The sequence below is a fragment of the Enterobacter sp. SORGH_AS_0287 genome (assembly GCF_031453695.1).
Taxonomy (GTDB): Bacteria; Pseudomonadota; Gammaproteobacteria; order Enterobacterales; family Enterobacteriaceae; genus Enterobacter; species Enterobacter ludwigii.
Window position 1 is genome coordinate 2,353,040 of the sequence record NZ_JAVIZW010000001.1, and the last position, 461,373, is coordinate 2,814,412.

Below are 461,373 nucleotides of genomic sequence, written 5' to 3' on the forward strand. Positions count from 1 at the left end.
GATTTCGATTTTCATACTTCGCTCTTTATCATGCTCCCTACTTCACTCATTGCGTTGTACGTCCGCATAACAGCCTATGAGCAGGGATACGGCCATGAGGCCATATGCAAATATTCCTCCTTTTCATAATATTGCCCGTTATGGGATTGGTTGTGTTCATAATTTAACCCAGACAATATATTCCATAATTGTACCTTGCATTGAATTTAGAATAAGTCGAGAAAAATAATGTCCACTCCCGGCACAAAGCGGACCGAAATAAGAGCCGCAAGGTCTGCTATCAGCAAGGAATGAACATCAACAATTTTCGATCATAAACAAAAATGTACCCGAGTCCCTAAACCTCGCGTTTTTCCGCCCATTTCAGCATTGCATCGAGAGCCGGACACAGCGCCTGCCCCCACTCAGTGAGCCGATATTCGACTTTCGGTGGAACCTGGGGATATACCCTACGTGACACAATGCCGTCGGCCTCCAGCTGTCGCAGCTGTTGTGCCAGCATCTTCTGCGAAATTTCGGGGATCAGTTTTTCAAAATCAGAATAGCGTTGCACCTTTCCGTCGAAAAGATGAAACAGAATAATGAGTTTCCAGCGGCCTTCCAGCATTCGCAGAACTTGTTCCACGCCGCTTGCGGCGGTTTCAGGGCTATATAACTTACTCATAATTCAGTTGCTCACTTTTTTGTGTGTACTTGTCAATTTTACAGTCTATGTTAAAAATTCCCGTACTGTAAATAACGGGAGTAAGGGCCATGTCATTATCTCTACCGCAAGCTATTTCAACCTATTTTGCGATCGGCAATGGTGCCGATATTGCCAGCGTTAAGCGCTGTTTTACCCTCAATGCCGTCGTGTTCGACGAAGGTAAAACCCATCGGGGGCACGCGGCAATCGAAGCGTGGCAACGCGCGGCGCGTGATGCGTTCGACTATAGCGTTCACCCCATTGAAGTTCTCACGGAAGGCGATCGGGTAATAGTCACCACGAACGTTGTCGGTAATTTTCCCGGTAGCCCCGTGATGCTTACACATACTTTCGGCCTCGCTGGCGACAAGATTGCGACTCTGGAGATAATCTGATGCTGATGGATCTTGATTTACAGGGCAGACGTGTTCTGGTTACCGCAGGGACCAAAGGGATCGGCAAAGCAGTTGTCCGCCTTTTAAAACAGCAAGGGGCTACGGTGCTAACCACCGCGCGTCACGAGCCCGCAGAATCTGCCGCAGACGCTTTCGTGGCGGCGGATCTGACCACCATCCAGGGATGTCATTTAGTCGTGGACGCCGTTCAGAAACACCTGGGCGGCGTCGATATCATCATCCACGTAGCAGGCGGTTCTACCGCTCCCGGCGGTGGGTTTGCAGCCCTTGGGGAAGAGGAATGGCAACAGGAGCTCAATCTTAATCTGTTGCCTGCGGTACGCTTAGATCGCGCGTTGTTGCCAGGGATGCTGGCGCAACAGGATGGGGTGATCATCCACGTCACCTCTATTCAGCGTGAACTGCCGTTACCGGAATCGACCACCGGATATGCGGCGGCCAAAGCGGCACTGTCGGCGTACAGCAAAAGCCTGTCGAAAGAAGTGTCCCCTAAGGGGATTCGGGTGGTGCGTGTGGCGCCTGGCTGGGTAGAAACCGAAGCATCGGTAGCGATGGCGGAACGACTTGCTCAGCAGGCAGGAACGGACTACGAGGGCGGTAAGCAGATCATCATGAATGCACTCGGTGGAATTCCGCTGGGCCGTCCCTCAAAGCCTATCGAAGTGGCGAACCTTATCGTCTTCCTCGCGTCATCCTGTGCTGCCACTATTACCGGTACGGAATATGTGATCGATGGCGGTACTATCCCGACGGTATAATTTTATATCTTAAACAGTGCATTATTTTGAGCCTTAACGTTTCCTCACGACAAACGAGTGGCCAGGCGTAACGGCGGCTTAGGGTATAAAGCGGCCTGATATAAGAGCCGCAAGGTCTGACTTGAGGCATAGATTAAGGCAAAAAGTCGCGCGGCGTTGAGTCCATAATGAAACGAAAGCAGCAGTGAATGCCGCCGGGAATTGGTTTCAGCGTCAGTTCATGCTACGGAGCAGAACGCTACGCGCAACTTCAGGCCCGCGTAGAACAAAGGGCAGACGACCTCTTTGCAGACACTCAACATGCTGTGTCCAGCAATAAGCGATTACCTACCCTACTGAGACGCTTCAGCCAGTAATGCAGCCTGTACAGCAGGTCGGGCATTTATTTTTTCCATGTACGCCGGTAGCGCTGGCCAGCGTTCCAGTTGGATTGAGAAGAATTTACACCAACCCAGTACAGTAAAAAGGTAGGCATCCGCTACGCTGAAGGATGAGCCAGTCAGATAGGTGTTTTCGTCGAGCCTCGCCTGGAGTAAATCGAACTGTCGGAAGAGCTTATCCTGAAAAATCGCTTTGATGTCCTCAGGCAGCGCGGGGTTGAACAGCGGTGCTGAGCCAGCGTGTATTTCACTAGTGATAAAGTTAAGCCATTCCTGCAGACGCACCCGAGCCCAACTGTCCGCGCGCGGTGCCAGGCCATATTCTGGTTTAAGATCGGCGAGGTACTGCACAATGGCTGGCCCCTCAGTGAGTATCTGCCCATTATCCAATTCAAGTGCAGCGACATAACCTTTAGGGTTAATGGTGCGGAAGTCGCGACCATCAGCAGTGAGCTTGCTTTTGTTGTTAACCTTCACCAGTTCAAATTCAATTTCCAGTTCGCGCAGCACAATGTGCGGTGATAACGAACAGGCATCCGGGGCGTAATAGAGTTTCATGTTGTCTCCGTTAAATGTGTAAAGCCATCGAGAAATTCGAAGCAATTCTGAACTCACTGTATTTGACGCGTATTTCACTGTAAAATTAATGATATAGAATTTAACTATTAGCTGAGCTACTGATAATCATGATGAATCTTTTACACTGGCGCCTGCTGGTGGCCGTCGCGGATGCCGGCAACATCTCGCGCGCCGCAGAAGAGATAGGAATGACTCAGTCAGGTGCCAGCCAGGCCATCGCCCAGCTCGAAGCTTCGCTTGGATTCCCGGTATTTACGCGTGAGCGACGGTATATCGGTATTACCGCGCTGGGTGAGCAGGTTATTGAAAATGCACGAAACATGCTTTTGCAGCTGAATGCCATCCGCATACTGGCTGATAAGAGCCAAGACTTACACCGAGGGCGCATTCGCCTGGCCAGTTTCCCCTCAGTGACGTCCACATTGTTGCCAGGGCTTCTGCGCGACGTTAAGCGCCTGCATCCGGGTATTGAAATCGTTGTCCTGGAAGGATCGGACGAGGAAGTCGAGGAGTGGCTTGCCGCCGATACCGTAGAACTTGGGGTGGTCATGAATCCCGGCCCCGGGCGTGCAGAGGTTATATTAGGACAGGATGCATGGGTCGCGGTAATACCAGCGAAACATCAGCTGGCACATCATGCCAGGGCTTATGGCATAACGCTAAAGGCGCTGGCAGACCAGCCCTTTATTCTGGCGACAGGCGGATGTGTCGTTAATGGAAAAAGCCTGATGGAAATGGCTGGATTGCAACTTTCTGATATACGCGTGACAGTACGCGACTGGATTAGCGCCTGTAAGCTGGTCGGGGAAGAGATGGGCGTCGCCCTTGTACCTGAATCAGCCCTGCCGGAGACGCTGCGCAACCTGTGCGTGGTGCCTTTGACGCCTGCTATACACCGGGAATTTGGGCTGGTTTGTTCGTCATCTGGAGCGTCTTCCGATGCAACGCAGACGCTACTTAATGCGCTACGTAAGCGAAGATGAGCCAACAGGTGTTATTCAATTCAGCGCCTTGTTAAATGTCCGCTTCTGGCACGAAGCGGCCAAACTCACTGGAGTGGACATTCAATGTATAAGGGAAAAAATTGCTGATTTTGCATTCAGGCCCTGTTAACTTGAATGACAATGAAAACACACTCTGCCCTATTCCATTCAATGATTATTATCACCTGTCTGACTCAGGTGGGATAACGTTCGCCATTTTCCCGCCGGTAAGGCGGGCCTTACCGGTAATATTCCCGTGAGGTAAATAATGGATATCGCTACAGTCACAACGTCAGAAAAACCCACATTGCACTTGTTATGTGGGAAAATTGCATCAGGCAAATCCACATTGTCAGCAAAGTTAGGTGCATTACCCGGCACCATAATTGTCAGTGAAGATTATTGGCTGGCTGCCCTCTTTGCCAATGAAATGCAATCCATAGCTGATTATGTGCAGTATTCCTCAAGACTCAGAAACGCTATTAAGCCTCATCTGGTGTCGCTACTCAAAGCGGGTCTATCCGTAGTTCTGGATTTTCCGGCAAACACACAAACCAATCGTGAATGGATGATGAGCATCATTAAGGAGTCAGGTGCCAGTAACAGGCTGCATTACCTGAAAGTTACTGATGAAGTATGTAAATCCCGCTTGCGCGCCCGTAATGCAGAAGGAATGCATGAATTTACAGCCTCAGATCAACAATTTGAAACCATAACGCGCTTTTTCGCAGAGCCAACGGCTGATGAAGGGTTTGATATTATTGAATACAGCTGAATTTACCTTTCTGCACAAAGCGGACCGGCATAAGAGCCGCAAGGTCCGCTTTGAGCGAGGAGCGGACTTCAATAGCCGCAAATTAAGGGCTTTATGTGGATGTCCGAAGCACCTTTGAAGTGCCCGCCTGTAAGCATCTGTTCAGAGCCGCTCAGGGCACTATCTTAATGAAGCTGTTCGCGGGCTTATAGAATGTAGCGGGAACATCAACTGAGAGGCTCATAGAGAAAATAATCGAAATCAGCATGTACATTTTCACCGGTAAAATCCTGACAGCAGAGTCCCACAAAGGTGCCGGTAAAACGTTCATATCCTCTCTCTTTATAGTATTCATCTGATAACTTGCTGTACTCGACATAATCTCCGACGCTATGCCAGTTCTGTTCATCGAGAGAATAATAGTAAAAGGCGGCGTCATGCCTGACATCAACCCGAAGATAAACAGGTAGCTCACTTTCAATGTCGATGCCCGGACCGGCAGGGTGTGAAAAAGTATTGAGATCGTTAATCAGCAGATTAACGGTCCGCTTCCCGTTTTCGCCGACAGAGACATACAGATAAATATAACCGGCAGTATCATATATCGTTGTTAATCCAGCCATCTGCTGAAATGATCGCGGGTTGAAGTCAAGACAGGTCTGCGCCCTGTAAGCAAAATCAGTCTGGCGTCTTGCAATAAGGCTCTGTGTATGAAGAGAACTGAGTGATTCTTTTCCGTAAAGCCGCAGCCAGCCTTTTCTGGCCGTCAATGTACACACCGACTCCGGCAAAGGAACACGAAGAGTATGGTAATGAAGAGCAAGGTTCGGCGAATCGAAGTCGTCACGTGAAGCGGTTTCAGGCCAGGGTCGCTCCGTCAGCCGGGTATGAACAATCATTTCTGGCGTGTTCTTTTCGTTGCTTAGCCGCAGCCAGCCGTCTTCGCTCCAGTACACTTTCTGAATAGCTGTTTCACGGCCCATAGGGCTTCTTCCCCGTGAAGGAAGAGGCCTGCCGCATAGGTGCACCATAAACCATTCATCTGAAGCCGTTCTGATAAGGTCTGCATGACCGGTACGCTGCAGTGGCAAACGGCAGTCATAGCGTGCAGTCAGCATCTGTCCGCCGGGATCCGTTTCGTAAGGGCCTTCAAGCCTGCGGGCTCGCGCCATCGTGACGCCATGATTGTAGAACGTCCCGCCTTCAGCGGTCATTAGATAATACCAGCCTCCATGCTCATAAATATGAGGTCCCTCGGTCGTCCCCAGGCGGCTGCCCGCATAAATCTTCAGCGTTTCGCCGGTGACTTTCTGCTCCTTTTCATCGTACTGCTGAAGAATAATGCCGTTCCATCTGGGGAAACCCGCTTTACCGCCATCCCGATAGCTCATCTCCATACTGACCAGCCATTTGGTTCCGTCCTTTTTATGGAACAGAGAGGGATCAATTCCCCTGCTGTTAACGTATACCGGTTCAGACCATTCCCCCTCAATATCATGCGTGGTGACGATATAATTATGAGTATCCCAGAAGCGACCGCTGAGGCTTTTAACGTCGGTATAGACCAGATAAAAAATACCCTTATCCTCGCTCAGACACGGTGCAAAAATCCCGCCTGAATCGGGGTTGCCTTTCATATCCAGCTGGCTCAGCCTGTTGAGTGGACAGGAAATAAGTTTCCAGTTTTTTAAATCAAATGACTTATAAATGCAGATCCCCGGAAACCACTGAAACGTGGAAGTAGCGATATAAAAGGCTCCGTTTGCCTCAATAATCGACGGGTCCGGATTAAACCCTGGCAGTAAAGGGTTATGTATTGTGCTCATCGACTCTCCCCTGTTGTCAGCGCTGACGGCTCCGATTTACTTTCACTGGTTACGGGATCGGTGTGCGGTTTATAACCGCGCAGAATATAAATCAGACTCAGTATGAGCAGTGCTGGGATCACGGTAAAAAGCAGCCGTATACTCAGCACGGCGGCGTCGCTCTGCACTCCTTCACCGCCGGTATAATCACCCAGCGTCAGAAGGAAACCTGTCAGTGCGCCGCCGAGGGCAATACCGACCTTGATAGCAAACAGATTGGTCGAGAAAACCAGCCCGCTGAATGATTTGCTTAACTTACTTTCGATACTGTCGATGATGTCACTCAGGAAGCTCCACTGAAGTGGTGTCGCCGTCGAGTTAATAAAATGAACAATACCGGTGATGGTGAAAATGACGAGTATATGTTTTGCGGGGATAAAGAAAAGCAGGATCATGATACCCGCCTGCATGGCCATCGCCATTTTATATGCGAACAGCCTGTCCAGCTTTCCAAAAAGTCTGGTCGTACACATAGAGCCGAGAAATTTTGCCCCAAGTATGATGGTGAGCATGATGCTGACCAGTTCAGGACGGTGCATGTAATAAGTGACGAAGTACATGGCACCGCCGGTCTTGAGGATGCCCGCCGTGAGGTTAACAACGTTGAGAATAAAGATGCTTCGCCAGTTGGCATCATTCGCGAGCTGACGCAATTCGCCGAATACGCTGCTAAATTTCTGCGAGCGATCAACTGGCCGGGTGTATCTCTCACGCGTCATGAAAAAGCACAGGTAGAACATGACCGTACTGATAATGCCCATCAGCATCATTGCGAAAAAATAGCCGTGTTGAAGGCTGCCATTTCCCAGAATGCGGGTCAGGGGAAGAGCAACGGCAGAGACAATCAGCCCACCCAGCGCGGCGAACGCAAACCGGAAAGACTGCATGGAGACCCTTTCAAGCGGATCGCGTGAAAGGTTGTTTATCATTGCGCAGTAAGGGACATTGACCAGCGTATATAGCAGCGACAAAGCCGTATATGAAACATAGGCGTAAATAATTTTACCGGTCTCACCCGTTTCCGGCGTAAAGAATGTCAGTGCACCCAGTACACCGAAAGGCAGGGAAAACCACAGCAGATAGGGCCTGAACTGGCCATGCCGGGTTGATGTATGATCCGCCAGAAAACCGATATAAACATCAAAAAAAGCATCCACTATCCTGACAACAAGAAACATCGTGCCCATGTGAAAGGCACTGAGTCCATAAACATCCGTGTAAAAATAGGCCATAAACAGCATGATGGTCTGCCAGATTATGTTTGACGCCCCGTCCCCAAGGCCGTAACCCAGCTTTTCTCTGAATGTGAGTGCAGACATGTTGATACCTTCTGATATTCAGGGGATGCGTACGGGCATACCCGTCTGTTGAGATATCAAAATTAAGCCTCTCAGCGCAGACCTGATAGAGAGAAACAGGTAGAAAATATAATTTTTATGCTGTTCAGGTGAACGCCCGATCACTTTTCTGGAAATTAACGTCAGAAGCGCAAGAACAGAAATATTTCTGCCAGAGCAGAGGCGGAAAATGCAGCCTATTTAAATTTCCGGTTCATGAAACGGATCATGCCGGGTGGATAACTGTTTTGTAGATCGGCTGGCAGCACGAAAAGCCCCGGGCGTGACGCCCATCGTCTTTCTGAACCGGAAACAGAAATAGGCGCTGTCCGTAAATTCACACTGATGTGCAATTTCAGTGACGGAAAGGCGGGTGTTACGCAGCAGCTCCGCTGCGCGGGCCACCATCTTGCGGACAAGGTAGTCTTTAAAGCTGACATGCATTATTTTTTTAAACGTGCGCGAAAAATGCGCTGGAGAAAGCCGACAGCGTTCAGCTGCCTGTGTTAGTGACAGGGTGAAATCCCTGTCACGCTCAATCTGCACAACGAAATCAATGATATTACTGAAGGTATTATGTTGCTCACGGCGCACGGAGAGGGTTTCGGTGAATCGGGCCTGAGAAAGGACCGTGTTAAGGAGCAACAGCATGACTGGGTCGATCTCATTTTGCGTGCAAAGCTGCTGATGCTGCTCCGTCAGCCATTCGAATAAGAACTGAATCCGGGCAACGGCAGAAGCGTCAGGTTGCATGATAAACCCCGTATTCTGTTTGCATGTCGGTAGGGGGAATTTCAGGCGATAAATGGCGGCATCGTTATACTGCAAAAGATAACGTTCATGATCGGACGTGTAAGCCAGTTCCATATCATGAAGTGTCATTGAGGATACGAAAACCAGAGTTCCGTCTGTGACCGGGAACTTTTCACTGCCGATACAAAAGTAACCCGAAGCGCGTCTGAACCACATGATTTCGTGCTCAAGATGAACGTGCGGTCGGATATAAACGCCCTTTTCGGGTACACCCTCGCCGGCACGTAACAAATAATCCGTGCCAGCCATTGTTTCTATACGTTCAAAATAATGGTCTGAGTTTGACATTGTTCTCAGGCGTTCTCCGGATGCTAATCGTTATTGCCAGACACGCTGTTCAGATTACTTCAGATTTGTTGTTAACCAGTATATGTCCCGCATCTGGAACATTTATATAACAAAGGGGCGAAAAGGCCACACCATAAATGGCCTTCAGGGAGGAAACAGGAAGCCTGCTGTGTAGCGGATATGAAACGGTATCAGGCCGCTTTCCCGCGTACAGGGCTTGTTTTTGGTTAACAGACTGAACAGGCTGCGGTTGATCTTGACTGGCAGGCCCTCCGCTCGTCGGGGTCAGTAAGAATCGGATTCATGAGGCTATGATCACCGTATTTATTGTCAAATAAATATGCTTAAACGATGCATTGCCTCTCCTGCCCCGATAATGCTCCAGGAAAAAGATCCCAGTCATATCGTATTCGCGATTACAGCTGCTGCCATTTATCGAAAAAAATTCTAAGAGTGAGACAGGATATTTCCGCTGAACATACCGCCCTTGAAAACGCTGGCGGCAATATCCGTTGTAAACAGAACAACGTCACTTTGTGCTGTCGCCATGAGGGTGAATTTTTCAGAACTGACGAGCAGACTCTCTCCCGGATGCAAAATGACATCCTCTATGTTCACCTGACCTGCAAAAACATATATCAGTCTGGAGATATTTTCTGCCGGAGTGACCGGAAGCGGCAGAGAGGTGTTCGCTTCCAGTCGTGCATCCTGAATCCATACGCTGCTGCGAATAACCAGGGGCGCATTGTCCGGGCCAGCAATATTACGCCATTGGTTCAGACTGAATGCGGTATCAAAATCGTGAAACTGTACACATGGTTTTAAATCAGGTGTAACTGGACGCAAAAATATCTGTAGTCCTTCAAGTTTCCCACCCTGGTTCAGGACCTGTTCTTCATGCTGAAATGTATGCCCTGCTCCCATCAGCATAAGACGTGTAGGGCTTATTTCCTCACTGTTTCCTTCAGTATCCAGATGCCTGACCAGTCCGCTGCGCAAATAAGTCAGGATCTCATCATCCTTATGCGAGTGCATCGGGATAACTGTTCCCGGAGAAACTGCCGCATGGTCTATTCTGCCAATCCCACCAATCCCGCTGTCACCTTTATTTAGTACAAGGCCTGGCCAGAGAATATCGATACCAAAGCCGCCTGCCTGGTGTCCCCGCTTACGGGTCTTGTCTATTTTTATAATCTCTTTCATCATTTTCTCAGCAACGGGCAGGTATGCCTGCCCTGATGTTTTTAATATGCAGCATCATCAGCCACAATCTATTTTTGGGACCAATGGTTATGCCTGTGCGTTCCAGCTCTGAACTGTTTCACGAACGAAATCGCGATAATTGCGCAACGGTCTGCCCAGCATACCGGTGAGGATGTCACGTGAAGACTCTCCCGGGATCATCCCGTATTTCTGGAAACCCCGGAACATCATCTTGATGTCGCGGGTTAAAACAGCCGGAGCAAACTGCTGCATCATTTCTTCAAACTTCTTCAGGTCGTCACCAGCATAAATAACGTCCTTGCCTGTTGCTTCGCTCCAGATAGTGGCGGCCTCCATCCCGGTGATCAGATCTGGACCCACAACATCGATAATGCATCGTGGTAACGGAACCTGAGACTGTTCCCGACGGAGCAGTTCAAGAGCGGCCACTTCAGCAATGTCGCGGGCATCAACCATTGCTGCCCCGCGGTTACCCAGAGGCTGAGAATAAGTCCCGTACTGCATAATGGCCTCTCTCAGGGTTAACTCATTCTGGAAGAAATAGGCCGGCCGCAGGATGGTTGCCGATAGACCCCGATCCTCAATGGCCTTTTCCACATTGTATTTAGCTGTGAAATGCGGAACGTCACTGAACAGTATGCCATTGAAAACAGAGAAATATACGATGCGCTGGATACCTGCATCAGCAGCCAGATCGAGGGTGGTCAACGCCTGAGTCAGTTCATCCGGCACCACGGCGTTAAGCAGAAATAGCGTTGTTACGCCTTTCAGTGCTTCCCGCATGCTCTCGAGATCGGTCATATCACCAGTAACTGTCTGCACACCTGCAGGAAAATCCGTTTTTTTACCTGCACGTATAAGCGCACGGACATCCGCACCTTTCGCGGTCAAAATTTCAATAATATGGGAACCGATTGTTCCGGTACTGCCTGTTACAAGAATGGTCATTTATGTCTCTCTGTCAGAGTTTGAAGTGATGAAACGGGGCGTATCTCGGGCCTGATGTTTAGCGGAAAATTAACTTATGAGCATAGGTGCCAGTTGCGCTCCCGCCTCCGTTGCCCAGCTTCCTGCCAGTTCAGCTATGAGCTGGTTCGTCGTGGTCAGAGTAACGCCAGACTTCTCCATGCGGCGAAGCGCAATATCATCAGCCATCTTCGTCGGAGAACCGCCAGCATCAGCCACAACCTGCACGTCAAAACCCTGGCTCACCAGCGTCAGGGCGGGGTAGACGGTACAGACGTCGTTAGTAACTCCTGCAATAATGATTTTCTTACGGCCAGTGGCCTTTACGGCGTTGGCGAAATTTTCATCGTCCATTGCATTAACGATCCCCAGGCGCTTGATACGTTTTTCAAATGCAGATGGCAGAATCTCTTTCAGTTCTGGCAGCAACGGTCCCTGGGCATGTTCTTCCATGCTTGATGTCAGAATGACCGGCAGGTTTAGAATTGCAGCGGCTTTTGCCAGAATCAGCGCGTTACGTTTCATTTCGTCAAAAGTGGTCGAGGTTACCCATCCCATGGTGCCTGTCTGATGGTCTATGAGCAGTAAGGCGGAATTGTCATTCGTAAATCTTTCAAATTTCATCGTATTACTCCTGCATGGTGATATTCGATTTAAACCGATCCCGCGAACTGGCCGTCTGGAGATATAACCGGGGCCAGTACAGCCTTTTCAATTCGGGAGATTCCGCTTGCTTAGGATAACAATCCTTAAGCGCAGTCTTCAGAGCATGCATTAAACAAAGAAAAGGATAAATGGGGTAAAATAGAAAACATTATTCCATTGGTGGAGCAATTGAATGGTGATGCTGAATGACATTGCGCTTTTCGTTGAGGTCGTTAAATTTCGCAGTTTCAGAGGGGCGGCGGAATCACTCGGCATGCCTAATTCAACACTTTCCCGGCGTATCAGCCTGCTTGAGAAAGAGATCGGACTGCGTCTTTTACATCGCACCACGCGTAAGATGGAACTCACGGAGGCGGGACTTATTTACTATGAACGTTGCCGAAGAATTGTGGATGAAGCACGACTGGCACACGAACAACTGGGTGAGATGCTCGCACAGCCTAGCGGGGTATTACGTGCCTCATTACCCGTTGATTTCGCTAGGGTTTATCTTGCACCGATCATTGCTGAGTTTTCTGAGCATTATGCCGGAATCAGTTTTGAGTTTGATTTCACACCGCGTCAGGTGGATTTGATTTCTGAGCCTTATGATGTGGCCATCAGGCTGGGGGAGCCTGCAGATTCAACTCTTATCGCCAGAAGGATAGCCCAACTACCGCGCTTTCTTTACGCCTCCCGGGAGTACATCAGTAAAAACGGCGCTCCTCAAAATCCTGCAGAGCTTGTCCTGCACGAGTGCCTTCGCATGAGTACAGACAGTTCCCCTCAATGGGAGCTGTTACGTGAACAGGAGAGAGTAAAGGTGCCAGTGCAGGGACGATTCCTGATGAACAGCATGGGTATGATCAAAAAGTTTACCGTAATGAATATGGGGATAAGTCTTTTATCAGCGGGACTGGTTCAGGAAGAAGTCAGCAAAGGGATTCTGGTCAATATTTTACCAGAGTGGCAGGCCTCAGCAATTTCTGTTTATGCCGTAACTGAAACCCGGCTATTGCCGGCAAAAACGCAGCGTTTTATTGACTTCCTCCGTGAAAAACTGAGTGAATAAATTCTTTCGCTGTACTTATATTCCGGCCACACAGGAACCCGTGAGAAACATATTTTGATGAAAACATCACTCGGTTTTAAATATCCTGATCAGAGCGATTAAAAAACCCTATCCGGAATAAATTTCATTCCTGTGGAAGAGGTGCATGTAACTTCTTATCAGGACTCAACACTATGTCATTTCACACAAGCCTGATAACGACGGCGAACTGGCTAATCGGGTCTAATTCTCACTGAGGTAGGTCTTTTCAGCCGTCGTTGATGTCCTCCCAAGAAGACGATTACGGTGTGGATAACGACCCAACTGAAGGATGATGGACCGATGTTCCTGTTCATGCTGCATGAAGGAAGGGTCTCCGAGCTCATTAAAAAGAAGAGTGGCTTTATCGTGGATTGCAGCTGATTCTGAATGCATCCAGGGCATAAGCAAAAATGCCCGTTGCATAACGCTGAGCTGATGCCATTCTGGTTTGAGAATTGCTTCCTGAGACAGGATCAGCGCCATGCCATCCTGTGCCCATGCGTGCGCGTTTTCCCTGTTTAGATTTCTGGAAAACTGGTCCAGTACAATAATCTCTGCCAGACGCCCGAGTATGTTCTCTCTCCAATGGGAGAGCTCTCCCCGGCATGCCATTTGCCAGCAGGTCGTGAAGCGGTCACTGATTATGGCGTCAAAGTTATCGTCCCGTTCAAACCATTTTGTCTGACTCTGTTCACTGAACCAGAAGTCCAGTACCGTTCTGTAATTCATGTCGGCTCCATAGCTATGCATTCGAGGCGAAATAAGCAGATAAGCAGGTCAGTTAAAAAACGCGGAGAGGGGTACATTACTGATACACATGAGAACGCAGCGATAACTCCATCACAAACCACTTTGTGAACTTCGGTACCGGAGTCGGCTGCAAAGATCTTATCCCTCAGATACACGGACATATCACGCCTGGACAGGCAAAGCGTCTGGTTATAGTAGGTTTCCATTTCGATAAAAATATCAGCCAAATCATCATATTCGTCTGGTCTGCAGATGGAGATGTTCATGTATGGCCCTTGAGCAAAATATAATGATTTATCATAGCGTAAGGAAAACCGAAGTGAGGGAGCTATCTCAACAAAGAGCGCTGCAGCGCTTCCCTCCTCAGAGCACTAATGTTTGCCGCTAGCGGTACACAGCGGCTGGATGCAACTGTGAGCGAAAAACGGAAGTGACCTAAATTTATCGTGGTCATGAGATTCAGTCTGAAGCAAGGTGAAGAATGTCCGATAAATCGATGTGCGAGATAGCGTTCTTCGTTAATCACACCATGAGGTGCTTTCTGATGATATGGTTATACCCTCACCATCCCTAAAGAGAGAACACTAATGATTGTAAGGACCTGGCATGGATGTGTTCCGCTTGAACATGCGGAAGGTTTTGCAAAACACCTTGAAAAAACAGGGGTAGAGCATTCCAGGAGCATATCGGGGAACAAAGGCGCGTTCGTTCGCAGAGAAACGCAGGGAAGTTGGGAGCATTTCTTTCTGGCAACTTACTGGCAGGATCTGCAGTCAGTGAAGGCATTTGCTGGAGAAAACTATCATGTGGCGGTCACTTACCCGGATGATGAAGAATTTAAGCTACTTTCTGACCCTTACGTTTTCCAGCATGTTGTTGAGGCAATTTCACCCCTTTAATGTCAACTTCCGGATATCCTGTCGGTATCTCTGAATTGTCATAACCCCATATTGACTCAACGCATCCACTTAAGGCACAGAGCAGCCTTTTTCATCTGGTATCAACATGCTGCTCTGTGCGAAGACCGTTCTGTTTAACATCACCCGATTTAGACCCTATCCCCCAGGTCTTCACGGGTTGGACCTTGAAAGTAGAGGCTACTTATATGGCAACGACGCGGTTGAGCCAACACAAAACGAATCGCTTCCCAGACCGATCGCCCGTTCAAGAGTCGCTCTCCCATTCTGCATTGGCTATCGACACTCGAATCTAACCCTGTAAGTTCGAAATCAGGAGGGTACAGTCCGGTAACCCGTATATTTTCTTCGGACAATTGCTGTGCGAGTTTTGTTGTAAATCCGCTGAGCCCATGTTTGCTGGCGAAAAAAGCGGGGTGCGCAATTGAATCCGTGAAATTCGGGATCCCGCAGGAAGAGATAATTGAGACGATATCAGCACTGTCTGAACGTCTTAATCCAGGCAGCAGAGCCTGCGTCAGAAGAATCGACGCTGTCAGGCCGGAACTGACGGTATTAATAATGTCGGTATCAGGCTGGTCGTCTAACGTTCCTGACAACCATTGGGCAGCATTGAGAATTAAAATATCGATGGGTTTGTCTGAAGTTAATAGCTGTGAAGAAAACGCAGAAACGGATTCAGGCCGGGTTAAATCACAGATATACCCTTTTGCCATACCGCCTTCAGCAGTGATAAGACTGCAGGTTTGTTGAATATCATCAGCCCGCCGCGCGCAAAATTCTACCTCAACGCCTTCCCGCGCCAGCCATACGCACAGCGCCTGACCAAATCCCCTGCCCCCACCCGTAATAACCGCTCTTTTGCCTCTCAGCATCTCCATACGTCCTTTCATTAATGGGTATGTTTATGGAGATATAGCATGAGGAGAGGGAGTGACATCTTTCCGTGAGTGCTATTTTAGATGCGGGCATGGCGTCTGCGATGCGCGATAAACGCCCCCTGCAATGAATACCCTCCTGAGTTCAGGCCATCATGACCACAATACTTAGCGTTCAAGCGCAGTAAGGATTGCGGCTTCCATTTTCTCGGGGGTGGTGATCGGCGCAAAACGCTTGAGCGGTTTACCGTCGCGTCCGATCAGAAACTTGGTGAAGTTCCACTTGATTCGTCCCCCCAGCACGCCGGGCAATTCGTTTTTCAGATAGCGAAACACCGGATGCGCTGCGGCTCCGTTGACCTCGATTTTCTCAAATATCGGGAAGCTCACACCGTAATGAACGTGACAGGTCCTGGCGATGTCGTCGGCATCGCCGGGCTCCTGTTTACCGAACTGGTTGCAGGGGAACCCAAGCACCACCAGCCCCTGGGCGGCGTATTTCTTATAAAGCGCCTCAAGGCCGCCGTATTGTGGCGTGAAGCCACATTGGCTGGCGGTATTCACGACCAACACCACCTTGCCAGCGAAGTCGAGCATAGCGACAGGCTGTCCATCCAGACGGGTGGCTGTCAGTTGATAAAACGTGGTCATAGCGGGATCCTCAACGCAGAACCTGTTCGACGCCAACATTACCACGTCGCGCACAGCGACGGGGAAAGGGACGTAAGAAGTCGGTTCTGTTTCTGGTTGCGCGGCAGGTCTGGAAACTTACCCTAAATAATAGCGAAGTATAAAGGCAAACATCACGCCGGAGATCACCGTCACCGGCATTGAAAAGCACATTGCAACAACCAACGTTAACCCTAACGCGATCAGATCTGCGAGATTTCCGGAGGCAAAAAAAGGCGCAATGAAAGCCAGCATGACACAACCGGGAGAGGATTTAAGTACCGTCATCGCCCTGGGCGTAAGCACCCGGTTTCGTAATATAAGATAAGCGGTCACACGCGTTGCATACGTGGTGAGTGCCATTAATACGATGGCGATGAAGGTCTGATAATCAGGCATCCTCTCCCCCTAAAAATGCGGCAACGGCTAATCCTGCTAAAGGGCCAGCAATGACGTACCACAGGCCGGCAATAAAGTGACATACCGCCACGGAGACAACCAGACTGATTATCCAGGGCACGGCTTTACGAATGCCATTCCACATGCCTCTGACCAGCACAAGAAAGACCGCCGGAAAGGCCATATCAAAACCATACTGGTGAACATCGCCCAGCACCGGGCCATTTACGCACCGAGTGCGGTACAGAAAACCCACATCGTATAGAAAGATAAAGAGACCGCCATATAATATGGCATGCTGAACAGCGGCGCCGTTTTGTTATTTCTGGAATGCGCGTCATTATAACTGAGTGCCCAACTCTCATCCGTCATAAAAAAAAGCGCAGGTAAGACTTTTCGTTTTGGAAAACGAGAAAGTAAGGGAACCAGCGTCGCCCCCATTAAAATATGACGACTGTTTACCAGTAATGTCACGGCCATAATAAGTAAAAAAGGTGGCGGCGACGTCCAGATTTGTATGGCGGCAAATTCAGACCCGCCGGCAAAATTTAATCCTGTCATCAAGGGAACGTCGAGAGGCGTGAGCCCCTTATGGCTTGCCTGCGCACCCAACACCAGCGCAAACGGGATCACGCCCAGTAATACGGGTAACCCATCTTTCAGGCCACGAAGGATTTCTTTTTTCTTCGTATCACTCTTATCCAGTAATGGTCTGGCAGAACTGACATCCACACGTTGTTCACTCATGCGTTTCGCTCATTTCGTCTATTTCAAATACTGGCGCCAGAATAAAATATGTGACACTATCAGTAAATATAAATAGTGTCACATTACACTTATGGTAATCTCATGCGCGAACGTTCTCCGTGGCAACCCCGTCTTGCAGAAGGCAATTCCTCCCCTACCGATCGGCTGGTCCAGGCGTTGTCAGACGATATTCTTTCAGGCCTGCTGAGGCTCGGCGCGCGCCTTCCGGCACATCGTGAACTGGCAGATACGCTCGGTATCGCGGTGGGTACTGTAACGAAAGCCTATGGGATCCTGGAGAGACGGGGTCTGGTTCGAAGCGTTAAGGGCAGCGGAATGTTTGTCGCGCTGGCCAATTCCAGAAGCCGAACCTTCATCGACCTGTCGCAAAACACCCCGCCGGCAGCACTGACCTCCCGGTCACTGAGTAAGACACTCACCACCCTCGCCCGGCGTCCTGACATGGATATGTTTAACACTTACGCCCCGGCAACGGGCCATGATGAACACCGGCGGCTTCTTGCGCAGTGGTTCAGTCGTCTGGGTGTCCCGGCAGATTACCAGCGTCTCATCTTAACGAACGGTGCTCAGCATGCGCTCTCTGTAGCGTTGTCTACGGTCTGTGAACCTTTTGGCCGACTGTACGTTGAGGCTCAGACCTATTCAGGGCTGATTCAGCTGTCGCATTTACTGAAGCTCACATTGGTGGGGATCCCGATGGATGACGAAGGCATGGATGTCTCTGTTCTGGAAAAGATCCTCGATGAAAATGCGGAAAAAGGCGGTGCTGTCTATGTCACGCCGCTCTTACAAAGTCCGTCCACACGCATTATGAGCCTGGCCCGCCGTCAGGAACTGGTTCGGGTTTGTCGGGAAAGGGGCATAAAGATTATTGAGGATGATGTTTATCGGCTGATGAGCACGACAGAATTGCCCCAGATTGCCAAAATCGCCCCCGATATCACCTTATATGTGAATAGCTTATCTAAGATCCTTAATCCAGCATTGCGGATTGGCGGGCTGCTGGTGCCGGAGGCGCTGTATTCACGAGCAGAATCCATGCTGAGGGCAACGGCGATGATGGTCTCTCCGCTAAGCAGCTCCATCATGGAGCAATGGCTGATTGATGGCACAGCAGAAACCGTCACCCTCGCAATTGAACACGAAACCCGGCGTCGTTACCAACTCGCTATCGACATTTTAGGGGAGCACGTTTATCGCTCGGGGCTGCCCAGCTTTCATCTCTGGTTACCGTTTTCACGCGATGACGCGCACTCTTTCTACAATGCAGCGCTGGCGACAGGCATCAAAGTGACAGCACCGGCCTCAACTGAAGTGGGTCAACAGTCGGATCAGTACGGCGTCAGGTTATGTATTGGCGGAACGGAGTTCAGCCAGTTAAAGCAAGCACTCTTGAAACTCAACGAGATTGCCGGGCAACTCAAACAGAAACCAGACCCGTTCCCGCTTTTTAATGTATGAATGACAGGATAGGTCTGACTCCTTTTCTTCTGACGAGGGTAATGTCATTCCCTTTATGTGCTCAAAAAATCAGCGGCGATTCGATCAGCATTTTTTCATAATATTTTTATCAGTCGCCATGATGAAATAGACGATGCTTATACAATCGGTAAAGCGTATGGATGGGTCTTATGCTGCCATTCGACGCGAAGCGTAAACGCTTTTTTACGGGCCAGGTCAGGTGTTGTCTGCTTCAAAAAAATTGCCGTATTTGTTATATTGTTACTTATTGATTATTCACCTCTGCGGTGCCAAAAAGAACAAGATTCACCGCAACCCAGGACAATGAAATGTTAGATTACCGCTTCCCGACAGCTTTGCAGATGGTTCTCAGCGTAGCGATGGCGGAGCAATCGGGTGAACGTTCGACGAGTGCGATTCTGGCCTACGGACTGGAAGCGAATCCGAGCTTTATCCGCAAGTTGATGGTTCCGCTTACGCGTGACGGCATTATCGTCTCAACCCTTGGCCGTAACGGTTCTATTCATCTTGGTCGTCCGGCGGATAAGATCACCCTGCGTGATATCTATGTTTCTGTGATAGAAGATAAAAAGCTGTGGGCGTCGCGTCCTGACGTACCGGCTCGTTGCGTCGTCAGCGCCAATGCGTGCTGGTACTTCAAATCTATCGCCGATGAAGCGGAGCAGGCTTCGTTAGAGGTTCTGGCTCAACATACCGTGGCCAGCGCGCTGGAAAAGGTCAAAAAAGCCGATACCAGCGGGTGCGATCCGGTGCCTGAAATTGAAGGCCTGCATAAAAAAGCGTAGTCATGCCCTTCCTGATACGAAAAAAACCGCCTTAACGAGAAGGCGGTTTTTTTGTGCCCTGTAAAAACCTAGGCAGGTAAAACGTCGTTGACCGGTTTGCCGCGCGTAACGAATTTACGCAGCGTCACGTAAAACACCGGCGTCAGGAACAGACCAAACAGCGTCACGCCCAGCATCCCGGAGAACACCGTGATCCCGGTGACACCGCGCACTTCTGCGCCTGCGCCGTGGCCGAGGATCAGCGGAATCGTCCCGGCAATAAAGGCGATGGAGGTCATCACAATCGGGCGTAAACGCAGGCGGCACGCTTCCAGCGCCGCTTCCATAATTCCTTTCCCCTGAAGCTCCAGCTCGCGCGCAAACTCAACGATAAGAATGGCGTTTTTACATGCCAGCCCCATGAGTACCACCAGCCCCACCTGCACGAAGACGTTGTTATCGCCCCCGGTCAGCCAGACGCCAAACAGCGCGGACAGCATCGTCATCGGAACGATCAGGATCACCGCCAGCGGCAGGGTCCAGCTTTCATACAGTGCGGCCAGCACCAGGAAAGCCAACAGTACCGCGACCGGGAAGACGATCAGCGCCGTGTTGCCCTGAGTGGCCTGCTGGAAGCTTAGATCCGTCCATTCAATATTCATCCCGTTCGGCAGGATCTGCTTAGACATTCCGTCCAGTTGCGTCATCGCCTGTGCCGAAGAGAGAATGCGCGGATCGGCATCGCCAATCAGATCCGCCGCCGGATAACCGTTATAACGGATCACCGGATCCGGCCCGTAGGTGGTGCTGATATTCACCATACTGCCGATTGGCACCATTTCGCCCTGATTATTACGGGTGCGCAAATTCGCAATGTCTTCCACGCTGTCGCGGAACGGCCCGTCGGCCTGCGCCATCACGCGCCAGGTACGCCCGAACTGGTTAAAATCGTTCACATAAGACGATCCCAGATAGGTTTGCAGCGTACCGAACAGATCGGTCAGCGACACGCCCTGCGCTTTCGCCTTATCTCGATCAACCTGCACATCCAGCTGCGGAACGTTAGCCTGGTAAGTTGAGATCGGGAAATGCATCCCCGGCGTCTGCATAATCGCACCAGACATGGTGTTCACCGCGTTTTGCAGCGCACCATAGCCCAGACCGCCGCGATCCTGGATGTACAGCGAATAACCCGACCCCTGCCCCAGCCCTAAAATCGGCGGTGGCAAAATGGAGAAACCAAAGCCCTGCTGAATTTGAGCGATTTTGGCATTGATCTCAGCGTTAATTTCCGCCGCCGTGTGTTTACGCTGATCGAACGGTTTCAGACCAAAGAAGACCGTCCCGGTATTCGGCGTGTTGGTGAACTGCAGCGCGTTAAGCCCAGGAAAAGCGACCGCATAATCCACGCCTTCGGTATTCATCCCGATTTCGCTCATTTTGCGGATCACCGCATCGGTGCGGGCCAGTGAAGACCCTTCCGGCATTTTCACACCGCCAATTAAATACAGCTTATCCTGGGTAGGTATAAACCCGCCGGGGACCGCTTTAAACATGACGCCAGCCGCGCACAACAGCAGCACATAAACAACAAACACCGCGCCACGGCGTCCGAGCGTTTTCCCCACCAGCCCCTGATAACCGTTTGAGCTACGGTGGAAAAAGCGGTTAAACGGACGGAACAGCCAGCCGAACAGACGATCGATAAGCCGGGTCGGGAAGTCTTTCGGGGCGCCGTGCGGTTTTAACAGCAGCGCTGCCAGTGCCGGCGAGAGCGTCAGCGAGTTGATGGCGGAAATCACCGTCGAAATCGCGATAGTCACCGCAAACTGTTTGTAGAACTGGCCGGTTACCCCGGAGAGGAACGCCATCGGTACAAACACCGCGCACAGCACCAGCGCTATCGCGATAATCGGCCCCGAAACTTCACGCATTGCCTGATGCGCAGCCTGAAGCGGAGAAAGCCCCTCTTCGATATTTCGCTCGACGTTTTCCACCACCACGATGGCGTCATCCACGACGATACCGATAGCCAGCACCAGCCCGAACAAACTCAGGGTATTCAGTGAGAAGCCAAGCAGGTAGAGAATGCTGAACGTCCCCACAACCGATACCGGCACCGCGATCAGCGGAATAATCGACGCGCGCCAGGTCTGCAGGAACAGGATCACCACCAGTACTACCAGCACCACCGCTTCCAGCAGGGTCTGCACAACCGCGCGAATGGAATCGCGAACGAAAACCGTCGGGTCGTACGGTGCTGCCCATTTCATATCTTCCGGGAAACGCGTGGCCAGTTCGTTCATTTTCGCGCGCACGGCGTTAGACAAATCGATGGCGTTCGCACCCGGGGACTGGAAGATACCGATCCCGACCGCGTCTTTGTTGTTGAGCTGGGAACGCAGCGCATAGCTGCCAGAGCCCATTTCAATACGCGCCACGTCGCGCAGGCGTACCAGCGAGCCGTCTTGCGCCGTTTTCAGAATAATATTGCCAAACTCTTCTTCCGTGTGCAGACGCCCCTGGGCGTTAATGGAGATCAGAAAATCGCTCTCTTTCGGCAGCGGCTCGGCGCCAAGCTGTCCGGCAGAAACCTGAACGTTTTGCTCCTGCATCGCCGTCACGACATCCGAGGCCGTCAACCCGCGGGCTGCCACCTTGTCGGGATCCAGCCAGATGCGCATCGCGTATTCGCCAGAGCCAAAAATCTGAATCTGACCCACGCCCGGCAGACGCGCCAGTTCGTCCTTCACTTTAAGCGTGGCGTAGTTACGCATATACAGTGAATCGTACTTGCCGCCCGGCGAAAACAGATGCACCACCAGCGTCAGCGTCGGTGATTGTTTCTGGGTGGTAATACCCAGACGTCGTACATCTTCCGGCAGACGCGCCTCGGCCTGTGACACGCGGTTTTGCACCTGAACCTGCGCCTGATCCGGGTCGGTACCCGGGCGGAACGTCACGGTGGTTACCAGTACGCCGTCAGAGCCTGCAACGGATTTCATGTACATCATGTTTTCAACGCCGTTGATGGCTTCTTCCAGCGGCGTCGCCACGGTTTCTGCAATCACTTTCGGGTTGGCACCCGGATACTCCGCGCGCACCTGCACGCTTGGCGGTACGACGTCAGGATATTCGCTCACCGGCAACAGCGGGATAGCGATTAATCCTGTGATGAAAATCAGAATCGACAGTACTGCGGCGAAAATCGGCCTGTCGATAAAAAAGCGGGAAAAGTCCATATGTCGGATTCTCGGGTAAGGGATCAGTTAAGCGCGGCGCTGGCGGTCATCGGAACGGTTTTCGCGTTAACCGGCATACCCGGCATAAACACTTTTTGTAAACCGTCGACGATGACTTTATCGCCAGGGTTCAGCCCCTGCTGCACGATACGTAAACCGGCGGCCAGACGCCCCGGCGTGATATCGCGGCGCTGCGCTTTACCTTCTTTATCAACGATATAAACGTACTTGCGATCCTGATCGGTCAGCACCGCTTTATCGTCGACAAGCGTGGCTTTGAATTCAGCGCTGCCCGGCAGGCGTACGCGGGCAAACAGTCCTGGCGTGAACTGACGCTGCGCATTATCCAGCAGCGCGCGCATACGGATGGTGCCGGTGCTCGGCGTTAACTGATTATCAAGAAAATCCACCTTGCCCTGATGGGGATAACCCTCCTCCCCCACCAGACCAATCTCAACCGGGAGCGCCAGGTGATTACTGGACGCGCCCTGCCCGCTGCGGGCGAGATTTTGATAGTGGAGGTAGGTTGCCTCATCCACGTCAAAGTAGACGTAAACCGTTTTCAGGGAGACCAGCGTGGTGAGGACGCTGGCACTGTCACCCGCAGTGACCAGATTACCGCTGGTGATCAGCGCGCGGCTGGCGCGGCCATCAATAGGCGCGGTCACTTTGGTGAAATCGAGGTTAAGTTGTGCCGCGTCAACTGCTGCCTGCGCGGCGCGAATGTCGGCCTGCGCCTGAGCGGCGGCCGAACGGCGCTGCTCCCACTCTTCACGGGAGACGACGTTGGTATTGACGAGTTTATCGGTACGGTTAGCCTCACTGCGCGCCAGGCTGGCCTGCGTTTTGGCTCTCGTTAAGGTGGCCTGCGCCTGTTCCAGCGCAGCGCGATAGGTTCTGTCATCGATAGTGAACAGCACCTCGCCCTTTTTCACTTCCTGGCCGTCGGTGTAATTCACTTTATCAATGTAGCCGGAGACGCGGGGGCGCAGCTGAACGCTTTCCACCGCTTCAATCCGGCCGTTAAAGCTATCCCACTGACTGATGGATTTCACTACCACGTCAGCGGCGCTCACAGCGGGCGCTTGTGGGACGGCATTTTGTGCCACGCCGTCATCGCATCCGACAAGCAGCATGGAGAGGAACATCGCTCCCAGCGCCGTCAGATGAACGTTAACCCAGGGTTTTTGCAGGCTCATTATTTTTATTCCGGTAATGGTAGCCGCCGGGCAAGACGCTGCGGGAGACGCGGCGCCACTTCCTTTGTCCGGACTGGCTTGAGACTATTTGTGTCGTTCATCGCCACAAAACTGTAACAGTTGCGAATACACTATCGCGGCGATTGTAGGAAGGCGTCAGATTTAGTGCAAGAATAATTAATACACTTTATGTGCTATTTGGCTCAGGGGCAAAAGGCGCGTTTTCGGCAAGGATTTAAATGCAACAATAAAACTTGCATTTAATGTCAGAGCGAGTCATCTTTAAATGCAACAGACAAAAATGCTTTTTAAAACGCGGCGTGGGGGAAACCATGAACACTGACGCATTTATTCATGATCTACTCGACTGGATCGACAACAACCTTGAAAGCCGCCTGGACATTAACACCGTTTCCAGGCGCGCCGGCTACTCGAAATGGCATCTCCAGCGGATCTTCAAGGAACATACCGGTTATCCGCTGGCCGAGTATATTCGTGCACAAAAGCTGCAAAAGTCGGTCGAGCGCTTAACCCACAGCGATGAACCGATCCTGAACGTGGCGATCGCGCTGGGCTTTGACTCCCAGCAGTCCTTCAACCGCAGCTTTAAGCGTCAGTATGGCCAGGCCCCCGGGGCATGGCGTCGCAGTACCGTCTGCCCTGAACGCCAGCAATCAACATAGTGTCGCGGCTTTCACCGCGACCCGTACTGGCCGGTGGCAAACCGGCCTGTAATCATGTTCCCGTGTTCGCCGCTCAGCCGTCCGTTGAACGTGTTAACGCTTCCCAGCGATCGATTTCCTCACCTAAACGCGCGAGCTTTTCCCGCACTAAACTCAAAGCATCACTGCCAAGCAATAAATGCGTCGGCGGGTTCTGGCTCTCAATGATAGCCAGCATGGCGCGCGCCGCTTTTACGGGGTCGCCGAGTTGCTGACCACTTTTTTCCTGACGAGCCTGGCGGACAGGATCGAATAACGCGTCATAGTCCGGGATGCTGCGCGCGCTGCGTACCATCGAGCGTCCTGCCCAGTCGGTGCGAAACGAGCCCGGTGCCACCGCAGTGACATGTATATTGAACGGAGCAAGCTCTTTGCTTAGCGTTTCTGATATGCCTTCGAGCGCAAATTTACTGCCGCAGTAATAGCTGATGCCGGGCAGAGTGATGAAACCGCCCATCGAGGTGATATTAAGAATATGGCCGTGACGACGCTGGCGCATGCCCGGCAGCACGGCTTTGATCATCGCGACGGCGCCAAACACATTCACCTCAAACTGGCGGCGCATGTCTGCGAGCGAGGACTCTTCCAGTATGCCTTCGTGACCGTAACCGGCATTGTTCACAAGGACATCAATCGGGCCGACGGCAGACACACTCTGCGTAACCACTTCATCAATGTGCGCATAGTCCGTGACATCAAGCAGGCAGCCGAATGCCCGCTGCGTATCGAGTGCCTCGAATGCCTGCTTTGCTTCGGGGGTGCGCACGGTCCCCACGACCCGATGGCCTGCGGCGAGGGCTTCCTCCGCCAGAGCACGACCAAAGCCGCTGCTGACGCCGGTGATTAAGATTGTTTTTGCAGATGCCATAAATAACTCCCATGAACAGTGAAGGTTGCATGGTATTCTCTGCTTTGCCGTATTTTTAGGCCATATTTTCTCTTTTTATTGCCTGATTTTATGAGGTGCAGTGATGTCCGGGATGATTACCTTAGTAAAAGCACTGGCGGTGCAGGAGGGGTACAACCTGACGGCGTTGCCTGATGTGCGAATTTTGCGTGCCGACCGCCCGCTTGCGCGAACGCCCGTGCTTTACGATCCGGGGATTGTGATTGTCTGCCAGGGCAGCAAACGCGGCTTTTTCGGTCAGCAGACCTATCTGTATGATGAACAGCACTATCTGGCCGTGTCGGTTCCGGTGCCGTTTGTGATGGAAACCGACGCGTCGGCAGAACACCCCTTACTGGCGATATATCTGCATCTGGATTTTCAGCTTGCCGCTGAACTGATGTTGCAGATTGAGCAGCATCACGCCCCACATCCTCCCGCTGCGCCGCAAAGCATGATGTCGAGCCCGATGGACGACGCGGTAAAAACGGCCGTGCTGCGCCTGCTTGAAGTGCTGAACAATCCGCTTGAGGCGGCGATCCTCGGCCCGGCGCGGGTGCGAGAGCTCTATTTCCGCGTCCTGACGGGCGCCCAGGGCAAGGCCATGCGCGCCGCGCTGGCCTTACAGGGGCAGTTCGGCAAAATTGGCAAAGTACTGCAGCACATCCATGCCGCCTACGCTGAGCCGTTAACGCTTAATCAACTGGCGATGGAGGCCGGAATGAGTGTGCCGACGTTTCACACCCATTTCAAAGCGATAACCCGTATGCCGCCGATGCAGTATGTGAAATCGGTGCGCCTGCACCAGGCAAGGATGTTGATGGTGCGTCAGCATATTACCGCCGCCGCCGCGAGCTACGCCGTCGGTTATGAAAGTCCATCGCAGTTTAATCGTGAATTCAAGCGGCTGTTTGGTTTGCCACCCGCAGAGGAAATAAAACGTATGCAGCGTAATTTCGCCGTTCCGCCTGTGCAGCAGGCGTCGATATTTGTCTCTTCCCATTAAGCCTGATACTACATACCAGGCCCGAATACAGGCCTGGTATGTACACGGCGTCATGACGCTGCGGATTGCACTAACTCAGGAACTTACCTTTGAGCAGGTTAAGTCCCGCAGACATCAGGTCGCCCTCGGCCGGGGCTTCGCCCTGTGGTGAAAGGCCGTCGACGATTTTAGGCAGGTATTCAGCAATCAGCGTCGACGCGGTTTGAGAATCCACGCCCAGTTTTGCGCCGAGATCCTGCAGCGCTGGCGATCCAAACACCGATGTGATCTGTTCGCTGTTCACCGACTGATTACTCTGCTGGCTAAGCCACGACTCGACAACGCCGCCCAGGCCGCCATTGCGGAATTTTTCGAGGATCCCCTGAATGCCGCCCTGCTGCTCAATCCAGGCCATGATCGCCTGGAGTTGCTCCGTCTTACCGCCCTGCCCGCCGGCCAGGCTGCCGATTTGATCTAATAATCCCATCACAGACTCCCTACAAACATCGCTAACACGTCCTGATTGACGGCTTACTTAGCCGGGATAATCAGTACCTGACCCGGGTAGATTTTGTCGGGATGCGTCAGCATCGGTTTATTGGCTTCAAAAATACGCTGATACTCATTGGCAGAGCCATACATCGCTTTTGAGATGGCGCTCAGGGTATCGCCGGATTTCACCGTGTAATAGCGGCTTTCCACCCCGCTTTGGGTGACGGTCACGCTATCATTGACCTGACCAATCCCGGTGACGTTACCTACCGCCACCAGAATTTTTTCTTTATCTTCCTGGGAGCCCACGTCGCCGGTCACCGTCGCCGTACCGTCGTCCGCGACATTAATGTTGACCTTTTCGGCACCAGGCAGGTTAAGACTATCAATATGTTTTTTCAGCTTGTCGGCCTGATCTTCCTTGCTACCGCCGGATATGGCATCCCAGATTTTCTCGCCCGCTTCTTTCACAAAACTTAATAATCCCATCTTCCACACCTCCATAACTGTTTCATGGTGAACATTTTCATTGGTTCCCGTTGCAGGATGTACGATGCGGTGTCTCCGCTCTGGCTGAAAAATCCGGAAACAGCACAACCTGCCACATGAAGTATATCCAATAAGCGTCAGGGTGCAGGATATTTGCCCTGGTATCGCCGTTATGCCGCAATATAAACAGGGACTCCCGTCGCCCTCAACGCACCACCTCCACGCTCGCCGACAACCCGGCTACCAGCTCAATCCCCTTCGGCAATGCATCAATATGTATGCGCACCGGGACGCGCTGCGCCAGCCGCACCCAGCTAAACGTCGGCTCGACGTCGGGAAGCCCAAGCCCGCCCGTCTCATCGTTGTTATCACCGATCCCATGGCCGATGCTCTCAACATGCCCGGCAATCACCGGTTCATAGCCCATCAACACGATATGCGCCGTGTCCCCAACGCGAATATGGCGAAGTTTGGTCTCCTCGAAATACCCCACCACCCAGAAACTGTGCGCATCGACGATGGCGACCTTAGTCTCCCCCGCGGTGGCATAGTCCCCCGGGCGAAGCCGCAGATGGGTGATATAACCCGAGACGGGAGCCCGTACGGTGGCGTGGGACAAATTAAGCTCGGCCAGCTCCAGCGCGGCCAGCGCACCGTGATAATTCGCCACCGCGACGTTCGCGGCGCTGCCCGTTTGCTGCAAATCCTCGCTGGATATCGCGGCTTTAATCTGTGAGCGTCGTCTGGCGGCATCCTGTCGCATCACCATCTCATGCCGTCTGGATTCCACCTCCGCCTGCGCGCTGGCCACCGCCAGCGTGAGCCAGTGCGGGTCGATAGCGTAGAGCACATCGCCCCGGTTAACCCACTGGTTATCCCGGACGGCCACGCGGATTACCGGCCCGGATACGTCCGGCGCAATCTGTACCACATCCGCCCGTACCCGGCCGTCGCGGGTCCAGGGCGTTTGCGCATAATGTTTCCACATCATAAAAGCCAGAAGCGTGGCCGCCACGACGGCACATAACGTCAGCGCATAGCGACCGACCAGAGAAAGTAGTGATTTCATCTAAATAACCCCAGCGCGGTCAGGCCCTGCATCAGCAGGAAAAAGGTGACCAGATAAGTTGAAACGTCCAGCAGCGGGCGAAAAGGCAAACGACGGTAGAGCCTGCTGAGCGATAAAAACGCGATGAGTGCCAGCGTGCAGGCCAGCGCCGCGAGCGCGGTGACAAGCAGTCCCGGGATAAAAACGCCCCCGATATTCAGATCATTGACCATCGTCTGCCCTCCGTAATGCGCAATGTAAATCCACCAGATGGCCGACAAACTGGCGCGTTTGTGCATCTGTGGCAGGCAAACAGAGGCGGATGTGGTCGGCGATGTGTTCACGCAAGGCGTCGGTGTCGTTCAGGTGATACAGGCGCGCGCTAATCTCCCTGCTCGCGGGCATACCGCAGCGGCGTAAATGCATCACCGAAAGGCCGATGCGCAGCGCGCGCAGCAGCGGGTTAAGCACCTGCGCTGAGGCACGTCCGCTGCGCTGCAGGCGCGGCAGTAACAGGGCAGCGCGGTCAATCATCAGATTGGTCCAGTGCGTCTCATCCAGCAGAAGCTTGCCCTTCACGCTGCGACGAATATCGCGCTGGCACAGCGTGTGCAGACGCGCGATGGCCGCGTCGGCCTGTACGGTTTGCAGCAGGCTCATGCTGATAACAGCAAAGCCGGTTGCGGCAAACAGCGCAATGGCGGTATTGGCCGCCGTGGCAAAGTCTCCGCTGTAGTGGGCACCCAGCTCGCACAATACCGGCAGCGTCAGGGTGATCCCCATCGCCATAAACGTGGTGGGAGGACGTGCCTGAAGCGACCCGGCCAGCAGATATACCGGCGCCAGCACGGCCACCAGCACGGGGAAATCGCTCACCTGCGGAAGCAGCACAAAGCTGTACAGCAGGCTAATCAATACGCCCCAGAACGAGCCAATAATGTATTTCACGATGTGCGGAGCCGGGGTGTCGAAACTGCCAAACAGCGTGCAGCAGACCCCAAGGATAGAGACTGCCGTGCTGCCATCGGGCCAGGCGGAGAAGATCCAGACCAGGCAGCCGCTCAGGATAATGGCGAACGCGCCCAGCGAGGTGCGGGCGGCAGTAAGAGGATCGCGGTGAAAAACATACCCTTTAACTGCCCTGCCCGCCGTCAGTCCGTGGGCGGGCTTCGCATGGTGGATGGCATCAGAAAGACGTTCGCACTGCTGCAACAGCGCAATGGCCTGCGTCAGATAACGGACAAAACTGGCCTGTAGCGCGTCGTCCATCGTCCGGGCCTGTGCAGCGTAGCGCTCTGCGAGCTGTTCACTGCGTGCCATTAACGCATCTGCCGTGCTGTGGCGTGCAGCATCTTTATCCCCCAGCCAGGCCTGAACGTCGTCGAGCAATACCTGCAACCCGGCAGACACCGTCGCCGGTAAGCGATCGCGTAATTCACAGTTGACGATGACCAGCCGCGCCAGTCGGTCATGGATAGCCTTTCTGCCCTGCCGCACCGGAGCAGACAGGGCAAAATCATACGGAATATGGTGGCTTATGCCCTGCAGAAACTGCAGCGCCAGCGCCAGATGCAGCGGGTCTGAAACCGCGACGGGTTTGCCTGCGAGGGTGTCAGCCACCCGCACACGCGCGGCGTGCAGGGTTTGCGATAACTTACTGTTGAACAGGCCGGAGATACGCGCGGGTAACACATAGCGATGTATCAGCGCCGCGCAGAAGATCCCAATGACAATCTCCTGCACACGGATAATGGCGATATTAAAAATCCCGCCGGGGTCGGATACCGCAGGAAAACCAATCAGGCTCGCAGTGTACCCGGCCAGCACAAAGGCATACGCCCGCGGGGTGCGCTCCAGCAGAGATAAATAGAGGCAGAACGTGATCCAGCCCGACAGCATCACGCTGCAGAGGATCGGCATATTGACGAAGACAGGCACGATCGCAACGGTGGCGCAGGCCCCCACAACGGTGCCGGCCAGACGATAGAGACTTCTGCTCAGCGAGGCCCCCACCGACGTCTGCGACACGATATAGACGGTAATAATGGCCCACGATGGACGTTCGAGGCCTATCGACAGCGCAATGTAGTAAGCGAGCATCGCCGCTGCAAAACTTCTCGCGGAATAGAGCAGCGCGCTGGCATCGTTATGCAGCACGGGAGATAAGCGCTCACGCATGGCGCGCCACGAATGAAAATGAAAAGCGTTTAATGTGTTCATGCCAGAATTATTACTGGCTTGCGAACCCGCTTAAATACTCTATTCTGTCAAAAAATACCTAAATGTTGCCAGAAACGTGAAACCTCAACTTGCCAATACGCTCTTCGATCCTGACGCCACCGCATGCCCGGCCGTAGCCCGACATCTGGATTTCGTGGAGTACGCCGCGGAAGTGCCGGTGCACACCCACCGTAAGGGGCAGCTGATTATTGCTTTGTATGGCGCGGTGATTTGTCATGCGGAAAATGATATCTGGATCGTGCCGCCAGACTGTGCCGTCTGGATCCCTGGCGGGATCGCACACAGCGCCAAAGCGACCTGGAATGCTCATCTCAACTATCTGTTTATTGAGCCCGGTGCCGCCGCGCTGCCGGAGAAATGCTGCACGCTGGCCATTTCCCCGTTAATCAAAGCGCTGGTTGACCGTTTGACGCATGAACGCGTTGATTATCCGCCAGAGAGCCATGCCGCGCGGCTGACCAGAGTGACGCTTGATGAGCTCGCCAGCATGCCGCAGCAGAAGCTGAGCCTGCCCGTTTCAGCCCATCCCAAAATTCGCGCCATGGCCGACGCGCTGGTCAGCCATCCTGACGACAGAAGCACCCTGAAAGCGTGGGCGAAACGGCTGGCGCTGAGCGAGCGCTCCTTTGCGCGTTTGATGGCGCGCGAGACCGGGCTGAGCTTTGGCCGCTGGCGTCAGCAGCTGCAGTTGATTATTGCCCTGCAGGAGCTGGCAAGCGGTGTCCCGGTCCAGAACGTGGCGACAACGCTTGGGTATGAATCCGTGAATGCGTTTATCACCATGTTCAGGAAAGCCATGGGCACCACGCCCGCGCACTATTTTGCCGAACGAAAAGTCAGCGGCCGTTAACCCGGCCCTTCGCTGCCTGCAGCAAGCAGGGGAACCAGCACATCGCTAATCGGAACGGGAATACCGTGAGCACGACCATAGCGCTGGATCACGCCGTTGCGGATATCCCACTCCATGGGACGGTTGGCCTGACGATCGGCGAGGATAGACGTGCCTAAATCGGCAGGTGCGCGCTGGAAATTCGCCAGGATCTCCTGCGCAACGTCATCGTGCAGCACCGCGCCTTCTGCTCGGGCCACGGCAAGCCCCTCGCGCAAATACGCCAGCGCCAGCTCGCTGATATCCTCACGGGAGAACATCCCGGCACGACGATTCGCAAGCACCATCAGGCCTGCAACCGCATTTTGCAGCAGCTTGCGCCATGCGACGGTAAGAAAATCTGCCGACAAGTCTACCGCGCAGCGCGTGCCGTTCAGCGCATCAGCCACCCGTTTTGCCTGCGGCACATCCGGCAGCGTCAACCGCGGACTGGCGCGCAGCCAGACGGAGGCATCCGGCTCACGCTGTGCCGGGAACCAGACCACCGACGGCAGTACCGTCGCGCCATTGACCCACGGTGCCAGCTGGGCCTTTTGCTCGACGCCGTTTTGCAGCGCGCAGACCACCGTGTTTTCATCGCACAGCGCGTTCAGCCATCCCGCGCTGTCGGCGTTCTGGGTCGTTTTCACTGCGATAAAAACCAGATCGTACGGACGATCGATGACCGTCGGATCGGTTAATACCGGCCCGGGTACCACGATTTCACCTTCATCGTGCCGCAAACGTAATTGCGGATGTGCGGTACGTCCGTACAGTTGCGGCGTGCGGCCAGCCTCATGCAGCACCGCAGCGATAGTGGTTCCGATTGCACCGGGTCCAATCAGCGCAATGGTTGGATAGTCAGACATTGTTAACTCCCCTGGTCGCTAAAGCCCTAATCAGTGTGCCGTGGCGTTCAGCATAGCCGCCACACGTCCCTTTATACCACCGCCTGAAGTGGGAGCCATACCCGTTGTCTATACTCATTTCATCTACGACAACGGAGTGCACCATGCCATTACCCGATTTCCATTCCTCTGAACCTTATACCCTTGGTATTGAACTTGAACTGCAGGTGGTTAACCCGCCGGGGTACGATCTGAGCCAGGACTCCTCCGCTCTTATCGCTGCCGTCAAAGACGACATCAAAGGCGGGGAGGTGAAGCACGATATCACCGAGAGCATGCTCGAAATCGCCACCGGCGTGTGTCAGAACATTGATCAGGCCGCCGCACAAATCTCGGTGATGCAGCAAAGTATTCTGCGCGCCGCTGCGGAGCAGCATATTCAGATCTGCGGCGGTGGGACGCACCCTTTCCAGAAGTGGCAGCGTCAGGAGGTGTGCGATGACGAGCGCTATAACGTCACGCTCGAACGGTTTGGCTATCTGATTTTGCAGGCGACGGTATTCGGCCAGCACGTGCATGTCGGGTGTCGGACCGGCGACGACGCTATTTATCTGCTGCATGGTTTGTCGCGCTTTGTCCCCCACTTTATTGCTCTGGCGGCGTCCTCACCCTATATGCAGGGTACGGACACGAAGTTCGCCTCGTCGCGACTCAATATCTTCTCGGGATTTCCGGATAATGGACAGATGCCGTGGGTGAACAACTGGCAGGAGTTCGAAGGGTTGTTTCGTCGTCTGAGCGCCACCAGCATGATCGACAGCATTAAAGATTTGCACTGGGATATTCGCCCCAGCCCGCATTTTGGCACGGTCGAGGTGCGGGTGATGGATACACCGCTGACGCTCGGCCACGCGATCAACATCGCCGGGTTGATTCAGGCGACGTCTCACTGGCTGCTGACCACGCGGCCCTATAAGCATCAGGAAAAGGATTTTCTGCTGTACCGCTTTAACCGTTTTCAGGCATGTCGTTACGGGTTAGAGGGCATTCTGACGGACGTGCAGACTGGCGAGCACAAAACCGTGGCGGAAGATATTGGGTGGCTGCTGGAGCAGGTTGCGCCGTCGGCCGAGAAGCTCGGCGCGACGAGCGCGATTAAGGAAATAGCCCTGATGTTAAAACAGGGCAAGAGCGAGGCGCAGCGCATGCGCGATTTTATCGCAGACGGCGGTTCGCTTATTTCTCTGGTTCAGAAACATTGCGAGCTGTGGGCGACGAGTCCGTAAGGCGATGCCCCCACTCACGCAGGCGCTGGAACAGCACAAACAGCGCCGGGATAAACAGAATGCCGACCACGGTGGCCACCAGCATCCCGCTGAACACCGTGGTGCCAATGATGCGGCGGCTCTGCGCCCCTGCCCCGGACGCCAGCATCATCGGCAGCACACCGATAATAAATGACACCGCCGTCATCATCACCGCCCGGAAGCGGCGTGAGGCGCCTTCACGGGCCGCATCGACAATCGCCATCCCCTCATGACGCCGTGCGCGGGCAAACTCGACGATCAGGATCGCGTTCTTGGCCGCCAGCGCGATTAACAGCACCAGGCCAATCTGCACATACACATCGTTGGCGTATCCCGCGATCCACAGCCACACCAGCGCGCCCCCGATGGCGAACAGGACTGAGAGCATCACGCTCGCGGGCAGCGTCCAGCTCTCATACTGCGCGACAAGGAACAGCCACGCCATAACCACTGCGGCCAGGACAATCCAGATGGCCTGATTTCCGGTCTGCTGCTCCTGATAAGACATCCCGCTCCAGGCATAGTCGTACCCGGCAGGCAGGTTTTCCGCCAGAAGCTCGCTCATCACGGCCATCGCCGTGCTGCTGCTCACGCCGTCTGCCGCCGACCCGCTCACTGACACCGACGGGAACTGGTTGTACTGCTGCAGGAACGGTGCGCCAACGGTCGGGGTAATCGTGACAAGATTACTCAGACGCACCCGCTCACCGTTATTGCTGCGCACGAACAATTCGCTGATTTGCCCGGCACGCTCGCGCCACTGCATTTCGTTCTGTACCACCACGTGGTAGACGCGGTTGTTAACGCTAAAATCCCCGGCACGCGTGCCGCCAAAGGCGGTTTGCAGGCTGCTGAAGATGCGCGAGACCGGCACGTCGAGGCGGGCAGCGCGCTCGCGATCAACGGTCAGCGTCAGCTGCGGCACGTTGCTGCTCCAGGTGGTAAACACCCGGTTAAGCTGCGGATGCTGGTTAGCTTTTATCAGAACGTTGCGGGTAACGCGTTCCAGCTCCGCCGGGCTTTGCCCCGCCTGGGCCTGAATACGCAGGTCGAAGCCGGAGGCGTTGCCCAACCCCGGCAACGTCGGCGGGGCGAAGGTCATGATGGTCGCTTCCGGCAGCGCCAGCAGCTGACGCTGTAGCGTTCCCATCACCTCATCAAGCGGCGGACGCTCCCCCCATGTCTTCAGCATGATGGAGATAAACCCGCCGTTAGACGCGCTGGTACCGTTGAGAATGTTAAAACCGGAGACCTGAATCACATCCTCGACCGCAGGGTGTCTGGCGATAAGCTCCCGCGCGGTGGTCATCACCGCTTCGGTACGCTCCAGCGACGCCGCTTCCGGCAGCTGCACGCTGGCGAAGAAGTAGCCCTGATCTTCCTGCGGCAGGAAGCCCTTTGGCATCGACATAAAGCTGAACACCACCACGCCCGCCGCGCCGGCCGTTGCCAGCAGCACCAGCCACGGACGGAGGTTAATGCAGTTAACGATGCGGGTATAAACGGTGCGCGTGGTTTCCAGTCCGCGGTTGAAAACGCGGTAAACCGCGGCTGGCTTCTTCGGGCGCGGGCGCAGCAACAGCGCACAGAGCGCTGGCGTCAGGGTCAGCGCCACCAGGCTTGAGAGCGTGACGGCGGTGGAGAGCGTGACCGCGAACTGGCGATACAACTCCCCCACGATCCCCGGCAGCAGCGCCACCGGCACAAACACCGCCAGCAGCACCAGGGTGGTGGCAATCACCGGCCCGGCAATCTGGCGCAGCGCCTGTGCGGTAGCCGCCGTGCGGCTTTGCCCTTCCGCCATTAGCGTTTCAACGCTCTCCACCACCACAATGGCGTCATCCACCACCATGGTGAGTGCCAGAATAATGGCGAACAGGCTGAGCGTGTTGGCCGAATAACCGAGGGTATAGAGCACCGCAAAGGTGCCGACCAGCGACACTGGAATGGCGAGCGCCACAATCAGCGTCGCACGCCAGCTCTGCAGAAATAAGGAAACCACCACCACGACGGCGAGCAGGGTCAGCGCCAGCGAGACGCCAATCTCCTTGATGGTCGCGGCGACAAAGGTGGTGGTATCGAATTTCACTTCATAGGTCAGATCGTCCGGGAAGCGTGCAGAGAGTCGCGCCAGCTCCGCGCGAACCGCATCGGCTACGCGCAGGGCGTTGGCGGACGGCGTAGGGTAGATGCCAAGATAGGCCGAGTCATGCCCGTTCAGCTGGGCGCCGGAGCTGTAGCTGCGCGACCCCAGTTCAATCGTGGCGACATCTTTCAGGCGCACCAGCTGGCCCATCTCCCCCGCACGGATAATGATGTCTGCAAAGTCCTCAGCCTGATTTAAACGCCCCAGCCCGTTAATCGTCAGGGTTTGCTGCTGGCCGTTAAACACCGGCGGCGTTCCGACCTGGCCTGCCGCTCCCGGGACGTTCTGCTCGCGTAACGCCTGAGCCACGTCATCGGTGGTCACGTTCAGGGCGTTCATGCGATCCGGACGCAGCCAGATACGCATGCTGTAGTCGCGCGCGCCAAACATCTGCACCTGCCCGACGCCCGGCAAACGCGCCAGCGCTTCACGCACCTGCGTGCTGGCGTAGTTACTGACGAAAAGCGGCGTGTGGCTATTGTCCGGTGAGTAAAGGCTTACCCCCATCATCAGATTGGTGGCGCGTTTACGCACCTGCACGCCGTTTTGCTGCGCCTCGGTGGGCAATTGCGCCACAGCCTGCGCCACGCGGTTTTGCACGTCGATGGCGGCCAGATCCGGATCGGTCCCTGCCGCAAATGTGATGTTCAGGCTGTAGGCACCTTCATCCGAACTGGTGGATTCCATATAGAGCATGTGATCCACGCCGTTAAGCTGAGTCTCCAGCGGCGTGGCAATGGCTTCCGCCACGTCAGCCGAACTGGCACCCGGCCAGCTGGCGGAGACATTCACCACCGGTGGGGTGATCTGCGGGTACTGCTCCACCGGGATAATCTTCAGCGCGATGGCACCCAGCAGGGTTATCACCAGCGCAATCACCATCGCGAAGCGCGGGCGTTTGATGAAAAACGTCAGCATGATGGCTCCTTAATTCAGTATCTGCACGGCTGCGCCAGGCTGTACGCGCTGGGCACCGTCGGTGATCGCTCGCTCACCGGGATGTAAGCCGGATGAAATCTCAAACTGCTGGCCAATCTGTCCGGCAATCTTCAGCGGGCGTTTTTCGGCTTTGCCTTCTGCGTTTACCACCCAGGCAAAGAATCCCTCGCCGTTTTGCTGTACCGCCGCAGCGGGCACTGTCAGCACCGGCTGCGCGCTTGCCGGACGCAGGTAGACATTCACATTGCCGCCCGGCAGCAGCTGATGGCGCGGGTTGGCAAATTCAGCGCGCAGCATCACGCTGGCGGTACGCGGGTCGATACGATTGTCCACGGAGGTCAGTTCACCGCTCAGGCGCTGACCATTGCTGTCAATCCGCGCCTGCCAGGCGCGCTTCAGGGCGCTGATATCCGCATGTTGTCCGGCTTTGGTGGCAAACGCCCCCTCTTCCAGCGCAAAGGCGATACGGATCGGATCAAGCTGCACGACATCCACCAGCACGCCGCTTGACGGGTTCACCAGGCTGCCGGCATGGAACTGGCTGTGCCCCACGCGGCCATCAATCGGCGATGTGATGCGCGTGTACGCCAGCGTCACGTTACGGGTTTCGAGGCGAGCTTTCGCCTGCTCCAGCGCAGCGCTGGCGACATCGCGCTGCATGCGCGCGTTATCCACGTCGTGACGGCTGATGGCATTGCTGTTGCCCAGGCTTTCAAAGCGTGAAAGCTGCTGCTGCGCCTGACGCAGCGTGGCTTCCGCGCTCTTTACCTCAGCCTGTGCCAGACGCACGGCGGCGCGTGGCTCGGCATCGTCCAGCTCAAACAGCACGTCACCTTTTTTCACGTATTGTCCGTCACGGAAATGAACCTGGGTAATCACGCCTTCCGTGCGCGCTCTTATCTCGACGGTATGAATGGCTTCAATGCGGCCAGGCACGTGCCGTTCAGCTGCGTGGGTCGTTTGCTCCACAACCGCCACGCGAACCGGAATGGCAGCAGCAAACGCGGGTTGAAAGAGGGCGAGGAGGACGAACAGGAGCGGGAATTTCATGGGGATGTACCTCTGATGTGTTTCCCTCACCCCGGCCCTCTGCCCAATGAAAGGGAGGTCAGCATCCCCTCTCCCGGCGGGAGAGGGTTAAGGTGAGGGCAAAAGGTTATGCAGCCTTACGGAACCTGCGGGTCAGTCGCTTCTCGATTTCTACAACGAAGAACATCACCGCGGCTACCGCCAGCGTGACGAACCAGTAGCGCAGAGGCAGCGCTTCCGTGCCGAAAAGCATCTGCATAAACGGCAGGTAGATGATTGCCGCCTGGAGCAGGAACAACACGCCTGTGACCAGCCAAATCCCTTTGTTCGCCAGCAGGCCACGGTTCAGGGAGAACCCTTCAGTGTTGCGGCAGTTAATCATGTATACCCACTGGGCGCAGACCAGCATCTGCAGCAGCACGGTACGGATGAACTCCGCGCTGTGGCCGCGCGGTGCCAGCCAGGCTTCCAGCGCAAATGCGGCGATGGCAATCATGGTCCCGACGAAGGCCACGCGCCATACGGCGTACGCATCCATCACGTGCTGTCCGGTCTGACGCGGCGGACGCTTCATGATGTTGCGCTCAGCGGCTTCAAAGGCCAGGCCAAAGGAGAGCGTGGCGGAGGTTGCCATGTTCATCCACAAAATCAGTACCGGCGTCAGCGGGATAATGTTCCCTGCCAGCAGCGCAATAACAATCAGTAACCCCTGCGCCAGGTTGGTCGGCATAATGAACAGAATGGTTTTCTTCAGGTTGTCGTAAACGCGACGCCCCTCTTTTACCGCGCTGGCGATGGTGGCGAAGTTATCGTCGGTCAGGACCATGTCCGCCGCCTCTTTGGTCACTTCGGTGCCTTTGATGCCCATTGCGATGCCCACGTCCGCCTGGCGCAACGCCGGAGCGTCATTCACACCGTCGCCGGTCATGCCCACGATCTCACCCTTGTCCTGCAGGGCTTTCACCAGGCGCAGCTTATGCTCCGGGCTGGTACGGGCGAAAATGTCATATTTCACCGCGGCGTCTGCAAGCTCAGCGTCGTCCATTTTCTCCAGCTGGTAGCCCGTCACCGCCTGCTCGCTGTTGGTGATCCCGAGCATCTGGCCGATGCTCATTGCCGTCTGCGGGTGATCCCCGGTGATCATCTTCACGCGGATCCCGGCCTGCTGGCAGGCATGAATCGCATCAATCGCTTCAGGACGCGGTGGATCCATCATTGCGGCAATACCGAGGAAGATCAGCCCGTGATTCAGATCGTCATGCGTCAGCGCCTGCTCACCGTTCGCCGGTTTGAACGCCGCGGCAACCATACGCAGCCCCTGGCGTGCATAGCGCTCCATCTCGGTTTCCCAGTAAGCGCGGTCGAACGCTTCAGCGCCGTTACGGGCCTGCTGCTGTTTACACAGCGCGAAAATCACGTCCGGCGCGCCGGTAATCAGGATGTGCTCCTCGTGACCAATCTGATAGTGGGTGCTCATGTACTTGTACTGCGAATCGAACGGGATCTTGTTAATCAGGGTGGTCATCACCGGCTCAAGATGCGCCTTCGCCGCCAGCACCTTCAGCGCCCCTTCGGTCGGCCCACCGGTGATGCCCCACAGACCGCGTTCGTCCTGAATCAGCTGGCTGTCATTACAGAGATCGACAGTGCGCAGGTACTGCTCCAGCACGGTGCCCGGCTGGATCTGCATCGGCTCGTCGCTGCCTTCCAGATAAATGTTCCCCGCCGGCTCGTAGCTGTTACCGTCCACGCGGTAGCAACTGTCGGCAGTAATGATGGCTTTCACCGTCATCTCGTTCATGGTCAGGGTGCCGGTTTTATCCGAGCAGACCACGGTCATCGCCCCCAGGGTTTCAACCGTTGGCAGCTTGCGGATAATCGCCCGCTTGCGTGCCATCGCCTGCACGCCAAGAGAAAGGATGATAGAAATAATGGCTGGCAGACCTTCCGGCACGGAGGCGACCGCCAGGCTAATCAGAGAGAGCAGCAGCTCGCCCATGGGGATTTCGCGGAACACCAGGCTGAAGACAAATAGAGCCGCCATCATCGCCAGAATAATGGCGAAGATCGCTTTCCCCAGCTTGTCCATCTGCACCAGCAGCGGCGTACGATGCTTTTCAATACCCGCCATCATCTGGTTAATGTGGCCAAGTTCAGTCTCTTGCCCGGTGGCAATGACCACGCCAATGCCGCCCCCTGCACTCACGGTCGTACCGGAAAAGACCAGGTTAGTGCGGTCGCCCAGCGGTAATTCACCGGTCAGCGGATTAATGTGTTTATCCACTACGGTAGATTCGCCGGTCAGAATAGCCTCTTCCACGCGTAAATTATGCGCTTCGATTAAACGCATATCCGCCGGAATACGATCCCCCGCGCGTAATACAATAATATCGCCCGGGACTATTTCAGTTGTCGGTAGCGTTTCATGGTTGCCATTGCGAATGACGCGCGCTTCGCTGGAGAGCATATTGCGAATACTCTTCAGGGATTTTTCCGCATTGCTTTCCTGAATATGGCCAATTAACGCGTTGATTACCGCCACACCGAGGATAACCAGCGTATCGACCCAGTGGCCCATAACCGCGGTTAATACCGCCGCGGCAAGCAGAACGTAAATCAGTACATCATTAAAATGGGCGAGAAAACGTAGCCAGGCGGGCTTGCCTTTTTTCTCCGGCAACGCGTTAGGGCCATAATGATGCAGACGTGCCTGCGCTTCAGCACGGTCGAGGCCGCTTGCCTGGCTCTGCTTGTTAGCAAGCACTTGCTCAACGGTCTGCTGATACGCCTGCCCACCAGCAGGTGGCATGTTCTGAGAGAGATTTTTTTTGGTCATCGTATTTTTCCTTCAATATACGGTGGACGGAAGCCTGAATTCCTTTCTGGCTTTAATAAATTCATTTTTAAGGCTTGCGGGTAAAATTGATCTACCGCAATATAATTACTGCCGGGATATTCAAAACTAATAAATATTATTCGAATACGATGATTTTTACAAAATATTTCTAAACCAACGCTAAACGAGGAGGAACCATGTTTGGTATTTATCGCGCACGCCGCCTGGCGTTATACATTGTCGCAGCCATTGTTATTGCCACGTTAATTGGATATAGCACTTATATGTTTGTAAAATTATTTGCATGACAAGGACATTTATTTACATAACGCGATAATAATTTAATCGCTTCTGAGAGATTATTCTCTTTCTGTTATTTATTCGCAGAAAAGTGCATTTGATTTAACAAAAAACGTCTGCCGGGTTTATATTGCTTTACGTTCCGCGATGCCGGACAATGACATTTTTAACTGACGATTAACATTAAGATGAAACACCCGTTAGAATCGCTGCTCACAGCGGGGGGCATTTTGTTGATGGCCCTGCTCTCCTGCCTGCTGTTACCTGCGCCGTCGCTTGGGCTGGTGCTGGCGAAAAAGCTGATGACGATCTTCCACATAGTCGATCTTAACCAGCTGTACACCATTTTGTTCTGCGTGTGGTTTTTACTGCTTGGCGCCCTCGAATTCTTCATCCTGCGTTTCGTCTGGCGTCGCTGGTTTTCACTGGCATCGTAAGTAAAAAAAAACCGGGTGCGGCTGCGCCTTACCCGGTCGGATTTCTGCATAACGACACGTTCAGTGTGTCCGGCTGTGGTTCTCTTTGCGGTACGCGCCAGGCGGCTGGTTGAAGGTACGGGTAAAGATACGCGTAAACGTCTGCTGCGAATCAAAGCCGTAGCGCAAACAGATATCGTAGACGCGCTCGTCCGATTCACGCAGGTCACGCGCTGCCAGCAGCAGCTTGCGTTCGCGAATGTAACGCCCGAGACTTTCTCCCTTGTACTGCATAAACAAACGCTGCAGATGCCATTTCGAGTAACCCGCGTGGCGGGCGATCTCTTCGATACGTAATGGCTGGTGCAGGTTGTCGTCGATCCACTCGACGATGGTGTCGATGACTTGAGCGGAAATGGTCATACTGCTCTCCCCCTCTGCTTCTCGCTTAAACATTATTCCCACCACTCACGAAAGGTTTGCGTGGTATCACTCACGTGAACAGGTTCACCCAGCTCCGGCGTCAGTAGCCGATAATTTTTATCTTTGCTGGCCTGCGCCAGCTGGATCAGCGGATCGTTCCAGGTGTGTTTCGCCAGCACAAAGCGTCCGTTATGACCGGGCACGACAGCTTTCGCGTTAAGGTCAGCCGACGCCTGCGCCGTTTCCGCCGGCATCATGTGAATGTACTTCCAGTCCCGATCGTACTGGCCGTTTTCCATGATGGCTAAATCCACCTCGCCGAACTGCTCACCGATGGCCCTGAAGTGCGGGCCGTAACCAGAGTCTCCGCTGTAATAAACCTTCTGCGCCGGTGTGACGAACATAAAGCTCCCCCACAGGGTTTGATCGCGTTTAATCCCGCGTCCGGAGAAGTGACGTGCCGGCAGGACGTGCACCGTTAAGTCATCACTGATGCGCACCGACTGGTTCCAGTCGCGCTCGTCGATAATTTCCGGCTTCATGCCCCAGTAGCGCAGATGAGATCCAACGCCCAGCGGAGTAACCACACGTTTCACCTTCGGCAGTAACGCCCTGATGGTGGCGTAATCCAGATGATCGTAGTGATCGTGGGAGATGATCAGCAGGTCGATCTCCGGCATGTTCTGCGCATGCCAGGGATACTCGCCCGCAAAAGCTTTATTAAGGAACGAGAACGGCGCGGCATAGTTACTGAGCACCGGATCGATCAGAATACGTTTACCCGCCAGCTGCATATACCACGACGAGTGACCGAGCCAGACCAGCGTGTACTGCTCCAGCGGCAGACTGGCGAGATCGGTTTTCACCAGCGGCAGCGGCTGCGCGGGACGGGCATTTTCGGTTTTGCGGGTCAGAAATTGCCACCACGCTACCAGCATATTTTGCTCGCCGGTGAAGCCCGGTGTCGGCAACGTATTGTGGAATTTCCCGTCGCGATACTGCGGGGAGGCCTCCACTTCGGTAAGCTGCGCACCCTGCGGTGGCTGGCCAAATCCAGGATTCAGGACAAAAGGTAAACTCGCAGCTGAAGCAATAATCATGACGAACACCACGCAGATGAATAGAGGCTTTTTCATATCCTGACCCGAAAACGCGCCCCATCCGATGGTTTACGCGGGTTGAACTTGATTATGAGTGAGTAAGCACTCATTATAGATATGATGATAAAGTCGTCAAGACGTTTTCGATCTTTGACATTGCGCGTTGCAGCCTGTCAAAGCACGTGTTTCAATCAAGGTTTTTACAATTGACAGGAGGAACAATTTAGTGGCACGTCCGAAGAGTGAAGATAAAAAACAGGCCTTACTGGACGCAGCAACCGCTGCATTTGCACAGTCAGGTATTGCCGCCTCAACGGCCTTAATTGCCCGGAATGCGGGCGTCGCTGAAGGCACACTGTTCCGCTACTTTGCTACCAAAGACGATCTGCTGAATGCCCTCTATCTGCACCTGAAGCAGGATCTCTGCCAGACGATGCTGGCGGAGCTTGATCGCACGCTCACCCTTCCCAAAGAACATACCCGCAATATCTGGAACAGCTACGTGGACTGGGGCATCCGTAATCCTGTCGCTCACGCCGCCATTCGCCAGCTTGGCGTCAGCGAGAAGATCAGCGCCGAAACGGAGCAGGCCGTGCAGGAGATGTTCCCGGAGCTGCATGAACTGTGCCGTCGTGCAGTGCGGCCGGTATTTATGTCCGATGAGTTTCGTACCTTTGGTGATGCCATGTTCTTATCGCTTGCCGAAACCACCATGGAATTTGCCACCCGCGATCCGTCCCGCGCCGTCGATTTTAAAGCGCTGGGCTTTGAAGCCATGTGGCGTGGACTCGCCTCCGAGGATATTGATGGACAGTAAATCGCTGCAGGAACACGCCAAACGCGTGGCGCTGGAACTGCCGTTCACCGAACACTGCTGGCCGTTCGGGCCGGAATTTGATGTGTTTAAAGTGGGTGGCAAAATTTTCATGATTGTTGCGGTTGCTCACGGACGACCGCATGTCAGCCTGAAATCCGATCCGGAAAAATCCCTGTTAAACCAGCAGATCTACCGCGGCGTTGAGCCGGGGTATCATCTCAATAAAAAGCACTGGATTTCACTCTACGGCACCGACGATGTTACGCCGGAACTGGTGGCCGATCTCATCAACGATTCCTGGAATCTGGTCGTCGATAAACTGCCGAAAAAAGACCAGAAATGGATCAGGCCGCGCTGATTGTTCGTCTGAGACGAACAGATTAAGCGCTCAAAATGCACTTATCTTTTCCCGCTTCGCACGGTAATCTGCACTCCTTTTCGCGCCCGCACGCGGGCGAACTTTATCACCAGGAGTTGTTATGGATATCATTTCCGTTGCCCTGAAACGCCACTCCACCAAGGCGTTTGACCCAAGCAAGAAACTGACCGCTGAAGAAGCGGAGAAGATCAAAACCCTGCTGCAGTACAGCCCGTCCAGCACGAACTCCCAGCCATGGCATTTTATTATTGCCAGCACTGAGGAAGGTAAAGCGCGCGTGGCCAAATCTGCGGCAGGCACTTACGTGTTCAACGAACGCAAAATGATGGACGCCTCTCATGTGGTGGTGTTCTGCGCGAAAACCGCCATGGACGATGCGTGGCTTGAGCGCGTCGTGGATCAGGAAGAGGCAGACGGTCGCTTCAACACCCCAGAAGCAAAAGCGGCGAATCACAAAGGTCGTTGCTATTTCGCCGACATGCACCGCGTGGATCTGAAAGATGACGACCAGTGGATGGCGAAACAGGTTTACCTCAACGTCGGTAACTTCCTGTTAGGCGTGGCCGCGCTGGGCCTGGATGCCGTACCCATTGAAGGTTTTGACGCCGCCATTCTCGACGCAGAGTTTGGCCTGAAAGAGAAAGGCTTCACCAGCCTGGTGGTGGTCCCGGTTGGACACCACAGCGTGGAAGATTTCAACGCCACGTTGCCAAAATCTCGCCTGCCGCTGAGCACGATTGTGACCGAGTGCTAAGACAAACGGGCCGCAACTGCGGCCCGTTTTCAATCACGCGTCATCTGCCTGGTTTCGCCATTGAACCAGCATCTCACGCAGACGGCGTTTTCTGCGTCTTCCCGATAAAAACGCGTAAAACTTACTTCTCCGCACGCCCGGCATGCCAGATCCGCTCCGCATACCGCCCTATCACCGCCAGCGACGCCGCCAGAATCAGGAAGAACACCACCTTGTTCATCCCATCCCAGAAGTATTCGAAGTAGCGGGTATAGAGGTTAATGGCGAGGAACGTCAGGCCAAACCCGCGCAGCATGCCGTCGTCGGTTTTCAGACTGATGTAAATACAGAGAACCGCCGCCACCGCAAACAGCAGCGCCCACGGCAGCAATGAGGCCTGGGTCACGCTGTACCAGTTATCGATATCGTAATTACCAAATATCGACATGATCCACAGGGCGACAAAGAGATACGTCAGCCCCATCGCTTTACTGGTGGTGTAGAGATGACGGGACTGCAGCACAGCGCGCAGGATCCAGCACAGGGCCAGCAGCGCGCCGCCGAAAAAGATAAAGCGCACCGGATAGTTCATCCCCAGCCAGTAAGCGCCCCAGCCGGACATATAGCCCGTCTCCGCGCCAAACCAGTTGCCAAGCGAGAGCAAGAAGAACAGCCAGACCAGCCCGGAGCGGCCGAAAAAGCCTACCAGACCATAGACGGCACAGCCGGCCAGGAACAGGGGTGCGATGTGGCCGCTGCCGTTATCCAGCCGTTCACCCAGCTGCCAGAGCGCGATGGCGGTAAACAAGACTCCGAGGAACAAAATCGCTTCGGTACTGTAATGCCACTGCGTCTCCCGCCGCTGGCGGCTGAAGCCCCACAAATAAAACAGCACGGCCAGGAGCGCCGGCAGCCCGATGCGGGCAAGGGAGGAAAAAGCGAAGAATTCGATAATGCGCGCCATCAGTTCGCTGTCCGAGAACAGGCTGCCGATGGCGATAATGACGCAGGCGAGTGCCGTCCAGAAGGCGTAGCGGCTCAGCCGCTGCCAGTCCATGGTCACGCGTTGAAGCGTACCGGCCAGCCGCTGATGGTCGTCAGCGGTTAATGTGCCTTCCTGTTGCCACTCGTTGAGTGCGCGGCGTAGCAGCCGCTCCTGTTTGCCGGTAACCTTCATTTTGCCTGCTCCGTCAGCCATTCCATTGCTCTCTCCCCGGCTTCATCTACTGGCAGATACACCAGCAACCGGGAACCGTTTCGTGGAGCAGAGTACCAGTACATCTGCTGCAGGGTAAATTCCCCAAGCTCAGGATGGGTAAACAACTTGAGCTGGTTTTCCACACCGCGCACGTCATTGCGCTGATGCCACAGATTTTTAAACTCCTCAGATACCGCAAAGAAGCGCGCCAGTTTGGCTTCCCACAGCGGGTCACCCCGGTGCTCGGCCATCGCCGCCCGGAAATAGGAGACAAAAACGGGCAGCACATCGTCACGTCTGCCGAGACGGGCGCGCCATGCCGGGTGGGTGAGGAACAGATAAATACAGTTGCGGTCTTCCGGGGGGATCGCATTGAAATCGACCCCCATCAGATGACCAAAGCTGTCGTTCCACGCCACGATGTCGAAATTGGGTTTCTGAATGCTGGCCGGTTTCGGCATTAACGTATCAAGCAGGCGGCGCGTGCCTTCGCTGATCCCTTCACAGCAGGTGGCCTGCGGTGCTTCACCCGGCGGTAGCCCGGCCAGCACAAAAAGATGGCGCGCTTCGGTCGGGGTACATTGCAGCGCTTTTGCCACGGCGGCCATCACCGCGCTGGACGGATTGACGTCCCTGCCCTGCTCAAGCCAGGTGTACCAGGTCACCCCGACGTCCGCCAGCAGGGCCACTTCTTCACGGCGCAGCCCGGGCGTGCGGCGTCGACCGCTGCGCGGCAGGCCGAGCCGCTGCGGATCGAGGCTTTCGCGTCGGGCGCGTAAAAACGCACCAAGTTGTTTTCGGGTGTCATCCTTGAGCGAGACGACGGGTTCAGACATCAGCGCCATAAATCCCCCTGCATGGTAGTGCCAGTACCAGTATAAGTAAGAACTGGTACCCGTTTATCAGATCGTTGATGCTACGACCATCTGTTGAATGACGCAATGGAGTTACCATGAATACGTCAGTCGTTTCACCGGGCCGCGCAGGCCTGATATTGCTGTTAACCGGCCAGATGCTGCCGCTGATTGATACCTCAATCACCAACGTGGCGCTGGATGCTATCACCCACTCGTTGCACGCTACGGCCACCGAGCTGGAATTAATTGTGGCCCTCTACGGTGTGGCCTTTGCCGTCTGCCTTGCCCTCGGCAGCAAGCTGGGGGATAACCTTGGCCGCCGTCGTCTTTTCATGTGGGGCGTGGCGAGCTTTGGCCTGGCCTCGCTGCTGTGCGGAATGGCAGGCAACATTGAACAACTGCTGGGCGCCCGTATTCTTCAGGGGGCTGGCGCGGCGCTGATCATGCCGCAAATTCTCGCCACCCTGCACGTAACGCTGAAAGGTACGGCCCACGCGAAGGCCATCAGCCTCTTTGGCGGCATCGGCGGCATCGCGTTTATCGTCGGCCAGATGGGCGGAGGCTGGCTGGTATCGGCGGACATTGCCGGCCTCGGCTGGCGTAACGCCTTCTTTATCAACGTGCCGATTTGTCTGGTGGTGCTGGCCATGAGCCGCCGCTACGTGCCGGAAACCCGCCGCGACACGCCATCAAGCATTGACTGGACGGGCACCGTCCTGCTGGCGATCATCCTCTGCTGCCTGCTGTTCCCGATGGCGCTTGGCCCGCAGTGGCACTGGTCCTGGCCGCTCAAGGTCGCGCTTATCGCCATTATTCCGCTTGCCGGGTTAATGGCCTTCAACGCCCGCAAAAAAGAGCGGGACGATGCGCATCCGCTGATCCCGCCGCGCCTGCTGCAGTTGCGTAGTATCCGTTTTGGCGTGCTGATTGCGTTGCTCTTTTTTAGCGTCTGGTCCGGCTTTATGTTCTGCATGGCGTTAACCATGCAAACTGGTTTGGGGATGGCGCCGTGGCAGTCTGGCAACAGTTTTATCGCCCTGGGTGTCACCTACTTTATTTCAGCGTGGTTTGCCCCGCGTCTGATTGCCCGCTACAGCACCAGTACCATTCTGCTCACCGGTCTGGCGATCCAGATAGCGGGCCTGCTGGCGCTGATTGTCACCTTCCGCCTCTGGGGAATGCACAATACCGCGCTGACGCTGGCACCCGCGACCGGGCTGGTCGGCTACGGTCAGGCGCTGATCGTGAACAGTTTTTATCGTATTGGCATGCGCGATATTCAGCCTGATGACGCCGGGGCGGCGAGCGCCATTTTGAGCACGCTGCAGCAGGCGGCGCTTGGACTCGGCCCGGCCATCTTTGGCGCGATTTTGCTGCACGGTCTGCAAAATCATCACGGAGATTACACCCAGGCGATCACCCTCTTCCTCGCGGTGGAAACTGGCCTGATGGTGATCCTCGCGCTGGCGACGCTGCGGGTTCGCCATCACCTGTGCCTGCCGGTGGTGACGACCTGCCACGCCGTCAAATAACCCTGACGAATTTGCATAATAGATCCGCAGCCGCCATTATGGGGCTGCATCAATACAGGAGACGTTATGCAGGAATTAATTGCTCAGGTTGAAGAGTTAGGCATTGAAATTAATCACACCACCTCTTTAGTGATTATCTTTGGTATTATTTTTCTTACCGCACTCATCGTTCATTTTATTCTGCACAAAGTGGTCCTGCGGGCCTTTGAGAAGCGCGCGCAGGCCAGCAGCCATTTATGGTTGCAAATCATTACCCAGAACAAGTTATTTCACCGCGTCGCTTTTACCCTGCAGGGGATAATTGTCAACGTTCAGGCGGTACTGTGGCTGCAAAAAGGCAGCGAAGCCGCGGAAATGCTCACCACCTGCGCCAGGCTGTGGGTGATGGTGTATGCCCTGCTCTCGTTCTTCTCGCTGCTGGACGTCATTTTCAATCTTTCGCAAAAGATGGCGACAGCCTCGCAGCTCCCGCTGAAGGGCATCTTCCAGGGGATAAAACTGGTGAGCGCTATTCTGGTGGGGATTTTAATTATCTCGCTGCTGATTGGTCAGTCGCCAGCCATTCTGATTAGCGGCCTGGGCGCCATGGCTGCGGTGTTAATGCTGGTGTTTAAAGACCCGATCCTCGGGCTTGTCGCCGGGATCCAGCTCTCCGCCAATGACATGCTTAAACTCGGTGACTGGCTGGAGATGCCAAAATACGGAGCCAACGGCACGGTCACGGACATTGGCCTGACCACCGTCAAGGTGCGCAACTTCGACAATACCATCACCACCATTCCGACCTGGGCGCTGGTCTCTGATGCCTTTATCAACTGGAGCGGCATGTCGGCCTCCGGCGGGCGACGCATCAAGCGTAGCCTGAATATAGACACCACCAGCATCCACTTCCTCGACGAGCAGGAGCAACAGCAGCTGATTCAGGCGAAGCTGCTTAAGCCGTACATGGCGGCGCGTCACGAAGAAATTTCGCTCTGGAATCAGGAAAACGGTGAAGGCGAATCGGTGCTGAACCTGCGCAAAATGACCAATATTGGAACCTTCCGCGCCTATTTAAATGAATATCTGCGTAATCACCCGCGGATCCGCAAAGATATGACGCTGATGGTTCGCCAGTTAGCACCAGAAGCTAACGGGCTGCCAGTTGAAATATACGCGTTCACTAACACGGTCGTCTGGGCGGAATATGAGGCGATTCAGGCCGATATTTTCGACCATATATTCGCCGTGGTGGATGAATTTGGTCTGCGTATTCATCAGTCTCCGACCGGAAACGATATTCGCTCGCTGGCTGGCGTAATAGCGAAATAATCAGGCGCTGGCGCGGGAGATAAAGCGCCAGCCCATCATCACTCTTTCTGTGGGCGCATCCGGGTTATCGATTTTATTCAACAACAAATCGACCGCCTTGCGCCCAATATCCCGCGATGGCTGTTCGATGGTGGTGAGCGAAATCATCTCCGCCAGTTCCGTACCGTCAAACCCGACTACCGCAATGTCTTCCGGCACGCGTAATCCCGCCTGCTGGATCGCATGCAATGCGCCTGCCGCCAGGGTATCGGAAACGGCAAAAACCGCGTCCGGCGGGTTTTCCTTCAGCAGGTTTTGCATCGCCGCCATTCCGGCGCCGAAGCTGAGATCGCTGGCGTATTCCACCGCCTGGTAAGCCAGATCTTTCAGGTGGATAACGCTCTTATAGCCGCGCTCGCGCAGGCGGGCATATTTATAACTCAGGTCGTGGTTAATCATCGCGATCCGCCCGCGCCCGCCGTCGGCAAGCTGGCTGACGGCATGCTGCGAGGCGTCCACATCGTTAATCCCGACGCAGGAGACCGCACCGGCATCGGCGTATTCGGCGCACTGCACCCACGGCGCGGCACCAATCAGGGCGGCCAGTTCAGGAAGCTTTGAGAAGGCATCCATGGTGATAATGCCGTCGACAATTTTACCGGACAGCAAACTCAGCCCCGAACGCGAGCGTTCAATGTCAGAGCCGGAGTTGCACAGCAGAATGCGGTAGCCGTTCTTTTCGGCTTCCTCTTCAATGCCTTTCACCACTTCGGCGCAGAACGGGTTAGCGATGTTCGACACCATTACCAGAATCATATAGCTGCGGGCAGTTCGCAGCTGGCGCGCCAGCAGGTTGGGCTGGTAATTACTCTCTTTGATCGCCTGCAGGACGCGTTCGCGGTTTTTCGCTTTCACGGTATCGCTGTTGTTAAGCACGCGAGAGACCGTTGCCACGGACACCCCAGCAAGCTGAGCGATTTTCTGAATGGACATAGCGACGGCATTTCCTGCGGTTAACGTTTTATGCAGGCTACCATAAATTCGTTGCCCGGCGAACCGGGCAACGCGTCAATACGCAACGCGCACCCAGCGCTGTTGCTGATGGCTTTTCACTATCGCATCAATGATATACATGACGTTCGCGCCGTCATGGAACGTCGCAAACAGCGGCTGTGCCGGCATCTCCCCCTGCATCACGGCGCGGTAAAACTGCGCCATCATATTTTTAAAGGCATCAGGCCAGCCTTCGATATGTCCGCCAGGAAAATGGGCGCTTTCGGCCACGTCACGGTTCATCAGGTTTGGATCGTCGGAGAGGGTCTGGTTTGCCTGCGCGCGATGGCCGATCCAGAGTTGCTGCGGCACCTCCTGATCCCACGCCACGGACCGTTCGCTGCCGTTAATTTCAAACGTCAGCCGATTTTTGCGCCCGGCGCTGACCTGCGAGACGTTAAAACTGCCTTTGCTGCCATCGTCGAAGCGCACCAGCACCGAGCCAAAATCTTCGGTGGTGACCGGTTTGTCTTCATCGTTCGCGCTGCGATCATCCGTGAAGGTCCGGTTTCCTGCCGCATTGGCCTTGCGCGTTGGCCAGACGATGGCGAGGTCGGCCATCACGTCGGTGATCCGCCGCCCGGTCACAAACTGCACCGTGTCGCACCAGTGGGAGCCAATATCCGCCACCGCGCGCGACGCCCCGCCCATCGCGGCATCCACCCGCCAGTTGTAGTCGGTTTCCAGCAGCATCCAGTCCTGCAGATAGCTGCCATGCGTGGCAAACAGCCGACCGAGACTGCCCTCGCGCCTCATGCTGGCCGCCTGGCGCACCATCGCAAACTGGCGATAGACAAAGCTGACGCCGTGTACCACGCCCGCCTGCTCAGCCAGTGCCACCAGATCGCGGGCCTCCTCCGGGGTCATACACAGCGGCTTTTCGGAAAAAACATGCTTACCCGCCCGCAAAATCTGACGGTTCATCTCTGCGTGCAGATGGTTTGGCGTGCAGTTATGCACCACGTGCAGATCCGGATGGGCGAGCAGCGCCTCAACGTTCCCGTAAGCATGGGGCACATTCAGCTGGCGCGCCTTTTCCTGCGCTTGTGAAAGCGAGCTGTCGCACAGGGCGACCACCTGCACACTGCCGAGGCGCCGCAGCGCCTCAATGTGCGCCGGGCCGATAAAGCCGCTGCCGACGATCCCGACGTTAATCATGGCTGCCTCCCGCGGCGAAATCGTCAAACGCGCGCCCGGATACCGGAATGATATGACGACGGATAAATTCGCTGCCTTCGCGGGCACCGGTATCGCCATCCTTAAGACAGCACTCCCACTCCAGCACTGCCCAGCCCTCGTAGTCGTACTGGGTCAGTTTGCTGAAAATACCGGTGAAGTCGATCTGCCCGTCGCCCGGCGACCGGAAGCGACCCGCGCGATGAAGCCACGGCTGGTAGCCACCGTATACGCCGCTGCGCCCGTTAGGACGAAACTCTGCATCTTTGACGTGAAACGCTTTAATGCGCGCATGGTAAAGATCGATAAACGTCAGGTAGTCCATCTGCTGAAGCAGCATATGGCTGGGATCGTAGAGAATATTGCAGCGCGGGTGGTTGTCCACCAGCGCCAGAAAACGCTCAAACGTCACGCCGTCATGCAGGTCTTCCCCCGGATGCAGCTCATAACAGACATCGACGCCGTGCTCATCAAAGGTGTCCAGAATGGGCCGCCAGCGGGTTGCCAGCGTCTGGAAAGCGTCCTGAAAACGCTGCGCGTTGTGCGGCGGCCACGGATAGAAAAATGGCCACGCCAGCGATCCAGAAAAAGTGGCGTGCGCTGTCAGGCCTAATTTTTCGGAGGCCGCCGCCGCCTGATTCAATTTGCTGGTCGCCCACGCCCGACGGGCCGCGTCGTTACCCCGCACGTCTGCCGGCGCGAAATGGTCAAACGCGTCGCCGTAGACCGGGTTCACCGCAATAAGCTGCCCTTCCAGATGGGTCGACAGCTCGCTGATCGCCAGTCCGTGCTCCGCCAGCGTGCCGGTAATGTCGTCACAGTAAGCCTGGCTCTCAGCCGCTTTCTCCACGTCAAAAATGTGCGGATGATTGCAGGGGATCTGCACGGCTTTGTAGCCCTTACCTGCTGCCCAGCCTGCCAGCCCATCCAGCGAGTTAAACGGCGCTTCTGCGCTGATAAACTGCGACAGGAAAATACCGGGTCCCTTAATCGTTCTCATACCACCTCCTGAACGTTACGCCTTGTCATCGTCATATTTGAACGTGAGAAGGAAAATCAGCGCAATCACCGCTGCCGCCACCGCCGGGATCCACCAGAAGGTGACCCACGCCTGCGGCACGGCCTGTCCCGCCACCAGACGGTTATACAGCGCGCCAGAAATCTGCGAACCAAGCAGCATGCCGATGCCGTAGGTGAACATCACGATCATGCTCTGCGCCTGGCCTTTCACCTTTTCGCCCGCCACGCGGTCGGTATAGATAAAGCCCACCACAAAGAAGAAGTCATAGCACACACCGTGCAACAGGATGCCGAGATAGAGCAGGAAACGTCCCTCCTCACTCACCCCCATGGCAAACATCGCGTAACGGACAAACCACGCCAGCATGCCGACCAGCAGCATGACTTTCACGCCCAGACGACGGAAAAGCAGCGGGATCACCAGCATGAAGACAATCTCTGACATCTGGCCGAACGACATCGCGGTGCTGACATCAGCAATCCCGGCATCCGCCAGGTATGAGGCGGTGTAAGCGTAGTAGGTGCCAAGCGGCACGGAAATCAGCATTGCGCAGACGGAAAAGACCAGGAAGTGGCGGGTTTTCAGCAGGGCAAACGCATCAGCGCAGAACAGATCGCGAATCTGGACCGGCAGCCCTTTTGCCGGGGCGGGCGTGTGCGGCAGCGTCAGACTGTAGAGCGCCAGCAGCACGGAGCTCGCCGCCGCAACCTGGAAGATCGTGACGCTGGAGGCCACGCCGGTAACGCCGATAAAGATCCCCGCGACAATCCAGCCGATAGTGCCGAACACGCGCACCACCGGGAAGGTTTTATCGACATTTGCCAGGCTGTGAAACGCGATGTTGTTCGTTAAACGCCAGCGTCGGCATATAACAAAGCGTGTAGCCAAACAGCAGGCCAATCAGCAGCGCACCATTTTCAGCGATCAGCGCCCCCGGAACGAACCACAGGATAGCCGCGCCCGCCAGGTGCATTACCGCCATCACCTTCTGCGAGGCGAAGAAGCGATCCACCAGCATCCCGAGCACGAACGGCGACAAAATAGAGGCGATGGGCCCGGCGGAGAACGCATCGCCAATCAGCAACGACATGTTGTGCTGGGTCATCACCAGACCCAGCGTGACCGACCAGCTACCCCAGATAAAAAACTGCAGAAACATCATCAGTGACAGACGCGGAACCAGCAGCCGGTGCTGCGCTATCACCTTTCCACTACTTTCAGTTGTTGACACCATAATGAGCCTCACCCTATAAAAGTAATCGATTACAAATACCCTCAAATGAAAAGTAATCGATTACAAAATAAAGATCCTGTGGATCAGGAGAGATTTGGGAGAGGGGTCACGATAAAGAGGTTAATCGCGTTGGGATGAGAAACCGGATAGCTCGCCCTCTCCCACCGGGAGAGGACGGCATGCATTATTGCTTGCGGGAAAGTTTAAATGCCGCAAACAGGAAGATGACCCACACCGGGAGCAACATCGCGGAAAGCCGCATGTCGTCCATGGTGCACATCAGCACAAGGATCAACCCGAGGAAAGCGATGCAGAGATAGTTTCCTGCCGGATAAAGCAGCGCTTTAAACTGCGTCTCACGTCCCTTGCGACGCATCGCGGCACGAAAACGCAGGTGCGCCAGGCAGATCATGATCCAGTTCAGCAGCAGGGTGGCAACCACCAGCGCCATCAGCAGCCCAAACGCCTCTTTTGGCAGCAGATAGTTGATCACCACCACCAAAGAGGTGATCGCACCGGACAACAGCAGAGAATTCACCGGCACGCCGCGACGGCTGACGCGGGTTAAGAACTTCGGCGCATTCCCCTGCACGGAGAGGCCAAACAGCATTCGACTGTTGGAGTAGACGCCGCTGTTATAGACCGAAAGTGACGCCACCAGAATAACGAAGTTCAACGCTGAGGCCACCACATTGCTGTTGAGATCGTGGAAAATCATCACAAACGGACTGCTGTTTGATTTCACCTCAACCCAGGGATAGAGCGCGAGCAATACCACCAGCGAACCAATGTAGAACAGCAGAATACGGTACACCACCTGGTTGACCGCTTTCGGAATGCTTTTATGCGGGTCGCGCGCTTCAGCGGCAGTGATACCAATCAGCTCCAGCCCGCCGAAAGAGAACATGATCACCGCCAGCGAAAGGATAAGCCCCTTCCAGCCGGTCGCCAGGAACCCCCCGTGCTGCCACAGGTTGTCGATCGTGGCACGCTCACCGCCGTGACCCGAGAACAGCAACCACAGGCCAAAACCGATCATGCCGATAATCGCCAGCACCTTGATGAGCGCAAACCAGAACTCGGTTTCACCGTACAAACGGACGTTCACAAGGTTGATGGCATTAATGATGATGAAGAAGGCCGCCGCCCAAATCCAGGTGGGCACATCCGGGAGCCAGTACTGCATGTAGATGCCAGCGGCGGTCAGCTCTGCCATCCCCACCAGCACAAACATCACCCAGTAGTTCCAGCCGGAGAGGAACCCCGCAAACGGGCCCCAGTATTTATACGCAAAGTGCGCGAACGAGCCTGACACTGGCTCTTCGACGACCATCTCGCCAAGCTGGCGCATGATCAGGAAGGCGATAATCCCGGCGAGGGCATAACCCAGCAATACCGCCGGCCCCGCCATCTGAATGGCCGGGCCGATGCCGAGAAACAGCCCGGTACCGATAGCCCCACCGAGGGCAATTAACTGTATATGTCGATTTTGCAAACCACGTTGCAGCGTCGGATTCTGTTCCGACGAAGCTTCAGCACTACCGGTGCCTGAAGCGGATGACGCGTCTTTCACGCCCTACCCCTGTCTCTTTTTTAGAAGGGGCACGTTTTAACACTTCAGGCTGGTGGTAGCAAGGGAATGGGGCATCCCTGCCCCGGATAACGAGCGGCGTTCTCAGAATGCGTAGCCCACCGAGACTTTAAAGGTACGCGGTTCGCCCTGGGTGATGTAGGTACCTGAATCATCCACGCTGGACCAGTAGTTTTCATTAGTCACGTTGTCGATACCCGCACGCACCGTCATCTGATTTTGATTGTGGTTAACGGCGAAGCGATAACGCATACCCAGATCCAGCGTGGTGTAGCTGTCCAGCTTTTTGGTGTTCGCCAGGTCCGCGTATTGCGTGCCGGAGTGGTTCACGCGCGCGGTAGCGGTCAGGCCATCAATCGGTTTGATGTCATACTCTGCGCCCAGAACGGCATAGAAATTCGGAACGCCAATCGCATCATTGCCCTGGTTGAGGCCGTTGTTGGTTTTGGTCAGCTCCGCCTGCAGCCAGGTAGCGCTGGCGTTCAGACGGACGCCCAGCAGGGGCTCACCGAACACATTCAGCTCCACGCCGCGGTTACGCTGCTCGGCATCAAGACCATAATGACCGTTGCTGTTGAGGATCGCCGACGGCATTTTGATCTCAAACAGCGCCAGGGAGCCGCCCACGCGACCAAAATCCGCCTTCACGCCCACTTCGTTCTGCTTAGAGTGAACGATGCCGGTGCTCTGCCCGTAGTTGGTGGCGGTGTTGGGGGCTGTTTGACCCGGCTGCAGCGCTTCGGTGTGGTTGGCATACAGGGAGATCGCCTCCCACGGCTTGTAAACCACGCCGTAGGTAGGCATCCAGCGGCTGCCGTCGAAGCCGTCTGCTTTATTTTCCTGCCCGGTAATTTTGTTGTATCCGCGAATGACCACCTTCTGATGACGCGCCCCGGCGGTAAACAACAGTTTGTCGTCCAGCACGCCCAGCGTATCACTCAACAGCCAGCCCTGCGTCCGGGTTCGCCCGCTGGTGAGCGGATCGCTGTATTTTCCGCCTAAGCCGTTGAAACTGGAACTGTCCGGCATATCCACACCGGTATTGTGATAGATATTGGTGGTTGGGTTATCCGCCGCCGACGACATTTTCCAGCCGATTTTTTCGTTTTTGGTCATCGCGGAGTAACCGACGTTGACTTTATGCGTTACGAAGCCGGTAGCAAAGTTACCGCGAATACCCGCCATCCCGCTGACGGAATCGCTGATGCGGTTGGTATCAAGACGGCTGACCGTCGCCTTACCACTTTTATCCAGCAGCTTCGGCGCGCTGTAAATCCCTTCTTCGTGAGCGTGCTGTGCGCCGAGGCCGGTATAGGCCGTCCAGTTATCGGTAATGTCGTACTCGCTGCGCCACATCCCGAATTCATTTTCGATGTTGCTGTAGGCCCATTTCTGCGAGAAGTTGCGATCGTTTTTCGGCGGTTCAGGTACGAAATCCACGGCGGAGATATTGACGCTGGCCGGGCTGCCATGGAAGGTTTTCTTCTGATACCCCACATCCAGAGAGGTGCGGAAATTGTCGCCTTTGTAGTCGAGGCCGGTGGAGAGCAGCGTAGTGCGGCGGCGATCGTTGGGCACCCCGCTTTCCCCTTCGCGATGGACGAGGTTCACGCGCGCGCCAAACTGGTCGTTGTCGCCATAGCGACGGCCCGCATCCAGCGTAGTGCCAAACTGGGAATCGGAGGTGTAATCGACGCCCACTTTTGCCTGCGGCGTTTCATCCGCGTGTTTCGGCTCAAGGTTAATCATTCCCCCCACGCCTGAACTTGCCGCGCCGTTCATCAGGGCGTTTGCCCCTTTAAAAATCTCAATTCGGTCGACCATCTGCGCATCCACCACCTGACGCGGCAGAACGCCGGACAGGCCGCCGAAGGTCATGTCATCCCCGTCAAACTTCAGGCCACGGATACGGAAGGTTTCGGCGCTGTTGCCGTAACCCTGAACGTACTGCACCCCCGCGTCGTTAGCGACCACATCAGCAATGGTTTTCGCCTGCTGATCTTCTACCAGCTTCGAGGTGTAGCTGATGATATTAAACGGCACGTCCATGGCGTTCTGCTGCCCCAGCATCCCCATGCGTCCACCGTTCGCCACCTGCCCGTCAAGGAACGCCGGCACAAGCTGGTCGCCGCCGGGTTTAAAATCGCTGGCAGGCGCAGACTCGACAATCAGGGTGTCTTCTTTCTTTTCATCCGCCGCCAGGGCGGAGTGCGTGACCGCGCCAATGGCGAGAGCCAGCAGCGTTTTATGCCTTTTCGTGTTGTTCATAATTAACTCATTAAACGTGCGCGCAAAAAGGGCCCGTTGTCGGGCCTTAGAATGTAATCAAGTGCAATGCAAATGAGAACTATACGCATTACATGATTGTTGGCAAGCGTAAACGCACGTCACTGCGTGAGAAAATCGGTTAACAGGCGCGGGAAAGCAGGAGGACGTATGGACGGGATAGCGTGGCATAACCGCCCCGTTTCCGGGACGGTCTTTCAGGCACGGCGGGAGAACGATAAAACGCGGGCGGTTCCCGCAACATCAATACGCACAGCCGTACCCGGATTCCAGCCAGGCTGGCTTACAGTCTTCAGAACAACAGGCTCCTGATGCCCGGCAAACGCCAGGGTGAGCGTGGACAAATGACCGGTAAAATCGACATCAATTATCGACACCGGGCTTTCATGCGGCGCGCACGCCGTCACGCGCAGTTGTTCAGGGCGCATCATGACCCGGCCCTGCCCGGTGGCATGCGTATTGTTGGTGGGTATCTCACCCAGCGCGCACACCGCATGGCCGGCGGTAAGCTGAGCGGGCAGGATCACTGCGTCGCCCAGAAACAGCGCGGTCTCTTCATCAACGGGCTGAGTGTAGACGTCATACGGGGTACCCACCTGGGTGAAGCGCCCGGAACGCATTACCGCCACCTGGGTGGCAAAAGATAACGCTTCGTTTTGATCGTGCGTCACCAGAATCGAGGCAACGCCCGCTTCCGCCAGCAGGTCAGCGGTCGCTTTGCGGGTCATGGCGCGAAGACCGGTATCGAGCGCCGAGAACGGCTCATCCAGCAGCATCAATGAAGGACGCTGAGCCAGCGCGCGGGCGAGCGCCACACGCTGCTGCTGTCCGCCAGAAATCTCATGCGGCCAGTGGGGCGCGAGCTGCCTGTCCAGCGACACCATCTCCATCAGCGCCTCTACGCGCTGGCGCTTTTCGTGGCGCGTACCGTCCAGCCCCCAGGCAATGTTGTCTGCAACGCTGAGATGCGGGAATAACGCGCCCTCCTGGGGTACAAAGCCGATGCCGCGCAGATGGGCGGGAACGAAGCTGTTTTCGTCAAACAGCGTTCGGCCCTGCATCACTATCCGCCCGGCGTCCGGCGTTTCAAAGCCGGCAAGAATGCGCAGCAGCGTCGTTTTCCCTGACCCGGACGGCCCGACTATCGCCGTCCGGCTCCCCGGCGCAACGCTCAGGTTTAAGCTGTCGAGCACCTGCACACCGGAAAAGGATTTAGAAATGGACGTCAATTCAAGCATGTCATAGTCCTGCAATTTTTTTCGACTGCACGTAGAGGATGGCGGTCAGCGGGAGTGAAATCAGGATCATCAGCATCGCGTACGGTGCGGCGGCAACATAATCGATCTCACTGGTCAGCGCCCAGAAACCGGTGGAAAGCGTGCGTGTTCCCAGCGGGGAGAGCAGCAGCGTGGCGGTCAGTTCGTTGCTGACGCCGAGGAAAACAAGCGCAGCCCCCGCGGCGGCACCCGGCGCGGCCAGCCGCATGGTGACGCTCCACAGCGCCTTCGCAGGCGTGCTGCCAAGGCTACGCGCCACGTTTTCCAGCTCTACCGGCGCCTGTGCAATCCCGGCCCGCAGGTTGATGAGCGCGCGGGGCATAAACATCAGCAGATAGGCGAGGAACAATGTAATTTCCGTCTGATAAATGGGGCGGGCGTAATGAATCGTCACCGTTACCAGCGCGAGAGCGGTCACAATCCCCGGCAGCGAGCTGGTGATGTAGATACACCCTTCCAGCATCCGGAAGACGCGGTGCGGATAACGGATACCGAGCCACGCAATGGGGATCACGCAGGCCGTGGTCAGCAGTGCGCCACCCACGCCGAGCATGAGCGTCTGGCGCAGGGAGTGCCAGAGGTCCGCGCTCATCCAGTTCTCAATACCGCCCAGCCAGACCCAGCGACACAGCACAATTAACGGTACGCCCAGCGCCAGCACGATCAGCGTGAGGAAAAACAGCTGGCCCAGCGTGGCCGCGACCGGCTTCAGCGGCCAGCGTTTCTGTTCACGTGCGGCCCCGCCGCCGATGCGCGCATAGCGTGCTTTTCCGCGCGTCACCCCTTCCAGCATTAAGATGGCCAGACAGCATAAGGCCAGCACGCCCGCCAGCATATTGGCTGCCGGGCCGCTGAAGGTAGACTGAAACTGGTCATAAATCGCGGTGGTGAACGTATCAAAGCGGATCATCACGTACAGGCCGTATTCCGCCAGCAGGTGCAGCGCGACCAGCAGCGCCCCGCCGCAGATAGCAAGCTTGAGCTGCGGCAACACCACGCGGAAAAAGACCCGCCACGGCGGCGTGCCGAGCGACGCGGCCACATCTTCAAGGGTCGGGTCGAGGCGGCGCAGTACCGCGGCAACCGGCATGTAGATAAACGGGTAGTAGGCTAAAACAGAGAGGAATACTCCCGCGGAAAGACCGTGCAGGGAGGGGACGACGCTCACCCAGGCATAGCTTTGTACAAACGCGGGGATTGCCAGCGGGGCGACCGCCAGCGCAGACCATATTCCCCGCCCGGCCAGTCGGGTACGCTCCGTGAGCCAGGCTATCGCCACGCCGGTCACAATACAAAGCGGAACCGCTAAGGCCGTCAGCCACAGCGTGTTGCTGAGCAGCTCAGCAACACGCGGGCGGAACACCAGTGTCTTAATGGTCTCCCAGCCCGTCTCAATGCCAATGGCAATGATAAAACCCAGAGGCAGAAGCGCCATTAATGAAAATAAGACAGCTAACGCAACCATCGGCAGCGCAGGTCGCCTGCGGGCAGGCTCCTGCATCCTGTTTTTTCCGATGTCGAGACTCAGACCAGACATAAGGCGTTCACTTAACTCTCAGGATCACAGCAGGCCGGCTTGCGTCATCAGCTCGATAACTTTTTTGCTGTTAAGCGTTGAAGGTTCCACTTTCGGCGCATCCAGATCTTTCAGCGGAACCAGTTTCGGGTTAGAGGCCGCGTTCACGCCAACCGCATATTCAAACGCGTTATTGGTGCGCAGGCTCTCCTGACCTTCTTTGCCGGTGATCCACTTGATGAATGCCTGAGCCTGTTCTTTGTGTTTGCTGGACGCCAGTACGCCACCGCCGGAAAGGCTGACAAAGGCACCCGGATCCTGATGTTTGAAGTAGTAGAGTTGGGTGTTTTTGCTGTTTTCACCCGTTTTGGACTGATCGACAAAACGGTAGTAGTGATAAATCACACCGCCATCAATCTGGCCGGCGTTAACGGCTTTCATCACGGTGCTGTTACCTTTGTAGGCCACAAAATTGGTTTTCATCGCCTTCAGCCACTCAAGGGTGGCCTGCTCGCCTTTCAGGGCCAGCATCGCACTTACGATCGCCTGGAAATCCGCGCCTGACGGCGATGCCGCCCAGCGGCCTTTCCACTCAGGTTTCGCCAGATCCATCAGCGATGTTGGCAATTGCTGTTCGCTCAATTTTTCCGGGTTATAGACAAACACCGTGCTACGCGCAGCAATCCCGATCCAGCGGCCGTGCGCAGGACGAAATTCCGCAGGCACCTGCTTCAGGGTCTCTGCATCCAGTGGCGCGAACAGTTTGGCATTATCCACCAGAACCATTGAAGGCGAGTTTTCCGTCAGAAACACGTCTGCAGGTGATGCCGTGCCTTCCTGAACCAGCTGATTACCCAGCTCGCTGTCATCGCCATTACGCAGCGTCACCTTAATACCCGTTTCTTTGGTAAAACCGTCTACCCACGCCTTCACCAGATTTTCATGCTGCGCGTTATAAACAACGATACCTTCGTTGTTATCAGCGGCAAATGCTTGTGTGGAAAGGAAAAGAGATGAAGACAACAAGGCAAGCGAGAAGCATGACAACAGGCGAGAATTCATGAACATATCCTTTATAGACCAGGGTGATTTACCACGCATAGCGTTGTGGGACAGGATTAAAGCATACAAAAACGCTAATGATAATTAGTATCAATCAAGTTTAGTCGTAAAAGTGTAAAATATTCTTATACAGCGGATAAATATGATAAAAATCCAGATTATAAAAATGGATGAAATAAAGATTAAGAAAACCTTAGGCTGGAAAAATAACAAATATTCATTAGCGTTCTATTTATTTCCAGATTATTTAATCGACAGAATGAGATCGGCATAAACGTGTATTTAGCGTAAAACGGAAGAGTGGAAGCGCAAAAGGGTGAAGGCAGTAAATGGCACGCCCTGTAGGATTCGAACCTACGACCTACGGCTTAGAAGGCCGTTGCTCTATCCAACTGAGCTAAGGGCGCACTGAGAAGAGTGAACTTCGCGGTGGTGAAACGCCTGGAATTATACGGTCAATGACAGGTGAGTCAATGCCTTTTCGGCTTTCAGGGGCAATTACCGCTAGCCGATTGTAAATACGGCTGTTTTTTCAACATTCATCGCTTTTCCGTCGTAGAATTTCGCGCTGCGAAAAGGCTTAGTTGCATTTAAGTAACGCCTGCTGTTTTCCTGAGCGTCAGCTCGTCACACTAGTGTGAGGTATCCCGGCCGCCTGGAGGCTGACAGACAACAGGACCATGGAGTGACAGCGCAAAACCTGACCTATACGCCCCCCCGGTTACAGTACCTTTCTCAGGACATCGTCGGCATCAAACTTGAGCCCATCGTCGCCCTCTCCTCTTTACGCAGGGTCGGCGTGGAGGTCCTTAGCGTCCTGTCTGAAACGCAGCATAGCGAAGCCTTTTTCCGCCATCAGTCTGCAGACTGGTCGATAATGCTGCTTGAAGCACAGCTCACCGCGTTAAAAAATACCCCGCACTGTAATAATTTTTTCATTAATCTGCCGATAACCGTCCTGACAGAGCCGGACGCTTTTCAGCGGCTTAGCCGGATAAAATGTCCGCCGCTGAATATTGAACTTGTCGACCCCAGTGCTTTTTTAACGCTGTCAGCCGCGCAGAGGCAGGCCGTTACCCGGAGCCTGTTGCAGCTCGTAAGACAAGGTCACGGTATCTGGCTGGATGACATTGATGAAACACTCATCCCGCCCTTTTTATCCTGCCAGTTACCGTTAAGCGGCGTAAAAATCGATAAGGATGCATTCTGGCGTTTACGCGCCACGCCCGCGCTACGGCAACTGGTGTCCCGGTGCTTTCAGCTTGCCGGGAAAGTGCTTATTGAAGGTATTGAGACTGAGCAGGATTGTACCTGGGCACTGCAGGCAGGCGCAGAACTCGGCCAGGGCTATTACTGGCCGTCCTGGACATGGCCGGAGGATTAAAAAGCCATTTCCAGGGGGGAGGCCATGCGAATGACAGTGCGCCGTTACCGGCGGCGGCGTACAGGAAGTGATGCACTGGGATTTACGCACTCGCCTTTTGCTCCCCCCTTCTTCGACCGGCTCGAATTTTTGAGTCAGTCCATCAGCCAGCCCCGCAAAACAGACGCTCCGTTTATCATTCTGGTGACGGAGGATCATTTTCTGCGCACCGGTTTTCTCAACGGCCAATTCCCCCTGAGCAGCTGTTGCGACTATCCCTCGCTGGAGGATGCGTTTAGCGCCCTGGCCCAGTGGCCTTCCGCCCGCCTGGTGGTGGATATTGAAAGCCGCTCCACTGCGCTGATCGACAAGCTGGATCAGCTCAGAAGGCATAGCCTCTATCCCCCTTTTCTGACGCCCTATCTGTTAGTCAGGGCGGATAATTACGATACTCGCCTGTTCTGCAAAGCGGCGGGCCCTTTTCACGTGCTCGAACGTCAGCTGACGCCGTCTGCTTTCCAGCACAGCCTGATGGATACCAGCCCTCCCCAGGGCTGCGATAAAGACTGGTTCTCCCGCACCGAATGGCCTATTTTGCAGGAGTTATCGCGGGGGAAGACCCTTCGCCAGATAGCGTTGATGCAGAATCGCCCCTATAGCCGCATTATCTATCGTCTCAGCTGCATTCTGTTGAAACTGGGTCTGACCCATCGCCAGGAACTGCTACACCTTCTCAATAACCTCTCAGACTGCACCTTCTAACCCACCTACTAAGCCCTTATTTCCTAAAGACCTTTAGGAATTTACTTATCAATCATGTTACTTATTTGTTAAATTTTAACAATAATTTCAATTTTATAACTATTCCTAATTTACGGGCTTAAACCATGTGAAATGTCACAGAATGAATAATCTGCAGCACTTTCCTCCGTGCGTTAAGTGTTTGATAAAGGAGTTAATAAGACGATAATGATGTAAAAACAAGCGGCTCGGCGAGACTGCCTGGCAGTCGAAAGCGAAGTCTGTAGTATGTTCTGCTGTACGACGGGAGCCCTTTCCGGCGGCGACCCGATCACTTTCAAACGAAGGTCTGGTGCCCTCTGTGAACACTTTTTCGCCATCCGATCCCGCTTTCAGCCCCTGAAAACGGCCGTCGATTTGTTAACATTTGATCAACATACAGTGTGATATGTCATTTTTTGTTATTACATAAAGATCAAAAGATGCGGTAAATGGGATAACAGGATATTTAAGCTAATTTTAAAAAAATAGCTATTCGGATCCAGAAGATAATACAAAGTAATAAGCGAGGGGTAATTTACAGGGTTTTCGGAAAAAACTTACACGGTATAATAAGACGCGTATCAAATATGAATAAGAAAAACCTTTTTGCCAACACCAGCCAAATGAGATGACCGCGCTGAGGCATAGATTTCTTCACTACGTTAACAAGGATGCTTTCGCTCTTTCCAGGGAAATACTACGGTATAAGGATCTGCACATTTATCCTTCCGGCATTTCGAGAGTTTTAACCAAACTCGGCATAACGCTTTTAACAGTCTGAGGCATTAAAAATGAAACCGGCATCCGTTATCATTATGGACGAACACCCTATCGTCAGAATGTCGATAGAAGTCCTGCTACAGAAAAATAAAAACATCACAGTCAAACTCAAGTCTGGCGACAGCCATGAAGTCCTTGACTGTATCCGTAACCACCCTATCGATCTGGTGATCCTGGACATCGAACTTACGGGCACAGATGGCTTCGCTTTACTGAAGAGAATCAGAAACTTAAATAAAGACATCAAGGTCCTGTTCCTCTCTTCAAAATCCGAGTCTTTTTATGCGGGACGCGCCATTCGCGCCGGGGCAAATGGTTTTGTCAGTAAACGAAAAGATTTGGGCGAGATCTACAACGCCGTTGAAATGATCCTGATGGGCTATTCTTTTTTCCCGTCGGAAACGTTGAATTTTATAAACCATTTGGGTTCGGGGAAAGGGATGGTCGCGGATATGCCATTATCGAATCGTGAGGTGACGGTATTACGTTACCTGGCAAATGGTTTATCCAATAAGGAGATTGCAGAGCAGTTGCTATTAAGCAACAAAACCATCAGCGCACATAAATCCAATATTTATTCCAAGCTGGGTGTGCAAAGCATCGTTGAATTAATTGATTATGCCAAAGCACACGAACTGCTATAACCTGAATTCACTCCCTGCAGCTTATCCGAGCTGCAGGGAGTGCGGTCAGCGCTAATTATAATTAATCATGAAAGTGGCATCAGCATCAGCCCGTCCGGGCTGAGGGTTATCAGCAGTGGCAATATAATTGGCATAAAATGACAATGTCGCATTTCCTTGCGCATCAACCGCTACAGACTGGCTGGCCTGCTGAAGTGCCAGACGCGTTTTATCCGCATCCCTGATCTCGACGGCAACGTTGCTTGCCGTACTGGCGTCATTGAGCGCCAGTAACCCGTTATTGCTTCCGTCGGCTTTACCCGAAAACGTGATGGACGCCGCACCTGGCGGACAGCCGGTCAGCTTCAGCGTAAACGGCATGGGCTGCGTGCGGCTTCCCGTGGTGCTGAGCTGTTTCGTGGGCCAGGTTCCCAGCGTAACGCTCTTGTCGCTATCGCTGCCCTCGGCCACACAGGTAAAATCAACAATGTTGCCGTACATCTGAATATTGATCTCCCCCAGCGCAGTGGCTGCCTGCGCGCTGGCGTGAAGCATCATCAGTGTCATCGCGGCGAAATGCCAGTTCCGGTTCCGCATCTCTTCCCCTTAATCGTAATCCACACGCAGATAACCCCGCGACGTGAAACGGCCTTCCGCAGGCTTATTCCCCGTCACGCTGACTGGCCAGACCCGGATCCCTACCTGCGCCTGCGCGCTGTCGTCGAGCCGGAACGGAATTTTGCTGGTCAGGTTGTTGGGTGTTAGCGGGGTACCGCTTTCGTTGGCAATCACAAACCCCACATCGGGGTTATCCGACACCACCGCGTTGCTGGAGACCTTTTCTGCCTCAACGCGCATCGTCAGCATTGCGTTCGCTTCCACGTTGGTGCATTTGATGGCGATGGTTTTGCTTTGCGCGGTTACCCCCTCCGGTTTGTTACCCGCCCCGGCCTTGCTGAACAGGGAGGCCCCGATATCACCGAAGTCAAACTCCACGATATTCCCCGCATTGATGGCGCAGCTTTGCGGCACCTGAATGGTCCCGCTGTAGCTGATGGTGTAGACCGGCGAGGTTAACGGATCAGAAGAGGTAGTGGTGACATAGACGCGGAACATGGTCGCCCGCGGGATCACCACCATATTTATAAACCGTCGGGTCACTTTGAGGCGAAAGACGAGGCTGGAATCCTGAACGCCAAACGGTTTGTTTTTAGAGACGTTCGGGTGACTCCCCATCTGGATGTAACTTTTGGGCGGATAAAATACGCCAGCAAAGCTGTCCGTAATTTTCATTGCCCCATCCAGATAGTCGTTTAGCTTCAGGTACTGATAGCCATCACTTGTTCCCGTGACCGGGTAATCGGTAACATAACTACGTTTGGTCGTGTTCCCGGTGGTACCCTTCGGGCAGACGGCATTCACCCCCACCCACTGCGATTTCTCGCTGAGCGTCACCACCTGTCCGATCTGGTTATTCGAACTGTTAAATTTATCCGTCAGGTCGTAATGCACCTCCGTAGGGACGCCCTTTTCATTCACACACACGGTGGCTAAGGCATTCCCCACGGGCAAAATAGAGAGAAGTGATAAAGCCAGGCAATGGATTTTACTCACAGCGAATCCCCTTAAGTGTGATTGCCTGTTGCAGGCTCTTTTCTGGCAAGCTGTAGTGCGCACGACACTGGGATTGCATCCCGTTGCCCCACTGGATCAGCAGTTCACCTTCCAGCGGCAGGCCGCTCAGGTAAATCTGTCCGTCATCGCCCACCATACTGGTGACGCCGCTCTGGGTTTCACGCACCACGGCACCGAATGGCACAGGCTGGTTGCCGCGCGTGACGGTTAGCAGGGCGCGCACGCCAATACGGGTATCAAAGCTGGCGCGCACCAGCGCCCCTTTTGTCGGCACCACGCTGCTCACGTTATTTTCGATATCGGTGTTATTGCTCATGGTGTTGGTATCCAGCGCCACGCGGTTATAGCGGTAGACGGTGGCATACGGCATCACCGCATAGCCACGCCAGTCGGTTTTCACACCGGTCTGGTTTTCCACGCTCACGCCCGATGCTCCCGGCGCTTTGATCAGAACGTTGGTATCACCCAGCGGCTGGCTGAAGGTTACGCCATCCGCATGGCCGACCACGCCGCCGGAGAGCTGCCAGTTGAGATCGTGCTGGTCGCGTGCGTAGTTGTAGCCCACCCCCAGCGTGCCGTAGGTTGCCTGCCAGTTCGCGCTGGCGCTTCCGCTTGATCCGTTATTGCTGGTGTGGCCCTGGGTCACGCTGTAGTTCAGGTTGCGATCTTCCAGCAACGTCCCACTGACCCCGGTTTGCCAGCTTGTGTCGCCATCACTGTTGCGGCTGGCTGACGCCGTGGCATAGGCGCGGTCAATGGCGCTGTCCCGACGAAAACCCTGGCGGGTAAAGAGGCTGAACGGTACGGAGACGTTAAACGACGCGATTCGGTCCGTGCCGTCTATCCCGACGGATTTGTTCCATGACCAGGACACGGAGTAGTTGACGCCCTTCACGCCGCCCGCGTATCCCAGCTGATACCAGAGGTTGGACTCATCGGTGCCCCAGTACGTCTGTTCGCTACCGGAGATATAGACCGAGCCGTAATCCCCCAGCGACTGGGAAATATTGAGCTGGAAGCGCCCTTTTTTATTCCACGTCAGGTTGTGATAACTCTCCACATCCGGCACACCGTCATCATCCTGGTTGTCGGCATACTGGTAGCCTTCCATTGAACGCCACGCGACATCGTCCAGGGTGTAGAACCCTTTTGTGGAGTAGCGGTAGCCCAGCAGCTGGAAGTTGGTTCCGAATCCGTTAAGCGATTTTGCATAGAGGAAACGCAGCGACTGCCCTTCATGGCGGCTGTCATCCGCGAGCTGGCTGCGGGCATGGGTGATATCGAGCGACACCGCCCCCCAGTCACCGAGGTTTTTCCCGGCCCCGATGGCCACCGCGGTATAACGTGACGCGAGTTGGGTACCGCCGTACAGCGTGTAGCCGTCGCCAAGCCCGGTAATCAACGTACCCTGCGTGAAGAATGGCGTATCCTGTTCGCTGTTGCCGCTGCGGTAATCCCCGGCCACCAGGTCATACTTCCAGCGCCCTTCGCGCTGCAGGAGGGGCACGGTGGAATACGGCACGGTATAGCGCTGCTGGCTGCCATCCTTCTCTTCAACCGTCACCTCAAGGTCACCGCTTGACGAGGTTGGGTTAAGATCGGTGATGGCAAAGGCGCCAGGCTGTACATAGCTTTGATAGATAACGTAGCCGTTTTGTCGAACGACCACTTTGGCGGGTGTTCGGGCGATGCCGCGAACGGTTGGTGCGTAGCCCTGCAGGCTGTCCGGGTACATGCTGTCAGACGAGAAGAGCCGCCCGCCGCGAAAACCCACGCTGTCGAAAACGTCATTACCGGTATTGCTGTCGCCCAGTACCAGCTCGCTTTTCAGCGGGATCACGGTGCGCTGCGCCCAGGTGCCAATATTCTGCCAGTTGCTGTGCCGCTGCCCGTTATTCTGTGTGTAACGCCATGCGCCATTATTGCGTAAACGCCAGGCGCCATAGTTCAGCCCGCTCTGCAGGTTCAGATAATAGCTGTCGTCCTCGCTCCCGCGGTTGCCGGTAAAGCTGTAGTTCACCAGCGCGGCAGGGATCCCTTCATCCCATTGATCGGGCGGAATGTAGCCGCGTGCGCTGTTCTGCATCGCCACCTGTGGCAGGCTGATATTCAGGCGCAGCGAGGCGAAGTTGAACGCGATCTCACTGCCGGGAATAGCCTTCGCCAGGGGAATACAGGTCTCCCCTTTCACGTTAACCAGCTCAGGAAAGGCTGCGATATTGACGCCAAAACGCTCCAGCATCACGCGCGTAATGCACGGCGACAGCCCACCGGCAACCGGCGGTGTATTGTCGGCCTGCTCGAAGCGAACATCCTGCGTCGCGATAAACTCATCGTTACGCCAGATATCCACGCGATAAACGCCAGGCGCCTGCTGGTGACCTTGTTCAAAACGCGATAAATCCGCCACGTTGGCGGTGTCATCGGACAAGAAGGCCGGGTTAAAGTAGCTTTCGCTCCAGCCAGCCTGTGGCCAGAGCGCTGCCATCAGCGCCAGTGCGACCGGGCAGTAACGTCCCTGGTGATTATTCATCGCGCTGACTCTGCTCACAGGTTGACGCTACGCGCCGGCGTAATGGCACCGTAGTCATTCACGCTCTGCCAGGAGAGCGTACCGCTTGCGGCGGCTGGCAGTACCTGCTGCGCCGAGTTTTTAGGCGCAACCATCAGGTTATCCAGCGTCTGTCCGCCCAGCTTCATATTGACCAGCGTGATGTAATACGGCGAAGCGTTACTGACTTTGAGGTGGTTGCCGACGCGCTCAAAACGCAGCTGCGAGAGCGCCTCTTCCGGCTGCATCGGCAGATTTGTCGGGCGGACAAACAGCTTGATCCGCGACAGGATAGCCAGCTGCAGCACGTTATTGTTTTCCGTTTTCGCTTTGTTCACGGACGGGATCGCTTTCACGTTCATGTAGAAGAGCGATTCACGATCGGCAGGCAGCGCGGGCCCGGCATAAATAATGCGCAGCGTGTTTTCGCTGTCCGGCTCGCTGACAAACAGCGGCGGGGTCACGGCAAAGGTTTTTTCTTTTTGCCCGTTCGCATTTTCGATCCACGCGTTGATTAAATAGCGCTCTTGTTTATTGCTGTTGGTGATCGCCAGCGAAGTTTGCTTTGCATCTGCCGGATAAATAACGCGGGTGGCCCCCAGCGCAATACCGCCGGAAGCATTTGCGCATGCAGAAACCATCATTAAAATTAACGATAAAAACAGTCCTGGTTTAATTAGGGTATTCATCACAACCGTACCTTTAATAATGTGTTCGCAGGTGTTATGGATAAATCAACGTAAACCAGACATCCGACTGAATATTGCCTGGCACGAGGTGTTCGGAAATAGCCCGATAGCGGGCGCTAAAATGAAACGCAAGCTCACTGGTATTCACCGGCAACCAGCTGACGGCCGTTGCGTTCGGGATAATCTGACGTTGTTGTTCGTCAAATAGAGCCAGCCCGACGCCGCTGCTTATCGGTGATTCACCTGGCCGCGATGTCGCCAGAAAAACCTGCGGATCTTCTGCTGGCGTAACGCCCTGAAACTGGATGCCTACGGTGCGCGAGACATCCACGCTGCAATCCAGCAGCCGCACGGTGAAGGGCACATTGACCGTGGAAAAACTGCCCACACCGGAAAATGAATTGGTTCGGTACTGCCCCATTTCGATGCGCATGTTCTGGCTGTCGGGTGCCACGGCGCAGCCGCCGTTCACCAGCTCACCTCTGAGATGAACTTTGCCGCCGTCGATCACCACGGTATGTGCTGAGGCCTGGCAGGCCATCGCAAGGGTTAACAGCAGTAGTGTTCCGGTCCTTGTCATCCTTCGTTCCTGGCCTTAGCGTATGACGGCCTCTTCCCTGAGGCCTGAACATCCCTGTGCGGAGGAATTACTCGTATTTCATTACGAAAGTGGCGTCAGCGTTTGCCTGGCCTGGCTCGGTGGTCGCAGCCGTTGATTTGTAACGTGCGGTGAAGTTCAGGGTGTTAGTCCCTTCGATCAGGTTCTGCGCGGCAGAGAAGGTTGAACCATCTGGAGTCAGGGTGGTGGATTTGCTGTCGAGGATCTCGATGCCCACGCCCTTCGCGGAGTTGTCGTTGTTACCAGAGGTTACCGCCAGCAGGGTTTTGTCGGTTGCGTCGATCTGACCGGTGAACGCAACTGCGGCCGTTTTCGCAACCAGCGGGTCACAATCATTCAGTTCAATGGTGAACGGAATATTAGAGGTGGTGTCACCCACTTTCGTGAACTTCGCGGTACGGTATTGGCCCAGGTTAACCGTCTGCTCGGAAGAATCAGTATTTACTGAACATGCAGCATTAACCAGTTCACCTTTAAAGTGTACGGTACCGCCATTTACGGTAACCGGAGTGGCTGTATCTTCTGCATTTGCGGCACCCGCAACCAGGGCCAGAGTAGCAATAACAGTAGAAGCAATGTTGCTGAGTTTCATGTCTATTCCTTTAAAATGTAAATAACCCTTCCCGCGAATAATCGGGAATAAGAAATACGTTCAATTGATTAATTGAAAGCTTATTTCGGAGGAGACAAAGTAGCTCATGAATGTATTTTAAAATATGTCAAAACGCTGTCATTTCGCCAGGTCACATCCTAATCCTGCCTAAGAAATTGACCATCCCCTCAGAAGGGTTTTTACGGCCTCCTGATGAAAACTCGCAAAGGGTGACTGACAGCGGCGCTCGCTTCTGACAAAATACAGGCAATCCCCCCTTTCAAACGTTACAGACGGAATCTTCTCTCTGATGGCAGCAAAGATTATTGACGGTAAAACGATTGCGCAGCAGGTGCGCTCTGAGGTCGCGGAAAAAGTGAAGGCGCGTAAAGCTGCCGGAAAACGCGCCCCCGGGCTGGCCGTTGTGCTGGTCGGCAGCAACCCGGCATCGCAGATTTATGTCGGCAGCAAACGCAAAGCGTGTGAAGAGGTGGGGTTCGTCTCCCGCTCTTACGATTTGCCGGAAACCACCAGCGAAGCAGAACTGCTGGAACTTATTGATACCCTGAATGCCGACAACGCGATCGACGGTATTCTGGTTCAGCTGCCGCTGCCAGCCGGCATCGACAACGTGAAGGTGCTGGAACGTATCGCCCCCGACAAAGACGTTGACGGTTTCCACCCGTACAACGTGGGCCGTCTGTGCCAGCGCGCCCCGCGTCTGCGTCCGTGCACGCCGCGCGGTATCGTTACGCTGCTGGAGCGTTATAACATCGATACCTACGGTCTGAACGCCGTGGTCATTGGCGCATCAAACATTGTCGGCCGTCCGATGAGCATGGAGCTGCTGCTCGCTGGTTGCACCACCACCGTGACCCACCGCTTCACCAAAAATCTGCGTCATCACGTAGAAAACGCCGATCTGCTGATCGTGGCGGTCGGGAAGCCGGGATTTATTCCGGGTGAATGGATTAAAGAAGGCGCGATCGTTGTGGACGTCGGTATTAACCGTCTGGAAAACGGGAAAGTGGTCGGTGACGTGGTTTACGAAGATGCTGCGGCTCGCGCCTCTTACATTACCCCAGTACCGGGCGGCGTAGGCCCGATGACCGTTGCCACACTGATTCAGAATACTTTGCAGGCGTGCGAAGAGTACCACGACGTAGAGGACGCGTAAGATGGCCACATTTTCATTAGGTAAACACCCGCACGTTGAGCTGTGCGATCTGCTGAAGCTGGAAGGCTGGACCGAAAGCGGCGCACAGGCCAAAATCGCCATTGCCGACGGGCTTGTTAAGGTAGACGGCGCAGTGGAAACCCGCAAGCGCTGCAAAATTGTCGCGGGTCAGACCGTGAGCTTTGAAGGGCAAACCGTGACGGTGACCGCCTGATGCTCTCCCCCCTCTCCCGTCGGGAGAGGGAACCCACATTCCCCCACACCCATCACGGTTAATTATCGATCGACTTCAAATAATCACTATTTCATCTGTTGAAAAGTGAAAATTCTGTTGCGCGTTTTTCACTCTTTCCCCACGATAAGTAGAACGTTCTACTAAAACGTTCTACTTACAATAACAGCGCCAAAAAAAGCGCTACTCGGGGGAAATCAGCATGAGTCTGATATCAGGGTTTGTTAAATCGCTCTCTAAATTATCGATGATTGGTCGCGCGTTAATGCTGCCAATTTCACTGCTTCCCGCTGCGGGCCTGCTGCTGGCCTTTGGCGATAAGTTTCACCTGCCGCTGATGATGAACGCGGGCGGGGTTATCTTTGATAACCTGCCGATGCTGTTTGCCATTGGTTCCGCCGTGGGGCTGGCATCCGAGTCCGGCATTGCCGCGCTCTCGGCGGCGGTCTCGGTGTTTGTCACCAACATCACCATCAGCACCGTCTTGAGCATCACGCCGGAAATGGCGTCTCAGGGCGGCAAATACGCGATGGTGGTCGGCATCCCGACGTTGCAGATGGGCGTCTTCGGCGGCCTGATCTGCGGGATTCTCGCCGCCTGGTGCTATAACCGTTTCCACACCCTGCAGCTGCCAGAGTTCCTCGGGTTCTTCTCCGGGAAACGCTTTGTGGCGATTGCGACAGCGTTTCTCTCTTTCCTGCTCGGCCTGCTGTTGCCGTATGTCTGGCAGCATATCCAGGCGGGCATCGACGCGCTCTCCGTGGTGGTTAATGGCGATAATCAGGCAGCCTCGACCTTTATCTTCGGTCTGGTGGAACGCGCGCTGATCCCGCTCGGCCTGCACCACATCTGGTATCCCTCTTTCTGGTATTCGTTTGGGGATTACACCACCCAGGCCGGTCAGGTGATTCACGGCGACCAGACCATCTGGTTCAAGATGCTGGAAGAAGGGGTCAAATCCTTCAGCAGTGACAGCTACCAGAACGCCGGTAAGTTCATGCAGGGTGAATTCCCGCTGATGCTGTTCGCGCTGCCTGCGGCGTGTCTGGCGATGTACCACGAAGCGCACACCAAAAATAAGAAAATCGCGGCCGGTATTTTGTTCTCTGCGGCGCTCACCTGCTTCCTGACGGGGATCACCGAGCCGGTTGAATTTACCTTTATCTTCGTCGCCCCTATTCTGTACGTCTTTAACGCCATCATGGCCGGTCTGGCGTACATGACCATGTATCTGCTGCATGCGCATATCGCCAAGTCGTTCTCTGCGGGCTTTATCGACTACCTCTCGTTCGGGATCCTGCCGTCATTTAACGGCTACAAAACCAACTTCCTGAACGCCATTATTATCGGCATTCCGATGGGCCTGATTTACTACTTCACGTTCCGCTTTGTGATCCGTCGTTTCGACGTGAAAACGCCGGGCCGTACAGAAGTGACCGCCAGTACGGACGATAAGTCAGATTCAGAACTCGCCACAGAGATCATCAACCTGCTGGGCGGCGCGCACAACATCGACTCCGTCGGCTCCTGCATCACCCGTCTGCGCCTGGAAGTGGCAAAAAGTGAAGCGGTTGATAAGGACGGTCTGAACGGCCTTGGCGCCCGCGGCGTAGTGTTCGTCGGTGATAACGGTATTCAGGTGATTTTCGGTGCCAGAGCACAGTTTATCGCCCAGACCATGTCCACCATGATTGGCAAATAATAAGATGCCTGAACGACACGTCTCCTGTACGCTGGGGGACGTTGTCTTATCTGGCTGATAATCGGTAAATTTCAGGGAGCGGTTTTGAAGAAAGTCAGCATCATTGATGTCGCAAAGCATGCGGGCGTTTCGGTCTCCACCGTGTCGCTGGTGCTGCGCCAGAAAGGGAAAATTTCAGACGCAACGATCGCGAAGGTCAATGCTGCCATCACTACGCTGGGCTATGTTCACAACGTCGCCGCTGCCAACCTCCGCGCCAACACCTCCAACCTGATCGGCCTGATCCTGCGCGACTTTAGCGACAGCTTTTCCATTAAGGTGATGGCGAGCATCGTCCAGGAGCTGGAGAGACAGGGGTATATGGTTTTTCTCGGCCAGCCGCTGAACGACCATGAACATCTTGAGCGCTGCCTGCTGTCGTTTAAACAGCAGGGGGTCGCCGGCGTTATCTATCTGGCCTCTGACACCCGGGCATCCTCGCTGCCGGAACACATCCGCCAGTGCCCGCTGCCGCTGGTGGTGGTCTCTCAGTCCCTGCTGGATGAAAAATGCAATCTGGTGATGCGCGACAACCGCCAGGCGGCGAACCTTGCCGCGCGTTATCTTATCGAGCGCGGACACCGCAACATTGCCTACATTGGGGGTCGTGAAGGCTGCCTTATCCGCGAGCAGCGTCTGCTCGGCTTTCGCAGCGCGATGACCCAGAACGGTCTGGTCTGGCGTGAGGAATACTCGCCTGCGTGTAGCGATGACACGCTGGCCGCAGGTTTCGCCACCCGCCAGCTGCTGGAAAAAAACAACACCATAACCGCCCTGCTCTGCCACTCGCCGGATGCGATGATCGGCTCCATCTCCGGCATTCATCAGGTGGGGCGCACCGTGGGGAAAGATGTGTTTCTCACCCAGCAGGTCGCGCTGGTTGGTTTTGAAGATATGTTGCACGTGAACCTGACGTCTCCCTCGTTTACCTACGTTTCCTCCGCCAGTGAGGAGACAGGGCGTCAGGCGGCGGGGTTGATTATCCGCAAGTTAAAAGAGCCGGATCTGCAAACACAGCGTATCACCCTTTCCGGGCAGCTTATTGCCCGGGAATCGGCGTAAATAAGACGCTAACACCATCCTCATTGCGCCCATTCGCTGCTATATTTCCCTGCTTTGCCATGGATAATCGCAATGCCTACCGTTATCACCCACGCTGCAGTGCCTTTGTGTCTGGGCTTAGGCCTGGGAAGTAAAATCATCCCTCCCCGCCTGCTGCTTGCCGGCGTCGTCCTCGCCATGCTGCCGGACGCCGACGTGCTGGCGTTTAAGTTCGGCGTTGCCTACGGCAATGTGTTCGGCCACCGCGGCTTTACCCACTCCCTGCTGTTTGCCTTTGTGGTGCCGATACTTTGCGTACTGATGGGCCGACGATGGTTTCGGGCAAGTCTGACCCGCTGCTGGCTGTTCTTAACCGTGTCTCTGCTGTCGCACAGCTTGCTGGATTCCATCACCACCGGAGGGAAAGGCGTCGGCTGGCTGTGGCCGTGGTCAGATGAACGGTTTTTTGCACCGTGGCAGGTCATTAAGGTCGCGCCGTTTGCGCTGTCACGCTATACCACGCCCTACGGGCATCAGGTGATTATGTCGGAACTGCTGTGGGTGTGGCTGCCAGGGGTTGTGCTGATGGGGCTGTTGTGGTGGAAGCGGAGGTAAAAGCAAAACGGCAACCCAGTTGCCGTTTTAGTGTTTGCACCCTTTCCCGGTGGGAGAGGGCATCAGCGCGCACCAGAATTATTTCCGACGCCAGGTGGTTCCCTGCGGGCCATCTTCCAGAATGATGCCCATTTCCGTCAGACGGTTACGCGCGGCATCTGCTGCCGCCCAGTCTTTCGCCTGACGCGCTTCCAGACGCGCGTTGATAAGTTGCTCAATCTCCGCCACTTCGCTATCGTCCGCCTGTGCACCGCTTTGCAGGAACAGATCCGGTTCCTGCTCCAGCAGACCCAGTACCGAAGAGAGCTTACGCAGATGGGAGGCCAATGCATTCGCTGCCGCCATATCTTCTGACTTCAGACGGTTAACTTCACGCGCCATATCAAACAGCACGGAGTAGGCTTCCGGCGTGTTGAAGTCATCGTTCATCACGTCAATAAAGCGCGCTTCAAATGCCTCACCGCCTGCCGCGGGTACAGATTTATCGGTACCGCGCAGGGCAGTGTACAGACGCTCCAGCGCCGCACGCGCCTGTTTCAGGTTCTCTTCGCTGTAGTTCAGCTGGCTGCGATAGTGACCAGACATCAGGAAGTAGCGCACGGTTTCCGCATCGTAATATTTCAGCACGTCGCGCACGGTGAAGAAGTTGCCCAGAGATTTAGACATCTTCTCACGGTCAACCATCACCATCCCGGAGTGCATCCAGTAGTTCACGTACTCGCCACCATGCGCACAGGTTGACTGTGCAATTTCGTTTTCATGGTGCGGGAACATCAGATCCGAACCGCCACCGTGAATATCGAAATGTTTGCCCAGCTGTTTGCAGTTCATCGCCGAGCACTCAATGTGCCAGCCAGGACGCCCTTCGCCCCACGGGGAAGGCCAGCTTGGTTCGCCCTCTTTGGACATCTTCCACAGCACGAAGTCCATCGGGTTACGCTTCACGTCCACCACATCAACGCGCGCACCGGCCTGCAGCTGATCCAGATCCTGACGGGAAAGCTGACCGTAGGTAGGGTCAGTCGGCACGGAGAACATCACGTCACCGTTATCGGCCACATAGGCGTGACCACGTTCGATCAGCTTTTCGGTGATGTCGATAATTTCGTGGATATGGTGGGTGGCACGCGGCTCGCTGTCCGGACGCTGAATATTCAGGGCGTCGAAATCTTTGTGCATTTCCGCGATCATACGATCCACCAGCGCAACAAAGCTTTCGCCATTTTCATTCGCACGCTTGATGATTTTGTCGTCGATGTCGGTGATGTTACGCACGTATTTCAGGTTGTAGCCCAGAAAACGCAGGTAGCGCGAGACAACGTCGAATGCCACAAAGGTACGGCCATGGCCGATATGACAGAGATCGTAAACCGTAATACCACACACGTACATGCCGACTTCCCCGGCATGGATAGGTTTAAATTCCTCTTTTTGGCGCGTCATTGTATTAAAGATTTTTAACATCGAAGATTCCATGTAAACACGTGTGTGGTTGAAAACCGGTTATTCTACCTGTAATTCAAACCTGAAGCAGCACACAATGCAAGGTGATCGCATCCTGTGGTTATGCTATAACAAGCCCCTATAGATGACCCAAACGCGGGTCGACGTACCACAATAACGGAACAGGATGCAAAAATGGTTACTTTCCACACTAATCATGGCGATATCGTAATCAAAACCTTTGATGACAAAGCGCCTGAAACAGTTAAAAACTTCCTGGACTACTGCCGCGAAGGTTTCTACAACAACACTATTTTCCACCGCGTGATCAACGGCTTTATGATCCAGGGCGGCGGTTTCGAACCTGGCATGAACCAGAAAGCGACGAAAGAAGCGATCAAAAACGAAGCGAACAACGGTCTGAAAAACACCCGTGGTACGCTGGCGATGGCGCGTACGCAGGCTCCTCACTCTGCAACAGCCCAGTTCTTCATCAACGTTGCTGACAACGACTTCCTGAACTTCTCCGGCGAAAGCCTGCAGGGTTGGGGCTACTGCGTCTTCGCAGAAGTGGTTGAAGGTATGGACGTAGTCGACAAAATCAAAGCCGTGGCGACCGGCCGCAGCGGTATGCATCAGGACGTTCCAAAAGAAGACGTCGTGATTAACAGCGTGACCGTCAGCGAGTAATTCGTGGCGACACTCTTTATTGCAGATTTGCACCTGCAAACAGAAGAACCGGCGATCACCGCCGGTTTTCTGCGTTTTTTACGCGGTGAAGCGAAAAGTGCCGATGCACTTTACATTCTGGGTGACCTGTTTGAAGCCTGGATTGGCGACGACGATCCTAACCCGCTGCACCGTGAGATGGCGGCTGCCATTAACGCGCTGGTCGATTCCGGCGTCCCCTGCTTCTTTATCCACGGCAATCGTGATTTCCTGCTCGGCAAGCACTACGCCCGCGAAAGCGGCATGACGCTGCTGCCGGAAGAGCAGGTACTCGACCTTTATGGCCGAAAGGTGTTAATCATGCACGGTGACACACTTTGCACTGACGACACCGGCTATCAGGCGTTTCGCGCTAAGGTTCATACCCCGTGGATCCAAAAACTATTCCTGGCTCTGCCGCTGTTTATCCGCAAGCGGATCGCAGCCAGAATGCGTGCCGACAGTAAGGCCGCCAACAGCGGCAAATCCATGGCCATTATGGACGTTAATCCCCAGGCGGTAGTCAGGGTCATGGAAAAACACCGCGTTCAGTGGTTGATCCACGGTCATACTCATCGTCCCGATGTGCATACCCTTACCGCCAACGGCGAAGCGGCCCACCGCGTCGTCCTGGGGGCCTGGCACAGCGAAGGTTCAATGGTCAGCGTCACGCCTGACGGTGTGGAACTGATCGCTTTCCCGTTTTAATCCGCCAAAAAATCATTCTATTTTTTTGAACAATATCGGCAAATTGTTTCGATTTTAATCAGCCCGTGGTCGGCCTATTATTTATCACATCAGGGCAACACGCCCTATCCCAGATAAAACATTTAAGGAATACGACCATGAAATCCATCAAAAGTTTCGTTGCAGTTGCCGCACTCTCTCTGATCTCTTTCGGTTCTTTTGCTCAGAGCGTCAGCGCCACTGCCTCTACCCTTGACCGCGCAGAAGCGAAAATTGCCGCTCAGGCTGCTGAACAGGGCGCGTCTTACAAAATCACCAGCGCTCAGTTTAACAACCGCGTTCACATGACGGCAGAACTGACCAAATAAGACGTCGGCTGACCGTGCCGTCCGTCAAAAGCACATCAAAGCACATCGATGCCTGATAAAACAGACCGCCAGAACGCGGTCTGTTTTGTTATCTCCTGAGAGCCACAACGGCTCAGTTTTTAACCGCGCAACCGTTTTCCTTGCCCCTATTACATGCTATTCTCTGTGCCCTCGAAAGCAGTGTGTTTCGCACCACAGGAGTTTTAAGACGCATGTCTTCCCGCAATAATCCGGCGCGTGTCGCCATCGTGATGGGGTCCAAAAGCGACTGGGCTACCATGCAGTTCACCGCCGAAATCTTTGAAATCCTGAATGTTCCGCACCACGTTGAAGTGGTCTCCGCACACCGTACACCGGACAAACTGTTCAGCTTCGCCGAAAGCGCCGAAGAGAAGGGTTATGAGGTGATCATTGCCGGTGCGGGCGGCGCAGCACATCTGCCAGGCATGATTGCCGCCAAAACGCTGGTACCGGTTCTGGGTGTTCCGGTGCAAAGCGCTGCGTTAAGTGGTGTCGATAGCCTCTATTCCATCGTTCAGATGCCGCGTGGCATTCCGGTCGGCACGCTGGCCATTGGTAAAGCGGGCGCTGCCAACGCTGCCCTGCTCGCCGCGCAGATCCTGGCGACTCACGATAAAGCGTTACATCAGCGTCTGGCGGACTGGCGTAAAGCCCAGACAGACGAGGTGCTGGACAATCCGGACCCACGGGGTGCGGCATGAAGCAGGTATGCGTCCTCGGTAATGGTCAGTTAGGCCGTATGCTGCGTCAGGCCGGTGAGCCGCTGGGTATTGCCGTCTGGCCCGTCGGGCTGGATGACGAACCGGAAGCCGTGCCGTTTCACCAGAGTGTGATCACCGCGGAGATTGAACGCTGGCCACAAACGGCCCTGACGCGCGAGCTGGCGCGTCATAATGCCTTCGTTAACCGCGACGTCTTTCCCATTATTGCTGACCGTCTGACGCAAAAGCAGCTGTTCGATAAGCTCGGGCTCCCGACTGCGCCGTGGCAGCTGTTGTCCGATAAAAGCGAGTGGAAGAATGTATTCGCAATGCTGGGCGAGCTGGCAATTGTGAAGCGTCGCGTCGGCGGGTACGACGGTCGTGGACAGTGGCGTCTGCGCGCCGACGACACTCACGAGCTGCCGGACGATTGCTACGGAGAGTGCATCGTTGAGCAGGGCATTAACTTCAGCGGTGAAGTCTCGCTGGTGGGCGCTCGCGGGCAGGACGGCCATACCGTTTTTTATCCGCTGACGCATAACCTGCATCAGGACGGGATCCTGCGTACCAGCGTTGCATTCCCGCAGGCCAGTGCTGAACAGCAGGCGCAGGCAGAAGAGATGCTCTCTGCCATCATGCACGAACTCGGTTACGTCGGCGTCATGGCGATGGAGTGTTTTGTCACGCCGTCCGGTCTGCTGATTAACGAACTGGCACCGCGCGTTCACAACAGCGGTCACTGGACCCAAAACGGGGCGTCCATCAGCCAGTTCGAGCTGCACCTGCGCGCCATCACTGACCTGCCGCTGCCGCAGCCGGTGGTCAACAGCCCGTCGGTGATGATCAACCTGATCGGTACCGATCTGAACTACGACTGGCTCAAGCTGCCGCTGGTGCATCTGCACTGGTATGACAAAGAGGTGCGTCCGGGTCGTAAGGTCGGTCACCTGAACCTGAACGATACCGACACCGATCGTCTGAGCGCCACGCTGGAAGCGATTATTCCTCTCCTGCCGCCGGAATACGCGAGCGGAATTATCTGGGCGCAATCAAAGCTTAAGTAATACTCCTCTGCCGGGGAGTTGACCTTCCCCCTCCCCGGCGTACAATCCCCGCCCATTGCAGCTTAGTTTTCTTCTGGAAAAACCATGAACGATGGAACGGACTATCGCGCGATCCTCGCATCCGATACCCCTTTAATCGACGTTCGCGCGCCGATCGAATTCGCCCAGGGCGCGATGCCTGCGGCAATTAACCTGCCTCTGATGAACGATGATGAACGCGCCGCCGTCGGCACCTGCTATAAACGCCAGGGGCCGGACGCTGCGCTTGCTCTCGGCCATAGCCTGGTCGCAGGCAGTACCCGTGAGATGCGCATTAACGCCTGGCGCGAAGCCTGTCTCTCCCACCCCACCGGCTACCTCTGCTGCGCGCGTGGCGGTCAACGCTCGCATATCACTCAGGCCTGGTTGAAAGCGCGCGGCGTGGATTACCCGCTGATCGCAGGCGGCTATAAAGCGCTGCGTCAGACCGCAATTGAGGTAACCGCTGAGCAGGTGCAAAAACCGATGGTGCTGATCGGCGGCTGTACCGGGAGCGGCAAAACGTTGCTGGTGAAACAGCACGCGCAGGGTGTGGATCTGGAAGGGCTGGCACACCATCGCGGCTCGTCGTTTGGCCGCACGCTCACACCACAGCTTTCTCAGGCGAGCTTCGAAAATCAGCTCGCCGTCGTGCTGTTGAAAAAAGAGGCCGCACGCTGGGTGCTGGAGGATGAAGGGCGGATGATTGGCTCCAACCACCTGCCGGAATGCCTGCGAGACCGCATGGTTCAGGCGCCTGTTGTGGTAGTAGAAGACCCGTTTGATGTCCGTCTTGAACGCCTGCGTGAAGAGTATTTCGATCATATGTGGGCGGATTTTTCTGCTGCCTTTGGCGCAGAGGCGGGGTGGAAAGCGTACAGCGAATACCTGCACCACGGCCTGTTTGCCATTCGCCGCCGTCTGGGGCTGCAGCGCTTTGCAGACTTTACGGCGCTGCTGGATTCCGCCCTGCAGGAGCAACAACGTTCTGGCAGCACCGACGCGCATTTGCGCTGGCTTGCCCCGCTACTGAACGACTATTACGACCCGATGTACACCTGGCAACTGGCAAAAAAGGCGGAGAAGATTGTGTATCGCGGAACGTTTGAGGACGTGGCTGACTGGCTCAATCGCTGAATCACGCGCACAAAAAACGGCAACCCAGGGTTGCCGTTTTCATATCGGGGTGACTTCCCTGCTGACTGAACTTAGAAGTCGTAACGCAGACGCACCAGGTTCATGTCGCCCAGGTTATCCGTGCTGGAGGTGAACACGTGTTCGTAATCAACACGGAAACCGTAGTCCAGCTGGACGCTAACACCCACGCCGTTATCGATACGCTGGTAGTTACGACCATTCACGTACTCAATACGGTCACCCATGAAGTAAGGCTGGATGGATTTCACCGCATACTGATCGATTGGGAATTTGTACCCTGCGAAGTATTCAATACCCCATGCATCACCGGCAAAGTAGTTGTCAGTAGACACTTTTTTGGTGGTCAGGAAGTTCTGGTACCAGCCGCCGCCAGCCGAGAAGGTCCAGTTATCCGGCGTCCAGCTCAGCGCGGTACCGAGGATATTCTGGTCGTAAGATTTGCTGTCGCCGTTGTCCGGGTTACGCATGTCCGCGCGGGTGTAGTTCCACGCTGCGCCCCAGGTCAGATCGGTGGTCAGGTGGTAATCCAGACCCAGTGAACCGCCGCCTTTACGTTTGTAACGCAGGCCATTGCCCGGCAGGTATTCGCTGTCTTCAAACAGGTAGGATGCATAAATATCCGCATCACCTACGGTTTTCTTATATTTCAGCATTTTGCGTGAACGATAAGAGCCGTCGTAGTCACCGTTTATCCCGTTACCTGGAGCCTGACCAATCATGTCGTAGTCCCAGATATCGGTTTTCACGCCAACCACATCATAGTAAACGCTGTTCTGTTGACCGAAGGTCAGCGTACCCCAGGTGTCGCTCTTCAGACCGGTGTACAGCATACGGCGAGAGGTGTCGTTAGCACCTTCAGCGTAGTGATTATCCCAGTTGAACAGCGCCGGAATGTTCACACCCAGCTCGTAGTAGCTGATCCAGCTGATGTCATCAAACAGATAGTAATCTGCTGCGAAACGGAAACGGGTGCCGCCGTCGAAGCCATTACGTTTGTAGGAACCTTTATCGCCGTCGCCCGTCATCATATTGAACTGAGGACGAATACTGCCACCAACGGTAAAGTTAAGACGGCTCAGCGGGTTACCTGCCTGAGGGTCTTGTTTAAGAACCGTGATTTCCGCCTGAGATGCGAAGGAGGTCAATGCCACTGCTGCGCCAATTGTTACTGCCAGCGCTGATTTTTTTATAGTCATTATTTTTCCTTTATAGACACGCTGCTAAATATTTAGCAGGTGAATATTAACTGGAAATAATCTTGCTGTGTGCGCGGGTTTTTAATGTTTTGTGCTACTAAACGCATGGGTATTACCGATTTGTGCTGCTAAATTATTACGCACCAGCAGATAAACCGGTGCGTAATTATCACGGATTTGAACTAACTGGCAAACTGACGGAACAGCGCTTTGCCTTTTAGCAATCGCGTGCCGAGCCAGCCGCCGCACAGCGACAGCAGCACCGCACCGCAGACCGGCAGCGTGAACCACAGCCGCCAGTCAGGTTCCCATGGGAAATCGAAGACGCGGGTCTGCAGCACGGCTAACGCCGTCTCAGCACCCATCGCCGCCACCAGACCCGAGACAAGCCCCAGCAGGGCAAACTCGCTCCACAGCGTGGTGCGCAGCAGTCGCTTACTCGCCCCGAGCGTGCGATAGACCACCAGCTCCTGATGACGCTGCCGCATCCCGACCTGCACCTGGGCCAGCAGCAACAGTACGCCGCAGATCGTCACCAGCACCACCATGACCTCCAGAGCCCGGCTGACCTGCTCCAGCACCTGCCCGACCTGTTTAAGGATCGCGCCAATATCCAGCAGGCTGACCGTCGGAAATTCGCGGTTCAGCCGGGTCAGCATACCGTTGCCGTTTTCCCAGCGGAAACTGGTGAGCCAGCTTTGCGGCTGTCCGTCCAGTGCGCCTGCGGGGAAAATAAAGAAGAAGTTCGGCCGCAGGCTTTCCCAGTCCACCTTACGCAGGCTGGTGACCTTAGCGCTAAAGTCCTGGGTATCGCCGGTAAAGGTCACACTGTCGCCCAGCCTGACGTTCAGGCGCGTCGCCAGCCCCTCTTCCATCGACACTTCACCCGCTTTTGGTGGCCAACTGCCGGCAGTAATCGGGTTGTGATCTGGACGTTTCTCCTGCCAGGTCAGGTTCAGTTCGCGGTTAAGCGATTCATCCTTGTTTCCCTCCGTGGACTGGCCGTTGATCTGCGTCAGACGCGCGCGGACGATGGGGTAGAACGACTCCGGCACAATCTGGTGTTCCGCCAGGAACGTCTTCAGCGGTGTCACCTGCTCAGGGGCGATATTGATCAGGAAATAGTTCGGGCTTTCCGGCGGAAGCTGCTGTTGCCAGCGATCCAGCAGATCGCCGCGCAGCACCAGCAGCAGTGCCAGCAGCATAAACGACAGCGAAAAGGCAGACAGCTGACTCAGCGTAGACCAGGGCTGGTGCAGCAGACGGTTCACCGCCAGCCGCACGGGAAGCGACTTCACCGTCAGCTTTTTAAGCACATTAAGGAGCACCCAGCCGACCACACCACACAGCAGCGCCAGCACCACCGCCCCGGCTAGTACGGCCCACAGCAGCGTGCTGCCGCCCATCAGCCAGGCCAACAACCCAACCGACACCGCAACAATGACAGGAAGATAGAACTTCAGCGGCCAGACGTTGGCCACCACGTCACGGCGCAGCACGCGCAGCGGCTGCGTCGCGAGCAACAGCCGGTACGGGCGAAGCCCCACCAGCACCGAGATCACCATCATCGCGCCAATCGCCCACAGCCACGGCCAGAGGCTGGCCGGTGGAAGTGCGGCAGGCAGTACCGGTTTCAGCATGACCATCAGCAGCTTTTCAAACAGCAGCCCCATCGCCCCACCGGTGAGTGCTGACAACACCAGCAGCATCAGCCACTGGCCGACAATCAGCTTACGCAGCTGGGCGCTGCCCGCGCCAAGGGTTTTGAGGATCGCCACCAGATCGTATCGGCTGCGGCAGTAGTGCCCCATGGCCACCGCCACCGCCGCCACGGCCAGCAGCAGGGTTAACAGCGCTGAAAGCAGCAGGAACTGCTGAGACCGTTCGAGAGATTTACCAAGCGCCCCTTCGTCCTGCTCCAGTCCGTACCAGCGGTGCTCCGGTTTTAACTGCGGCAGAAGCCATTTTTCATACGCGTCAAGCTGGGCGGGCGTTCCCGCAAACTTATAGCGCCAGGTGACGCGGCTTCCCGGCTGCACGGCATGGGTATTTGCCACATCAGCGGTATTCATCAGCAAGCGCGGGGCAAGCTGGAACGGGTTAAAGCCGGAGTCAGGTTCCTGAACCACTTCCCCGGCGATGCGGAGCGTGGCGTCACCCACGTCGATGCTGTCACCCGTTTTCAGGTTCAGCAGCGCCATTAAACGTGGCGCCAGCAGCACCGTGCCCGGTTTCGGCTTTAACCCAGGCGGGCTGGTCTGCAGTTCACCGTACAGCGGGTAAAGGTCGTCGACGGCTTTGACGCTCGCCAGCTGCGGCGTATCGCCGGCAAAGGTCATGGTCTGAAAGCTCAGCTGTTCCCCCACCTTCAGCCCACGCTTACGCGCCTCGTCAAGCCAGCCAGGCGGGACGGGACGCGAGCTTTGCAGCGCCCTGTCTCCGGCCATAAACTCGCGGCTTTGCTGGCTTAACCCTTTCTCCATGCGATCGCTGACGCTGCCCAACGCCAGCACGCAGGCTACCGCCAGGCTTAACGCCATCCAGACAATCAACAGCGTGGGCGAGCGCCATTCGCGCCAGAACCAGCGGGCAATCATGCTTCCTCCTGCAGTTCACCGTTAACCAGCCGCAGGCGACGGTCGCAGCGGGCAGCCAGTTGCGGATCGTGGGTCACCAGAATCAGCGTGGTCCCGTGTTCGCGGTTGAGCGAAAAGAGCAGGTCGGCAATTTTATCCCCGGTCTTTCGGTCGAGGTTTCCGGTAGGCTCATCCGCAAACAGCACGTCCGGGCGGCCGTTAAACGCCCGGGCCAGGGCCACACGCTGTTGCTCCCCGCCGGAAAGCTGCGCCGGAAGATGGTCGAGGCGTTTGCCAAGCCCAAGCTGCTCCAGCAATGCCTTCGCGTGGGCGCGACTTTCACGGCTGTTACCGCCGCGCAGCAGTGCCGGCAGTTCAACGTTTTCCAGCGCATTGAGCGTCGGGATCAGCATGAAGGACTGAAAGACAAACCCGATATGACGTGCGCGGAGCGCGGCACGCGCCTCTTCATCAAGCTGATGCAGCGGTTGCCCGACCAGGTTGACCTCTCCACTGCTGCCGTCGTCCAGACCGGCTAAAATGGCCAGCAGCGTGGACTTCCCGGAACCGGACTCGCCAATCAGCGCAATGGTTTCGGCGCGTTTGACAACGAGTTCAACTCCGGTGAGGATGGAAAGCTCGTGTTCCCCCTGACCGACGGACTTCTTAAGACGATGAACTTCAACAATGTTTTCCGCTGGCATTTGCCCTTCCTGTTTTTAATCCTGATGACCTTCCGCGCGGCGGCAGCGGACACGTTACTGGTTCTCGGTGACAGCCTGAGTGCAGGCTATCGCATGGCGGCCAACGCGGCCTGGCCAGCTCTGCTCAATGACAAATGGCAGAGTAAGACAACGGTTATTAATGGCAGCATCAGCGGTGATACCTCGCAGCAAGGCTTGTCGCGCCTGCCAGCCTTGCTCAAACAGCATCAACCGCGATGGGTGCTGGTTGAGCTGGGCGGTAATGATGGCTTGCGTGGTTTCCAGCCTCAGCAAACGGAACAGACCCTGCGCACGATCCTTAAGGATATTAAGGCCGCGAATGCGCAACCGCTGCTGATGCAAATTCGCCTGCCCGCCAACTATGGACGTCGGTATAATGAAGCCTTTAGCGCGATCTACCCAAAGCTTGCCAACGAGTTTGATATTCCGCTGCTGCCATTTTTTATGGAAGAGGTCTATCTCAAACCCCAGTGGATGCAAGACGATGGGATCCACCCCAATCGCGATGCGCAGCCGTTTATTGCCGACTGGATGGCAAAACGGCTGGCCCCTTTAGTTAAACATGACTCCTAATTCAGCGGAGATCCTGACAGGTAAAGTTATGCAAAAATCGGTCTTAATTACAGGATGTTCCAGCGGAATCGGTCTTGAAAGTGCACTCGAGTTGAAGCGTCAGGGATATTGGGTACTGGCGGCCTGCCGTAAACCCGACGACGTCGAACGCATGAACGGGCTGGGCTTTACCGGTGTGTTACTGGATTTAGACTCACCGGAAAGCGTGGAACGCGCTGCCGATGAGGTGCTGACCCTGACCGACAACCGTCTGTACGGCCTTTTTAACAATGCCGGCTACGGCGTGTATGGTCCCCTGGACACGCTCACCCGCGAACAGCTGGAAAAACAGTTTTCCACCAATTTCTTTGGCGTCCATCAGCTCACCATGCGCCTGCTCCCCGCCATGCTGCCGCACGGTGAAGGACGCATTGTGATGACCTCCTCTGTGATGGGGCTGATTTCAACCCCGGGCCGCGGGGCCTATGCCGCCAGCAAATATGCGCTGGAGGCCTGGTCCGATGCCCTGCGCATGGAGTTGCGTCACAGCGGCATTAAGGTCAGCCTGATTGAGCCGGGCCCTATCCGCACCCGCTTTACGGAAAACGTTAACCAGACCCAGGCGGATAAACCGGTCGAAAACCCCGGTATCGCCGCACGCTTTACGCTCGGGCCGGAAGCAGTCGTCGCTAAAGTGCGCCATGCTTTTGAGAGCGAAAACCCAAAAATGCGCTATCCGGTGACGCTGGTAACCCATGCGGTAGGCTGGTTAAAACGCCTGCTGCCGGGCCGGATGATGGACAAAATTTTACACGGTTGAGTTGAAGCGTCGTCGCTAACCCCCATGTAAATAACAAACCGATAAAAGAGAAGGCCGCATGTCCGTACAGAATATCGTCAATATTACTGAAGCAAACCTGCAACAGACCCTCGAACAGTCCATGACCAAACCGGTGCTGTTCTACTTCTGGTCTGAGCGTAGCCAACATTGTCTGCAGCTGACGCCGGTACTCGAAAGCCTTGCCGCGCAATACAATGGCCAGTTCATTCTCGCCAAACTGGATTGTGACGCTGAGCCTATGGTGGCGTCTCAGTTTGGCCTGCGCGCGATTCCTACCGTCTATCTGTTCCAGAATGGTCAACCTGTTGATGGCTTCCAGGGGCCACAGCCTGAAGAAGCGATCCGCGCCCTGCTGGATAAAGTCCTGCCGCGCGAGGAAGAGCTGAAGGCGCAGGAAGCCATGAGACTGATGCAGGAAGGCAAATACGACGAAGCGCTGCCGCTGCTCAAAGAGGCGTGGCAGCTGTCGAAACAGGACAGCCAGATTGGCCTGCTCCTTGCGGAAACGCAGATTGCCCTGCACCGTTCCGACGATGCGGAAGCTGTGCTGAAGACCATTCCACTGCAGGATCAGGATACCCGTTATCAGGGTCTGGTCGCGCAGATCGATCTGCTGAAACAGGCGGCGGATACACCGGAGATCCAGCAGCTTCAACAGCAGGTTGCCGATAACCCGACCGATGCCGCGCTGGCAAGCCAGCTGGCGCTGCAGCTGCATCAGGTGGGACGTAACGAAGAAGCGCTGGCACTGCTGTTCAGCCATCTGCAAAACGATCTGGGTGCCGCCGACGGTCAGGCGCGGAAAATGTTCCAGGAGATCCTGGCCGCGCTGGGCACCGGCGATGCGCTGGCGTCGACGTACCGCCGTCAGCTGTACGCCCTGCTCTACTGATGAACAGGCCCGGTGCCGCTAGCGCTCACCGGGCCTGCAAAAGAGGCGGTCACCCCGCCTTTTTCAACTGCGTCACCACCAGCTGGTGGCGCGCGTTGTAGAACTTCCGATAGGTTAAATAGCAGGCAATGATGGTCGACAGGCTGGCCGTAGAGAGCAGCATAAAGGTCACCATGATCTGATATTTAATGGCTTTGACCGGATCGATACCGGCAAAAATCAGCCCCGACATCATTCCCGGCAGGCTAACCAGCCCAACCGTTTTTGCGGAATCCACCGTTGGGATCAGCGACGAGCGGATGCTGTCGCGGATCAGTACCGCCGAGGCCATTTTCGGTGTCGCCCCCAGGCTTAATTTCTCCTGCAGCTTCTGTTGTTCACTGCTAAACCGCTGGCCGAGGTTGTTGTAACACAGTCCTACAGCCACCATAGCGTTCCCCGCAATCATCCCGGAAATAGGGATAACCTGCATTGGCGTAAACTCGATTGAGCCGGACACCACCAGCACCGCCAGCGTCAGCGCCGTCCCGGTTGTAATGGCGATAAACGATGAGACAAACGCCTTATCGATATACTTACTGCGTTTCTGCGCGTTCCACGCCGCGTTAAAGCAGATAAACAGCACCATCAGGAGCGTCAGCACCGCGTGGTTGACGTTAAAAATATACTTCAGCACATAGCCGACAATAATGAGCTGGATAACCGCGCGGCAGATACTCCAGATAATATCTTTCTCCAGACCCAGCTTTTCCCGGTAGCTCACCACAATAGCGATCAGTACCAGCACCATCGAAAACGCCAGCGACGTATTCGTAATATTATGCTCACCCATGGTTTGCCTCCTGCATTTTCCCGCCCTGCGGCTCAAGCGTAATGACGTCATCCGCATGGGTAATTTCGTTTGAATCGTGCGTAACCCACAGCACGGCAATATTCTGCTCGCTTGCGTAACGATGAATAATCTCGTTAACGTTGCGTTTGTTCACCTCATCCAGCGCGCTGGTGATCTCGTCCAGTAACAATATCTTCGGCAAAAACTGCAGATTGCGAATCAGCGAAACACGCTGCTTTTCGCCGCCCGATAATTCATTGATGGATTTAGTCAGCGTCTCTTTCGACAGGCCAAAGCGGGCCAGATCGGCGATAAATTTTTCTGGCTCCGGCGTTTTATGACGGATTTGCCACGGAAAGACCAGGTTGTCATAAACCGTGTCCCCAAACAGCGAAGGGGTTTGCACGCAGTAAGAGACCTGCTGGCGATAGCTTTCTGGCGACAGCGTCGCGATATCCTGCCCTTCAAACAGAATAGCGCCCTCAGTAGGGCTGAGCAGTGAAGCGACTATCTTTAATAACGTACTTTTGCCACAGCCTGACGGCCCTGTTATCAGTTTGAACTCACCCGGGGAAAGACAAAAATCGACATGCTGAAGGATCGTGGTATTTGCCACACGAAAACCGACATCCCTGACCTGCAAGAGCGTATTTTTATTGTTCATCATGCATCCTGTAACCACCTTTATTGCAACCACGCGTAGAATAATCCTTTCACGAACGCAGCGCGAATAGGGTGTGTCGATGGCTGGAGTAAAGGTTTTACCGGTATTCGTCGCGCCCCCTTCTTTACAGGGGCGAATTTCAGCCCGATAGCCGATATACTGACTTATAACACACACGCAGTTCCCTTCGTCACAGCATGCAAAACAGGAGGTTTTTATGCTTATCGTTATACCTGTCCTTATTTTCGTTGCGCTGGTTATTGTCGGCGCTGGCGTCAAAATTGTCCCACAGGGGTATCAGTGGACCGTTGAACGCTTTGGCCGCTACACCAACACGCTCCAGCCGGGTTTAAGCCTGATTGTCCCTTTCATGGACAGGATTGGACGTAAAATCAATATGATGGAACAGGTGCTGGATATTCCTTCTCAGGAAGTGATCTCCAAGGATAACGCCAACGTCACCATTGATGCGGTCTGTTTTATTCAGGTTATTGATGCCCCAAAAGCGGCCTATGAAGTCAGCAATCTGGAGCTGGCTATCGTAAATCTGACGATGACCAACATTCGTACTGTGCTCGGTTCAATGGAGCTGGACGAGATGCTCTCTCAGCGCGACAGCATTAACACCCGCTTGCTGCACATTGTCGACGAGGCCACCAACCCGTGGGGGATCAAAGTCACCCGTATTGAGATCCGCGACGTGCGCCCGCCGGCAGAGCTGATCGCCTCCATGAACGCGCAGATGAAAGCTGAACGGACCAAACGCGCCTACATTCTGGAAGCTGAAGGGGTGCGTCAGGCAGAGATCCTGAAAGCCGAAGGGGAAAAACAGTCGCAGATCCTGAAAGCGGAAGGTGAACGCCAGTCTGCCTTCTTACAGGCGGAAGCCCGTGAACGTTCTGCAGAAGCGGAAGCCCGCGCCACCCAGATGGTCTCTGAAGCAATTGCGGCAGGTGATATCCAGGCGGTGAACTACTTTGTTGCGCAAAAATACACTGACGCGCTGAAAGAGATTGGCTCCGCGAACAACAGCAAAGTGGTGATGATGCCGCTGGATGCCAGCAGCCTGATGGGCTCCATCGCCGGGATCACTGAACTTATCAAAGACAGCGGAAACGAGCGCAAAAAATGATTGAGCTAATCGTCGCACATCCTCATGCATTCTGGCTAAGCCTCGGTGGCTTATTGCTGGCCGCGGAGATGCTTGGCGGCAACGGTTACCTGCTCTGGAGCGGTGTTGCCGCTGTCATTACCGGGTTAGTGGTCTGGCTACTGCCCCTGGACTGGGCGTGGCAGGGGGCGTTATTTGCCGTGCTGACGCTGTTGGCCGCCTGGCTGTGGTGGCGCTGGCTTAACCGCCAGGTGACAGAGCAGAAACCGCTCGACGCCCACCTCAATCAGCGCGGGCAGCAGATTGTCGGCAAACGTTTTACGCTCGACACGGCGCTGGTTAACGGGCGCGGACATATGCGCGTGGGCGACAGTTCATGGCCCGTGGTGGCCGACGATGACCTCAGCGCCGGCACGCAGGTTGAGGTCATTGCGGTGGAAGGGATAACCCTGCGGGTTAAAGCCTGTCAGGCATGAGCCTTACGATGACAGCAGCCGGACAGATTATCGATAATCGGGCAGTCGGCGCTGTCATCCCCCGGACAGGATTCCGCCAGCGCCAGAAGCTGCTGACGCATCGCCTGTAACTCGGTAATGTGGCGTTCAATCTCAGCCACTTTCTCCAGCGTACGTTTTTTCACGTCTGCGCTATGGCGCGCCGGATCGTTAAATAAGGTGACCAGCTCGCCGCACTCTTCAAGGTTAAATCCCACCTGCCGCGCCTGGCGCAGCAGCGTCAGTTCATCAAGATGCAGTTGCGTATAACTGCGGTAGCCATTTTCACTGCGCAGCGGCGGTGTCACCAGCCCCTTCTCTTCATAAAAACGGATCGCTTTGCTGGTCAATCCGGTTTTTTTCGCAACATCACTGATATTCACATTTCCCCCTTGACCTTCCCCTTGATGGAAGGTTTAACCTTCATAACAGTTAGCGAAAAGCGTTATGCCGGTCAACATCTGACCAGATCATTATACGGGAGTTTTGTTATGTCTCACACTATTGACCTGACACTGGACGGCCTCTCCTGCGGCCACTGTGTCAAACGCGTTAAAGAAAGTCTGGAACAGCGTCCTGATGTAGACAGCGCTGAAGTGACCCTTGATCACGCCGCCGTCACCGGTAGCGCCAGTGCGGATGCGCTGATTGATACGATCAAACAGGCTGGTTATGGGGCGGAGCTGAGCCACCCAAAGGCTAAACCGCTGGCAGAGTCATCATCCCCGTCGGAAGCACTGACAGCGGCCACTCCTGAGCTTCCGGTAGCTGATGATATTGATGACAGCCAACAGCTGCTGATCAACGGCATGAGCTGCGCCAGCTGCGTCTCCCGGGTACAAAATGCCTTGCAGGCTGTACCGGGTGTCGCGCAGGCACGGGTCAATCTTGCGGAGCGTACTGCGCTGGTGATGGGCAGTGCCTCCGCCGCAGATTTAGTGCAGGCCGTTGAAAAAGCGGGCTACGGCGCAGAGGCCATCGAAGATGACCTCAAACGTCGGGAACGCCAGCAGGAAACGGCCGTCGCCACCATGAAACGCTTCCGCTGGCAGGCCATCGTCGCGCTGCTGGTCGGGGTGCCGGTCATGGTGTGGGGTATGATCGGTGACAATATGATGGTCACCGACGATAACCGCACGCTGTGGCTGGTCATTGGGTTGATTACGCTTGCCGTGATGGTCTTCGCAGGCGGTCACTTCTACTCCAGCGCCTGGAAAAGCCTGAAAAATCGCACCGCGACGATGGACACCCTTGTCGCACTCGGCACGGGTGCGGCGTGGCTGTACTCCATGAGCGTCAACGTCTGGCCCCAGTGGTTCCCGATGGAAGCGCGTCATCTCTATTATGAAGCGAGCGCGATGATTATCGGCCTGATTAACCTCGGCCATATGCTTGAAGCGCGCGCCCGTCAGCGCTCCTCCAAAGCGCTGGAGCGCCTGCTGGATTTAACCCCACCGACCGCGCGCGTCGTGACGGATGCGGGTGAAAAAAATGTCCCATTGGCTGAAGTTCAACCCGGCATGACGCTGCGCCTGACCACCGGCGACCGCGTTCCCGTCGACGGTGAAATCACTCAGGGCGAAGCCTGGTTTGACGAAGCGATGCTGACCGGCGAACCCGTCCCGCAACAGAAAGCCCAGGGCGATGCCATTCATGCCGGTACGGTGGTGCAGGACGGTAGCGTGCTTTTCACCGCCAGTGCGGTCGGCAGCCATACCACGCTGTCACGCATTATTCGCATGGTGCGTCAGGCACAGAGCAGTAAGCCGGAAATTGGTCAGCTGGCCGATAAAATCTCCGCCATTTTTGTGCCGGTCGTGGTCGGTATCGCGCTGCTGAGCGCGGCTATCTGGTATGTCTTCGGCCCGGCACCGCAAAGTGTCTATACCCTGGTGATTGCCACCACGGTGCTGATCATTGCCTGTCCTTGCGCGCTCGGTCTTGCCACGCCAATGTCGATCATCTCAGGCGTAGGCCGTGCCGCTGAATTTGGCGTGCTGGTACGGGATGCCGATGCGCTGCAGCGGGCGAGCACGCTGGACACGCTGGTGTTTGATAAAACCGGCACGCTGACGGAAGGGAAACCGCAGGTAGTGGCCGTGATAACCGCAGGCATCACGCAGGATGACGCACTGCGTCTCGCCGCGGCGCTTGAACAAGGCTCCAGCCACCCGCTGGCCCACGCCATTATTGAGAAAGCCGGGAATGCCAGCCTGCCGCAGGTGAGCAATTTCCGTACCCTGCGCGGTTTAGGCGTCAGCGGTACCGCCGAAGGGCACACGCTGCTGCTGGGGAATCAGGCACTGCTGAAGGAGCATGGCGTTGAGACTTCAGCCCTGGAACAAGACCTGAAAGATCAAGCCTCTCAGGGCGCAACCCCGGTTCTGCTTGCCGTTGATGGCAAGGCCGCGGCGCTGCTGGCAATTCGCGATCCGCTACGCCAGGACAGCGTGCAGGCGTTGCAACGCCTGCATCGTGCGGGCTATCGCCTGGTGATGTTGACCGGGGATAATCCTGTGACGGCGAACGCCATCGCCCGGGAAGCTGGGATTGACGAGGTCATTGCCGGGGTGTTACCTGACGGCAAAGCAGACGCCATCAAGACGCTGCAAAGCCAGGGTCGCCAGGTGGCGATGGTCGGTGACGGGATTAACGATGCGCCGGCGCTGGCACAGGCGGAAGTGGGTATTGCGATGGGGGGCGGTAGCGATGTCGCCATTGAGACGGCCGCCATCACCCTGATGCGTCACAGCCTGATGGGCGTTGCGGACGCGCTGGCGATTTCAAAAGCCACCTTGCGCAACATGAAGCAGAACCTGCTGGGTGCCTTCGTCTACAACTCGCTCGGTATCCCGATTGCTGCCGGTATTTTGTGGCCGCTGACCGGCACGCTGCTGAACCCGGTTGTCGCGGGTGCGGCGATGGCGCTCTCGTCCATTACCGTGGTGAGCAACGCAAACCGGTTGTTGCGGTTTAAACCGAAAGATTGAACCTTCTTCTCCTACGCGCTAGCATGAACCTTTCCGTTTATGGAGCGCGTATGAGTCTGTTTAATCGTATAAAAACATCGTTTCGCGCCCTCTTCCCCCGCCGTTATGCCTGGCCCGGCATGGATATCTCGCTTCCCGGCGGGCAGCACCTTCACCTGGTGGGCAGCATCCATATGGGCACGCAGGATATGTCCCCGCTGCCAGCCGGTCTGATGAAACTGCTGAAGAGCGCCGATGCGCTGGTCGTTGAAGCGGATATTTCGGGCCAGACGTCGCCGTTTGCCGGCCTCGAAAGCGATCTCCCCCTTGCTGAACGTTTGAACGACACGCAGTTTGCTGAACTGACGCGCGTCGCAGATGAGACGGGGGTGTCGCTCTCCATGCTGGACACACTGCCGCTGTGGCAAATCGCGATGGTCCTGCAGGCGACCCAGGCGCAGCGTCTGGGGCTACGCGGCGATTACGGTATTGATTACCAGCTGTTGAATGCCGCGAGAGCACGCCATTTGTCAGTCATTGAGCTCGAAGGTACGGACAGCCAGATAGCCCTGCTGCGCCAGCTTCCTGATGATGGGCTGATGCTGCTGGATGATACCCTGACCCACTGGCACACCAACGCGCGTCTGTTGCAAACGATGATCGGCTGGTGGCTGAATGCGCCGCCCACGGACGGTAAACTGGCGCTGCCGTCGACGTTCAGTGAATCGTTGTATGATGTGCTGATGAACGAGCGCAACAAAGCCTGGCAGCAGACGTTACATGCGTTGCCTGCGGGGCGTTACGTGGTCGCTGTCGGGGCGTTACATTTGTACGGAGAAGGGAATTTGCCGTCACTGCTGAAATAAAAAAATGGCCAATATTTCTATTGGCCCGTCAAAGAGGAATTTCATCGTTTTTATTATGCCGAAGGAGACCTTCGGTTGAGCCGATTGTCGCTCAAAGTGACCATCACTGCCAATACTATTGCGCAAGATGGTGCTATTTTTTAGACAAACGTCAGGCGTATGCTGTCAGCATGAATTGTCTGTCGTAAGAAGGATAGCTATGACTCCCGCCGTTAAATTACTCGAAAAAAACAACATTCCCTTTCGGATCCACACCTACGATCACGATCCCAGCGAAACGAATTTTGGTGATGAAGTGGTGCGCAAACTGGGGCTGAACGCCGATCGGGTTTATAAGACGCTGCTGGTGGCGGTGAACGGTGATATGAAACACCTCGCCGTCGCGGTAACGCCCGTTGCCGGGCAGCTGGATCTCAAGAAAGTGGCCAAAGCGCTGGGGGCAAAGAAGGTGGATATGGCCGATCCGATGGTTGCGCAACGCACTACCGGCTACCTTGTCGGCGGTATCAGCCCGCTCGGGCAGAAAAAACGCCTGCCGACGCTGATTGATGCCCCTTCGCAGACGTTCGACACCATTTATATTTCCGGCGGCAAACGCGGGCTGGATATTGAACTGTCCGCAGGCGATCTGGCGAAAATACTGGACGCGACATTTGCGGATATTGCGCGACGGGATTGAGGAAGTGGCCCGGAGGCACTGTGCTTACCGGGCCGACGATTCTCATACAGGCCGGGTCAGGCGTAGCCGCCCCCCGGCACAAAACCGCACTACTGCCAGCTCACCTCGCCTTTCGGCTCGTAGGTATTCACGTCGATCGGTGAATTCTGCTCGATAAACTGCTTCAGCACTTCCGCATCGATAAACCCGGTATTCACATAGCCCGGTTTATTGTCGATATGCGGATAACCGTCACCACCGGTAGCGTTAAAGCTTAATGTTGCCATGCGGTAGGTTTTGGCAGGGTCGACCGGCTCGCCTTTGATTTTGAGGTCGTTGAGCTTGCCGCCCTTTGCCACAAAGCTGACGTTGGCAAACTGCGGATAAGCGCCGGAGTCCGGCTTCATCTGCGCCACGGCGGTGAGATAGTCAATCACCTCTTTACCGCTCATGTCGACATACACCACGATGTTACCGAACGGCTGAACCTTCAGCACATCTTTATAGGTGATGTTTCCGCCTTCGATGGAGTCACGGATGCCGCCGCCGCTCATCACGCCAAAATCGGCATTTGTGCGCGCCATTTGTGCCGCCAGCACCAGATGCCCCATATTGGTCTGCACAAAGCGAACTTTGCTGCGGTCCCCTTCCAGACGACCATTCAGCGTACCAATCTTCACGTCCAGCTGCGCCTTGCCTTTATTCTGGAAGGGCGTCAGCAGGGAGAGCATCTGCGCGTTCTCAGCAATTTCTGGGGTGTAGAGTACGCGCTCACTTTTCCCGTCAGGGTAAGTCACTTTCTTCTTCAGGTTGACCGGAATGAGCTGATAGTGCACCAGCTTCATCTCGCCGTTACGGAACTCAAAGTCCGCACGCCCCACGTATTTACCCCACTCGTGCGCCTGCACAATCCAGATCCCGTTTTGACGGTCCGGTGCACACGGCGTGCCTGGCACGTAGTCGACCTGCTTTTTATTCTCTGACGCCATGCAGACCGGGTCTTGTGAATGACCACCCACAATCATCGCCAGCGAGCCCGCAGGCAGGCTGCGAGCCATCTCCACGTCACCCGGAGCATTCGAGCCGTGCTCACCGTTGTCGTAGTGGCCCATATGGGTGGTGGCAATAATGACATCCGGCTTTTCGTTCTGCTGCAATTCCTGAATGACCAGCTTCGCTTCGTCTGCCGGTTTACGGAATTCGATATCGGTAAAGAACTCAGGGTTGCCGATTTTTGCCGTATCGTCGGTGGTTAACCCGATGACCGCAATTTTCAGATCCTGACGCTTAAACAGCGCCCAGGGTTTGAACAGTCGCTCGCCGGTGCTTTTCTGGTAGATGTTGGCAGAGAGGAACGGGAATTTGGCCCATTTTTCCTGCTGACGCAGCACCGTCAGCGGGTTATCAAATTCATGGTTACCGACGGCCATCGCATCGTAGCCAATAAGATTCATGCCGCGGAAATCAGGCTCCGCATCCTGTAAATCAGATTCCGGCACACCGGTATTGATATCGCCCCCCGACAGCAGCAGTACGCTGCCTCCCTGGGCTGCCACCTCTTTACGAATGCCATCCACCAGCGTTTTTTGTGCCGACAGACCGTATTCGCCGTATTCACTGCGCCAGAAATGGCCGTGGTGATCGTTGGTATGCAGAATGGTGATTTTATAGGTTTTATCTTTTTCATAGGCCTGCACGGGCAGGCTAACCAGACCCCAGGCGGCAATCAGCGCCAGCGCGACGCTCCGCTTCATTAACTTCATCTTCTCTCTCCCTGACCAATAGACAAAGGCAAAAATTACAGTGACTAATAAGAATAGACAAATAAGTTTTCAGAATTGCGACTTTATTCAAATGTCACTGCCGGGTATGTTAGTTGGATAATAATTACACCCTGCATTTCTAATAACAAAAGACGTGGTATTCATCTCTATGGCAATCAGTGAATCAACCCAGCCCGTGTCTGGCGCTCCGGCGTCGCGCACCTCGTTTAAAGTGTTAGGCGCAATCAGCCTTTCACATCTGCTCAACGACATGATCCAGTCGTTGATTCTCGCGATCTACCCGCTGCTGCAGTCCGAGTTTTCATTAACGTTCGTGCAGATCGGGATGATCACCCTGACCTTCCAGCTGGCCTCCTCACTTCTGCAACCGGTCGTGGGCTACTGGACGGATAAATATCCTATGCCGTGGTCGCTACCGATTGGCATGTGTTTTACCTTGAGCGGGCTGGTGCTGCTGGCAATGGCAGGCAGCTTTGAAGCAGTGCTGATTGCCGCCGCGCTGGTGGGCACGGGGTCGTCGGTCTTTCACCCGGAGTCCTCACGCGTGGCGCGCATGGCCTCCGGGGGCCGTCACGGGCTGGCGCAATCGCTCTTTCAGGTGGGCGGTAACTTTGGCAGCTCCCTCGGCCCACTGCTGGCAGCGGTGATCATCGCTCCGTACGGCAAGGGTAACGTGGCGTGGTTTGTGCTGGCAGCCTTGCTGGCGATTATCGTGCTGATTCAGATCAGCCGCTGGTATGCCGCGCAGCATCGCGTGAACAAAGGTAAACCTAAAGCGAAGGTTATCAATCCCCTTCCTCGCGATAAGGTCATTCTGGCCGTCTCCGTGCTTCTGGTGCTGATTTTCTCGAAATACTTCTATATGGCGAGCATCAGCAGCTATTACACCTTTTACCTGATGCAAAAATTCGGATTATCGGTCCAAAACGCCCAGCTTCACCTGTTTGCCTTCTTGTTTGCGGTGGCTGCAGGGACGGTTATTGGCGGGCCTGTGGGCGATAAAATCGGGCGCAAATACGTCATTTGGGGCTCTATCCTCGGCGTGGCCCCGTTTACCCTTATTTTGCCGTATGCAAGCCTGGAGTGGACGGGGATTTTGACCGTGATTATTGGGTTTATCCTCGCCTCGGCGTTTTCCGCCATCCTTGTTTACGCGCAGGAGCTGCTGCCAGGCCGTATCGGTATGGTTTCCGGGCTCTTTTTCGGTTTTGCTTTCGGCATGGGCGGCCTTGGTGCGGCAGTGCTGGGCATGATTGCCGACCACACCAGCATCTTCCTGGTCTATAAAATCTGTGCTTTCCTGCCGCTTCTGGGGATGTTGACCATATTCCTGCCTGATAACCGCCATAAAGCGTAATATAACGGTCGCTAAAGTTTTACTTTGGCGACCTGACCCCCTGATGCCATAAGGGTTTCTTCTGCATCCCCCCGCCTAATTTATCAAAATGCGCTTTTTTACACGCATATTGCTGTTTTATTCAAACTTCAACAATTATTCATAAACATAACGGCAAAAATTGTCATAAACTATTACTCGGTTTTTGGTTTCTTAACCAAATGGAACACCCACAACGAAAGGAGACGGAATGCATCACGCCACACCGCTTATCACCACCATTGTTGGTGGACTTGTGCTCGCTTTTATCCTCGGCATGATTGCCAATAAACTGCGTATTTCGCCTCTGGTGGGCTATTTGTTAGCGGGTGTGCTGGCGGGTCCCTTTACGCCAGGTTTCGTGGCGGATACCAAACTGGCGCCCGAACTGGCGGAATTAGGCGTGATTCTGCTGATGTTTGGCGTGGGTCTGCATTTCTCACTCAAGGATCTGATGGCGGTAAAGTCGATCGCCATACCGGGAGCGATCGCACAGATAGCCGTAGCGACGCTGCTGGGAATGGCGCTTTCGACAGTGCTTGGCTGGTCGCTGATGACCGGTATCGTTTTTGGGCTGTGTCTTTCAACCGCCAGTACCGTCGTACTGCTGCGCGCGCTTGAGGAGAGGCAGCTTATCGACAGCCAGCGCGGACAAATCGCGATAGGCTGGCTGATTGTGGAAGACCTGGTGATGGTGCTGACGCTGGTGTTGCTGCCTGCCGTCGCCGGTATGATGGAAAAAGAGAGCGTCGGCTTTGCGACGCTGGCGCTGGACATGAGCATCACCATCGGGAAAGTGGTGGCGTTTATCACCATTATGATGCTGGTGGGCCGCCGTCTGGTGCCGTGGATCCTGTCCCGCAGCGCGGCCACCGGCTCCCGTGAGTTGTTTACCCTGTCTGTCCTTGCCCTGGCGCTGGGGATTGCCTTTGGTGCCGTTGAACTGTTCGACGTCTCCTTTGCACTGGGCGCGTTCTTCGCCGGGATGGTGCTGAACGAATCCGAGCTGAGCCACCGTGCGGCGCACGATACGCTGCCGCTGCGCGACGCCTTCGCCGTCCTGTTCTTTGTCTCCGTCGGGATGCTGTTTGATCCGATGGTTCTGGTTCAGCAGCCGCTGGCCGTGATGGGCACCCTGGCGATTATTATCTTTGGTAAGTCGGTTGCCGCCTTCTTCCTGGTACGGATGTTTGGCCACTCGCCGCGTACCGCTCTGACCATCGCCGCCAGCCTGGCGCAGATTGGTGAGTTCGCCTTTATTCTGGCGGGCCTGGGTATGGCGCTGAATCTGCTGCCGCAGGCCGGGCAAAACCTGGTCCTCGCCGGAGCGATCCTCTCCATCATGCTGAACCCGGTCCTGTTTGCATTGCTGGAAAAATACCTCGATAAAACCGAAACGCTGGAAGAGCAGACGCTGGAAGAAGCTATCGAAGAAGAGAAGCAGATCCCGGTGGATATTTGCAATCATGCCCTGCTGGTCGGCTTTGGCCGCGTAGGAAGCCTGCTCGGTGAGAAGCTGATGGCGCAGGGGATCCCGCTGGTAGTGATTGAAACATCACGTACCCGCGTCGACGAGCTGCGCGAGCGCGGCGTTCGCGCAGTGTTGGGCAATGCGGCAAACGAAGAGATCATGAATCTCGCGCATCTGGACTGCGCGCGCTGGCTGCTGCTGACCATTCCAAACGGCTATGAAGCGGGTGAAATTGTGGCGTCCGCACGTGAGAAGTGCCCGAATATTGAGATCATTGCCCGCGCCCATTATGACGATGAGGTGGAGTACATTACCGAACGTGGTGCGGATCAGGTGGTGATGGGTGAACGTGAAATTGCAAAAGCGATGCTGACGCTGTTAACGAAACCGCCGGTTGACGAGGTGGTGACGGGGTAAGCGTGCCTCCTGCAGCCCCTGACTGACCCTCTCCCACCGGGAGAGGGTACAAACACGAATACGGCAACCGCAAGGTTGCCGTTTTGCCTTTATCGGTCCCAGTAGGCTTCTTCGAGGCTATCTTCCCTCTCCGGCAGACCGCGGGTTAAGCGCGGCGAGTGCTGGTTCAGCACCTGATAACTCACGCGGTTCGCGTACTTACACACCTGTGCCAGCGACGAATAGGTCAGCCAGTTGAATTTGTGCTTGCTGGAATTCGGGACGTTGGTTTTATGGTAGGCATTCGCAGTGATGTCATGCAGCAGCGCCGCCAGTGCGCCATCTCCCGCGCCATTGGTGTTCATGATCTTTTCTGGCCCGCCCATATACGGCGCGATGTGGGAGTAAATACGCAGCGGGTTTTCGCAATCTTTATGGCGAATCGCGCGGCTGAACTCGTACTGGTTAAACTCGGCAATGGCGCCTGGCAGCAGTGGATGCTGCGTTTTGCGTTTGCTCTCTTCTTCCGTGAAGCCTGCCATATACAGCCCTACCGGTCCGGCAGTGCAGAGCACCAGATCGACCCAGTCGAGCGCTTTATCGGAGGCCAGCAGCGGATCGCTCTCGCCGGTCAACGCTTCAGCCTCTTCTTCGTTCATCGCCAGAATCGAGACGTGTTCCTTCAGGAAGGCCTGCCACCACTCGGGGTTGTCGGCTATCACGAATTTGGTACCCAGCGTCAGAACGACCGGCACATTGTATTTCTTCGCGTACTCAATCGCTTTCATGGTGGCTTCCGGCATCGGCTCGCCGGGTTTACAGCGCACCAGATACGACGTCAGCACCAGTGCAGACGCACCCGCTATCACCGCTTCCGGAATGCTCTCTGCACGCAGCTTATTCATGTGGCCGGGGCTGATGGCAAAGGTACGTTCGCCAGAATCGCTGATCAGCGTGAAGCAGCGGCCAATCGGCCCGTCAACGCCCTGAAGGTAGTTCAGATCGGTGCGGCTGGAGGTATTGCACAGGTAACGGTAGGCGTAGCCACCAATTTCGATGTTGCTGCACATGACGCCCAATAACACAGAGCGGTCGTCGGCAAGCACCGAGTAGTTGTGCATGGTGTTGCCGATAGTGCCACCGGCAAACTGATGGGTGATCAGGTTTTCACGCGTCAGCTCCTGATACAGGGCTTCGGCAACATCGTCCTCAATCACCAGCGAGTGACCGGCGCTCAGACCGTAACGAGCGACAAACGCATCATCCACTTTAGCTTCAATGTCCACCAGCGTCTGATCGATACCGACGACCCATGCGGCGCTGGTTTCATTTTCCGGCTGGATTTGCTGCAGGAGCGGATCGCGGGCATCAACGGGAAAGTAGTGTTTAGATTTGCGTTTACCGGGAAATTTCATGGGTCTGAACTGTGCAAGGATTATGGGCCGGGAATGGTAGCACAAACCCGGCCCATAGTGCGATCAGCGGCTGTTTGTCACCAGTGACACCATCATCTCGATATGCTCAGGCGAGTCGTTAAGGGCCGGAATGTATTCGTATTTCGTTCCGCCCGCCTCGAGGAAGAACTCTCTGTTCTGCACGGCAATCTCTTCCAGCGTTTCCAGACAGTCGGCGGAGAAACCGGGTGACATCACCTGGATATGTTTCACGCCCTTCTCACCGAGCATTTTGAGGGTTTCGTCGGTATAAGGCGTTAACCACGGCTCGCGGCCAAAACGCGACTGGAAGGTCATCATCACTTTCTCTGGCGGCAGGCCGAGGGCTGAGACCAGCTCACGGGTGGTGTCGCGGCAGCGCTGCGGGTAATCATCCCCTTCATTGGCGAAGCGCTGCGGGATCCCGTGATAGGAGAGCAACAGCAGATCCGGCTCGCCATGTTTTTCAAACGACGCGCGCGCGCTACTGGCAAGCGCTTTAATATAGCGTTCGTTATCGGCGTAATCGCGAATAAAGGTCACGCCAGGAATACGGCGGCGGGTCGCCAGAATACGAGCCAGCTCATCCCAGACGGCGGCAACTGTCGAGCAGGAATACTGCGGATAAAGGGCGAGCACCACAATGTGGTCGACGCCCTGCGCCAGCAGCGAGTCGACCGCGCTTTCCAGTGACGGTTTACCGTAGCTCATGCCCAGCGCGACGGGCATATCCGACAGGCGGGCGGCCAGCGCTTTTTCCTGCCGACGGCTATACACCATCAGCGGTGAGCCCTCTTCCATCCAGACGGACTGATAAAGCTTTGCGACACGTGGGGCACGAATCGGCAGAATGACGCCACGCAGCAGCGGCCACCACAACAGTCTTGGGGTATCCACGACGCGCGTGTCGCTTAAAAATTGTCGCAGGTAGCGTTTTACCGCTTCTGATGTCGGTGCATCTGGTGTACCCAGATTGGCAAGCAGGATGCCGGTTTTCGCCTGACTCATTCACGCCTCTTAACCATTTGAATGGTTTTCAATTGTAGCGGAAAAGCGTTTAAACGAAACCCATTGCTGCAATAGGTAAGATGAGAATTTTTCTCACCCGGAGAGCCCGGGTGAGAGAGGTGCAATTAGCCGAGGATTTTTTCCAGCTCTGCACGAACGTCAGCAACGGCTTTGGTGCCATCAACTTTCGCGTATTTGGTGTTACCCGCCTGCGCTTCTTTGGTGTAATAACCGATCAGCGGAGCGGTCATCTGATGGTATTCCACCAGACGTTTACGTACGGTCTCTTCCTGATCGTCTTTACGGGTGGTCAGCTCTTCACCGGTAACGTCATCTTTACCTTCAACCTTAGGCGGGTTGAATTTGATGTGGTAAACGCGGCCAGAGGCAGCGTGTACGCGACGACCAACAATACGGTCAACGATCAGCTCGTCCGGCACGTCGAACTCGAGCACGTAGTCCACGTTGATGCCCGCTTCTTTCATGGCATCAGCCTGAGGAATGGTGCGTGGGAAGCCGTCCAGCAGGAAACCGTTACGGCAGTCTTCCTGAGCAATGCGCTCTTTGACCAGAGCGATAACCAGCTCGTCGGTCACCAGCTTGCCTGCATCCATGATGTCTTTCGCTTGTTTACCCAGCTCGGAGCCAGATTTAACAGCGGCGCGCAGCATATCACCGGTGGAGATTTGCGGAATACCGTATTTCTCCATGATGAACTGAGCCTGAGTTCCTTTACCCGCGCCCGGAGCGCCAAGCAGAATAATACGCATTGCGAAAATCCCCTCAAAAGTCGATTCAATTTTTCAAAAGCGCTAAACAATACCACCAGAACGGATATGGCTCAAGGAAGGCAGGCGGGCTGAAACGGTTAATGAAGGGAGATTAACGGGAAGGAGCGGTCTGGTGCCCTCCCCCGGTCCTCTCCCACAGGAGAGGGAGAAGACCAGGGGGAGGCGGGTCAATTACGCCAGCAGCAGCGCATTCACACGTTTAATGAACAGGTTAGGATCTTCCAGCGTGCCGCGCTCGGCCAGCAGAGACTGATCCAGCAGAAGCTCAACCCACTCGGCGAAGCGTGCTTCGTCCTGCGTATCCGCCGCGCGTTTCACCAGCGGGTGATCCGGGTTCAGCTCGAAGATATACTTCACTTCTGGCATCGCCTGGCCCGCCGCGGCGAACAGTTTCGCCATCTGGGTGCTCATTTCATCCGCATCCGTGGTGACAATGGCCGGGGTATCAGTCAGACGGTGAGTGAAACGCACCTCTTTCACGCGATCGCCCAGCAGCGTTTTCACGCGCTCAACGAAAGGCTCCAGCGCCTTCTCCGCTTCTTTCGCGCTTTCGTCCACTTCATCGGCCAGCTTATCGATCGACTCATCGGCTTTGGCGACGGACTGGAACGCCTTACCGTCGAACTCGGTCAGGTAGTTCATCATCCACTCGTCGATGCGGTCAGACAGCAGCAGTACTTCGATGCCTTTCTTACGCAGCAGCTCAAGGTGTGGGCTGCTCTTCGCCGCGGCGTAGCTGTCGGCGGTGATGTAGTAGATCTTCTCCTGCCCTTCTTTCATGCGGGAGACGTACTCTTCCAGCGACACGGTCTGCGCAGAGGAGTCGGTGTGAGTGGAAGCGAAACGCAGCAGCTTAGCAATGGTTTCTACGTTGGATGTATCTTCCGCAGGGCCCTCTTTCAGCACCAGACCGAACTGTTTCCAGAAGGTCTGGTATTTTTCTGCATCGTCTTTCGCCAGTTTTTCCAGCATCTGCAGCGCACGTTTGGTCAGTGCATTACGCAGGTTGCGGGTGACGGTGCTGTCCTGCAGAATTTCACGGGAGACGTTCAGCGGCAGATCGTTGGAGTCAATCAGGCCACGCACAAAGCGCAGGTAGTTCGGCATGAACTGCTCGGCGTCATCCATGATAAACACGCGCTGGACGTACAGCTTCAGACCGTGCTTGTGATCGCGGTTCCACATATCCCACGGCGCCTGAGACGGGATATACAGCAGGCTGGTGTACTCCTGCTTACCTTCCACACGGTTGTGGCTCCAGGTGAGCGGATCGGTAAAGTCGTGGGCGATGTGTTTGTAGAATTCGTTGTATTCGTCGTCTTTAATTTCAGACTTATTGCGCGTCCACAGCGCCTGCGCCTTGTTGATTTTCTCCCAGGACACCACGGTTTCACCGTCTTTCTCTTCCTGTTTTTCAATCTCAACCGGCAGGGCAATATGGTCGGAGTATTTGCTGATGATGGAGCGCACGCGCCAGTCATTCAGGAAATCATCTTCGCCTTCACGCAGGTGAAGGGTGATTTCGGTACCGCGGTCCGCTTTGGTGATGTCATCAACGGTGTATTCGCCTTCGCCTTTAGATTCCCAGAAGACGCCGTGATCCGCACTGTCGCCTGCTGCGCGGGTACGTACGGTGACTTTGTCCGCAACGATGAACGCCGAGTAGAAGCCCACACCGAACTGGCCGATCAGCTGGCTGTCTTTCGCCTGATCGGAGCCCATTGATTCGAGGAACGCTTTGGTACCGGATTTAGCAATGGTCCCGAGATGGTCGATGACCTCGTCGCGGTTCATACCAATGCCGTTATCGGCGATAGTCAGGGTACGGTTCTCTTTATCGAAAGAGACGCGCACGCGCAGCTCTCCGTCGCCTTCGTACAGATCCGGGTTAGACAGGGCGCGGAAGCGCAGCTTGTCCGCCGCATCGGAGGCGTTGGAAATCAGCTCACGCAGGAAGATTTCTTTGTTGGAATACAGGGAATGGATCATCAGGTGCAGAAGCTGTTTTACTTCTGACTGGAAACCACGGGTTTCTTGTCCTTTCATCTATGTCGACCTCAACAATGCCATTTAATGGGGTTTTAAAACGTTGAGGGAGAGATGGGGATACGAGGGGAGAATTTCAAGCGGAGGCCGCGATTGCAGCCTCCGTTTGGTCAGAAAATAATCTTGTGACGTCCAGCCAGAGAGTGGGACAGCGTGGTGCCGTCCACCATCTCCAGCTCACCGCCCACTGGCACGCCGTGAGCGATGCGGCTGGCGTCAACGCCATACTGTGCGCACAATTCGGCGATGTAGTTGGCCGTAGCTTCCCCTTCCACCGTTGGGTTGGTGGCGAGGATCACCTCTTTGATCGTTTCGGACTCAAGACGCTGTTCAAGGCGATCGAGACCGATATCGTCCGGGCCAATACCGTCCAGCGGGGAGAGATGCCCCATCAGCACAAAATAGCGGCCAGAAAACTGCCCGGTCTGTTCGATGGCATAGATGTCCGCCGGACTCTCCACCACGCAAATCTGACCGTTTTCCTGACGACGCGGATTAGTGCAGATGTTACACACGTCCTGCTCGGTAAAGGTACGGCAATCCGCACAGTGACCAATTTCTGACATGGCACGGGTCAAAGCCTGCGCCAGGCGCATCCCGCCGCTGCGGTCGCGCTGCAATAGCGTAAACGCCATGCGCTGCGCCGACTTCGGGCCGACACCCGGCAGACAGCGCAGTGCTTCCATTAACTGCGTGAGCAGCGGACTGGTTTGCATCAGAATGGCATCTTGAAGCCAGGCGGCAGTTGCATACCGCTGGAAACAGAGGCCATTTTCTCTTTCTGAGTTTCATCGATACGGCGCGCAGCATCGTTAAACGCGGCTGCAACCAGATCTTCCAGCATGTCTTTGTCGTCTTCGAGCAGGCTTGGGTCGATTTCAACGCGACGGCAGTTATGCGCACCGTTGATGGTCACCTTGACCAGACCGGCACCGGATTCACCCGTGACTTCCAGCTGAGCGATCTCTTCCTGCATTTTCTGCATTTTTTCCTGCATCTGCTGAGCCTGCTTCATCAGGCCACCCAGACCGCCTTTTCCACCAAACATAGGCTTCTCTCTTCTTTCACGTTTAAGGATTACAACCGTAAGTCAGACTCACGATCAAATGGGGCGAATACTCTCTTCATCCAGATCGGCGTCGAAGAACCGGCGCAGAGTCTGGATATTGTTATCCGCGATAATCGACTCGCGCGCCTGCGCGAGCTTCTCTTCATAAATCGCCTGACGCCATTCCAGTGGCGTTCGCACCGCCGGATTATCATCTTCAATGATAGTCAATTCAACCGGTGCACCGTGTAATGCGGTGAGCGCCTCGGCCAGCGCTTTTTGCGCGCCAGGGGAATTCAGATGCCGCTGACCCGGTCGCAGGTGTAAACGTACCTGATGACCGTCCTGCTCTTTCCATGCATTCAGCGCGACCTGCTCAACCAGCTTCGGCAACTGCAGTTTACTGACCTCTGCGGCCCACGCGTCACGCTCAATAGACTCTTCGGCAAGTTTCGCGGAAAGCTCAGGTGTTTTTTCATGCTCCAGCGCCTTTTTTAGCGCTTTCGGTGTGGCAACTTCTTCTTTCACCTCTTCAACGAGGGTCGTTGCCTTCCAGCGGTAAGCCTCTTCTTTCACCGGGGCTTTTTGCTCGAGCGCGGACGGTGCAGGGCGCGACTGAACGCGCTCCGTAACCGAAGCCAGTCGTTCAAGCGCGGCGTTGTTCACCGGCCGCGCTCTTCCTGGCGCTGCCGGTTCACTCTTTTTTGGTTTGGTTGCTCCCTGAGCACGTTGCAACTGGCTTCGTGCGGCAAGCACCGAACTGGTGGCCTCCGGTAGCGGTACGTTCTGCTGTGGGGGAGCCGTCGGCTGCGGTGGCACCTGCTGAGGCGACATCACCGCAGTGGGGGCGACCGGAGCAAAAGACTGTCGGGGCACTTCCGGCTCCGGCAGAGGCATGCGCGGATGGAACGCCAGCGCACGCAGCAGGGTCATTTCAACGCCCATCCGGGGATCCGGCGCAAACGGCAGCTCTTTGCGGCCAATCAGCAGCGTCTGGTAATAAAGCTGCACGTCAGCCGGTGGGACGGTGCGCGCAAGTTCACGCATCGCGGTGTTCAATAACCGCCATATCGGCACCGATGGCTGACGGAGAAAGCTGCAGCATCGCCACGCGGTGCAGCAGACTCAGCATCTCAACCAGCAGCGCTTCCCATTCAATGCCCCGGGCAGCCGCGGCGTTCACCAGCGACATGACGCGTTCACCGTTGGCGGCGATCATCGCTTCGATGAGAGAAAGCGCCTGATCGTCATCCAGCGTGCCGAGCATGGTGCTGACCGCGTCGGTCGAGAGTTTACCGTCACCGCTGGCAATCGCCTGGTCGGTGAGACTTAAGGCATCACGAAGGCTGCCATCTGCCGCGCGGGCAAGCAGCTGCAGGGCGCGCGGTTCGTGGACAATCTTCTCTTCATCAAGAATATGTTCAAGCTGAGCGCGGATCTGCTCGACGTCCAGCGCCTTCAGATGGAACTGCAGGCAGCGCGACAAAATAGTGACCGGCAGCTTTTGCGGATCGGTGGTCGCCAGCAGGAATTTCACATGCGCGGGCGGCTCTTCCAGCGTTTTCAGCAGGGCGTTGAAGCTGTGGCGTGACAGCATGTGCACTTCATCGATCAGGTAGACCTTGAAGCGGCCACGCGCCGGCGCGTACTGCACGTTGTCGAGCAGATCGCGGGTATCTTCCACTTTCGTGCGCGAGGCGGCGTCGATCTCAATCAGATCGACAAAGCGCCCCTGCTCAATTTCACGGCAGTTGTCACACACGCCGCACGGCGTGGCGGTGATCCCGGTTTCGCAGTTCAGACCTTTTGCCAGCAAACGGGCAATAGAGGTCTTACCGACGCCGCGGGTGCCGGAGAAAAGATAAGCGTGATGGATGCGACCTAGCGACAAGCCGTTCGCCAGGGCCGTCAGCACATGCTCCTGACCGACAACGTCAGCAAAGGTTTGTGGTCGCCATTTACGGGCTAACACCTGATAACTCATGGGCAGGCTCTGCAACGCTGGAAGGTGAATTTATGGAGGGGAATGCTATCACAACCTCACCCATTGAGCGAGGTTGTGAAAACCGGGATTAATGACCCGGGAAAGGCACCAGGCTGTAGCTGGTAATGCCCTGTTTTTCCAGGCGCTGTTCGCCACCCAGATCGAACAGGTTAATGATGAATGCCGCGTCGGTCACTTCACCACCCAGACGACGGATCAGCTTCACGGTCGCTTCAATCGTGCCGCCGGTCGCCAGCAGATCGTCAACCACCAGCACTTTATCGCCAGGCTTGATCGCATCAACGTGGATTTCCAGCTGATCGGTGCCGTACTCCAGTTCGTAGCTCTCTGCGATGGTTTCACGCGGCAGTTTACGCGGTTTACGCACCGGCACAAAGCCAACACCCATTGCCAGCGCGACCGGCGCGCCAAACAGGAATCCACGGGCTTCGGTACCCACTACTTTGGTGATCCCGGCGTTTTTATAACGCTCGACCAGCAGTTCAATGCTGAGCGCGTACGCTTTCGGGTCTTCCAGCAAGCTGGTGACATCACGGAAAAGAATGCCAGGCTTTGGATAGTCCTGGATACTTTTGATGCTGTTTTTCAGATATTCAAGCTGCTGTGCAGTTGCGGTCATCGGTTTGTGCCTAAATGAAACAGTGTTACTCACAGCGCGCAACGAGTCGGCCAGGGTAACAATTGTTTAACCTTTGACCAGGCGCAGCTGTGCTCGAAAACGGTCGAATTTACTGGCTGCGCGCAATAATTGCAACAGCCATTATAAGGCTTCAGTGCTTTTGTTGCTTTTCATCAACCACGGGGATCCGCCACATAAAGAAAAGCAGACAGGCGAGGATCGTCAGCAACAGAATGCGCACCCACATCATTTTCACCAGCCATAATGAAATGGCAAAGGTAATCAGGATCACCGCGATTGCACGCGGCTTCGCACCGGGCGGCATTGCCCGATGTTTTTGCCAGTGGCGCAAATAGCCGCCAAACCAGGAGCGGTACAGCAGCCAGTGGTGAAAGCGCGGCGATGAACGGGCGAAGCACCAGGCTGCCAGCAGGATAAAAGGCGTGGTGGGCAATAAGGGCAAAACCACGCCCAGCGTGCCTAACACTACCGCGAGCCAGCCAATGATGATTAAAATAGTACGCTGCATAATGCGAATCGTTATCAAACTGAACGGCTACTTTACCACTGGAGAGCGTATTGAAAACAGCCCTGCTTCTGGAGACGCTGCAAAATCAGCTGTCCACCCTGCGCGCGCAGGCTACGCCGTTAATGGGGCATGCTACGCTGAAGCCGCGCTTTGACCGGCAGCTTTTTCGTACCCGCAGCACGCGCATCCAGGATTATGTTGATGAGGCGCAGATGAATCTTGATGAGTTGCGCCACGCGGTTGAGAACAATCAACAGCAACAGGTCGCCTGGCTTGCGGAACATCTCACCGAGCAGATCACCGCCCTGCACCGTGAAATGACCGCCTGGCCGCTACGCGTCTGGGACAGCGCGTCGCCGGGTCTCGGTAAATGGCAGCGCAAGCGGCTGGAGAACCAGGAGTTTGCGCGCCGTCTGTTTGAGATGAAGCAGGAGCGGGAAACGCGCCTGAACGCAAGCGAGACGCTGGAAGAGCAGCAGTTATTAATGCGAGAGGTTAGCGCCCTTGAGGGCCGCATCGTTCGTTGCCGTCAGGCACTGGATGAAATTGAACGCGTCATTGAACGTCTGACCCGTTAACAGGAGCCGTAAATGTCACTGGAAAATGCACCCGATGAGGTCAAGCTGGCCGTCGATTTGATTATGCTGCTGGAGAATCATGACATCCCTGCCCAGACGGTGCTGAAAGCACTTGAGATAGTGAAGACGGATTTTGAAGGCAAGGTGAAGGCCAGTCGCCTTCACCCTGCCCCTCTCCCACCGGGAGAGGGAACCTGAATTACGCCGGGGTAGGATCGTCACCCTGAATCTCGCGCTTCACTTCCGTATGCTCGTCACCTTTCTCGTTACGCAGGTGAACTTCAAGCTGGTTGAAGGCGATGTTAATGTTGTTTTCACGGCACAGACGATCGATAGTGCGGTTCAGCTCATCCACGGTGTAGCTGCGATCGCGCAGCTCACGCACGTATAACCGCAACTCGTGATCCAGCGTGCTCGGCCCAAAGGTGGTGAAGAACACATCTGGGGCGGGCTCGTGCATCACCTTAGGATGCGATTTCGCGGCTTTTAACAACACCTCTTTCACTTTATCCAGATCGGAGCCGTAGGCTACGCCCAGTCGAATGACGACGCGCGTTGTGGTGTCGGAGAGCGACCAGTTGATCAGTCGCTCGGTGACGAACGCTTTGTTCGGGATGATCACCTCTTTGCGATCGAAGTCGGTGATGGTGGTGGCACGAATACGGATCTTGCTGACCGTTCCCGAGAAGGTGCCGATGGTGACGGTATCACCGATACGCACCGGACGTTCGAACAGGATGATCAGACCGGAAACAAAGTTACCGAAGATCTCCTGCAAGCCAAAACCGAGACCGACAGAGAGCGCGGCCGCCAGCCACTGCAGTTTATCCCACGAGACGCCAAGCGATCCAAAGACCGTCATCGCCCCGACAATAATAATGACGTAGTTGAGGATGGTGGTGATGGCATACGACGCCCCCTGACGCAGGTTCAGACGCGACAGCACCAGCACTTCAAGCAGGCCTGGCAGGTTTCGAATCAACGCCCAGGCTACCACTGACGACACCAGAGCAAAGAGCAAGCTGCCCATGGTCACGCTTTTCATTACCGCGGCGCCCGCTTCGGTGCCGTTGTATTGCCAGAGGGTGATACTGTCGAGGTAGGCAAAGACGGTGATTAAATCAGACCAGATCGCCCAGAACATCACCGCAAACAGCGCGATCATCACCAGCATGGTGATACGCAGTGTCTGCTGGTTAACCTGCTCCAGCGCGATGGTTGGCTCTTCCTGTGGCTCCGCGCCTTCGGCCCCCTCCTTCACCTGATGCTGGCGACGCGCGATGGCACGACGATAAGCGATGCGGCGAGCCGCCACGCTCAGGCCACGCAGTACGGTCTGATAGAGCAGGTTCCAGACGATCACCAGATAGACGGTTTCAATCCAGCGTCCGGACAGGCGCAACGTGGTATAGAAGTACCCCGTCGCCGTGAGCACCATCAGTGCCAGTGGAATAATCGCCAGTACCGTCACGGTGGCCAGACGAATGTTGTGAGACTCTTTATCCCGCCAGCTGTCGCGGCACATCGGCCACATCAGGATGGCAATGAGCAGCAGGTTCAGCAAAATAACCAGCTGGCCCATGACATCGTCCATCAGGTGCAGCGGAGACAGCTCAGCGACGACGGACCAGAAGTGCAGCGGCAACAGCGCCAGGCTGACGCGTACAATCTGACGACGCCAGTGGCTGGTCAGTTGCGCAGGCATGTTGAAATGACGCACCGCAACGCCGTCTTTTTCCAGCACTTTCCAGCACACGCCAAACACCAGCCAGAACAGGGCCAGTTTTTTACTGAACGCCCACAGCAGGTCGCTGATGTTGAGCTGCATCGTCAGCAGGATAAGCCCCACCGCCAGAATAATCAGGCAGACCGGCAGCGCGCGGATCAGATCGATCAGAATCGCTTTTGGCGTGTGCAGCTGGCTGTCGTTACGCAGTTGCCCCACTTCAGACGCCAGCTTATCCTGGTATTTCTTCAGCCAGCCCAGACGCCAGCGGATCAGGCCAGCAATCAGCAGCAGCGGGAGCCCCGCCAGGAATGCAATCATCACCGCAGGCCAGGCTTTCTCCCAGTTTACGGTGATTTTCATGCTCTTAATCTGCGCCTTCAGCGTTTCAGGGAAGGATTTAATCCAGTCCCAGTCCATCGGCTTATTGCTGTTAACCCAGAAAATCTGCTGGGTCAGGATCTCCTGCAGACTTTTCGACACGCTCACCAGCTGTTGCTGGTTGATCTGCAGGTTAATCGCCATCATCAGCTGGTTGCCGAGCTGTTTGTTGAGCTGGTCGAGCAGCTCGCGGCGCATATCCACAACCTGCAGCAGGGCGTCGTGAACTTCCGGGTTCACTTCACTGGAATGGCCTTCTTCCAATTTGGCGACAAACGTATCGCTCTGGAAAAGGGCGTCGCGCTGCTGGTTCACATCGAATTGTTCCAGACGCAAATCCGCAATGCGGTTGGTCATGTCCTCGAGCTCATCGGCGGACGGCAGCGTCTGCTGTTGCTGGTAGAGAATACGCGACAGCAGCAGGCTGCCTTTCAGAACCGCAATCTGCTCTTTAATGTTGCGTTCAGCCTGCAGCGCGCGGTCCAGCCAGTTTTTCACTCTGATATTTTGCTGAACCAGCGAGTTACCGCTTTCTGTTGCCAGTATCAGGCGCTGGCTCAGCTGATGGTTAGCCTCGAGCTCCTGTTTCACCAGCGGGTTCGCCTGAATGCGGGCAGTTTCGTCCGGTGAGACGGCTTCCTGAGCCGTTTTCTCCGTCAGCGTAAGGCGCTTACTGTTAACCGCCTCCTGCAACAGCTGAAGCTGATGTTCCAGACGATTAATGTTCGCCGTTACGTAGTCGCGCTGCTTCTGGAGCGTATCCTGCAGCACCGTATTCCCTTCCAGGCTTTTACGCTGCTGTTCGATTTGCGCATTCAGTAAGGCCTGCTGCACCAGCAGCAGCGTTTGCTGCGTTGGGCGCAGGGTGCCTTCGCCAACCGACGTACCGTTCAGACGGTTGCGGATCTGCTGCAGCTGCTGAGAGGCGGCGTACATCGCATTTTGCACGCGCTCGGGCTGGGTTTGCAGGGAGACAAGCTGGCTGTTGTACGTGCCGAGATCGGACTGCGCCGTTTGCAGATCGTCGAGCAGCTGTGCGACGCGCGATTCCAGCTGACGCAATGACAGGGTCGCGAGCGTTTTACGGGTTTCGTCGTCATTATCCACATCGCTCAGGGCATTCAGCGATTCCGTGGCCTTACGCATGTTTTCAGGCGCCTGCGCCACTTTCTGCCGAAGCTGTGTGGTTTCCGCTTTAACACGCTCAATTTTATCAAGCGTTTCCAGCGTCTCCGTCAGATCCTGCTGAACGAGCTTATCCAGAGCAGAGAGATCTTTTTGTTTATTCAGGGTGTCGAGTTGCGACTGAACATCACTGCGTGAAGGGATGTCATTGTTGTTATCGGCGCGGGCCCAGGAAAGCGGTGCCGTTGCGAAGAAAAACAGCGTCGCCAATAAAAATACAAGAACAGGATGTTGCGAGCGATTGGTGTGCAGCATAGTTGTGAATGATGTCAGAAGATGACCGAAAATAGTCCGGCGTGCAGGATATCACGCTCGCCTGAAGCAGAATAGCGCGAACGTGAGCCTCTAAGAGAAATCCTGGAATCGCGTCAGGCTGTTAGCGAGCCTGACTTGCCATGCAGCGTCGGGGAGAGCTGGCACATCTCCAGGAAAATAGCGACATAGCTGCGGGCTTCGTTCTTCAGGTCAAAGGAGTCCGGGGCGAAAAGCCAGTTTTCCATCAGGCCGGAAATATAACTGCGCATCAGCACAGCCGCCCGTCGGGTCATTAACGTCGCCGGCAGCTGGTTCGCCTGCATGCACTGGGTGAGGACCTGTTCAATGCGATCGTAGCTTTCCAGACACAGGCTGCGCTGCGCCTGCTGGACGACCGCCATCTCTCCGACCAACTCGCATTTATGGTAGATGATTTCCATCATTAACCTGCGACGTTCTTCAACTACCGTTGCTTCAAGGATATATACTAATATTTCTCTTAATACTGAGAGTGGATCCTCGGGGAATTTTGCCCGATACTCAGTCTCAAGATCGCTAATGCTGGACTCTGAGAGTTGCCAGATTTCACTGAACAGATCTGTCTTGTCTTTAAAATGCCAGTAAATCGCTCCCCGCGTGACGCCCGCGGCCTGAGCAATCTGCGCCAGCGAGGTTGACGAAACACCCTGCTGAGAAAACAAACGCATAGCCACATCCAGAATGTGTTGTCGGGTTTCAAGCGCTTGTTGTTTGGTTTTTCGTGCCATACGTTAGTGAATTTACAGGAGTCAGATTTACATACATTTGTGAATGTATGTACCATAGCATGACGATAATATAAACGCAGCAATGGGTTTTTGGACTCAGGACCATTGATCAATTTGAAATCGGACACTCGAGGTTTACATATGAACAAAAACAGAGGGTTAACGCCTCTGGCGGTCGTTCTGATGCTCTCAGGCAGCTTAGCGCTAACAGGATGTGACGACAAACAGGCTCAACAAGGAGCTCAGCAGGTGCCAGAAGTTGGCGTGGTGACGCTCAAGTCCGAACCTCTCCAGATAACGACAGAATTACCGGGCCGTACCAGCGCATACCGCATCGCAGAAGTGCGTCCTCAGGTGAGTGGTATCATCCTGAAACGTAACTTCACCGAGGGTGGTGAAGTGAAAGCTGGCGAGTCTCTGTATCAGATTGATCCGGCAACCTACCAGGCCTCCTATGAGAGCGCAAAAGGCGATCTGGCGAAAGCAGAAGCTGCAGCCAAAATCTCCCAACTGACGCTGAACCGTTACAAAAAACTGCTCGGTACCAAGTACATCAGTCAACAGGATTATGACACTGCCCTGTCTGATGCACAGCAGACCAACGCCGCCGTGATTGCCGCGAAAGCTGCAGTGGAAACAGCGCGTATCAACCTCGCCTATACCAAAGTGACCTCCCCAATCAGCGGTCGCATCGGTAAATCCTCCGTCACGGAAGGGGCGCTGGTGCAGAACGGTCAGACCAACGCGTTGGCCACCGTGCAGCAGCTTGATCCGATTTACGTTGACGTGACCCAGTCCAGCAACGATTTCCTGCGCCTGAAACAAGAGCTGGCAAACGGCACGCTGAAGCAGGAAAACGGTAAAGCCAAAGTGGAGCTCGTGACCAATGACGGTATCAAGTTCCCGCAGGCAGGCACACTGGAATTCTCCGATGTGACGGTCGACCAAACTACCGGTTCCATCACCTTACGTGCGATTTTCCCGAACCCGGATAAGACACTCTTACCTGGTATGTTCGTTCGCGCGCGTCTGGAAGAAGGCACCAACCCAACCGCACTTCTGGTGCCTCAGCAGGGTGTCACCCGTACGCCACGTGGCGACGCGAGTGCACTGGTTGTCGGGGCTGATGACAAAGTCGAAACGCGCAACATCACTGCCACGCAGGCGATTGGCGATAAATGGCTGGTGACGGAAGGTCTGAAAGATGGCGATCGCGTGATTATTACTGGTTTGCAAAAAGTTCGTCCTGGCGCGCAGGTCAAAGCACAGGAAGTGAAATCTGACGATAAACAACAAGCTTCGGCCGCTGGCCAGTCAGAACAAACCAAGTCTTAACTTAAACAGGAGCCGTTAAGACATGCCTAATTTCTTTATCGATCGCCCCATATTTGCATGGGTGATCGCCATAATCATCATGCTGGCTGGGGGACTTGCGATCCTGAAGCTGCCTGTCGCGCAATATCCAACGATTGCGCCACCGGCGGTAACAATTTCCGCAACCTACCCCGGGGCTGATGCAAAAACGGTGCAGGACACCGTGACACAGGTTATCGAACAGAACATGAACGGTATCGATAACCTGATGTACATGTCCTCAAACAGTGACTCAACCGGTACGGTACAGATCACCCTGACCTTCCAGTCAGGTACTGATGCTGACATCGCGCAGGTTCAGGTCCAGAACAAACTGCAGCTCGCCATGCCGTTGCTGCCACAAGAAGTACAACAGCAGGGTGTGAGCGTCGAGAAATCGTCCAGTAGCTTCCTGATGGTTGTTGGCGTTATCAACACCAACGGCACCATGACGCAGGAGGATATTTCCGACTACGTGGGCGCCAACATGAAGGACGCCATCAGCCGTACGTCTGGCGTGGGTGACGTTCAGCTGTTCGGTTCTCAGTACGCGATGCGTATCTGGATGGATCCGAACAAACTGAACAACTTCCAGCTGACGCCGGTGGACGTGATCAACGCCATCAAAGCGCAGAACGCCCAGGTTGCCGCCGGTCAGTTAGGCGGTACCCCGCCGGTGAAAGGCCAGCAGCTTAACGCCTCGATCATCGCACAGACCCGTCTGACCTCCGCCGATGAGTTCAGCAAAATTCTGCTGAAGGTGAATCAGGACGGTTCGCAGGTTCGTCTGCGCGACGTGGCGAAAGTGGAACTGGGTGGCGAAAACTACGACATCATTGCGAAGTTTAACGGCAAGCCGGCTTCCGGTCTCGGGATCAAACTGGCGACAGGTGCTAACGCCCTGGACACCGCGACGGCTATCCGTGCGGAACTGAAGAAGATGGAACCGTTCTTCCCGTCCGGCCTGAAGATCGTTTATCCGTATGACACCACGCCGTTCGTCAAAATCTCGATTCACGAAGTGGTTAAAACCCTGGCAGAAGCGATCATCCTGGTATTCCTGGTCATGTATCTGTTCCTGCAAAACTTCCGCGCGACGCTGATCCCAACCATCGCCGTACCGGTCGTATTGCTCGGGACCTTCGCCATACTGGCCATCTTTGGCTACTCGATAAACACCCTGACAATGTTCGGGATGGTGCTCGCCATCGGCTTGCTTGTGGATGACGCCATCGTGGTGGTAGAAAACGTCGAGCGTGTTATGGCGGAAGAAGGTCTACCGCCGAAGGAAGCAACCCGTAAATCCATGGGCCAGATCCAGGGCGCGCTGGTCGGTATCGCGATGGTACTGTCTGCGGTGTTTATCCCGATGGCCTTCTTTGGCGGCTCTACCGGTGCAATTTATCGTCAGTTCTCCATCACCATTGTCTCGGCGATGGCGCTGTCGGTACTGGTTGCATTGATCCTGACGCCTGCACTGTGTGCCACCATGCTGAAACCTGTTCAAAAAGGCGGTCACGGCGAGCATAAAGGGTTCTTCGGCTGGTTTAACCGCATGTTTGATAAGAGCACGCATCACTACACCGACAGCGTGGGTAACATCCTGCGCAGCACCGGTCGTTACCTGCTGCTCTATATCATCATCGTGGTGGGTATGGCCTATCTGTTCGTTCGTCTGCCAAGCTCGTTCCTGCCCGATGAAGACCAGGGCGTGTTCCTGACGATGGCACAGCTGCCGGCGGGTGCCTCGCAAGAACGTACCCAGAAGGTGCTGGATGAAGTAACGGATTACTACCTCACCAAAGAGAAAGCTAACGTTGAATCCGTGTTTGCGGTTAACGGCTTTGGCTTTGCGGGTCGTGGTCAGAACACCGGTATTGCCTTCGTTTCTCTGAAAGACTGGTCAGAACGTCCGGGCGAAGAGAACAAAGTTGAGGCAATTACTGGCCGTGCAATGGGCACGTTCTCACAGATTAAAGATGCGATGGTCTTCGCCTTTAACCTGCCAGCGATAGTTGAACTGGGTACAGCGACAGGTTTCGACTTCCAGCTGATTGACCAGGGCGGTCTGGGTCATGAAAAACTGACGCAGGCACGTAACCAGCTGTTCGGTGAAGTGGCGAAACACCCTGACCTTCTGGTCGGCGTGCGTCCTAACGGTCTGGAAGATACGCCTCAGTACAAAATCGACATCGATCAGGAGAAAGCGCAGGCACTGGGCGTTTCCATCAGTGACATCAATACCACGCTGGGCGCGGCCTGGGGCGGTAGCTACGTTAACGACTTCATTGACCGTGGTCGTGTGAAGAAAGTGTACGTGATGTCAGAGGCGCAATACCGTATGTTACCGAACGATATCAACAACTGGTACGTTCGCGGCAACAACGGTCAGATGGTGCCGTTCTCATCCTTCTCTACGTCGCATTGGGAATACGGTTCGCCGCGTCTGGAACGTTATAACGGGCTGCCATCCATGGAGATCCTGGGTCAGGCCGCACCAGGCCGAAGCACCGGTGAAGCCATGAACCTGATGGAAGAGCTGGCAGGTAAACTGCCTGCGGGTATCGGCTATGACTGGACCGGTATGTCCTACCAGGAACGTCTGTCCGGTAACCAGGCCCCTGCCCTGTACGCCATTTCACTGATTGTGGTCTTCCTGTGTCTGGCGGCACTGTATGAGAGCTGGTCGATTCCGTTCTCCGTTATGCTGGTGGTGCCACTGGGGGTTATCGGTGCGCTGCTTGCGGCAACGTTCCGTGGATTAACCAACGACGTGTACTTCCAGGTGGGCCTGCTGACAACCATTGGCTTGTCGGCGAAGAACGCGATACTTATCGTTGAATTCGCCAAAGATCTGATGGAGAAAGAAGGTAAAGGCCTGATTGAGGCGACCCTTGACGCGGTGCGTATGCGTCTGCGCCCAATCCTGATGACATCACTGGCATTTATCCTCGGGGTAATGCCGCTGGTTATCAGTACCGGTGCGGGTTCCGGTGCACAGAACGCCGTCGGTACAGGCGTTATGGGGGGTATGGTTACCGCAACCGTTCTTGCTATCTTCTTCGTTCCGGTATTCTTCGTGGTGGTTCGCCGCCGCTTTAGCCGCAAGAATGAAGATATTGAGCACAGTCATTCGGTAGAACCGCACTGATACCGGTTTCACATGATAAAAAGGCCGCATTAGCGGCCTTTTTCTTTTTCGGAAAAAAATCATAAAATAGGCTTATTGTGCTTCTATTTATTTCCTGCCGCCTACAATGACATATCATAATTAACTGATAACGTAATCGCTGAATTCAGGATTTTTTTAATTTCATTTCCCTGCTTAAGTGATTAGGAATATTCCTAACCATATCTTCAGACAAAGAGAACTCCGGATTTGGACATCTTAGGATTGTTTACGCTAAGCCAATGAAACGTAAGGGAGCGAAAAAAGTTCCGCGTTAATCTGGATAAAAATGTTTAGCGCTGAAGGCACATTTGCGTAAAGGCTCGCAGTCAGTGCTTTTATTTGTAATTTTTCGTAATAGCGCGGTGAAATCTTGATCAGAGTGGATTATAGTTAGAGTTATCAGGAACACAGCACCCGTGCGGCTAAGTATGTTGTATCCATCCCGACATGATGTTCGGTGAGTAAGAAATCACTCAGAAGGGGGATGCGCTATGGACGAGTACTCGCCAAAAAGGCATGATATCGCGCAGTTGAAATTTCTCTGCGAATCCTTGTACCATGACTGCCTTGCCAATCTTGATGAAAGTAACCATGGCTGGGTAAACGACCCAACGTCTGCCATCAATTTACAGTTAAACGAGTTGATCGAGCATATTGCAACCTTCGCACTTAATTATAAAATTAAGTACAATGAAGATAATAAGCTGATTGAGCAAATTGATGAATACCTGGATGACACCTTTATGTTGTTCAGCAGCTACGGCATTAATGCGCAAGATTTGCAGAAATGGCGTAAATCGGGCAACCGACTATTTCGTTGCTTCATCAACGTGAGCAGAGCTAACCCCGTTAGTCTTTCCTGTTAAAATTATTACAATTAGTAAGGTAAATTTATGTCTGAAAAACCACTCACAAAAATCGATTATTTGATGCGTTTGCGACGCTGTCAGTCAATAGACACGCTTGAACGTGTAATTGAAAAGAATAAATACGAGCTTTCTGATAATGAACTGGCGGTATTTTATTCAGCGGCTGACCACCGTCTTGCAGAACTGACCATGAATAAGCTGTATGACAAAATCCCAACGTCCGTGTGGAGATTTGTCCGTTAATCTTTGAAGTGTGTCTGTAGAGGTTCTACGCCACTTTCTCAGCTGTATTCAACTTTCTGGCTATACCCTCCTGCCCCAGTGCAGGTCTCCGTGTAAAACGTGCTCATCCGCAATATTATTGTGATGATAGTCACAGTGATTTTCCGGGAACGTTCCCCTGCTATCCTGTTCCGATTACCCTACGGTAAAGACGACCAGTGAGGTTCCCAATGAGCATAGAAAAGCAGAAGATGATTGCAGGTGAACATTACCGCCCTGGTGATGAAACATTACGGGCCGACCGATTACGCGCCCGACACCTGGTTCACCGTTATAACCACACTGCACCTGATGAGAAACTCGAACGCCAGAACATTCTGGCGGAACTCCTCGGGCAAAGCGAAGGGGCCTATATTGAGCCGAGCTTCCGCTGTGACTATGGATATAACATTTATCTGGGCAAAGAATTTTACGCCAATTTCGATTGCGTGATGCTGGATGTCTGCCCGATACATATTGGCGACAACTGCATGCTCGCGCCAGGGGTGCATATTTACACGGCAACCCATCCGCTGGACGCCGACGCGCGTAATAGCGGCGTGGAGTTTGGCAAGCCGGTGACCATCGGCAACAACCTCTGGATTGGCGGACGTGCGGTTATTAACCCGGGCGTTACGTTGGGTGATAATGTGGTGGTGGCCTCCGGCGCTATCGTAACGAAAGACGTCCCGGCGAATGTCGTCGTCGGCGGCAATCCGGCAACAATCATTAAACGGCTGTAAATTGACGGGGAGTCAACTGTTATGGTCTTTTAGCGCCTGACTGTTACTTTTTTCAGCCAAATGGCTCCCCTAAAATTGGCAGACATCCTGTATTGTCAATTCTCATAAAGGCAAAAAATGACCGAGATACAGCGCCTGCTTACTGCCACCATCGACGATCTTAATCACCGCGAAAAGCGCGACAATCGCCCACGCTTTAGCATCAGCTTTATTCGCAAACACCCTGGACTGTTTGTCGCAATGTATGCCGCCTGGCTGGCGACACTGATTGTGATGCTGAAGTCCGAAACTCTGGTGGACTCCGTCTGGCTGCTTGTCATTCTGTTTGTGGTGTTTAACGCCTTTTTCTTTTTTGACGTTAATCCCCGCTACCGCTACGAAGATATCGACGTCCTTGATTTCCGGGTTTGCTATAACGGTGAATGGTATAACACGCGTTACGTGCCGCCGGAGCTGATCGAAAGCATCATGCACTCCCCCGCGGTTGAAACGGTGCAAAAAGAGAAGCTGCAGAAGATGGTATCCACCAAAGGTCAGCTCTCTTTTTATGATGTCTTTACCCTTTCCCGTCCTGCTGCTGTGTGATTAAAGCCTGTATGCGTCGGATACCCGACACAAACTGAGAAGCAGAGGTATTGCCGTAACCTAACACCAGACCGGTTTGCCCCTGCTTCGGCTCCAGGTAATACCCGCTCAGTGCAGCGGGTGCCAGCTGAAACGCCCTCGCCTGCTCAACCACTTTCTGGTCGTCGATGCCGTCTATTGCCAGCGTCAGATGCATCCCCCCTTCACCCGCCAGAATGCGATGCGGGGTATGAAGCTCAGCACTCAGCACCTCACGCAGCTGTCGGTAGCGCTTACGGTAGAGCCGGCGCATGGCGGCAAGGTGGCGGGCATAATGTCCTTCCTCAATAAACAGCGCCAGGGTTCGCTGTTCGGCGCGATGCCCGCCACGCAGCAGCGCGCCAATGGCTGGACGGGCCGCTTTTGCCAGCGCCGGGGGTAACACCATGAACCCCATTCTCAGCGACGGAAAGAGGGTTTTGCTGAAGGTACCGAGATAGACAACCGGCGCATTGTTGACCATTCCCAGCATTGCGGGCACGGGCTCACCGGAATAACGAAACTCGCTGTCGTAATCATCTTCAATAATCCAGGCGTTATGCTGCCGGGCCAGATCCAGCAGCGCCAGGCGTCGCCGCGCACTGAGCACGCTTCCGTACGGAAACTGGTGCGAAGGTGAGGTGAAAATAAGCGCAGGGGACGGCGTATCCAGCCCTTCCCAGAACATGCCTTCGTCATCAACCGGCATCCCCGTCATGACTAAGCCCGCTTTGGCAAAGGCGCTTTTAGCCCCGCCATAGCCAGGCTCTTCCACCCACGCGACGCTGCCGGGTTCGCTCAGCAGCATCGTGCAAAGGTTTACCCCCTCAAGCGCGCCTTCGGTCATTACTATCTGACTGGCATCGCAGTCAATGCCGCGCGAAAGGGCAAGGTGGCGAGCAATGGCCGCCCGCAGCGACGGTTCCCCGGCAGGATCGCCATACCCTAAGAGCGCGCTGCCCTCTTCACGCAGAACCCGGTCGTACAAGCGCCGCCACAGCGGCAGGGGAAAGTAGTTGATGGCCGGTGTTCCCGGCGTAAATGCCGGAACCGGGGTATCACGCGGCACCGGCGCAGGCAGCGAGGCGACCCGGGTGCCGAGCGTGACGGCAGAGTCCGGCAATGCCTGAACGAGCGTACGCTGCGCCAGCTGCGCTACCCGCGTCCCCAGGCGGTTACGCAGCAGATACCCTTCGAGCGTCAGCTGTTCCAGCGCCGCATTGACGGTATTCCGTGAAAGCGAGAGCTGCTGAGCCAGCATTCGCGAACCGGGAAGCCGGCTCCCGGCGTGTAGCTTGCCGCACAGTATCGCCTCACGCAGTGCATGATACAGCGCGCGCTGCAACGTCTCTTCCCCCCGCGCTTTCAACGCGGCATTCAGCAAAGTATAAAATTCATCGCCCGGTATGTTCATCTCGCCTCCCGTGGTACCACCAAAACATAGCTGAGTGGCACTTTTTAAGGAACCAGTAATTCACTAGTCTGGCGTTCTTATCAACGTCACGGACAGTAAAATGAAAACATTCAACGAGTTTGGACAGCCAGTAGGCGAGGCGCTTATCGACTGGCAACCCCGCCAGCACCCTTCACGTGTGGTGCTTCAGGGCCACTATTGTCGCCTTGAGCCGCTGCGAGTAGAGCACGCTGAGGCGTTGTTCAGCGCGTATTCTCTGGCCGAAGATACCCGCAGCTGGACGTGGCTGCTGCGTGAGCCGGATGCCAGCGCAGAGGCGTTTGCAGGATGGGTAGAAAGCGTGCGCGACTTATCCGATCCGATTCACTTTAGCGTTATCGACAACCAGACCCAGTCCCCGGTCGGCACGCTGGCTCTGATGCGGATCGATCCAACCAACGGCGTTGTGGAGGTGGGACATGTTCATTTCTCCCCGCTGCTCAGCCGCACGCCGATGTCGACGGAAGCGCAATATCTGCTGATGCGATACGTGTTCGACACCCTTGGGTATCGTCGATACGAGTGGAAGTGCAACAGCCTGAACGCGCCTTCGCGCAAGGCGGCACTGCGTCTTGGCTTTCAGTTTGAGGGGCGTTTTCGTCAGGCACTGGTCACGAAAGGTCATAACCGGGATACCGACTGGTTTTCAATTCTCGACAAAGAGTGGCCGGCGCTGGCGAGTGCCTTTGAAGGCTGGCTTGCCACCGACAATTTTACTGCCGATGGCAACCAGAAAAGATCCCTGGAAAGCTGGCGCGAAACACGCGTCTAGCGTCTTTTCTTACGTCCCTGAACCGCCTTAAAGCGCGGATTGGATTTGCAAATCACGTATAAGCGTCCCTTGCGTTTGACTATCTGGCAATCCGGGTGACGCTGTTTTGCACTGCGCAATGAGTTAAGTACCTGCATGGTTATCCCCGCTTCGCATTAAGAAAGCCGCCGAAACGCTTACGGAAGCGCGCCGCACTGCCATCCGTCGAGAACGTTTTCTGCTTGCCGGTGTAGAACGGGTGCGATTTTGAAGAGACCTCGATGGTGATATACGGATACGTTTCACCGTCGAGTTCAATTTCGCGGTCGGTCTTAATGGTTGAGCCGACTTTAAAGTATTCATTAGCACTGGTGTCGTGGAACACCACGGTGCGATAGGCTGGGTGGATATCTGGTTTCATCGTAAACTCTTTATGTTTTGTTATAACATAACAAAATGATATCTAACCCCTGCTGAAAAAACAACCCCTCTGCCCCGACGATATTTTCTGTTGTGCCGTAAATCATGACCTGCGCGTGCTATAACTTTATCATTTAGCGGTAAAATCTTTCTCCTCTGGCAGGTTTTTCAGCGCCCAGGAGCGGGCATAAGAGGAAGGAAACAGCACCATGAAAACCCGACATCTGGTCAGTCTGGTGACCGGCGTACTTATCATTGCGGTGCTGGTTCCGATTAGCCTGAGCATCTGGCTGGCACATCGCCAGGCGGAAGATAAGTTTGTCGATGCGCTGGATAGCTATGCCTCACGCGTGCTGATACGTACCGCCAGGGTGGTGGATGATGCTAAAGAAGCGCTCAACAGCCTGCAGACCTTTAAAGGGATCCCCTGTAGCGTTATGCATTTAAGGGAGATGCGGCGGGTCGCTTTTTCATGGCGTTATGTTCAGGAAGTTATTTATATCAACAATCTTGAACCCCTTTGCTCGTCCCTGGAACAAACCAGTCAGTCGGCCCCTTTCCCGCCGCCCATGCGAATCACGGAAGATGGTTATGGCGCATGGCTCACCACGCAAAACGATCTCGGTTTTAGCCGCTACATGGCGGTCCTGGGTCGGGGCCACTATCTGGTGCTGGTGGATCCTGCCTCGCTTGTCGATGTGATCCCTTTCGGTGAGATCGCCACAGATGCCGCCCTGGTGGGCAGCAAATCACATCTCATTTTTGCCAGCAGCAGCAAGCTCGATCCGCATATCCGCAATCTGGTTAAGGTTCAGGGCGTCACCCGCATTCAGTACAACGGCTCGATATACATTATGAAGCCTGTTCCTGAACTGGGGTTTACGGTGGTCGCCTGGGCGGCGTTAAAACCGCTGGCTGAAACCTGGCACCAGCAACTTCTTATCTGGCTGCCGTTCGGCATACTGATAAGCCTGCTTGCCGCACTCTTTGTTTTGCGACTGCTGCGTCGCATCCAGTCGCCACGCAACCGCCTGCTTGACGCCATCAATAACCGGGAATTTGTGGTGCATTACCAGCCCATTATTGAACTCTCTAGCGGGAAGATTGTGGGCGCAGAGGCGCTAACCCGCTGGCCCCAGCCTGACGGGAGCAGCCTTTCACCGGATATTTTTGTGCCGCTTGCTGAGCAAACGGGGCTCATCTCGCAGCTGACGTATTTGGTCATTGAAAAGGTGTTTGAGGATATGGGCTACTGGCTGCACCTTCACGCCGGGCAGCATATTTCCATTAACCTCGCGCCGGCCGATTTGACCTCGGGAAAACTTCCGCCACTGTTGAGTCACTTAATGAATAAGTGGAAAGTCCATCCGCAACAGATCGCCCTTGAGTTAACCGAGCGCGGCTTTGCCGATCCTAAAATCAGCGCGCCGGCCATCGCCGCCTTTCGTCATTCAGGCCACGCAATCTATATTGATGATTTCGGTACGGGCTATTCCAGCCTGAGCTACCTGCAGGATCTGGATGTCGACACGCTAAAAATTGATAAAGCGTTTGTGGATGCACTGGAATATAAAAACGTGACGCCACACATTATTGAAATGGCGAAATCGCTGAAGCTGGCGATGGTTGCGGAAGGCGTGGAGACCGAAGGGCAACTCGCCTGGCTACGTCGTCACGGCGTGCAGTATGGGCAGGGTTGGTACTACAGCAAGGCGTTGCCGAAAGCGGACTTTATTCTTTGGGCGGAAGATAACCTCAAAACACATCCTACTTAAGATAGGATTTGATCACCTGTAACACGACGCCAAGATCGGCTTCGCGCTGAGCTTCTTCAGGCTCTTTCACCACATGATCGGTGAGATGACCTTCGATCACCTGCATCATCATGCCGTTTACCGCGCCGCGGATCGCCGCCAGCTGTTGTAACACGTCGGCGCATTCGTGGTCGCTATTGAGCATTTTTTCCAGGGCAGCGCTTTGCCCCTGAATTTTCTTCAGGCGAGTCAATAACATCTTCTTGTCGCGAACCGTATGTGACATCTCTGTCTCCCTTATCGTATGGCTTTTAAAGCATATCATGCTCTACTCCCCCTGAGTATTTTTCTACTGGGGGGTAGTATTAGACTACTGGGGGGGAGTAGTATCTGAACACGCTTTCCACTCCGGAATTTTCCATGAACGATTTTGCTTCACTCCTCCAGCAGGGCAATGCCTGGCTGTTTGTACCCAGCGCTATCCTCCTCGGCGCGCTGCATGGCCTGGAGCCGGGCCACTCCAAAACGATGATGGCCGCGTTTATTGTGGCTATTCGCGGTACGCTGAAACAGGCGGTGTTGCTTGGTCTGGCGGCAACGCTTTCCCATACGGCGGTGGTCTGGATCATTGCTATGGCAGGATTATGGTTTGGCCGGGGCTGGGATGCGCATACGTCTGAGCCCTGGTTCCAGCTGGTCTCGGGGATACTGATCGTGCTGATCGCCCTGTGGATGGCCTGGCGAACCTGGAAGGAGAGTCAGCCACACGATCACCACCATCATCACGATCACCATGATCACCATGATCACCATGATCACCATGATCATGATCATGATCATCACGACCATGACCATAACCACCATCATGATCATCACGACCATGGGCATCCACTGGTTGAAGAAGAGTGGCAGGACGCCCACCAGCGCGCGCACGCGCAGGATATTAACCGCCGCTTCAACGGCCAGAACGTTACCACCGGACAAATTGCCCTGTTTGGCCTGACCGGAGGGCTTATCCCCTGCCCGGCCTCAATCACGGTCCTGCTCATCTGCCTGCAGCTGAAGCATTTTGCCCTCGGCGCAACGCTGGTATTCAGCTTCAGTATTGGTCTGGCGTTAACGCTGGTCGCTTCCGGTGCAATTGCCGCCCTGAGCCTTAAGCATGCGACAAAACGCTGGCCGGGTTTCAGCGAGTTTTCACGAAAAGCACCGTGGATCTCCGCTGTCCTGATTACTGTGGTCGGGATTTACATGAGCCTGCACGGCCTGAGCGGTATCCTGGCGTAAGCGAGGCGGCCACTGCTGTGGCCGCCTCTTTGCTCAGTCAGGGTTCTGCTGCCAGCTGAAGGTATAGCGAAGCTGGCGTTTCTGCAGAATAAATTCCGGCGAGACGCTGGGGCTCCACGAGTCATCACCGCCCACGCCCATATGAAACGCGTCCAGGTTAAGCCAACACCCCGGCTCCTCGCGCAACAGATGATGGTGAGTTGTCTCATGCAACTGCTGCTGGCTGTGGCGGCTGACGGAGAAATGGAACAGGCCATTCAGCCGATGCGCGCCCAGCAGCAGTTCACGGGTATCACAGCGCAGACCATTTTCTGTCGGGAAGATGTAAGGCGTGTGCATGGCTTCCAGCGGTAATGTCCAGCGCCCCTGCTGAGCCGCCAGCGTTCTGTCCGGGTAGTTTTCATGTGGCCCAAGCCCCAGCCACTGAACCGCTTCCGGCGTTGCGGCAAGGTGAACACTCAGGCCTACGCGTGCCGGTTCCGGGATATCAGACGCAATATCGACCTGAATATCGCCATGCAAAACGCCCCGATCGTCCACCCGCCAGACTTTACGGCTCAGGAACAGCGCTTTACCGCGAAACTCCCAGACATGCAGGGTTTTCACCACCGCCTCGGCTGCATGCTGCTCTCCTTCACAGTGCAGTAATCGCGGGGTGAGCTCGTACATGCCTGCCGCTTTCCAGCGCTCCACCCACGCATTCGGATCGATTCGCGTGGCCTCGCTCACACCAATATCATTGTCCAGCGGTGCGCGGCTAACGTTATCCATCAGCGGTGAGAGCAGCGTTTCAACGCCATTGCGCCACCATTGCGTCAGGTGTCCTGATGCGCGGTTGAACTGCCAGCGTTGCTGCTGATGCACCAGCTCAAACACGTCGCCAGTTTGCGTTAACACCGGCGGTACACCTTCTGGCGCTGGCGGGGCGATATACAGGGGAGTCGGAACCGGCCACTGCTCCCACGCGCAGCGATGGTTTGCCGGTGACCACGGCGTCGCCCGCGGCTGGTGCACTTCAACGTTCAGCCAGACGTCACCCGCTTCAGGCGCCAGCGCTGGCAGGTTGATGTCCAGACGCTGTGTGCCCTGGGGAGCAATGGAGAGCGTCACGTCCCCCCTGGCCAGCACGCTGCCGTCACGGACAAGGGTCCAGCGCAGCACCTCGTTATCGGTATGACGGAACAGGTAATCGCTGTGGACTTCAATCACCAGCGGAGACGTACTTATCCGCGTAAAGGTGAAAAACTGCTGAGCGCGCTGGGCTTCATACAGCGCCGGATGCGGTGTGCGATCGGGAAAAACCAGCCCGTTAAGGCAGAACTGGCGGTCATTGGGCGTGTCGCCAAAGTCTCCCCCGTAGGCCCAGAACGGTGTGCCATTGTCGTCTTTTCTGGTCAGCGCCTGGTCAACCCAGTCCCAGACAAATCCCCCCTGCAGGCGAGGATGGCGGCGAAACGCCTGCCAGTATTTGGCAAAACCACCGAAGCTGTTCCCCATCGCGTGGGCGTATTCACAGAGAATAAGCGGACGCGTTTCATCCGGCATGCCGATCCATTTTTTAACAGACCATTTCGGTACCGCCGGGAAGGGCTGATCCTGATCGACCCGGGCATACATCGGGCACACGATATCGGTCGCTGCCGTATTCGCCCCACCGCCTTCGTACTGCACCGGACGCGTCGGATCGGTGGTTTTCAGCCAGCGATACAGTGCGTCATGGTTCGCGCCATGGCCGGACTCATTCCCCAGCGACCAGATGATAATCGAAGGATGATTGCGGTCGCGCTGCACCATGCGGGTGACGCGTTCGCTCATGGCAGGGAGCCAGCGCGGATCGTCAGCAAGGCGACTCATCGGCACCATGCCGTGGGTTTCAATATTGGCTTCGTCGACGACATACAAACCATAGCGGTCGCAAAGCGTGTACCACAGCGGATGGTTCGGATAGTGTGAGCAGCGCACGGCGTTGAAGTTATGCTGCTTCATGAGTTCGATATCGCGGCGCATCGTGGCTTCATCCATCACCTGGCCGTTTTCCGGGTGATGCTCATGCCGGTTAACGCCGCGGATCAGCAGGGGTTTACCGTTGAGCTTCAGCAGGCCATTGCTGATCTCTATGCGGCGGAACCCCACATCGCAGGCCTCCGTTTCCAGCACCTCACCCTGCGCGTTCAGAAGCGTCATCGTCAGGCGATAAAGTTCCGGCGTTTCCGCACTCCACAAGGCTGGCGCCTCAACGGGGAGCGTCACCGTTAGCCGCTCGGCCCAGCCGCCGCGCTCATCGACAGCGGCAGTGCCCGGCCGCCCGGTGGCACTGGCGCATTTTTCGCCGTTGCGCCACAGGGTAAACGCCACCTCACACTCCGCAAACTGTGCGCCTGCGAGCGCGAGATCCACCTTCAGCACCGCGCGATCCCGCTCCGCATTCAGGTCAGTCACAACCTGATAATCGGCTATGTGCGTCTCTGGCTTATGCAGCAGCGACACATCGCGGAAAATCCCGCTCATGCGCCACATGTCCTGATCTTCCAGATAGCTCCCGTCGCACCAGCGCAACACCATGACCGCAATGCGGTTCTCGCCAGGACGCAGTACCGCTGAGAGATCGAATTCGGCGGGCAGTCGGCTGTCCTGTGAATAACCGATCCATTGACCGTTACACCACAGATGAAACGCCGAATTCACGCCATCGAAGATAATGCGGGTTTGACCGTTCTGCAGCCAGGCATCATCCATCTCAAATGTGAGCGAGTAACAACCTGTTGGGTTTTCTTGCGGCACAAACGGTGGGTTTACAGGGATAGGATAGGTCACGTTGGTGTAGATGGGCGTGTCGAACCCCTGCATCTGCCAGTTAGAGGGCACGGGCATCAGCACGGCATCGGCGCAATCTTCACTGACCCATACCGAAGGAACCTGCTCTGGTGCAGGAAAGAAGCTAAAACGCCACTCCCCGTTAAGGAGGCGTCGGCTGACGGTTCCCCCGTCTTCTCTAGCGGAGTGTTCGTCACGCCAGCTGTGCAAGGGAGCATGTGCTGCCAGGCGGTTCCACTGGGTGACTCCGGGATTTTCCCAGTCCCGACGAGCCAGAAGTGCGCTGAGGGTCAGCGATGGAGTGTTGGACATATTAACCTCTTTGCGAAGCGCTCACAATTTTAGCTAACATGCCCTGGCTACCGGGTGCGGTAAAGCATCGGATCGCGGGGTAGCGAGTCAGATCACAAAAGTCTTACCGGCGGGCAAGTTGCTCAGCCGCTAACGCCAGGCTCCTGAGCTGCTGAGCCAGATCCTCGCGTTCGATCTGCTGCGGATCGTGGCGAGCGGTAGAATGGCGGGTCACCAGCGTCACCGGAAGCTGAACCTGCCAGCATGCGTCACCCTCGACTGGCGCCAGCAGCCACTCCACGCTTCGCTCGCCGGCCTCGCGAAAAGCCTGGCGAATGGTGGTCAGTGGGGGAGAAAACCAGGCGCTGTCTGCCGTATCGTCGAACCCGACAACCGACATCTGCCCCGGGATCGCGGTCCCTTTTTCCGCACAGGCGCGCATCACCCCCAGCGCCATTTGGTCGTTCGCGACCACTATCGCATCCGGGAGTTGCGCGGCAGATAACAGCAAATGTCCTTTCTCATAGCCGCTTGCCGCACTCCAGTCGCCGTGCGCCACCGCGACAGCCTCAAGCCCGGCCTGTGCCAGCGTGGTGTTCCAGCCTGCGAGACGTGCCCGGGCGGAGACAGAGCTCTCCGGTCCGCTCAGCAGCGCTATACGCTCATGCCCCAGCGAAAGCAGATGCTCAATCCCGAGACGAGCACCCTGCTCTGCATTAAACACAAGACTGTTTACCTGAGCCGAGGGCGAGACATCCAGAAACAGCACCGGAATGGGCGATGCGAGGGCTTTTAGCGCTTCAGCATGAGGATCCTCCAGCGGCACATTCACCAGCAGAGCTTCCACACGCTGCGCCAGCAACGCCTGAAGGGCAGACTGGCACTGCTGTTGATGTTCCACCATTGAGATAAGCACGCTCGCCCCCTGCTCAACCGCCCGGGATTTTACCGCCGAAACAATTTGCGAAGGGGCGTGCAGCGCCAGATCGGTAGTAATAAGGCCAAGCGTACGGGTACGTTTACCCGCCAGCTGTTGTGCTCTGAGATTGGGAACGTAGTGCAGTTCCGCCATCGCCTGCTGCACCTTTTCCCGCGTGCGGGCAGAGACATGCTCCGCGTCGTTAATCACACGGGAAACGGTCTGATAAGAAACCCCCGCAAGGAGGGCGACATCATAGAGAGTGATTGCTTTCATGCATTCTGGCATCGCGTCATTCGAAGGCCACCATTCTGACACAGCGACGCCATGAAAACATGTGAGCGCTTCGCAGAATTAAACAACCCGCTCTGGCTGGGGGGCCTTCTCAACGCGTGGCTTATAACGGAACAGAGGCAAGCAGATCTGGATAAGCGGGCCAATGGTCAGCGCATACGCGACGGTGCCTATCCCGAACGTCCCGCCCAGCATGCACCCAATCAGCAGCACGGACACTTCAATCGAGGTACGCACGCTGCGGATGGACCATCCCATACGGGCATGGATCCCGGTCATGAGACCGTCGCGCGGGCCCGCCCCGAAACCGGCACCGATATACATACCGGTGGCTATCGCGTTCACGACAATTCCGGCCACCAGCAGCGCGATACGCAGGGGCAGCGAGGTCACCTCGGGGATCAGGGCCATGGAGGCATCTGCCGCCAGGCCAATAATAATCACGTTACTGAGGGTTCCCAGACCAGGCATCTGACGCAGCGGGATCCACAGCAGGAGTACCGCCGCACCGGTTAAAATAATCACCATCCCAATGCTCAACCCCAGCTGGATCGCCACGCCCAGGTGGAAGACGTCCCACGGATCGAGCCCCAGATCCGATCGAATAAACATCGTGGTTGAAAGCCCATACAGCCCTAAACCGACATACAGTTGTAGCAGACGACGTACCATTTTTTATCTTCTCCAGTGAACCAGGCTTTCATCTTGAGCGAAAATGGCATTATGATTAATGTCCAGTTTTCAAATAGTGGACTGCACATGTCATCTCGCCGCTTCGGAAGCCAGTCATTGGTACGCCTGTTAGGCCACTGGCAACAAACCTCGTCCCGGACCCCGCTCTGGCGTCAGCTGGCGGATGCGTTACGCCTGTTAATTCTTGATGGCCGACTGGCGCTTAACACCCGTCTACCCGGCGAGCGGGAGCTGGCCACTGCGCTGGATGTGAGCCGGACCACCATCAGCAGCGCACTCGCCCATCTGCGTGAGGAAGGTTATCTTGAAAGCCGCCACGGCAGCGGTTCACGCGTGATCCTGCCCGACACACGCGCCGTGCCAACCCTTTCAGCAGCCAGTGCCGCGCTGGATCTCTCCACCGCGGCGCTCAATGCCGGGCCTGAGATCCACCAGGCCTATACCCATGCGCTCACGGCCATTACGCAACATCTCTCGCTTACGGGTTACGATCAGCTTGGGTTGCCGGCGCTGCGGGAAGCCATCGCCGCACGCTATACCGCGCGGGGGCTTCCGACCCGGACAGACGAGGTGATGGTGGTCAATGGCGCGGTCAGCGGTTTTGCGCTGGTCCTGCGGATGATGACCGGCCCGGGGGATCGCGTCGTGGTCGATCATCCCACTTACCCGCTGGCGATCGCCGCCATTCAGGGAGCGCAGTGCCGTCCAGTGGGTGTATCGCTGCCGGAAACGGGCTGGGATACCCATGGGTTTGCCGCAACGCTTGCCCAGACAGCGCCGCGCCTGGCCTACCTGATGCCCGATTTTCATAACCCGACCGGGCGATGCATGGATATTCCCACCCGTCAGGCAATCACCGAGATTGCCGCGCAAACCCGCACGACGCTGGTAGTAGATGAAACGATGGTGGATCTGTGGTTTGACTCGCCCCCACCGCCGCCGCTGGCGTCATTTAACCCTCAGGCCACCGTGATAACGTTAGGCTCCGCCGGAAAAAGTTTCTGGGGCGGCCTTCGTCTTGGCTGGATCCGTGCCTCCTCGCGCACCATCGCTACGCTTGCCCAGACGCGGGATACCCTGGATTTAGGATCGCCCATGCTCGAACAGCTGGCGACGCTGTGGCTTATCAAGAACAGCGAAACGTTTTTGCCTGCTCGCCGGAAGATGCTGGCGGAACGACGAGACCAATGCGGCGCGCTGTTGCGTGAGCACTTCCCTGAATGGACATTCCATGAAGCGGAAGGTGGGCTTTCCTACTGGATTGAACTGCCGGGGATGCTGGCAACACAGCTTGCTGCACGCGCAGAGATACTGGGAATCAACCTGGGGACCGGCACGCGGTTTGGTTTATCGGGTGCGTTTGATCGGTATTTACGTATGCCTTTTTCACTCGATCCGGCTGAGCTTGAACAGGCGTTACTGAGAATTAAACCCTTGTGGCTCGCCCTGAATAAAAACGTGCCATCAATAAAAAGAAGTCTGGTTTGATATAAAAAATTTGAAGTGGATCATAAAATAAAAACTGCTGACTGTCACAGATACAGTCAGCAGTTTTCACCATTCAAGATTTAGTGCTGAGGAGGAATAGGAAAACCTTTCAGTGAAATAACGAAATTTTCACCGTCTTTCTTTATTTTTGCGCCGGTATCACACCAGTCAGACGCAATACGAAAGAACTCATCACTTCCTACATTCCAGCCAAGACGTACATGCTTCACGTAGCCTGAACGCAACAGATCGCAGGCCTCGTTGTAGTCACTGGCAGTTGACAGTTGTTGTTTCATTTTCTCTTCTTAAGAATTTTACGTAGAGCCTTGATTTCTTTAGGAGTAAATGGAGAAACACTCTCTTCTTCCGTATGCTGGTTATCAATATCCTCTTCCGATACTCCCGCCTCTTCTACCGCTTCGAATGCCAGCAGCAGCAGTTTCTCTGTCGTCACGCTTAAATTCTCGTTATTAACTTCTGCATAGTGGCGAAGTCTTTCTTTTAGCGCTTGATCAATCTTAACGTTTAACACCGCAGTAGCCATGTTTGTCACTTCCCTTCGGAATAAGTACTTTATTTAATACACGAACTTACCAATGTTATCCAGAAATATATATTTTTAAGTTATGACAGAAAAAAGACATCCGATATTAAAATGACAGTCTATTATTACAGGTTTATGACAGTAATATTTCAATGCAATGAAATATATATTACATACAGTCAGTAAAGTCCTAATAACGTTGTGGATTAAAGGCTATTCGAAGCAAAGAGAAACAGGGAGAGTGCTGGTGAGAGCAGAAATGGGTGGGGGCCCTGCCAGCTACATCCCGGCACACACGTCGTCTGCCCTGGCTGCTTCCTTCCGGACCTGACCTGGTGAACAGAGTAGCGTTGCGGGAGAACCAACAGAGCCCCCATTGAGAGCGTTGATAACCAACGCGCTGGCGCATTATCCCTGTGCTTACCGCCAATTGCAAGCGACCCGCAACTGGATGCTGGTTTCTTGCGCAAACTGGCGCAGCAATTGGGTTTATCTTCGTTTAACATGACTGTCCAGACATTCCCCACAGGTAGACGTATGGACGAACATGACTCCTTTCCACAACGCGTATGGCAAATTGTGGCCTCTGTGCCGGAAGGTTATGTCACCACCTATGGCGACGTAGCGCGTCTGGCCGGTTCTCCGCGTGCGGCGCGGCAGGTCGGTGGCGTACTGAAAAGGTTGCCGGAAGGAAGCACCCTGCCATGGCATCGGGTGGTAAATCGTCATGGGACAATCTCGTTGACCGGGCCGGATCTGCAGCGCCAGCGTCAGGCGTTACTGTCAGAAGGGGTGCAGGTGTCGGGGTCAGGACAGATTGATTTGCAAAAGTACCGCTGGGTGTATTAAACCCTCTCCCGAAGGAGAGGGTTTAAAGCGTTACATCTGGGTCGGAGGGGTTGGCAGAGACGGTTGGTTAGTCTGTGGCGCAACCGGCACTTCGGTTTGCTGTACCGGAACCAGGTTCAGGTCAACTTTTGTCCCGCCGTGGTTAATCGCTTCCTGCACCGTATCGGTGATAAACACCAGTTTATCGTTGATCGTTACTGCTGCGCTCAGGAGGATACGGGCATTAGGTTGCACGTCTGATGGGTTATACGGCAACACGAAGCTAAACGGTGCCTGCTTACCTTCCGTACGTACGGCACGCTGGGCCAATACTTTAGACGGCGCGTCTGCCAGGGAAGCATCAGACAGGGTTACCGTTAATACCGCATCTGGCGGTAACGCGACTTTCTGTTTAATCCAGATAGTCCCGGAAACGTTAGGCTGCTGAATGGACTGCTGTGAGAGTGTATTAATCCCGTTTGGATCTGCTGCTGGCACCGGCACCTGGGCGCTCTTTCCTGCACAGGCGGACAACGCCACCGCAATTGCTACACCACTTAGCATGGGCACGAGTTTCATTGAAGTCTCCTTATCATCAATGCACCAGCGGGATCGATCCCATCCGATGTCGTTTCAATCACATAACACAGGTAAGTTTGGCACAGATCACTGATTTATGCCTAAAATCGTCCAGATATTCAGATTATTCTACCCATCGGACCACTTTCATTTCTGCGTTATACTCTGCCTATCTTTCGCTACGGCGTTTATTGAGGACAACTATGAGTCAGGCACTGAACAATCTGCTGACATTACTGAATCTGGAAAAAATTGAGGAAGGACTCTTTCGCGGACAGAGCGAAGATCTCGGCTTACGCCAGGTCTTCGGCGGGCAAGTCGTAGGACAAGCGCTCTACGCAGCAAAGGAGACCGTCCCTGCAGACCGTCTGGTGCACTCATTTCACAGCTACTTCTTACGCCCTGGTGATAGCGCGAAACCCATCGTGTATGACGTTGAGGTATTGCGGGATGGCAACAGCTTTAGCGCGCGTCGTGTCGCGGCGGTTCAGAATGGCAAGCCTATCTTTTACATGACCGCCTCGTTCCAGGCGCCGGAACCGGGCTATGAGCATCAGAAAACGATGCCACCCGCGCCGTCGCCAGACGATCTCAAATCAGAGACCGATATCGCCCGTGCGCTGGCGCATCTGCTTCCACCGCAGGTAAAGGAGAAGTTTCTCTGCGATAAACCGCTTGAGATCCGCCCTGTCGAATTCCATAACCCGATGAAAGGCCACACGGCCGAGCCAAAGCGCCAGGTCTGGATCCGCGCTAACGGCACCGTGCCCGCGGATTTCCGCGTTCATCAGTATCTGCTGGGTTATGCCTCAGATTTCAACTTCCTGCCGGTGGCGCTGCAGCCGCACGGCGTGGGCTTCCTTGAAAAAGGGATGCAGGTGGCCACCATCGATCACTCCATGTGGTTCCATCGTCCGTTCGACATGAACGAGTGGCTGCTCTACAGCGTGGAGAGTACTTCGGCGTCAAGCGCGCGCGGCTTTGTGCGTGGTGAGTTTTACACTCAGGATGGCGTGCTGGTCGCGTCGACGGTGCAGGAAGGGGTAATGCGTAACCGCGGGTGATGTTGTACTGCGGCCCTCTCCCGACGGGAGAGGGAACAAAACGAAAACGGCAACCCTGGGTTGCCGTTTTGCTTATCAGGCGTTGTACGCATTCTCGCCGTGGCTGTTGACGTCCAGACCTTCGCGTTCCTGCTCTTCCGGAACACGCAGACCGACGGTCATATCCGCCAGCTTATAGCCGATAAAGGCCACAACGGCAGACCACACGACGGTGATGGCAATACTTTCCAGCTGCACCAGCACCTGGTGAACCATGGTGACGCCTTCTGCGTAACCCACGCCGCCCAGCGATTTCGCCGCGAAGATACCGGTCATGATACAGCCGACAATACCGCAGACGCCGTGTACACCGAAGACATCGCACGGGTCATCGACGCGCAGAACACGTTTCAGCGCCGTCACACCCCACAGACCCGCCAGACCGGCGACCAGCCCGACAAGCAGCGCGCCGCCAACACCGACATAGCCACAAGCTGGCGTGATACCAACCAGACCGGCAATTGCACCTGAACAGGCACCCAGCAGTGAAGGCTTACCGCGTACCGCCCACTCACCAAATACCCATGAGAGGATCGCACCCGCCGTGGCCACAACCGTGTTCACGAAGGCCAGCGCGGCGATTTCGTTTGCTGCGCTTGCTGAACCGGCGTTGAAGCCGAACCAGCCAAAGTAAAGGATCGCTGTACCGGTAAAGACCATCGGCAGGTTGTGCGGTTTGAACGCTTCTTTACCGAAGCCCACGCGTTTGCCAATCAGGTATGCTCCTACCAGGCCCGCCACCGCGGCGTTGATGTGTACAACGGTACCGCCTGCGAAGTCCAGCGCACCATGGCTCGCCAGCAGACCGCCACCCCAGACCATGTGCGCAATCGGCACATAGGAGAGCGTCAGCCAGACCACCACGAAGATCAGTACGGCGGAGAAGCGAATACGCTCAGCCAGCGCACCGACGATCAGCCCGACGGTGATACAGGCGAACGAGCCCTGGAAGGCAACGTGAATATATTGATAGAAACTGCCCATCAGCGCGGTCAGTTCGATGTTTTTCAGCATGACCCAGTCAAAGTTTCCGAAGAACGCATTGCCCGTGCCGAAGGCCAGAGAGTAACCGTAGACCACCCACAACACGCAAACCAGCGCGAACGTGACGGCAACCTGCGTCAGCATGGAGAGAACGTTTTTGCCACGGATCAGGCCGCCGTAGAACAGCGCAATGCCCGGAATGGACATGAACAGCACCAGCGCGGTGCTGATCATCATAAAGGCGTTATCGGCTTTGTCTGCCACCGCAGGGGCAGCCAGTGCCAGGCCCGGCAGCAGTGCCAGCGAACCCAGACCCGTTTTGATTGTTGCTATCTTCATTTTCTCGATCCCTATCACTGTGTGCCAGGAGTTACTTACAGTGCCGCTTCGTCAGATTCGCCGGTACGGATGCGAATGACGCGCTGCAATTCGGCAACGAAAATTTTGCCGTCGCCAATTTTGCCGGTGTAGGCCGCTTTGCTAATGACATCAATAACTTCATCAAGCTGGTCATCAGCAATCGCGACATCAATTTTTACTTTTGGCAGGAAGTTAACGCTGTATTCTGCCCCGCGGTAAAGCTCGGCATGACCCTTCTGACGACCAAAGCCTTTCACTTCGGTGACAGTCAGTCCCTGAATACCCATGGAAGACAATGCTTCACGCACGTCTTCGAGTTTGAATGGTTTGATTACAACCGTAACCAGCTTCATAGATCCCCTCCAGTCAGAATTCGGTAATGGCCGCCGCTAATACGCAGAAGACATTGCAAGGGGTGTGCCAGAAATGAAAACCTGAGGGAAACGCGCTGCAATGAGCATTACACGAGCATGTTTAACGAACCGGTGAAAAAAAACGCACCATGACAGTGCACGGTGCGTTTCAGTTTTGCACCAACAGTAATGACTGTTAGCGCGCTGCCTTATTTTGGTGCATCAGGCGCTGAGGGATTCGTCCTCACGCACGCTGGCGGCCAGCTCTTCACCGGCCAGCTGCAGCTGATACATCTGCCAGTAGCGCCCTTTTGCTTCGAGCAGCTCCCGGTGCGTACCGCGTTCGACGGCCTGACCACGGTGCAGCACCAGGATGGTGTCTGCGTCGACAATCGTTGAAAGACGGTGTGCGATAACCACCAGCGTCGTGTGGTCACGCACCGCGGCCAGCGCCAGCTGGATAGCCTGCTCAGTACCAGAGTCGATGCTGGCGGTTGCTTCGTCGAGTATCAGCACCTGCGGCGTTTCAATCAGCACCCGCGCCAGGGCCAGAAGCTGCTTTTGTCCTACCGAGAGGTTATTCCCCTGCTCACCGAGCCGGGTATTGATCCCATCGCTAAAACCGCGCGCCAGCTCTGCCAGCTGCACGGTTTCCAGCACATCCCACACCTGTTGCTGGGTATAATCCCGCCCCAGGGTGACGTTGGCGTAAAAGGTATCGGCCATGACTACCGGGTCTTGCTGCACCATTGCAACGCCTTTGCGCAACACATTGTGGCTCAGTGATGCGAGCGGACGACCATCAATGCGGATTTCACCCTGACTGACCGGGTAATAGCCCATCAACAGGCTGGCGAGGGTACTTTTGCCGCTGCCGGTGTGCCCCACCAGCGCCACAAAGCCGCGCGACGGCACATCAAGAGAGATGTCCTGCAACACCAGACGGTCTTCACGGTAAGCAAACGAGACCTTATCAAACGTAATCTCTCCGCTTTGCAAAGGACGCTCATCATCGCCGTAGGTCTGACGTGGCCGGTCCATCAGTTCGAACACGCGCTCCCCCGCCACCACGGCCTGTTGCAACATAGACTGCTGGGTGGTGAGTTCTATCAACGGTTCATTAAGGCGTCCCAGATAGCTGATAAAAGCGTACAGAACCCCAACTTCAATTGTTCCGTTCGCGCTCATCCCGAAAAGCATCAGCAGGCCACAGAGAACCAGCGCCGAGAAGAGGCTCAGCAGTGGACGTAGCAGGAAACCGTCCAGTCGCAGCGTCTGCATGCGCGCCATATAGTGCGACCGGCTGGCTTCCCCCATGCGTTCACCAAAGCGAGCCTGCTGGCGGAACTGCTGAATGACGCTCATGCCGTTGATCACTTCGTTGAAGCCATCGTTGATATCGGCCAGATAGGCCCGCACCCGACGCACAATCGGCGTGCTGTAGCGTTGATAGATGACCATTACAATCAATACGGCCGGGAAGATGGTGATCGCCACCAGAGCCATACGCCAGTTGAGGCTGAACATCGCCACCAGCATGGCGCCAATCAGCGCCGCGCTGCGCAGCACGGTTGCCACGACGGTGACATACAGATCGCGGATCACCTCGGTATCGTTGGTCACCCGGGATATCACCTGCCCAACCGGCTGGGTATCAAACTCGCTCAACGGCTGGCGCAGTGCCGCATCCATCACATCCGTACGTAACTTCTGCACCACGCCCACGGCCGCCCGGTTAAAGAGCAGAGACTGGGCGTAATGCAGTGACGCCGCAGTCAGCTGTAGCCCAACGTAGGCCACACCTAACCCCGCGACGAGCCCCAGCGGCAAATAGCTTTTCGCCACCATATTGTCGATAAAGTAGCTGATGAGCAGCGGACCGCTCACTTCTGCAATTGCGGCAATCCACAGCAACAGCACGGCAAGTGAAAGCGGTTTTCGCCACGGAGAACCATAGGCCAGCAGGCGTTTTAGCGTCGGCCACTGCGTCACGGTCTTACGCATTAGCGTTCTCCTCATCCTGTTCCGGGGCGTCGTCCAGCGCAGCTTCAAGCTGCTGATAACGATACATATCGCGATACCAGCCCGGTTGCTCCGCAAGCTGTTCATGCTGTCCGCGCTGGGCAATGTGCCCGTGCTGTAATACCAGAATTTCATTGGCTTCCGTCAGCGCCGACAACCGGTGTGCACTGATGATCACCGTCCTTCCATCCCCCCACTGTCGCAGGTTATGCAGGATCTGGTGCTCGGTGCGGCCATCGACGGCGGAGAGCGCATCATCAAGGATCAGGATTTCGGCATTCAGCAGCAGCGCGCGGGCAATCGAGAGACGCTGTTTTTGCCCGCCGGAAAGCATAACGCCACGCTCACCCACTTCCGTTTCATAGCCCTGTGGCAGACGCAGAATATCGTCATGGACGCTGGCCAGGCGCGCGACGTGCTCAATCTCTTCCTGAGTCGCCGCCGGGCGTCCGAGGGCAATGTTATTCGCCACGGTGTCAGAAAAGAGAAACGGCGTCTGGCTGACCACCGCCAGACGACCGCGCCAGTCATCGAGCAGCAGGTTCGTCAACGGAATATCATGGAAGCGAATATCGCCCTGCGTGACGTCAAAGTGACGTTGAAGCAGGGAGAGTACGGTACTTTTCCCGGCGCCTGTCGGACCGCAGATACCGAGCATCTGACCCGGTTTGAGCGTAAAGCTGACGTTCTCCAGTACCGTATGTTCCGTTTGCGGATACACAAACTTACGGACGTCGACATTCATCACGCCGCGCCCTTCCGGTACCGATTCGCTACCGTCATTCACCACTGGCGCTTCGGCAAGCATCGCGCGAATACGGCTGTAGGCGGCGCTGCCGCGCTCTACGATGTTAAACATCCAGGCCAGTGCCAGCATCGGCCATATCATCAGCCCCAGGTACATGGCAAAGCTGGTCAATTGCCCGAGGGTTAGCGAGCCCTGCACCACCATCCAGCTCCCGCCACCAATGGCCAGCAGGTTTGCCATGCCAATCGCGACATAGATTGTCGGGTCAAACCGCGCATCGATACGCGCAACGCGCATGTTCTTCGCCCCCGTGTCGGCGGCATCGGCTGCAAACAGCGCGGATTGTCGATCTTCCAGGCCAAACGCTTTGATCATGCGGATGCTGGTCATGCTCTCCTGCGTACGGTCATTCAGCGAGGAAAACGCCGCCTGCGCCAGCTTGAAGCGCTCATGAAGCTGTTCGCCATAGCGGTTGATCGCCAGCGCCATCAGCGGCATAGGCAGCAATGCCAGCAGCGTGAGCTGCCAGCTTATCTGGGTGGACATCACAATCAGAACCGCACAGCCCATCACCAGAGAGTCCACCAGCGTTAACACCCCTTCCCCGGCGGCAAACACGACGCGGTCAACGTCATTGGTGGCGCGAGCGATAAGATCCCCGGTGCGATGACGCAGGTAGAACTCGGGATGCTGGCGGCTCAGCTGACGATAAAAATCTTCACGCAGTTCGACGGCCAGCTGATAGGACGCGCCAAACAGCAGTACCCGCCAGACGTAGCGCAGCAGATAGACAATGATGGCCGTCAGCACCAGCGTGCCGACCCACATCAACACCCGTGCGGTGGTGTAATGCTGTTCTGTAACGCCATCCACCACGTATCCCACCACTTTCGGTGGAATTAACTGCAGGATGGCAATGATAATAAGCAGGGCCACAGCGCCGAGGTAGCGTTGCCACTCCCGACGAAAGTACCAGCTTAATTGGGCAAATAATCGCACGCGGTTTGTTCCTGAAGGTATGGATCCGGCTACGCCGGGAAGTTATTCAATTAATCAATGGGTAGTGCTGTGGTGTATTTAATCTGTTCCATGGCGAAGCTCGAGGTGACGTCCGACAAGCCCGGTACGCTGTTCACCAGCCGCTTGTAAAAATCATCATAACGCTTCATGTCTGCCACCTGGACGCGCATCAGATAGTCATACTCTCCCGCCATGCGCCAGAAACCGAGCACCTCCGGCATCTCGGAGACCTGTGTTACGAAGCGGCTATACCACTCGCTGCTGTGATGTTGGGTTTTTATCAGGACAAATGCCGTCAACCCAAGCCCCAGTTTTTCGGGATCTAAAAGCGCGACTCGCCCCAGAAGGATGCCGTCATCTTCAAGCTTCTTGAGGCGCTTCCAGCACGGCGTGGTGGTCAGATTAACGGCATCTGCCAGTGCCTGCAAAGAGAGGGTACAGTCACTTTGCAGTAAAGAAAGCAGCTTACGGTCTATTTTATCTAGCATACCCACCTCACAGAGAAAAATTTTCTCCCTTCATTCTATTTTAAAGGCCATATAGCAACAATTTTTTCTGTGCTTTTCGCTATGCTGGGCACAAAATGACAAACGGATAAATACGATGAATAGCGCCTGGGTTAAACATGCCATCAGCGAAATCAATGCCGACTATCAGCGCTCGGCGGACACCCATCTCATTCGCCTGGCTCTGCCGGGTTTTGCTGGCATCCAGCTGTACCTGAAAGATGAAAGCACCCATCCCACCGGTAGCCTGAAGCATCGCCTGGCGCGTTCGCTCTTTTTATACGGTTTGTGTAACGGCTGGATTAAGGAGGGAACCACGATTATTGAATCCTCCTCCGGTTCAACCGCCGTATCCGAAGCCTACTTTGCCCGCCTGCTGGGCCTGCCGTTTATCGCCGTGATGCCCTCCTGCACCGCGAAACGAAAAATTGAGCAGATCGAATTTTACGGTGGACGCTGCCACTTTGTGGAAAGCGCCTGCGAAATTTACGCCGCGTCTGAAATGCTGGCCCGTGAGCTGAATGGCCACTATATGGACCAGTTCACCTTTGCGGAGCGAGCCACAGACTGGCGCGGCAATAACAACATTGCCGACAGTATTTTCCGCCAGATGACCCACGAACCTCACCCTGTTCCGTCGTACATCGTGATGAGCGCCGGTACTGGCGGCACCTCAGCCACCCTGGGACGTTACATCCGCTGTCAGGGCTATGATACGCAGCTGATGGTGGTGGATCCGCAGAACTCGGTGTTCCTGGACTACTGGCAAAGCCGCAATGCGGATCTGCGCAGCCCGGTGGGCAGTAAGATTGAAGGTATTGGCCGCCCGCGCGTGGAGCCTTCATTCATTCCGGACGTGGTGGATGAGATGCTCCGCGTGCCGGATGCCGCCAGCGTGGCAACGGCGCACTGGCTGGAGACACAGATTGGCCGTAAAGTCGGTGCATCTACCGGCACCAACATGTGGGGAGCCCTGCAGCTTGCGGCTCGCATGCGTGAAGAGGGGCGCACCGGCTCTATCGTCACCCTACTCTGCGACAGCGGCGAGCGCTATCTTGAGACCTATTACAATGCGCAGTGGGTTCAGGCAAACATCGGCGATATTGAGCCGTGGAAAGCGCAGATTACGCAGCTGGTGAAATAAAAAAAAGCCAGACCGGGGTCTGGCTTGCTGGAAGGGTCTCACTATTCGGGGGAATATGGGAGGTTGTTGTTGTCCAGCCAATGCGTCAAAAAATGAGACACTGCTTCATTACCGCAGTGCCCGATAACCGGTAGATGGGGAAGCTCTGCCTTCAACTGCGGCATCGCATTTCCCATGATCAGACCGCGACCAACGCTGCCCAGCATTTCGCGGTCGTTCATGGCGTCGCCAAACGCCATACATTCCTGCATCGTTAAGCCCAGGTGATCGCTCAGTACCGCCAGCGCCGATCCTTTATTACACCCAACCGGCAAAACCTCGAGACAGTCCACCGCTGAAAAGGTCAGGTGCGCCCGGTCGCCTAACGCGTCATTCAGCTGAATGCGTAAGCGACAAAGATCGTCATGATCGCCGCAGAAACAGATCTTCGTCACCGCGTGAGCCGGAATACGGCGCAGATCGATAAGCTGATAGCGGAAACCACTGTAGACATGGGCGTGCAGCAATGCCGGAATGTCATGCCCGGTAAACCAGCCGTTATCGTTAAAGACATGAACGCTGGCCCGGGTGTCCCAGGTGCTGTGCAATACGATATCTGCCACTTCCGGGTTGAGATCCTGACGGTGGAGAACATCGCCTTCGACAGAGTGAATGCGTGTCCCGTTGCCGGTAATAAGAAAAGCATCCAGGGAAAATGCCCCCATTAAATGGCGCATCTCCAGCACATGACGGCCGGTGGCAAACGTCAGGGTGACATCACGTTCGTGCAGGCGCTTCAGGGTACTCAGGGTTTTCTCACCCAGACGGTGATCCGGCATTAACAACGTACCGTCCATATCAAACGCAGCGAGACGAGCCATGATTACTCCTGAAATGTGATGCGGTTAACTTGTGCATCAGTATTGCGTGAGATATACGGAAGTAATAGTGAATAGATGATAATTATTGTTCAGGGTTTCTCATGCGCCAGCTTAACCGACTCAACCAGTACCACCGTTTGTGGCAGCCTTCCGCTGGCGCGAAGCAGCAGGCCACCATCAGCGAGCTGGCCGCCCGCTGCTTTTGCAGCGAACGGCATGTCCGTACATTACTCCGTCAGGCGCAGGAGGCGGGCTGGCTTAGCTGGCGAGCGCAGTCTGGCCGCGGTAAGCGTGGGGAGCTGACTTTCCACGTCACCCCGGAGTCACTGCGCAATGCGATGATGGAAGAGGCGCTGAAGCGTGGGCAGCAGCATAACGCGCTTGAGCTGGCCCAGCTGGCACCGGAGGAGCTGCGGTCACTGCTTCATCCGTTTTTAGGCGGCCAGTGGCAAAACGATACGCCGACGCTGCGCATTCCCTATTACCGCTCGCTGGATCCACTTCATCCCGGCTTTTTGCCCGGTCGGGCGGAACAGCATCTGGCAGGACAGGTTTTTTCCGGGCTGACGCGTTTTCACGGTAACAGCAGCGAACCGACGGGCGATCTTGCCCATCACTGGGATGTTTCGGAGGACGGACTGCGCTGGCATTTTTATATTCGCTCCACGCTTCACTGGCATAACGGTGATAAAGTCGAAACGGTCCAGTTACAGGAGAGTCTGAATGCGATGTTGACGCTCCCGGCCATGCACAGGCTTTTTCAGAGCGTGCTGCGCATTGAAGTTACCCATCCGCAGTGTCTGACGTTTATTTTACACAAGCCCGACTACTGGCTGGCGCATCGGCTGGCAACCTATTGCAGCCGTGTGGCGCACCCGGCACAACCGATGACAGGCAGCGGACCTTTCAGGCTCACCGCGTATAAGCCGGACCTGGTTCGTCTGGAAAGCCATGAGCAGTATCACCTTAGCCACCCGCTACTGAAGGCCATCGAGTTCTGGATCACCCCTCAGCTATTTGATCAGGGGCTTGGAACCAGCTGCCGGCATCCGGTACAAATCGCCATCGGAGAGCCTGACGAACTGACCCGTTTGCGGCTGGTGAGTAACAGCATCAGCCTGGGGTTTTGCTACCTCACGCTGAAGCGCAGCCCGCGTCTTAGCGAAATGCAGGCAAGACGTCTTATCAACATCATTCACCTCTCAACGCTTCTGCATACTCTTCCTCTGGATGAGGGGCTTATCACCCCAACGCAGGAGTTGCTGCCGGGCTGGCGTATTCCTGAGTGGCCGGATCTCACGGATGTCCCTTTGCCTGAGACGCTGACCCTGATTTACCATCTGCCCGTCGAGTTACATACCATGGCGAGTCAGCTAAAAGCGTATCTTTCCCGCCAGGGCTGCGCGTTAACGGTCATCTTTCACGATGCCAAAACGTGGGACGGATGTCAGCATCTTGCCGACGCGGACCTTATGATGGGAGATAGGCTGATTGGCGAAGCACCGGAATACACCCTTGAGCAGTGGCTTCGCTGCGATGCGCTATGGCCGCACCTGCTGAGCACGCCGCAATATGCCCATCTGCAGGCGACACTGGATGCCGTTCAGACTCAGGCTGACGAGCATGCCCGGCATCGCGGGCTGAAAGCTATTTTTACCCAACTCATGGAGAGCGCGGTGCTGACGCCGTTGTTTAACTACCAGTACCAAATCAGCGCGCCCCCGGGAGTCAATGGCATACGGCTTAACACCCGCGGCTGGTTCGATTTCACCGAAGCCTGGCTCCCGGCCCCCAAATCGTGAAGAAGCTGGTCGTCGCCGTAGTCAGACGGTAACATGATGTTTTTACCGTAACTGTCGAGATGATTTATGAAACGTGCCGTCGTCGTGTTCAGCGGAGGACAAGATTCCACTACCTGCCTGGTTCAGGCGCTTCATCAGTACGATGAGGTTCACTGTGTCACTTTCGATTATGGTCAGCGACATCGCGCTGAAATCGACGTCGCCCGTGAACTGGCGCTGAAACTGGGCGCGCGCGCGCATAAGGTGCTGGACGTTACGCTGTTAAATGAACTGGCCGTCAGTAGCCTCACCCGCGACAGTATTCCCGTTCCTGACTATGAACCTGATGCCAGCGGCATTCCGAACACCTTTGTGCCAGGCCGCAACATTCTCTTCCTGACGCTGACGGCGATCTACGCCTACCAGGTGAAAGCCGAAGCGGTGATCACGGGCGTGTGTGAAACCGACTTCTCCGGGTACCCTGACTGCCGTGACGAGTTCGTGAAGGCTCTCAACCACGCCGTGAATCTGGGGATGGCAAAAGAGACGCGCTTTGAAACGCCACTGATGTGGCTTGATAAAGCGGAAACCTGGGCGCTGGCAGACTACTGGGGCAAACTGGACATGGTTCGCAGCGAAACCCTTACCTGCTACAACGGCATTAAAGGTGATGGTTGTGGCCAGTGTGCGGCCTGTAATCTGCGCGCAAACGGACTGAATCACTATCTGGCCGATAAAGCGGGCGTGATGTCGGCGATGAAGAAAAAAACCGGGCTCAAATAAGCCTCTTTGACCGTGCTGGCGAACAGAATATCGACAGCACGGGTCATGAACACAACGCGCCTAGACGATCATCAACTGCAGTTTTTCCCGCAACTCCCCTTCCAGCGGCAGCGCTTTCTGGGTTTTCAGATCAATACAGACAAAGGTGATCAGCGCGTCGGCAACGGCCTGGCCTTCAGGATCCAGCGTCACCGCCTGGGTTAACACGCCGCTCTTGCCGTTTAACTGTTGAAGCTGGCTGGTGATGGTCAGCACATCTCCCAGCACGGCCGGACGACGGTAGTTGATATTGATGTTGACGACCACGAACGCGATGTTGTGCGCGGTCATCCACTGAAAGCTTTCGCTGCTTTCCAGACCGTCCCAGCGCGCTTCTTCAAGAAACTCAAGATAACGGGCGTTGTTGACGTGCTGGTAAACATCGATGTGGTAGCCGCGTACTTTGATTTTTGTCTGCATAGCGCAATAGCCTTTACTGTTGTTATAGGATAAGAGGTCATGACTGGTATGACCTCTTTATCCTGGCAAAATTTTGCCGCCGTGCAAGTAATTATGTGATTACAACGTCAGGTGTGAGAGGTTGCGCTCAACCAGCGCCCCGCCCATACCGGGCACTTGCTTAAGATCGTCAACCGTTTTGAAAGGACCGTACTCTTCGCGATAGCTGACTATCGCCTGCGCTTTTTTTAGCCCTACGCCATTCATCACCCGGGCGAGATCCTCTGCCGATGCCGAATTGATACTGACTCGCGTACCGTCATCATCCGCGCTTTTTACGGCATCCGTGGCTTTCGTCTGGCCAGCTGCGGGTGCCGCTGCGTCAGGCCTGGTTTGCACCGCCGTTGTTTTCGCCGCAGGTGTCGTCGCCAGCGCACCTGCGCTCATCCCGGTGGTGGCAATCGCCAGAGTAATGAACAGAGCCTTGATTCCACATTTCATGCTGTTATCTCCTTGTTTGTTGACAGCCAGGCCACAATATCCAGCGTTATAACCCGGCACAAACGGCAGATTGCAGAAATGGAAAAGGCCGCGAAAGCGGCCTTTAGTTATTGCAGAGCGTTACGAAAATATGCGAGCAAATACGTAATTATTGCTGCTGAGTCATCACGTCACCGAGCTTGATTTTGGCTTCTGTGCGCAGGTTGCTCATCATCGCTTCGAAAGCAATCTGGGCATTGTTCTGGGTAATACCCTGCACCATCGCTTTCTTCTGTTCTTCAGGCATCGTGCCTGCTTTCACATCGTCCAGCGCGAGCAGAACGACGTTACCCTGCATATCGGTAGTGGTACCGAAGCTTGGTTTGTCCTTCGCAGGCAGGCTCAGACCGAACGCTGCCTGACTGACAGGATCCTGACCGGTACGGCTCAGCGTTTTTGGCTCACCGAAGCTCAGACCTGCCGCTTTCAGCGCATCCTGTTTACCCGCTTTCAGGTCAACCAGAATCTTCTCAGCATCCAGTTTTGCCTGCTGTTCCGCTTTGTTGTGCTTAACCTGAGCAACCACCTGATCTTTCACTTCTGCCAGCGGTTTAATCGCTTCTGGTTTGTGCTCGCTGACGCGAAGAACAAACGCACGATCGCCGTCGACGGTAATGATGTCAGAGTTGCTGCCCGGCGTGCCGTTCTCGCCAACCAGACCACCGTTGAAGATGGCATCAGCAACCGGTTTGAAATTCAGCTCTTCCGGCAGGTTGTTACGACCGAACCAGCCGGTCTCAACCGCTTTCACCCCTGCAGCCTGCTCAGCACCCGCCAGAGATTCGTTGTCGTTGCTGGCAGCATCACTGACTTTCTGTTGCAGCGCGTAGTAAGCATCCAACGCTTTTTCCTGCTTCACTTTCGCTGCGATATCATCGCGAACGTCAGCCAGCGGCTTGGTTTTCGCGGCCTCGATGTCATCCAGACGCGCCACCAGGAAACCAACGGAAGATTTAATGACACCCGAAAGCTGGCCTTTGTCTTTCAGACCGGCATTTTTCAGTTCGTCAGGCGTGGTGCTCTCTTCCAGCCAGCCCATATCACCGCCGTTTTTAGCAGAGATAATATCGGTGGATTTTGCTTTCGCGAGGGAGGCGAAATCAGCGCCCTTATTCAGCTCATCCAGCACGGCTTTGGCGTCTGCCTCAGTTTTGGTCTGGATCACGCTGTAGCGGTTACGCTGCGGCTGAGTGAACTGATCCTGATGCTGATCGTAATAAGACTGAATTTCCGCGTCAGAGGCTGTTTCCTGCAGCGCGGCAGCATCCAGCTTGATATAGCTAACACGGAACTGTTCTGGAGCAACAAAGTTATTCTTGTTCTGCTCGTAATAGGCGTTAATGTCCGCGTCGCTAACCTGCTGCTTCGCCGCCAGAGCATTCACATCGATGGTTGCTTCACGTACCACGCGCTGCTGTGCAACCAGGGCTGCCAGCTCTTCCGTCTCACCTTTGAGCATGAAATCAGTGCCAACGACGGCATTGATGAGCTGTTGGGTTGTCAGTTGATTACGCAGAGCCTGAGCGTATTGATCGGCAGTCATGCCCATCTGATTAATGATGCCGTTGTAACGCGCATTGTCGAATTTGCCGTTAGACTGGAATGCCTGAGTCGATAAGATGGCTTTTTTAACCTGCTCATCGCTGATGCCCAGCCCCAGTTTTTTCGCGTATTGATCCAGCAGCGCTTCGTCGATCAGACGGTTCAGGGTCTGTTGGCGCAGGGATTTCATATACCCTTCGTTTGCCGCGAGTTCAGAGAATTGGTCGCCCAGCTGTTGCTGCATACGGTTACGTTCACCGGCAAAAGCATTCTCGAACTGACCGCGGTTGATCTCCTGGCCATTCACTTTTGCGGCATAGTTCGCGCCACCGCCGATAAGGTAACTGCTCACGCCGGTCAATATGAACGACACGATAATGATACCGAAAATAATCTTGAGCACGAGACTGTTAGCAGCCGTGCGTAAGCTGTCCATCATGGTGTAACAACACTCCGCTGTAGGTGACTGGTTACCTGACGCTAACGGAAAATCCTGCCCGTCGCGCGTAAAGGCGTATTGTGACAAGAAAACGGTGCGATTGTCAGCCCACAACTCGCATAAACTCGAACAAATCAGGCCTGGACAAACAAAAAAGGCACATCAAATGATGCGCCCTTGTACTATTCGGCTTCCCTGAGATGGGAAAGCAATCAGTTTACTGCGTCTTTCAGCGCTTTACCTGCACGGAAACCCGGCACTTTAGCGGCAGCAATGGTGATCTCTTTACCGGTCTGAGGGTTGCGGCCAGTACGGGCAGCACGCTCTTTAACAGCAAAAGTACCGAAGCCTACCAGTGCAACGTCGTCCCCAGCCTGCAGAGATTCAGTAACAGAAGCAATTAATGCATCTAACGCACGTCCAGCTGCAGCTTTAGAAATATCAGCACCAGCAGCAATTTTGTCAATCAGTTGAGATTTATTCACTGTTCTCTTCCTCTCTTTATAATTTATATCGCGCCTGAATCCTTCACAACGCGACCGCGCAGCAGTTATATCAGGCCTGCCATGACCTTACAACACCCGTTGTTGATGGCTGGCCTAATCAGCAATCTAAATTAGCTATACAAAAAAAGGCTGGCAAGTGCGAAATGACTTACCAGCCTTACTTTTATTGACGCTCTTTGCGCGAGGTCACTATTTTGCGGTTACAACCTGCATTCCGGAAGGTTCATTCTGCAGGGCGAGAGTCAGAACTTCCTCAATTCGCTTCACAGGATGAATCTGCAGATCGGCAATCACGTTGTCCGGAATCTCTTCCAGATCGCGTTTATTTTCGTAAGGGATCAATACGGTTTTGATCCCACCACGGTGTGCCGCCAGCAGTTTTTCTTTTAACCCACCGATTGGCAGCACCTGGCCACGCAACGTGATCTCACCGGTCATTGCCACATCGGCACGCACCGGGTTGCCGGTAAGGCAGGATACCAGTGCGGTACACATGGCGATACCTGCGCTTGGGCCATCTTTCGGCGTTGCCCCTTCAGGCACGTGCACGTGGATATCGCGTTTCTCGTAGAAATCAGGGTTGATGCCCAATTTCTCCGCACGCGCGCGTACCACGGTCAGCGCGGCCTGAATCGACTCCTGCATCACTTCACCCAGAGAGCCGGTGTAGGTCAGCTTGCCTTTACCCGGGACACAGGCGGTTTCAATGGTCAGCAGATCGCCACCCACTTCCGTCCATGCCAGACCGGTGACCTGGCCCACGCGGTTTTCATTGTCCGCGCGACCATAGTCAAAGCGCTGAACGCCCAGATAGGCATGCAGGTTGTCGCCATTGATCACGATGTGTTTCAGGCTCTTATCCAGCAGCAGCTGTTTAACCGCCTTACGGCACAGTTTAGAGATTTCGCGCTCAAGGCTACGCACGCCCGCTTCACGGGTGTAGTAGCGGATGATGCCAATAATCGCGCTGTCCTCAACGGTCAGCTCGTTGGCTTTCAGCGCGTTACGCTCAATCTGCTTCGGCAGCAGGTGCCGTTTCGCAATGTTCAGTTTTTCGTCTTCGGTATAACCGGAGAGACGAATCACTTCCATACGGTCAAGCAGCGGCGCCGGAATGTTCATGGAGTTCGAGGTCGCGACAAACATGACATCGCTCAGGTCGTAATCCACTTCGAGGTAGTGATCGCTGAACGCCACGTTCTGTTCTGGATCAAGAACTTCCAGCAAAGCAGACGCCGGATCGCCACGCATGTCCGAAGACATTTTGTCGATCTCATCGAGCAGGAACAGCGGGTTTTTAACGCCCACTTTCGCCATCTTCTGGATCAGTTTACCCGGCATAGAACCGATGTAAGTACGACGGTGACCGCGGATCTCCGCTTCATCGCGTACGCCACCCAGCGCCATACGGATATACTTACGGCCGGTCGCTTTGGCGATGGACTGACCCAGAGAGGTTTTCCCTACCCCCGGTGGTCCCACCAGGCACAGAATCGGGCCTTTGATTTTGTTCACACGGCTCTGGACGGCGAGGTACTCAAGAATGCGGTCTTTCACGCGCTCAAGGCCGTAGTGGTCGGTATCCAGGATCTCCTGCGCCTGACGCAGGTCTTTTTTGACCTTGCTGCGGGCATTCCAGGGAACCTGAACCATCCATTCGATATAGCCGCGCACGACGGTCGCTTCAGCCGACATTGGAGACATCATTTTCAGCTTCTGCAGTTCTGCTTCAGCTTTCTCTTTGGCCTCTTTCGGCATTTTCGCCGCGTCGATCTTACGCTTCAGCGCTTCGTTTTCGTCCGGCGCGTCATCCATCTCGCCGAGCTCTTTCTGAATGGCTTTCATTTGCTCATTCAGATAGTACTCACGCTGAGATTTCTCCATCTGCTTTTTAACGCGGTTACGAATACGCTTCTCAACCTGCAGCAGATCGATTTCAGACTCCATCATCGCCATCAGATATTCCAGACGTTCGTTAACGTCGGACATCTCCAGCACGGACTGTTTGTCAGCCAGCTTCAGCGGCATGTGTGCAGCGATGGTGTCCGCCAGGCGCGCAGGATCGTCGATGCTGTTCAGCGACGTCAGCACTTCTGGTGGGATTTTCTTGTTCAGCTTGATATAGCCTTCGAACTGGCTAATCGCGGTGCGCACCAGCACTTCCTGCTCGCGCTCATCCAGCTGAGGTGATTCAAGGTACTCTGCCTTGGCAGAGAAATGCTCGCCATCGTCAGACAGGGTGGTAATACGCGCACGCTGCAAGCCTTCTACCAGCACCTTAACGGTGCCGTCAGGCAGCTTCAGCATCTGCAAAATAGAGGCCACGGTCCCGACGGTGAAAAGATCGTTTACACCCGGCTCATCCGTTGATGCTTCTTTCTGCGCCACCAGCATGATTTTTTTATCATGATCCATGGCGGCTTCGAGGCAACGGATAGATTTTTCCCGCCCTACAAATAAGGGTATGACCATGTGCGGATAAACCACCACATCGCGCAACGGCAATACGGGGATTTCAATGCGTTCAGAACGCTCAGGATTCATAGAGCTCTCTCTTAGTTTAGTGTCCGCCAGGTAAACTGGTCATGTCACTGTGCTTCACATAACCATTAACATGTATCCAGTATATGGGGATGTTTCCCACACATTCAACGCCGCGTATACGGAAAAATAAAAGGGGAGATAAAATCCCCCCTTTTTGATTAACTGCTTGTATGATTTGGTGAATTATTCGCCAGATGCCTGTTGCGCTTCCGGCTTGCCATAAATCAGCAATGGCTTGGTCTGGCCGCTAATGACCGACTCATCAATCACCACTTTCTCAACATCTTCCATCGACGGCAGATCGTACATGGTGTCAAGCAGCGCCGCTTCCACGATAGAACGCAGGCCACGCGCACCGGTTTTACGGATCATCGCTTTCTTGGCAATCGCGTCCAGCGCTTCGTCACGGAATTCCAGCTCAACGCCTTCCAGATTGAACAGCGCCTGATACTGCTTGGTCAGCGCATTTTTCGGCTCTTTCAGGATCTGGATCAGCGCGTCTTCACTCAGTTCGTTCAGCGTTGCCACAACAGGCAGACGACCAATGAACTCAGGAATCAGACCAAACTTGATCAAGTCTTCTGGCTCAACCTGTGACAGCAACTCGCCTTCGTTCGGCTTTTCGGACGAGGCTTTCACCGTCGCGCCAAAACCAATGCCGGAGCCGGTTTCAACACGGTGAGAGATCACTTTATCCAGACCGGCAAACGCACCACCACAGATGAACAGGATCTTGGACGTATCAACCTGCAGGAACTCCTGCTGAGGATGTTTACGGCCACCCTGCGGTGGAACGGCTGCAACCGTACCTTCAATCAGCTTCAGCAGCGCCTGCTGCACGCCCTCACCCGAAACGTCACGGGTAATGGACGGGTTGTCAGATTTACGGGAGATCTTGTCGATCTCATCGATATAAACAATCCCGCGCTGCGCTTTCTGTACATCGTAATCGCATTTCTGCAGCAGTTTCTGGATGATGTTTTCTACGTCCTCACCCACATAACCGGCTTCGGTCAGGGTGGTGGCATCGGCCATTGTGAACGGAACATCCAGCAGACGCGCCAGCGTTTCAGCCAGCAGCGTTTTACCGGAGCCGGTTGGGCCGATCAGCAGAATATTACTTTTACCCAGTTCTACGCCATTGCTGGTATCACCGTTACGCAGGCGTTTGTAGTGGTTGTATACCGCCACGGCGAGCACTTTTTTCGCCTGCTCCTGACCGATGACATAGTCGTCAAGATGATGACGAATTTCATGCGGCGTTGGCAGCGCGCTGCGCTCGCGGTGAGGTGCTACTTCTTTAATCTCTTCGCGAATAATGTCGTTACATAAGTCAACACATTCGTCGCAGATATACACGGACGGCCCGGCAATCAGTTTACGCACTTCATGCTGGCTTTTGCCGCAAAAAGAGCAGTACAGCAGTTTGCCCGAACCATCTTTGCGTTTATCTGTCATGAGTCCAAACCTCTTTTTAAGTTCTTTGTGCCGCACATGACGACGCAAATGCCATTTTCAGACGCAAGCTGCTTTTAGCAACATGCCGCCCTACCTGAGTATAGCGGCACACTCGCGTCACGGGCATCAATTACGATGGGTCAAAACGGAGTCGACTAAGCCGTACTCAACAGCCTCAGAGGCAGAGAGGAAACGATCGCGCTCGGTATCGCGCTCGATCTGCTCAAGAGATTGACCCGTATGCTGCGCCATAAGTTCATTCATGCGCGCTTTTACTTTCAGAATTTCGCGGGCGTGGATTTCAATATCCGTCGCCTGCCCCTGATAACCCCCCAGCGGCTGGTGAATCATCACGCGGGAATTTGGCAGGCAGAAACGCTTACCTTTAGCCCCTGCGGTTAACAGGAACGCACCCATAGATGCAGCCTGACCCATACAGATAGTGCTGACATCTGGCTTGATGAATTGCATGGTGTCATAAATGGACATACCTGCCGTGATCACGCCGCCCGGGGAGTTAATGTACAGGTAAATGTCTTTTTCCGGGTTTTCCGCTTCCAGAAACAGCATCTGCGCCACGATCAGGTTAGCCATGTGGTCTTCCACCTGGCCGGTCAAAAAGATAACGCGCTCCTTGAGCAGACGGGAATAGATATCAAAAGAACGCTCACCACGTGAGGTCTGTTCAATAACCATTGGCACCAGAGCCATATGGGGTGCAAAGTTATCTCGTTCGCCACTGTATGACATTTCCGTCTCCTGGATCAAAATTGAAAACACCTGCTGTACTGATTGTAACCTTACGGACGGATTATCAGCCAGTCTCAATCATCGTGATTACACACTTATGGGGTTCATACTGCCCTATTTCAAGCATAACAACCTTTTGTTGTTACGCTAACACTGAAAGGGCGTTTTAGCACTCTTCCTGGGGTAAAGCCGTGATAAAAAAAACCCGTCGCCGGAAGGCAACGGGTTTTTTGTTCAAACTTTAAACCCTGGGGGCGAAATTACGCCTGCTGGTTCATCAGTTCGTTGAAAGAGGTCGCTTTTTCGGTCACTTTCGCTTTCGCCAGTACCGCTTCAACAGCCTGCTCTTCCAGGGCAACATTGCGCATGTTGTCCATCAGCTCTTTGTTCTTACCGTAGAACTCGATCACTTCTGATGGATCTTCGTATGCAGAAGCCATCTCTTCGATCAGGCCTTTCACACGCTCTTCGTCAGCTTTCAGCTCGTGGGTACGAATCACTTCGCCCAGCAGCAGGCCAACAACAACGCGGCGTTTAGCTTGCTCTTCGAACAGCTCGCGTGGCAGTTCCATCGCTTGCTGCTGGTTGCCACCGAAACGCTGTGCAGCCTGACGGCGCAGAACGTCGATTTCGCTGTCAATCAGGGCAGCCGGAACGTCGATTTCGTTCGCTTTTACCAGACCATCGATCGCCTGAGATTTCACACGGTTACGTACAGCGCCGTTCAGCTCACGTTCCATGTTTTTACGCACTTCGGTACGCAGACCGGCTACAGAACCATCTTCCACGCCGAAACGCTTGATGAATTCTTCAGTCAGTTCAGGCAGTTCGCGCTCTTCAACTTTCTTCAGGTTGATAACGAACTTCGCTGCTTTACCTTTCAGGTTTTCAGCGTGGTACTCTTCCGGGAAGGTCACGTCGATGGTGAACTCTTCGCCCGCTTTGTGACCTTTGATACCGTCTTCGAAGCCTGGGATCATACGACCCTGGCCCATTGCCAGTACGAAGTCAGACGCTTTGCCGCCTTCGAACTCTTCGCCGTCTACAGAACCGGTGAAGTCGATGGTCACACGGTCTTCCGCGTCAACAGCACCTTCTTTCTCTTTCCAGTTCGCCTGCTGCTTACGCAGAGTGTCCAGCATGCCGTCAACGTCTTCGTCAGTCACGGAAACAACAGGTTTTTCAACTTCGATAGATTCCAGACCTTTCAGCTCAACTTCCGGGTACACTTCGAACTCTACGGAGTAGGTGAAGTCTTCGCCCTGTTTGTATTCGCCTGGAACGTAATTCGGCGCACCGGCCGGATTAATTTTTTCTTTGATGATCGCATCAATAAAGTTGCGGCTCATCAGTTCACCCAGCACATCCTGACGCACGGAAGCGCCATAACGCTGAGCAACAACATTCATCGGTACTTTGCCCTTACGGAAGCCGTCAATACGTACTTTTTTTGCTACGTTGACCAGCTCGCTTTTCACAGCAGTTTCGATGCTGTCAGCAGCGATAGTAATCGTTACACGGCGGCCAAGGCCTTGAGTGGTTTCAACTGAAACTTGCATCTTGTTACCTCAAAAAAATCACAGTGCTCGGTCAACTCTGAATCTGTCTGTTATACCGGGATGCTCTCTTAGTGCAGATTCACATTCCCTGTCGCCAGAATCATCCCGAAGACATTCATTAAGACGCGGCATTATAGCGGCATCACTTAGGTGAGTCGAGAACGGTTGGGGCATGTTGCTGCGGCTTTTTTCACACTTTAAGGCTATTTTTAGCCTTAAAAACGCACCATCCGCTCAAAACTCAGACAAAACAAAACGGCCCGGAGGCCGTTTTGAGGAAATCTGTATGCAACATACTGGAAAAGCTCCAGCCGTTGCAAATCCGATTTATCAGGCGATGGTGCCTGCGCCGCGACACGGCGGCGATGCAAATACCGTATCCTGCAAGCCTTCCCATTCCTTAATGGTATAGGTGTGCAATGCCAGCGCATGTACGGTTGTGGAGAGTTCTTCCGTCAAGGTGCTGTAGATCAAGCGATGTCGGTTCAGGAAACGTTCTCCCGTGAAGCGATCGCTGACCAGAACCACTTTAAAGTGGCTTTCAGAACCTGCCGGCACGTTATGACGATAGCTTTCGTCGACGACTTCGAGGAACACAGGGTTGAACGCTGCCCTTAATTTATCTTCTATCTGTTCACGTATCATCATGAAATCACTCCTCCGACAACGCCAGGATGTCACCCATCCCTTTAAATATTAGCCGCTTTTACCGTTTCCATTACAACAAGACAACAAATATTTAGCTTTCGTCTTATTTTCTCATTCAGACGAATGAAGTTCACTGTGAGACTCATACCTTTTGACCTTCGCGCGTGGAGAAAAAGGCGGGGCTGGTCAGTTTTCGGACAAGGCGATGAATTTACATGCGTTGACCACTTCCCCTGGCCGTTAGCGATGTTATGATGGCGGCAATTTTTCTCTGTAATGCTTACGATTCGTTGAGAACCTGAAAATGTTAAAAAAACTCTTCTTTCCGTTGGTAGCACTTTTTATGCTGGCAGGCTGCGCTACCCCGCCTACAACCATTGATGTCTCCCCTAAGATTACCCTGCCTCAGCAGGATCCTAGCCTGATGGGCGTAACCGTGAGCATTAACGGTGCCGATCAGCGTCAGGATCAAGCCCTAGCTAAAGTGACCCGCGACAACCAGCAGGTGACGTTGACCGCCTCACGCGACCTGCGCTTCCTGCTGCAGGAAGTGCTCGAGAAACAGATGACTTCCCGCGGCTATATGATTGGCCCAAGCGGTGCGGTTGATCTGCAGATCATCGTGAACAACCTGTACGCTGACGTGTCCCAGGGTAACGTTCGCTACAACATCTCCACCAAAGCGGATATCGCCATCATCGCGACCGCGAAGAACGGCAACAAGATGACCAAAAACTACCGTGCGAGCTACTCTGTTGAAGGCGCGTTCCAGGCGTCCAACAAAAATATTGCTAACGCGGTTAACAGCGTGCTGACTGACACCATTTCCGATATGGCGCAGGACACCAGCATCCACGACTTCATCAAGCAAAACGCGCGTTAATCCCGCTTCCTGACCCGGTGTTTCACCGGGTCAGCTTTATATGAACATGTCGAGTCATTACTTACGCATTTTCCAGCAACCTAAATCAGCCATCCTGCTGATCCTTGGTTTCGCCTCCGGTTTACCTCTCGCCCTCACCTCCGGCACGCTGCAGGCCTGGATGACCGTCGAGAATATCGATCTCAAAACCATTGGTTTCTTCTCCCTCGTCGGCCAGGCTTACGTCTTTAAGTTCCTGTGGTCGCCGGTGATGGACCGTTATACCCCGCCGTTCCTGGGCCGTCGTCGCGGCTGGTTAGTGATGACCCAGGTCCTGTTGCTGATCGCAATCGCGGCGATGGGCTTTCTTGAACCCACGACGCAGCTTCGCTGGATGGCCGCCCTTGCGGTGGTAATCGCCTTCTGTTCTGCCTCGCAGGATATCGTTTTTGATGCCTGGAAGACGGACGTGTTGCCTGCAGAAGAGCGGGGAGCCGGCGCAGCCATTAGCGTGCTGGGCTATCGTCTGGGGATGCTGGTATCCGGTGGTCTGGCGCTGTGGGTGGCCGACCGTTATCTCGGCTGGCAGGGCATGTACTGGCTGATGGCCGCCCTGTTGATCCCCTGTATTATTGCCACCCTGCTCGCCCCCGAACCGAGCGATGTGATCCCGGTTCCACGTTCTCTGGAGCAGGCCGTTGCCGAACCTCTTCGCGACTTCTTTGGCCGCAACAACGCCTGGCTTATCCTGCTGTTAATCGTCCTTTATAAGCTCGGCGATGCCTTCGCGATGAGCCTGACCACCACCTTCCTAATTCGCGGGGTCGGGTTTGATGCCGGTGAAGTCGGCGTGGTGAACAAAACGCTCGGGTTGTTTGCGACTATTGTCGGGGCCCTGTACGGCGGCGTATTAATGCAGCGTCTGACGCTCTTTCGCGCACTGCTGATCTTCGGCATCCTGCAGGGGGCATCGAACGCCGGTTACTGGCTGCTGTCGGTGACGGATAAGCATATGATCAGCATGGGCGCCGCGGTGTTTTTTGAAAACCTGTGCGGCGGTATGGGGACAGCGGCGTTTGTTGCCCTGCTGATGACCCTGTGCAACAAATCGTTTTCCGCGACGCAGTTCGCTCTGCTCTCGGCGCTTTCCGCCGTTGGTCGCGTGTATGTCGGGCCGATTGCCGGCTGGTTTGTTGAAGCCCATGGCTGGCCAACGTTCTACCTCTTCTCCGTGGTAGCGGCAGTGCCTGGGCTCTTATTGTTACTGGTCTGTCGCCAGACGCTGGAATATACCCAGCGAACAGAACACTTTATGCCACGCACGGAATATCATCGCGCTTACCGTTTTGCGTTACGACTGTTAATGGCGGGTTGCTTTGCCCTGGTGCTGTGGCTCGTGGTGCTCATTATTAATGCCACCACCTCTCTGGTACTGCCTCTCGAAGCGCTTCTGCTGGATGCCGGCGCGCTGCTGGCGGTTGCCGGGATCCTGACTGGCGGGCTGCTCGATTTCATGGCGCTGCGTAAAACGCAGTTAACCTGAAGTAAAATCCGAAAGGTTATTTCCCGTTGTAATCACGAACCGAAATTATAACGGTGAAATAGCCGCCAGCCGCTAAAAAAAATATTTGTTGTTTTGTGCGGGATAGGATTCGGAAATTATTGGAGTCAATTGCAGAACGCTATTTTTCATTAAACGATTCAGCATCAGAGAGTTTGATTTTTCGTTTTTTAGTTGTCTTTTTATTGATAATTAATTGTTAATTTTTTGTTTATTTTTCACAATGGTTATACCAATTGCCCCTTTTAGGGTATGCTTGGGGGTCCTTTCGTTATAAAGCCCATGCCATGCGGCTTACGTCTTAAAAAGCGACATAATTTGCAACACTTGTGACATGTGCGGCAGAACCCGGTAACACCTTCCTGACACAGGTCTAATGATGTTTACAGTAATGTAACCTTCCCGTAAAATGCCCCCACACTTTAAACGCCACCAGACTCCCGTGGAATTGAGGTCGTTAAATGAGACTCAGGAAATACAATAAAAGTTTGGGATGGTTGTCATTATTCGCAGGCACTGTATTACTCAGTGGCTGCGATTCTGCACTACTTGACCCCAAAGGACAGATTGGACTGGAACAACGTTCACTGATATTGACGGCTTTTGGCCTGATGTTGATTGTGGTTATTCCAGCCATTTTGATGGCTGTTGGTTTCGCCTGGAAGTATCGTGCGAGCAATAAAGATGCGAAGTATAGCCCTAACTGGTCACACTCCAATAAAGTGGAAGCTGTGGTCTGGACGGTACCTATCCTGATCATCCTGTTCCTTGCCGTACTGACATGGAAAACCACTCACGCACTTGAGCCAAGCAAGCCGCTGGTTCACGATGAAAAACCGATTACCATTGAAGTGGTCTCCATGGACTGGAAATGGTTCTTCATCTATCCGGAACAGGGCATTGCCACCGTGAATGAAATCGCCTTCCCGGCGAACACTCCGGTTCAGTTCAAAGTGACCTCCAACTCCGTAATGAACTCCTTCTTCATCCCACGTCTGGGTAGCCAGATTTACGCGATGGCCGGTATGCAGACTAACCTGCACCTGATCGCGAATGAAGCAGGCACCTACGATGGTATCTCCGCCAGCTATAGCGGCCCGGGCTTCTCAGGTATGAAGTTCAAAGCTATCGCGACGCCAGACCGTGCCGCTTTCGACCAGTGGGTTGAAAAAGCGAAGCAGTCTCCAAACACCATGTCTGACATGGCGGCGTTCGAAAAAGTGGCAGCACCTAGCGAATATAACAAGGTGGAGTACTTCTCTAACGTGAAACCAGATTTGTTCAAAGACGTTATTGGCAAATTTATGGATCACGGCAAGAGCATGGACATGACCCAGCCTGAAGGTGAGCATAGCGCACACGAAGGTATGGAAGGCATGGACATGAGCCACGCGGAAACCGCTCACTAAGGGGCCGAGGAAGAAAATGTTCGGAAAATTGACACTGGATGCAGTGCCCTACCATGAACCCATTATCGTGGTTACGGTTGCTGCAATTATCATCGGTGGCGCAGCCTTACTGGCCTTGATCACTTACTTCGGTAAGTGGAGCTACCTGTGGAACGAGTGGCTGACTTCGGTTGACCACAAAAAACTGGGTATCATGTACTGCATCGTCGGTATCGTCATGTTAATTCGTGGCTTTGCGGATGCGATCATGATGCGTAGCCAGCAGGCACTCGCGTCCGCGGGTGAAGCCGGCTTCCTGCCGCCGCATCACTACGACCAGATCTTTACCGCCCACGGCGTTATCATGATCTTCTTCGTGGCGATGCCGCTGGTTATCGGTCTGATGAACGTTGTCGTTCCGCTGCAAATCGGCGCGCGCGACGTAGCGTTCCCGTTCCTGAACAACCTGAGCTTCTGGTTCACGGTTGTCGGCGTTATCCTGGTTAACCTGTCACTGGGTGTGGGCGAATTTGCTCAGACCGGCTGGCTGGCTTACCCGCCGCTTTCGGGAATTGAGTACAGTCCGGGCGTTGGCGTCGATTACTGGATTTGGGCACTTCAGCTCTCCGGTGTCGGTACAACCCTGACCGGTATCAACTTCTTCGTGACCATTATCAAGATGCGTGCCCCTGGCATGACCATGTTCAAGATGCCGGTATTTACCTGGGCATCTCTGTGCGCCAACATCCTGATTATTGCATCATTCCCAATTCTGACCGTCACCATCGCGCTGCTGACCCTGGACCGCTACCTGGGCACCCATTTCTTTACCAACGATATGGGTGGCAACATGATGATGTACATCAACCTGATTTGGGCCTGGGGTCACCCGGAAGTGTACATCCTGGTTCTGCCGGTCTTCGGTGTGTTCTCCGAAATCGCAGCAACCTTCTCGCGTAAACGTCTGTTTGGTTACACCTCTCTGGTGTGGGCAACCGTGTGTATTACCGTTCTGTCGTTCATCGTTTGGCTGCACCACTTCTTCACCATGGGTGCTGGCGCGAACGTAAACGCCTTCTTCGGTATTACAACCATGATTATCGCAATCCCTACCGGGGTTAAGATCTTCAACTGGCTGTTCACCATGTACCAGGGCCGTATCGTGTTCCACTCAGCAATGCTGTGGACTATCGGCTTCATCGTCACCTTCTCCGTGGGTGGGATGACCGGTGTACTGCTGGCGGTACCGGGTGCTGACTTCGTTCTGCACAACAGTCTGTTCCTGATTGCGCACTTCCATAACGTTATCATCGGTGGTGTGGTCTTCGGCTGCTTCGCTGGCGTAACCTACTGGTGGCCAAAAGCGTTCGGTTTCACCCTGAACGAAAAATGGGGTAAACGCGCATTCTGGTTCTGGATCATCGGCTTCTTCGTTGCATTTATGCCGCTGTACGTGCTGGGCTTCATGGGTATGACCCGTCGTCTGAGCCAGCAGATTGATCCACAGTTCCACCCAATGCTGATGGTTGCAGCGGGCGGTGCCGTGCTGATTGCTTGTGGTATCGCGTCTCAGCTGATTCAGTTCTACGTTTCTATTCGCGACCGCGATCAGAACCGTGACCTGACCGGTGACCCATGGGGTGGCCGTACGCTGGAGTGGGCAACCTCTTCTCCACCACCGTTCTATAACTTCGCCATTGTGCCGCAGGTCCATGAACGCGACGCATTCTGGGAAATGAAAGAAAAAGGTGAAGCGTACAAGCAACCTGCTCATTACGAAGAGATCCACATGCCGAAAAACAGCGGTGCGGGCATTGTTATTGCCGCCTTCGCAACGGTATTTGGCTTCGCAATGATCTGGCACATCTGGTGGATGGCGATTGTTGGCTTCGCCGGCATCGTAATCAGCTGGATTGTGAAGAGCTTTGACGAGGACGTAGACTACTACGTACCAGTCCGTGAAGTCGAAAAACTGGAAAACCAGCATTTCGATGAGATTTCTAAAGCGGGGCTGAAAAATGGCAACTGATACTTTGGCGCACTCTACTGCCCACGCGCATGAACATGCGCACCACGATACAGGACCGACAAAAGTCTTCGGTTTCTGGATCTACCTGATGAGCGACTGCATTCTGTTCTGCTGTCTGTTCGCAACGTATGCCGTTCTGGTGAACGGCACTGCGGGCGGCCCGGCTGGCAAGGACATCTTTGAACTGCCGTTCGTTCTGGTAGAAACCGCGCTGCTGCTGTTCAGCTCCATCACCTACGGCATGGCGGCTATCGCCATGTACAAAAACAACAAGAGCCAGGTTGTCTCCTGGCTGGCGTTGACCTGGCTGTTTGGTGCTGGCTTTATCGGGATGGAAATCTATGAATTCCATCACCTGATTATGGAAGGCTTCGGGCCGGATCGTAGTGGCTTCCTGTCTGCGTTCTTCGCACTGGTAGGGACCCACGGTCTGCACGTAACGTCTGGTCTGATCTGGATGGCAGTACTGATGTTCCAGATCTCCCGTCGTGGCCTGACCAGCACTAACCGCACGCGTATCCTGTGCCTGAGCCTGTTCTGGCACTTCCTGGACGTTGTGTGGATCTGTGTGTTCTCTGTTGTATATCTGATGGGGGCGATGTAATGAGTCATTCAAACGATCATGGCGCTTCCCACGGTAGCGTAAAAACCTATATGACAGGTTTCATCCTGTCGATCATTCTGACGGTGATCCCGTTCTGGATGGTGATGAGCGGTTCTGCGTCTAAGCCAGTTATTCTGGGTGCAATCCTGGTAACCGCGGTGATTCAGATTCTGGTGCATCTGGTTTGCTTCCTGCACATGAACACCAAGTCCGATGAAGGCTGGAACATGACGGCTTTCATCTTTACCGTGATTATCATCGCTATCCTGGTAGTCGGTTCCATCTGGATTATGTGGAACCTTAACTACAACATGATGGTTCACTAAGAGCGGCGAGTATGTTTAAGCAATACCTGCAAGTCACGAAACCAGGCATCATCTTTGGCAACCTGATCTCCGTAATTGGGGGGTTCCTGCTGGCCTCTAAAGGCAGCATCGATTACACCCTCTTTATCGCTACGCTGGTCGGTGTGTCGCTGGTTGTTGCATCCGGTTGTGTATTTAACAACTACATCGACATGGATATCGACAAGAAGATGGAAAGGACTAAAAATCGGGTGCTGGTTAAAGGCCTGATCGCCCCTTCCGTCTCGCTGGTGTACGCCACCTTGCTGGGTATTGCTGGCTTTATGCTGCTGTGGTTTGGCGCTAATCCTCTGGCCTGTTGGCTGGGGGTGATGGGGTTCGTCGTCTATGTGGGCGTTTACAGCCTGTATATGAAACGCCACTCCGTCTACGGAACGCTGATTGGTTCTCTCTCCGGCGCTGCGCCGCCGGTGATTGGCTACTGCGCCGTCACGAACGAGTTCGACAGCGGTGCGCTGATCCTGCTGGCTATCTTTAGCCTGTGGCAGATGCCGCACTCCTATGCCATCGCGATTTTCCGCTTTAAGGATTATCAGGCAGCGAACATTCCAGTTCTGCCGGTCGTGAAGGGCATTTCCGTGGCTAAAAACCACATCACGCTGTACATCATCGCCTTTGCCGTGGCAACGCTGATGCTCTCTCTGGGCGGTTACGCCGGGTACAAATACCTGGCGGTAGCGGCTGCGGTGAGCGTCTGGTGGCTCGGCATGGCCCTGCGCGGCTACAAAGTGGAAGATGACAAGGTCTGGGCACGTAAGCTGTTCGTGTTCTCCATTGTCGCTATCACTTCGCTGTCGGTGATGATGTCCGTGGATTTCATGGTGCCTGATTCACACAACCTGCTGACTTACGTCTGGTAAGTCACACCAGGTGAATAAAAGGGTGCTTCGGCACCCTTTTTTATTCATCGAATCCATTAATAACGCATGTAATATTTGTTAAATAACCCTTTATTTACCCCGCCCCTTCCCCGCACTACACTATGGCCTGCTTTTGAATTGAGGTGGTAATGAACGATTATAAAATGACGCCAGGCGAATTGCGCGCGACCTGGGGTTTAGGGACTGTTTTCTCGCTACGGATGCTTGGCATGTTTATGGTCCTGCCTGTTCTGACCACGTACGGCATGGCGCTACAGGGTGCCAGCGAAGCGCTGATTGGCCTGGCGATTGGCATCTACGGTCTGGCTCAGGCGGTATTTCAGATCCCGTTTGGCCTGCTCTCGGATCGGGTTGGCCGCAAACCGCTGATTGTCGGCGGCCTGCTTATTTTTGTGCTCGGCAGCGTGATAGCCGCCCTCTCCCACTCCATCTGGGGAATTATTCTTGGTCGCGCCCTGCAGGGCTCTGGTGCGATTGCCGCCGCCGTGATGGCGCTGCTGTCAGACTTAACCCGTGAGCAGAATCGCACCAAAGCGATGGCGTTTATCGGCGTGAGCTTTGGCGTCACTTTCGCGATTGCGATGGTGCTCGGGCCTATCATCACCCATAAACTCGGCCTGCATGCCCTGTTCTGGATGATTGCCGTGCTGGCGACCGTCGGTATTGCGCTGACCCTTTGGGTGGTGCCGGACAGCAAAAACCACGTCCTTAACCGTGAATCCGGGATGGTGAAAGGCTGCTTCAGCAAAGTGCTGATGGAACCGCGCCTGCTTAAACTTAACTTCGGCATCATGTGTCTGCACATCCTGCTGATGTCGACCTTTGTCGCCCTTCCCGGTCAGCTTGCCGCCGCGGGCTTCCCTGCCGCGGAGCACTGGAAAATCTACCTGGTGACCATGTTGATTTCGTTCGTTTCGGTCGTGCCGTTCATCATCTACGCCGAAGTGAAACGCAAGATGAAGCGCGTCTTCATTGGCTGCGTGGCGGTGCTGCTGATTGCCGAGATTGTGCTCTGGGGATCCGGCCCGCACTTCTGGGAACTGGTGGCCGGCGTGCAGCTCTTCTTCCTGGCCTTTAACCTGATGGAAGCCCTGCTGCCATCGCTGATTAGCAAGGAGTCCCCGGCCGGCTATAAAGGCACAGCAATGGGGATCTACTCCACCAGCCAGTTTATCGGCGTGGCTATCGGGGGCTCGCTCGGCGGCTGGGTGGACGGCCTGTTTGATTCGCAAACCGTGTTCCTCGCAGGCGCACTGCTGGCGATGGTCTGGCTGCTGGTCGCCAGCAGCATGAAAGAGCCGCGCTACGTCAGCAGTCTGCGGGTCGAAATTCCTGAGGATGTTGAGATTACCGACGCGCTAAAACAGCGTCTTGAAGCAACGGAGGGGGTAAGTGAAGTGCTTATTGCCCCACAAGAGCGCAGCGCTTACGTCAAAATAGACAGTAAAGTGACAAACCGCTTCGAAATCGAGCAGGCTCTCAAAGCCTGAAAAAATGCCCGGTAAAACCGGGCATCTTTGCCTTAATCGCGGAAGTTCTTGAACTGGAACGGCTGCCCCAGATCGCCGCCACGTACCAGCGCCATAACGGCCTGCAGGTCATCGCGGGATTTACCGGTCACACGAATTTCTTCACCCTGGATTTGCGCCTGAACCTTCAGCTTGCTGTCCTTGATGAGCTTAACGATCTTCTTCTGAACCGCGCTCTCAATACCCTGCTTCAGTTTGGCTTCGACAAACCAGTTTTTACCGCTATGCACAAACTCGTCTGGTACATCCAGTGAGGTGCCTTCAATGCCGCGTTTAAGCAGCTTGGCGCGCAGAATATCCAGCAGTTGGTTAACCTGGAAATCAGATTCGCTCAGGACCTTAATGGTCTTATTCGCATCGTTCAGCTCGAAAGTTGCCTCAACGCCACGAAAGTCGAAACGTGACTCAACTTCACGGCTTGCGTTTTCAACGCCGTTGCGGACTTCCTGGATATCAACTTCGGAAACAATATCGAAAGATGGCATCTTTTCTTCTCCCTTCATTTTTGTTGCGTTGCATAATACCCGCTACAAGGCAGATACCCCAAATAATTCGAGTTGCAGCTATCCCTGGCCGTTCACGTGAGGAAACACCGCACAGATGTCACAGGGTTTACTCAACAGAAGCTTAGCTGACGGCGCTATACTTAGGCCGTAACACCTGGCGCAGTTGCAGGTGAGGAGGAACAATGAAAATTACAGTGCTCGGATGCGGAGCCCTTGGACAGCTATGGCTGACCGCGCTTTGCAAGCACGGACATGAGGTACAGGGCTGGCTGCGCGTGCCCCAGCCCTATTGCAGTGTGAACCTGATTGACGAAGACGGAAGTATATTCAACGAATCACTCACCGCGAACGATCCAGATTTTCTGGCGCAAAGCGATCTGCTGCTGGTCACGCTCAAAGCATGGCAGGTTTCAGATGCGGTAAAGACGCTGGCCGCGCAACTTCCCCCAGACTCCCCCATCCTGCTGCTGCATAACGGCATGGGAACCATTGATGAGCTGAAAAGCATCCCACATCCCTTGTTGATGGCGACCACCACGCACGCCGCACGCCGCGATGGCAACATTATCGTGCATATCGCCAGCGGCGTAACGCACATGGGCCCCGCCCGTACGCAGGATGGCGACTACAGCTATCTGGCGGATGTTCTGCAGAAGGTGCTACCGGACGTGGCCTGGCATGACACTATCCGCCCGCAGCTGTGGCGCAAGCTGGCGGTTAACTGCGTGATCAATCCGCTGACGGCGCTGTGGAACTGCCCGAACGGGGAACTGAAAAATCATCCGCAGGAAATTGCCACCCTGTGCGCGGAGGTCGCCTCGGTTATCGAACGTGAAGGCCTGCATACCTCGGCGGAGGATTTACGCTATTATGTTGAGCAGGTAATTGAAAGTACTGCAGAAAACATCTCCTCGATGTTGCAGGACATTCGGGCATTACGCCACACAGAGATTGATTACATCACGGGCTATTTGCTCAAACGCGCCCGCGCCCACGGCATTGCCGTGCCGGAAAATGCCCGTCTGTATGACCTGGTTAAACGTAAGGAGAGTGAATATGAGCGCGTCAGCACTGATCTGCCTCGCCCCTGGTAGCGAAGAGACAGAAGCCGTCACCACCATTGATTTGATGGTGCGCGGCGGCATTAACGTGACCACCGCCAGCGTCGCCAGCGACGGTAATCTGACCATCACCTGTTCACGGGGCGTAAAAATCCTCGCCGATGCACCGCTTGTGCAGGTGGCCGACGGGGATTACGACATCATCGTACTGCCGGGCGGCCTGAAGGGCGCGGAGTATTTTCGCGACAGCCCGCTCCTGGTCGAAACCGTCAGGCAATTCCATCTGTCGGGGCGCATCGTTGCGGCAATTTGTGCCGCAGCCGGCACGGTTCTGGTGCCGCATAACATTTTCCCGATCGGGAATATGACCGGTTTCCCGGGACTGAAAGAGACCATTCCTGAAGAGCAATGGGTGGATAAACGTGTGGTCTGGGATCCGCGCGTCAATCTGCTCACCAGCCAGGGGCCGGGTACCGCGATCGATTTTGGACTGAAGATTATCGACCTGCTGGTCGGGCGTGAGAAAGCCTACGAGGTGGCGTCGTCGTTAGTGATGGCGGCGGGGATTTATAATTTTTACGAAGCGTAGCGTGTAAAGAAAGCCGGGTAAGCGAAGCCGCCACCCGGCAAACGGTTAAGGGCGATAGACCTTCACATTTGCAAAGCCCTGCTCGCGCAGATACAGTGCCTGCAGACGGCTCATCACCCCGCGCTCGCACCACAGCAGATACGTTTTGCTCTGGTCGAGATCGCCGAATTTGGTGCTCAGCTTGTAGAACGGCAGGGAAACCACGTCCACGCCTTCAACCTGCAGCGGTTTGTCATCCTGTTCATCAATGGAACGGATATCCAGAATCGCATCGTTGGCACCGAAACCGCTGACGGTTTCAACTTCAACCACTTCCTGCTCGGTCTGCTGGGCGATCTCGCGGATATCGATGTTGGTCGCTTCCGCCACCACCTTCTCCAGAATGCCGAAATCGAAGTTCTCTTCTTCGGCTTCGATTTTCGCCTTCACCGCTTTGACGGTCGGGCTTTTTGAGATCACACCGCAGTATTCCGGCATGGTGCGGGCAAAATCTTCGGTACCGATTTTGCGCGCCAGATCGATGATGTGCTCTTTATCGTAGGAGATCAGCGGACGCAGGATCAGGGTATCCGATACGTTGTCGATAAGACGCAGGTTGGTCAGGGTCTGGCTGGAGACCTGGCCCAGCGCTTCACCGGTGACCAGCGCCTGCACGCCGTACCGCTCCGCCACTTTGGACGCTGCACGCACCATCATGCGTTTCAGCACCACGCCCATCTGACCGTCGTCCACTTTTTCAAGGATTTCGCCGACCACTGGCTCAAAGTTGATCGCCACAAAACGCACGCGGTGGGAGCTGCCGAAGCGGTTCCACAGATAGTGCGCAACCTGACGTACGCCGATTTCATGCGCCGCACCGCCCAGGTTAAAGAAGCAGTAGTGTACGCGGCAGCCGCGGCGCATCAGCATATAGCTGGAAACACCGGAGTCGAAACCGCCGGAGATCAGCGACAGGACATCTTCCTGCGTGCCGATTGGGAAACCGCCGATACCTTCATAGCGGCCTTTCACCAGCAGCAGGCGATCGTTTTCGATCTCCAGGTTAACGGTCACGTCCGGGTTAGTCAGGCGCACGCGGGCGCTCTCAACGTGCTGATTGAGGCCGCCACCCACATAGCGCTCCACTTCAATGGAGCTAAACTCATGCTTACCACGACGCTTCACGCGCACGCAGAAGGTTTTGCCTTCAATCTGATCGCGGTACTGCACCAGCGCTTTTTCAAAAATGTCATGCAGGGAGGTGTAAGGAACGTCTTCCACTTCCAGAATATGGTGAATGCCCGGAATACGGGTCAGCGCGTCGCGAATATCCTGACGTTTGTTTTCATCTTTCGCGCGAACCTCAACGTGGTCCCAGTGACGCACCACGGCGAGCGTTTCGTCGTAGTGTTTTAATACGTTACGAATGTTCCCGGTGAGAATTTTAATAAAGCGCAAACGCACAGATTGGCTTTTGATGGTGATTTCAGGGAACAATTTAATGATAAACTTCATGGCGGCAATGTTTCTTAGGCAAGCTTAAGGCTTGTAATGGAAAATGAAATATACACAAAATCATTCAGGTGGCATCAACGCGGCGAGTCACAGCCCCCGCAAGCTTACGCGAGTAAGTAACGGAAAGGCGCAAACGTAGCCCAAACAGAGACAACCTGAAGGATGACGTGTATAGCAGCCCACACCCGTGGCTGCATCCAGGCGCGCAAGTATATCATCTTCACGCCGCTCCTGTGCACATTGCGCGTTATTTGATAATTGCCCCGAGTCCGTTACCATGTCGGGGCTGAGAATATAAGAGTCAATTCACTATGCCGAAGAAGAACGACGCACCGGCCAGTTTTGAAACTGCGCTGAGTGAGCTGGAGCAGATTGTCACCCGCCTTGAGAGCGGCGATTTACCGCTGGAAGAGGCGCTCAATGAATTCGAGCGCGGCGTGCAGCTGGCGCGCCAGGGGCAGGTCAAACTGCAGCAGGCCGAGCAGCGCGTGCAGATCCTGCTGTCCGACAGCGAAGACGCTAAAACTACGCCATTCGCACCGGACGCCGAGTAAATGGATTTCGCCAACGAGCTTCAGGCATGCGTCGCGCGTGCCAACGATGCGCTGCGCCGTTTTATTGAGCCACAGCCTTTTCAGAACACTCCACTGGTTGAAGCCATGCACTATGGCGCACTCTTGGGTGGAAAGCGCCTGCGTCCGTTTCTGGTCTACGCCACGGGCAATATGTTTGGTATCAGCGCTAACACGCTGGATGCCCCGGCAGCCGCCGTTGAGTGCATCCATGCCTACTCGCTGATCCATGATGATTTGCCAGCCATGGACGACGACGATCTGCGTCGTGGCCAGCCTACCTGCCACATCAAGTTTGGCGAAGCGAATGCCATTCTGGCGGGAGATGCCCTGCAAACCCTGGCGTTCTCGATTCTGAGCGATGCGCCGATGGCCGAAGTGGCCGACCGTGACCGTCTGTCGATGATCTCTGAACTGGCAATGGCCAGCGGCGTCGCCGGTATGTGTGGCGGTCAGGCACTGGATCTGGAAGCGGAAGGACGTCAGGTTAATCTGGAACAGCTGGAGCGTATTCATCGCCATAAAACGGGCGCATTGATTCGTGCAGCCGTTCGTCTGGGCGCCCTGAGCGCGGGTGAACAGGGGCGCAAAGCCCTGCCGATACTGGACAGATACGCAGAAAGTATCGGTCTGGCATTCCAGGTTCAGGATGACATTCTGGATGTGGTGGGCGATACTGCAACATTGGGTAAACGTCAGGGTGCGGATCAGCAGCTTGGCAAAAGTACCTACCCCGCCCTGCTGGGTCTTGAGCAAGCCCAACGTAAAGCCCGGGATCTGATAGAGGATGCCCGCCAGTCGCTGAATCAACTGGCCGCGCAATCACTGGATACTTCGGCACTGGAAGCGCTAGCGGACTATATAATCCAGCGTGATAAATAAACACACTATCTCGATGAGCCTTTGATGAGTTTTGATATTGCCAAATACCCGACACTGGCGTTAGTTGACTCCACCCAGGAGTTACGCCTGTTGCCGAAAGAGAGCCTGCCGAAGCTGTGCGATGAGCTGCGTCGCTACCTGCTCGACAGCGTAAGCCGCTCCAGCGGCCATTTCGCCTCCGGGCTTGGCACGGTAGAGCTGACCGTGGCGCTGCACTATGTCTATAACACGCCGTTCGATCAGCTCATCTGGGATGTCGGCCACCAGGCCTATCCGCATAAAATTCTGACCGGACGTCGCGATAAAATTGGCACCATTCGTCAGAAAGGCGGCCTGCATCCGTTCCCATGGCGTGGCGAGAGCGAGTACGACGTATTAAGCGTTGGACACTCCTCCACCTCGATTTCTGCGGGTATCGGTATTGCGGTGGCAGCCGAAAAAGAGAATAAACAGCGTCGTACCGTCTGCGTCATTGGCGACGGGGCGATCACTGCCGGTATGGCCTTTGAGGCCATGAACCACGCGGGCGATATCAAGCCAGACATGCTGGTTATCCTTAATGATAACGAAATGTCGATTTCCGAAAACGTGGGCGCGCTGAACAACCATCTGGCGCAGTTGCTCTCCGGCAAGCTTTACTCCTCGCTGCGTGAAGGCGGAAAAAAAGTCTTCTCCGGCGTACCGCCAATCAAAGAACTGCTTAAACGCACCGAAGAACACATCAAAGGCATGGTCGTGCCGGGTACGCTGTTTGAAGAGCTGGGCTTTAATTATATTGGTCCGGTGGACGGGCATGACGTTCTGGGGCTTGTCACCACGCTGAAAAACATGCGTGACCTGAAAGGCCCGCAGTTCCTGCATATCATGACCAAAAAAGGCCGTGGATACGAACCGGCGGAAAAAGATCCCATCACCTTCCACGCGGTACCGAAATTCGACCCGAGCAGCGGTTGCCTGCCCAAAAGCAGCGGCGGCATGCCGAGCTATTCAAAAATCTTTGGCGACTGGCTGTGTGAAACCGCCGCTAAAGACAATAAGCTTATGGCGATCACCCCGGCCATGCGTGAAGGTTCTGGCATGGTGGAGTTCTCCAAAAAATACCCGGACCAGTATTTTGACGTTGCCATTGCCGAGCAGCACGCGGTGACCTTTGCGGCAGGTCTGGCGATTGGTGGTTATAACCCGGTTGTCGCCATTTATTCCACCTTCCTGCAACGCGCCTACGACCAGGTGATCCATGACGTTGCCATCCAGAAGCTGCCGGTCCTGTTTGCTATCGACCGCGCAGGCATTGTGGGTGCTGACGGCCAGACGCACCAGGGGGCATTTGATCTGTCGTTCCTGCGCTGCGTCCCGGATATGGTCATCATGACGCCAAGCGATGAGAACGAATGTCGTCAGATGCTGTTTACCGGCTACCACTATCAGGATGGCCCTAGTGCGGTGCGCTACCCGCGCGGCAATGCCGTCGGCGTTGAACTGCAGCCGCTGGAAAAACTGCCGATAGGTAAAGGTCTGGTGAAGCGTCGCGGTGAGAAAGTGGCGATCCTGAACTTTGGTACGCTGATGCCGGAGGCCGCGAAAGTGGCTGAAACGCTGAATGCGACCCTCGTGGATATGCGCTTTGTGAAGCCGCTCGACGAGGCCCTGATCCTGAGCATGGCGGAATCTCATGACGTGCTGGTCACGCTGGAAGAAAACGCCATCATGGGCGGTGCGGGCAGCGGCGTAAACGAAGTGCTGATGGCTAACCGTAAAGCCGTGCCGGTACTGAACCTTGGTCTGCCGGATCATTTCATTCCACAAGGCACCCAGGACGAAGCCCGTGCGGCGATTGGCCTGGATGCGGCCGGCATTGAGTCGAAAATCCGTTCCTGGCTTGCCTGATCCCTCCCCTTTTCCGCTCCTGCTATGCTTAAACGTATTGTTTAAAAAAGCAGGAGCGGAACCATGCAATACACGACATTAGGAACAACAGACCTTCAGGTTTCCCGACTTTGCCTGGGATGCATGACCTTTGGCGAGCCAGACCGGGGAAATCACGCCTGGACGCTGCCGGAAGAGAGCAGCCGCCTTATCATCAAACGCGCACTCGACGGCGGGATTAACTTTTTTGATACTGCCAACAGTTACTCCGACGGCAGCAGCGAAGAGATTGTCGGCCGCGCCCTGCGCGATTTTGCCCGCCGTGACGATGTGGTCGTCGCCACCAAGGTATATCACCAGGTGGGTGATTTGCCTGAAGGCCTTTCCCGTGCGCAAATCCTGCGATCCATTGATGACAGCCTCCGGCGCCTGAATATGGATTATGTCGACCTGCTGCAGATCCACCGCTGGGATTACAACACGCCGATTGAAGAGACGCTGGAAGCCCTTAACGATGTGGTTAAGGCCGGGAAGGCGCGTTACATCGGCGCATCGTCTATGCACGCTTCGCAGTTTGCCTCAGCGCTTGATCTTCAGGCGCAGCACGGCTGGGCACGGTTTGTCACCATGCAGGATCACTACAACCTTATCTATCGCGAAGAAGAGCGCGAGATGCTGCCGCTCTGCTATCAGGAAGGCATAGCGGTGATCCCGTGGAGCCCTCTGGCGCGCGGACGCCTCACCCGACCTTGGGGAGAGACCACTGCCCGCTCGGTGTCGGATGCGTTCGGTAAAACCTTGTACGAAGGTACGGAAGCCAGCGATGCGTTGATCGCCGAACGTTTAGCGGGGATTGCCGATGATACCGGTGCCACGCGTGCGCAGGTAGCGCTGGCGTGGTTGCTGAGCAAACGCGGAGTCGCGGCACCGATTATCGGTACATCGCGGGAAGAACAGCTGGATGAGTTGTTGAGTGCCGTTGATTTAACGCTGACGCCTGAGCAAGTCGCCGAGCTGGAAACGCCGTACCAGCAGCATCCGGTGGTAGGGTTTAAGTAAGCCCTCGCCCTGCCCCTCTCCCAAAAGGAGAGAGAACAAAACCCATCGGCCGGGTAAGCGCAACGCTACCCGGCAGACGAATCACGCAAAGTGGTCGTAACCCTTCCAGTCAAGCGTAACCGGCGCGCCATCACGCACAAATTTCAGCCCTTCGCTTTCCGGCATAATCTGTCCGATACAGGTAAACTTCGCCCCAAGGTGAGCTAGCGCCACGTCCAGCGTTCCCCGGTTCAGCTCCGGTACGGTAAAGCACAGCTCATAATCTTCGCCGCCGGAGAGCGCCCAGCGCAGAGCCTGCTCGGGTTCCACATGGCGAAGCAATGGCTCTGACAGCGGGAACAGATCCAGATCTACGCGCGCGCCCACACCGCTGGCCTTCAGAATATGGCCGAGATCGGAGATAAGCCCGTCAGAGAGATCGATAGCCGAGCTTGCCCGCTCGCGCAGCGCCTGGCCGTGCAAAATACGCGGCGTTGGGCGCAGATGGCGTTTCACCAGATATGCCGCATCGTCGGCATCCTTGACGCGTAAGCGGTCCTGGAGGATTGCCAGCCCTGCGGCGCTGTCGCCCGGCGTGCCGGTCACGTAGATCCAGTCACCCGGCTTTGCGCCCGAGCGTTTCAGCGCCCGGCCCAGCGGGACATAGCCGTGGATCGCAAGCGTCATCGACAGCGGCCCGGCAGTGGTGTCACCGCCAATCAGCTGCATATCGTAGTAGTTGAGCTGATCAAACAGCGCATCGCTAAAGGCTTCAAGCCAGTCTTCGTCCACCTCGGGCAGCGTCAACGCCAGCGTCAGCCACGCGGGATCGGCGCCCATGGCCGCTAAATCGCTTACGTTGACCGCCAGCGCTTTATACGCCAGATCGGCGGGATCGATATCAGGTAAAAAATGACGTCCGCACACTAAGGTGTCGGTGCTGATTGCCAGCGTCTGTTTTTCGGGAATATTGAGAAGTGCGCAGTCATCCCCAATGCCGGTTTCAACATCAAGACGAGAGGTTCTGACACGGTCGAAATAACGGGCAATCAGGGAGAATTCGCCGCATGCCATACGTTATGCCTCAGCAAATTAAATAAAAAAACCGGAGCCGCACTGCCCGGCAGGCAATGCAAAACTCCGGTTTGCGGATCACTTTTTGTGGGGACGGATCGCAGGTGCGGCTTTATCCAGCACGCCGTTTACAAATTTATGGCTGTCTTCAGCGCCGAAGGTTTTCGCCAGTTCGATCGCTTCGTTGATGGCCACTTTGTACGGCACATCATCACGTTTAGACAACTCAAACAGCGCGATACGCAACACTGCTTTCTCTACCTGACCCAGCTCTTCGAGCAGACGGGACAGATATGGCTTCATCAGACCATCGAGATACGCGCTATTAGTCGCCACTCCCGACAGCAGTTCACGGAAGTACAGAACGTCAACGTCTTTCACGTCCTGTTCTGACAGGAACTGGTATTCAACATCAGCGATGTCGTTCTGGGACAACTGCCAGGAGTAAAGTGCCTGGACGGCACATTCACGGGCGCGGCGACGAGCAGCAGGTTTCACGGAATTCCCCTTACAAAAAAATCAGGCCTTAATGGCTTTCAACACATTGATCATTTCAAGCGCGGTCAGTGCAGCTTCTGCACCTTTGTTACCGGCTTTGGTACCAGCGCGCTCAATGGCTTGTTCAATACTTTCGGTAGTCAGCACGCCAAACGCGACAGGAATTTCTGCATCCTGCGCAACGTGTGCCAGACCATTGCTTGCACCGCCTGCAACGTATTCGAAGTGTGCAGTGCCGCCACGAATAACGGTACCCAGCGCAATCACCGCGTCGTATTTACCGGTTTTCGCCAGCGCGCCCGCTGCCAGTGGCAGTTCATAAGCACCTGGAACCCAAACAACGGTAATGTTGTCATCTTTAACCTGGCCGATACGTTTCAGGGCGTCAATGGCACCTTCCAGCAGGCTGTCGTTGATGAAGTTGTTGAAACGCGCAATGGTGATGGCGACGCGAGCGTCCGGGGTAGCTACAGCAGCTTCAATAATGTTCATACTCTTCCTTTACGGGTTCATTTGGCCCCGCAGGGGGGCGGATTTTATCATAATACTTTGCGCACTGCTTCCCTATTTCAGGAGCAATTACGCTGGCGTTAAATGGAGGCAGACATCCGGGCCCACCGGACGAATCTCGCTAAATTTGAGTTGCGGTGCATCACCAAGTTTTTCAAGACCCGGCAGCACAAACAGACCACGCGCATCGTTACCCAACAGTTTAGGTGCTACGTAGACAATCAGCTCATCCACCAGCCCGGCCTGCAGCAGCGCGCCGGCCAGCGTCGGCCCCGCTTCTACCCAGATACTGTTCACCTGTTGCTTACCAAGCAGCATCATCAGCACCACTAAGTCGAGGTGCCCGTTATGCTCTGGCACCATGATGCTGCGTACGCCTTGCGGCCATTCACGCGCATCGTCCTGCGTGCGTGCAATCCAGGTTTCGCCCGGCTGTTGCACGATGCGGTGCGCAGGCGTGATGCGATTCTGGCTATCGATGACAATACGCAGCGGCTGACGCAGGTTTTCCTGCGGGTAGCACGCCTGGGTATCGGCATTCAGTTCATCCCAGCGCACGGTCATGGCAGGATTATCAGCCAGAACCGTTTCACTGCTGGTGAGGATAGCATGGCTTTGCGCGCGCAGACGTTGCACATCGCGCCTTGCCTGCGCAGAGGTGATCCACTGGCTCTCGCCGTTCGCCATCGCCGTACGACCATCCAGTGAGGCCCCAAGCTTAAGCTGAATGTACGGGAACCCGGTGCGCATGCGCTTCAGGAAGCCTTTGTTGATCGCTTCTGCATCCTGCATCATCAGACCGTGACTGACATCAACTCCTTCCTGCTGCAGTCGATACAGGCCACGTCCGGCAACCTGCGGATTGGGATCCTGCATCGCCGCGACAACGCGCGCGACACCCGCCGCAATCAGTGCTTCGCAGCACGGCGGGGTACGGCCGTGGTGGCTGCAGGGTTCCAGCGTCACGTAGGCCGTTGCACCGCGCGCCTTTTCGCCGGCCATACGCAGGGCATGAACTTCGGCATGGGGCTCACCGGCACGGTAGTGAAACCCTTCGCCCACGATCTCGCCATCGTTGACAATGACGCACCCGACGTTAGGGTTGGGATGGGTGGTAAAACGACCGCGCTGCGCCAGCTTCATGGCTCGCGCCATGTAAATCTCATCCTGCATGAGCTTAATCCTGTAAGCGGGCGATCTCTTCGCCAAACTCTTTGATATCTTCGAAACTGCGGTACACAGAGGCGAAGCGGATATAGGCGACCTTATCGAGCTTTTTCAGTTGCTCCATCACCAGGTTGCCAATCATCTTGCTTGGCACCTCGCGCTCACCCAAACCACGAAGGTAAGATTTTATGTGGTTTAACGCCATTTCGACGTCATCTGCACTGACAGGGCGTTTTTCCAGCGCCTTGAGCATCCCGCTGCGCAGTTTCTCTTCGTTAAACGGCTCACGCACGTCGTTACTTTTTACCACGCGCGGCATTACCAGCTCTGCAACCTCAAAGGTCGTGAAACGCTCGTTGCACACCAGACATTGCCGGCGGCGGCGTACGGAAGACCCTTCGCCCACAAGGCGAGAGTCGATAACTTTGGTATCCACAGCGGAGCAGAATGGGCAATGCATACGGTATCCCTGTTATGTGGTTAACTGATTTTCATTTTACCCTGATCTGGCCTGACAACAAAGGAAGAGCTTTTTGAGACAAAGGATCTATGCCTGTTGATGCGATGCTGGCTACCATTACGGAGATCCGTTATTTCAAGGAAATAAACGCAATGACAAGACGTTACCTGAAAATATTGCTGGTGGGGAGTCTGTTTACCCTTAGCGCCTGTGCACAGCAAACCGAAGTCCGTCAAATGAAACAAAGCGTGAATACGCTCAATACCGCGATGGACAAACTGAACAAAGAAACTGTGAAGATCACCCAGCAAAACGCGCTGAATGCCAAATCCAGCAGCGGGGTTTATCTGCTGCCCGGGTCTAACACCCCGGCGCGCCTTAACAGCCAGATTGGCACGCTGAAAATGTCGCTGGTTAACGTGGCGGCCAATGCGGATGGTACTCGCGCAACATTACGCATTCAGGGGGAATTCAGCGATCCTCTGCCAGCCTTTAGCGGCACCGTCGAGTGGGGGCAGATTCAGGGCACCACCGAGAACTATCGGGAAGTGAACGTGAAGAGCCAGCTGTTCACCGCTCCCGCCAGCGTGCTGGCCCCGAGCGATGTTGACATTCCGATCCAGCTGAACGGACTTACGCCGGATCAGTTAGGTTTCATCCGCATTCACGATATCCAGCCCGCCGCGCAGTAATCCCCTTTCAGCGGAGTGCAATGTCACTCCGCTAACATTTACAATCCGCAAAGATTGGCAACAGAAATCATTGCCGCTACAATCCCCGCCGTTTAAAGTACGCAAACGTGAACGCAATCGATTACGCGTGTGAGAGATATGTGAAACAACACATATTTTTGTGAGCAAGGATTCCTATAATAGGCTCCGCAGAAACACGAAATATTTAGAAACGCAATTCGCGCATTTTTCACTCCCGGAAGGGAATTTCAATCAGTGGCATGATTATGAAAAAAACATTACTCGCGGCTGGCGCCGTGCTGGCACTCTCCTCCACTTTCACTGTTAACGCAGCGGAAAACGATAAACCACAATACCTCTCCGACTGGTGGCACCAGAGCGTTAACGTGGTCGGCAGCTATCACACCCGTTTCGGACCACAGATCCGCAACGATACCTATCTGGAGTACGAAGCCTTCGCCAAGAAAGACTGGTTCGATTTCTACGGCTATATGGATGCACCGGTCTTCTTCGGCGGTAACACCGATGCGAAAGGTATCTGGAACCACGGTTCACCCCTGTTCATGGAGATCGAACCCCGCTTCTCCATTGATAAGCTGACGGGCACCAGCCTGGCGTTTGGTCCATTCAAAGAGTGGTACTTCGCGAACAACTACATCTACGACATGGGCCGTAACGCGTCCGGTCGTCAGAGCACCTGGTATATGGGTCTGGGTACCGACATCGACACCGGTCTGCCAATGAGCCTGTCCCTGAACGTCTATGCGAAATACCAGTGGCAGAACTACGGTGCCGCGAACGAAAACGAGTGGGATGGCTACCGTTTCAAAGTGAAATACTTTGTGCCAATTACCCAGCTGTGGGGCGGTAACCTGAGCTATATCGGTTTCACCAACTTTGACTGGGGTTCAGACTTGGGCGACAACGACTTCCGTGACCTGAACGGTAAGAAAGCGCGTACCAACGACTCCATCGCCTCCAGCCACATCCTGGCGCTGAACTACGATCACTGGCACTACTCCGTTGTTGCGCGTTACTGGCATAACGGCGGTCAGTGGAACGATGACGCAAGCCTGAACTTCGGCAATGGCGACTTCAGCGTACGTTCTACCGGCTGGGGTGGTTACCTGGTTGTCGGTTACAACTTCTGATGTGAAAGAAGGCAAAAACGGACAAAGCCAGCTGATATGCTGGCTTTTTTATTGCTTCACCTTGCGCAGAAAATCCGCCAGCGATCGCTCCGCGCTTTCGCTAAAACGCCTCTGCGTGAGCGTAATATTCAGACACCTGTCGAGCCGGAAGCAACGGTAGTCATCACGCCGTTCACACCACGCGGCCAGCAGCCAGTGTTCTCCCCAAAAGAACAGCCCCAGCGGCTGAATGTCGCGCCATGTCAGATGCCCGGCTTCATCACGATAATGCAGCGCCAGTACGCACTGGGCAGAAATAGCCTGATGAATAACATCAAAGTCGCTGCGCGAATGCGGCTGAAGCGCAATATCCGGCGCATATATCCGCGTCTGCTCCGCCTTACGTCGGCTCTCCTCGGGCAGGATCGCCAGTACCTTCTCCTGCGCCGACTCAAGCTCACGCGAGAGCGAGTCGCCCCCCCAGGTTTTCAGCAGACGGATGGCGACCATCAGCGCTTCAGATTCTTTGTTCGTCAGCATCAGCGGAGGTAAGTCAAAACCCGACATCAGTCGATAGCCGCTTCCCGCCTCCCCTTCCACCGGCACGCCGGAAAGCGACAGGTCGCGGATATCACGGTATACGGTCCGTTCCGATACGCTCAACCTGTCCGCCAGATGCGCTGCCGTTGTCAGACGCCTGCCTCTCAGGATCTGCACAATCTGAAACAAACGGTCAGCGCGTCGGGTCATATCGTATTCAGCTCTCAGGCAGGTTGATGGAGGCCGACGCGATTACCTTCGCTGTCGGTAAACAAGGCTATGGTGCCAATGCCACGCGGCAATTCCAGCGGGCCAAACACGCACTCGCCACCCGCAGACGCGATGCGATCGAGCGTTGCCGCCAGGTTGTCAGTATGCAGGTAAATAATAGCGCCCTGTACGGACGGTGTAATGCCCTCAAATTTTGCCAGCGCGCCGCCGGTGGCCGGATCGTCATGCGGGAAAACGGCTAGCTCAGCCACATCCATTTTCTCTCGTCTCAGCTGTACCTGCATCACGGGCTCATAAAATTTGATAGCGCGATCCATATCGGCGACCGGAATTTCAAACCAGTTAATCACACTTTTCATACATCCTCCTGCCTGTTGTTTGGGTTCGAAAAGAGTCTACGACAGGGCTCCTGACAGCATACTGTCAGGAGTGTTTGGCAGGAGCAGATAAAAAAAATCCCGGTCAACAGACCGGGATTTCAGGAACGAACGACACGTCGTCTTACGGCAGAATAGACGGCTGGTCCGCCCCTTCTTTCTCGACTTTCTGCTGGAGCAGGTGCTCGCGCTTCATGCCAAGTTTCAGTGCCAGTGCGGAGGCGACGTAGATAGACGAAGCCGTACCGATAGAGACACCGATCAGCATGGTCAGCGAGAAGCCTTCCAGTACCGGGCCACCGAAGAGGAACAGCATCAGGATCACCATCAAGGTGGTTCCGGATGTGATCAACGTACGGTGCAGCGTCTGGGTCAACGACACGTTAAAGATTTCGTACGGCGTACCGCGACGGATCTTACGGAAGTTTTCACGAATACGGTCAGATACCACGATACTGTCGTTCAGTGAGTAACCGATAACGGACATCAGGGATGCCACGATTGTCAGGTCAATCTCAATGTGGAACAGAGACAGTATGCCCATGGTGATCACCACGTCGTGCGCCAGGGCGATAACCACACCCGCCGCCAGTCGCCACTCAAAGCGGAAACCGACGTACACCAGAATGGAGATCAGAGCCACCAGCAGCGCCATCGCACCGGTTTGCGCCAGGTCAGCACCTACGCTTGGCCCGACGAACTCGATACGCTTAACCGTCGCATGCTGGTTGGTTGTTTCGTTAACCACGTTAACAACCTTGCTGCCCAGCTCCTGGCTGCCGTTCGCATCGTGCACCGGCGGCATACGCACCATGATGTCACGGCTGCTGCCGAAGTTCTGCAGCAACGGCTCTTCAAAGCCCGCTTTCTGCAGAGACTGGCGCATCTGGTCCATATCGACCGGTTTTTCCAGGGAGATCTCAATTACCGTACCACCGGTGAAATCAAGACCCCAGTTAAAGCCTTTCACGCCCATCACGATAAGGGAGAGGATCAGCAGTAAACCTGAAATGCCGAAAGCCCAGTAGTCCCAGCGCATAAAGTCCCAGACTTTACGGCCGTGGTTCAATTGTTCAACAGTATATTCCTGTGCCACAACGCACTCCTCAGATAGACAGCTTTTTGACGCGCTTGCCGCCATACAGCAGGTTCACGATGGCACGGGTGCCGACAATAGCGGTAAACATTGACGTTGCAACACCGATACCGGTGGTGATCGCAAAGCCTTTGATAGCGCCAGTCCCCACTGCATACAGGATAAGAACCTTAATCAGTGTTGTTACGTTCGCATCGAAGATGGAGCTAAATGCCCCTTTGTAGCCTTCGTCAATCGCCTGCTGAACAGAGCGACCGTTGCTTAACTCTTCTTTGATACGTTCGTTTATCAGTACGTTGGCGTCGACCGCCACCGCAAGGGTTAAGACGATACCGGCAATCCCCGGCATGGTCAGCGTCGCCCCCGGCAGCAGAGACATGATGCCGATAATCAGCACCAGGTTCGCAACCAGTGCGCTTGTCGCAATCAGACCAAACTTCTTATAGAAGAAGATCATGAAGAGGATGGAGACCACCAGACCGGCCAGACACGCTTCCAGACCCTGCTTGATGTTTTGCATCCCCAGCGTTGGACCAATGGTACGTTCTTCAACAATCTGAATCGGTGCAATCAGCGCACCGGCACGCAGCAGCAGTGAAAGCTGACGCGCTTCGTTCGGGTTGTTGATACCGGTGATGCGGAAGCTGTTACCCAGACGAGACTGGATGTTGGCGATGTTAATCACCTCTTCCTCTTTCACCAGCACCGCGCGGCCGTTTGCGTCTTTCTTACCGCTGTCTTTGTACTCCACGAACAGGGTTGCCATCGGTTTACCGATGTTGTCCTTGGTGAAGTTAGACATGATGTTACCACCCGCGCTATCCAGCGAGATGTTAACCTGCGGCTGGTTGTATTCGTCCTGGCTGGATGTGGAGTCGGTGATGTGGTCACCGGTCAGGATCACGCGTTTGTACAGCACAACTGGCTGACCTTCGCGGGTCTGTTTCACTTCCGAATCGCCCGGAATACGGCCTGCGGCAGCAGCGGACTGATCGACGTTGGAGTTAACCAGACGGAATTCCAGCGTGGCAGTTGCTCCCAGAATCTCTTTCGCACGTGCCGTGTCCTGAATCCCCGGGAGTTCCACCACGATACGGTCAGCACCCTGACGCTGTACCAGTGGCTCAGCAACACCCAGCTGGTTTACACGGTTACGCAGAATATTGATGTTCTGCTGAACGGCGTATTCACGGGCTTCTTTCAGGCGAGCATCGGTCATCACCGCGCGCAGCTGGTTGCTGCCCTGAGAGGTGATCACGAGGTCACGGTGACGTTGAGTCAGGTAATCTACAGCCTGATCGCGCGCCGCGCTGTCGCGGAACGTGATGCTCATACCGTAGTTATCTTCTTTACGAACGGTAGTGTAAGCGATGCCTTTTTCGCGCAGATCGCTGCGCAGGCTGTCGATGTTTTGTTCCTGCAGTTTGCCGAGCGCGGTATCCATATCCACTTCCATCAGGAAGTGAACACCGCCACGCAGGTCAAGACCGAGTTTCATTGGCTCTGCATTCAACGCAGCCAGCCAACGCGGGGTTGCAGGAGCAAGGTTAAGCGCCACGACGTATTTATCACCCAGCACGCCCATCAGCACTTCGCGAGCGCGGAGCTGCGTGTCGGTGGTGTCGAAGCGAGCAAGAATTGCGCCCTCTTCCAGAGCCACAGACTTAGCGGTAATTTTTTCTTCTTGTAACGATTTCTGGACCTGGATCAGCGTTTGCTCACTGGCGGCGACACCGCGCGCGCCAGTGATTTGAACAGCCGGATCCTCACCATACAGGTTGGGAAGCGCGTACAGCAGGCCGACGAGAATCACGGCGACCAGCATGATGTACTTCCACAAAGGATAACGGTTTAACACGGCAGTTCCCTTTGGGAAAAGTTGGGATTACAGCGCCTTCATGGTGCCTTTCGGCAGAACGGCAGCTACGAAGTCACGTTTGATAACCACTTCAGTGGTGTCGTTCAGGGCAATAGCAATGTAGCCACTTTCAGCCACTTTGGTTACGCGACCGACCAGACCACCGTTGGTCAGCACTTCATCACCTTTGGCAATGGAGTCCATCAGCTTTTTGTGCTCTTTGGTACGCTTCTGCTGTGGGCGCAGGATCATGAAGTAGAAGATCAGACCGAACACAACCAGCATCAGAATCAGAGACATCGGGCTGCCCTGCGCCGGAGCACCTGTTGCCGCTACCGCATCAGAAATAAAAAAGCTCATTCAAATTCCCTCATTATTAAAATTAATCAACGTTCAAAGGTGGAACGGTTCGACCCTGACGTTGGTAAAAATCGGTCACGAAGCTCTCTAATTTACCCTCTTCAATAGCCTTGCGTAAACCAGCCATTAAGCGCTGATAATAACGAAGATTATGAATGGTATTGAGACGCGCGCCCAAAATCTCATTGCAACGATCAAGATGATGCAGGTACGCGCGAGAATAATTGCGACAGGTGTAGCAATCGCACTCGGAATCGAGCGGGCTGGTGTCACTCTTATGCTTCGCGTTACGGATTTTCACCACGCCATCGGTCACAAACAGATGACCGTTACGCGCGTTGCGGGTTGGCATAACGCAGTCGAACATATCAATGCCGCGGCGCACACCTTCAACCAGGTCCTCAGGTTTACCCACACCCATCAGGTAACGGGGTTTATCTGCCGGGATTTGCGGGCAGACATGCTCCAGAATGCGATGCATGTCTTCCTTCGGTTCACCCACAGCCAAACCGCCGACAGCGTAGCCATCAAAACCTATCTCTACCAGACCTTTAACAGAGATATCGCGTAAATCTTCGTAAACGCTGCCCTGGATAATACCGAACAGCGCATTTTTGTTCTGCAGGGAGTCAAAGCGGTCACGGCTACGCTTCGCCCAGCGCAACGACATCTCCATGGAGCGTTTCGCGTAATCCCAGTCGGCCGGGTATGGCGTACATTCGTCGAAGATCATCACGATATCAGAGCCGAGATCGTACTGAATCTCCATAGACTTTTCAGGATCGAGGAAAATCGGATCGCCGTTGATCGGGTTACGGAAGTGTACGCCCTGCTCGGTGATCTTACGGATGTCGCCCAGGCTGAAGACCTGGAAACCACCGGAGTCGGTCAGGATCGGGCCTTTCCACTGCATGAAATCATGCAAATCGCCGTGCAGCTTCATGATCTCCTGACCAGGACGCAGCCACAGGTGGAAGGTATTGCCGAGGATAATCTGTGCGCCAGTGGCTTCCACTTCTTCCGGCGTCATCCCTTTTACGGTGCCGTAGGTGCCCACAGGCATAAACGCGGGGGTTTCCACCACGCCGCGATCAAACACCAGGCGGCCGCGACGTGCGCGACCATCGGTGGTATCGAGTTCAAATTTCATTTTTTCTCCGACGTCAGAAAAACAGTCCAACGTTGTAAAACGGTGCCGCGGACTTATTCCCCGACACGCTCATTCAAAGCCTGCGGATTGTACGTGATAAACATCGCGTCCCCGTAGCTAAAAAAGCGATATTTTTGTTCTACCGCAGACTTGTACGCCGCCATGGTGTGCTGATAACCCGCAAAAGCGGACACCAGCATAATCAGCGTTGATTCAGGCAGATGGAAGTTGGTTACCAGGGCATCAATCACGTTGTACTGATAGCCCGGGTAGATAAAGATCTGCGTATCGCCAAAGAAAGGCTCAATCAGGTCATTTTTGGCGGCCTGCGCGGCGCTCTCAAGGGAGCGTACCGACGTGGTGCCCACTGCCACAACGCGGTTACCGCGTGCTTTGGCGGCCAGAACGGCATCCACCACCTCTTGCGGCACTTCGGCATATTCGGAGTGCATGATGTGGTCTTCGATGCTGTCCACGCGCACCGGCTGGAACGTACCCGCACCGACATGCAGGGTCACGAAGGCCATCTCGATGCCTTTCGCGCGCAATTTTTCCAGCAGCGGTTCATCAAAATGCAGGCCCGCCGTCGGCGCGGCGACCGCGCCAGGCTTCTGGCTGTAGACGGTCTGGTACAGCTCGCGGTCAGCCTCTTCGTCCGGGCGCTCGATGTAAGGGGGCAGCGGCATATGGCCGATCGCATTCAGAATGTCGAGCACCGTGCGCTCGTCATTGAACGCCACCTCAAACAGCGCATCGTGACGCGCGGTCATGGTTGCACGGATGCTCTCATCATCGCCAAGCAGCAGCTCTGCACCCGGCTTCGGCGCTTTAGAGGCGCGAATATGTGCCAGAATACGTTTATCATCAAGCATACGTTCGACCAGCACTTCAATCTTGCCGCCGCTGGCTTTACGGCCAAACAGACGCGCCGGGATCACGCGGGTATTGTTAAAGACCAGCAGATCGCCAGGGTTGAGCTTGTCGAGCAAATCGGTGAAAGTACCGTGCGTCAGCTCGCCCGTCGGCCCATCCAGTGACAGCAAACGACAGCTACTGCGCTCAGGCATTGGGTAGTGAGCAATCAGGGATTCAGGTAGTTCAAAGGAGAAATCGGCGACGCGCATGACGTATACTCGTGACTTAAAAACAGGCGGCATAGTCTAGTGCTCACACCCTTTTGCTGCAACAACTAGCCGCCCCTGGACAAATAAAACGCATGAATTTTCTCGCTCACCTGCATCTTGCTCATCTCGCTGACAGCTCTCTTTCCGGCAATCTGCTGGCCGATTTCGTGCGCGGTAATCCCGCCGACGCGTACTCCGCAGAGGTTGTCGACGGGATTTTTATGCATCGCCGTATCGACGTACTGACCGATAACCTGCCGGAAGTCCAGGAAGCCAAAGCGTGGTTCCGCCCTGAAACGCGGCGCGTCGCACCGATCACGCTCGATGTGATGTGGGACCATTTCCTCTCGCGGCACTGGGAAACACTCTCTCCTGAGATGCCCCTAAACGCGTTCGTGCGCTATGCCCACCAGCAGGTGTCCATTATTTTGCCGGATTCGCCGCCGCGCTTTGTGAATCTGAATAACTATCTCTGGTCAGAACGCTGGCTTGAGCGCTATCGCGAGATGGACTTTATACAGAATGTGTTAAACGGGATGGCGAGTCGTCGACCGCGACTCGACGCGCTGCGCGACTCCTGGCATGACCTGGACGCCCACTACGAGGCGCTGGAGACACGATTCTGGCAGTTCTATCCGCGTATGATGACCCAGGCGAAAAACAAACAGCTATAACAGAAATGCCATTGATAGGTGAAAGCTTGCTGAACGATTGTTAGCGCCTCTTTGTCTTATCAATGAACACTCTCTATACTGGGCGGCGTTGCGTTCCAAATAACCTTAGTATCTACAGGAGAATCACATGGTTCTGGTAACTCGTCCGGCTCCGGATTTTACAGCTGCAGCAGTTCTGGGCAACGGTGAAATCGTTGAAAACTTCAACTTCAAACAGCACACCAACGGTAAAGCGACCGTTCTGTTCTTCTGGCCAATGGACTTCACTTTCGTTTGCCCGTCTGAGCTGATCGCATTCGACAAACGTTACGAAGAATTCCAGAAGCGTGGCGTAGAAGTTGTAGGCGTCTCCTTCGACTCTGAATTTGTACACAACGCATGGCGTAACACCCCTGTCGACAAAGGCGGCATCGGTGCGGTGAAATACGCAATGGTTGCGGACATCAAACGCGAAATCCAGCAGGCTTACGGTATCGAACATCCGGACGCTGGTGTTGCACTGCGCGGTTCTTTCCTGATCGACGCAAACGGCATCGTTCGTCACCAGGTTGTTAACGATCTGCCACTGGGTCGTAACATCGACGAAATGCTGCGCATGGTTGACGCGCTGCAGTTCCACGAAGAGCACGGTGAAGTGTGCCCGGCTCAGTGGGAAAAAGGTAAAGAAGGTATGAACGCGTCTCCGGACGGCGTTGCTAAATACCTGTCTGAGAACGTATCCAGCCTGTAATCGGCACGGTTTACGGAAAAGGCCCGCATTAGCGGGCCTTTTTGTTTTGTACGATCTCACTTTCACACGTTAAAACGCGAAGCACGAGCACCCCAGCACGCCCCAGAATGCCTGGTCATCAGATACCGGGATATCCGATTGCCGCGCAATGCCGTGCGCATGGCCATGCACCCCGCAGCTACCAATGCACTGGTGCATCTGTACCACCGCCCCCACTTTGCTGGCTGCAGGCGGCGCAGAGCGGTAATGCCCCGGGACTTTCACGACCGGTGACCACGACGGCACAACCGGGATCGGCGGCGGTGACAGCGGACTGAAATGACCGGCGGCATACACGACCTTGCCATCCACAACGGTCAGCACCGATTCAATGCCCTTGATCTCCTCTTCCGTCACGCTGAAGTAATCTTTCGACAGCACCACCAGGTCCGCAAGCTGCCCTTCAACCAGACGGCCTTTTTTACCCTGTTCGCTGGAAAACCACGCGCTGCCTGCGGTCCACAGCTCCAGCGCTACCTCACGCGGCAGGCGGTTATTGTCGTCATACATCGCCAGGCCGCCGACGGTTCGCCCGGAGACCAGCCAGTAGAGCGCCGTCCACGGGTTATAGCTCGCCACACGGGTTGCGTCGGTTCCTAACCCAACCGGCACGTCCAGTTCCAGCATTTTCGCCACCGGCGGCGTGTGTTTCACCGCCTCTTTGCCGTAGCGGTCGACGAAATATTCGCCCTGGAACGCCATACGGTGCTGCACCGCAATACCGCCCCCCAACGCTTTTACGCGCTCGATATTACGCTCGGTAATGGTCTCCGCATGGTCAAAGAACCAGTGCAGGCCGTTAAACGGAATCTCACGGTTCACCTTCTCAAAGACATCCAGCATCCGGCTGATGGATTCGTCATAGGTGGCATGCAGCCGGAACGGCCAGCGGTTTTCCACCAGGTGGCGCACCACGCGTTCCAGCTCGTCTTCCATCCCTTGCGGCAGATCCGGGCGCGGCTGGAGGAAATCTTCAAAATCCGCCGCCGAGAAGACCAGCATCTCTCCTGCCCCGTTCGCACGATAAAAGTCTGTGCCCTGCCCCGGTTTGAGCATATCGGTCCAGCGCTCAAAATCCTCCAGCTCCTGTTTAGGGCGCTGGGTGAAGAGGTTGTAGGCAATACGCACCGTCATCTGCTCTTTGGCGTGCAATTCGGCAATCACCTCGTAATCTTCCGGGTAATTCTGGAAGCCGCCGCCGGCATCAATGGCGCTGGTCAGCCCCAGACGGTTAAGCTCACGCATAAACTGGCGCGTGGAGTTAACCTGCTGCTCAATGGGGAGTTTCGGTCCTTTTGCCAGCGTGGCGTAGAGGATCATCGCGTTAGGTTTAGCGATCAGCAGCCCGGTCGGGTTGCCGTGGTTATCACGCACAATCTCCCCGCCCGGCGGGTTTGGCGTCTCTTTGGTGTAGCCGACAGCTTTCAACGCGGCGCGGTTAAGCAGGGCGCGATCGTAGAGGTGCAGGACAAACACCGGCGTATCCGGTGCCGCCTCGTTAAGCTCTTCGATGGTCGGCATCCGGCGTTCGGCGAACTGAAACTCGCTCCAGCCGCCCACCACCCGAACCCACTGAGGTGAAGGTGTACGATCGGCCTGATCTTTCAACATCCTTAGCGCATCCGCCAGCGACGGTACGCCTTCCCAGCGCAGCTCGAGGTTGTAGTTCAGCCCGCCGCGGATCAGGTGCAGGTGCGAATCGTTAAGCCCGGGGATCACCGTACTCCCCTTCAGATCGACAATCTGCGTTCCCTGCGTCGCATAGCTCATTATGCGATCGTGGTTGCCCGTCGCCAGAATCTTGCCGTTAGCAATAGCCACCGCTTCCGTGAGCGGGTTTTCGCGATCGAGGGTATGGATCTTACCTTTGGTTAAGATCAGTGTGGCAGTTTGAGACATAACGTACTCCTTTCAACCGAATCAGGCTTTTTTGAGCCATCCGGCAAACAGACGGGTCACGATGGGCATCCACAGCCAGACCACCAGCGCGACCACACAGGCATCGTTAATCAGATGCAGCAACAACGTACCTTTCAGGCCAGGAAGCAACGCACCGGTCACCAGCGGCACCAGGTTGGTACTGGGGAAGATAACCAGCAGGGTAATGAGAAACTGTTTCCACTGTTTAGGCTTACGCACATGAGGCTCCGGTGGGGTAAACCAGAACGCCGCCTCGGTACGTACTTCGGTTTTATCGCCTTCCGCCAGCAGCGGTTCAATCTCTTTTACCAGCGCATTACGGGTATCGGACTGGGTCCACGCAGAGAGGTGTTCGAGGGTGTCGAAACGGATTATCACCGTCCACAGATGTTGTCCGTCGGTCGGGCGGATGACGTTCGCGCCAAGATGCCCCGGAAATTCCGCCGCGATGGGCATGATCTTACCCAGCCACTGTTCGTATCGCTCAGCCTGACCCGGCAGCAAGGTGTGGGTGATCACCAGCGTGACATGCGATGTGTGCGCCATAATAGTTTCCTGGTCATTAATGGGCGGGAGAACCCCGCCCTGGAAGGTTTACGCTTTGCGTTCTGGCGCGCCGTGAACGAGGGTGTAGGCATAGTCAACGCCCATGCCATAAGCGCCGCTGTGCTCACGGACCAGGTCCATGACCGCGTCGTAAGTGCCTTTGCGAGACCAGTCGCGCTGATACTCAAGCAGCACCTGCTGCCAGGTCACAGGAACCGCGCCCGCTTGAACCATACGGTCAATCGCACGTTCATGGGCATCTACGGAGGTACCGCCGGAAGTATCGGTTACTACATAAACTTCAAACCCTTCATCCAGGGCCATCAGCGCCGGGAAGGTCAGGCAAACTTCGGTCCACAGGGCTGAGATGATAAGTTTCTTGCGGCCCGTTGCTTTCACTGCCGCAACAAACGCATCGTCTTCCCAGGAGTTCATAGAGGTACGTTCAATCGGTTTAACCTCCGGGTGAACCGCCAGCAGTTCTGGCCAGATGTATCCGCTAAAGCTTTTTGTTTCGACAGAGGTGTAGATAACCGGAACATCAAAAATTTTGCCTGCTTTTGCCAGAGCCACCGTATTATTCTTTAATAACTGACGGTCAATATTTGCCACGCCAAAAGACATTTGCGGTTGGTGATCGATAAAAATCAGTACAGAATTGGACGGGTCAATCAGTTCACGAATAGACATAAAAGTACCTTTTAATCAATGTGTTAAAAGCCAACGTTTTGGTGTGCTATATGAGAAAGGGCCCTGACTGATAAAGCAATTTGAGTATAGCGAGAATTGATTGAGCGGATAGTAAAGATATTTGTCCCCTCTGTTGAAATTAACCGAACAACTTAGGGGAATTTTCAGCAACCGGGAAATAAACCGGTTGCTGATGACGATTAATTTCCGAACCAGACGGAGGCGGAAATGGCCGGTAAGGAGAGAATGCCTTCCTGAATCGTGCCTTTACCCTCTTTGCGTTGCCACGCCTTCACGTGCAGCAACGGAGAGTCATCCAGCACCACTTCACAGGCTTCTCCGCGGTTGATGGCGACCAGCACGCGTTGCTGGTTGTAGACGCGGGCAAACACCACCACGTTATCGTGGGCATACACCACCTGACAGCCACCGTAACGCAGCGCCTGGTTCTGTTTACGAAGCTTAGCCAGACGCTGGTACAGGCTGAGCAGAGCCTTGTCCTGCTTCGCCGGATCCCAGGGGAAGGTTTTGCGGCAGAAGGGATCGTTGTTCCCCTCCAGCCCCACCTCATCACCGTAGTAAATGCACGGCACGCCAGGCCAGGTGAAGAGCCAGGTAACGGCCAGCGGCAGGCGCGCCACATCCTTGCCAAGCAGGGATTTAAAACGTGCGGTATCGTGGCTGTCCAGCTGGTTAAACATCCGCAACTGCTGCTGATGCGACAGGCTGGCGCGGTAGTTATCCATCCATGCCATACAGGTTTCGGCGTCGATATGCTGCGGATCGTAGGAGATATCGGTGTTCGCCAGAAATCCCCATAGCGGGAAGGTAAAACCGCGGTAGTTCATGGCCGAATCTTCTGCATCGGCTTGCAGCCACTGGCGTGCATCGCCAAAATGCTCGCCAAAGACAAAGGCCTCCGGCTGTGCGGCTTTCGCTGAGCGGGTGATACCTGCAACGTGCTGAAGGTTATTACGCGCTCCGCCCGCTTCACCCAGCATATGCACCACGTCAAGACGCCAGCCGTCCATGTTCCATGGTGCCTTAAGCCAGTGGCGGACAACGCTGTCTTCACCGCCGTAGATTTCGTTGACCAGAGAAGGCGACTGGAAATCCAGCTTCGGCAGGCTTGGGTAGCCCAGCCAGTCCAGCGCGTAGCCCTCTTCATTAAAGCTGTACCAGTCACGCTGCGGCGAATCCGGGTTATGGCATGCCCCGCTCATCGACTGGTTATGACGGTCAAACCACGCGTGCGAATCCCCGCTGTGGTTGAACACGCCGTCCAGAATCAGGCGCATCCCTTCGTTTTTAGTGTTCTGTCGCAGGCGCAGCAGCGCCGCATCGCCGCCAAACTGCTCATCAACATGACGATAATCTTCGGTGTCGTATTTATGCACGCTCGGGGCTTTAAACACCGGGTTAAGGTACAGCGCCGTCACGCCCAGTTTTTTCAGGTACGGGAGTTTTTCGCTGATCCCGTCGAGATCGCCGCCGTAAAACGTCGAGCCACCTGCCTGCGCGGTCAGCGGTTCATCCCATGCTTTGAGGATAATGTCGTGACCTGCTGCGTGGTGGTAATAAACCTTGTCCTGGTCTGCAGTGCGCTTTTCGCTGCGGGCAAAGCGGTCCGGGAAAATCTGGTAAAACACCTGATCGTTAACCCATTGCGGGCCATTGTCCGGGTAATCGACGGCAAACTGCTCCAGCCGGGCCGGCGGAAAACGGCTAAACCCCTGCGGGGTAAACCACAGCTGGCGGTTATTCCACAGCAGTTTAAAACTGTAGCGACGACGCGGCTGTCCACGGGTTAAATCGATGTTTGCCCGCCACGCCGTGATCCCGGGCTGCGGCTGGCTGCGCTGCTTATGCATTTTCAGCGCGGTCTCTTCGTTATCAATTTCGGCGCGTAGCGTCACGCGTTCAGGCTGATTTTCCCCCGCCAGCCAAAGCGTAATCACAAGGTTGTCTTTGTTTTGCTTAACAAATGGGGCAACCGGAAGGTGCCAGGCGTTTAACATCACGAATCCCCTTTGATGAAATTGACGTCACCTTGCCACAGGGGGGTTAAGGTTAGCTCATCATGACGAGGTTTATTGAGGGAGGAGGACGGGGGAGGAGGCATCAGCATGAGCGGATGCCTCCTTCCAGTCCCTCTGCGGGGAGACGGAAGTTTACTGTGCCTGCGCCAGCTGACGGTCGCGGCGGCATTTGAACATCCAGCCCAGCAGCAGCAGGACGATCCACGCACAGCCCACGTAAAGGGAGATACGGGTATCCGGATGATAGCCAATCAGGGCGATGATAAAGACCAGGAAGACCAGACCGACAGCGGTTGTCACCACCCCACCCGGCACTTTGAACTTCAGCGCTTTCGCCTCTTCCGGTGACAGACGGCGACGGAACGCAATCTGCGACAACAGGATCATGATCCATACCCACACGGTCGCGAAGGTCGCCAGCGACGCAATCACCAGGAACACATTCTCCGGCATGATGTAGTTCAGGTAGACCGACAGCAGCAGGGCTACGGTCATCACCATTACCGTCACCCACGGCGTGCCGCGACGAGAGGTTTTGGCAAACACCTTAGGCGCACTGCCCTGCTCCGCCATTCCGTGCAGCATGCGGCCCACGCCAAAGACGTCACTGTTGATTGCCGAAAGCGAGGCGGTCAGCACCACAAAGTTCAGGATGCTGGCGGCAAACGCGATGCCCATATGCTGGAAGGTCAGCACAAACGGGCTGCCGTTAGTGCCCACCTGGTTCCACGGGTAGATGGACATAATGACGAACAGCGTCCCCACATAGAACACCAGAATACGCATTGGCACTGAGTTGATGGCGCGCGGAATGGATTTCTCCGGGTCTTTCGCTTCCCCGGCGGTAATGCCGATAATCTCGATCCCGCCGTAGGCAAACATGACCATCTGCAGCGACATCACCATGCCGAGCCAGCCGTTGCTAAAGAAGCCGCCGTTGCTCCAGAGGTTATGGATCCCCGTTGGCTGACCGCCGTTGCCGATACCCCAGATGATGATCCCAAAGCCCGCGATAATCATGATGATAATGGTGGCAACTTTGAAGAAGGAGAACCAGAACTCCAGTTCACCAAACACCTTCACGCTCATCAGGTTGACGGCACAGATGATCAGCACCACGCTCAGCACCCAGATCCAGTGCGGAACCGCGGGGAACCAGACGCCCATGTAGATGCCAAAGGCGGTAACGTCGGCAATAGCCACAATCAGAATTTCGAAGCAGTAGGTCCAGCCGGTGATGAAGCCCGCCAGCGGGCCTAAGTTTTCCTGCGCATAGCGCGAGAACGAACTGGCAGACGGATTGTGAACCGACATCTCCCCGAGGGCGCGCATGATGATATACGCGGCCACGCCACCGATGATGTAGGCCAGCAGAACGCTGGGACCGGCCATTTTAATGGCATCTGCCGAGCCATAAAAAAGACCGGTACCGATAGCGGATCCCAGCGCCATAAAGCGAATGTGGCGGGTGCTGAGTCCACGTTTGAGTTTGTTAGTGCTTTCCATTTAAATCTTGCCATTCAACTCGAAAAAAACAAAAAACCACGGGGCCTTAAGCCCCGTGGTTAAACAGTTTGTTGCCGTTGATTAATGGGCGTTCGATGCGACCTGACGCCCTGCAGCACGATCCCAGATAATAGCCAGAACCAGTGCAACAACGGTAGGCATCAACCAGGCCAGGCCTTGCTCGGACAGCGGCAGACGCTGTGTCCAGGCTGGCAGTATTTGCGCAAAGGCGGATGCTTTAATCCCGTCAAGGATACCAAAAATCAGGCTGATAAACATGGCTGGCGCAATAATTCGCGACGAGTTGTTCCACCACGGGCGGGTGAAGCTCAGCACCACCAGCACAATACACGGCGGATAGATGGCCGTCAGCACCGGGATAGAGACCTGAATCAGGTGGCTCAGACCGAGGTTTGACACCGCCATGGAGAAGATGCCCAGGATAAAGACCAGCGTACGGTAAGAGAGCGGCAGATACTGAGCAAAGAACTCAGCGCAGGCGCAGGTCAGACCCACGGCGGTGACAAGGCACGCCAGGAAAATCAGTACCGCCAGCAGCAGGCTACCCGCACCACCAAAGGTGTGCTGCACGTAGGCATGGAGGATCGCCGCGCCGTTGGCATTTTGATCGACCAGTATGGCGCTATCTGAGCCCAAGCGGAACAGCGCCAGGTACAGCAGCGTCAGCCCTACACCGGCCATCAGGCCAGCCCAGATGGTGTAGCGAGTCAGCAGACGCGCTTCCGTCACGCCGCGGGAACGTGCGGCATTCACGATAACAATACCAAACACCATTGCGCCCAGCGTATCCATCGTCAGGTAGCCGTTCACAAAGCCGTTGGAGAACGCGGCGTTTTTATAGGCGTCCATCGCATCGCTAATCGGGCCTGCGGGCCAGACGATGGCTGCAACCGCCAGCACAATCAGCGCCACGATTTTCAGCGGAGCCAGGAAGTTACCCACGGTATCCAGCAGCTTGCCCGGATAAAGGGAAACCAGAATCACAATCGCGAAGTAGATCAGGCTGTAGATAAACAGCGGCATCGCGCCATCGCCAGTGAGCGGGGCAATCCCCACTTCGAAGGATACGGTCGCGGTACGCGGGGTCGCAAACAGCGGGCCAACGGCCAGATAGCAGACGGTCGCAAGCAGAATGCCGGCCACTTTGCCAATCGGGGTGCTGAGGCTATCAACGCCACCACCGACTTTCGCCAGCGCGACGACGGTCAGTACCGGCAGACCCACAGCAGTAATCAGGAAACCAAACGCAGCGGTCCAGACGTGTTCACCCGCCTGTAAGCCAACCATTGGAGGGAAAATGATGTTGCCTGCGCCAACGAACAGCGCAAATGTCATAAAGCCCAGCGCGATGATGTCACGCGATTTTAAGTGATGGGTCATAAAACCTTACTGCCTGTGGATGTGGTGTTGAAAACATTGAGATTTTCGCTATCCCTGACGGGACGATACAGCGGAAAATTTGCTCAATTTCAGCGGGATATGCTCCCGTCCTGGCGTGGAGAAGAATAGTTTTTCGATTTACCACGCAAATACAGTCGGTATGACAGTATCTGGGGCGCAATTTAAACGCTTATAACGTTTAAAGGCAAGATGGGATCGTGAAACCAGAACAATATGCCAGCATCAAAAATCAGACCAGCACAATACGCTAATTATAAGAAAAACCCATGGCTAATCATGCGAACAAAAAACAGCCAGCCGTATAATATTCAGCCGCGTTTCGCTTGACTGCAAAGCAAACGGGCCAGCAAACGCTGGCCCGTGGAAAGGTAAACTGACACGCCTGTCGTCAGGCGATCTTTTTGGCAATTAATCGTTCCGGGATAACGAAACTGAAGCGGGTTCCCTTACCCAGCGTGCTTTGAATATCGAGACGGCTTTCATGGTGATTCACCGCGTGTTTCACAATAGCCAGCCCCAGACCGCTGCCGCCGGTCTGCCGTGAGCGCGCTTTATCCACCCGGTAGAAGCGCTCGGTCAGACGCGGGATGTGTTCAGGTGCGATCCCCGGCCCGTTATCCTCTACGCTGAACTCAGCGCCCGTTGGCGTATGCTGCCAGCGCACCACGATATCCGTCCCCGCTGGCGTATGATTCACCGCGTTATACACCAGATTGGAAATGGCGCTGCGCAGCTCATCTTCGCTGCCAAGCACCTTGAGCGTGTTGTCGACCTCGAAGGTCAGCTGATGCATTTTATGGCTTAACGTCTGCGCTTCGCGCTCCACCACCCGCAGCATCATCGGAACATCAATGGTGTCATTCAACGCCAGCGAGGGGGCGGCCTCAATTTTCGAGAGCGTCAGCAGCTGTTTCACCAGCCCTTCCATACGGTGCGTTTGTTCACGCATCGTATGCAACGCTTTCTCGCGCGGCGCGCCTTCCAGCGTTTGCTCCTGCATCATCTCCAGGTACCCCTGAAGCACCGTCAGCGGAGTGCGTAATTCGTGGCTGACGTTGGCAAAGAAGTTGCGTCGCGCCCCTTCCAGCTGGTGCATCTGGGTGACATCACGGGCAACCATCAGCCACTGCTGGTCGCTGTAAGGCATCACACGGATTTCCAGATGGCGCCCATTATTGAGCTTCAGGTTGTGGGGGCGGGTAAAATCACGCTTTTTCAGGTACAGCGTGAACTCGGGATAACGCAGAAGGTTGAGGATGTTCTGGCCATTATCGTCCGGCCAGCGCAGGCCCAGCAGCTGTTGCGCGAGGCCGTTACACCAGAAGATCGTCCCTTCTTCGGTCGTCAGAATGACAGCATCCGGCAGCGACTCAGCGCCGCTACGGAAGCGTTTGATCAGGCTTCCCAGCTCCCGACGCCGCTTTTTGTTACGCATCTGCATCTGGTGCAGACCGTACAGCAGCGGCTCCCAGCTTCCGCTTCCCGGCGGAGGCGTCATACTTCGGTCAACCCACAGCCACCACGAGAGGCGCAGCAGGTTCCAGAAATGCCAGATCAGAAGCCCGGTAACCGACGCCAGCAGAAACCACGGCAAATATCCAAGAAAGGCCCCCAGAATGAAGGCCGGAATACAGCATAAGATCAGTTCAAAGACGAGCCTTTTCCATGACAGACGTTCCAGCACGCGTCACACTCCTGTCATTGTTCAGAAACGGGTTGAAAAACGATAACCCGTGCCGCGGACCGTCTGCACCATGCGATCGTGGCCGCTCAGTTCCAGCGCTTTTCGCAGGCGGCGGATATGAACGTCAACCGTCCGGTCTTCGACATACACGTTAGTTCCCCACACGTTATTCAGCAACTGTTCGCGGCTGTATACGCGCTCCGGGTGAGTCATAAAGAAATGCAGAAGTTTAAATTCGGTAGGCCCCATATCGAGGGGATTTTCACCGGTCATGACGCGGTGTGAGGTAGGGTCAAGGCTCAGTCCCTGCATCTCAATCACCTCTTCCACCGCCATCGGTGAAATGCGGCGCATCACGGCTTTAATGCGGGCAACCAGCTCTTTCGGTGAGAACGGTTTGGTAATGTAATCGTCCGCCCCCGTTTCCAGACCGCGTACGCGATCCTCTTCTTCACCGCGCGCCGTGAGCATCACAACCGGTATATCGCGGGTTAGCGCTTCACGTTTCAGGTGTTTGATAAACTGCAGCCCGGAGCCGCCAGGCAACATCCAGTCGAGCAGAATCAGATCGGGCCAGGGTTCATTCAGCTGGTTCACCGCGCTGTCATAATCTTCCGCCTCAACCGGCTGGAAGCCATTTTGCTCGAGCACGAAGCACACCATTTCACGAATCGGAGCTTCATCTTCTACGACCAGAATACGTCTCGCCATACTTTGCCCTGTTTTATCTTATTTAAGTTACAAGTTTGTAATGCGGCGTCATTATGCGTCAGATTTATGACAGATTTATGAAAAACAGTACCACTATAAAGGGCAAACTGTTGTTTTATTACAGCGGTTATTTTCTGTTCCCTGACAGTTTATAATCCTGCTTTCTCTTTTTCGCCACGGATCAGCAATGCGCATACTACACACCTCTGACTGGCATCTGGGTCAAAATTTTTACAGCAAAAGCCGGGCGGCTGAACACGAAGCGTTCCTGAACTGGCTGCTGGATACGGCCCGCTCTCATGAGGTGGACGCCATTATTGTGGCGGGTGACATCTTCGATACCGGCTCGCCCCCCAGCTATGCGCGCGAGTTATATAACCGTTTTGTCGTCAATCTGCAGCAAACGGGCTGTCATCTGGTGATTGTTGCCGGCAACCATGATTCCGTCGCAACGTTAAATGAATCCCGCGATATTCTGGCGTTTCTTAATACTACCGTGGTGGCCAGCGCAGGACATGCGCCGCAGATCCTGAAAAAGCGCGACGGGACGCCGGGTGCGGTACTGTGTCCGATCCCATTTTTACGCCCGCGCGATATTGTCCAAAGCCAGGCGGGGCTTTCCGGCGCAGAAAAACAGCAGCATTTGCTGCAGGCCATCACCGACTATTACCACCAGCAGCATGCCCAGGCCTGTGCCCTTCGCGGCGACCAGGCGATTCCGGTGATTGCCACCGGGCACCTCACCACCGTTGGGGCCAGCAAAAGCGACGCGGTGCGTGACATTTATATTGGCACGCTGGATGCTTTCCCGGCACAAAACTTCCCGCCCGCGGAGTATATTGCCCTCGGGCATATCCACCGGGCGCAGGTTATCGGCGGCTGCGAGCACATTCGCTACTGCGGCTCGCCCATCTCGCTGAGTTTTGATGAGACCGGCAAAGCCAAAAGTGTCCATCTGGTGAGCTTTAGCGACGGCAAGCTCAGCGCCGTTGACACGCTGGAAGTGCCCGTCACCCAGCCGCTGGCGGTGCTGAAAGGCGATCTGGACGCCATCACCGCCCAGCTTGAACAGTGGCGCGGCGTGGAACAAAACCCGCCGGTCTGGCTGGATATTGAGATCGCCAGCGCCGACTACCTGCATGATGTACAGCGTAAAATTCAGGTACTCACGGAAGACCTGCCGGTAGAGGTGCTGCTGGTGCGCCGCAGCCGCGAGCAGCGCGAGAAAATTCTGCTCGGCGCTCAGCGCGAAACGCTCAGCGAACTCAGGGTGGAAGAGGTCTTTGAACGCCGGCTCTCCCACGAGGAGATTGACGACGCGAAACGCGCACGGCTGAACGAGCTGTTTACGCACACCCTGCATGCCCTGAACGATGAGGAAGAAAACGCATGAAAATCCTCAGCCTGCGTCTGAAAAATCTCAACTCACTGAAGGGTGAGTGGAAAATCGATTTTACCGCGGAGCCGTTTGCCAGCAACGGACTGTTTGCGATTACCGGGGCTACCGGCGCAGGGAAAACGACCCTGCTCGACGCCATTTGTCTGGCGCTGTATCACGAAACGCCGCGTCTGCAGAAAGTCTCCCAGGCACAAAACGATTTGATGACGCGCGACACGGCCGAATGCCTTGCCGAAGTTGAGTTTGAAGTCAAAGGTATTGCCTATCGCGCTTTCTGGAGTCAGAACCGCGCGCGAAATCAGCCCGACGGTAATCTTCAGGCCCCACGCGTCGAGCTGGCACGCTGTGAGGACGGTAAAATTCTGGCCGACAAAGTGTCGGATAAACTGGAACAAACGGCCGCCCTCACCGGGCTGGATTATGGCCGTTTTACCCGCTCAATGCTGCTCTCTCAGGGGCAATTTGCCGCCTTCCTCAATGCCAGACCTTCCGACCGCGCCGAACTGCTGGAAGAACTGACCGGAACCGAGATCTACGGTCAGATTTCCGCCATGGTGTTTGAGAAACACAAAGCCGCGCGTAACGCCCTTGAGGTGTATGAAGCACAGGCTGCAGGCGTCGTATTGTTGAGTGAAGAGCAACAGCAGCAGTTACAGCAAAGTTTGCAGGCACTTACTGACGAAGAAAAAACGCTGCTGGCGCAACAGCAGAATCAACAGAAAGATTTTCAGTGGCTTACGCGCAATGACGAGCTTATACGTGAGCAGCAACGCGTTGCCACCTTGCAGCAACAGGCGCAACAGGCACTGACCGAGGCTGCGCCCGAGCTGGCAACGCTCCAGCTTGCTCACCCCGCCGCCCAGCTGCGACCACTGTGGGACAACCAGCAAGAGCAAACCACCCGGCTGGGGCAAACGAAGCAACGCATTGTTGAAGTAAATGCTCGCTTACAAGCAAAAACCGCGCTGCGCTCGCGTATCCGTAATACGGCCCAGCGTAGCCATGCACAACTGCAGACCGACCTTACGGCGCTGGCACAATGGCTGGCAGAGCACGAGCGGTATCGTCAGTGGGGCCAGGAGATAGCAGGCTGGCGCGCCCATTTTGCACAGCTGAATCGCGATAAACATCAGATCGCCACGCTTTCCACGCGCATTGCTGAATTACGCCAGAAGCTGGCAGAGATGCCGGAAAACGCCCTGACGCTCACGGCTGACGAGGTCAGCGTGGCGATGGAGCAACAGGCTCAGTCACGGACTTTCCGCCAGCGGCTGATGTCGCTTCAGGCCCGTTATCTGCCGCTGCAACAGCGTCTGCGCCAGAACGGTGAAAGCCTGCAGAAAGCCCAGGCAGAGCAGGTAAAACTCAATGAAACGCTGACGCTGCGTCGCCAGCAGTACAAAGAGAAAAACCAACATTACCTGGATCTTGAAACGCTCTGCAGACAGGAAGAGAAGATTAAAAGTCTGGAGGCAGAGCGTGCGCAGCTGCAGGCGGGACAGCCCTGCCCGCTGTGCGGCTCAACCTCGCACCCGGCGGTCACTGCCTATCAGGCGCTGGAGCTGAGTGCCAACCAGCAGCGTCGCGACCAGTTAGCCAAAGAGGTCGCTGCGCTTAAAGAGGAAGGATTGTTAGTTCTCGGCCAGGTGAATGCCCTGACCCGGCAGATCCAGCGTGAGACAGACGATGCTCAGACGCTCTCTCAGGAGGAGCAAGCGCTCACTAAAGAGTGGCAATCCGTTTGCGCGTCCCTGAATATCACTCTGAATATTCAGGAAGATATTGCCCCGTGGATGAACGAACAAGAGCAGTATGAGCGTCAGCTTTACCAGCTGAGCCAGCGTCTGACGCTGCAGCAACAGCTGAATGAACAGGACGCGCAGGCGCGTCAGTATCAACAGCAGCTGACGGCCACGCGCCAGGCGCTGGAAACGACCCTGCTGACGCTGTCACTCAACGTCCCGGAGGAAGGCAAAGAGGCTGCCTGGCTGAACGAACGTGAAACCGAGTTCGCACAGTGGCAGGAAAAACAGACACAGCATGGCGTCATGCAGGAGCGCATGACGGCTCTGATGCCGCTGCTCGACACCCTGCCCGCCACAAACGACACAGAAACCGAACCGGCCATTCCTGATAACTGGCGCGAAACGCACGACGAATGCGTTTCTCTTCAGAGCCAGCTTGCCACATTGCAACAGCAGGAAAGCCTCGAAAGCGAGCGGCTGCAGCACGCCACGACGCACTTCACCGCCGCACTGACCGCAAGCTGCTTCGCCGATCGGGAGGCCTTTCTGGCTGCACTGCTTGATGAAGAGACTATCCGCCGTCTTGAACACCGTAAGCAGACCCTGGAAAACCAGCTTCAGCAGGCAACCGCGCTGTTCGCACAGGCAAACCAGCAGCTGCAGGCTCATCAGACGCAGCGACCGGAAGGGCTGGAACTCGACGCGCCAACCCTGCAGTTGCAGCTACAGCAACTCGGGCAACAGCTTCGGGAGAACACCACTCATCAGGGTGAGATCCGCCAGCAACTTAAACAGGACAGCGATAACCGTCAGCACCAGTTGGCGCTCATGCAGCATATTGAAGAGGCCGCGCGGCTGGCCGATGACTGGAGCTATCTGAATTCGCTGATAGGTTCCAGCACCGGTGACAAGTTCCGTAAGTTTGCCCAGGGGCTCACGCTGGATAATCTGGTCTGGCTTGCCAACCAGCAGCTAAATCGCCTGCACGGGCGCTATTTGCTGCAGCGCAAGGTCAGCGATGCGCTGGAACTCGAAGTGGTGGATACCTGGCAGGCGGACGCGGTGCGCGATACCCGTACCCTCTCCGGCGGCGAAAGCTTCCTTGTTAGCCTGGCACTGGCGCTGGCGCTTTCCGATCTGGTGAGTCACAAGACACGCATCGATTCGCTGTTCCTGGATGAAGGCTTCGGCACGCTCGACAGCGAAACGCTGGATACCGCCCTGGATGCGCTCGACGCGCTGAACGCCACCGGGAAAACCATTGGCGTGATTAGCCACGTCGAGGCGATGAAAGAGCGGATCCCGGTGCAGATCAAAGTGAAGAAGATTAACGGGCTGGGGTATAGCAAGCTGGATAAGGTGTTTGCGGTGGAGTGAGGGTGCCCTGCGTGAGGGCACCCTCATCCTGCCCCTCTCACGTAGGGAGAGGGAGAATGGCTATAGCGGCCAGAGCCACGCGGCGCCGCGCACGCCGCTGGAGTCCCCGTGCACCGCTTTGCGGATCGGGGTTTCACACTCGCCGCCGAAGACCCACTGCTTCAGCAGATTCGGCACCGTGGCATATAAACGGTCGACGTTGCTCATCCCGCCGCCGAGCACAATCACGTCAGGGTCAAGGATATTCACCACGTGCGCCAGGGATTTCGCCAGCCGCATTTCATAGCGGCTGAGAGCCAGCTCAGCCACCGGATCGTGTTCCCCGACCCGGCGCATAATCTCGTTCCCCTTGAGTGGCTGGCCACTCAGGCGGTGGTAATCGGTGGCAAAACCGGTGCCGGAGATAAACGTCTCAATACAGCCCTGCTTGCCGCAATAGCACGGCACCTCGGCGCGGTATTTAAGTTCATCGTCATCCATCCACGGCAGGGGGTTATGTCCCCACTCGCCCGCCGTACCGTTGCCGCCAATATGGGCACGCCCGCCCAGGGCCACGCCTGCGCCACAGCCGGTCCCGATAATGACCGCAAAAACGGTCTGGGCCCCTGCGGCGGCACCGTCAATGGCTTCGGAGACGGCCAGACAGTTGGCGTCATTTGCCAGACGCACTTCCCGGTTCAGGCGCTGACTTAAATCTTTATCAAAAGGCTGACCGTTGAGCCAGGTGGAGTTGGCGTTTTTAACCACCCCGGTATAGGGCGAGATTGAGCCCGGGATCCCCATCCCAACGGTGCCGGTCTGCCCTGTCGCCTGCTCAGCCATGTCGACCAGCCGGGCAATCGTCTCGATAGTCTGGTGATAATCATCGCGCGGCGTAGGCAGACGGTGGCGGAACAGTTGCTCCCCCAGCTCGCTCAGTGCGATGACTTCTGTTTTGGTGCCGCCCAAATCAATCCCAATACGCACAAGACACTCCTCATTATTTTGATTATCAACAGAGTAGAAGCCCGCTTCCCGATTAGCAATGCAAGCGATGCGACAATTCGTTATCATGCCCGCTGATTTAACGACAAGGCAGTGGAAATTATCATGCTGTGGTTCAAAAATTTGATGGTTTACCGTCTCAGCCGCGACGTTTCGCTGCGTGCAGAAGAGATGGAAAAACAGTTAGCCGCTTATAGCTTTTCCCCTTGCGGTAGCCAGGATATGGCAAAAACCGGTTGGGTTCCTCCAATGGGTTCACAAAGCGATGCATTGACCCACGCCAGCAGCACGGGTCAAATCATCGTCTGCGCCCGCAAAGAAGAAAAAATTCTGCCCACGCCGGTGGTCAAGCAGGCGCTCGAAGCGAAAATTTTCAAGCTTGAAGCCGAACAGGGTCGCAAGCTGAAAAAAACCGAAAAAGATTCGCTGAAAGACGAAGTTCTTCACTCTCTGCTGCCGCGCGCCTTTAGCCGTTTCAGCCAGACAATGATGTGGATCGATACCGTTAACGGGCTGATCATGGTGGACTGCGCCAGCGCCAAAAAAGCGGAAGATACGCTGGCCCTGCTGCGCAAAAGCATCGGCTCGTTACCGGTCGTTCCGCTGGCGCTGGAAACGCCGATTGAGCTGACCCTGACCGAATGGGTGCGCAGCGGTACAGCGGCCCAGGGCTTCCAGATCCTTGATGAAGCCGAGCTCAAAGCCCTGCTCGAAGATGGCGGCGTGATCCGCGCGAAAAAGCAGGATCTGGTGAGCGACGAGATCGCCGTACACATTGAAGCGGGCAAAGTGGTGACCAAACTGGCACTCGACTGGCAGCAGCGTATTCAGTTTGTGATGTGCGATGACGGCTCGGTGAAGCGTCTGAAATTCTGCGATGAGCTGCGCGATCAGAACGAAGATATCGATCGTGAAGATTACGCCCAGCGCTTTGACGCGGACTTTATCCTGATGACCGGAGAGCTGGCAGCGTTAATTCAGAATCTGGTGGAAGGCCTCGGCGGCGAAGCGCAGCGGTAATGCCTGCAGTGACCCTCTCCCGGCAGGGAGAGGGAATAAAACGTTTTATTTCAGGTAGCGGCACAGATAAGAGGTCGGTTCAGCAACCTGCAGATGGAATTCGCTGTGGCCAGGGACGTTGAACGCTTGTCCGGCAGAGTAAACTTTCCATTCTGTTTCCCCCGGCAGTAAGACGTTGAGCGCACCGCTGATCACCGTCATCTCTTCAGCTTCGGCTGTACCAAAGGTGTATTCCCCTTCAGCCATAACGCCGACACTGGCGCGGCCAGTGCTGCTGCTGGTAAAACCAATGGATTTCACTTTACCGGAAAAGTATTCGTTACTTTGAAGCATGAACTGGCCCTTATATTTTTAGATAAAAATTCACTATAGGGGCCATGATCATCACCTGTCACGCAAAATCATTAGATCAACAGCTCTGCGGCCAGCCGGGCCATCAGAACATTGGACAACAGCACCGGGACATCCAGCGCCTTTTGCAGTAAATCACGGTGGTGCTGGTGGAATCCAAGGCAGTCCAGAATCAACACATCGGCCCCTCTCTCCAGCAGTTCCCGTCCTGCCTCAATCAGCGCGGCCTCGCTGTCCCAGAAGGGATTGGCCAGCGCATACAAAGGCATTTTTTCGAGTACGTGCCATTTTGCCGTCTGGTTGTCCATAAGCTCTTCAATGGGAACAATGACCCCCACCTGATGCCCGTCAACAATGGAGGCCACCAGCGGCGGAATGATCCGCATCGGCTCCAGCAAAATCGCATTACGCGCGATGAGTCCCTTAACAGGTGCAGTACTCATCAGTAAAATAACGTCATAGCCTTGATTATCGAGCACTTCTATTACGCTCTGCAGCGCGCGCTCTATTTTCTGACGCGAAACATGCGCCAGTTTACCGTCACTTAATAACGTCGCCAGGGGATCCTCCCCCGCCTCTACAGCGTAGTCTTCCATGACCTCTTCCCGACTCATCTTCCCCAGCAGGCTTAGATGCGTTATCTGTTGTTCAGATACATGCTCGGTTAAGAGCGGTAACACTTCGCTTACAGGGACCACACCAATAGTGAGGATCGCCAACGTCGCCTTCATCTTCATCGCCTTCCATTACCGCTAAATCTTTCACACAGGTACAGGCTCACTACGCTGCACAGTTCGTTTTTTCAACAAAACAGCACCAAGCGTAGCAGGTGATCCCCATCGCGAAATGTAAAGATCGCCTGCCCATTACGGAGCTACCTGTAATAACTAAATATTAACTCCTGCTTAACATTTGCGATGAGTAAAAAGTGTGATTCAGGCACGGTATTTAGCCCTTTAGGAATTCATTCACGACTTATCAGGATCTTCGTAGCGCCGTTTGGCATCCAGCGCTTCCTGTTCAGTTTCATGTTCACTGATCAGAGAGTCTGGTTTGGGGTGATCGGCACGCAGCTGATACCAGGTAACGGTTTGATCGCCATTACCTTTTTCAACGGTAACGATGCGTGCTTCACGTGGATAGGGAGGTCTGGTTGGCATAGCTCATCCTTTTTTTATGTCTGAGCTATAAGTATAGACGCCGCTTAGCTGGCACAAGCCAAACGCAGGGCGGTAATAATCTGAATTACCACGTCCTCGGGTGAAGCGGAAGCATCCACAACGTGATGTGCCGCTTCGCGGTATAACGCATCGCGTTCGGCCAGCACTTCGCTCACCTCTTCGCTGAGCGGCCGGGAGGTCAGCGCAGGACGTTGCCCCTCTTCCGGAAATGCTTCCAGCCGCCCTACCAGGGCCGAAACGGGTGCGCTGAGGTAGATGACAATCCCTTTTTCACGCATAAAGCGACGGTTACACTCGGCGAGAACAATGCCGCCACCGGTTGCGATAACAGCAGACGGCGTGGTGACCGCCTTCAGCGCGGCCGTTTCACGAGCGCGAAAGCTCTCCCACCCCTCTTGCTCAACGATTTCCGCGATGCTTTTCCCGGCTTCGGTTTGCAGCCAGTGGTCGGTATCAACAAACTGACGATCGCACGCGCGTGCCAGTTCCAGGCCAACGGTGGTTTTCCCACAGCCGCGGGGGCCAACTAAAAAGATGGGTTGGGTCATAACCAGGTGTTCCCCTTGATGCCGGATGGCCGAAGAGCGTAAAGAAATAATTGCAGAAGATGTTGCGTTTACTTTACTGCAAAGCGGTACGGGATGACAACCCTGCGGAGGCCATACTGTACCACAAAGTGACAATGGTTATCATTACGCAGTGCGACGCTTGACTTCGAGCAGCCACTTATCAAGCTCTGCAGCGAACTGCTGGCGATCGCGCTGGGACAGGCTGTCTGGCCCGCCGGTCTGCACGCCGCTGGCGCGAAGCGTATCCATAAAATCACGCATGGTGAGTCTTTCACGAATGGTCGCCGGCGAATAACGCTCCCCTCTCGGGTTCAGCGCCGCCGCTCCCTTTTCAATCACTTCCGCGGCCAGCGGGATATCCGCCGTGATCACCAGATCCTCAGGGCTACACAGACGCACAATCTCGTTATCCGCCACGTCAAAGCCGGCCGGAACCCGCAACGCGCGAATAAATCGGGAAGGCGGTACGCGAATATTCTGGTTCGCCACCAGCGTAAGCGGCATCTGCACGCGCTCGGCCGCGCGGAATAAAATCTCTTTAATCACATTCGGACACGCGTCCGCATCAACCCAAATCGCCATATTGTCTCCCCATAATGATTCTGCCGACTATTGTCGCCTGCATTTCGTTGTTAAGCTATCAATCAGAGAAAACAACGCATAATGACGGAGAATCGTGATGGATAAGAAAATCGGGTTTATCGGCTGCGGTAACATGGGCAAAGCCATCCTGGGTGGCCTGATCGCCAGCGGACAGGTGCTGCCGGGTCAGATTTGGGTCTACACCCCATCACCGGACAACGTCGCCGCGTTACGCGATCGGTACGGGATCAACGCAGCCGAAAGCGCGCAGGAAGTGGCTCAGGTAGCCGATATTGTCTTTGGCGCCGTCAAGCCGAACATCATGATCAAAGTGCTGAGCGACATCACCACCAGCCTGAACAAAGAGACGCTGGTTGTATCGATTGCCGCGGGCGTCACGCTCGATCAGCTGGCGCGCGCGCTGGGTCATGACCGTAAAATCGTACGCGCTATGCCGAATACCCCGTCACTGGTTAACGCCGGCATGACCTCCGTCACGCCTAACGCGCTGGTGACGTCGGAAGACGTGGCGGATGTCCTGAACATCTTCCGCTGCTTCGGTGAAGCGGAAGTCATTGCCGAATCCATGATCCATCCGGTAGTGGGAGTGAGCGGTTCAGCGCCTGCGTATGTCTTTATGTTTTTAGAAGCGATGGCCGACGCCGCGGTGCTTGGCGGTATGCCACGAGCGCAGGCGTATAAATTCGCTGCACAGGCCGTGATGGGCTCTGCCAAAATGGTGCTGGAGACCGGTAAGCATCCGGGTGAACTGAAAGATATGGTCTGCTCGCCTGGCGGAACCACTATTGAGGCGGTGCGGGTGCTGGAAGAGCGCGGCTTCCGTTCGGCCGTTATTGAAGCGATGACAAAATGCATGGAAAAATCAGAGAAACTGAGTAAATCCTGATTATCTGAGCCGGACGTCAGGCGGCCACCTCGGTGCGGCCGCGTCCGGCATTTTTGGCCTTATACAGCGCCACATCGGCCGCTTTTAACCACTCCCGATAGTGCCCGAACTGCGGTCCCCAGGGCGCGACACCGACGCTAATACGCAGAGATTCCTTGGGCGCACACGGTAACGACAGCGTTTCCAGCCGCTCATGTACGCGTGACATCACGGCGATGGCACTGTCAGCCGCCGTCCGGGACATGATCACCGCAAACTCATCCCCGCCAAAACGGCCTATCGCATCCCCGGAACGCACCGTTAGCTGCAGTTGCCGCGTCAGGGCAATGATCGCTTCATCACCCACATCGTGGCCCCAGGTGTCATTGATATTCTTAAAATGATCGATATCGATAAGCAAAATCGTGGCGGTGCAGTGGTTGCGGCGACAGTGTTCAAATTCATTTCTCAACAACACTTCCCAGTGCCGGCGATTAAAGACGCCGGTCATGCCGTCGCGGGTACTCATCAGCTCCAGCCGCCGTTTATGCTCTGCAAGCCTGATGGCAGTACGATGGCTGAGCCAGGCAAAAAGCATCGGATATAACACCAGCACGGGAAGCGTTAAGCCCCATGCCAGAGGCTCCGGGTTAAAGACAGCCACCCGGCCCACGACGGGGAGCGTCACCAGGGAAGACAGAAGGGTTAACATGATGCCGGTAAAAAACAGCCGACAGCCGCCGGCCCCCATCATGTTCATTCCCACCATCATCAGCAGCGCTGCCGTAGGTAGCGCATTGATCCCCATCATGCCGATCCAAAGCCCGGCAATAATGGCATCAATCTTCAGATTAAAATGTTCCTGCTGATGAGGAGAAGCAGCGCGGCAGGACCACTGCCAGGCGAAATGGGGCCAGATAAATGCCCACCCCACCAGGAACAACCACCAGACGCCGGATACAGAAAAGGTGACCAGCACGCCAGAGAGGGGAAAAAACATCGCCGCCAGTCCGACAACACGCGCCAGCCGGGCTCGCCGGGCAAACGGGATCCCGGTACGGTGGGGGTCATCCTGAGAAAGGGTCATATTCCACTCTTCCCGAATGCGCTTTATATTGTAATAAGATTCATCATTCATCATTTTTGGGAATATTCTGAAATATTTCCCAAATTATAGAGAGGGGGCTTTCGGGGAAAGTATGAAATTTCGGGTGAGCCGCCGGGGCCACTCACCCGATAGGACTACACGTTTTTCTTCAGACAGGCACTCATGAACTTGCTGCGATCGTCGCCTTTCAGGGACTGTTCGGTCGCTTTCGCATTACACTCGCGCATTTTTTGCTGCTGCGGCGTCAGGCTTTTCTCACCCGGTTTTGCGGCACCGTTTTTGAGGCAACCGCTCATGTAGGTCTTACGGGCATCACCCTTCAGGCTCTGCGCGGTCGCCTGTTGATTACAGGTGGTCATGCGTTGCTGCTGCGGCGTTAATGTTTTCTCTTCCGCGTTCGCCGATGAGATCAGAAACAGACCCGAGAGCAGAGTAACCAGTAATGTTGTTTTCATTGCACCATCCTTTTGTGAACATTCACTGTAAGTCTGGTTCGTGACAGGAAAAAAACCACCCGGCAGATGTGATTTCCGCCGGGCTTTTATTATTTCAGCCCCAAAGCCGCTTTCATGGTGTAGAACAGATCCGTTTGATCGGTCAGCCCTACCACGTTTGCCGCATGCGGACCGTATGCTGCGATGCGCAGCTGGGTTCCGGTATGCTCCATGGACTCTTCTTCAGAGTTGCCATAGCTCAACACCATCACCGCGCCATCTTTGGTGTTCAGCGCCTGCGTCAGGCCCGGTGCTTTGGTATCCGCTGGGATGATCTGGCTGGCGTGCGCATGGTCTGCGGTAACGACCACCAGGGTGTTGCCGTCTTTCTTCGCGAACTCAAGTGCCTTCTGCACTGCTTCGTCCAGATCGACCGTCTCACCAATCTGACCGCACGGGTTAGCCGCATGATCCTGTTTATCGATAGACGCGCCTTCCACCTGCAGGAAGAAGCCCTTTTCACTCTTGCTCAGCAGTGAGATCGCTTTATCGGTCATCGCCGCCAGCGTCGGGATGCTGTCGGTACGTTTTGGATTTGGCGTACAGGTTACGGCAGGCTTATCAATGTTGCCGTGATAGGACGCTTTTGGCCCTTCCCAGCGCACCGGCATATTGCCATCAGAGAAAAGACCCAGCAGCGGTTTATCCTGGCTTGCTTCGGTAATCGCCGCCAGAGAAGATGCATCGCTCACCAGCTGATAGCCGCGAGCCTGCGCCTGCTCACGCAGCGTTTTGCCCTGCCATTCGCCCGCCGTTGCGGTTTCCGCGAAGGTTTTCGCCCCGCCGCCCAGCGTCACGTCAGGACGTGCGTTCAACAGTTGTTCCGTAATCGAGCCTTTGCCGCCCTTTTCCAGCGCGTTAGTCGGGCATTTTTCGCTGGTCACCGACGGGCCGTAACATTTACGCGAGGTGACATGCGCCACCAGCGCCGCTGGCGTTGCATCCTGAAGTTCAGCCGTAGAGACGTTGCCGGTAGCCAGTCCCGCCGCTTTAGCCATCTCCAGAATGGTCTGGTGATCTTTTTCGTGAATATCCACACCCAGCGCACCATTATAGGTTTTCACACCCGTGGACCACGCCGTGGCAGAGGCAGCAGAATCCGTCACGTAATCGGGTTTACCGGTTTTTTTATCCAGCGCGTAATGGGTATATTGTCCGGTGAGAGGCAGTGCGTCGATACCTTTAAAAAAGCCGCCCGCGCCTTCGGCATAATTTCGTGCTGCCGTTATTTCGGAATCGCCCATCCCGTCGCCAATCAGCAGAATAATGTTTTTAGCGGGTTTCTCATTCAGCGAAGCGCGAATGGCGGCGGTTTGATCTTCAGTCAACCGGCGCGCGCCGCCAGGCTGGGTGATATCCCCTTTGGCCGCACGATTATCCAGCACGCTGGTATTGTGATTGTCGGCATAAATAGCGGGTGACATTAACAGGGGAAGTAATGCGATGAAAAGTGCGCTCTGTTTCAATTTATTTTCTCCATGTACAAATACATAAAAAATAAAACAGAGCGACTATAGGCATCCTGCATGACAATTCTATGACACGCCGTCAGGTTCCGTGATGGTTTAGTTGCGAGGATGCCTTAACAGCTTTTTTACGTACTGGCGGAGCATTTCAGCATCCTCAACCGGCACCTGGGAATCGGGTCTGACGCTTTCCAGCGCGCCTTCAACGTTCTCAATCAACGTCTGTTGTTCGTTTTTCGCCATTTGTCGCAGCAGCGCGGTGACCACAATTTCCAGCGCTTCAACCTGGGCGACCAACTCTTTTGACTCTTCTTCCTTTTGTGCAAGCTTGACCAACAACTCAGCAATGAGATTTTTCATGGTGCTATTTCCTTATCCGTTTTGTCTGAACTTAGCATTCTGAATCCATTATGCAAAGAGAAGAAATTTATTATGTTATGCAAAAGTGATGCGGCAGGAAAAATAGATTCCTCGCGGCTTTCAGCGAAACGTTTTTCTATAAAAAACGCCGCATTTAGTTATATAAAAATGCGGCGACCATAAGAATATATAATACATCCACGAAACGGTTATCGCGCCGACTTCGCCTCCGCCATTTGTCTGCGACGACGCAGTGCAATAGCCAGTTGAATAATATTTATCAGCACCACAATAGCGGTAGCAGCAAATACCCAACGGAAACCGGCCATTGCCGAAACAGCGGCTCCCATAAGCGGACCGGCAACGTTACCTAAATACATAAACGACTGGTTATAGCCAAAAATACGGCCCGTTACCTGGTCACTGGAATATTTCACCAGCAATGTTTGCACCGCGGGTAACATCGCACCATCGGCAAAGCCCAGCAGAAACCGCAGCACGCCAAGCTGAAACGGAGAAGTGACAAACGACATTGCGAAAAAGAGCACCACCGCAAAAATCAGCGTGGCCATCAGGATACGCGCCGTGCCGATCCTGTCGCCCAGTTTTCCAAGGCGTGGCGCCGAAATGAGGGCTGATACGCCCGGGACGGCGGCAATCATCCCGCTGAGGAAAGCAATATTATTGCTGTCTGGCTCCATCGACTTAATAAACAGCGCCAGAATCGGGCCGACCGAACCGTTGCAAAGCTGGATCACCATGGTGGTCACAAACAGGCTGATCATCAGGCCCGGATAGGGCAGCGAGGCGAAAACGGCCTTGCCGCTCAGGCGTTCAGCTTTGCTGATGACGGGGCGTCCTCCCTCTTTAATGAGGAAGAGCGTGACCAGAAAACTGACCACCAGCAGGATGGCCGTAATGATAAACACCGCGCGCAGCCCCACATGATCGGCGAGGAAGCCCCCTAGCAGCGGGCCGCCAATGACCCCGCTTATCTGAGCAGTAGAGAGCGTACTCAGCGCCCAGCCGCTGCGTTCACGGGGCACCTGCGAGGCCACCAGCGCCATGGCATTCGGAATATACCCGGACGTCAGCCCCATCACCGCTCGCAGGAAAAAGAGCTGCCATACGTTAGTGGCAAAGGCCTGCAGCAGAATGGCTATCGCCATCCCCAGCGATGCGCGCAGCAGCATCAGCTTGCGCCCTTTGCGGTCGGCCAGACTGCCCCACATCGGCGAGACAATGGCAGAGACCAGAAACGTGACGCTGAACGTCAGACCTGACCACATGGAGAGCGCTTCATGGGAGGTAACGCCCAGCTGCGACACGTACAGTGGCAGGAAGGGCAATATCTGGCTGATGGCCAGCCCGGTAAAGAAGCACCCGAACCAGACCGAGATGAGATTTACTTTCCAGGATTCCATAAAAGAAATAGTCTTCATTTTTAGGCGAATTCGCCGACAGATTAGCAAGTTACGCGTTATGACGTCGCACCAGAGATGCGCCCTTGCCGACTTTGGTGTTTTATCTTCCCAGTCATCATATTTGTGAAATAAGTCACAAATCATCCATTTTCTGACGGAATATTATGCTTCAGCGGCAGAGACCAAAACCGCGCATCCCCAGGTGAAAGTGGCTGGCATGGGCAGCGTTATACTCTGGCCCCAGGCTGTTGCCGTAATAGCTGCAGCTCGCCGCCAGCATGCCTTTCAGCCATGGCTGCGTTTTGGTCGCCTTCCAGCCGTTTTGTACCGTGACCTTCTCACCGTTCGCCAGCACAAACGCCGTGATATCCAGTGCCTCTGCCGTGGCATGTTCACTGCGTCGCGCGTCGGGGCGATGGTAAATGTTGCGGCAGGCAAAGCTGCCGAGATGCTCAATACGCGTCAGCTCACTTCCCGTATAGCTTCTGGTGAGTGGCCGGGCCTGCTGGCTGATAAACAAGGCAGAACTGAGCGCCAGCGGGCAGCTCGCAAGGAAACTGCTGTTCAGGCTGACCGGACCGAAGTTACGTACCCGGACGACGTTACGGAGTGGACACTCCCCACCGCTGTCTGCGACCGGTTGTGTGCGGATAAGCGCGCGTTGATTGGCCTGTGATAACAGGCTCGTGCACGCCTGGGGCGTTAAGTTCCGAAGCTTATACTGGGTAATGCGGCCTGGCGGGTCGTCGAGATGTAGCGGCGTGAAAGGGTTGTAGTAAGACGGCAACCAGCGATACCCCACCGTTGCGACAGCCGCAATAATGAAAACGGTCAGCAGAGTTTTTCCTTTCACGCTCCCCCCTTAACATTCCCCAAAACATTATGGCAGAAGGCCGCGAAACCCGCTGGGCATCGTGGTATGTTATTGGTTTTTCGTCAGACTGGAAGAGAGTGAGATGGCAAAGCAGCGCGTAGGTATTGTCTTTGGGGGAAAATCAGCGGAGCACGAGGTTTCATTGCAATCGGCCAAAAATATCGTCGATGCAATCGATAAAAGCCGTTTCGACGTGGTGCTGCTGGGCATAGATAAACAGGGGCAGTGGCATGTCAACGATGCCAGCCAGTATCTGTTAAATGCTGACGATCCGGCGCATATCGCCCTCAATCCTTCTGCAATCAGCGTCGCGACCGTACCCGGCGTGGTGCAAGGGCAACTCATCGACGCCGGTAATGCGCAGTCTCTTGCCCAGATTGACGTGGTCTTCCCTATCGTTCATGGCACCCTTGGCGAAGATGGTTCGCTGCAGGGGATGCTGCGCATGGCCAACCTGCCGTTTGTCGGTTCTGATGTGCTGGGTTCCGCTGCCTGCATGGATAAAGACGTCACCAAGCGCCTGCTGCGTGATGCGGGGCTGAATATTGCGCCGTTTGTCACCCTCACCCGCGCCAACCGTGACCAACACAGCTTCGCTCAGATTTCCGGTCAGCTGGGCCTGCCGCTGTTTGTGAAACCCGCAAACCAGGGGTCTTCCGTCGGGGTCAGCAAGGTGACAAGCGAAGCGCAGTTCACGCAAGCGGTCAGCCTGGCGTTTGAGTTTGACCATAAAGTGGTGGTTGAGCAGGGCATCAAAGGCCGCGAAATTGAGTGCGCCGTGCTGGGCAACGATTTCCCACAGGCAAGCACCTGCGGTGAAGTGGTGTTAAACAGTGATTTCTACTCTTACGACACCAAATACATTGATGATAAAGGCGCCCAGGTTGTTGTGCCTGCGAATATCGATCCGGCAATCAACGATAAGATCCGCGCGATCGCGATTAACGCTTATCAGACGCTCGGCTGCAGCGGCATGGCGCGCGTGGATGTGTTCCTGACGCCTGAAAACGAGGTGGTGATTAATGAAATCAACACCCTGCCAGGCTTCACCAACATCAGCATGTATCCAAAACTGTGGCAGGCCAGCGGGCTTAGCTACTCAGCACTTATCACCCGCCTGATTGAACTGGCGCTGGAGCGTCATGCTGCGGACAGCGCCCTGAAAAGCTCCGTAAACGGTTAATCGGGACTCTTCGCCGTTTCCGTCTCATCCGCTGTCGTCTCTTCAGGACGACGGCGGATAATCATCCCCGCCAGCCAGAAGCTGATAACCCAGGTCACCAGACCCACGGCATACGTTTGCCACCCTTTTGCTTCAAATCCCAACAGCCCCACGACACCGTTAAGAATAAAGATCAGCCCAATAGCAAAGGCGTAGTAATGCCAGTCACGGCGTAGTTTGGAAGTGAGCTTCATGACAAACTCCGGCAGGAAAAAAAGATATCCTCTCACAGATTTATGACGAGGTCTGTGGCTGATGCGGAAATTCTGAAACACGCTGTTGTTTCAATTAAGTTAAGAAATTGTGATGCGCTGCAGAATTCGACAATCCAGGAGAATTCCTTAGGGTAAATTAACACGATTCTGATATTGACAAATGCTATGACCTGTCAAACTCACCCTGTAAGACGCATATAAAACAGAGTGATTTATCGGGAGGTCGTGATGGCTGACTTTACATTGTCGAAACCGATTTTTGGCGGTAAACAACCAAAAACCTCCACGGCGGGTAATATCGCTTATGCCCTGTTTGTCTTGTTCTGTTTCTGGGCGGGTTCGCAGCTACTCAATATGCTGGTTCATGCACCAGGAGTCTATGAACACCTGATGCAGGTGCAGGATAACGGACGCCCGCGAGTGGAAATTGGCTTTGGCGTAAGCACCCTGTTTGGCCTGATTCCTTTCCTCGCAGGGTGTATGATTTTAGGCGTTGTGGCATTAGTACTGCGTTTTCGCCGTCGCTTTTAAAGCCCCATACAGCGAGCCCGGCGGTCATCCACGCGTTTTGCGAACCAGGCGGTTGTCAGGTTACGCGTGATCTTCGGGCTTTCCAGCTGAATACCCGGCAGGATTGCCCTCGGTAATGTTTTCCCACTTTTCTGTTCTGCAAGCGTAAAGACTTTCTTGTACAGATCGGTTTTCTCAAACGCCAGACTATCGCCTTTCTCAAGCTGATGGCGAATGTCGCTGTCACTCATGTCAAGCCTGTTCGATAATTTCCGCACCGCCCGCTCCGTGGTGCCAGCCTCGCTGCTGCCATAGGCAATAAGATCGCCATCCAGTGCCAGCTTCACGCCGCTCGCGCGGCTGACCGCATTCTGAAATGCCGCGTTACGACTGGCATACCAGCCCGCGTTAAAGTCCGCAAAGCGGTACAGCGGCTCACTGTAATTCGCCGGATAGTTCAGCAGATGATAAGTGCCGAACCACAGGCCGCCACGCAGGGAGAAGACCTCCTGACGCACCGTACCGTCGATTTTCCACGGGTAGCCGTCGGTATGCTTTTCCGCAAAGGCAATGCTGACCTGCATCGGCCCGCCGGTGTGTACCGGGTTAAGTGAACCAAACAGTGTCTGCCCCATCGGCACCATGCTGATGAAATCATCAAAGATGGCGCTGAGCTGTTTCTCGGTTTTTACCGTGTCCAGCCGTTCGCTGTAGCTTTTTCCATTTGGCGAGGTGATTTTAAACGCGGTATGCACGAGAAATACCGGGATATGCATCGATTGCGCACGGCGGTCGATCTCTTTCCAGGCTATTTTGTTCAGACCCGGCACGACCGGGTCTGACTGGTACATTGACTCCTGCTGCGCCACCGCCAGTACCGAGCAGATGTTCTCCTCGGTAGGGGCAATCTTCTGGCTTTCAAAGGTTTTTGCCAGCGCATCCGCCCATGCATTGCGATCTTTCACGCTGGCGGGCATTTTTTGCCGCACAACGCTTGCCACATCAACAGGCTTCTCCCCTTCTTTAAGCGGAGCGGCCCCTTTTTCGGCACACCCCACCAGCACCAGAGCGGCCAGTAAGGACAACGGTAACGCACGCGGTACGGCAAAGGTCATAGCAACTCCCTGTATTAGCTAAATGTATTGGTAACTTCCTGCAGTTCCTGGCCGTCCAGCTCACGCTCAAAGCTGCGTAAACGTTTATAGATGGACATCAGTTCCACCAGCGTGGTCCAGGAGCTGATCAGGTACTGGAATGAGCCACGCACCTGACCAAAAACGTTAGTTATCTGGGTCATCAGACCGAGCGTAATCGTACCCGCAACGATGGACGGGAACAGCAGGAACAAACCGAAAACGTTATCGACCTGCAGATACAAAATGCGTGCAATATTGAAATACATATAGTGGAAGTAGAGACGGAAATAGTTGCGACGCACGGCACCAAACAGCTCGCGTACGGTTGGTGGTGAGGCGCGGTTAGCATCATCTTCACCGTAGACCAGCTCTTTACGATAAGCCGCTTCCACGCGTTGATTTTTAAACTCCAGCCCCGGCAGCTTAATCCCGACCACCGCCAGCAGCCCCGTCCCCATCAGAGACCAGACAATCGCCGCAATCACCAGCCCATACGGCAGATGACCGACAAGAGGCAGATCCGGCACGTGAGCCGAGAGCGTCACCAGCACCGGCAGGAAGGCAATCAGCGTCATGATGGCGTTGATAAAGCTGACGCCCATGTCTTCAAGGGTGGAGGCAAAACGCATGGTGTCTTCCTGCACACGCTGTGCTGCACCTTCGATATGACGCAGGTGTTGCCAGTGCGCCATATAGTGTTCGTTCATCGCGGTACGCCAGCGGAAAACGTAGTGGCTGACGAAGAAGTTGTTCATCACCCCGATCACCACCGCAATCAATGCGATACCGAGGAAAATGCCCACCTCATGGTAAAACTGGTTAATGGTTACCTTATGCGGCGAACTCAGCGCGGTCTGGATAAGGTCGTAGAACGGGGCATACCAGGCGTTTACTGCCACCCCCACTTCCACCAGGAACCAGGTCACAAAGATAATCAGCGAGGTTCCCAGAATCGACCAGTATTGCCAGCGGTGCGGCGCATAGACAAACCAGAACAGGGCGAACAGGCCAACGCATACCATGTAGTAGGCGTAAAACAGCAGATAGCTAAGCGACCAGAAGCGAGCGGCGCTGATCGGGACGTCACCCGTTGCGCCCGTAATGCGGGCCAGCCACGCCCCGCCGCCAGCCTGCCAGAAAATGACAGCGATCAGTGCCCAAATAAATGCCGACAGGAAAAAAGGCCCCGGCTTTGGGAAAAAAGACTTAAACATAATGCTTCCTTCTTGTTGTTATGGCTGTTGCTGTGCTCAACACATCACCACACGAAAATCTCGCCTGAGCCAGACGGCGCAGGCAAAAAGGTCAGACCCGAGGGTTAATTATTAGTTCGCTTTCCAGTTTTCGAGAATTGTTTCGGTGCGTTTCACCGTGAGAGGATTGGCCGGCGCAATAAAGTCACGCCAGACGTCGTTGTAATGGTTAATCAGAATGGGCGCGTCGGCTGCCGGACGATTAGCCGTGGTATGGGCATCTTCCGCCACGGTAATGTGATAGCCACGGCTGACCCCGTTCTTGATGGTCGCGTCGACACAGTAATCGGTGGCACAGCCGCAGATGACAAACTCGCGAATACCTTGCTCGCGCAGCACCGCTTCAAGTGCGGTGTTATAAAATGCATCGCAGGCAGTCTTGGTGACGTAAAGCGCGTCAGCGGGCTGATGGAGTTCAGGCAGCAGCGCAAACCCTTCGCTCCCCTCTTCCAGACCGCCTTCACCGGTATGCTGAATAAAAATCACCCGTTCGGCAGCCTGCGTGAGCTGATTGATAAGCGAAACACATTTTTCGCGCTGGTAACGCGGCGTTGCAAACACCCCTTGCTGCATATCGACAACCATAACCACACGCTTCACTGACATATCGTTCTCCGCAAGATTGAGTGACACTGGCCTCTATCATACGGCCGATGTCACAAAATGGGAGACTGGTCGCCAGGAAATTATGCTTATTTACCCATGGTTACGTTTTTCTCGCTATCGTTATGCAATTCGGGGCATTGCACCGTGCGCTTTAGTAGTATAAATACCCATTACTTTTCTCATTCAATTCATGGATGCTTTTCGTTGAAACGTTGTCTGCTCTCTTTTGCCGCGCTGTGTGCGGTGAGCTTCTCCACCGCCCAGGCAGCTCAGCCGCTGACGGCCCCCGTTTTGGCTTCAGATATTGCCGATCGCTACGCGAACCTTATCTATTACGGCAGTGGCGCGACCGGGATGGCGATGGTGGTCATCGACGGCAACCAGCGCGTATTTCGCAGCTTTGGCGAAACGCGACCGGGAAATAACGTTCACCCGCAGCTGGATTCCGTGATCCGCATTGCGTCCTTAACCAAGCTGATGACCAGCGAAATGCTGGTGAAATTACTCGATCAGGGCGTGGTCAAGCTCGACGATCCGCTCAGCAAATATGCGCCGCCAGGCGCACGCGTTCCAACCTATCAGGGCACGCCCATCACGCTGGTAAACCTTGCCACCCATACCAGCGCGCTGCCTCGCGAACAACCCGGCGGCGCGGCGCACCGTGACGTTTTTGTCTGGCCAACGCGCGAACAGCGCTGGAACTACCTGAGCACCGCCACGCTGAAATCGGCACCGGGTTCACAGGCATCTTACTCAAACCTGGCATTTGACCTGCTGGCAGATGCGCTCTCGACGGCAGCAGGCAAACCTTACCCGCAGCTCTTTGAAGAGCAGATAACGCGCCCGCTCGGCATGAAGGACACCACCTTTACCCCTTCTCCGGATCAGTGCCGACGCCTGATGGTGGCAGAGAAAGGCGCAAGCCCGTGTAATAACACCCTGGCAGCCATCGGCAGTGGCGGGGTCTATTCAACGCCAGGCGACATGATGCGCTGGATGCAGCAGTTCCTCTCATCAGATTTCTATGCGCGCAGTCACCAGGCCGATCGCATGCAGACCCTGATTTACCAGCGTAGCCAGTTGCACCGCGTGATCGGCATGGACGTACCGGGTAAAGCCGACGCGCTGGGCATGGGCTGGGTCTATATGGCACCCAAAAATGGCCGACCGGGCATTATTCAGAAAACCGGTGGCGGCGGTGGATTCATCACCTATATGGCGATGATCCCGCAGTCCAACGTGGGCGCGTTTGTGGTCGTCACCCGCTCTCCAAATACGCGTTTCGTCAATATGAGCGATGGCATCAATAACCTGGTGGCTGAGCTGAGCGCCAATAAAGCCCAGGTGCTCACCGCCTCCATACAGCCTTAATATTCCGTGGGCAAACGGTTGATGCTGACCAGTTTGCCCCGGCTCATATTGATGTAGTTGCCTTGTCGCAAAGCAGCGAGCACTTCGGCAACGACAGAGCGTGAAATACGCGTGCTTTGTTGTATATGATTCATCACACCAATTTTTGAACGCAGCGTTTCATCCCACTCGGCCATATTCAGCAGCATTGCGCGGATCTGGTGATAGGAGTTATTTCCCACCAGCTGCCTGTCGCGTTTGCCCAGAATGTAATTTATCCAGGATAACCAGCAAAACGCGTCTTTCCAGAGCGAATGCTGTTGAATGAGTTGACGGGTGGTCGCCGCGGGCAAATAAAAACCGGTACAGGCCGTTTTGGCAGTGACTCTGTATTCCTGACTGTGGTTAATCACTACGGCAGACAGGCCAAAAATAAAAGGGGCTGACGCAATGCCAACCAGCAGATCGTCTGAATGACGATAAACTTCAATAACGCCGGTCTGGAATACGTAGGTACAAGGCTCACTCCCCTTGCCCGAGGTAATTAATTGCTGTGGAGCAGATTTAAACGGGGTACTGGCTGCTATCAAACATGCTTCGAGCCGGCTTAATTCAGAAAGTGGTTTCGCATTAACGTTCATGCAGACCTCAAGACATCCGTATTTGTCGGTTCACTATTATTTTTTATTGTCATCTATAAAAAAGCGGGGGCTTATCCCCCGCTTTTATTTATTACCAGGTATATTTCACACCCAGATTTGCGCCCCAGTTCTGGTCAACGTCACCGCCGCCCAGATAAGTGGCATCAGTGTAAGCACTGAAGTTCTTCGTAAAGCTAAACTGGGTACCCAGACCAACCCGCACTGCGGAGCCTTTCACGCCATTATCAATGCTGTCACCGTTAACATCGGCATCGTTACCAGCGTCGACATAGACATAAGCGAGTTTGAAGTAAGGCGTAAGTGCCTGGTCACCGCCGTAGTTAAAGGTGTAACCGGCATCCACACCCGCTTCGTAACGCAGGCTGTCATAGGATTGACTATCCATGCGCATGTCGTTGCTGAGGCGATAATCATCACCGGACTGGAACAGACCCGACACGGCCGCGTATGGCGTCACATAACCAGAGAGGTTTGGTTTCCAGTCATAGCCCAGTTTCAACCCAAAACCAACGGCGTCGGTGGTGGTGTTACCGTCAACATACTGACCATTGCTCATGGTCGCGGAAAGATCGTTGTTGAATCGGGTGTAGCTCAGGGAACTGTCGATGAACAGATCGTTCGCAAACTTCGCGGACGCGTACATCATTGCCGTCTGGCTGTCCTGATCCACCTGACCGGTGCGATCGCTGATATCGCCTTTGGCGAAACCTGCCGCACCCCCGACGATCCACTTCGCATTATTACCGTCAATCAGGGTATCCAGACCAACCATGATACCGCTCACGTCCTGATCGTAGCTGATAACGCCATTATCGCCGTCGAAGTTGCCGCCAACGTAGCTTACCCATGCGCCGCCGTTATCCGCCAGGCCATGACGGCTGTTGGTCAGACGCGCGCTAACTGCATCCTGCTGCAGATTCCAGATGTTGGTGTTGGCAGACGGGATGCTCAGCGCCATGTTGGCATAATCGGTTAGCGCTTGCTGTTGCAGAACAACAGTGTCGCCTTTCTGCTGCGCCTGATAAGTATATGCCCCTAAATCGGCTTTATTTGCCGCAGTGAAGCTGGCGCGGGTCTCCGTGTTGTTGTCATAAACACGGATAATCTCCTGGCCTTTATAGTCAGCAACAGAGCCGGCGCCGGAGGCGTTGTCGATACGCACGGCGTAATTCCCTGCCACGTCACCATTCACGGCCAGATGGCCGTCAGCGTTGAGTGCCACAACGCCGTAGTCGTAATCGGCTTTGCTCATATCGTTGGTGATATAGCGGGCGTTGTTCAGATCGCTGTTCAACACGTAATCACGGCTGGCCACGTTCAGCACGCCGCCATCCGTTAACACCATATTGTGCGTATCCACCTGGCCGAGGCCGAGAGACAGCTCCGCACCGTTGTCCACGGTAATGGTATTGGCATACAGCTCCGCGGTTTCCTCTGTCAGGGCCGCACGGCTGTCGCTGTCCAGATAGAGGCTGTCGGTTGCCACGGCACCATTGTCACCGATGTTCAGAGATGAAGCATTGGACAGGGTGATGGAATCAGCCAGCAGGCCCGAGTTTTCAACATTGACCTGCGAATGATTATTCACCGTCAGCGTGTCGATGTTAGAGAGCTTACGGGTATCCCACTCAGAGCCGTTATCCAGCGTGACGTTGAACAGACCGCTCTGATAGACCGCTTCACCCGCGACATGTCCATTATTGTCGAAAGTGGAATCCGGCCAGATGCTATCTGGAGAGAGGGTGCGCCAGTCAACGTCACTGTAGCCCAGGCCATACATCTGGGCGGTGCCGATGGCCTCAACGCTGGACTGCGCTGCGCCGACCCATTTGCTGCCATTAGTCAGCGTGACGTCCAGCTTATCGGTGTCATCCCAGCCGTTGGTGGTTGGGTTGTATATACCGTCAGCCGTCGTATCGGTTGCCGGATCGCCGTTCGGGTAGAAGTTGTTATCGAAGGTACTGGAGAACAGGATATCGCCGGTGATCGTGGAGTGATCAAACGTGGCGGTGGTCTGCATCGCGTTGTCAGACGCACTGGCAGCAACAATCAGCGCCGCGTCGTCAGCCGCAGTGGCATTGGTTTCACCGTAATCACTCGGCTTCGCGGTTTGACCATAGAACCCGCTGGTGCCCAGGTCACTGTATGCGCCAGAGGTCAGCACCGAGTCTTTCACCAGCAGCGTGTCGGTAAAGACATTGCTGCTGTTCGCCACACCTTCCACACCGTCATACGGGGTATTATCCAGTTCCTGATACCCCTGAGTCAGGGTAATGCCGGCGATGTGAGAGTTATTCTGAATAACAATATCCGATTCCACATCCAGGGTAATTGCATTGCCCAGCGCATAGGTGTCCAGATAGTGCGTTTCCGTATTTTCCCCGTTCACAACGTCATACGCATAATGCTCGTAAGTATCATTGATCGTGGAGTTATCGACGGTCAGGCTAAAACGGTCGTATTGAGAATGGGTTGTGCCGTCTGTATCCACGCCATCAGCACATGACGCGGTCATGCATTCTGAGGTGATCATGCCATTAATGGTGCTGTTGGAAATGCTCAGCGCATTCGCCCGACCATTGATACCATCATCCAAATAATAGGTTGATATAACACCATTCACGGTGGATTTATTAATCACCGGATAAATATCACCATCGTGCGTCGCATCAGAGTAATCCCAGTCAGCGTAACCATAATACCAGGGTGCAGCTGCCGTATTATCATATCCGAAGGTATTATATGTCGTACCAGAAATATCCTTCGCATTGGCCTGAGAAGCGATAGCCAGGGTGCAGGCTAATGCAAGTTGTGATACAACCAGTTTCTTTTTCCATGTTTGCATTGGGTCATCCCTCCTCAGGGACGTAAGCAAGTTTGTCCATCTAACGATTTTGCAATACTTAATTGCGGAGGGAATTATGCATTTTCAATCTGAAAAGGTTCAATGAATCATTCCATTAAGTCCGCATTCAGACAAACAACATGAAAATAATGCAGAAGCGATGCAATGCCATCAATAATCATTATAAAACAGGCAGTTAAAACACCCTCTTATAAAGATAAAAAATATAATAAAAATAAATAGATCATTTTCAATGATATATTTACTTCATCATAGAAATAAAACCAATATTTCGTGAACAATTAACGCCAGTGGAAAGGCATATATTATTGATCGCGTGACGCGTTGGCATCGGGATTTCCCCCTCGACAAAATGCCCACTTTGGTAAAACACCTTCTTTCACTTTGAGGTACACTAACCCTCTTTGTTCCACAAACCTCAGGCATACCATGACCGATTTAATTGCTCGTCCCCGTCGCCTGCGCAAGTCACCCGCACTACGCGCTATGTTTGAAGAGACAACACTGACCTTAAACGATCTGGTGTTGCCGATTTTTGTCGAAGAAGAGATTGACGACTACAAGGCCATCGAAGCCATGCCTGGCGTGATGCGCATTCCTGAAAAACATCTGGCGCGTGAAATCGAACGTATCGCCAATGCAGGGATCCGCTCGGTGATGACCTTCGGCATCTCCCATCATACCGACGCCACCGGCAGCGATGCCTGGAAAGAGGACGGTCTGGTCGCCCGTATGTCGCGCATTTGCAAAGAGACCGTGCCGGAAATGGTCGTGATGTCCGACACCTGTTTCTGCGAATATACCTCTCACGGCCACTGCGGCGTGCTGTGCGATCACGGTGTGGATAACGATGCTACCCTGCTGAATCTTGGTAAGCAGGCGGTGGTTGCTGCCGCTGCGGGTGCTGATTTCATCGCGCCATCGGCTGCGATGGACGGGCAGGTGCAGGCTATCCGCCAGGCGCTGGATGCTGCCGGTTTTACCGACACGGCCATCATGTCCTACTCCACCAAATTTGCCTCCTCTTTCTACGGCCCGTTCCGTGAAGCAGCCGGTACGGCGCTGAAAGGCGACCGTAAAACGTATCAGATGAACCCGCTCAACCGTCGGGAAGCTATCCGTGAATCCCTGCTCGATGAAGCCCAGGGCGCAGACGCCCTGATGGTGAAACCGGCGGGAGCCTATCTTGACATCCTGCGTGATATTCGCGAACGCACCTCGCTGCCGCTGGGCGCGTACCAGGTCAGCGGCGAGTACGCGATGATCAAATTCGCCGCCATGGCGGGTGCGATCGATGAAGAGAAAGTGATCCTGGAAAGCCTGGGTGCGATCAAACGCGCGGGTGCGGATCTGATCTTCAGCTACTTTGCGCTGGATCTGGCTGAGAAGAAAATTCTGCGCTAAGGCGCAACGGTGCCGGGGGGCGGTTTCGCCTGACCCGGCCTGCTCTCCCTGCCTCACGAAACTTCACCAAACTGCAATACAACCGACATCTCCCCCTTCTACTGTCATCGCAAGACGGCAGGAGGAGTGATCATGTTTAGTCTCGATAGCGTTCTCGATGACCTTTGGCCTCAGGCGAGGCCGGCACCCTGGCAAAAAAGTCTGTTAAAAAGGCTGTTTTACGAAGAAGAATTCCAGCAATTTGCCGCAGCACACCGCCACCTGAAAGGACTGGATATGGTGGAGCAAGTTCTGGAGCACCTTGATATTCTCTGCACCGTTTCCGCCCGCGATCTCGAACAAATCCCCGAACATGGCCCTCTGGTTATCATTGCCAACCACCCGACAGGTACTCTGGACGGGCTGGCGCTAATGTACGCCGTCTCGCGCGTGCGACGCGATGTCAAAGTCGTGACCAACCGGATGCTGACCCACCTGGAGCCGCTAAGCTCGCTGTTTATCCCGGTCGATAATATGGGCGGCAGAACGGCAAAAACGTCGCTGGTACAGATGGAACAACATCTGCAAAACGCGGGCGTGCTGATCTTCTTCCCGGCGGGTGAAGTTTCCCGGCCGACGCGAAAAGGCATTCGCGATAAAAAATGGCACTCGGGATTTATCAAACTCGCCACCAAACTGCGCGCCCCGCTGCTGCCGGTACATATTCAGGCGCACAACAGCCTCCTCTTTTATGCCAGCACGCTGGTGTCGCCGACGTTATCCATGCTGCTGCTGATGCAGCAGATGTTCCGCCGTCGCCATAGCCAGCTGCCGATTACAATCGGTCAGCAGATTGCCTGGAGTGACTGGTATAGCGCCACCCTTTCGTCGCGTGAGATGGCCGAAAAGTGCCGTCAGCACGTGATACGTCTTGGCAAGGGAGTGCCTGGCGTCTTTAAAACCCAGTGCGCCATTGCCCGTCCGGAAGACCGGGCAACGCTAAAACGCGAGCTGGCGCAGGCTGAATGTCTGGGCAAAACCGGCGATGGCAAATCCATCTATCTCTGGCAGCGTAACGGCCAGGAAGAGGCGCCACTGCTACGCGAACTGGGCCGCCTGCGTGAGATTGCGTTTCGCGCGGTGGAAGAAGGGAGCGGTAAGCGCCGGGACACTGACAGCTACGATGATGATTATCTGCATCTGATCTTATGGGACGATGAGGATCTGGAGATTGTCGGTGCGTATCGCTTTATGCCCACCGCCAGACAAGTGGAGCGTCGGGGGCCGGAAGGACTGTACAGCTACAGCCTGTTCCACTACGACGACAAAATGCAGGATGTGCTGGAGCACGGCATTGAGCTCGGGCGCAGCTTTATTCAGCCGCGCTACTGGGGACGCCGCGGTCTGGACTATCTGTGGTCAGGCATTGGTGCCTATCTGGCGCGTTATCCCCACTACCGCTATCTGTTTGGTCCGGTCTCGATTTCCGGCGGCTTACCGCCCGCCGCGCGGGATCTGCTGGTGGCGTTTTACCGCCTCTGGTTCCCGGCAAGCCATCCACTCGCGGCGTCACGCCAGCCCTACCCGGCATCGCTTCCGGACGTGCTGGCGCAGTTTGGCGGCGTGGATTATGTCGACGATCTGACGAAGCTAAAATCCCTGCTCGGCAATCTGGGCTGCGGCATTCCGCCGCTCTACAAGCAGTATTCCGAGCTGTGTGAACCGGGTGGCGTACAGTTTATTGATTTCGGGAGCGACCCGGCATTCAACAACTGCGTTGACGGCCTGGTGCTGGTGGATTTGTGTTATCTGAAGGCGAACCGCTATCAGCGCTATATTGAGGCGCATTTGTAACCCTGCTTTCCCCTCTCCCGTCGGGAGAGGGTCAGGTGAAGGCATCAGCCCGCACGGTAAAACGGTTTATCCCCTAAAATCGTCGCCCGCTGCATAATCCGACGCTGCGGCAGATAATCTGCGTTCGCATAGTGTTGCGTCACGCGATTGTCCCAGATCGCCAGATCGTTCTCCTGCCATCGCCAGCGCACCTGAAATTCCGGCCTGGTGATATGGGCAAACAGGAAGCTTAACAGCGCATCGCTCTCTTTTTCCGTCACGTCTACGATCCGCGTCGTAAAGCCTTCGTTCACAAATAACGCCTGCTTACCGGTTACCGGGTGCGTACGCACTACCGGATGCAGCAGCGGCGGATGTTTCGCGACCGCGTCCTGCCAGCGCAGATGTTCCTCTTCGCTTTTCCGGTACTTGTACTCCTGGAAGGATTTTTTGAAGTCATGTTCGGCCCGCAACCCGCTCAGCAGCGTCCGGAACGGCACGGACAGCGCCTCGAAGGCGGCGATACCGCTGGCCCACAGCGTATCTCCACCGGTGTCCGGCAACAGCTTCGCCGCCAGTATCGCCCCGGCAGGTGGCGTTTCGATAAACGTCACGTCGGTGTGCCAGTTGTCGTTGTCCGGCGGATTATCGTTATGGGTATCCAGCACGATGATCTCCTCCACGCCTTCCGCATGGGGATAGACCGGGTGAATATGCAGATCGCCGAAGCGCAGGGCCAGCGCACGCTGCTGCTGCGGGGTGATCGCCTGTTCGCGCAGGAACACCACCTGATGGCGCAGCACCGCGTGGTACAACTGCTCGAACTGGTTATCGCTCAGTGGACGGGTCACGTCCAGGCCGGAGACCTGCGCACCAATGTATGGCCCCAGCGGGGTGATGGTCAGACGTTCACTCATTGTATTTCTCCATGCCAGGGCGTCAGACGTCGCTGTAGCGCGCGCAGCCCCAGTTCTAATCCAAAGGCGATCACGGCGATCACCGCGATCCCTGCCAGCACGACGTCAGTCGCCAGAAACTCTCCCGCCGACTGCACCATAAACCCTAATCCGCGCGTGGCGGCGATCAGCTCAGCCGCCACCAGCGTTGACCAGCCCACCCCGAGGCCAATGCGCAATCCGGTTAAAATCTCCGGCAGTGCGCCCGGTAAAATCACAAACAGCAGCACCTGAAGACGGCTGGCACCCAGCGACTGCGCCGCGCGGATCCGCACCTGCTGCGCACTCTTCACCCCAGCCAGTGCCGACATAGCAACCGGGGCAAAAATCGCCAGATAAATCAGCAAAATTTTCGAGGTTTCCCCGATGCCAAACCAGATAACCATCAGCGGCAGATAGGCCAGCGGTGGGACCGGACGGTATAGCTCAATCAGCGGATCGAGAATGCCGCGCACCGTCGGGCTCAGCCCCATCGCGATACCCACCGGGATGCCAATCACTACCGCCGCCAGCAGCGCCACCAGAATACGCGCCAGACTGGCACCTAAATGCTGCCAGAGCGTGGCATCCATAAAACCCTGCGGCCCGGCGATGGTGATGAGTTTCGCCAGCACCTGTCCCGGTGGCGGAAGGAACAACGGGCTAACCCACTGTTGCGCTGCCACCGCCCACCAGACCGCGAGCAATACCAGCAACGTGCCCGCACTCAGCGTGATCTGGCGAGAGAACGGCCAGCGTAACGCGAGACGAGGACGGCGCGTTTTTTCACTGAAGACAATGCTCATGAGAATGCCTCCCGTTGTTCAAATACGCGGCTTAAAACATATTCGCGCTGTTCAATAAACAGCGGATCGGATTTGATACTGCGGACCGGTTCACCGGCCACATAGCGACGGGCAAAGCTGAGCGGCAACCGCTCCAGCACACGACCCGGCCCCGGCGAAAGCAACACCAGTTCGGTCGCCATAAACACCGCCTCTTCGATATCGTGGGTGATCAGCAGTACCTGCTTGCCCGTTTCGTGCCACAGGCGCAAAAGCAGCGTTTGCATCTGCTCACGGGTGAAGGCGTCCAGCGCACCAAACGGCTCATCCAGCAGCAACAGCTGTGGGTTTGCCGCCAGCGCGCGGGCAATCCCGACCCGTTGACGCTGGCCACCGGAAAGCTGCCAGATAAAACGTTTTTCAGCGCCCTCCAGCCCCACCTTTTTTAGCATCTCACGCGCGGTCGCCAGCCGTTGTTCACGGTGAATCCCCGCAAGCTGCAGGCCGAAGGCGACGTTTTCCTGCACGTTGCGCCACGGAAGCAGCCCTTCACTCTGAAAGACCACGCCGCGCTCTGCGCCCGGACCCTCGACCCGTTTCCCTTCCAGCTGGATGGAGCCATGCTGATACGGTACAAACCCGGCGATCAGATTCAGCAGCGTGGTTTTGCCGCACCCGGACGGCCCCAGCACGACCAGCAATTCACCACTGTCCAGCGTCAGGTTGATCTCCTCCAGCACGGGTTTACCGCCGTAATCAGCAGACAGATTTGTAATATTCAGCATCGCTTCCCCCTTATTTCACAAAGCGATCGGTCACGTACTGGCTGTAATCTGTCGCCACCGCAGGCACTTTGCCCTGCTCTTTCAGAAACGTAGCGGTATCGACAATCGCTTTATTGACCGGCCCATTGAGCTGCTGGACCTGTTGTGCAGGCGTGAGATAGGTATTGCCTTTCACCAGCCCCGGCACGTCCGCTTCCGGAACGCCGCTCAGGCGCGACAGTTTTTCCAGATTGCCCGTCTCTTTCAGCCACGCATCGGGATTGCTGAGATAAGGCTGTTGGGCGTCAATGGCGCTTTTAGCAAACGCCTTCACCACGTCAGGGTGTTTCTCCGCGAAGTCTTTACGCACGACCCACACGTCGAGCGTCGGCGCGCCCCACTGCCCCACCTGTTCGGAATCGGTCAGCACGGTGCCGTCTTTTTCCAGCTCATTCACGGCAGGTGCCCAGACGTAAGCGCCGTCGATATCCCCACGCTGCCAGGCGGCAATAATTGCGGGTGGCTGCAGGTTGATGATCTGCACCTGGCCCGGCTTGATGCCCCAGTGTTTGAGCGCCGCCAGCAGGCTGTAATGGGTGGTGGAGATAAACGGCACGGCGATGCGCTTGCCAATCAGATCTTCCGGCCGGGTGATGTTTTTCTTCACGACCAGGGCTTCAGAGCTCCCGAGCTGTGACGCCAGCAGGAAAACCTCAACAGGCACCTGCTGGCTGGCAGCCACCGCCAGCGGGCTGGAACCGATATTGCCAATCTGCACATCGCCGGACGCTAATGCGCGCACGACGGCCGCCCCGCTGTCGAATTTACGCCAGTCCACCTTCGCGCCGCTTTCTTTGGCGAAGGTGTTATCCGCCTGCGCAACTTTTGCCGGTTCCGCAGAGGTTTGATACGCGACGGTAACGTCTACCGCCTGTGCCTGAAATGCCCACAGCGCCAGCGCGCCGAGAAGTGTAATTCGCGATGAAATTGCCATTGTGACTGCTCCCCTTGTTGTTATGAGGGCAGTATTTCCGGCGCAGGAATTTTGATAAAGGAATAAAAAAGAATCGTTAATTCCGATTCGTTTTTAGAAAAAAAGTGGCAAAGGATAGTGAATTTTGTGGGGTTTATTCTGGCTCCCTCTCCCGACGGGAGAGGGATGAGGTGAATGCATCAGACGACACACGGCATCAGCGCTGCGCCTTTAGCTCTGCAATGTCTGTCGGCGTGGTCCGGCAACATCCTCCAATCAACTTCGCCCCGGCCGCCAGCCACTGGGGTAAATAGCCCGCCAGCGTTTCGCAAGCTTCGCCATGGTGATGCCAGGTTTTGGTCACGGCGTCATAATGCTCCCCCGAATTCGGGTAGACCACCAGCGGCAGTGCGGTGAGGCTGTGAAGATGTTTCAGTGCCGCGGTGGTATTTTCCAGCGCGATACAGTTGATCCCCAGCGCCACAATTTGCGGATAGCGTTCCAGCGCAGAAATCACATCGCGCAGCGGCGTGCCGTCGCTGAGGTGCTCGCTGTCACGCAGGGTAAACGAGAACCATCCCCGGGCCCGGGGATACTCGGCCAGAAGCGCCGCCAGCGCCTTGATTTCAGCAAAGGATGGCAGCGTTTCGCAGGCCAGCAGATCTGCCCCGGCATCCAGCAGCGCTTCCACGCGCGGGCGATGGAAATCGGTAAACGCTTCTGCGCTTCGCACGTAGTCACCGCGATACTCAGAACCATCCGCCAGGTATGCACCATACGGCCCAACCGATCCCGCGACCAGCAGCGTGCCTGCATGAGGGTTTTCCGCGAGATACGCTTCGCGCGCCTTACGCGCCAGCTCCACGCTTTTGCCAATCAGCGCACGGGATTGCGCCTCATCCAGGCCTCGTGCGGCAAACCCCGCAGGCGTGGCCTGATAGCTGGCGGTGATCGCCACCTGCGCTCCCGCCCGATAGTAGTCCAGATGAACGTCGCGGATAAGATCCGGGTTTTCAACCAGCACTTTGGCAGACCACAGGCTGTCTGCAAGATTACAACCGCGCGCTTCCAGTTCCGTCGCCATCGCGCCATCCAGCACCACAAATGGCTGTTTTTCAAGGATGGCGGTAAGCGGATTATTCTGCGACATGTTCAGGCTCCTGCGATGTCATGTTTCGGGTCAGGTAGTAGGCACCATAACACAGGGCAACAAACGGAAGCCCGCAATAAAGGGCAATACGCTGACTCGGGTCAAATGCCAGACCAACACAGGCCACCACGCAGAGGATAAAGCCAAGCACCGGCACCAGCGGATACCACGGCGCGCGATACTGCAGAGCGGAAAGCGGCTGACCAGACTGAAGATGGCGACGACGGAAGACAAAATGCGACGCGCAGATGCTGATCCAGACCGCCACCACAGCAAAGCCTGAGATGGCGGACAGTGCGACAAACACCGTGTCCGGTGCCACCACGCTTGAGAACAGCGCCAGTACGCCGCCAAGCATTGAAACAGAAATCGCCGTCATGGGTACGCCGTTTTTATTAACGCGCGCAAAGCAACGCGGCAGCGTTTTTTCATTCGAGAGCGACCATAACATGCGGCCAGAAGCGTACAGGCCCGAGTTCGCCGCCGACAGGATGGCCGTCAGGATCACGAAGTTAAAAATATCAGCCGCGTATGGAATACCGACCTTTTCGAACACCAGTACAAACGGACTTTTTTCCACGCCCGCCTGATGCATCGGGATCAGCGCGGCCAGCACAAACACGGTACCAATAAAGAAGATGATCAGCCGGGCAATGGTGGTACGAATGGCAACCGGAATCACCTTGTGCGGGTTTTCCGTCTCACCCGCAGCGATACCGATAAGCTCTGTCCCGGAGAAGGCGAAGTTCACCGCGACCATGGTCATCAGGATGGGCAGGCCGCCGTGCGGGAACCAGCCTTCGGCGGTAAGGTTGGTTAAGCCCGGCGCGGGAGAACCGTCCTGCATCGGGATAAAGCCAAACACCGCAGCACCGCCAAGAATAATAAAGGCAATAATGGTGATGACTTTCACCAGCGAGAACCAGAACTCGCCTTCGGCAAAGAAGCGCGTGGAGATGACGTTAAGGCCGAAGATCACCACGCAGAACACCACGCACCACGTCCAGACGGGCACCTGGGGGAACCAGTACTGCATACAGAACCCGGCGGCGGTAAAGCTCGACCCGAGCGCCACCGTCCAGGTAAGCCAGTAAAGCCACGCCACGGTATAGCCTGTAGCCGGGCCAAGATAGCGGGCGGCATAGACGTGAAACGCGCCGGTTTCCGGCATCGCAACGGAAAGTTCGCCCAGACACTGCATCACCAGCCAGACCACCAGCGCGCCAATCAGGTACGCCAGCAGCGTTCCCGCGGCCCCGGTCGTTGAAATGATATAACCAGTATTGAAGAATAGCCCTGTCCCAATGACCCCACCCAGCGAGAGCATAATCAGGTGGCGTGTTTTCATGGTGCGCTTAAGCTGCCCATTTTCTTGTTGTGTTTGCATATTACCTTCTATACGCATGGACATCTAAACATCCAAAGAAGGTGTGTTATACCGCGATTGTTAAGAAAAAGCTAGACGACCAGACGTAATCGGGCGCGCCGCGCGCTGAGTCTGGGGTGGGTTGTGAGGATCACATACAGGAACGGACGCCAGGCCATAAGCACCTCCGCAAGCAGATACTTACAGCATGGCGCGGACCCTGGCGTTCTTCGGTCAGTCGAAAGTGGTATCCGTAAGGAGCGGGTTCATACGCGGGATTTTACAGTGGCGCAATTCTTGGTAAATCCCTCAATCAGTTCTATAGTCGACACAGTTTCATCGTTACAGGATCAACTGATGCGCTTTAACGGACTGACCAAAGGTTTCTTTATCTTCATACTCGCCCTTGTCACCTGGGCTTTCTTCGACGTGCTCTCCCCCTACTTCTCCGCGATTTTATGGGCCGCCATTCTTACCGTTATCTTTAACCCGGTAAAAAACAAGCTGCGCGCGGCGATGGGCGATCGCAACGGACTGGCTTCGCTGTTAACCATCGGCATTATCTGCCTCATCGTCTTTATCCCGTTGATGGTGATCTTTTCATCGCTCGCCATTGAACTGAACGTGGTGTACACCAAGCTGCAAGCGAACAACACCCAATTCCCGGAAGTGGTGGCGAGCATCTTTAACCACCTGCCAGGCTGGGCCAGCGGCTTCCTTGCGGACCACAACCTGACGAACGCGGCGCAAATCCAGAAAAAACTCTCTGATGTAGCACTGCAGGGCGGACAGTATCTGGCCGGCAGCGCGTTTCTGATTGGTAAAGGGACGTTTGGCTTTGCGATCAGCTTTGGCATCATGCTTTATCTGCTGTTCTTCCTGCTAAAAGATGGCCCGTATCTGGTACGCCAGATCCTTGATTCGCTTCCTCTGTCTGATTTTGCCAAACAGCATCTGTTCGCCAAATTCGTCGGCGTCTCGCGGGCAACGGTAAAAGGTACGGCGGTAGTGGCGGTGGTTCAGGGCACGCTCGGCGGGATTGCATTTGCCATCGCTGGTATTGACGGTAGCGTACTCTGGGGCGCGCTGATGGCGTTCCTTTCGCTGGTTCCGGCCGTCGGCTCGGCCATTGTCTGGGTGCCGGCCGCCATCTTCCTGTTCGCCACGCATCAGCTCTGGCAGGGTCTCTTTATCGTTGGCTTCTTCGTCATCATTGTCGGGCTGGTGGACAATATCCTGCGTCCATTGCTGGTGGGGAAAGACACCAAAATGCCGGACTACCTGATCCTCATCTCAACCCTTGGCGGGATGGAGCTGTACGGCATTAATGGCTTTGTGATTGGGCCGCTGATCGCCGCGCTGTTCATCGCCTGCTGGAACCTGTTCTCCGGTCGCGATCACGCGGGTAACGCCGAAGAGCTAGATGCGGATTTCATCGAGGAAGGAAAAAACCCTCCAGATTTGTGATGATATGACGATAAAGACCACACCAGGCGGCACTGTGCCGCCTTTTTTTTCGCCTTAAATCAAACGTTTTCTATAATTTGAAAGAACGCCATCCTTCTCATGTCGTAAAAGGATCCACAGGTGCGAATCGCAACGATAACTAACTGGGCCTATGGTGCCACGGTCTGCCTGACCCTTGTCTCAGGCATCATCATGCTGATGGCATCCAATGCCGACACCGTGGAACGTCACGCCGTTGAACAGCGGCAGCGCTTTGATGAGCTGACGGAGGATATTGAAACCGACGCCTGGGCGCAGTCCGATTTAGCCCGCCTGTACGTAATAAAAAAAGATCCGCAAACCCTCAGACAATACAGCCAGTCAGAGAACAACCTGAAAAATGTCGAGCTGAGGCTGGATAAACTGCGCGATAACGGCGCGTCCGATGAGGAGCTGTCCCTGCTGCGGGAAGGTCTCAAGATTATTGATGCGCTACAGGATGAACAGCAGACGGCCCTCACCAGTACAGAGCGGGGAGAAGATGCTCAGGCCATTGCCCTGCTTTATGGTGCCCCCTATGAGCAGGCACTGGAACGCGCGCAAAACCAGATTGATCACTTTCGCCAGATCCTCGACAAGCGGGTGATTGCGTCCGTGCAGGATGCCACCAAAAAATCGAAAGCGCTGCGTACGGCCTCTGAACTGATGGTTGGCCTGACCGCCCTGCTGTTTCTGTTTGTCCTGGGCTTTATCCTGAAACGCCGCGTGCTGCGCCCCGTGGTGCGTCTGAGCGACGTGGTACACCGTCTGGCGTCGCAGGATTACGCCGTCGAAACGCCGAATTTTAATCAGATTGATGAGATTGGCGATATGGCGCAGGCGATCCGTATTTTTCGTGAAAACGGCCTTGCCCGGCAACGGCTGGAAAAAGAGCGCGACGCCGACTGGGCTGTCCGCGAACTGCTGGCCCGCATGACACAGCGGCTGCAAGGGTGTGAGAACTTTACCGATGTTATCAACGTGGCGGAGATGTTTGCCCCCAATATCGCCCCGGGGGTCCCTGGCCGGCTCTATGTCCTTGACCGCGATCCCTGGCAGATGCGCTGCGTTGCCCAGTGGCTCTCCCCCACGGGAGAGGAGATGATGTTTCATCCTGACGAATGCTGGGCAGTAAGGCGTGGTCAGAGCCATCCCCCGTTCAGCGGTAAGCCGGATATCGCCTGCTATCATCTGCCGGAATCACTGGCGTATCGTTCGCTGTGCGTGCCGCTTATTGCCCAGGGCGAGGCCATTGGTCTGCTCTCATTCCAGAATATCACCGCGGAAAATGCCCCTGCCCGTGCTTATCTCGAACTGATGGCCGAAGCGCTCGGTCTGGCGCTGGCAAACCAGCGGCTACGCGATGCGTTGCTTGAAAAAGCATTGTTCGACCCGCTGACCGGCTTGCGTAATCGCCATCATCTGGAAGATACACTTCATACCCAAATGACACAGGCCATTCGTAACGGCGAACCCCTGAGTTGCATGATGATCGATATCGATCACTTCAAGAGCATTAATGACCGGTTTGGCCATGAAGCGGGTGATCAGGTTATTAAAAGCGTAGCGACGATTGTTCAGCGGGCTACCCATGACAACGGAATGGCTTTCCGCTACGGCGGGGAGGAGTTTTTAGTACTGCTTTCCGGTGCTGATGAAGAAGAAGCGCATGACTGTGCTCAACAGATTTACAACGGCGTACAAGGGTTGTCGCTACGTTATGGACTCACGGAGATTGGGCCAGTCGATGTTTCGATTGGTATCGCCAGCTATCCGCAGCACGCCCAGAGTGACAACCTGCTGCGTGCAGCCGATGTGGCTTTGTACCGGGCTAAAGAACTGGGTCGATCGCGGATTGTAAGTTTTGGGATGCTGGAGGCGGGCTAGACGTCTTGTTGCGCCACTGATGCTTTCCCCTGTTCATGAGCGCGTGATAGCCCAAAGCACCACGATACCCAGCGCATTACTGCGTTTTTCAACATATAAGGTGTTATCGAGTTGATAGTCGCCCATCGGGTGACAAATACGTATCTTCTCTTTCAGTTCAGGTTCATATACTTCAGCCCCTTCACAGTTATATCTGCCTACAGATTTATATTTGTAAGGAGCACTCCAGGACGACACTTTCCCATCCAGTAAATAAACCGCCGTAAAGACGACGAAAATGGCGAGAGGCATGCTGATAATAAAGGTGCCAATGAACACTTTTAGACGCTCAGAAAACGGCCAACCTTTCAATCGTCCCTTCCAGATAAAAATGACCATCAAAGCCAGCGACAAGAGCAATGAGCCGGTCGCGATGTATTGCATTGCGAGAGCGTTAATAAATGTCACACGGTAAATTTCTACGCGCCAGGTAATAAAACAAATTACCAGCGTCAATACCCCAACAATCGCTGGAATCAAAAACGAATAAGACGTTTTTTTCATATTGCACCCCTCCCTTGTCGTTATTGCGTGGTCAGGAGATCAATCATCGCGCGGGTGGCAGCGGACTGGCGCCGGTGTGGCGCGAAGATCACCGAGAACGGCCGCGAGCGTCCGCGAAGGTGAGGAAGCACCTCCACCAGCTGACCGCGCTGTATCCTGTCCTGGACGATAAATTCATAGCTCTGGCAAATCCCCATACCGTGTTCAGCCAGGGAGACGACGCCAAGCACATCATCCGATGTTTCGATAGGTGAAACGGGTAGCCAGTCCACATCGCGTTCGTCTTCCCGAAACACCCACGGAGCGATGCGACCGGTGCGCGGCAAAATAAACGGCAGACACATGTGTCGGTGCAAATCTTCCAGCGTTTGCGGAGTCCCCATCCTGTGAAGGTACGCGGGTGATGCGACCAGCAGCAAAGCGGCATCCTCCAGTTTACGCGCGACTAAACCACTGTCGGGCATCTGACCCAAACGAATCGCCAGATCGAACCCTTCAGCAATCAGGTCGACGTTGCGGTTGGTGATGTTCAGATCCACCTGAACGCGCGGGTAGTGTTGGGAGAATTGCGCCAGCAAGGGCGGCAGACGATAGTGACCGTAGGTAGTCGGTACACTCATGCGCACGCGTCCGGTCAGGTCGCCTTCCTGGCCCTGCCCATCACGTTCGGCTTCATCCAGCAGGGAAAAAGCAGAGCGCGCCTGCTCCAGATAGACTCGCCCTGCCTCGGTCAGGCCTACCCGACGGGTGGTTCGCTGTAAAAGCTGTCGTCCCAGACGCGTCTCAAGGCGAGAAACCGCACGACTCAACACCGAGGGCGTGGTGGACAGGGCGACGGCAGCAGCAGTAAATGAGCCGTGTTCAACGACAGCGATGAAGACCTCAACATCGCCAAGATAATCGAATTTTCTGCTCATTATGCTCTTTCAGGAACAAATGTTTTTCAATTCCGCTAATTTATCTCCAGTTTGGCGATGAGTAAAGTGTGCGCATTCATCACCAGAGGGTAAAATCATGGATCTTCAACTCACCGGTAAGACAGCACTCGTTACTGGCGCAACCGCGGGGATTGGTCTGGCCATCGCCCGCACGCTGGCGCGCGATGGCGTGGCCGTCACCATTACTGGTCGTGACCACGCGAAATTGCAAAACGCCGTGGCAGACATTACCGCCGCTCAGCCTCAGGCGCAGGTCACCGCCATCGTTGCCGACCTGGGAAACGCTGAGGGGGCAAAAGCCCTGATCGCGGCCTGCCCTGACACCGATATTCTCATCAACAACCTGGGCTTTTACGAAGCCCGAGACTTCGTCGACATCACCGATGATGAGTGGCTGAACATGTTCAACATCAATGTCATGTCCGGCGTTCGCCTGTCACGGCATTACTTCCCGCGCATGCTGGAACGCAACTGGGGCCGGGTGATATTTATGTCGAGCGAAGTCGCCGCGTTCACGCCGCCAGACATGGTGCATTACGGCGTCAGTAAGTCGGCGCAACTCGCCGTTTCGCGCGGTATGGCCGAACTCACGAAGGGGACGGGCGTTACGGTCAACAGCGTACTGCCTTCAGCGACCCGCTCCGACGGCATTATCGAATACCTGCGCCAGACCGCACCTGCACCGGGTATGACCGACCAGGAGATCGAAGCGAATTTCTTCCAGACCTACCGTCCCAGCTCTCTTATCGCGCGAATGATCGATGCCGATGAGATAGCCGCGATGGTCGCGCTGCTGGCGAGCCCGCTGGGCGCTGCCTCTAATGGTGCCGCGGTGCGCGTCGAAGGCGGCACCTTCCGCTCCATTCTTTAATGCAGCAGCCGTCATGACCTGAGGGGAATCAGTGTCCCCTGCTTTCCCCTATTTACCGGAGCATAGAAATGTTCAAACGTACCCGTAATATGTCCGCCATCGCGATGGCAATGTTGTTCTCTTTTGCGAGCGTAGCCAGCGCAGCAAACCAGGCCCCTCTTGAGCGCTGGCGCAGCTATACCGGCGTAACCTGGAATACGCCTGAGAAGGGGGAAACGCCGACGCCGTTTTCCGGCTCGGTTAACGCGCCCATCGCAGGCATCCACTTTGATACAAAGGGAAGAGCCTTTGTCAGTACCCCTCGACTGGTTTCAGCCGGTGCGCCCGCGACGTTAAGTATTCTTGATACGACCGTGCAGACCGGACCGGCGCGCCTCACGGCATTTCCGTCCCGCGAGGGTAATGCGGTGGAAACCGCTCCCGACCAGAACCTGCGTAACGTGCTTGGCTTCTATATTGACCGTAAGAATGGCTGGCTGTGGGCCCTGGATATGGGGTTCGTCGCGGGAGAAGCGGAATCCCCCGTGGGTTCGCAGAAACTGATGGTGCTGGATCTGAATACCGGCCGCACGATCAAACGCATTCCACTGGATGGCGTGGCAGACCGCAAGGCGAGTTTCCTCAATGATGTGGTTGTTGATGAAACGCGCCGTGTCGCTTACATCTCCGACAGCGGCTCGCGCAGTGCGCCTGAGAACCGCGTCGGTCTTATCATCGCCGATTTCGCAACCGGCACTGCCCGACGTGTGCTCGACCGTCATCCAGACCTGCAGATTGAGCCGGGTGTGAAAGTCGTCTCGCACGGGGCTGAAGTCTGGCCAGGTCATCCATTACTGATTGGCATCAACGGTATTGCGCTGTCTCCGGATACCGGCACGCTCTACTGGACGGTGACGACAGGGACCCATGCGTTTGCGGTACCGACTGACATTCTGCGAAAGCCAGGTGCTGACGATGCGCAGATTGCGGCACAGATCCGGGATCTTGGTTCGGTGGGAGGCAATACCGACGGTATCGTGACCGATGCCAAAGGCAACCTCTATATCACCGATGTGACACACAACGGTATTGTCAGGTATAAACCGAAGAGCGGCTCAATGACCCTGATGGCGTCAAACGACGGCGTACACTGGCCGGACACACCGGCCATCAATCCGAACGGGGATCTGATCTTTACCTCCAGCAGCCTGAACGACCATTTTGCTGGCGCGGTCAAACCTGGCCAGGAGCGCTATGACGTATGGCGTTTACCCCTGAAGGCGTTGCAGGATAAGCACCAGTAACGCGACTGCGCATGCTCAGCACTGGAAACACTACACGCTCACAGGGACTCTCCTTGTGGGCGTGTACATTACTGACGCCGGTGTATGCGAGATAACCGGTGCAGCCAGAAGCAAACGGGCAATGACAGCAACAGAAAAAGGCAAAATGCGGCCAGGAATGCATCCGTTGTAGTAAAATGCAGGACTGAAGCCGCCAGTCCCCCTGCGATTCCACTGAGCACTATCAGGCCAAAAAACACCCACCCGGTAGAGTACCAGAGAATATTGTTGATTAGTCTTCTTATCATCTGCTGAGTTCTGCGAATAATATTGGAATGAATAAGATATCGGTTTGAGAACGCCGGACATAATCCCTGCCGCCATATCAATGGGGCTGAAATCGCTGTATCCGAAACGACCCGTTCTTATCGGTATACATTGACGCTGAAACTGCCGGTATTATCAGAGTATCCAGCCTCTGTATCGGCAATATACAGATGCAGGGTACCGCTCTGGGGAGTCGCCCATTTGTATACTCCACCGCCTATATCATAACCTTTGCCAGAGGTATCAAATCTCGCCTTCAGCACCTTATCATTGCAGGTAATGAGCCCTTCTTTCACCCTGCCATCCGGCACCGCCAGCGCAAATTCTTCTTTACCGTATTTAATCCAGCCAGAGGCCATTATCGTTATCTCATCACCGGAATTCAGTTGCAGGCCTGTATTAATACCGGCAGGAATGTTTGCAGGAACTTCTCCGGACCATTCTGGCTTAGCCGTCATGCTATTCTCCTTTATCAAACTTCATTAACATTACATTTGATGCGTGCTTTTCATCAATCAAAGACAAAACTCCCCTGCATGTGACAGACATCACATTTAGTATTCATAACATTTCATCATGGATGCATATGAATATATTTATCTTTTCCAGACTTATGTCGAAAGAATAATGCGATTTCTTTTTTTACGCTGCGATTTATATAAATCCACCAACACAACCAAACACTAAGTAACTGATTTGCAATTGATTTTAATGTTAACTATAGGAGTAATCGCACTTTTAATCATGACTGTAATTATACCTTTAGTAAATTAATTACCATACTCGAATGGCGGTAATAATAGGTACACAAAGCAGTGAGAGGGCGCATTACAGTACCGCCTGCCGTGATATCCGTCCAATAAAAAACATCTACCTTTCCACTTAATTTCACGCCTCCCCGACGAATAAGGAATGGGTTAACAAATATCCACTTAGTTACCATGTGTATTACTTTTTTGGTTTCAACATATACCTCTCACTCACACGCATTACCGCTCTGGAGTAACAAAACACAGTATGAGATTAATCCTAATATTTAATTCACAGAACTGCAGCAGACGGGAGACGAACAGAAATCATCAGCATCATTTCCAGAATATTATTTGCTGAGCGGCATATCTGTTTATATTCTGATTGTGAATGCCGTACCCCTTAGTAAAAAAAACATTATCTATAGGCTATTTATTACCTCATACCACTGACAAGCTGGACGCTGTCACGATTACGGAGAATTATATGACTGTTTCACCTGCATGGTCTGGCAATATTGACGCAACTGCTGACACGGGCATTAATACCGGACTTAAACTAAAAGCCGGGCAAAAAATCAGTATTATTGCGGAAGGATGGATTAAATACGGTAAGGAAGACTACGCCCTGGCATCGCCATACGGCAGGCTAAAAGAGGGCTTTGTCTTACGGAACGATAAGGTGCTGAAAGCCCGATTCAGTGCATCCGGAAAAAGCTATGACATTGGCAGTGGTGTTTACCAGTGGTCGGTACCGGAAGACGGCGAGCTGATTCTCGTGGTCAGTGACTCTTCACATCGCGACAACAGCGGCGCTTTCAGCGCGGTTGTGTATATCGCTGAAGACGAAAAGAAAGCGGCGGCTAAAAAGGCGGACTGGAAAGGTCATGTTCCCGCAACGCGCAGTGACTGGACCCACACCGGCGTATCCGTGAGCAAAGGGGACAAGGTGATGCTGATTGCTGCCGGTACCGCTCAGTACGACAGCCGCGGTCGCAGCTTTGGACCTGACGGCGACAGCCAGCATCCGTCAGCGCAAAAACCGGATCCCACTTTTGTCCTGCCAGAAGCACTGGCGGGGAAATTACTGATCAAAGCGGGTGAGCATATTTACGGTATCGGAAGCGGCGGTAGCGACTGGGAAGTCCCTGCTGATGGCGAAATTTCATTCATTTTTAACGATACAAATGTTGCGTCTGAATACGCCAATAATACGGGAGGCTATGACGTCAGGTTTGTTGTGCTCGGTTGAAATGCCCGCAGGGAGGCAACGTGCCATTCACTGCCTTCCCTGCCAGTTCACTGGAAAACAAAAATGAACGTTAATGGAGCCCCTGATATGAGCATTATGGACAATAAAAAAGTTGATTTGGTTTTCATCATCGACAGCAGTCTTTCAATGAAGGATGAAGCGGAAGCGCTCTGTGCAAAACTTGAGAGCGCCATTGAGGAGGCCAGAAAAGCCTGCCCTTCGGATTTACGAACTGATTTTCTGGGTATCGAAGGCGTTTTTGCCGGCACCAAATTTAATAAAACGGTCCGTCAGTTCCTGACGAGCGAGGCCGGAGCTAACCCGCCCGCCCTGAAAGGCAGAGAGTATGTCAAAGAGGGGAACCCCGCTCAGGAGGATGTGGCGCCTGCTGCGGAGGACGTTATCCGTCATTACAACTGGCGTGACGGCGCTGAAAGGAATGTTTTTGTGCTGGGAGACGAAAGTCTGAAAGGCGGGGAGATGACCCTGGATGCGGGCCGCATCAAAGCCTGCGATGATGCCATTGCCACCGCCCTGGAGTACGGTGTCAAAATCCACTCCTATCTGGGCACGCCTCATGTCTCATTACCTTATCCCACCCCGGATGATGAGAAAGCCATGGTTCGGGAATACAAGCGCCTGGCGCTTCGTACGGGTGGTGAGCATTATATCTACACCTCCGGCATTGCCGATTTTGCCTCGGTTTTAAAAAGCACCATTTGCGCCAGTAAGGCCACGCAACACGACAGCGTGGCGAACAAAAAAGAAGAAGCAGATGCGCTGGAAGGTAAAACGCCAGCGAAGACGCCCGGTAATGGCAGCGATCTGTGCGCACAGGCCCCTGAGATTGTCCGGGCGGTGAATACGCTTGCTGAGGTACTTAAGAACCTGATTGACGCTTGCGCCAGCGACTGTCGTTGCAAAGAGAATACGCCCCCTTGCCCGTGTCAGGAACATCACAACAAACCGGTGACCCCCTCCTCACCCCCCGCTGCGCCGGACACTCCCCCTGTCAGTCCCGAGCCGCCAGCAAAACCATTCCTGGATGAGAGTAAGTTTACGAATAATCATCTGAATCACTGGCAGTTCGGACCAGCAACGCCTGAGCATGAGTTTTACTCAGAAGGTGGCGCGACCATGATTCGTTTTCCGACCACCAATGTTAAAGGCCGGACACACAATGGCGTGCTGCTTTATAAACATTATTCGGAACTCCAGCCGGGGAAACGCTATCGCTTCAGCCTTCAGGCTCGCAGGGATAATGACTACAAGGTGATACCCGAACTGTCCCTGCGGGTGGCAGGCCAGGATATTACCTCGGTTACAGCACTTGCCGTGAAAGGCGAGTGGGTCACGCTGTCAGGAGAGTTTACGGCGGCGCAGGGCGATAATGTGCTGGAAATTTTCAGCCATAAAGCCAGCGGCGATGGTAACGATTTCAGCATTACTGGAATCACAGTAAAATCTGTCGATTGATTTTGTTACGCTGAATTCATTTCAGATATGAAGTGATGCCGGTTTGGCTACGCGTTGGTTAAACCAGGCATCACTGCTTAGCCAGTGTGCGTCACGCTTGAGATAACATTGGTCTGGCCCGGGAATACACGGAGGGCATGATTACCCTCGTCGACACGTTTACCTGAGCAGTTAAACCCGCGTGTTACCAGGGAAGCGCAATTTTCTCATCATTCGCTTTCTCGCCGTAATACAAAGAAGGCAGGAAACGAGACAAGAACGTGAATTCTGTATAACAGTGTCGCATAAGCGCTAATCCAACGTCATCGGCAGGTTCAGCGTGGTCGTCATTACTCATACCCAGAATAAACCGGCTACGCAGTACACACCCAAAAGGCGTATCCCGGACAACATGTAGCATTTGTCCGTCCAGCGGGTCGCCCTGACTATCCAGTTCAGTTTTTTCACCGAAGCCTATCCTTGCGGCAATGATTGCCGAGACACTCCCATCCCCCATTGCCTTGTCGACAGCCATTTCGCCAAATACCGATGCAGGGTGATGGAATTTAAGACGCGCGGGAATGGGAGGGATTTCAGCTAATGATTCAACGGCATGGATGCTTGCGCCGTAAAAACTTTCCCCACGCTTCCAGTTGGCGTCCCATCCACGATGTTCAACATGATCAACGGGATGCCACCATTTTATATGCTGCGTCGTTTCAAAGAAGGTAAACCACCAGTTAATCATACGTCCTTTGCAGCCATGTAAATCGGTGCGTACGGCGACCAGCAGACTCCCGTCATCCAGACGTTTAATACCTGTCTCCAGCGGCATGGGAGAAGGATCAAGCAATGCCGAATAATCCAGCCAGGGCCTGGCAATATCGTGTTGTCGCATTTTTTTCTCCATTAGCATTGGGAAGTTCGAACCATTTAGGAAACGAAGTGCGTTTCCTAAACATTACCGATAGAATGGTCGTATGACAAGCGAAAAGGAATCTCAAGGGTGACCCAACCAACCAAACCACGCGGACGCCCCTCAGTCCCTGAGGAAGAGGTGAAGAAACAAATCATTGGTAGCGCGATGGCCTTGCTCTTTGACAAAGGCTATGACGCCACAACAATTGAGGCGGTTGCATCGCATGCAGGCGTTGCCAAAAAGACCGTCTATCGCTTTGCGAAAAACCGGGAGGAATTGCTTGGCCTTTCGGTTCGAAACTGGACGGATAACTACGCCCCACTCCTGCAGAGCGATCCGACAGATAAGAATGACGTTTTACCGGCCTTAAGAAAATTACTGGCTGCGATTTGTGGTCAGGCGCTATCAGTAACCGCCGTGAAAATGTTTCGTCTTCTCAATACTGAATTTCCTGGTAAAGATGATCTCCTCAAGAAATACAATGAAAATGGCATAGCGCGCGGCCAACAATTACTCACTGAGTGGATTACACGACAGCAAAAACAGGGCTGGTTGCCGATGTTACCTGCAGATACCAGTGCCAAAGTCATACTCGCCATGTGTGTCGCCGAACCTCTTCGGCAGGCGGCGATTGGTATAACTCATCCCGTTGAGAAAGCAGATATTGAGGCACATTTGGATTCTTGTATGCCTTTTATTTTACTTATATTCAGGCAAGGTGATGAATGACATAGTACCTGGTGATTCTTGTAGAGTGTCACGCTTAGTACCTGTTCGAGCTATATAACTACAGGTCGCTACGTACTTACATCTCTGATAGCAACTGTTAACCATAGCGGTAATGACGTGAATTCATATTTCTCCCGTTAGACACAATATTTTTTATATCAACATCAGTAAAGCCCCAATTCATGAGGCTTTTGCATGATTAGTTATAGAGAGCTCTTTTTCGCTCCCTCAATTGAATCGCCACGGGTTTAACAGACACCTCAGAGTCATTTAAGATGACTTAAAGAGAGGTGCCCATGAGCGGTAAACGTTATCCCGAAGAGTTTAAAATTGAAGCAGTCAAGCAGGTTATTGATCGCGGTCATTCTGTTTCCAGCGTTGCAACACGCCTCGATGTCACCACCCACAGCCTTTACGCCTGGATAAAGAAGTACGGTCCGGACTCATCCACTAATAAAGAACAGTCAGATGCTCAGGCCGAGATCCGCCGACTCCAGAAGGAACTGAAGCGGGTTACTGACGAACGGGACATATTAAAAAAAGCCGCGGCGTACTTCGCAAAGCTGTCCGACTGAGGTACGCCTTTATTCGTGACAACTCCCGTTGCTGGCCTGTTCGTCTGCTCTGCAGGGTGCTGGATGTTCATCCCAGTGGCTTTTACGCCTGGTTTAAGCAACCGTATTCTCAGCACCACCAGGTAGATCTGAGACTGACGGGACAGATCAAACAGTTTTGGCTGGAGTCCGGTTGCGTTTATGGTTATCGCAAGATCCATCTGGACTTACGGGATAGCGGGCAACAGTGCGGAGTGAACAGAGTCTGGCGACTGATGAATCGTGCCGGGATAAAGGCTCAGGTCGGGTACCGGAGCCCTCGGGCACGCAAAGGCGAGGCCAGTATCGTGTCACCCGACAGGCTCCAACGACAGTTCAATCCGGATGCTCCGGATGAGCGTTGGGTAACGGACATAACCTACATCAGGACTCACGAAGGCTGGCTGTATCTGGCCGTGATTGTTGATCTGTTCTCACGCAAAATTATCGGCTGGTCAATGCAATCCCGGATGACAAAGGACATTGTCCTGAACGCACTGCTGATGGCTGTATGGCGGCGTAATCCTCAAAGACCGGTGCTGGTTCACTCGGACCAGGGCAGTCAGTACACAAGCCATGAGTGGCAGTCGTTCCTGAAATCACACGGCCTGGAAGGGAGTATGAGCCGTCGCGGTAACTGTCACGATAACGCGGTTGCAGAAAGCTTTTTCCAGTTACTGAAACGCGAGCGGATAAAGAAAAAGATCTACGGAACGCGGGAAGAAGCCCGCAGCGATATTTTTGATTACATCGAAATGTTTTATAACAGTAAGCGTCGGCATGGTTCGAGCAATCAGATGTCACCGACAGAATATGAAAACCAGTATTATCAACGGCTCGGAAGTGTCTAGATTATCCGTGGCGATTCAATCCCCTCCCTACCCCGCCATTCTCCTTACAAGCCGAAGATTGGCAACCCAATACTGGTTTTCTGTCAAAATTTGGTGAATGATCTCACTTATTGCTCACTAAGCAATCAATCAAATTTAAATACCCCCTAAAATACCTATTAATCGCAGTTATTAATGCTGACTTAATGATCCTACGGGTAGATCGAAGTTCCTGATCCACTCAACGTCCTCTTGTAATGAACATAACGAAGCCAGCAATGGCGCGGCCTCGGCAGATTTACCAGTCAGACTGGAGCTAAACACCATCACCGGTCCGCCCTCTCAAACCGAAAAATTAAATTTTCTTAGCAAAAACAACGAAAAACCCTCTATTCCTGGGCCTGTGAGAGCCTCTGAGCGGGGCGCTGTGCTATCGGTGTGTCAGTCACGATTGTGTGGAGATAACGCCGCTACGGGCTTCTGGTGAAGCATACGGGCTACTGGTGGAGGTACTCACGATGGTGTGGGAAATTGTACGAAACAGTGGCGGCCCGCCTCGGTGAATATCACCAGGTGATGGCTGGTTGTATGGCCTACTGGCAGGTATAAGAACTCACCTCTAACTTACACAATGCACATGTGTAATCTAGCAAGCTATTGATTCTTATACATTGTATTGTGGATAAACACCTAAGGGGAAGTTTTATGCAGAATTTATGCAGAATCAGGCAAGGATTATTCACTGGCAGAGCCAGCATGTGTGGTGTGCAAAGGACTACCCTTCGATATTTTGAAATGATTTTTCATTTTTATTGAACCGTTTGAGAGACTGTCCAGCAGATCCCCAAGTGAGACCGGATCTTTTCCGACACTAATATCTGAAGAGTGGCCCCCACTTTCGTTTCCCACCGCGCGGGTGTGGGTGCAATAATATATAAAAAACCCTTTACAATGATCATGTTATGATCAATATTTTCTTTGTAACTTACTTAATGAGATAGCAATGGGGGATTTTATGAAGAAGGTCGAACCAGTCAGAGACAAAGAGAAGATCGCAGAGGTTGAAAGACTGCTGCGCCAGAATAACAGCAGCGCTATCTACGGTGATTTGTGGGTGTTCCTGAATCAGACAGCGGCGCGGATTGGTGACGCTCTTAAGTTGCGGTATGCCGACTTTAACCATATCGAAGGGAACGTGTTGAACCTGAAGGAACAGAAGACCGGGAAGACACGCTCAATTATGTTGACACCAAAAGCACTTGAATTGGTGGCACAGCGCCGTGCTGATAATCCAGGTCAGGAATACCTGTTCGAAGTGGACAGCAACCGGGCCAAAGGAAAACCGATCAGCCGGGTAACGGTATCAGCCAAATTCAAAGAGGCCGGGGATATGCTCAATCTTCACATCGCGGCGCACAGCCCACGCAAGAACCTTGGTTATCACGCTATAAAACGTGGGGTCAGTTTGCCGACGCTCACGAAGCTGTACGGGCATTCATCGCAGGCGGTCACGCTGGCGTATTGTGGGATCATGGAAAAGGATGTTGAAGACGTATTCCAGGCAATCGATTATTGAGTGAAAATAATGCTGAGTAGAATCATATCGTGGTTAATTAATGTAAAATGAAGGCAGGAATAAGTTCCCACCTTCACAATAAGTAGTTGTATTATTCAAGTCGAGATTTATTTTTATTGACATATGGATGGAATTCGCCATGAGTCAGCCTTGCTTTTCCAAGAGATGACTTGAGCTCTGTCCCCATAGTTCTTAAGGTACTTCTATTGGAAGCAGTTTCTCTTTTATTTACTTTCTTAGCGTGATAGTTCATTTCATGATCTTCGGAAAAATTCACATACTCGTGATCACTAATTGCCATTGCTAGCTCCTCGCTTATCCAATTAGGCAAATACGGAACTTCTATAAGAAACATCTTAAATATTCTGTGACAATATTTTGTAGTATGCAATACCAATAATGATTAAAGCAGGATATAAATTTTTTTGATCTTAGGGTTGTGATCATACGCAAGGTTTACAACGTTTCTCACCTTCCTCTCTTGTTGCATACCTTACGAAGGATGAACATCAATAGAGCGGTAACCACTACGATCATCCCACAAAGCACCCATAAGAATGACGGATCTGCTTCACCATCTGCAAACCCCAAACCAGTGCGGTTTAGAAAATCATTGCTGATTTGAGATAAATAATCGAGTAAGCAGCCCCGACGAACAAGAGTTAAAGGGCGGGAAACGGCTTTGCACCTACCAGAACAGCATCTATCTGTTCACGCTGGTGACGCGCTCGCAGTCCTGCCCGTACTCCAAGACGTTTGAAACGTCGGACAATGAAAAATAGAGAATTACCATGTGGAGTCCCAGAGTTTGATTATGTGTTCGTTCCGCTAAAATCAGACGTTGGGAAAGCATTTCCTGTTGTCTTCGACCTTATTGCACGTAAAATGACCAGACACATTTTGGGAAGGAGTCTTTAATGGATATTGCGCTGCTCAACAGGGGCTGGAACAGAACATGGTCAGATACCATGGTGAATCTGGAAGCCCGGAAACTCGTCGAAACAGCAAATCGGCTATCAGCATTCTATTTGCAAGATGGGATAACACGTATCAAGTTTGTTGGAGAGATAAAACAGGTTGTAGATAAAGAATTTGAAACAGCGCGACGAGCTAAAACCGATGAAGAATGTATTGTATGCATCAAAAATCTTCGTGCTGAAACAGACAACCTGCTTGAACAAGAGCGTCTGTTAAAAACCAAGTCCGCACAGCTTTACGCGAAGGTCGAGTTTGTTAAGGAAAATAATAAAATCGTCGGTTATGTTATATCCGCTGTAAATGTGGTGCTATCAGGCGTGGTTCTCTTTGGTGGCTTTATGATGTTATCCACTATGGGGCCGATTGGTATGCTGGCTGGGGCAGTCCTGATTGCCGATGGAATGAACGGATTAACGAAAGAAGTGCTCAACTTTGATCAGCCAGCAGGACATAAACCCTCGCAAGGTATCATTGCTGACTCCGCGATGCATACGGCCCAGTTCATGGGATTTAATCCTAACACGGGCTTGGCTCTCTATAATGGTGTTACTCTTGGTGCCAGTGTGTACAGCATTGTTGGACTCGCTCGAAAAACTGGAGCCTGGAGATTATTCCGCTGGCTTCCACACGATTACTATCGCAAAGTCAGCACAATGAGCACTCCTAAGCTAACAATGAAGATTGTCGGTTATGGTGTTAAAGCAAAAGTGATTTTCGATCTATTGACAACCGAAAATGGAACCAGTTAATCCTTGATAGTTTTTCGGTAACGCCAGGATTTATAGGAAATTACCGGCGGCTGTGCAAAGGACATAATGGCAACCCCAAAGATCATCGCCAGCCCCCATGCAAATGCTCTATCAGGTGAGCTGAAGACGATAAGTAGCAGTAGGATTAAGGCACACACAGCCACCACTCCCGCTAAGGTAACAAATCGCCTAGCGAGGTCATTTATGGCCTCTCCAAGCGTTCCTCCATATTTTTCAATATTGCTTTTTATCTTCTGCAATTCGGGCTGCGTAAACCCTGAACGTAACAAAGCCTCATCAGTCACTTTCATATCGTCTCGTCCCTTATCTTCCAGAAGTGCTTTCCCAATCGCTGATTGTACAAGCAATCATACTGATGAACTTTACAGCAATCCACATGATGTTTGTGCAATGTATCAGATTTAAGACAATAGAAGCCATAAAGCCCCGTTAGTGGTACAAGCAACAAGCGGAGCGTAGCGACTTCATCAGGCCAACCTAGTTGGTTTCGCTTTGCGAAAGTCACCAGTGACCAAATCAGATTGTCAGAGAGATCACACCTTATCAGGGTGCTCGTGTACCTTTCGGAGCGTGAGCGAAGCGCTGGCAGAGCCGGATCTGTTGCTACCGGGGCATTACCACTATTCACCTGTTTACGCAGCCACAAGGCCGCACATCGGGCTTAAATGCGTGTGATCAATCTGTTTCGGGATGGTTTAGAGACGTTGGCAGCGTCATCAGCTTCGAGTTGATAGCGGTTCGTGGGGACTGTTCACGCTTTGTACCTGTTCGAGCTTTACAACTACAGGCCGCTACGTGCTAACATCCCTGAATAGCCACTGTTAACCATAGCGGCAACTGTTGGTCATAGAATCCCTTAAAAAAAGGTTGTATCTTGAGAACAAAAATCGTCTTAAGTTATTGTTTTTAAAGGATTTTGTTGTGTGAGTGCCGATAATAGGAGTCGAACCTACGACCTTCGCATTACGAATGCGCTGCTCTACCAACTGAGCTATATCGGCCCTGAAAGGCCGGTTACGAGCGTAACCACGGGGCAAAAGGTTAGATCTAACCGGGTGATGCGTCAATGCCCTTTTGAATCAAACGGCTATTTTTGCATCACCCGTGATTATTTACGCACGAATCGTATCATCACCGAAGCCGATCCACTTGTAGGTGGTCAGTGCTTCCAGGCCCATCGGGCCTCTTGCATGCAGTTTTTGCGTGCTGACAGCAACTTCTGCGCCCAGGCCGAACTGGCCACCGTCGGTGAAGCGGGTTGAGGCATTCACGTATACGGCGGAGGAGTCCACCTCATTCACAAAGCGATCGGCATTGCGCAGGGTACGCGTCAGAATCGCATCCGAGTGCTGGGTACCATGTTCACGGATGTGAGCAATGGCATCGTCAAGACTCGCAACCACCTTCACGTTCAAATCCAGAGACAAAAACTCGTCGTCGTACTGTTCCGCTTTGACCGGTACCACCGTTGCCGGGCCGTCTTTCAGCAGTGCCAGCGCGTTGGCATCCGCGTGCAGCGTCACGCCACTTTCGGCCATCTGTTTGCTCAGCGCAGGCAGGAAGGTATTGGCGATGCCCTGATGCACCAGCAGCGTTTCAACTGTATTACAGGTGCTTGGACGCTGGGTTTTGGCATTGACGATAATCTTCAGCGCCGGTTCAATCTCGGCACTGTCATCAACCACGATATGGCACACGCCGATACCGCCCGTGATTACAGGAATGGTCGACTGCTCACGGCACAGCTTGTGCAGGCCCGCGCCACCGCGTGGGATCAGCATGTCGATGTATTTATCCATGCGCAGCATCTCGTTCACCAGCGCACGGTCCGGGCTCTCGATTGCCTGTACGGCACCTGCCGGCAGGCCGCACTCTTCCAGCGCCTGCTGGATAACGTTTACGGTCGCGGCGTTGGTACGCCAGGTCTCTTTCCCGCCACGCAGAATGGCAGCGTTGCCGGTCTTCAGGCACAGGGAAGCAACATCAACCGTAACGTTGGGACGCGCTTCATAGATCACGCCAATCACGCCCAGCGGCACGCGACGACGCTCAAGGCGCAGCCCGCTGTCGAGCAGCCCACCATCAATGACCTGACCAACCGGATCGGCAAGATTGCAGACCTGGCGGACATCGTCAGCGATGCCTTTCAGACGTGCCGGGGTCAGCGCCAGGCGGTCGAGCATTGCTTCGCTCAGGCCATTGCGACGCGCTTCCATCAGATCCTGCTCGTTGGCGAGCAGAATCTCCTGCGACTGCGATTCCAGATAATCAGCGATTTTTTCCAGTACGCGGTTTTTCTCGCGGCTGGAAAGGAGCGCCAGTTTGTAAGAGGCGGCCTTCGCGGCTGCGCCCATTTGTTCCAGCATTTTCTGGCTCCTTAACGAATAATCATGTCATCACGATGCACGGCAACCGGGCCATATTCATAACCCAGAATGGCGTCTATCTGCTGTGAATGGTGACCCGCAATACGGCGCAGGGCATCGCTGTTGTAGCGGCTTACGCCGTGGGCGATGTCACGACCTTCGAGATTACGGATACGGATCACTTCACCACGTGAGAAGTTGCCTGTCACGCTTTTAATTCCTTTAGGAAGTAATGAACTCCCTCTTTCCAGAATTGCGGCGGTCGCCCCTTCATCAACGGTGAGTTCGCCTGCCGGCGGTGCGCCAAAGATCCAGCGTTTGCGGTTTTCCAGCGGGGAGGCCTGCGCGTGGAAGCGGGTTCCCACGGAGATGCCTTCCATCACGTCGCCGATCACGCCAGGACGGCTGCCCGCGGCAATGATGGTGTCGATACCGGCACGGCATGCCACGTCAGCAGCCTGCAGTTTGGTCCCCATCCCGCCGGTCCCGAGGCCTGAAACGCTGTCACCTGCGATGGCGCGTAGCGCATCGTCGATACCGTGTACATCGGTAATCAGTTCAGCATCTGGGTTTGAACGCGGGTCGGCGGTGAAGAGCCCCTGCTGGTCGGTCAGGAGCAGTAATTTATCAGCGCCTGCCAGAATTGCGGCCAGTGCCGAGAGGTTATCGTTATCACCCACTTTGATTTCAGCGGTGGCCACGGCATCGTTTTCGTTAATGACGGGAACGATGTTGTTATCCAGCAGCGCGCGCAGCGTATCGCGCGCGTTCAGGAAACGCTCCCGGTCTTCCATATCCGCACGCGTCAGCAGCATCTGCCCGACGTGGATGCCATAGATAGAAAACAGCTGTTCCCAGAGTTGAATGAGTCGGCTTTGTCCCACGGCGGCCAGCAGCTGTTTCGAGGCGATCGTCGCGGGGAGTTCGGGGTAACCCAGGTGTTCACGCCCGGCGGCAATCGCCCCGGAGGTCACAATTACAATACGATGCCCTGCGGCATGCAACTGAGCGCACTGACGTACAAGCTCAACAATGTGGGCGCGATTAAGGCGGCGCGATCCGCCTGTTAAAACACTGGTACCGAGTTTTACCACCAGCGTCTGGCTGTCACTCATGATTCTCTGCCGTTCAACGATAAGGGAAAATGATGTCAAACGAACGTTTTAACAGGTGTCAGCCCCGTTGCCAACTGCCTTAGCACATCGCGAAACACTTTGTTGCGCGGGATCAGGAAGCGTAGCGGCAAAATTTGACAGTTTTATTACCGAAATAATAAATCACAGTTTTTTAAAATTATTCTTAATTTGTCATAAAAGTTTCATTGCGTAACGTTAAAACCCTTTCTGTTTTTTCACGGGACTTAAGCATGAGCTTATCGTCCAGCGAATTTTTTTAGCGCGTTTATAAGACAGGATCGAAAATGAAAAAGAGCACACTGGCATTAGTGGTAATGGGCGTTGTGGCTTCCGCATCTGTACACGCAGCCGAAGTTTATAATAAAAACGGTAATAAACTGGACGTATACGGCAAAGTTAAAGCAATGCACTACATCAGCGATGATGACACTAAAGATGGTGACCAGACTTACGTCCGTTTCGGTTTTAAAGGCGAAACACAGATTAACGATCAGCTGACGGGCTATGGCCGTTGGGAAGCTGAATTTGCCGGTAACAAAGCCGAAAGCGACTCTACACAGAAAACCCGTCTGGCGTTTGCTGGTCTGAAACTGAAAGACATTGGCTCTCTGGATTACGGTCGTAACCTGGGCGCACTGTACGACGTTGAAGCCTGGACCGATATGTTCCCTGAGTTCGGCGGTGACTCTTCAGCCCAGACTGATAACTTCATGACCAAACGTGCGAGCGGTCTTGCCACCTACCGTAACACCGACTTCTTCGGTGCGGTTGATGGCCTGGATATGACCCTGCAGTATCAGGGCAAAAACGAAAACCGCGACGTCAAAAAACAGAACGGTGACGGTTTCGGTACCTCTCTGACCTATGACTTCGGTGGCAGCGACTTCGCCGTCAGCGGTGCCTACACCAACTCTGACCGTACTAACGCACAAAACCTGCTGACGCGCGGTGAAGGTAAAAAAGCGGAAGCATGGGCAACCGGTCTGAAATATGACGCTAACGATATTTATCTGGCAGCGATGTACTCTGAAACCCGCAATATGACCCCAATTTCGGGTGGTTTTGCGAATAAGGCTCAGAACTTTGAAGTTGTTGCACAATACCAGTTCGATTTCGGTCTGCGTCCGTCCCTGGGTTATGTCCAGTCTAAAGGCAAGGATATCGAAGGTGTGGGTGACGAAGATCTGGTGAAATACATCGACGTGGGCGCGACCTATTATTTCAACAAAAATATGTCCGCGTTTGTTGATTATAAAATCAACCAGATTGATGACGACAATAAACTGGGCGTGAGCAGTGATGACATCGTTGCTCTGGGTATGACCTACCAGTTCTGATATTGTTGAAATAAAAAATCCCGGCGCAGATGCCGGGATTTTTTTGCCTGGAGGGGGTCGGGTTTACTGCCCTCACCCCATCCCTCGCGAAGAGAGAAATATCGCGATTACGCCGTCAGCTTAACCGCTTCGCTGGAAAAGTTATCCGCGGGTTCAAGCTTCAGATCCAGGGTGGCCAGCAGTGCTCTTGCCTTTTCGAGGTACTCTTTCAAAGTATGCTCCAGGCGGTCGATCACTTCCTGGTCTTTGATAGGGGCTGTTTGCCAGTAGCCGTCTTTATTAAACAGGCCGAACTGGTAGCTATACGTAAAACGTTTTTCTTCCGCTTCCATTTCCATCCACCAGCCCCAGAATTCACGTTTTTCGGGTGCAGGCTTCACGTTGACGCATACAGCCAGGCAGTCGAAAAAAAAGCGATTTTCTTCACACTGCTCTTCTCGAATATACGGGCCGAGAGCCATAAACTTCTTGATCAGTCTACTTTTCGGGTGTCCACTCGGTAACGTCATTGCGATCTCCTTTTGTGAAGCCACTGTTTTACCAAACCAGCAAAATTTAGCAATCTATTAACACAATCTCTGCGCGATCCAGCGTGTGATCTCTCTCAATGCTTTGTCAAAATTCTGGTACACCGGGCTGAACGGTACCTCAAGCAATTTGCCATCCGCAGATGACGAAGTGATTAAGCGTGACTCCTCTTCAGGACTGAAGGGATCGTTTTTCCAGTACCCTGACATCATCGGCGTAGGGCAACGCCGTCCCAGCAACCCCTGCGTTTTTAGCGAGTAACGATTGAGTTCAACGCGCAGCGCTTCGTCTGATGCATCATGCATGCCAAGGCGGCTGGCCAGCACATCAAGGTACATTTCCGGCACGCGGCCCTGCCGGGTCGGATCGCTGAGCAGAGCGTGCACCACCGGACCGAGACAGGCGACGGCCTTCAGGCGTGAAGCTTCAAGGTAAGCCAGACGCACGGCGACGTTGGCGCCAAAGCGGAAACCAAATGCAGCAACACGCGTGTGGTCAACCCATGGAATGTTTTCCAGCGCTTTTAGCGCATGCTGGTGCAGAAGACTCGAGTCCTGAGTCAGTTTCCATTTGGATGAAAAGCCAATTGAGGGCATATCCAGCGTCAGCATCGCGATCCCTTTTGGTGCGAAGTAACGCTCATACAGGCTGTAATAGTCGATTTGCAGTGAATCCAGCCCGCCGCACATCAGAACGGTCGGGAACGGGCCTTCGCCTTCTGGCATATGCAGGAACCCGGTGACGGGCGCGCCACCCGGGATGGTAAACTCCAGCTCGCGCATCCGGCCCGGTAAGCGTTGAGCGGCCTCTTCGTAGGCGCGATTCGCCAGCGCCTGAGCCTGCTCGGCCAGCTCATCACCTTTCAAATGCGGGTATGCGGCAATAGCATAGAGGTTGGCCGCATGCAGCCAGTGTTTGCCGCTGAGCGTGGCGTCCTCTTCCTGGCTGGCTTTTTGCTGCCAGAGCATCGCCTGTTTAGACCATTCGTAGATCCAGTTTCCCCCGCGATAACCCACGACCGTATCGTAGAGTTCACTGTCGGTGCGCTCAGCTTCGCTCATCACGATACGCGCCTGCACATCAAGGATTTCACGGGGATCAATACCGCGCCAGATCCACATCAGACGGTTAATCATGCGGTACCAGTGAGGCACGTTTTTACCGTCTAATGCAGACTGGACGGCAGGCATGGTCCCCGGATTAAACCGGCGCACCAGCGTCGACGTTTCAGGATGTTTGAAACGGGGTTTGAAGAGAGTCTCGGTGAGATTCGCCTGCGTCATTACGTTGCCTCCATGAATACGTCATATAGAGACCATTGTAACGCGCGTCAGACTAAAAAAAACAACGCCCGGTATCACCGGGCGTTAAATAAGTGCGTAAGAGAATTAACGACCAGAGATTGGCGGTACGAATACCACGCCCATATCCCATGGCTGTTCAATCCAGGTATCCTGAGGGATATCAATCACGTAATCATCAACCAGCGGACGGCCTGCTGGCTTCGCGAAGATGGTGACGAAGTGGGCTTTTGGATACATTTCGCGGATAGCCACCGCGGTACCGCCGGTATCAACCAGGTCGTCGATAACGATGAAGCCTTCACCGTCGCCTTCCGCACGTTTCAGCACGGTCAGCTCACGCTGGTTATCATGGTCATAGCTGGAGATGCATACGGTATCGACATGACGAATACCCAGCTCACGTGCCAGCAGCGCCCCCGGTACCAGACCGCCACGGCTGACGGCAATAATGCCTTTCCACTGTTCGGAAGGCATCAGACGCGCAGCCAGTTTGCGTGCGTGAATCTGCAACATGTCCCAGGTGACGACGTATTTTTCGCTCATGTGAAGTGTCCCAGCCTGTTTGTATACGGCTTAAAAAGTGTTCGAGGGGGAAATAGGTTGCGCGAGATTATAGAGATCTGACGCACTAAAAACCAGTGTTTAGCGCCCGGAGCCTGAGTTTTTACATGCTTTATGCTACCAGCCATCGGAGAAAGTGGTATTCTCAGTTGCATCTCGCAAGCCTGTCTTGTGGTAACTATTAACCTGCTAACCCTGTGACCTGCAACTCGCTTTGCAGGGCATCGACAAGGAGACTTATCGTGTCTGAACTGTCTCAATTATCTCCACAGCCACTGTGGGATATTTTTGCCAAAATCTGTTCCATTCCCCACCCTTCCTACCATGAAGAACAGCTTGCCGAACATATTATGGGCTGGGCGAAGGAAAAAGGTCTGCATGCTGAACGCGACCAGGTTGGCAACATTCTGATCCGCAAACCGGCGACCGCAGGCATGGAAAACCGTAAACCGGTTGTGCTGCAGGCGCACCTGGACATGGTTCCACAGAAAAACAACGACACCGTTCACGACTTCACCAAAGACCCTATCCAGCCTTACATCGATGGCGACTGGGTGAAAGCGCGCGGCACGACCCTTGGTGCAGATAACGGCATTGGTATGGCGTCTGCTCTGGCCGTCCTGGCGGACGACAGCGTTGAGCACGGTCCGCTGGAAGTGCTGCTGACCATGACGGAAGAAGCAGGCATGGACGGTGCGTTCGGTCTGCAGGCGAACTGGCTGCAGGCGGACATTCTGATCAACACCGACTCTGAAGAAGAGGGTGAGATCTACATGGGCTGCGCCGGCGGGATTGATTTCATCACGACCCTGCCACTGTCCCGCGAAGCGATCCCTGCTGGTTTCCAGACCTTCAAGCTGACGCTGAAAGGGCTGAAAGGCGGTCACTCCGGTGGTGATATTCACCTGGGTCTGGGCAACGCCAACAAACTGCTGGCACGCTTCCTGGCTGGCCACGCGGCTGAGCTGGATCTGCGTCTGGTGGATTTCAACGGCGGCACACTGCGCAATGCCATTCCGCGTGAAGCCTTCACGACCGTGGCAGTACCCGCAGCAAAAGCTGACGAGCTGAAAAAGCTTTCCAGCGTATACCTGGATATCCTGAAAAACGAACTGTCAGCGAAAGAGAAGAACCTGACCGTGGTGCTCGAGTCCGTGACTACCGACAAAGCGGCGCTGACCTCCCCGTCTCGTGACGCCTTCGTTCAGCTGCTGAACGCGACGCCAAACGGCGTGATTCGTAATTCAGACGTCGCGAAAGGCGTGGTTGAAACCTCCCTGAACGTGGGCGTGGTCACCATGAGCGATGACAGCGCGGAGATCATCTGCCTGATCCGTTCGCTTATCGACAGCGGTAAAGAGTATGTGGTGAGCATGCTGGAGTCTCTGGGTAAACTGGCGGGTGCGCACACCTCCGCAAAAGGTAGCTACCCAGGCTGGCAGCCGGATGCCAGTTCGCCGGTGATGGCGCTGGTGCGTGAAACTTACCAGCGTCTGTTCAACAGTACCCCGAACATTCAGGTGATCCACGCTGGTCTGGAGTGTGGTCTGTTCAAGAAACCGTATCCGAACATGGACATGGTGTCTATCGGGCCAACCATTACCGGTCCGCACTCGCCGGATGAGCAGGTTCATATTGAAAGCGTGGGTCATTACTGGACTCTGCTGACTGAACTGCTGAAAGCGATCCCTGCTAAGTAATTCGCCGTATGATGCCCGGTAGCGCGTTGCCTGCCGGGCTGACAAATCCGCCTGCTATAACCCCAATACCAGCTGCCGCTCCAGTTGCGGGTCCAGCAGCGTCACGTGTAACCCCACCAGCCTCACTCCCCGCCCTGCCCGCCGTTCTTCCCAGGCTTTTCTCGCGGTGGCGATAAGATCGTCTTTATTCAGTCGCGGCCAGACATGCTCCTGCGTCGTCTGCTGGAAATCATTAAACTTCAGCTTAACGCCCTGACGGGCAATCAGCAGATCGGGTTTTACTTTCGCTAACCGCCGCTCCAGTTCGGGATAAAGTTGGTCAGTGATAATGACTTCACACTCGGACCAGTCATGGATGTCTTCCATCAGCGTGCGTTCAACCCCGACCGATTTACGCAGCCGCTCATTGCTCACGCTGCGCTCATCAATTCCCTGACTGCGCTCCCACAGCACGCGACCAAACTTACCGAAACGCTTAAGCAGCATGGCCAGATCGCTTCGCTGTACATCTTCACAGGTCCGTAATCCCATACTTTCCAGCTTTGCAGCAGACACTTTCCCCACGCCGGGGATTTTGCCGAGCGGCAGCGTTTTTAAAAACGCCGGAACCTCTTCCGGAGTGATGACGTACTGACCATCGGGTTTATTCAAATCAGACGCTATTTTGGCGAGAAATTTCACCGGTGCGACGCCCGCGGAAGCGGTCAGATTGAGCTCGTTGAAGATAGTCCGGCGGATCTCCTGCGCCATTAACGTTGCGGAGCCGTGGCAGTGCAGGCTGTCAGTGACATCCAGGTAGGCTTCGTCCAGTGACAGAGGTTCAATCAGCGAGGTATAGCGAGAGAAGATCTCGCGGATATGCAGGGAGGCTTCTTTGTAGGCTTCAAATCGGCCGGGCAACAGCGTGAGATGAGGGCACAGCTTTAGCGCCATGGCAGTTGGCATAGCGCTGCGCACGCCAAATTTGCGCGCAGGGTAGTTGGCGGTGCTGATCACACCGCGCTGGACACGGCTACCGCCAATCGCAATAGGTATATCCCGCAGCGCCGGATTGTCACGCATTTCCACTGCGGCAAAAAAGCAGTCCATATCGACATGGATTATTTTGCGCATAGTAAGCCCTCACTCATCACTGGATAAGTATACAGTAAAGAAATGAGAGTTGAGAAGTGTGTTTCCCCTCTCCTCCTGGAAGAGGGGAAACACCGGACTCACTACAGGATCCGCCGGGCCTCGCGCGCCATGCGTTTTTTACGGGCGTCGCAGGGTTCGGGGCAGTCGCACACTTTTTCCATCCCGAGCGCGGAGATACCACCACAGCTGCCCTGAATGCTTTTACGCTTTATGATCCAGCCCAGAGACATGCCGAGTACAACAAGCAAAAAAACCGCGAAAGTTGCCAGAAACGTCAGCATCATCACCCCCCGAAGTCATCCAGCAGGATGTTCTCATCTTCCACACCCAGATCTTTTAGCATCTTAATGACTGCAGCGTTCATCACTGGCGGCCCACACATGTAAAATTCGCAATCCTCTGGCGCAGGATGCTGCTTGAGGTAGTTTTCATAAAGCACGTTGTGGATGAACCCCGTGTGACCGGTCCAGTTATCTTCCGGTTGCGGATCGGAGAGGGCCACATGGAAGGTGAAGTTTGGGTTTTCACGCGCCAGTTGCTCAAACTCATCATCATAGAACATCTCTCGCAGCGAGCGTGCCCCGTACCAGAAGCTGATTTTGCGCTTGCTTCCGAGGCGCTTGAGCTGGTCAAAAATGTGCGAACGCATCGGTGCCATGCCCGCGCCACCACCGATAAAGACCATTTCAGCCTCGGTCTCTTTAGCAAAGAACTCGCCAAACGGACCGGAGATGGTCACCTTATCTCCCGGTTTCAGGGACCAGATATACGACGACATGACGCCCGGGGGTGCATCAGGCACATTCGGCGGCGGCGTGGCGATACGCACGTTGAGCATAATGATGCCCTTCTCGTCCGGGTAGTTGGCCATTGAGTAGGCGCGAAGCGTCGGTTCTTTAACGTCAGACACAAAACGGAAAAGATTGAATTTGTCCCAGTCGGCACGGTACTCATCCGGAACGTCGAAGTCCGCATACGCCACGGTGTGATCCGGGCACTCAATCTGGATGTATCCCCCTGCCCGGAACGGAACATCTTCCCCTTCCGGCACGCGCAGCTTCAGCTCTTTAATGAAAGTCGCTTTGTTATCGTTAGAGATAACCTCGCACTCCCATTTTTTGACCCCGAAGATCTCTTCCGGCAGCTCAATTTTCATGTCCTGGCGCACCGCGACCTGGCAGGCCAGACGGCAGCCCTCTTTCGCCTCACGCTTCGTGATATGCGCCAGCTCAGTGGGCAGAATATCCCCGCCCCCCTCTTTCACCGTGACGCGGCACTGACCGCAGGAGCCACCGCCACCGCAGGCCGAGGAGACAAAGATCCCGTTGCCGGAGAGCGTATTGAGCAGTTTATCCCCCGCCGGCGTGCGGATCTGGTTTTGCGGCTCACCGTTGATATCAATCACCACGTCGCCGGAATTCACCAGCTTCGCGCGTGCCGCCAGAATCAGCCCTGACAACACCAGTACAATCAGCGTGAACATCACCACGCCAAGAATAATTTCCATCTGTTAGCCCTTATAGCTGCACACCGGAGAAGGACATAAAGCCCAGCGCCATCAGCCCGGTGGTGATAAAGGTGATCCCTAAGCCACGTAAACCCGCAGGCACATTGGCATATTTCATTTTTTCGCGGATCCCCGCCATGGTGACGATAGCCAGCATCCAGCCGATGCCGGAGCCGAAACCATACACAACGGATTCACTGAAGTTGTAATCACGCTGAACCATAAACGAGACGCCACCAAAGATGGCGCAGTTCACCGCGATCAACGGCAGAAAAATCCCCAGCGCGTTGTATAGCGACGGGAAATACCTGTCGAGGATCATCTCCAGGATTTGTACCAGCGCTGCAATCACACCGATAAAGGTGATGAAGTTCAGGAAGCTGAGATCGACACCGTCTACCAGCGCACCGTCGCGCAGCACAAAGTTGTACACCAGGTTGTTAATCGGTACAGATAAGCCGAGCACCACCGTGACCGCGACACCCAAACCAAATGCCGTCGATACCTTTTTGGAAACGGCAAGAAACGTACACATGCCCAGAAAAAACGCGAGTGCCATGTTTTCAACAAACACCGCGCGCACAAATAAACTCAGGTAATGAGCCATCGTCGGTTACTCCTTTTCCTGCTGTTCGGGCTTCAGGGTACGAATCAGCCAGATCAGCAAACCGATAATGAAAAATGCGCTTGGGGCCAGCAGGAAGAGTCCGTTTGGCAGATACCAGCCGCCGTTTTGTACCGTGTCCAGCACCGTGATGCCAAACAGCTTACCGCTGCCGATCAGCTCGCGCAGGAACCCAACGGTCAGCAGGATAACGCCGTAACCGAGACCGTTACCGATCCCGTCCATAAAGCTCGCCAGCGGAGGCATTTTCATTGCATAAGCTTCGGCACGCCCCATTACGATGCAGTTGGTGATAATCAGGCCGACAAACACCGAGAGCTGTTTTGACGTTTCATACGCGAAAGCGCGCAATAGCTGATCGACCACGATCACCAGCGACGCGATGATCGCCATCTGCACAATGATCCTCACGCTATTCGGGATGTGGTGGCGGATCATGGAGATAAACATGCTGGAAAATGCCGTCACCAGCGTGACCGCGACGGTCATGACCAGCGCGGTTTCCAGTTTTGTCGTGACCGCCAGTGCCGAACAGACTCCCAGTACCTGTAAGGTAATAGGGTTATTCGCCAGCAGCGGACCGATGAGCACCTTTTTGACTTCTTTCAGTTCACCCGTATCAGCCATTGTTCAGCGCTCCTTCACGTACGTTTTTCAGGAAAGGACCAAAGCCCAGCTCGCCCATCCAGAAATCAAAACTGTGCTGCACCCCTTTTGACGTGAGCGTTGCCCCGGAAAGCCCATCTACGGCATATTCGTCACCCGGACGCGCAGCCCCTTTCATCACCTTCAGGGCAGGCAGGCCGTTATCGTCGAGCACTTTCTTGCCGACAAACTGCGCGCGCCAGTTAGGGTTTTCAACCTCACCGCCGAGCCCCGGCGTTTCGCCCTGGTCATAATAAGTAATCCCTTTCACCGTGCGACCATCCGTATCGAGTGCCACAAAGGCGTACATCATCGACCACAGCCCGTTGCCGTATATCGGCAGCACGACCTCCTGCACCCGCTTCTGCTCATCGCGCACTAGGTAAATTTCGGCGAGATTACTGCGACGCTTGATGCCAGCGGGATCTTGCGATGCCTCCAGCGTCAGGCTCATCTCAGGGTCTTTCAACGCTAGTGCCTGGTTAAATTTCGTCGGGTCTTTATCCAGCAACTGGCCGGTTTTTAAATCCACCAGACGCGCCGAAATGCGCTCCGCGAAGAGTTCAGCCACGTCGTCTGTACTCATCCCTTCCTGCATTAACCCGGCAACAGCCAGGATGTTGCGTTGTTTATCCAGCGCGCGCTGCTCCTGTTGCCGTGGTTTTAATCCCACGGCAGAGCCGGCCACGACAATGGAACAGACCAGGCAAAGGACCAGCACCACCAGCAGCGTTTTGCCGATGCTGTCGTTATTTTTGCTTTCAGCCACGCGCTTTCCTCCGCTTAATGTTGGCGCGCACAACCAGATAGTCGAAGAGCGGCGCAAACAGATTGGCAAACAGAATGGCCAACATCATCCCTTCCGGATAAGCCGGGTTGACCACACGAATCAGGACACACATCGCACCAATGAGCACGCCATAGCTCCATTTACCTTTGTCGGTAAAGGACGCAGAGACAGGATCGGTGGCCATGAACATCATGCCGAAAGCGAACCCACCCAGCACCAGATGCCAGTACCAGGGCATGGAGAACATCGGGTTGGTGGCGGAACCGATGAAATTAAACATCGTGGCTGTTAACACCATGCCAATCATTACCCCTGCGACAATGCGCCACGACGCGACGCGTCCGAAGAGAATGATGGCGCCACCGAGTAAAATCATCAGCGTGGAAACTTCCCCAACAGAGCCGGGAATGTTGCCAATAAAGGCATCCAGCCAGGTCACGGGTTGACCCGTGGCGTTGTTAACCAGCGTTTCGCCCCCGTGCGCGGCCCACTGCGAAAGCGGCGTCGCACCCGAGAACCCATCCGCGGCCGTCCACACCAGGTCGCCCGAGATTTGCGCCGGATACGCAAAGAACAGGAAAGCTCGCCCGGCCAGTGCCGGGTTGAGGAAGTTGCGCCCGGTGCCACCGAAGATCTCCTTGGCAATCACCACGCCAAAACTGATCCCCAGTGCCGCCTGCCAAAGCGGCAGCGTTGGTGGAACAATCAGGGCAAACAGAATCGACGTCACGAAGAAGCCTTCGTTGATCTCATGTTTGCGAATGATGGCGAACAGCACTTCCCAGAAGCCCCCCACGATAAACACCGTGATGTAGATTGGCAGGAAGAATACGGCTCCCAGCGTCATCATGCTTATCCAGCCGGCATCGGCTGCAAAGCTGACCCCCAATGTCTGAGCCAGTCGGTAGTGCCAGTCCGACTGGATAACCTGAGCCAGCTGTGGGGCATCATATAAATGATGCAGCGCCGGAATGGTCTGCAGGCCAACGTTGTACATACCCCAGAACATGGCCGGGAAGACCGCAAACCAGACCAGAATCATCATTCGTTTGAGGTCGATAGCATCGCGGACGTGTGCCGCCCCTTTTGTGACCAGCCCCGGCGTGTAGAAAATGGTCGCCGTTGCTTCATACAGCGGGTAGTACTTCCTGAGCTTCCCGTGCGTAAAGTGCGGCTCTATTTTTTCAAAGAGGTGTTTTAAGCCCATCAGTTATCCTTCCTGCTCAATGCGGGTTAACACCTCGCGCAATACCGGTCCATATTCGTATTTTCCCGGACAGACATAGGTACAGAGCGCCAGATCTTCTTCGTCAAGCTCGAGGCACCCCAGCGCCTGGGCACTGTCGGTGTCGCCGGCCAGTAGATCGCGCAGTAGCAGAGTTGGCAGAATATCCAGCGGCATAACGCGCTCGTAGTTGCCAATCGGAACCATGGCGCGCTCTCCGCCGTGGGTGCTGGTCGAGAAATTAAAGAGTTTGCGACGCAGGAAGTGCCCAAGGGTAGTGCGGGTCACGGAATACTTCTCAGCGCCCGGCAGAACCCAGCCGAACAGCTCTTTCTCGCGACCTTCCAGAACCACACTGACCTGCAAGTGGAAGCGCCCAAGATACGCCTGCGCGCCATCCGCATGACGGCCACTGAGCACCGAGCCGGAAATCAGGCGGTTTTCACCCTCTTTCGTTTCACCGGCAAGCAGTTCATTAATGTCCGCACCCAGCAGCGTTTTCACCAGGCGTGGATTTGCTGCCTGTGGCCCGCCGAGGGCGATCACCCGTTCAGCGCACAGTTCACCGGTGGTAAAGAGCTTACCAATGGCAATCACGTCCTGATAATTCAGATGCCAGACCTGTTTCGTCAGGCTCACCGGCTCCAGGAAGTGGATATGCGTTCCGACTAACCCCGCCGGGTGCGGGCCTGCAAACGCATTAAACGTAACTTGCCCCTGCGGATGGCCCCCGAGTTTGCCGCCGCCCGCCTGACAGACGTGGACCTTCCCCGAGGTCAGACGGGTTAACACGGTTAGCCCGGCATCAAACGCGTTACGCTGCGCCAGAATAATGGGCTCCGGGTCCGCGCTGAGCGGGTTGGTATCAATGGCAGGGACGAAAATAGCGGCCGGAAGCGTATCCGGAACAGGCGATTTGCTGAAAGGTCGCGTGCGAAACGCCGTCCACAAGCCGGACGCCAGCAGTTGTGCCTGAACGGCTTCCCGGCTCAGGGCGGCGAGGTCTGCTGCGTCGAAACGGGAAAACTCACGTTGTTCGTCGCCTTCAATACGGATAACCACCGACTGCAGGACGCGACGTTCACCGCGATTGATTGCCACCACGGTACCGCTCGCGGGGGCCGTAAACATAACGCCAGGATTTTTTTTGTCCTCGAAGAGCGCCTGTCCTTTAATGACGCGATCGCCTTCCTGCACCAGCATTGAGGGACGCATTCCCAGGTAGTCGTCGCCCAAAATGGCGACATGGCGGACACTTGCGCCAGGCGAAACGTGCGGCTCGGGCACGCCTGCAATCGGCAGATCAAGTCCTTTTCTGATTTTAAACATGTGGTTAGCAAGCTTCCATGAACTTCAATCCAGAGGGGGCGAAGTGTACCATTTTCGCTGTTTTTCGGGCACCAAAACCTCGGTTGCAGGCGCTAAAGTGCGAGGTATTGCGCAAAGTTCCTGGAGCCAACGCGATTTTGATGGTTTATAAAGTAAAACTAATTTGTAAACTCACCGTCCGGCTCTTGCGAAAATCTATGGCGGTGCTAATGTGAGCGCACCTAACAGAATAATCTGATTTCGGGTCTCTTTTGCCGTCCTGGCAATTTGGTCTTAGTTTTATCAAGGAACTAGTAGTATGCGTAAAATCGCATTGTTCATTGCGATGCTCCTGATTCCGTGCGTATCGTTTGCCGGGCTGCTCAGCAGCAATAGCTCAACCACGCCGGTCAGCAAAGAATATAAACAGCAGTTAATGGGATCACCGGTTTATATTCAAATCTTCAAGGAAGAACGCACACTCGATCTGTTTGTAAAAATGGGCGAGACATATCAGCTGCTTGATAGTTACAAGATTTGTAACTACTCCGGTGGTCTGGGGCCAAAACAGCGTCAGGGCGATTTCAAAAGTCCGGAAGGGTTTTACAACGTTCAGCGTAGCCAGCTAAAACCTGACAGCCGCTTCTATAAAGCCATTAACATTGGCTTCCCGAACGCCTATGACCGTGCCCACGGTTATGAAGGCAAATACCTGATGATCCACGGTGCATGCGTGTCTATCGGCTGTTATGCGATGACCGATACCGGCATTGATGAGATTTTCCAGTTTGTCACCGGCGCATTGGTCTTTGGTCAGCCGAACGTTCAGGTCAGCATCTACCCGTTCCGCATGACCGATGCCAACATGGCACGTCACAAGTACTCCTACTACGCGGATTTCTGGAAACAGCTGAAACCGGGTTACGACTACTTTGAGCAGACGCACAAGCCGCCGGTTGTCTCGGTTGTCGATGGCCGCTATGTGGTCAGCAAGCCGCTGAGCCACGAAGTCGTCCAGCCGCAGCTGGCATCAAACTACTCGGTCCCCGAGACAAAATAAGACCCACTCGCCTGGCATAATCTTTTGCCAGGTTTCGTTGCCCGTCAGCGGCTGGGTCGCGATCACTGTGACCACATCATTCGGTGTGGTCTCTCGTTGAAAATCAATTTCCACATCCTGATCGAGCAGCTTGGCGACGCCAAACGGCGCGCGGCGCGTGATCCAGAACAGATTGGTCGAACAGAACGCCATCACATAACGCCCGTCAGACAGCAGCATGTTGAACACGCCCTTCTCACGCAGTTCTGATGCCAGCGACGCAATGTATTTGAAGACGGCGGTCATGTTGCCGGGCGTGCGTGGATAACGCTGCGTCAGCTTGTGCAGCAGCCAGCAAAACGCTTTTTCGCTGTCGGTCTCACCGACCGGACGGAAATTGCCCGTCTCCAGCGACTTATAGCCGGAGAGCTGGCCATTGTGCGCGTAGGTCCAGTGACGGCCCCACAGCTCGCGGGTGAACGGGTGGGTATTTTCCAGCGCCACTTCCCCACGGTTTGCCTGACGGATGTGGGCAATAACCGAGCGGGACTTAATGGGATAGTCCTGCACCAGTCTGGCAATCGGGGAATTAAAGCTGGGCTGGGGATCTTTGAATGTGCGACATCCTTTGCCTTCGTAGAAGGTAATGCCCCAGCCGTCTTTATGCGGCCCGGTGCCCCCGCCGCGCTGAACGAGCCCGGTGAAGCTAAAGCAGATATCGGTTGGCACATTGGCGCTCATCCCGAGCAATTCGCACATACATCACCTCCACAACAGCGGGGGCAATCATGCCCCCAGCGAAGTCTTACTTAACCATCTCTTTTTCGATCAGCTGGATCAGGATGTGGATCACTTTGATGTGAATTTCCTGAATGCGGTCAGCATAACCGAAATGCGGAACACGGATTTCGATATCCGCCGTACCGTCCATCTTACCGCCATCTTTACCGGTCAGGGTGATGACTTTCATCCCTTTTTCACGCGCTGCGGCAATCGCTTTGATCACGTTAGCAGAGTTTCCGGACGTCGAAATACCCAGCAGCACGTCACCTTCACGGCCCACGGCTTCAACGTAGCGAGAGAAGATATAGTCATAACCAAAATCGTTACTGACGCAGGAAATGTGGCTCACATCGGAAATCGCAATCGCCGGGTAGCCCGGACGGTTTTCACGATAACGCCCGGTCAGCTCTTCTGCAAAGTGCATCGCATCACAGTGGGAACCACCGTTACCACAGGAAAGCACTTTACCGCCGGCCTTGAAACTGTCGGCCAGCAGGACCGCTGCGCGCTGAATAGCGTGAATATTGGCATCATCTTTCAGAAAGTTAGCCAGCGTTTCCGCCGCTTCGTTCAGTTCGTTACGAATAAGATCCTGGTACATGAGGATAATCCTTCAGTATTGATGAAATAACACAGTGGAGTGTACCGGATAGCGGGAAAAGCGAGAAGCTAAAGCCATGCGAATCGTCTGGCGTTTTGCGTTTTCGTGCCGGCTTAAACCTGAACAATGTGAACCAGGTTGTAATTATTTTGTAAACACATTGCTAAAGGAAATAACATCAACTACAACCATATCATCACAAGTGGTCAGACCTCCTACAAGCAAGGGAGCTTTTCTTTATGATGATTTTGAGCATTCTCGCAACCGTTGTTCTGCTCGGTGTGCTGTTCTATCACCGGGTGAGTTTATTCCTGAGCAGTCTGATTCTGCTGGCCTGGACGGCTGCGCTTGGCGTCGCTGGCCTGTGGAATATCTGGCTTTTAGTCCCGCTGGCTATCATTCTTCTGCCGTTTAACTTTACGCCGATGCGTAAATCGATGATCTCCGCGCCGGTGTTCAAAGGCTTCCGCAAAGTGATGCCGCCCATGTCGCGTACGGAGAAAGAAGCGATTGATGCCGGTACCACCTGGTGGGAAGGCGACCTGTTCCAGGGCAACCCGGACTGGAAAAAGCTGCACAACTATCCGCAACCGCGTCTGACCGCTGAAGAACAGGCCTTTATTGATGGTCCGGTGGAAGAAGCGTGCCGCATGGCAAATGACTTCGCGATTACCCATGAAATGGCGGACCTGCCGCCAGAACTGTGGGCGTATCTGAAAGAACATCGCTTCTTCGCAATGATCATTAAGAAAGAGTACGGCGGTCTGGAGTTTTCCGCTTACGCTCAGGCCCGCGTCCTGCAAAAACTGGCAGGCGTTTCCGGGATCCTGGCGATCACCGTTGGCGTGCCGAACTCGTTAGGGCCGGGTGAACTGCTGCAACACTACGGTACCGAAGAGCAGAAAGATCACTACCTGCCGCGTCTGGCACGTGGCCAGGAAATTCCGTGTTTCGCGCTGACCAGCCCGGAAGCGGGCTCCGATGCGGGTGCGATCCCGGATACCGGCGTCGTCTGCATGGGTGAATGGCAGGGTCAACAGGTGCTGGGGATGCGCCTGACCTGGAACAAACGTTATATTACGCTCGCCCCTATCGCGACCGTGCTGGGCCTGGCCTTTAAGCTCTCCGATCCGGAAAAACTGCTGGGCGGTGAAGAAGATCTGGGCATTACCTGTGCGCTGATCCCAACCTCCACCCCAGGCGTTGAAATTGGTCGTCGCCACTTCCCGCTGAACGTACCGTTCCAGAACGGCCCAACCCGCGGCAAGGATATCTTTGTACCGATTGATTACATCATCGGTGGTCCGAAAATGGCCGGCCAGGGCTGGCGCATGCTGGTGGAATGTCTGTCGGTTGGCCGTGGTATTACCCTGCCGTCCAACTCGACCGGTGGTTTGAAATCTGTCGCGATGGGGATTGGTGCATACGCCCATATCCGCCGTCAGTTCAAAATCTCTATCGGCAAGATGGAAGGGATCGAAGAGCCGCTGGCACGTATCGCAGGCAACGCCTACGTGATGGATGCTGCTGCCTCCCTGATTACCTACGGCATTATGCTGGGCGAAAAACCGGCCGTGCTGTCAGCTATCGTGAAGTATCACTGTACCCACCGCGCACAGCAGTCAATCATTGATGCAATGGATATCGCGGGCGGTAAAGGCATTATGCTCGGCGAGGGCAACTTCCTGGCGCGCGGCTACCAGGGCGCACCGATTGCCATCACCGTTGAAGGGGCAAACATCCTGACCCGCAGCATGATGATCTTCGGCCAGGGGGCAATCCGTTGCCATCCTTATGTGCTGGAAGAGATGGCCGCCGCGCAGAATAACGACGTGGATGCCTTCGACAAACTGCTGTTCAAACATATTGGTCACGTGGGCAGTAATAAGGTACGCAGCTTCTGGCTGGGTCTGACGCGCGGTCTTACCAGCGCCACGCCAACCGGTGATGCGACCAAGCGTTATTACCAGCATCTTAACCGCCTGAGCGCCAACCTCGCTCTGCTGTCAGATGTTTCTATGGCGGTGCTGGGCGGTAGCCTGAAGCGTCGCGAGCGTATCTCTGCCCGTCTGGGTGATGTGCTGAGCCAAATCTTCCTCGCCTCTGCGGTCCTGAAACGCTACGACGATGAAGGCCGTCAGGAAGCCGATCTGCCGCTGGTTCACTGGGGTGTTCAGGATGCGATGTATCAGGCGGAACAGGCCATTGACGATCTGCTGGCGAACTTCCCGAACCGCTTTGTTGCAGGTGCCCTTCGCGTGGTGATCTTCCCGACCGGTCGTCATCATCTGGCGCCGTCTGACAAACTGGATCACAAAGTGGCGAAGATCCTGCAGGTACCGAGCGCAACCCGTTCCCGTATCGGCCGCGGTCAGTATCTGGCTCCCACGCCGCATAACCCGGTTGGTCTGCTGGAAGAAGCGCTGCTGGACGTGATGGCTGCCGATCCCATCCACCAGAAGATCTGCAAACAGCTGGGCAAAAACCTGCCGTTCACCCGCCTGGATGAACTGGCGAAACAGGCCCTGACGGGCGGGATCATCAACAATGATGAAGCCGCTCTGCTGGTGAAAGCCGAAGAGAGCCGTCTGCGCAGCATTAACGTGGATGATTTCGACCCGGATGAGCTGGCGACACAGCCGGTAAAGCTGCCGGAGAAGGTCCGCAAACCTGAAGCTGCATAACGCGTTTCGCTTCTACAAACCCCGCCACGCGCGGGGTTTTTTATTGCCACATTTTCTCTTTATGTCGTGCTACAGTGTCAAAAAGTGGTCGTTTGAGGAGTCCGAATTGTGCCTGGTCTGAAGATTTCGATTTTGCAGCAACCTTTAGTGTGGATGGACGGCCCTGCCAACCTGCGCCACTTTGATCGTCAACTGGAAGGCATTACCGGGCGTGATGTGATTGTCCTGCCGGAGATGTTCACTACCGGCTTCGCCATGGAAGCGGCGCAACAGTCAATGCCACAGCAAGAGGTGGTCGCCTGGATGCACGCCAAAGCGCAGCAAACCAATGCGCTGATTGCCGGCAGCGCTGCGCTGCAAACCGAACGCGGGCCGGTCAACCGCTTCCTGCTGGTCGAGCCGGAAGGGAAAGTGCATTTCTATGATAAACGCCACCTGTTCCGCATGGCAGATGAACATCATCACTATGAAGCGGGTGATGCGCGCGTGGTGTTCGAATGGCGCGGCTGGCGTATTCTGCCGCTGGTTTGCTACGACCTGCGCTTCCCGGTGTGGTCACGTAACCGCAATGATTACGACCTGGCGCTGTATGTCGCCAACTGGCCTGCTCCGCGCTCCCTGCACTGGCAGTTGCTGCTGGTCGCACGCGCCATTGAAAACCAGGCGTATGTGGTCGGCTGTAACCGCGTGGGGACCGATGGCAACGGGCATCATTATCGGGGGGATAGCCGGGTGGTGAACCCGCAGGGTGAAATTATTGCCACCGCCGAGCCGCATCAGGCAACGCGCATTGATGCTGAGTTGTCACTGACGGCCCTGAAGGAATATCGCGAGAAGTTTCCGGCCTGGCAGGATGCGGATCCCTTTAGCATTGGATAACGGTTTCCCCTCCCTCTCACAGGTAGAGGGAGGGGATATCATTAACTCACCAGCGCCTGTCCGTCTTTGCGGCTCTCTGTCGCCGCCACATAGTGCCCTTCCGGCATACGATAAATCACCTGCGCGCCGCCGAAGTTGTAATCCTGGAGCGGATCTTCCACCACGATCTGGTGCCCGCGCTCACGCAGTGCGGCGATAGTATTGCGATCGAACGTCGATTCGACGATCACTTCCCTGCCCTGCACCACGCGCCAGCGAGGCGCATCAATTGCCGCCTGTGGGTTTTGCCCGTGCAGCATGATGCGCAGCGCCATCTGCATATGCCCCTGCGCCTGCATTGGGCCGCCCATGACGCCAAAGGACATCAGCGGTTTGCCGTTGCCGTCCATCGCAAAGCCCGGAATGATGGTGTGGAACGGACGCTTACTGCCCGCCAGCGCATTCGGATGGTTTGGATCCAGCACAAAGCCACAGCCGCGGTTTTGCAGACTGATCCCGGTCTCCGGCACCACAATCCCGGATCCAAAGCCCATATAGTTGGACTGAATAAACGAGATCATCATACCGCTGGAATCTGCAGCGCTCAGGTAGACCGTGCCGCTCTGCGTCGGCGAACCGTAGACGAAATCGGAGGCGTTATCGGGGTCGATAAGCGCCGCGCGGGACGCCAGATAACGATCGCTCAGCAACGCCTGGGCCGCGAACTCCATGTGTTCTTCATCAGCGACGTAGCGATCGAGATCCGCCAGCGCCAGTTTCATCGCTTCAATAGACAGATGAAGCGACTGCACGGAATCCGGATGATGTTTTTCAATTCCACACTGCTCCAGAATACCGAGCGCAATCAGCGTGGCGATGCCCTGCCCGTTTGGCGGCAGCTCCTGCACTGAACCACCGGCAAAATCACGCGACAGCAGTTCTACCCAGTCCACACGATGATTGGCCAAATCCTCTGCCGTCAGGTGCGCGCCATGTTCTTTCGCGAAAGCGGCAATTTTCTGCGCCAGCTCGCCGCGGTAAAACGCTTCACCGTTGGTTCTGGCAATCAGCTCCAGCGAATGAGCCTGCGCCGGGTTACGGAAGATCTCGCCAACCCGGGGAGCACGCCCTTCCGGAGCAAAGCAGGCGCTAAAGCCTGGCTGATCTTTGAGCTTGTTATAACCCCGCTGCCAGAGATGGCCAATCAACGGGGAGACCGGAAAACCGTTACGCGCATACTCGATGGCCGGTTGCGCCAGCGTAGTAAGCGGCAGCGTGCCAAAACGTTCTGCCAGCGCCACCCAGCCCGATACCGCACCCGGCACGGTGACGGCGTCCCAGCCAATTTCTGGCACCGCGGTTTTCCCGGCAAACAGATCCGCGTGCCAGCTGGCAGGCGAGCGGCCAGAGGCGTTCAGGCCGTGGAGTTTTTCACCATCCCAGACGATGGCAAAGGCATCGCTGCCAATACCGTTGCCGGTGGGTTCAACCACCGTCAACGCCATGGCGGTTGCAACCGCCGCATCAACCGCGTTCCCGCCGAGCTGCAGCATTTTCATTCCCGCCTGGGCCGCCAGCGGCTGAGATGTCGCCACGGCGTTGTGGCCCATCATCGGCGGGCGTCGTGAATCGTAACCGGAAGTGAAATCAAGCGCTTTGGTCATCATGACTCCTTAGTCATGGCGCGGATCGAGCGCATCGCGCAGCCCGTCGCCGAGTAAATTAAAGCCCTGCACGGCAAGAAAAATCGCCACACCGGGGAATACAGACATCCATGGAGCCTGCTCAAGGAAACTTTTCGCGGTATTAAGCATTGAGCCCCATGACGGGTTCGGCGGCTGCTGGCCTAACCCCAGAAATGACAGACTGGCTTCAGCAATGATTGCCGAGGCAATGGCCAGCGTGGCCTGCACCAGAATCGGAGACATCACATTGGGCAGCACATACTTAATGATGATCCAGCGATCCGGCAGGCCAATCGCCCTCGCGCCGTCGATATACTCTTCGTTGCGAATGGCAATCACCTGGCCGCGCGTCAGGCGGGCGAAGATCGGCATTGCGGAGAGGCCAATGGCGATCATGGCGTTGGTCAGGCTTGGGCCCAGGAACGCCCCGAGCGCGATCGCCATGATCAGGAACGGACAAGCCAGCAGCGCTTCAATAAAACGCGAGATCACGCCGTCCCACATCTTCTGGAAGTAACCCGCCACCAGCCCCAGCGGAACGCCAATGACCACGGCGATCACCACCGACATACAGCCAGCCATCAACGACGTTCTCGCCCCCCAGATAATGCGGGACAAAATATCGCGGCCCAGTTCATCGGTCCCAAACCAGTACATCACCGAAGGCGCTTTACGCACCGCCAGGAAATTGGCTTTCACCGGATCAAAAGGCGCGATCCACGGTGCCAGCAGTGCCACCAGCACAAAAAAGCCCACCACTACGGCACCCATCACCGCGCTTTTATTGGCGAGAAATTTCTTCAGTACCCGGTTCTGCGCTCGGGGCTGAACCGCGGCAATGGTTTGAGTTGTCAGTTCCGCCATGCTTAACCTCGCATTTTCGGGTTGATAAGAACGTAAAGCACGTCGGCCAGCAGGTTCAGCAGCAGGAAACCGATCGCCACGATAAGCACCACCCCCTGCACCACCGCATAGTCACGGTTAAAGACCGAATCGACGATCATCTTGCCGAACCCTGGAATGGTGAAGACCTGTTCGGTCAGTACCGCGCCCCCCAACAGTTCGCCGAACAGCAGCGTGGTCAGGGTGATCACCGGAACCAGCGCATTGCGAAACGCATGCTTTAAAATCACCGCCTTTGGCAACAGCCCTTTAGCCCGTGCGGTGCGGATGTAATCGGCCTTCATTACCGCGATCATGGAGGCGCGGGTATGGCGCATCAGCGTGGCCGCCAGCCCCGTTCCCAGTACCGAGGCAGGCAACAACAGCGTACGCAGGTTCTGGATCGGATCTTCACTAAACGGCACGAACCCCGACGCTGGCAGCCATTGCAGATTGACCGAGAAGACCAGAATCAACAGGATCCCGAGCCAGAAATGCGGTATCGAGATCCCCGAGATCGCCACAAAGTTGGCACCGTGATCGACCCAGCTGTTTTTGTTGACCGCCGCGAGGATCCCCATGCTGATGCCAAACACCAGCGCGATGATCATCGCCAGCAGCGACAGCTCCAGCGTCACCGGCAGTTTGCTGGCAATGAGCTGGGTGACCGGCTCGTGAGTGCGTAAGGAGACACCAAGATCGCCCTGCAGCGCGCGCGTCAGCCAGTTGAAGTACTGCACAGGGATGGGCGCATCGAGATTGAGCTCAGCACGCAGCTGGGCGATCACCGCCGGATCGCGCTCCTCCCCGGCCATGGCGATCAGCGGATCGCCGGGCAGCAATTTTTGCAGGCCAAACACCATCATGCTCACCAGCAGTAAGGTCGGGATGGCCAGCAGCAGACGTTTGCAAATCAGTTCCAGCATGGGTTCTCCTCAGGCCAGTTATTTCGCCAGCGTCAGGCCAGCCAGACGCACAATGCCGTCCGGATACGGTTTAAAGCCCTGCACGCTCTTGTTCAGACCAAAAATACGCGGTTCAAAATAGAGGTAGGCAATGGGCATATCCGTCTGTAGCTGTTTCACCACCTTGTCGTACAGCGGCTGACGGACGGCTTTGTCGTTGCTCAGGCGCGCCTGCGTCAGCCATTCATCCACCTGCGCGTTACTGTAGCGACCGTCGTTAAGGGTGCCTTTGCTGTTAATGAAGCCGTAGATGCTGCCATCCGGATCCGGACGACCCGACCAGCCAGAGAAGCTCAGCTGATAATCACCGCTTTGCTGACGGTCGAGCAGCGTGGCGAACTCGGTCATTTGCAGGTTCAGGTTAAAGCCAGCCTCTGCGACCATCGCCTGCAGTACCTGACCGACCTGCTGTGAAGTTGGGTTGTTGGGCACCAGCAGATTGACATTCAGCGGCGTAGTGACGCCTGCCGCTTTCAACAGCGCTTTGGCTTTGTCGACATCGCGTGGTGGCACCGGCAGGTTAACGTGATACGGACTTACGGTAGAAAACGCCTGGTTTGCCGGGGTGTACAGTCCCTCGAAGACCACCTGATTTAACGCATCGCGATCGATTGCCTGAGAAAATGCCTCACGCACGCGGGCATCCTTAAACGGATCGTTCGCCGGGACCTTGCCGTTATTGATATTGAAGGTAATGCCCTGATAACCCAGACCGGTCACCTTCGCCAGCGCCAGTTTGCTGTCGGCTTCTACGGTTTTCACGTCGCTGGCGGCAATGCCTTCCGTCAGATCAAGATCCCCTGCACGCAGGTTAGCCAGACGCACGGAAGCATCCGGGATCGGCAGATAGATAATTTTGTCGAAATGGTAAGCGCCTTTGTTCCAGTAGTTGTCAAAACGCGTCAGAACGATACGGTCCTGTGAGACGCGGCTGTCGAACTTATAGGGGCCAGAGCAGACCGGATGGGCGGCAAAGTCAGGCTTTTTCGCGGCGTCGGGTGCCATCATCGCCCCGGCGCGATCGGTAAGCTGCATCAGCAGTGCGGCATCAGGTGTTTTCAGATGCAGGGCAATCTGCATCGGGCCTGTCACCTCAACGGACTCAACGGACGAGATTTCACTTTTACGCAGCGAACCTTTTAACGTCAGCGCGCGGTCGAGGTTGTATTTTGCCGCGGCGGCGTCAAATTTTTCACCGTCATGGAAGGTCACACCTTCACGCAGATCCATGGTCAGCGTTTTGCCGTCGTCACTCCAGGCCCACGATTTCGCCAGCCCGGGAACCACTTTCAGATGCTCATCCACGTCCACCAGCCGGTCGCACAGAGAGGCAAAGACGAAACGGCCATAATAGGTGCGCGCAAGATGCGGATCGAGCATGTCCGGATCCGCACCCAGACCAATTCGCAGTACGCTTTCAGAATGGGCGGGCAGCGCCGCGCCAAGCAACATAACACTTCCCAGTACGGTCAAAAGAGAATTACGCATTGTCATTATCATGAGTTCCTTGAAGGAAGGGAGGAGTGATTGGCCGCGTGTTCAAACAGCGCGCGGCGGCGCAGAAAGGCTGCGGATGGCGGTGCTATCTGGATAACACTGCGATCACGGTTAATCTCCTGCCAGCGATGGCAGGCAATCTGGCGTCCCCCGTCCAGCACCTGATTGATCGGCTCGACCTGGCGACATTCATCCGTGGCATACGGACAACGGGTATGGAAACGGCAGCCTGACGGTGGGCTGGCCGGGTTCGGTAAATCCCCCTGCAGCAGAGGTGCCACCCGCGGCGCGCCTGGCTGCATCTGGGGGGCGGAGGCGATTAACGCCTGCGTATAGGGGTGTAGCGGGGCATCAAAGATTTCGTCGACTGTCGCAAGCTCAACAATTTGCCCGAGATACATCACCGCCACGCGGTCACTCATATGGCGAATCACCGCCAGGCCATGGGCAACAATCACCATTGTCAGCCCCAGCTGATGCTTCAGACTTTCCAGCAGGTTGACCACCTGCGCCTGAACCGAGACATCCAGCGCGGAGACCGGCTCGTCCCCCAGCAACAGCTTTGGCCCGGAGGCCAGCGCACGCGCAATACCGATTCGCTGACGCTGCCCTCCGGAAAATTCGTGCGGATAACGTTGCGCCCAGGCCGCTGGCAGCCCTACGGTTTTAAGCAGCTCCGCCACCCGATATTGCCTGTCGGCTTTCTTCATCGACTGGTGTAGCCACAGCGGCTCACCGACGATCTGCTCGACCGCCATGCGCGGGTTTAACGATGCGAAAGGATCCTGAAAGATGATCTGCAGCTCCCGCCGCAGCTGGTTCAGACGCGCTCCCGAGGCATGAGTGATCTCCTCACCCTGATAAAATACGCGTCCTTCGCTGGCCGCCAGCAGCCGCAGAAGAAGACGGCCCAGCGTCGATTTTCCGGATCCGGACTCACCCACAATCGCCAGCGTTTCACCAGGCATGACGGAGAGGGAGACGCGATCGACCGCGGTGACAAAACGTGCTGGGGTAAACAGTTTTTTAGGGCCGGGAAAAAGCTTGCTCAGGTCCCGGGCTTCAAGAATGGGCGTCGTCATGCAATTTCTCCCAGCGCAATATGTTGTTCCAGCGGCACGCGGAAGCAGGCCACCTGATGGTCGGTCCCCATCGCCGTCAGCGACGGCTTTTCGTCATGACACCGCGTTTGCGCGAAGGGGCAGCGGGTAGCGAACCGGCACCCTTTGGGCATGGATTCCGGCAGCGGAACGGCTCCGGGAATAGTGGAAAGCGCGCCTTTACGTGCGCCGAGGGACGGAATCGAGCCCATCAGTCCTATGGTGTACGGGTGTTGCGGGTCGGCAAAAATGGCCTCCACGCTCCCCTGCTCTACCACCTGTCCGGCATACATTACCGCCACCTGCTGCGCGACTTCCGCCACCACGCCCAGATCGTGGGTGATCATTAACACCGCCGTACCGGTCTCTTCTTTGAGGGTATTAAGCAGCGCGAGGATCTGCGCCTGAATGGTCACATCCAGCGCGGTTGTCGGCTCGTCGGCAATCAGCAAACGTGGATGGTTAATCAGCGCCATCGCAATCATCACGCGCTGACGCATCCCCCCGGAAAGCTGGTGCGGATACGCTTTCAGGCGCATTTCTGCTGCCGGGATCTGCACCTTCTCCAGAATCTGCAGCGCAACCTTCATCGCCTCTGCACGAGAAAGTTTCTGATGGCGCATCACCGCTTCACTGAGCTGGTCTCCCAGCGTGAAGGCAGGGTTGAGCGAGGTCATTGGCTCCTGGAAAATCATTGCCAGTTCGCTGCCGCGAAGATCGGCATATTCCCGCGGTGAAAGCTTTCGTAAGTCGTGACGACGGAACTGCATCTCGCCGCTGACGATCTGTGCGCTGGCGGGCAGTAAGCCCATCAGCGCTAATGAGGTGATACTTTTCCCGCAGCCGGATTCCCCCACCAGCGCCAGCGTTTCTCCCGCGTTGACCGTCAGTGAAATACCATCAAGCACGCTCACCGGAGAGCCGGCGAACGTTACGTTAAGATTTTGCAGCCGCAGTACAGGCGTGGGGTCCTTAAACGGGATCGTCGTCATAGCGTGAAGTCGTCCTCAAGGTGAATAGCCTGAATCAGGGCTGACTGCAGGCTAAGCAGGTGTTCGCGCATGGCGGCCGCTGCTTCATTAGGCTGGCGATGGATAATCGCAGACATGATTTTTTGATGGTGGTCGTTATAGTGATCAACCCGCTCGGGTGTACGGGCTAATTCGCGCAAATGCTGCCAGCCCGGTTCACGTCTGACGGCATCAATGGCATCAAACAGGCCAAGCATCAGGCGATTACCGGCAGCCTCGGCAATGGCGCGGTGAAATGCGCTATCCCAGAGTTCGTTGAGATCGCGGTCGTCCGGGCTGACCTTATCAATGCGTTCCAGCATGCGCTGCATAAGCGCGAGGTTTTCCCTGGTGGCACGCAGTGCCGCAAGCCGGGCTAAGCCGGGTTCGAGCTGTAGACGAGCTTCCATGACTTCCAGAAGGTTGGTTTGCTGAACCAATCCCTGAAGGGCCAGAGGTTCAACAGGTGCAGACGGGCCTATAAAGGTCCCTTTGCCCTGTTTACGCCAGATCCGCCCCTCCTCTTCCAGCACATCCAGCGCACGACGTACTTCACGTCGTCCTACGCCGAGAGTCTCCGACAGCTCACGTTCAGTGGGCAGCGGAGTGCCTGGTGTTGACTCATGCTGGTTGATCAGTCCGCGCAGCTGCTCAAGCGCGGTGCTGGAATTGGCCAGAAACCGTGACGGTTTTTCCATATTGGTTCGCTCGCTATCATCATTACTTTATTTTTATTAACGATAAGTTATTGATATGACATGCTACTTACCGTGCTAATGATTAAGCAATAAACGAACCAATAAAGCATTGGTTCATGAACTTTCTGAAGGGGTGGAGATAAGCGAATGATTTTCGGTGAATTATTTTTTACAAAATTACACATCTGCTCCGCTGCCAAAAAGACAACTGGTGGCAAAATGCACAAATACGGTGCAAATTGTGCACTATCATTGATCAAATGTTAATTAATTGCACCACAGATATTAACTTTTTGTTAATAACGACAGGGGGGGCGGATAAAGAAGATTTGCAGACGCAGAAACGACGAAGGCCTGAATCATTTCTGATTCAGGCCTTCTGAATAGTGGCGGAACGGACGGGACTCGAACCCGCGACCCCCTGCGTGACAGGCAGGTATTCTAACCGACTGAACTACCGCTCCACTGTTCCCGCTGGGGGAACGAGGCGCATATTACGGTTTGCCTCCGGACTCGTCAACGCTTTTTCTCACGTTTTGAATCGTTTGCTGCAAAATTCACCCAAACGATGATTTTACAGGCATTCCGGCCCTTTTTCAGGCCCGCCACATGCAGCTTCCGCCTTTCTTCTGCACTAAATCAAGACGGGATTCATGGTTAAGTAACTCGTCATCATTGGCTAAAACCACTCGCAAACGACTGGCCTGGCGAACAACGCGTTGAATCCCCGCTTCCCCCTGCGTCTGCTGCGATTCATTTTCCATGCTGAACTTCATGGACGTCTGACCACCGGTCATCGCCAGGTAGACATCCGCCAGGATCTGGGCATCGAGCAATGCGCCGTGCAACGTTCGCTTGGTGTTATCTATTTCATAGCGAGAACAGAGCGCATCCAGGCTGTTACGCTTGCCAGGAAACATTTTCCTCGCCAGCGCCAGGCTATCGGTCACCTTACAGAACGTGTTCGTTTTCGGAATATCACGATGGAGCTTACTGAACTCATAGTCCATAAAGCCGATATCGAACGACGCGTTGTGAATGATAAGCTCGGCGCCTTTGATATATTCCAGAAATTCGTCTGCCACTTCCGCAAAGGTCGGTTTATCCAGCAAGAACTCATCGGCGATACCGTGCACGCCGAACGCTTCTGGGTCCACCAGCCGGTCGGGTTTGAGGTAGACATGGAAGTTGTTCCCCGTAAGACGACGGTTCACCACTTCAACGGCACCGATCTCGATGATCTTGTGCCCTTCGTAGTGCGCGCCGATCTGGTTCATACCGGTGGTTTCGGTATCGAGGACAATCTGGCGAGTAATTGCAGTGCTCATAGCGGTCATTTATGTCAGACTTATCGTTTAACTGAACGTTTCAAATACAGGAAGTCTACCAGAGATGCGTAAACAGGTAGAAATTTTCACCGATGGATCTTGCCTCGGCAACCCAGGGCCTGGCGGTTATGGCGCGATTATGCGCTATCGCGAGCATGAAAAAACTTTTAGCGAAGGCTATTTTCTGACCACCAACAACCGCATGGAGTTGATGGCCGCCATTGTGGCGCTGGAAGCGCTAAAAGAACACTGTGATGTGGTGTTGAGCACTGACAGTCAGTACGTACGCCAGGGGATCACCCAGTGGATCCACAACTGGAAAAAACGCGGCTGGAAGACGGCAGACAAAAAGCCGGTCAAAAACGTCGATCTCTGGAAACGTCTTGATGCTGCGCTGGGCCAGCACGAGATTAAATGGGAATGGGTTAAAGGTCACGCAGGCCACCCCGAAAACGAACGATGTGACGAACTGGCACGGGCAGCGGCATCCAACCCCGCTCATGAAGACTCAGGCTATCAGCCCGAATCCTGATCAGGGTTTTCTGTACTGCCGCGTGGCGCCCACGGTCTGGCGAATGGGCGATTTCGATTTACTCTGCTTCATCGGATTAAGCGTAAGGGGGATGGTTCGCTTACGCGCGACAATAAACTGCATGCAGCCTAATGCCGGCAGATGGGTGCTCAGAACAACGCCCCCCTGCCGTGCCCAGGGAAGTACCTGAAAACCGCCCGAGCAGAGCACCTCAAAGTTCAGCAGTGAAAGCCAGTCAAGCTGGCGCATCATCGTGAACATCCTGCTGTTATACGGCGGTGTCCGGCGAAGCACCGGAACCAGCTTGCGCAGCCCCATCAGACTCAGCGGATTGAACCCGCTGAGTATCAGCCAGCCATCATCAATCAGGACGCGGTCGGCCTCGCGCAGCAGGCGATGAGGATCGCTGCACCAGGGCAACGTGTGTGCCAGCAGACAGGCATCAACGGACTTTTCCGCAAACGGCAGATGTAAAGGATCCGCTTTCACCTGAACCGGCGATGCGCCAAGAGAGACATTAACCTGATGTGAGATAGCGCAGCTTTCGGTATTGATTTCCGCGCTGAGATTGCCAATCTTAAGCAAGTGAAAACCATACATTTTCGCGAGCCAGGGTTTAAGCTGCTGTTCCAGGTTCTCGCGATAGTATTCACCCCAGGGCAATTCGGCCCAACGTTCAGGTGCCGGGACAATCTGAGGTATCCTTGCCGGTTTCATCAACACACCCACCACGCTATAAGAGGTAATTTATGAATCTTATCAGTATTCCCGCCTTTCAGGACAATTACATCTGGGTTTTAGTCGATGACGAGCGTCGGTGCGTCATTGTCGATCCTGGAGAATCGGCTCCTGTATCAGATGCGATAAAAGAGAACGGCTGGCAACCAGAGGCCATCCTTCTGACCCATCATCATAACGATCATACCGGCGGTGTTGCTGACCTTCGTGCCCAATTCCCGCATCTGGTGGTTTACGGACCGGCAGAGACACAAGATAAGGGAGCAACGCAGGTAGTCGAAGAAGGTGAAAATATCCTCATACGCGAGTGGGAGTTTTCTGTATTTGCTACACCAGGTCACACTTTGGGACATCTTTGTTTCTACAGTAAACCTTATCTTTTTTGCGGCGACACGCTGTTCTCCGGCGGCTGTGGAAGACTTTTTGAGGGCACCCCAGCCCAGATGTACCAGTCATTACAGAAGATTAGCGCATTACCTGACGATACCCTTATTTGTTGCGCACATGAGTATACATTAGGAAATATGAAGTTTGCGGCGAGCATCTTGCCAGAGGATCGGGCGATTCAAGATTATTATCACAAAGTGAAGGAGTTACGTGCAAAAAACCAAAAAACACTCCCCGTAATTCTGAAAAATGAGCGTAAAACTAATTTATTTTTACGAACAGATGATATTGATTTAATTGATGAAATTAACAAAGAAACAAATTTGTCACAACCAGAACAACGATTTGCATGGTTAAGGTCAAAGAAAGATAACTTCAGATAATTGCGGGTTGCCTTTTCAAAATTTCGCCGTTATCATCGCTCGTCTTTTAAGCAACTATTGACACACACATGAAGGCAAAAGCGATATTACTCGCCTCTGTCCTGCTTGTAGGTTGCCAGTCGCAGAACGGCAGCAACGTACAACAGCACGCACAGAGCCTTTCTGCAGCTGGTCAAGGGGAAGCAGGGAAGTTTACAAGTTCAGCGCGATGGATGGACGATGGGACGTCTTTCGCACAGGATGAAGACTTGTGGACCTCTATTGGCGACGAGCTAAAGATGGGAATTCCGGAAAACAACCGGATTCGCGAACAGAAGCAAAAGTATTTAAGAAATAAGAGCTATCTCCACGATGTAACTTTACGGGCAGAGCCGTATATGTACTGGATAGCCGGGCAAGTTAAGAAACGTAACATGCCGATGGAGCTGGTACTCCTACCCATAGTGGAGAGCGCTTTTGACCCACACGCGACGTCTGGCGCCAATGCCGCAGGCATTTGGCAGATCATTCCGAGCACCGGGCGAAACTATGGTTTGAAACAGACCCGCAACTATGATGCGCGTCGTGATGTTGTCGCTTCAACGACAGCCGCTCTCGACATGATGGAACGTCTTAATAAGATGTTCGACGGCGACTGGCTGTTAACGGTCGCAGCGTATAACAGTGGCGAAGGTCGTGTACTGAAGGCAATGAAAGCGAATAAAGCACGGGGTAAATCCACCGATTTTTGGTCGCTCTCACTGCCACAGGAAACGAAGATTTACGTACCGAAAATGCTGGCATTGAGCGATATTCTCAAGAACAGCAAGCGTTACGGTGTACAACTGCCAACACCAGACGAAAGTCGTGCACTGGCGCGTGTTCGCCTCAGCAATCCGGTTGATATTCAACAGGTTGCTGATATGACGGGTATGTCGGTAAGTAAACTGAAAACCTTTAATGCTGGCGTTAAAGGCTCAACGCTGGGGGCCAGTGGTCCGCAGTATGTAATGGTTCCGCAGAAACATGCTGAGCAGTTACGTGAGTCTTTAGCATCGGGTGAAATTGCCGCTGTTCAGTCAACGCTGATCGCGGATGCATCATCCGTGAACAGCCGCAGCTATAAGGTTCGGTCAGGTGATACACTTTCGGGCATTGCCTCACGTCTTGGCGTGACGGCAAACGATCTGCAGCAGTGGAATAATCTGCGCAGCTCAGGCCTGAAAGTGGGTCAGACTCTGACGGTGGGTGCAGGTAACAGTGCACAGCGTCTCGCCAGCAACAGCGATAGCATTACCTATCGTGTGCGTAAAGGTGATTCACTGTCCAGTATCGCAAAACGACACGGCGTAAATATCAAGGATGTGATGCGCTGGAACAATGATACTGACAATCTGAAACCAGGCGACCAGCTGACGTTGTTTGTGAAAAATAGCGCCACGCCAGACTCCTGATGACACGACCTAACGATAAAAAGGCACCGATTCCCCTCGGTGCCTTTTTTCTTTACGCTGCTTTTTGCGCTTCAGCCATGATGGTATCGCTGGTAAATGATCCATCATCCTGCAATTCAAAGTACGCCTTCACTTCCGCCGACGCGCTATCCTGATACAATCGAATGGCCTGGCTTAACGCTTCCGGCGTGCGCATACGGGCAATCCACGAGCTGAACTCCAGCGGCAAGCGGTCCGTTATCAATGCACGTGTGATCAGCCCCGCTTCAGTAATCAGCGCTAACCACTCCCCGCTGGAGTAGTTTTGCACATGCGAGGTGTCGCGCAGCGCTTCAACCGTCTGCAGCCAGATATTACGCACCGGATGTCCCGGCGACATCACATCCATAATGATAAAGACCCCGCCCGGCTTCAGAACGCGTTTAACTTCACGTAATGCCTGGCCGACGTCATGCCAGTGATGCGCAGAATAACGGCTGATAACAACTTCAAATGAGGCATCTTCAAAGGGTAAGGATTCGGCATAGCCCTGACGCGTCGTGATGTTGTTCAGCCCTTTGACTTGTGCAGCCTCTGCAACCACCTCCAGCATCTGCCTGGATAAATCATAGGCCGTGACCTGCGCCACCTGCTGTGCTGCCGTGAAGCTGGCATGCCCGGCACCACAGCCTAAGTCCAGGACGTGCGCGTGCGGCACTGCCGCCAGGCGTTCACCGAGACGGACCAGATCACGGCCAGACGCGTGCACGGCACTGCTCAGATAAGCATTTGCCTGGGAGCCAAACTGTTTTTCTACGTTGTCATGATGGGAGTGTGTTGTTGTCATCGTACTGTCCTTTTGTTGTTTAAAATAAAGGGCAGCACCCGAATGGCCTGCCCCACGGCAGACCTGACATACCATTATTTATCAGGTTTGCCGGGACTGAATTCAACGAGTAGAGGATTGTGATCGGAGGCACGCGTCACCAGAACAGAGGCGTCGTGAACGTTCAGACCACGATAGAAGACAAAATCGAGAGGACGACCAAACGCTTTCTTGCGCTGGTCATCGCTAAAACGAACTTCACGCAGCGACATTTCGCGTGCAAAGCGATACAGCGCATTCATGCGCGGACGGCTCCAGGCATTAAAATCCCCGGCCATAATGATGGGCCCGCTGTGATGGGCGATCTGGTCACCGATCGGAAGTAACTGCTTACTATACACATCCACGCCCAGGCTGAAGTTGACCGCGTGGATATTCACAACCATCAGCATGCGCGTGTCCGGCAGCGGGTAGACCGTTACCAGCGCCGATTTCGCCAGACGCAGAATCGGCTCGCGTTCGCGCAGCGGGCAGCAATAGACCGGATGAGCCGAAGAGAGGGTCATCACGCCAGAAGGATGTTGCGGCAAGACAAACGCGGGAACCTGGTCAGCAGCAAGGTAGTGAGTCGTAGCAAACCTTACCAGCTCGGGGGTGGTTTGCGCCTCCTGCAACAGCACCAGATGGGCGTCTTTCCCAAAATTCTTGAGTACCGATAACCACTCAGCGCGCTGTTGTTTAAAGATGTTCCACACCAGCACCCGGATTTTTTCATCGCTGCTTAAGGGTGTCCCGGCAGGTAATGCCTGACTTATGCTCGCAAACGACCCCGGAGGCAAGATCCTCTCCGCGGGCATTCCGGCAACATAACGCATGGCATAGGTATTTTTTCGCACTTTTGGAAACGGCCTCTGTAACATGAACCAGCCCGGAAAACGGACTGGTTCTAATGTTATAGGGACTTTAGGTTACACTTTCAACGCAATTTCAGATAAACCGCTTTCCAGTTTTGTAAGCAAGCACTTACTGATGTTATCCCAGCACTACACGAGCGGGTTTATCAAGGCGCCCACTCAGGCTAATCAGCAGGAAAGCGACCAGAACAATCACCGCACCAATCCATGGCGTTTGGGTTAATCCGAAATGTTCAACGGTTTGCCCACCAATGATAGAACCCAGCGCAATCCCAATATTGAACGCGGCAATATTCAGGCCCGATGCGACATCTACCGCGTTGGGTGTATAAAGTTCGGCTTTTTGTACCACGTAAACCTGCAGGCCTGGCACATTACCAAAGGCGAAGATCCCCATCACCAGTACCGTTATCAGCGCGGCGTATTGCATCGATGCCGTGAACTGGAAAATCATCAGCAGAACAACCAGTGCTGCGAAGATAAACTTCAGGGCCGGCACTGCACCATGTTTGTCCGCAAGCTTCCCTCCCCAGATATTACCGATGGCGACGGAGATACCATACCCCAGCAAAATCCAGCTCACTGCACTGGGTGAGAAGCCTGCCAGGTCCTGCATCATCGGAGCCAGGAAGGTGAAAGCCGTGAATACACCCCCATAGCCGAGCGCTGTGACGGCGTAGATGATCAGCAAACGCGGATGCGTGAGTACCTTGAGCTGATCGCTCAGGCTGGCACTCGCACGTCCTGCAATAGTCGACGGTACCAATAGCAGGCTGGCAACCAGGGCAATCACCCCCAGTAAAGAGACGGCAAGGAAGGTTTCGCGCCAGCCAAAGTGCTGTCCGATAAACGTTCCTAACGGTACACCGGTGACAAGGGCGACGGTCAGACCACCGAACATAATCGCGATGGCGGATGCTGCTTTCTCTTTTGGTACCAGGCTGGTTGCAATAGTTGAACCAATGGAGAAGAACACACCGTGAGCGAGACCGGTCAGCAGCCGGGCAATCACCAGCGTGGTGTAGTCCGGCGCCTGCCAGGCCAGAATATTGCCAGCGGTGAATAACACCATCAGCGCAACCAACAGCGGCTTACGCGGGAAACGTCCCGTCAACGCGGTCAGGACGGGGGCGCCGATGGCAACCCCGAGCGCATAGATAGAAACCAACAGGCCGGCAGAAGGCAGCGAGATTGAAAGCTGGTTAGCTATCGTAGGCACCAGTCCTACGATAACAAATTCGGTCGTGCCAATTGCAAAGGCACTGATCGTCAGGGCAAGTAGCGCCAGTGGCATAAATAACTCCATATCATCAGGATTAAGATGACAGGCAGTATGCGCCAGTGCTTAAATAACAAAAATGGTCAAAATATCAATAGAATTTTGCAGGTGGTGCAACAATGAAAGCAACGTCGGAAGAGCTGACAATTTTTGTCGCCGTCGTCGAAAGCGGCAGTTTTAGCCGTGCGGCCGAGCAGCTGGGGCAGGCTAATTCAGCCATCAGCCGCTCGGTGAAAAAACTGGAGATGAAGCTCGGCGTCAGTCTTCTCAACCGAACGACGCGTCAGCTAAGCCTGACGGAGGAAGGCGAGCGTTACTTCCGCCGTGTGCAGTCCGTCCTGCAGGAGATGGCGGCGGCAGAAACAGAGATTATGGAAACCCGTAGCACGCCACGCGGATTGCTGCGCATTGATGCGGCAACACCGGTTGTTCTTCATTTTCTGATGCCGCTGATCAAGCCTTTCCGCGAACGCTATCCGGAGATGACGCTCTCGTTAGTTTCCTCAGAGACGTTTATCAATCTCATCGAGCGGAAAGTGGATGTGGCGATCCGGGCCGGCACGCTGACCGACTCGAGCTTGCGGGCCCGCCCTCTTTTTGCCAGCTACCGCAAGATAGTCGCATCACCGCAATACATCGCAGAGCATGGCAAACCAGAGACGGTTGAAGAACTGAAGCAGCACCTGTGCCTGGGCTTCACGGAGCCCGTATCGCTGAACACCTGGCCTGTGGCCTGTCATGATGGTCAACTGCATGAAATCACCAGTGGGTTATCGTCCAACAGTGGAGAAACGCTGAAGCAGCTTTGCCTCGAAGGGAATGGGATCGCCTGTTTGTCGGACTATATGATTGATAAAGAAATTGCACGCGGTGAGCTTGTAGAGCTGATGGCAGATAAACGTCTGCCTGTGGAGATGCCTTTTAGTGCAGTTTATTACAGTGACAGAGCGGTAAGTACGCGCATACGCGCCTTTATCGATTTCCTGAGCGAACATATAAAAACAGCTCCCGGGGGAGCTGTGTGAGGGTTTCAGGCTACAGAGGAAAGGGTCAATATTAATCCCAGTCAGGTGCCAGACCTTCAGGGCTGACCAGACGATCGTTGCATTCCAGGGCAGCGATCGCTTCTTTGTCTTCGTCGTCCAGCTGGAGATCCCTCGCTAACAGGTTGCTGGCCAGGTTTTCACGTCGGGTTGAAGAGGGGATCACGGCGTAACCTTCACCCATCGCCCATGCCAGAATCACCTGTGCAGCCGTTGCGCTATGTTTTTCTGCGATACGATTAATCACGTCATCTTTCAGTGCTTTACCGTAGGCCAGGGTCATATATGAGGTGATGTGGATGCCGTGCTGTTTTGCCCAGTCCACGACTTTGCGGTTTTGCAGGTAGGGAGAGAGTTCAATCTGATTGGTTGCAATGTTTTCTGACCCCACGGCGGCAATGGCTTTTTCCATCAGCGGGATGGTGAAATTAGAAATACCTATTTCACGCGTTAAGCCCTGCTCTTTCGCTTCACGCAATGCCTGTATGAACTCCTCGACTGACACGGCATCGTTCGGTGATGGCCAGTGGATCAACGTCAGATCCACATAGTCGGTACGCAGTTTTTCCAGGCTCTCTTTCAGGCTGGGGATCAATTTGTCTTTGCTGAGGTTTTCAATCCAGATTTTGGTGGTGATGAAAAGCTCGCTGCGCGCTACGCCGCTCTCTTCGATAGCCTGACCAACGGCAGCTTCGTTATCATAAATCTGCGCCGTATCAATTGCGCGATAGCCAAGTTCAAGTGCAGTTTTAACAGATGCGATAACAACGTCGTCTTTCAGGCGGAAAGTGCCCAGACCCAGTGCAGGGATAGTCATGTAATCCTCGTTATTCATAATGATTGTTAACTGAGGAGGATTATCGCTGCTGCCGTTATGCAGAAAAAGAGCGTTTAACGCAGAGGATATTTGCTGATTTGGCAATAATGATACGACAGATATGAAAAAAGCCCTGAGCGTTAACTCAGGGCTTTTAATAAGTGGCGGAACGGACGGGACTCGAACCCGCGACCCCCTGCGTGACAGGCAGGTATTCTAACCGACTGAACTACCGCTCCACCGAAGACTGCTGTAACCACCGGATTTATGCACCGGCTTACTACGTAATTTGATGCCTGGCAGTTCCCTACTCTCGCATGGGGAGACCCCACACTACCATCGGCGCTACGGCGTTTCACTTCTGAGTTCGGCATGGGGTCAGGTGGGACCACCGCGCTAAAGCCGCCAGGCAAATTCTGTAATCTGTATCAGCTGAAAATCGTCTCTCATCGCCAAAACATCTTCGGCGTTGTAAGGTTAAGCCTCACGGTTCATTAGTATCGGTTAGCTCAACGCATCGCTGCGCTTACACACCCGACCTATCAACGTCGTAGTCTTCAACGTTCCTTCAGGAGACTTAAAGTCTCAGGGAGAACTCATCTCGGGGCAAGTTTCGTGCTTAGATGCTTTCAGCACTTATCTCTTCCGCATTTAGCTACCGGGCAGTGCCATTGGCATGACAACCCGAACACCAGTGATGCGTCCACTCCGGTCCTCTCGTACTAGGAGCAGCCCCCCTCAATTCTCCAGCGCCCACGGCAGATAGGGACCGAACTGTCTCACGACGTTCTAAACCCAGCTCGCGTACCACTTTAAATGGCGAACAGCCATACCCTTGGGACCTACTTCAGCCCCAGGATGTGATGAGCCGACATCGAGGTGCCAAACACCGCCGTCGATATGAACTCTTGGGCGGTATCAGCCTGTTATCCCCGGAGTACCTTTTATCCGTTGAGCGATGGCCCTTCCATTCAGAACCACCGGATCACTATGACCTGCTTTCGCACCTGCTCGAGCCGTCACTCTCGCAGTCAAGCTAGCTTATGCCATTGCACTAACCTCCTGATGTCCGACCAGGATTAGCTAACCTTCGTGCTCCTCCGTTACTCTTTGGGAGGAGACCGCCCCAGTCAAACTACCCACCAGACACTGTCCGCAACCCGGATCACGGGTCTACGTTAGAACACCAGCCATTAAAGGGTGGTATTTCAAGGTTGGCTCCACGCAGACTGGCGTCCACGCTTCAAAGCCTCCCACCTATCCTACACATCAAGGACCAGTGTTCAGTGTCAAGCTATAGTAAAGGTTCACGGGGTCTTTCCGTCTTGCCGCGGGTACACTGCATCTTCACAGCGAGTTCAATTTCACTGAGTCTCGGGTGGAGACAGCCTGGCCATCATTACGCCATTCGTGCAGGTCGGAACTTACCCGACAAGGAATTTCGCTACCTTAGGACCGTTATAGTTACGGCCGCCGTTTACCGGGGCTTCGATCAAGAGCTTCGCGTTACCGCTAACCCCATCAATTAACCTTCCGGCACCGGGCAGGCGTCACACCGTATACGTCCACTTTCGTGTTTGCACAGTGCTGTGTTTTTAATAAACAGTTGCAGCCAGCTGGTATCTTCGACTGATTTCAGCTCCACCCGCAGGGGCTTCACCTACATATCAGCGTGCCTTCTCCCGAAGTTACGGCACCATTTTGCCTAGTTCCTTCACCCGAGTTCTCTCAAGCGCCTTGGTATTCTCTACCTGACCACCTGTGTCGGTTTGGGGTACGATTTGATGTTACCTGATGCTTAGAGGCTTTTCCTGGAAGCAGGGCATTTGTTACTTCAGCACCGTAGTGCCTCGTCATCACACCTCAGCGTTAATAAGGAACCGGATTTACCTGGAACCTCCGCCTACATGCTTAAACCGGGACAACCGTCGCCCGGCTAACATAGCCTTCTCCGTCCCCCCTTCGCAGTAACACCAAGTACAGGAATATTAACCTGTTTCCCATCGACTACGCCTTTCGGCCTCGCCTTAGGGGTCGACTCACCCTGCCCCGATTAACGTTGGACAGGAACCCTTGGTCTTCCGGCGAGCGGGCTTTTCACCCGCTTTATCGTTACTTATGTCAGCATTCGCACTTCTGATACCTCCAGCACCCCTCACAGGACACCTTCAACGGCTTACAGAACGCTCCCCTACCCAACAACGCATAAGCGTCGCTGCCGCAGCTTCGGTGCATGGTTTAGCCCCGTTACATCTTCCGCGCAGGCCGACTCGACCAGTGAGCTATTACGCTTTCTTTAAATGATGGCTGCTTCTAAGCCAACATCCTGGCTGTCTGTGCCTTCCCACATCGTTTCCCACTTAACCATGACTTTGGGACCTTAGCTGGCGGTCTGGGTTGTTTCCCTCTTCACGACGGACGTTAGCACCCGCCGTGTGTCTCCCGTGATAACATTCTTCGGTATTCGTAGTTTGCATCGGGTTGGTAAGCCGGGATGGCCCCCTAGCCGAAACAGTGCTCTACCCCCGAAGATGAGTTCACGAGGCGCTACCTAAATAGCTTTCGGGGAGAACCAGCTATCTCCCGGTTTGATTGGCCTTTCACCCCCAGCCACAAGTCATCCGCTAATTTTTCAACATTAGTCGGTTCGGTCCTCCAGTTAGTGTTACCCAACCTTCAACCTGCCCATGGCTAGATCACCGGGTTTCGGGTCTATACCCTGCAACTTAACGCCCAGTTAAGACTCGGTTTCCCTTCGGCTCCCCTATACGGTTAACCTTGCTACAGAATATAAGTCGCTGACCCATTATACAAAAGGTACGCAGTCACCCCATAAAAGAGGCTCCCACTGCTTGTACGTACACGGTTTCAGGTTCTTTTTCACTCCCCTCGCCGGGGTTCTTTTCGCCTTTCCCTCACGGTACTGGTTCACTATCGGTCAGTCAGGAGTATTTAGCCTTGGAGGATGGTCCCCCCATATTCAGACAGGATACCACGTGTCCCGCCCTACTCTTCGAGTTCACAGCCTGTGTGCTTTCGTGTACGGGACTTTCACCCTGTACCGTGCGACTTTCCAGACGCTTCCACTAACACACAAGCTGATTCAGACTCTGGGCTGCTCCCCGTTCGCTCGCCGCTACTGGGGGAATCTCGGTTGATTTCTTTTCCTCGGGGTACTTAGATGTTTCAGTTCCCCCGGTTCGCCTCGTTAACCTATGTATTCAGTTAACGATAGTGTGTCGGAACACACTGGGTTTCCCCATTCGGACATCGCCGGGTCAAAGGTTCATATCACCTCGCCGGCGCTTTTCGCAGATTAGCACGTCCTTCATCGCCTCTGACTGCCAGGGCATCCACCGTGTACGCTTAGTCGCTTAACCTCACAACCCGAAGATGTTTCTTTCGATTCATCACCGGTTTGCGAAAATTTGAGAGACTCGAACACACATAACATGTGTGTCGTTTCAATTTTCAGCTTGATCCAGATTTTTAAAGAGCAAAACTTCGCAGTGCACCTTTTCAGGTTCACTCTGAAGTTTTCTTGTTTTCGCAGTAAAAGATGGTGGAGCTATGCGGGATCGAACCGCAGACCTCCTGCGTGCAAAGCAGGCGCTCTCCCAGCTGAGCTATAGCCCCATCGTATGACCAACCTCTTCAAATCTGCATGACAGATTTGGTAGGCCTGAGTGGACTTGAACCACCGACCTCACCCTTATCAGGGGTGCGCTCTAACCACCTGAGCTACAAGCCTGTAGAGGTTTTTTACTGCTGTTTTTCATCAGACAATCTGTGTGAGCACTACAAAGGCAGGTTCTTTAAGGTAAGGAGGTGATCCAACCGCAGGTTCCCCTACGGTTACCTTGTTACGACTTCACCCCAGTCATGAATCACAAAGTGGTAAGCGCCCTCCCGAAGGTTAAGCTACCTACTTCTTTTGCAACCCACTCCCATGGTGTGACGGGCGGTGTGTACAAGGCCCGGGAACGTATTCACCGTAGCATTCTGATCTACGATTACTAGCGATTCCGACTTCATGGAGTCGAGTTGCAGACTCCAATCCGGACTACGACGCACTTTATGAGGTCCGCTTGCTCTCGCGAGTTCGCTTCTCTTTGTATGCGCCATTGTAGCACGTGTGTAGCCCTACTCGTAAGGGCCATGATGACTTGACGTCATCCCCACCTTCCTCCAGTTTATCACTGGCAGTCTCCTTTGAGTTCCCGGCCGGACCGCTGGCAACAAAGGATAAGGGTTGCGCTCGTTGCGGGACTTAACCCAACATTTCACAACACGAGCTGACGACAGCCATGCAGCACCTGTCTCAGAGTTCCCGAAGGCACCAAAGCATCTCTGCTAAGTTCTCTGGATGTCAAGAGTAGGTAAGGTTCTTCGCGTTGCATCGAATTAAACCACATGCTCCACCGCTTGTGCGGGCCCCCGTCAATTCATTTGAGTTTTAACCTTGCGGCCGTACTCCCCAGGCGGTCGACTTAACGCGTTAGCTCCGGAAGCCACGCCTCAAGGGCACAACCTCCAAGTCGACATCGTTTACGGCGTGGACTACCAGGGTATCTAATCCTGTTTGCTCCCCACGCTTTCGCACCTGAGCGTCAGTCTTTGTCCAGGGGGCCGCCTTCGCCACCGGTATTCCTCCAGATCTCTACGCATTTCACCGCTACACCTGGAATTCTACCCCCCTCTACAAGACTCTAGCCTGCCAGTTTCGAATGCAGTTCCCAGGTTGAGCCCGGGGATTTCACATCCGACTTGACAGACCGCCTGCGTGCGCTTTACGCCCAGTAATTCCGATTAACGCTTGCACCCTCCGTATTACCGCGGCTGCTGGCACGGAGTTAGCCGGTGCTTCTTCTGCGGGTAACGTCAATTGCTGCGGTTATTAACCGCAACACCTTCCTCCCCGCTGAAAGTACTTTACAACCCGAAGGCCTTCTTCATACACGCGGCATGGCTGCATCAGGCTTGCGCCCATTGTGCAATATTCCCCACTGCTGCCTCCCGTAGGAGTCTGGACCGTGTCTCAGTTCCAGTGTGGCTGGTCATCCTCTCAGACCAGCTAGGGATCGTCGCCTAGGTGAGCCGTTACCCCACCTACTAGCTAATCCCATCTGGGCACATCTGATGGCAAGAGGCCCGAAGGTCCCCCTCTTTGGTCTTGCGACGTTATGCGGTATTAGCTACCGTTTCCAGTAGTTATCCCCCTCCATCAGGCAGTTTCCCAGACATTACTCACCCGTCCGCCACTCGTCACCCGAGAGCAAGCTCTCTGTGCTACCGTTCGACTTGCATGTGTTAGGCCTGCCGCCAGCGTTCAATCTGAGCCATGATCAAACTCTTCAATTTAAGTTTGATGCTCGTGAATTAAACTTCGTAATGAATTACGTATGTTCACTCAGAGACTTGGTATTCATTTTTTGTCCGAAGACATTAAGAATCCATGTCACTTTGAGTGCCCACACAGATTGTCTGATAAATTGTTAAAGAGCAGTTGCGACGCGGCTTACAGCTCACCGTCGCGAGGTGGCGTATATTACGCTTTCCTCTTTCAGAGTCAACCCTGATGTTCAGGATTTTTTCTCTTCAACCGACCGGGTTAACTGTGAAGTGATTCACATCCGCCGTGTCGATGGAGGCGCATTATAGGGTGCCGCCGAGGAATGACAAGCGGAAATATGCTTTTTTATTTCGACCGCTCACCTTTTCACCAAAAAGGCTATTTTTGGTGCTTTTTAATCTCTTTTGGCAGCTCTGCCAGGCTATTAATCACCCAATCCGCGGCACTCTCTGCTTCAGGGGTCACAGGTTTGCCGGTGCGCACAAGTATTTTAGTCCCCACACCTGCAGCGGTTGCTGCCTGCATATCTTCCAGTTTATCGCCCACCATATAAGAAGCAGCCATATCGATATGCAGGAATTCCTGCGCAGAGATAAACATTCCCGGATGCGGCTTGCGGCAATCACACGTCTGGCGAAACTCTTCTACAGTTCCCTGCGGGTGGTGCGGGCAATAGTAAATGCCATCAAGTTCGACACCGCGGTCAGCCAGCGACCAGTCCATCCATTCCGTCAGCGTCTCGAATTGCGCCTCGGTGAATTTTCCACGTGCGATACCGGACTGATTGGTCACGACCACCAGCGCATAGCCCATCTCTTTCAGCTGGCGCATGGCATCGATAACGCCCTCGATAAACTCGAACTCATCAATTTCGTGGACATAACCGTGATCCACATTAATAGTGCCATCACGATCGAGAAAAATTGCGGGTACTGATTTTGCCACCGGTTTGCTCCTGAAAAAGGCATGTACAGCTAGTATCTCATGAATCGCAGCGCAATAAAGTGCTCATCGTACAGAGTTGGATTGATTTAGACGTCTGGATGCCTTAACATCCGTTTTGTTTACGGTCATCACCCGTATCTGGCAGAAGAAAATGCCACGGCTAACTTACATACGATAAAAATAATCTAATGATTAAACTTTCCAATATCACCAAAGTGTTCCAGCAGGGGAACCGAACCATTCAGGCGCTGAACAATGTCAGCCTGCATGTTCCTGCTGGTCAAATTTATGGCGTCATTGGCGCATCGGGTGCAGGTAAAAGTACGCTGATCCGTTGTGTTAACCTGCTTGAGCGCCCAACCCAGGGTCGTGTAGAAGTAGGCGGGCAGGAACTGACCGCCCTTTCAGAGAAAGAACTGACGAAAGCACGCCGCCAGATTGGCATGATCTTCCAGCACTTTAACCTGCTGGCCTCCCGTACGGTGTTTGGCAACGTTGCCTTACCGCTGGAACTGGACAACACGCCAAAAGAAGAAGTTAAGCGTCGCGTAACCGAACTGCTGGATCTCGTCGGTCTGGGTGATAAACACGATAGCTACCCGGCAAACCTGTCCGGCGGACAAAAGCAGCGTGTGGCCATTGCCCGCGCGCTGGCAAGCAACCCGAAAGTGCTGCTGTGCGATGAAGCCACCAGCGCATTAGATCCCGCCACTACGCGTTCCATTCTGGAGCTGCTGAAGGACATCAACCGTCGCCTCGGCCTGACCATTCTCCTTATTACACATGAAATGGACGTGGTGAAACGCATCTGTGATTGCGTCGCGGTAATCAGCAACGGTGAGTTGATTGAGCAAGACACGGTCAGCGAAGTGTTTTCCCATCCGAAAACCCCACTGGCACAACAGTTTATTCAGTCCACGCTGCACCTGGATATTCCGGAAGATTATCTGGAGCGTTTAAAAACAGAATCGACCGCGGACAGCGTCCCGATGCTGCGTATGGAGTTCACTGGCCAGTCCGTCGATGCACCACTGCTGTCCGAAACCGCGCGCCGCTTTAATGTGAATAACAACATCATCAGCGCGCAAATGGATTACGCCGGTGGCGTGAAGTTCGGCATCATGCTGACGGAAATGCACGGCACACAAGCAGAAACCCAGGCGGCAATTGCCTGGCTGCAAGAACATCACGTAAAAGTGGAGGTACTGGGTTATGTCTGAGCCGATGATGTGGCTGCTGGTTCGCGGCGTTTGGGAAACGCTGGCAATGACCTTTGTATCAGGCTTTTTTGGTTTTGTGATTGGTCTGCCGGTCGGCGTGCTGTTGTATGTGACGCGCCCGGGACAAATCATTGAGAACGCGAAGCTGTATCGCACCCTGTCTGCACTGGTGAATATCTTCCGTTCTATCCCGTTCATTATTCTGCTGGTGTGGATGATTCCATTTACCCGAGTGATCGTGGGAACGTCTATCGGTTTGCAGGCAGCTATCGTTCCGCTGACCGTAGGAGCTGCGCCGTTTATCGCCCGTATGGTGGAAAACGCCCTGCTGGAAATCCCGACCGGTTTGATCGAGGCTTCCCGCGCGATGGGGGCAACGCCAATGCAGATCGTGCGTAAAGTCCTGCTGCCTGAAGCGCTGCCAGGGCTGGTGAATGCGGCAACCATTACGTTGATTACTCTGGTGGGTTATTCCGCGATGGGCGGTGCCGTTGGCGCCGGCGGTTTAGGCCAGATTGGCTACCAGTACGGCTATATTGGTTATAACGCTACCGTAATGAATACCGTTCTGGTATTGCTGGTTGTGCTGGTTTACTTAATCCAGTTCTCTGGCGATCGCATCGTCCGGACTGTTACTCACAAATAACGTTACACACAACACAAACTCGACGAGTTAAGGATATAACATGGCGTTTAAATTAAAGACCTTTGCAGCGGTAGGCGCGCTGATCGGCTCTCTGGCACTGGTGGGTTGCGGTCAGGACGAAAAAGATCCAAACCACATCAAAGTGGGCGTTATCGTGGGTGCAGAACAGCAGGTTGCTGAAGTCGCGCAGAAAGTCGCGAAAGAGAAGTATGGTCTGGACGTTGAGCTGGTGACCTTTAACGATTACGTTCTGCCGAACGAAGCGCTGAGCAAAGGCGATATCGACGCCAACGCCTTCCAGCATAAACCTTACCTGGATCAGCAGATCAAGGATCGCGGCTATAAACTGGTGGGTGTGGGTAACACCTTTGTTTACCCTATTGCCGGTTACTCCAAGAAAATTAAATCTCTGGACGAACTGCAGCCAGGCTCTCAGGTTGCCGTGCCTAACGACCCAACCAACCTTGGCCGTTCCCTGCTGCTGCTGCAGAAAGTGGGCCTGATTAAGCTGAAAGACGGTGTTGGCCTGCTGCCAACCGTTCTGGATGTCACCGAGAATCCGAAAAATCTGAAAATTGTTGAGCTGGAAGCCCCACAGCTGCCACGTTCTCTCGACGACGCGCAGATTGCCCTGGCCGTTATCAACACCACGTACGCCAGCCAGATTGGCCTGACGCCAGCGAAAGACGGTATCTTCGTTGAAGACAAAGACTCCCCGTACGTAAACCTGATCGTGACTCGCGAAGACAACAAAGATGCGGAAAACGTGAAGAAGTTCGTACAGGCTTATCAGTCTGACGAAGTTTACCAGGAAGCCAACAAAGTGTTTAACGGCGGCGCTGTTAAGGGCTGGTAATCTCACCTCAGTGTAATATCATCAAGACGGGCTTATGCCCGTCTTGTCATTTGTGCAGTCAACTGATTCAATATCTGACGTTTTGATTATCCATTGAGGAATTATTATGCGTGCTTTACCGATCTGTCTTTTAGCACTCATGCTGAGCGGCTGTTCTATGCTAAGCAGATCTCCTGTTGAACCTGTCCAAAGCACGGCAACCCCCGCCAAAAGCAGAACCCGTCAAACCGAAAGCGCCTCGCCCTGCGCCGGTTCGCATTATTACCAAAGCTGACGAACTCGTGGGTAAACCTTTCCGTGAACTGGGTGAAGTAAGCGGCGAATCCTGTCAGGCTACCAATCAGGACTCTCCACCGAATATCCCAACAGCGCGTAAACGCATGCAGATCAACGCGGCAAAAATGAAAGCCAACGCGGTTCTGCTGCATAGCTGCGAAGTGACCAGTGGAACACCGGGTTGCTACCGTCAGGCGGTTTGCATCGGCTCGGCGCTGAACATTACGGCGAAATGAGTTCATTTCAGTTCGAACAGATAGGCGTTATTCGCTCTCCCTATAAAGAGAAGTTCGCCGTGCCACGCCAGCCAGGTCTGGTCACCAGCGGTGGCGAGCTTCACTTGATCGCGCCCTACAATCAGGCCGATGCCGTACGCGGGCTCGAAGCATTCAGCCACTTATGGATTGTGTTTGTGTTTCACCAGACGATGGAAGGTGGCTGGCGTCCGACCGTACGCCCTCCTCGCCTGGGAGGCAACGCCAGGATGGGCGTGTTTGCGACGCGCTCAACCTTCCGTCCAAACCCTGTCGGGATGTCGCTGGTCGAACTGAAAGGTATACGCTGTCAAAAGGATCAGGTCATACTGGAATTAGGCAGCCTTGACCTGGTTGATGGCACGCCGGTTATCGATATCAAGCCGTATCTCCCCTTTGCCGAAGCGTTACCCGACGCCCGCGCAAGCTATGCTCAGGAAGCACCGCAGGCAGATATGCCTGTTCACTTCACGGCTGAGATAACCACGCAGCTTGAGCAGTTGGAAACACGCTATCCCCGCCTTCATGACTTTATCACCGAAGTGCTGGCTCAGGACCCCCGTCCAGCCTATCGTAAAGAAGAGGACGCCGGGAAAACCTACGCCGTCTGGCTGCTGGATTTTAACGTTCGCTGGCGCGTGACCGGGGCAGGTTTTGAAGTGTTTGCCCTTGAACCCAGGTAATTTTGTCCTCCTCTCTTTTGGCATCTTTGCCACACTGGTAAACTAAACCACTTTTTTTGTCTCAGGCTGGTGTTTCAGCCTGTTCCAATCGTCGAAATGGAACCGTAACAACATGCGTACTAGCCAATATCTGCTCTCCACTCTGAAGGAGACGCCTGCCGACGCCGAAGTGATCAGCCATCAGCTGATGCTGCGCGCCGGGATGATCCGCAAGCTGGCCTCCGGGTTATATACCTGGCTGCCGACCGGCGTGCGCGTCCTGAAAAAAGTCGAAAACATCGTGCGTGAAGAGATGAACAACGCCGGTGCTATCGAGGTGTCCATGCCTGTGGTTCAGCCCGCTGACCTGTGGCAGGAGAGCGGCCGCTGGGAGCAATATGGCCCTGAGCTGCTGCGTTTCGTTGATCGTGGCGAGCGTCCATTCGTCCTCGGCCCAACGCATGAAGAAGTCATTACCGACCTGATTCGTAATGAGCTGAGCTCTTACAAACAGCTGCCGCTGAACTTCTTCCAGATCCAGACCAAGTTCCGTGATGAAGTTCGCCCACGTTTCGGCGTCATGCGCTCACGCGAATTTCTGATGAAAGATGCTTACTCTTTCCATACGTCTCAGGAATCGCTGCAAGAGACCTACGACAAAATGTACGAGGCTTACAGCAAAATCTTCTCCCGTATGGGTCTGGATTTCCGTGCTGTGCAGGCTGATACCGGTTCTATCGGCGGAAGCGCGTCTCATGAGTTCCAGGTTCTGGCTCAGAGCGGTGAAGACGATGTGATCTTCTCTGACTCTTCTGATTACGCTGCGAACATCGAGTTTGCAGAAGCGCTGGCCCCTAAAGCGCCACGTGCTGCTGCAACCGAAGAGATGACGCTGGTTGATACACCTCACGCAAAAACCATTGCCGAGCTGGTTGAGCAGTTCAACCTGCCCGTCGAAAAAACGGTAAAAACCCTGCTGGTGAAATCCACCGAAGGTAGCGCGTACCCGCTGGTTGCCCTGCTGGTGCGTGGCGATCACGAACTGAACGAAGTGAAAGCTGAGAAGTTGCCTCAGGTTGCCAGCCCGCTGACGTTCGCAACGGAAGCGGAAATCCGTGCCGTCGTGAACGCAGGTCCTGGCTCTCTGGGCCCGGTGAATATGCCGGTTCCGGTGGTTATTGACCGTACGGTAGCGGCAATGAGCGACTTCGCCGCTGGCGCTAACATCGACGGTAAACATTACTTCGGTATCAACTGGGATCGCGATGTTGCGACGCCGGAAGTGGCTGATATCCGTAACGTGGTGGCAGGCGATCCAAGCCCGGACGGCCAGGGCACCCTGATGATCAAACGCGGTATCGAAGTGGGCCACATCTTCCAGCTGGGGGATAAATATTCCCGCGCGCTGAATGCCGCCGTTCAGGGGGAAGATGGCCGCAACCAGATCCTGACCATGGGTTGCTACGGTATCGGTGTGACGCGTGTGGTTGCAGCAGCCATTGAACAGAACTACGACGAACGTGGCATCGTCTGGCCAGACAATATCGCCCCGTTCCAGGTGGCTATTCTGCCAATGAACATGCACAAGTCTTACCGTGTGCAGGAGCTGGCCGAAAAACTTTACTCCGAGCTCCGCGCTCAGGGTATCGAAGTGCTGATGGATGACCGTAAAGAGCGTCCAGGCGTGATGTTTGCCGATATGGAACTGATCGGTATCCCGCACACCGTAGTCATCGGCGACCGTAACCTCGACAGCGACGACATTGAATACAAATACCGTCGCAGTGGTGAAAAGCAGATGATCAAGACTGGCGACATTCTTGATTACCTGGTGAAAGCCATCAAAGGTTAACGTTAAACAAAAAACCCCGCTCAGGCGGGGTTTTTTAATGGGTCGATATCGGCTTATTTACTGTTACAGTCTTTGCCCGCAACAAACTTCGCGTCTTTATCTGCCACCAGCGTTTTCACCAGCTCTCCGCTGTCCGGATTCGGCTCCAGCGTAAAGTGACCATCTACCGTCAGCAGGACAGGCTTGCTGTCATTGCCACGCGCAACAGCGTAATCACGCTCCAGCTGCGCATTGTTCGCCACGCTGATTTTCTTGCCGGTGGCGCAGTCGGTAAAGATCGCCGCATCCGCCATATAGAAATACATCCCACGCATTGGCATTGGCGTTGCAGGCAGGGCCGCTTTCACCGGGGCCAGCGTATAGTTGAACTGGGACTCAATCGGATTGCCTTCGCGGTCGAGCATCTCCATCCCTTCACCTTTGGCGCGGAAATAGGTTTTCTCACCGGTGGTATCCGTCAGTACCAGCTTCTCAGCCGTACGCGCCCATGTCCCGTAGGACGCAAAGGAAGATGGTTCTTTCGCCCCCTGATAACGCTGGTTCATAACCCAGGTACCGTCTTTCTGCAGGAACAGTGACGTTTCAATGCCCTCGCAGTCGGCACACGGTAAAACGCCGCGCCAGCTCTGCTGCATTGGTTTTAACTCTTCATTCTGCGCAGGCTGCACGACCTGCGTTTCAGAACGGTTGTTACACCCGAAAAGCGCAAACAGCGTACTCACTGCCAGCGCTGACAATAATGCTTTTTTCACAATGAATTCCTTATGAAATTGTGTTCCTTTTCGTCACTCCGTAGGGCGACGAACTTTACCGCGTAGTGCTTTCACTGTGGATTTTTGGGCCTTCGACGATAGCCGACGCTCTTTCGAGGCGCGGGTCGGTCGCGTTGCCCGACGGCTTTTTTGCACTGCCGTTAGTTCTTTAATCATCGACACCAGTCTGGCAATCGCCGCTTCGCGGTTCAACTCCTGGCTGCGGTACTCCTGCGCTTTAATCACAATCACGCCATCACTGGTGATCAGGTGATGGCTGGCAGCGAGCAGGCTTTCTTTGTAATACTCTGGCAGGCTGGAGGCCCGAATGTCAAAGCGCAAATGGATAGCCGTTGAAGCCTTGTTAACGTGCTGTCCGCCCGCTCCCTGAGCACGGATGGCGGTGATCTCCAGCTCATTGTCAGGGATGCTAACGTTTCGGGACAAGACAATCATGGCGCTGGCTGCCACGCCGTCAAATGAATTTCCAGATTATTCTGAGAATCAGAAAGCCAGATAGCACCGTCCTGAATTGTGGCCTGCAGGACCATCGTCCGGCTGGCAAACTCGCTCAGCTTCGCCAGCTGCTCATCGTCCAGATACCAGACGGTAAGGTTGGCAAACTGCCCGCACTTGCTCTTGCTTTGTTGCCACCAGATTTCCGCAGCACGTTGATTATACGCGAATAACGCCACGTTAGCGGACTGCGTGCAGGCCTTTTTAATGCGGCGCTCATCCGGCAGACCAAGTTCAATCCATAAATCGATACCCAGATGATCGTTGTGCAGCCAGGCCTCTGGCTCGTCCTCAGCGCTTAAGCCACGGCTAAATTGCAGACGCTCGTCAGCATACTTTATCCACGCCAGCAGGCGCAGCATCATGCGCTCTTGGGTTTCAGAGGGGTGGCGTGCCAGAGTGAGTGACGCATCCAGGAACTGGTTGCGGTCAAGATCTGCCACATTGACCACAGCTTTATAAATTGTCGCTTTCAGCGCCATGAGAGAACTCCTTTCGAATCAGGCGCACATTGTAGCGAAAAAGGAATAAAAAGGCTGTTCCCGGGTGAACATTCACCGGCTATCAAGGCGCTGATATTGCTTAAATGAGTATGGTATAGTCACCTTGCTAAACCGAGTTTATCTTCGTAGGCTTAATGATATCTCACAGTAAGTCAGTGCGCTGGCGGGAGGGGATGTGAATAATTATTGTGAGTTAATTCGCAAACGGTATGCGGAAATCGCCAGCGGAGATCTGGGGTATGTCCCGGACGCGTTGGGCTGTGTATTGAAAGTGCTTAATGAAGTGGCCTCTGATGAGGGCCTTTCAGAATCGGTCAGGGAAAAAGCAGCGTATGCTGCGGCGAATTTACTGGTGAGCGATTATGTCAATGAATGAAACTTATCAACCCATCAATTGTGATGACTATGACAACCTCGAACTCGCCTGCCAGCATCATTTAATACTGACGCTGGAGCTAAAAGATGGCGAAGTGTTGAAGGCAAAAGCCAGCGACCTGGTTTCGCGAAAGAATGTGGAATATCTGATAGTGGAAGATGCCGGGGCGACGCGTGAGCTACGTCTGGACAAAATTGCCAGTTTCAGCCACCCGCAAATCGGCACCGTTGTGGTGAGCGAATCCTGATGACACTAACGGGCAGCCCGGCTGCCCGTTACGCTTTCCACTCAAACTGCATGCCCGTTTCTGCCCACCCCTCTTGCGTAATGAATACCCCTGCTGCAGCAATCAGCGTTTCACCGTAGAAAAGTAGCGGCGTGGTATCGCGTCGCCAGGGCGGCACATTGCTCTCCTGCCAGATTTTCTTCAACTTCCGCCCTCCGTTGCGCCCGACAATATGCAGCAGTCCGCCCGCCTTAAAGCGCACGGTTACCGGCTCCCCGGGTTCAGGCAGACGCACATGGCCGGTTGGCACCAGAGACACTCGACCGGCATCACAGGGCAACAGCAGCGGTTCCGCAAGCGACGGCCAGTCGAGCACCCTGTCGGCGAGCGAGGGAGATGATTTAACCCACCAGAGCGCCCCTTTATAGCGTCTGACGTCGAAACCGTTCAGGTGCACACACGGCGTAGCATCTTCCCGTGCCAGGGCGACTTCATCCCAAAGACGAGCCAGCATTGCCCGCGACGGCATAGCGGCACCGTGAGAGGCCAGCCAGCGTCGTAACAATGCGGCCCGACGCGCCGGGCTCATCGCTTCCAGCGGTGCGATGGTAAGCGATCCCTGCTCGGTAATCAGTTCCGCCAGCACTTCGCTCAGCAGCTCATCCAGCAGACTCTCCTGTTCAGCGCACAGCATGGCGCTGCGTGCTGCCGCTTCTGCAAAGTGCGGCCAGCGCTCGCTCAGAAGCGGTACGACACGCAGACGCAGGAAGTTACGGTCATAGCGGTCATCCTGGTTGCTTTCATCTTCAATCCAGCTCAGCCCGTGTTCCCGTGCCCACGTTTCCAGCGAGGCTCGCGTCTCGCCAAGCAGTGGACGAAGGAGGTGCGATCCGGCGAAATCAGTCCGTTCTGGCATCGCGGATAGCCCCGCCGGGCCGCTTCCTCGTTTGAGGGCCAGTAATAACGTCTCGCACTGGTCATCGAGATGCTGCGCCGTGACCAGCGCTTCGTCAGGCTGTAATTCAGCGGCAAAAGCGGCATAGCGTGCTTTACGCGCCTGCGCCTCAATGCCCAGCCCCTCATCCTGGAGATGTACACGTTCAACAGTCAGCGGGATCGCCCATGCTGCACACACCGCCTCGCAGTGTGCCACCCACGCATCCGCGTGCGGGCTTAACCCGTGATGAATGTGCATCGCCCGAAGCTGAATATCAGGCTCGTTGTCACGCCAGAGTTTGAGACGGTGGAGCAAAACGGTGGAATCCAGGCCACCGCTAAACCCCACCAGCAGCTGGCGGTACGGTGAAACGGCTTGAGCAATCGCGGGTAGGGTCATAGAAAATCACACATAAAAATGCCCGAACTGAGCGGGCATTATCACACAGGGTGGAAATTACTGCTGGTAAAGCTCCAGCGGAAGGCCATCCGGATCGTTGAAAAAGGTAAAACGCTTGTCGGTGAACGGATCGATACGAATCGCTTCGCACTTCACGCCGTGGGTCTCCAGATGTTTTACGGCACGATCAATGTCGTCGACGCTAAAGGCAAGGTGGCGCAGGCCGCAGGCTTCCGGGCGGGACGGACGTGCTGGCGGAAAAGGAAAAGAGAACAGCTCAATCACATATTGCCCGTTTAAAGCGAGATCGCCTTTCCAGGAGTCACGCTCCTCACGGTAAGCCTCGCTTAACAACGTAAAGCCCAGAATATCGCAGTAGAAGGCCTTACTTTTTGCGTAATCGGTGGCAATGATCGCAATATGGTGAACCTGTTTTAAACCCAGCATAGCTTCTCCTTTTATGATGCCTGAACGTTACAACCGACAACCCGGGCCTGGCAAGCTGTCGCCCTTATTTTAGGACTCGCACCCAGTAAACCCCTTGCTCATCGCGCTTCGCCCCGTGAATATCAGTCTCAAAGCCCGGATAGTGGCGCCCCACTGAGCAGAGCATCAGCAGAAAATCGAGCACCGCTCGACTCTCTTCGGTGATCATCTCCCCCGGCATCAACAACGGTACGCCCGGCGGATAAGGCAGGATCATGTTAGCCGACACGCGCCCGACCAGATTTTCCAGCTCAACGGTTTCAACCTCCCCTTTCACCTGACGTTGCCAGGCCTTGTGTGGGGTCAACTTCATCTCCGGCAGCACGTCAAACGCCTGCAGCATCAGGCGCGGCAGATCGTGCTGACGGATCAGCCGATGGATCCCCTGAGCCAGATCCTGAATGCGCATATTGCGGTAGAAGTCAGGATCTTCAGCATAAAGATCCGGCAGCATATTTTTCACCCGCAGGTTGAGATCGTAAGCGCGCTTAAACTCCATCAGTCCGCGCAATAAACCCATCGCACGGGTTTTATCAATCCCAATACTGAACAGGAACAAGAGGTTATACGGGCCGGTTTTCTCCACCACTACGCCACGTTGATCAAGGAATTTTGCCACCAGAGCAGCAGGAATGCCTTCGTCACTCATCGTGCCCTGTTCGTCCATCCCCGGCGTCAGGATCGTTACCTTCACCGGGTCGAGGAACATATGGTCGGCGTCGGCATCGCGAAAACCGTGCCAGCTCTCGCCAGGCGAGACAGGCCAGCACTCGGCCTCATCAATCTCTTCGGGTTGCCAGATATCGAAGAACCAGCCGTCTGCTTCATCTTTAAGCCGCTGGACTTCTTTACGGAAATGCAGCGCCCGCTCCACAGACCGATTGATCAGACGTTTGCCCGGATTCCCGCGCAGCATTGCCGCCGCCGTTTCAATAGAGGCCACCAGCGGATAGCTTGGCGAGGTGGTGGTGTGCATCATAAAGGCTTCGTTAAACGTCTCTTCGTCGTACTCGCCTTTGATGTGAATAAGCGAGGCCTGAGAAAACGCGGCCAGCATTTTGTGCGTCGACTGCGTTTCGAAAAACACTTTGCCCGGCACGCGCTCACCGCTCATGCCGCTTTTTCCCGCGTAAATCGGGTGAAAGTTGGTGTATGGCACCCACGCGGAGTCAAAGTGGATCGACGGGACATCCAGCGTCTGCTTAATCCAGTTGGTGTTATAGAGCAGACCGTCATAGGTGGAGTTAGTGATGACCGCATGGATCGGCCAGCTTGCCCCCGGGATCGCCGCGACCTTATGTTCAATCGCGGCGTGGCTAAATTCACGACGCGGGATCCCGCCGAGGATCCCAAGCGCGTTTCGCGTCGGGGAGAGCCATAAAGGCACGACATCGCTCATCATCAGCAGATGAGCCAGCGACTTGTGGCAGTTACGGTCAATCAGCAAGGTGCTGCCGGCGGGTGCGGCGTACATTCCGACGATTTTGTTTGATGTCGAGGTGCCGTTGGTCACCATATAACTCTGCTCGGCACCAAAAGTCCGGGCAATGTATTCTTCAGCTTCCAGGTGCGGTCCGGTGTGATCGAGCAGCGATCCGAGTTCAGTGACGGAAATCGACACGTCCGCTTTGAGCGTGTTGCCCCCGAAGAAATCATAGAACAAACAACCCACCGGGCTTTTTTGATAGGCCGTCCCTGCCATATGGCCAGGCGTGCAGAAGGTGTATTTGCCTTCTTTGACGTAAGTAAACAGCGCGCGGGTAAACGGTGGCGTGATGTTATCGAGATATTCACCGGTGTACTGCTGAATACGGGTCGCAATATCTTCCGCGACACCGAGTGAGTATTCAAAGAACCACAGCGCCATTCGCATATCATGAGCGCTCACGTCCATCGTCGAGTGGGTATTAATAAAAGCGTACAGCGGGAGATATTCGTTCAGCTTATTGATATCGCTGCACAACTCCATGTCGTACTCGTCCCAGTCGAAGATCACGCCACAGATGCGAGGGTTGTGCTCGATAAATTTCAGCAGGTCGGCGCTATTGTGCGGCCAAATCAGCTGGTACCCGCGGGACTGAAGGGCGTGCTCCAGTTCCTTAATGGGCTCGTCTTTATAAAAGACGCCGTGCGGCCCCATAATGGCGATGATGTTCACGGTTTACCTCCTTGAAAAACATTAGCTAAGCATAGTTAAGGTAAATGGCAGGCATAAAAAAAGCCGCAACAATGTGCGGCTTTTAGGATAATTGTGAAGCTTACGCGTAACCGTAGGTCATCAGACGCTGGTAACGTCGGTTGAGCAGATCTTCTGTGCTCAGGACATCCAGGTCCGCCAGGTCTGCCAGCAGCTGCGCTTTCAGGGAAGCCGCCATCACTTCCGGCTTACGATGCGCGCCACCCAGAGGTTCAGGGATCACGGAGTCGATCAGCTTCAGCTCTTTCAGACGTGGGGCAATGATGCCCATCGCTTCTGCAGCCAGAGGCGCTTTATCGGCGCTCTTCCACAGAATAGAGGCACAGCCTTCCGGGGAGATAACGGAATAGGTGCTGTACTGCAGCATATTCACTTTATCGCCCACGCCAATCGCCAGCGCACCACCGGAACCCCCTTCACCGATAACGGTACAGATGACCGGCACCTTCAGGCGAGACATCTCGCGAAGGTTACGTGCGATGGCTTCTGACTGGCCACGCTCTTCCGCGCCCACGCCAGGATACGCACCCGGGGTGTCGATGAAGGTGATGATTGGCATCTTGAAACGCTCAGCCATCTCCATCAGACGCAGGGCTTTACGGTAGCCTTCTGGTGCCGGCATACCAAAGTTACGACGAATTTTCTCTTTGGTTTCACGGCCTTTCTGATGACCAATGATCATCACCGGGCGCCCGTCCAGACGTGCGATGCCGCCGACGATAGCTTTGTCGTCAGCGTAAGCGCGATCGCCTGCCAGTTCGTCAAATTCGTCAAACGCCAGGCGGACATAATCCAGGGTGTACGGACGCTGTGGATGACGCGCCAGCTGGGCGATCTGCCATGCGCCGAGATCGGCAAAGATTTTGCGCGTCAGTTCTACGCTTTTCTCACGCAGACGATGCACTTCTTCATCGATGTTAATATCCAGTTTTTCATCCTGACGGCTTACCGCTGTCAGAGAATCGATTTTCGCTTCCAGCTCAGCAATCGGCTGTTCGAAATCAAGGAAATTCAGACTCATAGTATTCCTGTATTAGTCAAACTCCAGTTCCACCTGCTCCGAACCAATGAGGCCACGGAGATCGTTAAGTAAACGATCGCTCGGAGAGACACGCCACGTTGCACCAAAGCGCAACCGCGCACGTGCATCCGCCCTCTGATAGTAGAGATGTACTGGAATTGTCCCCGAGCGGTGGGGTTCCAGAGACTGACGGAGTCGGTTTAAAAGCTGGTCATCAATTTGCCTGTCCGTCAGCGAGATAGCAAGCCCGCGAGCATATTTTTCCCGGGCTTCGTCAATGTCCATCACTTCGCGGGCGGTCATTTTAAGCCCCCCACTGAAGTCATCAAAGCTGACCTGTCCGCTGACGATAAGTATGCGGTCTTTTTCCAGCAAATGCTGGTATTTATCCAGCGCGTCGGTGAACAACATCACCTCCAGACGCCCGGAACGGTCATCCAACGTACAGATGCCGATACGATTGCCGCGCTTGGTGACCATAACCCTTGCAGCAATCACGAGCCCCGCAGCCGTGGTGATTTTACCACGTTCTGTCGGATGCATGTCTTTCAGCCTGTAGCCTCCGACATAGCGCTCAATTTCTTTGATGTACTGGGTGATGGGGTGCCCCGTCAGGTATAAGCCTAACGTTTCACGCTCTCCATCCAGCACCACCTGTTCTGGCCACGGCTGGCAGCTGGCATAAGACTGCTCTATCTGCTCTGGCTCTTCCGCCAGTACGCCAAACATATCCGCCTGACCGATCGCTTCCGCTTTGGCGTGCTGATCCGCCGCTTTCAGCGCATCGCCGAGAGAGTTCATCAGCGCGGCACGATGCGGCCCCAGCCTGTCGAACGCGCCGGACATGATCAGTTTTTCGAGCACGCGGCGGTTCAGTTTTTTGGTGTCCGTACGGGCGCAAAGATCGAACAACTCGCGGAAATAACCGCCGTTGTTACGCGCTTCGAGGATTGCCTCAATCGGGCCTTCACCCACGCCTTTTATCGCGCCAATCCCGTAAACAATTTCCCCGTGCTCGTTGACGTGGAAATGATAGAGACCGGAGTTGATATCCGGCGGCAGGATCTTAAGCCCCATGCGCCAGCACTCATCGACCAGGCCAACCACCTTCTCGGTGTTGTCCATATCGGCAGTCATAACCGCTGCCATAAATTCAGCAGGATAGTGCGCTTTCAGCCACAGCGTCTGGTAAGAGACCAAAGCATAGGCAGCAGAGTGGGATTTGTTAAATCCGTACCCGGCGAATTTCTCTACCAGGTCAAAGATTTTGATCGCCAGCTCGCCATCAATACCGTTTTTTCTTGCGCCTTCTTCGAAGGTGCCGCGCTGCTTGGCCATCTCTTCCGGCTTTTTCTTACCCATCGCACGACGCAGCATGTCCGCGCCGCCAAGGGTGTAGCCAGAGAGCACCTGGGCAATCTGCATAACCTGTTCCTGGTACAGGATAATGCCGTAGGTTGGCTCCAGAACGGGCTTCAGGCACTCGTGCTGCCACTGCACATCCGGATAGGAAATCTCTTCACGCCCGTGCTTACGGTCGATAAAGTTATCTACCATCCCTGACTGTAGCGGGCCCGGACGGAACAGGGCCACCAGTGCGATCATATCTTCGAAGCAGTCAGGCTGCAGGCGCTTAATCAAATCTTTCATGCCGCGGGATTCAAGCTGGAAGACGGCGGTGGTCTCCGAGCGCTGCAGCATGTCGAAACTTTTCTTATCATCAAGCGGGATGGCCGCGATATCCAGCGGCGGCTCGCCGTTCTTCTCGCGACGGGCGTTGATCATCTCCAGCGCCCAGTTGATGATGGTGAGCGTACGCAGACCGAGGAAGTCAAACTTCACCAGCCCGGCGTATTCGACGTCGTTCTTGTCAAACTGGGTGACCGGATGCTGGCCCGCTTCATCGCAGTATAGCGGCGCAAAATCGGTGATTTTGGTCGGCGCGATAACCACCCCACCCGCATGCTTACCGGCGTTACGCGTGACGCCTTCCAGCTTACGGGCCATGTCGATCAGCGCTTTAACTTCTTCATCGGCTTCGTAGATTTCTGGCAGCTGTGGTTCAGCTTCAAACGCTTTTGCCAGCGTCATACCTGGGTCAGGCGGCACCAGTTTAGAGATACGATCGACAAAACCGTACGGATGCCCCAGTACACGGCCAACGTCGCGAATAACCGCTTTCGCTGCCATCGTACCGAAGGTAATAATCTGCGATACCGCGTCGCGGCCGTACATGTCCGCCACGTGTTCAATAACCTGGTCGCGTTTCTCCATGCAGAAGTCGACGTCGAAGTCGGGCATCGAGACACGTTCCGGGTTAAGGAAACGTTCGAACAGCAGGTCAAATTCCAGCGGGTCGAGGTCGGTAATTTTGAGTGCATAGGCTACCAGCGAGCCCGCACCGGAGCCACGCCCCGGTCCAACCGGTACGCCGTTATCCTTCGACCACTGGATAAACTCCATAACGATCAGGAAGTAGCCCGGGAAACCCATCTGGTTGATCACCTGGAGTTCAATATCCAGGCGCTCGTCATACTCCGGACGACGCTTTTTACGCTCTTCTTCATCCGGGAAGAGGAATTCCAGACGCTCTTCGAGGCCTTCTTTTGACTTCATGACCAGGAAGTCTTCCGTGGTCATGTCCCCGGTCGGGAACTGCGGCAGGAAGTATTCGCCAAGGCGCACGGTGACGTTACAGCGTTTGGCTATCTCAACGCTGTTCTCCAGCGCTTCCGGGATATCGGAGAAGAGTTCACACATCTCCTCTTCATTGCGCATGTACTGCTGCGTCGAGTAGTTACGTGGACGCTTCGGATCGTCAAGCGTGAAGCCATCATGGATCGCGACGCGAATCTCATGCGCGTCAAAATCGCCAGGCTCAAGGAAACGCACGTCATTGGTTGCCACCACGGGCAGGCCGCGTTCTTCTGCCAGCGCAACCGCGGCGTGCAGGTAACTCTCTTCGTCCTGCCGACCGGTGCGGATCAGCTCAAGGTAGTAACGATCCGGGAAATGTTCTTCATAGAACGACACGCACTGATCCACCAGCGCACTGTTGCCACGCAGCAGACATTTGCCGACATCACCCATACGGCCGCCGGAGATCAGCAGCAGCCCGTCGTTCAGCTCAGCCAGCCAGTCCCGGTCGATCCACGGCCCCAGTGCGCCATAGCCGCGCTGATAGGCTTTGGAGATAAGCAGAGTAAGGTTTTGATACCCTACGTTATTCATCGCTAACACGGAGATTTGCGTCAATTCATCGCCGATAAGATCGCTTTGGACGTGAAAATCCGCGCCAACGATGGGTTTCATCCCCGCGCCATGTGCCGCTCCGTAGAACTTCACCAGGCCACACAGGTTGGTAAAATCGGTGATCGCCAGCGCAGGCATGCCAAGCGAGGCCGCCTTTTTTACCAGCGGCCCGGTCTTCGCCAGCCCATCGATCATGGAGTAGTCGCTATGCACCCGCAGGTGTACGAAACGTGGTTCAGCCATCTTCAGATTCCGCGTTACTTAATTGCTTGCGTATTGATTCAGGACACCAGTCCCAGCGCGCGTTTCACCGGGCCAAAGCTGCGTCGGTGATGTTCAGTTGCGCCATGTTCAGCCAGCCTTTCCAGATGAAAGGCCGTTGGATAACCCTTATGCTGGGCGAAGCCATACTGAGGGTAAGTGAGGTCCAGCGCGGCCATTTCGGCATCACGCGTCACTTTGGCAATGATAGAAGCCGCACTGATTTCTGCGACCCGGCTATCGCCTTTCACCACCGCCATTGACGGCATCGGCAACGCAGGGCAGCGGTTTCCGTCAATCAGGACATACTCCGGGGTAATTTTCAGACCCGCCACTGCACGCTGCATCGCCAGCATAGTGGCATGCAAAATATTGAGTTCGTCGATCTCATGCGGCTCTGCACGCCCCAGGCTCCAGGCCAGCGCCTTTTCCTGAATCTCACTAAACAGCGCCAGACGGCGCTTTTCAGACAATTTTTTAGAGTCGTTTAACCCGATAATCGGGCGAGCAGGATCGAGGATCACCGCAGCGGTCACCACTGCACCCACTAACGGGCCACGACCGACTTCGTCCACACCCGCCACGAGGTGGGTGTGAGGATAAATAAATTCCATCATTTTGCTAACTCCAGCACCGCTTCAGCCGCTTGTTCATCGGCATTACAGCGGATCTGCTGATGCAGTTCGCGGAACGTATCATGCATCTGGTGGCTGGTTTTGCCATCGGCCAGTAGCGGTAACAACGCATCGGCCAGCGCCTGCGGCTCGCACTCATCCTGCAGAAGCTCTTTTACCAGCTCGCGCCCGGCAAGCAGGTTTGGCAGAGAGACATAGTCCGTTTTCACCAGACGTTTCGCCAGCCAGAAGGTGAACGGCTTCATGCGATAGCCAACCACCATCGGGCACTTCGCCAGCATACACTCCAGCGCAGCGGTGCCCGAGGCCAGCAGTGCGGCGTCGCTTGCGACCATCGCTTCACGGCCCTTCCCGTCCAGCAGATGAACATGGAGATCCGGAGCAACCTCCGCCTTGATGCGCTCAAACTGCTCGCGACGTTTTGCATTCACCAGCGGCACAACCACTTCGAGGTCAGGATAGGTCTTGCGAAGGATTTGCGCCGTTTTCAGGAAGTCCGCGCTGAGCATCTCGACTTCTGCACCACGGCTACCGGGCAGCAGTGCCAGACAGTGCGCATCATGAGGAATACCCAGCACATCGCGCGCCGCGTTTTTATCCGGATCCAGCGGCATTGCATCCGCCATGGTATGACCGATAAAACGGCACGGGACATTAAATTTGTCGTAAAACGCTTTTTCGAAAGGCAGAAAAGCCAGTACCAGGTTGGTTGACCGTCCGATTTTGAAAACGCGTTTCTGTCGCCACGCCCAGACGGACGGACTGACATAATGAATGGTTTTGATGCCCTTCTGCTTCAGATTCCCTTCGAGGGTAATGTTGAAATCCGGTGCATCGATACCGACAAACACATCGGGTTTGAGTTCGGTAAAGCGACGGGTGAGATCGGCACGAATGTGCAGCAGACGACGCAGGCGACCCAGCACCTCAACGATGCCCATCACAGCCAGCTCTTCCATTTCATACCAGGCTTCACAGCCTTCGGCCTGCATCAGCGGGCCAGCAACGCCTACAAAGCGTGCATTGGGTACCCGGGCCTTGAGCGCACGGATAAGACCTGCACCAAGAATATCGCCGGAGGTTTCTCCGGCGACCAGGGCTATCGTAAGCGGACGACTGTCGACCATTAACGAATCAGACCCCTTGTGGAACGGTCAAAGAACGTCATGAACTCGTTCACTTCAGGGTGCTTTTCCGCCAGCTCGGCAATTTCCGGCTTCGCCTCTTCCAGCGTTTTACCGCTACGGTACAACAGTTTGTACGCGTTGCGGATTGCAGTAATCGCTTCGCGGCTAAAGCCACGACGCTTGAGGCCTTCGATGTTCACGCCAAACGGCGTGGCATGGTTACCCTGCGCAATGACGAACGGTGGGACATCCTGCGCCACACCGGAGCATCCGCCGACCATCACGTGTGCACCAATGATGCAGAACTGATGGACTGCGGTCATGCCGCCAATAATTGCGAAATCATCTACCGATACGTGTCCTGCCAGCGTTGCGTTGTTGGCAAGAATACAGCGGTTACCTACCGTACAGTCGTGCGCGATATGCGCATTAACCATAAACAGGTTGTCGCTGCCCACCTTCGTCAATCCACCACCCTGTACTGTTCCACGATGAATGGTGACGCTTTCGCGAATGCGGTTACGATCGCCGATTTCCAGACGGGTCGACTCACCAGCATATTTAAGATCCTGGTTTACTTCGCCGATGGAAGCGAACTGATAGATCTCGTTATTGCAGCCAATAGTCGTATGACCATTCACGACAACGTGAGATTTCAGTACTGTACCCTCACCAATTTCGACATGGGGTCCAACAATACAAAATGGGCCAATATGGACGTTAGCACCAATAATGGCACCGACTTCCACAATGGCGGTAGGATGAATAAAGGCGGATTTATCAATCACGTATCAAGACTCCCGGCTACGAGCACACATCATAGTCGCTTCGCAAACAACTTTGCCGTCAACCAGAGCTACGCCTTTGAAGCGAGTCAGGCCGCGACGCGTTTTTTCAAAAGTGACTTCCATGATCATCTGATCACCAGGCACGACAGGACGCTTGAAGCGCGCTTCATCGATACCCGCGAAGTAGTACAGCTCACCCGGCTCCAGTTTGCCCACGCTTTTAAACGCAAGAATACCGGTAGCCTGTGCCATCGCTTCCAGAATCAACACACCCGGGAAGATAGGTTTACCCGGGAAGTGTCCCTGGAAGAACGGCTCGTTCACGGAAACATTTTTCACTGCGCGCAGAAAACGACCTTCTTCAAAATCCAGCACACGGTCTACCAGCAAAAACGGGTAGCGGTGCGGCAGAAGTTCTAAAATCTCTTCAATATGCAGAGTATGAGTGTCAGTAGTCAAAATACTCTTCCTGTCAAAATGTACTGATAAAAATAATAACACGGCCTGCCGGTTTATAAGAAAGCCGACAGGCCGGGGAATATAGCATTAAACGGATGAACGCTTAGTCTTGTTGATCGATTTTGCGCTCAAGAGACTTGAGTCGCTTGCTCATATCATCAATATTCATCACCAGAGCAGCTGTTTTACGCCATACCTTGTTGGGTTGCAGCGGGATGCCAGAGGAATAGACGCCAGGTTCGGTGATAGGACGCATTACCATGCCCATTCCTGTCACGGTCACCTTGTCGCATATTTCCATATGGCCATTAATCACGCTCGCACCGCCGATCATGCAGTAACGGCCAATTTTCAGGCTGCCCGCCATGATAACGCCACCCGCAACCGCGGTATTGTCGCCAATCACAACGTTATGCGCAATCTGGCACTGGTTATCGATGATAACACCATTGCCAATAATCGTATCGTCAAGTGCACCACGGTCAATGGTGGTACAAGCACCGATCTCAACACGATCGCCGATAATCACGCGACCAAGCTGTGGGATCTTAACCCAATTACCACGATCGTTAGCGTAGCCAAAGCCATCAGAACCAATCACTGTGCTGGACTGAATGAGGCAATTTTCGCCAATTTCTACTTCATGGTAAACAGACACGTTGGCCCATAAACGGGTCCCGGCGCCGATTTTCGTATTTTTCCCAACGAAGCAACCTGGGCCAATGACAACATTATCGCCCAGCACCACGCCAGATTCGATAACGGCATTTGCGCCAACTGCCACGTTGTGACCAAGCTGAGCCGTCGGATCAATCGCTGCACTGGCAGCAATGTCCTGCGCCGGCTGCGGCGTGGAATCAAGAATTTGTGCCATGCGTGCATACGTCAGGTAGGGATTTTTCACTACCAACGCGCTTCCAGTGGCAAACGGAAGATCGTCCTGCGTCAGAACAACAGCTGACGCCTGGCATTGAGCCAGTTGCTCACGGTACTTAGGGCTTACCATGAAGGTAATAGTGCCGGCTTTAGCAGATTGCATGGACGCAACAGCGGTGATGACGAGATCGCCATCACCGTGTAATTCTGCATCCAACTGCTGAGCTAAATCAGCCAGTCGAATTGAAGGCATTACTTATTTAACCTGTTTCAGAACATCAGCGGTGATGTCTTTAACATCGCTGCTGTTGAAAGCAACGGCATTCGCATCAACAACCAGATCGATGCTCTGATCGGCAGCAACTGCTTTAACAGCAGTCTGAATGCGAGTCACCAGCTTGCCACGCTCTTCGTTAGAACGACGCTGACGATCCTGCTCGAAAGCCTGCGCTTTCTGGGAGAACGTCTGACGCTGAGCCATTACGTCTTTTTCCAGTTTGCTACGGTCGCTCGCTTTCATGGTAGAACCATCACGCTGCAGACGCTGCATTTTGGACTGAAGATCGTTTTCCATACCCTGCAGTTCGCTTGCACGGCCTTTGAATTCGTTTTCCAGCGTCGCAGAAACACCTGTTTTCTGTGCAACTTGCTGGAACAAATTACCCATGTTGACGATTGCAATTTTGTCTGCTGCCTGAGCAGAGGTTGCCATCGCTAAACCGAGACCTGCAGCTAATAACCACTTTTTCACAATTAACTCCTTACCATCCCATTGGCACCAGAAGGTACCGTTCTTTGCGTGGCAAGGCGATCGTGTTACCGATCGCCAGTTGTCAGCGCTACACTGCCAACGCATTCCATTGCAGCGGATTATTACCAGGTTTTACCAATGTTAAACTGGAATTGCTCCGCTTTGTCTCCATCGTATTTCTTAAACGGCTGGGCGTAGGAGAAGACCAACGGCCCCAGCGGTGACATCCATTGTAATGCGATACCTGCAGACATGCGAATATTGCTCGGATCGCTGTAGTCTGGTACGCCTGCCGCACGCATCTGGGCAGTATTCTCCCAGTTGGTATCCCATACAGTACCGGCATCCCAGAAGATGGATGTACGGACTGAGTTTGCGTATTTATCACTGATGAACGGCGTAGGCGTAATGAACTCCAGGCTGGCAACGGCCATGGCGTTACCGCCCACCGCATCATCAGAGCTACAGACTTCAGAAGACGACGATTTATTACAGTTATCGGTGTCGTTACCGCCGTAATAGACCGCTTTCGGACCAATGTTGTTGGACTGGAAGCCACGGACGGTGCTGGAACCACCGGCGTAGAAGTTCTCATAGAATGGCAGTTCTTTGCCACCTAAACCATCGCCATAGCCCCAACGGGTACGACCCAGGACTACCCACTTGTGGTCGTCATCAATTGGGAAGTAGGACGCGGTGTCCAGCGTTACCTTGTAGAACTCGTTATCAGAGCCCGGAACGGTCACTTTACCGTTCAGGTTGACACGAGAACCTTCCGTCGGGAAGTAACCGCGGTCGAGACGGTTATAGGTCCAGCCATAGTTGAAGGTGAAGTCATCAGCAGCAAAGCCGTTGTTGTCCCCATTTTTACTGGTTGACTGGCCAATAGAGTCCAGATAACGCCACATCGCCACCTGCGGTTGCATGTTGGACAGGTCGTTATGCACGTAACCTAAACCAGCGCGCAGCGAGTTGTATTCGTTAACCGGGAAGCCGAGCGTGCCATCTACACCGTAGCTCTTGTTGGTGTAAGAAGACAGATCCGCGTCATCTGCTTTAAAGTCGTTATAGAAGATACGACCGCCCAGGCTCACACCATCTACGGTGAAGTATGGGTTGGTAACAGAGAACTCAGAGTAGGTCTGGTAGTCGTTTTTGGTACCGTTGATACCTACGGAGTAACCCGTACCCAGCCAGTTATCCTGCTGTACGCCGACCTGGAAGCTGACGCCACTTTCAGTACCGTAGCCCACACCGAAGTTAAAGCTACCGGTGTTACGCTCTTTGACTTTATAAACGACATCAACCTGATCCGGGCTGCCCGGAACACGCTGGGTATCGGTATCAACCGTTTCGAAATAGCCCAGACGGTTCAGACGCTCTTTACCCTGGTCAACAAGGTCGCTACCTAACCATGCGCCTTCCATCTGACGCATTTCGCGACGCAGGACGGAATCTTTGGAGGTGTCGTTACCTTCGAAGCGGATCTTACGCACGTAGAAACGGTTACCCGCATCAACGTTAACGTGAAGCTTCACAGTTTTATCCGCGTCGTTGATTTCAGGCTGAGTTTGTACACGCGGATAAGCATAACCATAGCGGCCGAGCAGCTTCTTAATGCTGTCTTCCATTTTGGTCACTTTAGACCCGCTATACAGCTCGCCCGGCTGAATTTTGGTCAGCGATTCGATCTCAGCAGAATGGCCTGCCAGGTTACCACTCACGTCAACACCAGAAAGCTTGTACTGATCGCCTTCTGTGATGTTAATCGTAATGTAGATGCCTTTCTTGTCTGGCGTCAGACTGACCTGAGTCGAGTCGATGTTGAAACGGGCATAACCGCGATCCAGATAGTAGCTGCGCAGGGTTTCAAGGTCGCCCGCCAGTTTCTGCTTCTGGTATTTACGATCGCCCACCACGTTCCACCATGGCACTTCGTCGCGCAGCTGGAACGTAGAGATCAGTTCATCGGTGCTGAACGCGTGGTTACCCACGATGTTGATCTGTTGGATCTTCGCAGAAACACCTTCCTGGAAGACCAGTTTCAGGTCAACACGGTTACGTGGCAACGGCGTCACAACCGCTTTCACGCTGGCACTGTATTTACCCACGCTGTAATAGAAGTCTTCCAGACCTTTTTCTATGTCTGAAAGGGTTGTGCGGTCCAGGGATTCCCCCACACGTACGCCAGATGCTTCAAGGTTCTGCTTGAGCATGTCATCTTTCACCGACTTGTTACCGGAGAAGGTGATACTGGCGATCGTCGGACGTTCTTTTACCTGAACCAGAAGCGTATCACCATCGCGCAGGACGCGGACATCCTCGAAGTTGCCAGTGGCAAACAGAGCACGGATGGTGTTACTGATGTCATCATCATTAACCGTATCGCCGGGGCGCACAGGCATACTGAGGAGGGCCGCACCAACGGCGACACGCTGAAGGCCTTCGAAATGAATGTCTTTCACTACGAACCCGTCAGCACCGTATACGGTGGCGCTGCTAAACAGCAGCGACGCTATGAGCAACTTTTTCATCGCCATCGTTATTATGCGTTCTTCCTAACTAACTCTCTTACAACCGAGAGAAATCATTGAAAAGTGCAAGCCCCATTAACAGCACCAGCAAAATCGAGCCAATGCGATAACTAAAGTCTTGAACTCGCTCGGATACCGGCCCGCCTTTTAGCTTTTCAATCGCCAAAAACAGCAGATGACCCCCGTCTAAAACGGGAAGCGGGAACAGGTTGATTATCCCAAGGTTCACGCTAATGAGCGCAAGAAACATGAGATAGTAAATCACCCCGAACTCCGCTGACATCCCAGCCCCCTGAGCTATTGAAATTGGCCCACTGAGGTTGTTCAGTTTCACATCACCGGTTATCAATTTCCCCAACATGTTTACCGTCAGCTTCATCAGTTGCCATGTTTTATCCGTGGCTTCAAGGATGGCGCTGAACGGCCCATACTGGCGTATTGTCTTGTACTCATCTGGCAGCGGGATGACTTTCGGCACAACGCCTGCAAACCCTTCTGCCTTTTTGCCGACCGACTTCGTATCCGGAGTCAGCGTCAGCGAAAGCGGACTGCCCTGCCTTTCGACTTCCAACGCGAGCGACGTGCCCGGATTATCGCGCACCAGAGTAACAAAGGTCATCCACTCTGTTAATGGTTGACCATCGACTTTAACGATCCTGTCGCCCGCTTGCAAACCTGCTTTGCTGGCAGCCGAGTTTGCCTGTACTTCGGCTAATACCGGCTCAATCTGCGCACCGCGTGGACGAATGCCCAGCGCAGAGACGGGATCTTCTTTGTCTGGCTCGAAACGCCAGTGACGTAAATCGAGCACTTTGTCCTGGCGCTGGTCAGAACCAAACGGCGACACGCTGAATGTTGTCTGCCGATCGCCAATTTTGGCTACCAGCTGCAGACGCACGGCATCCCAATCAGGGGTTTCGATGCCATCAATCGCTTTAAGTTCCATCCCCGGCGTAATTTGCGCACTCGCCGCGATGGAATCAGGCGCAATTTCACCCACAACCGGACGCACGCCAGGCACGCCGATGATAAACACCAGCCAGTAGGCGAAAACAGCAAAGATGAAGTTGGCTACCGGCCCGGCAGCGATGATGGCGGCGCGTTGTCCAACGGTTTTGTTGTTGAATGCGCTGTGTCGTAGCTCAGGGGCGACAGGCTCAACGCGTTCGTCGAGCATCTTAACGTAGCCGCCAAGCGGGATAAGAGCGATGACAAATTCTGTGCCGTGGCGGTCAGTGCGCGTCCAGAGTGATTTACCAAAACCGATGGAAAACCGCTCTACCCGCACACCGCAACGGCGAGCAACCCAGAAATGGCCAAATTCATGCACGGTAATCAGTACACCCAGTGCAACAATGAACGCCGCCAGATTCCAGAGAATGCTCAGCATAAAACCTTCCGTTAAATCGTCCCGAATACCAGTAAAAGCAAGCACGCAAACACTGGAACAGCCGCTGTCAGGCTATCAATGCGATCCAGTATACCGCCATGTCCTGGAATCAGGTGTCCGCTGTCCTTAATCCCTGCTTCACGCTTAAACATACTTTCGGTTAAATCACCGAGTACCGAGGCCAGCGCAGCAAAAATAGAGCACACCAGCAGTATTGACGGTGCCACTTCCAGATTCGCCCAGACGCCATAGCCCCAGGAAATGATTGCTGCCGTAAACAGGCCGCCGATGAATCCTTGCCAGGTTTTGCCCGGAGACACTTTTGGCGCCAGTTTATGTTTGCCAAACAGTTTACCAAACATATAGGCCCCAGAGTCAGCCCCCCAGACGAGAATCATCACATAAAGCAGCCAGATCGCGCCGCTGTAGTGGTTTTCGTCATAGTGCCAGGCGCGCAGTGCGACCATACCCCAGAAAAAAGGAACAATTGTGAGCAGGCCAAAAATAAGACGCAACACTTTTGAATTACGCCAGAATGCCGCGGAACCTGGGTAAAAAAGCACCAACAGCAGCGCGGCAACCCACCAGCCCAGCGATATCCAAAGGGAACCGGCAACCAGCGGTTGATGAATATCATGGTGATATTCAGGCAAGGTAAACAGCATCAGGGCCAGGATAAAGCCACAGAGTACCGCCAGCCATACCCGCTGAGTGCGTGAGGTAAAGCCGCTAAACTGACCCCATTCCCACGCGGCGAGCATGCAGACCACCAGCGTCAAAATAGCGAATCCCACCGGGGGCAGTAAAAACAGCGCCGCAATGACAATGGGTATTAATACAAAAGCGGAAATCAGGCGATACTTCAGCAAAAGCTACCCCCATCAGGCTTTGTCGCCACCTGGCTCGGTGCCGCCGAAACGACGCTCTCGATTGGCAAAGGCATGCAGCGCACCTTCAAAGTCTTGTTCATCAAAATCGGGCCAAAGAACATCAGTAAAGTAAAGTTCGGCGTAGGCAATTTGCCACAGCAAAAAGTTACTGATGCGATGTTCTCCCCCTGTCCTAATTACCAAATCCACAGGTGCCAGTTCATTCATGCAGATTTGCTTACTCAGCGCCTCTTCATCAATTTGGTCGGGTCTCAACAGCCCTTCCTGAACCTGTTCGGCCAGATGCCGAACGCCCTGGATAATATCCCAGCGTCCACCGTAATTCGCCGCGATATTGAGCGTCAGACCGGTATTATTTTCAGTCAGCGCTTCTGCTTTACGAATCCGTTCCTGCAAACGTGAGTTAAAACGACTGGTTTCGCCGATAATACGCAGACGGACGTTGTGGCGGTGCAGGCTTTTTACTTCGCTATCGAGCGCCCACACAAACAATTCCATCAACGCGGTCACTTCCTGCGGCGGTCGATTCCAGTTTTCACTGCTAAAAGCATAGAGCGTTAACGCATCAATGCCGTTATTGGCGGCAAAAGAAACGGCGCGGCGAACAGATTTCGCCCCAGCTTTATGCCCAAAGGCTCGTATCTTCCCTTGTCTTTTCGCCCAGCGGCCGTTGCCATCCATAATGATTGCTACATGGCGGCAGCCATGAGCTGGCAAGTTTTCGCTTATTGGTTGATTCGCAGACAACATAACGCGTGTTTGGTCCCTGAAAAGGATTTAACGGTACTCAGGAATACTGAAGCCTATACGTAAAAAAGCCGTGTCAAACCACGGCTTACCTGACCACGTAAAGTCAAATACCTGCGATCAGGTGGCGCAGACTATATCACTGAAGCCCAACGCTAACAAATAGCACAACCACTAGTGCTTGCTTTATCACCAGCTTGCGAGGCGTGTCACCTGCTTACGTGCAATAACGCGAGCCTGTGCATCCACCGCCAGCACCTCTTCCACGCTTTGTGGTTCGCGCAAATCCATCATTTCCAGTACCGATAAATTCAACGTCGCAATATCGGTAAATCGGATCTGCTGATTCAGAAATGCCTCAACGGTAATTTCATTAGCTGCATTAAGTGCCGTCGTCGCCGCCTGCCCCTGGTCAAAGGCTTTCATCGCAAGCTTCAGACACGGATAACGATCGTAGTCCGGTTCGCTAAAGGTCAGTGAACTCAGCTTGCAAAAATCGAGCGGTTTCGCCCCGGACTTCACCCGATTCGGCCACGCCATGGCATGCGCGATAGGCGTGCGCATGTCCGGTTCGCCCAGTTGCGCAAGGACGCTGCCATCCTGATAGCGCACCATCGAGTGAATCACCGATTGCGGGTGGATCAGCACTTCCATCTGTTTCGCCGACGCATTGAACAGCCAGCGCGCTTCAATGTATTCCAGACCTTTGTTCATCATGGTGGCGGAGTCAACGGAGATTTTACGCCCCATTGACCAGTTCGGATGACGGCACGCCTGCTCAGGCGTCATTGCGCTCAGTTCAGACAGTGGCGTTTCACGGAACGGGCCACCTGACCCGGTAAGCAAAATCGATACAACGCCATTCTGCTCCAGGTCAGCGTACCCCAGGTTCTGTTGAAAAGGTTGCGGTAAACTCTGAAAAATCGCGTTGTGCTCGCTGTCGACCGGTAAAAGACGCGCCCCGCGCTGTTTCACCGCCTCCATAAAGAGACGTCCGCAGGTCACCAGCGACTCTTTGTTAGCCAGCAGAACCTCTTTACCTGCATCAATAGCGGCAAGCGTCGGTAGCAGCCCTGCAGCCCCGACGATTGCCGCCATGACCTGATCAACCTCATCCAGCGCAGCCATGTCGCAGGCCGCCTGCTGGCCACTCAGGACCTCGGTACGACAGCCTTTCTCACGCAACTGCGCGGTGAGCAGGCGGGCGCTCTCTTCGTCATCCATAACCGCATAGCGAGGCGTAAACTCCAGGCACTGTTCGATCATACGCTGCACATTCTTACCGGCCACCAGCGCGGTCACGGTGTAATGTTCAGGATTATGGCGAACAACGTCGAGAGTACTGCAACCGATAGAGCCGGTTGAGCCAAGGAGTGTTAAATGCTTCATGAGATGCCCGAAAAAAGTTAGACCAGATAAAAGCAAAACGCCGCCAGCAAGACCCGAAGTCCTTCTGAACGGCGTTTATCAGTGTACGACAGAAATCAGAACTGCATCAGTTCCGCTTCTTTATCTGCCAGCGCCGCATCAATTTTCTTGATCGCAGCATCCGTCATCTTCTGAATGTCGTCCTGAGAACGACGATCGTCATCTTCACTGATTTCTTTTTCTTTCAGCAGCGCTTTGAGTTTATCGTTCGCATCACGACGTACGTTACGCACGGATACGCGACCCTGCTCAGCTTCACCACGAACAACTTTGATCAGGTCTTTACGACGTTCTTCAGTCAGTGGAGGCAGTGGAACGCGAATGTCAGCGCCCGCAGAACTTGGGTTCAGACCGAGGTCAGACGCCATGATCGCTTTCTCAACCGCTGGGCTCATAGAACGATCGAAGACGTTGATTTTCAGCGTACGGGTATCTTCAACGGTAACACTCGCCAGCTGACGCAGTGGCGTTGGCGTGCCGTAGTATTCTACGATGATGCCATCCAGCAGGCTTGGGGAAGCACGGCCAGTACGGATTTTGCTGATTTGGGTTTTGAACGCTTCTACGCATTTTTCCATGCGTACTTCAGCATCTTTTCTGATTTCGTTAATCACGTTACGAATCCTTGAAAACTTGTCTCAGGCAGACTATCCGCCAGCACAGCGCTACAGGTGTGCTAAGTATAGTCGCGTTTAATTCTGACAACGCCAAAGGCGCGCCCAGGTAAGATACCACTACAAAATAAAGCGGAATCTTACCTGTATTTATCGCCGACGGAAATTATTCCGTGATCAAAGTGCCTTCTTTTTCACCCATGACCACGCGACGCAGTGCGCCAGGTTTGTTCATGTTGAAGACACGGATCGGCAGTTTGTGGTCACGAGCCAGCGTAAAGGCGGCAAGATCCATCACTTTCAGCTCTTTTTCCAGCACTTCGCTGTAGCTCAGCTGATCGTACATGGTGGCAGACGGATCTTTTGCCGGGTCGGCAGTAAACACGCCATCCACTTTGGTCGCTTTCAGAACCACATCGGCTTCGATCTCGATACCGCGCAGGCAGGCAGCGGAATCGGTAGTAAAGAACGGGTTACCCGTACCGGCGGAGAGGATCACCACGCGGTTGTTGCGCAGCAGGCTAATCGCCTCTGCCCAGCTGTAGTTATCGCAGACGCCATTCAATGGGATTGCGGACATCAGGCGGGCGTTCACATAGGCGCGATGAAGCGCATCACGCATTGCCAGGCCATTCATCACGGTTGCCAGCATACCCATGTGGTCGCCCACAACGCGGTTCATCCCCGCTTTCGCCAGACCAGCACCACGGAAAAGGTTGCCACCGCCAATGACCACGCCAACCTGAATACCCAGTTCGACCAGTTCTTTGATTTCCTGTGCCATGCGGTCAAGGATGCTTGCGTCAATACCGAAGCCTTCCGATCCCTGCAGCGCTTCGCCACTCAGCTTAAGCAGAATGCGTTTGTACACGGGTTTTGCATTGGTAGCCATGTTTCTTTCCTGAGACTGTCAACGATTAAGATGGGGGTTAATTCTGGCGACATGATATGTCGCATATCAGCACAGGGATACTGGAGCCTGTCTGATTTCGTGTGACGGGTGACAAAAAGAAGCCGCCCTCAGGCGGCTCCTTTTCAATCATTAAGACTGCTTGGACATTGCAGCAACTTCTGCTGCGAAGTCAGTCTCAACTTTCTCGATGCCTTCGCCCACTTCGAAGCGGATGAAGCCAGTCACGTCAGCGTTGTGCTCTTTCAGCAGCTGAGCAACAGACTTGCTTGGATCCATAACGAATGGCTGGCCAGTCAGAGAAACTTCGCCGGTGAATTTCTTCATGCGGCCTTCAACCATTTTCTCTGCGATTTCTTTTGGCTTACCAGACTGCATCGCGATGTCCAGCTGAACCTGGTACTCTTTCTCTACCACTTCAGCAGACACGTCTTCTGGCTTAACGAATTCTGGTTTGCTTGCAGCGATGTGCATAGCCAGCTGTTTAACCAGCTCTTCATCAGCGCCTTTAGCCGCAACCAGAACACCGATACGTGCACCGTGCTGGTATGAACCCAGAACGTCGCCTTCCAGAGAAGCAACACGACGGATGTTGATGTTCTCACCGATTTTAGCAACCAGAGCAACACGTTCTTCTTCGAACTGTGCTTTCAGAACTTCAACGTCAGTGATTTTGCCCGCAACAGCTGCGTCCAGAACTTTGTTAGCAAATGCCTGGAAACCACCATCTTTAGCAACGAAGTCAGTCTGGCAGTTAACTTCCAGGATGATGCCGTAGTTGCCGTCGATCTTAGTGATGATCACGCCGTCAGCAGCAACGTTGCCTGCTTTTTTAGCTGCTTTGATCGCACCGGATTTACGCATGTTTTCGATTGCCAGCTCGATGTCGCCGTTCGCTTCAGTCAGCGCTTTTTTGCAATCCATCATGCCTGCGCCAGTACGCTCGCGCAGCTCTTTTACCAGGGATGCGGTAATTTCAGCCATTCTTAAATCCTCGGGAGATGTGAACTGCCCGGCCTGAGGCCAAACAGTGTAAATTGAAAAAAGGGGCCGATAATTGGCCCCTATTCATACACGGTACTAATAAGGGGTGAAACCTTATTATTCAGCTTCTACGAAGCTTTCTTCCGCCTGAGAAGCCAGATCCTGGGAACGGCCTTCACGAACGGTAGCAGCTACAGCGCTCAGGTACAGGCTAACAGCACGGATTGCGTCGTCGTTACCCGGGATAACGAAGTCAACACCGTCCGGATCGGAGTTGGTATCAACGATAGCGAATACCGGGATACCCAGGTTGTTAGCTTCTTTGATTGCGATGTGCTCGTGGTCTGCATCGATTACGAACAGCGCGTCTGGCAGGCCGCCCATATCTTTGATACCGCCCAGGCTGTTTTCCAGCTTGTCCAGTTCACGAGTGCGCATCAGCGCTTCTTTCTTAGTCAGCTTGTCGAAAGTACCGTCCTGAGACTGGGTTTCCAGATCTTTCAGGCGCTTGATGGACTGACGAACGGTTTTCCAGTTAGTCAGCATGCCGCCCAACCAGCGATGGTTCACGAAGAACTGATCGCAGCTGTTAGCAGCATCTTTCACAGCTTCGCTTGCAGCGCGCTTAGTACCAACGAACAGAATCTTACCTTTACGGGAAGAGATCTTGTTCAGCTCAGCCAGGGCTTCGTTGAACATTGGTACAGTTTTCTCAAGGTTGATGATGTGAACTTTGTTACGTGCGCCGAAGATGAAAGGCTTCATTTTCGGGTTCCAGTAACGGGTCTGGTGACCGAAGTGAACACCAGCCTTGAGCATGTCGCGCATGGAAACAGTTGCCATGTTTAAAACCTCTATATTAAAAGTTGGGGTTATGCCTCCACGTATCCCATATTACCGACCCCGAAGGGCACCCCGGAATATGTGCCGATACGTGTGTGTTGTTACACAAAGTGAGATTTGTCGCTTCCGTCCAGCCTGTGTATCTGAAATGGATCGGAAGTCCGGCGCGCTTTATACCACAAAACACGACCAGAAACCAACAGTTGTTGGCCGAGTGTGCTGTTAATGATTCTCAATTTGGCACGGGGTGCGCCTGACTGATACCATTAACGACACTTAGACTAGTATTGTCGAAAAAATCGACACTGATGGACAGATTACATGGCTATCTCTATTAAGACACCTGAAGAAATTGCAAAGATGCGCGTCGCCGGTCGTCTGGCCGCAGACGTGCTGGAAATGATCGAGCCGTACGTGAAGCCGGGCGTGAGCACGGGTGAACTGGACCGCATTTGTAACGACTATATCGTCAATGAGCAGCACGCGGTCTCCGCCTGCCTTGGCTACCATGGTTTCCCGAAATCCGTCTGCATTTCGATTAACGAAGTGGTTTGTCACGGTATTCCGGACAACGAAAAACTGCTCAAAGATGGCGACATCGTCAACATCGACGTGACGGTCATTAAAGATGACTACCATGGTGACACCTCTAAGATGTTCATCGTGGGCAAGCCGACGATTCTGGGCGAGCGTCTGTGCAAAGTGACGCAAGAAAGCCTCTACCTGGCGCTGAAAATGGTTAAACCCGGCATTCGCCTGCGCACCATTGGGGCCGCTATCCAGAAATTCGTTGAAGCGGAAGGTTTCTCCGTTGTGCGTGAATACTGCGGCCACGGCATTGGCCGTGTCTTCCACGAAGAGCCACAGGTTCTGCACTATGATGCGGATGACGGCGGCGTGGTACTGCAAAAAGGCATGACCTTCACCATCGAGCCGATGGTCAATGCCGGTGATTACCGCATCCGCACCATGAAAGATGGCTGGACGGTGAAAACCAAAGACAGAAGCTTGTCTGCGCAGTACGAGCATACTATTGTGGTAACAGACAACGGCTGCGAAATTATGACGTTGCGCAAGGATGACACCATCCCGGCGATACTCACGCACGATGAATGATAAAAAAGCCGGCAGATGCCGGCTTTTTTAATGGCTATAGCTTTTTCTTATGGGTGGCGCACGATGAGTAATCTTTTACCCGAACAGTATGCTAACACAGCACTTCCCACCCTACCCGACCAGCCCGATAACCCGGGCGTCTGGGCCCCAGCAGGATCTGACCTGCGCCGGTATCAAGGCGCATATGGATGTCTTCCAGCGCTGGCTCGGAAGCGCATTTGATGCCGGCATCTCCGCGGAGCAGCTCATTGAAGCTCGCACCGAGTTTATCGACCAGCTCCTGCAGCGTCTGTGGATTGATTACGGGTTTGGGCAGATCAGTGACGTGGCACTGGTCGCCGTCGGGGGCTATGGCCGCGGTGAGCTTCATCCGCTTTCCGATATCGACTTACTGATTTTAAGCCGCAAAAAACTGCCGGATGAACAGGCGCAGAAAATTGGTGAACTGCTGACGCTGCTGTGGGATGTGAAGCTTGAAGTGGGCCACAGCGTGCGCACGCTGGAAGAGTGCCTGCTCGAAGGATTATCTGACCTGACCGTCGCCACCAACCTGATTGAAACCCGCCTGTTGATTGGCGACGTTGCGTTGTTCCTGGAGCTGCAAAAACACATTTTCAGCGACGGCTTCTGGCCTTCAGAAAAATTCTTCGCCGCGAAGGTCGAGGAGCAGAATCAGCGTCACCAGCGCTACCACGGCACCAGCTATAACCTGGAGCCGGATATAAAAAGCAGTCCGGGCGGACTGCGCGACATTCACACGCTGCAGTGGGTGGCCCGCCGCCACTTTGGCGCTACCTCAATGGACGAGATGGTTGGCTTCGGCTTTTTAACCGAGGCTGAGCGAAACGAGCTGAATGAGTGTCTACACCTGCTCTGGCGGATCCGTTTTGCCCTGCATCTCGAGCTTAGCCGCTACGATAACCGTCTGCTGTTTGACCGTCAGCTCAGCGTGGCGCAGCGCCTCAACTACCGCGGTGAAGGTAACGAGCCGGTTGAGCACATGATGAAGGATTTCTTCCGCGTTACCCGTCGCGTCACTGAACTGAACCAGATGCTGCTGCAGCTGTTCGACGAAGCGATCCTGGCCCTGACGGCGGACGAAAAACCGCGGCCGATCGATGATGAATTCCAGCTGCGCGGCACGCTTATCGATCTGCGCGACGAAACGCTGTTTATCCGTGAGCCGGAAGCGATCCTGCGGATGTTCTACACCATGGTTCGCAATAGCACGATCACCGGGATCTACTCCACAACGCTGCGTCATCTGCGCCATGCGCGCCGTCATCTGACGCAGCCACTGTGCTATATCCCGGAAGCCCGATCCCTTTTTCTCAGTATGTTGCGCCATCCGGGTGCCGTCAGCCGTGGGCTTCTGCCGATGCATCGCCACAGCGTGCTGTGGGCCTATATGCCACAGTGGTCACATATCGTCGGGCAGATGCAGTTCGATCTGTTCCACGCCTATACGGTGGATGAACACACGATCCGCGTCATGCTCAAGCTGGAGAGCTTTGCCAGAGAAGAGACACGCTCACGTCACCCACTGTGCGTCGAACTGTGGCCACGTCTTACCCACCCGGAACTGATCCTGATTGCCGCCCTGTTCCACGACATCGCCAAAGGTCGCGGCGGTGACCACTCGGTGCTCGGCGCGCAGGACGTGCTGAAATTTGCCGAACTGCATGGACTGAACTCTCGCGAGACGCAGCTGGTTGCCTGGCTGGTACGCCATCACCTGCTGATGTCCGTCACCGCGCAGCGTCGTGACATTCAGGATCCGGAGGTCATCAAGCAGTTTGCAGAAGAGGTTCAGACGGAAAACCGCCTGCGCTATCTGGTCTGCCTGACGGTAGCCGATATTTGTGCCACCAACGAAACGCTGTGGAACAGCTGGAAGCAAAGCCTGTTGCGCGAGTTGTACTTTGCCACCGAAAAACAGCTGCGCCGCGGGATGCAAAACACCCCGGACATGCGCGAGCGTGTACGCCATCATCAGCTGCAGGCGCTGGCGCTGTTGCGGATGGATAACATTGATGAAGAGGCGCTGCATCAGATTTGGGCGCGCTGTCGTGCCAACTATTTTGTCCGCCACAGCCCAAACCAGCTTGCCTGGCATGCGCGACATCTGCTTCAGCATGATTTGTCGCAGCCGATGATCCTCCTCAGTCCGCAGGCCACGCGCGGCGGTACCGAGATCTTTATCTGGAGCCCGGATCGGCCTTATCTGTTTGCTGCGGTTTGTGCCGAACTGGACAGGCGTAACCTGAGCGTTCACGACGCGCAGATTTTCACCACCCGGGACGGCATGGCGATGGACACCTTTATTGTGCTGGAGCCAGACGGAAGCCCGCTGTCGTCGGACCGCCATGAAGGGATACGTTTTGGCCTGGAACAGGCGATCACCCAGCGCAGCTGGCAGCCACCGCAGCCGCGTCGTCAGCCGTCGAAATTACGCCACTTTACCGTCGATACCGAGGTCAATTTCCTGCCGACCCACACCGATCGTAAATCGTTCCTGGAGCTGATCGCGCTCGACCAGCCAGGGCTGCTCGCCCGCGTCGGCCAGGTTTTTGCCGATCTGGGAATTTCGCTTCACGGGGCCAGAATTACAACCATTGGCGAACGAGTAGAAGATTTATTTATAATCGCCACCGCCGACCGGCGTGCCCTTAATAATGACCTGCAACTTGAAGTGCAACAACGGTTGACAGCAGCCCTCAATCCAAACGATAAAGGGTGACGTGTTTTTTAGTGAAATGGAAAGAGTAAACAATGCAGCAGTTACAGAACGTTATTGAGTCCGCTTTTGAGCGTCGCGCCGAGATTACTCCGGCAAATGTGGATACCGTTACCCGTGAAGCGGTTAATCAGGTTATTTCTCTGCTGGATTCCGGCGCGCTACGTGTAGCAGAAAAAATCGACGGTCAGTGGGTAACTCATCAATGGCTGAAGAAAGCCGTGCTGCTCTCTTTCCGTATCAATGATAACCAGGTTATCGACGGAGCAGAAAGCCGCTACTTCGATAAAGTCCCTATGAAATTCGCTGACTACGACGAAGCTCGCTTCCAGAAAGAAGGCTTCCGCGTAGTACCGCCAGCGGCCGTACGTCAGGGTGCGTTCATCGCGCGTAACACCGTGCTGATGCCCTCCTACGTTAACATCGGTGCTTACGTAGACGAAGGCTCCATGGTGGATACCTGGGCAACCGTCGGCTCCTGCGCGCAGATCGGTAAAAACGTTCACCTGTCCGGCGGCGTGGGTATCGGTGGTGTACTGGAGCCACTGCAGGCTAACCCAACCATCATCGAAGATAACTGCTTCATCGGCGCGCGCTCTGAAGTGGTGGAAGGCGTGATCGTTGAGGAAGGCTCCGTTATCTCGATGGGCGTTTACATCGGTCAGAGCACCCGTATTTACGATCGTGAGACCGGTGAAATTCACTACGGTCGCGTGCCGGCCGGTTCCGTTGTGGTTTCCGGCAACCTGCCGTCAAAAGATGGCAAGTACAGCCTGTACTGTGCGGTTATCGTGAAGAAAGTTGATGCGAAAACCCGCGGTAAGGTGGGTATCAATGAGTTGCTGCGCACCATCGATTAATCGGATATAACAAAAAGCGGGGGCCACCCCGCTTTTTTCATATCTGAGGGTGGCGAAAATAGATTTTTTCGTTAATTATTCAAAGGTTATGTTGAGATCAAGGGTACCGCTATGTACGATAATCTGAAAAGTCTGGGCATTACCAATCCTGATGAAATTGATCGTTACAGCCTTCGCCAGGAAGCTAATAACGACATTCTGAAAATCTATTTTCACAAGGACAAAGGAGAGTTTTTCGCCAAGAGCGTGAAGTTTAAATATCCACGCCAGCGTAAGACCGTCGTCGCTGACGGTGTAGGACAGGGATACAAAGAAGTTCAGGAAATCAGCCCTAATCTGCGCTATGTGATCGATGAACTCGATCAGATCTGTCAGCGCGACCGCACTGAAGTCGATCTCAAACGTAAGATCCTCGACGATCTGCGTCACCTTGAAAGCGTTGTCACCAACAAGATTAGCGAAATCGAAGCGGATCTTGAAAAGCTTACCCGGAAATAAACGCAAAACGGCAATCTTTGATTGCCGTTTTAGTGTTTGCGCCCTCTCCCGTGGAAAGGGATGGAGTAAGGGCATCAGGCCGTATTTCACTCATCTCTGCTCATCGAGCTGTAACGCCACATAAAGCAGCAGCCTGTCGTCAAAGCTCCCCAGATCCAGCCCTGTTAGCTCCGAAATCCGGTTCAGTCGATATTCCAGCGTATTGCGATGTATAAACAACGCTTTCGACGTTGCCAGCGGCTGTACGTTATGACGGAACCACGCCTGCAGCGTCCGACGCAACAGACCGTTGTTGTCCATTGCCTTGAGGCGCGCTAACGGACGTGCCAGCTCATTGGCCTGCCAGCCACCGCGCAGGCTGTCGAGCAGCACCGGCAGCATCAGATCCTGGTAGAAATAACTGCGGCTTTCCGGCATCCGCTGCTTACCCACCATCATGGTGGTGCGGGCAGTACGCCAGGAGCGGGCAATACTGCCCGGACCGGTGAAGTAATTGCCCAGCGCGACGCGAAAACGAAGCTGACCATTCTCCTTCATGCGGGCAATCAACTGCTCCACGCGACGACGATGATCTTCTGCATCCCAGCGCCCGAACGCGTTCAGCGCGGGCTTGAGCACCACCATTTCCGTCAGAGAGACAATCGCCACCAGGTTATCGCGTTCCGGCGTTGCCAGTGCATTTTGCAGCTGCTGCAGCTCAGCCATCGCACTGTCAACGCCAAGCTGGCCGCTGTCCACCTCAATTACCGCCACGACGCGCGGCTGATTCAGATCGATTCCCAGGCGCTGCGCCCATTCATTGAGTGCAGGGGTATGCTCATCCGCCTGAATCAGGTTCATCACCAGCTCTTCACGCAGACGGCTGTCCTGGGCGAGCAGATGCATCAGGCGCGACTGCTCAAGCATCATCTCCGCCGTCATACAGACCAGTTCGCCATATTTTCGCAACGACTCCGGCTCGCCGGTCAGGCCGATAACGCCAACAATTTCCCCCTCAAGACGCAGCGGTAAATTGATGCCCTGACGGACACCGTGCAGGTGTTTCGCCACCGCATCGTCGATGTCCACCACCCGCCCCTGGGAGAGCACCAGCAGCGCCCCTTCGTGCAATTCCCCAATACGCTCACGATCGCCACTGCCAATAATGCGCCCACGGGCATCCATTACGTTGATATTGGTATCAATGATGCGCATGGTGCGTGCCACAATATCCTGCGCCATTTTGGTATCGAGATGCCAGCCAGCCATGTAACCCTCCTGTGAGCAGAGCTCAAGCATAGGGAAGTTCAGCTACCGCTGCATTGTGCGAATGCACAAAGTGAAAGGGAAAAGTATGGAGTTGTGGAAAAGGTCACAGAAAGGTGAAAAGCCCCTGCTCAACTGAAACAGGGGCCTGAGAGGATTACTGCATCAGCAGGTAAATTGAGGTATCACCACGCTGAATATTCAACGCCAGCACGGAAGGTTTGCTGTCCAGAATTTTGCGCAGTTCAGCAATGTTTTTCACTGGCTGCTGGTTCGCACCCATGATCACATCGCCTTTTTTCAGGCCAATGCGCGCAGCCGGGCTGTTCGCTTTAACGTTGTTTACCACAACGCCTTTGTCCTGACCTTTATTGCTCATCTCGGCGCCTTCAATGCCGCTGAAGATGGTGCTGGAATCAACCTGATTCTGGCTGCTCTGCTGCAGTTCCAGGCTCACGTTAACCGGTTTACCGTCACGCAGCAGGCCGAGGGTGACTTTGCTGCCAATCGGCATGGAGCCCACTTCAGCACGCAGCGCGGCAAAGCTGCTGATCGGTTTCCCGTTCAGGGAGGTGATGACATCACCTGCTTTAATGCCCGCTTTCGCCGCGGAGGAGTTCGGCATCACCTGGCTGACAAATGCGCCGCGCTGGGCGTCAACTTTCATCGCCTTAGCCAGTTCGGAATTCAGTTCGGTACCCAGAATCCCCAGTTCACCGCGTTTCACCTGGCCATACTGCACCATCTGCGCGGTCAGGTTTTTCACCATGTTACTTGGGATAGCAAAGCCGATCCCGATATTGCCGCCGTCTGGTGCAAGGATCGCGGTGTTGATACCAATCAGCTCACCGTTCAGGTTCACCAGCGCACCGCCGGAGTTACCCCGGTTGATGGCGGCATCCGTCTGGATGAAGTTTTCATAGTTTTCGGCGTTGAGGCCGCTACGACCCAGCGCGGAAACAATCCCCGAGGTTACGGTTTCACCCAGACCGAACGGGTTACCGATAGCGACGGTATAATCACCGACACGCAGCGCATCGGAGTCGGCAATTTTAATCGCCGTCAGGTTTTTCGGATCCTGAATCTGGATCAGCGCAATATCGGAGCGCGGGTCTTTCCCGACCACTTTGGCATCAAATTTACGCCCGTCGCTCAGCTGAACCTTAATGCTGCTGGCGTTATCAACAACGTGGTTGTTGGTCACGACGTAGCCTTTCGCCGCATCGATAATCACACCCGAGCCAAGCGCCATGAATTTCTGCTGCTGGCCACCCCCCTGGGTGTCATCCCCTGCACCACCGCCCTGACAGAACGGGGAGCTCTGGAATGGCGAACCGTCCTGGCAGAAAGGTGAGTTATCACCAAAGAACTGCTGGAAGTTACGCGGCATACGCGGCGTATTGACGGTTGTGCTGCCCTCAACGTTAATACTCACCACCGATGGCATCACTTTTTCGAGCATCGGTGCCAGGCTTGGCATCTGCTGCGCGGTCGCTGCCGACGATGCGGTCTCAGCTGCAGTAGCAGTCAGAGGAGACAGCGCTAAACCTAAACTCAGAGCCAGTGCACTCATTGCTAATGTGGTTTTTTTCATGTGTCTTAATCTCGATTTACAGATAACGCAAAATTGCTGTGTAACTCAGATTCATTTTATACCGCTTAGTTCCGGCCATAAGTTTATGGAAAAGGTAAAAATTTATTGGCCGTCTTTACAAAACTCCGTGCTTATTCCACCGCCATGAGCTTGCGGTATTCATCCCAGGCATACAAATCTGTCATCCCGCTGATATAGTCCTGGATAAGACGGCAGCGATAATAATATTCCATCACCGGCCACTGGGACGACTGACGATCCAGCTTGCCGATGGCTTCGACATAAGCCAGACGGTGACGGGTTGAAAGTTTCTGATAAAGCCGGGATTCGATCGGTATTCGCCGCACGCGCTCTTTTTCCACCAGCTCGCTGAACTCGTCGACGGATAATTGCAGCAGAGGCCGATAGATTTCGAGTAACCCACTGATAACCCTGTATCCCTGCAGCTCAAGCTGTTCAACATCCGGATGGCTGAAAACATGACGCACGGCCACGTTTTTATAGAGCTCAAGAAGCTGGCTAAAGCTGCTGTCATCTTCCAGCAACGCATGGTTGAATTCGCCGCTATAAATTAACGGCAGGTTGTCTATAAAGCGCGAGGCGGCATAAGGCACCAGTTTATTTAATGTATTGACCCGTAAATACATAAAGAACTGATCTTCCGTGCTGCGGCTTAATGTATTTGAACGCGATTTCTCCCAGGCATTTTCGACAACCTGAGCAAACAGCGAGCCTTTTTCATGCGTTCCCCAGGCTTCATAAAGATGCTGATAAAGTTCTTCGACGCTGAATATTCTTTTCTCAACGGCGTCTTCCAGGTCGGCAACACAATATGAAATGTCGTCGGCAGCTTCCATAATCCAGGTTAAGGGGAAGCGGCCGTTTGGTGTCAGAGAAAGTTCTTTACGCAGGCGCTCTATATAGGCTTCTTCAGAAAGATAATAGCCCGGCTTTTTCATCAAATAACTGTGCGACGCGGGCGTCTCGCCCATCCACCAGGCCGGTCGCGTATATTTCAGGATGCACCCCACCTGTGCCCAGGTCAGGTTCATACGCATCAGGGAGTGGACCAGCCGGATCCCCTGCGCATTGCCTTCGAAGTGACAGAGGTCGTGACGGACTTTACGCCGCAGGTCGTTCAGCGCGTCTTCACCTTCGCGCAGGCGTAAATCCCGCACCAGGCAGCGGTCATCGCTCAGAGGCTGGCTTACCGCATCAGCAGGATAAAGCCGCTGTTTAAACCAGTCATTTATGGCGGCTTCGCCAAAATGACCAAAGGGCGGGTTACCGATGTCATGCATCAGACAGGCCATCTCAACAATGCTCTCAAACGGCCCGGTCAGCTCATTCAGCCCATAGGTTTCGAGAAGCTGCTGCTCTTTGAGACGGCTTAAAATCTCTTTGGCAATGTAGCGGCCAACCTGCTGAACTTCCATAGAATGCGTTAAGCGCGTGCGCACCGCAGCGTTACGTTCAAGCGGAAACACCTGGGTTTTTTGCTGTAACCGACGGATTGCCGGCGAGTTTATGATCCGCCCACGATCGCTTTCGAAGATACGCAGGATCTCATGCTCGCTCTTGTCGCCCTGCGGCGAACGGAAACGTCGGTGCCAGTTAATTTTGGTGCGAAAATCGATTGGTGACATGTGCTCCCCCGCGTGAGAATGCGTTTCCTCTTAACCGCATGATAGACTATGCATCTTAACAAGGCACATCGCGAGTAAATCTATGAAAATCGGCATTATTGGTGCAATGGAAGAAGAAGTTACGCTGCTGCGTGACAAAATTGAGAACCGTCAGACTCTCTCCCTCGGTGGCTGTGAGATCTACACCGGCCAGTTGAATGGCGTTGACGTCGCTCTGCTGAAATCAGGCATCGGTAAGGTTGCTGCTGCGCTGGGCGCGACCCTGCTGCTCGAACGCTGCAAGCCGGACGTTATCATTAACACCGGTTCTGCAGGCGGCCTGGCGTCGACGCTGAAAGTCGGTGATATCGTTGTTTCCGATGAAGCGCGTTACCACGATGCAGACGTTACCGCATTCGGCTACGAATACGGTCAGCTTCCGGGTTGCCCGGCCGGGTTTAAAGCCGATGACAAACTGATTGCGGCGGCTGAAAGCTGCATCGCTGAGCTGAACCTCAACGCGGTACGCGGCCTGATCGTCAGCGGTGATGCGTTCATCAATGGCTCCGTCGGCCTGGCGAAAATTCGTCATAACTTCCCTCAGGCCGTTGCCGTTGAGATGGAAGCGACCGCCATTGCTCACGTTTGCCATAACTTCAACGTTCCGTTCGTGGTGGTCCGCGCCATCTCCGACGTGGCAGACCAGCAGTCTCATATCAGCTTCGACGAGTTCCTGACCGTTGCGGCAAAACAGTCCACCGTGATGGTGGAGCGCCTGGTGCAGAAACTGGCTCGTGGGTAACCCATACATCAGGGCGCTGGTCGCCCTGCTTTTTCTCGCACCGGCATGGCTATTTGCCGCGCCGCGTGTGATTACGCTCTCTCCGGCAAACACCGAACTGGCCTTTGCCGCCGGGATCACGCCTGTCGGCGTGAGCAGCTTTTCGGATTACCCTCCGCAAGCGGCCCATATTGAACAGGTGGCGACCTGGCAAGGGATGAACATTGAGCGCATCGTGGCGCTTAAACCCGATCTCGTGCTCGCCTGGCGCGGCGGTAACGCCGAGCGGCAGGTCAACCAGCTCTCCTCGCTTGGGATCAAGGTGATGTGGATTGATGCGGTGAGCATTGAGCAGGTCGCTCAGGCACTGCGTTCTCTGGCCCCCTACAGCCCTACCCCAGCAAAAGCCGAGAATGCCGCGAAACAGATGCTCAGCGACTATGCCGCGCTGAAATCCCGCTACGATGTCCCCGTCAAAAAACGCATCTTCCTGCAGTTTGGCAGCCAGCCGCTGTTCACCACCGGGAAAGGATCCATTCAGAATCAGGTGCTGGAAATCTGCGGCGGCGAAAACATCTTTGCAGCCAGCCGGGTGCCGTGGCCTCAGGTCAGCCGGGAACAGGTGCTCGCACGCCAGCCACAGGCCATCGTGGTGGTCGGAAATGCGAGCGAGATTCCTAAAATTGAACAATTCTGGCAACGTCAGCTAAAAATACCGGTGATCCCCCTCACCAGTGACTGGTTTGAACGCGCCAGCCCGCGTATTATCCTCGCCGCAAAACAGCTCTGTGCCGCGCTGGCAGAGAGTCACTAACAACATACCCCGCTCGAGGATTTAACGATGCTCGTTTATTGGCTGGATATTCTTGGCACAGCCGTTTTTGCTATCTCCGGCGTTTTACTCGCCGGAAAACTGCGCATGGATCCGTTTGGCGTGCTGGTGCTGGGCGTGGTCACCGCCGTGGGTGGCGGGACGATACGTGATATGGCCCTGGCGAATGGCCCGGTATTTTGGGTAAAAGATCCAACCGATCTGGTGGTGGCGATGGTCACCTGTCTGTTGACCATCGTGTTGGTTCGCCAACCCCGCCGGTTACCGAAATGGATACTCCCGGTACTGGATGCCGTCGGTCTGGCCGTCTTTGTGGGCATCGGCGTCAATAAAGCCTTCAATGCGGGAACGGGCCCGATGGTGGCCATCTGCATGGGCGTGTTAACCGGGGTCGGCGGCGGGATTATTCGCGACATTCTGGCGCGTGAAGTTCCCATGATCCTGCGTACCGAAATCTATGCCACGGCGTGTATTATTGGTGGGATTGTTCACGCGACGGCGTATTACACCTTTGCGATGCCGCTAGAAAATGCAGCCATGCTGGGTATGGTGGTCACGCTGGGGATACGGTTAGCGGCGATACGCTGGCATCTGAAGCTGCCGACGTTTGCGCTGGATGATAATGCACGATAAGCGTTGTTTATAAGCCCGGTGGCGCTACGCTTACCGGGCTTACGACTGCATCCCTGTCAGATGCTGAACGAAGAGCCACATCCACAGGTACTTGTCGCGTTCGGATTAGTCACAACGAAGCGCGAACCTTCCAGGCCTTCAGTGTAATCCACCGAACCACCCACCAGGTACTGCAGGCTCATCGGGTCAACCACCAGCGCAACGCCCTGCTTCTCGATAGTCATATCGCCGTCGTTGACCTGATCGTCAAAGGTAAAACCATACTGGAAGCCGCTGCAGCCGCCACCGGTAATATAGACACGCAGTTTCAGATCCGGATTGTCCTCGTCGGCAATCAGGGTTTTCACTTTGTTGGCTGCTGCTTCGGTAAATTCCAGCGGCAACGCTACGTCATCACTCATCTTATGCTCCCATGAATACTGCTACTGCTATTGGGTAAAATTCACCCAATTCTTTATGTCATTATCTAATACCCTGGTAATTCATTCAAGTATTCTGCGTCGGCGCCCGCTCGGCCTCTTGTTTTGCCAGGGTACGGGCAAGAATGGTGGAGTATAGCGGTTTTCCACCCAGGAATTGGGCTAATAGTGTCGCGCCGAGACAGGTAATGATCATTGGCAAAATGAGCTGGTAATTATCCGTCATCTCCAGAACCAGCACGATGCCGGTCAACGGCGCGCGCAGAGACGCCGCCAGCAGCGCGCCCATTCCGGCAATAGCAAAGGTCCCGGCGTCCAGATGATAGGCCGGAAATCCGGCAGCAGCGACCATGCCAAACGCGGTTCCCAGAAGCGTACCCAGCGCCAGCATCGGGGCAAAAATACCGCCAGGCGCACCGGAGGAGAAGCACAATACGGTGGTAATCACCCGTGAAATAAACATGAACAGCAACAGACCAATGCTGAAATTACCCGCTGCGGCAATCGGTATCAGCCCGAAGCCACCGCCTGCGGCATTGGGCTCAATGAAGCCGAGCACGCCGCAGCCGCCGCCCAGCAGTCCGCCGATCAATACCCAGCGGGTGGTATTCCCACCGTGAATGCGCTGGAACATATCCTGAGCGCGTAAGATAAGCGTGTTAAACAGCGGGCCGACCACGCCAAAAATCATGCCGAGGATCAGGTACAGCCACAGCGTATTCACCGGCGCATTGGTCAGTTTCCCCACCTCAATCACCGCCCCTTCGCCATTAAAAATGCGAAAGACAATGCTCGACATAATGACGCCGGTGAATACCGCTTTTATCGAGATAAGGTTGTAGCGAAACTGTGCCCGCATCTCTTCAATAATGAACAGGATCCCCGCGAGCGGTGCGTTGAACGCCGCCGAAAGGCCGGCCGCCGCCCCCGTTGCCAGCAGCGTATGTCGCGCCTCCGCGCTGCGCATGCGAAACAGATCGCCGACCATGCGCCCAACGTTTCCGCCCAGCTGCACCGTTGGCCCTTCGCGCCCGAGCACCATGCCTGCACCGAGCGTTCCCATGCCACCGATAAATTTTACCGGGATGACGCGCCACCAGCGAACCGGCCTCAGCTCTTCCAGCGCGCCTTCTATTTCAGGGATCCCGGAACCGCCCGCTTCCGGCGCAAATTTACGAACCAGGAAATAGCCCACCATGGCGAACAGCGCTGATAAGCCAAAGGCCCACACCCATACCCATCCACCGCTATAGGCAAAACCCGCCACGGTTCCAATTCGCCAGTTCATTATCGCGTTAACCGCTTTTTCGAAGGCGATACCCACCAGCCCGGCAACTGCGCCGACCACGGCAGCAGCCAGCAGGATAGCCAGCGGCGTTTTATCACGATTAAGCAAGCGCCGGATGCTGATACGGTGCTGCGCACGTCTGAACTGCTGTTCAGTATAAGAATGAGTGTCTGCTTTCATTACCGTTTCTTTTCGTCATACAAATAACCGCAGGGATTTTACCAGAGTGCGTAATATCATCCCGTGAAAAATACTTAACAATTGTTTGGGCATGAAAGGGGGCAAAAATTTCATTACCTTCCGAGGATCACTTAGAATAGTGTGCTTAATCATTTTATACGAACCAGGAACGACGCCATGAGCAAGTCTGAAAACCTCTACAGTGCAGCCCGCGAGCTTATCCCAGGTGGCGTGAATTCGCCTGTTCGCGCCTTTACCGGCGTAGGCGGTACGCCGCTGTTTATCGAACGTGCTGACGGCGCGTATCTGTATGATGTCGATGGCAAAGCCTATATCGATTATGTCGGCTCCTGGGGTCCGATGGTGCTGGGTCACAACCATCCTGCTATCCGCAATGCGGTGATCGAAGCCGCCCAGCGCGGCCTGAGCTTCGGCGCGCCAACCGAGATGGAAGTGAAAATGGCGGAACTGGTCACCGAACTGGTCCCGACAATGGACATGGTGCGTATGGTGAACTCCGGTACCGAGGCCACCATGAGCGCGATCCGCCTGGCACGTGGCTTTACCGGCCGCGACAAGATCATCAAATTTGAAGGCTGCTACCACGGTCATGCGGACTGCCTGCTGGTAAAAGCCGGCTCCGGCGCGCTGACCCTCGGTCAGCCGAACTCACCGGGCGTACCGGCTGACTTTGCGAAGCATACCCTGACCTGCACCTATAACGATCTGAACACCGTTCGGGCAGCCTTCGAGCAGTATCCGCAGGAGATTGCCTGCATCATCGTTGAACCTGTCGCAGGCAACATGAACTGCATTCCTCCGCAGCCGGAGTTCCTGCCGGGTCTGCGCGCCCTGTGCGATGAGTTTGGCGCTCTGCTGATCATCGACGAAGTGATGACCGGCTTCCGCGTCGCGCTGGCGGGGGCACAGTCTTACTACGGCGTAGAGCCGGACCTGACGTGCCTTGGCAAAATCATCGGCGGCGGCATGCCTGTCGGTGCATTCGGGGGACGTAAAGAGGTGATGGAAGCGCTGGCGCCGACTGGCCCGGTCTACCAGGCGGGTACCCTTTCCGGCAACCCGATTGCGATGGCCGCAGGTTTCGCCTGTCTGACCGAAGTCGCGCAGCCGGGTATTCACGAAACCCTGACAGACCTGACAACTCAACTGGCCAACGGCCTGCTGGAGGCCGCGCAAGAAACCGGTATTCCTCTGGTGGTAAACCACGTTGGTGGGATGTTCGGGATTTTCTTCACCGATGCGACAACCGTGACCTGCTATCAGGATGTGGTGAAGTGTGACGTTGAACGCTTCAAGCGCTTCTTCCATCTGATGCTGGAAGAAGGCGTCTACCTGGCACCATCAGCGTTTGAAGCAGGCTTTATGTCCGTCGCGCACAGCGAAGACGATATCAATAAGACTATCGATGCTGCGCGCCGGGTCTTTGCGAAGTTGTAAGACAGAAACGATCTGCTGCCCTCTCCACCCGGAGAGGGCAATACCCCACCGCCCTTCTACCTGCTTTGCTTTCTCAACAAATAGATAAAGTACGGCGCCCCGATAAACGTCGACAGCAACCCGGCAGGTATCTGGTACGGGAAGAGCACCATCCGCCCCAGCCAGTCAGCAACCACCAGTATTACGCCCCCCGTCAGCGCCGACATCACAATGTGCGGGATCGTGCGACGAAAGCCCATCATTCTGGCAATGTGCGGCGCCATTAAGCCGACAAAGCTCAGCGGGCCGATGGTCATGGTGGCCGTTGCCGTGAGGCATGCGGCCAGCAGCAGTAACCCGATACGGGACGGCGCCAGGGCCATCCCCACCGCACGCGCGGTCTCGCCGCCCAGCGGCAGAATGGTCATCCAGCGACGACACAGCGGCACCATCGCCAGCAATACGATCATTGCAATCCCGGAATGCACGACCTGGCTGCCGGTGGCGCTGTACGTTGAACCGGAGATCCAGGTCAGGATCTTGGCCATACGCGGATCGCCACTCGCCTGCAGCATCATCAGCAGCATAGTAAATGCCGTGCTGAGCGCCATCCCGGCAAGCAGCATTCGGTGAGGGGAAAACCCGCCACGCCCGGAGGCAATGAGGATGATCAGCAGCGTCACCGCCGCGCCAACGCTCCCGGCAGGCATCAACCAGCCGAAGGCATTTCCCGGCACCAGGAACAGCATCAGGACCACGCCAAAGGCGGCACCAGAACTGATACCCAGAACCTCCGGGCTGGCCATCGGATTACCGGTCAGACGCTGGATAATACAGCCCGCCACCGCCAGCATGACTCCGGCGATTAACGCCGAGAGAATGCGCGGCCAGCGCCACTGCATGAGTTCGTTAAGCAGATCCCCAGACGCCCAGTGCCAGCCCACCGCATCGCGTCCGAAAGCGAGCGCGGCAAATGAGATAACAATCAGCACTGCCAGCCCGGCAAGGCTGAACCCCAGCACTGACTGGCGCTCAGCATAGACCTTATCGCCAGCATCCATCGCTGGCGCGCTGATACTGCGCAGACGCGGCAGCAGCCACAGCAGCAGCGGTGCACCGATAAGCGCCGTCATCGAACCGGTAGACACTTCCATCCAGACGCGTGCCAGCCAGAGAATGATTTGATCGGAAAGCCAGAGGATCAACGCGCCAATCAGCGGGGCTAAGATCAGGCGCGCCAGCAGGCGGCGCGCACCGAGCATTTTTGCCAGCAGCGGCGCAAACAGTCCGATAAACCCGATGATGCCTACCGCATTAACCAGCAGGGCACTGAGCACAATTGCCAGCGTCAGCGCCCCCAGACGGGCCAGCGACAGCGCCAGCCCCAGATTACGCGCCACGCCATCATCAAGACCCATTAACGTCAGCGGGCGCAAGAGCAGCAGCGTCAACACGACGCCACCGGCGAGCTGCGGCCACAGACGCTGCACGACGCTCCAGTCGGTCTGGGTGAGCGTACCGGTGCTCCAGAGGAACATGCTTTGCAGCTGATCGTGATGGAACAGCACCAGCAGCTGATTAATCGCGCCGCAGTACAGGCTCACCACCAGCCCCGCAAGAATAAGCGTGACGGGGGAGAGACGTTTGCCCCAGGCGACGCCGAATACCAGCGCGCCCACTACACACGCACCGGCGAGGGCAGCAAACTGCGAGGTCAATGCCCCAGGCAACGCCCAGAGTGTGGTAATCGTGATCCCAAGCTGTGCCCCGGTCGCCACGCCAAGCGTCGTCGGCTCGGCCAGTGGGTTACGCAGTACCTGCTGGAATAAAACGCCCACCAGCCCTAATCCCGCCCCGACCAGCAGCGAAATCGATAGGCGCGGCAGCAGACTGTAGTGGAACAGCATTTGCTGAATATTATCGATATCTGGCGCGACCAGCGCCCCACGCCACTGGTCGCGCGGTAAGGCCGTCGACAGATTGAACCAGGTCAATGCCAGCGCGCACAGGAAAATGAGGCAAAGCAACAGTGCCGGGAAACGGGCAATACGCGTACTCATGCCTGGCCTCCCAGCGCGTTGTCCAGCACGCGGGCAAAGTGCATGGCAGAAAGCGTCGCGCCGTAGAACCATACCGCAGGTGCGCGCAGGAACCGTTTTTCACGCACAAACGGCATTGCCTGCCAGAGCGGCGTCGCCATCAGGGTTTGCATCTCCCGCTCGTTGCCGTGGTCAAAGCACAACACATCCACATCGCGAAATGCCGCAAGACGGTCAATCCCCACGGCGGTGCTGCCCCAGAAGGTCATCTCCCCTTCCCAGGCATTACGAATACCAAAACTGTCGAGCACGTCCTGGAACAGGCAGTTTTTCCCAAAGATCAGCATATGGCGGGCATCCAGCAGCGTCACCATCAGCAGCGGGCGATCGCCCCGGTGAGCAAAACGCGGCTTCAGGGCGTTAATCAGGGCATCAAAATCGTCGAGATGTTTTTTGGCCTCAACCTCACGGTTAAGGAACAGTGCCATCTCGTGGAGGGAGTTTTTCGCCATCGCCAGCGGATTTTTACCGTCGCTGAAGGAGAAACCACGGCCGGGCGCAATCCGTGCCATTGTCTCTTCTGACGGGCCGTAACCTGCAGACCAGAACAGGAATGACGGCTTCATCTGGGTGAGCAGTTCGAGATTTGGCTCGGTGCGCAGGCCGATGTCGATTACCGAGTCCGGTAGCCTCGGCTCATTCACCCATAGCCTGTAGTTGGGAATATCCGCCACACCATAGGGCGTAACGCCCAGCGCCATCATCAGCTCTACCGGCAACCATTCCAGCGCCACAATGCGGTGTGGATCGACCGCAGCCGCACGCGCGGTATTCATTTTTAACAGCAGCGGTGAAAGCGCCATTGCCGTCAGCAGACGACGGCGACTCATCAACATAGAATCCAGCATCAGTACACAAAGCTCACCGGTGCAGCCCCGGCAGGGTGAGGCAAAATCCCCATTGGAATACCGTAAATGTGTTCCAGCGTTTCACTGCGCATCAGTTCAGACGGCGTCCCCTGGGCGATCATCTCACCGCCGCGCAGGGCAACGAGGTAATCGCAGTAACGCGCGGCCATGTTGATATCATGCAGGACCGCGATAACCGTCAGACCGCGCTGCTGGCTTAAACGATGCACCAGCGCAAGCACGTCGACCTGATGGGCAATGTCCAGCGCAGAGGTCGGTTCGTCGAGCAGCAGGCAGCGGCTGTCCTGGGCCACCAGCATTGCTATCCACGCGCGCTGACGCTCCCCTCCTGACAGGCTGTCTACCAGACGGTGGGCCAGTGGTTTTAGCCCCACCAGCGCAATCGCCTCTTCCACTTTCTCTCTGTCGGCCACGCCGAAACGGCCAAGCGCGCCGTGCCACGGATAACGCCCAATCGCCACCAGTTCACGCACGGTCATCCCCTCCGCCTGCGGCAACTGCTGCGGCAGATACGCCACTTTGCGGGCAAAGGCTTTACTGCTCCAGCTCTCCAGCGGCTGACCGTCCAGCAGGATATCGCCTTCTGACGGCGGCTGATGGCGGCCAAGCATTTTGAGCAGCGTTGATTTACCAGAGCCGTTGTGACCAATCAGGCCTGTCACTTTACCTGCCGGGAAGGTCAAAGAGAGCGGATGCAGCAGGGTGCGTCCGGGCACGCGAAAGGAGAGATTATTAAGCGTGAAGGTGGTGTCGGATTGCGTTTGATTATCCTGCATATCGGCCAACTTAAATAAAAAGGGCACGGCGAACCGTGCCCGAAGAGAGATTAGAAGCGGAAGGTCGCGGTGGCGACAACCTGACGTTCAGCACCCCAGTAGCATGCATAATCCTTGTAGCAGCTGGAGACATATTCCCGATCGAACAGGTTATTCACGTTCACCGCCACAGATGACCCCGGCAGACCCAGACGGGCCAGATCGTATTTCACCATCGCATCGGCAAGGGTGTAGCTCGCGACGTTAAACGGCTGATCTTTTTTGTCGCCGCTTGAGTAGTAGCTCACCGTGTTACCGATGTAACGGGTACCGGCACCAATCGTCAGGCCGCTTAAGGCCGTGTCGGTGAAGGTGTAATCTGCCCACAATGACGCCTGATTACGCGGCACTTCCGCCGGACGTTTACCTTCAAAGGTGCTGTCATGGGTGTACTCAGCATCAATAAAGCTGTACGCCGCGGTCACGTTGATATTGGCGTTAACCGCTGCCTTCGCTTCCAGTTCGAAACCGCGAGAACGGATCTCACCGGTCTGGATACTGTGAGTATTCGTTGGATCGTTCGGATCCGCCGTCAGGTTCTTATCTTTCGTCAGCTGGAACAGCGACGCGGTGACCACAACCGGCAGGTCTTTCGGCGCGTATTTCACACCCGTTTCATACTGCTTACCGCGGGAGGGGTCGAACGGTGTGCCGTTACGATCGGCGCCCGATACCGGCTCAAACGACTCGCTGTAGCTGAAGTAAGGCGAGATACCGTTATCAAAGAGATAGTTAATCCCCCCGCGCCAGGTGAAAGCCTGGTCGTGGTTTTCAGCCAGCGAATCGGCCGTACCGCGCGTCAGCGTTGAGGCCATCACGTAGTCGTAGCGTCCGCCCAGCGTCAGCACCCACTTATCCCACTCCGCCTGATCCTGAGCATAGAGCCCGGTCTGTTCATTACGGTTAACGACGGAATAGTTAGACCATGGCAGGTTGGTGTTGATATTCGCGTTGCCGTAATCCGGGTTCTGGATATCAATAGGGTCGGCGGAACCGTACAGCGCATTGATATCATTACGCATACGCGAGTAATCAACGCCCGTCAGCAACGTGTGGTCTACGGCGCCCGTCGCGAATGTCGACTGCAGCTGAGTATCCACGGTAAACATATTCAGATCTTCATCTGAACGCACGTAAGCGCGGTTAATCTTGCCAGGCTCAGCGTAGCCATTGCCGTAAACAGAGCGGTAGAGCGTATGAACTTTTGCGTAACGCAGATTCTGACGCACGGTGAACGTGTCATCAAACTGATGCGAGAAGCTGTAACCAATCAACTGCTGGCGACGAGCCATCTTATTATCCGCTTCACCTTCGTTGAAATCGGTTGGGATCTTATGCTCATTGCCGTTTGCGTCACGGTATGGCACTACCGTCCCTTCCCGTGGCAACCAGCCGTAGTAGCCCGCTTCCGGATCGTTCTGGAAATTGCTCAGGAAGGTGAAATCGGTTTTGTCATCCGGACGCCAGCTAAAGGAGGGCGCAACCGCATAGCGGGTTGATTTTGACATCTCCTGCTGTGCGTTCTGACTACTGCCAAGACCGGTCAGGCGGTACGACCACACGCCATCTTCATCGATTGCATCACTGAAATCGAAGCCCGTTTGCCACAGGTTATTGGTCCCCATTTTAAACTGGACTTCTTTCAGCGGCTCGGTCAGTGGGCGTTTGCTCACCATACTGACGATACCGCCTGGATTGCTGTTGCCGTAGAGCACAGACGTAGGTCCGCGCATCACTTCTACGCGCTCAAGGAAGTACGGATCCATGGAAGCTTCGGAGTAGTTATTCCCCATCAGCTTCATGCCATCGAGATACTGGTTGGTGTTTACCGTCGAAGGCGCGGTAAAACCACGAATTGAGACCACATCATAGGTGGTGGAACTGCCGCGGGTCGCAAACACGCTCGGCGTATAGCCCAGCGCCTCTTTGACGGTCGCTGGCTGGCGGCGTTCCATTTCATCACGCGTTACCACGGAAATAGACTGCGGGGTCTTTTCAATCGCGGTATCGGTTTTGGTCGCCGTTGCCGTGCGTTTTGCTGCGATCGTTGGCGCAGGCCCCCACGGACTTTCCTGGGCGGCAGGCGCGGCAGTGACGGTGATGGTTTCTTCTTTTTTCTGGGTTTCAGCCGCATGTGCATACGTAGACATGCCGGCAACCGCTGTGGCTACGACGACCGCGATTTTTCGCAGCGACGTGTGAATTGGCTGAGCAGTATTGGAAAGCGCCATGTTTATCTCTGATGGAAAAGTGAATGATAACGTAAACGAGAATTATTATTATGACCGCAGAATAATATGCGAAACGCTGGCTGCATAGCAAGCAGTAAGCAGCCCTACGAGAATTAAGGGTTTAAGAAATAAACAAGAGAAAACGAAGGGTTAATCAGAATGAAAACGAGGGTTAAGGAAATGGAAAGTACAGGTAAAAAAATCCCCCCTTTCGGGGGGATGTGAAGCGTTAGTTACCGCCGAACATATCTTTAATCCAGCCCGCGACACCGTCGCTGTCTTTTTTCTCATTCTGCTGCTGCGGCTGTTGTTGCGGCTGCTGCTGAGGCTGAGAAGACTGCTCGAACGGATTACCCGTCGGTTGCTCTGGCTGGCTTTGCTGGCACAGCGAATCCGGGTTGGTGGTCCAGACAGGCAAGGTACGCATACCGCCGCCACAGACAAAGTTACCGGAACCGTCCACGCCCATATCGACGATATCTTCCGGCGCCACCAGATTCAGCGGTACCGGAGACTGATTCGCCAGATAGCGCTGGTAAATCGACATCGCCCCGCTTGCACCGTACAGTTTGGTTGGCTGGTTGTTATCGCGGCCTACCCAGGTGATCACCACTTCACGGCCATCGATACCGGCGAACCAGGTATCCACGTTGTTGTTGGTGGTCCCGGTTTTACCTGCCAGATGCAGGCCCGGATACTTCGCACCCAGTTGACGTCCGGTCCCCCGCTGCACAACCTGCTGCATCGTCCACAACGTCATATAGGCCGCCTGCGCTGGCACGGCACGTTCCGCTTGCGGGAAGCTCTGATACAACACGGAGCCGTCCTCAGCAATCACTGAACGCAGAGCAGAGAGCTGTGCACGGTTACCCCCGCTGGCAATGGTCTGGAACGCCTGAGCCACTTCGATCGGCGTCAGGTTAAGCGCCCCCAGGATCATCGCCGGAACAGGATGGAGCTGATCTTTCGGCACACCCAGTTTCTGCCAGGTGTCGACAATCGCCGGCAGACCGAGCGCCATACCCAGGTTCACCGTTGGCACGTTCATCGAGCGGGTCAACGCATCCACCAGCATGACCTGGCCGCTGAACTGTTTATCGTCGTTCTGCGGAGACCATACCTGGCCGTTAGGCTGGCGCAGGGAAATCGGCGCATCGGCAATCCAGGTATTCAGGCGATACTGGTTAGGCTGACTCAGGGCGGTAAGATAGGTTGCCGGTTTTGCCAGTGAACCAATCGAACGTCGCGCCTGCATTGCACGGTTGTAGCCTGCGAACTGCGGCTCAGCACCGCCCACCATGGCGCGAACTTCGCCGGTGTTACGGTCAACCACCACCATCGCGGTTTCAAGATCGCTCAGCTTACGCTGTTTCTTCAGCGCCGGGATGCCTTCCACCGCAGCTTTTTCAGCGGCTTCCTGCGCCACGGAATCGAAGGTGGTAAAGATCTTCACGCCGGAGAGATCTTTCACCTTATCACCGAGCTTGCTTTGCAGCTCCTGACGCACCAGCTGCATAAACGCAGGCTGAGGCGAGATCACGCCACCGCGCGGCTGAACGCCGAGTGGACGTGCGCTCAGCATGTCGTACAGCTCCTGGTCAATCACCTGCTGTTGTTGCAGCAGACGCAGCACCAGGTTACGACGTTCCAGCGCCAGTTTCGGGTTACGCCACGGGTTATAAATGGACGCCCCTTTCACCATGCCCACCAGCAGCGCCTGCTGGTCAAGACTCAGCTCTTCCACCGGACGACCAAAGTAGTACAGACTTGCCAGCGGGAAGCCGCGGATTTCGTTATCCCCGCTCTGACCGAGGTACACCTCGTTCATGTACAGCTCAAGAATACGATCCTTGCTGTAACGCGCATCCATCAGTACGGCCATGTACGCTTCGTTGGCTTTACGCCAGTAAGAGCGCTCACTGGAGAGGAACAGGTTCTTCACCAGCTGCTGGGTCAGCGTACTCGCCCCCTGTACCGTCCGTCCGGCGGTCAGGTTAGCCAGCACCGCACGGCCAATTGAGTAAAGGCTGATGCCATCATGCTCATAGAAGTGACGGTCTTCGGTTGCCAGCAGGGTATCAACCAGCAGGTCCGGGAAGCCGTTACGGGCAACGAACAGACGTTGTTCGCCGTTCGCCGACGAGAGCATGGTGATCAGACGCGGATCGAGACGGAAGAAACCGAACTGACGGTTGTTATCCATGTTCTCGATGGTATCCAGACGATCGCCGTCAAAGGTCAGACGCGCACGCACCTGGCCCTCTTTGCTGTCCGGGAAATCAAACGGACGGCGGATCATCTCAATGCTTTTCGCCTGCACGGTAAATTCGCCAGGACGCGTCATTTTCGACACCTGACGATACTGGGTGGCTTCCAGCAGTTTCACCATCTCGTTCTTGCTGATGGACATATCTGGCTCAAGGTTCACCATGCGGCCATACACCGCCGCAGGCAGTTGCCAGACTTTTCCGTCGATACGGCTACGGATCTTCTGATCCAGATAGACGCCGTAAATCGCCATCAGCACAACAAATACAATGAACAGCTTCAGCAGCAGCCAGAACCAGCCGCGCTTGCCCCGAGGCTTACGCCCTTTGCCTTTCCCTTTACGCGGCATCGGTTCTTCATCCTCATAATCGTCTTCATAGTCATCGTCATAATCCTCATCTCTGAGGCGACGACGGCTTACCTTTTCTTTCGCCGGACGCGTTGGTTTTCCCTTACGTCCTATTGGCTCGCGGTCATTCCCCGCCATGCTTTTTCTCCGCAACTTTCAGGCGCAAGGGCCCGATTCTCTTTTCTTCCACTGGCCTGTGAAAGAAGAAATCTCTCAAAGTAAACAGCAAGACCTTCCAGACAGGAACGTCTTTAGTATTTTCTCCCGCACCCTGCGGGTGAGGGCATCAAGCCGCACGTTCCCAGCCACCCCCGTCACGAATACTTCTTCGTCCGTCGTGTCGGTGCCGTATTTGCCGGATCGTCCGGCCAGACATGTTTGGGATACCGCCCCTTCATCTCTTTTTGCACGTCACGGTAGCTCCCCGCCCAGAATGCCCCCAGGTCGCGGGTAATCTGTAACGGGCGATGGGCTGGCGACAACAGCTCCAGCACCAGAGAGACGCGCCCTTGCGCCACAGAAGGCGTGGTGGCCTCTCCAAACATTTCCTGCATACGTACCGCCAGCGCCGGAGGATTATCCTCGTGATAACGAATGGCAATCCGGCTTCCGGTCGGCACAGTGTAATGCCCTGGCAGTTCACTATCCAGACGTTGACGTAATGACCAGTCCAGTAAATTCTGTAACGCGACCTTAACATCAAGCGCTTTTAGCGCACGCAGCGAGTGTACACCGTGCATTTGCGGCAGCAGCCAGCGTTCCAGCGAGCCCAGCAATGTCTCATCATCGACCGCGGGCCAGTCATACTCCGGTAGCCAGCGCGCGGCACAGTGCAGACGAATACGGTACTGTTCCGCCTCTGGCGTCCAGTTCAACACCCCTAACCCTTTGTCCCGGATGCCGTTCAGCATGGCCAGATGCAGTACCTCTTCCGACGGTTTTGCCAGCGGCGTGGTGCCGAGGATCAGTTTACCTGTCTGGCTGCGACGAAACGCCTTCAGCGTGCCCTGAGCCTCATCCCATTCCACGGTATCGGATTGCTGGACCAACTGCGGACAGGCACGCGTCAGGGCGTCAATATCCACCGCGATAGCCTGTAAAATACGCGCGTCCGGGGAGTGGCTACCCTGTAACAGTAACGGCGCAATCAGCCATTCGTGACGCGTCATGGCGTCATCGCTGTCCAGCATCGCACCCATGCCATTGGCCAGTTGATATCGCCCGTCCAGACCGCGACGACGTGCGATCCTGTCGGGAAACGCCTGCGCTAACAGAGGCGCGATAGCCGCGCTGTCTGGCGACCCGGCTTTGCCGTTAAGTCGCCGGCAAAGCTGCTGCGCCCGCTGCTGCCAGTTCCCCTGATTGCGGGAAAAGGCCTGCGCCAGATCGCTGCTGCCACCGCGTGGTGGCTCCTCAAGAATAGCTGCCAGTTTCGCCGCCGTAGCAATTTCATCTTCCCCCTGCGCGGCCACCAGCATCGCCGCCAGGCGAGGGTCATTGCCCAGCGCGGCCATTTTTTGCCCGCGGGATGACAATCGCTCACCATCAAGCGCCCCCAGGCGGTTCAGTAAGGTCCGGGCAGCAGCAAGGTTCGCGGCGGGTGGAGGATTAAGCCAGGTTAGCTGTGCCGGATCCGGGCATCCCCACTGCAGAAGATCCATCACCAGCCCCGCCAGATCGCTGTGTAAAATTTCCGGCGTGCTTTGCTGTGCAGCGCGCTCAGCCTGCTCCGCGCTGGTCAAATGCAGGCAGATACCGGGCTCAAGACGTCCCGCACGGCCTGCTCGCTGAACCATCGACGCCTGGCTTATGCGCTGCGTCAGCAGTTTAGTCAGCCCGGTGCGCGCGTCAAAGCTCGCCACCCTCTCCTGCGCACTGTCCACCACCAGGCGAATGCCTTCTATGGTTAAACTGGTTTCGGCAATATTGGTTGCCAGCACCACCTTACGCTGCCCCGCGGGCGCGGGCAGGATTGCTTTACGCTGATCCGCCAGCGAAAGCGCGCCGTAGAGCGGGCAAAGCAGCACCTCACTTCCCACCCGGGAAGCCAGTTGGTCCTGCACGCGCTGGATCTCGCCTACGCCTGGCAAAAACAGCAATAGCGATCCCGATTCCTGGCGGAGCAATTCGGCGGTTGCGATGGCTACCGCGTCGTCAAAACGCTGATGGGCAGGCAATGGTTGATAGCGACGCTCAACGGGAAATGCTCTGCCTTCGGAGGCGATAACCGGCGCGTCGGGCAACGTCTGCTGCAGTCGCTCGTTATCCAGCGTAGCGGACATGATAAGCAACCGGAGGTCGTCGCGTAGCCCTTGCTGAACATCAAGTAACAGCGCCAGTGCCAGATCTGCCTGCAGGCTACGCTCGTGGAATTCATCCAGAATCACCAGCCCGACGCCGTTTAACTCCGGATCGTTTTGCAGCATGCGGGTCAGGATCCCTTCGGTCACCACCTCAAGGCGCGTGGACGGGCCAACGCAGGTTTCGGCGCGCATACGGTAACCCACCGTCTCGCCCGGCTTTTCACCAAGCAGTTCCGCCAGGCGCTGCGCCACGTTCCGTGCGGCCAGCCTGCGCGGCTCCAGCAGGATAATTTTCCCGCGGACAGTGCCCTCTTTGAGGATCTGCAGCGGCAGCCAGGTGGATTTACCTGCGCCCGTCGGGGCGTTAAGTAAAACCTGCGGGGCATGGTGTAAGGCAGCAAGAAGCTCAGGAAGGACGACGGCGACCGGCAATGAGGACACTAACAGCTCCAGAGGGTTAACATTAGTCGGCGTACATTGTAGCATCGGCGCATACCATTACCGAGTCCCCTGTATGTCTGAGTCGAAACGGCTGTTTTTTGCCATAGAATTGCCCTCCACGCTGCAGCGAAAAATCGTTCGCTGGCGAGCCAGCCATTTTCCCCAGGACGCAGGGCGTCCGATCGCGGCGGCAAACCTGCACCTGACGCTGGCCTTTCTGGGCGACGTCAGCGCCGAAAAACAGCGCGCGCTGGCAGCAATGGCTGGCCGCATTTCTCAGCCGGCGTTTACGCTGCACCTCGACGACGCGGGCCAGTGGCTGCGCTCACGTGTGGTCTGGCTGGGCACGCGCCAGCCGCCCCGCGGGCTTTTACAGCTTGCCAGTATGTTGCGCGCCCAGGCGGCTCGCAGCGGGTGTTACCAGAGTCCGCAGCCGTTTCATCCGCATATCACCCTGCTGCGCGATGCCGGTCAGGCCGTTGCCATTCCGCCACCCGGCTTTCACTGGGACGTTGAGGTCAATACCTTCGCGCTTTACGAATCGGTCTTTACCCAAGGACGCACCCGTTACACGCCGCTACAGCGCTGGTCGCTGGGCGATACCCTAAGGAATTCTGATGAAGTTTAGTCCTGCCCTGCAGCACGCCACGCTGGTTCAACGCTATAAACGCTTTCTCGCTGACGTGATCACCCCCGAAGGTGAACAGCTCACGCTGCACTGCCCGAACACCGGTGCCATGACCGGCTGTGCGACGCCGGGTGACACGGTCTGGTATTCCACTTCAGAAAATACTAAACGCAAATATGCCCATACCTGGGAAATGACCGAGACGCAAAACGGGGCATTTATTTGCGTGAATACCCTGCGCGCCAATCAATTAGTTAAGGAAGCATTGACCCTTGGCACCCTGCCCGAACTGGTGGGGTATGGCACGCACAAAAGTGAAGTTAAATATGGCGATGAAAGCAGCAGAATTGACTTCATGTTACAGGCGGAAGACCGGCCCGAGTGCTATATTGAAGTAAAATCAGTGACGTTAGCGGAACAGGAAAACGGCTACTTCCCGGATGCGGTCACGCTACGGGGGCAGAAGCATCTGCGGGAGCTGATGAGTGTTGCGGCGGCGGGCAAACGCGCCGTATTGCTGTTTGCGGTTTTACATTCAGCCATTGAACGATTTTCTCCAGCCCGCCATATTGATCTCAAATACGCGCAATTGTTGAATGAGGCACAAAAGCAGGGGGTGGAGGTTTTGGCTTATAAAGCGGAACTTTCTGCCGATAATATGACTCTGAGATCCTCTCTTCCCATTGTCTTATAAGGGATTAGACGATTGACTATTAAGTGTTCTGGCCGCGTGCGCAAATACGCTTTTCCTCACAGGCTTGTCAAGTGTTACGTTTAGATAATTGCCATACGGAAAAGCATCTGCTATTTATAGCGACCTGATTTTTCCCCCAACACGGGGATCGATAGTGCGTGTTAAGGAGAAGCAACATGCAAGAAGGGCAAAACCGTAAAACATCGTCCCTGAGTATTCTCGCCATCGCTGGGGTGGAGCCGTATCAAGAGAAGCCGGGCGAAGAGTATATGAACGAAGCCCAGCTGTCGCACTTCAAGCGTATTCTTGAAGCATGGCGTAATCAACTCAGGGATGAAGTCGATCGCACCGTTACTCATATGCAGGATGAAGCTGCTAACTTCCCGGACCCGGTAGACCGTGCCGCTCAGGAAGAAGAGTTCAGCCTCGAACTGCGTAACCGTGACCGCGAACGCAAACTGATCAAAAAGATCGAAAAAACGCTGAAAAAAGTCGAAGACGAAGATTTTGGCTACTGCGAATCCTGCGGTGTTGAAATCGGAATTCGTCGCCTGGAAGCGCGTCCAACCGCCGATCTGTGCATCGACTGTAAAACGCTGGCAGAAATCCGCGAAAAACAGATGGCCGGTTAATACCAGCGCTGTTTACACACTCTAAAGGCGGGAGTTTCTCCCGCCTTGTTACTGTTGATATGTCTGAATCACACTATATTGGGCGCTTCGCGCCATCCCCTTCTGGTGAATTACACTTCGGCTCATTAATTGCCGCCCTCGGCAGCTACCTGCAGGCTCGCGCCCGTCACGGTAAATGGCTGGTCCGCATTGAAGATATTGATCCTCCGCGTGAAGTTCCCGGTGCAGCAGATACCATTCTGCGTCAGCTGGAACATTACGGTCTTCACTGGGACGGCGACGTCCTCTGGCAGTCAAGGCGACATGATGCCTACCGGGAACGCCTGGCGTGGCTCCACGCACAAGGGCTCTCCTACTACTGCACCTGCACCCGCGCGCGTATTCAGAGCGTGGGTGGCGTCTATGACGGCCACTGCCGCACGCGCAATAACGGCCCAGAACTGGCCGCCGTGCGCATAAAGCAGCATGCCCCGGTGACGCACTTTAATGATTTACTCTCCGGCGAGATCCATGCGGATGAACGTCTTGCACGCGAAGATTTTATTATCCACCGCCGTGACGGCCTGTTCGCCTATAACCTGGCGGTAGTGGTTGATGACCATTTCCAGGGCGTGACGGAAATTGTGCGCGGGGCTGACCTGGTGGAACCTACCGTGCGACAAATATCGCTCTATCACCAGTTTGGCTGGAACGCGCCGGATTACATTCATCTGCCGCTGGCGGTCAATGAACAGGGCTTTAAACTGTCAAAACAAAATCATGCGCCCGCCCTGCCAGACGGCGATCCGCGCCCTGTTTTGATCGACGCGCTGCGATTTCTCAACCAGAATGTAACCAACGAATGGCAGGATTTGCGAATTGACGAACTGCTGAAAATGGCGATCGCCAACTGGACGCTGACGACCGTGCCAAAAATCCAGCATTCTCAAATGCGTTGCGCTGAGCTATGATTAGCCGCTTTTTTCATAACAAAACACACTACGAGGTGTACTATTTTTACCCGAGTCGCTAATTTTTGCCGTAAAGTGCTAAGCCGCGAAGAGAGCATGGCGAACGACGCTATTGCGCAAAACCGCATGTCGGTTATTCCACGTGAGCAGCACAATATTTCCCGCAAAGATATCAGTGAAAATGCCCTCAAGGTGCTCTATCGTCTGAATAAAGCAGGCTACGAGGCCTATCTCGTTGGCGGTGGGGTGCGTGATTTACTGCTGGGCAAAAAACCAAAAGATTTCGACGTGACGACCAGCGCCACGCCAGAGCAGGTGCGCAAATTATTCCGTAACTGCCGCCTTGTTGGCCGTCGTTTTCGTCTTGCTCACGTCATGTTTGGGCCGGAAATTATTGAAGTGGCGACCTTCCGCGGTCACCACGAAGCGGGCGAATCCGATCGCACCACCTCCCAGCGCGGCCAGAACGGCATGCTGCTGCGGGACAATATCTTCGGCTCTATCGAAGAAGATGCCCAGCGTCGCGATTTCACGATCAACAGCCTTTACTACAGCGTGGCAGATTTCACCGTCCGTGATTACGTCGGCGGCATGCAGGACCTGAAAGACGGTCTGATTCGCCTGATCGGCACGCCGGAAACGCGTTATCGTGAAGACCCGGTGCGTATGCTGCGCGCCGTACGTTTCGCCGCCAAACTCTCAATGCGCATCAGCCCGGAAACCGCAGAGCCGATACCGCGTCTGGCGACGCTGATTAACGACGTGCCGCCAGCCCGTCTGTTTGAAGAGGCGCTGAAGCTGCTGCAGGCCGGTTACGGCTACGAAACCTACAAGCTGCTACGCGAATACAGCCTTTTCCAGCCCCTGTTCCCGACCATTACGCGCTGCTTTACCGAAAACGGTGACAGCCCAATGGAACGCATGATTGCGCAGGTGCTGAAGAATACCGATACCCGCATTCACAACGATATGCGTGTGAACCCGGCGTTCCTGTTTGCCGCGATGTTCTGGTATCCGCTGCTGGAAGCAGCGCAGAGAATTGCGCAGGAAAGCGGTCTGGCCTACTACGATGCGTTTGCGCTGGCCGCAAATGACGTGCTGGATGAAGCCTGCCGCACGCTCGCCATTCCAAAACGTATTACGACGCTGGTGCGTGATATCTGGCAGCTTCAGCTGCGCATGTCTCGTCGTCAGGGTAAACGCGCCTGGAAGCTGATGGAACATCCTAAATTCCGCGCTGCGTTCGATTTACTGTCGCTGCGTGCTGAAATTGAACGGAACCAGGAACTGCAGCGTCTGGCGCAGTGGTGGGGAGAATTCCAGGTTTCAGCACCGCCAGAGCAGAAAGATATGCTCGTCGACCTCGATGACGAACCGACGCCGCGTCGTCGCCACCGTCGTCCGCGCAAACGTGCGCCGCGCCGTGAAGGTACGGCATGACCCTGGCGTACATTGCCATCGGCAGCAATCTGGCCTCTCCGCTGGAGCAGGTTAATGCTGCCGTTCAGGCGCTGGGTGAAATCCCACAAAGCCGTATTGTGGCGGTCTCTTCTTTCTACCGGACACCGCCGCTGGGGCCACAGGATCAGCCTGATTACCTGAATGCCGCCGTGGTGCTGGACACTGCGCTGAATGCCGACACGCTGCTGGATAATACTCAGCGAATCGAACTGCAGCAGGGCCGCGTACGCAAAGCCGAACGCTGGGGGCCGCGCACCCTCGATCTCGACATTATGCTGTTTGGCCACGAGGTGATTAACACCCCCCGTCTCACCGTTCCGCACTACGACATGAAAAATCGCGGCTTTATGCTCTGGCCGCTGTTCGACGTTGCCCCTGACCTCACCTTCCCTGACGGCCTCTCGCTGAAGGCAGTGCTGGATAGCCTCGACGCAGAAAAACCTGCCCGCTGGTGATCCGCGTTTTTACCGGTTAACCCTCACTGAATTGTGGTTAATCGGTTGCCTAAAATCATTGTTCCCTCAAATGTTACTGTTAGAATGCGCAAAGATTCGCTTTTGGGCTATCAGGAAACAGTATGAAACCAACCACCATCTCCTTACTGCAGAAATGCAAACAGGAAAAGAGACGCTTCGCCACCATTACTGCGTATGACTACAGCTTCGCTAAGCTTTTTGCCGAAGAGGGTATCACTGTCATGCTGGTCGGAGATTCGTTAGGGATGACGGTACAAGGCCATGATTCCACCCTGCCGGTGACGGTCGAAGATATTGCCTACCATACCCGTGCCGTGCGCCGCGGAGCACCTGCCTGTCTGCTGCTTTCCGATCTGCCTTTTATGGCCTACGCGACGCCAGAGCAAGCGTTCGACAATGCAGCAACCGTCATGCGTGCCGGGGCCAATATGGTCAAAATCGAAGGCGGAGCCTGGCTTGCAGAGACCGTGAAAATGCTCACCGAACGTGCCGTGCCGGTCTGCGGTCATCTGGGTCTGACGCCGCAATCCGTCAATATTTTTGGCGGCTATAAGGTGCAGGGCCGCGGTGACGCGGCACAGACACTGTTTGAGGATGCCCTGGCGCTGGAAGCCGCTGGCGCACAGCTGCTGGTGCTGGAGTGTGTGCCGGTTGAACTGGCAAAACGCATCACCGAAGCGCTGTCGATTCCGGTGATTGGTATTGGCGCAGGCAACGTTACCGACGGTCAGATTTTAGTGATGCACGACGCCTTTGGTATTACCGGCGGTCATATCCCTAAATTCGCCAAAAATTTCCTGGCAGAAGCAGGCGACATGCGTGCTGCTGTGCGGCAGTATATTGCCGACGTTGAATCCGGTGTTTACCCGGGTGAAGAACACAGTTTCCATTAAGGAGTCTTGTTGTGCTAATCATTGAAACCCTGCCGCTGCTTCGCCAGCATATCCGTCGTGCACGTCAGGAAGGTAAACGTATCGCACTGGTTCCCACGATGGGTAACCTGCATGACGGCCATATGAAGCTTGTTGATGAAGCCAGAGCGCGTGCAGATATCGTGGTGGTCAGTATCTTCGTGAACCCCATGCAGTTTGACCGTGCCGACGACCTGGCGCGCTATCCGCGCACCCTGCAGGAAGATTGCGAAAAACTCAAAAAACGCCACACCGACATTGTCTTCTCTCCGGCACCTGCAGACGTCTACCCGCAGGGGACCGAGGACGCGACCTACGTGGACGTGCCGGGCATTTCAACCATGCTGGAAGGCGCCAGCCGTCCGGGCCATTTCCGCGGCGTTTCAAACCATCGTCAGCAAGCTGTTTAACCTGGTGCAGCCCGACGTTGCCTGCTTCGGTGAGAAGGACTTCCAGCAGCTGGCGTTGATCCGTAAGATGGTCGCCGACATGGGTTATGATATTGAGATCGTGGGCGTGCCGATTGTGCGCGCCAAAGACGGTCTGGCGCTCAGTTCCCGTAACGGGTACCTTACCGCGGATGAGCGTAAAATCGCGCCGGGATTGAGCAAGGTCATGAATACCATGGCGGAACAGCTTGTGGCTAAAGAGCTGAGCGCAGAAGAGATCGTTGCCCTCGCCGAACAGGCGCTGAACGACAAAGGCTTCCGCGCTGACGATATCCAAATCCGTGATGCCGATACGCTGCTTGAGCTGACCGATACCAGCAAGCGCGCGGTGCTTCTGGTGGCTGCATGGCTCGGTCAGGCACGCCTTATCGACAATAAAGTGGTTGAGCTGGCATAACTCTCTACCTCCCCTCGTTCGCGGGGGGTTAACGCATGATGATTAAAGGTAAACGTAATGATTCGCAAAATGCTGCAAGGTAAGCTTCACCGTGTGAAAGTCACTCAGGCCGACCTGCACTATGAAGGCTCCTGCGCCATTGATCAGGATTTTCTTGATGCAGCGGGCATCCTTGAAAACGAAGCCATTGATATCTGGAACGTGAATAACGGTAAGCGCTTCTCTACCTATGCGATCGCGGCGGAACGCGGCTCCAGAATTATCTCCGTGAATGGCGCTGCCGCTCACTGTGCCGACGTCGGTGATATCGTTATCATCGCCAGCTTCGTGATGATGTCTGACGAAGAAGCCCGTCGCTGGCAGCCAAAAGTGGCGTACTTCGAAGGCGACAACGAAATGAAACGCACCGCGAAAGCCATTCCGGTCCAGGTTGCCTGATATCCTGAAGGCTGTGAACCGTTCACAGCCTTCTCTCACCTCATCCCTGCGGCTGATTACTGATAAGCCGCGACATCGTCTCCAGCGAATCCGTCCTTAAAATATACAGTCGCTTAAGCAGGAACGGATTGTCCCCGGGCTTCACTTTGCCTTTTACCGTTGTCACCGCCAGGTGGAACCCTGCGTCATTCGCTGCTTTTACCGCTTTGTCGTCATAGGCGCCAAACGGATAAGAGAGATAGAGCACGTGCGGGTTAAATTGCGCCAGCGCCCGGCGTGAACGCGCGAAATCGAACAAAATCACGTGATGACTACGGCTCAGTAAGATCGGGTGTTTATTGCCGTCCACCCGATGCAAGAAGTGGGTATGAGACTGGATATCAAACACATCCTGGATCTGCTCAAGCTCAGAGACACTCATAAACTGCAGGTATTTCGGCGCCCACTTCTGCGGATGACGTTTTATACGCGACGAGATGATAAACGCCGTCGCCTTGAATCCATACGCTTTGAGGACGGGATACGCATAGCGGCTCACCGACTTCAGCCCGTCATCAAAGGTGATCACCACAGACTTCGCCGGCAGGTTCATTTTGTTACGCACATACCCTTCAAGCTGAGCCATCGTCAGCGTGGTATAGCCCTGATCGCGAAGCCAGGTCATCTGGTTGCTGAACGCACGCACGCTGGTGGTCGTGGAGGTATGCCGGAAACGGGTGTTCTCCTCATCACGCAGGATATGGTGATAGGTCAGGACCGGGATGCCGTTATCTTCCTGCGCATCCAGGCTGCTGATCCACGCCAGACGATTGCCGATGCGGATCTGATACCAGGTCTGGTTCAGACGGTCTTTAAGTTTATTCAGAATGGGGTAGCGAAGGTTAGCACTCATCGTGCCGAATGGGGCGCTTCCGCTGCTGGGGGCGTTAAAGACAGGCGTGTCTTTCCAGGTTATCAGGTTCTGGTTACTCAGCGGTTTATTCAAATCACCAAGGCTGTCTTCCACGCGCTGTTTGCCCTGCACGTCTTCCAGGTGCTCTTTATCAATAAAGCCCGTGCCGAAGCCAAAACGAAACTCGTAGTAATCAGCGGATGTGGGGACAACGGCCAGGATTTGCCCGGCACGGATATTGCCGACATTGACCACATTGTTACCTACTTGCGCCCAGATAGCCGCATCTTCGGTGGTTTGCATATATCGGGCGGGAAGCCCTTGCTGAGCGATCAGGCTGGCAGATGCGCCGCCGGAAACCAGCAGCAACAGAAGGAACACAACGCGCATGAACATGGAATATTAATCGACACGGAAAATCAGCCACCATTGTAACAAAAGCAGCATCAATACCAATGTTTAATTCTTATACAAATCATGGAGCAAGACAAAGGGAGGATTTTTTTGCTGCTGATGCCACAGGCTGCTGACGCCGGCCACTTTTTTGTCGACGATTGCATGACGGAATTCAGCACTGCTTAAGGTTTCCCGGAAGGGATACATGGATTCCAGCAGCAAAGAGTTAATGCCTGATATCACTTCACAGTTGTCGTGCTTGTGGCTCAACAATGCCGCAGAGCGATAAGGTGCCGCGCCGGATTTATCGGTCAGGAAGATGACGCCGTCACCGGTGTCGGTTTCATGCAGGGCATCGCACATCATTCGGCTGAGCATGTTGGTGCTCAATCCACGCCAGTAGTTAACCGCACGGCATTGCGCCAGCGGACCAAATCTGGCCTCCAGTTTATCCAGCATATCCTGCGCCTGTTCATCATGGCAGGCGATCACCCATCCCAGCATCACTCTCTCCTTAGCAGGCAAGTAGTTTAGCGGAGTGAAGGTTAGCGTACGGTGATAACAATCAAAGAAAAGCGCCCGGCAAACAGAATGTCGCCGGGCGGGAGATTAGCTGCGCAGACCGCGTCCACGCTGAATCAGAGACCAGCACAGCAGGTAGAAGGCGATAATAAACACCACCAGCACCGCAACCGTGGTAATCAGTGGCACATCCGTAATGCCGAGGAAACCAAAGCGGAAGCCGCTGATCATATAAACAATCGGGTTCAGGTGTGACAGCGCCTGCCAGAACGGCGGCAGCAGCGTCAGGGAGTAGAACACCCCGCCAAGATAGGTCAGTGGCGTCAGCACAAAGGTCGGGATCAGGCTGATATCATCAAACGTTTTAGCAAACACCGCGTTCAGCAGACCGGCCAGCGAGAACAAGATTGCCGTCAACAGTAACGTGAGCGCCACGAACAGCCATGAATGCACCTGGAACGGCACAAAGAACAGGGAGATCGCCGTCACCAGAATCCCCACGCAGAGACCGCGCGCCACGCCGCCGCCCACATAACCCGCAATGATCACATGCGTTGGTACCGGCGCGACCAGCAGCTCTTCAATGTTACGCTGGAACTTGGCGCTAAAGAATGATGATGCCACGTTAGCATAGGCGTTGGTGATCACCGCCATCATGATCAGGCCCGGCACAATAAACTGCATATAGGTAAAGCCGTGCATTTCACCAATGCGGGAACCGATGAGGTTACCGAAGATGATGAAGTAGAGCGTCATGGTGATCACCGGCGGTACCAGGGTTTGCACCCAGATACGCATAAAGCGGTTAATCTCTTTCGCCCAGATGCTTTTCAGCGCGACCCAGTAAAGATGCGTCATGCCTTGTCTCCTTGTTTATCCTGCACCAGAGAGACAAACAGCTCTTCCAGTCGGTTCGCTTTGTTACGCATACTTAATACCTGAACACCCTGCGCGCTCAGCTGTGAGAACACACTGTTGATGCCCTGCTCGCGCAGCACTTCCACTTCCAGCGTTGAGGTATCCACCAGACGATAGTTATAGCCTTCCAGCGTCGGCAGCGGGCTTTTCGCCGCCAGGTCGAGAATGAAGGTTTCGGATTTCAGCTTGGCGAGCAGGCTCTTCATCGAGGTGTTTTCCACCAGCTCACCGTTCTGAATGATGCCGATATTGCGACACAGCATCTCCGCCTCTTCGAGGTAGTGCGTGGTCAAAATAATGGTCGTGCCTTTGTCGTTGAGGTCCTTCAGGAAGCCCCACATTGAACGACGCAGTTCGATATCCACGCCCGCGGTGGGCTCATCAAGGATCAGCAGCTTTGGCTCATGCATCAGCGCACGGGCAATCATCAGACGGCGCTTCATCCCGCCAGACAACATGCGCGCACGTTCATTGCGTTTTTCCCACAGATCGAGCTGTTTGAGGTACTTTTCGCTGCGCTCCACCGCTTCTTTGCGCTCAACACCGTAGTAACCCGCCTGATTAACCACGATTTGCTGCACTGTCTCGAACGGGTTGAAGTTGAACTCCTGCGGTACCAGTCCGAGCTGGCGCTTGGCATTCACCACATCTTTTTGCAGGTCGTAACCAAACACGCTCACCCGGCCGGACGTTTTATTGACCAGCGAACTGATAATGCCAATGGTGGTGGATTTCCCCGCCCCATTCGGCCCCAGAAGCGCGTAGAAATCCCCCGCTTCCACTTTGAGATCTATCCCACGCAGCGCCTGAACGCCGCCTGGATAGGTTTTTTTGAGCTGCTCAAGCTCCAGTGCAATCGCCATGAATTAAACTTACCTTAGGTTCTGACACACGTTGTGTGGTTTCATTAAAAGTCGAGTTACCCTATATTAGCGCAACGCAATCACTCGGTTACAGGTCGCTAACCTCCATGAACGACATAGATACACTCATCAGCAACAATGCACTATGGTCAAAAATGCTGGTGGAGGAAGACCCCGGATTTTTTGGAAAGCTCGCGCAGGCGCAAAACCCACGCTTTCTCTGGATTGGATGTTCCGACAGCCGCGTTCCGGCAGAGCGCCTGACAGGTCTCGAGCCTGGCGAACTGTTTGTGCACCGTAATGTTGCCAACCTGGTGATCCATACCGACCTCAACTGCCTTTCGGTTGTTCAGTACGCCGTTGACGTTCTGGAGGTCGAGCACATCATTATTTGTGGCCACTATGGCTGCGGCGGTGTGCAGGCCGCGATTGAAAATACCGAACTCGGGTTAATCGATAACTGGCTGCTGCATATCCGCGATATCTGGTTCAAACATAGCTCACTGTTGGGTGAAATGCCGCAGGAGCGTCGTCTCGATACCCTTTGCGAGCTGAACGTGATGGAGCAGGTTTATAACCTTGGCCATTCCACCATCATGCAATCGGCGTGGAAACGCGGGCAAAAAGTCTCGATCCACGGCTGGGCGTACGGTATTCACGATGGTTTGCTTCGTAACCTGGAAGTGACCGCCACCAACCGTGAAACGCTGGAGCAGCGTTATCGTTCCGGGATCGCCAACCTGAAGCTCAAGCACGTCAACCATAAATAGCTGCCTGTAAGCGGTTCAGATAAAAACAAAACGGCAACCCGGGTTGCCGTTTTTACTGTGTGTTCCCTCGTCAGAGGGCAACAGACCGCACGTCACAAACCTTACTCGTCGAGCAGGATCACTTTACCCACATACGGCAGATGACGGTAACGCTGCGCGTAGTCAATGCCATAGCCCACGACGAACTCGTCAGGGATAGAGAAGCCGACAAACTCTACCGGCACCTGCACTTCACGGCGGCTGGGTTTATCCAGCAGGGTGCAGATCGCCAGGGATTTTGGCTCACGCAGGCTCAGGATCTCGCGCACTTTAGAGAGCGTGTTGCCGGAGTCGATGATGTCCTCAACGATCAACACATCTTTGCCACGAATATCTTCATCCAGATCTTTCAGGATTTTCACATCACGGGTTGTGGACATGCCGCTGCCGTAGCTGGAGGCGGTCATAAAATCGACCTCATGGGACACCTGCACTTCACGGCACAGGTCTGCCATGAACATGAAAGAGCCACGTAAAAGACCGACCAGCACCATTTCGCTGCCGCTGTCCTTGTAATGTTCGGTGATTTGACGACCCAGTTCGGCGATACGCGCTTTGATCTCGGCTTCCGGGATCATCACTTCAACAGTATGTTTCATATTACTAACCATATGATTTTAATGAAAATCTCTCAATGCGGATGAATGTTACTCCGGCATCGATACGCAAGCCAGCCATTATATCAGTAAATGGATACACCTGGCGCATGAGTTATAAAAAGCAAATATTGTGATTCCGATCACACTTGTTAATACCTATAATTAGTTGCTAGCAAATAATTAACAAAACTGACGAGTACACTTTCTATGGCTGAAATAAAAACTCAACAGCCACGTCTACTGGTGACATTAACAGCGCTATTCGCCGCCTTCTGCGGCCTGTATCTGTTAATCGGTGGCGTCTGGCTGGCCGCAATTGGCGGCTCCTGGTACTACCCTATTGCGGGTCTGGTTATGCTTGGCGTAACCGTCCTGTTGTGGCGTAGAAAACAATCCGCGCTATGGCTTTATGCTGCTTTACTCCTCGCAACCATGATCTGGGGCGTCTGGGAAGTCGGTTTCGACTTCTGGGCACTGACGCCGCGCAGTGACATCCTGGTCTTCTTTGGTATCTGGCTGATCCTGCCGTTCGTGTGGCGTCGCCTGATTGTTCCTTCAAGCGGTGCCGTTGCGGCGCTGGTGGTTGCCCTGCTGATCAGCGGCGGCATTCTCACCTGGGCCGGTTTTAACGATCCGCAGGAGATTAACGGTACGCTGAATGCCGAATCCACCCCAGCTGCGGCTATCTCGCAGGTCGCGGATGGCGACTGGCCAGCTTATGGCCGTAATCAGGAAGGTCAGCGCTACTCCCCGCTCAAGCAGATCAACGCGGACAACGTTAAGAACCTGAAAGAAGCCTGGGTATTCCGTACCGGCGACCTGAAGATGCCAAACGATCCGGGTGAACTGACCAACGAAGTGACGCCGATTAAAGTCGGTAACATGCTTTATCTGTGCACCGCGCACCAGCGTCTGTTCGCGCTTGATGCGGCCACCGGTAAAGAGAAATGGCACTTCGATCCACAGCTGAACTCCAACCCGTCGTTCCAGCACATCACCTGCCGCGGCGTCTCTTACCACGAAGCGCGTGCTGATAATGCGAGCCCTGAAGTCATTGCCGACTGTCCTCGCCGCATCATGCTGCCGGTAAACGATGGCCGCCTGTTCGCGATCAATGCCGAAACCGGTAAGCTGTGTGAGACCTTTGCCAACAAAGGTATCCTGAATCTGCAGACCAACATGCCGGACACCACGCCGGGTCTGTATGAGCCAACCTCACCGCCGATCATCACCGATAAAACTATCGTGATTGCCGGCTCGGTAACCGATAACTTCTCCACCCGCGAAACCTCTGGCGTTATCCGTGGTTTTGACGTGAACACCGGTAAACTGCTGTGGGCCTTCGACCCGGGCGCGAAAGATCCAAATGCGATCCCATCGGACGAACACACCTTTACCTTTAACTCACCTAACTCCTGGGCACCGGCGGCGTATGACGCGAAGCTGGACCTGGTCTACCTGCCGATGGGCGTCACCACGCCAGATATCTGGGGGGGTAACCGTACACCTGAGCAAGAGCGTTATGCCAGCTCTATCGTGGCGCTGAACGCGACCACCGGTAAACTGGCCTGGAGCTACCAGACTGTTCACCACGACCTGTGGGATATGGACATGCCGTCCCAGCCGACGCTGGCAGACATTACCGTTAACGGCAAAACCGTTCCGGTGATTTATGCACCCGCGAAAACGGGCAACATCTTTGTGCTGGATCGCAGCAACGGTAAGCTGGTTGTCCCGGCACCCGAAAAACCCGTTCCGCAGGGCGCTGCCAAAGGCGACTATGTCACCAAAACACAGCCGTTCTCTGACCTGAGCTTCCGTCCGAAGAAAGATCTCAGCGGTGCAGACATGTGGGGTGCCACAATGTTTGACCAGCTGGTATGCCGCGTGATGTTCCATCAGCTGCGCTATGAAGGTATCTTCACGCCACCTTCTGAGCAGGGCACGCTGGTCTTCCCGGGTAACCTGGGCATGTTCGAATGGGGTGGGATCTCCGTTGACCCTAACCGTCAGGTGGCGATTGCCAACCCGATGGCCCTGCCGTTTGTTTCTAAGCTTATTCCACGCGGTCCAGGCAACCCAATGGAGCAGCCTAAAGATGCTAAAGGCAGCGGTACTGAAGCGGGTATTCAGCCGCAGTATGGCGTGCCATACGGCGTCACGCTGAACCCGTTCCTGTCGCCGTTTGGTCTGCCGTGTAAACAGCCTGCCTGGGGTTATATCTCCGGCCTGGATCTGAAAACTAACCAGATCGTCTGGAAAAAACGTATTGGTACGCCTCAGGACAGCATGCCGTTCCCGATGCCAGTTCCTGTCCCGTTCAATATGGGTATGCCAATGCTGGGTGGTCCAATTTCTACCGCCGGTAACGTGCTGTTCATCGCGGCAACCGCCGATAACTACCTGCGCGCGTACAACATGACCAACGGTGAAAAACTGTGGCAAGGCCGTCTGCCAGCAGGTGGACAGGCAACGCCGATGACCTATGAAGTGAATGGCAAGCAGTACGTTGTCATCTCTGCGGGTGGTCATGGTTCGTTTGGTACGAAGATGGGCGACTACATTGTGGCTTATGCTTTACCCGACGACGCTAAATAACTAACACCGCCAACGGTAAAAAAAACGGCAACTTCGGTTGCCGTTTTTATTGCTTATCTCCTGTGGATCGGGGTCTGGGCATCAGGCACACGATATTAAACCGTGAACCCCAGCATCATGCCCGTATCTTCATGCTCCAGCAGATGGCAGTGCGCCATATAGGCAAACGCCTTCGGTGCCTCGTGGTCAAATTTCACCAGCACCTCACTGACGCCACCTTCAACCCTGACGGTGTCTTTCCATCCCGCGCGATGCGCCTGTGGCGCGTTACCGTTTTCAGAAAGGATGCGGAACTGGGTGCCGTGAATATGGAACGGATGCAGCATCATGTCGCCTTCGCCTGAAATCACCCAGCGTTCAAACTGCCCTTTTGTGGCAGCAAACATTGGCGTGTTCATGTCGAACGCTTTGCCGTTGATCATGTTGGCATTGTGGAAATCGAAATCATGGCCACCGTGCCCCATGCCGCCCATTTTACCGTGGTCCATATTCATATGGCCCATCATCTCTCCGTGGTGCATACCCACCATCGCCTGATTGCCATATTTCGCCATCAGTGCCTGCATGCCCATCATGTCGAGCATCGGGTTCATGGACAGTTGCAGCTTACGTTGGGTCAGGCCCTCGAGAGAAGGTAGCGCCGGGAGCGTGGTCAGGGTATCCGGCAGCATGCCCGAGGCCGTGACCTGCAGCGGCTGGATCTGCAGCACCGGGTGCGGCTTATCAAAGGGTGCAACCGCCATTCCCATCTGACTGACCGGTAGCGTGACCAGGTCAAACGGTTTGCCGTCGCTGATATCCACCAGCACCTCAAAACGCTCCCCCATCAGCATCGGTAGCGCATCCACCTTCACCGGTTCAGGCAGCAGCCCCCCGTCGCTTGCGACCACGTACAGAGGGCGTTTATCGCTGGTGGCGAAATTCAGTGAGCGGGCGTTACAGCCGTTGAGCAGGCGTAAGCGCAGCCAGCCTTTCGGTGCCGCATGCTGCGGGTAAATGGCACCGTTGGTCAGCAGGGTGTCGCCAAACCAGCCTACCGCCGCGCTCATGACGTCCAGTTGGTAATCAATTTGTCCGTCAGCGGTGAATTTTTTGTCCTGCACAATGACCGGCACATCGTCGATGCCCCACTGTTTGGGCAGGCGCAGCAAACGGCTTTCGTCATCTTCAATCAGCACCAGCCCCGCCAGCCCCATCGCCACCTGATGGCCCGTTTTGCCATGCTGATGGGGGTGGAACCAGCAGGTCGCGGCGCGCTGGTCCGGGGTAAAGGTCACGCTTCGCTTACCGCCCGGTTTTATGATGCCCTGCGGCCCCCCGTCCACCTCGCCCGGCACTTCCAGTCCGTGCCAGTGTAACGTGGTCTCCTCTGCCAGCGTGTTATGGATATCCACCGTTACCGCTTTCCCTTTACGTAACTGAAGTGCCGGGCCGAGAAGATTGCCGTTATAACCCCACGTTGTCGCACTGTGTGCGCCAAAGGTCGTTTTACCGGACTGGACAACAAGCTGGATGCGGCTACGGGCATCCGCGGTGAGTAAATCAGGGATCGGTAAGGCAGGTCTGTCGGCCGCAAAAGCCGCGCGGCTCCACAGCGGTAAAGCGCTGGCTACGCCAAGCGCAACGGAATATTTTAAAAAATCACGGCGTTGCATGTTCATTTCCTTATTTCCAGCAGGCGATCTTTTGAGCATAAACCCTCCCCTTACCGGAAGGTCAAGTAAAGCGGCAATAATAAAGATCGTCGGCCTGGCATCAAGTATGCTAACGTTAATTTTCCGTGATGCAGTGGTAGAAGCAATGAAGACGTTTTTCAGAACAATTTTGTTCGGTAGCCTGATGGCGATGTGTGCGAACAGTTACGCGCTGAGTGAAAATGAAGCGGAAGATATGGCCGATCTGACGGCAGTTTTTGTCTTTCTGAAAAACGATTGTGGTTACCAGAATTTGCCCAACGGGCAGATTCGTCGCGCACTGGTCTTTTTTGCCCAGCAAAACCAATGGGATCTCAGCAACTACGATAGCTTCGACATGAAGGCGCTCGGCGAAGACAGCTACCGCGATTTAAGCGGTATTGGTATCCCTACCGCCAAAAAATGCAAAGCGCTGGCTCGCGATTCACTCAGCCTGCTCGCCTACGTGAAATAACCTTCCCGACGCCCCCTTGTTGAGCCTATAGCCGTGCAACCACGGTTATAGTTAGCTATCATGTTTCGCTCATTTTTTGTGAGCGTAACGGATGTTAACAAAGGAGGAGTCCGCGTATGGCCGACCACACGTTGTGGCATGAAACACTGCATGACCAGTTTGGTCAGTACTTTGCCGTTGATAACGTGCTCTATCATGAGAAAACCGATCACCAGGATCTGATCATCTTCGAGAATGCCGCCTTTGGCCGCGTGATGGCGCTGGATGGTGTCGTGCAAACGACCGAGCGCGACGAGTTTATCTACCACGAGATGATGACCCACGTTCCGCTGCTGGCACACGGGCATGCGAAGCATGTTCTGATTATCGGTGGTGGTGATGGCGCAATGCTGCGTGAAGTCTCCCGCCATCAATCCATCGAAACCATTACGATGGTGGAGATTGATGCCGGCGTGGTCTCTTTCTGTCGTCAGTACCTGCCGAACCATAACGCCGGTAGCTATGACGATCCGCGCTTCAGTCTGGTCATTGATGATGGGGTTAACTTCGTTAATCAGACGACCCAGACCTTCGACGTTATTATCTCCGACTGTACCGACCCGATCGGTCCCGGCGCATCGCTGTTTACCTCCGACTTCTACGAAGGCTGCAAGCGCTGCCTGAAGCCGGGCGGGATTTTCGTGGCACAAAACGGCGTCTGCTTCCTGCAGCAGGATGAAGCCCTCGACAGCCACCGCAAGCTGAGCACCTATTTTGGCGATGTCAGCTTCTATCAGGCCGCTATTCCGACGTACTACGGCGGGATCATGACCTTTGCCTGGGCGACGGATAACGACGTACTGCGCCATCTTTCCACCGAAATTATTCAGGCCCGCTTCCACCAGGCCGGTCTTACGTGCCGTTACTACAATCCGGCAGTTCATACCGCAGCGTTTGCCTTACCGCAGTACCTGCAAGACGCATTATCCACTAAGGGGGTGAGCTAATTGAAAAAGCTTAAACTGCATGGCTTTAACAACCTGACCAAAAGCCTGAGTTTTTGTATTTACGATATCTGCTATGCCAAAACAGCGGAAGAACGCGATGGTTACATCGCCTATATCGATGAACTCTACAATGCCAACCGTCTGACCGAGATCCTGTCAGAAACCTGTTCGATTATCGGCGCGAATATCCTGAATATCGCCCGTCAGGATTATGAACCTCAGGGTGCCAGCGTCACGATTCTGGTCAGCGAAGAGCCGGTCGACCCTCAACTTATCGATAAAACAGAACATCCGGGCCCGCTGCCGGAAGTGGTCGTCGCCCATCTCGATAAAAGCCACATCTGCGTGCACACCTACCCGGAAAGCCATCCTGAAGGCGGTCTGTGTACCTTCCGTGCCGATATCGAAGTGTCGACCTGCGGCGTGATCTCCCCGCTGAACGCGCTGAACTATTTAATCCACCAGCTGGAATCCGATATCGTGACGATTGATTATCGCGTGCGAGGCTTTACCCGTGACATTAACGGCATGAAGCACTTTATCGATCACGAGATCAATTCCATTCAGAACTTTATGTCCAACGACATGAAGTCGCTGTATGACATGATGGATGTGAACGTGTATCAGGAAAATATCTTCCATACCAAGATGTTACTTAAGGAGTTCGACCTTAAGCACTACATGTTCCATACCCGACCAGAAGATTTAAGCGAAGAAGAGCGCAAGGCCATTACTGACCTGCTCTGGAAAGAGATGCGCGAAATCTACTACGGCCGCAATATTCCGACCGTGTAAACCGCACTGGGAGCAAGGACGCTCCGGTGTGCTATTTCTGTTTCATGAACGCCCGGTACGCCGTCACGACTTGCAAAAAGTCTTCTACGCCGCACAGCGACAGACTCTCTTCATCGTAGTAGCTCATCCCCTCTTCCATCTCATCACCGGAGAATTCAAGCTGGTTGGCACGCACCATCACCTCTTCGCCATCCATCCACAGCGTGTATTCGTGCCCGGCACGTTGCCAGGAGCGTTCACTGCCTTTCACCGTATTTGCCGCCTGTTCAACTTCGTCCAGAAGGGCGAGATTCTCTTTCACCTCTTCGTTGAACCAGTGTCCAACAGCTTCGTGGCCCATCGACATACGCACTTTCACCACTCCGGTGATGTCGCGCAGAAATTCGTAATCCATAGTATTTTCCTCTGCAAAGCCATTACGCTAATTATCGCAGCAGAGAGGAAGAAAAAAAGCGTGGGAGGCAGGAGGAATGAAAATAAAAAGGTGAGAGCAAGACCTTGCGGTCTGATGCCCTCACCCTGTCCCTCTCCACAGGAGAGGGTGCAAACACAAAACCGCCTCCGTGGAGACGGTTTAGCTGTTTATACCGCCGTCTGGAAGATAACCCCGTCAGCCTTCTCGGTGTACTGAGAGAGCTGGTCGAAGTTCAGATAGCGATAGGTATCTACCGCCGTCTTATCCACCTGAGCCACAAAGGTCTGGTACTCTTCCGGCGTTGGCAGTTTACCAATCAGTGCCGCAACCGCCGCCAGCTCCGCAGAGGCCAGGTAGACGTTAGCACCGGTACCTAAACGGTTCGGGAAGTTACGGGTAGAGGTGGAAACCACCGTCGCACCGTCAGCCACGCGCGCCTGGTTACCCATACACAGGGAACAGCCAGGAATTTCGATACGCGCACCGCTCTTACCGAACACGCTGTAGTAGCCCTCTTCGGTCAGCTGAGCCGCATCCATACGGGTTGGCGGAGCCACCCACAGACGCGTTGGCAGCTGGCCTTTGTGGGTATCCAGCAGCTTACCGGCAGCACGGAAGTGGCCGATGTTGGTCATACAGGATCCAATGAACACTTCGTCGATCTTGTCGCCCTGAACGTCGGAAAGCAGACGCGCGTCGTCCGGATCGTTCGGTGCACACAGGATTGGCTCTTTGATATCCGCCAGATCGATGTCGATCACTGCCGCGTATTCTGCGTCAGCATCGGCTTCCAGCAGCTGTGGATCCGCCAGCCATTTTTCCATGCCCTGGATACGGCGCTCCAGCGTACGACGGTCGCCGTAGCCTTCTGCAATCATCCACTTCAGCAGCACGATGTTAGAGGTCAGATACTCAATAATCGGTTCTTTGTTCAGCTTGATGGTACAGCCAGCAGCAGAACGCTCCGCGGACGCATCGGTCAGTTCGAATGCCTGCTCGACTTTCAGATCCGGCAGACCTTCAATTTCCAGAATACGGCCAGAGAAGATGTTTTTCTTCCCTTTCTTCTCAACGGTCAGCAGACCCTGTTTGATGGCATACAGAGGGATAGCATGCACGAGGTCACGCAGGGTGATACCCGGCTGCATTTTACCCTTGAAGCGCACCAGAACCGATTCTGGCATATCCAGCGGCATCACGCCGGTCGCAGCAGCAAACGCCACCAGCCCCGAGCCCGCCGGGAAGGAGATACCGATTGGGAAACGGGTATGGGAATCACCACCGGTACCGACGGTATCAGGCAGCAGCATACGGTTCAGCCAGGAGTGAATAACACCGTCACCCGGACGCAGCGACACACCGCCACGGTTCATGATGAAGTCAGGCAGCGTGTGGTGCGTGGTCACGTCAACCGGCTTCGGATACGCGGCAGTGTGACAGAAGCTCTGCATCACCAGGTCAGAAGAGAAGCCCAGGCACGCCAGGTCTTTCAGTTCATCACGGGTCATTGGGCCTGTGGTGTCCTGAGACCCCACAGAGGTCATCTTCGGTTCACAGTACGCGCCAGGACGGACACCGGCGACGCCGCAGGCGCGACCCACCATTTTCTGCGCCAGGGAGTAACCACGATTGCTTTCCGCCACATCTTTCGCATGACGGAACACGTCGCTGTGCGGCAGACCCAGCGCTTCACGCGCTTTGGTCGTCAGGCCACGACCGATGATCAGCGGAATACGGCCACCGGCACGCACTTCGTCAATCAGCACGTCGGTTTTCAGCTCAAAACTCGCCAGCAGTTCGTTGGTTTCGTGGTTGCGCACTTCACCTTTGAACGGGTAAACGTCAATCACGTCGCCCATATTCAGGTTAGAGACATCCACTTCGATCGGCAGTGCGCCCGCATCTTCCATGGTGTTGAAGAAGATTGGCGCAATTTTGCCGCCCAGCACCAGGCCGCCGCCACGTTTGTTAGGCACATGAGGGATGTCATCGCCCATGAACCACAGTACGGAGTTGGTCGCGGACTTACGGGACGAACCGGTACCCACTACGTCACCGACGTATGCCAGCGGGAAACCTTTTTCCTGCAGGGCTTCGATCTGTTTGATCGGGCCAACGCTGCCCGGCTGATCCGGCTCAATACCTTCACGGGCGTTTTTCAGCATCGCCAGTGCGTGCAGAGGAATATCAGGACGAGACCACGCATCCGGTGCCGGAGAGAGGTCATCGGTGTTAGTTTCACCGGTCACTTTGAAGACGGTAACGGTGATTTTTTCAGCCAGTGCAGGACGGTTCAGGAACCATTCGGCATCGGCCCAGGATTGCATAACCTGTTTCGCGTAGGCGTTGCCGGCTTTGGCTTTTTCTTCCACATCGTAGAAGTTATCGAACATCAGCAGCGTTGAGGAGAGCGCTTTGGCGGCAATCGGTGCCAGCGTGTCGTTATCCAGTGCGTCAATCAGCGGATGAATGTTGTAGCCACCCTGCATGGTACCGAGCAGTTCAATAGCTTTTTCAGGAGTAACCAGTGGGGAGGTTGCTTCGCCTTTGGCGACGGCGGCAAGGAATCCGGCTTTTACGTAGGCAGCTTCATCTACGCCAGGCGGTACACGGTTGATCAACAGATCTAACAGGAATTCTTCTTCGCCCTTAGGCGGGTTCTTCAGCAGCTCGACGAGCGCGGCCATTTGGGTTGCATCTAAAGGTTTGGGTACAATTCCCTCGGCGGCACGTTCTGCTACGTGCTTACGGTATTCTTCTAGCACGACGGTTCTCCTCGCTCTCATTGTCATATGCGGCGGGCGTTCTCTTCACGCTCCTGTGAGACAGCAGTTTGTAGGGTAAATGCCCGATACCGCGTCGGGCAGCATAGCAGGATTTCTGCACAGTGTTAATCCGTTTACAAAAAAGCAACATTAAAAAATTTGCTGAATCGTTAAGCATGGTGTAGCGGGCAGGTGCAACGAATTCTGACTGCAAAAAACCGTGAGTGCGACCTTCTGAATATTCCGGCGGCATTTCAGCCATCCGATATAATTGTGTAATAAATACTCACACTCTTTATCCGGACGTACCGGATGATTCCCCACAAAAGTCAAAACAGTAAAAGACGGGTGATTGATACTCACGCCAACCGTAACGCCTCACGGCACAGCGCTTGTCTCGTTGGAGTCATTTTATGAAGTTGCCCTTTAAGCCACAACTGCTTGTCCTTCTGTGCAGTGCCGGGCTGTTTGCCGCCTCAGGCGTCATGTTCGTTAAAAGCCGCGCAACGGAGCCTGTGGCTCCTGCCCCCGTCGCACAACAACCGGCTGCGCCGCCTGCCGCTCAGCCAGCACCGGTCGTCGCGCCAGCCTACACGGCCGCGCAAATTGATCAGTGGGTTGCCCCCATCGCGCTCTACCCGGATGCCCTGCTATCGCAAATTTTGATGGCTTCGACTTACCCGGCCAACGTCATCCAGGCGGCACAGTGGTCAAAAGACAACCCTAAACTGCAGGGCGATGCCGCCATTCAGGCCGTGGCGAATCAACCCTGGGATCCGAGCGTGAAATCACTGGTGGCGTTTCCTCAGCTGATGTCCCTGATGGGCGAAAATCCACCCTGGGTGCAGAGCCTGGGCGACGCGTTTCTCGCACAGCCGAAAGATGTGATGGATTCCGTGCAACGTCTGCGTTTGCTGGCGCAGCAAACCGGTGCATTGCAATCAACACCGCAGCAAACGGTCACCACCGAGACAAAACCAGCCCCGGCGAAAACGGCCACCGGCCAGACAACAAGCACCACCACGACGTCATCCCCAACGGTCATTAAAATTGAGTCCGCCGACCCGCAGGTGGTTTACGTGCCCACCTACAACCCGAATACCGTGTATGGCACCTGGCCGAACACCGCTTATCCGCCCGTCTATTTACCGCCCTCTCCGGGAGAGCAGTTTACGGACAGCCTGGTCAAAGGCTTAGGGTTCAGCCTGGGTGTGGCGACAACCTACGCTATTTTCAGCAACATCGACTGGGATGATGACGATGACTGGGATCACCACCATGATGACGACTGGGATCACCACGGCGGCTATAACCGCAACGGTGATAACAACATCAATATCAACGTTGAGAACTTTAATAAAATCAGCGGCCAGCGCCTGACGGACGCCAACCGCACCTGGCAGCATAACCCGGCCTATCGTGAAGGAGTGCCCTATCCCACTAACACGCTCAACAATCGCTTCCACTCAACGAACACGGCAACGGGGCTAAGCGCGACGCAGCAAAAACCGGTCAACCGGGACAGCCAACGACAGGCTGCACTGAGCCAGATGGAGAAATCAACGGGAAAAACCTTCCCGCAGACCGCGCGTCCGGGCACCAAAGATGCACAGCGTCAGGCGTCAACCGCCCAGCTGAAGCAAATTTCTCAGCGCAACAACTACCGGGGCTACGACACCAAACCGCAAACGGCACAGCGGACAGCCGCTAAGACGCGAGACAGCCGCCCGACCACCTCGCAAAGGCAAGAGAAACGGGTTTCGCAGCCTGCGCGGAGTAGCCAGCCGCGCGCCAATGCGCTCAGCGGTAACGACAGTCGTTCCGCCAACTGGCAAGCCCAGCAGCAGCGAGGCGCCCAGAGCCGGCAACAGGCTGCCCGCCATCAGCAACCACGCCAGACGTCTACCGGGCGTGCTGAACACCGTGAATTCCGTCACCGTTAAGGAAGCCGACATGAAAAGCAAATTACTCAGTGGGATCGCGTTATTCATGCTGTCGGCCGCCGCAATGGCGCAGCAATCTTTCAGCACGCCAGACCAGGCAACCGATGCGCTGGCCAGCGCCATCAGTGAGCAAAATGAAAGCGCGATGAACACCCTGCTCGGTGAGAACTGGCGTGATTTCCTGCCGCCGGAAGGGGTGGATCCTGATGCCGTGGATCGCTTCCTGCGCGACTGGAAAGTTCGGCACAATACGGTCGTTGACGGGAATAAGGCACATCTTGTGGTCGGTGACAGCGACTGGCAGCTACCTATTCCGGTGATCAAAACCGCCTCTGGCTGGCAATTTGATATCAAAGAAGGGGCTGAAGAGATCCTGACCCGCGAGATTGGCCGCAACGAGCTCGCCGCCATCGAGGCGCTACACGCGTATGTGGATGCACAGCAAAGCTATTTTGCGCTGAACCAGAAATATGCACAGAAGATTGTCAGCTCGGCCGGCAAAAAAGACGGCTTATACTGGCCGGCTTCGCCCGGCGAAGCCCCCAGCCCACTCGGTCCGGCCTTCAGCCCGAAAGAACCCGGCACTGGCTATCACGGCTACCGTTTTCGCATCCTGCCGGATAAAAACGGTTTTGCCATGGTGGCCTGGCCAGTCAGCTACGGCCAGACGGGCGTGATGAGCTTTGTAATAAACCAGACCGACAAGGTGTACCAGTCGGACCTCGGCAGCGAGTCAGAGAAGAAAGCGCAGGCGTTACCTGCTTATCACCTGGATCACACCTGGCAACCGGTCGCCCCATAACGCTGGCAAAAAAAAAACGCCTCCGGAGGAGGCGTTTCGCAATCATGAAGAAACTTATTTCTTCTTCGCTTTCGCGTTAGGCAGGTCGGTGATGCTACCTTCGAACACTTCTGCCGCCAGGCCAACAGACTCGTGCAGAGTCGGGTGAGCGTGGATAGTCAGCGCGATGTCTTCAGCGTCACAACCCATTTCGATAGCCAGACCGATTTCACCCAGCAGCTCGCCGCCGTTGGTACCGACAATCGCACCACCGATCACACGGTGAGTCTCTTTGTCGAAGATCAGTTTGGTCATACCGTCTGCGCAGTCGGAAGCGATAGCACGGCCAGAAGCAGCCCACGGGAAGGTGGCGGTTTCGTAGCTGATGCCTTTCTCTTTCGCTTCTTTCTCAGTCAGACCCACCCATGCCACTTCTGGCTCGGTGTAAGCGATAGATGGGATCACTTTCGGATCGAAGTAGTGTTTCATGCCGGCGATAACTTCAGCGGCAACGTGACCTTCGTGAACACCTTTGTGCGCCAGCATTGGCTGACCGACGATATCGCCGATAGCAAAGATGTGCGGCACGTTGGTGCGCAGCTGTTTGTCAACGCGGATGAAGCCACGGTCGTCCACTTCCACGCCTGCTTTGCCCGCGTCGAGGTTTTTACCGTTCGGCACACGGCCGATAGCCACCAGCACGGCGTCGTAACGCTGTGGTTCGGCAGGGGCTTTTTTGCCTTCCATGGAAACGTAAATACCGTCTTCTTTTGCTTCAACGGCAGTCACTTTAGTTTCCAGCATCAGGTTGAATTTCTTGCTGATACGTTTGGTGAAGACTTTAACGATGTCTTTATCGGCAGCCGGGATAACCTGGTCGAACATTTCAACCACGTCGATCTCTGAACCCAGCGCATGGTACACGGTACCCATTTCCAGACCGATGATACCGCCACCCATAACCAGCATACGCTTAGGTACGGATTTCAGCTCCAGCGCATCGGTGGAATCCCACACGCGTGGATCTTCATGTGGAATGAATGGCAGCTGAATTGGACGGGAGCCCGCAGCGATGATCGCGTTGTCGAAGTTAATAACGGTTTTGCCGTTTTCGCCTTCCACTTCCAGGGTATTCGCGCCGGTGAATTTACCCAGACCGTTTACCACTTTCACTTTACGGCCTTTGGCCATACCTGCCAGACCACCGGTCAGCTGAGTGATAACTTTCTCTTTCCAGGTACGAATCTTGTCGATATCGGTTTTCGGCTCGCCGAAGACGATACCGTGTTCAGCCAGTGCTTTGGCTTCTTCGATAACTTTCGCAACGTGCAGCAGAGCTTTAGAAGGGATACAGCCTACGTTCAGGCAAACACCACCGAGGGTGTTGTAGCGTTCTACGATTACGGTTTCCAGACCTAAATCAGCGCAACGGAAGGCAGCAGAGTAACCCGCCGGGCCTGCCCCAAGTACCACGACCTGAGTTTTGATTTCAGTACTCATCATGACCTCTTATTGATTTCCGGCGGTCCAGGTACTTGTCGCCCTTCATCCACCGGGACGTTCTATCCGCCCGCAGTTTACAAAATTGTTAACAATTTTGAAACAACAAACGGCTCACGAATTGTCGCTTTTCGCCAATAACCTCACAGACCACATGAGATTAACAGAAAAAAGCCGGCCGACTGGCCGGCTTTTCGATTACATCACCAGGCGGCGAATGTCGCTCAGGGTGTTGTTGATGATGGTGATGAAACGCGCACCATCAGCACCGTCGATCACGCGGTGGTCGAAGGACAGAGAGATTGGCATCATCAGACGCGGCACGAACTCTTTGCCATTCCATACCGGTTCCATCGCGGACTTGGACACACCGAGGATAGCCACTTCCGGCGCGTTAACAATCGGTGCGAAGTGGGTAGTACCCAGGCCGCCGATGCTGGAGATAGTGAAGCAGCCGCCCTGCATTTCGCCGGCAGTCAGCTTACCATCACGCGCTTTTTTGGAGATGGTGGTCAGTTCACGGGACAGCTCAGTGATGCTCTTCTTGTTCACGTCTTTAAAGACCGGAACAACCAGACCATTTGGCGTATCAACCGCAACACCGATGTTGATGTATTTCTTCAGCGTCAGCTTCTGGCCATCTTCGGACAAGGAGCTGTTGAAGCGTGGCATCTGCTCAAGCGCCGCAGCAACGGCTTTCATGATGAAGACGACTGGGGTGAATTTCACGTCCAGTTTACGCTTCTCAGCTTCGGCATTCTGCTGTTTACGGAACGCTTCCAGATCGGTGATATCCGTTTTGTCGAAGTGCGTAACGTGCGGGATCATCACCCAGTTACGGCTCAGGTTGGCACCCGAGATTTTCTGGATACGACCCAGTTCCACTTCTTCGATTTCACCGAACTTGCTGAAGTCCACTTTCGGCCATGGCAGCATGCCCGGGATACCGCCGCCAGCGGCAGCAGCAGGGGCAGCTTCAGCGCGTTTCACCGCGTCTTTCACATAGGCCTGAACGTCTTCGCGCAGGATACGACCTTTACGGCCAGTCCCTTTCACTTTCGCCAGGTTTACACCGAATTCGCGCGCCAGGCGACGAATCAGTGGCGTAGCGTGGACGTAAGCGTCGTTCTCAGCGAACTCAGATTTACCTTCTGCTTTTGCAGCAGGGGCAGCAGCAGGTTTAGCCGCCTGAGCCGGTGCAGCGGCAGGTGCTGGTGCAGCAGCGGCAGCCGGAGCAGCAGCTGGCGCAGCGCCTTCCACTTCGAAGACCATGATCAGAGAGCCCGTAGACACTTTGTCGCCGGTGCTGATTTTGATCTCTTTAACGGTACCCGCGAATGGCGCGGGTACTTCCATAGACGCTTTGTCGCCTTCAACGGTGATCAGTGACTGTTCAGCAGCAACTTTGTCGCCCACTTTCACCATCACTTCGGTGACTTCAACTTCGTCACCACCGATGTCAGGTACGTTGACATCTTTCGCACCGCCAGCAGCAGGTGCAGCGGCCGGTGCTGGCGCAGCAGCCTGAGCAGGCGCGGCAGCAGGTGCAGCACCTGCCACTTCGAAGATCATGATCAGAGAGCCGGTAGAAACTTTGTCACCGGTGTTGATCTTGATCTCTTTAACCGTACCCGCGAATGGCGCCGGCACTTCCATAGAGGCTTTGTCGCCTTCTACGGTGATCAGGGACTGCTCAGCCGTAACGGTATCGCCCACTTTCACCAGGATTTCAGTGACTTCAACTTCGTCACCGCCGATGTCAGGCACGTTGACTTCTTTTGCCGCAGCAGCTGCTGGTGCAGCAGCCGCAGGAGCAGCTTCTTTCTTCTCTTCCTGCGCAGGTGCAGCAGCTGCTGCACCGTCGGCGGAATCGAAAATCATGATCAGTTTGCCAGTCTCGGTTTTATCGCCAACAGAGACTTTGATCTCTTTAACGATGCCAGCCTGAGGAGACGGAACTTCCATAGAGGCTTTATCGCCTTCTACAGTGATCAGCGACTGTTCAGCTTCAACTTTGTCGCCCACTTTGACCAGGATCTCGGTGATTTCAACTTCATCAGCCCCGATGTCCGGTACTTTGATTTCGATAGCCATTCTTCTTTTACCTCTTACGCCAGACGCGGGTTAACTTTATCTGCATCGATGTTGAATTTGGTGATTGCGTCCGCAACCACTTTCTTATCGATTTCGCCACGTTTAGCCAGTTCGCCCAGTGCTGCTACAACCACGTAAGATGCATCCACTTCGAAGTGGTGACGCAGGTTTTCGCGGCTGTCAGAACGACCGAAGCCGTCAGTACCCAGTACGCGGTAGTCATCAGCCGGTACGTAAGTACGAACCTGCTCAGCGAACAGTTTCATATAGTCAGTAGACGCAACCGCAGGCGCGTCGTTCATCACCTGAGCGATGTATGGAACGCGTGGCGTTTCCATTGGGTGCAGCATGTTCCAGCGCTCACAATCCTGGCCATCACGCGCCAGTTCAGTGAAGGACGTTACGCTGTACACGTCAGAGCCAACGCCGTAGTCGTTCGCCAGGATCTGTGCCGCTTCACGTACGTGACGCAGGATAGAACCGGAGCCCAGCAGCTGAACTTTACCTTTGCTACCTGCAACGGTTTCGAGTTTGTAGATACCTTTACGGATACCTTCCTCGGCACCTGCTGGCATGGCCGGCATGTGGTAGTTTTCGTTCAGCGTGGTGATGTAGTAGTAAATGTTCTCTTGCGCTTCACCGTACATGCGCTGCAGACCGTCATGCATGATGACTGCCACTTCGTACGCGTAAGACGGGTCGTAAGAGATACAGTTAGGGATAGTCAGAGACTGAATATGGCTGTGACCATCTTCGTGCTGCAGACCTTCACCGTTCAGGGTCGTACGACCAGAAGTACCACCGATCAGGAAGCCGCGAGCCTGCTGGTCGCCTGCCTGCCAGCACAGGTCACCGATACGCTGGAACCCGAACATGGAGTAGTAAATGTAGAACGGGATCATCGGCAGGTTGTTGGTGCTGTAAGAGGTCGCAGCAGCCAGCCAGGATGCGCCTGCGCCCAGCTCGTTGATACCTTCCTGCAGGATCTGACCTTTCTCGTCTTCTTTGTAGTAAGCAACCTGTTCACGGTCCTGCGGGGTGTACTGCTGGCCGTTCGGGCTGTAAATACCGATCTGACGGAACAGACCTTCCATACCGAAAGTACGCGCTTCGTCGGCAATGATTGGAACCAGACGATCTTTGATCGACTTGTTCTTCAGCATCACGTTCAGGGCACGAACGAAAGCGATAGTGGTAGAGATCTCTTTGTTCTGCTCTTCCAGCAGCTGAGAGAAATCTTCCAGCGCTGGCAGTTCCAGCTTCTCGGTGAAGTTAGGCTGACGAGCTGGCAGGTAGCCTTTCAGCGCCTGACGACGTTCGTGCAGGTACTTATGCTCTTCAGAACCTTCAGGGAAGGTGATGTAAGACAGGTTTTCTACCTGCTCATCGGTCACTGGAACGTTGAAACGGTCGCGGATATAACGCACGCCGTCCATGTTCATTTTCTTAACCTGGTGAGCGATGTTTTTACCTTCTGCGGTATCACCCATGCCGTAACCTTTGATGGTATGGGCCAGGATTACAGTCGCTTTACCTTTGGTTTCACGCGCTTTTTTCAGTGCAGCGTAAATTTTCTTCGGATCGTGGCCGCCACGGTTCAGAGCCCAGATCTGTTCGTCAGTCCAGTCTGCAACCAGTGCTGCGGTTTCAGGATATTTACCGAAGAAGTGCTCACGAACGTAGGCACCGTCTTTGGATTTGAAGGTCTGGTAGTCACCGTCAACGGTTTCGTTCATCAGTTGGATCAGTTTACCGCTGGTGTCTTTACGCAGCAGTTCGTCCCAACGGGAACCCCACATCACTTTGATCACGTTCCAGCCAGCACCTGCGAAGATGCCTTCCAGTTCGTTGATGATCTTGCCGTTACCGGTTACCGGACCATCCAGACGCTGCAGGTTACAGTTGATGATGAAGCACAGGTTGTCCAGTTTTTCACGGGTCGCAATGGTGATTGCGCCTTTCGATTCTGGCTCATCCATCTCGCCATCGCCCAGGAAGGCGTAGACGGTCTGTTCAGAGGTGTCTTTCAGACCACGGTGTTCCAGATATTTCAGGAATTTAGCCTGATAGATAGCACCGATTGGGCCCAGACCCATGGATACTGTCGGGAACTGCCAGAATTCTGGCATCAGTTTAGGGTGTGGGTAAGAAGACAGACCTTTACCGTGAACTTCCTGACGGAAGTTGTTCATCTGCTCTTCAGTCAGACGACCTTCCAGGAATGCACGTGCATAGATGCCCGGAGAGATGTGGCCCTGGAAGTACACCAGATCGCCGCCGTCTTTCTCGTTAGCTGCACGGAAGAAGTGGTTGAAACACACTTCGTAAACGGTCGCAGAAGACTGGAAGGACGCCATGTGGCCACCCAGCTCCAGGTCTTTCTTGGACGCGCGCAGAACGGTCATGATGGCGTTCCAGCGGATTGCAGAACGGATACGGCGTTCCAGATCCAGATTGCCCGGGTATTCCGGTTCGTCTTCAACGGCAATCGTGTTTACGTAGTTGCTAGCCCCTGCACCTGAAGCAACCTTCACACCGCCTTTGCGGGCTTCAGAAAGCAGCTGATCAATCAGATACTGAGCACGCTCAACACCTTCTTCACGGATGACCGATTCGATCGCCTGTAGCCAGTCGCGAGTTTCGATCGGATCCACGTCATTTTGGAGACGTTCTGACATGGGGGTATTCCTTATCTATCTAATACGTTGATTTGTCTGGAACCTGTCCCATTGTGCTCTTGGGCAAGAACACAATAAGACAGGTTCTGCGTTTAGTTGCCGCGCTCTAAAAAACCCTGGCGCTTAATCCTTTCGTTGCTGTATGCGGCGTAATGAACGTTCGCGACGCGATTGTTCACGGCTGCGGTCCAGCAAGATTTCCTCAATGAAAGCCAGATGTCGGTGCGACGCTTCGCGCGCCTGCTCCGGTTCCCCGGCCATTATCGCCTCGAATACTCGGGTGCGATGGTTGCTTACCAATGGGAGCATGTCCCGACGGGCATACAACAATTCAAAATTCTGACGAACGTTCTGGGCCAGCATCGGCTCCATGCAGCGTAGCAGATGGAGGAGCACAACATTGTGTGCAGCTTCGGTGACGGCGATTTGATACTGGACAACGGCATTGGACTCGGCGTCTAAATCGCCGGATTGCTGTGCCCGTTCAATGGCCTGATGAAGTTCGCGGATACGCACGCGATCTTCATCAGTGCTACGAAGTGCGGCGTAATAGGCCGCGATACCTTCTAGCGCGTGACGGGTCTCAAGCAGATCAAACTGGGATTCTGGGTGGTCAGAGAGAAGTTCTACCAGCGGATCGCTGAAGCTCTGCCACAGGCTGTTTTGCACAAAGGTTCCGCCGCCCTGGCGACGAAGCAGCAAGCCCTTTGCTTCGAGACGTTGAATCGCCTCACGCAGAGAGGGACGTGAAACGTCGAACTGTTTTGCCAGCTCGCGTTCTGGCGGAAGTTTCTCACCCGGGCGCAGTGTCCCTTCGAGGATTAAAAACTCCAGCTGCTGCTCAATCACATCAGATAGTTTTGGTTGGCGAATTTTGCTGTAGGCCATATTCCCTGTCTTACGCCTTTTTGCCCGGAGTCAATTGGTCTTACCAATTTCAAGTTCGTATCGCTAAAGTAACAAAGTATTCACCTTCTGTCCATATTGGTTTTGATTGAAATCAGTAAACCCTGCACATTTTAACAACCTTACAGAAATAACGTTTCAGAAATGTAACTTCGCACAAATGAGTTAGTTACTCCCTTAGTGGGAGTTTTAACCTTAATGAAACGAGGGTTTTTGCAATCTGAAGCGATTCAACAACGCAAAATATGAAATTTTGCCCACTTACGGAGCATTTCTATTCTATAGGTTGGGGTATGAAGGGTTAGCGGGGTGATTTACAAATGCTTTCTTTTTATTCAACTCGTCATCGCCCCGTCATAAAGCAGGTGCAATCGCTGGCGCTTACCACTATTCTGGCGCTTACGGAAGACATCTCCGCTTTTTTCGGTCTCATTGACTGTAAAGAAATAAATACAGAAAACGGATATTCATAATTACACACGCGTCGCGTGAACATAACAACCACACACGAGGTTTCAAATGGAAGCTCAACAGCACGGCGATCAGCTAAAGCGCGGTCTGAAGAACCGCCATATACAGCTAATCGCACTGGGCGGTGCTATTGGCACTGGACTGTTTCTGGGAAGTGCATCCGTTATCCAGTCTGCCGGTCCCGGCATTATTTTGGGTTACGCCATTGCCGGTTTTATCGCTTTTCTGATTATGCGCCAGTTAGGTGAAATGGTCGTTGAAGAGCCGGTTGCGGGCTCTTTCAGCCACTTTGCCTATAAGTACTGGGGCAGTTTCGCCGGTTTCGCGTCAGGCTGGAACTACTGGGTGTTGTACGTTCTGGTTGCCATGGCTGAACTGACCGCCGTCGGGAAATACATTCAGTTCTGGTACCCGGAGATCCCCACCTGGGCTTCTGCTGCGGCCTTCTTCGTCATTATTAACGCCATCAACCTCACCAACGTTAAAGTCTTCGGTGAGATGGAGTTCTGGTTTGCCATCATCAAAGTAGTTGCTGTCGTGGCGATGATCATCTTTGGCGGCTGGCTGCTGTTTAGCGGCAATGGTGGCCCGCAGGCCACGGTACGCAACCTCTGGGAACAGGGCGGCTTCCTGCCTCACGGCATGACGGGCCTCGTGATGATGATGGCAATCATTATGTTCTCCTTTGGTGGTCTGGAGCTGGTCGGCATCACCGCAGCTGAAGCTGACAACCCGGAGCAGAGCATTCCGAAAGCGACCAACCAGGTTATCTACCGTATTCTGATTTTCTATGTGGGCTCACTGGCCGTTCTGCTCTCTCTGCTGCCGTGGACGCGCGTTACTGCAGACACCAGCCCGTTTGTCCTGATTTTCCACGAACTGGGCGATACCGTCGTGGCGAATGCGCTCAACATCGTGGTGCTGACGGCGGCGCTGTCGGTCTATAACAGCTGCGTATACTGCAACAGCCGTATGCTGTTCGGCCTGGCCCAGCAGGGTAACGCGCCGAAGATGCTGCTCAACGTCGACAAGCGTGGCGTTCCGGTGAACACCATCATCGTTTCGGCGATCGTAACGGCGCTGTGTGTCCTGATTAACTATCTGGCACCGGAATCGGCGTTTGGCCTGCTGATGGCGCTGGTGGTCTCTGCCCTGGTTATCAACTGGGCGATGATCAGCCTGGCACACATCAAGTTCCGCCGTGCCAAGCATCAGCAGGGTGTGAAGACTCGCTTCCCTGCCCTGCTCTATCCGCTGGGCAACTGGATCTGCCTGCTGTTTATGGCGGGAGTGCTGGTCATCATGCTGCTGACCCCGGGTATGGCAATCTCGGTGTACCTGATCCCAGTCTGGGTTGCCGTTCTTGGTATCGGCTATCTGTTTAGCCAGAAAAGCCGCAACGCCCTGAAAGCTCACTAAGTCTCCCCCGCGGTATCTGCGTTTTGCAGGTACCGCGTGTTGTTACCTCCCTCACAGTTTCACGCCAACAGCGTATTTATCCATATCACCGCCCTGATACTGCAACGCATATATTCGTTTGCCAGCAAATAATTCTCTCCATACCGTAACCCGGAGAGCAGTCTATGGATAACGCTAAACTGTCAGTAAAAGAAAAGATCGGCTATGGGATGGGCGATGCAGGTTGCAACATCATCTTTGGCGCCATCATGTTGTTTGTTAATTATTTTTATACCGATATTTTTGGCCTGGCACCTGCACTGGTCGGCGTACTGCTGCTGTCTGTCCGCGTAATTGATGCCGTAACGGATCCGATTATGGGGGCCATCGCCGACCGTACCCGCAGTAAATATGGCCGGTTTCGTCCATGGCTGCTGTGGATTGCCTTTCCCTATGCGCTGTTCAGCATTCTGATGTTCACCACACCAGAGTGGAGCTACAACAGCAAAGTTATCTATGCCTTCGTCACCTATTTCCTGCTCTCTTTAACCTATACGGCAATCAACATTCCTTACTGCTCGTTAGGCGGCGTGATTACCAACGATCCGCAGGAACGTGTTGCCTGCCAGTCCTATCGTTTTGTGCTGGTAGGTATCGCCACGCTGCTGCTGTCGCTGACGCTGTTACCGATGGCCGACTGGTTTGGTGGCGACAACAAAGCCAAAGGCTACCAGATGGCAATGACCGTGCTGGCGCTGATTGGTACCGGTATGTTCCTGTTCTGCTTCTATACCGTTCGCGAGCGTGTACGCCCGGCGGTACAGACTCATGACGAACTGAAAAACGACCTGAAAGACGTGTGGAAGAATGACCAGTGGGTGCGCATTCTGCTGCTGACCCTGTGCAACGTGTGCCCGGGCTTTATCCGCATGGCGGCCACGATGTACTACGTGACCTGGGTTATGGGCCAGAGTACCCATTTCGCCACGCTGTTTATCAGCCTGGGCGTGGTTGGCATGATGCTCGGCAGTATGCTGGCGAAAGTCCTCACCGACCGCTGGTGTAAGCTGAAAGTGTTCTTCTGGACCAACATCGTGCTGGCGATTTTCTCCTGCGCCTTCTATTTCTTCGATCCGAAAGCCACGGTCACCATTGTGGTGCTCTACTTCCTGCTGAACATCCTGCACCAGATCCCGTCTCCGCTGCACTGGTCGCTGATGGCCGACGTCGATGACTACGGTGAGTGGAAAACCGGTAAGCGCATCACCGGGATCAGCTTCTCCGGTAACATCTTCTTCCTCAAACTGGGGCTGGCGATTGCCGGTGCGATGGTTGGTTTCCTGCTCTCCTGGTACGGTTATGACGCGGGGGCGAAAGCGCAAAGTCCGGATGCCATCAACGGCATTGTATTGCTGTTTACCGTGATTCCGGGCGTCGGGTATCTCATTACCGCAGGCGTGGTACGTCTGCTGAAGGTTGACCGCGAAACGATGAAGCAGATCCAGGAAGACCTCGAGAAGCGTCGCAACAATTATCGCGAGCTGAATAATTATCAGGAACTCAAAGCCGCTGAGACGAAATAAGGAAAGCCGAATGCACACCTGGCCAAACCCGTTTATTGAACAACGTGCCGACCCCTATATTCTGCACCACGAGGGGCTGTACTACTTTATCGCCTCCGTGCCGCAGTACGACAGGCTCGAGATCCGTCGCGCCGACTCGCTGGAAGGACTACGCGATGCCGAAGAGGTCGTGGTCTGGCGTAAACCGGAGACCGGGCCGATGAGCCAGTTGATCTGGGCACCGGAACTGCACCACATTGACGGTAAGTGGTATATCTATTTTGCCGCCACCCATACCCAGGCGCTGGACAGCCTCGGGATGTTCCAGCACCGTATGTTTGCGCTGGAGTGTGCGGACCACGATCCCCTCACCGGGACGTGGATCGAGAAAGGCCAGATTACCACCCCGTTCGACACCTTCGCACTGGACGCCACCACGTTCGTCCATCAGGGAAAACGCTGGTATTTGTGGGCACAAAAAGCCCCGGATATCTCCGGAAACTCCAACCTCTATCTGTGCGAAATGGCGAATCCGTGGACGCTCAAAGGCGAGCCGGTGATGCTCAGTAAACCGGAGTATGACTGGGAGTGCCGCGGATTTTGGGTCAACGAAGGTCCGGCAGTGCTGTTTCACGAAGATAAGCTGTTTATCAGCTACTCCGCCAGCGCTACGGATGAGAACTATTGCATGGGGTTACTGTGGATAGACATGAACGCCGATCCGCAAAATCCGGCGAACTGGCATAAAGCGTCGCGTCCGGTTTTCCGAACCAGCGTCGAGAATCGTCAGTTTGGGCCCGGGCATAACAGCTTTACGCAAACGCCGGAGGGAGAAGACGTGCTGGTCTACCACGCGCGAAACTACACCGAGATTGAAGGCGACCCGCTCTATGACCCGAATCGTCACACGCGTCTGAAACACGTGCGCTGGGGCGAAAACGGGATGCCTGACTTTGGCATCCCGCCTGCTGATACGATCTGACCGGTACGGCGCGCTGGCTTAGACCAGCGTGCCGTAAATAGTCAGCAACGCCACGACCACGACCACCACAAACGACGTTTTCTTCGCCATGGAGACAGCCGCTTTCGGCGTTTCAATCTTGTCGGTATGCGGCTCACGCGCCAGCGAGAACTGCGCCAGACGTGTCAACACCTGATACTGAGACGTGTGGCGGTCGGCAAGCGAAGCAAACCATGCCGGCAGCGCTTTTTCACCGTGGCCAATTAACGCATAAACGACGCCCACCAGACGTACCGGGAGCCAGTCCAGCACATGCAGAATGGCATCGATACCCGACAATAAACGTTCATGCGGGGTAAGGTAACGGGCAAGCCAGGTCTGCCAGGCGCGCAGAAACGCATAGCCCATCAGCAGTACCGGCCCCCACGGACCGCCCACCACAAACCAGAACAGCGGTGCCAGGTAGTAACGGAAGTTGATCCACAGTAGCGCATTTTGCAGTTCGCGCAAAAATTCACGCTCATCGCAATCCGGCGGCACGCCGTGGATCATCGTCAGCTCGCTCGCCATGGCGCCCCGCGCATGGACATCGTCACGAGATGCGGCTTTCAGATAGGCGTGGTAGTGCATACGCACCTTGCCCGCGCCAATACAGAGCACGCCGAGCAGGATCCACACCACCAGCAGCGGCACGTTGAAAAAGAGGCCGTAAAGCGAACGCAGCAGTAAAAACGTTATAACCATCACGCCAGCGGTCATCAGCAGCGTGCGCAGCATGGAAAAATGTTTAATCCGGCGGAAAAGCACCTCCAGCCGGTGATCCAGATGCCAGTGCTCACCGAGTTTGAACAGGCGTTCAGCGATGATAACCAGCAGCATGGTAAACAACGTCATGTTATCTCCTTATTCTGACGACGCGGTAAGCAAGGCGCGAAACCGGGGCCAGTCAAAAGCCGGGCCGGGATCGGTTTTTCTCGCCGGGGCAATATCGCTGTGTCCCGTAATATTCCCGGCTATCGCGGGATAGAGCCCGATCAGCGTTTGGGTTACAGCCACCAACTGTTGATACTGTGAATCGGTGTAGGGGGTGGTGTCAGTGCCTTCCAGCTCAATCCCGATGGAAAAATCATTGCAGCGGTCGCGTCCCTGGTACATCGACACGCCGGCATGCCAGGCACGCTTATCAAAAGGGACGTACTGAACCACTTCGCCGTCGCGACGGATCAGACAGTGAGCCGACACGCGCAGATGCGCAATCTCAGCAAAGAAAGGATGGGCATCAGGATCCAGGTTCCCCGTGAATAATGCGTCGATCCACGGGCCGCCAAACTCACCCGGCGGGAGACTGATATTATGAACAACCAGCAGTGTGGGCTTTTCATCCTCCGGGCGGCAGTCGTGGTGCGGCGAGGGCACATGCCGCGCATCCACCAGCCATCCGTTTTCTAACAACATGCTGGAACTCCTTATGTATGGTGCTGTTACTCGGTTCAGAGTAGCATGTTTCAATATTATGATTCGTTACCAATTTGGAGTTTTATCATGCCGCCTCGCCGTTACAACCCCGACAACCGACGTGAAGCGCTTCTGGAACGTATTAATATGGATATTCCGGCAAGCGTTGCCCATGCCCTGAAAGAAGATCTGGGCGGTGACGTCAGCGCCGACAGGGATATTACCGCACAATTATTGCCAAAAGAGACTCGCTCACATGCGGTCATTATTACGCGCGAAGAGGGTATTTTTTGCGGTAAGCGTTGGGTTGAAGAGGTCTTTACCCAACTGGCAGGCGATGAGGTGCAGATCACCTGGCATGTCGACGACGGTGATGCGATTACGGCAAATCAGCCGCTGTTCGAACTTGATGGGCCTTCCCGTGTACTGCTGACCGGCGAACGAACCGCGCTGAACTTCGTGCAGACGTTGTCCGGTGTGGCAAGCGAAGTACGTCGCTACGTTGACCTGCTGGCGGGTACCCGCACGCAGTTGCTGGATACCCGCAAAACGCTACCGGGTCTGCGCACTGCGTTGAAATACGCGGTGCTCTGTGGCGGCGGTGCAAACCATCGTCTGGGGTTGTCTGACGCGTTCCTGATTAAAGAGAACCATATCATTGCCTCGGGATCCGTGCGTCAGGCGGTCGAAAAAGCCTTCTGGCTGCATCCGGATGTGCCCGTCGAAGTGGAAGTCGAAAACCTGGAGGAGCTGGAGCAGGCTATCAAGGCCGGCGCCGATATCATCATGCTTGATAACTTCGAAACCGAGCAGATGCGCGAGGCGGTAAAACTGACCAACGGCAAAGCCCAGCTTGAAGTATCCGGCAACGTGACGTTTGATACGATCCGTGAATTCGCCGAGACCGGCGTTGATTTTATCTCCGTTGGGGCGCTGACCAAGCACGTTCGCGCCCTCGACCTCTCGATGCGCTTCAAATAATGACCCTCCCCTCTCGTTGCGGAGAGGGGAAATTCACTCCCGCTCGCAAAACCATTGCCCTACCCTGCAACACGTCACGAATTCCCTGAAAGCCCCTTCACGTTCCTTTTTTTGCCCCTCGTTTCTGCGCTGTCTCACTGCCAGAGTAGCCCTACTTAACGTAAGGAGCAGACATGGACAGACAACAAGGATTCACACTCATTGAGCTGATGGTGGTGATCGGCATTATTGCCATTCTGAGCGCCATCGGCGTTCCCGCGTACCAGAACTACCTGCGAAAAGCAGCGTTGACCGATATGCTGCAAACCTTCATTCCCTACCGCACCGCCATTGAGCTTTGCGCCCTGGATCACGGCGGCGTGGAGAGCTGTGACGGAGGCAGTAATGGTATCCCGTCCCCCACCACTACCCGCTACGTTTCAGGCATGAACGTGGCGAAAGGCGTCGTGACCTTAACCGGCCAGGAGAGCCTTAACGGGCTGGAGGTGGTCATGACGCCACAATGGAGTGATGGCAACGGCATGACGGGGTGGACGCGTGACTGCAACATCGGTACCGACAGCGCGCTCAAGCAGGCCTGTGAAGACGTTTTCCGCTTCGACACCCACTGAGGAGCGGATGATGAATACCGATCAGCTTGTCGCACTTTGTCTGCGTCATCATGCCCTTCTGCTGAGCAGCGATAGCGACATGATTAGCATTGCCGTCGTGGGAAACCCCGGCCCTGAACTGATGGAAGCCCTGCGTTTCGCTACCCAGAAACGGATTGATATCGAGTGCTGGAGCGCCGAGCGCATGGAAAAGCACCGGCAGTTAACCACACAAACGCATCTGCCCGTCGTTACGCCGACACACTCAGCGGTGGATATTCTTAACCACACGCTTCAGCAGGCGATAAACCAACGCGCTTCTGATATTCATATTGAACCGATGGAGCAGACTTGCCAGATTCGCCTGCGCATCGACGGCGTGCTTTGCCCGCAGCCCCCACTTTCAGCCGCGCTGGCCACCATGCTCAGCGCCCGGTTAAAAGTGCTGGGTAACCTCGATATTGCGGAGCGCCGCTTACCCCAGGACGGTCAGTTTACGATTGAGCTGGCAAACGAGCCGGTCTCATTTCGCATCGCCACGCTTCCCTGCAGCGGGGGTGAAAAAATTGTACTGCGCCTGCTGCATCAGGTTCAGCAATCTCTTGAGCCGGAAACGTTGGGGATGAATGCTAAACAGCTGGCCGGCTTTAGCGAAGTGCTCCACCAGCCGCAGGGGCTGATTCTGGTTACCGGCCCCACCGGCAGCGGTAAAACCGTGACGCTGTATAGCGCGCTGCAGGCTCGAAACACGCCGGATGTGAACATCTGCAGCGTGGAAGACCCGATAGAGATCCCGCTTGCAGGATTAAACCAGACGCAGATAAACCCGCGTGCGGGCCTCACCTTCCAGACGGTGCTGAGAGCGCTGCTACGTCAGGATCCTGACATCATTATGGTCGGCGAAATTCGTGATGGCGAAACGGCAGAGATTGCCATTAATGCCGCACAAACCGGGCATCTGGTGTTGTCGACGCTACACACCAACTCGACGGCGGAAACCCTGATCCGCCTGCAGCAGATGGGGGTGGCGCGATGGATGATCTCTTCCGCCCTCTCGCTGGTCATCGCCCAGCGACTGGTGCGCCGTTTATGCCCCCATTGCCGCCAGGAAACCGACAAGCGGGCAGAACTGCCTCGCTCCGTTTGGCCCCGGCCGCTACCGCGCTGGCAACCCACCGGCTGTGAGCGCTGTTATCACGGTTTTTATGGTCGCGTCGCCATTTTTGAAGTGCTCGTCATTGACCAGACACTCCGGCAGGCCATTGCCAGCGGAGCGGGGACAGAGGTGATTGAGGCCAGCGCCCGTCAGGCAGGAATGACATCCCTTTTCGAACATGGCTGTATGGCTGTTGAACAGGGACTGACCACGCTCGAAGAGTTGCTGCGTATCCTGGGAATGCCCGATGGCTGCTAATCACCTCTGGCGCTGGCGTGCGCTATCCGTTGAAGGAGAGCCCCGAAGCGGGGCTCTATGGGCAACTGACCGCAATGCGGCTTTCCACAGGCTGATGCGCAAAGCGCTGCATCCTCTGACAATCACCCGCTGCACGCAGAGGTATCGCTGGCGACCACATCACCGCTATGAGGTATTTCACCAGCTCGCCACGCTTTTGCAGGCGGGCCTGACACTGTCTGACAGCCTGCAGATGCTGGCGGACCAGCATCCGATAACCCCCTGGCAGGCACTCCTGCAAAGCCTTGCCGATGAGCTGAGTGAAGGATGCCCTTTTTCTGAGGCGCTGAAGCGCTGGCCCGCGGTATTTAGCCCACTGTATGTGTCGATGGTGAAGACCGGCGAGCTAACCGGGAAGCTGGAGACGTGCTGCCGTGAGCTTGCCCAGCAACAAAAATCACAGCAGCAACTCAGTGCGAAAGTGAAAAAGGCACTGCGTTACCCGATGGTAATCCTGGCTCTGGCGGTACTCGTGGTGCTGGCCATGGTCACTCTGGTCTTGCCCGAATTCGCCGCCATCTACAAAACGTTTAATACCCCGCTCCCGATGCTGACACAAATAGTCATGGGAATGGCAACGTTTATACAGTCCTATGCCCTCGCGCTGTTCGCGGGGCTACTCCTTCCTGTGAGCATCGCCTGGGCTTGGCGGCAGGATCCACGCTGGCAACACGTACTGCTGCATATCCCCGTCATGGGCGCGCTGGCTAAAGGACAAAAGCTGGGGCAAATTTTTACCGTGCTGTCGCTCACGCAGCAGGCGGGCATCGCTTTTTTAAAGGGTCTGGAGAGTGCAGAAGAGACGGTTGAGAGCAGGTACTGGCAGGGGATACTCCGCGCCATCCGGGAAGACATTGAAAAGGGTTATCCCCTTTGGGCATCCTTTCAAAAGGCGGCGGTTTTTACTCCGCTGTGTATTCAGCTATTACGAACCGGTGAAACGTCAGGTGCGCTCGATATCATGCTGGTAAACCTGGCGCGTCACCACACGGAGCAAACCTTTCAGTCAGCAGATAACCTGGCTGCCGTGCTGGAGCCTGTGCTGCTGATCGTGACGGGTGTGATTATCGGCACGCTGGTGGTGGCAATGTATCTGCCTATCTTCCATCTCGGGGATGCGATGAGTGCGGGATAACGCTGGCACACGGATGCGCGCCAGCTTACGCGATTACAGGCTATTGAAAACGCGGTTTTCCTGTTCCTGAACGCGGATAAAGGTCGTGCGTTTCGTCAACTCTTTCAGGCGGGATGCCCCCACATAGGTGCAGGCCGAACGCAGGCCACCAAGAATATCACGCGCGGTATTCTCAACCGGGCCGCGCAGCGGCAGCTTCACGGTTTTGCCTTCTGCCGCACGGTATTTTGCAACGCCACCCACGTGACGGGTCATCGCCGATTCAGAGCTCATACCGTAGAACAGCATAAATTTCTCACCGTTCTCTTCCACCACGGTACCGCCACTCTCTTCGTGACCTGCCAGCATACCGCCAAGCATCACGAAGTCTGCGCCGCCGCCGAAAGCTTTCGCGACATCACCCGGGGTAGTACAACCACCGTCACTGATGATCTGGCCGCCCAGGCCGTGCGCGGCATCGGCACATTCAATAACCGCAGAAAGCTGCGGATAACCGACACCGGTTTTCACACGCGTGGTGCACACGGAACCCGGGCCAATGCCCACTTTGACGATATCTGCGCCAGAGAGGATCAGCTCCTCACACATCTCGCCGGTCACTACGTTACCCGCAATGATGGTTTTGTTCGGCCAGGCTTCACGCGCCTTGCTCACGAACTGCACGAAGTGTTCGGAATAACCATTCGCTACATCAATACAGACGAAGTTCAGCGCGGGGTTACTCTTGAGGATTTGTTTGGTCTTTTCGAAATCGGCATCTGAGGTTCCGGTAGAGACCATCACATGCTTCACGACCTCAGCAGAAGCGGATGCCACAAAGGCGTTCCACTCTTCAGGGCTGTAGTGTTTGTGAACTGCCGTGAGGATGTCGAACTGTGCCAGCGCGGTTGCCATCTCGAAGGTTCCCACGGTGTCCATATTGGCAGCGATGATCGGCACGCCAGACCAGGTCTGACCGGAATGTTTAAAGGTGAATTGACGTTCGAGTTCAACGTCTGAGCGACTTTTCAGTGTAGAGCGTTTAGGGCGGATAAGAACGTCTTTGAAACCTAACTTCAGATCTTCTTCGATACGCATGTGGTGATTCCTGGGGTTAGAGGCAAATATGTTAAAAGCACAACTCCAGTGACGTTATCATACGCACTAATACCTGCTCCGCAAGACTGCGAAATTCTCTTTTTTTACGCTACAATCCTATGAATTTACCTGGTAAAAAGCCGGTAAAGAGAGCTAAACATTGGCTGGCACACGTTTGAATTTCAACCAACTGATTTTAATAATGAATAATTCCCAGGATTTGATTTAATGGGGTATACCGTCGCATTAACCGGCGGCATCGGTAGTGGCAAAAGTACCGTTGCGGACGCTTTCGCTCGCCTGGGTATCGCGATTATCGATGCCGATATCATTGCCCGTCAGGTGGTAGAACCGAATACACCCGCGTTAAAGGCCATTGAAGAACATTTTGGCCCGGCCATCATCAATGCGGACGGCACGCTAAATCGCCGACAGCTTCGCGAATGCATTTTTTCCGATTCTGCGGAAAAGGTCTGGCTTAATGCCCTGCTCCACCCCATTATCCACCAGGAAACCCAGCGTCAGATTGCCGCCGCCCGCTCACCGTATGTGCTGTGGGTAGTTCCGTTGCTGGTAGAAAATCAGCTGCAGAAGAAAGCCGATCGGGTTCTGGTCATTGATGTCCTTCCCGAAACGCAAATCCAGCGAACCATGACGCGCGATCGCGTCTCGCGCGAACATGCCGAACAAATTCTTGCCGCTCAGGCCACGCGCGATCAGCGCCTGGCCGTTGCGGATGATATTATTGATAATAACGGCGCACCAGATGCCATTGCATCGGATGTTGCCCGTCTGCACGCGCAGTATTTGACCTTCGCCGCGCAGGCCGTTGCACAGGAAAAACCATAATGTCGACTCACATCCTTTTTGAGCATCCGCTTAACGAAAAAATGCGTACCTGGCTGCGTATCGAATTTCTTATTCAACAACTCTCGCAACACCTGCCTGTCAACGATCACGCCACTGCGTTGCACTTCTTCCGCAATGTGGGCGACCTGCTGGATGTGATTGAGCGTGGAGATGTTCGCACCGAATTACTGAAAGAACTCGAGCGTCAGCAGCGTAAACTGCAGGCATGGGCGGAAGTCCCGGGTGTTGATCAAAGCCGTATCGATTCCCTGCGTCAGCAGTTAAAAAGCAGTAGCAGCACGTTAATGGCTGCCCCTCGCGTTGGCCAGTTTTTGCGTGAAGATCGCTTGATTGCCCTGGTACGCCAGCGCCTGAGTATTCCCGGTGGATGCTGCAGCTTTGACCTGCCGACGCTTCATATGTGGCTGCACATGCCGCAAACGCAGCGTGATGCGCAGGTGAATATCTGGCTGGAAAGCCTGGAGCCGATGCACCGGACGTTATCGCTGATCCTCGATCTTATCCGTAACTCTGCGCCGTTCCGCAAGCAGACCAGCCTGAACGGTTTTTACCAGGATAACGGGGACGATGCCGATCTGCTGCGACTGAACCTTTCGCTCGACGTGCAGCTTTACCCGCAAATTTCCGGGCATAAGAGCCGTTTTGCGATTCGCTTTATGCCGCTGGACAGTGAAAATGGCACCGTGCCGGAACGCCTCGATTTTGAACTGGCCTGTTGTTAAGGAGTGCCAATGTCTGACGTAACCATCGTAAACTGCCCAACCTGTGGCAAAAGTGTTGTCTGGGGCGAAGTGAGCCCATACCGCCCATTCTGCTGTAAACGCTGTCAGTTAATTGACCTGGGCGAATGGGCGGCGGAAGAGAAACGCATTCCGAGTGAAGGCACTCTTTCGGACAGCGATGACTGGAGTGAAGAACAGCAGTAAATTAAACGCCCTGCACTAACCGGGTAATCACAGGTTCATTTGCCGGCGGGAATTTGTCGGCATCGCTTGCCTGCAGTTCAACCCAGTTACCCGGTTGCCCCTCTTTGCCCCAGGGATCCCCCTCCCAGTTTTCCACCAGCCAGAACCAAAGCGTAATGTGACGGTCGGGAAACTGGTATTCGAGCTTGTCAAACAGCGTTGCGCCAAGCGGGGTGATCCCCACTTCTTCCTGAAGCTCACGGATCAGCGCCTGTTCCGGCGTTTCGCCTGACTCGATTTTCCCGCCCGGAAACTCCCATTTGTTCGCCATATGGGCGTCGGCGGCGCGCTGGGTGATAAAGAACTGGTTTTGCGGGTTGCGAATAATCCCGACGGCAATTTGCAGTATTTTCATATTGTCACTTCCATAAAAAAGGCGCAGATTTCTGCGCCTTTTTGTTTTGTTATGAATTTAGCTCAGACGACCGTGGCACGCCTTGTATTTTTTACCGGAACCACACGGGCACGGATCGTTGCGGCCAACTTTACGATCGCCAGTCTGGGCCGCGATCGCTGCCGCAGCTTCGCTCTCGTCAGTCTGGTGGCTCAGCTGTTGCATCTGTGCCAGACGCTCAGCTTCTTCACGGCGCTGTTGTTCCATTGCTTCCACTTCTTCCGGCATGCGTACCTGAACTTTGCTCAGGGTGCTGATCACTTCATACTTCAGTGACTCCAGCATGGAGGCAAACATGGCGAAGGATTCACGCTTGTACTCCTGCTTCGGATCTTTCTGCGCGTAACCACGCAGGTGAATACCCTGACGCAGGTAGTCCATCGCCGCCAGGTGCTCTTTCCACAGGGAGTCCAGCGTTTGCAGCATCACGCCTTTTTCGAAGTGACGCATCATCTCAGCGCCAACGACTTCTTCCTTACGCTTGTATACGTCCAGCGCGGTTTCGAAAATACGTTCACGCAGGGTCTCTTCGTGCAGCTCAGGCTCTTTGTCCAGCCACTCTTTGATTGGCAGTTCGAGGTCGAAGTCGTTTTTCAGGCGTTCCTGCAGACCTTCGATATCCCACATTTCTTCCAGAGACTGCGGTGGAATATGCGCGTCGATAGTCGCTTTGAATACGTCTTCGCGAATGCTGTTGATGGTGTCGCTCACGTCGGACACGTCCAGCAGCTCGTTACGCTGGGTATAGATGGCACGACGCTGGTCGTTGGCCACATCATCATATTCCAGCAGCTGCTTACGAATATCGAAGTTGCGGCTTTCCACTTTACGCTGGGCGTTAGCAATCGCTTTGGTGACCCACGGGTGTTCAATGGCTTCGCCAGGTTTCATACCCAGTTTACGCATCATGCCGGAAACACGGTCGGAGGCGAAAATACGCATCAGCGCATCTTCCATAGACAGGTAGAAGCGGGAAGAACCGGCATCGCCCTGACGACCCGCACGGCCGCGCAGCTGGTTATCGATACGACGAGATTCGTGACGTTCGGTACCAATGATATGCAAACCACCGGATGCCAGCACCGCGTCATGGCGTACCTGCCAGTCCGCTTTAATCTGAGCAATCTGCTCCGGCGTTGGGTTTTCCAGCTCGGCAATCTCTGCCTGCCAGCTACCACCCAGCATAATGTCGGTACCACGACCCGCCATGTTGGTGGCGATTGTTACCGCTGCCGGGTAACCCGCCTGCGCAACGATATCCGCCTCTTTGGCGTGGAATTTGGCGTTAAGAACGTTGTGTTTGATGCCCGCTTTGGTCAACTCATTGGAAACCACTTCGGATTTCTCGATGGAGATTGTCCCCACCAGCACCGGCTGGCCATTAGCGGTACGATCGCGAATATCTTCAATGATCGCCTGAATTTTTTCCGCTTCGGTCATGTACACCAGGTCCGGCATATCCTTACGGATCATTGGACGGTTGGTTGGAACGACCACGGTATCCAGTTTGTAGATGGAGCTGAATTCAAATGCTTCGGTATCTGCAGTACCGGTCATCCCCGCCAGCTTCTCGTACAAACGGAAGTAGTTCTGGAAGGTAATAGAGGCCAGCGTCTGGTTTTCATTTTGAATATCAACGCCTTCTTTGGCCTCAACGGCCTGGTGCAGACCGTCAGACCAGCGACGTCCCTGCATGGTACGGCCAGTGTGCTCATCAACGATGATAACTTCACCGTCTTTCACGATGTAGTCGACATCGCGGGTGAACAGCGCGTGGGCACGCAGCGCGGCAGTGACGTGGTGCATCAGCATAATGTTCGTCGGAGAGTACAGAGACTCGCCCTCTTCCATGATGCCTTCAGCCACCAGCAGCTCTTCAATTTTCACCAGACCGCGTTCGGTCAGGTTCACCTGGCGCGCTTTTTCATCGACAGAGAAGTGGCCTTCACCCTGGAAGGTGTCGGAATCTTCTTTCTCCTGACGCAGCAGGTGCGGAATGATTTTATCGACTTTACGGTACATCTCGGAGCTGTCTTCGGCCGGGCCGGAGATGATCAGCGGGGTACGCGCTTCATCGATCAGGATGGAGTCCACCTCATCCACCAGCGCATAGTGCAGTTTACGCTGCACGCGCTCTTCAGGGCTAAACGCCATGTTGTCACGCAGGTAGTCGAAGCCGTATTCGTTGTTGGTACCGTAGGTGATATCCGCGTTATAGGCTTCACGTTTGGCGGGGGCCGGCAGACCGGACATGTTGATGCCAACGGTCATGCCCAGGAATTCGAACAGGGGACGGTTGTTTTCGGCATCACGCTGTGCCAGATAGTCGTTGACAGTAACGACGTGAACGCCTTTACCGGTCAGTGCGTTCAGGTAGGCGGGCAGCGTTGCGGTCAGGGTTTTACCTTCACCGGTACGCATTTCCGCGATGCAGCGCTCGTTAAGCACCATACCACCCAGCAGCTGAACGTCGAAGTGACGCATGCCAAACACACGTTTACTGGCCTCACGCACAACGGCGAAGGCTTCCGGGATCAGGCTTTCCAGCGTTTCGCCTTTTTCAAGACGCGCGCGGAATTCTACGGTTTTCGCTTTCAGCTCGTCATCAGAGAGCTTCTCCATCGCCGGTTCCATGCCATTGATGACGGTAACAGCTTTGCGCATACGGCGCAGGGTACGATCGTTACGACTACCAAAAACTTTTGTTAACAATTTGATTAGCATAATAAATTCTCAAACGCCCCAGGTTGGGCAGATAAATTAAGGTATTGAAAAAAGGTTAATTTAGCTGAGGCGTTGAGGCCCGGCGCGGATGCCGTGGGCCTGGCTAATCCATGTCGAAACGGAGAAGGTCGCAGGAGGAACGTTAGCGATTTGCGAGGTCTGACGCACCATGACGGGTGGTTGACTGTCCTGCGTAAGCAGCGCGTTAAGCGTGTCCAGCAGAGCAAGATGCTGCGCCTGTACCGGCAGCGTCTCTTCAGCAACAGGCAGTGCCTGCGGAGCCATCGCAAATGACAGATGGCGAATAACGGTACGGATCGCATGCTGGTGCCAGTAATCCACCGAGAAATTCGGGCGGCGATTGGCTTCAAGCCACGCCAGGTTAGTAAAATTAACCCGCGTGTTGAGATCGTGTTTGGTTGTGGAGGTCTTCGTCGGCGTCGCCGCTTCCGCACTGTTGCTGAGCGCAGGCAAGCCGAAACTCGCCGCGACCATCCCTAATAAGAGATGCGGCCAGAAGTAACGTCTGCCAAATTGTCGCCAGCGCGTCAGTATTCCGCTCACTTGCTCCACCACATTAAGCCAGCCTTCAACAGGCTGAATTCAATTATTCTTTTAAGCGCCCAGATATTACCACTAAAGCCAATACACAGCAGCAGGAATGACGTATTGCTGCGGGGAAAAACGGTCAAGAATGCAGCTAACGCACAGATTTTCTGCACCGGGCAAACGAGAAGTGACGCTGGGGCAAATAAATGAAGAAGGGTAAAAATAAAAACGACTGGTCTCCCTGGTCGGAGAGAGTACCAGGTTAACCAGTCGATTTTTTACGAAACGGCTTTAACCGTTACGCCAGTACCGTGTTCGGTGCTTTGAAGGCCAGCGGCAGCTCAGCTTCGTCTTCAAAGGTCACATATTCCCAGGCTTCCTGTTTTGCCAGGACTGCCTGCAACAGTTTGTTGTTCAGTGCATGACCGGATTTAAACGCGGTAAATGCACCAATGATGTTGTGACCACACATAAACAGGTCGCCGATAGCATCCAGCATTTTGTGACGAACGAATTCATCTTCAAAACGCAGACCATCTTCGTTCAGTACGCGATAATCGTCAACAACGATGGCACAATCGAAGCTGCCGCCCAGGCACAGGCCGCGGGACTGCAGATATTCGATATCACGCATGAAGCCAAACGTACGGGCACGGCTGATCTGGCGCATAAACGCATCAGCAGAGAAGTTCATCGCATAGCGTTGGGTGCTGGCATCAATCGCCGGATGGTTAAAATCGATGGTAAAGTCCAACGAGAAACCATTGTACGGTTTGAATTCAGCCCATTTGTCGCCATCTTCGACGCGAACGGTCTCTTTGATACGAACAAATTTTTTCGCGCAGTTCAGTTCTTCGATGCCGGCATCCAGCAACAGATAGACGAACGGAGCAGCACTACCATCCATGATCGGGATTTCTGGCGCATCGACTTCAACCATAATGTTGTCGATACCCAGACCCGCCAGGGCGGCGTTCAGGTGCTCTACGGTAGAAATCCGCACGTCATGCTCGTTCACCAGACAAGTACAGAGCATAGTATCACGCACAGATTTGGCATCGGCCGGAAAGTCTACCGGTGGATTCAAGTCGGTGCGACGATAGATGACCCCGGTATTGGCCGGCGCAGGGCGTAACGTCAGTGTGACTTTCTTGCCGGTATGTAAACCGACACCAGTCGCCTGAACGATACGTTTAAGTGTCCTTTGTTTGATCATCGTATAATCTCGCCAAATTAACTATCCAACCGAAAGTGTATATCACTGACGGTGGGCCAGTTTAGCACAAAGAGCGAAAATCCCCAAATTCCAGCCAATTCTTAGTCAGCTTGCTTGCGCAGGAACGCCGGGATATCCAGATAATCTGGCTCTTTCGCCGTTTGCGGAGTGGGGTCGTTAACCACTTTCGCGGCCGGTTTCTGCTCCTGAGTCAGAGGAGACATACCGTGCTGCTGGTAACGATCCATAACCGGCTGCTGAGTCTGTTTGTTGGTCACCAGGGTGATCTCAGGACGCTTGTCCATACCGATACCGGTAGCAACAACAGTAACACGCAGCTCGTCGTTCATTTCCGGGTCAAGGGAAGTACCGATTACCACGGTAGCGTTGTCAGAGGCGAACGCACGGATAGTGTTACCCACGGTTTCAAACTCATCCAGACGCAGGTCGAAGCCAGCGGTAATGTTGACCAGCACGCCGCGCGCACCAGACAGGTCGATATCTTCCAGCAGTGGAGAAGAGATAGCCATTTCAGCCGCTTCTTCTGCACGGTCTTCACCGCTTGCCACGCCAGAGCCCATCATCGCGTAGCCCATTTCGGACATCACGGTACGAACGTCTGCAAAGTCAACGTTCATCAGACCCGGACGGGTAATCAGTTCAGCGATACCCTGCACCGCGCCTTTCAGCACGTCGTTGGCTGCGCCAAAAGCGTCCAGCAGAGAGATACCGCGACCCAGAACTTTCAACAGTTTGTCGTTCGGAATGGTAATCAACGAGTCCACGTGCTTGGACAGTTCAGTGATACCCTGCTCCGCGAAAGCCATACGCTTCTTGCCTTCAAAGTTGAAAGGCTTGGTCACGACAGCAACGGTCAGGATACCTAAATCTTTCGCTACTTCAGCCACAACAGGTGCTGCGCCGGTACCCGTACCGCCACCCATACCCGCTGCGATAAAGACCATGTCCGCACCTTCCAGTGCAGCGCGCAGGGCCTCACGATCTTCTTCAGCCGCATTACGACCGACTTCCGGGTTAGCCCCAGCGCCCAGCCCTTTGGTGATGCCACCGCCGATCTGGATAGTCTGGCCTACAGCCGTCTTACGCAGTGCCTGTGCATCGGTGTTAACTGCAAAGAACTCAACACCTTCAATGCGTTCACGCACCATATGCTCTACGGCGTTACCGCCGCCGCCACCGACGCCGATGACTTTAATCACCGCGTCGTTGGTCAGTTCCATAGGTTCAAACATAATTTCTCTCTCCGTTGTGCCTGTCGCCCGAGACCGCTAATTCTCTCCGGTCTCTTAAAAAAATTAAAACTCTTTTCGCAACCAGTTGTTCAGTCGTTTGACCCACGACCCAACTGAGACGCGTTTTTCCACTTCTGCTTCACCACTGAGATGAGATTCTTTCCCGTAGTGGAGCAGGCCCACGGCCGTTGAATAGTACGGCTCCTGAGCATAATCCGTTAAACCGGTGATATTCAGCGGAGCACCGATACGCACTTGCGTATGGAACACGCGCTGAGCGCAGGCCGCAAGACCTTCAATTTGCGCTGCCCCGCCGGTTAATACAATCCCCGCTGCAAGATGATGTTTCACGCCCTGCTGGCGAAGCTGTTCCTGTAACTGCAAAATCTCTTCGTTGACCAGGTTAAGCAGCTCGGTATAACGCGGCTCAATGACCTCCGCCAACGTCTGGCGCTGCAGGCTGCGCGGTGGACGTCCGCCCACGCTCGGCACTTCAACGCTCTCATCTTTGCCAACGATAGACCCCAGCGCACAGCCGTGGCGTACTTTAATCGCTTCTGCATCACTCGGTGGCGTACCAAAAGCGTAAGCAATATCGCTGGTCACAACGTTCCCGGCATACGGGATCACTTTGGTGTGGCGCAGCGCACCGCCGGTATACACGGCCATGTCCATTGTACCACCACCAATATCGACCACACAGACACCCAGTTCACGTTCATCTTCGGTCAGCACGGAATAGCTCGCTGCAAGACCGGCGAAAATGAGTTGGTCAACTTTCAGGCCACAACGTTCAACGGCTTTTACAATGTTCTTCGCCATATCGTTGTGACATGTGATCAAGTGCACTTTTGCCTGCATACGTACGCCGGAAAGACCGACCGGGTTTTTGATCCCTTCCTGGTAGTCAATCGCATACTCCTGCGGGATCACGTGCAGCACGCGATGCTCATCGCGAACGCGCACGGATTTCGCCGTATGCACAACGTTTTCAACGTCTTCCTGCGTCACTTCTTCTTCGGAAATCGGCACCATGCCGATTTCGTTCTGGCAGCTAATGTGCTTACCCGAAAGCGCCAGATAAACAGAGGAAATCTGGCAATCTGCCATCAATTCAGCCTGATCGATGGCGCGCTGTACGCACTTCACCACCGACTCAAGATCGTTAACCCCACCTTTATCCATACCACGGGACGGGCAACTGCCCACGCCAATGATATTGACCATACCGTCGGGCAGAACTTCCCCTACTAAAGCGGCAACCTTCGCGGTGCCAATCTCCAGTCCAACTACCAGTTTTCTGTCCGTCGCCTTGATCATTGTTGTTCTGCCTGTACCTGTGCCTGATTCTGTTGCTGATTAGGTTCCTCGACCGGAGCCGGTTCCCAACCGACTGCTGCGCCTGAGTCATAGCGCAAATCAACGTAGCTTATCCGTTTGCCGTCAGTCTGTGCCTGCTGCTGTAAAACCGGGTAAAGTTCTACAAATCGCGCCAGACGTTTCATTGTGTCCCCGCGACCCAGGTTGAGCTTAATGCCGTTCGTTAACGTCAGTTGCCAGGAGCGGCGCGCCGTCATTGCAGCATCTTTTAGCGTAAACCTGTCCTTCGCCAGCACCTGCCCCATTTCACGAAAACCTTGTAACACTTCGTTTTCGCTACCTTCCGGGCCATACAACATCGGTAAATTTTGCTTGTTGACACGATCGGCCGGGACGCTGAAGGAATTTCCGTCTACGTCAACCATGTGCTGATCATTCCAACGCGCAATGGGCACATATTCAACCAGATGAATCTTCAATTCATCAGGCCATTGCTTTCTGACACTCGCCTGTTTTATCCATGGCAGACGTTCAATCTGACTCTGGATAATATTGACGTCCTGCGTCATAAAGGTGCCAGGCGATCCCAGCGCCAGAATTGTCTGGCGAATGTCATCGTTACGGGTGTAATGACGCTCACCGGTGACCACCAGCTTCGAAAGCGGCAACCGTTGCGCATCTTCCATCCAGCCCAGAACCATCCAGCCGCTGATAAACACGGTGCACAGCACCCCGAGCAGGAAAATAATACCTGCAAGACGCGTTCCATTACTCCGGCGTGAAGAAGAGTATTCTTCTTCGTCATCGCGGTTGCGCGTGTTCAATGCAGCCTGAGACATATCAGCCCGCCTGGTCCAGAATACGTACGACTAATTGCGAGAAGCTCATCCCCGCCTGACGCGCTGCCATCGGCACAAGGCTGTGGCTGGTCATTCCCGGAGAAGTATTTGCTTCCAGCAGATAAAATTGTCCATCACTGTCGAGCATCACGTCGATGCGGCCCCATCCACGGCAACCCAGAACATGCCAGGCTTTAACCACCAGGGACTGTAAATCGGTTTCACGCTCAGCTTCAAGACCACTTGGGCAGAAATATTGCGTCTCATCAGAGAGATACTTCGCCTCATAATCATAGAAGGTTCCGGCCGGTTGGATACGAATTGACGGTAAAATTTCTTCGCCAAGCATCGCGACGGTAAATTCCGGCCCGCTGAGCCATTTTTCAATCAGAACTTCTTCATCATGTTGAAATGCCAGGGCTAAAGCGGAAGATAAATCCTCAGCTTTCTCAACTTTGGACATGCCAACGCTCGACCCTTCGCGGCTGGGCTTTACAATAACCGGTAAGCCCAGCTCAGCAATGCGTGCATTAACGCTATCGGAGAGGCCCATTTCAAATTCGCGACGCGTCAGGGCAAACCAGGGAGCAACGGGTAAACCCGCGCCCTGCCACAGCAGTTTGCTGCGCAGTTTATCCATAGAAATGGCGGAGGCCATCACACCGCTGCCGGTGTACGGCATGCCGGTGAGTTCCAGCAGCCCCTGAAGGGTGCCGTCTTCGCCACCACGGCCATGTAACGCGATAAAGACTTTATCGAAGCCCATCGCCTTTAACTGGGTTACGTCAGTCTCTTTCGGATCGACCAGGTGCGCATCCACACCACCTTCACGCAGGCCCGCCAGTACAGCGGCACCTGAATTCAGGGAAACCTCGCGCTCGGCGGATGTGCCGCCAGACAGGACAGCAATCTTATCAGCCATGATGCTCATCCTCCTGAGTTTGCGGCTTCAGTTTGATTTCAGCTAAGGTACGGGCGATTTTGCCGATATTTCCCGCGCCCTGAATCAGAATTAAATCGTTGCCGGTCAGCACCGGGGCCAGAATTTCAGCCACCTGGGCAGGATCGGAAACCAAAATAGGGTCTACTTTACCGCGTCCGCGGATGGTACGACATAAAGAACGGCTGTCTGCACCAGGAATAGGAGTTTCGCCCGCTGCATAAACATCCAGCATCAGGAGCGTATCCACCTGTGACAGGACGCTGGCGAAATCGTCATACAGGTCACGGGTACGCGTGAAACGGTGCGGCTGGAAGATCATGACCAGATTTTTTTCTGGCCAGCCTGCACGCGCGGCTTTGATCGTCGCGTCCACTTCCGTCGGGTGGTGACCGTAGTCATCAACCAGCATGGCAGTACCGGGTTTACCGTTCACCGCCTCCAGCGGGTATTCACCGAGGAAGTCGAAGCGACGCCCGGTTCCCTGGAAGCTTTCCAGTGCACGAAGAATGGCTTCGTCATCAATGCCTTCTTCTGTCGCCACGGCCACTGCCGCTGCGGCATTCAGGGCGTTGTGACGCCCTGGTGCATTCAGGGTGACATGCAGCAGTTCTTTGTCCTGACGCGCCAGGGTGAAATGCCCCTGCGCACCCAGCTGTTTGTAATCTTCCACGCGGACATCAGCGTCTTCGCTGAAGCCGTAAGTCGTGATTTGACGTCCGACGCGCGGCAACAGCTCGCGAATCACCGGATCGTCTACACACATTACCGCGCGTCCATAGAACGGCAGGTTGTGCAGGAAATTAATAAAGGTCTGCTTTAAGTTCTCGAAGTCGCCCTGGTAAGTATCCATATGGTCGGCTTCGATATTGGTGACGATGGCGACCATCGGCTGCAGATGCAGGAACGACGCATCGCTCTCATCCGCTTCGGCAATTAAATAACGGCTGTGTCCGAGACGCGCATGCACGCCTGCCGCTTTTACCAGACCACCATTGACGAACGTCGGGTCGAGGCCCGCTTCTGCATAAATGCTGGAGACCATCGCCGTGGTGGTGGTTTTGCCGTGGGTTCCGGCAATCGCAATGCCATGTCGAAAACGCATCAACTCCGCCAGCATTTCCGCACGGCGGATCACCGGAATACGCGCTTCGTGCGCGGCCACGATTTCCGGGTTATCAGAGGAGATGGCGCTCGACACGACCACCACGCTCGCATCGCGCACGTTTTCCGGGCGATGATTGAAATAGATAGTCGCCCCAAGCGACGCCAGCTGCTGCGTAACAGGGTTTGGCGCCAGGTCAGACCCGCTGATCTGATAGCCTTCGTTAGCTAACACTTCGGCAATACCGCCCATGCCAGCACCACCGATGCCAACAAAGTGAATGTGCCGGACGCGACGCATCTCGGGCACGATAGAACGCAGTTTTGCCAGTTGTTGTGTATTCATTCTCTAAACGCCATCGACTACTTAAAAAATTCGTGCAGCGCAACACGCGCTGCGAGGGTTAAGCCTGGGCTGCCAGGCTCACTTCTTTTGCCACCCGTTCCGTTGCATCAGGAATAGCGGTCGCGCGTGCGCGTTGCGCCATCTCCAGTAATGCCTCTCTGTTCCAGCCCGCCAGGGTGGTGGCGACCGCATCGGCGGTAAATTGTGGCTGTTCAAATATTTTCGCGGCGCCGGCTTTCTCAAGCGGCAACGCATTCCAGTACTGCTGTCTGTCTTTGTGCTGGAACGGCACAAACAGAGCCGGCAACCCGGCGGCGGCAATTTCGCTCACCGTCAATGCGCCAGAGCGGCAGACCACGACATCGGCCCAGGCATACGCTGCGGCCATGTCGTCGATAAATTCCGTCACTTTATGCTGCGGCTGGCCTTCATCGGCGTAAGCCTGCTCAACCATCTGTTGAGCACCTTTTCCGCTTTGGTGCCAGATTGTCACCGCATCACCCAGCTTTGCTGCAACCTGCGGCATCGTCTGGTTTAAAATGCGTGCGCCCTGAGAGCCGCCAACGACCAGCACACGGACCGGCCCTTCACGACCAGGCAGGCGCGCATCCGGTAATGGCAGCGCCAGCACGTCTACGCGCACCGGGTTACCCACCACGTCCGCCTTCGGGAAGGCTCCCGGGAAAGCCTGCATCACTTTGGTGGCAATTTTCGCCAGCCATTTATTGGTCAGACCGGCAATGCCGTTCTGCTCATGCAGCACCACGGGGATGCCCAATGACCAGGCCGCCAGCCCACCCGGGCCAGAAACATAGCCGCCCATCCCCAGCACCACATCAGGCTTAAAACGCTTCATGATGGCGCGCGCCTGACGCCAGGCGTTGAAAATACGCACCGGTGCCAGAAGCTGGGCCTTAATGCCTTTTCCGCGTAAGCCGGAAATGCGAATAAAGTCGATCTCGATACCGTGCTTCGGTACCAGGTCGGCTTCCATGCGATCCGCGGTTCCCAGCCAGCGTACCTGCCAGCCCTGATCCATTAAATGGTGCGCAACTGCGAGCCCCGGGAACACATGTCCACCGGTACCGCCTGCCATCACCATTAACCGCTTCGGTTGATTCATCGTGAACCTCGTGTAAACGCCTGGGCTTTTTCCAGACGCGTTTCATAATCTATGCGTAACAACATCATGATGGCCGTCGACATAATCAGCAGACTGGAACCACCATAACTGATCAACGGCAACGTCAGGCCTTTGGTCGGCAGCATACCCGCTGCGGCCCCGACGTTAACCAATGCCTGGAAACTAAACCAGATACCTATTGAGCAGGCTAAGAAACCTGAAAAACGGTGATCGATCTCCAGCGCTTTCCGCCCAATCGACATGGCGCGGAAAGCGACGAAGAATACCATTAATAGCGCTAATACCACACCGATATAACCCAGTTCTTCCCCAATAATGGAGAAGATGAAGTCAGTGTGCGCTTCGGGTAAATACTCCAGTTTCTGTACCGAGTTGCCCAGGCCCTGACCCCAGACTTCACCGCGACCAAAAGCCATCAGCGACTGCGTCAGCTGATAACCGCTGCCAAACGGGTCTTCCCACGGGTTCCAGAATGAGGTCACACGGCGGATACGGTAAGGCTCGGCGAGGATCAGCAGCACAACCGCTGAGATACCCATTCCGATGATGGCGATGAACTGCCACAGCTTCGCCCCGGCCAGGAACAGCATTGCCAGCGTGGTGACAAACAGCACGACCACGGTACCAAGGTCAGGCTGCGCCAGCAGTAAGACCGCCAGCACCAGAATAACGCCCATGGGTTTTAAGAAGCCGCGCAGGTTATTACGCACTTCATCCACTTTACGTACCAGGTAGTTAGCCAGGTAGCAGAACAGGGAGAGCTTGGTAAATTCCGCGGGCTGAATACGCAGTGGGCCAAAGGCAATCCAGCGCGATGCCCCGTTTACGGAGCTCCCCACTACCAGCACGATCAGCAGCATAATGATGGAGGCGATCAGCATCGCGGTACTGTGCCGCTGCCAGAACTCCATCGGCAGACGTAATGTCACCAGCGCCAGACAGAACGCCAGGATGATGTACAGGCCATCACGTTTCGCAAACAGGAATGGATCGTTCGCCAGCCGCTGCCCGACAGGCATTGACGCCGAGGTCACCATGATAAAACCAACCGCCGCCAGTCCCAGCGTGAGCCAGAAGAGCGTACGGTCGTACATGACCAGGCTGTCGTTATCTTTTTGACGAGAGCCCATCACCCAGCCTTTGAGTGCCGCAAACACCCACGCCAGAACGCCAAATCCTGGCAGGCGCGGCATTTTCAGGCGAGGGAGAGATAAACGCATCAGCCTAACTCCTTCGCCAGACGGGTAAAGAGATCGCCACGCTGTTCGAAATTCTTGAATTGATCGAGGCTGGCGCAGGCCGGGGAGAGCAGGACCATATCACCCGGCTTCACGCGAGGGGCAATCAGCCGCATCGCCTGCTCCATGGTCTCGGTTTGCTCGGCAATGTCAGGACGCAGCTCAGCCAGCTCACTGCCGTCGCGACCAAAGCAGTACAAGCGGATATTATTCCCGGCGAGATACGGTTTCAGCGTGGAGAAATCCGCCGATTTACCGTCGCCGCCGAGCAGTAAATGCAGGGTACCTTCAACGTGCAGACCGTTCAGGGCGGCCTCGGTACTGCCGACGTTGGTGGCTTTTGAGTCATTAATCCAGCGCACACCGTTGTGCTCCAGCGCCAGCTGAAAACGGTGCGCCAGGCCGTTAAAGGTGGTCAATGCTTGCAGGCTGGACGAACGCGGCAGCCCTACGGCATCCGCCAGCGCCAGCGCCGCCAGAGCATTGGTGTAGTTATGCTGCCCGGTAAGCTTCATCTCTTTCACGTTCAGCACTTTCTCACCCTTCACGCGCAGCCAGGTTTCGCCCAGTTGACGGTTAAGATGATAGTCACCCATGGTAATGCCAAAGCTAATACAGCGATCGTCCGCCCCGCGCACCGGCATGGTCAGGGCGTCATCCGCGTTGACGACGCAGACCTTCGCATTTTCATAAATGCGCAGTTTGGCGGCGCGGTACTGCTGTAGACCAAACGGATAGCGATCCATATGATCTTCAGTAACGTTAAGGATAGTCGCCGCGGCCGCACGAAGGCTGGAGGTCGTTTCCAGCTGGAAGCTGGAAAGCTCGAGGACGTACAATTCACAGCCTTTATCCAGCAGCATTAGCGCTGGCAGGCCAATATTGCCTCCCACACCCACGTTCATGCCCGCCGCTTTCGCCATCTCACCCACAAGGGTGGTGACGGTGCTTTTACCGTTAGAGCCGGTAATCGCGATAACGGGTGCCTGCGCTTCACGGCAGAACAACTCAATATCACCGACAATCTCAACGCCCGCATCGGCCGCGGCGCTGAGTGAAGGATGTGCCAGCGCCATACCGGGGCTGGCGACAATCAGATCGGCTGCCAGCAGCCAGTCATCATTCAGACCACCAAGGTGGCGTTCAACCTGTTCCGGCAGTTTATCCAGACCCGGCGGAGAAACACGCGTATCCATTACGCGAGGCGTCACGCCGCGCGCGAGGAAAAAGTCCACGCAGGAGAGGCCTGTCAGCCCCAACCCGATGATAACGACTTTTTTGCCCTGGTAATCTGCCATGATTAACGTACCTTCAGCGTTGCCAGGCCAATCAGCACCAGCATCAGCGAAATAATCCAGAAGCGCACAATCACGCGCGGTTCCGGCCAGCCTTTCAGTTCATAGTGATGGTGAATCGGTGCCATACGGAAGATGCGCTGACCGCGCAGCTTGAAGGACCCGACCTGCAAAATCACTGAAAGGGTTTCAACCACAAACACCCCACCCATAATCACCAGCAGGAACTCCTGGCGCAGCAGCACGGCAATAATGCCCAGCGCGCCGCCCAGAGCCAGTGAACCGACGTCACCCATAAAGACCTGCGCCGGGTAGGTGTTGAACCACAGGAAGCCCAGTCCAGCCCCGACAATCGCCGTACAGACGATAACCAGTTCGCCTGCGTGTCGCAGGTATGGAATGTGCAAATAGTTAGCAAAGTTCATGTTACCGGTGGCCCACGCCACCAGCGCAAAACCGGCGGCGACGAAGACGGTTGGCATAATCGCCAGGCCATCCAGACCGTCGGTCAGGTTTACGGCGTTACCGGTGCCCACGATGACGAAGTAGGCCAGCAGAATGTAGAACAGCCCCAGTTGCGGCATCACGTCTTTAAAGAACGGCACCACCAGCTCGGTGGCGGGGGTGTCTTTTCCTGCCAGATACAGCGCGAAGGCCACGCCCAGCGCAATCACCGACATCCAGAAGTATTTCCAGCGGGCGATCAGGCCCTTGGTGTCTTTACGCACGACCTTGCGGTAATCATCAACAAACCCAATGATGCCGTAGCCCACCAGCACGGTAAGTACGCACCAGACGTACGGGTTAGAGGGATAAGCCCACAGCAGTACGGAAACAACGATCGCGGTCAGGATCATGATCCCGCCCATGGTCGGCGTACCCCGCTTGCTGAAGTGCGACTCCGGACCGTCGTTACGCACAATCTGACCGAAGGAGAGTTTTTGCAGACGGGCAATCATGCGCGGGCCCATCCACAAAGAGATGAACAGCGCAGTCAGCAGGCTGACAATGGCGCGAAACGTCAGATAGGAAAAGACGTTAAAGCCTGAATAATATTTGACCAAATGTTCGGCCAGCCAAACTAACATGTCCCGTTCTCCTGTAATGCGTGCACAACCTCTTCCATGGCGGCACTACGTGAACCTTTCACTAACACAGTCACAATTTGTTTTTCTGTCATCAATGCCTTAAGGCGTTCAATCAGCGCGGCTTTATCGGCAAAGTGCTCGCCAACACCGCTGGCATGGCTAATCGCCTGGCTCAGTTTTCCGGCGCTCAGCACGCAATCAATACCTGCCGCTTTCGCCGCGTCCCCCACCTGGACATGGCAGGCTTCGCTTTCATCACCCAGCTCAGCCATATCGCCCACCACCAACACGCGATAACCTGGCATCTCAGACAACACCTGCACCGCCGCGGTCATTGAGCCGACGTTCGCGTTATAGGAGTCATCCAGAAGCAGTTTGTTTTCCGCAAGCTGGATCGGGAACAGACGCCCCGGCACGGCGTTTAAATTTGCCAGACCGGTTTTAATCGCCTGATGCGACGCACCAACCGCCATCGACAGCGCCGCTGCCGCGAGCGCATTGGCGATATTATGACGACCCGGCAATGGCAGAAGCACCTCAATGCCCCCGGTTGGGGTATTAAGGGTGAATTCCGTGCCATGCGAAGTCACATGAATATTGGTCGCGGTAAAATCACTGTTGGCCGCGTTCGGCGAGAAGCGCCAGGTCTTGCGGGAACCAATGATCTGTTGCCAGTTCAGCCAGTCATTGTTGTCGGCATTCATAATGGCGATACCGTCTTCCGGCAGGCCGGTATAGATCTCGCCTTTAGCTTTCGCCACGCCTTCCAGCGAACCAAAACCTTCCAGATGTGCAGCGGCCAGGTTATTCACCAGCGCTGCTTCCGGGCGCGTCAGTCTCACGGTCCAGGCGATTTCGCCCTGGTGGTTTGCCCCTAACTCGATCACGGCAAATTCATGCTCTTTGGTCAGGCGAAGTAATGTCATCGGCACGCCGATATCATTGTTAAGGTTGCCTGCTGTATAAAGCGTATTTCCGCACTGGCTCAGGATGGCCGCAGTCATCTCTTTCACAGAGGTTTTGCCTGATGAACCGGTCAGCGCGACGACGCGCGTCGGCACCTGCTGACGAACCCAGGCCGCCAGCTCGCCGAATGCCAGACGGGTATCTTTCACCACGATCTGCGGCAGATCGACCGCGAGTTTACGGCTGACCAGCAGCGCCCCTGCACCATTCTCCCTGGCCTGTTGTGCAAAATCATGCGCGTCAAAACGTTCGCCCTTCAGCGCCACAAACAGACAACCCGGGGTCACTTTGCGGGTATCGGTCGTCACGGCCTCGATGGTCAGATCGTGACCCAGCAGCTCGCCCTGCAGTACCGCAGCGGCCTGACTTAAGGTGAGGCTAATCATGCCACGCCCCCCAGCAGACGCGCGGCCGTGACGCGATCCGAATAATCGAGACGACGGTTGCCAACAATCTGATAATCCTCATGGCCTTTCCCGGCCAGCAGCACAACGTCGTTTTCCTGAGCCTGCATGATGGCGTTGGTCACGGCTTCCGCACGGCCTTCCACCACGCGGGCGCGGCCTGCATCCAGCATGCCCGACAGAATGTCGTTAATAATGGCGCGCGGCTCTTCAGTACGCGGGTTGTCATCGGTTACAACCGGAATATCCGCGAACTGTTCAGCAATGGCACCCATCAGTGGACGTTTGCCCTTATCACGGTCGCCACCGCAGCCAAACACACACCAGAGCTTACCGGTACAGTGCAGACGCGCCGCTTCCAGCGCTTTTTCCAGTGCGTCCGGCGTGTGGGCATAATCGACCACCACGGTCGGTTTGCCCGGCGCGCTGAACACTTCCATACGGCCACATACCGGCTGCAAACGCTCAGCCGTTTCCAGCAGCGCGTTCATCGGATAACCCAGCGCCAGCAGCGTCGCCAGCGCCAGCAGCAGGTTGCTGACGTTAAACGCGCCCATCAGACGGCTTTCAATTTCACCGTCACCCCATGAGGAGGTAAAACGAATGGTGGCGCCACTGTCGTGATAATCCACCGCAACCGCCTTCAGCCAGCGGCCGTGGCAGTTCGGGTTGATATGGTCTTCCATCGACACCGCAACCGCATCCGGCAGCTTCGCCAGCCAGCGGCGACCGACTTCGTCGTCAGCGTTGATGATGGCCTGTCCGCTATGGTGGGTGGAGTAGAGCAGCCATTTCGCCGCTTCGTAATGCTCCATATCACCATGATAATCAAGGTGATCACGGCTCAGGTTAGTGAATACTGAGGCGGCAAACTTCAGCGCCGCCACGCGGTGCTGCACCAGACCGTGGGAAGAGACTTCCATCGCGGCAAAGGTTGCCCCCTGCCCTGCCAGGCCGGCCAGCACATGCTGTACGTCGACTGCGGAGCCGGTGGTGTTTTCGGTCGGGCTCACTTTGCCCAACAGACCGTTACCGACAGTTCCCATGACCGCACCGGTTTCACCCAGCAGCTGCGCCCACTGCGCCATGAGCTGCGTGGTTGTGGTTTTGCCGTTTGTACCTGTCACGCCCACCAGACGCAGCCGATCGGACGGTTCGTGATAGAAACGTCCGGCCAGCGCAGAGAGACGCTCGTTTAACTGACTGAGATAGATGACCGGCACCCCGTGCATTTCACGGATTTCACCGTCAGTTGCCTCATCTTTAGCCTCAGCAATAATGGCAGCAACACCTTGCGCAATCGCCTGCGGGATATAACGACGCCCGTCCGCCTGATGACCGACCACCGCCACAAAAAGATCGCCAGAAGCAGCCGCACGGCTGTCCAGTACCATCTCTCGCAGTGCTCGCTCCGGTGCATTAGGCACCCACGGAGCGAGAAGGTCGCGCAAATTACGATCTGCCACCTGTACCCTCGCCTTGATTAATTACAAATTCACTTTTCTCGCCCGTTGCCAGCGCATCCGGTTCGATGTTCATGGTGCGCAACACGCCGCCCATGATGGCCCCGAACACAGGCGCGGAAACGGCGCCGCCGTAGTATTTACCCGCCTGTGGATCGTTAATGACGACCACCAGCGCAAAACGCGGATTACTGGCAGGCGCAACGCCTGCGGTATAGGCAATGTATTTGTTGATGTAACGGCCGTCTGGCCCCACTTTTTTCGCGGTACCGGTTTTGATGGCGATGCGATAGCCTTTGATCGCCGCCTTCACGCCGCCGCCGCCAGGCAGCGCCACGCTTTCCATCATATGAACGACGGTACGAACGATGGATTCCGGGAAGATACGCTCACCCGGAACCGGTGGATCAACTTTGGTAATGGACAGCGGACGATAGACGCCATAGCTGCCAATCGTTGCGTAGACTCGCGCTAACTGTAACGGCGTTACCATTAGCCCGTAGCCGAAAGAGAAGGTGGCCCTCTCTATGTCAGACCACCGTTGTTTTTGAGGATATAAGCCACTGCGTTCTCCGACCAACCCCAAATTGGTCGCCTTTCCAAGCCCAAAACGTGAGTAAGTCTCTACTAACGCTGAGGACGGCATCGCTAACGCCAGCTTTGAAACGCCAACGTTACTCGACTTCTGTAAAACCCCGGTCAGGGTCAATTCGCTGTAGCGCGCCACGTCTTTAATCTCGTGGCCGTTAATACGGTAAGGGATCGTGTTCAGAACCGTGTTTTCATTGACGATGCCACGCTGGAGCGCCGTCATGACCACCATCGGTTTCACCGTGGAGCCCGGTTCGAACACGTCGGTAATCGCCCGGTTACGCATCGCATCTTTTGCGGTGCCGGTAAAGTTGTTCGGGTTATAGGACGGGCTGTTGGCCATCGCCAGCACTTCGCCCGTACTGACGTCCACCAGCACGGCGCTGCCGGATTCCGCCTTGTTGAAGGCGACGGCGTTGTTCAGCTCGCGGTAGACCAATGCCTGCAGACGCTCATCAATACTCAGCGCCAGGTTGTGTGCCGCCTGACTGTCCGTGGAAGAGATATCTTCGATAACCCGGCCGTAGCGGTCTTTACGAACAATTCGCTCGCCAGGCTGACCGGTGAGCCACTTATCGAAGCTTTTTTCAACGCCCTCAATCCCCTGGCTATCAACGTTGGTAAAGCCAATGAGGTGAGCGGTTACTTCGCCGGAAGGATAGTAGCGGCGGGATTCTTCACGAAGGTGAATACCCGGCAGCTTCAGCTTACGAATGTAGTCCGCCATGTCAGGGTTGACCTGACGCGCCAGATAGATAAAACGCCCTTTTGGATTGGCGTTGACGCGGGAAGCGAGCTGATCCAGCGGCATTTTCAGGGCATCCGAGAGCGCCTTCCAGCGGTTATCAAGCGTAATGCCACCCGCATCGTGCAGCTCTTTCGGATCGGCCCAGATGGCTTTAACCGGTACGCTCACGGCCAGTGGACGGCCTGAGCGGTCGGTGATCATCCCGCGGGACGTCGACACTTCCTGAACGCGAAGGGAACGCATGTCGCCCTGTCGAACCAGCATGTCAGGGGCGATGATTTGCAACCACGCCACGCGTCCCAGCAGGAAACCCAACGCCAGTAAAATGCAGCCGCAAAGCAACGCAAAACGCCAACTGATAAAGTTGGCCTGTTCTTCCTGACGTTTTGGTTTAAGCGTTTTTGCCGCTGCTCTCATGCGTCGCGTTTTCCCTTATTTTTGTACTACAATATTTTCCTGAGAAGGATCAACATGCTGCAATTGCAGCTTTTCCGTTGCGATCCGTTCAACCCGGCTGTGATCGCCGAGCGCATTTTCTTCAAGGATCAGGTTTCGCCATTCAATATCCAGCGCATCGCGTTCCAGTACCATCTGCTCGCGTTGCGCAGTTAATAAGCGTGTGTGGTGGGCAGTCGTGACCACCGTGACGGCCGTGACAATGATGCAAATGAACAGACAGAGTGGCAGTTTCCCAAACCGCAAAAGATCGTCGCCGATCACGCCAGGCAAGGCATGGCGCTCGTTGCTTCCTAACGAATCCTTAACTTTGCTTAGGGTCTCTGTCACTCTGCCGATCATGCGTTCGTCCTCTCTGCAACACGCAGCACTGAACTACGGGCGCGTGGATTCTGTGCCACTTCTTCTTCGCCCGGCATCAACTTGCCTAATGCTCGCAACTGACGGCCACCCAGCTTCCTGAGTTGTTCTTCCGTCATCGGCAGCCCCGCTGGAACCTGTGGACCGCGGCTTTGTTCACGCATAAAGCGCTTCACAATGCGGTCTTCCAGCGAATGGAAGCTGATGATGGATAACCGCCCACCCGGGGCCAACACGTCGAGCGAGCTTTTTAGCGCCAGCTCTATTTCCTCCAGTTCACTGTTTACCCAGATGCGAACCGCCTGGAAGGTACGGGTCGCGGGATGTTTGTGCTTATCCTTCACCGGCGTCGCCGCCGCGATCACCTCGGCCAGCTCTTTCGTGCGGGTCATCGGCTCAATGCGATTACGCTCAACGATGGCGCGCGCGATACGCTTGCCAAAACGCTCCTCGCCGAAGGTTTTGATCACCCAGGCAATATCCGCTTCGTCCGCGGTCTGTAACCACTCGGCGGCAGACTGACCGCGAGTAGGATCCATGCGCATGTCCAGTGGACCATCGCGCATAAAGGAGAAGCCGCGTTCAGCATCATCAAGCTGGGGTGAAGAGACGCCAAGATCGAGAAGGATTCCGTCGATCTTGCCCGTCAGGCCGCGCTCGGCAACATAATCAGCAAGCGCAGAGAAAGGTCCATGCACGATGGAAAAGCGTGGGTCATCGATGGTTTGCGCAACGGCAATCGCCTGCGGATCGCGATCGATTGCCAGCAGACGCCCTTCCGCTCCAAGCTGGGAGAGGATTAAGCGCGAGTGGCCACCGCGACCAAAAGTGCCATCAATGTAGATGCCGTCCGGACGAATATTCAGGCCGTTAACGGCCTCATCCAGCAGCACCGTTTTATGTTTGTAATTTTCCATCATATTTATAGAGACAAGTCCTGCAGCCGTTCCGATAATGTCGCGGAATCAGACTGCTCAGCGTCGATATCTTCCTTGACCTGTTGATACCAGGTCGTTTCATCCCACAGTTCAAACTTGTTGAACTGCCCGACCAGCATCACTTCTTTGGTCAGACCGGCATGTTGCCGTAACACAGGGGCAATCAGTAACCGGCCTGCGCTATCCATCTGACATTCACTGGCATGTCCCAATAACAACCGCTGCACGCGGCGTTCCTGCGGGTTCATGCTCGACAGTCGCGACAGCTTTTGCTCAATAATTTCCCATTCAGGTAAGGGGTAAAGCAGCAGGCAGGGGGAGTTGATGTCAATGGTGCAAACCATTTGACCCGTAGCGTTCTCAATCAGCTGGTCGCGGTATCGGGTTGGTACCGATAAACGCCCTTTGCTGTCGAGATTGACTAACGTAGCTCCACGGAACATGCCAGTCTCACCCCTCCTCACCACTTTAACCCACAAATTCCCACCTAAAGGAGTTTACGGAGCGAGGGAAAAGCTTGTCAAGCCAGGACTCTCCCTATACAGGCCCGAAAGGCCTCTATTTACAGAGATAAACAGTCCTGGTTAATAACTGCACAACTGGCGAGGCAAAATTAACGTTATGAATATTTGTAAGAAAAAAACCGAATATGCACACTAGCGTTAAGGCTCACTCAATATCATTGCAGATAAATATAAAGTGTCAGTTTGCGACGCGGGCAGCATTTTATGACAGATTCTCAGGGGATAACAGCGCCAGATTCACCCCAGGGCTCGCGAAACGCGGCGGTTGCCGTGCAAGCTGGCACAGGAGAAGGAAAAACGTCTGAATATTCATCGCCGGAAGAGGGTTTGTAACAAAATAATACAAAGACAGGCATTTAAAATCGTTTAAACGTCCTTTAAAGGAACCCTTAAACGCCAAAATGAATTAAGAAAAATAGCAGAAGGTAAATTCGCAAGAATTATCCTAATTTCTCTACGGGAATTATCCCGGCGAATTATTTCGTCAAAAGGGGGCAGATTTCTCCGCCCCGTCATTTCATTTATGGCGGCTCAAAATTCCGCGATGGTAAAGATTACGTTTAATACGCGTCAGACCCGGCTTCGGTTTACGCGGCTCGTCCAGACTTGCCAGCACAATTTCCAGCACGCGTTCAGCCACATCACGATGGCGTTGAGCCACCGCCAGAACCGGGCACTGGAGGAAGTCGAGCAGCTCGTTATCACCGAAGGTCGCGATGGCCAGGTCGGAAGGCAGTTTACCCTCACGGCGTAAGGTCACATCCATCACCCCCTGCAGCAGAGCAAATGAGGTGGTGAATAGCGCCTGCGGCATCGGGTGCGTTTCCAGCCATTTCTCGAAAAGCTGTGCGGCCGCTTCACGTTCATAGCTGTTGGCATAGAGGTAGTGCACCTCACGGGGATCGTCTTTCCAGGCGGTTCTGAACCCCTGTTCACGCAGGAAGCTGACTGACAGTTCAGGCAGCGCCCCCAGATACAGCACCGTTTCAGCCGGGAAGGTTCTCAGCTCTGCCGCCAGCATCTCGGCATCATCCTGATCGGCACCGACGACGCTCGTGAAATGCTCCCTGTCGAGCGCACGATCCAGCGCCACAATCGGGAATGGGTCGTTCGCCCAGCGTTGATAGAATGGGTGTTCAGGCGGTAAAGAGGTGGAGACGATGATGGCATCGACCTGACGCTGGAGCAGATGCTCAATACAGCGCATCTCGTTGTCGGGCTGGTCTTCCGAGCAGGCAATCAGCAACTGATAGCCACGCTGGCGCGCCTGACGTTCAAGATAGTTGGCGATACGGGTATAGCTGGTGTTTTCCAGATCCGGGATCACCAGGCCAATAGAGCGGGTGCGTCCGGCACGCAGGCCAGCTGCGACAGCATTCGGATGGTAGTTATGTTCACGAACCACCGCCATAACTTTTTCAACGGTCTTATCGCTGACACGGTACTGCTTTGCTTTACCGTTAATCACATAGCTGGCCGTTGTTCGTGACACGCCGGCTAGCCGGGCGATTTCATCCAGTTTCACAATTGCCCCTTAAAAAATGAAAAGAGTCCATGGCCTTGGCAAGGTTATGGTTAAATCTTTTAACATCTAAACGCAGAATAGCCTTCGCGGCAACCGCTTTTATCTCTGTTGTCGGCTGATTACACAAAAAAAAGCCCGGCTTTGGTGACCGGGCAGAAAGAGGCGAACCTTTTAGACAACTAACGCATGATCTTATCGCCGCGTGACAGGCCAACAACGCCCGATCTCGCAACCTCAACAATTTTTGCCACATCCCGTACAGATGCCAGGAAGGCATCCAGCTTGTCACTCGTTCCGGCCAGCTGAACCGTATATATAGAAGGCGTGACGTCTATAATCTGCCCACGGAAGATATCCGTGTTACGTTTCACTTCCTCGCGCCCGTAACCGCTGGCCTGGATTTTCACCAGCATGACCTCTCGCTCAACGTAGGCACCCTGCCCCAGCTCGCTGACGCGCAGAACATCGACCAGCTTATGCAGCTGTTTCTCGATCTGCTCAAGCACTTTGGCATCGCCGACGGTCTGGATGGTCATGCGCGACAGCGTCGGATCGTCAGTCGGCGCAACGGTCAGGCTTTCAATGTTATAGCCGCGCTGTGCAAAAAGGCCAATGACGCGCGACAGTGCGCCAGACTCGTTTTCCAGTAAAACAGATAATATCCGGCGCATATCAGGTTCTCTCCGTTTTGCTTAACCACATTTCATCCATACCACCACCGCGAATATGCATCGGGTATACGTGCTCGGTGCCATCAACAATGACATCCATAAAAACGAGGCGGTTATTTTTAACGTGCTCAAGCGCTTCACCGAGCTTCGTTTCCAGCTCTGCCGGATCGGTCACTCGCATCCCAATATGGCCGTAGGCTTCAGCCAGACGAACAAAGTCCGGCAGTGACGTCATGTAGGACTGAGAGTGACGACCAGAGTAGATCATGTCCTGCCACTGCTTCACCATCCCGAGATAACCATTATTCAGGTTCAGCACCAGTACCGGCAGCTCATACTGAAGGGCCGTCGACAGCTCCTGGATGTTCATCTGAATACTGCCGTCTCCCGTCACGCAGACGACGGTTTCGTCAGGCAGAGCCAGCTTGACGCCCAGTGCGGCAGGCAAGCCAAAGCCCATCGTTCCTAACCCTCCGGAGTTAATCCAGTGGCGCGGTTTATCAAACGGATAATAAAGGGCGGCAAACATCTGATGCTGACCCACGTCAGACGTCACGTATGCCTCGCCTTTCGTCAGCCGCCAGATAGTTTCGATCACCGCCTGCGGCTTAATGCTGTCGCTTTGCGTGTCATACTTCAGGCACTGACGCGCACGCCATTGTTCGATCTGCTGCCACCAGTCACGGATCTCATCCAGCGGCTGGGAAGGCGGCTCCTGTGCCAGCAGATCCAGCATTTGCTCCAGCACCTGGCGGGCATCACCGACGATCGGCACATCCGCAGACACCGTTTTCGAAATAGAGGTGGGATCGATATCAATATGAAGCACGGTGGCGTTCGGGCAGTATTTCGCCAGATTGTTGGTGGTGCGATCGTCAAAGCGCACGCCGACGGCAAAGATCACATCGGAATGGTGCATCGTCATGTTGGCTTCATAGGTGCCGTGCATACCCAGCATCCCCAGAGCCTGACGGTGAGTTGCCGGGAAAGCGCCCAGCCCCATCAGCGACGACGCAACGGGAAGATTGAGTTTCTCGATAAGCTCCCGAAGCTGCCCTTCACAGGCAGAATTGATTGCCCCACCACCGACATAGACTACCGGTTTTTTGGCGGCCAGCAGCGTTTGCAAGGCACGTTTGATCTGCCCCTTGTGGCCCTGCGTCGTTGGGTTGTATGAGCGCATGCTCACCGACTCCGGCCAGACATAAGGAAGCTTGTTCGCCGGGTTCAAGATATCTTTCGGCAGATCGACCACCACCGGGCCGGGACGCCCGCTTGCTGCCAGCCAGAAGGCTTTTTTCAATATCCCCGGGATGTCTTCAGTTTGCTTAACCAGGAAGCTGTGCTTCACAACGGGACGCGAAATCCCCACCATGTCGCACTCCTGAAACGCGTCGTAGCCAATCAGTGACGTCGCCACCTGGCCGGAAAGAATAACCAGCGGGATAGAGTCCATATACGCCGTGGCAATGCCGGTGATGGCGTTTGTCGCGCCGGGACCGGACGTCACTAATACCACGCCTACTTCACCTGTCGCGCGGGCCAGCCCGTCAGCCATATGCACCGCCGCCTGCTCGTGGCGTACTAAAACATGGTCAATGCCGCCTACCGTATGAAGCGCATCATAAATATCCAGGACTGCGCCTCCGGGATAACCGAACACTTGCTTCACGCCCTGATCGATTAACGATCGGACGACCATTTCCGCGCCAGACAACATCTCCATGCTTTGCCTCCAGGCATTTTGTTATAGACGAGCTGCAGAATTCATTTCCGCACCGTCTTACGACTGGGTTAAACCAATCTTATATTTTGCAGAGTGATCGTTACCTTAACCGCTCGTTATGAGGCAGGCAATTAGCAGACCGGGTGAGCTAAACGGTTCGCAAAGCAGAAAAAACAGGTATTAAGGAAGGATATGGTCAATTCATCTGGTATTAGAGGATGAGATGATTAATCATCGCTGAAAAGCGCGTCGATTCAGGAAATCATCTATTTTTGCGAGCCAGAGAGCAGTAAGAAAAAATTCACAACAGAATAAAATAACAATAACAGAGAAAAAACCAGGATAAATCACACGCGAAGATGCAATTTATCCTGATGCGCTTATCGACGGCAAATACTGATCAGCAACTCTTCCATCCACTGATGCCCTTTATCCCGACCGGCGGCTTCATGCCAGGAGAGATAGCAGGTACGGCTATTCAGCTTGAGCGGCAACGGCAACATTTGCAGTTGTAGTTGACCGGAAAACTCTTCAGCCAGCCAGCGTGGTGCAATAGCCACCAGATGTGTCTGCGAGACCACGTTTAATACGCTGACCATTGCCATTCCCTGATAAGCAACGCTTGCCTGTTTATCCGCCGTGTCATACCACGGCAGGCTAAAGGAAGCATATCTGTCGAGCGCAACAACAGCATGCTGCTCGCTATAAACGTCACTTTCCCGAAGCGGAGAATTGAGTCGGGGGTGTTTTTTACTGGCGACCAACACCATTTCATCTTTAAACAGCGGAACGCAAGAAAATTCAGGACGTCGAAATTCTTCATATCCCAGAACGAACTCGGTCTCCTGGTAGCGTAACTGATGCTCTGTGTTTTGATTTAAGGATGATTTAAAAACCAGATGGATATTGGGAGCGATCTCTTCAACTTTATTATAAATAATCGACGTCAAATAATTATCTAACGGACTGCAAACACAAAGATTGAATACACGCTCACTGCTTAAAGGTTCAAAGCCTGACCCTGGCAGCTCGTTCTGAACCAGCTGCAACGCCTGACGGATAGAGCCGAATAACTGGAATGCCCGTGCGGTAGGCTGTATTCCCCTCCCGTAACGAACGAATAACTCGTCGTTAAACATAACCTTAAGTCTGGCGACAGCATTACTGACCGCGGGCTGAGACATCCCCAACGTATGGGCCGCCCGGGTGATATTCTGCTCCTGCATGACAGCATCAAATACCGTGAGCAGATTAAGGTCCACCGTACGTAACTGCGGTTTAATCCCATCAGTAGTTTGAGGTTGTTTAATATTAATTTCTGGCACTTCTGACTCCACTGTCACGCTACACTCCCTTTGCCAACGTACTGTAATAATTCCGAAGAATATGATTTACCATGCATATACAATCAGCGAAAGAGAATTATTTTAAATTCGGAAAATATAAAGAACAGTTTAGCGAAAATGACTTTTCGCCGCTGACAAACGATAAAATAAACACCACTGCAAATGATATACTTCACTTTAGGATTTGAATGAAACCATAAACTAGACCAATATACAATCGCCAGCGGGTTAATGATGTCTTAAGTATTATTAAACTGTTATTGCAACCCCGATTAAATAAGTTAACAATCTGTAATAACTATAAGACATCCGAAGTGATAAAAAACATTCACCGCATTTATAACTTAATGATATCAAACCCATTTGCGTCCCACACAATTGGGTAGCGAACTTTTAATTTATTCATCACAATTATATTCAATTATTTCTGCAACCTTTTTCTCAGTCCAAAATTAGACAATTTGTAGGGTCGGAAAAGCAAAACCCAGCACAATTAGCTAAAGCACATATCCCATCAACCAGGCCAGCCGGGTGCGTTTTTGCCTGCAGGGGTTGACATGCACAGTCGTATCCAGTACCACTAAAAGCATATTGAATTTAACGGAGCACGATTCATGATTCGCACCATTCGTTTCACCGGTCTACTACTACTAAACGCATCCACTGTGCGCGGTAGACTGGCGGGCGAAATTCAGCGTTGAATCGTCACCAGTAAGACTAAAAACCCGCGCCACTGCGCGGGTTTTTTTATGCTCGTAGCAAGGCGCCCTAAGACTGACAAGGACCTAACCCATGAGCCAGCAAGTCATTATTTTCGATACAACTTTACGTGACGGTGAACAGGCATTACAGGCAAGCCTGAGTGTGAAAGAGAAACTGCAGATCGCGCTGGCTCTCGAACGTATGGGTGTCGACGTGATGGAGGTCGGTTTCCCTGTCTCTTCTCCGGGTGACTTCGAATCCGTGCAGACCATAGCGCGTACCATTAAGAACAGCCGCGTCTGTGGCCTGGCACGCTGTGTGGAAAAAGATATCGATGTTGCAGCCGAGTCGTTGAAGGTTGCCGAAGCATTCCGTATTCATACCTTTATTGCTACCTCTCCTATGCACATTGCCACCAAGCTGCGCAGCACGCTGGATGAGGTCATTGAGCGCGCGGTCTACATGGTCAAACGTGCCCGTAACTACACGGATGACGTTGAATTCTCCTGTGAAGATGCTGGCCGTACGCCGATTGAAGATTTGGCGCGCGTGGTGGAAGCTGCCATCAATGCGGGCGCTAAAACCATCAACATCCCGGACACTGTCGGCTACACCATGCCGTTTGAGTTCTCCAACATCATTACCGGTCTGTATGAACGCGTACCAAACATTGATCAAGCGATTATCTCCGTACATACCCACGATGACCTGGGGCTGGCCGTTGGCAACGCCATCGCTGCGGTGCACGCCGGTGCACGTCAGGTAGAAGGCGCGATGAACGGCATCGGTGAACGTGCAGGTAACTGTTCACTGGAAGAAGTGATCATGGCGATCAAAGTGCGCAAAGACATCATGAATGTGCATACCCGCATCAATCACAACGAAATCTGGCGTACCAGCCAGACCGTCAGCCAGATCTGCAATATGCCCATCCCGGCTAACAAGGCGATTGTGGGTACCGGCGCCTTTGCGCACTCCTCCGGTATTCATCAGGATGGCGTGCTGAAAAACCGTGAAAACTACGAAATCATGACCCCGGAATCCATCGGCCTGAACCAGGTTCAGTTGAACCTGACCTCCCGTTCCGGTCGTGCGGCGGTGAAACACCGTATGGAAGAGATGGGTTATAAGGACAGCGATTACAACATGGATCAGCTGTACGACGCCTTCCTGAAGCTGGCCGATAAAAAAGGTCAGGTATTCGACTATGACCTGGAAGCGCTGGCCTTCATCAATAAACAGCAGGAAGAGCCTGAGCACTTCCGCCTCGATTACTTCAGCGTGCAGTCAGGCTCCAGCGACATTGCGACTGCCTCGGTCAAACTGGCCTGTGGCGAAGACATTAAGGCCGAAGCGGCAAACGGCAATGGCCCGGTTGATGCCATTTACCGCGCAATTAACCGCGTCACCGAATACGACGTAGAGCTGGTGAAATATGACCTGACGGCCAAGGGCCACGGTGAGAATGCCCTGGGTCAGGTTGATATCGTGGTCACCCACAATGGCCGTCGTTTCCACGGTGTGGGCCTGGCGACGGATATTGTTGAATCCTCCGCGAAGGCGATGGTCCACGTGCTGAACAACATCTGGCGCGCCGCTGAAGTTGAAAAAGAGTTGCAACGCAAAGCTCAGAATAAAGAGAACAACAAGGAAACCGTGTAATGTCGAAGAATTACCATATTGCTGTGTTACCGGGTGACGGTATTGGCCCGGAAGTGATGGCACAGGCGCTGAAAGTACTGGAAGCCGTTCGTTCGCGTTTTGCGATGAAAATCTCCACCAGCCACTATGATGTGGGCGGTATCGCCATCGATAATCACGGTACTCCGCTGCCAAAAGCGACCGTTGAAGGGTGTGAAAATGCGGATGCAGTGCTGTTTGGCTCCGTGGGTGGCCCTAAATGGGAACACCTGCCGCCCGCCGGGCAGCCTGAGCGCGGCGCGCTGCTGCCACTGCGTAAACATTTTAAATTGTTCAGCAACCTGCGTCCGGCGAAGCTGTACCAGGGGCTGGAAACATTCTGTCCGCTGCGTGCAGATATCGCGGCTAACGGCTTTGACATCCTGTGCGTGCGTGAACTGACCGGCGGGATCTACTTCGGGCAGCCTAAAGGGCGCGAAGGCAGCGGTCAGCATGAAAAAGCCTTTGATACCGAGGTCTATCACCGTTTTGAAATTGAACGTATCGCCCATATCGCCTTTGAGTCGGCGCGCAAACGCCGCCATAAAGTGACGTCTATCGATAAAGCGAACGTTCTGCAGTCTTCTATTTTGTGGCGAGAAATCGTCAGTGAAGTCGCGAAACAGTATCCGGATGTCGAACTGTCCCATATGTACATCGACAACGCGACCATGCAGCTGATTAAAGATCCGTCGCAGTTTGACGTTCTGCTGTGTTCCAACCTGTTCGGCGATATTCTCTCGGACGAGTGCGCAATGATCACAGGCTCTATGGGGATGTTGCCATCAGCCAGCCTCAATGAAGAGGGATTTGGCCTGTACGAACCTGCTGGCGGCTCCGCGCCCGATATCGCCGGCAAAAACATTGCCAACCCGATTGCGCAGATCCTCTCCCTGGCCTTGCTGTTGCGCTACAGCCTTGATGCCGGTGATGCAGCAACCGCAATTGAAAACGCCATTAACCGTGCGTTAGAAGAAGGTGTCCGTACCGGTGATTTAGCACGCGGCACGGCGGCAGTCAGTACCGATGAAATGGGCGACATTATTGCCCGCTATGTCGCTGAAGGGGTGTAATCATGGCGAAAACGTTATATGAAAAATTGTTTGATGCGCACGTAGTTTACGAGGCACCAAACGAAACCCCACTGTTGTATATCGATCGCCATCTGGTGCACGAGGTTACCTCCCCTCAGGCATTCGACGGACTGCGTGCGCATAAGCGCCCGGTGCGCCAGCCAGGTAAAACCTTCGCGACAATGGATCACAACGTCTCCACGCAAACCAAAGATATCAATGCGTCGGGTGAAATGGCGCGTATCCAGATGCAGGAGCTGATCAAAAACTGCAATGAATTTGGCGTCGAGCTCTACGATCTGAACCACCCGTATCAGGGTATCGTCCACGTGATGGGGCCAGAACAGGGCATCACCCTGCCAGGCATGACCATCGTCTGCGGTGACTCCCACACGGCCACCCACGGCGCGTTTGGGGCCCTGGCGTTCGGTATTGGTACCTCTGAAGTTGAACATGTTCTGGCGACGCAGACCTTGAAACAGGGCCGCGCCAAAACCATGAAGATTGAAGTGAAAGGCAAAGCGGCCCCGGGCATTACCGCCAAAGACATCGTGCTGGCCATCATCGGTAAAACCGGCAGCGCAGGCGGCACCGGTCACGTGGTTGAATTCTGCGGTGAAGCCATCCAGGCACTGAGCATGGAGGGCCGTATGACGCTCTGCAACATGGCCATTGAGATGGGGGCAAAAGCGGGCCTGGTTGCGCCAGACGAAACAACCTTCAGCTATGTGAAGGGCCGTCTGCACGCGCCGAAAGACCAGGATTTTATTGAGGCAGTTGCGTACTGGAAAACCCTGAAAACCGACGATGGTGCGACGTTTGATACCGTGGTTACGCTGCAGGCGGAAGACATTGCGCCACAGGTGACCTGGGGAACCAACCCGGGCCAGGTGATTTCCGTTAACGATAATATTCCTGACCCGGCCTCTTTCAGCGATCCGGTCGAGCGCGCCAGTGCGGAAAAAGCGCTGGCCTATATGGGTCTGAAGCCAGGCATTCCGTTGACTGACGTGACCATTGATAAAGTGTTTATCGGCTCCTGCACCAACTCCCGTATCGAAGATTTACGCGCGGCGGCCGAGATTGCCAAAGGCCGCAAAGTGGCACCGGGCGTTCAGGCGCTGGTTGTGCCGGGCTCTGGCCCGGTGAAAGCCCAGGCGGAAGCTGAAGGCCTGGATAAGATCTTTATCGAAGCGGGCTTCGAATGGCGCCTGCCTGGCTGCTCCATGTGCCTGGCCATGAACAATGACCGCCTGAATCCTGGCGAGCGTTGTGCCTCCACCAGTAACCGTAACTTTGAAGGCCGTCAGGGCCGAGGTGGGCGTACTCACCTGGTCAGCCCGGCAATGGCCGCCGCTGCGGCAGTGACCGGTCATTTCGCCGATATTCGCAGCCTGAAATAAGGAGACAATCATGGCAGAGAAATTTACCCAACATACGGGCCGGGTTGTCCCACTGGACGCCGCTAACGTCGACACTGACGCCATCATTCCAAAGCAGTTTTTGCAGAAGGTGACCCGTACCGGGTTTGGCGCGCATCTGTTTAACGACTGGCGTTTCCTGGACGACAAAGGCGAAGTGCCCAATCCCGAGTTCGTGCTGAACTTCCCGGAGTTTAAAGGCGCATCGATTCTGCTGGCGCGTGAAAACTTTGGCTGCGGCTCTTCCCGTGAACATGCCCCCTGGGCGCTCACCGACTACGGGTTTAAAGTGGTTATCGCCCCAAGCTTTGCCGATATCTTCTACGGCAACAGCTTCAATAACCAGCTGCTGCCGGTGACGCTGAGCGATGCGCAGGTAGACGAATTGTTCGCCCTGGTGAAGGCAAATCCTGGGATTTCGTTTGAAGTGGATCTGGAAGCGGAAGTGGTGAAAGCGGGTGATAAATCCTACAGCTTCAGCATTGACGCCTTTCGTCGTCACTGCATGCTGAATGGCCTAGACAGTATTGGCCTGACGCTGCAGCACGAAGATGCCATCTCCGCCTATGAGCAAAAACAGCCTGCGTTTATGGGGTAGGCTGCGTACCATCCCGGTGAAGATCAACATCGTCCAACATAATGGGTGCAGTACACCATCAGTGTTAATTGATGTGGGACTCACCACTGTTTGCCTCTTGCGTCAGCCTGAGGCAAACAGCCTCGGCTGACGCCACGCATTCTATGCGCCTTCTCAGACCCTGTCAGAAAATCGTTTTATTTCGTGAAGCCGCCTTTCAGAATCACACATCTTTTACCCGGCAGGTTAGCACCAGCGTCACCACGGAAATGGCCGCAATCATCCAGTACACTGACGCGTGGCCGTAGGTTTGCGACAACGCCCCCTGAATCACCCCTGCCAGAATAACGCCCGTTGAAATGCTGTTGGTAAAGAGCGTAGTGGCAGAGCCTGCCCGTCCCGGCATTAAGTCCTGGAACCAGAGCATCCCAATCCCGGCCACGATGCCAATAAACACGGCGTTAAACAGCTGCAACGCAAGCAGTGCTTCGCGCGAATGGAAGACGATCAGCCCCAGATAAAAAAGCACTCCCGCCGCCACGGCGACGATCATCATGCGGCGCTTTCCAAAACGCTTAACGTAATAACCCGCCAGGATCATCGCCGGAATTTCCAGGCCGGCAGCCGTCCCCATCAGGATCCCCGCAAGCTTGTCCGGCAACCCCAGATCGCTGCTGATCCACAGCGGCATATCAATGATGTACATGGTGTTGCAGGTCCACATCAGCATGGACGCGATAAACAGCATGCGGACGTTTTTATCCTGCCAGCCGCTCACCTGGGTGATGGGTTTATCGGTCGTCTGCTCCACTCGCGCCACCGAGGGTAGCGCAAAGGCAATCAGTATCAGGCTGATGACAAAAATGCCGGCAGCGATGGAAAACATGGTGGTAAAGCCATAGTTCAGCGCCAGCATAAACGCCAGCGGCGGGCCGATCACCCAAGCCAGAGAGAGCTGCGCACGCATGACCGAGCTGAACATCACCACTTCCCGCGCCGAGTTATCCGCGTATTCACGGGCCAGCGCGAACAGCTGCGGCATGGCGGTATTGGCGAGCGACGCCAGAAGCACGCCGCAGGTAATCAGCGTCAGGTAATGGCGATTGAAGGCAAACAGCAGCGCGTTACCCACGGCCATGGCGCAGCAAAAGAGGATCAGTTTGCGACGATCGCCCCGATTGTCCGATCGTTTTGCCAGTGCCAGACTGACCAGGATCCCGGCGATGGCGTTCACGGTATAAAACAGCCCCACCCAAAACGGCTGCGCCCCCACCTCACGGCTGAGAAACAGACTCAGCGTCGGAGCCTGCAATGCCCCCGCCACGCCCATCATAAAGGCCACCAGCATAAAAGCGGCATACACGCCGTTCAGGCGTCGCCCCATCGTCATCAACCAGAGCATGCGCAAGTCCTTGTGAAAGCGAATCGAAAGTGGGTGAATAGTAAACGAAAAAAGCCAGCAAAAACATTTTGCTGGCGGGTGATAAGCACCAATACTCAGTCACACATGATCGAGGCGAGTTAGCAAGAAGAGGTCGGTTTCGTAACGTCCCACTGCATCAGATCTTCCAGGATTTTCAACCGTTGCTCTGCACACTGGCGGGCCAGCCAGGACGCTCCCTGCGTCGCTGAAAAATAACGCTGATAAAACTGACGTGCGGTAGACCTCTTCATAATTTACCTCCTCACTTCATCGGGAAGAATTATTGGCCTAATATAGGGATTAATAAATTGCTGATTTTTTGTCAGGAGTTCCCCTTTTATGCCCTCTGGTCGTCTGCAACAACAATTTATCCGCCTCTGGCAATGCTGCGAGGGGCGATCGCAGGAGACCACGCTGAACGAGCTGGCGGACCTGCTCAGCTGTTCGCGCCGGCACATGCGCACGCTGCTTAATACCATGCAGCAGCAGGGCTGGCTCAACTGGGAGGCCGAGGCGGGTCGCGGAAAACGCTCGCGCCTGACCTTCCTGTATACCGGGCTGGCGTTGCAGCAGCAGCGGGCGGAAGACCTGCTGGAACAGGACCGCATCGACCAGCTGGTGCAGCTGGTGGGGGACAAAGCGGCAGTACGCCAGATGCTGGTGTCGCATCTCGGGCGCAGCTTTCGTCAGGGTCGCCACATTCTGCGGGTGCTCTACTATCGACCGATGAAAAACCTGTTACCCGGCACGGCGTTACGCCGCTCTGAAACCCATATGGCCCGACAAATATTCAGCGGCCTGACGCGCATAAATGAGGAAAATGGGGAACTGGAAGCGGATATTGCGCACCACTGGCAGCAACTTTCTCCTCTTCACTGGCGCTTTTTTCTACGTCCTGGTATTCATTTCCACCACGGCCGCGAGCTGGAGATGGTCGATGTGATTGCCTCTTTAGAGCGCGCCTGCACGCTACCGCTCTATTCCCATATTTCACGCGTTCACTCCCCTACGGCATGGACACTGGATGTTGAACTGTCTCAGCCGGACAAATGGCTTCCGTGGCTGCTGGGCTATGTGCCGTCGATGATTTTGCCCGGTGAATGGGAATCGATGAATAATTTTGCCAGCCTGCCGATTGGCACCGGCCCCTACTCTGTATCGCGCAATAACAACAACCAGCTGAAAATCCGCGCTTTTGATGACTATTTTGGCTACCGGGCGCTGATCGACGAAGTGAACGTGTGGGTATTACCGGATCTCAATGAAGAGCTGAGCGCCGGGCTGACGCTGGAAGGGCCCACCACGGGCGAAAAGGCCGTGGAGAGCCGGCTCGAAGAAGGGTGCTACTACCTGCTGTTCGACAGCCGTACCCATCGCGGGGCAAACCATGAGGTGCGCAAATGGATAAGCCACGTGTTGTCGCCCTCCAGCCTGATTTATCATGCGGAGGAGCAGTACCAGACCTACTGGTTTCCGGCGTATGGTCTGCTTCCTCGCTGGCATCACGCCCGCCCGACATACTGCGACAAGCCCGCCGGGCTGGAGTCCATCACCCTGACCTACTATCGCGAGCACGTTGAGCACCGCTTTATCGCCAGAATCATGACCCGACTGCTGGCCGCCGTTGGGGTGAGGCTGGATGTCAAAGAGGTGGATTACGATGAATGGCATCAGGGGGAGATCGTCAGCGACATCTGGCTCAACAGCGCCAACTTTACCCTGCCGCTTGATTTCTCGCTCTTCTCTCACCTGTATGAGGTCCCGCTTATCCAGCACTGCATAGACCGGGACTGGCAGCAGGACGCGGCCCGCTGGCGCGCTGGCGACATGAATCTGGCCTCATGGTGCCAGCAGTTGCTGGCTGAACAAGCGATCGTGCCGTTGATCCACCACTGGCTGATGATCCAGGGGCAGCGTAGTATGCGCGGTGTCAGAATGAATACGCTGGGCTGGTTTGATTTTAAATCCGCCTGGTTTTCGCCGCCGGAGCCATAACACTTTCGTAATATTTGCCAAATCATTACAATAGCGCCGTTCTCAACGGGGTGCTGCATCACTGATGTGCGCTGAGATAATACCCGTCGAACCTGATCCGGATAACGCCGGCGAAGGGATTTGAGGCTGTCACTCAAAATCCTTTGCCACTCAACCTTGAGGTGCAAAGTGTTAAAAAAAGTTCTCCCCCTTCTGGCGCTGTTTGCGCTGCCTGCTGTCGCGAAGCCCGTCCTGACGGTCTACACCTACGACTCCTTCTCAGCCGACTGGGGTCCGGGTCCGGTGGTGAAAAAAGCCTTTGAAGCTGACTGTCAGTGCGAACTGAAGTTCGTGGCGCTGGAAGATGGCGTCTCGCTGCTTAACCGCATGCGCATGGAAGGCAAAAACAGTAAAGCCGATGTGGTGCTTGGGCTGGATAACAACCTGCTGGAGGCCGCCTCGAAAACCAGACTGTTTGCCAAAAGCGGCGTCGCCACCGATGCCGTCAGCGTCCCGGGCGGCTGGCAGAACGACACCTTTGTGCCGTTCGATTACGGTTACTTCGCGTTTGTTTACGACAAAAACAAGCTTAAAAACCCGCCGAAAAGCCTGAAGGAACTGGTCGAAAGCGAGCAGAAATGGCGCGTTATTTATGAAGATCCTCGCACCAGTACGCCAGGCCTGGGTCTGCTGCTGTGGATGCAGAAAGTCTACGGCGATGACGCTCCGCAAGCGTGGCAGAAACTGGCCGCCAAAACCGTCACCGTGACAAAAGGCTGGAGCGAAGCCTACGGTCTGTTCCTGAAAGGGGAAAGTGATCTGGTTCTGAGCTACACCACCTCCCCGGCTTACCACATCATCGCCGAGAAGAAAGACAATTACGCTGCCGCCAGTTTTGCTGAAGGGCACTATCTGCAGGTCGAAGTGGCAGCCCGCACGGCATCCAGCAAACAGCCCGAACTGGCCGAGAAGTTCCTGAAATTTATGGTCTCCCCGGCATTCCAGAACGCGATTCCAGCGGGTAACTGGATGTACCCCGTGACCAGCGTGACGTTGCCAGCGGGCTTTGAGAAACTGACCAAACCGCAAACCTCGCTGGAGTTTACGCCTCAGCAGGTTGCCGCGCAGCGAGCAGCATGGGTAAGTGAATGGCAACGCGCCGTCAGCCGTTAATTCCCGGCTGGTTACTTCCTGGACTGCTCGCCGCCGTATTGATGGTGGCGGTCAGTCTGGGCGCATTCCTTGCCTTGTGGTTTAACGCGCCAGAGAGCGACCTGTTCGCGCTCTGGCACGACAGTTATCTCTGGCACGTTATCCGTTTCTCTTTCTGGCAGGCCTTTCTCTCTGCGCTGCTGTCGGTTATCCCCGCCATTTTCCTGGCACGCGCGCTTTATCGCCGCCGTTTCCCCGGCAGGCAGGCCCTGCTGCGCCTGTGCGCCATGACGCTGATCCTGCCAGTCCTGGTGGCCGTGTTTGGCATCCTGAGCGTCTATGGTCGTCAGGGGTGGCTGGCTTCACTATTCGGCCTGCTGGGTCTGGAGTGGCGCTTCTCGCCCTACGGACTGAAGGGCATTCTGCTGGCGCACATCTTTTTCAATATGCCGATGGCGACCAGACTCTTTTTACAGGCACTGGAAAACATCCCCGGTGAACAGCGCCAGCTTGCCGCCCAGTTGGGCATGCGCGGTATGTCCTTCTTCCGCCTGGTCGAATGGCCGTGGCTGCGTCGTCAGATCCCGCCGGTTGCGGCTCTGATCTTTATGCTCTGTTTCGCCAGTTTTGCCACCGTGCTTTCACTCGGCGGCGGCCCGCAGGCCACCACCATCGAACTGGCAATTTACCAGGCGCTCAGTTACGACTATGACCCCGGCCGCGCCGCGCTGCTGGCGATGGTGCAGATGGTTTGCTGCCTGTGCCTAGTGCTGCTGAGCCAGCGTCTGAGCAAAGCCATCCCGCCGGGCAGTAATCAGATAACCGGCTGGCGCGACCCGCAGGACAGCATGCATAGCCGGATCGCTGACCTGCTGCTTATCACGCTGGCGCTGCTGCTTCTGCTTCCGCCGCTGATGGCCGTCATCGTCGATGGCCTGAACCTGAATCTCGTTACCGTGTTGCAGCAGCCCGTTCTCTGGCAGGCAACGTGGACCTCGTTACGGATCGCGCTGGCCGCCGGGCTGCTGTGTGTCATGCTGACCATGATGCTTTTATGGAGCAGCCGCGAGCTTTACGCGCGTCAGGCCCGTAAAGCCGGGCACGCCCTGGAGCTGACAGGCATGCTGATCCTGGCGATGCCCGGCATTGTACTGGCGACGGGGTTCTTTTTACTGTTCAACAGCACCATTGGCCTGCCGGAAAACGCCGACGGCATCGTGATTTTTACCAATGCCCTGATGGCGATCCCCTACGCGCTGAAGGTACTGGAAAATCCGATGCGAGACATCAACAGCCGCTACGCGCTGCTGTGCCAGTCGCTCGGTCTGCAGGGCTGGCAGCGGCTAAAGATTATCGAACTGCGTGCGCTGAAACGCCCGCTGGCCCAGGCTCTGGCCTTCGCCTGTGTGCTCTCAATTGGTGATTTTGGTGTCGTGGCGCTCTTCGGTAATGAAGATTTCCGCACCCTGCCGTACTGGCTGTACCAGCAAATTGGCTCCTATCGTAGCCAGGAGGGAGCCGTCACAGCGCTGCTGTTACTGGTACTCTGCTTTGCCTTATTTACCGTTATCGAAAAACTTCCGGGGCGTAATGTTAAAACTGACTGATGTAACCTGGCTCTACCAGCATCTGCCAATGCGCTTCTCCCTTTCGGTTCGTCAGGGAGAGATGATTGCGGTTCTGGGTCCGAGCGGGGCCGGAAAGAGTACTTTGCTCAATCTGATTGCCGGTTTTCTGCAACCGGCGAGCGGGTCGATAGTGATAGAAAACCGCGACCATACGCGCACGCCACCCGCCCGACGTCCGGTGTCGATGCTGTTCCAGGAAAATAATCTGTTCATGCACCTGACGGTGCGGCAAAACATCGCCCTGGGTATGGATCCTGGCCTGAAACTCAACGACGGCCAGCGCCAGAAGCTGGAGCTGATTGCCGCTCAGATGGGCATTACCGCGTTTATTGACCGCCTCCCCGAAGCCCTCTCCGGCGGGCAGCGTCAGCGGGTGGCGCTGGCGCGCTGCCTGGTGCGCGAGCAGCCCATACTGCTTCTGGATGAGCCCTTCTCTGCACTCGATCCTGCCTTGCGCCAGGAGATGCTTACCCTGGTGCAGGACGTGTGCCAGCGTCAGCAACTGACAATGCTGATGGTTTCGCACAGCATCGAGGATGCCGCGAGGATTGCGCCACGATCGGTGGTCATTGCAGAAGGGCGAATTGCCTGGGATGGCGGCACAGAGGAACTGCTCAGCGGTCACGCAGGGGCGTCTTCATTGTTGGGCATCAGTGCGGGCTGACCCTCTCCCACGGGAGAGGGAAACAGATTAACGGCTCACCACCTTCAAGAGGATTTCACCGTACACCGGCATCAGCGGGTGGCGAATCAGGGCGACCAGCGCCACCACGGCAACCCCCAGCATTAACGGCGCGAGCCACAACAGGCGCGAGCGTGGCAGATAACGCGTCAGGCGATCAACATTCGCTTTCGCGCTGCGCCACAGTCGCCAGCACAGCCAGGCAGCGATCCACAACAGCAGGGCCGTAGCCAGCAACAACCATTTAAACTCGCCACTTTGCATTCCGTCAGGAATATCAACGGTGGCCCCTGCCAGGATCCCCGGCAGAAAGTAGAACGGCGGCCAGAAAACACAGCCGATGATGTTCGGCACCACGAATTTCGCAACAGGCAGATCCAGCATCCCCGCGACCATCGGCACCAGCGGACGCGTTGGTCCAACAAAGCGACCGACGAGGATCGTGAACATGCTGTGCTGATGCAGCGCATGTTCGGTTTTATCCAGCAAGGCTTTGTTCTTTTTCATGAACGACCAGCGGTGCAGCGGTTTCTTAAAGCGCCAGCCCAGCCAGAAGGAGATCCAGTCCCCCAGTAGACAGCCGATAATCCCCGCCATCCACGCCTGCCAGAAATTCACTTCACCGCTGCCAATCAACGCGCCCAGCCCCGCCATCATCACCGTGCCGGGGAGGATCAACCCAACAAGTGCAAGCGATTCCAGAAACGCCACCAGCGCAACGGCGATAAGCGAGTACATAACGGACTGGGTGATAAAATGTTCCAGCAATGCCTGCATAACTATTCCGGTCAGAAAACGAATCAGGGATTCTGCTTAGCGCCCTGCACCGCGTCAAGACAACAATTGTCTGAATAGTTTACAGGTTGCTTCCACAGTTCACCTGCTTGTTTATCTTTTTTTACCGTTTATTCACATCCTGCCCGGAATTCACTGGGGCTGGCACCGGTGCATTTTTTAAATACCCGGGAGAAATAGAGCTGATCTTCAAAGCCCACATTGCGCCCCACGGTGGCAATGGGCATGCGGGTGGTGCTGAGCAGGAGCTTCGCCTGGCTGATACGCTGGTCCTCACGCCAGCTCAGGACGCTAACGCCCAGCTGCTGACGGAACAGATGTGACAGCCGCGACGGTGAGAGACACACATGCTGGGCGACGCTGGCGATATCGAACTGGCTGTCGGCCAGATGGTCGCTGATGTACTGGCAGGCGTCGCGCACGCGGTTGTCCAGCGGAGGATTAAGTGACGCGTTTATCGCCTCCATCCGGCGCAACAGCACCTGTTCAAGCAGGTTAATCGCCAGCAGTTCGGCATACCGGCCACCCGCCTGCCCCGCTTCAATAATTTGGGCAAAGAGTTCGCGGAACTGAGCCAGATGAACCTCGTCCGGGCGATAAAAACCGGTGTGCGCAAAAATAGCCGGCCACGAGAGCCACTCCTGCCAGTAGGCGCGCGGGCGGAAGTAGACCCACTGGTGATACCACTCGTTGGCCTCCGGGTGACGCCCGTAGTGGTGGATCTCTCCCGGCGGAAACAGCAGCATATCGCCCGGACGGCAGACAAACTGCTGATCATTATTTTTGATAATCCCTTCCCCACGCACCGTCAGGTTCAGAATATACCCTTTCATCCCGAGCGGTCGGTCGACGTAAAAATCGAGATATCCCTCAGCCTCGATAGGGGTCAGCCCCGCCACCAGGTGAGCATTAAACGAGTAGCCCGGTAATAAGGGATCGTTTTGCGTTTCGGCCATAGATTCAGTTCTCCCAAGGGTCCTGAAGGAAACCAATTGTCCATATCGATAAAAGCAGTATAAAAATGGCCCGCGAAAAGATCCAAAAAGCATCACGCCTCTTTTACGTCCGCCATGTTTCAGCCTTTCCCCCTGATTTGTCCGCCCACGGGGGCAGATCAGCAGTAACAAAAGTGTCTATAAGTGCGGCAGAAATGTCCACATTGATTATTTGCACGGCGTCACACTTTCTATTGCAACAGCAATTTAGTCCATAAGATTAGCGGATCCTGCCTGACGATTTTCGCCTCCAGTCTCTAATGTTCTCTCATACCTGTTTTTTGATGGAGCAACACCATGGCAATTGCGATTGGCCTCGATTTTGGCAGCGACTCGGTTCGCGCTCTGGCAGTGGACTGTACAAGCGGCCAGGAAATAGCAACCAGCGTTGAGTGGTACCCGCGCTGGCAAGAGGGGCGCTACTGCGATGCGCCAAATAACCAGTTCCGTCACCATCCACGTGACTACATTGAGTCAATGGAAGCGGCAATCAAAACCGTGCTGGCTGAACTGACCGACGCCCAGCGGGCAGAAATCGTCGGGATTGGCGTCGACAGTACCGGCTCAACGCCTGCCCCTGTGGATGCCGAAGGCCATGTTCTGGCGCTGCGTCCGGAGTTTGCTGATAACCCGAACGCCATGTTCGTGCTGTGGAAAGATCACACCGCCGTTGAAGAGGCCGAAGCCATTACCCGCTTGTGTCACCAGCCCGGTAAAACGGACTACTCGCGCTACATCGGCGGTATTTACTCCAGTGAATGGTTCTGGGCCAAGATCCTCCACGTAACCCGCACGGACGCATCCGTTGCGCAGGCCGCGGTATCGTGGATTGAACTGTGTGACTGGGTACCAGCCCTGCTCTCCGGTACCACGCGTCCGCAGGATATCCGCCGCGGACGCTGCAGCGCCGGACACAAATCCCTGTGGCATGAAAGCTGGGGTGGCCTGCCACCGGCGGCGTTCTTCGATGAACTCGATCCCGTCATCAACACGAGTCTGCAATACCCGCTGTTCACCGACACCTTCACCGCCGATATTCCGGTGGGTACGCTTTGTGAAGAGTGGGCGACGCGCCTGGGTCTGCCGCAAAACGTGGCCATCTCCGGCGGGGCGTTTGACTGTCACATGGGCGCGGTGGGTGCCGGTGCCCAGCCAAACACGCTGGTGAAGGTTATCGGCACCTCCACCTGCGACATTCTCACCGCGGATAAAGCCAGCGTAGGCGATCGGGCGGTAAAAGGCATCTGCGGCCAGGTTGACGGTAGCGTCGTACCGGAGTTTATCGGTCTGGAAGCGGGTCAGTCCGCCTTTGGCGATATCTACGCCTGGTTTGGCCGCGTGCTGGGCTGGCCGCTGGATCAGCTGGCGGCGGCACATCCTGAGCTGAAGACCCAGATTGCCGAAAGTAAAAAGCAGCTTTTGCCGCAGCTCACCGCCGCGTGGGCAAAGAATCCTTCTCTCGATCACCTGCCGGTAGTGCTCGACTGGTTCAACGGTCGCCGTACGCCATTTGCCAACCAGCGCCTGAAAGGGGTGATCACCGATCTTAACCTCGCCACCGACGCGCCAGCGCTGTTTGGCGGCCTGATTGCCGCAACTGCCTTTGGGGCGCGCGCCATTATGGAGTGCTTCACCGAGCAGGGCATTGACGTCAACAACGTGATGGCACTGGGCGGCATCGCCCGTAAAAACCCGGTAATCATGCAGGCCTGTTGTGACGTGCTGAACCGTCCGCTGCAGATTGTCGCCTCCGATCAGTGCTGTGCCCTCGGTGCAGCGATCTTCGCGGCCGTTGCGGCAGGCGTTCATGCCGATATCCCGACCGCGCAGCAGCACATGGCGAGCGCTGTCGAAAATACCCTCCAGCCGCGTGCTCAGCAGGCGCAGCGTTTTGAACAGCTTTATCAGCGCTATCAGCAATGGGCAAAAAGCGCCGAACTTCACTATCTCCCTGTCGCCGCCCCGGCCAAACACACCGCGGACACTACGGCAACCCTGACACATTAAGGACACAATAATGACCATTTTTAATAATTATGAAGTGTGGTTTGTCATTGGCAGCCAACATCTGTACGGGCCGGAAGCGCTGCAACAGGTGACGAAACATGCTGAGCACGTGGTCAACGCGCTCAATGCAGAGGCTAAACTGCCGTGCAAACTGGTGCTCAAACCGCTCGGCACGACCCCGGATGAGATCACGAACATCTGCCGCGACGCGAACTACGACGATAAATGCGCTGGCATGGTGGTGTGGCTGCACACCTTCTCGCCGGCCAAAATGTGGATCAACGGTCTGGCCATCCTCAATAAACCACTGATGCAGTTCCATACCCAGTTCAACGCGTCCCTGCCGTGGGACAGCATTGATATGGACTTTATGAACCTGAACCAGACCGCGCACGGCGGCCGCGAGTTCGGCTTTATCGGCGCACGTATGCGCCAGCAACATGCGGTCGTCACCGGCCACTGGCAGGATCAGCATGCGCAAAAACGTATCGGCTCCTGGATGCGCCAGGCGGTGTCCCGACAAGATACTCGTCACCTGAAAGTGGTGCGTTTCGGCGACAACATGCGTGAAGTGGCGGTCACCGACGGCGATAAAGTTGCCGCACAGATTAAATTTGGTTTCTCGGTGAATACCTGGGCCGTGGGCGACCTGGTGCAGGTGGTGAATGAAATCAGCGATGGCGACGTAAGCGCGCTGGTCGACGAATACGAAAGCAGCTACCGTCTGACCCCTGCGGCACAAATTCACGGTGACAAACGCCAGAACGTGCTGGATGCAGCACGTATCGAGCTGGGCATGAAACGCTTCCTGGAACAGGGTGGCTTCCATGCCTTTACCACCACCTTTGAAGACCTCCACGGCCTGAAACAACTGCCCGGCCTGGCGGTACAACGTCTGATGCAGCAGGGCTACGGCTTTGCCGGCGAAGGCGACTGGAAAACTGCCGCTCTGCTTCGCATTATGAAAGTGATGTCAACCGGTCTGCAGGGCGGCACCTCCTTTATGGAGGACTACACCTACCACTTCGAAAACGGCAACGACCTGGTACTGGGCTCGCATATGCTGGAAGTGTGTCCTTCCATTGCCGTTGAAGAGAAACCGATCCTCGACGTGCAGTACCTTGGCATTGGCGGAAAAGCCGACCCGGCACGTCTGATCTTCAACACCCGTACCGGTCCTGCCATCAACGCCAGCCTGATTGACCTTGGCGACCGTTTCCGCCTGCTGGTGAACTGTGTGGATGCGGTTGAAACCCCGCATTCTCTGCCAAAACTGCCGGTCGCCAACGCCCTGTGGAAAGCGCAGCCTGACCTGCCAACCGCCTCGGAAGCCTGGATCCTGGCCGGTGGCGCGCACCACACCGTCTTCAGCCACGCGCTGGATCTGAACGACATGCGTCAGTTCGCCGAACTGCACGACATCGAACTGACCGTCATTGATAACGATACCCGCCTGCCCGCGTTCAAAGACGCGCTGCGCTGGAACGAAGTCTATTACGGTTCAAAACGTTAACAGGGGAACCTTTGGCCTGCCGCAGGGCGGGCCTCTTTTCCTGGAGGATTGCATGTTAGAAGATCTCAAACGTCAGGTACTTGAAGCCAACCTGGCGCTGCCCAAACACAATCTGGTGACGCTGACCTGGGGCAACGTCAGCGCCGTTGACCGCGAGCACGGCGTCTTCGTGATAAAGCCGTCAGGGGTGGATTACACGGTAATGACCGCAGAAGATATGGTTGTCGTCAGCATCGCCACGGGCGAAGTGGTGGAAGGAAAGAAAAAACCCTCCTCCGACACGCCAACGCATCGCCTGCTCTACCAGGCCTTCCCGACCATTGGCGGTATTGTGCATACCCATTCGCGTCATGCGACCATCTGGGCGCAGGCCGGCCAGTCCATTCCGGCGACCGGAACCACGCACGCAGACTACTTTTACGGCACCATTCCCTGCACCCGTTTGATGACTGATGAAGAGATCAACGGCGAGTATGAGTGGGAAACCGGCAACGTTATCGTCGAAACGTTTGAAAAACAGGGTATCGACGCTGCGCAAATGCCCGGCGTGCTGGTGCACTCCCATGGACCTTTTGCCTGGGGTAAAAACGCCGAAGATGCGGTACATAACGCGATTGTGCTGGAAGAGGTCGCGTATATGGGCATCTTCTGCCGCCAGCTGGCACCGCAGCTTCCGGATATGCAGCCAACCCTGCTGGATAAACACTACCTGCGTAAACATGGCGCAAAAGCCTATTACGGGCAGTAAACTGTATATATACCCAGCATAAAATATTCAACCAGGCTATAATCAAGCCTGGTTTTGTTTTATGGGATAGCGGCGTGGCGCAGGCGCAAGAAGGTTTTTTACTTACCCGACACTGGCGGGATACTCCTCAGGGCACCGAGGTGGCATTCTGGCTGGCGACGGACAACGGCCCGCTGCACGTGACCCTGCCGCCGCAGGAGTCCGTGGCTTTTATCCCGAACGATCATGTTGAGAAAGTAAAGCAACTGCTGCGCGGTGAAAATGGCTGGCGCCTGACGCCGCTTGAACTGAAAGATTTCCACCGTCAGCCCGTACATGGCCTCTACTGCCGCGCCCATCGCCAGCTGATGCGTTATGAAAAACTGCTGCGCGACGCTGGCGTGACCCTGTACGAAGCCGATATCCGCCCGCCAGAACGTTTTCTGATGGAGCGGTTTATTACTGCCCCCGTCTGGGTCGACGGCACCGCGCAAAACGGCAGCCTTATTAACGCCCGTCTCAAACCCAACCCTACCTACCGGCCGCCGTTGAAATGGGTCTCGCTGGATATCGAAACCGCTCGCCACGGTGAGCTGTACTGTATCGGCCTTGAAGGCTGCGGGGATCGGGTTGTTTATATGCTTGGCCCCCCGAATGGCAACGCATCCGCGCTGGATTTCCGGCTGGAGTATGTCAACAGCCGGCCACAGCTTCTGGAAAAGCTTAACCAGTGGTTTGCCGATCGCGATCCCGATGTGTTGATCGGCTGGAACGTGGTGCAGTTCGATCTGCGCGTGCTGCAAAAACATGCTGAACGTTACCGCATCCCCCTGATGCTGGGGCGCGGAAACAGCGAGCTGGAATGGCGCGAGCACGGTTTTAAAAACGGTGTGTTTTTTGCGCAGGCCAATGGCCGCCTGATTATCGACGGCATTGAGGCGCTCAAATCTGCCTTCTGGAATTTTTCCTCTTTCTCTCTGGAAGCGGTGGCGCAGGAGCTGCTCGGCGAAGGGAAATCCATCGACAATCCGTGGGACAGGATGGATGAAATCGACCGGCGCTTTAACGAAGACAAACCGGCGCTCGCCACCTACAACCTGAAAGATTGTGAACTGGTGACGCAGATTTTCCACAAAACGGAGATCATGCCCTTCCTGCTCGAGCGCGCGACGGTGAACGGCCTCGCCGCTGACCGGCACGGTGGCTCCGTGGCCGCCTTTAGCCACCTCTATTTCCCGCGTATGCACCGGGCGGGCTATGTCGCCCCCAACCTCGGTGACGTACCGCCGCAGGCAAGCCCGGGCGGTTACGTGATGGATTCCCGGCCCGGGTTGTATGACTCCGTGCTGGTGCTGGACTACAAAAGCCTCTATCCGTCCATTATTCGCACCTTCCTGATCGATCCCGTCGGGCTGGTGGAAGGGATGGCGCAGCCTGACGATTTGCACAGCACAGAAGGTTTTCTCGGGGCCCGCTTCTCACGGGAAAAGCACTGTCTACCGGAAATCGTGGGAAACATCTGGCACGGTCGCGACGAGGCTAAGCGTCATGGCAACAAGCCCCTTTCTCAGGCGCTGAAAATTATCATGAACGCGTTTTACGGGGTTCTGGGGACCAGCGCCTGCCGCTTCTTCGACCCACGACTGGCGTCATCTATCACCATGCGCGGGCACGACATCATGCGCCAGACCAAAGCGTTGATTGAATCCCAGGGTTATGACGTTATTTATGGCGATACGGATTCCACCTTTGTCTGGCTTAAGGGCGCGCATTCAGAAGAGGATGCCGCGCGAATCGGCAAATCACTGGTGGCTTTTGTGAACGCCTGGTGGCAGGAAAGTTTGCAAAAAGAGCGGTTAAGCAGCGCGTTAGAACTGGAGTTTGAAACCCATTTCAGCCGCTTTTTAATGCCCACCATTCGCGGTACCGACCAGGGCAGTAAGAAGCGCTACGCCGGTCTTATTCAGGAAGGTGACAAGCAGCGAATGGTCTTTAAAGGGCTGGAAACCGTACGCACCGACTGGACGCCGCTGGCGCAGCAGTTTCAGCAAACGCTTTATCTGCGTATCTTTCGCAACGAGCCTTATCAGGACTACGTGCGTGAAACAATTGCCAGTCTGATGGCCGGTGAACTCGACGCCCAGCTGGTGTACCGCAAGCGCCTGCGCCGCCCGCTGGCGGAATACCAGCGCAACGTTCCGCCGCACGTCCGCGCCGCGCGTCTGGCGGATGAGGAGAACGTGCGCCGGGGGCGTGCCCCGCAGTATCAGAACCGGGGAACCATCAAATACCTCTGGACCACCAACGGCCCGGAACCCGTGGATTACCAGCACTCGCCTCTGGATTACGAGCACTATCTTACGCGTCAGCTTCAGCCGGTCGCGGACGGAATTTTGCCCTTCATCGACGACGACTTTGCTACACTAGTGACAGGGCAACTTGGCCTATTTTGACACGTGACGAAATGGCTGCCATCCAGTACCATAGCGCCCTTTCCATTCCCGGACCCATTTTTCAATGACTGTCTTTTTTGACGGTGGTTGAACTATTGCCTGCAATTTACGATTAGAGCCGAACAAATATGCCTTTTACACTTGGTCAACGCTGGATCAGCGATACAGAAAGCGAACTTGGATTAGGAACCGTGGTTGCCGTGGATGCACGAATGGTTACCCTCCTTTTCCCTGCTACCGGTGAAAACCGCCTGTACGCCCGCAATGATTCCCCTGTGACCCGCGTGATGTTCAACCCGGGTGACACCGTGACCAGCCACGACGGCTGGCAGCTAAAGGTCGAAGACGTAAAAGAAGAGAATGGACTGCTCGCCTACATCGGGACTCGCCTGGACACCGACGAGGCCAATGTCATCCTGCGTGAGGTGCTGCTCGACAGCAAACTGGTATTCAGTAAGCCGCAGGATCGCCTGTTTGCCGGGCAAATCGACCGTATGGATCGCTTCTCCCTGCGCTATCGTGCGCGCAAGTTCCAGAGTGAACAGTACCGTATGCCGTGGAGCGGCCTGCGCGGTCAGCGTACCAGCCTTATCCCCCACCAGCTGAACATCGCCCATGACGTGGGCCGCCGTCACGCACCTCGCGTACTGCTGGCAGATGAAGTGGGCCTGGGGAAAACCATTGAAGCGGGCATGATCCTGCATCAACAGCTGCTTTCCGGCGCAGCCGAACGCGTGCTGATTGTGGTACCCGAAACCCTGCAGCATCAATGGCTGGTCGAGATGCTGCGCCGCTTTAACCTGCGTTTCGCTCTGTTTGATGATGAGCGCTATGCAGAAGCCCAGCACGATGCGGACAACCCGTTTGAAACGGAACAGCTGGTGATCTGCTCTCTGGATTTCGTACGCCGCAGCAAGCAGCGTCTTGAGCATCTGTGCGACGCCGAATGGGACGTGATGGTGGTCGATGAAGCGCACCATCTGGTCTGGAGCGAAGACGCACCAAGCCGGGAATACATGGCTATCGAACAGCTTGCCGAGCGCGTGCCAGGCGTCCTGCTGCTGACCGCAACGCCGGAGCAGTTAGGTCTGGAGAGCCACTTCGCCCGTTTGCGCCTGCTCGATCCAAACCGCTTCCATGACTTTGAGCAGTTCGTTGAAGAGCAGAATAACTACCGTCCGGTCGCCGATGCCGTTGCCCTGCTGCTGGCGGGTAAACATCTCTCGAATGACGAGCTCAACACCCTGAGCGATCTGATTGGCGAGCAGGATATTGAGCCTCTGCTGCAGGCGGCCAACAGCGACAGTGACAACGCGGATTCCGCGCGTAAAGAACTGATCGATATGCTGATGGATCGCCACGGCACCAGCCGCGTCCTGTTCCGTAACACCCGTAACGGGGTGAAAGGTTTCCCGAAACGCGAACTGCATACCATCAAATTGCCACTGCCGACGCAGTACCAGACGGCCATTAAAGTTTCCGGCATTATGGGCGCGCGCAAAACTGCTGAAGAGCGTGCACGCGACATGCTCTACCCGGAACAGATTTACCAGGAATTTGAAGGCGATACCGGCACCTGGTGGAACTTCGACCCGCGTGTTGAGTGGCTGATGGGCTATTTGACCGCGCACCGTTCTCAGAAAGTGCTGGTGATCTGCGCCAAAGCAGCCACCGCACTGCAGCTGGAGCAGGTCCTGCGCGAACGCGAAGGTATTCGCGCCGCCGTGTTCCACGAAGGGATGTCCATCGTCGAGCGTGACCGTGCCGCGGCATGGTTTGCAGAAGAGGACAGCGGTGCCCAGGTTCTGCTGTGCTCTGAAATCGGGTCTGAAGGCCGTAACTTCCAGTTTGCCAGCAACCTGGTGATGTTCGATTTGCCGTTCAACCCGGATCTGCTGGAACAGCGTATCGGCCGTCTGGATCGTATTGGCCAGGCGCATGATATTCAGATCCACGTTCCTTACCTGGAAAAAACCGCCCAGTCCGTTCTGGTGCGTTGGTTCCACGAAGGTCTGGATGCGTTTGAGCACACCTGCCCGACCGGCCGCCCGATTTACGATCAGGTGCACGCCGATCTGATCGGCTACCTGGCCGCGCCAGAGAACACCGACGGGTTTGATGAACTGATCAAAGCCTGCCGTGATAAGCATGAAGCGCTGAAATCACAGCTGGAACAGGGCCGTGACCGCCTGCTGGAGATCCACTCCAACGGCGGTGAAAAAGCCCAGGCGCTCGCTGAAAGCATTGAAGAGCAGGATGATGACACCAGCCTGATCAGCTTCTCCATGAACCTGTTCGACATCGTTGGCATAAACCAGGACGATCGTGGCGAGAATTTGATTGTCCTGACCCCGTCCGACCATATGCTGGTCCCGGATTTCCCTGGCCTGCCGGAAGATGGATGCACCATCACCTTTGAACGTGATGTGGCGCTGTCGCGCGAAGATGCGCAGTTCATCACCTGGGAGCACCCGTTGATCCGCAACGGTCTGGATTTGATCCTCTCAGGCGATACCGGCAGCAGCACCATCTCGTTGTTGAAAAACAAAGCGCTGCCAGTGGGTACCCTGCTGCTGGAACTGATTTACGTTGTCGAAGCGCAGGCGCCGAAACAGCTGCAGCTCAACCGCTTCCTGCCGTCAACGCCTGTGCGTCTGCTGCTGGACAAAAACGGCACGAACCTCGCCGCTCAGGTTGAATTCGAGAGCTTTAACCGCCAACTGAGTGCGGTGAACCGCCATACCGGCAGTAAGCTGGTCAACGCGGTACAGCAGGATGTGCACGCTATTCTGCAACTGGGTGAAACGCAGATCGAAAAAGCGGCCCGGGCGCTAATTGATGCCGCACGTCAAGAAGCCGACGACAAACTGTCCGCGGAACTCTCCCGTCTGGAAGCGTTGAAAGCGGTAAACCCAAACATCCGCGATGACGAGCTGGCAGCGATCGAGAGCAACCGTCAGCAGGTGCTTGAAAGCCTTAATCAGGCTGGCTGGCGTCTGGATGCCCTGCGTCTTATCGTTGTGACGCATCAGTAAACGGAGCGCAAGATGGTGATGGAGCCCTACAATCCACCTCAGGATCCCTGGCTGGTGGTGCTTTATCAGGATGAGCACATTATGGTGGTCAACAAGCCCAGCGGCTTGTTGTCCGTGCCAGGGCGTCTGGATGAGCACAAAGACAGTGTGATGACGCGTATTCAGCGCGATTATCCTCAGGCGGAGTCTGTCCATCGTCTGGACATGGCCACCAGCGGTGTGATTGTAGTGGCGCTGAATAAAGCGGCGGAACGCGAGCTGAAACGCCAGTTCCGCGATCGCGAGCCGAAAAAGCAGTATGTCGCACGTGTCTGGGGGCATCCTCAGCCGGCGGAAGGGCTGGTGGATTTACCGCTGATCTGCGACTGGCCGAACCGACCAAAACAAAAGGTCTGTTACGAAACCGGCAAAGCAGCACAAACCGAGTATGAAGTGCTGGAGTACGCGCCAGATAATACTGCGCGCGTGCTGCTTAAACCGATTACCGGGCGCTCGCACCAGCTGCGTGTCCATATGCTTGCGCTGGGGCACCCGATACTGGGGGACAGATTTTACGCGCCGCCCGATGCACTGGCGCTGGCGCCACGCCTGCAGCTGCATGCGCAGACGCTCACCATCACCCATCCGGTTTTTGGCAATGCAATGACGTTTAAAGCCCCGGTCGACTTCTGAAAAAAAGGCCCGACAGTGTCGGGCCTTTTTTTATTTGAAACTTTTCTTCTCTTTAATCAACTCGTACGCTTTCTGAATTTCCTGCGCTTTTTGCTTCGCCATCTCCATCATCTCCGGCGGTAAGCCTTTCGCGACCAGTTTGTCCGGGTGGTGCTCACTCATCAGCTTACGATAGGCACGCTTGATGGTGGTTACATCGTCCGATGGCTTCACCCCCAGCACATTACAGGCATCCTCCAGCGTCGGACCCCGCTGCGCCTGCTGCCAGGCACCGCCAGAGGACTGCTGGTGATAGCCGCCGCCAAACTGCGCACCGCCCTGCATCATGCGCAGGAACTGGTCGAACTGCATACGGGAGATGCCCAGTTCTTCCGCAATAACATATAAAACATCGCGTTCATTCGGATGAAGTGAACCATCGGCAAACGCCGCCTGGATTTGGATCTCCAGAAACATCCGAATTAAATCAAAACGGCCGAAGCAGATGCTGCGGAACTGTCGCATTTTATCGCGCAGCGGATAGTTATCCGCTTTACCGATGCGAAACGCATTTTGTGCCGCGAGACGGGAGTCACCATGCAGATTCATGCGGTCCATAAAGACGCTGGCTATCTGAATATCGGCTTCCGTCACACGCCCTTTTGATTTGGTTAAGTGCCCCATCACCTCAAACGTGGTGGAGAAAAAGAGGGACTGACGCTCACGCTGATTGGCAAACCAGGCCATTTTGCGGCTGCGAGCCTTATCAAACATATGGCCGATAATAAGCCCCAGTACGATCCCCCAGAACCCGGCACCCATGATGATGGCGAACGCAACGCCGATTATTTTACCCCAATACTGCATATACTCCCCGGTTAGTCATGTTCCTGGCCGACGCAACGTCATCATCACAGTGTTCAAGCCACGGTCAATTGAAGGACATCGCCTATAATTTGCTTTATCATACTCGTCATTCGATAGCGAGCCTAACACTCTGGCGCGCAAACGGGCAGGATTAACGCTGGTACTGCGCTGATGAGTAAGATAGTCTCTGAGCGTTTGTAAGCCGTAGCCACTGATGACGGAACAATAAAATACAACGTATGAAAAAACGTATCCCCACCCTCCTGGCCACAATGATTGGCACCGCCCTGTACAGCCAACAGGGACTGGCGGCCGATCTCGCCTCGCAGTGTATGCTTGGCGTCCCAAGTTATAATCGTCCACTGGTAAAGGGCGATACGAATAGCTTGCCGGTAACCATTACTGCCGATAGCTCTAAAGGCACATATCCTGACAATGCGACATTTACTGGCAATGTGGATATTAACCAGGGCAACAGCCGTCTGCAGGCAGATGAAGTGCAATTACATCAGAAGCAGCCGGAAGGTGCGGCCGAGCCGGTACGAACGGTGGATGCGCTGGGTAATGTGCACTATGACGACAATCAGGTCATCCTGAAAGGTCCGAAAGCCTGGTCAAACCTGAATACCAAAGACACTAACGTCTGGGAAGGTGATTACCAGATGGTAGGTCGCCAGGGGCGCGGTGATGCAGACCTGATGAAACAGCGCGGTGAAAACCGCTATACGATTCTCGAAAACGGCTCCTTCACGTCCTGTCTGCCCGGGTCTAATACCTGGAGCGTGGTCGGAAGTGAAGTCATCCATGACCGTGAAGAGCAGGTTGCAGAGATCTGGAACGCCCGCTTCAAGCTCGGTCCGGTGCCTGTTTTCTACAGCCCTTACCTGCAGCTTCCTGTGGGTGACAAACGCCGCTCAGGTTTCCTGATCCCGAATGCCAAATACAGCACCACGAACTACTTTGAGTTCTATCTGCCGTATTACTGGAACATCGCGCCCAACATGGACGCCACGATCACGCCGCACTATATCCATAAGCGCGGCAACGTTATGTGGGAAAACGAGTTCCGCTACCTGACGCAGGCGGGTACTGGCCTGATGGAACTGGATTATCTGCCGTCGGATAAAGTCTTCCAGGATGAGCATCCAACAGAAGGTGATAAACACCGCTGGTTGTTCTACTGGAAACATGCCGGGGTAATGGACCAGGTCTGGCGGTTTAACGTCGACTACACCAAAGTCAGCGATCCTTACTATTTCAACGACTTTGACTCCAAATACGGGTCCAGTACCGATGGCTACGCCACGCAGAAATTCAGCGTGGGATACGCTATTGAGAACTTCAACGCCACGGTCTCTACCAAGCAATTCCAGGTCTTTGATACCCAGACGAGAAGCACTTATGGTGCAGAACCGCAGCTGGACGTTAACTGGTACCAGAACGATGTTGGCCCGTTTGATACCCACGTGTACGCCCAGGCCGTGCACTTCGTTAACACCAACTCGGATATGCCGGAATCCACGCGTGTTCACCTCGAGCCAACCATCAATTTGCCGGTGTCAAATGACTGGTCGAGCCTGAATACCGAGGCCAAACTGATGGCCACCCATTACCAGCAGAAGAATCTCGACTGGTATAACAACCGTTACGGCACCGATCTCGAAGAATCCGTGAACCGCGTCCTGCCGCAGTTCAAAATGGACGGCAAACTGATCTTCGAACGCGATATGGGTCTTCTGGCGGAGGGTTATACCCAGACGCTTGAGCCACGTATGCAGTATCTGTACGTCCCGTATCGCGATCAGAGCAACATTCAGAACTATGACTCCTCATTCCTGCAGTCTGACTACAGCGGTCTGTTCCGCGACCGTACCTACGGTGGCCTCGACCGTATTGCGTCAGCAAACCAGTTAACGACCGGCGTCACAACGCGCGTTTATGATGATGCCGCCGTTGAACGTTTTAACGTTTCTGTTGGTCAAATCTACTATTTCACCGAGTCCCGGACCGGTGATGACGACATTAACTGGGAAAAAGACAACAAAACGGGTTCTCTGGTGTGGGCGGGTGATACCTACTGGCGTATGACCGATCGCTGGGGTTTACGCGGGGGTGTGCAGTACGATACGCGTCTCAACAACGTTGCGACAAGCAGTGCGGCGATTGAATACCGTCGTGATGAAGACCGTATGCTGCAGTTGACCTATCGTTACGCCAGCCCGGAATATATTCAGGCCACGTTGCCAAACTATGCGAATACGGATCAGTACAAAGACGGCATCTCGCAGGTGGGTGGCGCAGCGAGCTGGCCAATCGCCGATCGCTGGTCAATCGTCGGTGCTTACTACTTTGACACCAACACCAGTAAACCTGCTGACCAGATGGTTGGTCTGCAATATAACTCCTGCTGCTACGCGCTGCGTGTCGGTTACGAACGTAAGCTTAACGGCTGGGATACCAAGAATGAACAGGGCAAATACGATAACGTGATTGGCTTTAATGTCGAACTGCGCGGCCTAAGCTCCAACTACGGCCTGGGCACGCAGCAGATGCTGCGCTCGAACATTCTGCCGTACCGCAGTTCCTTGTAATGTGCTTAATTTGCAACGTAATCCGCTTTGCGGTTAATTGAAATGGAAAAAGTATGAAGAACTGGAAAACGCTGCTGCTCGGTGTCGCTATGGTTGCGAATACTAGCTTCGCGGCCCCCCAGGTTGTTGATAAGGTCGCCGCTGTGGTTAACAACGGCGTCGTGCTCGAAAGCGACGTTGACGGTTTGATGAAATCTGTGAAGCTCAATTCGGGTGAAGCAGGTCAGCAACTTCCGGATGACGCGACCCTGCGCCATCAGATCCTGGAACGTCTGATCATGGATCAGATTGTCCTGCAAATGGGTCAGAAAATGGGTGTGAAGGTCACTGACGAGCAGCTCGATCAGGCCATTGCTAACATCGCGAAGCAGAACAACATGAGCCTGGACCAGATGCGCAGCCGTCTGGCCTATGATGGCATCAGCTATGCAACGTACCGTAATCAGATCCGTAAAGAGATGCTGATTTCGGAAGTGCGCAACAATGAAGTCCGTCGTCGCGTCACGATCCTGCCTCAGGAAGTGGACGCGCTGGCAAAACAGGTGGGTAACCAGAATGACGCCAGCACCGAACTAAACCTGAGCCACATTCTGATCCCACTGCCAGAGAACCCAACCTCCGACCAGGCTGCGGAAGCTGAAAGCCAGGCGCGTTCGATTGTCGAGCAGGCACGTAACGGCGGTGACTTTGGCAAACTGGCCATCACCTACTCCGCTGACCAACAGGCGCTTAAAGGCGGCCAGATGGGCTGGGGACGTATCCAGGAGCTGCCTTCCATCTTTGCTCAGGCGCTGAGCACGGCGAAGAAAGGTGACATCGTGGGTCCCATCCGTTCAGGCGTGGGCTTCCACATCCTGAAAGTGAACGATCTGCGCGGTCAGAGTCAGAACATTTCGGTTACCGAAGTTCACGCTCGCCATATTCTCCTCAAGCCGTCACCTATCATGACTGACGATCAGGCGCGCGTGAAACTGCAACAGATTGCTGCAGACATCAAGAGCGGGAAAACCTCGTTTGCGAATGCCGCGAAAGAGTTCTCTCAGGATCCCGGCTCTGCTAATCAGGGCGGCGATCTGGGCTGGGCGGCCGCGGATATCTACGATCCTGCGTTCCGTGACGCACTGATGAAGCTGAACAAAGGCCAGATGAGCGCCCCGGTGCACTCCTCCTTCGGCTGGCATCTGATCGAACTGTTGGATACCCGCAATGTTGATAAAACGGACGCGGCGCAGAAAGACAGAGCCTACCGCATGCTGTTTAACCGTAAGTTCTCTGAAGAAGCAGCAACCTGGATGCAGGAACAACGCGCCAGCGCTTATGTGAAAGTACTGAGCAACTAATGAAACAGCATCGTGTTGTGATCACTCCCGGCGAACCTGCCGGGATTGGGCCTGACCTCGTTGTCCAGCTCGCCCAGCGCAGCTGGCCGGTGGAACTGGTTGTCTGCGCGGATGCAACACTGTTACAAGACCGGGCAACGCTGCTCGGTCTGCCTTTAACGCTCATCCCCTACGTTGAAGGCCAGCAGCCTGCACCACAGCAAGCCGGCACGCTTACGCTTCTTCCTGTTCCACTTCGTACTCCCGTCATCCCGGGTCAGCTCAGTACCGAAAACGGCCACTATGTTGTAGAGACGCTGGCGCGTGCCTGCGACGGTTGCCTGAAGGGCGAATTTGCCGCCCTGATCACCGGTCCCGTGCACAAAGGCGTTATCAACGAGGCGGGGATACCGTTTACCGGGCACACGGAGTTCTTTGAAGAGCGCTCGCACAGCCCGAAAGTGGTCATGATGCTGGCGACAGAAGCAATGCGCGTTGCCCTCGTGACGACCCATTTGCCCATCAGGGCCATTCCGGATGCCATTACTCCGTCTCTTTTACGGGAGATCATCGGGATCCTGCATCACGACCTGCAAACCAAATTCGGCATCAAACAGCCGCATGTGCTGGTCTGCGGCCTGAACCCGCACGCCGGTGAAGGCGGACATATGGGTACCGAAGAGATCGACACCATTATTCCGGTGCTTGAAGAAATGCGGGCAAAAGGGATGAACTTAAGCGGGCCGTTGCCTGCCGATACCCTTTTCCAGCCAAAATACCTGGATAATGCGGACGCCGTGCTCGCGATGTACCACGATCAAGGCCTGCCCGTGCTAAAATACCAGGGCTTTGGCCGCGGGGTGAATATCACCCTCGGTTTACCTTTTATTCGAACGTCCGTTGACCACGGTACTGCGCTGGATCTGGCAGGCCAGGGGAAAGCGGATGTCGGCAGTTTTATTACGGCGCTTAATCTCGCCATCAAAATGATTGTTAATACTCAATGACTAATCGAGTCCATCAGGGCCACTTAGCCCGAAAACGCTTCGGGCAAAACTTCCTCAACGATCAGTTCGTGATCGACAGTATCGTGTCTGCCATTAATCCGCAGAAAGGTCAGGCTATGGTCGAAATCGGCCCGGGTCTTGCCGCTCTGACTGAACCCGTAGGCGAACGCCTGGACGAACTGACCGTTATCGAACTCGATCGCGATCTCGCCGCACGCCTGCAAACTCATCCGTTCCTGGGGCCAAAGCTGACGATTTATCAGCAGGATGCCATGACCATGAACTTTGGTGAGCTGTCGGAAAAAATGGGCCAACCGCTGCGCGTGTTCGGTAACCTGCCGTACAACATTTCCACACCGCTAATGTTCCACCTGTTTAGCTATACTGATGCCATTGCCGACATGCACTTCATGTTGCAAAAAGAGGTGGTTAACCGTCTGGTTGCAGGGCCGAACAGTAAAGCGTATGGTCGTTTGAGCGTGATGGCGCAATATTTCTGCAACGTGATCCCGGTGCTCGAAGTACCGCCAACCGCCTTTACGCCGCCACCAAAAGTGGACTCTGCGGTAGTGCGTCTTGTACCGCATAAAATAATGCCGTACCCGGTGAAAGACCTGCGCGTGCTGAGCCGCATTACTACGGAAGCCTTTAACCAGCGCCGTAAAACGATCCGTAACAGCCTGGGCAATCTGTTTACCGTTGAAGTGCTGACTGAGTTGGGTATTGACCCGGCAATGCGTGCAGAAAATATTTCCGTAGAACAGTACTGCAAGCTGGCTAATTACATCAGCGAAAATGCGCCGCCGAAGGAGAGTTAAGCCATGATTGATTCGCCCCGCGTATGTGTCTATGTACAAAGCGTTTATGTTGAATCCCAGTCTTCACCGGATGAAGAACGTTTTGTCTTCGCTTACACCGTGACCATTCGCAATCTGGGGCGGATGCCTGTGCAACTGCTTGGGCGCTACTGGCTTATCACCAACGGCAACGGCCGCGAAATCGAAGTTCAGGGTGAAGGTGTGGTTGGTGAACAGCCCCACATCGACCCTGGCGAAGAGTATCAATATACCAGCGGTGCCGTGATCGAAACGCCGCTGGGCACCATGCAGGGCCATTACGAAATGGTCGACGTCGATGGCAATGTGTTCCGCGTTGCTATTCCTGTGTTCCGTCTCGCCGTTACAACACTCATTCATTAATCTAATGTCTACATATCTGATTGGCGACGTTCACGGTTGCTACGATGAACTGATCGCATTGTTAAAACAGGTCGACTTTACGCCTGGACAAGATACGCTCTGGCTGACGGGCGATTTAGTGGCGCGTGGCCCTGGCTCGCTGGACGTTCTACGCTTCGTCAAATCACTGGGTGACAGCGTGCGCATGGTACTGGGCAACCACGATCTGCATTTGCTGGCCGTCTTTGCCGGGATCAGTCGCAACAAACCCAAAGATCGTCTCTCGCCTTTGCTGGATGCCCCGGACGCGGATGTTCTCATCAACTGGCTACGCCGCCAGCCGCTGCTGCAGATCGATGAAGAGAAAAAACTGGTCATGGCGCATGCCGGGATCACCCCTCAGTGGGATCTTGAGACGGCGAAAACCTGTGCGCGTGACGTTGAAGCGGTGCTGGCAAGCGACTCGTATCCTTTCTTCCTCGACGCGATGTACGGCGATATGCCGAATCACTGGAGCGAAGATCTTAGCGGTCTGGCCCGCCTGCGCTTTATTACGAACGCTTTCACCCGCATGCGTTTTTGCTTCCCGAACGGGCAGCTGGATATGTATTGCAAAGAGACACCGGAAAGCGCCCCTGCGCCTCTTAAACCGTGGTTTGCCATTCCCGGTCCGGTGACCAACGCCTATAACGTGGTGTTTGGCCACTGGGCGTCGCTTGAAGGAAAAGGCACACCGGAGGGGATCTACGGTCTCGATACCGGCTGCTGCTGGGGTGGAGAGTTAACCTGCTTGCGCTGGGAAGATAAAACGTACTTTGTTCAGCCATCCAACCGACAGCTGGACTTAGGGGAAGACGAGGCCGTTGCCTCCTGATGAGGATTTCCCTCCCCCGGACGGGAGAGGGACATTCACTTAGCGACGTTCCAGAATTTCGAAGCAGTAGCTGTGGGAGTTCTGCGCATCCGCGTCGTGGAATTCACTGAAGACAGATTCC

The 461,373-nt window shown here is 54.8% G+C and carries 411 protein-coding genes, 6 tRNA genes, 3 rRNA genes, 1 other RNA gene, 5 pseudogenes, 1 riboswitch and 1 other annotated feature (1 of these 428 running past the window's edge); of the genes and pseudogenes, 168 read left to right on the forward strand and 258 right to left on the reverse strand.

Annotation, left to right across the window (positions count from 1 at the left end):
* Positions 1-337: 337 nt before the first annotated feature.
* Positions 338-664, reverse strand: a complete 327-nt coding sequence (locus QE396_RS11215; RefSeq protein ID WP_014169010.1) for a helix-turn-helix domain-containing protein — start codon at positions 662-664, stop codon at positions 338-340.
* An 89-nt stretch (positions 665-753) separates the two neighbouring features.
* Between QE396_RS11215 and QE396_RS11220 the strand changes: the two genes are divergently transcribed.
* Positions 754-1,080, forward strand: a complete 327-nt coding sequence (locus QE396_RS11220; RefSeq protein ID WP_032670695.1) for a nuclear transport factor 2 family protein — start codon at positions 754-756, stop codon at positions 1,078-1,080.
* A complete protein-coding gene (locus tag QE396_RS11225; RefSeq protein ID WP_020885078.1) occupies positions 1,080-1,859 on the forward strand; it encodes an SDR family oxidoreductase in 780 nt (259 codons plus the stop codon). Before QE396_RS11220 ends, QE396_RS11225 begins: the two co-directional genes overlap by 1 nt.
* Before the next feature lie 332 nt (positions 1,860-2,191).
* Here the strand turns inward: QE396_RS11225 and gstA are convergent, their stop codons facing one another.
* Positions 2,192-2,797, reverse strand: a complete 606-nt coding sequence (gstA, locus tag QE396_RS11230) for a glutathione transferase GstA (protein WP_020885079.1) — start codon at positions 2,795-2,797, stop codon at positions 2,192-2,194.
* Positions 2,798-2,925: 128 nt separating this feature from the next.
* Here gstA and QE396_RS11235 point away from each other — a divergent pair, with 128 nt between their 5' ends.
* Positions 2,926-3,801 carry a LysR family transcriptional regulator gene (locus QE396_RS11235; protein WP_020885080.1) on the forward strand — a complete coding sequence of 292 codons (876 nt, stop codon included), beginning with the start codon at positions 2,926-2,928 and terminating at the stop codon, positions 3,799-3,801.
* A 268-nt stretch (positions 3,802-4,069) separates the two neighbouring features.
* A complete protein-coding gene (locus tag QE396_RS11240) occupies positions 4,070-4,576 on the forward strand; it encodes an ATP-binding protein (protein WP_020885081.1) in 507 nt (168 codons plus the stop codon).
* Positions 4,577-4,782: 206 nt separating this feature from the next.
* Here QE396_RS11240 and QE396_RS11245 read toward each other — a convergent pair whose 3' ends face one another.
* The 6 genes from QE396_RS11245 to QE396_RS11270 form a co-directional block, all read right to left on the reverse strand.
* Positions 4,783-6,381: a glycoside hydrolase family 43 protein gene (locus QE396_RS11245; RefSeq protein WP_020885082.1), complete on the reverse strand. Its 1,599-nt coding sequence runs from the start codon at positions 6,379-6,381 to the stop codon at positions 4,783-4,785.
* Entirely contained in the window at positions 6,378-7,739 is a 1,362-nt protein-coding gene (locus QE396_RS11250; protein ID WP_020885083.1) for a glycoside-pentoside-hexuronide (GPH):cation symporter, read from the reverse strand. Before QE396_RS11250 ends, QE396_RS11245 begins: the two co-directional genes overlap by 4 nt.
* 219 nt (positions 7,740-7,958) lie before the next feature.
* Positions 7,959-8,858 (reverse strand): AraC family transcriptional regulator, encoded by a 900-nt coding sequence (locus QE396_RS11255; protein ID WP_020885084.1) that lies wholly within the window; start codon positions 8,856-8,858, stop codon positions 7,959-7,961.
* 447 nt (positions 8,859-9,305) lie between these two features.
* The gene (locus QE396_RS11260) at positions 9,306-10,064 is read right to left on the reverse strand and encodes a pirin family protein (RefSeq protein ID WP_047366338.1); all 759 of its coding nucleotides are present in this window, start codon (positions 10,062-10,064) and stop codon (positions 9,306-9,308) included.
* Between the two features lie 84 nt (positions 10,065-10,148).
* A complete protein-coding gene (locus tag QE396_RS11265) occupies positions 10,149-11,030 on the reverse strand; it encodes an SDR family oxidoreductase (RefSeq protein WP_020885086.1) in 882 nt (293 codons plus the stop codon).
* 69 nt (positions 11,031-11,099) lie between these two features.
* Positions 11,100-11,672 carry an isochorismatase family protein gene (locus QE396_RS11270; RefSeq protein WP_020885087.1) on the reverse strand — a complete coding sequence of 191 codons (573 nt, stop codon included), beginning with the start codon at positions 11,670-11,672 and terminating at the stop codon, positions 11,100-11,102.
* A gap of 214 nt (positions 11,673-11,886) precedes the next feature.
* Between QE396_RS11270 and QE396_RS11275 the strand changes: the two genes are divergently transcribed.
* A complete protein-coding gene (locus QE396_RS11275; protein ID WP_020885088.1) occupies positions 11,887-12,765 on the forward strand; it encodes a LysR family transcriptional regulator in 879 nt (292 codons plus the stop codon).
* A gap of 222 nt (positions 12,766-12,987) precedes the next feature.
* Here the strand turns inward: QE396_RS11275 and QE396_RS11280 are convergent, their stop codons facing one another.
* Positions 12,988-13,515, reverse strand: coding sequence for a DUF924 family protein (locus QE396_RS11280; RefSeq protein WP_020885089.1), 528 nt, complete (start codon positions 13,513-13,515; stop codon positions 12,988-12,990).
* Between the two features lie 608 nt (positions 13,516-14,123).
* Between QE396_RS11280 and QE396_RS11285 the strand changes: the two genes are divergently transcribed.
* On the forward strand, positions 14,124-14,435 hold the full coding sequence (locus tag QE396_RS11285) for a hypothetical protein (RefSeq protein WP_025204747.1): 312 nt from the start codon (positions 14,124-14,126) through the stop codon (positions 14,433-14,435).
* Between the two features lie 149 nt (positions 14,436-14,584).
* Here the strand turns inward: QE396_RS11285 and QE396_RS11290 are convergent, their stop codons facing one another.
* The 5 genes from QE396_RS11290 to QE396_RS11310 all read right to left on the reverse strand — a co-directional run bounded on the left by QE396_RS11290 (position 14,585) and on the right by QE396_RS11310 (position 17,146).
* On the reverse strand, positions 14,585-15,328 hold the full coding sequence (locus QE396_RS11290; protein ID WP_309951074.1) for an SDR family NAD(P)-dependent oxidoreductase: 744 nt from the start codon (positions 15,326-15,328) through the stop codon (positions 14,585-14,587).
* Between the two features lie 171 nt (positions 15,329-15,499).
* Positions 15,500-15,982, reverse strand: coding sequence for a glutathione peroxidase (locus QE396_RS11295; protein ID WP_047955182.1), 483 nt, complete (start codon positions 15,980-15,982; stop codon positions 15,500-15,502).
* A 117-nt stretch (positions 15,983-16,099) separates the two neighbouring features.
* On the reverse strand, positions 16,100-16,399 hold the full coding sequence (locus QE396_RS11300; protein ID WP_309951077.1) for an AzlD domain-containing protein: 300 nt from the start codon (positions 16,397-16,399) through the stop codon (positions 16,100-16,102).
* Positions 16,392-16,583 (reverse strand): hypothetical protein, encoded by a 192-nt coding sequence (locus QE396_RS11305; protein WP_309951080.1) that lies wholly within the window; start codon positions 16,581-16,583, stop codon positions 16,392-16,394. The genes QE396_RS11300 and QE396_RS11305 overlap by 8 nt, the downstream gene beginning before the upstream one ends.
* A 41-nt stretch (positions 16,584-16,624) precedes the next feature.
* A complete protein-coding gene (locus QE396_RS11310) occupies positions 16,625-17,146 on the reverse strand; it encodes an AzlC family ABC transporter permease (RefSeq protein ID WP_309951083.1) in 522 nt (173 codons plus the stop codon).
* A gap of 102 nt (positions 17,147-17,248) precedes the next feature.
* On the opposite strand from QE396_RS11310, the gene QE396_RS11315 reads away from it, so the two are divergent.
* On the forward strand, positions 17,249-18,628 hold the full coding sequence (locus QE396_RS11315) for a PLP-dependent aminotransferase family protein (RefSeq protein WP_025204751.1): 1,380 nt from the start codon (positions 17,249-17,251) through the stop codon (positions 18,626-18,628).
* Between the two features lie 329 nt (positions 18,629-18,957).
* Positions 18,958-19,434 (forward strand): Rrf2 family transcriptional regulator, encoded by a 477-nt coding sequence (locus QE396_RS11320; RefSeq protein ID WP_020885097.1) that lies wholly within the window; start codon positions 18,958-18,960, stop codon positions 19,432-19,434.
* Between the two features lie 68 nt (positions 19,435-19,502).
* Here QE396_RS11320 and oqxB read toward each other — a convergent pair whose 3' ends face one another.
* Entirely contained in the window at positions 19,503-22,655 is a 3,153-nt protein-coding gene (gene oqxB, locus QE396_RS11325; protein ID WP_020885098.1) for a multidrug efflux RND transporter permease subunit OqxB, read from the reverse strand.
* A gap of 23 nt (positions 22,656-22,678) precedes the next feature.
* On the reverse strand, positions 22,679-23,854 hold the full coding sequence (locus tag QE396_RS11330) for an efflux RND transporter periplasmic adaptor subunit (RefSeq protein ID WP_014168988.1): 1,176 nt from the start codon (positions 23,852-23,854) through the stop codon (positions 22,679-22,681).
* A 332-nt stretch (positions 23,855-24,186) separates the two neighbouring features.
* On the opposite strand from QE396_RS11330, the gene QE396_RS11335 reads away from it, so the two are divergent.
* Positions 24,187-24,537, forward strand: coding sequence for a helix-turn-helix domain-containing protein (locus QE396_RS11335; protein WP_032670748.1), 351 nt, complete (start codon positions 24,187-24,189; stop codon positions 24,535-24,537).
* 73 nt (positions 24,538-24,610) lie between these two features.
* On the opposite strand, the gene QE396_RS11340 is transcribed toward QE396_RS11335, so the two are convergent.
* Entirely contained in the window at positions 24,611-25,444 is an 834-nt protein-coding gene (locus QE396_RS11340; RefSeq protein ID WP_014168986.1) for an oxidoreductase, read from the reverse strand.
* A gap of 103 nt (positions 25,445-25,547) precedes the next feature.
* Here QE396_RS11340 and QE396_RS11345 point away from each other — a divergent pair, with 103 nt between their 5' ends.
* Complete coding sequence (locus tag QE396_RS11345; RefSeq protein ID WP_041162460.1) at positions 25,548-26,468, forward strand: AraC family transcriptional regulator; 921 nt, start codon at positions 25,548-25,550, stop codon at positions 26,466-26,468.
* Between the two features lie 70 nt (positions 26,469-26,538).
* Here the strand turns inward: QE396_RS11345 and QE396_RS11350 are convergent, their stop codons facing one another.
* From QE396_RS11350 to QE396_RS11370, 5 genes are all read right to left on the reverse strand, one after another.
* Complete coding sequence (locus QE396_RS11350) at positions 26,539-26,934, reverse strand: YidB family protein (protein WP_041162459.1); 396 nt, start codon at positions 26,932-26,934, stop codon at positions 26,539-26,541.
* A gap of 44 nt (positions 26,935-26,978) precedes the next feature.
* Positions 26,979-27,428 (reverse strand): peptidoglycan-binding protein LysM, encoded by a 450-nt coding sequence (gene lysM / locus QE396_RS11355; RefSeq protein WP_041162929.1) that lies wholly within the window; start codon positions 27,426-27,428, stop codon positions 26,979-26,981.
* A gap of 205 nt (positions 27,429-27,633) precedes the next feature.
* Positions 27,634-28,497, reverse strand: a complete 864-nt coding sequence (locus QE396_RS11360; protein WP_014168982.1) for an HlyD family secretion protein — start codon at positions 28,495-28,497, stop codon at positions 27,634-27,636.
* On the reverse strand, positions 28,494-28,709 hold the full coding sequence (locus QE396_RS11365; RefSeq protein WP_014168981.1) for a DUF1656 domain-containing protein: 216 nt from the start codon (positions 28,707-28,709) through the stop codon (positions 28,494-28,496). Before QE396_RS11365 ends, QE396_RS11360 begins: the two co-directional genes overlap by 4 nt.
* Positions 28,699-30,696, reverse strand: a complete 1,998-nt coding sequence (locus QE396_RS11370; RefSeq protein WP_309951094.1) for an FUSC family protein — start codon at positions 30,694-30,696, stop codon at positions 28,699-28,701. The genes QE396_RS11365 and QE396_RS11370 overlap by 11 nt, the downstream gene beginning before the upstream one ends.
* A gap of 76 nt (positions 30,697-30,772) precedes the next feature.
* On the opposite strand from QE396_RS11370, the gene QE396_RS11375 reads away from it, so the two are divergent.
* The gene (locus QE396_RS11375) at positions 30,773-31,567 is read left to right on the forward strand and encodes a helix-turn-helix domain-containing protein (RefSeq protein WP_025204769.1); all 795 of its coding nucleotides are present in this window, start codon (positions 30,773-30,775) and stop codon (positions 31,565-31,567) included.
* Here QE396_RS11375 and QE396_RS11380 read toward each other — a convergent pair.
* Positions 31,564-32,454: an oxidoreductase gene (locus QE396_RS11380; RefSeq protein WP_014168978.1), complete on the reverse strand. Its 891-nt coding sequence runs from the start codon at positions 32,452-32,454 to the stop codon at positions 31,564-31,566. The two genes, QE396_RS11375 and QE396_RS11380, sit on opposite strands and share 4 nt — an antisense overlap.
* Positions 32,455-32,597: 143 nt before the next feature.
* Between QE396_RS11380 and QE396_RS11385 the strand changes: the two genes are divergently transcribed.
* Positions 32,598-33,719, forward strand: coding sequence for a YbdK family carboxylate-amine ligase (locus tag QE396_RS11385; RefSeq protein WP_040016833.1), 1,122 nt, complete (start codon positions 32,598-32,600; stop codon positions 33,717-33,719).
* Here QE396_RS11385 and QE396_RS11390 read toward each other — a convergent pair.
* The 3 genes from QE396_RS11390 to QE396_RS11400 form a co-directional block, all read right to left on the reverse strand.
* Entirely contained in the window at positions 33,670-36,804 is a 3,135-nt protein-coding gene (locus QE396_RS11390; RefSeq protein ID WP_014168976.1) for an efflux RND transporter permease subunit, read from the reverse strand. The two genes, QE396_RS11385 and QE396_RS11390, sit on opposite strands and share 50 nt — an antisense overlap.
* 9 nt (positions 36,805-36,813) lie before the next feature.
* The gene (locus QE396_RS11395) at positions 36,814-37,875 is read right to left on the reverse strand and encodes an efflux RND transporter periplasmic adaptor subunit (RefSeq protein ID WP_032681515.1); all 1,062 of its coding nucleotides are present in this window, start codon (positions 37,873-37,875) and stop codon (positions 36,814-36,816) included.
* Between the two features lie 106 nt (positions 37,876-37,981).
* A complete protein-coding gene (locus QE396_RS11400; protein ID WP_020885130.1) occupies positions 37,982-40,690 on the reverse strand; it encodes a cation-transporting P-type ATPase in 2,709 nt (902 codons plus the stop codon).
* Positions 40,691-41,178: 488 nt separating this feature from the next.
* Between QE396_RS11400 and QE396_RS11405 the strand changes: the two genes are divergently transcribed.
* Entirely contained in the window at positions 41,179-41,427 is a 249-nt protein-coding gene (locus tag QE396_RS11405; protein WP_020885131.1) for a DUF1158 domain-containing protein, read from the forward strand.
* A gap of 60 nt (positions 41,428-41,487) precedes the next feature.
* Here QE396_RS11405 and QE396_RS11410 read toward each other — a convergent pair whose 3' ends face one another.
* Entirely contained in the window at positions 41,488-41,829 is a 342-nt protein-coding gene (locus tag QE396_RS11410; RefSeq protein ID WP_020885132.1) for a RamA family antibiotic efflux transcriptional regulator, read from the reverse strand.
* A 32-nt stretch (positions 41,830-41,861) separates the two neighbouring features.
* Positions 41,862-42,965: an MBL fold metallo-hydrolase gene (locus tag QE396_RS11415; RefSeq protein ID WP_309951105.1), complete on the reverse strand. Its 1,104-nt coding sequence runs from the start codon at positions 42,963-42,965 to the stop codon at positions 41,862-41,864.
* 190 nt (positions 42,966-43,155) lie between these two features.
* Here QE396_RS11415 and QE396_RS11420 point away from each other — a divergent pair, with 190 nt between their 5' ends.
* The 3 genes from QE396_RS11420 to nfsB all read left to right on the forward strand — a co-directional run bounded on the left by QE396_RS11420 (position 43,156) and on the right by nfsB (position 44,879).
* Positions 43,156-43,746 (forward strand): TetR/AcrR family transcriptional regulator, encoded by a 591-nt coding sequence (locus tag QE396_RS11420; protein WP_020885134.1) that lies wholly within the window; start codon positions 43,156-43,158, stop codon positions 43,744-43,746.
* Positions 43,736-44,104: an MmcQ/YjbR family DNA-binding protein gene (locus QE396_RS11425; protein WP_020885135.1), complete on the forward strand. Its 369-nt coding sequence runs from the start codon at positions 43,736-43,738 to the stop codon at positions 44,102-44,104. Before QE396_RS11420 ends, QE396_RS11425 begins: the two co-directional genes overlap by 11 nt.
* Positions 44,105-44,225: 121 nt before the next feature.
* A complete protein-coding gene (gene nfsB / locus QE396_RS11430) occupies positions 44,226-44,879 on the forward strand; it encodes an oxygen-insensitive NAD(P)H nitroreductase (protein WP_020885136.1) in 654 nt (217 codons plus the stop codon).
* A gap of 121 nt (positions 44,880-45,000) precedes the next feature.
* Here nfsB and QE396_RS11435 read toward each other — a convergent pair whose 3' ends face one another.
* Both QE396_RS11435 and QE396_RS11440 read right to left on the reverse strand, forming a co-directional pair.
* Entirely contained in the window at positions 45,001-46,035 is a 1,035-nt protein-coding gene (locus QE396_RS11435) for a hypothetical protein (protein WP_020885137.1), read from the reverse strand.
* Positions 46,032-46,901: a helix-turn-helix transcriptional regulator gene (locus QE396_RS11440; protein WP_014168966.1), complete on the reverse strand. Its 870-nt coding sequence runs from the start codon at positions 46,899-46,901 to the stop codon at positions 46,032-46,034. The genes QE396_RS11435 and QE396_RS11440 overlap by 4 nt, the downstream gene beginning before the upstream one ends.
* A 107-nt stretch (positions 46,902-47,008) precedes the next feature.
* On the opposite strand from QE396_RS11440, the gene QE396_RS11445 reads away from it, so the two are divergent.
* Both QE396_RS11445 and QE396_RS11450 read left to right on the forward strand, forming a co-directional pair.
* Positions 47,009-48,445 carry an MFS transporter gene (locus QE396_RS11445; protein ID WP_020885138.1) on the forward strand — a complete coding sequence of 479 codons (1,437 nt, stop codon included), beginning with the start codon at positions 47,009-47,011 and terminating at the stop codon, positions 48,443-48,445.
* Between the two features lie 66 nt (positions 48,446-48,511).
* Positions 48,512-49,756 carry a mechanosensitive ion channel family protein gene (locus QE396_RS11450; protein ID WP_020885139.1) on the forward strand — a complete coding sequence of 415 codons (1,245 nt, stop codon included), beginning with the start codon at positions 48,512-48,514 and terminating at the stop codon, positions 49,754-49,756.
* On the opposite strand, the gene QE396_RS11455 is transcribed toward QE396_RS11450, so the two are convergent.
* From QE396_RS11455 to QE396_RS11500, 10 genes and pseudogenes are all read right to left on the reverse strand, one after another.
* Positions 49,757-50,728, reverse strand: coding sequence for a LacI family DNA-binding transcriptional regulator (locus QE396_RS11455; protein ID WP_020885140.1), 972 nt, complete (start codon positions 50,726-50,728; stop codon positions 49,757-49,759). It lies immediately after the preceding gene.
* A gap of 75 nt (positions 50,729-50,803) precedes the next feature.
* Positions 50,804-51,946, reverse strand: coding sequence for a Gfo/Idh/MocA family protein (locus tag QE396_RS11460; protein WP_020885141.1), 1,143 nt, complete (start codon positions 51,944-51,946; stop codon positions 50,804-50,806).
* Positions 51,939-52,964: a sugar phosphate isomerase/epimerase gene (locus QE396_RS11465; protein ID WP_020885142.1), complete on the reverse strand. Its 1,026-nt coding sequence runs from the start codon at positions 52,962-52,964 to the stop codon at positions 51,939-51,941. Before QE396_RS11465 ends, QE396_RS11460 begins: the two co-directional genes overlap by 8 nt.
* A 15-nt stretch (positions 52,965-52,979) precedes the next feature.
* Positions 52,980-54,219 (reverse strand): annotated as a pseudogene (locus tag QE396_RS11470) (MFS transporter).
* 184 nt (positions 54,220-54,403) lie between these two features.
* Positions 54,404-55,792 (reverse strand): phenylalanine transporter, encoded by a 1,389-nt coding sequence (gene pheP, locus QE396_RS11475; protein WP_020885145.1) that lies wholly within the window; start codon positions 55,790-55,792, stop codon positions 54,404-54,406.
* A 102-nt stretch (positions 55,793-55,894) separates the two neighbouring features.
* Positions 55,895-58,078 carry a TonB-dependent siderophore receptor gene (locus QE396_RS11480; protein ID WP_020885146.1) on the reverse strand — a complete coding sequence of 728 codons (2,184 nt, stop codon included), beginning with the start codon at positions 58,076-58,078 and terminating at the stop codon, positions 55,895-55,897.
* Positions 58,079-58,293: 215 nt separating this feature from the next.
* Positions 58,294-59,334, reverse strand: a complete 1,041-nt coding sequence (locus QE396_RS11485) for an ABC transporter ATP-binding protein (RefSeq protein WP_020885147.1) — start codon at positions 59,332-59,334, stop codon at positions 58,294-58,296.
* 1 nt (position 59,335) lies between these two features.
* Positions 59,336-60,910, reverse strand: coding sequence for an iron ABC transporter permease (locus QE396_RS11490; protein ID WP_014168956.1), 1,575 nt, complete (start codon positions 60,908-60,910; stop codon positions 59,336-59,338).
* A gap of 24 nt (positions 60,911-60,934) precedes the next feature.
* The gene (locus tag QE396_RS11495) at positions 60,935-61,951 is read right to left on the reverse strand and encodes an iron ABC transporter substrate-binding protein (RefSeq protein ID WP_020885149.1); all 1,017 of its coding nucleotides are present in this window, start codon (positions 61,949-61,951) and stop codon (positions 60,935-60,937) included.
* Between the two features lie 330 nt (positions 61,952-62,281).
* Positions 62,282-62,358: transfer RNA gene (locus QE396_RS11500), tRNA-Arg, on the reverse strand.
* A 278-nt stretch (positions 62,359-62,636) separates the two neighbouring features.
* Here QE396_RS11500 and QE396_RS11505 point away from each other — a divergent pair.
* The 3 genes from QE396_RS11505 to fimZ all read left to right on the forward strand — a co-directional run bounded on the left by QE396_RS11505 (position 62,637) and on the right by fimZ (position 65,521).
* Entirely contained in the window at positions 62,637-63,335 is a 699-nt protein-coding gene (locus QE396_RS11505; protein WP_020885151.1) for an EAL domain-containing protein, read from the forward strand.
* Between the two features lie 24 nt (positions 63,336-63,359).
* The gene (locus QE396_RS11510) at positions 63,360-64,076 is read left to right on the forward strand and encodes a response regulator transcription factor (RefSeq protein ID WP_032670711.1); all 717 of its coding nucleotides are present in this window, start codon (positions 63,360-63,362) and stop codon (positions 64,074-64,076) included.
* Between the two features lie 812 nt (positions 64,077-64,888).
* Positions 64,889-65,521 (forward strand): fimbria biosynthesis transcriptional regulator FimZ, encoded by a 633-nt coding sequence (fimZ, locus tag QE396_RS11515; RefSeq protein ID WP_014168952.1) that lies wholly within the window; start codon positions 64,889-64,891, stop codon positions 65,519-65,521.
* A gap of 51 nt (positions 65,522-65,572) precedes the next feature.
* Here fimZ and sfmF read toward each other — a convergent pair whose 3' ends face one another.
* The 6 genes from sfmF to fimA all read right to left on the reverse strand — a co-directional run bounded on the left by sfmF (position 65,573) and on the right by fimA (position 71,586).
* Complete coding sequence (gene sfmF, locus QE396_RS11520; RefSeq protein WP_032677571.1) at positions 65,573-66,097, reverse strand: fimbria assembly protein; 525 nt, start codon at positions 66,095-66,097, stop codon at positions 65,573-65,575.
* Between the two features lie 9 nt (positions 66,098-66,106).
* A complete protein-coding gene (gene fimH / locus QE396_RS11525; protein ID WP_020885154.1) occupies positions 66,107-67,114 on the reverse strand; it encodes a type 1 fimbria D-mannose specific adhesin FimH in 1,008 nt (335 codons plus the stop codon).
* Positions 67,107-69,668, reverse strand: a complete 2,562-nt coding sequence (locus tag QE396_RS11530) for a fimbrial biogenesis usher protein (RefSeq protein WP_020885155.1) — start codon at positions 69,666-69,668, stop codon at positions 67,107-67,109. Before QE396_RS11530 ends, fimH begins: the two co-directional genes overlap by 8 nt.
* Positions 69,669-69,682: 14 nt before the next feature.
* A complete protein-coding gene (gene fimC / locus QE396_RS11535) occupies positions 69,683-70,375 on the reverse strand; it encodes a type 1 fimbria chaperone FimC (protein ID WP_020885156.1) in 693 nt (230 codons plus the stop codon).
* Positions 70,376-70,409: 34 nt separating this feature from the next.
* Positions 70,410-70,955, reverse strand: coding sequence for a type 1 fimbrial protein subunit FimI (gene fimI / locus QE396_RS11540; RefSeq protein ID WP_020885157.1), 546 nt, complete (start codon positions 70,953-70,955; stop codon positions 70,410-70,412).
* A gap of 67 nt (positions 70,956-71,022) precedes the next feature.
* The gene (fimA, locus tag QE396_RS11545; protein WP_020885158.1) at positions 71,023-71,586 is read right to left on the reverse strand and encodes a type 1 fimbrial major subunit FimA; all 564 of its coding nucleotides are present in this window, start codon (positions 71,584-71,586) and stop codon (positions 71,023-71,025) included.
* A 310-nt stretch (positions 71,587-71,896) separates the two neighbouring features.
* On the opposite strand from fimA, the gene folD reads away from it, so the two are divergent.
* From folD to QE396_RS11570, 5 genes are all read left to right on the forward strand, one after another.
* The gene (gene folD, locus QE396_RS11550; RefSeq protein ID WP_014168945.1) at positions 71,897-72,763 is read left to right on the forward strand and encodes a bifunctional methylenetetrahydrofolate dehydrogenase/methenyltetrahydrofolate cyclohydrolase FolD; all 867 of its coding nucleotides are present in this window, start codon (positions 71,897-71,899) and stop codon (positions 72,761-72,763) included.
* A 1-nt stretch (position 72,764) separates the two neighbouring features.
* Positions 72,765-72,977 (forward strand): ribosome-associated protein YbcJ, encoded by a 213-nt coding sequence (gene ybcJ, locus QE396_RS11555; RefSeq protein ID WP_014168944.1) that lies wholly within the window; start codon positions 72,765-72,767, stop codon positions 72,975-72,977.
* Between the two features lie 220 nt (positions 72,978-73,197).
* On the forward strand, positions 73,198-74,697 hold the full coding sequence (locus QE396_RS11560) for a PTS transporter subunit EIIC (protein WP_020885159.1): 1,500 nt from the start codon (positions 73,198-73,200) through the stop codon (positions 74,695-74,697).
* Between the two features lie 84 nt (positions 74,698-74,781).
* Positions 74,782-75,798: a Mal regulon transcriptional regulator MalI gene (malI, locus tag QE396_RS11565; RefSeq protein WP_014168942.1), complete on the forward strand. Its 1,017-nt coding sequence runs from the start codon at positions 74,782-74,784 to the stop codon at positions 75,796-75,798.
* 72 nt (positions 75,799-75,870) lie between these two features.
* Positions 75,871-76,392 carry a metal-dependent hydrolase gene (locus QE396_RS11570; RefSeq protein WP_020885160.1) on the forward strand — a complete coding sequence of 174 codons (522 nt, stop codon included), beginning with the start codon at positions 75,871-75,873 and terminating at the stop codon, positions 76,390-76,392.
* Between the two features lie 78 nt (positions 76,393-76,470).
* On the opposite strand, the gene cysS is transcribed toward QE396_RS11570, so the two are convergent.
* Positions 76,471-77,856 (reverse strand): cysteine--tRNA ligase, encoded by a 1,386-nt coding sequence (gene cysS / locus QE396_RS11575; RefSeq protein ID WP_020885161.1) that lies wholly within the window; start codon positions 77,854-77,856, stop codon positions 76,471-76,473.
* A 174-nt stretch (positions 77,857-78,030) separates the two neighbouring features.
* Here cysS and ppiB point away from each other — a divergent pair, with 174 nt between their 5' ends.
* From ppiB to mnmH, 6 genes are all read left to right on the forward strand, one after another.
* Positions 78,031-78,525 carry a peptidylprolyl isomerase B gene (gene ppiB / locus QE396_RS11580; protein WP_014168939.1) on the forward strand — a complete coding sequence of 165 codons (495 nt, stop codon included), beginning with the start codon at positions 78,031-78,033 and terminating at the stop codon, positions 78,523-78,525.
* Positions 78,526-78,528: 3 nt separating this feature from the next.
* Entirely contained in the window at positions 78,529-79,251 is a 723-nt protein-coding gene (gene lpxH, locus QE396_RS11585) for a UDP-2,3-diacylglucosamine diphosphatase (protein WP_020885162.1), read from the forward strand.
* A gap of 137 nt (positions 79,252-79,388) precedes the next feature.
* On the forward strand, positions 79,389-79,598 hold the full coding sequence (locus tag QE396_RS11590) for a YdgH/BhsA/McbA-like domain containing protein (protein WP_020885163.1): 210 nt from the start codon (positions 79,389-79,391) through the stop codon (positions 79,596-79,598).
* Between the two features lie 212 nt (positions 79,599-79,810).
* Positions 79,811-80,320, forward strand: a complete 510-nt coding sequence (gene purE / locus QE396_RS11595) for a 5-(carboxyamino)imidazole ribonucleotide mutase (protein ID WP_020885164.1) — start codon at positions 79,811-79,813, stop codon at positions 80,318-80,320.
* Entirely contained in the window at positions 80,317-81,384 is a 1,068-nt protein-coding gene (gene purK, locus QE396_RS11600) for a 5-(carboxyamino)imidazole ribonucleotide synthase (RefSeq protein ID WP_020885165.1), read from the forward strand. The genes purE and purK overlap by 4 nt, the downstream gene beginning before the upstream one ends.
* An 84-nt stretch (positions 81,385-81,468) precedes the next feature.
* On the forward strand, positions 81,469-82,539 hold the full coding sequence (gene mnmH / locus QE396_RS11605; RefSeq protein WP_020885166.1) for a tRNA 2-selenouridine(34) synthase MnmH: 1,071 nt from the start codon (positions 81,469-81,471) through the stop codon (positions 82,537-82,539).
* A gap of 71 nt (positions 82,540-82,610) precedes the next feature.
* Here the strand turns inward: mnmH and QE396_RS11610 are convergent, their stop codons facing one another.
* From QE396_RS11610 to ybbA, 3 genes are all read right to left on the reverse strand, one after another.
* Positions 82,611-83,756, reverse strand: coding sequence for a porin (locus tag QE396_RS11610; RefSeq protein ID WP_014168933.1), 1,146 nt, complete (start codon positions 83,754-83,756; stop codon positions 82,611-82,613).
* A 182-nt stretch (positions 83,757-83,938) separates the two neighbouring features.
* Positions 83,939-86,353, reverse strand: a complete 2,415-nt coding sequence (gene ybbP, locus QE396_RS11615) for a putative ABC transporter permease subunit YbbP (RefSeq protein WP_020885167.1) — start codon at positions 86,351-86,353, stop codon at positions 83,939-83,941.
* Entirely contained in the window at positions 86,350-87,036 is a 687-nt protein-coding gene (gene ybbA, locus QE396_RS11620; RefSeq protein WP_014168931.1) for a putative ABC transporter ATP-binding protein YbbA, read from the reverse strand. Before ybbA ends, ybbP begins: the two co-directional genes overlap by 4 nt.
* Between ybbA and tesA the strand changes: the two genes are divergently transcribed.
* The 3 genes from tesA to QE396_RS11635 are packed head-to-tail and all read left to right on the forward strand — an operon-like array spanning position 87,007 to position 89,342.
* Entirely contained in the window at positions 87,007-87,630 is a 624-nt protein-coding gene (tesA, locus tag QE396_RS11625; RefSeq protein ID WP_032670752.1) for a multifunctional acyl-CoA thioesterase I/protease I/lysophospholipase L1, read from the forward strand. The genes ybbA and tesA overlap by 30 nt on opposite strands.
* Positions 87,620-88,429, forward strand: coding sequence for an SDR family oxidoreductase (locus tag QE396_RS11630; protein WP_086532865.1), 810 nt, complete (start codon positions 87,620-87,622; stop codon positions 88,427-88,429). Before tesA ends, QE396_RS11630 begins: the two co-directional genes overlap by 11 nt.
* Before the next feature lie 58 nt (positions 88,430-88,487).
* Complete coding sequence (locus QE396_RS11635) at positions 88,488-89,342, forward strand: co-chaperone YbbN (protein WP_020885170.1); 855 nt, start codon at positions 88,488-88,490, stop codon at positions 89,340-89,342.
* A 49-nt stretch (positions 89,343-89,391) separates the two neighbouring features.
* Here the strand turns inward: QE396_RS11635 and fetB are convergent, their stop codons facing one another.
* Together fetB and fetA are read right to left on the reverse strand one after the other, a co-directional pair.
* On the reverse strand, positions 89,392-90,174 hold the full coding sequence (fetB, locus tag QE396_RS11640) for an iron efflux ABC transporter permease subunit FetB (protein WP_020885171.1): 783 nt from the start codon (positions 90,172-90,174) through the stop codon (positions 89,392-89,394).
* Positions 90,167-90,838 carry an iron efflux ABC transporter ATP-binding subunit FetA gene (fetA, locus tag QE396_RS11645; RefSeq protein ID WP_063925408.1) on the reverse strand — a complete coding sequence of 224 codons (672 nt, stop codon included), beginning with the start codon at positions 90,836-90,838 and terminating at the stop codon, positions 90,167-90,169. The genes fetB and fetA overlap by 8 nt, the downstream gene beginning before the upstream one ends.
* Positions 90,839-91,055: 217 nt before the next feature.
* Here fetA and QE396_RS11650 point away from each other — a divergent pair, with 217 nt between their 5' ends.
* Positions 91,056-91,970: an SPFH domain-containing protein gene (locus QE396_RS11650; protein WP_014168925.1), complete on the forward strand. Its 915-nt coding sequence runs from the start codon at positions 91,056-91,058 to the stop codon at positions 91,968-91,970.
* On the forward strand, positions 91,967-92,425 hold the full coding sequence (locus QE396_RS11655) for an NfeD family protein (RefSeq protein WP_014168924.1): 459 nt from the start codon (positions 91,967-91,969) through the stop codon (positions 92,423-92,425). Before QE396_RS11650 ends, QE396_RS11655 begins: the two co-directional genes overlap by 4 nt.
* On the opposite strand, the gene cueR is transcribed toward QE396_RS11655, so the two are convergent.
* Positions 92,416-92,826, reverse strand: a complete 411-nt coding sequence (cueR, locus tag QE396_RS11660; RefSeq protein WP_014168923.1) for a Cu(I)-responsive transcriptional regulator — start codon at positions 92,824-92,826, stop codon at positions 92,416-92,418. The genes QE396_RS11655 and cueR overlap by 10 nt on opposite strands.
* A gap of 108 nt (positions 92,827-92,934) precedes the next feature.
* Between cueR and copA the strand changes: the two genes are divergently transcribed.
* The 3 genes from copA (at position 92,935) to ybaK (ending at position 96,957) form a co-directional block, all read left to right on the forward strand.
* On the forward strand, positions 92,935-95,433 hold the full coding sequence (gene copA / locus QE396_RS11665; protein ID WP_309951133.1) for a copper-exporting P-type ATPase CopA: 2,499 nt from the start codon (positions 92,935-92,937) through the stop codon (positions 95,431-95,433).
* Between the two features lie 50 nt (positions 95,434-95,483).
* Positions 95,484-96,278, forward strand: a complete 795-nt coding sequence (locus QE396_RS11670; RefSeq protein WP_025204835.1) for a TraB/GumN family protein — start codon at positions 95,484-95,486, stop codon at positions 96,276-96,278.
* Positions 96,279-96,477: 199 nt separating this feature from the next.
* Positions 96,478-96,957, forward strand: a complete 480-nt coding sequence (gene ybaK, locus QE396_RS11675) for a Cys-tRNA(Pro)/Cys-tRNA(Cys) deacylase YbaK (protein ID WP_020885175.1) — start codon at positions 96,478-96,480, stop codon at positions 96,955-96,957.
* A gap of 89 nt (positions 96,958-97,046) precedes the next feature.
* On the opposite strand, the gene ushA is transcribed toward ybaK, so the two are convergent.
* Positions 97,047-98,699 carry a bifunctional UDP-sugar hydrolase/5'-nucleotidase UshA gene (gene ushA, locus QE396_RS11680; protein ID WP_025204836.1) on the reverse strand — a complete coding sequence of 551 codons (1,653 nt, stop codon included), beginning with the start codon at positions 98,697-98,699 and terminating at the stop codon, positions 97,047-97,049.
* A gap of 169 nt (positions 98,700-98,868) precedes the next feature.
* Between ushA and QE396_RS11685 the strand changes: the two genes are divergently transcribed.
* Complete coding sequence (locus tag QE396_RS11685; protein WP_032677549.1) at positions 98,869-100,077, forward strand: MFS transporter; 1,209 nt, start codon at positions 98,869-98,871, stop codon at positions 100,075-100,077.
* A 229-nt stretch (positions 100,078-100,306) separates the two neighbouring features.
* Positions 100,307-101,983, forward strand: coding sequence for a YbaL family putative K(+) efflux transporter (ybaL, locus tag QE396_RS11690; RefSeq protein ID WP_014168917.1), 1,677 nt, complete (start codon positions 100,307-100,309; stop codon positions 101,981-101,983).
* A gap of 89 nt (positions 101,984-102,072) precedes the next feature.
* On the opposite strand, the gene QE396_RS11695 is transcribed toward ybaL, so the two are convergent.
* The 9 genes and pseudogenes from QE396_RS11695 to QE396_RS11735 all read right to left on the reverse strand — a co-directional run bounded on the left by QE396_RS11695 (position 102,073) and on the right by QE396_RS11735 (position 111,441).
* Positions 102,073-103,377 (reverse strand): inosine/guanosine kinase, encoded by a 1,305-nt coding sequence (locus tag QE396_RS11695; protein WP_020885178.1) that lies wholly within the window; start codon positions 103,375-103,377, stop codon positions 102,073-102,075.
* A 63-nt stretch (positions 103,378-103,440) separates the two neighbouring features.
* A complete protein-coding gene (gene hemH / locus QE396_RS11700) occupies positions 103,441-104,403 on the reverse strand; it encodes a ferrochelatase (protein ID WP_020885179.1) in 963 nt (320 codons plus the stop codon).
* Positions 104,404-104,528: 125 nt separating this feature from the next.
* Complete coding sequence (gene adk, locus QE396_RS11705; protein WP_006809841.1) at positions 104,529-105,173, reverse strand: adenylate kinase; 645 nt, start codon at positions 105,171-105,173, stop codon at positions 104,529-104,531.
* Positions 105,174-105,365: 192 nt separating this feature from the next.
* Positions 105,366-107,240: a molecular chaperone HtpG gene (gene htpG, locus QE396_RS11710; RefSeq protein ID WP_020885180.1), complete on the reverse strand. Its 1,875-nt coding sequence runs from the start codon at positions 107,238-107,240 to the stop codon at positions 105,366-105,368.
* 110 nt (positions 107,241-107,350) lie between these two features.
* Positions 107,351-107,956 (reverse strand): recombination mediator RecR, encoded by a 606-nt coding sequence (recR, locus tag QE396_RS11715; RefSeq protein WP_006809843.1) that lies wholly within the window; start codon positions 107,954-107,956, stop codon positions 107,351-107,353.
* Positions 107,956-108,288 (reverse strand): YbaB/EbfC family nucleoid-associated protein, encoded by a 333-nt coding sequence (locus QE396_RS11720; protein WP_010428194.1) that lies wholly within the window; start codon positions 108,286-108,288, stop codon positions 107,956-107,958. Before QE396_RS11720 ends, recR begins: the two co-directional genes overlap by 1 nt.
* 54 nt (positions 108,289-108,342) lie before the next feature.
* Positions 108,343-110,272 (reverse strand): annotated as a pseudogene (gene dnaX / locus QE396_RS11725) (DNA polymerase III subunit gamma/tau).
* Positions 108,949-109,013, reverse strand: a sequence feature (DnaX frameshifting element). It overlaps the preceding pseudogene by 65 nt.
* Positions 110,273-110,360: 88 nt before the next feature.
* Positions 110,361-110,912, reverse strand: coding sequence for an adenine phosphoribosyltransferase (gene apt / locus QE396_RS11730; RefSeq protein WP_000127359.1), 552 nt, complete (start codon positions 110,910-110,912; stop codon positions 110,361-110,363).
* Between the two features lie 151 nt (positions 110,913-111,063).
* A complete protein-coding gene (locus QE396_RS11735) occupies positions 111,064-111,441 on the reverse strand; it encodes a DUF454 family protein (RefSeq protein ID WP_020885182.1) in 378 nt (125 codons plus the stop codon).
* Between the two features lie 50 nt (positions 111,442-111,491).
* Here QE396_RS11735 and priC point away from each other — a divergent pair, with 50 nt between their 5' ends.
* Positions 111,492-112,019, forward strand: a complete 528-nt coding sequence (gene priC / locus QE396_RS11740) for a primosomal replication protein N'' (protein ID WP_020885183.1) — start codon at positions 111,492-111,494, stop codon at positions 112,017-112,019.
* A 12-nt stretch (positions 112,020-112,031) separates the two neighbouring features.
* The gene (gene rsmS, locus QE396_RS11745; RefSeq protein ID WP_020885184.1) at positions 112,032-112,217 is read left to right on the forward strand and encodes a pleiotropic regulatory protein RsmS; all 186 of its coding nucleotides are present in this window, start codon (positions 112,032-112,034) and stop codon (positions 112,215-112,217) included.
* A gap of 1 nt (position 112,218) precedes the next feature.
* Here the strand turns inward: rsmS and mscK are convergent, their stop codons facing one another.
* Positions 112,219-115,566 (reverse strand): mechanosensitive channel MscK, encoded by a 3,348-nt coding sequence (gene mscK / locus QE396_RS11750; protein ID WP_014168907.1) that lies wholly within the window; start codon positions 115,564-115,566, stop codon positions 112,219-112,221.
* A 113-nt stretch (positions 115,567-115,679) separates the two neighbouring features.
* On the reverse strand, positions 115,680-116,333 hold the full coding sequence (acrR, locus tag QE396_RS11755) for a multidrug efflux transporter transcriptional repressor AcrR (protein ID WP_014168906.1): 654 nt from the start codon (positions 116,331-116,333) through the stop codon (positions 115,680-115,682).
* Positions 116,334-116,474: 141 nt separating this feature from the next.
* On the opposite strand from acrR, the gene acrA reads away from it, so the two are divergent.
* From acrA to QE396_RS11785, 6 genes are all read left to right on the forward strand, one after another.
* Entirely contained in the window at positions 116,475-117,668 is a 1,194-nt protein-coding gene (gene acrA / locus QE396_RS11760) for a multidrug efflux RND transporter periplasmic adaptor subunit AcrA (RefSeq protein ID WP_020885186.1), read from the forward strand.
* Between the two features lie 22 nt (positions 117,669-117,690).
* Positions 117,691-120,837, forward strand: a complete 3,147-nt coding sequence (acrB, locus tag QE396_RS11765; RefSeq protein ID WP_014168904.1) for a multidrug efflux RND transporter permease subunit AcrB — start codon at positions 117,691-117,693, stop codon at positions 120,835-120,837.
* Positions 120,838-121,349: 512 nt separating this feature from the next.
* On the forward strand, positions 121,350-121,724 hold the full coding sequence (gene tomB / locus QE396_RS11770; protein WP_020885187.1) for an Hha toxicity modulator TomB: 375 nt from the start codon (positions 121,350-121,352) through the stop codon (positions 121,722-121,724).
* Between the two features lie 27 nt (positions 121,725-121,751).
* Positions 121,752-121,970 (forward strand): HHA domain-containing protein, encoded by a 219-nt coding sequence (locus QE396_RS11775; RefSeq protein ID WP_014168902.1) that lies wholly within the window; start codon positions 121,752-121,754, stop codon positions 121,968-121,970.
* A 209-nt stretch (positions 121,971-122,179) separates the two neighbouring features.
* Positions 122,180-122,731: a maltose O-acetyltransferase gene (maa, locus tag QE396_RS11780; protein ID WP_309951148.1), complete on the forward strand. Its 552-nt coding sequence runs from the start codon at positions 122,180-122,182 to the stop codon at positions 122,729-122,731.
* Between the two features lie 117 nt (positions 122,732-122,848).
* On the forward strand, positions 122,849-123,316 hold the full coding sequence (locus QE396_RS11785; protein ID WP_020885189.1) for a YlaC family protein: 468 nt from the start codon (positions 122,849-122,851) through the stop codon (positions 123,314-123,316).
* On the opposite strand, the gene QE396_RS11790 is transcribed toward QE396_RS11785, so the two are convergent.
* Complete coding sequence (locus tag QE396_RS11790) at positions 123,288-124,748, reverse strand: PLP-dependent aminotransferase family protein (protein ID WP_020885190.1); 1,461 nt, start codon at positions 124,746-124,748, stop codon at positions 123,288-123,290. The two genes, QE396_RS11785 and QE396_RS11790, sit on opposite strands and share 29 nt — an antisense overlap.
* 100 nt (positions 124,749-124,848) lie before the next feature.
* Here QE396_RS11790 and QE396_RS11795 point away from each other — a divergent pair, with 100 nt between their 5' ends.
* On the forward strand, positions 124,849-125,559 hold the full coding sequence (locus QE396_RS11795; RefSeq protein ID WP_020885191.1) for a GNAT family N-acetyltransferase: 711 nt from the start codon (positions 124,849-124,851) through the stop codon (positions 125,557-125,559).
* Here QE396_RS11795 and ykgO read toward each other — a convergent pair.
* Positions 125,556-125,696, reverse strand: a complete 141-nt coding sequence (gene ykgO, locus QE396_RS11800; RefSeq protein WP_003859006.1) for a type B 50S ribosomal protein L36 — start codon at positions 125,694-125,696, stop codon at positions 125,556-125,558. The two genes, QE396_RS11795 and ykgO, sit on opposite strands and share 4 nt — an antisense overlap.
* A 2-nt stretch (positions 125,697-125,698) precedes the next feature.
* Entirely contained in the window at positions 125,699-125,959 is a 261-nt protein-coding gene (locus tag QE396_RS11805; protein ID WP_010428154.1) for a type B 50S ribosomal protein L31, read from the reverse strand.
* A gap of 208 nt (positions 125,960-126,167) precedes the next feature.
* Here QE396_RS11805 and QE396_RS11810 point away from each other — a divergent pair, with 208 nt between their 5' ends.
* Entirely contained in the window at positions 126,168-127,733 is a 1,566-nt protein-coding gene (locus QE396_RS11810; RefSeq protein ID WP_020885192.1) for an EAL domain-containing protein, read from the forward strand.
* Here QE396_RS11810 and QE396_RS11815 read toward each other — a convergent pair.
* The gene (locus tag QE396_RS11815) at positions 127,726-127,998 is read right to left on the reverse strand and encodes a metal/formaldehyde-sensitive transcriptional repressor (protein ID WP_020885193.1); all 273 of its coding nucleotides are present in this window, start codon (positions 127,996-127,998) and stop codon (positions 127,726-127,728) included. The genes QE396_RS11810 and QE396_RS11815 overlap by 8 nt on opposite strands.
* A gap of 134 nt (positions 127,999-128,132) precedes the next feature.
* Between QE396_RS11815 and QE396_RS11820 the strand changes: the two genes are divergently transcribed.
* Positions 128,133-128,999, forward strand: a complete 867-nt coding sequence (locus QE396_RS11820; RefSeq protein WP_309951152.1) for a nickel/cobalt efflux protein RcnA — start codon at positions 128,133-128,135, stop codon at positions 128,997-128,999.
* A 33-nt stretch (positions 129,000-129,032) separates the two neighbouring features.
* Here QE396_RS11820 and QE396_RS11825 read toward each other — a convergent pair whose 3' ends face one another.
* The 3 genes from QE396_RS11825 to QE396_RS11835 form a co-directional block, all read right to left on the reverse strand.
* A complete protein-coding gene (locus QE396_RS11825) occupies positions 129,033-132,125 on the reverse strand; it encodes a beta-galactosidase (protein ID WP_309951155.1) in 3,093 nt (1,030 codons plus the stop codon).
* Positions 132,126-132,228: 103 nt separating this feature from the next.
* Positions 132,229-133,299, reverse strand: a complete 1,071-nt coding sequence (locus QE396_RS11830; RefSeq protein WP_047355648.1) for a LacI family DNA-binding transcriptional regulator — start codon at positions 133,297-133,299, stop codon at positions 132,229-132,231.
* A 78-nt stretch (positions 133,300-133,377) separates the two neighbouring features.
* Positions 133,378-133,989, reverse strand: coding sequence for a YitT family protein (locus QE396_RS11835; protein ID WP_014168890.1), 612 nt, complete (start codon positions 133,987-133,989; stop codon positions 133,378-133,380).
* Between the two features lie 87 nt (positions 133,990-134,076).
* Here QE396_RS11835 and QE396_RS11840 point away from each other — a divergent pair, with 87 nt between their 5' ends.
* Positions 134,077-135,498 carry a PLP-dependent aminotransferase family protein gene (locus QE396_RS11840; protein ID WP_047355647.1) on the forward strand — a complete coding sequence of 474 codons (1,422 nt, stop codon included), beginning with the start codon at positions 134,077-134,079 and terminating at the stop codon, positions 135,496-135,498.
* 80 nt (positions 135,499-135,578) lie between these two features.
* Here QE396_RS11840 and QE396_RS11845 read toward each other — a convergent pair whose 3' ends face one another.
* The 3 genes from QE396_RS11845 to ffs form a co-directional block, all read right to left on the reverse strand.
* On the reverse strand, positions 135,579-135,794 hold the full coding sequence (locus QE396_RS11845) for a hypothetical protein (RefSeq protein ID WP_014168888.1): 216 nt from the start codon (positions 135,792-135,794) through the stop codon (positions 135,579-135,581).
* Positions 135,791-136,042, reverse strand: coding sequence for a hypothetical protein (locus QE396_RS11850; RefSeq protein WP_020885198.1), 252 nt, complete (start codon positions 136,040-136,042; stop codon positions 135,791-135,793). Before QE396_RS11850 ends, QE396_RS11845 begins: the two co-directional genes overlap by 4 nt.
* Before the next feature lie 270 nt (positions 136,043-136,312).
* An RNA gene (gene ffs / locus QE396_RS11855) (signal recognition particle sRNA small type) lies at positions 136,313-136,409 on the reverse strand.
* A gap of 137 nt (positions 136,410-136,546) precedes the next feature.
* On the opposite strand from ffs, the gene QE396_RS11860 reads away from it, so the two are divergent.
* Positions 136,547-136,891, forward strand: a complete 345-nt coding sequence (locus QE396_RS11860; RefSeq protein ID WP_086463133.1) for an MGMT family protein — start codon at positions 136,547-136,549, stop codon at positions 136,889-136,891.
* A gap of 30 nt (positions 136,892-136,921) precedes the next feature.
* Here the strand turns inward: QE396_RS11860 and QE396_RS11865 are convergent, their stop codons facing one another.
* Positions 136,922-137,449, reverse strand: coding sequence for a YbaY family lipoprotein (locus QE396_RS11865; protein WP_014168885.1), 528 nt, complete (start codon positions 137,447-137,449; stop codon positions 136,922-136,924).
* 203 nt (positions 137,450-137,652) lie between these two features.
* Here QE396_RS11865 and tesB point away from each other — a divergent pair, with 203 nt between their 5' ends.
* Positions 137,653-138,513: an acyl-CoA thioesterase II gene (gene tesB, locus QE396_RS11870; RefSeq protein ID WP_020885200.1), complete on the forward strand. Its 861-nt coding sequence runs from the start codon at positions 137,653-137,655 to the stop codon at positions 138,511-138,513.
* Positions 138,514-138,588: 75 nt separating this feature from the next.
* Here tesB and amtB read toward each other — a convergent pair whose 3' ends face one another.
* From amtB to QE396_RS11895, 5 genes are all read right to left on the reverse strand, one after another.
* The gene (amtB, locus tag QE396_RS11875) at positions 138,589-139,875 is read right to left on the reverse strand and encodes an ammonium transporter AmtB (RefSeq protein WP_020885201.1); all 1,287 of its coding nucleotides are present in this window, start codon (positions 139,873-139,875) and stop codon (positions 138,589-138,591) included.
* 35 nt (positions 139,876-139,910) lie between these two features.
* Entirely contained in the window at positions 139,911-140,249 is a 339-nt protein-coding gene (gene glnK, locus QE396_RS11880) for a P-II family nitrogen regulator (protein WP_008503304.1), read from the reverse strand.
* A 222-nt stretch (positions 140,250-140,471) separates the two neighbouring features.
* Entirely contained in the window at positions 140,472-142,253 is a 1,782-nt protein-coding gene (locus QE396_RS11885) for a SmdB family multidrug efflux ABC transporter permease/ATP-binding protein (RefSeq protein WP_020885202.1), read from the reverse strand.
* Positions 142,246-144,018: a SmdA family multidrug ABC transporter permease/ATP-binding protein gene (locus tag QE396_RS11890; RefSeq protein WP_047355644.1), complete on the reverse strand. Its 1,773-nt coding sequence runs from the start codon at positions 144,016-144,018 to the stop codon at positions 142,246-142,248. The genes QE396_RS11885 and QE396_RS11890 overlap by 8 nt, the downstream gene beginning before the upstream one ends.
* A 50-nt stretch (positions 144,019-144,068) precedes the next feature.
* Positions 144,069-144,527 (reverse strand): Lrp/AsnC family transcriptional regulator, encoded by a 459-nt coding sequence (locus tag QE396_RS11895; protein WP_020885204.1) that lies wholly within the window; start codon positions 144,525-144,527, stop codon positions 144,069-144,071.
* A gap of 115 nt (positions 144,528-144,642) precedes the next feature.
* On the opposite strand from QE396_RS11895, the gene QE396_RS11900 reads away from it, so the two are divergent.
* Entirely contained in the window at positions 144,643-145,689 is a 1,047-nt protein-coding gene (locus tag QE396_RS11900; RefSeq protein ID WP_040016790.1) for a PLP-dependent cysteine synthase family protein, read from the forward strand.
* 41 nt (positions 145,690-145,730) lie between these two features.
* Here the strand turns inward: QE396_RS11900 and cof are convergent, their stop codons facing one another.
* Positions 145,731-146,549 carry an HMP-PP phosphatase gene (cof, locus tag QE396_RS11905; protein ID WP_047355643.1) on the reverse strand — a complete coding sequence of 273 codons (819 nt, stop codon included), beginning with the start codon at positions 146,547-146,549 and terminating at the stop codon, positions 145,731-145,733.
* A gap of 101 nt (positions 146,550-146,650) precedes the next feature.
* Between cof and QE396_RS11910 the strand changes: the two genes are divergently transcribed.
* Positions 146,651-148,351: an SgrR family transcriptional regulator gene (locus QE396_RS11910; RefSeq protein ID WP_047355642.1), complete on the forward strand. Its 1,701-nt coding sequence runs from the start codon at positions 146,651-146,653 to the stop codon at positions 148,349-148,351.
* 66 nt (positions 148,352-148,417) lie between these two features.
* Entirely contained in the window at positions 148,418-149,113 is a 696-nt protein-coding gene (gene queC, locus QE396_RS11915; protein WP_014168876.1) for a 7-cyano-7-deazaguanine synthase QueC, read from the forward strand.
* A 60-nt stretch (positions 149,114-149,173) separates the two neighbouring features.
* Here the strand turns inward: queC and QE396_RS11920 are convergent, their stop codons facing one another.
* From QE396_RS11920 to bolA, 9 genes are all read right to left on the reverse strand, one after another.
* Positions 149,174-149,572 carry a YbgC/FadM family acyl-CoA thioesterase gene (locus tag QE396_RS11920; RefSeq protein WP_014168875.1) on the reverse strand — a complete coding sequence of 133 codons (399 nt, stop codon included), beginning with the start codon at positions 149,570-149,572 and terminating at the stop codon, positions 149,174-149,176.
* A gap of 99 nt (positions 149,573-149,671) precedes the next feature.
* Entirely contained in the window at positions 149,672-150,052 is a 381-nt protein-coding gene (locus QE396_RS11925) for a helix-hairpin-helix domain-containing protein (protein WP_047355641.1), read from the reverse strand.
* 148 nt (positions 150,053-150,200) lie between these two features.
* Positions 150,201-152,072, reverse strand: a complete 1,872-nt coding sequence (ppiD, locus tag QE396_RS11930; protein ID WP_044865367.1) for a peptidylprolyl isomerase — start codon at positions 152,070-152,072, stop codon at positions 150,201-150,203.
* A 212-nt stretch (positions 152,073-152,284) separates the two neighbouring features.
* Positions 152,285-152,557, reverse strand: a complete 273-nt coding sequence (hupB, locus tag QE396_RS11935; RefSeq protein ID WP_002444653.1) for a nucleoid-associated protein HU-beta — start codon at positions 152,555-152,557, stop codon at positions 152,285-152,287.
* 210 nt (positions 152,558-152,767) lie between these two features.
* Positions 152,768-155,122 (reverse strand): endopeptidase La, encoded by a 2,355-nt coding sequence (gene lon, locus QE396_RS11940; RefSeq protein WP_014168872.1) that lies wholly within the window; start codon positions 155,120-155,122, stop codon positions 152,768-152,770.
* 183 nt (positions 155,123-155,305) lie between these two features.
* Entirely contained in the window at positions 155,306-156,580 is a 1,275-nt protein-coding gene (clpX, locus tag QE396_RS11945; protein WP_020885209.1) for an ATP-dependent protease ATP-binding subunit ClpX, read from the reverse strand.
* A 126-nt stretch (positions 156,581-156,706) separates the two neighbouring features.
* The gene (gene clpP, locus QE396_RS11950) at positions 156,707-157,330 is read right to left on the reverse strand and encodes an ATP-dependent Clp endopeptidase proteolytic subunit ClpP (protein ID WP_020885210.1); all 624 of its coding nucleotides are present in this window, start codon (positions 157,328-157,330) and stop codon (positions 156,707-156,709) included.
* A gap of 260 nt (positions 157,331-157,590) precedes the next feature.
* Positions 157,591-158,889: a trigger factor gene (gene tig, locus QE396_RS11955; RefSeq protein WP_014168868.1), complete on the reverse strand. Its 1,299-nt coding sequence runs from the start codon at positions 158,887-158,889 to the stop codon at positions 157,591-157,593.
* A 330-nt stretch (positions 158,890-159,219) separates the two neighbouring features.
* On the reverse strand, positions 159,220-159,537 hold the full coding sequence (bolA, locus tag QE396_RS11960) for a transcriptional regulator BolA (protein ID WP_013095855.1): 318 nt from the start codon (positions 159,535-159,537) through the stop codon (positions 159,220-159,222).
* 304 nt (positions 159,538-159,841) lie between these two features.
* Between bolA and QE396_RS11965 the strand changes: the two genes are divergently transcribed.
* The 8 genes from QE396_RS11965 to QE396_RS12000 all read left to right on the forward strand — a co-directional run bounded on the left by QE396_RS11965 (position 159,842) and on the right by QE396_RS12000 (position 168,717).
* Positions 159,842-160,420, forward strand: a complete 579-nt coding sequence (locus QE396_RS11965; protein ID WP_014168866.1) for a lipoprotein — start codon at positions 159,842-159,844, stop codon at positions 160,418-160,420.
* Positions 160,421-160,466: 46 nt separating this feature from the next.
* Entirely contained in the window at positions 160,467-161,942 is a 1,476-nt protein-coding gene (gene ampG / locus QE396_RS11970) for a muropeptide MFS transporter AmpG (protein ID WP_025204965.1), read from the forward strand.
* 479 nt (positions 161,943-162,421) lie between these two features.
* Positions 162,422-163,369 (forward strand): cytochrome o ubiquinol oxidase subunit II, encoded by a 948-nt coding sequence (gene cyoA / locus QE396_RS11975; protein WP_008503322.1) that lies wholly within the window; start codon positions 162,422-162,424, stop codon positions 163,367-163,369.
* A gap of 16 nt (positions 163,370-163,385) precedes the next feature.
* Positions 163,386-165,377: a cytochrome o ubiquinol oxidase subunit I gene (gene cyoB / locus QE396_RS11980; protein ID WP_014168864.1), complete on the forward strand. Its 1,992-nt coding sequence runs from the start codon at positions 163,386-163,388 to the stop codon at positions 165,375-165,377.
* Positions 165,367-165,981, forward strand: coding sequence for a cytochrome o ubiquinol oxidase subunit III (locus QE396_RS11985; RefSeq protein ID WP_014168863.1), 615 nt, complete (start codon positions 165,367-165,369; stop codon positions 165,979-165,981). Before cyoB ends, QE396_RS11985 begins: the two co-directional genes overlap by 11 nt.
* Positions 165,981-166,307 carry a cytochrome o ubiquinol oxidase subunit IV gene (locus QE396_RS11990; RefSeq protein ID WP_006176899.1) on the forward strand — a complete coding sequence of 109 codons (327 nt, stop codon included), beginning with the start codon at positions 165,981-165,983 and terminating at the stop codon, positions 166,305-166,307. The genes QE396_RS11985 and QE396_RS11990 overlap by 1 nt, the downstream gene beginning before the upstream one ends.
* 11 nt (positions 166,308-166,318) lie before the next feature.
* Positions 166,319-167,206: a heme o synthase gene (gene cyoE / locus QE396_RS11995; protein WP_014168862.1), complete on the forward strand. Its 888-nt coding sequence runs from the start codon at positions 166,319-166,321 to the stop codon at positions 167,204-167,206.
* A gap of 149 nt (positions 167,207-167,355) precedes the next feature.
* Positions 167,356-168,717: an MFS transporter gene (locus QE396_RS12000; RefSeq protein WP_020885214.1), complete on the forward strand. Its 1,362-nt coding sequence runs from the start codon at positions 167,356-167,358 to the stop codon at positions 168,715-168,717.
* A gap of 32 nt (positions 168,718-168,749) precedes the next feature.
* Here QE396_RS12000 and QE396_RS12005 read toward each other — a convergent pair whose 3' ends face one another.
* A complete protein-coding gene (locus QE396_RS12005) occupies positions 168,750-169,241 on the reverse strand; it encodes a YajQ family cyclic di-GMP-binding protein (RefSeq protein WP_020885215.1) in 492 nt (163 codons plus the stop codon).
* A gap of 203 nt (positions 169,242-169,444) precedes the next feature.
* Here QE396_RS12005 and panE point away from each other — a divergent pair, with 203 nt between their 5' ends.
* Both panE and yajL read left to right on the forward strand, forming a co-directional pair.
* Complete coding sequence (gene panE / locus QE396_RS12010; protein WP_020885216.1) at positions 169,445-170,356, forward strand: 2-dehydropantoate 2-reductase; 912 nt, start codon at positions 169,445-169,447, stop codon at positions 170,354-170,356.
* The gene (gene yajL, locus QE396_RS12015; RefSeq protein ID WP_020885217.1) at positions 170,319-170,912 is read left to right on the forward strand and encodes a protein deglycase YajL; all 594 of its coding nucleotides are present in this window, start codon (positions 170,319-170,321) and stop codon (positions 170,910-170,912) included. Before panE ends, yajL begins: the two co-directional genes overlap by 38 nt.
* A gap of 45 nt (positions 170,913-170,957) precedes the next feature.
* On the opposite strand, the gene thiI is transcribed toward yajL, so the two are convergent.
* The gene (gene thiI / locus QE396_RS12020) at positions 170,958-172,406 is read right to left on the reverse strand and encodes a tRNA uracil 4-sulfurtransferase ThiI (protein WP_014168857.1); all 1,449 of its coding nucleotides are present in this window, start codon (positions 172,404-172,406) and stop codon (positions 170,958-170,960) included.
* A gap of 311 nt (positions 172,407-172,717) precedes the next feature.
* On the opposite strand from thiI, the gene xseB reads away from it, so the two are divergent.
* The 4 genes from xseB to QE396_RS12040 all read left to right on the forward strand — a co-directional run bounded on the left by xseB (position 172,718) and on the right by QE396_RS12040 (position 176,785).
* Positions 172,718-172,960 carry an exodeoxyribonuclease VII small subunit gene (xseB, locus tag QE396_RS12025; protein ID WP_020885218.1) on the forward strand — a complete coding sequence of 81 codons (243 nt, stop codon included), beginning with the start codon at positions 172,718-172,720 and terminating at the stop codon, positions 172,958-172,960.
* Positions 172,961-173,860, forward strand: coding sequence for a (2E,6E)-farnesyl diphosphate synthase (gene ispA, locus QE396_RS12030; RefSeq protein ID WP_014168855.1), 900 nt, complete (start codon positions 172,961-172,963; stop codon positions 173,858-173,860).
* 24 nt (positions 173,861-173,884) lie between these two features.
* A complete protein-coding gene (gene dxs, locus QE396_RS12035) occupies positions 173,885-175,747 on the forward strand; it encodes a 1-deoxy-D-xylulose-5-phosphate synthase (RefSeq protein ID WP_020885219.1) in 1,863 nt (620 codons plus the stop codon).
* Positions 175,748-175,810: 63 nt separating this feature from the next.
* Positions 175,811-176,785, forward strand: coding sequence for an aldo/keto reductase (locus tag QE396_RS12040; protein ID WP_020885220.1), 975 nt, complete (start codon positions 175,811-175,813; stop codon positions 176,783-176,785).
* An 81-nt stretch (positions 176,786-176,866) separates the two neighbouring features.
* Here QE396_RS12040 and thiL read toward each other — a convergent pair whose 3' ends face one another.
* The 5 genes from thiL to nrdR form a co-directional block, all read right to left on the reverse strand.
* On the reverse strand, positions 176,867-177,838 hold the full coding sequence (gene thiL, locus QE396_RS12045; RefSeq protein ID WP_020885221.1) for a thiamine-phosphate kinase: 972 nt from the start codon (positions 177,836-177,838) through the stop codon (positions 176,867-176,869).
* A 78-nt stretch (positions 177,839-177,916) separates the two neighbouring features.
* Entirely contained in the window at positions 177,917-178,336 is a 420-nt protein-coding gene (gene nusB / locus QE396_RS12050; RefSeq protein WP_006809908.1) for a transcription antitermination factor NusB, read from the reverse strand.
* A gap of 21 nt (positions 178,337-178,357) precedes the next feature.
* Complete coding sequence (gene ribE, locus QE396_RS12055; protein WP_006176874.1) at positions 178,358-178,828, reverse strand: 6,7-dimethyl-8-ribityllumazine synthase; 471 nt, start codon at positions 178,826-178,828, stop codon at positions 178,358-178,360.
* Positions 178,829-178,915: 87 nt separating this feature from the next.
* The gene (gene ribD, locus QE396_RS12060) at positions 178,916-180,019 is read right to left on the reverse strand and encodes a bifunctional diaminohydroxyphosphoribosylaminopyrimidine deaminase/5-amino-6-(5-phosphoribosylamino)uracil reductase RibD (protein WP_020885222.1); all 1,104 of its coding nucleotides are present in this window, start codon (positions 180,017-180,019) and stop codon (positions 178,916-178,918) included.
* 4 nt (positions 180,020-180,023) lie between these two features.
* Complete coding sequence (gene nrdR / locus QE396_RS12065) at positions 180,024-180,473, reverse strand: transcriptional regulator NrdR (protein ID WP_008503337.1); 450 nt, start codon at positions 180,471-180,473, stop codon at positions 180,024-180,026.
* Positions 180,474-180,625: 152 nt separating this feature from the next.
* Here nrdR and QE396_RS12070 point away from each other — a divergent pair, with 152 nt between their 5' ends.
* Together QE396_RS12070 and QE396_RS12075 are read left to right on the forward strand one after the other, a co-directional pair.
* Positions 180,626-181,165, forward strand: coding sequence for a DUF3251 domain-containing protein (locus tag QE396_RS12070; protein ID WP_032670755.1), 540 nt, complete (start codon positions 180,626-180,628; stop codon positions 181,163-181,165).
* Between the two features lie 266 nt (positions 181,166-181,431).
* The gene (locus QE396_RS12075) at positions 181,432-182,316 is read left to right on the forward strand and encodes a nucleoside-specific channel-forming protein Tsx (RefSeq protein WP_025204975.1); all 885 of its coding nucleotides are present in this window, start codon (positions 181,432-181,434) and stop codon (positions 182,314-182,316) included.
* 48 nt (positions 182,317-182,364) lie between these two features.
* Here QE396_RS12075 and QE396_RS12080 read toward each other — a convergent pair whose 3' ends face one another.
* The 7 genes from QE396_RS12080 to queA all read right to left on the reverse strand — a co-directional run bounded on the left by QE396_RS12080 (position 182,365) and on the right by queA (position 189,031).
* On the reverse strand, positions 182,365-183,045 hold the full coding sequence (locus QE396_RS12080) for a YafY family protein (RefSeq protein WP_014168847.1): 681 nt from the start codon (positions 183,043-183,045) through the stop codon (positions 182,365-182,367).
* Positions 183,046-183,059: 14 nt separating this feature from the next.
* On the reverse strand, positions 183,060-183,425 hold the full coding sequence (locus tag QE396_RS12085) for a VOC family protein (protein WP_020885224.1): 366 nt from the start codon (positions 183,423-183,425) through the stop codon (positions 183,060-183,062).
* Between the two features lie 142 nt (positions 183,426-183,567).
* On the reverse strand, positions 183,568-184,539 hold the full coding sequence (gene secF / locus QE396_RS12090; RefSeq protein WP_020885225.1) for a protein translocase subunit SecF: 972 nt from the start codon (positions 184,537-184,539) through the stop codon (positions 183,568-183,570).
* A gap of 10 nt (positions 184,540-184,549) precedes the next feature.
* On the reverse strand, positions 184,550-186,397 hold the full coding sequence (gene secD / locus QE396_RS12095) for a protein translocase subunit SecD (RefSeq protein WP_014168844.1): 1,848 nt from the start codon (positions 186,395-186,397) through the stop codon (positions 184,550-184,552).
* A gap of 27 nt (positions 186,398-186,424) precedes the next feature.
* Positions 186,425-186,757: a preprotein translocase subunit YajC gene (gene yajC / locus QE396_RS12100; RefSeq protein ID WP_000007630.1), complete on the reverse strand. Its 333-nt coding sequence runs from the start codon at positions 186,755-186,757 to the stop codon at positions 186,425-186,427.
* A gap of 22 nt (positions 186,758-186,779) precedes the next feature.
* Complete coding sequence (tgt, locus tag QE396_RS12105; protein ID WP_020885227.1) at positions 186,780-187,907, reverse strand: tRNA guanosine(34) transglycosylase Tgt; 1,128 nt, start codon at positions 187,905-187,907, stop codon at positions 186,780-186,782.
* A 53-nt stretch (positions 187,908-187,960) separates the two neighbouring features.
* The gene (queA, locus tag QE396_RS12110; protein ID WP_032677507.1) at positions 187,961-189,031 is read right to left on the reverse strand and encodes a tRNA preQ1(34) S-adenosylmethionine ribosyltransferase-isomerase QueA; all 1,071 of its coding nucleotides are present in this window, start codon (positions 189,029-189,031) and stop codon (positions 187,961-187,963) included.
* 92 nt (positions 189,032-189,123) lie between these two features.
* Here queA and acpH point away from each other — a divergent pair, with 92 nt between their 5' ends.
* Together acpH and QE396_RS12120 are read left to right on the forward strand one after the other, a co-directional pair.
* A complete protein-coding gene (gene acpH, locus QE396_RS12115) occupies positions 189,124-189,705 on the forward strand; it encodes an ACP phosphodiesterase (RefSeq protein ID WP_025204983.1) in 582 nt (193 codons plus the stop codon).
* A 127-nt stretch (positions 189,706-189,832) separates the two neighbouring features.
* Complete coding sequence (locus tag QE396_RS12120) at positions 189,833-190,435, forward strand: peroxiredoxin (protein ID WP_014168840.1); 603 nt, start codon at positions 189,833-189,835, stop codon at positions 190,433-190,435.
* Positions 190,436-190,504: 69 nt separating this feature from the next.
* Here QE396_RS12120 and QE396_RS12125 read toward each other — a convergent pair whose 3' ends face one another.
* From QE396_RS12125 to phoB, 8 genes are all read right to left on the reverse strand, one after another.
* Positions 190,505-192,373 (reverse strand): amidohydrolase, encoded by a 1,869-nt coding sequence (locus QE396_RS12125; protein ID WP_014168839.1) that lies wholly within the window; start codon positions 192,371-192,373, stop codon positions 190,505-190,507.
* A gap of 21 nt (positions 192,374-192,394) precedes the next feature.
* Entirely contained in the window at positions 192,395-192,940 is a 546-nt protein-coding gene (locus tag QE396_RS12130) for an antibiotic biosynthesis monooxygenase (RefSeq protein ID WP_014168838.1), read from the reverse strand.
* Between the two features lie 48 nt (positions 192,941-192,988).
* Entirely contained in the window at positions 192,989-193,630 is a 642-nt protein-coding gene (locus tag QE396_RS12135) for a hydrolase (protein ID WP_020885231.1), read from the reverse strand.
* A 200-nt stretch (positions 193,631-193,830) separates the two neighbouring features.
* On the reverse strand, positions 193,831-195,648 hold the full coding sequence (gene malZ / locus QE396_RS12140) for a maltodextrin glucosidase (RefSeq protein ID WP_032681572.1): 1,818 nt from the start codon (positions 195,646-195,648) through the stop codon (positions 193,831-193,833).
* A 153-nt stretch (positions 195,649-195,801) separates the two neighbouring features.
* Positions 195,802-197,175, reverse strand: coding sequence for a proline-specific permease ProY (proY, locus tag QE396_RS12145; RefSeq protein ID WP_014168835.1), 1,374 nt, complete (start codon positions 197,173-197,175; stop codon positions 195,802-195,804).
* Positions 197,176-197,256: 81 nt separating this feature from the next.
* Positions 197,257-198,576: a branched-chain amino acid transporter carrier protein BrnQ gene (gene brnQ, locus QE396_RS12150; protein ID WP_014168834.1), complete on the reverse strand. Its 1,320-nt coding sequence runs from the start codon at positions 198,574-198,576 to the stop codon at positions 197,257-197,259.
* Between the two features lie 409 nt (positions 198,577-198,985).
* Complete coding sequence (gene phoR / locus QE396_RS12155; RefSeq protein ID WP_014168833.1) at positions 198,986-200,281, reverse strand: phosphate regulon sensor histidine kinase PhoR; 1,296 nt, start codon at positions 200,279-200,281, stop codon at positions 198,986-198,988.
* 21 nt (positions 200,282-200,302) lie between these two features.
* The gene (gene phoB, locus QE396_RS12160) at positions 200,303-200,992 is read right to left on the reverse strand and encodes a phosphate response regulator transcription factor PhoB (protein WP_008503265.1); all 690 of its coding nucleotides are present in this window, start codon (positions 200,990-200,992) and stop codon (positions 200,303-200,305) included.
* A gap of 187 nt (positions 200,993-201,179) precedes the next feature.
* On the opposite strand from phoB, the gene sbcD reads away from it, so the two are divergent.
* Positions 201,180-202,385, forward strand: a complete 1,206-nt coding sequence (gene sbcD, locus QE396_RS12165) for an exonuclease subunit SbcD (protein ID WP_020885234.1) — start codon at positions 201,180-201,182, stop codon at positions 202,383-202,385.
* Entirely contained in the window at positions 202,382-205,513 is a 3,132-nt protein-coding gene (sbcC, locus tag QE396_RS12170; protein WP_020885235.1) for an exonuclease subunit SbcC, read from the forward strand. The genes sbcD and sbcC overlap by 4 nt, the downstream gene beginning before the upstream one ends.
* Before the next feature lie 60 nt (positions 205,514-205,573).
* On the opposite strand, the gene mak is transcribed toward sbcC, so the two are convergent.
* Positions 205,574-206,479: a fructokinase gene (gene mak / locus QE396_RS12175; RefSeq protein WP_020885236.1), complete on the reverse strand. Its 906-nt coding sequence runs from the start codon at positions 206,477-206,479 to the stop codon at positions 205,574-205,576.
* Positions 206,480-206,602: 123 nt separating this feature from the next.
* On the opposite strand from mak, the gene rdgC reads away from it, so the two are divergent.
* Entirely contained in the window at positions 206,603-207,517 is a 915-nt protein-coding gene (gene rdgC / locus QE396_RS12180) for a recombination-associated protein RdgC (RefSeq protein WP_014882739.1), read from the forward strand.
* 45 nt (positions 207,518-207,562) lie between these two features.
* On the opposite strand, the gene ppnP is transcribed toward rdgC, so the two are convergent.
* From ppnP to QE396_RS12205, 5 genes are all read right to left on the reverse strand, one after another.
* Positions 207,563-207,850: a pyrimidine/purine nucleoside phosphorylase gene (gene ppnP / locus QE396_RS12185; protein WP_014168827.1), complete on the reverse strand. Its 288-nt coding sequence runs from the start codon at positions 207,848-207,850 to the stop codon at positions 207,563-207,565.
* Between the two features lie 71 nt (positions 207,851-207,921).
* Entirely contained in the window at positions 207,922-208,599 is a 678-nt protein-coding gene (locus tag QE396_RS12190; RefSeq protein WP_032670756.1) for an AroM family protein, read from the reverse strand.
* Between the two features lie 237 nt (positions 208,600-208,836).
* Positions 208,837-209,028 (reverse strand): protein YaiA, encoded by a 192-nt coding sequence (gene yaiA, locus QE396_RS12195; RefSeq protein WP_013095817.1) that lies wholly within the window; start codon positions 209,026-209,028, stop codon positions 208,837-208,839.
* A 44-nt stretch (positions 209,029-209,072) separates the two neighbouring features.
* Positions 209,073-209,597, reverse strand: coding sequence for a shikimate kinase AroL (gene aroL / locus QE396_RS12200; RefSeq protein WP_020885238.1), 525 nt, complete (start codon positions 209,595-209,597; stop codon positions 209,073-209,075).
* Between the two features lie 144 nt (positions 209,598-209,741).
* A complete protein-coding gene (locus tag QE396_RS12205) occupies positions 209,742-210,200 on the reverse strand; it encodes a YaiI/YqxD family protein (RefSeq protein ID WP_014168823.1) in 459 nt (152 codons plus the stop codon).
* Positions 210,201-210,297: 97 nt separating this feature from the next.
* Between QE396_RS12205 and proC the strand changes: the two genes are divergently transcribed.
* A complete protein-coding gene (proC, locus tag QE396_RS12210; protein WP_020885239.1) occupies positions 210,298-211,107 on the forward strand; it encodes a pyrroline-5-carboxylate reductase in 810 nt (269 codons plus the stop codon).
* 16 nt (positions 211,108-211,123) lie between these two features.
* Here proC and adrA read toward each other — a convergent pair whose 3' ends face one another.
* From adrA to QE396_RS12240, 6 genes are all read right to left on the reverse strand, one after another.
* Entirely contained in the window at positions 211,124-212,227 is a 1,104-nt protein-coding gene (gene adrA, locus QE396_RS12215; protein ID WP_020885240.1) for a diguanylate cyclase AdrA, read from the reverse strand.
* A gap of 101 nt (positions 212,228-212,328) precedes the next feature.
* Positions 212,329-212,649: a phosphate starvation-inducible protein PsiF gene (psiF, locus tag QE396_RS12220; protein WP_014168820.1), complete on the reverse strand. Its 321-nt coding sequence runs from the start codon at positions 212,647-212,649 to the stop codon at positions 212,329-212,331.
* Between the two features lie 89 nt (positions 212,650-212,738).
* A complete protein-coding gene (gene phoA / locus QE396_RS12225) occupies positions 212,739-214,154 on the reverse strand; it encodes an alkaline phosphatase (RefSeq protein ID WP_020885241.1) in 1,416 nt (471 codons plus the stop codon).
* Positions 214,155-214,253: 99 nt separating this feature from the next.
* Positions 214,254-214,514 (reverse strand): anti-adapter protein IraP, encoded by a 261-nt coding sequence (gene iraP / locus QE396_RS12230; protein WP_014168818.1) that lies wholly within the window; start codon positions 214,512-214,514, stop codon positions 214,254-214,256.
* A 209-nt stretch (positions 214,515-214,723) separates the two neighbouring features.
* On the reverse strand, positions 214,724-215,938 hold the full coding sequence (locus tag QE396_RS12235; protein ID WP_020885242.1) for a multidrug efflux MFS transporter: 1,215 nt from the start codon (positions 215,936-215,938) through the stop codon (positions 214,724-214,726).
* Positions 215,939-216,107: 169 nt separating this feature from the next.
* On the reverse strand, positions 216,108-216,791 hold the full coding sequence (locus QE396_RS12240) for an extensin family protein (protein ID WP_020885243.1): 684 nt from the start codon (positions 216,789-216,791) through the stop codon (positions 216,108-216,110).
* 103 nt (positions 216,792-216,894) lie between these two features.
* Here QE396_RS12240 and ddlA point away from each other — a divergent pair, with 103 nt between their 5' ends.
* Entirely contained in the window at positions 216,895-217,995 is a 1,101-nt protein-coding gene (gene ddlA / locus QE396_RS12245; protein ID WP_020885244.1) for a D-alanine--D-alanine ligase, read from the forward strand.
* On the opposite strand, the gene QE396_RS12250 is transcribed toward ddlA, so the two are convergent.
* On the reverse strand, positions 217,992-218,228 hold the full coding sequence (locus QE396_RS12250; RefSeq protein ID WP_020885245.1) for a DUF2754 family protein: 237 nt from the start codon (positions 218,226-218,228) through the stop codon (positions 217,992-217,994). The two genes, ddlA and QE396_RS12250, sit on opposite strands and share 4 nt — an antisense overlap.
* Before the next feature lie 249 nt (positions 218,229-218,477).
* Here QE396_RS12250 and QE396_RS12255 point away from each other — a divergent pair, with 249 nt between their 5' ends.
* Positions 218,478-218,780 carry a DUF2755 family protein gene (locus tag QE396_RS12255; protein WP_020885246.1) on the forward strand — a complete coding sequence of 101 codons (303 nt, stop codon included), beginning with the start codon at positions 218,478-218,480 and terminating at the stop codon, positions 218,778-218,780.
* Here QE396_RS12255 and QE396_RS12260 read toward each other — a convergent pair.
* From QE396_RS12260 to QE396_RS12270, 3 genes are all read right to left on the reverse strand, one after another.
* Positions 218,777-219,874, reverse strand: a complete 1,098-nt coding sequence (locus tag QE396_RS12260; RefSeq protein ID WP_020885247.1) for a DUF1615 domain-containing protein — start codon at positions 219,872-219,874, stop codon at positions 218,777-218,779. The genes QE396_RS12255 and QE396_RS12260 overlap by 4 nt on opposite strands.
* Positions 219,875-219,888: 14 nt before the next feature.
* The gene (sbmA, locus tag QE396_RS12265; protein WP_014168811.1) at positions 219,889-221,109 is read right to left on the reverse strand and encodes a peptide antibiotic transporter SbmA; all 1,221 of its coding nucleotides are present in this window, start codon (positions 221,107-221,109) and stop codon (positions 219,889-219,891) included.
* 111 nt (positions 221,110-221,220) lie between these two features.
* The gene (locus QE396_RS12270) at positions 221,221-221,754 is read right to left on the reverse strand and encodes an isochorismatase family protein (RefSeq protein ID WP_020885248.1); all 534 of its coding nucleotides are present in this window, start codon (positions 221,752-221,754) and stop codon (positions 221,221-221,223) included.
* Positions 221,755-221,958: 204 nt separating this feature from the next.
* Here QE396_RS12270 and ampH point away from each other — a divergent pair, with 204 nt between their 5' ends.
* Complete coding sequence (ampH, locus tag QE396_RS12275; protein WP_020885249.1) at positions 221,959-223,125, forward strand: D-alanyl-D-alanine-carboxypeptidase/endopeptidase AmpH; 1,167 nt, start codon at positions 221,959-221,961, stop codon at positions 223,123-223,125.
* Here ampH and QE396_RS12280 read toward each other — a convergent pair.
* On the reverse strand, positions 223,122-223,745 hold the full coding sequence (locus QE396_RS12280) for a helix-turn-helix domain-containing protein (RefSeq protein WP_014168808.1): 624 nt from the start codon (positions 223,743-223,745) through the stop codon (positions 223,122-223,124). The two genes, ampH and QE396_RS12280, sit on opposite strands and share 4 nt — an antisense overlap.
* A gap of 91 nt (positions 223,746-223,836) precedes the next feature.
* Positions 223,837-226,611 (reverse strand): autotransporter outer membrane beta-barrel domain-containing protein, encoded by a 2,775-nt coding sequence (locus QE396_RS12285; RefSeq protein ID WP_020885250.1) that lies wholly within the window; start codon positions 226,609-226,611, stop codon positions 223,837-223,839.
* 450 nt (positions 226,612-227,061) lie between these two features.
* Here QE396_RS12285 and hemB point away from each other — a divergent pair, with 450 nt between their 5' ends.
* Both hemB and QE396_RS12295 read left to right on the forward strand, forming a co-directional pair.
* The gene (gene hemB, locus QE396_RS12290; protein WP_020885251.1) at positions 227,062-228,036 is read left to right on the forward strand and encodes a porphobilinogen synthase; all 975 of its coding nucleotides are present in this window, start codon (positions 227,062-227,064) and stop codon (positions 228,034-228,036) included.
* A 132-nt stretch (positions 228,037-228,168) separates the two neighbouring features.
* Complete coding sequence (locus QE396_RS12295; RefSeq protein ID WP_020885252.1) at positions 228,169-229,869, forward strand: lysophospholipid acyltransferase family protein; 1,701 nt, start codon at positions 228,169-228,171, stop codon at positions 229,867-229,869.
* Between the two features lie 44 nt (positions 229,870-229,913).
* On the opposite strand, the gene tauD is transcribed toward QE396_RS12295, so the two are convergent.
* The 6 genes from tauD to mmuP form a co-directional block, all read right to left on the reverse strand.
* Positions 229,914-230,765, reverse strand: coding sequence for a taurine dioxygenase (tauD, locus tag QE396_RS12300; RefSeq protein ID WP_014168804.1), 852 nt, complete (start codon positions 230,763-230,765; stop codon positions 229,914-229,916).
* Positions 230,762-231,589, reverse strand: a complete 828-nt coding sequence (gene tauC, locus QE396_RS12305; RefSeq protein ID WP_014168802.1) for a taurine ABC transporter permease TauC — start codon at positions 231,587-231,589, stop codon at positions 230,762-230,764. Before tauC ends, tauD begins: the two co-directional genes overlap by 4 nt.
* On the reverse strand, positions 231,586-232,353 hold the full coding sequence (tauB, locus tag QE396_RS12310) for a taurine ABC transporter ATP-binding subunit (RefSeq protein WP_014168801.1): 768 nt from the start codon (positions 232,351-232,353) through the stop codon (positions 231,586-231,588). Before tauB ends, tauC begins: the two co-directional genes overlap by 4 nt.
* A 10-nt stretch (positions 232,354-232,363) precedes the next feature.
* Positions 232,364-233,326 (reverse strand): taurine ABC transporter substrate-binding protein, encoded by a 963-nt coding sequence (tauA, locus tag QE396_RS12315; protein ID WP_020885253.1) that lies wholly within the window; start codon positions 233,324-233,326, stop codon positions 232,364-232,366.
* A 196-nt stretch (positions 233,327-233,522) separates the two neighbouring features.
* Entirely contained in the window at positions 233,523-234,455 is a 933-nt protein-coding gene (mmuM, locus tag QE396_RS12320; protein WP_020885254.1) for a homocysteine S-methyltransferase, read from the reverse strand.
* Positions 234,442-235,842 (reverse strand): S-methylmethionine permease, encoded by a 1,401-nt coding sequence (gene mmuP / locus QE396_RS12325; RefSeq protein ID WP_025205021.1) that lies wholly within the window; start codon positions 235,840-235,842, stop codon positions 234,442-234,444. Before mmuP ends, mmuM begins: the two co-directional genes overlap by 14 nt.
* Positions 235,843-236,178: 336 nt before the next feature.
* Between mmuP and QE396_RS12330 the strand changes: the two genes are divergently transcribed.
* Both QE396_RS12330 and QE396_RS12335 read left to right on the forward strand, forming a co-directional pair.
* The gene (locus QE396_RS12330) at positions 236,179-237,288 is read left to right on the forward strand and encodes an AI-2E family transporter (RefSeq protein WP_020885256.1); all 1,110 of its coding nucleotides are present in this window, start codon (positions 236,179-236,181) and stop codon (positions 237,286-237,288) included.
* Positions 237,289-237,408: 120 nt separating this feature from the next.
* The gene (locus QE396_RS12335) at positions 237,409-239,193 is read left to right on the forward strand and encodes a diguanylate cyclase (protein WP_020885257.1); all 1,785 of its coding nucleotides are present in this window, start codon (positions 237,409-237,411) and stop codon (positions 239,191-239,193) included.
* A 33-nt stretch (positions 239,194-239,226) separates the two neighbouring features.
* Here the strand turns inward: QE396_RS12335 and QE396_RS12340 are convergent, their stop codons facing one another.
* Both QE396_RS12340 and QE396_RS12345 read right to left on the reverse strand, forming a co-directional pair.
* Positions 239,227-239,736, reverse strand: coding sequence for a hypothetical protein (locus QE396_RS12340; protein WP_020885258.1), 510 nt, complete (start codon positions 239,734-239,736; stop codon positions 239,227-239,229).
* A 20-nt stretch (positions 239,737-239,756) separates the two neighbouring features.
* Positions 239,757-240,653, reverse strand: a complete 897-nt coding sequence (locus tag QE396_RS12345) for a LysR family transcriptional regulator (RefSeq protein ID WP_020885259.1) — start codon at positions 240,651-240,653, stop codon at positions 239,757-239,759.
* 97 nt (positions 240,654-240,750) lie between these two features.
* On the opposite strand from QE396_RS12345, the gene QE396_RS12350 reads away from it, so the two are divergent.
* Together QE396_RS12350 and QE396_RS12355 are read left to right on the forward strand one after the other, a co-directional pair.
* Positions 240,751-241,545, forward strand: a complete 795-nt coding sequence (locus QE396_RS12350; protein WP_309951216.1) for an SDR family oxidoreductase — start codon at positions 240,751-240,753, stop codon at positions 241,543-241,545.
* Positions 241,546-241,613: 68 nt separating this feature from the next.
* Positions 241,614-242,828: an L-dopachrome tautomerase-related protein gene (locus QE396_RS12355; RefSeq protein ID WP_150344049.1), complete on the forward strand. Its 1,215-nt coding sequence runs from the start codon at positions 241,614-241,616 to the stop codon at positions 242,826-242,828.
* A 404-nt stretch (positions 242,829-243,232) separates the two neighbouring features.
* Here QE396_RS12355 and QE396_RS12360 read toward each other — a convergent pair whose 3' ends face one another.
* Complete coding sequence (locus tag QE396_RS12360; RefSeq protein WP_150344050.1) at positions 243,233-243,592, reverse strand: LecA/PA-IL family lectin; 360 nt, start codon at positions 243,590-243,592, stop codon at positions 243,233-243,235.
* Positions 243,593-244,370: 778 nt separating this feature from the next.
* Between QE396_RS12360 and QE396_RS12365 the strand changes: the two genes are divergently transcribed.
* Positions 244,371-245,135 carry a LecA/PA-IL family lectin gene (locus QE396_RS12365; protein WP_047366357.1) on the forward strand — a complete coding sequence of 255 codons (765 nt, stop codon included), beginning with the start codon at positions 244,371-244,373 and terminating at the stop codon, positions 245,133-245,135.
* A gap of 87 nt (positions 245,136-245,222) precedes the next feature.
* Positions 245,223-246,611, forward strand: a complete 1,389-nt coding sequence (locus tag QE396_RS12370; RefSeq protein ID WP_230682143.1) for a carbohydrate binding domain-containing protein — start codon at positions 245,223-245,225, stop codon at positions 246,609-246,611.
* Between the two features lie 184 nt (positions 246,612-246,795).
* Here QE396_RS12370 and QE396_RS12375 read toward each other — a convergent pair whose 3' ends face one another.
* Positions 246,796-247,488 (reverse strand): DAPG hydrolase family protein, encoded by a 693-nt coding sequence (locus QE396_RS12375; RefSeq protein WP_040016765.1) that lies wholly within the window; start codon positions 247,486-247,488, stop codon positions 246,796-246,798.
* Between the two features lie 108 nt (positions 247,489-247,596).
* On the opposite strand from QE396_RS12375, the gene QE396_RS12380 reads away from it, so the two are divergent.
* From QE396_RS12380 to QE396_RS12390, 3 genes are all read left to right on the forward strand, one after another.
* Entirely contained in the window at positions 247,597-248,238 is a 642-nt protein-coding gene (locus tag QE396_RS12380) for a TetR/AcrR family transcriptional regulator (protein ID WP_047366359.1), read from the forward strand.
* 296 nt (positions 248,239-248,534) lie between these two features.
* A protein-coding gene (locus QE396_RS12385) for an IS3 family transposase (RefSeq protein ID WP_127353187.1) occupies positions 248,535-249,682 on the forward strand; the annotation gives its coding sequence in 2 pieces (ribosomal slippage) (positions 248,535-248,772 and positions 248,772-249,682; 1,149 coding nt in all).
* Positions 249,683-250,676: 994 nt separating this feature from the next.
* Positions 250,677-251,237, forward strand: a complete 561-nt coding sequence (locus QE396_RS12390; RefSeq protein WP_032669563.1) for a tyrosine-type recombinase/integrase — start codon at positions 250,677-250,679, stop codon at positions 251,235-251,237.
* Between the two features lie 91 nt (positions 251,238-251,328).
* Here QE396_RS12390 and QE396_RS12395 read toward each other — a convergent pair whose 3' ends face one another.
* Positions 251,329-251,538: a hypothetical protein gene (locus QE396_RS12395; protein ID WP_020882778.1), complete on the reverse strand. Its 210-nt coding sequence runs from the start codon at positions 251,536-251,538 to the stop codon at positions 251,329-251,331.
* A gap of 616 nt (positions 251,539-252,154) precedes the next feature.
* On the opposite strand from QE396_RS12395, the gene QE396_RS12400 reads away from it, so the two are divergent.
* Positions 252,155-252,964 (forward strand): DUF4225 domain-containing protein, encoded by an 810-nt coding sequence (locus QE396_RS12400; protein ID WP_020882779.1) that lies wholly within the window; start codon positions 252,155-252,157, stop codon positions 252,962-252,964.
* On the opposite strand, the gene QE396_RS12405 is transcribed toward QE396_RS12400, so the two are convergent.
* The 4 genes from QE396_RS12405 to proB all read right to left on the reverse strand — a co-directional run bounded on the left by QE396_RS12405 (position 252,961) and on the right by proB (position 256,466).
* The gene (locus tag QE396_RS12405) at positions 252,961-253,275 is read right to left on the reverse strand and encodes a hypothetical protein (RefSeq protein WP_020882780.1); all 315 of its coding nucleotides are present in this window, start codon (positions 253,273-253,275) and stop codon (positions 252,961-252,963) included. The genes QE396_RS12400 and QE396_RS12405 overlap by 4 nt on opposite strands.
* Before the next feature lie 638 nt (positions 253,276-253,913).
* Positions 253,914-253,986: transfer RNA gene (locus QE396_RS12410), tRNA-Thr, on the reverse strand.
* 111 nt (positions 253,987-254,097) lie between these two features.
* Entirely contained in the window at positions 254,098-255,351 is a 1,254-nt protein-coding gene (gene proA, locus QE396_RS12415) for a glutamate-5-semialdehyde dehydrogenase (RefSeq protein WP_032681609.1), read from the reverse strand.
* Between the two features lie 11 nt (positions 255,352-255,362).
* Positions 255,363-256,466, reverse strand: a complete 1,104-nt coding sequence (gene proB / locus QE396_RS12420) for a glutamate 5-kinase (protein ID WP_020882782.1) — start codon at positions 256,464-256,466, stop codon at positions 255,363-255,365.
* Positions 256,467-256,771: 305 nt separating this feature from the next.
* Between proB and phoE the strand changes: the two genes are divergently transcribed.
* Positions 256,772-257,824 carry a phosphoporin PhoE gene (phoE, locus tag QE396_RS12425; RefSeq protein ID WP_014168769.1) on the forward strand — a complete coding sequence of 351 codons (1,053 nt, stop codon included), beginning with the start codon at positions 256,772-256,774 and terminating at the stop codon, positions 257,822-257,824.
* Between the two features lie 107 nt (positions 257,825-257,931).
* Here the strand turns inward: phoE and crl are convergent, their stop codons facing one another.
* The 3 genes from crl to gpt all read right to left on the reverse strand — a co-directional run bounded on the left by crl (position 257,932) and on the right by gpt (position 260,199).
* Positions 257,932-258,333: a sigma factor-binding protein Crl gene (gene crl / locus QE396_RS12430; protein WP_020882784.1), complete on the reverse strand. Its 402-nt coding sequence runs from the start codon at positions 258,331-258,333 to the stop codon at positions 257,932-257,934.
* A 57-nt stretch (positions 258,334-258,390) separates the two neighbouring features.
* Positions 258,391-259,635: an esterase FrsA gene (gene frsA, locus QE396_RS12435; protein ID WP_014168767.1), complete on the reverse strand. Its 1,245-nt coding sequence runs from the start codon at positions 259,633-259,635 to the stop codon at positions 258,391-258,393.
* A gap of 105 nt (positions 259,636-259,740) precedes the next feature.
* The gene (gene gpt / locus QE396_RS12440; protein ID WP_010427903.1) at positions 259,741-260,199 is read right to left on the reverse strand and encodes a xanthine phosphoribosyltransferase; all 459 of its coding nucleotides are present in this window, start codon (positions 260,197-260,199) and stop codon (positions 259,741-259,743) included.
* Positions 260,200-260,459: 260 nt separating this feature from the next.
* Here gpt and pepD point away from each other — a divergent pair, with 260 nt between their 5' ends.
* Positions 260,460-261,917, forward strand: coding sequence for a cytosol nonspecific dipeptidase (pepD, locus tag QE396_RS12445; protein ID WP_032677472.1), 1,458 nt, complete (start codon positions 260,460-260,462; stop codon positions 261,915-261,917).
* A gap of 54 nt (positions 261,918-261,971) precedes the next feature.
* Here the strand turns inward: pepD and dinB are convergent, their stop codons facing one another.
* The 8 genes from dinB to QE396_RS12485 form a co-directional block, all read right to left on the reverse strand.
* Positions 261,972-263,030: a DNA polymerase IV gene (dinB, locus tag QE396_RS12450; protein WP_181216301.1), complete on the reverse strand. Its 1,059-nt coding sequence runs from the start codon at positions 263,028-263,030 to the stop codon at positions 261,972-261,974.
* 101 nt (positions 263,031-263,131) lie between these two features.
* Entirely contained in the window at positions 263,132-263,335 is a 204-nt protein-coding gene (nqrM, locus tag QE396_RS12455; protein WP_020882787.1) for a (Na+)-NQR maturation NqrM, read from the reverse strand.
* Entirely contained in the window at positions 263,335-264,558 is a 1,224-nt protein-coding gene (gene nqrF, locus QE396_RS12460) for an NADH:ubiquinone reductase (Na(+)-transporting) subunit F (protein WP_020882788.1), read from the reverse strand. The genes nqrM and nqrF overlap by 1 nt, the downstream gene beginning before the upstream one ends.
* Before the next feature lie 10 nt (positions 264,559-264,568).
* Positions 264,569-265,165 (reverse strand): NADH:ubiquinone reductase (Na(+)-transporting) subunit E, encoded by a 597-nt coding sequence (gene nqrE / locus QE396_RS12465; protein ID WP_014168762.1) that lies wholly within the window; start codon positions 265,163-265,165, stop codon positions 264,569-264,571.
* A gap of 6 nt (positions 265,166-265,171) precedes the next feature.
* The gene (locus QE396_RS12470) at positions 265,172-265,810 is read right to left on the reverse strand and encodes an NADH:ubiquinone reductase (Na(+)-transporting) subunit D (RefSeq protein WP_014168761.1); all 639 of its coding nucleotides are present in this window, start codon (positions 265,808-265,810) and stop codon (positions 265,172-265,174) included.
* Positions 265,803-266,597, reverse strand: a complete 795-nt coding sequence (locus QE396_RS12475) for a Na(+)-translocating NADH-quinone reductase subunit C (RefSeq protein ID WP_020882789.1) — start codon at positions 266,595-266,597, stop codon at positions 265,803-265,805. The genes QE396_RS12470 and QE396_RS12475 overlap by 8 nt, the downstream gene beginning before the upstream one ends.
* Entirely contained in the window at positions 266,590-267,825 is a 1,236-nt protein-coding gene (locus tag QE396_RS12480) for an NADH:ubiquinone reductase (Na(+)-transporting) subunit B (RefSeq protein WP_020882790.1), read from the reverse strand. The genes QE396_RS12475 and QE396_RS12480 overlap by 8 nt, the downstream gene beginning before the upstream one ends.
* Positions 267,826-267,828: 3 nt before the next feature.
* Positions 267,829-269,172: a Na(+)-translocating NADH-quinone reductase subunit A gene (locus QE396_RS12485; RefSeq protein WP_309951237.1), complete on the reverse strand. Its 1,344-nt coding sequence runs from the start codon at positions 269,170-269,172 to the stop codon at positions 267,829-267,831.
* Positions 269,173-269,470: 298 nt separating this feature from the next.
* Here QE396_RS12485 and dpaA point away from each other — a divergent pair, with 298 nt between their 5' ends.
* Complete coding sequence (dpaA, locus tag QE396_RS12490; RefSeq protein ID WP_014168757.1) at positions 269,471-270,211, forward strand: peptidoglycan meso-diaminopimelic acid protein amidase; 741 nt, start codon at positions 269,471-269,473, stop codon at positions 270,209-270,211.
* Here dpaA and QE396_RS12495 read toward each other — a convergent pair.
* Entirely contained in the window at positions 270,182-270,949 is a 768-nt protein-coding gene (locus tag QE396_RS12495) for a class II glutamine amidotransferase (RefSeq protein WP_014168756.1), read from the reverse strand. The two genes, dpaA and QE396_RS12495, sit on opposite strands and share 30 nt — an antisense overlap.
* A 46-nt stretch (positions 270,950-270,995) precedes the next feature.
* Entirely contained in the window at positions 270,996-271,574 is a 579-nt protein-coding gene (lpcA, locus tag QE396_RS12500; protein ID WP_014168755.1) for a D-sedoheptulose 7-phosphate isomerase, read from the reverse strand.
* A gap of 239 nt (positions 271,575-271,813) precedes the next feature.
* On the opposite strand from lpcA, the gene fadE reads away from it, so the two are divergent.
* Both fadE and QE396_RS12510 read left to right on the forward strand, forming a co-directional pair.
* The gene (gene fadE, locus QE396_RS12505) at positions 271,814-274,258 is read left to right on the forward strand and encodes an acyl-CoA dehydrogenase FadE (protein WP_014168754.1); all 2,445 of its coding nucleotides are present in this window, start codon (positions 271,814-271,816) and stop codon (positions 274,256-274,258) included.
* A 108-nt stretch (positions 274,259-274,366) separates the two neighbouring features.
* Positions 274,367-275,137, forward strand: a complete 771-nt coding sequence (locus tag QE396_RS12510) for an amidohydrolase (RefSeq protein ID WP_020882792.1) — start codon at positions 274,367-274,369, stop codon at positions 275,135-275,137.
* 41 nt (positions 275,138-275,178) lie between these two features.
* Here the strand turns inward: QE396_RS12510 and QE396_RS12515 are convergent, their stop codons facing one another.
* The 9 genes from QE396_RS12515 to dnaQ all read right to left on the reverse strand — a co-directional run bounded on the left by QE396_RS12515 (position 275,179) and on the right by dnaQ (position 284,281).
* Positions 275,179-276,780, reverse strand: a complete 1,602-nt coding sequence (locus tag QE396_RS12515; RefSeq protein ID WP_020882793.1) for a gamma-glutamyltransferase family protein — start codon at positions 276,778-276,780, stop codon at positions 275,179-275,181.
* A 9-nt stretch (positions 276,781-276,789) separates the two neighbouring features.
* Entirely contained in the window at positions 276,790-277,665 is an 876-nt protein-coding gene (locus tag QE396_RS12520) for an ABC transporter permease (RefSeq protein ID WP_020882794.1), read from the reverse strand.
* Between the two features lie 2 nt (positions 277,666-277,667).
* Positions 277,668-278,609 carry an ABC transporter permease gene (locus QE396_RS12525; RefSeq protein WP_020882795.1) on the reverse strand — a complete coding sequence of 314 codons (942 nt, stop codon included), beginning with the start codon at positions 278,607-278,609 and terminating at the stop codon, positions 277,668-277,670.
* Between the two features lie 18 nt (positions 278,610-278,627).
* On the reverse strand, positions 278,628-280,142 hold the full coding sequence (locus QE396_RS12530) for an ABC transporter substrate-binding protein (protein WP_020882796.1): 1,515 nt from the start codon (positions 280,140-280,142) through the stop codon (positions 278,628-278,630).
* Positions 280,143-280,144: 2 nt separating this feature from the next.
* The gene (locus tag QE396_RS12535) at positions 280,145-281,227 is read right to left on the reverse strand and encodes an ABC transporter ATP-binding protein (RefSeq protein WP_020882797.1); all 1,083 of its coding nucleotides are present in this window, start codon (positions 281,225-281,227) and stop codon (positions 280,145-280,147) included.
* Positions 281,224-282,237: an ABC transporter ATP-binding protein gene (locus QE396_RS12540; RefSeq protein ID WP_014168747.1), complete on the reverse strand. Its 1,014-nt coding sequence runs from the start codon at positions 282,235-282,237 to the stop codon at positions 281,224-281,226. The genes QE396_RS12535 and QE396_RS12540 overlap by 4 nt, the downstream gene beginning before the upstream one ends.
* Positions 282,234-282,953, reverse strand: coding sequence for a FadR/GntR family transcriptional regulator (locus tag QE396_RS12545; protein WP_014168746.1), 720 nt, complete (start codon positions 282,951-282,953; stop codon positions 282,234-282,236). The genes QE396_RS12540 and QE396_RS12545 overlap by 4 nt, the downstream gene beginning before the upstream one ends.
* Before the next feature lie 387 nt (positions 282,954-283,340).
* Positions 283,341-283,417: transfer RNA gene (locus QE396_RS12550), tRNA-Asp, on the reverse strand.
* Between the two features lie 132 nt (positions 283,418-283,549).
* Positions 283,550-284,281, reverse strand: a complete 732-nt coding sequence (dnaQ, locus tag QE396_RS12555) for a DNA polymerase III subunit epsilon (RefSeq protein ID WP_032669568.1) — start codon at positions 284,279-284,281, stop codon at positions 283,550-283,552.
* Between the two features lie 64 nt (positions 284,282-284,345).
* Between dnaQ and rnhA the strand changes: the two genes are divergently transcribed.
* A complete protein-coding gene (gene rnhA, locus QE396_RS12560; RefSeq protein WP_020882799.1) occupies positions 284,346-284,813 on the forward strand; it encodes a ribonuclease HI in 468 nt (155 codons plus the stop codon).
* Here rnhA and QE396_RS12565 read toward each other — a convergent pair whose 3' ends face one another.
* Positions 284,814-285,530 carry a class I SAM-dependent methyltransferase gene (locus QE396_RS12565; RefSeq protein WP_020882800.1) on the reverse strand — a complete coding sequence of 239 codons (717 nt, stop codon included), beginning with the start codon at positions 285,528-285,530 and terminating at the stop codon, positions 284,814-284,816.
* Positions 285,531-285,562: 32 nt separating this feature from the next.
* Between QE396_RS12565 and gloB the strand changes: the two genes are divergently transcribed.
* Together gloB and mltD are read left to right on the forward strand one after the other, a co-directional pair.
* Positions 285,563-286,321, forward strand: coding sequence for a hydroxyacylglutathione hydrolase (gloB, locus tag QE396_RS12570; protein WP_020882801.1), 759 nt, complete (start codon positions 285,563-285,565; stop codon positions 286,319-286,321).
* A gap of 68 nt (positions 286,322-286,389) precedes the next feature.
* Positions 286,390-287,754, forward strand: coding sequence for a murein transglycosylase D (gene mltD / locus QE396_RS12575; protein ID WP_014168738.1), 1,365 nt, complete (start codon positions 286,390-286,392; stop codon positions 287,752-287,754).
* A 52-nt stretch (positions 287,755-287,806) separates the two neighbouring features.
* Here mltD and QE396_RS12580 read toward each other — a convergent pair whose 3' ends face one another.
* The 3 genes from QE396_RS12580 to QE396_RS12590 all read right to left on the reverse strand — a co-directional run bounded on the left by QE396_RS12580 (position 287,807) and on the right by QE396_RS12590 (position 290,767).
* Positions 287,807-288,580 (reverse strand): class I SAM-dependent methyltransferase, encoded by a 774-nt coding sequence (locus QE396_RS12580; RefSeq protein WP_020882802.1) that lies wholly within the window; start codon positions 288,578-288,580, stop codon positions 287,807-287,809.
* Positions 288,581-288,654: 74 nt separating this feature from the next.
* On the reverse strand, positions 288,655-289,455 hold the full coding sequence (locus QE396_RS12585; RefSeq protein ID WP_025205128.1) for an endonuclease/exonuclease/phosphatase family protein: 801 nt from the start codon (positions 289,453-289,455) through the stop codon (positions 288,655-288,657).
* Between the two features lie 136 nt (positions 289,456-289,591).
* On the reverse strand, positions 289,592-290,767 hold the full coding sequence (locus QE396_RS12590; protein WP_020882804.1) for an MFS transporter: 1,176 nt from the start codon (positions 290,765-290,767) through the stop codon (positions 289,592-289,594).
* 104 nt (positions 290,768-290,871) lie between these two features.
* On the opposite strand from QE396_RS12590, the gene yafC reads away from it, so the two are divergent.
* Positions 290,872-291,777, forward strand: coding sequence for a DNA-binding transcriptional regulator YafC (gene yafC / locus QE396_RS12595; protein ID WP_014168734.1), 906 nt, complete (start codon positions 290,872-290,874; stop codon positions 291,775-291,777).
* A gap of 31 nt (positions 291,778-291,808) precedes the next feature.
* Here yafC and dkgB read toward each other — a convergent pair whose 3' ends face one another.
* From dkgB to gmhB, 8 genes are all read right to left on the reverse strand, one after another.
* Entirely contained in the window at positions 291,809-292,612 is an 804-nt protein-coding gene (dkgB, locus tag QE396_RS12600; RefSeq protein WP_020882805.1) for a 2,5-didehydrogluconate reductase DkgB, read from the reverse strand.
* Positions 292,613-292,774: 162 nt separating this feature from the next.
* Positions 292,775-292,851, reverse strand: a tRNA-Asp gene (locus QE396_RS12605).
* A gap of 55 nt (positions 292,852-292,906) precedes the next feature.
* Positions 292,907-293,022: ribosomal RNA gene (gene rrf, locus QE396_RS12610) — 5S ribosomal RNA — on the reverse strand.
* A gap of 63 nt (positions 293,023-293,085) precedes the next feature.
* Positions 293,086-295,992 (reverse strand): 23S ribosomal RNA (locus QE396_RS12615).
* 180 nt (positions 295,993-296,172) lie between these two features.
* Positions 296,173-296,248 (reverse strand) — tRNA-Ala (locus tag QE396_RS12620).
* 38 nt (positions 296,249-296,286) lie between these two features.
* A tRNA-Ile gene (locus QE396_RS12625) sits at positions 296,287-296,363 on the reverse strand.
* A 70-nt stretch (positions 296,364-296,433) separates the two neighbouring features.
* Positions 296,434-297,973: ribosomal RNA gene (locus QE396_RS12630) — 16S ribosomal RNA — on the reverse strand.
* Together the 16S, 23S and 5S rRNA genes with 3 tRNA genes alongside form the textbook arrangement of a ribosomal RNA operon.
* 370 nt (positions 297,974-298,343) lie before the next feature.
* A complete protein-coding gene (gmhB, locus tag QE396_RS12635; RefSeq protein ID WP_014168732.1) occupies positions 298,344-298,910 on the reverse strand; it encodes a D-glycero-beta-D-manno-heptose 1,7-bisphosphate 7-phosphatase in 567 nt (188 codons plus the stop codon).
* Between the two features lie 188 nt (positions 298,911-299,098).
* Here gmhB and metN point away from each other — a divergent pair, with 188 nt between their 5' ends.
* The 6 genes and pseudogenes from metN (at position 299,099) to proS (ending at position 304,676) form a co-directional block, all read left to right on the forward strand.
* Positions 299,099-300,130 carry a methionine ABC transporter ATP-binding protein MetN gene (gene metN, locus QE396_RS12640; RefSeq protein ID WP_014168731.1) on the forward strand — a complete coding sequence of 344 codons (1,032 nt, stop codon included), beginning with the start codon at positions 299,099-299,101 and terminating at the stop codon, positions 300,128-300,130.
* Entirely contained in the window at positions 300,123-300,776 is a 654-nt protein-coding gene (locus QE396_RS12645; RefSeq protein WP_014168730.1) for a methionine ABC transporter permease MetI, read from the forward strand. Before metN ends, QE396_RS12645 begins: the two co-directional genes overlap by 8 nt.
* Positions 300,777-300,816: 40 nt before the next feature.
* Positions 300,817-301,632 (forward strand): methionine ABC transporter substrate-binding lipoprotein MetQ, encoded by an 816-nt coding sequence (gene metQ / locus QE396_RS12650; RefSeq protein ID WP_014168729.1) that lies wholly within the window; start codon positions 300,817-300,819, stop codon positions 301,630-301,632.
* A 106-nt stretch (positions 301,633-301,738) separates the two neighbouring features.
* Positions 301,739-302,144: pseudogene (gene rcsF / locus QE396_RS12655) on the forward strand (Rcs stress response system protein RcsF).
* Entirely contained in the window at positions 302,141-302,845 is a 705-nt protein-coding gene (tsaA, locus tag QE396_RS12660) for a tRNA (N6-threonylcarbamoyladenosine(37)-N6)-methyltransferase TrmO (protein ID WP_020882625.1), read from the forward strand. The pseudogene rcsF and the gene tsaA overlap by 4 nt, the downstream one beginning before the upstream one ends.
* Before the next feature lie 112 nt (positions 302,846-302,957).
* Complete coding sequence (gene proS, locus QE396_RS12665; RefSeq protein ID WP_014168725.1) at positions 302,958-304,676, forward strand: proline--tRNA ligase; 1,719 nt, start codon at positions 302,958-302,960, stop codon at positions 304,674-304,676.
* Between the two features lie 53 nt (positions 304,677-304,729).
* Here proS and nlpE read toward each other — a convergent pair whose 3' ends face one another.
* The 3 genes from nlpE to QE396_RS12680 are packed head-to-tail and all read right to left on the reverse strand — an operon-like array spanning position 304,730 to position 306,426.
* Positions 304,730-305,428 carry an envelope stress response activation lipoprotein NlpE gene (gene nlpE, locus QE396_RS12670; RefSeq protein ID WP_014168724.1) on the reverse strand — a complete coding sequence of 233 codons (699 nt, stop codon included), beginning with the start codon at positions 305,426-305,428 and terminating at the stop codon, positions 304,730-304,732.
* Positions 305,429-305,461: 33 nt separating this feature from the next.
* Entirely contained in the window at positions 305,462-305,884 is a 423-nt protein-coding gene (arfB, locus tag QE396_RS12675) for an alternative ribosome rescue aminoacyl-tRNA hydrolase ArfB (protein ID WP_020882624.1), read from the reverse strand.
* Positions 305,881-306,426, reverse strand: a complete 546-nt coding sequence (locus QE396_RS12680) for a YaeQ family protein (RefSeq protein WP_014168722.1) — start codon at positions 306,424-306,426, stop codon at positions 305,881-305,883. Before QE396_RS12680 ends, arfB begins: the two co-directional genes overlap by 4 nt.
* 196 nt (positions 306,427-306,622) lie before the next feature.
* Between QE396_RS12680 and QE396_RS12685 the strand changes: the two genes are divergently transcribed.
* Both QE396_RS12685 and rof read left to right on the forward strand, forming a co-directional pair.
* Positions 306,623-306,823, forward strand: coding sequence for a YaeP family protein (locus QE396_RS12685; RefSeq protein ID WP_014168721.1), 201 nt, complete (start codon positions 306,623-306,625; stop codon positions 306,821-306,823).
* Positions 306,810-307,070, forward strand: coding sequence for a Rho-binding antiterminator (gene rof, locus QE396_RS12690; RefSeq protein WP_014168720.1), 261 nt, complete (start codon positions 306,810-306,812; stop codon positions 307,068-307,070). The genes QE396_RS12685 and rof overlap by 14 nt, the downstream gene beginning before the upstream one ends.
* A 28-nt stretch (positions 307,071-307,098) precedes the next feature.
* On the opposite strand, the gene tilS is transcribed toward rof, so the two are convergent.
* The 20 genes from tilS to rpsB form a co-directional block, all read right to left on the reverse strand.
* Positions 307,099-308,385 (reverse strand): tRNA lysidine(34) synthetase TilS, encoded by a 1,287-nt coding sequence (gene tilS, locus QE396_RS12695; RefSeq protein WP_020882623.1) that lies wholly within the window; start codon positions 308,383-308,385, stop codon positions 307,099-307,101.
* Positions 308,386-308,442: 57 nt separating this feature from the next.
* Positions 308,443-308,832, reverse strand: a complete 390-nt coding sequence (locus QE396_RS12700; RefSeq protein ID WP_014168718.1) for a VOC family protein — start codon at positions 308,830-308,832, stop codon at positions 308,443-308,445.
* A 64-nt stretch (positions 308,833-308,896) separates the two neighbouring features.
* Positions 308,897-311,029: a lysine decarboxylase LdcC gene (locus QE396_RS12705; RefSeq protein WP_020882622.1), complete on the reverse strand. Its 2,133-nt coding sequence runs from the start codon at positions 311,027-311,029 to the stop codon at positions 308,897-308,899.
* 100 nt (positions 311,030-311,129) lie between these two features.
* Positions 311,130-312,089, reverse strand: a complete 960-nt coding sequence (gene accA / locus QE396_RS12710; RefSeq protein ID WP_014168716.1) for an acetyl-CoA carboxylase carboxyl transferase subunit alpha — start codon at positions 312,087-312,089, stop codon at positions 311,130-311,132.
* 12 nt (positions 312,090-312,101) lie between these two features.
* Entirely contained in the window at positions 312,102-315,584 is a 3,483-nt protein-coding gene (gene dnaE / locus QE396_RS12715) for a DNA polymerase III subunit alpha (protein ID WP_014168715.1), read from the reverse strand.
* A gap of 38 nt (positions 315,585-315,622) precedes the next feature.
* The gene (gene rnhB / locus QE396_RS12720; RefSeq protein ID WP_014168714.1) at positions 315,623-316,219 is read right to left on the reverse strand and encodes a ribonuclease HII; all 597 of its coding nucleotides are present in this window, start codon (positions 316,217-316,219) and stop codon (positions 315,623-315,625) included.
* A complete protein-coding gene (lpxB, locus tag QE396_RS12725) occupies positions 316,216-317,364 on the reverse strand; it encodes a lipid-A-disaccharide synthase (RefSeq protein WP_020882621.1) in 1,149 nt (382 codons plus the stop codon). Before lpxB ends, rnhB begins: the two co-directional genes overlap by 4 nt.
* Positions 317,364-318,152 carry an acyl-ACP--UDP-N-acetylglucosamine O-acyltransferase gene (lpxA, locus tag QE396_RS12730; protein WP_020882620.1) on the reverse strand — a complete coding sequence of 263 codons (789 nt, stop codon included), beginning with the start codon at positions 318,150-318,152 and terminating at the stop codon, positions 317,364-317,366. The genes lpxB and lpxA overlap by 1 nt, the downstream gene beginning before the upstream one ends.
* 3 nt (positions 318,153-318,155) lie before the next feature.
* Positions 318,156-318,611, reverse strand: coding sequence for a 3-hydroxyacyl-ACP dehydratase FabZ (gene fabZ / locus QE396_RS12735; protein WP_010426706.1), 456 nt, complete (start codon positions 318,609-318,611; stop codon positions 318,156-318,158).
* A 103-nt stretch (positions 318,612-318,714) separates the two neighbouring features.
* Positions 318,715-319,740, reverse strand: coding sequence for a UDP-3-O-(3-hydroxymyristoyl)glucosamine N-acyltransferase (gene lpxD / locus QE396_RS12740; protein WP_014168709.1), 1,026 nt, complete (start codon positions 319,738-319,740; stop codon positions 318,715-318,717).
* Between the two features lie 3 nt (positions 319,741-319,743).
* Positions 319,744-320,238 (reverse strand): molecular chaperone Skp, encoded by a 495-nt coding sequence (gene skp, locus QE396_RS12745; RefSeq protein WP_020882619.1) that lies wholly within the window; start codon positions 320,236-320,238, stop codon positions 319,744-319,746.
* 122 nt (positions 320,239-320,360) lie between these two features.
* A complete protein-coding gene (gene bamA, locus QE396_RS12750) occupies positions 320,361-322,778 on the reverse strand; it encodes an outer membrane protein assembly factor BamA (RefSeq protein ID WP_014168707.1) in 2,418 nt (805 codons plus the stop codon).
* A 31-nt stretch (positions 322,779-322,809) separates the two neighbouring features.
* Complete coding sequence (gene rseP, locus QE396_RS12755; RefSeq protein WP_020882618.1) at positions 322,810-324,162, reverse strand: sigma E protease regulator RseP; 1,353 nt, start codon at positions 324,160-324,162, stop codon at positions 322,810-322,812.
* Between the two features lie 11 nt (positions 324,163-324,173).
* Complete coding sequence (gene cdsA / locus QE396_RS12760; RefSeq protein ID WP_014168705.1) at positions 324,174-325,031, reverse strand: phosphatidate cytidylyltransferase; 858 nt, start codon at positions 325,029-325,031, stop codon at positions 324,174-324,176.
* Positions 325,032-325,043: 12 nt separating this feature from the next.
* On the reverse strand, positions 325,044-325,802 hold the full coding sequence (gene ispU, locus QE396_RS12765) for a (2E,6E)-farnesyl-diphosphate-specific ditrans,polycis-undecaprenyl-diphosphate synthase (RefSeq protein ID WP_014168704.1): 759 nt from the start codon (positions 325,800-325,802) through the stop codon (positions 325,044-325,046).
* 186 nt (positions 325,803-325,988) lie between these two features.
* Complete coding sequence (gene ispC, locus QE396_RS12770; RefSeq protein ID WP_020882617.1) at positions 325,989-327,188, reverse strand: 1-deoxy-D-xylulose-5-phosphate reductoisomerase; 1,200 nt, start codon at positions 327,186-327,188, stop codon at positions 325,989-325,991.
* 95 nt (positions 327,189-327,283) lie between these two features.
* Complete coding sequence (frr, locus tag QE396_RS12775; RefSeq protein WP_014168702.1) at positions 327,284-327,841, reverse strand: ribosome recycling factor; 558 nt, start codon at positions 327,839-327,841, stop codon at positions 327,284-327,286.
* 166 nt (positions 327,842-328,007) lie between these two features.
* Positions 328,008-328,733: a UMP kinase gene (gene pyrH / locus QE396_RS12780; RefSeq protein ID WP_003856194.1), complete on the reverse strand. Its 726-nt coding sequence runs from the start codon at positions 328,731-328,733 to the stop codon at positions 328,008-328,010.
* 150 nt (positions 328,734-328,883) lie between these two features.
* The gene (tsf, locus tag QE396_RS12785; RefSeq protein ID WP_008501911.1) at positions 328,884-329,735 is read right to left on the reverse strand and encodes a translation elongation factor Ts; all 852 of its coding nucleotides are present in this window, start codon (positions 329,733-329,735) and stop codon (positions 328,884-328,886) included.
* 117 nt (positions 329,736-329,852) lie between these two features.
* On the reverse strand, positions 329,853-330,578 hold the full coding sequence (gene rpsB, locus QE396_RS12790; protein ID WP_003856207.1) for a 30S ribosomal protein S2: 726 nt from the start codon (positions 330,576-330,578) through the stop codon (positions 329,853-329,855).
* A 321-nt stretch (positions 330,579-330,899) separates the two neighbouring features.
* Between rpsB and map the strand changes: the two genes are divergently transcribed.
* The 4 genes and pseudogenes from map (at position 330,900) to QE396_RS12810 (ending at position 335,789) form a co-directional block, all read left to right on the forward strand.
* Positions 330,900-331,694, forward strand: coding sequence for a type I methionyl aminopeptidase (gene map / locus QE396_RS12795; protein ID WP_020882616.1), 795 nt, complete (start codon positions 330,900-330,902; stop codon positions 331,692-331,694).
* A 63-nt stretch (positions 331,695-331,757) separates the two neighbouring features.
* Positions 331,758-334,434: pseudogene (glnD, locus tag QE396_RS12800) on the forward strand (bifunctional uridylyltransferase/uridylyl-removing protein GlnD).
* 32 nt (positions 334,435-334,466) lie between these two features.
* The gene (gene dapD / locus QE396_RS12805) at positions 334,467-335,291 is read left to right on the forward strand and encodes a 2,3,4,5-tetrahydropyridine-2,6-dicarboxylate N-succinyltransferase (protein ID WP_020882614.1); all 825 of its coding nucleotides are present in this window, start codon (positions 334,467-334,469) and stop codon (positions 335,289-335,291) included.
* Positions 335,292-335,402: 111 nt separating this feature from the next.
* Positions 335,403-335,789, forward strand: coding sequence for a DUF3461 family protein (locus QE396_RS12810; RefSeq protein WP_014168696.1), 387 nt, complete (start codon positions 335,403-335,405; stop codon positions 335,787-335,789).
* Positions 335,790-335,879: 90 nt separating this feature from the next.
* Here the strand turns inward: QE396_RS12810 and cdaR are convergent, their stop codons facing one another.
* From cdaR to dgt, 3 genes are all read right to left on the reverse strand, one after another.
* Positions 335,880-337,037 carry a DNA-binding transcriptional regulator CdaR gene (cdaR, locus tag QE396_RS12815; protein ID WP_020882613.1) on the reverse strand — a complete coding sequence of 386 codons (1,158 nt, stop codon included), beginning with the start codon at positions 337,035-337,037 and terminating at the stop codon, positions 335,880-335,882.
* Positions 337,038-337,191: 154 nt separating this feature from the next.
* Entirely contained in the window at positions 337,192-338,628 is a 1,437-nt protein-coding gene (gene degP, locus QE396_RS12820) for a serine endoprotease DegP (RefSeq protein WP_014168694.1), read from the reverse strand.
* 131 nt (positions 338,629-338,759) lie between these two features.
* A complete protein-coding gene (gene dgt / locus QE396_RS12825) occupies positions 338,760-340,274 on the reverse strand; it encodes a dGTPase (RefSeq protein ID WP_020882612.1) in 1,515 nt (504 codons plus the stop codon).
* 82 nt (positions 340,275-340,356) lie between these two features.
* Between dgt and mtnN the strand changes: the two genes are divergently transcribed.
* Genes mtnN through QE396_RS12840 form a run of 3 tightly spaced genes read left to right on the forward strand, consistent with a single transcriptional unit; the run spans position 340,357 to position 342,499 of the window.
* On the forward strand, positions 340,357-341,055 hold the full coding sequence (gene mtnN / locus QE396_RS12830; RefSeq protein WP_014168692.1) for a 5'-methylthioadenosine/S-adenosylhomocysteine nucleosidase: 699 nt from the start codon (positions 340,357-340,359) through the stop codon (positions 341,053-341,055).
* On the forward strand, positions 341,048-341,848 hold the full coding sequence (gene btuF / locus QE396_RS12835) for a vitamin B12 ABC transporter substrate-binding protein BtuF (protein WP_020882611.1): 801 nt from the start codon (positions 341,048-341,050) through the stop codon (positions 341,846-341,848). The genes mtnN and btuF overlap by 8 nt, the downstream gene beginning before the upstream one ends.
* A gap of 27 nt (positions 341,849-341,875) precedes the next feature.
* Entirely contained in the window at positions 341,876-342,499 is a 624-nt protein-coding gene (locus tag QE396_RS12840) for a TRIC cation channel family protein (protein WP_014168690.1), read from the forward strand.
* A gap of 56 nt (positions 342,500-342,555) precedes the next feature.
* On the opposite strand, the gene erpA is transcribed toward QE396_RS12840, so the two are convergent.
* Both erpA and clcA read right to left on the reverse strand, forming a co-directional pair.
* The gene (erpA, locus tag QE396_RS12845; protein ID WP_013095643.1) at positions 342,556-342,900 is read right to left on the reverse strand and encodes an iron-sulfur cluster insertion protein ErpA; all 345 of its coding nucleotides are present in this window, start codon (positions 342,898-342,900) and stop codon (positions 342,556-342,558) included.
* Between the two features lie 85 nt (positions 342,901-342,985).
* Positions 342,986-344,386, reverse strand: a complete 1,401-nt coding sequence (gene clcA / locus QE396_RS12850) for a H(+)/Cl(-) exchange transporter ClcA (RefSeq protein WP_020882610.1) — start codon at positions 344,384-344,386, stop codon at positions 342,986-342,988.
* Between the two features lie 177 nt (positions 344,387-344,563).
* On the opposite strand from clcA, the gene hemL reads away from it, so the two are divergent.
* Positions 344,564-345,844, forward strand: coding sequence for a glutamate-1-semialdehyde 2,1-aminomutase (gene hemL, locus QE396_RS12855; protein ID WP_020882609.1), 1,281 nt, complete (start codon positions 344,564-344,566; stop codon positions 345,842-345,844).
* A gap of 56 nt (positions 345,845-345,900) precedes the next feature.
* Here hemL and fhuB read toward each other — a convergent pair whose 3' ends face one another.
* The 6 genes from fhuB to hrpB form a co-directional block, all read right to left on the reverse strand.
* Positions 345,901-347,883, reverse strand: coding sequence for a Fe(3+)-hydroxamate ABC transporter permease FhuB (fhuB, locus tag QE396_RS12860; protein WP_020882608.1), 1,983 nt, complete (start codon positions 347,881-347,883; stop codon positions 345,901-345,903).
* A complete protein-coding gene (gene fhuD / locus QE396_RS12865) occupies positions 347,880-348,770 on the reverse strand; it encodes a Fe(3+)-hydroxamate ABC transporter substrate-binding protein FhuD (RefSeq protein ID WP_020882607.1) in 891 nt (296 codons plus the stop codon). The genes fhuB and fhuD overlap by 4 nt, the downstream gene beginning before the upstream one ends.
* Positions 348,770-349,567, reverse strand: a complete 798-nt coding sequence (gene fhuC, locus QE396_RS12870; RefSeq protein ID WP_020882606.1) for a Fe3+-hydroxamate ABC transporter ATP-binding protein FhuC — start codon at positions 349,565-349,567, stop codon at positions 348,770-348,772. The genes fhuD and fhuC overlap by 1 nt, the downstream gene beginning before the upstream one ends.
* Before the next feature lie 50 nt (positions 349,568-349,617).
* Positions 349,618-351,837 (reverse strand): ferrichrome porin FhuA, encoded by a 2,220-nt coding sequence (gene fhuA / locus QE396_RS12875; RefSeq protein ID WP_020882605.1) that lies wholly within the window; start codon positions 351,835-351,837, stop codon positions 349,618-349,620.
* A gap of 229 nt (positions 351,838-352,066) precedes the next feature.
* A complete protein-coding gene (gene mrcB / locus QE396_RS12880; protein WP_020882604.1) occupies positions 352,067-354,592 on the reverse strand; it encodes a bifunctional glycosyl transferase/transpeptidase in 2,526 nt (841 codons plus the stop codon).
* 176 nt (positions 354,593-354,768) lie between these two features.
* The gene (gene hrpB, locus QE396_RS12885) at positions 354,769-357,198 is read right to left on the reverse strand and encodes an ATP-dependent helicase HrpB (protein WP_020882603.1); all 2,430 of its coding nucleotides are present in this window, start codon (positions 357,196-357,198) and stop codon (positions 354,769-354,771) included.
* Positions 357,199-357,271: 73 nt separating this feature from the next.
* On the opposite strand from hrpB, the gene thpR reads away from it, so the two are divergent.
* The 9 genes and pseudogenes from thpR (at position 357,272) to panD (ending at position 364,234) form a co-directional block, all read left to right on the forward strand.
* On the forward strand, positions 357,272-357,826 hold the full coding sequence (gene thpR / locus QE396_RS12890) for an RNA 2',3'-cyclic phosphodiesterase (RefSeq protein ID WP_014168680.1): 555 nt from the start codon (positions 357,272-357,274) through the stop codon (positions 357,824-357,826).
* A complete protein-coding gene (gene sfsA / locus QE396_RS12895) occupies positions 357,816-358,520 on the forward strand; it encodes a DNA/RNA nuclease SfsA (protein ID WP_014168679.1) in 705 nt (234 codons plus the stop codon). Before thpR ends, sfsA begins: the two co-directional genes overlap by 11 nt.
* Before the next feature lie 176 nt (positions 358,521-358,696).
* Positions 358,697-359,152, forward strand: coding sequence for an RNA polymerase-binding protein DksA (gene dksA / locus QE396_RS12900; protein ID WP_001155232.1), 456 nt, complete (start codon positions 358,697-358,699; stop codon positions 359,150-359,152).
* A 59-nt stretch (positions 359,153-359,211) separates the two neighbouring features.
* Positions 359,212-360,102 carry a tRNA glutamyl-Q(34) synthetase GluQRS gene (gluQRS, locus tag QE396_RS12905; protein ID WP_020882602.1) on the forward strand — a complete coding sequence of 297 codons (891 nt, stop codon included), beginning with the start codon at positions 359,212-359,214 and terminating at the stop codon, positions 360,100-360,102.
* Positions 360,103-360,144: 42 nt separating this feature from the next.
* Positions 360,145-361,542 carry a polynucleotide adenylyltransferase PcnB gene (gene pcnB / locus QE396_RS12910; protein WP_071605427.1) on the forward strand — a complete coding sequence of 466 codons (1,398 nt, stop codon included), beginning with the start codon at positions 360,145-360,147 and terminating at the stop codon, positions 361,540-361,542.
* Positions 361,539-362,018, forward strand: a complete 480-nt coding sequence (gene folK, locus QE396_RS12915; RefSeq protein ID WP_020882600.1) for a 2-amino-4-hydroxy-6-hydroxymethyldihydropteridine diphosphokinase — start codon at positions 361,539-361,541, stop codon at positions 362,016-362,018. The genes pcnB and folK overlap by 4 nt, the downstream gene beginning before the upstream one ends.
* A gap of 122 nt (positions 362,019-362,140) precedes the next feature.
* Positions 362,141-362,932 (forward strand): 3-methyl-2-oxobutanoate hydroxymethyltransferase, encoded by a 792-nt coding sequence (gene panB / locus QE396_RS12920; protein ID WP_020882599.1) that lies wholly within the window; start codon positions 362,141-362,143, stop codon positions 362,930-362,932.
* Between the two features lie 11 nt (positions 362,933-362,943).
* Positions 362,944-363,796, forward strand: a pseudogene (panC, locus tag QE396_RS12925) (pantoate--beta-alanine ligase).
* Positions 363,797-363,853: 57 nt separating this feature from the next.
* On the forward strand, positions 363,854-364,234 hold the full coding sequence (panD, locus tag QE396_RS12930) for an aspartate 1-decarboxylase (protein ID WP_014168672.1): 381 nt from the start codon (positions 363,854-363,856) through the stop codon (positions 364,232-364,234).
* A gap of 40 nt (positions 364,235-364,274) precedes the next feature.
* On the opposite strand, the gene QE396_RS12935 is transcribed toward panD, so the two are convergent.
* From QE396_RS12935 to QE396_RS12950, 4 genes are all read right to left on the reverse strand, one after another.
* Positions 364,275-365,522: a polysaccharide deacetylase family protein gene (locus QE396_RS12935; protein WP_014168671.1), complete on the reverse strand. Its 1,248-nt coding sequence runs from the start codon at positions 365,520-365,522 to the stop codon at positions 364,275-364,277.
* A 63-nt stretch (positions 365,523-365,585) separates the two neighbouring features.
* Entirely contained in the window at positions 365,586-366,026 is a 441-nt protein-coding gene (locus tag QE396_RS12940) for a PTS sugar transporter subunit IIA (RefSeq protein ID WP_020882597.1), read from the reverse strand.
* Positions 366,027-366,131: 105 nt separating this feature from the next.
* Complete coding sequence (locus tag QE396_RS12945) at positions 366,132-366,902, reverse strand: ABC transporter permease (RefSeq protein WP_014168669.1); 771 nt, start codon at positions 366,900-366,902, stop codon at positions 366,132-366,134.
* Positions 366,899-367,825: an ABC transporter ATP-binding protein gene (locus QE396_RS12950; RefSeq protein ID WP_014168668.1), complete on the reverse strand. Its 927-nt coding sequence runs from the start codon at positions 367,823-367,825 to the stop codon at positions 366,899-366,901. Before QE396_RS12950 ends, QE396_RS12945 begins: the two co-directional genes overlap by 4 nt.
* Before the next feature lie 107 nt (positions 367,826-367,932).
* Here QE396_RS12950 and can point away from each other — a divergent pair, with 107 nt between their 5' ends.
* Positions 367,933-368,595, forward strand: a complete 663-nt coding sequence (gene can / locus QE396_RS12955; protein WP_020882596.1) for a carbonate dehydratase — start codon at positions 367,933-367,935, stop codon at positions 368,593-368,595.
* 101 nt (positions 368,596-368,696) lie between these two features.
* Here the strand turns inward: can and hpt are convergent, their stop codons facing one another.
* Positions 368,697-369,233, reverse strand: coding sequence for a hypoxanthine phosphoribosyltransferase (hpt, locus tag QE396_RS12960; protein ID WP_025205381.1), 537 nt, complete (start codon positions 369,231-369,233; stop codon positions 368,697-368,699).
* 207 nt (positions 369,234-369,440) lie between these two features.
* On the opposite strand from hpt, the gene QE396_RS12965 reads away from it, so the two are divergent.
* The gene (locus QE396_RS12965; RefSeq protein WP_020882595.1) at positions 369,441-371,831 is read left to right on the forward strand and encodes a glucose/quinate/shikimate family membrane-bound PQQ-dependent dehydrogenase; all 2,391 of its coding nucleotides are present in this window, start codon (positions 369,441-369,443) and stop codon (positions 371,829-371,831) included.
* A gap of 95 nt (positions 371,832-371,926) precedes the next feature.
* Here QE396_RS12965 and cueO read toward each other — a convergent pair whose 3' ends face one another.
* Entirely contained in the window at positions 371,927-373,486 is a 1,560-nt protein-coding gene (gene cueO, locus QE396_RS12970; protein WP_032669430.1) for a multicopper oxidase CueO, read from the reverse strand.
* 145 nt (positions 373,487-373,631) lie between these two features.
* Between cueO and QE396_RS12975 the strand changes: the two genes are divergently transcribed.
* From QE396_RS12975 to speD, 3 genes are all read left to right on the forward strand, one after another.
* Positions 373,632-373,979: a YacC family pilotin-like protein gene (locus tag QE396_RS12975; RefSeq protein WP_014882582.1), complete on the forward strand. Its 348-nt coding sequence runs from the start codon at positions 373,632-373,634 to the stop codon at positions 373,977-373,979.
* Between the two features lie 116 nt (positions 373,980-374,095).
* Positions 374,096-374,965, forward strand: a complete 870-nt coding sequence (gene speE, locus QE396_RS12980; RefSeq protein WP_014168661.1) for a polyamine aminopropyltransferase — start codon at positions 374,096-374,098, stop codon at positions 374,963-374,965.
* Positions 374,966-375,760 (forward strand): adenosylmethionine decarboxylase, encoded by a 795-nt coding sequence (gene speD, locus QE396_RS12985; RefSeq protein ID WP_020882593.1) that lies wholly within the window; start codon positions 374,966-374,968, stop codon positions 375,758-375,760.
* A 31-nt stretch (positions 375,761-375,791) separates the two neighbouring features.
* On the opposite strand, the gene yacL is transcribed toward speD, so the two are convergent.
* Together yacL and acnB are read right to left on the reverse strand one after the other, a co-directional pair.
* Positions 375,792-376,154: a protein YacL gene (gene yacL, locus QE396_RS12990; RefSeq protein WP_014168659.1), complete on the reverse strand. Its 363-nt coding sequence runs from the start codon at positions 376,152-376,154 to the stop codon at positions 375,792-375,794.
* 188 nt (positions 376,155-376,342) lie between these two features.
* Entirely contained in the window at positions 376,343-378,940 is a 2,598-nt protein-coding gene (acnB, locus tag QE396_RS12995) for a bifunctional aconitate hydratase 2/2-methylisocitrate dehydratase (RefSeq protein WP_020882592.1), read from the reverse strand.
* 413 nt (positions 378,941-379,353) lie between these two features.
* On the opposite strand from acnB, the gene QE396_RS13000 reads away from it, so the two are divergent.
* Both QE396_RS13000 and QE396_RS13005 read left to right on the forward strand, forming a co-directional pair.
* Positions 379,354-380,883 carry a DUF3300 domain-containing protein gene (locus QE396_RS13000; protein WP_309951280.1) on the forward strand — a complete coding sequence of 510 codons (1,530 nt, stop codon included), beginning with the start codon at positions 379,354-379,356 and terminating at the stop codon, positions 380,881-380,883.
* Positions 380,884-380,893: 10 nt separating this feature from the next.
* Positions 380,894-381,685 carry a DUF2950 family protein gene (locus tag QE396_RS13005; RefSeq protein WP_020882590.1) on the forward strand — a complete coding sequence of 264 codons (792 nt, stop codon included), beginning with the start codon at positions 380,894-380,896 and terminating at the stop codon, positions 381,683-381,685.
* 54 nt (positions 381,686-381,739) lie between these two features.
* Here the strand turns inward: QE396_RS13005 and lpdA are convergent, their stop codons facing one another.
* The 4 genes from lpdA to pdhR all read right to left on the reverse strand — a co-directional run bounded on the left by lpdA (position 381,740) and on the right by pdhR (position 388,824).
* Positions 381,740-383,164, reverse strand: coding sequence for a dihydrolipoyl dehydrogenase (gene lpdA, locus QE396_RS13010; RefSeq protein WP_020882589.1), 1,425 nt, complete (start codon positions 383,162-383,164; stop codon positions 381,740-381,742).
* Positions 383,165-383,362: 198 nt separating this feature from the next.
* A complete protein-coding gene (aceF, locus tag QE396_RS13015) occupies positions 383,363-385,258 on the reverse strand; it encodes a pyruvate dehydrogenase complex dihydrolipoyllysine-residue acetyltransferase (protein ID WP_025205387.1) in 1,896 nt (631 codons plus the stop codon).
* A gap of 14 nt (positions 385,259-385,272) precedes the next feature.
* Positions 385,273-387,936, reverse strand: a complete 2,664-nt coding sequence (aceE, locus tag QE396_RS13020; protein ID WP_014168653.1) for a pyruvate dehydrogenase (acetyl-transferring), homodimeric type — start codon at positions 387,934-387,936, stop codon at positions 385,273-385,275.
* A gap of 123 nt (positions 387,937-388,059) precedes the next feature.
* Positions 388,060-388,824 (reverse strand): pyruvate dehydrogenase complex transcriptional repressor PdhR, encoded by a 765-nt coding sequence (gene pdhR, locus QE396_RS13025; protein WP_013095596.1) that lies wholly within the window; start codon positions 388,822-388,824, stop codon positions 388,060-388,062.
* A gap of 537 nt (positions 388,825-389,361) precedes the next feature.
* Between pdhR and aroP the strand changes: the two genes are divergently transcribed.
* From aroP to QE396_RS13040, 3 genes are all read left to right on the forward strand, one after another.
* Positions 389,362-390,732, forward strand: a complete 1,371-nt coding sequence (gene aroP / locus QE396_RS13030; protein WP_014168651.1) for an aromatic amino acid transporter AroP — start codon at positions 389,362-389,364, stop codon at positions 390,730-390,732.
* A gap of 164 nt (positions 390,733-390,896) precedes the next feature.
* The gene (locus QE396_RS13035; RefSeq protein ID WP_014168649.1) at positions 390,897-392,294 is read left to right on the forward strand and encodes a glycoside-pentoside-hexuronide (GPH):cation symporter; all 1,398 of its coding nucleotides are present in this window, start codon (positions 390,897-390,899) and stop codon (positions 392,292-392,294) included.
* 10 nt (positions 392,295-392,304) lie between these two features.
* A complete protein-coding gene (locus tag QE396_RS13040; protein WP_020882587.1) occupies positions 392,305-393,255 on the forward strand; it encodes a family 43 glycosylhydrolase in 951 nt (316 codons plus the stop codon).
* Positions 393,256-393,273: 18 nt separating this feature from the next.
* Here the strand turns inward: QE396_RS13040 and ampE are convergent, their stop codons facing one another.
* A complete protein-coding gene (gene ampE, locus QE396_RS13045; protein WP_020882586.1) occupies positions 393,274-394,128 on the reverse strand; it encodes a beta-lactamase regulator AmpE in 855 nt (284 codons plus the stop codon).
* 9 nt (positions 394,129-394,137) lie between these two features.
* The gene (gene ampD, locus QE396_RS13050; protein WP_020882585.1) at positions 394,138-394,689 is read right to left on the reverse strand and encodes a 1,6-anhydro-N-acetylmuramyl-L-alanine amidase AmpD; all 552 of its coding nucleotides are present in this window, start codon (positions 394,687-394,689) and stop codon (positions 394,138-394,140) included.
* Positions 394,690-394,776: 87 nt separating this feature from the next.
* On the opposite strand from ampD, the gene nadC reads away from it, so the two are divergent.
* From nadC to hofC, 4 genes are all read left to right on the forward strand, one after another.
* Entirely contained in the window at positions 394,777-395,670 is an 894-nt protein-coding gene (nadC, locus tag QE396_RS13055) for a carboxylating nicotinate-nucleotide diphosphorylase (RefSeq protein WP_020882584.1), read from the forward strand.
* Between the two features lie 173 nt (positions 395,671-395,843).
* A complete protein-coding gene (ppdD, locus tag QE396_RS13060) occupies positions 395,844-396,281 on the forward strand; it encodes a prepilin peptidase-dependent pilin (RefSeq protein ID WP_014168644.1) in 438 nt (145 codons plus the stop codon).
* A 10-nt stretch (positions 396,282-396,291) separates the two neighbouring features.
* Positions 396,292-397,674 carry a type II secretion system protein GspE gene (gspE, locus tag QE396_RS13065; protein WP_020882583.1) on the forward strand — a complete coding sequence of 461 codons (1,383 nt, stop codon included), beginning with the start codon at positions 396,292-396,294 and terminating at the stop codon, positions 397,672-397,674.
* The gene (gene hofC / locus QE396_RS13070; RefSeq protein WP_020882582.1) at positions 397,664-398,848 is read left to right on the forward strand and encodes a protein transport protein HofC; all 1,185 of its coding nucleotides are present in this window, start codon (positions 397,664-397,666) and stop codon (positions 398,846-398,848) included. The genes gspE and hofC overlap by 11 nt, the downstream gene beginning before the upstream one ends.
* A 33-nt stretch (positions 398,849-398,881) precedes the next feature.
* Here the strand turns inward: hofC and QE396_RS13075 are convergent, their stop codons facing one another.
* Positions 398,882-399,925, reverse strand: a complete 1,044-nt coding sequence (locus QE396_RS13075; RefSeq protein WP_014168641.1) for a GMP reductase — start codon at positions 399,923-399,925, stop codon at positions 398,882-398,884.
* A gap of 228 nt (positions 399,926-400,153) precedes the next feature.
* Between QE396_RS13075 and coaE the strand changes: the two genes are divergently transcribed.
* Genes coaE through yacG form a run of 3 tightly spaced genes read left to right on the forward strand, consistent with a single transcriptional unit; the run spans position 400,154 to position 401,721 of the window.
* A complete protein-coding gene (coaE, locus tag QE396_RS13080) occupies positions 400,154-400,774 on the forward strand; it encodes a dephospho-CoA kinase (RefSeq protein ID WP_020882581.1) in 621 nt (206 codons plus the stop codon).
* Positions 400,774-401,517: a cell division protein ZapD gene (gene zapD / locus QE396_RS13085; protein WP_014168639.1), complete on the forward strand. Its 744-nt coding sequence runs from the start codon at positions 400,774-400,776 to the stop codon at positions 401,515-401,517. The genes coaE and zapD overlap by 1 nt, the downstream gene beginning before the upstream one ends.
* A gap of 9 nt (positions 401,518-401,526) precedes the next feature.
* On the forward strand, positions 401,527-401,721 hold the full coding sequence (gene yacG, locus QE396_RS13090) for a DNA gyrase inhibitor YacG (protein WP_020882580.1): 195 nt from the start codon (positions 401,527-401,529) through the stop codon (positions 401,719-401,721).
* A gap of 1 nt (position 401,722) precedes the next feature.
* On the opposite strand, the gene mutT is transcribed toward yacG, so the two are convergent.
* From mutT to leuO, 23 genes are all read right to left on the reverse strand, one after another.
* The gene (mutT, locus tag QE396_RS13095) at positions 401,723-402,115 is read right to left on the reverse strand and encodes an 8-oxo-dGTP diphosphatase MutT (RefSeq protein ID WP_014168637.1); all 393 of its coding nucleotides are present in this window, start codon (positions 402,113-402,115) and stop codon (positions 401,723-401,725) included.
* A gap of 57 nt (positions 402,116-402,172) precedes the next feature.
* The gene (gene secA / locus QE396_RS13100) at positions 402,173-404,878 is read right to left on the reverse strand and encodes a preprotein translocase subunit SecA (RefSeq protein WP_014168636.1); all 2,706 of its coding nucleotides are present in this window, start codon (positions 404,876-404,878) and stop codon (positions 402,173-402,175) included.
* Positions 404,879-404,938: 60 nt separating this feature from the next.
* Positions 404,939-405,442 carry a secA translation cis-regulator SecM gene (gene secM / locus QE396_RS13105; RefSeq protein WP_165569255.1) on the reverse strand — a complete coding sequence of 168 codons (504 nt, stop codon included), beginning with the start codon at positions 405,440-405,442 and terminating at the stop codon, positions 404,939-404,941.
* A 283-nt stretch (positions 405,443-405,725) separates the two neighbouring features.
* The gene (gene lpxC, locus QE396_RS13110) at positions 405,726-406,643 is read right to left on the reverse strand and encodes a UDP-3-O-acyl-N-acetylglucosamine deacetylase (protein ID WP_014168633.1); all 918 of its coding nucleotides are present in this window, start codon (positions 406,641-406,643) and stop codon (positions 405,726-405,728) included.
* A 101-nt stretch (positions 406,644-406,744) separates the two neighbouring features.
* Positions 406,745-407,896 (reverse strand): cell division protein FtsZ, encoded by a 1,152-nt coding sequence (ftsZ, locus tag QE396_RS13115; protein WP_008501978.1) that lies wholly within the window; start codon positions 407,894-407,896, stop codon positions 406,745-406,747.
* Between the two features lie 63 nt (positions 407,897-407,959).
* Complete coding sequence (ftsA, locus tag QE396_RS13120) at positions 407,960-409,216, reverse strand: cell division protein FtsA (protein WP_006173845.1); 1,257 nt, start codon at positions 409,214-409,216, stop codon at positions 407,960-407,962.
* Entirely contained in the window at positions 409,213-410,055 is an 843-nt protein-coding gene (gene ftsQ / locus QE396_RS13125) for a cell division protein FtsQ (protein ID WP_014168632.1), read from the reverse strand. The genes ftsA and ftsQ overlap by 4 nt, the downstream gene beginning before the upstream one ends.
* Position 410,056: 1 nt before the next feature.
* Entirely contained in the window at positions 410,057-410,977 is a 921-nt protein-coding gene (locus tag QE396_RS13130) for a D-alanine--D-alanine ligase (protein ID WP_244047673.1), read from the reverse strand.
* Positions 410,970-412,445, reverse strand: a complete 1,476-nt coding sequence (murC, locus tag QE396_RS13135) for a UDP-N-acetylmuramate--L-alanine ligase (RefSeq protein ID WP_014168630.1) — start codon at positions 412,443-412,445, stop codon at positions 410,970-410,972. The genes QE396_RS13130 and murC overlap by 8 nt, the downstream gene beginning before the upstream one ends.
* A gap of 58 nt (positions 412,446-412,503) precedes the next feature.
* The gene (gene murG, locus QE396_RS13140; RefSeq protein WP_020882577.1) at positions 412,504-413,568 is read right to left on the reverse strand and encodes an undecaprenyldiphospho-muramoylpentapeptide beta-N-acetylglucosaminyltransferase; all 1,065 of its coding nucleotides are present in this window, start codon (positions 413,566-413,568) and stop codon (positions 412,504-412,506) included.
* Complete coding sequence (gene ftsW / locus QE396_RS13145; RefSeq protein ID WP_014168628.1) at positions 413,565-414,809, reverse strand: cell division protein FtsW; 1,245 nt, start codon at positions 414,807-414,809, stop codon at positions 413,565-413,567. Before ftsW ends, murG begins: the two co-directional genes overlap by 4 nt.
* Positions 414,809-416,125 carry a UDP-N-acetylmuramoyl-L-alanine--D-glutamate ligase gene (gene murD, locus QE396_RS13150; RefSeq protein ID WP_020882576.1) on the reverse strand — a complete coding sequence of 439 codons (1,317 nt, stop codon included), beginning with the start codon at positions 416,123-416,125 and terminating at the stop codon, positions 414,809-414,811. The genes ftsW and murD overlap by 1 nt, the downstream gene beginning before the upstream one ends.
* A gap of 2 nt (positions 416,126-416,127) precedes the next feature.
* Complete coding sequence (gene mraY / locus QE396_RS13155; protein ID WP_020882575.1) at positions 416,128-417,210, reverse strand: phospho-N-acetylmuramoyl-pentapeptide-transferase; 1,083 nt, start codon at positions 417,208-417,210, stop codon at positions 416,128-416,130.
* Positions 417,204-418,562: a UDP-N-acetylmuramoyl-tripeptide--D-alanyl-D-alanine ligase gene (gene murF, locus QE396_RS13160; RefSeq protein ID WP_020882574.1), complete on the reverse strand. Its 1,359-nt coding sequence runs from the start codon at positions 418,560-418,562 to the stop codon at positions 417,204-417,206. The genes mraY and murF overlap by 7 nt, the downstream gene beginning before the upstream one ends.
* The gene (murE, locus tag QE396_RS13165; protein WP_020882573.1) at positions 418,559-420,046 is read right to left on the reverse strand and encodes a UDP-N-acetylmuramoyl-L-alanyl-D-glutamate--2,6-diaminopimelate ligase; all 1,488 of its coding nucleotides are present in this window, start codon (positions 420,044-420,046) and stop codon (positions 418,559-418,561) included. Before murE ends, murF begins: the two co-directional genes overlap by 4 nt.
* Positions 420,033-421,799, reverse strand: coding sequence for a peptidoglycan glycosyltransferase FtsI (locus QE396_RS13170; protein WP_014168624.1), 1,767 nt, complete (start codon positions 421,797-421,799; stop codon positions 420,033-420,035). Before QE396_RS13170 ends, murE begins: the two co-directional genes overlap by 14 nt.
* A gap of 15 nt (positions 421,800-421,814) precedes the next feature.
* Complete coding sequence (gene ftsL / locus QE396_RS13175; RefSeq protein ID WP_008501989.1) at positions 421,815-422,180, reverse strand: cell division protein FtsL; 366 nt, start codon at positions 422,178-422,180, stop codon at positions 421,815-421,817.
* Positions 422,177-423,118 (reverse strand): 16S rRNA (cytosine(1402)-N(4))-methyltransferase RsmH, encoded by a 942-nt coding sequence (rsmH, locus tag QE396_RS13180; RefSeq protein ID WP_014168623.1) that lies wholly within the window; start codon positions 423,116-423,118, stop codon positions 422,177-422,179. The genes ftsL and rsmH overlap by 4 nt, the downstream gene beginning before the upstream one ends.
* 2 nt (positions 423,119-423,120) lie before the next feature.
* Complete coding sequence (mraZ, locus tag QE396_RS13185; protein WP_025205427.1) at positions 423,121-423,579, reverse strand: division/cell wall cluster transcriptional repressor MraZ; 459 nt, start codon at positions 423,577-423,579, stop codon at positions 423,121-423,123.
* Positions 423,580-424,177: 598 nt separating this feature from the next.
* Positions 424,178-425,185, reverse strand: coding sequence for a catabolite repressor/activator (gene cra / locus QE396_RS13190; protein ID WP_014168621.1), 1,008 nt, complete (start codon positions 425,183-425,185; stop codon positions 424,178-424,180).
* A gap of 179 nt (positions 425,186-425,364) precedes the next feature.
* Complete coding sequence (gene ilvN / locus QE396_RS13195) at positions 425,365-425,856, reverse strand: acetolactate synthase small subunit (RefSeq protein ID WP_003856371.1); 492 nt, start codon at positions 425,854-425,856, stop codon at positions 425,365-425,367.
* A gap of 1 nt (position 425,857) precedes the next feature.
* Positions 425,858-427,582, reverse strand: a complete 1,725-nt coding sequence (gene ilvI, locus QE396_RS13200; RefSeq protein ID WP_014168620.1) for an acetolactate synthase 3 large subunit — start codon at positions 427,580-427,582, stop codon at positions 425,858-425,860.
* 380 nt (positions 427,583-427,962) lie between these two features.
* Complete coding sequence (leuO, locus tag QE396_RS13205) at positions 427,963-428,907, reverse strand: transcriptional regulator LeuO (RefSeq protein ID WP_032669418.1); 945 nt, start codon at positions 428,905-428,907, stop codon at positions 427,963-427,965.
* A gap of 635 nt (positions 428,908-429,542) precedes the next feature.
* On the opposite strand from leuO, the gene leuL reads away from it, so the two are divergent.
* The 5 genes from leuL (at position 429,543) to leuD (ending at position 434,402) form a co-directional block, all read left to right on the forward strand.
* Positions 429,543-429,629 carry a leu operon leader peptide gene (gene leuL / locus QE396_RS23505; RefSeq protein WP_071530973.1) on the forward strand — a complete coding sequence of 29 codons (87 nt, stop codon included), beginning with the start codon at positions 429,543-429,545 and terminating at the stop codon, positions 429,627-429,629.
* A gap of 91 nt (positions 429,630-429,720) precedes the next feature.
* Complete coding sequence (leuA, locus tag QE396_RS13210) at positions 429,721-431,292, forward strand: 2-isopropylmalate synthase (protein ID WP_014168617.1); 1,572 nt, start codon at positions 429,721-429,723, stop codon at positions 431,290-431,292.
* Positions 431,292-432,383, forward strand: a complete 1,092-nt coding sequence (gene leuB, locus QE396_RS13215; protein ID WP_020882572.1) for a 3-isopropylmalate dehydrogenase — start codon at positions 431,292-431,294, stop codon at positions 432,381-432,383. Before leuA ends, leuB begins: the two co-directional genes overlap by 1 nt.
* Before the next feature lie 2 nt (positions 432,384-432,385).
* The gene (gene leuC / locus QE396_RS13220) at positions 432,386-433,786 is read left to right on the forward strand and encodes a 3-isopropylmalate dehydratase large subunit (RefSeq protein ID WP_020882571.1); all 1,401 of its coding nucleotides are present in this window, start codon (positions 432,386-432,388) and stop codon (positions 433,784-433,786) included.
* A 10-nt stretch (positions 433,787-433,796) separates the two neighbouring features.
* Positions 433,797-434,402 (forward strand): 3-isopropylmalate dehydratase small subunit, encoded by a 606-nt coding sequence (gene leuD, locus QE396_RS13225; RefSeq protein WP_014168614.1) that lies wholly within the window; start codon positions 433,797-433,799, stop codon positions 434,400-434,402.
* 202 nt (positions 434,403-434,604) lie between these two features.
* Here leuD and QE396_RS13230 read toward each other — a convergent pair whose 3' ends face one another.
* Both QE396_RS13230 and sgrT read right to left on the reverse strand, forming a co-directional pair.
* A complete protein-coding gene (locus QE396_RS13230) occupies positions 434,605-435,783 on the reverse strand; it encodes a sugar efflux transporter (protein ID WP_020882570.1) in 1,179 nt (392 codons plus the stop codon).
* Positions 435,784-435,902: 119 nt separating this feature from the next.
* Positions 435,903-436,055 (reverse strand): glucose uptake inhibitor SgrT, encoded by a 153-nt coding sequence (sgrT, locus tag QE396_RS13235; RefSeq protein WP_014168612.1) that lies wholly within the window; start codon positions 436,053-436,055, stop codon positions 435,903-435,905.
* Positions 436,056-436,143: 88 nt separating this feature from the next.
* Between sgrT and sgrR the strand changes: the two genes are divergently transcribed.
* The 4 genes from sgrR (at position 436,144) to thiQ (ending at position 441,222) form a co-directional block, all read left to right on the forward strand.
* Positions 436,144-437,799, forward strand: a complete 1,656-nt coding sequence (gene sgrR / locus QE396_RS13240) for an HTH-type transcriptional regulator SgrR (protein WP_014168611.1) — start codon at positions 436,144-436,146, stop codon at positions 437,797-437,799.
* A gap of 36 nt (positions 437,800-437,835) precedes the next feature.
* Positions 437,836-437,936: riboswitch (TPP riboswitch) on the forward strand.
* Positions 437,937-437,967: 31 nt separating this feature from the next.
* On the forward strand, positions 437,968-438,951 hold the full coding sequence (gene thiB, locus QE396_RS13245) for a thiamine ABC transporter substrate binding subunit (RefSeq protein WP_309951299.1): 984 nt from the start codon (positions 437,968-437,970) through the stop codon (positions 438,949-438,951).
* Positions 438,927-440,537 (forward strand): thiamine/thiamine pyrophosphate ABC transporter permease ThiP, encoded by a 1,611-nt coding sequence (gene thiP, locus QE396_RS13250; RefSeq protein ID WP_020882568.1) that lies wholly within the window; start codon positions 438,927-438,929, stop codon positions 440,535-440,537. The genes thiB and thiP overlap by 25 nt, the downstream gene beginning before the upstream one ends.
* Positions 440,521-441,222: a thiamine ABC transporter ATP-binding protein ThiQ gene (thiQ, locus tag QE396_RS13255; RefSeq protein WP_020882567.1), complete on the forward strand. Its 702-nt coding sequence runs from the start codon at positions 440,521-440,523 to the stop codon at positions 441,220-441,222. The genes thiP and thiQ overlap by 17 nt, the downstream gene beginning before the upstream one ends.
* A 27-nt stretch (positions 441,223-441,249) precedes the next feature.
* Here thiQ and QE396_RS13260 read toward each other — a convergent pair whose 3' ends face one another.
* The gene (locus tag QE396_RS13260) at positions 441,250-442,017 is read right to left on the reverse strand and encodes a DedA family protein (RefSeq protein WP_014168607.1); all 768 of its coding nucleotides are present in this window, start codon (positions 442,015-442,017) and stop codon (positions 441,250-441,252) included.
* A gap of 128 nt (positions 442,018-442,145) precedes the next feature.
* Positions 442,146-442,991 (reverse strand): arabinose operon transcriptional regulator AraC, encoded by an 846-nt coding sequence (gene araC, locus QE396_RS13265; protein WP_020882566.1) that lies wholly within the window; start codon positions 442,989-442,991, stop codon positions 442,146-442,148.
* 336 nt (positions 442,992-443,327) lie between these two features.
* On the opposite strand from araC, the gene araB reads away from it, so the two are divergent.
* From araB to rluA, 6 genes are all read left to right on the forward strand, one after another.
* The gene (gene araB / locus QE396_RS13270) at positions 443,328-445,037 is read left to right on the forward strand and encodes a ribulokinase (RefSeq protein ID WP_020882565.1); all 1,710 of its coding nucleotides are present in this window, start codon (positions 443,328-443,330) and stop codon (positions 445,035-445,037) included.
* A 10-nt stretch (positions 445,038-445,047) separates the two neighbouring features.
* On the forward strand, positions 445,048-446,550 hold the full coding sequence (gene araA, locus QE396_RS13275; RefSeq protein WP_014168604.1) for an L-arabinose isomerase: 1,503 nt from the start codon (positions 445,048-445,050) through the stop codon (positions 446,548-446,550).
* A 52-nt stretch (positions 446,551-446,602) separates the two neighbouring features.
* Positions 446,603-447,298, forward strand: coding sequence for an L-ribulose-5-phosphate 4-epimerase (araD, locus tag QE396_RS13280; protein WP_032679615.1), 696 nt, complete (start codon positions 446,603-446,605; stop codon positions 447,296-447,298).
* Between the two features lie 74 nt (positions 447,299-447,372).
* Positions 447,373-449,730: a DNA polymerase II gene (polB, locus tag QE396_RS13285; protein ID WP_020882563.1), complete on the forward strand. Its 2,358-nt coding sequence runs from the start codon at positions 447,373-447,375 to the stop codon at positions 449,728-449,730.
* Between the two features lie 128 nt (positions 449,731-449,858).
* Positions 449,859-452,765, forward strand: a complete 2,907-nt coding sequence (gene rapA, locus QE396_RS13290) for an RNA polymerase-associated protein RapA (RefSeq protein ID WP_020882562.1) — start codon at positions 449,859-449,861, stop codon at positions 452,763-452,765.
* A gap of 12 nt (positions 452,766-452,777) precedes the next feature.
* Positions 452,778-453,437, forward strand: a complete 660-nt coding sequence (gene rluA / locus QE396_RS13295; protein ID WP_014168600.1) for a bifunctional tRNA pseudouridine(32) synthase/23S rRNA pseudouridine(746) synthase RluA — start codon at positions 452,778-452,780, stop codon at positions 453,435-453,437.
* Between the two features lie 30 nt (positions 453,438-453,467).
* Here the strand turns inward: rluA and djlA are convergent, their stop codons facing one another.
* Complete coding sequence (gene djlA / locus QE396_RS13300) at positions 453,468-454,283, reverse strand: co-chaperone DjlA (protein ID WP_014168599.1); 816 nt, start codon at positions 454,281-454,283, stop codon at positions 453,468-453,470.
* Between the two features lie 239 nt (positions 454,284-454,522).
* On the opposite strand from djlA, the gene lptD reads away from it, so the two are divergent.
* Genes lptD through apaH form a run of 6 tightly spaced genes read left to right on the forward strand, consistent with a single transcriptional unit; the run spans position 454,523 to position 461,252 of the window.
* Complete coding sequence (gene lptD / locus QE396_RS13305; protein ID WP_014168598.1) at positions 454,523-456,874, forward strand: LPS assembly protein LptD; 2,352 nt, start codon at positions 454,523-454,525, stop codon at positions 456,872-456,874.
* Positions 456,875-456,927: 53 nt separating this feature from the next.
* Complete coding sequence (gene surA / locus QE396_RS13310; protein ID WP_014168597.1) at positions 456,928-458,214, forward strand: peptidylprolyl isomerase SurA; 1,287 nt, start codon at positions 456,928-456,930, stop codon at positions 458,212-458,214.
* On the forward strand, positions 458,214-459,200 hold the full coding sequence (pdxA, locus tag QE396_RS13315; RefSeq protein ID WP_020882559.1) for a 4-hydroxythreonine-4-phosphate dehydrogenase PdxA: 987 nt from the start codon (positions 458,214-458,216) through the stop codon (positions 459,198-459,200). The genes surA and pdxA overlap by 1 nt, the downstream gene beginning before the upstream one ends.
* On the forward strand, positions 459,197-460,018 hold the full coding sequence (gene rsmA, locus QE396_RS13320) for a 16S rRNA (adenine(1518)-N(6)/adenine(1519)-N(6))-dimethyltransferase RsmA (RefSeq protein WP_014168595.1): 822 nt from the start codon (positions 459,197-459,199) through the stop codon (positions 460,016-460,018). Before pdxA ends, rsmA begins: the two co-directional genes overlap by 4 nt.
* A gap of 3 nt (positions 460,019-460,021) precedes the next feature.
* Positions 460,022-460,399: a Co2+/Mg2+ efflux protein ApaG gene (gene apaG, locus QE396_RS13325; protein WP_279256655.1), complete on the forward strand. Its 378-nt coding sequence runs from the start codon at positions 460,022-460,024 to the stop codon at positions 460,397-460,399.
* A gap of 4 nt (positions 460,400-460,403) precedes the next feature.
* Complete coding sequence (gene apaH, locus QE396_RS13330) at positions 460,404-461,252, forward strand: bis(5'-nucleosyl)-tetraphosphatase (symmetrical) ApaH (RefSeq protein WP_014168593.1); 849 nt, start codon at positions 460,404-460,406, stop codon at positions 461,250-461,252.
* A gap of 39 nt (positions 461,253-461,291) precedes the next feature.
* Here the strand turns inward: apaH and folA are convergent, their stop codons facing one another.
* On the reverse strand, positions 461,292-461,373 hold the 3' end of the coding sequence (gene folA, locus QE396_RS13335) for a type 3 dihydrofolate reductase (protein ID WP_008502023.1). It continues 398 nt past the right edge of the window; only the last 82 of its 480 coding nucleotides appear in the window; its start codon lies off the right edge, out of view — the gene reads right to left on this strand; it ends in the stop codon at positions 461,292-461,294.

Bases quoted from the DNA above. Each gene is read 5' to 3' on its own strand.
- apaH (WP_014168593.1), top strand. From the start codon at position 460,404: ATGTCTACATATCTGATTGGCGACGTTCACGGTTGCTACGATGAACTG.
- QE396_RS12040 (WP_020885220.1), top strand. From the start codon at position 175,811: ATGCAATACACGACATTAGGAACAACAGACCTTCAGGTTTCCCGACTT.
- araB (WP_020882565.1), top strand. From the start codon at position 443,328: ATGGCAATTGCGATTGGCCTCGATTTTGGCAGCGACTCGGTTCGCGCT.
- bamA (WP_014168707.1), bottom strand. From the start codon at position 322,778: ATGGCGATGAAAAAGTTGCTCATAGCGTCGCTGCTGTTTAGCAGCGCC.
- proC (WP_020885239.1), top strand. From the start codon at position 210,298: ATGGATAAGAAAATCGGGTTTATCGGCTGCGGTAACATGGGCAAAGCC.
- ampD (WP_020882585.1), bottom strand. From the start codon at position 394,689: ATGTTGTTAGAAAACGGATGGCTGGTGGATGCGCGGCATGTGCCCTCG.
- QE396_RS12645 (WP_014168730.1), top strand. From the start codon at position 300,123: ATGTCTGAGCCGATGATGTGGCTGCTGGTTCGCGGCGTTTGGGAAACG.
- thpR (WP_014168680.1), top strand. From the start codon at position 357,272: ATGTCTGAGTCGAAACGGCTGTTTTTTGCCATAGAATTGCCCTCCACG.
- QE396_RS12520 (WP_020882794.1), bottom strand. From the start codon at position 277,665: ATGGCGGAACTGACAACTCAAACCATTGCCGCGGTTCAGCCCCGAGCG.
- queC (WP_014168876.1), top strand. From the start codon at position 148,418: ATGAAACGTGCCGTCGTCGTGTTCAGCGGAGGACAAGATTCCACTACC.
- fetA (WP_063925408.1), bottom strand. From the start codon at position 90,838: ATGAACAATAAAAATACGCTCTTGCAGGTCAGGGATGTCGGTTTTCGT.
- QE396_RS11920 (WP_014168875.1), bottom strand. From the start codon at position 149,572: ATGCAGACAAAAATCAAAGTACGCGGCTACCACATCGATGTTTACCAG.
- QE396_RS12005 (WP_020885215.1), bottom strand. From the start codon at position 169,241: ATGCCATCTTTCGATATTGTTTCCGAAGTTGATATCCAGGAAGTCCGC.
- brnQ (WP_014168834.1), bottom strand. From the start codon at position 198,576: ATGACCCATCACTTAAAATCGCGTGACATCATCGCGCTGGGCTTTATG.
- dkgB (WP_020882805.1), bottom strand. From the start codon at position 292,612: ATGACTATCCCTGCACTGGGTCTGGGCACTTTCCGCCTGAAAGACGAC.
- rof (WP_014168720.1), top strand. From the start codon at position 306,810: ATGTCAATGAATGAAACTTATCAACCCATCAATTGTGATGACTATGAC.
- clpP (WP_020885210.1), bottom strand. From the start codon at position 157,330: ATGTCATACAGTGGCGAACGAGATAACTTTGCACCCCATATGGCTCTG.
- glnK (WP_008503304.1), bottom strand. From the start codon at position 140,249: ATGAAGCTGGTTACGGTTGTAATCAAACCATTCAAACTCGAAGACGTG.
- metQ (WP_014168729.1), top strand. From the start codon at position 300,817: ATGGCGTTTAAATTAAAGACCTTTGCAGCGGTAGGCGCGCTGATCGGC.
- tauC (WP_014168802.1), bottom strand. From the start codon at position 231,589: ATGAGCATTGTCTTCAGTGAAAAAACGCGCCGTCCTCGTCTCGCGTTA.
- QE396_RS13075 (WP_014168641.1), bottom strand. From the start codon at position 399,925: ATGCGTATCGAAGAAGATCTGAAGTTAGGTTTCAAAGACGTTCTTATC.
- QE396_RS11305 (WP_309951080.1), bottom strand. From the start codon at position 16,583: ATGGCCTTTCCGGCGGTCTTTCTTGTGCTGGTCAGAGGCATGTGGAAT.
- nqrE (WP_014168762.1), bottom strand. From the start codon at position 265,165: ATGGCTCATTACCTGAGTTTATTTGTGCGCGCGGTGTTTGTTGAAAAC.
- QE396_RS11435 (WP_020885137.1), bottom strand. From the start codon at position 46,035: ATGAAGGTTACCGGCAAACAGGAGCGGCTGCTACGCCGCGCACTCAAC.
- dnaQ (WP_032669568.1), bottom strand. From the start codon at position 284,281: ATGAGCACTGCAATTACTCGCCAGATTGTCCTCGATACCGAAACCACC.
- QE396_RS11840 (WP_047355647.1), top strand. From the start codon at position 134,077: ATGTCATCTCGCCGCTTCGGAAGCCAGTCATTGGTACGCCTGTTAGGC.
- QE396_RS13260 (WP_014168607.1), bottom strand. From the start codon at position 442,017: ATGCAGGCATTGCTGGAACATTTTATCACCCAGTCCGTTATGTACTCG.
- murF (WP_020882574.1), bottom strand. From the start codon at position 418,562: ATGATTAGCCTCACCTTAAGTCAGGCCGCTGCGGTACTGCAGGGCGAG.
- clpX (WP_020885209.1), bottom strand. From the start codon at position 156,580: ATGACAGATAAACGCAAAGATGGTTCGGGCAAACTGCTGTACTGCTCT.
- QE396_RS12965 (WP_020882595.1), top strand. From the start codon at position 369,441: ATGGCTGAAATAAAAACTCAACAGCCACGTCTACTGGTGACATTAACA.
- QE396_RS12280 (WP_014168808.1), bottom strand. From the start codon at position 223,745: ATGAACGTTAATGCGAAACCACTTTCTGAATTAAGCCGGCTCGAAGCA.
- QE396_RS12975 (WP_014882582.1), top strand. From the start codon at position 373,632: ATGAAGACGTTTTTCAGAACAATTTTGTTCGGTAGCCTGATGGCGATG.
- fimA (WP_020885158.1), bottom strand. From the start codon at position 71,586: ATGAAACTCAGCAACATTGCTTCTACTGTTATTGCTACTCTGGCCCTG.
- mmuM (WP_020885254.1), bottom strand. From the start codon at position 234,455: ATGTCGCAGAATAATCCGCTTACCGCCATCCTTGAAAAACAGCCATTT.
- QE396_RS11895 (WP_020885204.1), bottom strand. From the start codon at position 144,527: ATGCTAGATAAAATAGACCGTAAGCTGCTTTCTTTACTGCAAAGTGAC.
- ykgO (WP_003859006.1), bottom strand. From the start codon at position 125,696: ATGCAGGTACTTAACTCATTGCGCAGTGCAAAACAGCGTCACCCGGAT.
- dapD (WP_020882614.1), top strand. From the start codon at position 334,467: ATGCAGCAGTTACAGAACGTTATTGAGTCCGCTTTTGAGCGTCGCGCC.
- QE396_RS11265 (WP_020885086.1), bottom strand. From the start codon at position 11,030: ATGACCATTCTTGTAACAGGCAGTACCGGAACAATCGGTTCCCATATT.
- QE396_RS11790 (WP_020885190.1), bottom strand. From the start codon at position 124,748: ATGAACATACCGGGCGATGAATTTTATACTTTGCTGAATGCCGCGTTG.
- QE396_RS12000 (WP_020885214.1), top strand. From the start codon at position 167,356: ATGAACGATTATAAAATGACGCCAGGCGAATTGCGCGCGACCTGGGGT.
- queA (WP_032677507.1), bottom strand. From the start codon at position 189,031: ATGCGCGTCGCCGATTTCTCCTTTGAACTACCTGAATCCCTGATTGCT.
- QE396_RS11965 (WP_014168866.1), top strand. From the start codon at position 159,842: ATGTTAAAAAAACTCTTCTTTCCGTTGGTAGCACTTTTTATGCTGGCA.
- QE396_RS12350 (WP_309951216.1), top strand. From the start codon at position 240,751: ATGGATCTTCAACTCACCGGTAAGACAGCACTCGTTACTGGCGCAACC.
- QE396_RS11280 (WP_020885089.1), bottom strand. From the start codon at position 13,515: ATGAATTACAGAACGGTACTGGACTTCTGGTTCAGTGAACAGAGTCAG.
- coaE (WP_020882581.1), top strand. From the start codon at position 400,154: ATGGGGTATACCGTCGCATTAACCGGCGGCATCGGTAGTGGCAAAAGT.
- mnmH (WP_020885166.1), top strand. From the start codon at position 81,469: ATGAACGATGGAACGGACTATCGCGCGATCCTCGCATCCGATACCCCT.
- QE396_RS11590 (WP_020885163.1), top strand. From the start codon at position 79,389: ATGAAATCCATCAAAAGTTTCGTTGCAGTTGCCGCACTCTCTCTGATC.
- QE396_RS12340 (WP_020885258.1), bottom strand. From the start codon at position 239,736: ATGAAAAAAACGTCTTATTCGTTTTTGATTCCAGCGATTGTTGGGGTA.
- fhuC (WP_020882606.1), bottom strand. From the start codon at position 349,567: ATGCAGGATAATCAAACGCAATCCGACACCACCTTCACGCTTAATAAT.
- QE396_RS12495 (WP_014168756.1), bottom strand. From the start codon at position 270,949: ATGTGCGAATTGCTCGGGATGAGCGCCAATGTGCCAACCGATATCTGC.
- proS (WP_014168725.1), top strand. From the start codon at position 302,958: ATGCGTACTAGCCAATATCTGCTCTCCACTCTGAAGGAGACGCCTGCC.
- speE (WP_014168661.1), top strand. From the start codon at position 374,096: ATGGCCGACCACACGTTGTGGCATGAAACACTGCATGACCAGTTTGGT.
- QE396_RS12950 (WP_014168668.1), bottom strand. From the start codon at position 367,825: ATGGCGATTGCACTGGAGCTTGAGCAGCTCAAAAAAACCTATCCAGGC.
- frsA (WP_014168767.1), bottom strand. From the start codon at position 259,635: ATGACGCAGGCGAATCTCACCGAGACTCTCTTCAAACCCCGTTTCAAA.
- gloB (WP_020882801.1), top strand. From the start codon at position 285,563: ATGAATCTTATCAGTATTCCCGCCTTTCAGGACAATTACATCTGGGTT.
- QE396_RS12070 (WP_032670755.1), top strand. From the start codon at position 180,626: ATGACAAGACGTTACCTGAAAATATTGCTGGTGGGGAGTCTGTTTACC.
- folK (WP_020882600.1), top strand. From the start codon at position 361,539: ATGACCCTGGCGTACATTGCCATCGGCAGCAATCTGGCCTCTCCGCTG.
- tesB (WP_020885200.1), top strand. From the start codon at position 137,653: ATGAGTCAGGCACTGAACAATCTGCTGACATTACTGAATCTGGAAAAA.
- QE396_RS11785 (WP_020885189.1), top strand. From the start codon at position 122,849: ATGACCGAGATACAGCGCCTGCTTACTGCCACCATCGACGATCTTAAT.
- QE396_RS11440 (WP_014168966.1), bottom strand. From the start codon at position 46,901: ATGGCGCTGATGTCTGAACCCGTCGTCTCGCTCAAGGATGACACCCGA.
- QE396_RS12480 (WP_020882790.1), bottom strand. From the start codon at position 267,825: ATGGGCTTAAAACACCTCTTTGAAAAAATAGAGCCGCACTTTACGCAC.
- QE396_RS12270 (WP_020885248.1), bottom strand. From the start codon at position 221,754: ATGTCAGTGAAGCGTGTGGTTATGGTTGTCGATATGCAGCAAGGGGTG.
- QE396_RS12120 (WP_014168840.1), top strand. From the start codon at position 189,833: ATGGTTCTGGTAACTCGTCCGGCTCCGGATTTTACAGCTGCAGCAGTT.
- gluQRS (WP_020882602.1), top strand. From the start codon at position 359,212: ATGTCTGAATCACACTATATTGGGCGCTTCGCGCCATCCCCTTCTGGT.
- QE396_RS12085 (WP_020885224.1), bottom strand. From the start codon at position 183,425: ATGAAAAGTGTGATTAACTGGTTTGAAATTCCGGTCGCCGATATGGAT.
- sbcC (WP_020885235.1), top strand. From the start codon at position 202,382: ATGAAAATCCTCAGCCTGCGTCTGAAAAATCTCAACTCACTGAAGGGT.
- QE396_RS12255 (WP_020885246.1), top strand. From the start codon at position 218,478: ATGGCTGACTTTACATTGTCGAAACCGATTTTTGGCGGTAAACAACCA.
- hemH (WP_020885179.1), bottom strand. From the start codon at position 104,403: ATGAGTCAGGCGAAAACCGGCATCCTGCTTGCCAATCTGGGTACACCA.
- QE396_RS12295 (WP_020885252.1), top strand. From the start codon at position 228,169: ATGTTTAGTCTCGATAGCGTTCTCGATGACCTTTGGCCTCAGGCGAGG.
- QE396_RS11350 (WP_041162459.1), bottom strand. From the start codon at position 26,934: ATGGGATTATTAGATCAAATCGGCAGCCTGGCCGGCGGGCAGGGCGGT.
- QE396_RS11380 (WP_014168978.1), bottom strand. From the start codon at position 32,454: ATGTCTGACTATCCAACCATTGCGCTGATTGGACCCGGTGCAATCGGA.
- ppdD (WP_014168644.1), top strand. From the start codon at position 395,844: ATGGACAGACAACAAGGATTCACACTCATTGAGCTGATGGTGGTGATC.
- QE396_RS12375 (WP_040016765.1), bottom strand. From the start codon at position 247,488: ATGCGACAACACGATATTGCCAGGCCCTGGCTGGATTATTCGGCATTG.
- fimI (WP_020885157.1), bottom strand. From the start codon at position 70,955: ATGACAAGGACCGGAACACTACTGCTGTTAACCCTTGCGATGGCCTGC.
- tgt (WP_020885227.1), bottom strand. From the start codon at position 187,907: ATGAAATTTGAACTCGATACCACCGATGGTCGCGCACGTCGCGGCCGC.
- QE396_RS11925 (WP_047355641.1), bottom strand. From the start codon at position 150,052: ATGAAATGTGGAATCAAGGCTCTGTTCATTACTCTGGCGATTGCCACC.
- QE396_RS11650 (WP_014168925.1), top strand. From the start codon at position 91,056: ATGCTTATCGTTATACCTGTCCTTATTTTCGTTGCGCTGGTTATTGTC.
- ppnP (WP_014168827.1), bottom strand. From the start codon at position 207,850: ATGCTTCAAAGTAACGAATACTTTTCCGGTAAAGTGAAATCCATTGGT.
- arfB (WP_020882624.1), bottom strand. From the start codon at position 305,884: ATGATTGTCTTGTCCCGAAACGTTAGCATCCCTGACAATGAGCTGGAG.
- map (WP_020882616.1), top strand. From the start codon at position 330,900: ATGGCTATCTCTATTAAGACACCTGAAGAAATTGCAAAGATGCGCGTC.
- malZ (WP_032681572.1), bottom strand. From the start codon at position 195,648: ATGTTAAACGCCTGGCACCTTCCGGTTGCCCCATTTGTTAAGCAAAAC.
- accA (WP_014168716.1), bottom strand. From the start codon at position 312,089: ATGAGTCTGAATTTCCTTGATTTCGAACAGCCGATTGCTGAGCTGGAA.
- tomB (WP_020885187.1), top strand. From the start codon at position 121,350: ATGGACGAGTACTCGCCAAAAAGGCATGATATCGCGCAGTTGAAATTT.
- yacG (WP_020882580.1), top strand. From the start codon at position 401,527: ATGTCTGACGTAACCATCGTAAACTGCCCAACCTGTGGCAAAAGTGTT.
- QE396_RS12190 (WP_032670756.1), bottom strand. From the start codon at position 208,599: ATGAAGGCGACGTTGGCGATCCTCACTATTGGTGTGGTCCCTGTAAGC.
- fhuB (WP_020882608.1), bottom strand. From the start codon at position 347,883: ATGAGTACGCGTATTGCCCGTTTCCCGGCACTGTTGCTTTGCCTCATT.
- araC (WP_020882566.1), bottom strand. From the start codon at position 442,991: ATGGCCGAAACGCAAAACGATCCCTTATTACCGGGCTACTCGTTTAAT.
- rpsB (WP_003856207.1), bottom strand. From the start codon at position 330,578: ATGGCAACTGTTTCCATGCGCGACATGCTCAAGGCTGGTGTTCACTTC.
- QE396_RS12130 (WP_014168838.1), bottom strand. From the start codon at position 192,940: ATGGCGCACACATCGCATGTCACGCTGGTGATCACCCACACCTTGCTG.
- htpG (WP_020885180.1), bottom strand. From the start codon at position 107,240: ATGAAAGGACAAGAAACCCGTGGTTTCCAGTCAGAAGTAAAACAGCTT.
- hofC (WP_020882582.1), top strand. From the start codon at position 397,664: ATGGCTGCTAATCACCTCTGGCGCTGGCGTGCGCTATCCGTTGAAGGA.
- QE396_RS12075 (WP_025204975.1), top strand. From the start codon at position 181,432: ATGAAAAAAACATTACTCGCGGCTGGCGCCGTGCTGGCACTCTCCTCC.
- cueO (WP_032669430.1), bottom strand. From the start codon at position 373,486: ATGCAACGCCGTGATTTTTTAAAATATTCCGTTGCGCTTGGCGTAGCC.
- gpt (WP_010427903.1), bottom strand. From the start codon at position 260,199: ATGAGCGAAAAATACGTCGTCACCTGGGACATGTTGCAGATTCACGCA.
- hemB (WP_020885251.1), top strand. From the start codon at position 227,062: ATGACCGATTTAATTGCTCGTCCCCGTCGCCTGCGCAAGTCACCCGCA.
- ilvN (WP_003856371.1), bottom strand. From the start codon at position 425,856: ATGCGCCGGATATTATCTGTTTTACTGGAAAACGAGTCTGGCGCACTG.
- iraP (WP_014168818.1), bottom strand. From the start codon at position 214,514: ATGAAAAATCTCATTGCTGAGTTGTTGGTCAAGCTTGCACAAAAGGAA.
- copA (WP_309951133.1), top strand. From the start codon at position 92,935: ATGTCTCACACTATTGACCTGACACTGGACGGCCTCTCCTGCGGCCAC.
- murG (WP_020882577.1), bottom strand. From the start codon at position 413,568: ATGAATCAACCGAAGCGGTTAATGGTGATGGCAGGCGGTACCGGTGGA.
- QE396_RS11220 (WP_032670695.1), top strand. From the start codon at position 754: ATGTCATTATCTCTACCGCAAGCTATTTCAACCTATTTTGCGATCGGC.
- QE396_RS11385 (WP_040016833.1), top strand. From the start codon at position 32,598: ATGCCATTACCCGATTTCCATTCCTCTGAACCTTATACCCTTGGTATT.
- fhuD (WP_020882607.1), bottom strand. From the start codon at position 348,770: ATGCTGGATTCTATGTTGATGAGTCGCCGTCGTCTGCTGACGGCAATG.
- QE396_RS12565 (WP_020882800.1), bottom strand. From the start codon at position 285,530: ATGAAACCGGCAAGGATACCTCAGATTGTCCCGGCACCTGAACGTTGG.
- QE396_RS11310 (WP_309951083.1), bottom strand. From the start codon at position 17,146: ATGAGTGAACAACGTGTGGATGTCAGTTCTGCCAGACCATTACTGGAT.
- QE396_RS12390 (WP_032669563.1), top strand. From the start codon at position 250,677: ATGAAGAAGGTCGAACCAGTCAGAGACAAAGAGAAGATCGCAGAGGTT.
- oqxB (WP_020885098.1), bottom strand. From the start codon at position 22,655: ATGGACTTTTCCCGCTTTTTTATCGACAGGCCGATTTTCGCCGCAGTA.
- thiL (WP_020885221.1), bottom strand. From the start codon at position 177,838: ATGGCATGCGGCGAATTCTCCCTGATTGCCCGTTATTTCGACCGTGTC.
- QE396_RS11290 (WP_309951074.1), bottom strand. From the start codon at position 15,328: ATGCTGAGAGGCAAAAGAGCGGTTATTACGGGTGGGGGCAGGGGATTT.
- rsmS (WP_020885184.1), top strand. From the start codon at position 112,032: ATGTCACTGGAAAATGCACCCGATGAGGTCAAGCTGGCCGTCGATTTG.
- yacL (WP_014168659.1), bottom strand. From the start codon at position 376,154: ATGGATTACGAATTTCTGCGCGACATCACCGGAGTGGTGAAAGTGCGT.
- QE396_RS12365 (WP_047366357.1), top strand. From the start codon at position 244,371: ATGACTGTTTCACCTGCATGGTCTGGCAATATTGACGCAACTGCTGAC.
- phoE (WP_014168769.1), top strand. From the start codon at position 256,772: ATGAAAAAGAGCACACTGGCATTAGTGGTAATGGGCGTTGTGGCTTCC.
- QE396_RS12355 (WP_150344049.1), top strand. From the start codon at position 241,614: ATGTTCAAACGTACCCGTAATATGTCCGCCATCGCGATGGCAATGTTG.
- QE396_RS11655 (WP_014168924.1), top strand. From the start codon at position 91,967: ATGATTGAGCTAATCGTCGCACATCCTCATGCATTCTGGCTAAGCCTC.
- erpA (WP_013095643.1), bottom strand. From the start codon at position 342,900: ATGAGTGATGACGTAGCGTTGCCGCTGGAATTTACCGAAGCAGCAGCC.
- phoB (WP_008503265.1), bottom strand. From the start codon at position 200,992: ATGGCGAGACGTATTCTGGTCGTAGAAGATGAAGCTCCGATTCGTGAA.
- ampG (WP_025204965.1), top strand. From the start codon at position 160,467: ATGTCGAGTCATTACTTACGCATTTTCCAGCAACCTAAATCAGCCATC.
- QE396_RS11270 (WP_020885087.1), bottom strand. From the start codon at position 11,672: ATGAAATTTGAAAGATTTACGAATGACAATTCCGCCTTACTGCTCATA.
- panD (WP_014168672.1), top strand. From the start codon at position 363,854: ATGATTCGCAAAATGCTGCAAGGTAAGCTTCACCGTGTGAAAGTCACT.
- tsaA (WP_020882625.1), top strand. From the start codon at position 302,141: ATGAGTTCATTTCAGTTCGAACAGATAGGCGTTATTCGCTCTCCCTAT.
- QE396_RS12370 (WP_230682143.1), top strand. From the start codon at position 245,223: ATGAGCATTATGGACAATAAAAAAGTTGATTTGGTTTTCATCATCGAC.
- rsmH (WP_014168623.1), bottom strand. From the start codon at position 423,118: ATGATGGAAAATTACAAACATAAAACGGTGCTGCTGGATGAGGCCGTT.
- QE396_RS11370 (WP_309951094.1), bottom strand. From the start codon at position 30,696: ATGAACACATTAAACGCTTTTCATTTTCATTCGTGGCGCGCCATGCGT.
- rsmA (WP_014168595.1), top strand. From the start codon at position 459,197: ATGACTAATCGAGTCCATCAGGGCCACTTAGCCCGAAAACGCTTCGGG.
- mscK (WP_014168907.1), bottom strand. From the start codon at position 115,566: ATGCTGCACACCAATCGCTCGCAACATCCTGTTCTTGTATTTTTATTG.
- yafC (WP_014168734.1), top strand. From the start codon at position 290,872: ATGAAAGCAACGTCGGAAGAGCTGACAATTTTTGTCGCCGTCGTCGAA.
- QE396_RS11235 (WP_020885080.1), top strand. From the start codon at position 2,926: ATGATGAATCTTTTACACTGGCGCCTGCTGGTGGCCGTCGCGGATGCC.
- proB (WP_020882782.1), bottom strand. From the start codon at position 256,466: ATGAGTGACAGCCAGACGCTGGTGGTAAAACTCGGTACCAGTGTTTTA.
- leuD (WP_014168614.1), top strand. From the start codon at position 433,797: ATGGCAGAGAAATTTACCCAACATACGGGCCGGGTTGTCCCACTGGAC.
- yaiA (WP_013095817.1), bottom strand. From the start codon at position 209,028: ATGCCAACCAGACCTCCCTATCCACGTGAAGCACGCATCGTTACCGTT.
- cdaR (WP_020882613.1), bottom strand. From the start codon at position 337,037: ATGGCTGGCTGGCATCTCGATACCAAAATGGCGCAGGATATTGTGGCA.
- ppiD (WP_044865367.1), bottom strand. From the start codon at position 152,072: ATGATGGACAGCTTACGCACGGCTGCTAACAGTCTCGTGCTCAAGATT.
- QE396_RS11460 (WP_020885141.1), bottom strand. From the start codon at position 51,946: ATGATTAACGTCGGGATCGTCGGCAGCGGCTTTATCGGCCCGGCGCAC.
- ushA (WP_025204836.1), bottom strand. From the start codon at position 98,699: ATGAAGTTAATGAAGCGGAGCGTCGCGCTGGCGCTGATTGCCGCCTGG.
- QE396_RS11490 (WP_014168956.1), bottom strand. From the start codon at position 60,910: ATGTCTGGTCTGAGTCTCGACATCGGAAAAAACAGGATGCAGGAGCCT.
- QE396_RS11735 (WP_020885182.1), bottom strand. From the start codon at position 111,441: ATGCAGCGTACTATTTTAATCATCATTGGCTGGCTCGCGGTAGTGTTA.
- recR (WP_006809843.1), bottom strand. From the start codon at position 107,956: ATGCAAACCAGTCCGCTGCTCACGCAGTTAATGGAAGCACTGCGCTGT.
- QE396_RS12485 (WP_309951237.1), bottom strand. From the start codon at position 269,172: ATGTTTAAAATCAGAAAAGGACTTGATCTGCCGATTGCAGGCGTGCCC.
- ispA (WP_014168855.1), top strand. From the start codon at position 172,961: ATGGATTTCGCCAACGAGCTTCAGGCATGCGTCGCGCGTGCCAACGAT.
- QE396_RS11810 (WP_020885192.1), top strand. From the start codon at position 126,168: ATGAAAACCCGACATCTGGTCAGTCTGGTGACCGGCGTACTTATCATT.
- murD (WP_020882576.1), bottom strand. From the start codon at position 416,125: ATGGCAGATTACCAGGGCAAAAAAGTCGTTATCATCGGGTTGGGGCTG.
- QE396_RS11410 (WP_020885132.1), bottom strand. From the start codon at position 41,829: ATGACCATTTCCGCTCAAGTCATCGACACCATCGTCGAGTGGATCGAC.
- QE396_RS11830 (WP_047355648.1), bottom strand. From the start codon at position 133,299: ATGAAAGCAATCACTCTCTATGATGTCGCCCTCCTTGCGGGGGTTTCT.
- QE396_RS11215 (WP_014169010.1), bottom strand. From the start codon at position 664: ATGAGTAAGTTATATAGCCCTGAAACCGCCGCAAGCGGCGTGGAACAA.
- QE396_RS11860 (WP_086463133.1), top strand. From the start codon at position 136,547: ATGACTGTCCAGACATTCCCCACAGGTAGACGTATGGACGAACATGAC.
- QE396_RS11610 (WP_014168933.1), bottom strand. From the start codon at position 83,756: ATGACTATAAAAAAATCAGCGCTGGCAGTAACAATTGGCGCAGCAGTG.
- adrA (WP_020885240.1), bottom strand. From the start codon at position 212,227: ATGATGAATGATGAATCTTATTACAATATAAAGCGCATTCGGGAAGAG.
- fimZ (WP_014168952.1), top strand. From the start codon at position 64,889: ATGAAACCGGCATCCGTTATCATTATGGACGAACACCCTATCGTCAGA.
- QE396_RS13005 (WP_020882590.1), top strand. From the start codon at position 380,894: ATGAAAAGCAAATTACTCAGTGGGATCGCGTTATTCATGCTGTCGGCC.
- ilvI (WP_014168620.1), bottom strand. From the start codon at position 427,582: ATGGAGATGTTGTCTGGCGCGGAAATGGTCGTCCGATCGTTAATCGAT.
- QE396_RS11390 (WP_014168976.1), bottom strand. From the start codon at position 36,804: ATGCTGACGTTTTTCATCAAACGCCCGCGCTTCGCGATGGTGATTGCG.
- hpt (WP_025205381.1), bottom strand. From the start codon at position 369,233: ATGAAACATACTGTTGAAGTGATGATCCCGGAAGCCGAGATCAAAGCG.
- ftsZ (WP_008501978.1), bottom strand. From the start codon at position 407,896: ATGTTTGAACCTATGGAACTGACCAACGACGCGGTGATTAAAGTCATC.
- apaG (WP_279256655.1), top strand. From the start codon at position 460,022: ATGATTGATTCGCCCCGCGTATGTGTCTATGTACAAAGCGTTTATGTT.
- ybbA (WP_014168931.1), bottom strand. From the start codon at position 87,036: ATGCCAGCGGAAAACATTGTTGAAGTTCATCGTCTTAAGAAGTCCGTC.
- cysS (WP_020885161.1), bottom strand. From the start codon at position 77,856: ATGTTAAAAATCTTTAATACAATGACGCGCCAAAAAGAGGAATTTAAA.
- fhuA (WP_020882605.1), bottom strand. From the start codon at position 351,837: ATGGCGCTTTCCAATACTGCTCAGCCAATTCACACGTCGCTGCGAAAA.
- QE396_RS11335 (WP_032670748.1), top strand. From the start codon at position 24,187: ATGAACACTGACGCATTTATTCATGATCTACTCGACTGGATCGACAAC.
- QE396_RS11560 (WP_020885159.1), top strand. From the start codon at position 73,198: ATGAGTCTGATATCAGGGTTTGTTAAATCGCTCTCTAAATTATCGATG.
- lpxB (WP_020882621.1), bottom strand. From the start codon at position 317,364: ATGGTCGACAGTCGTCCGCTTACGATAGCCCTGGTCGCCGGAGAAACC.
- QE396_RS11330 (WP_014168988.1), bottom strand. From the start codon at position 23,854: ATGAGCCTGCAAAAACCCTGGGTTAACGTTCATCTGACGGCGCTGGGA.
- leuB (WP_020882572.1), top strand. From the start codon at position 431,292: ATGTCGAAGAATTACCATATTGCTGTGTTACCGGGTGACGGTATTGGC.
- QE396_RS11635 (WP_020885170.1), top strand. From the start codon at position 88,488: ATGTCCGTACAGAATATCGTCAATATTACTGAAGCAAACCTGCAACAG.
- pdhR (WP_013095596.1), bottom strand. From the start codon at position 388,824: ATGGCCTACAGCAAAATTCGCCAACCAAAACTATCTGATGTGATTGAG.
- sfmF (WP_032677571.1), bottom strand. From the start codon at position 66,097: ATGCGGAACCGGAACTGGCATTTCGCCGCGATGACACTGATGATGCTT.
- QE396_RS12940 (WP_020882597.1), bottom strand. From the start codon at position 366,026: ATGCTGGGATGGGTGATCGCCTGCCATGATGAACAGGCGCAGGATATG.
- murC (WP_014168630.1), bottom strand. From the start codon at position 412,445: ATGAATACACAACAACTGGCAAAACTGCGTTCTATCGTGCCCGAGATG.
- yajL (WP_020885217.1), top strand. From the start codon at position 170,319: ATGAGCGCGTCAGCACTGATCTGCCTCGCCCCTGGTAGCGAAGAGACA.
- mltD (WP_014168738.1), top strand. From the start codon at position 286,390: ATGAAGGCAAAAGCGATATTACTCGCCTCTGTCCTGCTTGTAGGTTGC.
- thiI (WP_014168857.1), bottom strand. From the start codon at position 172,406: ATGAAGTTTATCATTAAATTGTTCCCTGAAATCACCATCAAAAGCCAA.
- adk (WP_006809841.1), bottom strand. From the start codon at position 105,173: ATGCGTATTATTCTGCTTGGCGCTCCGGGCGCGGGTAAAGGAACTCAG.
- QE396_RS11225 (WP_020885078.1), top strand. From the start codon at position 1,080: ATGCTGATGGATCTTGATTTACAGGGCAGACGTGTTCTGGTTACCGCA.
- QE396_RS11865 (WP_014168885.1), bottom strand. From the start codon at position 137,449: ATGAAACTCGTGCCCATGCTAAGTGGTGTAGCAATTGCGGTGGCGTTG.
- QE396_RS11570 (WP_020885160.1), top strand. From the start codon at position 75,871: ATGCCTACCGTTATCACCCACGCTGCAGTGCCTTTGTGTCTGGGCTTA.
- mraZ (WP_025205427.1), bottom strand. From the start codon at position 423,579: ATGTTCCGTGGAGCTACGTTAGTCAATCTCGACAGCAAAGGGCGTTTA.
- tilS (WP_020882623.1), bottom strand. From the start codon at position 308,385: ATGACCCTACCCGCGATTGCTCAAGCCGTTTCACCGTACCGCCAGCTG.
- metN (WP_014168731.1), top strand. From the start codon at position 299,099: ATGATTAAACTTTCCAATATCACCAAAGTGTTCCAGCAGGGGAACCGA.
- rseP (WP_020882618.1), bottom strand. From the start codon at position 324,162: ATGCTGAGCATTCTCTGGAATCTGGCGGCGTTCATTGTTGCACTGGGT.
- cyoE (WP_014168862.1), top strand. From the start codon at position 166,319: ATGTTTAAGCAATACCTGCAAGTCACGAAACCAGGCATCATCTTTGGC.
- QE396_RS12535 (WP_020882797.1), bottom strand. From the start codon at position 281,227: ATGACGACGCCCATTCTTGAAGCCCGGGACCTGAGCAAGCTTTTTCCC.
- QE396_RS11275 (WP_020885088.1), top strand. From the start codon at position 11,887: ATGGTGATGCTGAATGACATTGCGCTTTTCGTTGAGGTCGTTAAATTT.
- QE396_RS13130 (WP_244047673.1), bottom strand. From the start codon at position 410,977: ATGGCTGATAAGATTGCTGTCCTGTCTGGCGGCACATCCGCCGAGCGC.
- QE396_RS11775 (WP_014168902.1), top strand. From the start codon at position 121,752: ATGTCTGAAAAACCACTCACAAAAATCGATTATTTGATGCGTTTGCGA.
- QE396_RS11630 (WP_086532865.1), top strand. From the start codon at position 87,620: ATGACTCCTAATTCAGCGGAGATCCTGACAGGTAAAGTTATGCAAAAA.
- QE396_RS11670 (WP_025204835.1), top strand. From the start codon at position 95,484: ATGAGTCTGTTTAATCGTATAAAAACATCGTTTCGCGCCCTCTTCCCC.
- degP (WP_014168694.1), bottom strand. From the start codon at position 338,628: ATGAAAAAAACCACATTAGCAATGAGTGCACTGGCTCTGAGTTTAGGT.
- QE396_RS12580 (WP_020882802.1), bottom strand. From the start codon at position 288,580: ATGACAACAACACACTCCCATCATGACAACGTAGAAAAACAGTTTGGC.
- QE396_RS13040 (WP_020882587.1), top strand. From the start codon at position 392,305: ATGCACACCTGGCCAAACCCGTTTATTGAACAACGTGCCGACCCCTAT.
- QE396_RS11985 (WP_014168863.1), top strand. From the start codon at position 165,367: ATGGCAACTGATACTTTGGCGCACTCTACTGCCCACGCGCATGAACAT.
- QE396_RS11260 (WP_047366338.1), bottom strand. From the start codon at position 10,064: ATGATGAAAGAGATTATAAAAATAGACAAGACCCGTAAGCGGGGACAC.
- QE396_RS11255 (WP_020885084.1), bottom strand. From the start codon at position 8,858: ATGTCAAACTCAGACCATTATTTTGAACGTATAGAAACAATGGCTGGC.
- QE396_RS11480 (WP_020885146.1), bottom strand. From the start codon at position 58,078: ATGAACAACACGAAAAGGCATAAAACGCTGCTGGCTCTCGCCATTGGC.
- QE396_RS12945 (WP_014168669.1), bottom strand. From the start codon at position 366,902: ATGACGCATCTTTACTGGGTCGCGCTGAAAAGCATCTGGGCGAAAGAG.
- QE396_RS11450 (WP_020885139.1), top strand. From the start codon at position 48,512: ATGCAGGAATTAATTGCTCAGGTTGAAGAGTTAGGCATTGAAATTAAT.
- araA (WP_014168604.1), top strand. From the start codon at position 445,048: ATGACCATTTTTAATAATTATGAAGTGTGGTTTGTCATTGGCAGCCAA.
- QE396_RS12470 (WP_014168761.1), bottom strand. From the start codon at position 265,810: ATGGCTGATACGGGTGAACTGAAAGAAGTCAAAAAGGTGCTCATCGGT.
- nadC (WP_020882584.1), top strand. From the start codon at position 394,777: ATGCCGCCTCGCCGTTACAACCCCGACAACCGACGTGAAGCGCTTCTG.
- QE396_RS13000 (WP_309951280.1), top strand. From the start codon at position 379,354: ATGAAGTTGCCCTTTAAGCCACAACTGCTTGTCCTTCTGTGCAGTGCC.
- maa (WP_309951148.1), top strand. From the start codon at position 122,180: ATGAGCATAGAAAAGCAGAAGATGATTGCAGGTGAACATTACCGCCCT.
- QE396_RS12540 (WP_014168747.1), bottom strand. From the start codon at position 282,237: ATGACGACGATCCCGTTTAAGGACCCCACGCCTGTACTGCGGCTGCAA.
- QE396_RS11485 (WP_020885147.1), bottom strand. From the start codon at position 59,334: ATGCTTGAATTGACGTCCATTTCTAAATCCTTTTCCGGTGTGCAGGTG.
- yajC (WP_000007630.1), bottom strand. From the start codon at position 186,757: ATGAGCTTTTTTATTTCTGATGCGGTAGCGGCAACAGGTGCTCCGGCG.
- QE396_RS11695 (WP_020885178.1), bottom strand. From the start codon at position 103,377: ATGAAATTTCCCGGTAAACGCAAATCTAAACACTACTTTCCCGTTGAT.
- QE396_RS12400 (WP_020882779.1), top strand. From the start codon at position 252,155: ATGGATATTGCGCTGCTCAACAGGGGCTGGAACAGAACATGGTCAGAT.
- panB (WP_020882599.1), top strand. From the start codon at position 362,141: ATGAAACCAACCACCATCTCCTTACTGCAGAAATGCAAACAGGAAAAG.
- QE396_RS12840 (WP_014168690.1), top strand. From the start codon at position 341,876: ATGCTCGTTTATTGGCTGGATATTCTTGGCACAGCCGTTTTTGCTATC.
- ybbP (WP_020885167.1), bottom strand. From the start codon at position 86,353: ATGATTGCCCGCTGGTTCTGGCGCGAATGGCGCTCGCCCACGCTGTTG.
- acrR (WP_014168906.1), bottom strand. From the start codon at position 116,333: ATGGCACGAAAAACCAAACAACAAGCGCTTGAAACCCGACAACACATT.
- cyoB (WP_014168864.1), top strand. From the start codon at position 163,386: ATGTTCGGAAAATTGACACTGGATGCAGTGCCCTACCATGAACCCATT.
- thiP (WP_020882568.1), top strand. From the start codon at position 438,927: ATGGCAACGCGCCGTCAGCCGTTAATTCCCGGCTGGTTACTTCCTGGA.
- QE396_RS11795 (WP_020885191.1), top strand. From the start codon at position 124,849: ATGAAAACATTCAACGAGTTTGGACAGCCAGTAGGCGAGGCGCTTATC.
- fetB (WP_020885171.1), bottom strand. From the start codon at position 90,174: ATGGGTGAGCATAATATTACGAATACGTCGCTGGCGTTTTCGATGGTG.
- sbcD (WP_020885234.1), top strand. From the start codon at position 201,180: ATGCGCATACTACACACCTCTGACTGGCATCTGGGTCAAAATTTTTAC.
- QE396_RS11495 (WP_020885149.1), bottom strand. From the start codon at position 61,951: ATGAATTCTCGCCTGTTGTCATGCTTCTCGCTTGCCTTGTTGTCTTCA.
- QE396_RS11900 (WP_040016790.1), top strand. From the start codon at position 144,643: ATGAATAGCGCCTGGGTTAAACATGCCATCAGCGAAATCAATGCCGAC.
- QE396_RS12810 (WP_014168696.1), top strand. From the start codon at position 335,403: ATGTACGATAATCTGAAAAGTCTGGGCATTACCAATCCTGATGAAATT.
- QE396_RS12935 (WP_014168671.1), bottom strand. From the start codon at position 365,522: ATGTTCATGCGCGTTGTGTTCCTTCTGTTGCTGCTGGTTTCCGGCGGC.
- purE (WP_020885164.1), top strand. From the start codon at position 79,811: ATGTCTTCCCGCAATAATCCGGCGCGTGTCGCCATCGTGATGGGGTCC.
- aroP (WP_014168651.1), top strand. From the start codon at position 389,362: ATGGAAGCTCAACAGCACGGCGATCAGCTAAAGCGCGGTCTGAAGAAC.
- rdgC (WP_014882739.1), top strand. From the start codon at position 206,603: ATGCTGTGGTTCAAAAATTTGATGGTTTACCGTCTCAGCCGCGACGTT.
- rapA (WP_020882562.1), top strand. From the start codon at position 449,859: ATGCCTTTTACACTTGGTCAACGCTGGATCAGCGATACAGAAAGCGAA.
- QE396_RS11530 (WP_020885155.1), bottom strand. From the start codon at position 69,668: ATGAATAATCACCAGGGACGTTACTGCCCGGTCGCACTGGCGCTGATG.
- nrdR (WP_008503337.1), bottom strand. From the start codon at position 180,473: ATGCATTGCCCATTCTGCTCCGCTGTGGATACCAAAGTTATCGACTCT.
- panE (WP_020885216.1), top strand. From the start codon at position 169,445: ATGAAAATTACAGTGCTCGGATGCGGAGCCCTTGGACAGCTATGGCTG.
- cyoA (WP_008503322.1), top strand. From the start codon at position 162,422: ATGAGACTCAGGAAATACAATAAAAGTTTGGGATGGTTGTCATTATTC.
- tauB (WP_014168801.1), bottom strand. From the start codon at position 232,353: ATGCTGAATATTACAAATCTGTCTGCTGATTACGGCGGTAAACCCGTG.
- zapD (WP_014168639.1), top strand. From the start codon at position 400,774: ATGTCGACTCACATCCTTTTTGAGCATCCGCTTAACGAAAAAATGCGT.
- nfsB (WP_020885136.1), top strand. From the start codon at position 44,226: ATGGATATCATTTCCGTTGCCCTGAAACGCCACTCCACCAAGGCGTTT.
- ftsQ (WP_014168632.1), bottom strand. From the start codon at position 410,055: ATGTCTCAGGCTGCATTGAACACGCGCAACCGCGATGACGAAGAAGAA.
- cof (WP_047355643.1), bottom strand. From the start codon at position 146,549: ATGGCTCGTCTCGCTGCGTTTGATATGGACGGTACGTTGTTAATGCCG.
- ybaK (WP_020885175.1), top strand. From the start codon at position 96,478: ATGACTCCCGCCGTTAAATTACTCGAAAAAAACAACATTCCCTTTCGG.
- surA (WP_014168597.1), top strand. From the start codon at position 456,928: ATGAAGAACTGGAAAACGCTGCTGCTCGGTGTCGCTATGGTTGCGAAT.
- sbmA (WP_014168811.1), bottom strand. From the start codon at position 221,109: ATGTTTAAGTCTTTTTTCCCAAAGCCGGGGCCTTTTTTCCTGTCGGCA.
- QE396_RS12360 (WP_150344050.1), bottom strand. From the start codon at position 243,592: ATGACGGCTAAGCCAGAATGGTCCGGAGAAGTTCCTGCAAACATTCCT.
- QE396_RS11445 (WP_020885138.1), top strand. From the start codon at position 47,009: ATGAATACGTCAGTCGTTTCACCGGGCCGCGCAGGCCTGATATTGCTG.
- lysM (WP_041162929.1), bottom strand. From the start codon at position 27,428: ATGGGATTATTAAGTTTTGTGAAAGAAGCGGGCGAGAAAATCTGGGAT.
- QE396_RS13035 (WP_014168649.1), top strand. From the start codon at position 390,897: ATGGATAACGCTAAACTGTCAGTAAAAGAAAAGATCGGCTATGGGATG.
- leuC (WP_020882571.1), top strand. From the start codon at position 432,386: ATGGCGAAAACGTTATATGAAAAATTGTTTGATGCGCACGTAGTTTAC.
- QE396_RS13230 (WP_020882570.1), bottom strand. From the start codon at position 435,783: ATGCTCTGGTTGATGACGATGGGGCGACGCCTGAACGGCGTGTATGCC.
- dksA (WP_001155232.1), top strand. From the start codon at position 358,697: ATGCAAGAAGGGCAAAACCGTAAAACATCGTCCCTGAGTATTCTCGCC.
- ribE (WP_006176874.1), bottom strand. From the start codon at position 178,828: ATGAACATTATTGAAGCTGCTGTAGCTACCCCGGACGCTCGCGTCGCC.
- proA (WP_032681609.1), bottom strand. From the start codon at position 255,351: ATGCTGGAACAAATGGGCGCAGCCGCGAAGGCCGCCTCTTACAAACTG.
- purK (WP_020885165.1), top strand. From the start codon at position 80,317: ATGAAGCAGGTATGCGTCCTCGGTAATGGTCAGTTAGGCCGTATGCTG.
- leuL (WP_071530973.1), top strand. From the start codon at position 429,543: ATGATTCGCACCATTCGTTTCACCGGTCTACTACTACTAAACGCATCC.
- apt (WP_000127359.1), bottom strand. From the start codon at position 110,912: ATGACCGCAACTGCACAGCAGCTTGAATATCTGAAAAACAGCATCAAA.
- QE396_RS11465 (WP_020885142.1), bottom strand. From the start codon at position 52,964: ATGAGAACGATTAAGGGACCCGGTATTTTCCTGTCGCAGTTTATCAGC.
- dnaE (WP_014168715.1), bottom strand. From the start codon at position 315,584: ATGGCTGAACCACGTTTCGTACACCTGCGGGTGCATAGCGACTACTCC.
- secA (WP_014168636.1), bottom strand. From the start codon at position 404,878: ATGCTAATCAAATTGTTAACAAAAGTTTTTGGTAGTCGTAACGATCGT.
- tauA (WP_020885253.1), bottom strand. From the start codon at position 233,326: ATGGCAATTTCATCGCGAATTACACTTCTCGGCGCGCTGGCGCTGTGG.
- ybaL (WP_014168917.1), top strand. From the start codon at position 100,307: ATGCATCACGCCACACCGCTTATCACCACCATTGTTGGTGGACTTGTG.
- ddlA (WP_020885244.1), top strand. From the start codon at position 216,895: ATGGCAAAGCAGCGCGTAGGTATTGTCTTTGGGGGAAAATCAGCGGAG.
- rluA (WP_014168600.1), top strand. From the start codon at position 452,778: ATGGTGATGGAGCCCTACAATCCACCTCAGGATCCCTGGCTGGTGGTG.
- amtB (WP_020885201.1), bottom strand. From the start codon at position 139,875: ATGAAGATAGCAACAATCAAAACGGGTCTGGGTTCGCTGGCACTGCTG.
- QE396_RS11320 (WP_020885097.1), top strand. From the start codon at position 18,958: ATGTTAGATTACCGCTTCCCGACAGCTTTGCAGATGGTTCTCAGCGTA.
- QE396_RS11285 (WP_025204747.1), top strand. From the start codon at position 14,124: ATGATTGTAAGGACCTGGCATGGATGTGTTCCGCTTGAACATGCGGAA.
- ispU (WP_014168704.1), bottom strand. From the start codon at position 325,802: ATGTTGTCTGCGAATCAACCAATAAGCGAAAACTTGCCAGCTCATGGC.
- QE396_RS12080 (WP_014168847.1), bottom strand. From the start codon at position 183,045: ATGACCCGACGCGCTGACCGTTTGTTTCAGATTGTGCAGATCCTGAGA.
- QE396_RS12330 (WP_020885256.1), top strand. From the start codon at position 236,179: ATGCGCTTTAACGGACTGACCAAAGGTTTCTTTATCTTCATACTCGCC.
- QE396_RS12680 (WP_014168722.1), bottom strand. From the start codon at position 306,426: ATGGCGCTGAAAGCGACAATTTATAAAGCTGTGGTCAATGTGGCAGAT.
- lpxD (WP_014168709.1), bottom strand. From the start codon at position 319,740: ATGCCTTCAATTCGACTGGCTGATTTAGCTCAGCAGTTGGATGCAGAA.
- QE396_RS11250 (WP_020885083.1), bottom strand. From the start codon at position 7,739: ATGTCTGCACTCACATTCAGAGAAAAGCTGGGTTACGGCCTTGGGGAC.
- QE396_RS12345 (WP_020885259.1), bottom strand. From the start codon at position 240,653: ATGAGCAGAAAATTCGATTATCTTGGCGATGTTGAGGTCTTCATCGCT.
- lon (WP_014168872.1), bottom strand. From the start codon at position 155,122: ATGAATCCTGAGCGTTCTGAACGCATTGAAATCCCCGTATTGCCGTTG.
- QE396_RS12395 (WP_020882778.1), bottom strand. From the start codon at position 251,538: ATGGCAATTAGTGATCACGAGTATGTGAATTTTTCCGAAGATCATGAA.
- ampE (WP_020882586.1), bottom strand. From the start codon at position 394,128: ATGACGTTGTTTACCATGCTGCTGGTTATCATCGCTGAACGCCTGTTC.
- pdxA (WP_020882559.1), top strand. From the start codon at position 458,214: ATGAAACAGCATCGTGTTGTGATCACTCCCGGCGAACCTGCCGGGATT.
- QE396_RS11845 (WP_014168888.1), bottom strand. From the start codon at position 135,794: ATGAAACAACAACTGTCAACTGCCAGTGACTACAACGAGGCCTGCGAT.
- mutT (WP_014168637.1), bottom strand. From the start codon at position 402,115: ATGAAAATACTGCAAATTGCCGTCGGGATTATTCGCAACCCGCAAAAC.
- mtnN (WP_014168692.1), top strand. From the start codon at position 340,357: ATGAAAATCGGCATTATTGGTGCAATGGAAGAAGAAGTTACGCTGCTG.
- aceF (WP_025205387.1), bottom strand. From the start codon at position 385,258: ATGGCTATCGAAATCAAAGTACCGGACATCGGGGCTGATGAAGTTGAA.
- tesA (WP_032670752.1), top strand. From the start codon at position 87,007: ATGAACTTCAACAATGTTTTCCGCTGGCATTTGCCCTTCCTGTTTTTA.
- tig (WP_014168868.1), bottom strand. From the start codon at position 158,889: ATGCAAGTTTCAGTTGAAACCACTCAAGGCCTTGGCCGCCGTGTAACG.
- tsf (WP_008501911.1), bottom strand. From the start codon at position 329,735: ATGGCTGAAATTACCGCATCCCTGGTAAAAGAGCTGCGCGAGCGTACT.
- fadE (WP_014168754.1), top strand. From the start codon at position 271,814: ATGATGATTTTGAGCATTCTCGCAACCGTTGTTCTGCTCGGTGTGCTG.
- ftsW (WP_014168628.1), bottom strand. From the start codon at position 414,809: ATGCGTTTATCTCTCCCTCGCCTGAAAATGCCGCGCCTGCCAGGATTT.
- crl (WP_020882784.1), bottom strand. From the start codon at position 258,333: ATGACGTTACCGAGTGGACACCCGAAAAGTAGACTGATCAAGAAGTTT.
- xseB (WP_020885218.1), top strand. From the start codon at position 172,718: ATGCCGAAGAAGAACGACGCACCGGCCAGTTTTGAAACTGCGCTGAGT.
- ribD (WP_020885222.1), bottom strand. From the start codon at position 180,019: ATGCAGGATGAGATTTACATGGCGCGAGCCATGAAGCTGGCGCAGCGC.
- QE396_RS12205 (WP_014168823.1), bottom strand. From the start codon at position 210,200: ATGGCGATTTGGGTTGATGCGGACGCGTGTCCGAATGTGATTAAAGAG.
- QE396_RS11295 (WP_047955182.1), bottom strand. From the start codon at position 15,982: ATGACCACGTTTTATCAACTGACAGCCACCCGTCTGGATGGACAGCCT.
- leuA (WP_014168617.1), top strand. From the start codon at position 429,721: ATGAGCCAGCAAGTCATTATTTTCGATACAACTTTACGTGACGGTGAA.
- aroL (WP_020885238.1), bottom strand. From the start codon at position 209,597: ATGACCCAACCCATCTTTTTAGTTGGCCCCCGCGGCTGTGGGAAAACC.
- acrB (WP_014168904.1), top strand. From the start codon at position 117,691: ATGCCTAATTTCTTTATCGATCGCCCCATATTTGCATGGGTGATCGCC.
- QE396_RS12545 (WP_014168746.1), bottom strand. From the start codon at position 282,953: ATGGAAAAACCGTCACGGTTTCTGGCCAATTCCAGCACCGCGCTTGAG.
- nqrM (WP_020882787.1), bottom strand. From the start codon at position 263,335: ATGATGCTGACGTTTCTGGCAACTTTCGCGGTTTTTTTGCTTGTTGTA.
- QE396_RS11360 (WP_014168982.1), bottom strand. From the start codon at position 28,497: ATGAAATCACTACTTTCTCTGGTCGGTCGCTATGCGCTGACGTTATGT.
- QE396_RS11510 (WP_032670711.1), top strand. From the start codon at position 63,360: ATGCGAATGACAGTGCGCCGTTACCGGCGGCGGCGTACAGGAAGTGAT.
- sgrT (WP_014168612.1), bottom strand. From the start codon at position 436,055: ATGAAGAGGTCTACCGCACGTCAGTTTTATCAGCGTTATTTTTCAGCG.
- araD (WP_032679615.1), top strand. From the start codon at position 446,603: ATGTTAGAAGATCTCAAACGTCAGGTACTTGAAGCCAACCTGGCGCTG.
- QE396_RS12700 (WP_014168718.1), bottom strand. From the start codon at position 308,832: ATGCTGGGTTTAAAACAGGTTCACCATATTGCGATCATTGCCACCGAT.
- QE396_RS11365 (WP_014168981.1), bottom strand. From the start codon at position 28,709: ATGGTCAATGATCTGAATATCGGGGGCGTTTTTATCCCGGGACTGCTT.
- tauD (WP_014168804.1), bottom strand. From the start codon at position 230,765: ATGAGTGAACGTCTGACCATCACCCCGCTGGGGCCATACATTGGTGCG.
- mrcB (WP_020882604.1), bottom strand. From the start codon at position 354,592: ATGGCGGGGAATGACCGCGAGCCAATAGGACGTAAGGGAAAACCAACG.
- lpdA (WP_020882589.1), bottom strand. From the start codon at position 383,164: ATGAGTACTGAAATCAAAACTCAGGTCGTGGTACTTGGGGCAGGCCCG.
- lptD (WP_014168598.1), top strand. From the start codon at position 454,523: ATGAAAAAACGTATCCCCACCCTCCTGGCCACAATGATTGGCACCGCC.
- QE396_RS12125 (WP_014168839.1), bottom strand. From the start codon at position 192,373: ATGTCTCAAACTGCCACACTGATCTTAACCAAAGGTAAGATCCATACC.
- QE396_RS11340 (WP_014168986.1), bottom strand. From the start codon at position 25,444: ATGGCATCTGCAAAAACAATCTTAATCACCGGCGTCAGCAGCGGCTTT.
- mraY (WP_020882575.1), bottom strand. From the start codon at position 417,210: ATGTTAGTTTGGCTGGCCGAACATTTGGTCAAATATTATTCAGGCTTT.
- QE396_RS11990 (WP_006176899.1), top strand. From the start codon at position 165,981: ATGAGTCATTCAAACGATCATGGCGCTTCCCACGGTAGCGTAAAAACC.
- QE396_RS12250 (WP_020885245.1), bottom strand. From the start codon at position 218,228: ATGAAGCTCACTTCCAAACTACGCCGTGACTGGCATTACTACGCCTTT.
- QE396_RS11835 (WP_014168890.1), bottom strand. From the start codon at position 133,989: ATGGTACGTCGTCTGCTACAACTGTATGTCGGTTTAGGGCTGTATGGG.
- ftsL (WP_008501989.1), bottom strand. From the start codon at position 422,180: ATGATCGGCAGAGTGACAGAGACCCTAAGCAAAGTTAAGGATTCGTTA.
- ppiB (WP_014168939.1), top strand. From the start codon at position 78,031: ATGGTTACTTTCCACACTAATCATGGCGATATCGTAATCAAAACCTTT.
- djlA (WP_014168599.1), bottom strand. From the start codon at position 454,283: ATGCAGTATTGGGGTAAAATAATCGGCGTTGCGTTCGCCATCATCATG.
- QE396_RS12515 (WP_020882793.1), bottom strand. From the start codon at position 276,780: ATGACCAAAGCGCTTGATTTCACTTCCGGTTACGATTCACGACGCCCG.
- QE396_RS12285 (WP_020885250.1), bottom strand. From the start codon at position 226,611: ATGCAAACATGGAAAAAGAAACTGGTTGTATCACAACTTGCATTAGCC.
- mmuP (WP_025205021.1), bottom strand. From the start codon at position 235,842: ATGCAAACACAACAAGAAAATGGGCAGCTTAAGCGCACCATGAAAACA.
- proY (WP_014168835.1), bottom strand. From the start codon at position 197,175: ATGGAAAGCACTAACAAACTCAAACGTGGACTCAGCACCCGCCACATT.
- QE396_RS11825 (WP_309951155.1), bottom strand. From the start codon at position 132,125: ATGTCCAACACTCCATCGCTGACCCTCAGCGCACTTCTGGCTCGTCGG.
- QE396_RS11685 (WP_032677549.1), top strand. From the start codon at position 98,869: ATGGCAATCAGTGAATCAACCCAGCCCGTGTCTGGCGCTCCGGCGTCG.
- dpaA (WP_014168757.1), top strand. From the start codon at position 269,471: ATGCGTAAAATCGCATTGTTCATTGCGATGCTCCTGATTCCGTGCGTA.
- fimC (WP_020885156.1), bottom strand. From the start codon at position 70,375: ATGAATACCCTAATTAAACCAGGACTGTTTTTATCGTTAATTTTAATG.
- QE396_RS11415 (WP_309951105.1), bottom strand. From the start codon at position 42,965: ATGAAAAAGCCTCTATTCATCTGCGTGGTGTTCGTCATGATTATTGCT.
- folD (WP_014168945.1), top strand. From the start codon at position 71,897: ATGGCAGCAAAGATTATTGACGGTAAAACGATTGCGCAGCAGGTGCGC.
- QE396_RS11425 (WP_020885135.1), top strand. From the start codon at position 43,736: ATGGACAGTAAATCGCTGCAGGAACACGCCAAACGCGTGGCGCTGGAA.
- QE396_RS11885 (WP_020885202.1), bottom strand. From the start codon at position 142,253: ATGCGTAAGACCGTGACGCAGTGGCCGACGCTAAAACGCCTGCTGGCC.
- QE396_RS12405 (WP_020882780.1), bottom strand. From the start codon at position 253,275: ATGAAAGTGACTGATGAGGCTTTGTTACGTTCAGGGTTTACGCAGCCC.
- can (WP_020882596.1), top strand. From the start codon at position 367,933: ATGAACGACATAGATACACTCATCAGCAACAATGCACTATGGTCAAAA.
- pyrH (WP_003856194.1), bottom strand. From the start codon at position 328,733: ATGGCTACCAATGCAAAACCCGTGTACAAACGCATTCTGCTTAAGCTG.
- sfsA (WP_014168679.1), top strand. From the start codon at position 357,816: ATGAAGTTTAGTCCTGCCCTGCAGCACGCCACGCTGGTTCAACGCTAT.
- nqrF (WP_020882788.1), bottom strand. From the start codon at position 264,558: ATGGAAATTATTCTTGGCGTGGTGATGTTCACGCTGATTGTACTGGTG.
- QE396_RS11820 (WP_309951152.1), top strand. From the start codon at position 128,133: ATGAACGATTTTGCTTCACTCCTCCAGCAGGGCAATGCCTGGCTGTTT.
- lpxC (WP_014168633.1), bottom strand. From the start codon at position 406,643: ATGATCAAACAAAGGACACTTAAACGTATCGTTCAGGCGACTGGTGTC.
- sgrR (WP_014168611.1), top strand. From the start codon at position 436,144: ATGCCCTCTGGTCGTCTGCAACAACAATTTATCCGCCTCTGGCAATGC.
- acpH (WP_025204983.1), top strand. From the start codon at position 189,124: ATGAATTTTCTCGCTCACCTGCATCTTGCTCATCTCGCTGACAGCTCT.
- QE396_RS12135 (WP_020885231.1), bottom strand. From the start codon at position 193,630: ATGTCTATTCGTGAACTGATTGACCCGTCCAATTCTGTACTGATTTTT.
- QE396_RS11405 (WP_020885131.1), top strand. From the start codon at position 41,179: ATGAAACACCCGTTAGAATCGCTGCTCACAGCGGGGGGCATTTTGTTG.
- QE396_RS13170 (WP_014168624.1), bottom strand. From the start codon at position 421,799: ATGAGAGCAGCGGCAAAAACGCTTAAACCAAAACGTCAGGAAGAACAG.
- QE396_RS12260 (WP_020885247.1), bottom strand. From the start codon at position 219,874: ATGACCTTTGCCGTACCGCGTGCGTTACCGTTGTCCTTACTGGCCGCT.
- QE396_RS11910 (WP_047355642.1), top strand. From the start codon at position 146,651: ATGCGCCAGCTTAACCGACTCAACCAGTACCACCGTTTGTGGCAGCCT.
- QE396_RS11345 (WP_041162460.1), top strand. From the start codon at position 25,548: ATGTCCGGGATGATTACCTTAGTAAAAGCACTGGCGGTGCAGGAGGGG.
- dxs (WP_020885219.1), top strand. From the start codon at position 173,885: ATGAGTTTTGATATTGCCAAATACCCGACACTGGCGTTAGTTGACTCC.
- QE396_RS12590 (WP_020882804.1), bottom strand. From the start codon at position 290,767: ATGCCACTGGCGCTACTTGCCCTGACGATCAGTGCCTTTGCAATTGGC.
- hemL (WP_020882609.1), top strand. From the start codon at position 344,564: ATGAGCAAGTCTGAAAACCTCTACAGTGCAGCCCGCGAGCTTATCCCA.
- QE396_RS11455 (WP_020885140.1), bottom strand. From the start codon at position 50,728: ATGTCCATTCAGAAAATCGCTCAGCTTGCTGGGGTGTCCGTGGCAACG.
- lpcA (WP_014168755.1), bottom strand. From the start codon at position 271,574: ATGTACCAGGATCTTATTCGTAACGAACTGAACGAAGCGGCGGAAACG.
- QE396_RS11400 (WP_020885130.1), bottom strand. From the start codon at position 40,690: ATGACCAAAAAAAATCTCTCTCAGAACATGCCACCTGCTGGTGGGCAG.
- QE396_RS11720 (WP_010428194.1), bottom strand. From the start codon at position 108,288: ATGTTTGGTGGAAAAGGCGGTCTGGGTGGCCTGATGAAGCAGGCTCAG.
- thiQ (WP_020882567.1), top strand. From the start codon at position 440,521: ATGTTAAAACTGACTGATGTAACCTGGCTCTACCAGCATCTGCCAATG.
- QE396_RS12530 (WP_020882796.1), bottom strand. From the start codon at position 280,142: ATGACAATGCGTAATTCTCTTTTGACCGTACTGGGAAGTGTTATGTTG.
- QE396_RS11395 (WP_032681515.1), bottom strand. From the start codon at position 37,875: ATGAAATTCCCGCTCCTGTTCGTCCTCCTCGCCCTCTTTCAACCCGCG.
- rnhA (WP_020882799.1), top strand. From the start codon at position 284,346: ATGCGTAAACAGGTAGAAATTTTCACCGATGGATCTTGCCTCGGCAAC.
- QE396_RS11850 (WP_020885198.1), bottom strand. From the start codon at position 136,042: ATGGCTACTGCGGTGTTAAACGTTAAGATTGATCAAGCGCTAAAAGAA.
- QE396_RS11315 (WP_025204751.1), top strand. From the start codon at position 17,249: ATGCGCGAACGTTCTCCGTGGCAACCCCGTCTTGCAGAAGGCAATTCC.
- ispC (WP_020882617.1), bottom strand. From the start codon at position 327,188: ATGAAGCATTTAACACTCCTTGGCTCAACCGGCTCTATCGGTTGCAGT.
- ybcJ (WP_014168944.1), top strand. From the start codon at position 72,765: ATGGCCACATTTTCATTAGGTAAACACCCGCACGTTGAGCTGTGCGAT.
- dinB (WP_181216301.1), bottom strand. From the start codon at position 263,030: ATGCGCAAAATAATCCATGTCGATATGGACTGCTTTTTTGCCGCAGTG.
- dgt (WP_020882612.1), bottom strand. From the start codon at position 340,274: ATGTCACCAATCGATTTTCGCACCAAAATTAACTGGCACCGACGTTTC.
- QE396_RS11300 (WP_309951077.1), bottom strand. From the start codon at position 16,399: ATGCCTGATTATCAGACCTTCATCGCCATCGTATTAATGGCACTCACC.
- psiF (WP_014168820.1), bottom strand. From the start codon at position 212,649: ATGAAAACAACATTACTGGTTACTCTGCTCTCGGGTCTGTTTCTGATC.
- rnhB (WP_014168714.1), bottom strand. From the start codon at position 316,219: ATGATGGAATTTATTTATCCTCACACCCACCTCGTGGCGGGTGTGGAC.
- QE396_RS11240 (WP_020885081.1), top strand. From the start codon at position 4,070: ATGGATATCGCTACAGTCACAACGTCAGAAAAACCCACATTGCACTTG.
- acrA (WP_020885186.1), top strand. From the start codon at position 116,475: ATGAACAAAAACAGAGGGTTAACGCCTCTGGCGGTCGTTCTGATGCTC.
- aceE (WP_014168653.1), bottom strand. From the start codon at position 387,936: ATGTCAGAACGTCTCCAAAATGACGTGGATCCGATCGAAACTCGCGAC.
- ftsA (WP_006173845.1), bottom strand. From the start codon at position 409,216: ATGATCAAGGCGACGGACAGAAAACTGGTAGTTGGACTGGAGATTGGC.
- clcA (WP_020882610.1), bottom strand. From the start codon at position 344,386: ATGAAAGCAGACACTCATTCTTATACTGAACAGCAGTTCAGACGTGCG.
- QE396_RS12235 (WP_020885242.1), bottom strand. From the start codon at position 215,938: ATGGAATCCTGGAAAGTAAATCTCATCTCGGTCTGGTTCGGGTGCTTC.
- bolA (WP_013095855.1), bottom strand. From the start codon at position 159,537: ATGATGATACGTGAACAGATAGAAGATAAATTAAGGGCAGCGTTCAAC.
- gstA (WP_020885079.1), bottom strand. From the start codon at position 2,797: ATGAAACTCTATTACGCCCCGGATGCCTGTTCGTTATCACCGCACATT.
- QE396_RS11815 (WP_020885193.1), bottom strand. From the start codon at position 127,998: ATGTCACATACGGTTCGCGACAAGAAGATGTTATTGACTCGCCTGAAG.
- QE396_RS11245 (WP_020885082.1), bottom strand. From the start codon at position 6,381: ATGAGCACAATACATAACCCTTTACTGCCAGGGTTTAATCCGGACCCG.
- QE396_RS12525 (WP_020882795.1), bottom strand. From the start codon at position 278,609: ATGCTGGAACTGATTTGCAAACGTCTGCTGCTGGCCATCCCGACCTTA.
- QE396_RS11805 (WP_010428154.1), bottom strand. From the start codon at position 125,959: ATGAAACCAGATATCCACCCAGCCTATCGCACCGTGGTGTTCCACGAC.
- gspE (WP_020882583.1), top strand. From the start codon at position 396,292: ATGAATACCGATCAGCTTGTCGCACTTTGTCTGCGTCATCATGCCCTT.